395 protein-coding genes, 1 tRNA gene, 6 rRNA genes, 9 pseudogenes and 3 riboswitches (2 of these 414 running past the window's edge) are annotated in these 459,813 nt (G+C 67.3%); of the genes and pseudogenes, 189 read left to right on the top strand and 222 right to left on the bottom strand.

What is annotated here, in order from left to right; all coding sequences use genetic code 11:
• On the top strand, positions 1-432 hold the final stretch of the coding sequence (locus LDO15_RS21730) for a WecB/TagA/CpsF family glycosyltransferase (RefSeq protein ID WP_223982356.1). The gene continues 2,298 nt to the left of window position 1, outside the view; the window shows 432 of its 2,730 coding nt (coding positions 2,299-2,730); the start codon falls outside the window, past its left edge; it ends in the stop codon at positions 430-432.
• 9 nt (positions 433-441) lie between these two features.
• On the opposite strand, the gene LDO15_RS21725 is transcribed toward LDO15_RS21730, so the two are convergent.
• The 3 genes from LDO15_RS21725 to mscL form a co-directional block, all read right to left on the bottom strand.
• A complete protein-coding gene (locus LDO15_RS21725) occupies positions 442-1,239 on the bottom strand; it encodes an ACT domain-containing protein (RefSeq protein WP_223987625.1) in 798 nt (265 codons plus the stop codon).
• 215 nt (positions 1,240-1,454) lie between these two features.
• Positions 1,455-2,048 (bottom strand): DinB family protein, encoded by a 594-nt coding sequence (locus LDO15_RS21720; protein ID WP_223982353.1) that lies wholly within the window; start codon positions 2,046-2,048, stop codon positions 1,455-1,457.
• A gap of 207 nt (positions 2,049-2,255) precedes the next feature.
• Complete coding sequence (gene mscL / locus LDO15_RS21715; protein WP_223982350.1) at positions 2,256-2,756, bottom strand: large conductance mechanosensitive channel protein MscL; 501 nt, start codon at positions 2,754-2,756, stop codon at positions 2,256-2,258.
• Between the two features lie 258 nt (positions 2,757-3,014).
• Here mscL and LDO15_RS21710 point away from each other — a divergent pair, with 258 nt between their 5' ends.
• Positions 3,015-4,097: an FUSC family protein gene (locus LDO15_RS21710; RefSeq protein ID WP_223982347.1), complete on the top strand. Its 1,083-nt coding sequence runs from the start codon at positions 3,015-3,017 to the stop codon at positions 4,095-4,097.
• Here the strand turns inward: LDO15_RS21710 and LDO15_RS21705 are convergent.
• On the bottom strand, positions 4,094-5,422 hold the full coding sequence (locus LDO15_RS21705; RefSeq protein WP_223982344.1) for an aromatic acid/H+ symport family MFS transporter: 1,329 nt from the start codon (positions 5,420-5,422) through the stop codon (positions 4,094-4,096). The genes LDO15_RS21710 and LDO15_RS21705 overlap by 4 nt on opposite strands.
• Before the next feature lie 131 nt (positions 5,423-5,553).
• Between LDO15_RS21705 and LDO15_RS21700 the strand changes: the two genes are divergently transcribed.
• The 3 genes from LDO15_RS21700 to LDO15_RS21690 all read left to right on the top strand — a co-directional run bounded on the left by LDO15_RS21700 (position 5,554) and on the right by LDO15_RS21690 (position 8,128).
• Positions 5,554-6,333 (top strand): IclR family transcriptional regulator, encoded by a 780-nt coding sequence (locus tag LDO15_RS21700; RefSeq protein ID WP_223982341.1) that lies wholly within the window; start codon positions 5,554-5,556, stop codon positions 6,331-6,333.
• Between the two features lie 95 nt (positions 6,334-6,428).
• Positions 6,429-7,619, top strand: coding sequence for a 4-hydroxybenzoate 3-monooxygenase (locus tag LDO15_RS21695; protein WP_223982340.1), 1,191 nt, complete (start codon positions 6,429-6,431; stop codon positions 7,617-7,619).
• Between the two features lie 116 nt (positions 7,620-7,735).
• Positions 7,736-8,128 (top strand): nuclear transport factor 2 family protein, encoded by a 393-nt coding sequence (locus tag LDO15_RS21690; protein ID WP_223982337.1) that lies wholly within the window; start codon positions 7,736-7,738, stop codon positions 8,126-8,128.
• A gap of 62 nt (positions 8,129-8,190) precedes the next feature.
• On the opposite strand, the gene LDO15_RS21685 is transcribed toward LDO15_RS21690, so the two are convergent.
• From LDO15_RS21685 to purB, 5 genes are all read right to left on the bottom strand, one after another.
• A complete protein-coding gene (locus LDO15_RS21685; RefSeq protein WP_223982334.1) occupies positions 8,191-8,625 on the bottom strand; it encodes a hotdog domain-containing protein in 435 nt (144 codons plus the stop codon).
• 92 nt (positions 8,626-8,717) lie between these two features.
• Complete coding sequence (locus LDO15_RS21680) at positions 8,718-9,221, bottom strand: GNAT family N-acetyltransferase (RefSeq protein WP_223987623.1); 504 nt, start codon at positions 9,219-9,221, stop codon at positions 8,718-8,720.
• A gap of 120 nt (positions 9,222-9,341) precedes the next feature.
• Positions 9,342-14,192 (bottom strand): NAD-glutamate dehydrogenase, encoded by a 4,851-nt coding sequence (locus tag LDO15_RS21675; protein WP_223982331.1) that lies wholly within the window; start codon positions 14,190-14,192, stop codon positions 9,342-9,344.
• A 185-nt stretch (positions 14,193-14,377) separates the two neighbouring features.
• Complete coding sequence (locus LDO15_RS21670) at positions 14,378-15,049, bottom strand: histidine phosphatase family protein (RefSeq protein ID WP_223982329.1); 672 nt, start codon at positions 15,047-15,049, stop codon at positions 14,378-14,380.
• Entirely contained in the window at positions 15,046-16,488 is a 1,443-nt protein-coding gene (gene purB / locus LDO15_RS21665) for an adenylosuccinate lyase (protein WP_223982327.1), read from the bottom strand. Before purB ends, LDO15_RS21670 begins: the two co-directional genes overlap by 4 nt.
• 323 nt (positions 16,489-16,811) lie before the next feature.
• On the opposite strand from purB, the gene LDO15_RS21660 reads away from it, so the two are divergent.
• A complete protein-coding gene (locus LDO15_RS21660) occupies positions 16,812-17,111 on the top strand; it encodes a hypothetical protein (RefSeq protein WP_223982325.1) in 300 nt (99 codons plus the stop codon).
• Positions 17,111-18,556 (top strand): hypothetical protein, encoded by a 1,446-nt coding sequence (locus LDO15_RS21655; protein ID WP_223982323.1) that lies wholly within the window; start codon positions 17,111-17,113, stop codon positions 18,554-18,556. Before LDO15_RS21660 ends, LDO15_RS21655 begins: the two co-directional genes overlap by 1 nt.
• Here LDO15_RS21655 and LDO15_RS21650 read toward each other — a convergent pair.
• Entirely contained in the window at positions 18,507-18,893 is a 387-nt protein-coding gene (locus LDO15_RS21650) for a phage holin family protein (RefSeq protein ID WP_223982321.1), read from the bottom strand. The two genes, LDO15_RS21655 and LDO15_RS21650, sit on opposite strands and share 50 nt — an antisense overlap.
• Before the next feature lie 96 nt (positions 18,894-18,989).
• Between LDO15_RS21650 and LDO15_RS21645 the strand changes: the two genes are divergently transcribed.
• The 4 genes from LDO15_RS21645 to LDO15_RS21630 all read left to right on the top strand — a co-directional run bounded on the left by LDO15_RS21645 (position 18,990) and on the right by LDO15_RS21630 (position 24,064).
• Entirely contained in the window at positions 18,990-20,108 is a 1,119-nt protein-coding gene (locus LDO15_RS21645) for a histidinol-phosphate transaminase (protein WP_223982319.1), read from the top strand.
• Between the two features lie 147 nt (positions 20,109-20,255).
• Positions 20,256-21,548 carry a pyruvate dehydrogenase (acetyl-transferring) E1 component subunit alpha gene (gene pdhA / locus LDO15_RS21640; protein ID WP_223982317.1) on the top strand — a complete coding sequence of 431 codons (1,293 nt, stop codon included), beginning with the start codon at positions 20,256-20,258 and terminating at the stop codon, positions 21,546-21,548.
• Positions 21,548-22,528, top strand: a complete 981-nt coding sequence (locus LDO15_RS21635; RefSeq protein WP_223982315.1) for an alpha-ketoacid dehydrogenase subunit beta — start codon at positions 21,548-21,550, stop codon at positions 22,526-22,528. Before pdhA ends, LDO15_RS21635 begins: the two co-directional genes overlap by 1 nt.
• Before the next feature lie 9 nt (positions 22,529-22,537).
• Complete coding sequence (locus LDO15_RS21630; protein ID WP_223982313.1) at positions 22,538-24,064, top strand: dihydrolipoamide acetyltransferase family protein; 1,527 nt, start codon at positions 22,538-22,540, stop codon at positions 24,062-24,064.
• 148 nt (positions 24,065-24,212) lie between these two features.
• Here the strand turns inward: LDO15_RS21630 and LDO15_RS21625 are convergent, their stop codons facing one another.
• Positions 24,213-24,551, bottom strand: a complete 339-nt coding sequence (locus LDO15_RS21625) for a hypothetical protein (protein WP_223982311.1) — start codon at positions 24,549-24,551, stop codon at positions 24,213-24,215.
• 256 nt (positions 24,552-24,807) lie between these two features.
• On the opposite strand from LDO15_RS21625, the gene LDO15_RS21620 reads away from it, so the two are divergent.
• Positions 24,808-26,439 carry an AMP-binding protein gene (locus LDO15_RS21620; protein WP_223982309.1) on the top strand — a complete coding sequence of 544 codons (1,632 nt, stop codon included), beginning with the start codon at positions 24,808-24,810 and terminating at the stop codon, positions 26,437-26,439.
• Between the two features lie 4 nt (positions 26,440-26,443).
• Here LDO15_RS21620 and LDO15_RS21615 read toward each other — a convergent pair whose 3' ends face one another.
• From LDO15_RS21615 to LDO15_RS21605, 3 genes are all read right to left on the bottom strand, one after another.
• Positions 26,444-26,872 carry a universal stress protein gene (locus LDO15_RS21615; RefSeq protein ID WP_223982307.1) on the bottom strand — a complete coding sequence of 143 codons (429 nt, stop codon included), beginning with the start codon at positions 26,870-26,872 and terminating at the stop codon, positions 26,444-26,446.
• Between the two features lie 124 nt (positions 26,873-26,996).
• Positions 26,997-28,289, bottom strand: coding sequence for a PLP-dependent aminotransferase family protein (locus LDO15_RS21610; protein ID WP_223982305.1), 1,293 nt, complete (start codon positions 28,287-28,289; stop codon positions 26,997-26,999).
• A 158-nt stretch (positions 28,290-28,447) separates the two neighbouring features.
• The gene (locus LDO15_RS21605) at positions 28,448-29,011 is read right to left on the bottom strand and encodes an NADPH-dependent FMN reductase (protein ID WP_223982304.1); all 564 of its coding nucleotides are present in this window, start codon (positions 29,009-29,011) and stop codon (positions 28,448-28,450) included.
• A gap of 125 nt (positions 29,012-29,136) precedes the next feature.
• Here LDO15_RS21605 and LDO15_RS21600 point away from each other — a divergent pair, with 125 nt between their 5' ends.
• Complete coding sequence (locus LDO15_RS21600; RefSeq protein ID WP_223982302.1) at positions 29,137-29,781, top strand: TetR/AcrR family transcriptional regulator; 645 nt, start codon at positions 29,137-29,139, stop codon at positions 29,779-29,781.
• Between the two features lie 111 nt (positions 29,782-29,892).
• A complete protein-coding gene (locus LDO15_RS21595; RefSeq protein WP_223982299.1) occupies positions 29,893-31,002 on the top strand; it encodes a Gfo/Idh/MocA family oxidoreductase in 1,110 nt (369 codons plus the stop codon).
• A 76-nt stretch (positions 31,003-31,078) separates the two neighbouring features.
• On the opposite strand, the gene ald is transcribed toward LDO15_RS21595, so the two are convergent.
• Positions 31,079-32,197 (bottom strand): alanine dehydrogenase, encoded by a 1,119-nt coding sequence (gene ald, locus LDO15_RS21590; RefSeq protein ID WP_223982297.1) that lies wholly within the window; start codon positions 32,195-32,197, stop codon positions 31,079-31,081.
• 244 nt (positions 32,198-32,441) lie between these two features.
• Between ald and LDO15_RS21585 the strand changes: the two genes are divergently transcribed.
• Positions 32,442-33,662, top strand: a complete 1,221-nt coding sequence (locus LDO15_RS21585; RefSeq protein WP_223982295.1) for a helix-turn-helix domain-containing protein — start codon at positions 32,442-32,444, stop codon at positions 33,660-33,662.
• Between the two features lie 32 nt (positions 33,663-33,694).
• Here LDO15_RS21585 and LDO15_RS21580 read toward each other — a convergent pair whose 3' ends face one another.
• The 3 genes from LDO15_RS21580 to ptsP form a co-directional block, all read right to left on the bottom strand.
• Positions 33,695-33,928 carry a hypothetical protein gene (locus LDO15_RS21580; protein WP_223982293.1) on the bottom strand — a complete coding sequence of 78 codons (234 nt, stop codon included), beginning with the start codon at positions 33,926-33,928 and terminating at the stop codon, positions 33,695-33,697.
• Between the two features lie 180 nt (positions 33,929-34,108).
• Positions 34,109-34,489 (bottom strand): helix-turn-helix domain-containing protein, encoded by a 381-nt coding sequence (locus tag LDO15_RS21575; protein WP_223982291.1) that lies wholly within the window; start codon positions 34,487-34,489, stop codon positions 34,109-34,111.
• 76 nt (positions 34,490-34,565) lie between these two features.
• Complete coding sequence (ptsP, locus tag LDO15_RS21570) at positions 34,566-36,251, bottom strand: phosphoenolpyruvate--protein phosphotransferase (RefSeq protein WP_223982290.1); 1,686 nt, start codon at positions 36,249-36,251, stop codon at positions 34,566-34,568.
• Positions 36,252-36,435: 184 nt separating this feature from the next.
• Here ptsP and LDO15_RS21565 point away from each other — a divergent pair, with 184 nt between their 5' ends.
• From LDO15_RS21565 to LDO15_RS21545, 5 genes are all read left to right on the top strand, one after another.
• Entirely contained in the window at positions 36,436-37,164 is a 729-nt protein-coding gene (locus LDO15_RS21565) for a TetR/AcrR family transcriptional regulator (protein ID WP_223982288.1), read from the top strand.
• A 58-nt stretch (positions 37,165-37,222) separates the two neighbouring features.
• Complete coding sequence (locus tag LDO15_RS21560; protein ID WP_223982286.1) at positions 37,223-39,220, top strand: PTS mannitol transporter subunit IICBA; 1,998 nt, start codon at positions 37,223-37,225, stop codon at positions 39,218-39,220.
• Positions 39,220-40,368, top strand: coding sequence for a mannitol-1-phosphate 5-dehydrogenase (locus LDO15_RS21555; protein ID WP_223982284.1), 1,149 nt, complete (start codon positions 39,220-39,222; stop codon positions 40,366-40,368). Before LDO15_RS21560 ends, LDO15_RS21555 begins: the two co-directional genes overlap by 1 nt.
• 129 nt (positions 40,369-40,497) lie before the next feature.
• Positions 40,498-41,007, top strand: a complete 510-nt coding sequence (locus LDO15_RS21550; RefSeq protein WP_223982283.1) for a MarR family transcriptional regulator — start codon at positions 40,498-40,500, stop codon at positions 41,005-41,007.
• A 35-nt stretch (positions 41,008-41,042) separates the two neighbouring features.
• The gene (locus LDO15_RS21545) at positions 41,043-42,269 is read left to right on the top strand and encodes an MFS transporter (RefSeq protein WP_223982281.1); all 1,227 of its coding nucleotides are present in this window, start codon (positions 41,043-41,045) and stop codon (positions 42,267-42,269) included.
• A gap of 78 nt (positions 42,270-42,347) precedes the next feature.
• Here LDO15_RS21545 and LDO15_RS21540 read toward each other — a convergent pair whose 3' ends face one another.
• The 3 genes from LDO15_RS21540 to rraA form a co-directional block, all read right to left on the bottom strand.
• On the bottom strand, positions 42,348-43,823 hold the full coding sequence (locus LDO15_RS21540; RefSeq protein ID WP_223982279.1) for a sugar porter family MFS transporter: 1,476 nt from the start codon (positions 43,821-43,823) through the stop codon (positions 42,348-42,350).
• A 146-nt stretch (positions 43,824-43,969) separates the two neighbouring features.
• On the bottom strand, positions 43,970-45,628 hold the full coding sequence (locus LDO15_RS21535) for an MDR family MFS transporter (protein WP_223982277.1): 1,659 nt from the start codon (positions 45,626-45,628) through the stop codon (positions 43,970-43,972).
• Positions 45,629-45,731: 103 nt separating this feature from the next.
• The gene (gene rraA, locus LDO15_RS21530; protein WP_223982275.1) at positions 45,732-46,250 is read right to left on the bottom strand and encodes a ribonuclease E activity regulator RraA; all 519 of its coding nucleotides are present in this window, start codon (positions 46,248-46,250) and stop codon (positions 45,732-45,734) included.
• A 95-nt stretch (positions 46,251-46,345) separates the two neighbouring features.
• On the opposite strand from rraA, the gene LDO15_RS21525 reads away from it, so the two are divergent.
• From LDO15_RS21525 to LDO15_RS21500, 6 genes are all read left to right on the top strand, one after another.
• Positions 46,346-47,611, top strand: coding sequence for an MFS transporter (locus LDO15_RS21525; RefSeq protein WP_223982271.1), 1,266 nt, complete (start codon positions 46,346-46,348; stop codon positions 47,609-47,611).
• Positions 47,612-47,762: 151 nt separating this feature from the next.
• Entirely contained in the window at positions 47,763-48,350 is a 588-nt protein-coding gene (locus LDO15_RS21520) for a TetR/AcrR family transcriptional regulator (protein WP_223982269.1), read from the top strand.
• A 292-nt stretch (positions 48,351-48,642) separates the two neighbouring features.
• On the top strand, positions 48,643-49,854 hold the full coding sequence (locus LDO15_RS21515; protein WP_223982266.1) for an NADP-dependent malic enzyme: 1,212 nt from the start codon (positions 48,643-48,645) through the stop codon (positions 49,852-49,854).
• Between the two features lie 188 nt (positions 49,855-50,042).
• On the top strand, positions 50,043-50,543 hold the full coding sequence (locus LDO15_RS21510; RefSeq protein WP_223982263.1) for a DUF456 domain-containing protein: 501 nt from the start codon (positions 50,043-50,045) through the stop codon (positions 50,541-50,543).
• A gap of 32 nt (positions 50,544-50,575) precedes the next feature.
• Positions 50,576-51,592 (top strand): hypothetical protein, encoded by a 1,017-nt coding sequence (locus tag LDO15_RS21505; RefSeq protein WP_223982260.1) that lies wholly within the window; start codon positions 50,576-50,578, stop codon positions 51,590-51,592.
• A gap of 81 nt (positions 51,593-51,673) precedes the next feature.
• The gene (locus tag LDO15_RS21500; RefSeq protein WP_116766695.1) at positions 51,674-52,030 is read left to right on the top strand and encodes a nuclear transport factor 2 family protein; all 357 of its coding nucleotides are present in this window, start codon (positions 51,674-51,676) and stop codon (positions 52,028-52,030) included.
• A gap of 21 nt (positions 52,031-52,051) precedes the next feature.
• Here LDO15_RS21500 and LDO15_RS21495 read toward each other — a convergent pair whose 3' ends face one another.
• Positions 52,052-52,729 carry a LysE family translocator gene (locus tag LDO15_RS21495; RefSeq protein WP_223982257.1) on the bottom strand — a complete coding sequence of 226 codons (678 nt, stop codon included), beginning with the start codon at positions 52,727-52,729 and terminating at the stop codon, positions 52,052-52,054.
• A gap of 118 nt (positions 52,730-52,847) precedes the next feature.
• Between LDO15_RS21495 and LDO15_RS21490 the strand changes: the two genes are divergently transcribed.
• Positions 52,848-53,303 (top strand): Lrp/AsnC family transcriptional regulator, encoded by a 456-nt coding sequence (locus LDO15_RS21490; protein ID WP_223982254.1) that lies wholly within the window; start codon positions 52,848-52,850, stop codon positions 53,301-53,303.
• Positions 53,304-53,334: 31 nt separating this feature from the next.
• On the opposite strand, the gene LDO15_RS21485 is transcribed toward LDO15_RS21490, so the two are convergent.
• The gene (locus LDO15_RS21485) at positions 53,335-53,793 is read right to left on the bottom strand and encodes an Lrp/AsnC family transcriptional regulator (protein WP_223987621.1); all 459 of its coding nucleotides are present in this window, start codon (positions 53,791-53,793) and stop codon (positions 53,335-53,337) included.
• Between the two features lie 434 nt (positions 53,794-54,227).
• On the opposite strand from LDO15_RS21485, the gene gluQRS reads away from it, so the two are divergent.
• Together gluQRS and LDO15_RS21475 are read left to right on the top strand one after the other, a co-directional pair.
• Positions 54,228-55,163 carry a tRNA glutamyl-Q(34) synthetase GluQRS gene (gene gluQRS, locus LDO15_RS21480; RefSeq protein WP_223982251.1) on the top strand — a complete coding sequence of 312 codons (936 nt, stop codon included), beginning with the start codon at positions 54,228-54,230 and terminating at the stop codon, positions 55,161-55,163.
• 9 nt (positions 55,164-55,172) lie between these two features.
• The gene (locus tag LDO15_RS21475) at positions 55,173-55,817 is read left to right on the top strand and encodes an HD domain-containing protein (protein WP_223982249.1); all 645 of its coding nucleotides are present in this window, start codon (positions 55,173-55,175) and stop codon (positions 55,815-55,817) included.
• Here LDO15_RS21475 and LDO15_RS21470 read toward each other — a convergent pair.
• The 8 genes from LDO15_RS21470 to LDO15_RS21435 form a co-directional block, all read right to left on the bottom strand.
• Positions 55,814-57,361, bottom strand: coding sequence for a carboxylesterase family protein (locus tag LDO15_RS21470; protein WP_223982247.1), 1,548 nt, complete (start codon positions 57,359-57,361; stop codon positions 55,814-55,816). The genes LDO15_RS21475 and LDO15_RS21470 overlap by 4 nt on opposite strands.
• 198 nt (positions 57,362-57,559) lie before the next feature.
• Positions 57,560-58,876, bottom strand: a complete 1,317-nt coding sequence (locus LDO15_RS21465; RefSeq protein WP_223982245.1) for a GNAT family N-acetyltransferase — start codon at positions 58,874-58,876, stop codon at positions 57,560-57,562.
• Positions 58,877-59,005: 129 nt separating this feature from the next.
• Entirely contained in the window at positions 59,006-60,598 is a 1,593-nt protein-coding gene (locus LDO15_RS21460; protein ID WP_223982244.1) for an amino acid permease, read from the bottom strand.
• A 27-nt stretch (positions 60,599-60,625) separates the two neighbouring features.
• A complete protein-coding gene (locus tag LDO15_RS21455) occupies positions 60,626-62,041 on the bottom strand; it encodes an aspartate ammonia-lyase (protein WP_223982242.1) in 1,416 nt (471 codons plus the stop codon).
• A gap of 8 nt (positions 62,042-62,049) precedes the next feature.
• Positions 62,050-63,102 (bottom strand): asparaginase, encoded by a 1,053-nt coding sequence (locus LDO15_RS21450; protein ID WP_223982240.1) that lies wholly within the window; start codon positions 63,100-63,102, stop codon positions 62,050-62,052.
• Positions 63,103-63,194: 92 nt separating this feature from the next.
• Entirely contained in the window at positions 63,195-63,890 is a 696-nt protein-coding gene (locus LDO15_RS21445; protein WP_223982238.1) for a FadR/GntR family transcriptional regulator, read from the bottom strand.
• Positions 63,891-64,018: 128 nt separating this feature from the next.
• A complete protein-coding gene (locus LDO15_RS21440; protein ID WP_223982236.1) occupies positions 64,019-64,630 on the bottom strand; it encodes a DUF305 domain-containing protein in 612 nt (203 codons plus the stop codon).
• A gap of 123 nt (positions 64,631-64,753) precedes the next feature.
• Positions 64,754-65,278, bottom strand: a complete 525-nt coding sequence (locus LDO15_RS21435) for a hypothetical protein (protein ID WP_223982234.1) — start codon at positions 65,276-65,278, stop codon at positions 64,754-64,756.
• Positions 65,279-65,489: 211 nt separating this feature from the next.
• On the opposite strand from LDO15_RS21435, the gene LDO15_RS21430 reads away from it, so the two are divergent.
• Together LDO15_RS21430 and LDO15_RS21425 are read left to right on the top strand one after the other, a co-directional pair.
• Positions 65,490-65,813, top strand: coding sequence for a metalloregulator ArsR/SmtB family transcription factor (locus tag LDO15_RS21430; RefSeq protein WP_346655974.1), 324 nt, complete (start codon positions 65,490-65,492; stop codon positions 65,811-65,813).
• Entirely contained in the window at positions 65,810-66,913 is a 1,104-nt protein-coding gene (locus tag LDO15_RS21425; RefSeq protein WP_223982228.1) for a cation diffusion facilitator family transporter, read from the top strand. The genes LDO15_RS21430 and LDO15_RS21425 overlap by 4 nt, the downstream gene beginning before the upstream one ends.
• A 57-nt stretch (positions 66,914-66,970) precedes the next feature.
• Here the strand turns inward: LDO15_RS21425 and LDO15_RS21420 are convergent, their stop codons facing one another.
• Positions 66,971-67,927 (bottom strand): L-lactate dehydrogenase, encoded by a 957-nt coding sequence (locus LDO15_RS21420; RefSeq protein WP_223982225.1) that lies wholly within the window; start codon positions 67,925-67,927, stop codon positions 66,971-66,973.
• A 16-nt stretch (positions 67,928-67,943) separates the two neighbouring features.
• Complete coding sequence (locus tag LDO15_RS21415) at positions 67,944-68,702, bottom strand: glucose 1-dehydrogenase (RefSeq protein ID WP_223982221.1); 759 nt, start codon at positions 68,700-68,702, stop codon at positions 67,944-67,946.
• Positions 68,703-68,969: 267 nt separating this feature from the next.
• On the opposite strand from LDO15_RS21415, the gene LDO15_RS21410 reads away from it, so the two are divergent.
• Positions 68,970-69,302 carry a helix-turn-helix transcriptional regulator gene (locus tag LDO15_RS21410; protein ID WP_223982219.1) on the top strand — a complete coding sequence of 111 codons (333 nt, stop codon included), beginning with the start codon at positions 68,970-68,972 and terminating at the stop codon, positions 69,300-69,302.
• Positions 69,299-70,537: a HipA domain-containing protein gene (locus tag LDO15_RS21405; RefSeq protein ID WP_223982216.1), complete on the top strand. Its 1,239-nt coding sequence runs from the start codon at positions 69,299-69,301 to the stop codon at positions 70,535-70,537. The genes LDO15_RS21410 and LDO15_RS21405 overlap by 4 nt, the downstream gene beginning before the upstream one ends.
• 51 nt (positions 70,538-70,588) lie before the next feature.
• On the opposite strand, the gene LDO15_RS21400 is transcribed toward LDO15_RS21405, so the two are convergent.
• Positions 70,589-71,206 carry a uracil-DNA glycosylase gene (locus tag LDO15_RS21400; protein WP_223982214.1) on the bottom strand — a complete coding sequence of 206 codons (618 nt, stop codon included), beginning with the start codon at positions 71,204-71,206 and terminating at the stop codon, positions 70,589-70,591.
• A 751-nt stretch (positions 71,207-71,957) separates the two neighbouring features.
• Here LDO15_RS21400 and LDO15_RS21395 point away from each other — a divergent pair.
• Together LDO15_RS21395 and LDO15_RS21390 are read left to right on the top strand one after the other, a co-directional pair.
• A complete protein-coding gene (locus LDO15_RS21395; protein WP_223982212.1) occupies positions 71,958-73,589 on the top strand; it encodes a serine hydrolase in 1,632 nt (543 codons plus the stop codon).
• A gap of 53 nt (positions 73,590-73,642) precedes the next feature.
• Positions 73,643-74,152: a hypothetical protein gene (locus LDO15_RS21390; RefSeq protein ID WP_223982209.1), complete on the top strand. Its 510-nt coding sequence runs from the start codon at positions 73,643-73,645 to the stop codon at positions 74,150-74,152.
• Here LDO15_RS21390 and LDO15_RS21385 read toward each other — a convergent pair.
• Positions 74,149-75,663, bottom strand: a complete 1,515-nt coding sequence (locus LDO15_RS21385; RefSeq protein ID WP_223982207.1) for an amidohydrolase family protein — start codon at positions 75,661-75,663, stop codon at positions 74,149-74,151. The two genes, LDO15_RS21390 and LDO15_RS21385, sit on opposite strands and share 4 nt — an antisense overlap.
• Before the next feature lie 326 nt (positions 75,664-75,989).
• On the opposite strand from LDO15_RS21385, the gene LDO15_RS21380 reads away from it, so the two are divergent.
• From LDO15_RS21380 to LDO15_RS21365, 4 genes are all read left to right on the top strand, one after another.
• A complete protein-coding gene (locus LDO15_RS21380) occupies positions 75,990-76,307 on the top strand; it encodes a hypothetical protein (protein WP_223982205.1) in 318 nt (105 codons plus the stop codon).
• On the top strand, positions 76,304-77,359 hold the full coding sequence (locus LDO15_RS21375) for a zinc-dependent alcohol dehydrogenase family protein (RefSeq protein WP_223982204.1): 1,056 nt from the start codon (positions 76,304-76,306) through the stop codon (positions 77,357-77,359). Before LDO15_RS21380 ends, LDO15_RS21375 begins: the two co-directional genes overlap by 4 nt.
• Complete coding sequence (locus LDO15_RS21370; RefSeq protein ID WP_223982201.1) at positions 77,356-77,805, top strand: flavodoxin domain-containing protein; 450 nt, start codon at positions 77,356-77,358, stop codon at positions 77,803-77,805. Before LDO15_RS21375 ends, LDO15_RS21370 begins: the two co-directional genes overlap by 4 nt.
• Positions 77,806-77,885: 80 nt before the next feature.
• Entirely contained in the window at positions 77,886-79,802 is a 1,917-nt protein-coding gene (locus LDO15_RS21365) for a DUF4389 domain-containing protein (protein WP_223982198.1), read from the top strand.
• Positions 79,803-80,034: 232 nt separating this feature from the next.
• Here the strand turns inward: LDO15_RS21365 and LDO15_RS21360 are convergent, their stop codons facing one another.
• The 3 genes from LDO15_RS21360 to LDO15_RS21350 all read right to left on the bottom strand — a co-directional run bounded on the left by LDO15_RS21360 (position 80,035) and on the right by LDO15_RS21350 (position 81,663).
• Entirely contained in the window at positions 80,035-80,616 is a 582-nt protein-coding gene (locus LDO15_RS21360; protein WP_223982196.1) for a hypothetical protein, read from the bottom strand.
• Positions 80,613-81,095 carry a hypothetical protein gene (locus LDO15_RS21355; protein WP_223982192.1) on the bottom strand — a complete coding sequence of 161 codons (483 nt, stop codon included), beginning with the start codon at positions 81,093-81,095 and terminating at the stop codon, positions 80,613-80,615. The genes LDO15_RS21360 and LDO15_RS21355 overlap by 4 nt, the downstream gene beginning before the upstream one ends.
• A 115-nt stretch (positions 81,096-81,210) precedes the next feature.
• Positions 81,211-81,663, bottom strand: coding sequence for a hypothetical protein (locus tag LDO15_RS21350; protein ID WP_223982190.1), 453 nt, complete (start codon positions 81,661-81,663; stop codon positions 81,211-81,213).
• A 336-nt stretch (positions 81,664-81,999) separates the two neighbouring features.
• Between LDO15_RS21350 and LDO15_RS21345 the strand changes: the two genes are divergently transcribed.
• Positions 82,000-82,779, top strand: a complete 780-nt coding sequence (locus LDO15_RS21345) for an SDR family oxidoreductase (RefSeq protein ID WP_223982188.1) — start codon at positions 82,000-82,002, stop codon at positions 82,777-82,779.
• Between the two features lie 6 nt (positions 82,780-82,785).
• Here LDO15_RS21345 and LDO15_RS21340 read toward each other — a convergent pair whose 3' ends face one another.
• The 4 genes from LDO15_RS21340 to LDO15_RS21325 all read right to left on the bottom strand — a co-directional run bounded on the left by LDO15_RS21340 (position 82,786) and on the right by LDO15_RS21325 (position 86,889).
• The gene (locus LDO15_RS21340; RefSeq protein ID WP_223982186.1) at positions 82,786-83,445 is read right to left on the bottom strand and encodes a GntR family transcriptional regulator; all 660 of its coding nucleotides are present in this window, start codon (positions 83,443-83,445) and stop codon (positions 82,786-82,788) included.
• A gap of 145 nt (positions 83,446-83,590) precedes the next feature.
• On the bottom strand, positions 83,591-84,583 hold the full coding sequence (locus LDO15_RS21335) for a transketolase C-terminal domain-containing protein (RefSeq protein WP_223982184.1): 993 nt from the start codon (positions 84,581-84,583) through the stop codon (positions 83,591-83,593).
• Positions 84,580-85,479, bottom strand: a complete 900-nt coding sequence (locus LDO15_RS21330) for a transketolase (RefSeq protein ID WP_223982182.1) — start codon at positions 85,477-85,479, stop codon at positions 84,580-84,582. The genes LDO15_RS21335 and LDO15_RS21330 overlap by 4 nt, the downstream gene beginning before the upstream one ends.
• Before the next feature lie 72 nt (positions 85,480-85,551).
• Positions 85,552-86,889, bottom strand: a complete 1,338-nt coding sequence (locus LDO15_RS21325) for an MFS transporter (RefSeq protein ID WP_223982180.1) — start codon at positions 86,887-86,889, stop codon at positions 85,552-85,554.
• A gap of 193 nt (positions 86,890-87,082) precedes the next feature.
• On the opposite strand from LDO15_RS21325, the gene LDO15_RS21320 reads away from it, so the two are divergent.
• The 5 genes from LDO15_RS21320 (at position 87,083) to LDO15_RS21300 (ending at position 91,967) form a co-directional block, all read left to right on the top strand.
• Positions 87,083-87,907: a sugar phosphate isomerase/epimerase gene (locus LDO15_RS21320; RefSeq protein WP_223982178.1), complete on the top strand. Its 825-nt coding sequence runs from the start codon at positions 87,083-87,085 to the stop codon at positions 87,905-87,907.
• Between the two features lie 58 nt (positions 87,908-87,965).
• Entirely contained in the window at positions 87,966-88,742 is a 777-nt protein-coding gene (locus tag LDO15_RS21315; RefSeq protein ID WP_223982176.1) for an SDR family NAD(P)-dependent oxidoreductase, read from the top strand.
• Positions 88,743-88,813: 71 nt separating this feature from the next.
• Positions 88,814-90,571: a dihydroxyacetone kinase family protein gene (locus LDO15_RS21310; protein WP_223982174.1), complete on the top strand. Its 1,758-nt coding sequence runs from the start codon at positions 88,814-88,816 to the stop codon at positions 90,569-90,571.
• On the top strand, positions 90,568-91,050 hold the full coding sequence (locus LDO15_RS21305) for an RpiB/LacA/LacB family sugar-phosphate isomerase (protein ID WP_223982171.1): 483 nt from the start codon (positions 90,568-90,570) through the stop codon (positions 91,048-91,050). The genes LDO15_RS21310 and LDO15_RS21305 overlap by 4 nt, the downstream gene beginning before the upstream one ends.
• Before the next feature lie 35 nt (positions 91,051-91,085).
• Positions 91,086-91,967, top strand: coding sequence for a cytochrome c oxidase assembly protein (locus tag LDO15_RS21300; protein WP_223982168.1), 882 nt, complete (start codon positions 91,086-91,088; stop codon positions 91,965-91,967).
• 15 nt (positions 91,968-91,982) lie between these two features.
• On the opposite strand, the gene LDO15_RS21295 is transcribed toward LDO15_RS21300, so the two are convergent.
• From LDO15_RS21295 to LDO15_RS21280, 4 genes are all read right to left on the bottom strand, one after another.
• Complete coding sequence (locus tag LDO15_RS21295; protein WP_223982165.1) at positions 91,983-93,116, bottom strand: sulfite oxidase; 1,134 nt, start codon at positions 93,114-93,116, stop codon at positions 91,983-91,985.
• Positions 93,117-93,266: 150 nt separating this feature from the next.
• Positions 93,267-94,121, bottom strand: a complete 855-nt coding sequence (locus LDO15_RS21290) for an SDR family oxidoreductase (RefSeq protein WP_223982162.1) — start codon at positions 94,119-94,121, stop codon at positions 93,267-93,269.
• 4 nt (positions 94,122-94,125) lie between these two features.
• Positions 94,126-95,130 carry an aldo/keto reductase family protein gene (locus LDO15_RS21285; RefSeq protein WP_223982159.1) on the bottom strand — a complete coding sequence of 335 codons (1,005 nt, stop codon included), beginning with the start codon at positions 95,128-95,130 and terminating at the stop codon, positions 94,126-94,128.
• A 40-nt stretch (positions 95,131-95,170) separates the two neighbouring features.
• A complete protein-coding gene (locus LDO15_RS21280; protein ID WP_223982156.1) occupies positions 95,171-95,758 on the bottom strand; it encodes a hypothetical protein in 588 nt (195 codons plus the stop codon).
• A 289-nt stretch (positions 95,759-96,047) separates the two neighbouring features.
• Here LDO15_RS21280 and LDO15_RS21275 point away from each other — a divergent pair, with 289 nt between their 5' ends.
• Positions 96,048-96,452, top strand: coding sequence for a YchJ family protein (locus LDO15_RS21275; RefSeq protein WP_223987619.1), 405 nt, complete (start codon positions 96,048-96,050; stop codon positions 96,450-96,452).
• 24 nt (positions 96,453-96,476) lie between these two features.
• On the opposite strand, the gene LDO15_RS21270 is transcribed toward LDO15_RS21275, so the two are convergent.
• The 4 genes from LDO15_RS21270 to LDO15_RS21255 form a co-directional block, all read right to left on the bottom strand.
• Positions 96,477-97,274, bottom strand: a complete 798-nt coding sequence (locus LDO15_RS21270) for a hypothetical protein (protein WP_223982153.1) — start codon at positions 97,272-97,274, stop codon at positions 96,477-96,479.
• Positions 97,275-97,398: 124 nt separating this feature from the next.
• Positions 97,399-99,330 carry an acyl-CoA dehydrogenase family protein gene (locus LDO15_RS21265; protein WP_223987617.1) on the bottom strand — a complete coding sequence of 644 codons (1,932 nt, stop codon included), beginning with the start codon at positions 99,328-99,330 and terminating at the stop codon, positions 97,399-97,401.
• A 153-nt stretch (positions 99,331-99,483) separates the two neighbouring features.
• The gene (locus tag LDO15_RS21260) at positions 99,484-99,822 is read right to left on the bottom strand and encodes a hypothetical protein (RefSeq protein ID WP_223982150.1); all 339 of its coding nucleotides are present in this window, start codon (positions 99,820-99,822) and stop codon (positions 99,484-99,486) included.
• A 217-nt stretch (positions 99,823-100,039) separates the two neighbouring features.
• The gene (locus tag LDO15_RS21255; protein WP_223982147.1) at positions 100,040-100,420 is read right to left on the bottom strand and encodes a hypothetical protein; all 381 of its coding nucleotides are present in this window, start codon (positions 100,418-100,420) and stop codon (positions 100,040-100,042) included.
• A 164-nt stretch (positions 100,421-100,584) separates the two neighbouring features.
• Between LDO15_RS21255 and LDO15_RS21250 the strand changes: the two genes are divergently transcribed.
• Genes LDO15_RS21250 through LDO15_RS21240 form a run of 3 tightly spaced genes read left to right on the top strand, consistent with a single transcriptional unit; the run spans position 100,585 to position 106,465 of the window.
• Positions 100,585-102,057 carry a DUF3375 family protein gene (locus tag LDO15_RS21250; protein WP_223982145.1) on the top strand — a complete coding sequence of 491 codons (1,473 nt, stop codon included), beginning with the start codon at positions 100,585-100,587 and terminating at the stop codon, positions 102,055-102,057.
• 2 nt (positions 102,058-102,059) lie between these two features.
• Entirely contained in the window at positions 102,060-102,959 is a 900-nt protein-coding gene (locus LDO15_RS21245) for a DUF4194 domain-containing protein (RefSeq protein ID WP_223982142.1), read from the top strand.
• The gene (locus LDO15_RS21240; protein ID WP_223982140.1) at positions 102,956-106,465 is read left to right on the top strand and encodes an ATP-binding protein; all 3,510 of its coding nucleotides are present in this window, start codon (positions 102,956-102,958) and stop codon (positions 106,463-106,465) included. Before LDO15_RS21245 ends, LDO15_RS21240 begins: the two co-directional genes overlap by 4 nt.
• 86 nt (positions 106,466-106,551) lie before the next feature.
• Here LDO15_RS21240 and LDO15_RS21235 read toward each other — a convergent pair.
• The 5 genes and pseudogenes from LDO15_RS21235 to LDO15_RS21215 all read right to left on the bottom strand — a co-directional run.
• A pseudogene (locus LDO15_RS21235) lies at positions 106,552-107,523 on the bottom strand (IS30 family transposase); the annotation flags it as partial.
• Positions 107,524-107,854: 331 nt separating this feature from the next.
• On the bottom strand, positions 107,855-108,724 hold the full coding sequence (locus LDO15_RS21230) for a 3-hydroxyacyl-CoA dehydrogenase family protein (protein ID WP_223982138.1): 870 nt from the start codon (positions 108,722-108,724) through the stop codon (positions 107,855-107,857).
• A 30-nt stretch (positions 108,725-108,754) separates the two neighbouring features.
• Complete coding sequence (locus LDO15_RS21225; RefSeq protein ID WP_223982136.1) at positions 108,755-110,236, bottom strand: aldehyde dehydrogenase family protein; 1,482 nt, start codon at positions 110,234-110,236, stop codon at positions 108,755-108,757.
• A gap of 24 nt (positions 110,237-110,260) precedes the next feature.
• Positions 110,261-111,421, bottom strand: a complete 1,161-nt coding sequence (locus LDO15_RS21220; RefSeq protein ID WP_223982134.1) for an acyl-CoA dehydrogenase family protein — start codon at positions 111,419-111,421, stop codon at positions 110,261-110,263.
• 32 nt (positions 111,422-111,453) lie between these two features.
• Positions 111,454-112,842: an aminotransferase class III-fold pyridoxal phosphate-dependent enzyme gene (locus LDO15_RS21215; RefSeq protein ID WP_223982132.1), complete on the bottom strand. Its 1,389-nt coding sequence runs from the start codon at positions 112,840-112,842 to the stop codon at positions 111,454-111,456.
• 112 nt (positions 112,843-112,954) lie between these two features.
• On the opposite strand from LDO15_RS21215, the gene LDO15_RS21210 reads away from it, so the two are divergent.
• Positions 112,955-114,496, top strand: a complete 1,542-nt coding sequence (locus LDO15_RS21210) for a PucR family transcriptional regulator (protein ID WP_223982130.1) — start codon at positions 112,955-112,957, stop codon at positions 114,494-114,496.
• Here LDO15_RS21210 and LDO15_RS21205 read toward each other — a convergent pair.
• Entirely contained in the window at positions 114,465-115,730 is a 1,266-nt protein-coding gene (locus tag LDO15_RS21205) for a CaiB/BaiF CoA-transferase family protein (RefSeq protein WP_223987614.1), read from the bottom strand. The two genes, LDO15_RS21210 and LDO15_RS21205, sit on opposite strands and share 32 nt — an antisense overlap.
• 277 nt (positions 115,731-116,007) lie before the next feature.
• On the opposite strand from LDO15_RS21205, the gene LDO15_RS21200 reads away from it, so the two are divergent.
• The 5 genes from LDO15_RS21200 (at position 116,008) to LDO15_RS21180 (ending at position 122,100) form a co-directional block, all read left to right on the top strand.
• The gene (locus LDO15_RS21200; RefSeq protein ID WP_223982128.1) at positions 116,008-116,781 is read left to right on the top strand and encodes a GntR family transcriptional regulator; all 774 of its coding nucleotides are present in this window, start codon (positions 116,008-116,010) and stop codon (positions 116,779-116,781) included.
• Positions 116,774-117,514, top strand: coding sequence for a cache domain-containing protein (locus LDO15_RS21195; RefSeq protein ID WP_223982126.1), 741 nt, complete (start codon positions 116,774-116,776; stop codon positions 117,512-117,514). Before LDO15_RS21200 ends, LDO15_RS21195 begins: the two co-directional genes overlap by 8 nt.
• A 118-nt stretch (positions 117,515-117,632) precedes the next feature.
• Positions 117,633-119,066, top strand: coding sequence for an aminobutyraldehyde dehydrogenase (locus LDO15_RS21190; RefSeq protein WP_223982123.1), 1,434 nt, complete (start codon positions 117,633-117,635; stop codon positions 119,064-119,066).
• 116 nt (positions 119,067-119,182) lie between these two features.
• Positions 119,183-120,700 (top strand): amino acid permease, encoded by a 1,518-nt coding sequence (locus tag LDO15_RS21185; protein ID WP_223982120.1) that lies wholly within the window; start codon positions 119,183-119,185, stop codon positions 120,698-120,700.
• 23 nt (positions 120,701-120,723) lie between these two features.
• Entirely contained in the window at positions 120,724-122,100 is a 1,377-nt protein-coding gene (locus tag LDO15_RS21180; RefSeq protein WP_223982117.1) for an NAD(P)/FAD-dependent oxidoreductase, read from the top strand.
• 94 nt (positions 122,101-122,194) lie between these two features.
• Here the strand turns inward: LDO15_RS21180 and LDO15_RS21175 are convergent, their stop codons facing one another.
• Complete coding sequence (locus tag LDO15_RS21175; RefSeq protein ID WP_223987611.1) at positions 122,195-122,665, bottom strand: FBP domain-containing protein; 471 nt, start codon at positions 122,663-122,665, stop codon at positions 122,195-122,197.
• 17 nt (positions 122,666-122,682) lie between these two features.
• Here LDO15_RS21175 and LDO15_RS21170 point away from each other — a divergent pair.
• Both LDO15_RS21170 and LDO15_RS21165 read left to right on the top strand, forming a co-directional pair.
• Positions 122,683-123,225, top strand: a pseudogene (locus tag LDO15_RS21170) (siderophore-interacting protein); the annotation flags it as partial.
• Between the two features lie 415 nt (positions 123,226-123,640).
• Positions 123,641-124,480: an SGNH/GDSL hydrolase family protein gene (locus LDO15_RS21165; RefSeq protein WP_223982114.1), complete on the top strand. Its 840-nt coding sequence runs from the start codon at positions 123,641-123,643 to the stop codon at positions 124,478-124,480.
• Between the two features lie 23 nt (positions 124,481-124,503).
• Here LDO15_RS21165 and LDO15_RS21160 read toward each other — a convergent pair whose 3' ends face one another.
• Positions 124,504-124,791, bottom strand: coding sequence for a YciI family protein (locus LDO15_RS21160; protein WP_223982112.1), 288 nt, complete (start codon positions 124,789-124,791; stop codon positions 124,504-124,506).
• Between the two features lie 125 nt (positions 124,792-124,916).
• Between LDO15_RS21160 and LDO15_RS21155 the strand changes: the two genes are divergently transcribed.
• Both LDO15_RS21155 and LDO15_RS21150 read left to right on the top strand, forming a co-directional pair.
• On the top strand, positions 124,917-125,396 hold the full coding sequence (locus LDO15_RS21155) for a MarR family transcriptional regulator (RefSeq protein WP_223982110.1): 480 nt from the start codon (positions 124,917-124,919) through the stop codon (positions 125,394-125,396).
• A 124-nt stretch (positions 125,397-125,520) separates the two neighbouring features.
• Positions 125,521-126,282: an SGNH/GDSL hydrolase family protein gene (locus tag LDO15_RS21150; protein ID WP_223982108.1), complete on the top strand. Its 762-nt coding sequence runs from the start codon at positions 125,521-125,523 to the stop codon at positions 126,280-126,282.
• A gap of 9 nt (positions 126,283-126,291) precedes the next feature.
• Here LDO15_RS21150 and LDO15_RS21145 read toward each other — a convergent pair whose 3' ends face one another.
• The 3 genes from LDO15_RS21145 to LDO15_RS21135 are packed head-to-tail and all read right to left on the bottom strand — an operon-like array spanning position 126,292 to position 129,054.
• A complete protein-coding gene (locus tag LDO15_RS21145; protein ID WP_223987607.1) occupies positions 126,292-127,050 on the bottom strand; it encodes an FAD:protein FMN transferase in 759 nt (252 codons plus the stop codon).
• Between the two features lie 37 nt (positions 127,051-127,087).
• Positions 127,088-127,615, bottom strand: a complete 528-nt coding sequence (locus LDO15_RS21140; RefSeq protein ID WP_223982107.1) for an FMN-binding protein — start codon at positions 127,613-127,615, stop codon at positions 127,088-127,090.
• Positions 127,612-129,054, bottom strand: a complete 1,443-nt coding sequence (locus tag LDO15_RS21135) for a ferredoxin reductase family protein (RefSeq protein WP_223982105.1) — start codon at positions 129,052-129,054, stop codon at positions 127,612-127,614. Before LDO15_RS21135 ends, LDO15_RS21140 begins: the two co-directional genes overlap by 4 nt.
• Positions 129,055-129,559: 505 nt before the next feature.
• Here LDO15_RS21135 and rpmB point away from each other — a divergent pair.
• The 6 genes from rpmB to rrf (LDO15_RS21105) all read left to right on the top strand — a co-directional run bounded on the left by rpmB (position 129,560) and on the right by rrf (LDO15_RS21105) (position 136,488).
• Complete coding sequence (rpmB, locus tag LDO15_RS21130) at positions 129,560-129,796, top strand: 50S ribosomal protein L28 (protein ID WP_011693744.1); 237 nt, start codon at positions 129,560-129,562, stop codon at positions 129,794-129,796.
• A complete protein-coding gene (gene rpmG / locus LDO15_RS21125) occupies positions 129,796-129,963 on the top strand; it encodes a 50S ribosomal protein L33 (RefSeq protein ID WP_003798558.1) in 168 nt (55 codons plus the stop codon). The genes rpmB and rpmG overlap by 1 nt, the downstream gene beginning before the upstream one ends.
• 4 nt (positions 129,964-129,967) lie before the next feature.
• Positions 129,968-130,273 (top strand): 30S ribosomal protein S14, encoded by a 306-nt coding sequence (gene rpsN / locus LDO15_RS21120; protein WP_011693742.1) that lies wholly within the window; start codon positions 129,968-129,970, stop codon positions 130,271-130,273.
• Between the two features lie 670 nt (positions 130,274-130,943).
• A 16S ribosomal RNA gene (locus tag LDO15_RS21115) occupies positions 130,944-132,470 on the top strand.
• 540 nt (positions 132,471-133,010) lie between these two features.
• Positions 133,011-136,155, top strand: a 23S ribosomal RNA gene (locus tag LDO15_RS21110).
• Between the two features lie 216 nt (positions 136,156-136,371).
• Positions 136,372-136,488: ribosomal RNA gene (gene rrf / locus LDO15_RS21105) — 5S ribosomal RNA — on the top strand.
• The 16S, 23S and 5S rRNA genes sit together here, the layout of an rRNA operon.
• A 78-nt stretch (positions 136,489-136,566) precedes the next feature.
• On the opposite strand, the gene LDO15_RS21100 is transcribed toward rrf (LDO15_RS21105), so the two are convergent.
• Positions 136,567-139,014 carry an HAD-IC family P-type ATPase gene (locus LDO15_RS21100; protein WP_223982103.1) on the bottom strand — a complete coding sequence of 816 codons (2,448 nt, stop codon included), beginning with the start codon at positions 139,012-139,014 and terminating at the stop codon, positions 136,567-136,569.
• 685 nt (positions 139,015-139,699) lie between these two features.
• Between LDO15_RS21100 and LDO15_RS21095 the strand changes: the two genes are divergently transcribed.
• From LDO15_RS21095 to LDO15_RS21065, 7 genes are all read left to right on the top strand, one after another.
• A 16S ribosomal RNA gene (locus tag LDO15_RS21095) occupies positions 139,700-141,226 on the top strand.
• A gap of 538 nt (positions 141,227-141,764) precedes the next feature.
• A 23S ribosomal RNA gene (locus LDO15_RS21090) occupies positions 141,765-144,909 on the top strand.
• A 216-nt stretch (positions 144,910-145,125) separates the two neighbouring features.
• Positions 145,126-145,242 (top strand): 5S ribosomal RNA (rrf, locus tag LDO15_RS21085).
• A 612-nt stretch (positions 145,243-145,854) separates the two neighbouring features.
• The gene (locus LDO15_RS21080) at positions 145,855-146,142 is read left to right on the top strand and encodes an HU family DNA-binding protein (RefSeq protein ID WP_011776355.1); all 288 of its coding nucleotides are present in this window, start codon (positions 145,855-145,857) and stop codon (positions 146,140-146,142) included.
• A gap of 418 nt (positions 146,143-146,560) precedes the next feature.
• On the top strand, positions 146,561-148,591 hold the full coding sequence (locus tag LDO15_RS21075) for a cytochrome c oxidase assembly protein (protein ID WP_223987604.1): 2,031 nt from the start codon (positions 146,561-146,563) through the stop codon (positions 148,589-148,591).
• Positions 148,591-150,549: an NHL domain-containing thioredoxin family protein gene (locus LDO15_RS21070; RefSeq protein WP_223982101.1), complete on the top strand. Its 1,959-nt coding sequence runs from the start codon at positions 148,591-148,593 to the stop codon at positions 150,547-150,549. Before LDO15_RS21075 ends, LDO15_RS21070 begins: the two co-directional genes overlap by 1 nt.
• A 220-nt stretch (positions 150,550-150,769) precedes the next feature.
• On the top strand, positions 150,770-151,597 hold the full coding sequence (locus LDO15_RS21065; RefSeq protein WP_223982100.1) for a DUF559 domain-containing protein: 828 nt from the start codon (positions 150,770-150,772) through the stop codon (positions 151,595-151,597).
• 132 nt (positions 151,598-151,729) lie between these two features.
• Here the strand turns inward: LDO15_RS21065 and LDO15_RS21060 are convergent, their stop codons facing one another.
• From LDO15_RS21060 to LDO15_RS21050, 3 genes are all read right to left on the bottom strand, one after another.
• A complete protein-coding gene (locus LDO15_RS21060; protein ID WP_223982098.1) occupies positions 151,730-152,722 on the bottom strand; it encodes a hypothetical protein in 993 nt (330 codons plus the stop codon).
• Between the two features lie 146 nt (positions 152,723-152,868).
• Positions 152,869-154,641 (bottom strand): helicase HerA-like domain-containing protein, encoded by a 1,773-nt coding sequence (locus LDO15_RS21055; RefSeq protein WP_223982095.1) that lies wholly within the window; start codon positions 154,639-154,641, stop codon positions 152,869-152,871.
• Positions 154,642-154,690: 49 nt separating this feature from the next.
• Positions 154,691-155,392: a type 1 glutamine amidotransferase domain-containing protein gene (locus LDO15_RS21050; protein ID WP_223982092.1), complete on the bottom strand. Its 702-nt coding sequence runs from the start codon at positions 155,390-155,392 to the stop codon at positions 154,691-154,693.
• A 345-nt stretch (positions 155,393-155,737) separates the two neighbouring features.
• Here LDO15_RS21050 and LDO15_RS21045 point away from each other — a divergent pair, with 345 nt between their 5' ends.
• Positions 155,738-156,535: a hypothetical protein gene (locus LDO15_RS21045; protein ID WP_223982089.1), complete on the top strand. Its 798-nt coding sequence runs from the start codon at positions 155,738-155,740 to the stop codon at positions 156,533-156,535.
• 151 nt (positions 156,536-156,686) lie between these two features.
• Entirely contained in the window at positions 156,687-157,676 is a 990-nt protein-coding gene (locus LDO15_RS21040) for an LLM class flavin-dependent oxidoreductase (protein WP_223982086.1), read from the top strand.
• A gap of 41 nt (positions 157,677-157,717) precedes the next feature.
• On the opposite strand, the gene galK is transcribed toward LDO15_RS21040, so the two are convergent.
• From galK to LDO15_RS21000, 8 genes are all read right to left on the bottom strand, one after another.
• On the bottom strand, positions 157,718-158,857 hold the full coding sequence (gene galK / locus LDO15_RS21035; protein WP_223982083.1) for a galactokinase: 1,140 nt from the start codon (positions 158,855-158,857) through the stop codon (positions 157,718-157,720).
• Positions 158,854-160,059, bottom strand: a complete 1,206-nt coding sequence (galT, locus tag LDO15_RS21030) for a galactose-1-phosphate uridylyltransferase (RefSeq protein ID WP_223982081.1) — start codon at positions 160,057-160,059, stop codon at positions 158,854-158,856. Before galT ends, galK begins: the two co-directional genes overlap by 4 nt.
• A 1-nt stretch (position 160,060) precedes the next feature.
• Entirely contained in the window at positions 160,061-162,334 is a 2,274-nt protein-coding gene (locus LDO15_RS21025; protein ID WP_223987601.1) for an alpha-galactosidase, read from the bottom strand.
• Positions 162,335-162,424: 90 nt separating this feature from the next.
• A complete protein-coding gene (locus LDO15_RS21020; protein ID WP_223982078.1) occupies positions 162,425-163,258 on the bottom strand; it encodes a DeoR/GlpR family DNA-binding transcription regulator in 834 nt (277 codons plus the stop codon).
• 18 nt (positions 163,259-163,276) lie between these two features.
• Positions 163,277-165,427 carry a beta-galactosidase gene (locus LDO15_RS21015; RefSeq protein WP_223982075.1) on the bottom strand — a complete coding sequence of 717 codons (2,151 nt, stop codon included), beginning with the start codon at positions 165,425-165,427 and terminating at the stop codon, positions 163,277-163,279.
• Between the two features lie 2 nt (positions 165,428-165,429).
• Entirely contained in the window at positions 165,430-166,398 is a 969-nt protein-coding gene (locus LDO15_RS21010) for a carbohydrate ABC transporter permease (protein ID WP_223982074.1), read from the bottom strand.
• Positions 166,395-167,345, bottom strand: a complete 951-nt coding sequence (locus tag LDO15_RS21005) for a sugar ABC transporter permease (protein ID WP_223982072.1) — start codon at positions 167,343-167,345, stop codon at positions 166,395-166,397. Before LDO15_RS21005 ends, LDO15_RS21010 begins: the two co-directional genes overlap by 4 nt.
• Before the next feature lie 102 nt (positions 167,346-167,447).
• Positions 167,448-168,764, bottom strand: coding sequence for an ABC transporter substrate-binding protein (locus LDO15_RS21000; protein ID WP_223982070.1), 1,317 nt, complete (start codon positions 168,762-168,764; stop codon positions 167,448-167,450).
• Positions 168,765-169,030: 266 nt separating this feature from the next.
• Here LDO15_RS21000 and LDO15_RS20995 point away from each other — a divergent pair, with 266 nt between their 5' ends.
• From LDO15_RS20995 to LDO15_RS20955, 9 genes are all read left to right on the top strand, one after another.
• Complete coding sequence (locus LDO15_RS20995; protein WP_223982068.1) at positions 169,031-170,356, top strand: hypothetical protein; 1,326 nt, start codon at positions 169,031-169,033, stop codon at positions 170,354-170,356.
• 178 nt (positions 170,357-170,534) lie between these two features.
• On the top strand, positions 170,535-171,551 hold the full coding sequence (locus tag LDO15_RS20990; RefSeq protein WP_223982066.1) for a LacI family DNA-binding transcriptional regulator: 1,017 nt from the start codon (positions 170,535-170,537) through the stop codon (positions 171,549-171,551).
• A gap of 185 nt (positions 171,552-171,736) precedes the next feature.
• A complete protein-coding gene (locus tag LDO15_RS20985) occupies positions 171,737-173,038 on the top strand; it encodes a sugar ABC transporter substrate-binding protein (RefSeq protein WP_223982064.1) in 1,302 nt (433 codons plus the stop codon).
• Between the two features lie 109 nt (positions 173,039-173,147).
• Positions 173,148-174,044: a sugar ABC transporter permease gene (locus LDO15_RS20980; RefSeq protein ID WP_223982063.1), complete on the top strand. Its 897-nt coding sequence runs from the start codon at positions 173,148-173,150 to the stop codon at positions 174,042-174,044.
• 1 nt (position 174,045) lies between these two features.
• Positions 174,046-175,044, top strand: a complete 999-nt coding sequence (locus tag LDO15_RS20975; protein ID WP_223982061.1) for a carbohydrate ABC transporter permease — start codon at positions 174,046-174,048, stop codon at positions 175,042-175,044.
• A gap of 3 nt (positions 175,045-175,047) precedes the next feature.
• A complete protein-coding gene (locus LDO15_RS20970) occupies positions 175,048-176,142 on the top strand; it encodes a glycosidase (RefSeq protein WP_223982059.1) in 1,095 nt (364 codons plus the stop codon).
• 67 nt (positions 176,143-176,209) lie between these two features.
• A complete protein-coding gene (locus LDO15_RS20965) occupies positions 176,210-178,327 on the top strand; it encodes a hypothetical protein (protein WP_223982057.1) in 2,118 nt (705 codons plus the stop codon).
• Between the two features lie 32 nt (positions 178,328-178,359).
• The gene (locus LDO15_RS20960) at positions 178,360-179,424 is read left to right on the top strand and encodes a hypothetical protein (protein WP_223982055.1); all 1,065 of its coding nucleotides are present in this window, start codon (positions 178,360-178,362) and stop codon (positions 179,422-179,424) included.
• A gap of 183 nt (positions 179,425-179,607) precedes the next feature.
• A complete protein-coding gene (locus LDO15_RS20955) occupies positions 179,608-182,235 on the top strand; it encodes a trehalase-like domain-containing protein (protein ID WP_223982053.1) in 2,628 nt (875 codons plus the stop codon).
• A gap of 58 nt (positions 182,236-182,293) precedes the next feature.
• Here the strand turns inward: LDO15_RS20955 and LDO15_RS20950 are convergent, their stop codons facing one another.
• From LDO15_RS20950 to LDO15_RS20930, 5 genes are all read right to left on the bottom strand, one after another.
• On the bottom strand, positions 182,294-183,298 hold the full coding sequence (locus LDO15_RS20950; protein WP_346655973.1) for a DUF1524 domain-containing protein: 1,005 nt from the start codon (positions 183,296-183,298) through the stop codon (positions 182,294-182,296).
• A gap of 313 nt (positions 183,299-183,611) precedes the next feature.
• Positions 183,612-184,739 (bottom strand): FAD-dependent oxidoreductase, encoded by a 1,128-nt coding sequence (locus LDO15_RS20945; RefSeq protein WP_223982051.1) that lies wholly within the window; start codon positions 184,737-184,739, stop codon positions 183,612-183,614.
• Positions 184,740-184,826: 87 nt separating this feature from the next.
• Entirely contained in the window at positions 184,827-185,753 is a 927-nt protein-coding gene (locus LDO15_RS20940; RefSeq protein WP_223982050.1) for an AEC family transporter, read from the bottom strand.
• Between the two features lie 177 nt (positions 185,754-185,930).
• Positions 185,931-186,359, bottom strand: a complete 429-nt coding sequence (gene panD, locus LDO15_RS20935) for an aspartate 1-decarboxylase (protein WP_223982048.1) — start codon at positions 186,357-186,359, stop codon at positions 185,931-185,933.
• An 85-nt stretch (positions 186,360-186,444) separates the two neighbouring features.
• Positions 186,445-187,395, bottom strand: a complete 951-nt coding sequence (locus LDO15_RS20930; protein ID WP_223982046.1) for a LysR family transcriptional regulator — start codon at positions 187,393-187,395, stop codon at positions 186,445-186,447.
• A 172-nt stretch (positions 187,396-187,567) separates the two neighbouring features.
• Between LDO15_RS20930 and LDO15_RS20925 the strand changes: the two genes are divergently transcribed.
• Positions 187,568-189,001 (top strand): amino acid permease, encoded by a 1,434-nt coding sequence (locus LDO15_RS20925; RefSeq protein ID WP_223987594.1) that lies wholly within the window; start codon positions 187,568-187,570, stop codon positions 188,999-189,001.
• Positions 189,002-189,308: 307 nt separating this feature from the next.
• The gene (locus LDO15_RS20920) at positions 189,309-192,866 is read left to right on the top strand and encodes a bifunctional proline dehydrogenase/L-glutamate gamma-semialdehyde dehydrogenase (RefSeq protein ID WP_223982043.1); all 3,558 of its coding nucleotides are present in this window, start codon (positions 189,309-189,311) and stop codon (positions 192,864-192,866) included.
• A 160-nt stretch (positions 192,867-193,026) separates the two neighbouring features.
• Here LDO15_RS20920 and LDO15_RS20915 read toward each other — a convergent pair whose 3' ends face one another.
• Positions 193,027-193,305: a hypothetical protein gene (locus tag LDO15_RS20915; RefSeq protein ID WP_223982040.1), complete on the bottom strand. Its 279-nt coding sequence runs from the start codon at positions 193,303-193,305 to the stop codon at positions 193,027-193,029.
• Positions 193,306-193,739: 434 nt separating this feature from the next.
• On the bottom strand, positions 193,740-194,594 hold the full coding sequence (locus LDO15_RS20910) for a LysR substrate-binding domain-containing protein (protein ID WP_223982037.1): 855 nt from the start codon (positions 194,592-194,594) through the stop codon (positions 193,740-193,742).
• Between the two features lie 141 nt (positions 194,595-194,735).
• On the opposite strand from LDO15_RS20910, the gene LDO15_RS20905 reads away from it, so the two are divergent.
• Positions 194,736-196,082, top strand: coding sequence for an MFS transporter (locus LDO15_RS20905; RefSeq protein WP_223982035.1), 1,347 nt, complete (start codon positions 194,736-194,738; stop codon positions 196,080-196,082).
• Positions 196,083-196,161: 79 nt separating this feature from the next.
• Here the strand turns inward: LDO15_RS20905 and LDO15_RS20900 are convergent, their stop codons facing one another.
• From LDO15_RS20900 to LDO15_RS20890, 3 genes are all read right to left on the bottom strand, one after another.
• Positions 196,162-197,322, bottom strand: coding sequence for a N(5)-(carboxyethyl)ornithine synthase (locus LDO15_RS20900; RefSeq protein WP_223982033.1), 1,161 nt, complete (start codon positions 197,320-197,322; stop codon positions 196,162-196,164).
• Positions 197,319-197,468: a hypothetical protein gene (locus tag LDO15_RS20895; RefSeq protein WP_223982031.1), complete on the bottom strand. Its 150-nt coding sequence runs from the start codon at positions 197,466-197,468 to the stop codon at positions 197,319-197,321. Before LDO15_RS20895 ends, LDO15_RS20900 begins: the two co-directional genes overlap by 4 nt.
• A 114-nt stretch (positions 197,469-197,582) precedes the next feature.
• A tRNA-Gly gene (locus LDO15_RS20890) sits at positions 197,583-197,656 on the bottom strand.
• 366 nt (positions 197,657-198,022) lie between these two features.
• On the opposite strand from LDO15_RS20890, the gene LDO15_RS20885 reads away from it, so the two are divergent.
• Together LDO15_RS20885 and dcd are read left to right on the top strand one after the other, a co-directional pair.
• Positions 198,023-198,469, top strand: a complete 447-nt coding sequence (locus LDO15_RS20885; RefSeq protein ID WP_223982029.1) for an SRPBCC family protein — start codon at positions 198,023-198,025, stop codon at positions 198,467-198,469.
• A gap of 179 nt (positions 198,470-198,648) precedes the next feature.
• Entirely contained in the window at positions 198,649-199,224 is a 576-nt protein-coding gene (dcd, locus tag LDO15_RS20880) for a dCTP deaminase (protein WP_223982028.1), read from the top strand.
• Between the two features lie 90 nt (positions 199,225-199,314).
• Here dcd and LDO15_RS20875 read toward each other — a convergent pair whose 3' ends face one another.
• The 3 genes from LDO15_RS20875 to LDO15_RS20865 are packed head-to-tail and all read right to left on the bottom strand — an operon-like array spanning position 199,315 to position 202,441.
• Positions 199,315-200,511, bottom strand: coding sequence for a cation:proton antiporter (locus LDO15_RS20875; RefSeq protein WP_223982026.1), 1,197 nt, complete (start codon positions 200,509-200,511; stop codon positions 199,315-199,317).
• Between the two features lie 5 nt (positions 200,512-200,516).
• Positions 200,517-200,999, bottom strand: coding sequence for a cation:proton antiporter regulatory subunit (locus LDO15_RS20870; RefSeq protein WP_223982024.1), 483 nt, complete (start codon positions 200,997-200,999; stop codon positions 200,517-200,519).
• A 38-nt stretch (positions 201,000-201,037) separates the two neighbouring features.
• Entirely contained in the window at positions 201,038-202,441 is a 1,404-nt protein-coding gene (locus tag LDO15_RS20865) for an MFS transporter (protein WP_223982022.1), read from the bottom strand.
• 273 nt (positions 202,442-202,714) lie between these two features.
• On the opposite strand from LDO15_RS20865, the gene LDO15_RS20860 reads away from it, so the two are divergent.
• The 7 genes from LDO15_RS20860 to LDO15_RS20830 all read left to right on the top strand — a co-directional run bounded on the left by LDO15_RS20860 (position 202,715) and on the right by LDO15_RS20830 (position 210,085).
• Positions 202,715-205,834, top strand: coding sequence for a Na+/H+ antiporter subunit A (locus LDO15_RS20860; RefSeq protein WP_223982019.1), 3,120 nt, complete (start codon positions 202,715-202,717; stop codon positions 205,832-205,834).
• The gene (locus LDO15_RS20855; protein WP_223982016.1) at positions 205,831-206,412 is read left to right on the top strand and encodes a Na(+)/H(+) antiporter subunit C; all 582 of its coding nucleotides are present in this window, start codon (positions 205,831-205,833) and stop codon (positions 206,410-206,412) included. The genes LDO15_RS20860 and LDO15_RS20855 overlap by 4 nt, the downstream gene beginning before the upstream one ends.
• Complete coding sequence (locus LDO15_RS20850; RefSeq protein WP_223982013.1) at positions 206,409-208,034, top strand: Na+/H+ antiporter subunit D; 1,626 nt, start codon at positions 206,409-206,411, stop codon at positions 208,032-208,034. Before LDO15_RS20855 ends, LDO15_RS20850 begins: the two co-directional genes overlap by 4 nt.
• Positions 208,031-208,576, top strand: a complete 546-nt coding sequence (locus tag LDO15_RS20845) for a Na+/H+ antiporter subunit E (protein WP_223982010.1) — start codon at positions 208,031-208,033, stop codon at positions 208,574-208,576. The genes LDO15_RS20850 and LDO15_RS20845 overlap by 4 nt, the downstream gene beginning before the upstream one ends.
• Positions 208,573-208,851: a monovalent cation/H+ antiporter complex subunit F gene (locus tag LDO15_RS20840; RefSeq protein WP_223982007.1), complete on the top strand. Its 279-nt coding sequence runs from the start codon at positions 208,573-208,575 to the stop codon at positions 208,849-208,851. The genes LDO15_RS20845 and LDO15_RS20840 overlap by 4 nt, the downstream gene beginning before the upstream one ends.
• A gap of 31 nt (positions 208,852-208,882) precedes the next feature.
• Positions 208,883-209,236 carry a monovalent cation/H(+) antiporter subunit G gene (gene mnhG / locus LDO15_RS20835; protein WP_263428406.1) on the top strand — a complete coding sequence of 118 codons (354 nt, stop codon included), beginning with the start codon at positions 208,883-208,885 and terminating at the stop codon, positions 209,234-209,236.
• A 72-nt stretch (positions 209,237-209,308) separates the two neighbouring features.
• A complete protein-coding gene (locus LDO15_RS20830) occupies positions 209,309-210,085 on the top strand; it encodes an ion transporter (RefSeq protein ID WP_223982005.1) in 777 nt (258 codons plus the stop codon).
• A 20-nt stretch (positions 210,086-210,105) separates the two neighbouring features.
• Here the strand turns inward: LDO15_RS20830 and LDO15_RS20825 are convergent, their stop codons facing one another.
• Positions 210,106-210,369, bottom strand: coding sequence for a DUF4235 domain-containing protein (locus tag LDO15_RS20825; protein WP_223982002.1), 264 nt, complete (start codon positions 210,367-210,369; stop codon positions 210,106-210,108).
• A gap of 118 nt (positions 210,370-210,487) precedes the next feature.
• On the opposite strand from LDO15_RS20825, the gene LDO15_RS20820 reads away from it, so the two are divergent.
• A complete protein-coding gene (locus LDO15_RS20820) occupies positions 210,488-211,255 on the top strand; it encodes a DUF4386 family protein (RefSeq protein ID WP_223981999.1) in 768 nt (255 codons plus the stop codon).
• Here the strand turns inward: LDO15_RS20820 and LDO15_RS20815 are convergent.
• Complete coding sequence (locus tag LDO15_RS20815) at positions 211,252-211,797, bottom strand: heme-degrading domain-containing protein (RefSeq protein ID WP_223981996.1); 546 nt, start codon at positions 211,795-211,797, stop codon at positions 211,252-211,254. The two genes, LDO15_RS20820 and LDO15_RS20815, sit on opposite strands and share 4 nt — an antisense overlap.
• Positions 211,798-211,984: 187 nt before the next feature.
• Positions 211,985-212,128: riboswitch (TPP riboswitch) on the top strand.
• Positions 212,129-212,194: 66 nt separating this feature from the next.
• Here LDO15_RS20815 and LDO15_RS20810 point away from each other — a divergent pair.
• From LDO15_RS20810 to LDO15_RS20790, 5 genes are all read left to right on the top strand, one after another.
• Positions 212,195-212,842, top strand: a complete 648-nt coding sequence (locus LDO15_RS20810) for an ECF transporter S component (protein WP_223981993.1) — start codon at positions 212,195-212,197, stop codon at positions 212,840-212,842.
• Positions 212,843-212,906: 64 nt separating this feature from the next.
• Positions 212,907-214,580: an ABC transporter ATP-binding protein gene (locus tag LDO15_RS20805; RefSeq protein ID WP_223981991.1), complete on the top strand. Its 1,674-nt coding sequence runs from the start codon at positions 212,907-212,909 to the stop codon at positions 214,578-214,580.
• The gene (locus LDO15_RS20800; protein ID WP_223981988.1) at positions 214,577-215,380 is read left to right on the top strand and encodes an energy-coupling factor transporter transmembrane component T; all 804 of its coding nucleotides are present in this window, start codon (positions 214,577-214,579) and stop codon (positions 215,378-215,380) included. The genes LDO15_RS20805 and LDO15_RS20800 overlap by 4 nt, the downstream gene beginning before the upstream one ends.
• Before the next feature lie 117 nt (positions 215,381-215,497).
• On the top strand, positions 215,498-217,021 hold the full coding sequence (locus tag LDO15_RS20795) for a UDP-N-acetylglucosamine 1-carboxyvinyltransferase (RefSeq protein WP_223981986.1): 1,524 nt from the start codon (positions 215,498-215,500) through the stop codon (positions 217,019-217,021).
• Positions 217,022-217,142: 121 nt separating this feature from the next.
• Positions 217,143-218,318 (top strand): glutamate--cysteine ligase, encoded by a 1,176-nt coding sequence (locus tag LDO15_RS20790; protein ID WP_223981983.1) that lies wholly within the window; start codon positions 217,143-217,145, stop codon positions 218,316-218,318.
• Between the two features lie 83 nt (positions 218,319-218,401).
• Here the strand turns inward: LDO15_RS20790 and LDO15_RS20785 are convergent, their stop codons facing one another.
• Genes LDO15_RS20785 through LDO15_RS20775 form a run of 3 tightly spaced genes read right to left on the bottom strand, consistent with a single transcriptional unit; the run spans position 218,402 to position 220,338 of the window.
• Complete coding sequence (locus tag LDO15_RS20785; RefSeq protein WP_223981980.1) at positions 218,402-219,610, bottom strand: O-succinylhomoserine sulfhydrylase; 1,209 nt, start codon at positions 219,608-219,610, stop codon at positions 218,402-218,404.
• The gene (locus LDO15_RS20780) at positions 219,611-220,030 is read right to left on the bottom strand and encodes a rhodanese-like domain-containing protein (RefSeq protein WP_223981979.1); all 420 of its coding nucleotides are present in this window, start codon (positions 220,028-220,030) and stop codon (positions 219,611-219,613) included.
• Complete coding sequence (locus LDO15_RS20775) at positions 220,027-220,338, bottom strand: DUF1737 domain-containing protein (RefSeq protein WP_223987589.1); 312 nt, start codon at positions 220,336-220,338, stop codon at positions 220,027-220,029. The genes LDO15_RS20780 and LDO15_RS20775 overlap by 4 nt, the downstream gene beginning before the upstream one ends.
• A 36-nt stretch (positions 220,339-220,374) precedes the next feature.
• Positions 220,375-220,489, bottom strand: a riboswitch (SAM riboswitch).
• 368 nt (positions 220,490-220,857) lie between these two features.
• On the opposite strand from LDO15_RS20775, the gene LDO15_RS20770 reads away from it, so the two are divergent.
• Positions 220,858-221,817, top strand: a complete 960-nt coding sequence (locus tag LDO15_RS20770) for a hypothetical protein (protein ID WP_223981976.1) — start codon at positions 220,858-220,860, stop codon at positions 221,815-221,817.
• 71 nt (positions 221,818-221,888) lie between these two features.
• On the opposite strand, the gene LDO15_RS20765 is transcribed toward LDO15_RS20770, so the two are convergent.
• A complete protein-coding gene (locus tag LDO15_RS20765) occupies positions 221,889-222,857 on the bottom strand; it encodes an aminodeoxychorismate lyase (protein WP_223981975.1) in 969 nt (322 codons plus the stop codon).
• 97 nt (positions 222,858-222,954) lie between these two features.
• Here LDO15_RS20765 and cls point away from each other — a divergent pair, with 97 nt between their 5' ends.
• Positions 222,955-224,427, top strand: coding sequence for a cardiolipin synthase (cls, locus tag LDO15_RS20760; RefSeq protein WP_223987587.1), 1,473 nt, complete (start codon positions 222,955-222,957; stop codon positions 224,425-224,427).
• A 39-nt stretch (positions 224,428-224,466) separates the two neighbouring features.
• Here cls and pabB read toward each other — a convergent pair whose 3' ends face one another.
• The 3 genes from pabB to LDO15_RS20745 form a co-directional block, all read right to left on the bottom strand.
• Positions 224,467-226,533: an aminodeoxychorismate synthase component I gene (gene pabB, locus LDO15_RS20755; protein WP_223981972.1), complete on the bottom strand. Its 2,067-nt coding sequence runs from the start codon at positions 226,531-226,533 to the stop codon at positions 224,467-224,469.
• Complete coding sequence (locus LDO15_RS20750) at positions 226,530-227,102, bottom strand: low molecular weight protein-tyrosine-phosphatase (protein WP_223981969.1); 573 nt, start codon at positions 227,100-227,102, stop codon at positions 226,530-226,532. The genes pabB and LDO15_RS20750 overlap by 4 nt, the downstream gene beginning before the upstream one ends.
• A 75-nt stretch (positions 227,103-227,177) precedes the next feature.
• Complete coding sequence (locus LDO15_RS20745; protein ID WP_223981966.1) at positions 227,178-227,693, bottom strand: NUDIX domain-containing protein; 516 nt, start codon at positions 227,691-227,693, stop codon at positions 227,178-227,180.
• Positions 227,694-227,862: 169 nt separating this feature from the next.
• Between LDO15_RS20745 and LDO15_RS20740 the strand changes: the two genes are divergently transcribed.
• Entirely contained in the window at positions 227,863-229,719 is a 1,857-nt protein-coding gene (locus tag LDO15_RS20740) for a glycoside hydrolase family 15 protein (protein WP_223981963.1), read from the top strand.
• Between the two features lie 21 nt (positions 229,720-229,740).
• Here LDO15_RS20740 and LDO15_RS20735 read toward each other — a convergent pair whose 3' ends face one another.
• Positions 229,741-230,169, bottom strand: a complete 429-nt coding sequence (locus LDO15_RS20735; protein WP_223987585.1) for a MarR family transcriptional regulator — start codon at positions 230,167-230,169, stop codon at positions 229,741-229,743.
• Between the two features lie 175 nt (positions 230,170-230,344).
• Between LDO15_RS20735 and LDO15_RS20730 the strand changes: the two genes are divergently transcribed.
• From LDO15_RS20730 to LDO15_RS20705, 6 genes are all read left to right on the top strand, one after another.
• A complete protein-coding gene (locus LDO15_RS20730; RefSeq protein ID WP_223981960.1) occupies positions 230,345-231,355 on the top strand; it encodes an SDR family NAD(P)-dependent oxidoreductase in 1,011 nt (336 codons plus the stop codon).
• 1 nt (position 231,356) lies between these two features.
• On the top strand, positions 231,357-232,250 hold the full coding sequence (locus LDO15_RS20725; RefSeq protein ID WP_223981958.1) for an amidohydrolase family protein: 894 nt from the start codon (positions 231,357-231,359) through the stop codon (positions 232,248-232,250).
• A 1-nt stretch (position 232,251) separates the two neighbouring features.
• Positions 232,252-233,499, top strand: coding sequence for an acyl-CoA dehydrogenase family protein (locus LDO15_RS20720; protein WP_223981956.1), 1,248 nt, complete (start codon positions 232,252-232,254; stop codon positions 233,497-233,499).
• A gap of 100 nt (positions 233,500-233,599) precedes the next feature.
• Positions 233,600-234,055, top strand: coding sequence for a MaoC family dehydratase (locus tag LDO15_RS20715; RefSeq protein ID WP_090952699.1), 456 nt, complete (start codon positions 233,600-233,602; stop codon positions 234,053-234,055).
• A 91-nt stretch (positions 234,056-234,146) separates the two neighbouring features.
• Entirely contained in the window at positions 234,147-235,541 is a 1,395-nt protein-coding gene (locus LDO15_RS20710; protein WP_223981954.1) for an MFS transporter, read from the top strand.
• Between the two features lie 42 nt (positions 235,542-235,583).
• Positions 235,584-237,191 (top strand): long-chain fatty acid--CoA ligase, encoded by a 1,608-nt coding sequence (locus LDO15_RS20705; RefSeq protein ID WP_223981952.1) that lies wholly within the window; start codon positions 235,584-235,586, stop codon positions 237,189-237,191.
• Positions 237,192-237,229: 38 nt separating this feature from the next.
• On the opposite strand, the gene LDO15_RS20700 is transcribed toward LDO15_RS20705, so the two are convergent.
• The 3 genes from LDO15_RS20700 to LDO15_RS20690 all read right to left on the bottom strand — a co-directional run bounded on the left by LDO15_RS20700 (position 237,230) and on the right by LDO15_RS20690 (position 239,236).
• Positions 237,230-237,853, bottom strand: a complete 624-nt coding sequence (locus LDO15_RS20700; protein ID WP_223981950.1) for a LysE family transporter — start codon at positions 237,851-237,853, stop codon at positions 237,230-237,232.
• Positions 237,854-237,989: 136 nt separating this feature from the next.
• The gene (locus tag LDO15_RS20695; RefSeq protein WP_223981948.1) at positions 237,990-238,541 is read right to left on the bottom strand and encodes a dihydrofolate reductase family protein; all 552 of its coding nucleotides are present in this window, start codon (positions 238,539-238,541) and stop codon (positions 237,990-237,992) included.
• 194 nt (positions 238,542-238,735) lie between these two features.
• On the bottom strand, positions 238,736-239,236 hold the full coding sequence (locus LDO15_RS20690; RefSeq protein ID WP_223981946.1) for a hypothetical protein: 501 nt from the start codon (positions 239,234-239,236) through the stop codon (positions 238,736-238,738).
• 142 nt (positions 239,237-239,378) lie between these two features.
• Between LDO15_RS20690 and opgC the strand changes: the two genes are divergently transcribed.
• On the top strand, positions 239,379-241,964 hold the full coding sequence (opgC, locus tag LDO15_RS20685; protein ID WP_223981943.1) for an OpgC domain-containing protein: 2,586 nt from the start codon (positions 239,379-239,381) through the stop codon (positions 241,962-241,964).
• Between the two features lie 11 nt (positions 241,965-241,975).
• Here opgC and LDO15_RS20680 read toward each other — a convergent pair whose 3' ends face one another.
• Complete coding sequence (locus LDO15_RS20680; protein WP_223981940.1) at positions 241,976-242,791, bottom strand: methyltransferase domain-containing protein; 816 nt, start codon at positions 242,789-242,791, stop codon at positions 241,976-241,978.
• Between the two features lie 213 nt (positions 242,792-243,004).
• On the opposite strand from LDO15_RS20680, the gene LDO15_RS20675 reads away from it, so the two are divergent.
• On the top strand, positions 243,005-244,366 hold the full coding sequence (locus LDO15_RS20675; protein WP_223981937.1) for an APC family permease: 1,362 nt from the start codon (positions 243,005-243,007) through the stop codon (positions 244,364-244,366).
• 27 nt (positions 244,367-244,393) lie between these two features.
• On the opposite strand, the gene LDO15_RS20670 is transcribed toward LDO15_RS20675, so the two are convergent.
• Positions 244,394-244,879: a MarR family transcriptional regulator gene (locus tag LDO15_RS20670; RefSeq protein ID WP_223987583.1), complete on the bottom strand. Its 486-nt coding sequence runs from the start codon at positions 244,877-244,879 to the stop codon at positions 244,394-244,396.
• A 323-nt stretch (positions 244,880-245,202) separates the two neighbouring features.
• On the opposite strand from LDO15_RS20670, the gene LDO15_RS20665 reads away from it, so the two are divergent.
• Positions 245,203-247,440, top strand: a complete 2,238-nt coding sequence (locus tag LDO15_RS20665; RefSeq protein WP_223981935.1) for an MMPL family transporter — start codon at positions 245,203-245,205, stop codon at positions 247,438-247,440.
• A 25-nt stretch (positions 247,441-247,465) separates the two neighbouring features.
• Here the strand turns inward: LDO15_RS20665 and LDO15_RS20660 are convergent, their stop codons facing one another.
• The gene (locus tag LDO15_RS20660; RefSeq protein ID WP_223981932.1) at positions 247,466-248,428 is read right to left on the bottom strand and encodes an NAD-dependent epimerase/dehydratase family protein; all 963 of its coding nucleotides are present in this window, start codon (positions 248,426-248,428) and stop codon (positions 247,466-247,468) included.
• A 126-nt stretch (positions 248,429-248,554) separates the two neighbouring features.
• On the opposite strand from LDO15_RS20660, the gene LDO15_RS20655 reads away from it, so the two are divergent.
• From LDO15_RS20655 to LDO15_RS20620, 8 genes are all read left to right on the top strand, one after another.
• A complete protein-coding gene (locus LDO15_RS20655) occupies positions 248,555-249,346 on the top strand; it encodes a TetR/AcrR family transcriptional regulator (protein ID WP_223981929.1) in 792 nt (263 codons plus the stop codon).
• Positions 249,347-249,437: 91 nt separating this feature from the next.
• The gene (locus tag LDO15_RS20650; protein ID WP_223981926.1) at positions 249,438-249,890 is read left to right on the top strand and encodes a hypothetical protein; all 453 of its coding nucleotides are present in this window, start codon (positions 249,438-249,440) and stop codon (positions 249,888-249,890) included.
• Positions 249,891-250,303: 413 nt separating this feature from the next.
• Positions 250,304-252,166: a molecular chaperone DnaK gene (dnaK, locus tag LDO15_RS20645; RefSeq protein WP_223981923.1), complete on the top strand. Its 1,863-nt coding sequence runs from the start codon at positions 250,304-250,306 to the stop codon at positions 252,164-252,166.
• Positions 252,167-252,168: 2 nt separating this feature from the next.
• The gene (locus LDO15_RS20640) at positions 252,169-252,831 is read left to right on the top strand and encodes a nucleotide exchange factor GrpE (RefSeq protein WP_223981920.1); all 663 of its coding nucleotides are present in this window, start codon (positions 252,169-252,171) and stop codon (positions 252,829-252,831) included.
• A 313-nt stretch (positions 252,832-253,144) separates the two neighbouring features.
• Complete coding sequence (locus tag LDO15_RS20635) at positions 253,145-254,128, top strand: DnaJ C-terminal domain-containing protein (protein ID WP_223981917.1); 984 nt, start codon at positions 253,145-253,147, stop codon at positions 254,126-254,128.
• A 10-nt stretch (positions 254,129-254,138) separates the two neighbouring features.
• Complete coding sequence (locus LDO15_RS20630) at positions 254,139-254,561, top strand: helix-turn-helix transcriptional regulator (protein WP_223981915.1); 423 nt, start codon at positions 254,139-254,141, stop codon at positions 254,559-254,561.
• Between the two features lie 321 nt (positions 254,562-254,882).
• The gene (locus LDO15_RS20625; RefSeq protein WP_223981914.1) at positions 254,883-255,281 is read left to right on the top strand and encodes a hypothetical protein; all 399 of its coding nucleotides are present in this window, start codon (positions 254,883-254,885) and stop codon (positions 255,279-255,281) included.
• A 91-nt stretch (positions 255,282-255,372) separates the two neighbouring features.
• Positions 255,373-257,568, top strand: coding sequence for an elongation factor G-like protein EF-G2 (locus LDO15_RS20620; RefSeq protein ID WP_223981911.1), 2,196 nt, complete (start codon positions 255,373-255,375; stop codon positions 257,566-257,568).
• On the opposite strand, the gene LDO15_RS20615 is transcribed toward LDO15_RS20620, so the two are convergent.
• A complete protein-coding gene (locus LDO15_RS20615) occupies positions 257,558-258,967 on the bottom strand; it encodes an aldehyde dehydrogenase family protein (protein ID WP_223981909.1) in 1,410 nt (469 codons plus the stop codon). The genes LDO15_RS20620 and LDO15_RS20615 overlap by 11 nt on opposite strands.
• Before the next feature lie 310 nt (positions 258,968-259,277).
• Here LDO15_RS20615 and LDO15_RS20610 point away from each other — a divergent pair, with 310 nt between their 5' ends.
• Positions 259,278-260,753, top strand: a complete 1,476-nt coding sequence (locus LDO15_RS20610; protein ID WP_223981908.1) for an APC family permease — start codon at positions 259,278-259,280, stop codon at positions 260,751-260,753.
• A gap of 145 nt (positions 260,754-260,898) precedes the next feature.
• On the opposite strand, the gene LDO15_RS20605 is transcribed toward LDO15_RS20610, so the two are convergent.
• Positions 260,899-261,945: an IS110 family transposase gene (locus LDO15_RS20605; RefSeq protein ID WP_223980383.1), complete on the bottom strand. Its 1,047-nt coding sequence runs from the start codon at positions 261,943-261,945 to the stop codon at positions 260,899-260,901.
• 577 nt (positions 261,946-262,522) lie between these two features.
• On the opposite strand from LDO15_RS20605, the gene LDO15_RS20600 reads away from it, so the two are divergent.
• Entirely contained in the window at positions 262,523-262,885 is a 363-nt protein-coding gene (locus LDO15_RS20600) for a transposase (RefSeq protein WP_223981906.1), read from the top strand.
• 86 nt (positions 262,886-262,971) lie between these two features.
• Here LDO15_RS20600 and LDO15_RS20595 read toward each other — a convergent pair whose 3' ends face one another.
• Positions 262,972-263,346: a hypothetical protein gene (locus LDO15_RS20595; RefSeq protein WP_223981904.1), complete on the bottom strand. Its 375-nt coding sequence runs from the start codon at positions 263,344-263,346 to the stop codon at positions 262,972-262,974.
• A gap of 294 nt (positions 263,347-263,640) precedes the next feature.
• Here LDO15_RS20595 and LDO15_RS20590 point away from each other — a divergent pair, with 294 nt between their 5' ends.
• Positions 263,641-264,099 (top strand): NUDIX domain-containing protein, encoded by a 459-nt coding sequence (locus tag LDO15_RS20590; protein WP_223981901.1) that lies wholly within the window; start codon positions 263,641-263,643, stop codon positions 264,097-264,099.
• A gap of 25 nt (positions 264,100-264,124) precedes the next feature.
• Here the strand turns inward: LDO15_RS20590 and LDO15_RS20585 are convergent, their stop codons facing one another.
• Both LDO15_RS20585 and LDO15_RS20580 read right to left on the bottom strand, forming a co-directional pair.
• Complete coding sequence (locus LDO15_RS20585; RefSeq protein WP_223981898.1) at positions 264,125-265,096, bottom strand: helix-turn-helix domain-containing protein; 972 nt, start codon at positions 265,094-265,096, stop codon at positions 264,125-264,127.
• A 135-nt stretch (positions 265,097-265,231) separates the two neighbouring features.
• Positions 265,232-265,822, bottom strand: coding sequence for a TetR/AcrR family transcriptional regulator (locus tag LDO15_RS20580; protein ID WP_223981895.1), 591 nt, complete (start codon positions 265,820-265,822; stop codon positions 265,232-265,234).
• Between the two features lie 119 nt (positions 265,823-265,941).
• Here LDO15_RS20580 and LDO15_RS20575 point away from each other — a divergent pair, with 119 nt between their 5' ends.
• Complete coding sequence (locus LDO15_RS20575) at positions 265,942-267,879, top strand: primary-amine oxidase (protein WP_223981893.1); 1,938 nt, start codon at positions 265,942-265,944, stop codon at positions 267,877-267,879.
• Positions 267,880-267,888: 9 nt separating this feature from the next.
• Complete coding sequence (locus tag LDO15_RS20570; RefSeq protein ID WP_223981890.1) at positions 267,889-268,362, top strand: hypothetical protein; 474 nt, start codon at positions 267,889-267,891, stop codon at positions 268,360-268,362.
• A gap of 55 nt (positions 268,363-268,417) precedes the next feature.
• Here LDO15_RS20570 and LDO15_RS20565 read toward each other — a convergent pair whose 3' ends face one another.
• Entirely contained in the window at positions 268,418-271,873 is a 3,456-nt protein-coding gene (locus LDO15_RS20565) for a DEAD/DEAH box helicase (protein ID WP_223981887.1), read from the bottom strand.
• Between the two features lie 194 nt (positions 271,874-272,067).
• Between LDO15_RS20565 and LDO15_RS20560 the strand changes: the two genes are divergently transcribed.
• The gene (locus tag LDO15_RS20560) at positions 272,068-272,976 is read left to right on the top strand and encodes a hypothetical protein (RefSeq protein ID WP_223981884.1); all 909 of its coding nucleotides are present in this window, start codon (positions 272,068-272,070) and stop codon (positions 272,974-272,976) included.
• Between the two features lie 73 nt (positions 272,977-273,049).
• Here the strand turns inward: LDO15_RS20560 and LDO15_RS20555 are convergent, their stop codons facing one another.
• Positions 273,050-273,583 carry a hypothetical protein gene (locus LDO15_RS20555; RefSeq protein ID WP_223981882.1) on the bottom strand — a complete coding sequence of 178 codons (534 nt, stop codon included), beginning with the start codon at positions 273,581-273,583 and terminating at the stop codon, positions 273,050-273,052.
• Positions 273,584-273,784: 201 nt separating this feature from the next.
• Between LDO15_RS20555 and LDO15_RS20550 the strand changes: the two genes are divergently transcribed.
• Positions 273,785-274,303, top strand: coding sequence for a sigma-70 family RNA polymerase sigma factor (locus tag LDO15_RS20550; RefSeq protein ID WP_223981879.1), 519 nt, complete (start codon positions 273,785-273,787; stop codon positions 274,301-274,303).
• Positions 274,300-274,983: a zf-HC2 domain-containing protein gene (locus tag LDO15_RS20545; protein WP_223981876.1), complete on the top strand. Its 684-nt coding sequence runs from the start codon at positions 274,300-274,302 to the stop codon at positions 274,981-274,983. The genes LDO15_RS20550 and LDO15_RS20545 overlap by 4 nt, the downstream gene beginning before the upstream one ends.
• Before the next feature lie 67 nt (positions 274,984-275,050).
• Here LDO15_RS20545 and LDO15_RS20540 read toward each other — a convergent pair whose 3' ends face one another.
• Both LDO15_RS20540 and trmB read right to left on the bottom strand, forming a co-directional pair.
• Positions 275,051-275,800, bottom strand: coding sequence for a DUF1206 domain-containing protein (locus tag LDO15_RS20540; protein ID WP_223987582.1), 750 nt, complete (start codon positions 275,798-275,800; stop codon positions 275,051-275,053).
• A gap of 187 nt (positions 275,801-275,987) precedes the next feature.
• A complete protein-coding gene (gene trmB / locus LDO15_RS20535) occupies positions 275,988-276,944 on the bottom strand; it encodes a tRNA (guanosine(46)-N7)-methyltransferase TrmB (protein ID WP_223981874.1) in 957 nt (318 codons plus the stop codon).
• 92 nt (positions 276,945-277,036) lie between these two features.
• On the opposite strand from trmB, the gene LDO15_RS20530 reads away from it, so the two are divergent.
• Entirely contained in the window at positions 277,037-278,308 is a 1,272-nt protein-coding gene (locus LDO15_RS20530; RefSeq protein ID WP_223981872.1) for an MFS transporter, read from the top strand.
• Between the two features lie 86 nt (positions 278,309-278,394).
• Here LDO15_RS20530 and LDO15_RS20525 read toward each other — a convergent pair whose 3' ends face one another.
• Together LDO15_RS20525 and LDO15_RS20520 are read right to left on the bottom strand one after the other, a co-directional pair.
• The gene (locus tag LDO15_RS20525) at positions 278,395-279,684 is read right to left on the bottom strand and encodes an MFS transporter (protein WP_223981869.1); all 1,290 of its coding nucleotides are present in this window, start codon (positions 279,682-279,684) and stop codon (positions 278,395-278,397) included.
• Between the two features lie 24 nt (positions 279,685-279,708).
• Positions 279,709-280,977 (bottom strand): M20 family metallopeptidase, encoded by a 1,269-nt coding sequence (locus tag LDO15_RS20520; protein WP_223981867.1) that lies wholly within the window; start codon positions 280,975-280,977, stop codon positions 279,709-279,711.
• Between the two features lie 185 nt (positions 280,978-281,162).
• Here LDO15_RS20520 and LDO15_RS20515 point away from each other — a divergent pair, with 185 nt between their 5' ends.
• Together LDO15_RS20515 and LDO15_RS20510 are read left to right on the top strand one after the other, a co-directional pair.
• Positions 281,163-282,209, top strand: a complete 1,047-nt coding sequence (locus tag LDO15_RS20515) for an Lrp/AsnC family transcriptional regulator (protein WP_223981865.1) — start codon at positions 281,163-281,165, stop codon at positions 282,207-282,209.
• A gap of 121 nt (positions 282,210-282,330) precedes the next feature.
• Positions 282,331-283,773, top strand: a complete 1,443-nt coding sequence (locus LDO15_RS20510; protein ID WP_223981863.1) for an MFS transporter — start codon at positions 282,331-282,333, stop codon at positions 283,771-283,773.
• Between the two features lie 224 nt (positions 283,774-283,997).
• On the opposite strand, the gene cycA is transcribed toward LDO15_RS20510, so the two are convergent.
• The 12 genes from cycA to LDO15_RS20450 form a co-directional block, all read right to left on the bottom strand.
• Positions 283,998-285,512 (bottom strand): D-serine/D-alanine/glycine transporter, encoded by a 1,515-nt coding sequence (gene cycA / locus LDO15_RS20505; protein ID WP_223981861.1) that lies wholly within the window; start codon positions 285,510-285,512, stop codon positions 283,998-284,000.
• Between the two features lie 495 nt (positions 285,513-286,007).
• The gene (locus LDO15_RS20500) at positions 286,008-286,403 is read right to left on the bottom strand and encodes a hypothetical protein (RefSeq protein WP_223981859.1); all 396 of its coding nucleotides are present in this window, start codon (positions 286,401-286,403) and stop codon (positions 286,008-286,010) included.
• Positions 286,400-287,026 (bottom strand): Asp23/Gls24 family envelope stress response protein, encoded by a 627-nt coding sequence (locus tag LDO15_RS20495; protein ID WP_223981857.1) that lies wholly within the window; start codon positions 287,024-287,026, stop codon positions 286,400-286,402. The genes LDO15_RS20500 and LDO15_RS20495 overlap by 4 nt, the downstream gene beginning before the upstream one ends.
• Positions 287,023-287,610 (bottom strand): RNA polymerase sigma factor, encoded by a 588-nt coding sequence (locus LDO15_RS20490; protein WP_223981855.1) that lies wholly within the window; start codon positions 287,608-287,610, stop codon positions 287,023-287,025. Before LDO15_RS20490 ends, LDO15_RS20495 begins: the two co-directional genes overlap by 4 nt.
• Before the next feature lie 39 nt (positions 287,611-287,649).
• Positions 287,650-287,880, bottom strand: coding sequence for a CsbD family protein (locus LDO15_RS20485; RefSeq protein ID WP_223981852.1), 231 nt, complete (start codon positions 287,878-287,880; stop codon positions 287,650-287,652).
• Between the two features lie 22 nt (positions 287,881-287,902).
• Positions 287,903-288,547: a hypothetical protein gene (locus tag LDO15_RS20480; protein ID WP_223981848.1), complete on the bottom strand. Its 645-nt coding sequence runs from the start codon at positions 288,545-288,547 to the stop codon at positions 287,903-287,905.
• Positions 288,544-289,125, bottom strand: a complete 582-nt coding sequence (locus LDO15_RS20475; RefSeq protein ID WP_223981845.1) for a DUF6286 domain-containing protein — start codon at positions 289,123-289,125, stop codon at positions 288,544-288,546. The genes LDO15_RS20480 and LDO15_RS20475 overlap by 4 nt, the downstream gene beginning before the upstream one ends.
• Positions 289,122-289,508 (bottom strand): hypothetical protein, encoded by a 387-nt coding sequence (locus LDO15_RS20470; protein ID WP_223981844.1) that lies wholly within the window; start codon positions 289,506-289,508, stop codon positions 289,122-289,124. Before LDO15_RS20470 ends, LDO15_RS20475 begins: the two co-directional genes overlap by 4 nt.
• A complete protein-coding gene (locus LDO15_RS20465) occupies positions 289,505-289,696 on the bottom strand; it encodes a DUF2273 domain-containing protein (RefSeq protein ID WP_223981841.1) in 192 nt (63 codons plus the stop codon). The genes LDO15_RS20470 and LDO15_RS20465 overlap by 4 nt, the downstream gene beginning before the upstream one ends.
• Positions 289,693-290,217 carry an Asp23/Gls24 family envelope stress response protein gene (locus LDO15_RS20460; RefSeq protein ID WP_223981839.1) on the bottom strand — a complete coding sequence of 175 codons (525 nt, stop codon included), beginning with the start codon at positions 290,215-290,217 and terminating at the stop codon, positions 289,693-289,695. Before LDO15_RS20460 ends, LDO15_RS20465 begins: the two co-directional genes overlap by 4 nt.
• Positions 290,218-290,348: 131 nt before the next feature.
• On the bottom strand, positions 290,349-291,026 hold the full coding sequence (locus tag LDO15_RS20455; RefSeq protein WP_223981837.1) for a class I SAM-dependent methyltransferase: 678 nt from the start codon (positions 291,024-291,026) through the stop codon (positions 290,349-290,351).
• Complete coding sequence (locus tag LDO15_RS20450; protein WP_223981834.1) at positions 291,023-291,997, bottom strand: SAM-dependent methyltransferase; 975 nt, start codon at positions 291,995-291,997, stop codon at positions 291,023-291,025. Before LDO15_RS20450 ends, LDO15_RS20455 begins: the two co-directional genes overlap by 4 nt.
• Positions 291,998-292,318: 321 nt before the next feature.
• On the opposite strand from LDO15_RS20450, the gene LDO15_RS20445 reads away from it, so the two are divergent.
• Both LDO15_RS20445 and LDO15_RS20440 read left to right on the top strand, forming a co-directional pair.
• Positions 292,319-292,648 (top strand): hypothetical protein, encoded by a 330-nt coding sequence (locus LDO15_RS20445; RefSeq protein WP_223981831.1) that lies wholly within the window; start codon positions 292,319-292,321, stop codon positions 292,646-292,648.
• Positions 292,649-292,991: 343 nt separating this feature from the next.
• Positions 292,992-294,905, top strand: coding sequence for a DEAD/DEAH box helicase (locus LDO15_RS20440; protein ID WP_223981829.1), 1,914 nt, complete (start codon positions 292,992-292,994; stop codon positions 294,903-294,905).
• 115 nt (positions 294,906-295,020) lie between these two features.
• Here the strand turns inward: LDO15_RS20440 and LDO15_RS20435 are convergent, their stop codons facing one another.
• The 6 genes from LDO15_RS20435 to LDO15_RS20410 all read right to left on the bottom strand — a co-directional run bounded on the left by LDO15_RS20435 (position 295,021) and on the right by LDO15_RS20410 (position 299,336).
• Positions 295,021-295,671, bottom strand: a complete 651-nt coding sequence (locus LDO15_RS20435; RefSeq protein ID WP_223981826.1) for an MBL fold metallo-hydrolase — start codon at positions 295,669-295,671, stop codon at positions 295,021-295,023.
• A 20-nt stretch (positions 295,672-295,691) separates the two neighbouring features.
• Positions 295,692-296,702, bottom strand: a complete 1,011-nt coding sequence (locus LDO15_RS20430) for an aldo/keto reductase (RefSeq protein ID WP_223981823.1) — start codon at positions 296,700-296,702, stop codon at positions 295,692-295,694.
• 186 nt (positions 296,703-296,888) lie between these two features.
• Positions 296,889-297,353 (bottom strand): multidrug efflux SMR transporter, encoded by a 465-nt coding sequence (locus LDO15_RS20425; protein WP_223987580.1) that lies wholly within the window; start codon positions 297,351-297,353, stop codon positions 296,889-296,891.
• A gap of 2 nt (positions 297,354-297,355) precedes the next feature.
• A complete protein-coding gene (locus LDO15_RS20420; RefSeq protein WP_223981821.1) occupies positions 297,356-297,679 on the bottom strand; it encodes an SMR family transporter in 324 nt (107 codons plus the stop codon).
• Between the two features lie 9 nt (positions 297,680-297,688).
• Positions 297,689-297,755, bottom strand: a riboswitch (guanidine-III (ykkC-III) riboswitch).
• 23 nt (positions 297,756-297,778) lie between these two features.
• Entirely contained in the window at positions 297,779-298,528 is a 750-nt protein-coding gene (locus LDO15_RS20415) for a cache domain-containing protein (protein ID WP_223981820.1), read from the bottom strand.
• A gap of 67 nt (positions 298,529-298,595) precedes the next feature.
• Entirely contained in the window at positions 298,596-299,336 is a 741-nt protein-coding gene (locus tag LDO15_RS20410) for a GntR family transcriptional regulator (RefSeq protein ID WP_223981818.1), read from the bottom strand.
• A gap of 267 nt (positions 299,337-299,603) precedes the next feature.
• On the opposite strand from LDO15_RS20410, the gene LDO15_RS20405 reads away from it, so the two are divergent.
• The 4 genes from LDO15_RS20405 to LDO15_RS20390 all read left to right on the top strand — a co-directional run bounded on the left by LDO15_RS20405 (position 299,604) and on the right by LDO15_RS20390 (position 303,748).
• A complete protein-coding gene (locus tag LDO15_RS20405; RefSeq protein ID WP_223981816.1) occupies positions 299,604-300,677 on the top strand; it encodes an ABC transporter ATP-binding protein in 1,074 nt (357 codons plus the stop codon).
• 47 nt (positions 300,678-300,724) lie between these two features.
• Positions 300,725-301,912 (top strand): ABC transporter substrate-binding protein, encoded by a 1,188-nt coding sequence (locus LDO15_RS20400; protein ID WP_223981815.1) that lies wholly within the window; start codon positions 300,725-300,727, stop codon positions 301,910-301,912.
• 71 nt (positions 301,913-301,983) lie between these two features.
• A complete protein-coding gene (locus LDO15_RS20395; protein WP_223981813.1) occupies positions 301,984-302,913 on the top strand; it encodes an ABC transporter permease in 930 nt (309 codons plus the stop codon).
• Between the two features lie 13 nt (positions 302,914-302,926).
• Complete coding sequence (locus LDO15_RS20390; protein ID WP_223981811.1) at positions 302,927-303,748, top strand: ABC transporter permease; 822 nt, start codon at positions 302,927-302,929, stop codon at positions 303,746-303,748.
• A gap of 17 nt (positions 303,749-303,765) precedes the next feature.
• Here LDO15_RS20390 and LDO15_RS20385 read toward each other — a convergent pair whose 3' ends face one another.
• Positions 303,766-304,416, bottom strand: coding sequence for a HutD family protein (locus LDO15_RS20385; protein ID WP_223981809.1), 651 nt, complete (start codon positions 304,414-304,416; stop codon positions 303,766-303,768).
• Positions 304,417-304,619: 203 nt separating this feature from the next.
• Here LDO15_RS20385 and LDO15_RS20380 point away from each other — a divergent pair, with 203 nt between their 5' ends.
• On the top strand, positions 304,620-305,222 hold the full coding sequence (locus tag LDO15_RS20380) for a phosphoribosylanthranilate isomerase (protein WP_223981807.1): 603 nt from the start codon (positions 304,620-304,622) through the stop codon (positions 305,220-305,222).
• 237 nt (positions 305,223-305,459) lie between these two features.
• On the opposite strand, the gene LDO15_RS20375 is transcribed toward LDO15_RS20380, so the two are convergent.
• From LDO15_RS20375 to LDO15_RS20340, 8 genes are all read right to left on the bottom strand, one after another.
• Positions 305,460-306,188, bottom strand: coding sequence for a hypothetical protein (locus LDO15_RS20375; protein ID WP_223981804.1), 729 nt, complete (start codon positions 306,186-306,188; stop codon positions 305,460-305,462).
• Between the two features lie 74 nt (positions 306,189-306,262).
• Complete coding sequence (locus LDO15_RS20370) at positions 306,263-306,442, bottom strand: hypothetical protein (RefSeq protein ID WP_223981801.1); 180 nt, start codon at positions 306,440-306,442, stop codon at positions 306,263-306,265.
• Positions 306,439-306,816: a hypothetical protein gene (locus LDO15_RS20365; RefSeq protein ID WP_223981798.1), complete on the bottom strand. Its 378-nt coding sequence runs from the start codon at positions 306,814-306,816 to the stop codon at positions 306,439-306,441. The genes LDO15_RS20370 and LDO15_RS20365 overlap by 4 nt, the downstream gene beginning before the upstream one ends.
• Entirely contained in the window at positions 306,806-308,626 is a 1,821-nt protein-coding gene (locus LDO15_RS20360) for a hypothetical protein (protein WP_223981795.1), read from the bottom strand. The genes LDO15_RS20365 and LDO15_RS20360 overlap by 11 nt, the downstream gene beginning before the upstream one ends.
• A 71-nt stretch (positions 308,627-308,697) precedes the next feature.
• Positions 308,698-310,788: a glycosyltransferase gene (locus LDO15_RS20355; protein ID WP_223981792.1), complete on the bottom strand. Its 2,091-nt coding sequence runs from the start codon at positions 310,786-310,788 to the stop codon at positions 308,698-308,700.
• 11 nt (positions 310,789-310,799) lie between these two features.
• Positions 310,800-311,900, bottom strand: coding sequence for a hypothetical protein (locus LDO15_RS20350; RefSeq protein ID WP_223981789.1), 1,101 nt, complete (start codon positions 311,898-311,900; stop codon positions 310,800-310,802).
• A 99-nt stretch (positions 311,901-311,999) separates the two neighbouring features.
• Positions 312,000-312,998 (bottom strand): glycosyltransferase, encoded by a 999-nt coding sequence (locus LDO15_RS20345; RefSeq protein WP_223981786.1) that lies wholly within the window; start codon positions 312,996-312,998, stop codon positions 312,000-312,002.
• A 1-nt stretch (position 312,999) separates the two neighbouring features.
• Positions 313,000-313,851, bottom strand: coding sequence for a glycosyltransferase family 2 protein (locus LDO15_RS20340; RefSeq protein ID WP_223981782.1), 852 nt, complete (start codon positions 313,849-313,851; stop codon positions 313,000-313,002).
• A gap of 607 nt (positions 313,852-314,458) precedes the next feature.
• On the opposite strand from LDO15_RS20340, the gene LDO15_RS20335 reads away from it, so the two are divergent.
• Positions 314,459-315,184, top strand: a complete 726-nt coding sequence (locus LDO15_RS20335; RefSeq protein WP_223981779.1) for a glycoside hydrolase family 16 protein — start codon at positions 314,459-314,461, stop codon at positions 315,182-315,184.
• A gap of 55 nt (positions 315,185-315,239) precedes the next feature.
• Here the strand turns inward: LDO15_RS20335 and LDO15_RS20330 are convergent, their stop codons facing one another.
• Complete coding sequence (locus LDO15_RS20330; protein WP_223981776.1) at positions 315,240-316,352, bottom strand: metallophosphoesterase; 1,113 nt, start codon at positions 316,350-316,352, stop codon at positions 315,240-315,242.
• Between the two features lie 352 nt (positions 316,353-316,704).
• Between LDO15_RS20330 and LDO15_RS20325 the strand changes: the two genes are divergently transcribed.
• The 3 genes from LDO15_RS20325 to LDO15_RS20315 all read left to right on the top strand — a co-directional run bounded on the left by LDO15_RS20325 (position 316,705) and on the right by LDO15_RS20315 (position 318,288).
• Positions 316,705-317,256, top strand: coding sequence for a YceI family protein (locus LDO15_RS20325; protein WP_223981773.1), 552 nt, complete (start codon positions 316,705-316,707; stop codon positions 317,254-317,256).
• Positions 317,257-317,334: 78 nt separating this feature from the next.
• Positions 317,335-317,748: a YccF domain-containing protein gene (locus LDO15_RS20320; RefSeq protein ID WP_223981770.1), complete on the top strand. Its 414-nt coding sequence runs from the start codon at positions 317,335-317,337 to the stop codon at positions 317,746-317,748.
• Between the two features lie 66 nt (positions 317,749-317,814).
• Positions 317,815-318,288 carry an SRPBCC domain-containing protein gene (locus tag LDO15_RS20315; RefSeq protein WP_223981767.1) on the top strand — a complete coding sequence of 158 codons (474 nt, stop codon included), beginning with the start codon at positions 317,815-317,817 and terminating at the stop codon, positions 318,286-318,288.
• A gap of 78 nt (positions 318,289-318,366) precedes the next feature.
• Here LDO15_RS20315 and LDO15_RS20310 read toward each other — a convergent pair whose 3' ends face one another.
• Positions 318,367-319,236, bottom strand: coding sequence for a DUF4031 domain-containing protein (locus LDO15_RS20310; protein ID WP_223981764.1), 870 nt, complete (start codon positions 319,234-319,236; stop codon positions 318,367-318,369).
• A 152-nt stretch (positions 319,237-319,388) separates the two neighbouring features.
• Positions 319,389-320,726, bottom strand: a complete 1,338-nt coding sequence (locus LDO15_RS20305; protein WP_223981762.1) for an FAD-binding oxidoreductase — start codon at positions 320,724-320,726, stop codon at positions 319,389-319,391.
• Positions 320,727-320,885: 159 nt separating this feature from the next.
• Between LDO15_RS20305 and LDO15_RS20300 the strand changes: the two genes are divergently transcribed.
• Genes LDO15_RS20300 through LDO15_RS20285 form a run of 4 tightly spaced genes read left to right on the top strand, consistent with a single transcriptional unit; the run spans position 320,886 to position 324,031 of the window.
• Positions 320,886-321,296, top strand: coding sequence for a TOBE domain-containing protein (locus tag LDO15_RS20300; protein WP_223981759.1), 411 nt, complete (start codon positions 320,886-320,888; stop codon positions 321,294-321,296).
• Complete coding sequence (gene modA, locus LDO15_RS20295; RefSeq protein WP_223981756.1) at positions 321,293-322,114, top strand: molybdate ABC transporter substrate-binding protein; 822 nt, start codon at positions 321,293-321,295, stop codon at positions 322,112-322,114. Before LDO15_RS20300 ends, modA begins: the two co-directional genes overlap by 4 nt.
• 7 nt (positions 322,115-322,121) lie before the next feature.
• The gene (locus LDO15_RS20290) at positions 322,122-322,985 is read left to right on the top strand and encodes an ABC transporter permease (RefSeq protein WP_223981754.1); all 864 of its coding nucleotides are present in this window, start codon (positions 322,122-322,124) and stop codon (positions 322,983-322,985) included.
• On the top strand, positions 322,982-324,031 hold the full coding sequence (locus tag LDO15_RS20285) for an ABC transporter ATP-binding protein (protein WP_223981751.1): 1,050 nt from the start codon (positions 322,982-322,984) through the stop codon (positions 324,029-324,031). Before LDO15_RS20290 ends, LDO15_RS20285 begins: the two co-directional genes overlap by 4 nt.
• A 76-nt stretch (positions 324,032-324,107) precedes the next feature.
• On the opposite strand, the gene LDO15_RS20280 is transcribed toward LDO15_RS20285, so the two are convergent.
• The 6 genes from LDO15_RS20280 to LDO15_RS20255 all read right to left on the bottom strand — a co-directional run bounded on the left by LDO15_RS20280 (position 324,108) and on the right by LDO15_RS20255 (position 330,866).
• Positions 324,108-324,599 (bottom strand): carboxymuconolactone decarboxylase family protein, encoded by a 492-nt coding sequence (locus LDO15_RS20280; RefSeq protein WP_223981748.1) that lies wholly within the window; start codon positions 324,597-324,599, stop codon positions 324,108-324,110.
• Positions 324,600-325,371: 772 nt separating this feature from the next.
• Positions 325,372-326,445 (bottom strand): glycerate kinase, encoded by a 1,074-nt coding sequence (locus tag LDO15_RS20275; RefSeq protein WP_223981745.1) that lies wholly within the window; start codon positions 326,443-326,445, stop codon positions 325,372-325,374.
• 4 nt (positions 326,446-326,449) lie between these two features.
• Complete coding sequence (locus tag LDO15_RS20270; RefSeq protein ID WP_223981742.1) at positions 326,450-327,382, bottom strand: 3-keto-5-aminohexanoate cleavage protein; 933 nt, start codon at positions 327,380-327,382, stop codon at positions 326,450-326,452.
• Positions 327,383-327,457: 75 nt separating this feature from the next.
• Positions 327,458-328,222 carry an SDR family oxidoreductase gene (locus tag LDO15_RS20265; RefSeq protein WP_223981739.1) on the bottom strand — a complete coding sequence of 255 codons (765 nt, stop codon included), beginning with the start codon at positions 328,220-328,222 and terminating at the stop codon, positions 327,458-327,460.
• Positions 328,223-328,306: 84 nt separating this feature from the next.
• The gene (locus LDO15_RS20260) at positions 328,307-329,626 is read right to left on the bottom strand and encodes an MFS transporter (RefSeq protein WP_223981736.1); all 1,320 of its coding nucleotides are present in this window, start codon (positions 329,624-329,626) and stop codon (positions 328,307-328,309) included.
• A gap of 181 nt (positions 329,627-329,807) precedes the next feature.
• Positions 329,808-330,866 (bottom strand): LacI family DNA-binding transcriptional regulator, encoded by a 1,059-nt coding sequence (locus LDO15_RS20255; RefSeq protein WP_223981733.1) that lies wholly within the window; start codon positions 330,864-330,866, stop codon positions 329,808-329,810.
• Positions 330,867-331,446: 580 nt separating this feature from the next.
• Between LDO15_RS20255 and clpB the strand changes: the two genes are divergently transcribed.
• Positions 331,447-334,104 (top strand): ATP-dependent chaperone ClpB, encoded by a 2,658-nt coding sequence (clpB, locus tag LDO15_RS20250; RefSeq protein WP_223981730.1) that lies wholly within the window; start codon positions 331,447-331,449, stop codon positions 334,102-334,104.
• 106 nt (positions 334,105-334,210) lie between these two features.
• Here the strand turns inward: clpB and LDO15_RS20245 are convergent, their stop codons facing one another.
• Positions 334,211-334,993, bottom strand: coding sequence for a septum formation family protein (locus tag LDO15_RS20245; protein ID WP_223981727.1), 783 nt, complete (start codon positions 334,991-334,993; stop codon positions 334,211-334,213).
• 292 nt (positions 334,994-335,285) lie between these two features.
• Here LDO15_RS20245 and LDO15_RS20240 point away from each other — a divergent pair, with 292 nt between their 5' ends.
• Positions 335,286-335,519 (top strand): DUF3073 domain-containing protein, encoded by a 234-nt coding sequence (locus LDO15_RS20240; protein ID WP_223987577.1) that lies wholly within the window; start codon positions 335,286-335,288, stop codon positions 335,517-335,519.
• A 255-nt stretch (positions 335,520-335,774) separates the two neighbouring features.
• Positions 335,775-336,569, top strand: a complete 795-nt coding sequence (locus tag LDO15_RS20235; RefSeq protein WP_223981724.1) for a VOC family protein — start codon at positions 335,775-335,777, stop codon at positions 336,567-336,569.
• 130 nt (positions 336,570-336,699) lie between these two features.
• Here LDO15_RS20235 and purM read toward each other — a convergent pair whose 3' ends face one another.
• The 3 genes from purM to LDO15_RS20220 all read right to left on the bottom strand — a co-directional run bounded on the left by purM (position 336,700) and on the right by LDO15_RS20220 (position 339,997).
• Positions 336,700-337,869: a phosphoribosylformylglycinamidine cyclo-ligase gene (purM, locus tag LDO15_RS20230; RefSeq protein ID WP_223981721.1), complete on the bottom strand. Its 1,170-nt coding sequence runs from the start codon at positions 337,867-337,869 to the stop codon at positions 336,700-336,702.
• Complete coding sequence (gene purF / locus LDO15_RS20225; RefSeq protein ID WP_223981718.1) at positions 337,866-339,563, bottom strand: amidophosphoribosyltransferase; 1,698 nt, start codon at positions 339,561-339,563, stop codon at positions 337,866-337,868. The genes purM and purF overlap by 4 nt, the downstream gene beginning before the upstream one ends.
• A 77-nt stretch (positions 339,564-339,640) precedes the next feature.
• Entirely contained in the window at positions 339,641-339,997 is a 357-nt protein-coding gene (locus tag LDO15_RS20220) for a hypothetical protein (RefSeq protein WP_223981715.1), read from the bottom strand.
• Between the two features lie 89 nt (positions 339,998-340,086).
• On the opposite strand from LDO15_RS20220, the gene LDO15_RS20215 reads away from it, so the two are divergent.
• Complete coding sequence (locus LDO15_RS20215; RefSeq protein WP_223981712.1) at positions 340,087-340,935, top strand: methyltransferase domain-containing protein; 849 nt, start codon at positions 340,087-340,089, stop codon at positions 340,933-340,935.
• A gap of 169 nt (positions 340,936-341,104) precedes the next feature.
• On the opposite strand, the gene LDO15_RS20210 is transcribed toward LDO15_RS20215, so the two are convergent.
• Both LDO15_RS20210 and bcp read right to left on the bottom strand, forming a co-directional pair.
• Entirely contained in the window at positions 341,105-342,055 is a 951-nt protein-coding gene (locus tag LDO15_RS20210) for a type IV toxin-antitoxin system AbiEi family antitoxin domain-containing protein (protein WP_223981709.1), read from the bottom strand.
• Between the two features lie 217 nt (positions 342,056-342,272).
• Complete coding sequence (bcp, locus tag LDO15_RS20205; protein WP_223981707.1) at positions 342,273-342,752, bottom strand: thioredoxin-dependent thiol peroxidase; 480 nt, start codon at positions 342,750-342,752, stop codon at positions 342,273-342,275.
• Between the two features lie 139 nt (positions 342,753-342,891).
• On the opposite strand from bcp, the gene LDO15_RS20200 reads away from it, so the two are divergent.
• Complete coding sequence (locus tag LDO15_RS20200; RefSeq protein ID WP_223981704.1) at positions 342,892-343,839, top strand: serine hydrolase; 948 nt, start codon at positions 342,892-342,894, stop codon at positions 343,837-343,839.
• A 114-nt stretch (positions 343,840-343,953) separates the two neighbouring features.
• On the opposite strand, the gene LDO15_RS20195 is transcribed toward LDO15_RS20200, so the two are convergent.
• The 12 genes from LDO15_RS20195 to LDO15_RS20140 all read right to left on the bottom strand — a co-directional run bounded on the left by LDO15_RS20195 (position 343,954) and on the right by LDO15_RS20140 (position 357,583).
• Positions 343,954-344,451: a peroxiredoxin gene (locus LDO15_RS20195; RefSeq protein ID WP_223981701.1), complete on the bottom strand. Its 498-nt coding sequence runs from the start codon at positions 344,449-344,451 to the stop codon at positions 343,954-343,956.
• Positions 344,452-344,496: 45 nt separating this feature from the next.
• Complete coding sequence (locus LDO15_RS20190; protein ID WP_223981699.1) at positions 344,497-345,333, bottom strand: winged helix-turn-helix domain-containing protein; 837 nt, start codon at positions 345,331-345,333, stop codon at positions 344,497-344,499.
• On the bottom strand, positions 345,330-346,673 hold the full coding sequence (gene allB / locus LDO15_RS20185; protein ID WP_223981697.1) for an allantoinase AllB: 1,344 nt from the start codon (positions 346,671-346,673) through the stop codon (positions 345,330-345,332). The genes LDO15_RS20190 and allB overlap by 4 nt, the downstream gene beginning before the upstream one ends.
• Complete coding sequence (locus tag LDO15_RS20180; RefSeq protein ID WP_223981695.1) at positions 346,666-347,928, bottom strand: glycerate kinase; 1,263 nt, start codon at positions 347,926-347,928, stop codon at positions 346,666-346,668. The genes allB and LDO15_RS20180 overlap by 8 nt, the downstream gene beginning before the upstream one ends.
• 1 nt (position 347,929) lies before the next feature.
• Positions 347,930-349,720: a glyoxylate carboligase gene (gene gcl, locus LDO15_RS20175; RefSeq protein WP_223981692.1), complete on the bottom strand. Its 1,791-nt coding sequence runs from the start codon at positions 349,718-349,720 to the stop codon at positions 347,930-347,932.
• Between the two features lie 130 nt (positions 349,721-349,850).
• Complete coding sequence (locus LDO15_RS20170; protein WP_223981690.1) at positions 349,851-350,729, bottom strand: 2-hydroxy-3-oxopropionate reductase; 879 nt, start codon at positions 350,727-350,729, stop codon at positions 349,851-349,853.
• A gap of 86 nt (positions 350,730-350,815) precedes the next feature.
• Positions 350,816-351,616 carry a TIM barrel protein gene (locus tag LDO15_RS20165; RefSeq protein ID WP_223981688.1) on the bottom strand — a complete coding sequence of 267 codons (801 nt, stop codon included), beginning with the start codon at positions 351,614-351,616 and terminating at the stop codon, positions 350,816-350,818.
• A gap of 352 nt (positions 351,617-351,968) precedes the next feature.
• On the bottom strand, positions 351,969-352,130 hold the full coding sequence (locus LDO15_RS20160) for a hypothetical protein (protein WP_223981687.1): 162 nt from the start codon (positions 352,128-352,130) through the stop codon (positions 351,969-351,971).
• A 206-nt stretch (positions 352,131-352,336) separates the two neighbouring features.
• Positions 352,337-353,152 carry a bifunctional allantoicase/(S)-ureidoglycine aminohydrolase gene (locus LDO15_RS20155; protein WP_223981684.1) on the bottom strand — a complete coding sequence of 272 codons (816 nt, stop codon included), beginning with the start codon at positions 353,150-353,152 and terminating at the stop codon, positions 352,337-352,339.
• A gap of 46 nt (positions 353,153-353,198) precedes the next feature.
• Positions 353,199-354,446 (bottom strand): aldolase, encoded by a 1,248-nt coding sequence (locus LDO15_RS20150; RefSeq protein ID WP_223987574.1) that lies wholly within the window; start codon positions 354,444-354,446, stop codon positions 353,199-353,201.
• 78 nt (positions 354,447-354,524) lie between these two features.
• Complete coding sequence (gene aceB / locus LDO15_RS20145) at positions 354,525-356,123, bottom strand: malate synthase A (protein WP_223981682.1); 1,599 nt, start codon at positions 356,121-356,123, stop codon at positions 354,525-354,527.
• 47 nt (positions 356,124-356,170) lie between these two features.
• Positions 356,171-357,583: an NAD-dependent malic enzyme gene (locus LDO15_RS20140; RefSeq protein WP_223981680.1), complete on the bottom strand. Its 1,413-nt coding sequence runs from the start codon at positions 357,581-357,583 to the stop codon at positions 356,171-356,173.
• 218 nt (positions 357,584-357,801) lie between these two features.
• Here LDO15_RS20140 and LDO15_RS20135 point away from each other — a divergent pair, with 218 nt between their 5' ends.
• Complete coding sequence (locus LDO15_RS20135; protein WP_223981678.1) at positions 357,802-358,557, top strand: IclR family transcriptional regulator; 756 nt, start codon at positions 357,802-357,804, stop codon at positions 358,555-358,557.
• 149 nt (positions 358,558-358,706) lie between these two features.
• Here the strand turns inward: LDO15_RS20135 and LDO15_RS20130 are convergent, their stop codons facing one another.
• From LDO15_RS20130 to LDO15_RS20120, 3 genes are all read right to left on the bottom strand, one after another.
• Complete coding sequence (locus LDO15_RS20130; RefSeq protein ID WP_223981676.1) at positions 358,707-360,212, bottom strand: nucleobase:cation symporter-2 family protein; 1,506 nt, start codon at positions 360,210-360,212, stop codon at positions 358,707-358,709.
• A 226-nt stretch (positions 360,213-360,438) separates the two neighbouring features.
• On the bottom strand, positions 360,439-361,347 hold the full coding sequence (pucL, locus tag LDO15_RS20125) for a factor-independent urate hydroxylase (RefSeq protein ID WP_223981673.1): 909 nt from the start codon (positions 361,345-361,347) through the stop codon (positions 360,439-360,441).
• A 600-nt stretch (positions 361,348-361,947) separates the two neighbouring features.
• Complete coding sequence (locus tag LDO15_RS20120) at positions 361,948-363,312, bottom strand: 8-oxoguanine deaminase (RefSeq protein ID WP_223981670.1); 1,365 nt, start codon at positions 363,310-363,312, stop codon at positions 361,948-361,950.
• A gap of 391 nt (positions 363,313-363,703) precedes the next feature.
• Between LDO15_RS20120 and LDO15_RS20115 the strand changes: the two genes are divergently transcribed.
• From LDO15_RS20115 to LDO15_RS20095, 5 genes are all read left to right on the top strand, one after another.
• Entirely contained in the window at positions 363,704-364,198 is a 495-nt protein-coding gene (locus LDO15_RS20115) for a nucleoside deaminase (RefSeq protein WP_223981667.1), read from the top strand.
• 180 nt (positions 364,199-364,378) lie between these two features.
• Positions 364,379-365,728 carry an XdhC/CoxI family protein gene (locus LDO15_RS20110; RefSeq protein ID WP_223981664.1) on the top strand — a complete coding sequence of 450 codons (1,350 nt, stop codon included), beginning with the start codon at positions 364,379-364,381 and terminating at the stop codon, positions 365,726-365,728.
• On the top strand, positions 365,719-366,669 hold the full coding sequence (locus tag LDO15_RS20105) for an FAD binding domain-containing protein (RefSeq protein WP_223981661.1): 951 nt from the start codon (positions 365,719-365,721) through the stop codon (positions 366,667-366,669). The genes LDO15_RS20110 and LDO15_RS20105 overlap by 10 nt, the downstream gene beginning before the upstream one ends.
• Before the next feature lie 2 nt (positions 366,670-366,671).
• Entirely contained in the window at positions 366,672-369,575 is a 2,904-nt protein-coding gene (locus LDO15_RS20100) for a molybdopterin cofactor-binding domain-containing protein (RefSeq protein ID WP_223981658.1), read from the top strand.
• Positions 369,576-369,622: 47 nt separating this feature from the next.
• Positions 369,623-370,606, top strand: coding sequence for an aldo/keto reductase (locus tag LDO15_RS20095; RefSeq protein ID WP_223981654.1), 984 nt, complete (start codon positions 369,623-369,625; stop codon positions 370,604-370,606).
• Positions 370,607-370,701: 95 nt separating this feature from the next.
• On the opposite strand, the gene LDO15_RS20090 is transcribed toward LDO15_RS20095, so the two are convergent.
• A complete protein-coding gene (locus tag LDO15_RS20090) occupies positions 370,702-371,226 on the bottom strand; it encodes a DUF488 domain-containing protein (protein WP_223981651.1) in 525 nt (174 codons plus the stop codon).
• A 93-nt stretch (positions 371,227-371,319) separates the two neighbouring features.
• Here LDO15_RS20090 and LDO15_RS20085 point away from each other — a divergent pair, with 93 nt between their 5' ends.
• Complete coding sequence (locus LDO15_RS20085) at positions 371,320-371,994, top strand: uracil-DNA glycosylase (RefSeq protein WP_223981648.1); 675 nt, start codon at positions 371,320-371,322, stop codon at positions 371,992-371,994.
• A gap of 108 nt (positions 371,995-372,102) precedes the next feature.
• Here the strand turns inward: LDO15_RS20085 and nboR are convergent, their stop codons facing one another.
• From nboR to LDO15_RS20035, 10 genes are all read right to left on the bottom strand, one after another.
• Complete coding sequence (gene nboR, locus LDO15_RS20080) at positions 372,103-372,729, bottom strand: nicotine blue oxidoreductase (protein ID WP_223981646.1); 627 nt, start codon at positions 372,727-372,729, stop codon at positions 372,103-372,105.
• Between the two features lie 20 nt (positions 372,730-372,749).
• Entirely contained in the window at positions 372,750-375,530 is a 2,781-nt protein-coding gene (aceE, locus tag LDO15_RS20075; RefSeq protein WP_223987571.1) for a pyruvate dehydrogenase (acetyl-transferring), homodimeric type, read from the bottom strand.
• 217 nt (positions 375,531-375,747) lie between these two features.
• Entirely contained in the window at positions 375,748-376,479 is a 732-nt protein-coding gene (locus LDO15_RS20070) for an aspartate/glutamate racemase family protein (RefSeq protein ID WP_223981643.1), read from the bottom strand.
• 8 nt (positions 376,480-376,487) lie between these two features.
• On the bottom strand, positions 376,488-377,954 hold the full coding sequence (locus LDO15_RS20065) for an amidohydrolase family protein (RefSeq protein ID WP_223981640.1): 1,467 nt from the start codon (positions 377,952-377,954) through the stop codon (positions 376,488-376,490).
• Between the two features lie 24 nt (positions 377,955-377,978).
• Positions 377,979-378,851: an aspartate/glutamate racemase family protein gene (locus tag LDO15_RS20060; protein ID WP_223981637.1), complete on the bottom strand. Its 873-nt coding sequence runs from the start codon at positions 378,849-378,851 to the stop codon at positions 377,979-377,981.
• Positions 378,848-379,531, bottom strand: coding sequence for a GntR family transcriptional regulator (locus LDO15_RS20055; RefSeq protein WP_223981634.1), 684 nt, complete (start codon positions 379,529-379,531; stop codon positions 378,848-378,850). Before LDO15_RS20055 ends, LDO15_RS20060 begins: the two co-directional genes overlap by 4 nt.
• Before the next feature lie 66 nt (positions 379,532-379,597).
• Complete coding sequence (locus LDO15_RS20050; protein WP_223981631.1) at positions 379,598-380,953, bottom strand: MFS transporter; 1,356 nt, start codon at positions 380,951-380,953, stop codon at positions 379,598-379,600.
• A 654-nt stretch (positions 380,954-381,607) separates the two neighbouring features.
• Positions 381,608-381,949: a hydroxyisourate hydrolase gene (gene uraH, locus LDO15_RS20045; RefSeq protein ID WP_223981628.1), complete on the bottom strand. Its 342-nt coding sequence runs from the start codon at positions 381,947-381,949 to the stop codon at positions 381,608-381,610.
• Positions 381,946-382,443, bottom strand: coding sequence for a 2-oxo-4-hydroxy-4-carboxy-5-ureidoimidazoline decarboxylase (gene uraD / locus LDO15_RS20040; protein ID WP_223981625.1), 498 nt, complete (start codon positions 382,441-382,443; stop codon positions 381,946-381,948). Before uraD ends, uraH begins: the two co-directional genes overlap by 4 nt.
• 233 nt (positions 382,444-382,676) lie before the next feature.
• On the bottom strand, positions 382,677-383,186 hold the full coding sequence (locus tag LDO15_RS20035; protein ID WP_223981622.1) for a hypothetical protein: 510 nt from the start codon (positions 383,184-383,186) through the stop codon (positions 382,677-382,679).
• A 449-nt stretch (positions 383,187-383,635) separates the two neighbouring features.
• On the opposite strand from LDO15_RS20035, the gene LDO15_RS20030 reads away from it, so the two are divergent.
• Entirely contained in the window at positions 383,636-383,803 is a 168-nt protein-coding gene (locus LDO15_RS20030) for a hypothetical protein (RefSeq protein WP_223981619.1), read from the top strand.
• 47 nt (positions 383,804-383,850) lie between these two features.
• Here the strand turns inward: LDO15_RS20030 and LDO15_RS20025 are convergent, their stop codons facing one another.
• The 11 genes from LDO15_RS20025 to lhgO form a co-directional block, all read right to left on the bottom strand.
• Complete coding sequence (locus LDO15_RS20025; RefSeq protein ID WP_223981616.1) at positions 383,851-384,963, bottom strand: phosphotransferase; 1,113 nt, start codon at positions 384,961-384,963, stop codon at positions 383,851-383,853.
• Positions 384,947-386,137, bottom strand: coding sequence for a phosphotransferase (locus tag LDO15_RS20020; RefSeq protein WP_223981614.1), 1,191 nt, complete (start codon positions 386,135-386,137; stop codon positions 384,947-384,949). Before LDO15_RS20020 ends, LDO15_RS20025 begins: the two co-directional genes overlap by 17 nt.
• Positions 386,134-387,438: an aminoglycoside phosphotransferase family protein gene (locus LDO15_RS20015; RefSeq protein WP_223981611.1), complete on the bottom strand. Its 1,305-nt coding sequence runs from the start codon at positions 387,436-387,438 to the stop codon at positions 386,134-386,136. Before LDO15_RS20015 ends, LDO15_RS20020 begins: the two co-directional genes overlap by 4 nt.
• A 30-nt stretch (positions 387,439-387,468) precedes the next feature.
• Entirely contained in the window at positions 387,469-389,370 is a 1,902-nt protein-coding gene (locus tag LDO15_RS20010; RefSeq protein ID WP_223981609.1) for an ABC transporter ATP-binding protein, read from the bottom strand.
• On the bottom strand, positions 389,367-390,542 hold the full coding sequence (locus LDO15_RS20005; RefSeq protein ID WP_223981607.1) for a glycosyltransferase family 4 protein: 1,176 nt from the start codon (positions 390,540-390,542) through the stop codon (positions 389,367-389,369). Before LDO15_RS20005 ends, LDO15_RS20010 begins: the two co-directional genes overlap by 4 nt.
• Positions 390,539-391,759: a glycosyltransferase gene (locus tag LDO15_RS20000; RefSeq protein ID WP_223981605.1), complete on the bottom strand. Its 1,221-nt coding sequence runs from the start codon at positions 391,757-391,759 to the stop codon at positions 390,539-390,541. The genes LDO15_RS20005 and LDO15_RS20000 overlap by 4 nt, the downstream gene beginning before the upstream one ends.
• Complete coding sequence (locus LDO15_RS19995) at positions 391,746-392,942, bottom strand: glycosyltransferase (RefSeq protein WP_223981603.1); 1,197 nt, start codon at positions 392,940-392,942, stop codon at positions 391,746-391,748. Before LDO15_RS19995 ends, LDO15_RS20000 begins: the two co-directional genes overlap by 14 nt.
• Before the next feature lie 319 nt (positions 392,943-393,261).
• A complete protein-coding gene (locus tag LDO15_RS19990) occupies positions 393,262-394,887 on the bottom strand; it encodes an ATP-binding protein (protein WP_223981601.1) in 1,626 nt (541 codons plus the stop codon).
• A gap of 93 nt (positions 394,888-394,980) precedes the next feature.
• A complete protein-coding gene (locus tag LDO15_RS19985) occupies positions 394,981-395,646 on the bottom strand; it encodes a response regulator transcription factor (RefSeq protein ID WP_223981599.1) in 666 nt (221 codons plus the stop codon).
• 265 nt (positions 395,647-395,911) lie between these two features.
• On the bottom strand, positions 395,912-396,817 hold the full coding sequence (locus LDO15_RS19980; RefSeq protein WP_223981596.1) for a serine hydrolase: 906 nt from the start codon (positions 396,815-396,817) through the stop codon (positions 395,912-395,914).
• Positions 396,818-396,966: 149 nt separating this feature from the next.
• Complete coding sequence (gene lhgO / locus LDO15_RS19975; protein WP_223981593.1) at positions 396,967-398,181, bottom strand: L-2-hydroxyglutarate oxidase; 1,215 nt, start codon at positions 398,179-398,181, stop codon at positions 396,967-396,969.
• Between the two features lie 160 nt (positions 398,182-398,341).
• On the opposite strand from lhgO, the gene LDO15_RS19970 reads away from it, so the two are divergent.
• Positions 398,342-399,262 carry a 2-hydroxyacid dehydrogenase gene (locus tag LDO15_RS19970; protein ID WP_223981590.1) on the top strand — a complete coding sequence of 307 codons (921 nt, stop codon included), beginning with the start codon at positions 398,342-398,344 and terminating at the stop codon, positions 399,260-399,262.
• Between the two features lie 58 nt (positions 399,263-399,320).
• On the opposite strand, the gene LDO15_RS19965 is transcribed toward LDO15_RS19970, so the two are convergent.
• The gene (locus LDO15_RS19965; RefSeq protein ID WP_223987568.1) at positions 399,321-400,226 is read right to left on the bottom strand and encodes a LysR family transcriptional regulator; all 906 of its coding nucleotides are present in this window, start codon (positions 400,224-400,226) and stop codon (positions 399,321-399,323) included.
• 274 nt (positions 400,227-400,500) lie between these two features.
• Between LDO15_RS19965 and LDO15_RS19960 the strand changes: the two genes are divergently transcribed.
• A complete protein-coding gene (locus tag LDO15_RS19960; RefSeq protein WP_223981587.1) occupies positions 400,501-401,619 on the top strand; it encodes a PrpF domain-containing protein in 1,119 nt (372 codons plus the stop codon).
• Positions 401,620-401,629: 10 nt separating this feature from the next.
• Positions 401,630-403,084, top strand: a complete 1,455-nt coding sequence (locus LDO15_RS19955) for an SLC13 family permease (RefSeq protein ID WP_223981585.1) — start codon at positions 401,630-401,632, stop codon at positions 403,082-403,084.
• 245 nt (positions 403,085-403,329) lie between these two features.
• On the opposite strand, the gene LDO15_RS19950 is transcribed toward LDO15_RS19955, so the two are convergent.
• The gene (locus LDO15_RS19950) at positions 403,330-403,713 is read right to left on the bottom strand and encodes a VOC family protein (protein WP_223981583.1); all 384 of its coding nucleotides are present in this window, start codon (positions 403,711-403,713) and stop codon (positions 403,330-403,332) included.
• Positions 403,714-404,003: 290 nt separating this feature from the next.
• Here LDO15_RS19950 and LDO15_RS19945 point away from each other — a divergent pair, with 290 nt between their 5' ends.
• On the top strand, positions 404,004-405,179 hold the full coding sequence (locus tag LDO15_RS19945) for an ABC transporter substrate-binding protein (protein WP_223981581.1): 1,176 nt from the start codon (positions 404,004-404,006) through the stop codon (positions 405,177-405,179).
• 100 nt (positions 405,180-405,279) lie between these two features.
• On the opposite strand, the gene LDO15_RS19940 is transcribed toward LDO15_RS19945, so the two are convergent.
• From LDO15_RS19940 to LDO15_RS23550, 3 genes and pseudogenes are all read right to left on the bottom strand, one after another.
• Positions 405,280-405,600, bottom strand: coding sequence for a carboxymuconolactone decarboxylase family protein (locus LDO15_RS19940; RefSeq protein ID WP_223981579.1), 321 nt, complete (start codon positions 405,598-405,600; stop codon positions 405,280-405,282).
• A 16-nt stretch (positions 405,601-405,616) separates the two neighbouring features.
• Positions 405,617-405,796 (bottom strand): hypothetical protein, encoded by a 180-nt coding sequence (locus LDO15_RS23555; RefSeq protein WP_346656001.1) that lies wholly within the window; start codon positions 405,794-405,796, stop codon positions 405,617-405,619.
• A 3-nt stretch (positions 405,797-405,799) separates the two neighbouring features.
• Positions 405,800-405,949 (bottom strand): annotated as a pseudogene (locus tag LDO15_RS23550) (hypothetical protein); the annotation flags it as partial.
• A 449-nt stretch (positions 405,950-406,398) separates the two neighbouring features.
• Between LDO15_RS23550 and LDO15_RS19930 the strand changes: the two are divergent.
• The 3 genes from LDO15_RS19930 to LDO15_RS19920 are packed head-to-tail and all read left to right on the top strand — an operon-like array spanning position 406,399 to position 411,219.
• Positions 406,399-407,397: a helix-turn-helix transcriptional regulator gene (locus tag LDO15_RS19930; RefSeq protein ID WP_223981577.1), complete on the top strand. Its 999-nt coding sequence runs from the start codon at positions 406,399-406,401 to the stop codon at positions 407,395-407,397.
• Between the two features lie 52 nt (positions 407,398-407,449).
• Positions 407,450-409,183 (top strand): ABC transporter ATP-binding protein, encoded by a 1,734-nt coding sequence (locus LDO15_RS19925; RefSeq protein ID WP_223981575.1) that lies wholly within the window; start codon positions 407,450-407,452, stop codon positions 409,181-409,183.
• Positions 409,180-411,219, top strand: a complete 2,040-nt coding sequence (locus LDO15_RS19920; RefSeq protein WP_276572934.1) for an ABC transporter ATP-binding protein — start codon at positions 409,180-409,182, stop codon at positions 411,217-411,219. The genes LDO15_RS19925 and LDO15_RS19920 overlap by 4 nt, the downstream gene beginning before the upstream one ends.
• A 151-nt stretch (positions 411,220-411,370) precedes the next feature.
• Here the strand turns inward: LDO15_RS19920 and LDO15_RS19915 are convergent.
• The 13 genes and pseudogenes from LDO15_RS19915 to LDO15_RS19860 all read right to left on the bottom strand — a co-directional run.
• Positions 411,371-412,120 (bottom strand): annotated as a pseudogene (locus LDO15_RS19915) (DDE-type integrase/transposase/recombinase); the annotation flags it as partial.
• A gap of 127 nt (positions 412,121-412,247) precedes the next feature.
• Positions 412,248-412,625 (bottom strand): multidrug efflux SMR transporter, encoded by a 378-nt coding sequence (locus tag LDO15_RS19910; RefSeq protein ID WP_223981573.1) that lies wholly within the window; start codon positions 412,623-412,625, stop codon positions 412,248-412,250.
• A complete protein-coding gene (locus tag LDO15_RS19905; protein WP_223981570.1) occupies positions 412,622-412,948 on the bottom strand; it encodes an SMR family transporter in 327 nt (108 codons plus the stop codon). Before LDO15_RS19905 ends, LDO15_RS19910 begins: the two co-directional genes overlap by 4 nt.
• Positions 412,949-413,420: 472 nt before the next feature.
• Positions 413,421-414,080 (bottom strand): DUF5134 domain-containing protein, encoded by a 660-nt coding sequence (locus LDO15_RS19900; protein WP_223981567.1) that lies wholly within the window; start codon positions 414,078-414,080, stop codon positions 413,421-413,423.
• 153 nt (positions 414,081-414,233) lie between these two features.
• Positions 414,234-416,180 (bottom strand): primary-amine oxidase, encoded by a 1,947-nt coding sequence (locus LDO15_RS19895; protein ID WP_223981564.1) that lies wholly within the window; start codon positions 416,178-416,180, stop codon positions 414,234-414,236.
• Between the two features lie 387 nt (positions 416,181-416,567).
• Positions 416,568-417,569: a DUF3445 domain-containing protein gene (locus tag LDO15_RS19890; protein WP_223981561.1), complete on the bottom strand. Its 1,002-nt coding sequence runs from the start codon at positions 417,567-417,569 to the stop codon at positions 416,568-416,570.
• Entirely contained in the window at positions 417,566-418,489 is a 924-nt protein-coding gene (locus LDO15_RS19885; protein WP_223981558.1) for a PDR/VanB family oxidoreductase, read from the bottom strand. The genes LDO15_RS19890 and LDO15_RS19885 overlap by 4 nt, the downstream gene beginning before the upstream one ends.
• A gap of 59 nt (positions 418,490-418,548) precedes the next feature.
• Positions 418,549-419,016 carry a dimethylamine monooxygenase subunit DmmA family protein gene (locus LDO15_RS23485; protein ID WP_276572954.1) on the bottom strand — a complete coding sequence of 156 codons (468 nt, stop codon included), beginning with the start codon at positions 419,014-419,016 and terminating at the stop codon, positions 418,549-418,551.
• A 24-nt stretch (positions 419,017-419,040) separates the two neighbouring features.
• Entirely contained in the window at positions 419,041-419,421 is a 381-nt protein-coding gene (locus LDO15_RS19880) for a cupin domain-containing protein (protein WP_223981555.1), read from the bottom strand.
• Positions 419,422-419,834: 413 nt separating this feature from the next.
• Positions 419,835-421,319: an APC family permease gene (locus LDO15_RS19875; protein WP_223981552.1), complete on the bottom strand. Its 1,485-nt coding sequence runs from the start codon at positions 421,317-421,319 to the stop codon at positions 419,835-419,837.
• Positions 421,320-421,913: 594 nt separating this feature from the next.
• Positions 421,914-422,579: pseudogene (locus LDO15_RS19870) on the bottom strand (leucine zipper domain-containing protein); the annotation flags it as partial.
• A gap of 105 nt (positions 422,580-422,684) precedes the next feature.
• Positions 422,685-423,392: a cache domain-containing protein gene (locus tag LDO15_RS19865; RefSeq protein ID WP_223981549.1), complete on the bottom strand. Its 708-nt coding sequence runs from the start codon at positions 423,390-423,392 to the stop codon at positions 422,685-422,687.
• Positions 423,389-424,078 carry an FCD domain-containing protein gene (locus tag LDO15_RS19860; protein ID WP_223981546.1) on the bottom strand — a complete coding sequence of 230 codons (690 nt, stop codon included), beginning with the start codon at positions 424,076-424,078 and terminating at the stop codon, positions 423,389-423,391. The genes LDO15_RS19865 and LDO15_RS19860 overlap by 4 nt, the downstream gene beginning before the upstream one ends.
• A 436-nt stretch (positions 424,079-424,514) precedes the next feature.
• On the opposite strand from LDO15_RS19860, the gene hxlB (LDO15_RS19855) reads away from it, so the two are divergent.
• The 7 genes from hxlB (LDO15_RS19855) to LDO15_RS19825 all read left to right on the top strand — a co-directional run bounded on the left by hxlB (LDO15_RS19855) (position 424,515) and on the right by LDO15_RS19825 (position 433,163).
• On the top strand, positions 424,515-425,114 hold the full coding sequence (gene hxlB / locus LDO15_RS19855) for a 6-phospho-3-hexuloisomerase (protein ID WP_223981544.1): 600 nt from the start codon (positions 424,515-424,517) through the stop codon (positions 425,112-425,114).
• 82 nt (positions 425,115-425,196) lie between these two features.
• Positions 425,197-425,820, top strand: a complete 624-nt coding sequence (gene hxlA / locus LDO15_RS19850) for a 3-hexulose-6-phosphate synthase (protein WP_223981493.1) — start codon at positions 425,197-425,199, stop codon at positions 425,818-425,820.
• 500 nt (positions 425,821-426,320) lie between these two features.
• Complete coding sequence (zwf, locus tag LDO15_RS19845; RefSeq protein WP_223981541.1) at positions 426,321-427,889, top strand: glucose-6-phosphate dehydrogenase; 1,569 nt, start codon at positions 426,321-426,323, stop codon at positions 427,887-427,889.
• The gene (locus LDO15_RS19840; RefSeq protein ID WP_223981538.1) at positions 427,886-428,878 is read left to right on the top strand and encodes a glucose-6-phosphate dehydrogenase assembly protein OpcA; all 993 of its coding nucleotides are present in this window, start codon (positions 427,886-427,888) and stop codon (positions 428,876-428,878) included. Before zwf ends, LDO15_RS19840 begins: the two co-directional genes overlap by 4 nt.
• A 102-nt stretch (positions 428,879-428,980) precedes the next feature.
• A complete protein-coding gene (locus tag LDO15_RS19835) occupies positions 428,981-430,087 on the top strand; it encodes an S-(hydroxymethyl)mycothiol dehydrogenase (RefSeq protein ID WP_223981536.1) in 1,107 nt (368 codons plus the stop codon).
• Positions 430,084-430,704, top strand: a complete 621-nt coding sequence (locus LDO15_RS19830; protein ID WP_223981534.1) for an MBL fold metallo-hydrolase — start codon at positions 430,084-430,086, stop codon at positions 430,702-430,704. The genes LDO15_RS19835 and LDO15_RS19830 overlap by 4 nt, the downstream gene beginning before the upstream one ends.
• 107 nt (positions 430,705-430,811) lie before the next feature.
• Positions 430,812-433,163: an FdhF/YdeP family oxidoreductase gene (locus LDO15_RS19825; protein ID WP_223981532.1), complete on the top strand. Its 2,352-nt coding sequence runs from the start codon at positions 430,812-430,814 to the stop codon at positions 433,161-433,163.
• On the opposite strand, the pseudogene LDO15_RS19820 reads toward LDO15_RS19825, so the two are convergent.
• The 5 genes and pseudogenes from LDO15_RS19820 to LDO15_RS19795 all read right to left on the bottom strand — a co-directional run.
• Positions 433,156-433,302: pseudogene (locus LDO15_RS19820) on the bottom strand (IS5/IS1182 family transposase); the annotation flags it as partial. The gene LDO15_RS19825 and the pseudogene LDO15_RS19820 overlap by 8 nt on opposite strands.
• A gap of 58 nt (positions 433,303-433,360) precedes the next feature.
• The gene (locus LDO15_RS19815) at positions 433,361-433,657 is read right to left on the bottom strand and encodes a hypothetical protein (protein WP_223981530.1); all 297 of its coding nucleotides are present in this window, start codon (positions 433,655-433,657) and stop codon (positions 433,361-433,363) included.
• A 48-nt stretch (positions 433,658-433,705) separates the two neighbouring features.
• Entirely contained in the window at positions 433,706-434,104 is a 399-nt protein-coding gene (locus LDO15_RS19810; RefSeq protein WP_223981528.1) for a hypothetical protein, read from the bottom strand.
• 753 nt (positions 434,105-434,857) lie between these two features.
• Positions 434,858-435,598, bottom strand: coding sequence for an IclR family transcriptional regulator C-terminal domain-containing protein (locus LDO15_RS19800; RefSeq protein WP_223981526.1), 741 nt, complete (start codon positions 435,596-435,598; stop codon positions 434,858-434,860).
• Positions 435,595-437,067, bottom strand: a complete 1,473-nt coding sequence (locus LDO15_RS19795) for an APC family permease (RefSeq protein ID WP_223981524.1) — start codon at positions 437,065-437,067, stop codon at positions 435,595-435,597. The genes LDO15_RS19800 and LDO15_RS19795 overlap by 4 nt, the downstream gene beginning before the upstream one ends.
• A gap of 609 nt (positions 437,068-437,676) precedes the next feature.
• Here LDO15_RS19795 and LDO15_RS19790 point away from each other — a divergent pair.
• The 7 genes and pseudogenes from LDO15_RS19790 (at position 437,677) to LDO15_RS19760 (ending at position 444,671) form a co-directional block, all read left to right on the top strand.
• A complete protein-coding gene (locus LDO15_RS19790; RefSeq protein ID WP_223981522.1) occupies positions 437,677-439,626 on the top strand; it encodes a primary-amine oxidase in 1,950 nt (649 codons plus the stop codon).
• Entirely contained in the window at positions 439,623-441,281 is a 1,659-nt protein-coding gene (locus tag LDO15_RS19785; protein ID WP_223981520.1) for an APC family permease, read from the top strand. The genes LDO15_RS19790 and LDO15_RS19785 overlap by 4 nt, the downstream gene beginning before the upstream one ends.
• Positions 441,282-441,434: 153 nt before the next feature.
• Positions 441,435-442,097, top strand: a complete 663-nt coding sequence (locus tag LDO15_RS19780) for a DUF5134 domain-containing protein (RefSeq protein WP_223981518.1) — start codon at positions 441,435-441,437, stop codon at positions 442,095-442,097.
• 108 nt (positions 442,098-442,205) lie between these two features.
• Positions 442,206-442,373, top strand: a pseudogene (locus LDO15_RS19775) (DNA replication and repair protein RecF); the annotation flags it as partial.
• Between the two features lie 157 nt (positions 442,374-442,530).
• Complete coding sequence (locus tag LDO15_RS19770; protein WP_223981516.1) at positions 442,531-443,121, top strand: hypothetical protein; 591 nt, start codon at positions 442,531-442,533, stop codon at positions 443,119-443,121.
• A gap of 149 nt (positions 443,122-443,270) precedes the next feature.
• A complete protein-coding gene (locus LDO15_RS19765) occupies positions 443,271-444,002 on the top strand; it encodes a YcnI family protein (protein WP_223981514.1) in 732 nt (243 codons plus the stop codon).
• Between the two features lie 105 nt (positions 444,003-444,107).
• Entirely contained in the window at positions 444,108-444,671 is a 564-nt protein-coding gene (locus LDO15_RS19760) for a copper resistance CopC family protein (RefSeq protein ID WP_223981512.1), read from the top strand.
• A 566-nt stretch (positions 444,672-445,237) separates the two neighbouring features.
• Here the strand turns inward: LDO15_RS19760 and LDO15_RS19755 are convergent.
• Entirely contained in the window at positions 445,238-446,503 is a 1,266-nt protein-coding gene (locus tag LDO15_RS19755; RefSeq protein ID WP_223981510.1) for a response regulator transcription factor family protein, read from the bottom strand.
• Between the two features lie 218 nt (positions 446,504-446,721).
• Here LDO15_RS19755 and tkt point away from each other — a divergent pair, with 218 nt between their 5' ends.
• The 7 genes and pseudogenes from tkt (at position 446,722) to LDO15_RS19720 (ending at position 453,792) form a co-directional block, all read left to right on the top strand.
• Positions 446,722-448,857 carry a transketolase gene (gene tkt / locus LDO15_RS19750; protein ID WP_223987564.1) on the top strand — a complete coding sequence of 712 codons (2,136 nt, stop codon included), beginning with the start codon at positions 446,722-446,724 and terminating at the stop codon, positions 448,855-448,857.
• A gap of 110 nt (positions 448,858-448,967) precedes the next feature.
• Positions 448,968-450,089, top strand: coding sequence for a transaldolase (gene tal, locus LDO15_RS19745; RefSeq protein ID WP_223981508.1), 1,122 nt, complete (start codon positions 448,968-448,970; stop codon positions 450,087-450,089).
• Between the two features lie 84 nt (positions 450,090-450,173).
• Positions 450,174-450,884 carry a ribulose-phosphate 3-epimerase gene (gene rpe, locus LDO15_RS19740; protein WP_223981505.1) on the top strand — a complete coding sequence of 237 codons (711 nt, stop codon included), beginning with the start codon at positions 450,174-450,176 and terminating at the stop codon, positions 450,882-450,884.
• A 10-nt stretch (positions 450,885-450,894) separates the two neighbouring features.
• Complete coding sequence (locus tag LDO15_RS19735) at positions 450,895-451,368, top strand: ribose-5-phosphate isomerase (RefSeq protein ID WP_223981503.1); 474 nt, start codon at positions 450,895-450,897, stop codon at positions 451,366-451,368.
• A gap of 111 nt (positions 451,369-451,479) precedes the next feature.
• Positions 451,480-452,499, top strand: coding sequence for a class II fructose-bisphosphate aldolase (fbaA, locus tag LDO15_RS19730; RefSeq protein ID WP_223983702.1), 1,020 nt, complete (start codon positions 451,480-451,482; stop codon positions 452,497-452,499).
• A 2-nt stretch (positions 452,500-452,501) separates the two neighbouring features.
• A pseudogene (locus LDO15_RS19725) lies at positions 452,502-452,606 on the top strand (DUF3151 domain-containing protein); the annotation flags it as partial.
• Between the two features lie 190 nt (positions 452,607-452,796).
• The gene (locus LDO15_RS19720; protein ID WP_223981499.1) at positions 452,797-453,792 is read left to right on the top strand and encodes a Gfo/Idh/MocA family oxidoreductase; all 996 of its coding nucleotides are present in this window, start codon (positions 452,797-452,799) and stop codon (positions 453,790-453,792) included.
• A gap of 275 nt (positions 453,793-454,067) precedes the next feature.
• On the opposite strand, the gene LDO15_RS19715 is transcribed toward LDO15_RS19720, so the two are convergent.
• The 5 genes from LDO15_RS19715 to hxlB (LDO15_RS19695) form a co-directional block, all read right to left on the bottom strand.
• Positions 454,068-455,093 (bottom strand): ATP-dependent 6-phosphofructokinase, encoded by a 1,026-nt coding sequence (locus LDO15_RS19715; protein ID WP_223981497.1) that lies wholly within the window; start codon positions 455,091-455,093, stop codon positions 454,068-454,070.
• Positions 455,094-455,210: 117 nt separating this feature from the next.
• Positions 455,211-455,573 carry a cupin domain-containing protein gene (locus tag LDO15_RS19710; RefSeq protein ID WP_091256992.1) on the bottom strand — a complete coding sequence of 121 codons (363 nt, stop codon included), beginning with the start codon at positions 455,571-455,573 and terminating at the stop codon, positions 455,211-455,213.
• An 87-nt stretch (positions 455,574-455,660) separates the two neighbouring features.
• Complete coding sequence (locus LDO15_RS19705; RefSeq protein ID WP_223981495.1) at positions 455,661-457,148, bottom strand: glyceraldehyde-3-phosphate dehydrogenase; 1,488 nt, start codon at positions 457,146-457,148, stop codon at positions 455,661-455,663.
• A gap of 219 nt (positions 457,149-457,367) precedes the next feature.
• Positions 457,368-457,991, bottom strand: a complete 624-nt coding sequence (gene hxlA / locus LDO15_RS19700) for a 3-hexulose-6-phosphate synthase (protein ID WP_223981493.1) — start codon at positions 457,989-457,991, stop codon at positions 457,368-457,370.
• A gap of 82 nt (positions 457,992-458,073) precedes the next feature.
• A complete protein-coding gene (gene hxlB / locus LDO15_RS19695; RefSeq protein WP_223987562.1) occupies positions 458,074-458,658 on the bottom strand; it encodes a 6-phospho-3-hexuloisomerase in 585 nt (194 codons plus the stop codon).
• Between the two features lie 418 nt (positions 458,659-459,076).
• On the opposite strand from hxlB (LDO15_RS19695), the pseudogene LDO15_RS19690 reads away from it, so the two are divergent.
• Positions 459,077-459,325, top strand: a pseudogene (locus tag LDO15_RS19690) (IS1380 family transposase); the annotation flags it as partial.
• 269 nt (positions 459,326-459,594) lie between these two features.
• On the opposite strand, the gene gndA reads toward LDO15_RS19690, so the two are convergent.
• A protein-coding gene (gndA, locus tag LDO15_RS19685; RefSeq protein ID WP_223979531.1) for an NADP-dependent phosphogluconate dehydrogenase crosses the window boundary here: on the bottom strand, positions 459,595-459,813 show its final stretch. It continues 1,218 nt past the right edge of the window; the window shows 219 of its 1,437 coding nt (coding positions 1,219-1,437); its start codon lies beyond the right edge, outside the window; the stop codon is at positions 459,595-459,597.

Raw genomic sequence — 459,813 nt, 5'->3', positions numbered from 1 at the left:
GAGAAAGCCGTCCTCGACGTGGAACCCGTGGTGGTGCGCCCCCCGCGAACCCCAAGTGCCCAGTTGGCCGTGCTCAACCGGGTCTACCGCGGCAACGCCCAGCAAAACCGCATGGAAGGACGGCGCAGTACGGCCCGCGGAACGCTCAAGGAAGTGGCGCAGTCCATCCACGGCCCGCTCTCCGCCGTCAACGCGGCAGTGTATCTGGGGTTCGCAGTGGCCGGCCGCCGGGGCTCCGTGCCAGCCGGCGGGTGGGAACGGGACGAAAGCAGCCGCCGACCCGCGGCAGCCAGCCACGACCCCCTCAATAGTTCCCACGCCGGCTCTCACAGCGTGTCCGGTTCCGGCCGTACCGGCACGGCCGGTCCGGTACCGGTAACGGGAGCCCGTCCGCTTCAGTCCGGCCCAGCTCCTGCCGCTCCGGTGGGTTAGCGGCTGCCGCTAAGGCCCGGAATGGGACGGCGCTGCCGGCCGGTGCGCCAGGATCTCGGCGAGTTCGGCCAGCCGGTGCGCGCGGGCTGATTCGGCCGGCGTGAACGGCTCGCCGGGCCGGGAGAATGTAATGGGTCCGTGCCACGCCGTGGGAATCTTCAGGAGTGTCCCGTCCGCCGCGGCCGGCGCCAGTTCGGTGTTGCCGGTGCCGGGGCCCGTGACGATCCGGGCCCGCAGAAGTTCCGCGACGGCCAGCGGCAGTTCCTCGGGACTGGCGGCGATCCGGGCGGCCAGGCTCAGCGCCCCTGTCTGGCCGTCGGCCATGGCCAGGGCCGTGGTGGGCCAGACATGCGGATCAGCTCCGCCGCCCGCCCGCAGGGCGCGCAGGAGTTCGGCCTCGCGGACTTCACCCGGTGCGGAGAGCACAAACTCGTCCAGCACGCCGCCAGTCACGGGGTGGACGTGGATGCTGAGGATGTTCGTCTCGAGCCCGGCCAGGGCCTGGGTGAGCTTTTGCAGCGACCCGGGCCTGTCCTTCAGGATGGTCCGGGCCCGCCACAGGGCGGGCGCGGCGACGAGCCGTTTGCGGTGGCGCAGGGCCGGGGCATGCAGCCAGCCCCTGAGCATCCGGGCCGCCGAGGGTTCGGCCACCCAGATCACCAGGATGGTCGCGGTCATGGTCAGAACCAGGACCTTGGCAACATATGGCAGGTGAGTTCCGACCACGGCCGCATGCACCAGCAATTCGATGGGAAGCATCACGGCGATATTGGCCAGGGTCAGCCGCGCCTTGGTCGGTTCGGGCATTTGGCCGCACACCTCGCAGCTCAACTCGGAGGTGGCCGGGCGGTGAGTCTTGCTGTGAGTCTTGCCTGGGGTCTTGCTGTGAGTCTTGCTTAGGGCCTTGCCTGGGGTCTTGCCGTGGGCGTTGCGCGTCATGCTCCCATGATTCCGGCCCGCTGTTTCGGCCGGGTTGCCGCCGGGTGACGGTTTCGGACCGGGCGGGGCCGGAAGGAAGCCCGCTACAGGCCTTGTCCACCCTCCGGGCCGCGGTGCAGCAAGTGGCGGTGCGCATAGAGGTCGCGGAGCAGGGCGATCTCGGCCAGGTGATGGATCATCTCGCGGTTGATGTGCAGGACCAGTGCTGCCATGGGGGCATCGGCGAACGGACCTTCGGCCGGGCCGCAGGGTGCCCCCAACCCCGCCTCGTGGAGGCTCTTCACGCCCTGGATCCACCGGGCGTAGAACTCGTCCAGTTGGTCCAGTGCCAGGGCCGCCGTGTCTGGGTAGGCGAAGTTCTGGTAGTCCACGGCAGGACCGCCAAAGTGCGATGCCGTGCGCGCACCCAGCACGCCGACCAGAATGTGGCACAGGCGCCAGGCAATGGTCGTCACCGGAGCAGGAACGGGCTCCGGGTAGCTGAAATCAATGGTGAAATCACCCGTACCCGGCGCCGTCGGAGGCGTTGAGGCGTCCTTGCGTCGGACACTCCAGCCCGGAACCGGCTCCCAAAAGTACTCGTGGTCAGTCAACCCGGCCAGCCTCGGCCGGGCCTGATGGGCAAAATGCCAGTCCAATTGGTCCACCAGCTCGTGGTTCCAGCGAACATCCGGCACGGTGTTCCTCCTCGGCACCCAGGCCCGAACGGCGGGGGCGTCTAGATCAAAGTACCCCGGACCACCTGCCCGCCATAGGGCATGCAAAGAATGGACGACAAGCGTCCTTGACGGGATGGGCGCCGACTCAGCGGCCACCCCTGCTGCAGGCGCTCCGGGAGGGGGCGCCGTCGCCATGAGTGCCTCCGTGGCACGGCTTCCGGAGCCTTAGGACTCGCGGCGGCTCGCGACTCCGGCAGGGACGGCCGACGGCGTGATCCCGTCCGGGCGCTCCCCGGCGCCGGCGCGGCCGCTGTCGGATTCCGGACCAGCCAGCGTGGCCAGCAAATCGCGGATCTCGGCCAGCAGCGCGGTGTCGGCAGGGATCGGTTCTTCCTCGGGCTCGGCTGCGCTGAGCCGGTTCTTGACCATCCTGTTGATCCGGTTCATGGGGGCCACGAAGATGAAATACACCACCGCGGCGGTGATGAGGAAGGTCAGGAAGGCCGTCACCACGGCGCCGATGTTGACGAACGTCTTATCGTTGCCCGGCCAGACGTAGAAGCCCAGGCCGTGGGTCTCGACGCCGCCGGCGGCAGCGAGGATCGGGTTGACGACGTTTGAGGTGAAGGCGCTGACCAAGGCCGTGAAGGCTGTGCCGACCACGACGGCGATGGACAGTTCGATCACGTTGCCGCGCAGGATGAAATCCTTAAATCCTTTGAGCATGGGGAACCTCCGGGGTGCATTGCTGGCTTGATTCAACCGGTCGACGCTACCACTTCGCGGGCGCCCGGCCGATCCCGATCAACGGATTCCGATGCCGCCGCGGCGCCGTTCGGGCGTAAACTCCGTCGTGGATGCCAACGCCGCCGTCGTAATACCCCGACTGCAACGAAAGGCGCCCGAACCTATGAACAACCGCGCCCGTGGGAGCCTGCCCATGAAAGCATTTCGCCGTGCGCCCGACGCCCTAAGGCCGGCGCAGTGAAGCTGTTCGCCGACATGTTCACCATCGCCCCGGGCAACAAGGACCACCAGGTCGCCCTGCGCTGCGCCGTGGGCGTCTTCGTGCCGCTGATCACCCTGGTGCTGCTGGGCCGCCTGGATCTCGCCATCTTCGCCTCCTTCGGCGCCTTCACCGGGATCTACGGCCGCAACGAGCCGCACGCCAGGCGGTTCACGCTCCAGATGCGGGCCGGCGGTCTCATGTTGGTGGTGATGTTCCTGGCGGCACTCACAGCGCGTGTGGACGCGTCAGCCGGGCTCTCGGCGGAGGGCGCCACGTGGCTCCTGGTGGTGGCCACCACCGTCGTGGCGGGCGCCTGCTCGTTGGTGGTCGCACTGTGGCGCCTGCGTCCCGCGGGGTCGCTGTTCCATATCTTCGCTTTCGCGGCCATCGCGTCGATCCCCAACCAGCCGCCGCTGTGGCAATGCATGCTGGTGGCGGTACTCACGGTCGCCTTCTCCCTGCTGGTCGGCCAGTCCTCACGGGTGGCCCGGAGCCGCCGGACCCCGTGGGTGCGCACGAGACCTGCCAGGCTGACGCCGGGGGAGAAGCGCGCCGCATGGCAGGAAAGCGCGGGCTACCTCGTGGCGGCAGGCCTCGCCGGGACGCTGGGGACCTTGGCCGGCGAGTGGCTCGGGGTCGGCCACAACTACTGGGCGATGGTAGCCGCCGTCGTCCCGCTTGTGGGGCACACCACCCGGCACCGCGTCAGCCGGGGCCTCCAGCGCATCGCGGGCACCGCACTGGGGCTGGTATTGCTCGCCGGGATCCTGCTCCTGCAGCCGACGCCCTGGCAGACAGTGCTGGTGATCGCCGCATGCCAGTTCGGCGCGGAGATGTTCATCGCGCGGCAGTACATGCTGGCGCAGGTCTTCGTCACCCCGCTGGCACTGACTTCAACGCTCCTCGTGGCGCCCGTGCCGCCCGGGATCCTGCTCCGCGACAGAATCGTGGAGACCGTCATCGGCGCCGCCGTCGGCATCGCCGTCGTGCTGGCGCCTGGCGCATGGCGCCGCGTGGGGGCGCTCCGCGGGACGGCGGCGCAAAGGCGCATCTCCTAGGAGTGCCCGACGCCGGCGCCGGTGCGCGACGTTGCGTCAACGGTCTGCGGCACGAAGGCGAGGGCGAGAACCGCCAGGACCGCCGCGCCGGCGAAGACGTAGAAGCCCCACGGGTAGGCGATGCCTGCGGCGACCAGCGTGCCGGTGACGGCCGGGCCCAGAATGGCCCCCAGCCTGCCCACGCCCGCAGCGAAGCCCAGGGCGGTGCCGCGCAGTCGGACCGGGACGAGCTGGCTGACCCAGGCGTAGACCAGGACCTGGGAGCTGAACACGAACACGCCGGTGACGAAGACGGCGGCATACAGCACGACTTCGTTCTGGATCTGGATGCTGAGCGCGGCAAGGAACACGGCGGAGAGCCCGAACCAGAGCAGGACGATCCTCTTGGTGCCGTGCCGGTCGGCCAGGACTCCGGCGATCAGGAGACCCACCACGGCGCCCACGTTGAGGACCAGGAGCAGGGCGAGGCCGGCGTTCAGGCTGTAGCCGGCGGAGGCCATGAGCTGCGGCAGCCAGGTGTTCAGGCCGTAGACCAGCAGCAGTCCCATGAAGGACGCGACGGCCACGCCGGCGGCGATCAGCGGGTAGGGCTTGCGGCCCAGGTCCCGGAAGCTCGCGCGTTCTTCCGCAGGCGCGGCCGCACCGGCGTGAGCGGCCCCCGCGCGGGCCGGGACGCCGGCAGGGACCGCGGCGCCTGCCGGGGACTTCGCCGCGGCGGGGATGTGGATCACCGGCGGGAGGGTTTCCGGAAGCTTGAACCAGAGGAAGGGGGCCAGGGCGAAGCCGGCCAGGCCGCCCACGACGAACATGGTGCGCCAGCTCGGGATGACCATGAGGGCCAGGAACGCGGTGGCCACAGCACCGACGTGGTATCCGGTCATGGTCCGGGTGGTGGACTTTCCGGCCGTTCCGGCCGGGGCGTAGTCGTTCATGTAGGCCAGCGCGGCGGGCAGGCAGGCGCCCAGGCCGAGGCCGGCCAGCAGCCGGAACGTGCTGAACCATGCCACGTTCGGTGCGAAGACGACGGCGATAGTGAAGATGGAGAACCAGGTCACGCACGCCACCAGCAGGTTCCGCCGGCCAAGGCGGTCCGAGAGCGGGGCAATGAAGAGCGCGCCGAGGCCCACGCCTACCAGCGAGATGGTGGCTGCGAACGTCGCGCCGACTGCGTCGAAGCCAAGTTCGTGCGACTTGATCAGGGTCGGGATGACCGTGCCGAGGACCACCAGGTCAAAGCCGTCCAGCACCATGGCCAGCCAGCAGAGCCATACCGGCCACCGTGATTTCTTCCCCGAGGACGACTTGTCCAATGACGACGTTGACATTGCTACCTCAGCGCTACTCTTGACGTGATTCCGTGCCCGGCCGGCGTTGGCCGCGCTCTTCCTGGTCTGAGCGTTTTATCACCCGCCGGTGTCGCATGGGACACTTAAAACCATTCAATGGAAGGGGAGTCGTGGCCAATTCGAACTCCGGCGACTCGGTGGTGGACCGGATCCTGCGGCTGATTGCCGCCTTCCCGGAGGGTGTCACGGCACTTCAGCTCTCGGACCTGGCCGCCAGGGCGGAGCTTCCCCTGACTACGGCGCACAGGCTCGTCCGCCAGCTCGCCGGACACGGCCTGCTCGACGTCGGCCCCGGCGGTTCGGTCAGCCTCGGCCTGCGGCTCTGGGAGCTCGCCAACCGCAGTTCCCCCACGCTTGAGCTCCGCCAGGCCGCCCTGCCGTTCATGGAGGACATCCAGCAGGTGCTCAACCAAAACGTGAACCTCGCCGTGCTGGACGGCTGGGAAGCGCTCTTTGTGGAGCGGCTGTCCCGCCGCGGCTCCGTCGCCAACCGGGCCCAGGTGGCCGGCCGGATGCCGGTGCATGTCTCCTCCGCCGGGCTGGTCCTCATGGCCAACCAGCCGCGCTCCGTCCAGGCCGAGTACCTCGAAGGATTCAGCGATCCGACCGGCCGGCTGGCCCTGCCGGACCTCCGCACCCTCCTCGGCGAGGCCGCCCGCCAGGGCTTTGCGCAGCTGGCCGGTGTCGTGGACCCGGACACGTGGGGGATCGCCGTCCCGGTGCTGGACCGCAGGAAGCATGCTGTGGCGGCCCTCGGCGTCGTCGTTCCCCTCCGCGAAGTGCGCCTGCAGGCGCTCGTCCCCGCGCTGCAAACCGCGGCCCGCGGAATCGGTCGCCGGCTCGGCGAACCACGCGAAACTCTCGGATTCCATTCAACGGAATCCTTGTAACGCGTATCACGGCCCGAGGAGCACACTGTTAGCCAGACGAACCAGACCGGCCCCAGGCGCCCGACCTTCGGCCCCCGCAACGAAGCGAGAATCACATGGCACAGCGAAAAGTCCTCACCACCCAAGTAGCGATCATGGGTGCCGGCCCCGCCGGGCTCATGCTGTCCCACCTGCTGGCCAAGGCCGGCATCGAATCCACCGTCCTCGAGATCCGCAGCCACCGGGAGATCTCCGAAACTGTCCGTGCGGGCATCCTGGAGCATGGCTCGGTCAAGATGCTCGTTGACGGCGGTGTCTCCGACCGCGTGTTGCGCGACGGCGACCGCCACGACGGAATCGAGCTGCGCTTCAACGGCGAAAGCCACAGGATCGACTTCCAGGATCTCGTCGGGGAATCGGTGTGGCTCTATCCTCAGACGGACGTGTTCCTGGACCTTTCCGCACGCCGGAAGGCCGACGGCGGGGATGTCCGGTACAGCGTCACGGACACCACCATCCATGACATCGAGGCCAAGCCCAAGGTCTGGTTCACGGATGCGGACGGCGTCGAGTACGAGCTCCAGGCCGACTTCATCGCCGGCGCGGATGGTTCGCGCAGCCACTGCCGCTTCCAGATCCCCGAGGCGCAGCGCAAGTGGTATTTCCACGAATACCCCTTCGCCTGGTTCGGCATCCTGGCCGAGGCGCCGCGCAGCTCGGACGAGCTGATCTACGCGAACTCGGAGAACGGCTTCGCCCTGATCAGTCAGCGCACCGAGACGGTCCAGCGGATGTACTTCCAGTGCGACCCCAACGAGGACGTCAACAACTGGGATGAGGACCGCATCTGGGACGCCTTCCGCAGCCGCGTCAACGGCAACGGCTTCGAGGTCAAGGAAGGGCCGGTCATCGACAAGACCGTCCTGAAATTCCGCAGCTTTGTCCACGCCCCCATGCGGCACGGAAACCTGTTCCTCGCCGGCGACGCCGCGCATACCGTGCCGCCCACGGGAGCCAAGGGCCTGAACCTGGCGCTGAACGACGTGAAGGTCCTCTTCGAGGGATTCGACAGCTACTATTCCACCGGCTCCACCGTGCTCCTGGACGCCTACAGCGATCGCGCCCTCGACCGGGTGTGGAAGGCCCAGCAGTTCTCCTACTGGATGACCTCCATGCTGCACACCGCCGCCGACGCCGACGACTTCTCCCGCGCCCGCCAGCTCGGCGAGCTTCACTCCGTGGTGTCCTCCCGCCACGGCCGCGCCTACCTCGCGGAGGCCTACACGGGCTGGCCGGGAGCCCGCTAGGCCGGAGACCGGGGACCTCACTCTAGTTGACATTTTTATCGACAGGCCGAGGGGCCGGGACTAGCCTTTAACCGTCCCAGCATGACCCGACAAGGACGACGGAGAGGTGTCCGATCATGGGAACCGCAGAGAATGTTGAACTGGTCCGGCGGGGTTACACGGCCTTCAACGCAGGGGATATGGCGACCCTCAGCGACCTGTTCGCGGAGGACGCAGTCTGGCACGTCGCGGGAAGTGGCGTGCTATCCGGAACCAAACAGGGCCGCGACGCGATCCTGGCGTACTTCGGTGAACTGGGAGCGCGCACCCAGGGTCACTTCCAAGCCAACGTCCAGGACATCGTCGGAGGGGAAAAGCACACGATCGCCATCCAGCAGACCCACGGAGAGGCCAACGGCAAAACCCTTGACATGCCTACCGTCATCACGTTTGTCGTCGGCGACGGAAAGATCACGGAAGGACGGGAGTTCTTCGAGGACACGGCCAAGGCAGACGATTTCTGGACCTGACCGGACAGCCATGCCGCAAGCCGGACCCGCCGGACGTTTACCGGGAGGCTGAAGGCGTGTGACTAGTCCTGTCCCAGGGTCTCGGTCAGGTGGTGCGTCGGAATCCGGTCCCGGTCGTAGGTGATTTCGGTGTACCCGTGCGGCTCCGGCTTCCCGGACGTGCTCAGGTTCACGAAGACGATCTGGTCAATCGTGAGGATGCTCCGGCGGGTGATCATGTTCCGGACTTCCGCGCGCATGGTCAGCGATGTCCGGCCGAACCGGGTCGCGGTCAGGCCCATTTCGATCAGGTCGCCCTGGACCGCGGAGCTGACGAAGTTGATTTCGGAAATGTACTTGGTGACGGCCCGGCCGTTGCCCAGCTGGAGGATGGCGTAAATGGCCGCCTCTTCGTCGATCCATTTCAGCAGGCTGCCGCCGAACAGGGTGCCGTTGGCGTTGAGGTCCTCGGGCCGCACCCATTTACGGGTGCGGAAGGTGATATCGGCCGATTCCATAGTGCGAGGTTAGCCGACTCGGTGCCCGCCGGTGTTGTGTGACGCCTGCTTCAGGCACAGGCACAGGCACCGGCACAGGCACACACACTGCCTCACGCCATGGCGGTGTGCGCGGCGCTGTGCGAATCGATGGGCTTCGCGTAGCAGTACGAATGATCCACGCCGATGTACGGTCCAAAGTTCGGCACGGACACGAACCCGGAGTTCTCGTAGAACTGCCGTCCGTCGGTCTGCACCGAGCCCGCCTCCGCGGTCAGCTTGGTGATGCCCATTGCGTGGGCGTGGGCTTCGAGCGCCGCAAGGATGGAACTGGCCACCCCGGAGCCGCGCGTGTACGGCAGTACGTAGAGGCGCTTGATTTCGGCGGTGTGGGCGTCCAGCATGCGGAGGCCGCCGCAGCCGACCGGCTGGCCGGACGCTTTGTCGTGTGCCACCAGGAACACCGCGGTGTCAGCTTCCGACGGCGGCGGCCCAGGTTCGTGATCGGGCCGTCCAAAACGGGCGTCGAGTTCTGCCTGCTGGGCGGCCCTCAGGTCCGCGCCGACGGGGTTCGCCCAGGTGACCTGACGGATGTTTAGCCGCGGGTTGGTCTGCATCACTGCCTCGATTCGCCGAAGGGTTATGCAGTCTAAGGCTAGGCACCAGCGGTTTCGGCTGTGTTTCCTGCCGGTAAGCGTCGGGAGAACTGTTCCGGTGGACCTGGCGACGGCGGCCGTCTAGCGCCGCACCAGTGTCCGCAGGAGTTTCAGTGCCACGGAGATCGAGGCGATATCCACCTGGCCCGGTCTGGTCACTTCCGCAAAGGTGTCCTTGATCCGTGCCAGCTGTTCCTGGTGCCCGCGTTCCCAGGCCACGATGCGCTCCACGGCATCGGACGTGCCGGCGTCCGCGGCACCAAGGCCTTGGGTTGTTGTCATCACCGAGACGGTCATGTCGGCCACGGCGGAATACACATCGTCGCGCAGGGCTGCCCGCGCGAGGGCCTCCCAGCGGCTCTGCCGCGGCAGGTCGGTGATGCTGAGCAGCAGGTTCGCGGCGCCGATTCGCTGGAACACCGCATAGTACAGGTCAGCGATGGCGGGGATCGGCTCACGCACCTGTTCGGAAATCAGGGAGATGTCCAGCAGCCCGAAACTCTCCAACAGATCCGAGGCGCGCAGGCCCAGCTCACGGGGCATCCCGACTGCGGCCCAGTGCGCAAGCCTCTCTTGCACACGATCCAGGTCTGAGCCGCGGAGATAGTCCACGGTTCGGGTGCGCAGCAGTTCCAGGGTGGGCATAATCCTGGCCAGGGCCGCGGCCACGGGCTGGTCGCGGTGGTCATGCGTCACGTACCATCGCGTGGCCCGGTCCAGGACCCGACGCATATGCAGGGTCGCCTCCGCGATGGGTTCGGTGGGATAGCCGGCGGGAAGTGCGGCCAGCCGGTTGACGATCCACGGCAAGTCGTAGGCCTCCCGCGCCACCACGAAGGCCCTGGCCACAGCGGCGGCCGTGGCAGTGGTCTCCTCGATGGCACGGAAAGCGAAGGTGATGCCGCCGAGATTGATCATGTCGTTGGCCACCACTGTGCACACGATCTGGCGGCGCAGCGGGTGGGCCGCCAGCTCCGCTTCAAACCGTTCGGAGAGCTGGCGCGGAAAATAGCCGCGGAGGACGCGCAGGAACCACGGGTCGTCGGCAAGATCGCTGGCGTTGAGTTCGGCTGCGAGTTCGATCTTGGCGTAGGCGGCCAGCACGGACAGTTCCGGCGCGGTCAGGCCCTCACCGGACCGCAGCCGATCCTGAAGTTGCGCATTGCTTGGCAGGCCCTCCAGCCTGCGGTCAAGGTCGGTGGCGTTCTCAAGCCAGTCCATGGTCCGTTCGAAGCCTGGGCTCCATTCCCGCACCAAGTGCCGGTCGTTGAAGAGCAGGACATTCTGGTCCGTGTTGTTGGCCAGAACAAGCCGGGCCACTTCGTCCGTGAGTGAATGCAGGAAGCCGGCGCGTTCCGGCGGCGGCATCTTTCCCGCCGCGATCATCCGGTCCACGAAGATCTTGATGTTCACCTCATGATCCGAGCAGTCCACTCCGGCTGAGTTGTCGATCGCATCGGTATTGAGCAGGACGCCGGTCAGGGCGGCCTCAATCCGTCCGAGCTGGGTGATTCCCAAGTTCCCGCCCTCGGCGATGATCTTCGCCCGCACCTCATTGCCGTTGATCCTGATGGGGTCGTTGGCCTTGTCGCCAACCCCGGCGCTGCCCTCCGATGAGGCCTTGATGTACGTTCCGATGCCGCCGTTGTAGAGCAGGTCCACGGGTGCCCGGAGGATGGCCTGCAACAACGCGTGGGGCGGCAGGGACACGATGCCCGGGTCCAGTCCGAGAGCGCTCCTGACCTGTTCGGTAATGCCGATGGCCTTGGCCCGGCGGGAGTGGACGCCACCGCCTTCGCTGATCAGCGCCGGATCGTAGTCCGCCCAGGATGAGCGGGGGAGGGCAAAGAGCCGCCGGCGTTCCCCGAACGAGGACTCCGCATCCGGTGCCGGGTCAAGGAAGATGTGCCGGTGATCGAAGGCCGCCACGAGCCGGATGTGGCGGGAGAGCAGCATCCCGTTCCCGAAGACGTCGCCGCTCATGTCGCCGATGCCGGCGACGGTGAAGTCCTCTTCCTGGCAGTCCACCCCGAGGTCGCGGAAATGGTGTTTGACCGCTTCCCAGGCCCCGCGGGCCGTGATGCCCATCTGTTTATGGTCATAGCCCACGGACCCGCCGGACGCGAAGGCGTCGCCCAGCCAGAAGCCGTACTCCTCGGCCACCGCGTTCGCGGCGTCGGAAAATGACGCTGTTCCCTTGTCCGCCGCCACCACAAGGTAATAATCGTCGCCGTCGTGCCGCACCACCCGCGGCGGAGGCACCACCGCTTCGCCGTGCGCGGTGGTGACCAGGTTGTCGGTGAGGTCCAGCAACCCGCGGACAAAGGTCCGGTAGCACTGAAGGCCCTCCGTCAACCAGGCCTCGCGGTCCGCGGCCGGGTCGGGCAACTGTTTGGGATAGAAACCACCCTTGGCGCCCGTGGGCACGATCACGGAGTTTTTCACGTTCTGTGCCTTGACCAGGCCAAGGACCTCGGTGCGGAAATCCTCACTCCGGTCGGACCAGCGCAGCCCGCCCCGGGCCAGTGCCCCGAAGCGCAAGTGGACGCCCTCCACGCGCGGCGAGTACACCCAGATTTCGTGTTTGGGACGGGGAAACGGTGCGCTGGCCATGGCGGCGGGGTTCAGCTTGAAGCTCAGGTAGGGCCGTCCCTGGTAGTAGTTCGTGCGCAGCGTCGATTCCACCAGGTTCATGAAGGTGCGCAGCAGCCGGTCGGCGTCGAGGACAGGAATGTCCTCTATGGCGGCCAGCAGCTCCTTCCGGGCCGCCTCGCTGTCCCCGAGCCGGATCGGGGCCTCCAGCTCGGGATCAAACTTGGCCCGGAACAGTGCCAGGAGCCCGCGGGTCGCCCGGACATTGGCCAGCAGGGTGTCGGCCATGAAGCCATAGGAGTTCGTGGTGCCCAATTGCTGCAGGTACTTGGCATAGCTGCGCAGGATGGCCGCCTGGCGCCATTCGATGCCCTCGCGAAGGACGAGGCCGTCGAAGCGGTCCGACTCGGAATCCCCGCGCATGGCAGCGCCGAAGGCATCCCCCAGCAGTCCGCTGGTCCGGGCCGGATCCACGCCCGCCGGGTACCGGACGCCGAGGTCACAGAGGAACAAGGGCCGGTCGTTCCCGCGCACCACATCGAAGGGCCGTTGGTTCAGCACCTCCAGTCCGAGGTTGTGGAAGAACGGCAGGATCCGGGTCAGGCTGTGGGCTGTGGTCAGGTAAAGCCGGATCCGTGCGTCTTCGGCCAGCGTCGTGGACGCACCGCCGCGGACATAGACGGCCAGCTGCGGATCGTTCAGGGGCCGTCCGCCCGTGCCGTCCAGATCGAACTGCTCAAACCGGCTGATGTCCTCAACTGCGTCCTCGACGTCGAAATCAGCCCTGTAGCTGGCCGGGAAGGCGGCGGACCACAGCGCGGACAGCCGGCCGGCCTCCGCGGACGGCAACCTGTCCCGGAGCGCTTCGTCCAGGCCCTCTGCCCAGGTCCTCGTTGTGCTGATGATGCTCCGCTCCAGTGCGGCGGGATCGACGTCGGGCATCCGGCCGGGAGGCAGCAGAATCCGGAAAAACACGCGGGCCATGGGGGATTCACTCAGCCGGACTTCGAATTCGAGCGAGGAGGACTGGAAGGCCTGCTTGAGTTCGTGTTCGATCCGGAGCCGGACGGCCGTGCTGTACCTTTGCCGGGGGAGGAAGACCAGGGCGGTCACGAAGCGGCCGTAGCTGTCAGCGCGCAGGAACAACCGTGTTTGGTGGTGGGCCTGCAGAAGCAGGATCTCACGGGCAAGCCCGGAGAGTTCATTCGGGTCCCGGTGGAACAGCTCGTCCAAGGGGAAGGACTCGAGGACGGTGAGAAGCTGCCGGCCCGGGTGGGAGGCTTCGGTGAAGCCGAAGTCGTCCTGGACGGCGCGCACCTTGTCCCGGATGACCGGGATGCGCCGCACAGACCGGCCCGTGGCGCCCGGGGCGAAGAGGCCCACAAACCGTACTTCTCCCGTGGCCTTCCCGGCGCCGCCGAAGGTCCGGATCATGATTTCATCCAGGTAAGCCGGCCGGGGGACGGACGATCTCAGGTCCGAAATGGAAAGCGTGAGAACCTGCGAATGGGGCAGTCCCGCGACGGGCTGGCGTGCCTCCGGCCGCCCGTCCCGGAGCAGGCCCAGCCCCGTGCCGGGCCGCAACGTCACTGCATCCGTGCCATCCGCCGTCGCGTATTCGTACTCGCTGTATCCCAAGAACGTGAAGTTGCCGCGGTCCAGCCAGTCCAGGAGCTCACGGAGCTGCTCCGGAGCCGGAACGGTGCCGGCGGGCAGCCGGTCCAGGGAGCTGATGGCGCGGCCGAGGCTGGAGTGGATGGCGGGGGTATCATCAGCGACCAACTGGACATCCGCCAGGACGCGCCGCACGTTTTCGGTGAGCTCCGCGATGGCCCGGGATCCCGGCAGGCGGCCTATCTCTGCCGCCACCCAGATTTCGGATGACCACCCCGGCGGGGCCTGGACGGCGTCCGCGGCGCCCGTGGTGCCGGGGATGCGGCCCGCCGGTGCGGACTGCGGCGGCCCATGCCGTACTTCCATCAGCCGGTCAGTACGCGGATCCCGCCGCACCAGGAAACTGGGATGCACGAGGAGCCGGATGGACTCGTTTTGGCGGGTCAGCTCCGCAGTGAGCGAATGGATCAGGTGCGGGACGGCGTCCGCAACCACCAGCAGGACGCTGGCATCGCTTTCGTTCAGGACGCCGACCGCCGCCGTGCCTGCCCGGTGACGGTCCGCGAGTTCCGCGTGGTGCCGTGCCCTCTCCTCTAGGTTTTCGGGGCTGTAGCCTTGGAGGTCCTCCGGCGCTGCGTGCTCGTAGTAGGCCGCGAGGAACTGTTCATCGAGGTCGTGAAGCATTCCGCCGGGCGCATGCCCCGGGTGTACCGATTTGCGTGACATACGCCTGCGCCTCCACTGCGCGGGATCAACCGCATGCCGCCGCCGGCCGTCCTGTCCCCGCGCCTGATTTCATCATCGCCGCGTTCAGCGGAGCAGTCCAGACCCGGATAACAGGCAGCCTCCGCAGGGGACGGACTACAGGGGACGGGGCGCAGGGGACGGACTGCCGGGAGCGGGCCGGCCCGTTACGCCGAACGGCCGGTGGGATCCTCCGCCGTCGGATCCGCCAGGGCCAGGCCGCCCACGGGGCTGTCGTCCCAGTGGATGAGTTCCCAGCCGTTGTCGGGATCGCCCTCGAGCGCCACGATGCCGGTATTGTCCAGCACGTGCCTGATGGCAAAGTCCGGTTCGATGTTGCCCGCCCGCAGGCCGGCCCACACCCGGATGGCGGCTCCGTGGCTGACCACGGCAACGGACCCCGAGCCACCCGCTCCGCTGGCCCGTGCCGTTATTTCGGCAATGGCGGCGTCGTAGCGCTCGAAGAAGTCCCGGCCGCTGGGACCGGCAGGCATCCGGCGGTCCAGCTCGCCGTCCGCCCAGGCAAAAATGGTGCCCAGGTACCGCTTGTGCGATTCGTGGTCCGTGAGCTTCTCCAACGCCCCGGCCTCGATCTCGTGAATGCCCGGAAGCACCTCGGTTTCCAGCCCGTGCACCCGCGCGAGGGGTGCCGCCGTGATCTGCGTCCGGACCAGGGTGGAGGCATACAGGGCGCGGATCCGCTCATTGGCGAGCGATCTCGCAAGGGCGGCAGCCTGCCGTTCGCCGAGTTCCGTCAGCCCGGGGCCCGGGTGGGCGGTGTCAAGCTGGCCGAGAACATTGCCGGGCGTCTGGCCGTGGCGGATGAGCAGGAGTCTCACTTGAGGTGATCCACCAGCTGGTCCGCGATGCCGGTGTAGCGGCCCGGGGTCAGGGCCAGAAGCCGGGCCTCGGCGTCGGCAGACAGGCCCAGGCTCTGGACGAATTCGCGCATCCGTGCGGCATCCACGCGGTGCCCGCGGGTCAGGTCCTTGAGCCGCTCGTACGGATTCTCCATGCCCTCGACGCCGGCGATGGCCTCGGCGCGCATGACCATCTGGATGGCCTCGCCAAGGACTTCCCAGTTGGTGTCCAGGTCCGCCGCCAGGACATCCTCGGCAACCTTGAGCCGGTCCAGGCCCTTGGCGACGTTCGAGATGGCCAGCAGCGAGTGGCCGAACGCCACACCGATGTTGCGCTGCGAGGAGGAATCGGTGAGGTCGCGCTGCCAGCGGGACGTGACCAGCGTGGAGCCCAGCACGTCCAGCAGGCCGGAGGAGATCTCGAGGTTGGCCTCGGCGTTTTCAAAACGGATCGGGTTCACCTTGTGCGGCATGGTGGAGGAGCCGGTGGCCCCTGCCACCGGAATCTGCACGAAGTAGCCGATCGAGATGTAGCTCCAGATGTCCGTGCAGACGTTGTGCAGGATGCGGTTGAAGCGCGCGACGTCGGCGTAGAGTTCCGCCTGCCAGTCGTGGCTTTCGATCTGGGTGGTCAGGGGGTTCCAGGTCAGGCCGAGGCCCTCGACGAAGCTCTTCGCCACGTGCTCCCAGTCGGCGCCCGGGACGGAGGCGACGTGGGCGGCGTAGGTGCCGGTGGCGCCGTTGATCTTGCCGAGGTATTCGGTCCGGGCAATCCGGTCCAGCTGACGGGTGAGCCGGTGCGCAATGACGGCCAGTTCCTTGCCCAGCGTGGTGGGCGTGGCCGGCTGGCCGTGCGTGCGGGAGAGCATCGGAACCGCACGGTTGTCCTCGGCCATGGTGCTGATCTGGGCAACGAGGGCGCGGGCCGCAGGCAGCCACACGTCCTCCACTGCGCCCTTCACGCCAAGGGCGTAGGAGAGGTTGTTGATGTCCTCCGAGGTGCAGCCGAAGTGAACCATGGCGGTCAGGTGGTCGATCCCGATGCCGGGCAGCCGGCGGCCGATGTAGTACTCGACGGCTTTGACGTCGTGCACCGTCACTGCCTCGATTTCGGCCAGCTCGGCCACTGACGCGGCGTCGAACTCCGTGACAATCGCGCGCAGCTGCTCCTGCTGTGCCGCCGTGAGCGGACCGGCCCCGGGCAGGACGCTGTTGCCGGTCAGGTGGATCAGCCACTCCACCTCCACGGCCACGCGGTCGCGGTTCAGGGCTGCTTCGGACAGGTAGTCCACGAGCGGCGCGACGGCGGACTGGTAGCGGCCATCCAGCGGGCCGAGCGCGATCGGGGAGTCGGACGCGGCGAGGGCCAGGCGTCCAGACGGCGTGCGGGTATCAGCTGTGGCGGCAGTTTCAGGCATGTGCCGATTCTTTCACGAAGTGCCGCCGGGCCTTAAGCGCACCTGTCCTTGTGACATCGCCGCTCCTCACGACGCGGCCGTGCGCCATCCCGTGCGCCATCCGGTGTGACACTGCCGGGCTGCCGCCGCGCGGGGGCCAGGCGCGTTATCCACATGGCCGGACGGGGCGCTTTCGGCGGTTCCCGGGCGCCCGCTAGCGTCGGTTCATGATCAGTGGAATGACGCAGGCAGTTCGATGAAGCCGGCAGTTCGACGACGCAGGCGGTCGATGAAGCAGGCAATTCGATGATGCCGGGCAGCGGAATCCGGGGCAGGCGGGCAGCGTGGCTATTCTTGGCGTGACGGCCGCCGATGCCCTCGAGTGCGCGTCGCGCAGTTACGAAGTCCAGCAGCTCGCGGCACGCGTTGCGCGGTGTGCCGATGAGGCGGATGCCGTACTCGCCGCGCTGGCCCGCCTTGAGCTGCAGACCTGGCAGTCGCCCGCCGGACGCGCCTACCGGCTGACGCTGTCACTGCAGGCAGCGGCGCTGCACCGGGGCCGGGACGCCCTGCTTGAAGCCGTGGCGGTGGTGCTCCGGCATGCCCGGAACATGACCCAGCCCGCCGACCGGGCGCGCCCCTGATGACAGAGGCGACTCCGGCCGGCTCCGGCGGTCCGCCCCTGGTCTCCGCGCCGCCACCTGACGGAAGCCTGCGCATCAGGGGCGGAATCGGAGGGCTGAGCTTCCAGTTCGAAGAGCTGCTCGCCGGTGCCGCGGCACTGGACGGCCTGGTCCGGCAGCTGCAGACGGTTGAGACGGAGGCCGACGCCGTCCGGCGCGCACTTTTCCCGTATCAGTCCGACTCCTACACCAGCGGCAGCAACGCCATCATCGCGGTGGGCGAAGCCAGCCGGGAGATCGGCGTGGTCCGGTCGCAACTCCAGCGCATCGGCCAGGACGTCAGCGCCAGCCGCCGCGAGTACGAATACGCCGAAGCCCGCAATGCCCTGCTGCTGCGGATGGGCCTTCACGGCTCCGAGTACGGGGCAGCGCCGGAGCCCCCGGCGCTGCCCGGCGCCCGTGACGCCGTCGAGGACTGGATCGCCATGGTGCCCCGGAATCTCGCCGTGCTGCTTGGCCTGCCCGCGCCCCTGGCCGCCGTGCTCGGAGCCTTGGGCGGGCCCGCTGATGTCCGGCGCCTCGTCCGGGATGCCGCCGAGGCGCCGGGGCTCGTCTTCCTCAAGCCGCGGCCGGTGAGCATCGTGGGGCGGGAGACCTTTTCCGCCGATGTCGACCTCTCGCCCGCCGGGCTGCTGCGGAGGGCCGGAGCCGTGGGGCAGCGGAGCGGCCAGATCGAAGTCATCGAGGTCGACGGCGCGGAACGGCCTGCATGGGTGGTGATCATCCCCGGAACCCAGCTGGGCGGTACACCGGAAGGCGCCAACCCCTTTGATCCCGCCGGAGTCGCCGAGGCTTTGGGCTACGACTCCGCATCGACGGCTGTGGCCATCCGGCAAGCTCTGCAGCAGGCAGGAGCCGCGGCCGGCGATCAGCTCGTGGCGGTGGGCTACAGCCAGGGCGGGATCCACGCGATGAATCTCGGCAGGGACCGGGCTGTCCTGGCCGAGTACGATCTGAAGTTCGTGCTGACGGCGGGCTCGCCGGTCGGCGGCATCAGCCCTGAACCGGGGATCCGCAGCCTGCATCTGGAACATGAGCAGGACTGGGTTCCGGGGGCGGACGGAGTGGCCAACCCGGATACCAGGGACCGGGTGACCGTGACGCTCACCAACCCGCTGGACCTGCCGCCGCTGAAGGACTTCGGCCTGGGTCCAGGGCACCGGCTGGAGAACTACGCCGACGGGGCCGCGCTCATCACGGCGAGCCGCGACAATTCGCTGCGGGACTCCACGGCGGCGCTGGCTGCTGTGGTGGGAACCGGCGGTGCGGCGACGGTGAACCGGTTTTCGCTCCGGCGGGAGGCCCGGCCCGGCCACGCCCGGGACGAGGGCAGGCCCGGCCAGGAACCGCCCGCTACTAACGATCGAGCGCGGGGAGGAAGCTTGCCACGAGGGAGACGCAGCTGATGATGATGGCGGCAAATATCGCAGTCCAGAAGAACGAGTCGATGGTGAAGTGCACTGTGGTGTAGCTGCTGATCCAGGACGTCAGGTAGAGCATTCCCGCGTTGATGACAACCGTGAAAAGGCCCAGGGTGAGGATGGTGATCGGCAGCGACAGGAGGCTGACGATTGGCTTGATGAAGGCATTGACCAGGCCGAAGATCAGGCCGATGAACAGGTATCCCAGGATGGTGCTGAGAGTATTGTCGCCAGCGGTGGAAATATCCAGGCCGGTGAGGATCCAGCACGCGATGGCCAGGGCCAGCCCGTTGATGATGACTCGAACGATGAATGAGCGCATGCGCTCATGCTGTCATACGCCCGGCGCCAGCGGCAGGGACCATGTCCCCCAATAACGGCCCCAATAACAGCAGGAACCCGAAGTAGGCTAGTTCGCATGACTTCATCAGAAAACGCGGCCGGGGGCATCAGGCCCCGTCCGGTGGTAGACCGTCTCCCCCGCTACGCGGCCGGAAAGCCGCCGGCCGCCGTCGAGGGGCTGGTCAGCTACAAGCTCTCCTCCAACGAAAACCCGCTGCCCCCGATCCCTGCAGTGCAGCAGGCCATCGCGGCGCAAACCGACTTCAACCGCTACCCGGATCCGCTCAGCAGCAAGCTGCGTGAGTCGCTCTCCACCTTCCTGGACGTTCCCGCCGAGGACATTGTCACGGGTGCCGGCAGCCTGGGCGCCCTGAACCAACTGCTGGCTACGTTCGCCGGCCAAAACGACGACGGCAAGGCCGACGAAGTCATCTACGCCTGGCGCTCGTTCGAGGCCTACCCGATCTGTGTCGGACTGGCCGGCGCTGAGAGCGTCCGGATCCCGTTGACCGCCGACGGGCGGCATGACCTGGACGCCATGGGAGCTGCCGTCTCCGCGCGGACCCGGATGATCCTGCTGTGCACGCCGAACAACCCGACCGGGCCTATCCTGACCACCGAGGAAACGGAGCGCTTCATCAAGGCCGTTCCCTCCGACGTCGTGGTGGTCATTGACGAGGCCTACCAGGAATTTGTCCGCGCCGAGGACGCCGTGGACGGCATCGCGATGTACCGCAAGTACCCCAACGTGGTCGTCCTGCGGACATTTTCGAAGGCGCACGGCCTCGCCGGTCTCCGCGTGGGCTACAGCGTCTCCCGGCCCGAACTGACGCAACACCTCCGGGTCGCCGCTACACCGTTCGCGGTGTCCCAAATCGCGGAAACAGCTGCCGTAACGTCACTCGAGCATTTCGGCGACGTTGTAGAAAGGGTACAAAGCCTGGTGGACGAGCGGGACCGCGTCACCGCCGGACTGCGGGAACTCGGCTGGTTCATTCCGGAAGCCCAGGGCAACTTCGTCTGGCTTGGCCTGGGCGCCAACAGTGCGGAATTCGCCGCCCTGGCGGCGGAACGGGCACTCTCCGTGCGGGCCTTTGGCGAGGAGGGGGTGCGGGTCAGCATCGGTGAACCGGAAGCCAACACCCGCTTCCTCGAGCTCTGTGCGATCTACACAAAACCACCACGGCGTTCCTAGCGGTTAACATGACGCGTTCAGGCCGCCCCGTGCGGCTAGAGTAAGGACGAGTAAGCCAAAATATATGCCTAATCCGGAATGTATTCCCGGTCTGGCATATATCCCAGCGATTGCGGCGCATTCGGATGCGGCAAGCAAGGAGACGGTATGGGCGCCACACATCTGCCCTCTACCGAGTTCGACGGAACCGACATGGATGACCAGCTCGAGGCGGAAGCCGAGGCCCAACTGGGCGCCCCGCCCGAGCCGATGGTGCAGCTGCTGGGCCCCGACGGCAGCCTGGGCTCCGACCCGGTTTTCTCAAAGTACGCCGAGAAGCTTGATCCGGACGCCCTGCGCGGTTTCTATGCCGATATGGCGAAGATCCGCCGCTTCGATGTGGAAGCCACCGCCCTGCAGCGGCAGGGGCAGCTGGCCTTGTGGGTTCCGCTCACAGGGCAGGAAGCGGCCCAGATCGGCTCCGGACGGGCCAGCCAGCCCCAAGATTACATCTTCCCGACCTACCGTGAGCACGGCGTGGCCCTGACACGCAACGTGGACCTCGCCGAGCTGCTGCGTCAGTTCCGGGGCGTCTCCAACGGCGGCTGGAACCCCAAGGACACGAACTTCCACCTCTACACGCTCGTCCTGGCAGCCCAGACCCCGCACGCCGTCGGTTATGCCATGGGCATCCAGCGGGACCAGAAGCTGGCGGCCGCCAATGCCGTCGACGGCGGCGAACCGGGACAGCCGGAGGAGCCCAAAGCCGCCGTCATGGTGTATTTTGGCGACGGCGCCAGCTCCGAAGGCGACGTCCATGAATCCATGGTGTTCGCCTCGTCCTACCAGGCGCCCGTCGTCTTCTTCTGCCAGAACAACCACTGGGCAATCTCCGTGCCGAGCTCCGTGCAGACCCGCATTCCGCTCGCCAACCGCGCCAAGGGCTACGGCTTCCCCGGCATCCGGGTGGACGGCAATGACGTGATCGCCGTCCACGCTGTCACGGAATGGGCGCTGGAGCAGGCCCGCGAGGGCAACGGCCCCGTCCTGATCGAGGCGTTCACCTACCGGGTGGGGGCGCACACCACTGCCGATGACCCCACTAAGTACCGTGGTTCCGACGAGGAAAGCCTGTGGCGGGCCAAGGACCCGCTGGACCGGCTGGAGAAGTACCTCCGGGCCGAGGGCCTCGCGGACGACGCCTTCTTCGAGCAGGTCAGGGCCGACGGCGACGAACTCGCCGCCTACGTCCGCAAGACCACCCACGACCTCGAAACCCCTGACATCCGGACCGCGTTTGCCAACACCTATGTGGAGGCCCACCCGCTGGTGGCTGAAGAGCTGGCCTGGTTCGAGGAATACAGCGCAGGGTTTGCCGATGAGGAGACTCCCGCCCCGGCACCAGCCACTGAGGCACGATCCGCTGCGGCAGAACCGGAAATCACGGAGGCGGCCAACTGATGACCACCATGACCATTGCGAAAGCGATCAACGAGGGCCTGCGGGCCACGCTGACCAACAACCCCCGCGCGCTGCTGATGGGCGAGGACATCGGGGCCCTCGGCGGCGTCTACCGGGTTACCGACGGGCTGATCGCCGATTTCGGCGCCGACCGCGTCGTGGACACCCCGCTGGCCGAATCAGGCATTATCGGCACCGCGATCGGCCTTTCCCTGCGCGGCTACCAGCCCGTGTGTGAAATCCAGTTCGACGGCTTCGTGTTCCCGGGGTTCAACCAGATCACCACGCAGCTGGCCAAGATGCACTCGCGCAGCAACGGCAACCTGACTGTGCCCGTCGTCATCCGGATCCCGTACGGCGGCGGCATTGGTTCGATCGAGCACCACTCCGAATCCCCGGAGGCACTCTTCGCCCACACGGCCGGCCTGCGCATCATCACGCCGTCCAACCCGCACGATGCCTACTGGATGATCCAGCAGGCCGTCGACTGCCAGGATCCCGTGATCGTTTTCGAGCCTAAGCGCCGCTACTGGCTCAAGGGCGAGGTCGACACCCAGACCCCGGGCGCGTCCGCCGACCCCTTCAAGGCGCATGTCCTCCGTGAGGGAACGGATGCCACGGTCGTCGTCTACGGGCCCCTGGTGCCCGTGGCCCTCGCCGCGGCCGAAGCCGCCGCCGAAGACGGCCACAGCGTCGAAGTGATCGACCTCCGGTCCATCTCGCCGATCGACTTCGACACCGTCACGGCCTCGGTCCAGAAGACCGGTCGTCTGATCGTGGCCCACGAGGCCCCTACTTTTGGCGGCATCGGCGGCGAAATCGCGGCCCGGATCAGCGAGCGGGCGTTCCACTCGCTCGAGGCCCCCGTCATCCGCGTCGGCGGATTCCACATGCCCTATCCCGTGGCCAAGGTCGAAGAAGACTACCTGCCGGACATCGACCGCATCCTTGAGGCGCTGGACCGCGCCCTCGCGTACTAACGAGGACCCATGACGCTTAACAAGTTCAACCTCCCGGACGTCGGCGAAGGGCTGACGGAGGCCGAAATCGTCGCCTGGAAGGTCAAAGCCGGCGATACCGTGGCCATCAACGACGTCCTGTGCGAGATCGAGACCGCCAAGTCCCTCGTGGAACTGCCGTCGCCTTTCGCGGGAACAGTCACCGAACTGCTGGTTCCCGAGGGGGTCACGGTGGAGGTGGGCACCCCGATCATCAGCGTCAATGACGCGCCCGCCCAGCCGCCTGCAGCGCAAACACCTGCCACGGCGCCCGCTGTCGCGGCGCCCATGTACGGCACGCTGCACGCCGACGCGTCCGACGCCGGCGAACAGGCGGGCCGCCCGGCCGGCGGGCCGCTGGTGGGTTCCGGCCCCAAGGCCGATGCCGTCAAGCGCCGCCGGCGGATTTCCGCCTCCTCGGCCCCTGCGGCTGCCGCTCACGAAGCCCCGGCTGCCGCGGCAGGCACCGGCGCTGCCGCCCCGGTGGCCGACCGGGTGGGTGTGGAGGCCCACGACATCTGGATCAACCCGGACGCGGTCAGCCGCCCGGCCGACGAGGCCGCAGGCCCCGCCGGCGACTTGCGCCCCACGCTGGGCGGTGCCATCAGCGGCCTGGTCGGTAAGGTACTGGCCAAGCCCCCGGTCCGCAAGATTGCCCGGGACCTCGGCATCAACCTGGCCGACGTCGTGCCCACCGGTGCCCGCGGTGAGGTGACGCGTGAGGACCTGGTGAGCTACCAGGCCCAGCGCGACGCCGAGGTGGACAAGGCGGACTCGTTCTGGGGCAAGTCCGGCCGCCCGCAGGACCAGCGGATCGAGCGGATCCCGGTCAAGGGGGTCCGCAAGGCAACGGCGAAGGCCATGGTCGAGTCGGCCTTCGCGGCGCCGCACGTCAGCATCTTTGTCGACGTCGACGCCAGCCGCACCATGGAATTCGTCAAGCGCCTCAAGGCCTCCCGCGACTTCGAAGGCATCAAGGTCTCGCCGCTGCTGATCCTGGCCAAGGCCGTCATCTGGGCCGCGGCGCGCAACCCGAGCGTCAACGCCACGTGGGTGGACAACCCGGACGGCAGCGATTCCGCGGAGATCCACGTCAAGCACTTCATGAACCTGGGCATCGCGGCCGCCACGCCCCGCGGACTGATGGTGCCGAACATCAAGAACGCCCAGGATCTCTCGCTCAAGCAGTTGGCCCTGGCCCTGAACGAGCTGGCCACCACGGCGCGGGCCGGCAAGACCCAGCCGGCCCAGATGCAGGGCGGCACGCTCACAGTGACCAACATCGGCGCCCTCGGGATCGATACCGGCACGCCCATCATCAACCCGGGCGAGGTCGCGATCGTGGCATTCGGCACCATCAAGCAAAAGCCTTGGGTCCTGGACGGCGAAGTCATTCCGCGCTGGATCACCACCCTTGGCGGCTCGTTCGACCACCGTGTGGTGGACGGGGACCTGTCGGCCCGGTTCATGGCCGACGTCGCCGCCATCCTGGAGGAGCCGGCCCTGCTGCTGGACTAGCCGCAAAACTAGCCCGAATCCAGCCCTGAAACGCCTGAACCCCGCCGCTGAAAGCTCAGAGGCGGGGTTCAGTCATTTCGGAGTTCACTCAATGCGGGGTTCAGGCAATGCGGGATGCCGTCAATATCAGGCCACCAGGCCCGTCGGCCTAGTTTCCCGAGTACGCGGTCAATAGCTGGACCAGGGCGGGATCGCCGCTCATGCCGGCCAGGGCGGCCGAGGCAGCGAACATCAGGCCCGCGAGTCCCACGCTGCACGCGCTGGCTGCGGTGAGGAACTTCCAGTCCTCGCGGAGCACGCTGCGTACGGTGTCCGGCATGCGCAGTCCGGGCATGATGAGGTTGGGGGCGCTGTCGGTTGATCCGTCATCCAGGAAGGCGATGACGCGGCCGGCACCGCGGTCCACGCGCATGGTGCTGATGTGGTTGCCGTGACGGGCCAGCAGGATGTCGTGGCCAACCAGTTGGCGGCGCTGAAGGGTGATCATGGGGTTCCTCTGGTAGGTGGGTTCTTGGATGTCCGCACCATCGCAGGGCACTTCCCATTTTACTGAGCCAGGTCATGCCGGGCTGCCGCCTGACGGGTGAGGCTGCCCACGGAACGGGGTGATCCTCATCAAGTCCATGCCTCATCAGGCCCGTGCCGTATCAACTCCGTGCCGTCCTGTCCTGCAGGTGCGCCGCAGCACTAGAGTGGCACCAGCCGCCGCCGGCCGGGCGGACGCGGATCAAAGGAGATGTTGCGTGTTTTCAAGCCCGTACCCCGACGTCGATGTTCCCAATCTCGGTGTTTACGACTACCTCTTCGGCGGCCTGGGAGAGGAGGACCTGGACCGGGTCGCGATTGTCGACGGCGTCAGCGGAGCCGAGACCACCTATCGTTCGCTGCGCAGCCAGATCGACGCCCTCGCCGGCGCCGTGGCCGCCCAAGGCCTCGGCGTGCACGGCGTGGCAGCCATCCTGTGCCCCAATGTCCCCGCCTTTGCCACCGTCTTCCACGGGCTGCTGCGGGCCGGCGCCACGGTCACCACCATCAACTCGCTGTACACGGCGGACGAGATCGCCAACCAGCTCACCGACGCAGGCGCGGGCTGGCTCTTCACCGTCTCGGCGCTGCTGCCGGCCGCCCGGGAGGCCGCCGAGCGGACCGGTATCCCTGCCGCACGGCTCGTGGTGCTCGACGGCGCCGACGGCCACCCCTCGCTGGGCGACTTGCTCGCCGCCGGCGGGCCGGCCCCCCGCGTCTCGTTTGATCCCGCCACGCACGTGGCCGTGCTGCCCTACTCGTCCGGAACCACGGGCAGGCCCAAGGGCGTCATGCTCAGCCACCGGAATCTGATCGCCAACGTGGAACAGTCCCGGGGGCTGCTCGACGTCGGACCCGAGGACCGGCTCCTGGCGCTGCTCCCGTTCTTCCACATCTACGGGTTGACAGTGCTGCTGAACCTGGCACTGCGCCAGCGGGCCCGGCTCGTAACGATGCCCAAGTTTGATCTGCCCGAGTTTTTGCGGATTATCCAGGATCACCGCTGCAGCTACCTGTTCATCGCCCCGCCGGTGGCCGTGGCGCTGTCCAAGCATCCGCTGGTGGCCGACTACGACCTCAGTTCGGTGCACACCACTCTCTCCGGCGCGGCGCCGCTTGACGGGGAGCTCGGCAAGCGCCTGGCCGCACGCCTCGGCTGCCGGGTCCTCCAGGGCTACGGCATGACCGAGATGAGCCCCGTGTCGCACCTCATTCCGCGGGACGGGCTCAAGGGGAGTGAGGCCCCCGTCAGCTCCGTGGGATATACGGTGCCCAACATGCAGTGCCGCCTCGTGGATCCCGCCACGGGGGAGGACATCCCGGTTCCCGCGGCAGGGACCAGTGCGCCGGGGCACCTGCTGTGTCGCGGGCCGAATGTGATGCTCGGCTATCTCAACCGGCCGGAGGAAACGGCGGACACCCTGGACGCGGACGGCTTCCTGCACACCGGGGACATCGCCACGGTCCGGGCGGACGGGGTGGTGACGATCGTGGACCGGCTCAAGGAGCTGATCAAGTACAAGGGATATCAGATCGCTCCGGCGGAACTCGAGGCGCTGCTCCTGACGCATCCCGGCATTGCCGACGTCGCCGTGATCGGCTCCCTCGACGCCGACGGCCAGGAAGTGCCCATGGCGTTCGTGGTACGCCAGCCCGGCCCCGACGGCGTCGACTTGGACGAGGACGCCGTCATGGCGTTCGTGGCCGCCAAGGTGGCGCCGTTCAAGAAGATCCGCCGCGTGGAGTTCATTGAGGCCGTGCCGAAGTCCGCCTCAGGAAAGATCCTGCGGCGGATGCTCAAGTCCGCAGAGCCAGACGCAGAGCCGGCCGGTGTGCGGGGCCAGCTGTAGGGGCTTAGCCGGCGTCGGTCTTGGCGATGTAGACGTCGCAGGGGGCGTTGTGGGCCACGCTGTTCGCAACGCTCCCCAGCACGCGGCCGATCCCCCGCATGCGCCGGTTGCCGACCACTATCATCCGGGCGCCGGTCCGTTCGGCCTCCCGGATCAGGGCTTCGGCGGGCTTGCCGCGGGCAGCGGCGTAGGTGACCTTGGTGTCGGGGCGGCGCAGGCCGTCAGCGACCGTCCGCGCAACCTCCTCCGCGTTCCCGGCGTCGGACACGATCCACTCGTCAGCGCCACTGGCGAAGACTTCGGTCCTGTCGCTGTCAAAGGCGCTGACCACATGAAGGGTGGCCCCCACCGAGGCTGCGAGGTCGCGGGCGGTGTGCGCCGCCCGCAGGGCAGTCTCACTGCCGTCGACGCCGACAACGATAATTCCGGTCATGGACCACTCCTCTATTCAATGAACCTGGCCAAGCGAACCTTGCGTACGAACCCTGTTAAGCAAACCCTGTCAGACGAACCCTGTCAGACGAACCCTGCCAGCGAAACCGCGCCGGTGACTCAGGCTACAACGCCTCGACTGCTTCGCGCAGGACCGGCGCGAGCCGCCGCACACCCTCGCGGATCGCGTCGGGCGGCACGGCGCTGAACGCCAGCCGGATCTTGTTCGAGGGGTCGTCCGAAGGTGTAAATGCTGCTCCCGGAATGAAGACGACGCCGGCGTCGATCGCCTTCTTCAGCAACGGGTAGGTGTCCACGCCCTCGGGCAGCGTGACCCACACGAAGAAGCCGCCGTCCGGGCGCGTCCAGCTCAGTCCCTCCGGCATGTAGTCGGCCAGGGCGGCAAGCATTGCCTCGCAGCGCTCCTGGTACAGCCCGCGGTAGGTCTCGATCTGGCCACGCCAGTCGTAGTCGCGCAGGTAGGCGGACACCAGCATCTGGTTCAACGTCGGCGGGCACAGGGTGACAGCCTCCGATGCCAGGTAGTACCGGCGTTGCAGGTGGGCCGGGACGAGTGCCCAGCCGATCCGCAGGCCGGGCGCGAAGATCTTCGAAAAGGAGCCCATGTAGATCACGTCGTCCGGGTTCGCCGCCCGAAGCGGGGTCAGCGGCTTGCCGTCAAAGCGGAGCAGGCCGTACGGGTTGTCCTCCAGCACCAAAATATTCGATCGGCGGCATATGTCGACGATGGCCTGCCGGCGCTCCGCCGAGAGGGTGATGCCGGACGGGTTGTTGAAGCTGGGGATGGTGTAGAGGAACTTGATGTTCTTGCCGGCGGTCTGGAGCGCGGCGATCTTCGCCTCCAGCAGGGCCGGAATGATGCCGTCCCCGTCCATCGCCACGGTTTCGACCTGCACCTGGTAGGCCTCGAACGTGTTGAGGGCACCCACATAGGTGGGGTCCTCCGCGAGAACCACGTCCCCCGGGTTGCAGAAGACCTTGGTGGCCACATCCTGCGCGGACTGGGAACCGGCGGTGATCACGATGTTCGCGGGGTCGGCGTCGAGGATCCCTTCCGCCGCCATGACCTCGCAGATCTGGGTGCGGAGTTCCTCGGTGCCCTGGCCGCCGCCGTACTGCAGGGCGGTCATGCCCTGCTCGGCGATGATTTTCGCGGCGGTCTGTCCGAGGCGTTCCAGCGGCAGGGACTGCAGGTAAGGGCTTCCGCCGGCAAGGGAGACGAGGCCGGGGCGCATTGAGATGTCGAAGACGTCCCGGACTGCGGACTGTTTGATATTTGCTGCGCGCTCCGAGAAGAGAATCTCGTGGCGGTGGGCGGACGTAGCCGCACGTTCGATTGCGTCAATGGCCTCGGCCGGAAGGACTGCTGCGGCGGCATCAAGTGTTTCGTGGGTCACAGTCCCAAGGATACTACCCATGTTGTCCCAGGGGAAACGATTGTTTCTGAAATGCGGCCTCCGGGAGGCCGGCCAATGCCCCTCGCTATCCCGGAAGCCGGAAGCCCCCGGCAGACGCGTTGCTGGCGGGGGCCTCCGGAATGGCGGGTTCGGTAGGGCTAGGCTGCTTCCGCGGTGCGGGCTGCGGCCAGCGCGTCAAATACACCCTTGATCTGCTCGACAACTTCGGCGTCGTCCTTGGGGTGGACCTCGGCGAAGCGGACCATGGAGCCGGGGACTGCCAGCTTGACGTCTTCGAGAACCTGGGCGCCGGCGATGCCGACGGCCTTACGGGCCTCGTCCTGGGCCCAGACGCCGCCGAACTGGCCAAAGGCAGTGCCCACGACGGCGGTCGGCTTGCCGGCGAGGGCGCCGGCGCCGAACGGACGGGACAGCCAGTCGATGGCGTTCTTCAGGGATGCCGGGACAGTGCCGTTGTGTTCCGGCGTGACGAGCAGGATGGTGTCGGCGTCGTTGGCTGCGGCACGAAGGGCGGCTGCGGCTTCGGGCACCTGGCCTTCGACGTCGAGGTCCTCGTTGTAGAACGGGATGTTGCCGAGGCTCTCGTGGATGACCACGTCAACCTGCTCCGGGGCGTTGAGTTGGATGGCCTCGGCCAGCTGGAGGTTGGTGGAGCCGGCACGCAGGCTGCCGACGAGGGCGAGGACGGTCTTCTTGGACATGGGTACTCCTGTGCATCACGCCGCGGGACGATTCCGACGGCTGGCTGGTTGTGGAGGCTTTGGGCCTTCACCCATGCTAAACGGACTGCGGTCCGGTTATATTCCGAGGCGCTACAATCAGCGATGTGAGCCTCATCCCTATCCGTCCCGGTGCCCAGTCCGGTGCCCAGTCCGGGGGCGGTCGCGCCGGCGGGTCCGGCGCAGAGTCCGAGCGCCGTGACGCGGCACGCAACAGGGAACTGCTGCTTTGCGCCGCCCGGGAAATCGTCGAGGAATCCGGCGCCGATGCGCTCACGATGGACCGGCTGGCGCAGCGCGCCGGCGTCGGGAAGGGGACGGTCTTCCGGCGGTTCGGCAACCGTGCCGGATTGATGATGGCGCTCCTGAGCGATGCCGAGGCCGAGTTCCAGGGGAGATTCATGTTCGGTCCGCCCCCGGTGGGTCCCGGTGCGCCGCCCCTGGAGCGCCTGATTGCCGTGGGTGCCGCGCGGATTTCCTGGATCCTGGAATTCGGGGAGCTGGCCAGGGCCGCCGACGCGTCCGTCCACAACAGGTTCGATGTCCCGCCGGCCGTCCTCTGGCACCGGCACCTGGAGATGCTGCTGCGCGAAGCCGGGGTGACGGCAGACCCGTGGCTCATGGCGTCGGCCCTGGGGGCCGCGCTGGAGCCGGAATTGTTGCTGCATGCTGTCGGCGTGCACGGGATCGCGCCGGAGCGGCTCGTGGAAACCTGGCGGGAACTCGTCACCAGGGTTGTGGCCGGGGCCTAGCCGACGGCCGCCTTGCCCGACGCCCGCCTTTGCCTGACTGCCTGGCCAGCGGCCTGACCGCCTGCCGTTCCGCCGGGTCCAAGGTGCAGGTACGGAGGTAGCCTAGGCACCATGACCAACGATTCAGCCCGGCCCATCCGCACCGCCGTCGCCGGCTTCGGCCTCTCGGGCAGCGTCTTCCACGCCCCCTTCATCGCCGCAAACCCGGCCTATTCACTGGACGCCATCTCCACGTCCGACGCCGGCAGGAAGTCTGCCGCCGCGTCCAGCTACCCCGCTGCCAGGATCGTCGACACTCCGGCCGACCTCCTGAAGCTCGCCGGTGAGCTGGACGTGCTGGTGCTTGGCACTCCGCCGGCCACCCACTACCCGCTCGCGAAAGCCGCGCTGGAAGCCGGCCTCGACGTCGTCGTCGACAAGCCGTTCACCGTGCGCAGCGCCGAGGGGCACGAACTCATTGACCTCGCCGCCCGGCTGGGCCGGGTGCTCACGGTGTTCCAGAACCGGCGCTGGGACGGCGACTTCCTTACGGTGCGCGGGCTGCTGGACAGCGGCGCCCTCGGCGCGGTGACGCGGTTTGAGTCCCGCTTTGAGCGGTGGTCCCCCGACGTCCCCAAGGCATGGAAGGCGGCCGCGACGGCGGACGACGACGGCGGCGGGGTGCTCTTTGACCTCGGCACCCATCTCCTGGACCAGGCCGTGCAGCTGTTCGGGCCGGCGACGGTGACACACGCGGAGCTGGAGACCCGGCGGCCCGGACAGCAGGTCGACGACGACGTCTTTGTGGTCCTGCGGCACAGCTCCGGGGTGACCAGCCACCTCTGGATGAACATGCTCTGCGCCCAGCAGGGACCGCGCTACCGCATCCTGGGCAGCGGGGGCGGCTTCACCAAGCATGGCGTGGACCCGCAGGAGCCTTACATTGTGGCCGGCGGGAGCCCGCGGGACGCCGGCTACGGAGTCGAGGATCCGGACTGGGCCGGGGTGCTGGGACGCGACGGGCACCTGGACCGGCTGCCCACCGAGCGCGGCGCCTACCCGGAGTTCTACCGGATCCTGGCGGCAAAGATCGCCGACGGCGGTGCTGCCTCGGCGCTGCCCGTCCCCGTCGACCCCGCGGGCCCGGTCGGGGTGCTGCAGCTCATCGAGCAGGCCCGGTCACTGGCGAAGGTCCACGGCTTAGCGGGGGCCGGCCCGGGCTTAACCACCAAACGGGCTTAAGCAACAACCGGCCGCCCCGCACCACCGTCTTGAAGACTCAAGAGGGCGGCGCCGGAGCGGCCGGTTGCGGTGGAACTTACGCGGAAACCAGCTGGTGCCAGTCGGCGACGAGGGGCAGATTGTGCGCCTCGGACACGGAGTGGTGGGCAACCTTGCCGGCGGCGATGTTCAGGCCGGCGGCCAGGGCCGCGTCACGCTCGAAGGCAGCCTTGACGCCCAGGTTCGCCAGGGACACGGCGTAGCGCAGAGTGACGTTGGTCAGCGCGTACGTGGAGGTGTTCGGCACAGCGCCGGGCATGTTGGCAACGCAGTAGAAGATCGTGTTGTGGACCTTGTACGTCGGTTCCTGGTGCGTGGTGGGGTGGGTGTCCTCGAAGCAGCCGCCCTGGTCCACGGCGATGTCCACCAGCACGGAGCCGGGCTTCATCCGGGACACGAGCTCGTTGGTGACGAGCTTCGGGGCCTTGGCGCCGGGGATCAGCACCGAGCCGATCACGAGGTCGGCGTCGACCACGGACTTCTCGATCTCGTACTTGTTCGAGGCCACGGTCTTCAGGCGGCCCTGGTACTGGGCATCGAGTTCGCGGAGGCGGTTGATGTTGATGTCCAGGATGGTGACATCCGCGCCCAGGCCCAGGGCCATGGCGGCGGCGTTGGTGCCGGCAACGCCGGCGCCGAGGACAACCACCTTGGCCGGACGCACGCCCGGAACGCCGCCCAGCAGCACGCCCTTGCCGCCGGCCGGGGCCATCAGGGACGTCGCTCCCACCTGCACCGACAGGCGGCCGGCAACCTCGGACATCGGGGCCAGCAGGGGCAGGGACCGGCCCTCCTGGACGGTCTCGTACGCGATGGCGGTGACGCCGGTGTTGATCAGTTCCTGGGTCAGTTCCGGCTCGGCGGCCAGGTGCAGGTACGTGAAGAGGATCAGGCCCTTGCGGAAGCGGTGGTATTCGGCCTTGACCGGTTCCTTGACCTTCATGACCATGTCCGCGCGGCCCCAGACGTCGTCGGCTTCGGCGACGATCTCGGCGCCGGCGATCGCGTATTCCTCGTCCGTGATGCCGGAGCCCAGGCCCGCCCCGCGCTCTACGAGGACCACGTGGCCGTGGGTGCGGAATTCGTGCACGCCAGCAGCGGTGATGGCGACGCGGAATTCGTTGTTCTTGATCTCTTTGGGGACACCGATGATCATTTGTTGGCTCCAATAGTGAGGGCCTCATGGGCCTGGATGGGCGGGGGATTTCGTACTTCCAGAATAGATCCCGCTGTGAGGCAGGCGACAGGAGCCGGTGCTGGCCTCGGGACGCAATCCGCGTCATTCCGGGGTTTTTCAAATCCGCGGATAGACATTTGTCGAAGGCGCAGGCGTCAGGTGTCGGCTCGTGTCCGTCCGGGCATATTCGCAGCGCGGTGCGCCGGGGCAGTAGTCTGGCAGGATGCAGCAGCAGGACGTGGAGCAGCTCGTGGAGCAGGTGGCGCAGCGGCTGGGCCGCGGCCTCTCCCTCGAGGACCTCGACGGTTTGCTCCTTGCCTACAGCTCCAACCAGTCGCAGGCGGACCGCGTCCGGGTGAACTTCCTGCTCAGCAAGCGCGTCCCGCTGGACGTCATTGCGTGGCAGCTCTCCCACGGCATTGCGACGGCGGTCCGGCCGGTGGTCGTGCCGGCCAACGCGGACCTCGGCATGCTGGGCCGCGTGTGCGTGCCGCTGCTGGTGCGGGGCTTCCGGGTGGGGTACCTGTGGGTCCAGCTCGACGCCGAGGAACCCAGTGGCGCATCCGTCCTCGCCCAGCTGCCGGACGTGGCCCGGGAACTGGAACAGCTGTCCTCCCTCTTGCTGGATTCCAACACCGCCGAGTCCGAATTCCGCCGCCGCCGCGAACAGGAGTTCCTGGCCGCCTGCGCCGGTGAGGCCAATGCGGTGGCGGCTGTGGCCGGCTGGAAGGAGGTCCAGGGCAAGGGACCCTGGCAGCTGGTGACCGTCCTGGACGCGGACGGCTGGGCCGGCGGATCGGATCCGATCGCCGACACGCTCATCCACCGCTCCGCGGCACTGCAGGCCACCATCGGCGTGGACGCCGCACTGTTCAGTGCCGGCACGGAAACCCATGCCGTGGTGCTCTTCAAGGAGTCCACCGGGCGGGCGGACCACGCCCAGGTGCTGGTCCACTACCAGCTCGAACTGGCCAAACGCTCCGGGCGCGCGGTCCGCCGGATCATTCTGGGCACGAGCGAGGGGTTCGCGAAGCCGCGGGAACTCGCCGAGGCCTACCGGCAGTCACGCCAGGCGGCCCAGGCGGCGGCAGTGGATCCGCAGCTGGGCGAGCTCGTCGACTGCCGGGCCACCGGCGTCTACCAGCTCCTGGCGTCGGCGGGCGGCGGGGCCGGGGCCTGGGCGGACGCGGGGTCGGTGTATTTCCGCCTCCTCGAGGACCATGACCGCAACCACGAGCTCCTGCCCGTGCTGGAGCTGTTTTACGACAACGACGGCTCGGTCCAGGAAGTCGCGACCAAGCTGCACCTCCACCGGAGCAGCATCTACAACCGGCTCGGCCGGATCCGCCAGGTGCTGGGCGTGGATCCGCTCAAGGGAATGCCGCGGCTGGAACTGCATGCGGCCCTCAAGGCCCGGCGCTGGGCGGGCCGACCCCGGATTTAGCGCCGGACGTTGGCCCCGACCTTGCCTTCGGCTTAGCCTTCGAACTTGGCGGCGTCGGGGTCGAGGGCCGGACCGGCGTCCTGGCCGGACCGGCCGGCGTCAGGGGCGGGCTGGCGGCCGGCGCTCCGACGGCGGGAAATCCGGCTGTCCACCCAGAGCGACACCGCAACGAAGGCGACGCCGCTGGCCATGTAGGTGGCGGTGTTGTTCAGGCCCATGGCGGTTCCGAAGATGGCGGCGAGCATCATGGCGGCGATGCCTGCCACGATGTGCCATCCTCTGAATTTACCCACCATTGAAGTTTAACCCGCGGCGTATCCGCGTTTCCGCGCAGGGACGCGATCGTTGCTTGATCCTTATCACTGCGTCATGAAGCAGTTTTTCGTGACGCATTTGAGCCGTCGTCATCCCGGCCGGCCGGCGCCTCCGTACCCGTACTACCCGTACTACGCTTCCGCGGTTGGCTTCTTCTGCGTTTCGAGCCACGCCATGATGTCGGCCAGCCGGATCCGTCGGTGTGTTCCCCGGTATTCCACCGGAATCTCGCCGCGGTCGGTCATGTTCCGCAGGTACGTGTGCGAGATCCCTGCCAGCTCCGCGGCGCGGGACGTTGTCAGCATCTCCTCGACGCTGCTGACCGTGACTGCCTCGCCGCGGCTGAAGCGGCCCAGCAGGTCGACGACGGCGTCCCGCGCCGCGGGCGGCAGGCGGTGGACGGTGCCGTCCACGAACACCGTGATGTCGTGGCTGCCGTCGAGGGCATACTTGAGATTCTGCGCGTCCTGGGCCGGGAGGCCGGCCGTCACCCGGGGAGCTATCAGTGCCATGAGTGCATCCTAGCGGCAGCATTGCAGCCGGGGTCCGTCGGCGGGCCGGCCGGCGGACCCCGGCTGCAGCAGACGGTTACAGTCCAAGGTCCTCCAGGACCGGGAGCTTGGCCCTGACCCAGGCCCGGGCCTCCGTGGCGCTCGGCGCGGACAGCGCCAGCTTGGCCAGTTCCTGCGCCTCGGCCAGCGTGACGGTCTTCAGCACGGCGGCGACGGCCGCGATGGAGCGCGCCGTCATGGACAGCGTGGTGACGCCCAGGCCCGTGAGGACGACGGCGAGGGCCGGGTCCGCCGCGGCCTCGCCGCACACGCCGACGGGCTTGTTGTGGCCCTCGGCAGCCGAGCCCTCCACCGTCAGCCTCACGAGCCGCAGCACGGCCGGCTGCCACGGTGTGTTCAGGGCGGCGAGCGGTCCGAGCTGGCGGTCGGCGGCCATGGCGTACTGGGTGAGGTCGTTGGTGCCCAGGCTGGCGAAGCCCACCTCGCGGAGGATGGCCTCCGCCGTCAGGGCGGCCGACGGGACCTCCACCATGACGCCGGGGGTCTTGATCCCGGCCGCGTCGCACAACGAGGCGAAACGGGCCGCCTCCTCCGCGGTTGAAATCATCGGAGCCATCACCCAGACGTCGGCCTCGGACGACTTCTCGGCCAGGGCGATCGCCTGCAGCTGGCGCTCCAGGACGCCCGGCGTGGTGAAGTCCGTCCGGTAGCCGCGGACGCCCAGGGCCGGGTTGGGCTCGGTGGCGTCGGTCAGGAAGGGCAGCGGCTTGTCCGCGCCGGCATCGAGCGTGCGGAGCACCACTTTCTTGCCGGGGAAGGCATCGAAGACACCCTTGTAGGCGGCGGCCTGTTCCTCCACCGTCGGTTCCGTGTCCCGCTCCAGGAAGCAGAACTCGGTGCGGAACAGTCCGACGCCCTGGGCGTTCAGGCCGGCCGCGGTCACGGCGTCCTTGGCCCCGCCGACGTTGGCGAGGAGCGGAACGAGGTGGCCGTCCGCCGTCGTGCCCGTTCCGTCAAAGGCGGACAGCAGCGATGCTGTGGCGGCCCAGTGGGCCGCGGCCGCCCGCTGCGACTCGTCCGGGCCCGCGGTGATCAGTCCCGCCGCGCCGTCCACGTACACCTCGGTGCCGTCGGCGAGCTCGTCGACCCCGACGGCGGCCACCACCGCGGGCAGGCCCAGCGAGCGGGCAATGATGGCGGTGTGGGACTGCGGACCGCCGCCCGCGGTGACCAGGGCCAGGACCTTTTCCGGATCCAGGGTGGCGGTGTCGGCCGGGGCCAGGTCCTCGGCGATGAGGATGAACGGCGTTGCGGAGACGGGAATTCCCGGCGCAGGAACGCCGCGCAGTTCCGCCACGATCCGGGCCCGGACGTCGAGGACATCGGTGGCGCGCTCGGCCATGTAGCCGCCCAGGTTGTGCAGCATTTCCGAGACGGAGGCGCCGGCTTCCCAGATGGCCCGCTGCCCCGAGGTGCCGCGGCCGATCAGCTTGGTGGCGGACTTCAGCAACATGGTGTCCGTGGCCATGAGGGCGGTGGCCTCCAGGACGGCCTTGCCGTCGCCGCTGACGGTGTCGGCGCGGGCCTTGAGCTCGTCGTGGACAGCCTTCGCCGCGGACTTCAGCGCCGCCGTCGCCTCTTCCGCCGTAACGCCGGCGGGCAGCTGCTCTCCGGCGGGCGGTTCGCTGATTGGTTTGGGCATCTGCCGGATGGTGCCGATGATGCGGCCGGGGCTAACGCCTACTCCTGGGAAGTTCTGCACTGAAGGTCCTCATTCTCTGTCGTAGGCCAGTGGCCACTAAGCCGGTAAACCAGGTGCCACAGCTGATCCTGCTGCTCGTTTCCGCCTGCGGCTGACTGCTACGTCAGCGGCGGATCACGGCACCTGCGAAAATTGTATGTGATGTAGTTCATATAGCGTTGCTATAGGTGCTAGGGTAGCGGTTATGAGTATCGATGGCCAGCTACCACCCAAGGCCCGGCTGCTTCGCGCCGCCGCCGAGCTACTGGCCAATTCCGGCGGCTCCCCGGTATCGACCCGCCAGATCACTCAGCTGGCCGGTGTTACGGCACCGACCCTGTACCACCACTTCGGGGACAAGGAAGGGCTGTTCGACGCCGTCGTCGCAGCAGGATTCGACGAATATGTCGCGGGAGAACGCGACTTTGCGCCCTCTGGCCAGCCGCTGGAGGACATCCGGAGGATGTGGGACAACCACGTGCAGTTCGGGCTCAAACAGCCGGAACTGTACCTCGTCATGTTTGGCAATATCCGCCCTGAGAGCCGGCCGGCGATCGTCGCCGATGCCGAGGCCCTCATGGAGGAGATGCTCAACAAGGCGGCTGTCTCCGGCCAGCTCAACGTCCCGCCCAGGGAGGCGGCCAGGTCCATCCTGGCGGCCAACGTGGGCGTGACCCTCATGTTGATCGCGGAAAAGGCGCCCGAGCGAAACCTCGAGCTGTCCGCCATGACCCGCGACGCCATGATCTTTGCGGTATCCACGGAACAGGCCCGGAACAACGGATCTGCAGACGACGGAAAATCCTCGGTGGTCGTGGCGGCTATCGCATTGAACGCGGCACTCCAGGCGTCCCACTCGGACCAGCTCTCCAGTTCGGAACTCAAGCTCTTCCTCGAATGGCTCCACCGGATCTCCACCAGCTCCAACAGCTAGCTCGGCGAAATTATCGGACCATCCTGCAAAGCAGCGGGAACGACGGTTAGGAATTCACATGGCAACAGAGACAGTTGCGAAACCACGCACCAGCGTGCGGGTACACGTCCAGAAATTCGGGACGTTCCTGTCCGGAATGATCATGCCCAACATCGGCGCCTTCATCGCGTGGGGCTTCATCACGGCGCTCTTCATCCCGGCGGGCTTCTTCCCCAATGCAGAGCTCGCCAAGCTTGTCGGGCCGATCATCACGTACCTGCTCCCGCTCCTGATCGGCTACACCGGCGGCCGGATGGTCTACGGCGTGCGCGGCGGCGTGGTGGGTGCCGTGGCCACCATGGGTGTGATCGTCGGTACCGACATCCCCATGTTCATCGGCGCCATGATGCTGGGTCCGCTCACGGCCTGGCTCATGATGAAGGTCGACAAGATCTGGGAAGGCCGCGTCAAGCCCGGCTTCGAAATGCTGATCGACAACTTCTCGGCCGGCATCCTGGCCGCCATCATGGCCGTCGTTGGCATGCTGGTGGTCGGCCCGGTGGTGAAGGCGTTCAGCAACGGCGCCAGCGCCGTCGTCGAATTCCTGGTGGTCAACGGCCTCCTGCCGTTCACCAGCATCTTCATCGAACCGGCGAAGGTCCTGTTCCTGAACAACGCCGTCAACCATGGCATCCTCACCCCGCTGGGCACGCAGCAGGCGCTCGAACAGGGCAAGTCCATCCTGTTCCTGCTCGAGGCCAACCCCGGTCCGGGCTTCGGCATTCTGCTGGCCTACTCGTTCTTCGGCAAGGGCCTGGCCAAGGCGTCCGCTCCGGGCGCGGCAGTGATCCAGTTCGTCGGCGGCATCCACGAGATCTACTTCCCGTACGTCCTGATGAAGCCGATGATGATCTTCGCCGCAATCGGCGGCGGCATGACCGGCATCTTCACCCTCGTGGTCACCGGCGCCGGACTCCGCTCCCCGGCCGCCCCCGGCAGCATCCTCGCGGTCTACGCCGCCACCGCACGCGACAGTTACGTCGGCGTAACGCTCTCCGTGCTGTTCGCCACCACGGTGTCCTTCCTCATCGCCTCGGTGATCCTGAAGGCCAGCAAGGCATCGGCGGAAGACGACCTCGACGAGGCCACCCACCGGATGGAAGCCCTGAAGGGCAAGAAGAGCTCGGTTGCCTCCGCCCTTACCGGGGCCGGCATGAATGCCGGCGGTGTCGCGGTCCTCGCGGGCCCGGTCAAGAACATCGTCTTCGCCTGCGACGCCGGCATGGGCTCCAGCGCGATGGGAGCCTCCGTGCTCCGCAACAAGATCAAGGCCGCCGGGTTCCCCGACGTCAAGGTCACCAACTCGGCCATCGCGAACCTCAGCGACACGTACGACGTCGTTATCACGCATCAGGACCTGACCGAGCGGGCCAAGCCCGCGACCGCCAGCGCCGTGCATGTGTCCGTGGACAACTTCATGAACAGCCCCCGGTACGACGAGATCGTGGAGCTGGTCAGGGCCAGCAACACGGACGGGGGAGAGGCCGACGCGGGTGCCGGGGCCGCAGCCCCTGCCGCCGCGGTCGCGACGGAAGCGCCGGCAGAAGCGCCTGTGGAAGCCGCCTCGGACGTTGAGGCCGGTCCCGCGGGCATCCTCGTGGCCGAGAGCGTGGTCCTCAGCGGCACCGCCACCACGCGGGACGCCGCGATCGACGAAGCCGGGCAGCTCCTGCTGGATCGCGGCGCCGTCGACTCCGGATACCTGGACGCGATGCACGAGCGCGAGGAGTCCGTCTCCACCTACATGGGCAGCTACCTCGCGATCCCGCACGGCACCAACGCCGCGAAGGACCACATCATGAAGTCCGCGGTGTCGGTCATCCGGTACCCGGACGGCATCGACTGGAACGGCAAGGAAGTGAAGTTCGTGGTCGGCGTGGCGGGAATCAACAACGAACACCTGCAGATCCTGTCCTCGATCGCCAAGGTCTTCACCAACAAGGCCCAGGTGGCGCAGCTTGAGGCGGCCACCACGGTCGATGAAGTCCTGGCCCTGTTCGGAAAGGTCAACTCCTAGTGAAGGCTGTCCATTTCGGCGCCGGGAACATCGGTCGCGGCTTCGTGGGCCTGCTGCTGCACGAGGCCGGGTATGAGGTGGTGTTCGCCGACGTCGCGGACTCCCTCATCACCCAGCTGGCTGCCGCTGACAGCTACCAGGTCCACGAAGTCGGGGACGTCCCCGCCGTCCGCACCGTCGATCACTTCCGCGCGCTGAACTCCGGCACCCAGGAAGCCGACGTCGTCGCGGAAATCGCGACCGCGGACATCGTCACCACCGCCGTGGGGCCGCACATCCTGAAGTTCGTGGCACCCGTGATCGCCAAAGGCATCGCGGCGCGCGCCACCGGGCTGGCGCCGCTGCAGGTGATGGCATGCGAGAACGCCATCAACGCAACCGACATCCTGAAGTCCGAAGTGGCCGCCCAGTGGGATCCGGCCGCCGGATCCCTGGACGCCGCCGCCGTGTTCGCCAACACGGCGGTGGACCGGATTGTGCCCAACCAGGATGCCGGGCAGGGTTTGGATGTCACGGTGGAGACGTTCTACGAGTGGGTGATCGACCGTACCCCGTTCGCCGGGAAGGAACCGGTGATCCCCGGCGCGACCTTCGTGGACGACCTCGGGCCGTATATTGAGCGCAAGCTGTTCACCGTGAACACGGGCCACGCGGCAGCGGCCTACTTCGGTTTCGAGGCAGGCCTCGGCAAGATTTCCGAGGCCATGGCCGATCAGGACGTCGCCGCCGACGTGCGCGCCGTCCTGGACGAAACCAAGGAGCTCCTGGTGGCCAAGCACGGCTTCAACCGCGCGGAACAGGAGGCCTACGTGGAGAAGATCCTGGGCCGCTTCTCCAACCCGCACCTGCCGGACACCGTCACCCGGGTGGGCCGCGCCCCGCTGCGCAAACTCAGCCGGAACGAGCGCTTCATCGGGCCGGCCGCCGAGCTGGCCGAGCGCGGGATTGTCCCGGAAGCGCTGCTCGGGGCGATCGCCGCGGCCCTGCGCTTCAACGATCCCGCCGACACGGAGGCGGTGGAACTCGCGAAAATCCTGTCCGCGTCAACGCCGGATGAGGCCACGGAGAAGATCACCGGACTGGCGCCGGATCACCCGCTCTTCGCCGCAGTCTCCTCCCTCATCGAGGAAGCCAAGGCTGTCGTCTAGACCCTTCGATAACGCCGAGCACTGAACGCCGGCGCCGCAACTCACCCGGGTTGCGGCGCCGGCGTTTGCGTTTCCTGCCGAGCCCGCCTCATTGACCATTAGGCTACCTAACTGTTAGGCTGCCTAACTATGAACGCCAATGAACCGGCCGACGCCAGCCTTCTCGCCCTCGCCCAGGATTTTCGCGAGGCCCTCCGCCACAGCATCTACCTGGTCCGCCGCCTGGATGCCGACGGCGAACTCAGCGCCGCCCAGCTCAGCACGCTCAAAATGCTGATGGACGCAGGAGCTGCTTCCTATGACAGCGGCAGTGACGGCGACATTGACCGCGGTGCCTCCGCCTACGGAGTGCGGGTGGGTGAAATCGCCCGGAACCTCGGCGTCAAAGTGCCGAGCGCCACTGAACAGATCATCAAGCTCGAGCGCGCCGGTCTCGCCCACCGGGAGCCGGACCCCGACGACTCCCGTGCCGTCCGGGTGAGGCTCACCGCCGCCGGCCGCGCCGCCGTCGAATCCGCCAACGAGCGCCGCAACGCTGTCATGGCCGGCATCCTTTCGTCCCTTTCGGACGACGACCGTGCCGCCCTCGCCGCCGCCCTCCCGGTCATCGGCAGGATCAACGCGACGCTGCAGGCTTGATACCCAACCGAAATTCCCCTCATTTAGGAGTCCCCATGCACGGCCAGCCCGCCGACACCCTGCCGGCAGCCGAAGTTACCCTCGAGGCCGAGAAAGCCTCACTGCTCAAACAGCCCAAGGCGGTGTGGGCGACGGCTCTCGCGGCGGTGTTCGCGTTCATGGGTATCGGCCTCGTGGATCCCATCCTGCCGGCAATCGCCAAAAACCTGGACGCCTCGCCGAGCCAGGTGTCGCTGCTCTTTACGAGCTATTTCCTGGTGACCGCCGTCGCCATGCTGATCACCGGCTACGTCTCGTCCCGGATCGGCGGGAAACGGACGCTGCTGATCGGGCTGGCCGTGATCGTCGTGTTTGCCTCGCTCTCCGGCACGTCGGGCAGCGTGGCCGAACTCATCGGCTTCCGGGCCGGCTGGGGGCTGGGCAACGCCCTGTTCGTCGCCACGGCGCTGGCCGTGATTGTCGGCGTCGCGAGCGGCGGAGCCGGCACAGCGATCATCCTCTACGAGGCCGCCCTCGGACTGGGCATTTCCCTCGGCCCGCTCCTGGGCGCACTCCTTGGCGGCTGGCAGTGGCGCGCGCCGTTCTTCGGCACCGCCGTGCTGATGGCCTCCGCGTTCATCGCGCTCATTGCCCTGCTGCCCAAAACCCCGCTGCCCGGGCGGAAGGTCAGGCTCCGGGACCCGCTGCTGGCGCTGGGCCACAAGGGGCTCAGGACGACGGCGGCCAGCGGCCTGTTCTACAACTACGGCTTCTTCACCGTCCTCGCCTTCACACCCTTCATCCTGGGCATGGACGCCTACGGGATCGGCGGGGTGTTCTTCGGCTGGGGCGTCGCCGTCGCCGTGTGCTCCGTGTTTGCCGCCCCCGTGCTGCAGAACCGGTTCGGGGCCGTCCGGGTGCTCACCGGCACCCTGGCCCTGCTGATGCTGGACCTGGTGGGACTCGGCCTCGCCGCCGGACACTCGGTGCCCGCCGTCGTGGTCCTCGTGGTCATTTCCGGGGCGCTCCTGGGCGTCAACAACACCATCTACACGGAACTGGCCATGGGGGTTTCCGATTCGCCGCGGCCGGTGGCGTCGGCGGGATACAACTTCGTGCGCTGGATGGGCGGCGCCCTGGCACCGTTTGCCGCCGCGCAGCTGGGCGAGCACTTCGGCCCGCAGGTCCCCTTCTTCGCCGGCGCGCTGGCCATGGTGGTCGCGATCGCCGTGGTCTACGGCGGCCGCCGCTACCTCACGGAGCACGAGCCGCACGTGCTCTAGCGAGCCGCGGTAACAGAAACGCCCATGTTCCGCGGAACATGGGCGTTTCTGTTAGCGCCTGCGCCTGCAGGGAAGGACTCAGGCCGTTGCGGACTCCTTGGCTGACTCCTTTGCGGAACCCTTGGGGACGAACAGCGTTTCGGCCTGTTCCAGGGACATGCCGTTGGTCTCCGGCACCTTGAACATCACGAAGAAGAACGACGCCGCCGCGAACAGCGCGTACATGGCGTACGTCAGTGGCAGCGAGGCCGCGGCCATGACGGGGAAGCTCAGGGTGATGGCGAAGTTGGCGATCCACTGCGCGGCAGCGGCCAGGCCCAGGGCGCGGGCGCGGATGCGGGACGGGAAGATCTCGCCCAGCAGCACCCACACCAGCGGGCCCCAGGAGGCGCCGAAGCTGATGACGAAGATGTTGGCGGCGACCAGCGCGGCCGGACCCCACGCGCCGGGCAGCGAGATCGCGTCCCCGGAGCCGGTTGCCGAGACCGTGGCCGAGCCGAAGGCCAGGGCCATGGTGCCCAGCGAGACGGCCATGCCGATCGAGCCCGCGAGCAGGATGGGGCGGCGTCCGATCCGGTCCACGAGGGCGATCGCCACGAGCGTCACCAGGATGTTCGTGACGGCGGTGGCCACGGAGATGGTGAGCGAATCCTTTTCCTGGAAGCCCACGGCCTTCCACAGGGTCGTGGAGTAGTAGAAGATCACGTTGATGCCGACGAACTGCTGCAGCACGGACAGGATGATGCCGATCCAGACCACGGGCTGCAGGCCCAGGGCCTTGCCGCGCAGGGACCCCTTCTGGCCGGCGAGCTTGTCCTCGTCGATGGCCTTCCTGATCTCGCGCAGGTGGCGGTCCGAGTCCTCACTCGGGGCGATCGACCGGAAGACTTTGAGAGCCTCTTCGTCCTTGCCCTTGAAGACCAGGAACCGCGGCGATTCCGGCAGGGTGAAGGCGATCCAGCCGTAAATGACGGCGGGGACGGCGGCGGCCATGAACATCCAGCGCCACGATTCCAGGCCAAGCCACAGATCTTGGTCCGCGCCGCCGGCGGTGGTGGCGAAGACGGCGTCGGAGAGCAGGGCGGCGAAGATGCCGGTGGTGATGGCGAGCTGCTGGAGCGAGGCCAGGCGGCCGCGGACGTGCCGCGGCGAAATTTCGGAGATGTAGGCCGGGGCGATCACCGAGGCCAGGCCGATGCCCAGGCCGCCCACCAGGCGCCAGAAGATCAGGTCCCAGACGCCGAACGCGAACCCGGTGCCGATGGCGCTGACCAGGAACAGCAGGGCGCCCAGCTTCATGGCCGGGATCCGGCCGTAGCGGTCGGCCACCTTGCCGGCGAGGTAGGCGCCTGCCGCGCAGCCCAAGAGGGCGACGGCCACGGCGAAGCCGGTCACGGCCTCGCTGAGCGCGAACTCCTCCTTGATGGCGTCGACGGCGCCGTTGACCACCGACGAGTCAAAGCCGAAGAGGAAGCCGCCGACGGCGCCCGCCACGGCCAGCCAGATCACCCGTTGGGGGATCTTGGCGGCGGTCTGGTCCTGGGTGATGGTCATATGGCTCCCTCGGCAATTCGTGGTTCACGGCCTGCGCCGCAGCTACCCAGTCTTACACCGGACGCAGTGCGGCGCCTGTCACAAGGCCGGAAAGTGAGAGCAAGCTTACATACCGGTGGACAGGCGCCGCGCTGCGGCAAAAAACCCTAGTGAGCGGCGGCCGAGACACCTTCCCGGGCGACCGACTTCGGGTCCGTGAGCTTCTTGTTCGGCAGGGCGAACGTGATCAGGAAGGCGATACCGGTGAGCACGGCGGCTGTCAGCATGACGGCGTCGATCGACTGCGCAAAGCCCTCCGTGATGGGGCGGGTCAGCGTCGGGTTGGCGGTGTGCAGCCAGCTCGTGTCGTTCAGCGAATCGTTGCTGGCGCCGTTCTTGAAGAAGTCGTAGAGCTTGGCATTGGCAGGGTCGGCAGCCACGGCCGGGTCCTTGAGCACCTTGAGGTAGTCCGCGTTCTGCGCGGCGTCCTTCATGCCGGTGGCGATCTTGTCCGCGGCTAGGCTGAAGAGCATGGAGATGAACACGGCCGTGCCAACCGCGCCGCCCATGGAGCGGAAGAACGCGGCGGCTGAGGTGCCCACGCCCATGTCCTTGGACGGAACGGAGACCTGCATGGCCAGCGTCAGCGGCTGCATGCAGAAGCCCAGGCCCAGCCCGAAGAACACCGCGATGGCGCCGGGGACCCACAGCGGCGTGTCGACACCGAGCGAGAGGCCCATGACGACGGCGGCCGCGGTCAGGACCGCGGTGCCCAGGATCGGGAAGATCCGGTACGTGCCCGACGCCGAGATGGTCCGGCCGGCTGTGATGGACCCGGTCAGGATGCCCACGGTGAAGGTGATCATCATAAGGCCGGCCTCGGTGGGGGTCAGGCCCTTGACCAACTGCAGGTACATGGGCAGCATCGCGATGGCGCCGAACATGCCGATGCCGATGATGAAGTTCAGCAGCGAGGACAGCCCAAAGGTGATGTTCTGGAACAGCCGCAGCGGGATCAGCGCATAGTCGGCGGCGCGCTTTTCAGCCAGCAGGAACGCGATGATGCCCACAACGCCCAGCCCGTAGCAGAGGTAGGAGTTGGCGGAGCTCCAGCCCCAGGTGCGGCCCTGCTCGGCGACGAGGAGCAGCGGGACGATCGCCAGGGTGATGGCGGCGGCGCCCCAGTAGTCGATCTTCTGCTTCACGTGCTTGGCGGGCAGGTGCAGGTACATGAACACCACTGCCAGGGCCGCGAGGCCGATCGGCAGGTTGATGAGGAACACCCAGCGCCAGCCGTCGATCCCGAGGATGGTCTCGGAGCCTGCGAAGGCGCCGCCGATCACCGGGCCCAGGACGGAAGAGATGCCGAAGACCGACATGAAGTAGCCCTGGTACTTGGCCCGGTCCTTGAGCGCCACGATGTCGCCGATGATGGTCAGGGCGAGGGCCAGGAGGCCGCCGGCACCCATGCCCTGGATGCCGCGGGCGATTGCCAGTTCGGTCATGGAGTGGACCGAGCCGGCGTAGAGCGAGCCGGCGAGGAAGATCAGGATCGCGATGAGGTAGAGCGGACGGCGTCCGAAGATGTCGCTGAGCTTGCCGTAGAGCGGCGTGCTCACAGTCGACGTGATCAGGTAGGCCGTCGTGGCCCAGGCCTGCAGGGACAGGCCGTCGAGGTCGTTCGCGATCGTGTAGATCGAGGTGGACACGATCGTCTGGTCGAGCGATGACAGGAACATGCCGAGCATGAGTCCCACCATGACGGTGACGGTCTGACGGTGGGTCAGGACCTCTCCCGCGGCGCGCACGGAGGTGGTTTTGGACATGACTGCTCCAAGGGGAAGTGTGGGAATTAAGCTGATAGTTGCTTTCAGTAACTATGTTACTGGCTCATTTGTTCCCGCTACTACCGCCCGGCGAAGAAAGTCCTCAGCGTTCGACGAGGATTCCGTCCGGATCGCACCAGATCATCGCGCCCGGGCGGACGGCCACGCCGTCGATCTCCAGCGGCACGTCAACGTCTCCGGCGCCGTCCTTGGCGCTCTTGCGCGGGTTGCTGCCGAGGGCTTTAACCCCGAGCGGCAGCGCCGCAATGGCGAGCCGGTCCCGGATGGCGCCGTTGATAACGACGCCGGCCCAGCCGTTCGCGACGGCGCTCGCCGCGATCATGTCCCCCATCAGCGCCGTACGGAGCGAACCGCCGCCGTCGACCACCAGGACGGAGCCGTTGCCGGGTGTCGCCAGCACGGACTTGACCAGCGCGTTGTCCTCGAAGCACTGAACGGTCCGGACCGGGCCGCTGAAGTGGGTGCGTCCGCCCAGGGACTGGAACTGTACGGCTATGGAGTCGAGTTCCTCGCCGCGTTCATCGTAAAGGTCTGCGGTGTTGACGTCGGGTGCGGTCACGGTGCTCCTTGGGTTGGCGCGGCGGGTTGGCGCAGGTTTCATCCCCGAGACTCGCACATTGCGAGCGGATCTGCCGAGTCCCGATAGTCTGGCTCCGCACTGATACATACGCCTGATCATCAGTTCCAGGGGGAGCCATGAGCATGTCCGATACCACCGCGCCGGCGCTGGCCGAACCCGAGCGCCGCGTCCGGCCCGTCTGGACGGCCGGGGTGGTGCTGGTCAATGTCGGCATCAACGCGGCCTTCTTCGGCCCGCTCCAGGTCCTCCTCGGCCAGCAGGCGGCAGCCTTCAGCGAACCGGACAAGGAAGCCATCCTCGCCCTCGTGACGGGTGCGGGCGCGGCCGTCTCGCTCGTCGCCAACCCCCTCTTCGGGGCCTTCAGTGACCGGACCACCTCGCGCCGGGGCCGCCGGGTGCCCTGGGTGCTGTTCGGCGCCGTCCTGGGCGCCGCGGCACTGATCGCGCTGGCGGGCGCACCGACCGTCGCCGTCATGACGCTGCTCTGGTGCCTCGTCCAGGCCGGCTGCAACGGCGCCTACGCGGCCATCACCGCGGCCATCCCGGACCGGGTGCCCGTCCCCCAGCGGGGAACGGTCGGGGGCCTTGCCGCGATGGGCCAGACTGTTGGGATCCTGGCAGGGGCGGTGATCGCCGCCGCCGTCGCAGGCAACTTCGCCGCGGGGTACGTCGTGTCCGCGGCGGCGCTGCTCGCCGGCGTCGTGCTCTATTACGTCAAGAACGACGACGTCCCGCTGCCCGCGCAGGCCCGCCCGCCTTTCAGCCTGACCGGCTTTGCGCGGGGCTTTTGGATTTCCCCGGCCCGCCACCCGGATTTTGCCTGGGCCTGGCTGACGCGCCTGCTGGTGAACATCGGCAACCACATGGTCACCCTCTACCTGCTGTTCTTCCTCAACGACGCCGTCCGGATCCGCGAGACCCAGGGCATCGAGCCCGAGTTCGGTGTGCTGATCCTGACCGGCCTGTACGCGGTCATGGTGATCATCACCAGCGTGGTAGGCGGCCGGCTGAGCGATCGCCTGGGCCGCCGGAAGCCGCTGGTCATCATCTCGTCCGTGGTGATCGCCGTGGCTTCCCTCATTCTTGCGTTCGCGCCCACATGGCCGGGCGCGCTGGTCGGCGCGTCCGTGCTCGGCATCGGCTTCGGCTGCTACCTTGCGGTGGACTTCGCCCTCATCACCGAGGTGCTCCCCACGCCGCTGAGCCGTGGCAAGGACCTGGGCGTCATCAACATCGCCAACTCCCTGCCGCAAGTACTCGCCCCGCTCATCGCGTTTCCGTTTGTGGCCCTCTGGGGCGGCTACGTGGCTCTGTATGTTGCGGCCGCCGTGATCGGGCTTCTTGGTGCCGTGTTCGTGGTAAAAATCAAGGGCGTGGCCTGAGCCCCAGCTATCCCGTCATAAGGCTCCGGCGGGCCCGGGGGACCGGCCGGACGCCCGGTTGCGTGGCGTATAGTGGACGGCAATTGCCGCGGCAGCGCTGTGGGCGGAACGCTCCCGGCTGCCGAGAAAAACGACCCCCGGAACGCTGCTGATGCCTGATTTTCACTCAGATCTTCCACCGATGGCCCCTCCCCCCACCCTGCCCCGGCAACGGCTCCGGTACGTGCGGATCCTGGAAGTAGCCGCCGGGTTTGCCCGCAAGGGCCTGGACTCCGTGGTGCTATCCGAGGTGGCGGCCAAGGCGGATGTTCCGCTCGGGACGCTGTACCGCTACTTTCCCTCGGCCACCCAGCTGGTCCTTGCGCTCTACCGCAAGCAACTGGGCGAACTGCTCGCCGGGAGCTCGCCGGCAGAGGGAAAGGTTGCGGCCCAGGCCCTCGTGGGAGTCGTGATGGAGATCTTCCACATGCGCCTCATGCAGCCCGCCGTGGAGCAGTGCCTCAACCGGGCGGTCTACGTCAAGGACACGGACACCACGCGGCTGCTCCGCGAGATCGACACGACGGCCGAAAAGGCGGTGACGGCCGCGTGCGGCGACGCCGCCGTCGCCCGGGTCCTGCTGCTGACGGTCACCGGACTGGTCCAGGCCGTCCGCTGCCGCCGGCTGTCCCTGTTCGAAGCGGAGGAGGACCTGAAAAAGGCCTGCTCGCTCCTGCAGCGCGTCCCGCAAACCGCGTAACTGGTCTAGACCGGCAGCCCGCAAAACCTGCCGGTCGGCGTGATCTGGGTCACATAACGGGGCGGGGAAACGTTTCACCATTGGCGGCACCGGGTACCGCGCGGCAAAACCGGAGGGATGCCTTGTTTACCATTGCTGGACCGGAGACCGCTGACGCCAGCAACTCCGGGGGCTCCACCGGCGACCGCCACCTTTGGTCGCCGCCGACGCCCCCGCCAGACCAACTCGGGCATTCCCAATGCCCGAGCTTCCAAGAGCCGTGCTCCCACGGTGAGTCCCAGGAGACAACGACGTGTCCACTGAAACGATCATTCCCGCCGATTCCACTTCCCCGGCCGAGACGGTAGCCGTGCTCAGCGACGAGGAGATCTTCGCATCCCACCAGGGCGGCAAGCTTTCGATTTCCAGCACCGTCCCGCTCGCCAGCAAGCGCGACCTCTCCATTGCCTACACGCCCGGTGTCGCCCAGGTCAGCCGGGCCATCCACGCCAAGCCCGAGCTCGCCAAGACGCTCACGTGGGCCCAGCGCCTCGTGGTCGTCGTCAGCGACGGCACGGCCGTGCTGGGTCTGGGCAACATAGGCGCCAGCGCCTCGCTGCCCGTGATGGAGGGCAAGTCCGCCCTGTTCAAGGCCTTCGGGGAGCTCGACTCCATCCCGCTGGTCCTCAACACCACCGACGTCGACGAAATCGTCGAGACCCTCGTCCGGCTCCGCCCGAGCTTCGGCGCCGTCAACCTCGAGGACATCGCCGCGCCCCGCTGCTTCGAACTTGAGGAAAAACTCATCGAGGCACTGGACTGCCCGGTCATGCACGATGACCAGCACGGCACCGCCGTCGTGGTCCTCGCCGCCCTGACCAATGCCGCCAAGGTGACCGGCAGGACGCTCGACAGCCTGCGCGTGGTGGTCTCCGGAGCCGGAGCCGCCGGCATCGCCGTCGCCGAAATCCTGCTGACCGCCGGGATCGGCGACATCGTCCTCCTGGACTCCCGCGGCGCGATCAGCAAGGACCGGGCGGACATCGCCGCCGATCCGGCCAGCAAGAAGGGCCAGCTCGCCGCCCGCAGCAACCCGCGCGGCGTGAGCGGCGGCCCGGGCGAGGCGCTGCTCGGCGCCGATGTGTTCGTCGGCGTCTCCTCCTCCAAGCTGGACGAGGAACACCTCAAGCTGATGAACCACAGCTCGATCGTGTTCGCCCTGTCCAACCCGGACCCGGAAGTCCTGCCGGAGGTCGCCAGCAAGTACGCGGCCGTGGTCGCCACCGGGCGCAGCGACTTCCCGAACCAGATCAACAACGTCCTGGCCTTCCCCGGCATCTTCCGCGGAGCCCTCGACGCCGGCGCCCGCCGGATCACGCCGGCCATGAAGCTGGCAGCAGCCCGGGCCATCGCCGAACTGGCCGAGGACGATCTGTCCGCCGATTACATCGTGCCCAGCCCGCTTGATCCCCGCGTGGCCCCTGCGGTCTCCGCGGCAGTCGCCGCGACGGTCGAAGCCGAGTAGGTCCGCACACTGCCGCACACGGCGACGGCGGCGCTTCCGGGGGGAGTGCCGCCGTCGCCGTTTTGTTGTTCTGTTGTCATGTTGTTGTTCTGTGGACGTGTGCGGACACTACAGTCCACCAGGGGCGGCTGTGATCTGCGGTCCGCCGCAGGCTCCGTCGCCGGCCGGACCCGGCTTAGACTGGGGCCATGAACCCCGAGACCGTCGTGACCGTGCTCTGCGGCCTCGCCATCCTGGTGGGCGTGGCCGGGACCATCGTCCCCGTCCTGCCCGGCAGCATCCTGATCGGGCTGAGCCTGCTCGCCTGGGCGCTGTGGGGTGGCGCAGGAACCACCGGCTGGGTGGTCTTCGGGATCGGCCTGGTGTTCGTCCTGGCCGGCATGGCCGCCAGCGCCGTCCTGACCGGCCGGAAACTCAAGCAGCACAGCATCCCAAGCCGTTCCGTCGTCGTCGGGCTGGTGCTGGGTGTGGCCGGCATGTTCATCATCCCTGTGGTGGGACTCTTCGTGGGCTTCGCGGCCGGGCTGCTGCTCAGCGAGCTGCAGCGCACGCGGGCGTTCGGCACCGCGGTGGCCTCCAGCTGGGCCGCGCTGAAGGCCACCGGAATGGGCATGATCGCGGAATTCGGCCTCGCGTGCCTCTCCGCCAGCACCTGGGTGATCGGCCTCTGGGTGGCCTCGGCCGCCTAGCAGCGCCCTGCCGGTCCTACTACCATGAAGGAATGAGCGCCGAACTTGGCGAATCCGCCTCCCGCATTCCCGCGATCGAGTCTCAGGGTCAGCGCAGGCCGTACACGGACACCCGCTACCTGACGCCGTTCCGCAAAGCACTGGTCCGCACGCCCGTCCGCGGCCTCGCCGGCAACGTGGGCGGCGTGGTTACCGGACTCATGGCAGGCCGGGCTCCCGGGACGCTGGCCGTCGAGGGCGGGGTGCCCCGCCTGGGCAAAGTCCCCGGCCGGGCAGCCGGCAAGACGGCGAAAGCCGTGCACGCCGCCATCTTCGGCAGCACGGATCCGGACCCGCTGATCGCCCTGGCCCGCACCTATCCCGGCTGGGCCGGTCTCTGCTACCTCATGGCCGGACTGCTGGCGTACGGACACGGCGGCCATCTGCGCGCCTCCGAGCTCCTGCAGCACGGCCTGAGCCTGCGAAACGACGCCGACGCCAACCGCTACGCCGCCGTGCACCTCGCCGGCGTGGTCACCAGGGTGGAGGTGGCCGAGCGGATCGAGGTTCCGGTGCTGTTCAGCGAGGAGGCCGTGTTCCTGGCGCTGTCCCATTCCCTGCGCGAGACCGGCCAGGCCGAGGCGGCGCTTGCGGCCCTCGCCGGCCTGCCGCCCTCGCTGCCGCTGGCGCTGGCCCGTTGCTCCCTCTCCGCCGAGCTGGGACTCGATATGGAAGTGGTCGCGGACACGGAAGGGCTGCTGAACGCCGACGATCTGGCCGCCGCGCTGCTGCTGGTGCGGGCCCGCTCCCTGCGCAGGCTCGGCTCCTACGGAGCGGCCCGCGCCGCCCTGCAGGAGGTCCTGCGGCGCCGGAAAACGGACTTCACACTCCGCAGCGACGCACTGACGGACCATGCCCTGCTCCTGCTGGACGCGGGCCGCAAGACCCTCGGATCCCGGGAGTGGCAGCGCCGGAAACCGGCGGAGGTGGAGGCTGTGAAGGCCATTCGCAAGGACGCGGAGATGCACGAACTCTGGGACCGCGAGTACGGCCGCGCCGACGTCGACTGAGTGTCATCCGCGCCGGCGGAGGGGAAAATCCACGTATCCACTACCCTTGCGGGGGCCCATGGCGGGGAGTACAAACGAGGCATGAGAGATGCGGTGGCCCGCTGGATGCAGCACTACATCACGGCATGGACGACGAACGACCCTGAGGACATCCGGGCCCTGTTCACCGAGGACGCCATCTATGCGACCAGCCCCCAGGAGCCCGAACCGTGGCGGGGCCGGGAGGACATCGTGGAGCACTGGCTTGCCGGGCGCGACGAACCGGATGACTGGACCTTTGAGTGGAAGTTGCTCGGGGTCGACGGCGGCCGGGCGTTCGTGCAGGGCCTGACCACCTACCGCGGCAACAGCCGAAGCTACGACAACCTCTGGATCATCCAGTTGACCGCGGACGGCCGCGCGTCGTCCTTCACCGAGTGGTACATGCAGCGCAAGTAACCGTGCCGGGGATGCCCCGGCTCAGGCGCGGGCCAGGGCCGCGGCGACAGCGGGCATGATCTGTTCGGCGAGCAGCACGGCACCCAGGACCAGCATGATGACACCGCTGGCGAGCGTCACGTGACGGGCGGCGCCCGGCCTGGCATGGAGCAGTTTCCGGGCCAGGAGTGCCACACAGCTGTAGATGACCCCCACGAGCAGCACGAAAGTGAGCCCGAGCAGCCCGGACTGTACCGGAACCGGGAGGGCGGCATCCGGGCTGACGAACTGCGGCACCAGGGCCACGAAGAACAGCAGCCCCTTGGGATTGATCCCGCTGATACCCATGCCCTGGACGAAAATCCGGAACTGGCTCGCGGGCGCCGCTGCCGGGGGACCGTCCGTGCCGGCGCCGAAGCTGGGGCCGTTGAAGCTGGCGCCCCGCCAGGACCGCAGGGTGCTGAAGCCCAGCCACAGCAGGTACAGGGCACCCGCGGCGGTCAGCCAGCCGAGCACGCCCGGCATCCCGGTCAGCAGCGCCGCCAGGCCCAGCACCAGGAGCACCGTGTGCAGGGCGTAGCCGCCGCAGAGTCCGGCGACGGCGGGGGCGAAGCTGCGCTGCCTCAGCCCGGCAGCAATCGAATAGGCCCAGTCGACGCCGGGGGTGCAGGCCAGGGCGACGGCGACAACCAGGAAGGCGAGGAAAAGCTGGGGATTCACGGCGGGCTCCAGGGGGTGTGGCACCTCTGTGTAGGTACAAGGAAAACTCTAGGCAAAATCGCCCCGGAAGTGTTCGCTAATTTACTGGTGAACCGCCGTTCTTGGGTAAGATAATTGCGTGATTGACGCTATTGACAGAAGTATTTTGCGCCACCTTCAAACGGACGGGCGAATGACTGCCACGGCACTGGCCGCGAAGGTCGGGCTGACAGTGGCTCCGTGCCATCGCCGGCTGCGGGATCTGGAGGCCGCCGGGATCATCCGGGGCTACCGGGCGGACATTGATCCGGCCGCCGTGGGGCTCGGGTTCGAGGCGATCGTGTTCGTGACGTTGCGCCAGGTGGACCGTTCCACGATGGAGATCTTCGAGAACCGGGTGGCGGACAACCCCAACATCGTGGAGGCCCAGCGGCTCTTTGGTTCGCCGGACTACCTGCTCAAGGTCATCGCGGAGGACCTTCCGTCCTATCAGCGCTTCTACGACAGCGAACTGACCTCCCTGCCCGGCGTCGAACGCCTGACCTCCACGCTGGTCATGAAGAACCTGAAGGCCAACGCCGGGCCGCCGGTCTGAGCGGGGCCGCGCGCCGGGCTCAACGAAGGGTTTAGGCGCCCAGCAGCCCCGTGGTCCGGTAGGGGATGACCTCGCGCAGGAACATGCTCGTTGAGGTCCGCACGATGCCGGGGCACAGCCGGATTTCTTCGGACACGCGGTAGAGGTCATCAGGGCTCGTGGCCACCACCCGGATCAGGAGGTCCGTGTCGCCGGCAGGGGCGTGGCATTCGAGCACTTCCGGGATGTTGCGCAGCGCCGCGATGGCCTCGTTGAGGTGGCTCTGGTCCAGTTCCGCGCTCACGGCCGCCGCCACGCCGCGGCCCAGGGCCGACGGCAGGACCCGGCTGCTGTTCGGGCGGAGCGCGCCCGACGCCGACATCCGCTCCAGGCGGGACTGGACAGTGCCGCGGGCCAGGCCCAGCTTCTGGGCCAGCACCATGACCGGCACGCGGGGATCGTCATCCAGTGCGGCGAGGATCCGCCTGTCCGTCGCGTCGAGCTCCTGCAAAATGACCACTTCCTGTTCACGGACCACGACCCAGTTGATCAGATTGACTACTTCATTCCGGGTCCGTTGCACTAACTGTAGGTCTTCTGCTCAAATAGTGACAACAAAGGGGCAAGGCCACCGCCGCGGCCCCGAAGGCTACAGGCACCCCGGCACACCACCCGGACCCTGGACGAGGCTCCCGCAAGGAACCAGCCGCTGATTGACTCTTGTTCACGCATCGTCATTCCGCACACCGCACCACAACACGGCAAGAGCCCCTGAGCCACCGACGTCGGATGTCCCGAAGTCATCGGTAGCTGAGGGGCTCTTGTGCTGCTCCCTCCAACCAACGCGGGGTCACATCGCGCCCATATTTGGCTCCATCATGGGCCGGAACTGACCCCGCGTTGGTGGTGGAGGGGCTCTGGTGCCGCTCCGCATAGGCTGGTCCCATGACGTCAGCCGGCCGCTTCGCCCCCAGTCCCTCCGGTGAACTGCACGTGGGGAACCTCCGGACGGCCGTCCTGGCGTGGCTCTTTGCCCGGTCCACGGGGCGGCGGTTCCTGATGCGGGTCGAAGACCTGGACCGCGCCCGGGCCGGTGCCGAGGCTGAGCAGCTCCGCGATCTGACGGCGATCGGCGTGGACTGGGACGGCGGCGTCGTGCGCCAGACGGACCGCGAGCACCTGTACGCGGAGGCGATCGAGCAATTGACTGCGGCCGGCCTGACGTATGAGTGCTTCTGCACGCGCCGCGAAATCCAGGAGGCCCCCTCCGCGCCGCATGCTCCGCTTGGCGCCTACCCCGGGACCTGCCGGAACCTCAGCGATGACGAGCGCGAGGCCAGGCGTGCCGCCCGCCCCGCGGCGGTCCGGCTCCGTTCCGCCGTGGAGGAAGCGACGGTGCGGGACGTGCTCCACGGCAGCTACACCGGCGTGGTGGACGACTTCGTGCTCCGGCGCAACGATGGCGTGACCGCCTACAACCTGGCGGTGGTGGTTGACGATGCCGCCCAGGGCATCGACCAGGTGGTCCGCGGTGACGACCTGCTCCCTTCCACGCCGCGGCAGGCATACCTGGCCTCCCTGCTGAATATGCCTGTTCCGGAATATGCGCATGTTCCGCTGGTGCTGAACGCCGACGGCGCGCGGCTGGCCAAGCGCGACGGCGCCGTCACGCTCGCCGACCTGGCCCTGGCCGGCGTGACCCCCGACGAGGTCCGGGACGTGCTGCTGGCGTCCCTTGGGCTTCCCGCCGGACCCCTCAAGCACGCACTGGCCGTCTTCGACCCCGCCGTGCTGCCGCGCGAGCCCTGGATTTGGCCCGGGCTGCCGGGAGCGCAGCCGGGAAGCGACACCCCGCCCCGAACGGGAAGCCACGGCGCGTAGGCTGGATTCATGACCGAGCCCGCACACCCCCAGCCCCGCTTTACCGTTGAGACAGCCAAGGTCCTGGCCGAGGTGGCCCACAACCGGCAAAAGGACAAACTTAAGCGGCCGTACCGGGAGCACGTGCTCGCCGTCGGGGATGCCCTGGCAGACTTCGACGACGACATTCAGATCGCCGGGTACCTCCACGACATCGCCGAGGACACCCCGATGACGCGCCAGGCCCTGCTGGATATGGGAGTCTCGGAGCGGGCGGCCGACATTATTGAGCGCGTCACCAAACGCCTCCACGAAAACCCCGACGACTACCAGGCCGGCATCCGCTACATCGCCGAAGACCACGACGCCACCCTGGTCAAGATTGCGGACAACGCGCACAATTCGCTGCCCGAACGCGTCAAGGCGCTTGCCGAGAAGTGGCCGGACAAGCCGCCGGTCACCCGCTACGACGAGGCCCGCCCGGTGCTCTACGCGGCCGTCCCGGTCGAAGAGACCCGCAAGATCCTGGCCCGGATCAACCCGTGGCTGCTGGATGAACTGGATGAGATGCTCGACGAGGCGGACGACACCGACTACGAGAACCTTTCCTACGACGACGCCGGGCGCACGGGCGACGCGGGGCACACGGGCGAGGCCCGGGGCACGGCCGGCTAGCGGATCCCGTCCCAGAGGGCGCGTTCCCAGGACCTGGGGTCATCCACCACGCCCTGGACAACATCGAAACGCATGGTGGCCCTTCTGGCGGGTTCGTATGCCGGCCAGCCCGGGTCGCCGGTGGCGGCGAAGGACACCCAGGCGGCGTGCATCGCGCTGGCTAGTCCCTGCGGGGGATTCTTGCCCAGGAGCGGCCCGAACAGCCGGGCGTTCGTGGCCAGGGTGTCAAAAACGAACGGCACCTCCACTGCATGGACCGCGCCGAGATCCGGCGCGGCCCAGGCGAACTCGTACATGTAGGTTCCCGCGCCGGTGGACCGCGCCGCGTTCGCGTGGGCCTCGGCCAGAATGATCGCCGGGATCCGCACCCACCAGTCGGTCTGCACCGCGGCCAGAAGCTCGCCGGGCGTGGCGCCGGGATAGCGGGCGCGATACGCCTCCAGCGCAGCCGGGACCGGGAGGCCGTAGGACGCCGGCGGAGGGAACCCTTCGATGCTGCCGGTCCCGCCCAGGCTCTCCTCCGTGACCCTGGCGAGCACGCCGGTGATGGCCAGGAAGAGTTTCCAGTCCTCGGTGTTCGTGCCGACGATGATGTCGATATGCGCGCCGGCCCCGCCGGCGATCCGGTCGATCGGACGTCGCGGAACGACGTCGCCGTCGATTACCGGCTGCCAGGGCATCAGGCTTGCCACCACGTCGTGGCCCCAATGGTCCGGGTCCGGGTGCGCCAGCAGTTCAGTCTTCAGCTCCGTCTGCGCCGTGAGGAGCCGCTGGACCGGGACGCCGGCAATCGCCTCGCGGGTCTGCGGAACGCCGAGTCTCTCGGCGAGGGCCCGGCCGATCCGTTCGGCGGCCAGGGCGGGGAGGACATGGTGGGCCGCCCCGCTTTGCAGGATGGCCCGCCGGAACAGTCCCTCGGCCCGGGGAATGGAAAGGAGGACGCCGATGCTCATTGCCCCAGCCGACTCGCCAAAGACGGTGACGTTCCCGGGGTCGCCGCCGAAGTCCGCGATGTTGTCCCGCACCCACTCGAGCGCCGCGACCTGATCGAGCAGGCCCACGTTGGCGTGCCCGTCGTCGAGGAAGAGGAACCCGTCGGCGCCCACGCGCCAGTTGATCACAACGCACACGACGCCGTCGCGGGCGAAGTTCCGGCCGTCATAGGCCGCCGTTGAGCCGACTTCGAACGCACCGCCCTGGATCCAGACCATGACGGGGAGCCCGGCCGGGCCGGCACCGGCCGCGCCAACACCGGCAGCCCCCGCACTGGGGGCCCAGATGTTCAGGTTCAGGCAGTCGCCACCGCCGAGGCCGGTATCCCAGTCGAAACCCGCGCTGACGGGCGGGGCAACCTGGGGAGGGGAATCCCCGTAGTCCGTGGCATCGCGGACACCGGTCCACGGCTGCATCGGCCGCGGCGGGAGCAGCCTGTTCGCCCCGGTCGGCGGCGCCGCGAAGGGGACACCTAGGAAGGTGCGGACCCCGTCGGCCTCCGCACCGCGCAGCGTGCCGTGCCGGGTATTGACGACAGCGTCCATGGCCATGACCGCCACTCTTGCAGGTCCCGGGTGCGCCGGAAAGGGCCGAAGGTCACCGGCCGGACAGTTGCGCCCCGGGCTGTGGCCCTGTCCGTCGAACGGGGCGCCGGGCCCGCCAGAGGAGTCCGACGCATGCAACGCGGGGTCACTTCGCGCCCATTCCGGACCCCAACACCGGCCGCATCTGACCCCGCGTTGCTTTGGCTACACCCGGCCCAAGGCGTCGATGTCCTCGAGGAACTCCTGATGCACCTCGTCGCTGACCGTCGTCCGGGTGTCCCGGATGGCGTCGAGGTAGTCCTGGGTCGAGGGGCCTTTGCGGACGGCCGCGCGCGAGGCGGGGTCGCCCCCGGACGCGGCACCGCCGTCGTCGTACACCGCCTTTTCCAGCGCCCGCTGGGAGGCGCTGCGGGCCGCATACTCGATGTCCGCGGGGGAGAAGCCCTCGGTGCGGTCCACCAGGAGTTCGACGTCGACGTCGTCCACCACGGCGGCGGGGATGAAGCGCTGCCACATGGCCTCGCGGGCCTGCCGGTCCGGCAGGCCGATCGGGATGACGTAATCGAACCGGCCATGCCGCAGGAAGGCAGAATCCAGGGCGCGGATGAAGTTCGTGGCGCAGACCAGGATCCGGCCGGGCTGTTCGCGGAACGCGGGAATGATTTTCAGAAGCTCGTTGGTGACGCCCTGCAGGGGAGAGGGCGGTTCACCCGAGCGCTGCGAGGCGATTTCCTCGACCTCGTCGATGAAGACCACTGCGTGCTCCAGCTCGGCGATCTCCAGGAAGGTCTCGCGCAGCGCCCCGGCCAGGCCCTGCGGGTCGGCGGCTAGCCGGGACGGGAAGACCTCCACGAACGGCCATTCCAGCCGGGACGCGATCGCTTTGGCAAACGTCGTCTTGCCGGTACCGGGCGGTCCAAAGAGGACGACGGCGCGCGGGGGCACCACGCCGTATTCGTCGGCGAGGTCGGCCTCGGCCAGCGGCAGGACCAGCCGGCGTTCCAGCAGTTCCTTTTCGCGGCGCATGCCGGCCACGTTTTCCCACAGGTCGCGGGCCAGGATGCGGCCGCCGAGCAGGCTGAGCGGCTCAAGCTCCTGGCGCTGGACCGGGATCTTCCGTTCGAAGTAGCGCAGGTTTTTCTTCAGCACGAAGCCGCGGCCCAGGAACGCCTCCACCCGGGTTTCGGATTCGGGCATCAGCGCGGAGAGCTTGTTGAGCCCGTGCGGCGCCATCCGGTTCTCGACGGCGGCCAGCAGCGACGTGCCGATCCCGCGGCCCCGGAACTCGGGCAGCGTGGCCAGGAAAACGATCCAGCCCTGGTCATGGGCGGCGCGTCCGACCGCGGCGCCCACCACCTGCTCGCCCTGCACTGCCACCACGGCGTGGTCCTTTTCGCACGAGGCCAGGACTTCGGAGAGCGCGTACACGGGCTCCACGTTCGATTCCTTGAGGGATTCCCAGAGGTGCAGGATGCCGTCAAGATCGGCCGAGTGGAAGTCCCTGATCCGCCAGTTGGTCATGAAGTGTCTCCCGGGTGGTTCGTCGCTGAGCCGGTGGGCGCCAGTGTGGGCTCCTCTGCTGAGCATATGCGAACCGGGTGCACGAGAGGTTGCGGGGACGTTGCGTTACGCGGACGCGTTGCGGCGGCGCTACTCCGAATCCCGCCTGTCGCTCCCGTCCCGCCCGTCGCTTCCGGCGGGCCGGGCAGCCCGGGCGGTCACGAGCGGATACGGTCCGGTGAAGCCGTCGCGGACGGCGGCGATTTCCAGGATGCGGTGCCGGCAGAGGCGCCAGCCGAGCATCAGGAGCGGGACGATGACCGCCAGGGACGCGATGGTCCACGTACCCACGGGCGAGTCGAAGGCCATGAGGACCAGCACCGCCAGGAGGAAGGCCAGCGTGATCCAGCCCGTGACGGGTGCGCCGGGCATCCGGAAGGCGGGCCGCAGCAGTTCCCCGCGGGCCGCGAGCCGGGCAAGCTGCATCTGGCACAGGACGATCATGGCCCACGTGCTGATGATGCCCAGGGACGCGACGTTCAGGACGATCTCAAAGGCCTCGGCCGGGACCACGGCGTTCAGGATGACGCCCAGGACGGCCACCCCGGCGGTGAGCCCGATGCCGCCATAGGGGACGCCGGACTTGTTCATCCGGGCGGCGAATTTCGGCGCGGAACCCGAGACGGACATGGAGCGCATGATCCGGCCGGTGGAGTAGAGGCCGGCGTTGAGTGAGGACAGGGCCGCGGTCAGGACCACAAGGTTCATGATGGCATCCACGCCGTCCACCCCGATGGAGCCGAAGAACGTCACGAACGGGCTTTCGCCGGCCTTGTAGGAGCTGTAGGGCAGCAGCAGGGAGAGCAGCACGAGCGAGCCGACGTAGAACACCGCGATACGGACGATCACCGTGTTGATGGCCCTTGGCATGATCTTCTCCGGGTTTTCCGTCTCACCCGCGGCGGTGCCGATCAGCTCGATCGAGGCGTAGGCGAACACGACGCCCTGCATCACCACGACTGCCGGCAGCAGGCCGTTGGGGAACATGCCGCCGTTGTCCGTGATGAGGCTGAAGCCGACCTCCTGGCCTGCGACGGGGGTGCCGAAGATGACGAAGTAGATGCCGACGAGCAGGAAGGACACGAGCGCCACCACCTTGATGAGGGCGAACCAGAATTCGAGCTCGCCGAACACCTTGACGCTGATGAGGTTCAGGCCCAGCACCAGGATCAGGGCGGCCAGGGCCCAGGCCCACTGCGGCACGTCCGCGATGGGCGCCCAGTACTTCTTGAAGAAGTTCATGTACAGCGCGACGGCGGTGATGTCCACGATCGCGGTCATGGCCCAGTTCAGCCAGTAGAGCCAGCCGGTGACGAAAGCGGCCTTCTCGCCGAAGAATTCGCGGGCGTAGGAGACGAAGGATCCCGACGAGGGCCGGTGCATGACGAGTTCGCCGAGGGCGCGCAGGATCATGAAGGCGAAGAACCCGCAGACGGCGTAGCTGATGATCAGGGCCGGCCCGGCGGTGGCGAGACGGCCGCCGGCGCCCATGAACAGGCCGGTGCCGATGGCGCCGCCGATCGCGATCATCTGGACCTGCCGGGGTTTCAGGCCCTTGTGGTAGCCCTGGTCCTCGGCGTGGAGCGCGGCTTCGGAGGCGTGGGCATGCGCCGGAATGGTGTGGTCGGTGACGGCCTGTTGGGCAGGCTGTTTTTGGGCGCGGGCAGTTTCGGGATAAGTCATGGGGGTCCTTCGGGGTTCGAGGGTGCGCTATTTGCTCAGGTTGGCCAGGCGGTGCGGGCTGAGGAGCTCGGTGAGCTGCTCGTCGGTGAGCAGCCCGTGTTCGAGCACGAGCTCCGCGACTCCCTTGCCGGTCGCGAGGGCTTCCTGCGCGATGGCCGTGGCCGTGGCGTAGCCCAGATGCGGGTTCAGGGCGGTGACGAGGCCGATTGACTGTTCCACCGTGAGGCGGAGCCGTTCGGTGTTGGCGGTGATGCCCCGGACGCAGCGGGCCGTGAGGGTGCGGCAGGCGGCTTCCAAGTGGGAGATGCTCTTGTGGAGGCTGTGGACAATGATCGGTTCGAAGGCGTTGAGCTGGAGCTGGCCTGCCTCGGCGGCCATGGTGATGGTGACGTCGTTGCCGACGACCTCGTAGGCCACCTGGCTGACCACTTCCGGGATGACCGGGTTGATCTTGCCGGGCATGATCGAGGAGCCGGACTGCACCGCGGGGAGGTTGATTTCGCCGAGGCCGGCGCGCGGGCCGGAGGAGAGCAGCCGGAGGTCGTTGCAGATCTTGGACAGTTTCACGGCGACCCGTTTGAGCACGCCGGAGAGGTGCACAAACGCGCCGACGTCCTGGGTGGCTTCGATCAGGTCCACCGCCGTGACGAGCGGCAGGCCCGTGATCTCGGCCAGGTGCCGGCAGGCGGCCTCGGCGTACCCGGCCGGGGCGTTCAGGCCGGTGCCGATCGCCGTGGCGCCGAGGTTGATTTCGTGGATCAGCAGGTCGGCTTCGGCCAGGCGGAGCCGGTCCTCGCCGATCGTGACGGCGTAGGTGCCGAATTCCTGGCCGAGCGTCATGGGGACGGCGTCCTGCAGCTGGGTGCGGCCCATCTTGACCACGGTGCGGAATTCGAGGGCTTTCGCGGCGAAGGCGTCTTCAAGTTCGGTGAGCGCGTCCAGTAGCTCCCGGGCGGCGAAGATGGTGCCGAGCTTGACCGCGGTGGGGTAGACGTCGTTCGTGGACTGGCTGAGGTTGACGTGGTCGTTGGGGTGCAGCCGCGCGTAGTCGCCCTTCGGGTGTCCGAGGATTTCCAGGGCCCGGTTGGCGATCACCTCGTTGGCGTTCATGTTCGACGACGTCCCGGCGCCGCCCTGGATGACGTCCACCACGAACTGATCGCTGAGCTTGCCGTTCATGACGTCGGCGCAGGCATCCTCGATGGCCTGGGCGCGCTCGGCGTCGAGGAGTCCGAGCTCGTGGTTGGTGCGGGCGGCGGCCAGTTTCACGGCGGCCAGGCCGCGGACCAGGTGCATGTTGGAGGAGAGCGGCTGGCCGGTGATGGGGAAGTTCTCTACGGCCCGGAGGGTGTGGACGCCCCAGTAGGCGTCGGCGGGAACGTCACGGTTGCCCAGGAGGTCGTGTTCGGAGCGGAAGTCTGCGCGTTCGTCGATCGGGGTCATGGCTGTCCTTACAGGGCGTCGGGGGCGTCGGAGTCGTTGCGGGCGTCGGGGGCGGCGAGGAACTCGGTCGCCTGCAGCAGCCCGACGGGCCGGCCGCCGCCCAGCACCGGGGCCGCGGCGATGCGCGCCAGGGGCGAGGTGTCGACGTCGAGCGCGGCCAGGACCCGCACGGTGACCGGCATCCTGGCGCGGTCTCCGCCGTCGGAGATCTTCACGGCGACGGCGCGGCCGTCGGGCAGTCCCACCAGCTGGACGCCCTCGAAGCCGTCCTTGGCCAGCAGGCCCGGGACAAGGCGCATCAGCGCGGTGACATCGCGGTCCTCGCCGGCAACCATTTCGGGGCGGCGGCGCATGGCGCGCGCGACGCAAGCTTCCGCACCGTCGCCGGCTTCGGCTTCCGCGGCCAGCTTGCCGAAGGCCCGGGCCATGCCGCGCAGGGTGAGGGCGAAGAGCGGGGTGCCGCAGCCGTCAGTGGATGTGCGCTCCGGCTCCTCGCCGGTCAGGTCCGTCACGGTCCGGGCCACGAGCTGCTGCAGCGGGTGAGCCGGGTCCAGGTATCCCTGGACCGGCCAGCCGTTGATGACGCAGGTGGCGGCCATCGCGGCGTGTTTTCCGGAGCAGTTCTGCGCCAGTTGGGTGGCTTGGCCGCCGTCACGGAGCCATTTCTCGCGCTCGCGGGCGCCGTAGGGGAGGTCGGTGCTGTTCTCGAGGACCCGGGGCGTGAGCCCATGCAGGTCAAGGATGCGCCGGGAACCTTCGCGGTGGATGGCGGCACCGGAATGGCTGGCAGCCGCGAGGGCGAGGAGTTCGTCAGGGAGGTCCAGCCCGGCGCGGACCATGGCGACAGCCTGCAGCGGCTTGAGGGCGGAGCGCGGGTAGAACGGGGCGAGGGGCTCGCCGGCGGCCAGGAGGGTCCGGCCGTCCGCTGCGGTGGCGATCACCGAGCCGTAATGGACGCTCTCGACCAGCCCGTCGCGGGTCTGGACTGCGAGCGGGGCGTACTGCGGGAGCCTCTCCGGAGCAAGCAGGGCCGGGATGTGCGCGAGGGCGGGAGAAATCATTGCGTCCTTTGGCGGTGGTGTTGGTTGTCGCAGGTCAAGCTGCTGCCGTGTCTGCTGCTGAATCTGCCCTTGCAGGCGGCAATTGGCTGCCCTCAGGGGTTGAGGATCGAGTCGAGGGCGACGCCAACGGCATGGAGGTGCTGGCTCATGGCGATGCGGGCCGTCGCCGCGTCGCCGGCCTCGATGGCGGCCAGGATGCGCCGGTGCTCCTCGTCGGAGGCGTGCTGGCGGTCCGCCACCATGTTCAGGGTCTCGGACTGGTGGGCCAGGGCCTCGCGGATCTCGGCGACGACGTTTTCGAACACCTTGTTCCGGCTGGCCCGCGCGATCAACGCGTGAAAGCTCGAGTCCAGGCCCACCCACACTTCGGGGTCGTCCTCGGCGGTCATCGCGGCGACGATGTCCCGCATGGTGTCCAGTTCCTCGGACGAGCGGCGTTCCGCGGCCAGCCCGGCGGCGGGAACCTCGATGTGCGGACGCGCCTCCGTGAGGTCGCGTGCGGAGTACTGGCCCAAGACCAGGTCTTTGGCCACGTGGTTGGCAATGACGAACGTTCCCCGCCCGGTCTTGGTGACCGTCAGGCCCAGGGCCGTGCAGGAGCGCAGGGCCTCGCGGACCACAGAGCGGCTCACGCCGTACTGCTGGGCAAGCGTGGCCTCGGAGCTCAGCCTGGCGCCGACGCCCAGCTTGCCGGATTCGATTTCGGAGCGGAGGACGTTGAAGACTGCCTCGGCCGCGCTGAGGCGGGCTAGAGGCTGTCCTGCTGTCCGGCTGTCTGACAGGTTCACGCTTTCAAATATGGCAGGGGTCACACCGGGGTGTCAACTGTGACGGCGGCCCGGGTGCGGCCCGGGAGTGGCCCGGGGGCCCGGCCCGGGCCCCCGGGCCGCCGTTATTCTGGTGCTCCGGTGTCCGCCTACAACGCGGCGAGCAGTTGCTTCATCTCCGCGATTTCCGCGGTCTGGGCGGCCGCAATGTCCCTGCCCAGCTGGACGGCCTCGGCGTTCTTGCCGCTGCGGACCTCCGCATTCGCCATCTCGACGGCACCCTCGTGATGGGCAATCATCTGGGTGAGGAACAGCTTCGCGGCCTCGTTGCCTTGGGCGGCGTCGAGTGTCTTGAGCTCGTCCTCGCCCATCATGCCGGACATGGCATGGCCGCCGGCCATCTGCGCGGACTCGTTCCAGGCCTGGAGCCAGCCCGTCATCCGCTCGATCTCAGGGCCCTGCGCGGCCTTGATCTTCGTGGCCAGTGCCGTGATCCTCGCATCGATCCCGGGCTTTGCCAGCATCATCCCGCTCATCTCCACGGCCTGCGCATGGTGGGGGATCATGCCCTGGGCAAAGAGCGTGTCGGTGCCGTTGTGGCTGGCGTCGGCGGCGGCCGGCGCGGAGCTTGCAGCCATGGTGCCGCTGCTGGTGGGGCTCATTCCGGATGCGGAACTGCCGGAGCCGGAGCCGGTGGAGCAGGCAGCCAGTGCGATGATCGCAGCGAGGGCGGTCGCGGAAATGGTGAGGGTCTTGTTCATGTCAGATCTGTCCTTTGGAAATCCGGCAGAGATCGCCGGCATCGGGCGGGGTGGCGGCGCAAGAGGGCGGCGCGCCCCGGGGGCATGCCGAAGCGCCGGAAAGTCAGCGGCGCAGGCCCGGGTTTACGTCCGGCTGATGGACAGATCGTTGGGCGTGGGCGAGCCGGGAATGTGGGCGGAGGGCGCCCACTGGGCTGCAACAGCGGCGGCCCACGGCTGCGTAAGCACCACTGTGGAGCCCGGCGGTGGTGCACTCAGGGATGCACTGGACCCGGAGGGGGTGCAGTCCAGGTGCATGGCCGGCTTCTCGGCGCAGTCGCCCTGGCAGGTGCACGACGCCGGCACCGGCGTGCCGCCCACTGTCACCGTAGTTGCGGTGACCGGAGTGGTGGTCACCGGGGCGGCCGCCTCCGCTTCCGTGGCGGGTGCATGGCTGGAATGAGCCTGGCTGGCGGGCATGTCATGAGGAGCCGCCGCCGTCGCCGGGAACGTCTGCGCGGCGTCCGATGGGGCTGCCTGGCTGTGCATTCCGTGAAAGCCGGCAAGGATGTGCATGCCAAGGAATCCGGCAATGACGGCGAGGATGCCGGCCAGAAGTGCCGCTCGACGGAGGACCGATGCGGGGCTTGCTGCATGTGCGGCGGCCATGGCGGTCCTCCTCTCTCGTGCTGGGCGCTCTCGTGCTTGCGGTGCTTGCGGTTTGGCGATTGTCGGCCGCCGATGGTCTTTCTAGGCTACCGGTGTCCAACGACCGCCGCCTGGATTGTGTTCCATCCCATGCGGCCGGGCAGGAGCGAACATCGGGGCGGCTCTTTGTCATTCGATCCTCATGTGACAGTATCTGCGTATGGATGCAGATATGCAGATTGATGTGGAGAGCCCCTATGTGGAACTGGCCGTCGAGGTGTTTTCCATGCTGGCGGACGCAACCCGGGTGCGGCTGATCCTTGCCCTTGGCGGCGGTGAGATGCCGGTCAATGCCTTGGCGGAGAAGGTGGGGAAGCCCGCGGCTGCTGTTTCGCAGCATCTGGCCAAGATGCGGCTCGGCGGCATGGTGGCGACCCGGCAGGAAGGGACTCGGGTGTACTACCGTTTGCAGAACGATCATGCGCGCGAACTCGTCATGGATGCCATCCACCAGGCTGAGCACGCGCTTGGCACGGCGCCAAGGCATACGTCATGAGCCGGCCCGCCGACGCCGTGCACGGCGGCGACCACGGCCACGGCGGCCACTCCCACGCCAATCGCGATCCCACCAGCACCCACGACCATGACCACAATCACGACGTCGAACTCCCGCACAGCCATGACCACGACGACTCCCACGGCCACAGCCACCCGACGGGTCTGAAGGGCTGGCTTCACGAAGTCTTCGTACCGCATTCGCATGATTCCGCGGACTCCATTGACCACGCCCTCGAATCCAGCACGCAGGGCATCCGCGCGGTCAAGGTGTCGCTGGCGGGCCTCGGCGCCACGTCGCTGTTCCAGCTCGTGATTGTGCTGGTCAGTGGCTCCGTGGCGCTCCTCGCGGACACCGTCCACAATTTCTCGGACGCCCTGACCGGGGTGCCGCTCTGGATCGCGTTCCTCCTCGGCCGGCGCAAGCCCACCCGCACCTACACCTACGGCTTCGGCCGCGCGGAGGATCTCGCCGGCCTGTTCATCGTGGCCATGATCGCGCTCTCCGCAGTAGTCGCCGCCGTCGAATCCGTCCTCCGCTTCTTCGAGCCGCAGCCCGTCCAGAATCTGGGCTGGGTCCTGGCTGCCGGCGTGGTGGGCTTCGCCGGCAACGAGCTGGTCGCGATCTACCGGATCCGCGTCGGCCGGCAGATCGGCTCCGCGGCGCTGATCGCCGACGGCGTCCACGCCCGCACCGACGGCTTCACGTCGCTCGCCGTCGTTGCCGGCGTCGCGGGCGTCTGGCTGGGCTTTCCCCTCGCCGATCCCCTCGTGGGACTGCTGATTTCGGTGGCGATCATGGTTCTGCTGTGGGGCACGGTGCGCGACGTCGGACGCCGGCTTATGGACGGCGTCGATCCCGCTCTCTCGGACCGGCTCTCCGCAGTGGTTGGCAGGCATGCGGACGGCGGAACTTCCCGCCTCCGCTGGTCCGGCCACCGGCTGCACGCCGAAATCACCGTGCCCATGACCGCCGGCGCCCGCCTGTCAGACCTTGCCGCGGTGGCGGCGCACCTTGAGGAGGGCGCCCGGGAAGCGCTGCCGCACCTGGGATCCGTTACCGTGGTGCCTGCCGTGACGCGGCCCCCTCGGCCCAACTAACTCGCAGCAGGGGCCGTTTTGAGCGCCCAAAACGGCCACAACTGCGAGTCAGTTGGGTCAGATCCCCAGGGTGGCGAGGCTCTGCTGCAGCGTTTCCGCCGAGTGGTGCAGGGACGCGATTTCGCCGTCGTCCATGGGGGTGTCCAGTACCTTGAGGACGCCGCCATGCCCCACGACGCTGGGCAGCGAGAGCGCAACGCCGGAAATTCCGTATTGCCCGTCCAACACGGTGGAGACGGGAAGCACCGCGTTTTCAGCGCGCAGCAGGGCCTCGACGATCCGGGCGCCGGACAGCCCGATGGCGTAGTTGGTGGCGCCCTTGCCGGCGATCACCTTATAGGCCGCCTGCGTCACCTCCCGCGCGGTTTCGGCCAGGAGTTCGGAGGTGAAGATCCGTTCGCCGTCGGCGGTCCAGTTGCGGATCGGGACGGGGCCGATCGTGGCGCCGGACCAGACCGGGAACTCCGTGTCGCCATGTTCGCCAACCATGCTGGCGTGGACGCTGGCGAGCGAGACGCCGGCACGTTCGGCCAGGTGCCAGCGGAGCCGCGAGGTATCCAGGACGGTGCCGGAGGAGAAGATCCGCGATGTCGGCAAGCCGGAGATCTTCTGTGCGGCGACCGTCAGCACGTCGCACGGGTTCGTGACGAGCACATAGACGGCGTCCGGGGCGTGAGTCAGCAACTGGGGCATGAGTCCCTCGAGGATGCGGACATTGGTGCCGGCCAGGTCCAGGCGGGTCTGGCCCGGGGCCTGTTTGGCGCCGGCCGTCACAACCACGACGTCGGCGCCCTCCGTCGCGGAGATATCCCCGCCGCCCGTGACGGTAGCCGACGCGGCTGCGAACTGCGTCCCGTGGGCCAGATCCAGCACCTCGGCCTCGGCTTTGACGGTGTTGACGTCGAACAAGGCCACGTGGCTGGCCGAACCGCGGATCAGGGCCGCGTAGGCGAGGGATGTGCCGACGCTCCCGGCGCCGACCACCGCCAGTTTTGAACCGCTCTTTCCGGACATGATGCCTCCTTCCCGCCTAGTTCCCCGGCACGTCGGCGGGGGCCGCCGCGACCGAACCCGCGGTTTCCCCGCCGTCGATCACGAATTCAGCCCCCGTGACAAAGGAGGATTCGTCCGCGGCGAGGTACACCGCAAGGTCCGCGACCTCCGTCGGCTGGCCGATCCGGTGCAGCGGGACGTGGCCGGTGTCGAAGGTCATGCCCGCGGTCATGGGCGTCTCGATGACCCCCGGGTGGACGGAGTTGACGCGGATGCCCAGGCCGCCGAGATCCATGGCGGCGGCCTTGGTCAGGCCGCGGACACCGAATTTGGACGCCGTGTACCCGGCCAGCTGTTCATACCCGCGCAGCCCCGCGATCGACGAGATATTGATGATGGAGGCTGGGCTGGAGCGGGCCAGGACCGGCGCGGCGGCCTTGATGCCGTTGAACACACCCGTGAGGTTCACGTCGATGATCCGGGCCCATTGCTCGTGCGGGTACTCATCGATCCGGCCGAAGTTCACGATTCCGGCGTTGTTAACCAGGATGCTGAGGCCGCCAAAGGCGCTGACGGCCTCGCCCACCGCCTGCTCCCAGTCTGCAGGGCTAGTCACGTCCAGATGCACGTACCGGGCGCTGTCGCCAAGCTGGGCCGCCAGTGCGGTCCCGTCCTCGTCGAGGACATCGCCGACCACCACCTTCGCGCCTTCCTGCAGCATCCGGGTGGCCGTGGCCCCGCCGATGCCGCGGGCAGCGCCGCTAATCAATGCCACTTTGCCGTCCAGCCGTCCCATGACCTGCCCTTTCCAGGCTGTCCCGCTTTCTGGGCGCGGGCGGCTCGCCCGCCCCTGTCCAGCATCTCCTCGGACGCGAATCGGGGGCAGGGCCGTTGGGCCCTACGGGTGTCACCCCCTTCCGGCAGCCGTGCCGGTACGAACGTGCCGATATCACCCTGTTCAGGCTCGGCTACCCGCCCTACACTGGAAATCTGCGGAAAGCGGCACGTACGTGCCTATATGCGCGGCTTCGGGCGTGAGAATTTGACCAAGAGGGAGGCAGCCATGGCGTTGTCTTTTCCGGACCAACTCGCCGCCGGGGTCCGGGCCCGGCGCGGGTCGCTCCGGCTGAGCCAGCGTGAACTGGCCGAACTCGCCGGAGTCTCCGAGCGCTTCGTCCGGTTCGTCGAGCAGGGCAAACGCACGGTGCAGTTGGACTCCCTGATCGCGCTCCTGGACACCCTGGGACTGGAGCTTCGGGTGCAGACCCGGACCAGCGCCGCCGCCCGCGCCCTGGCAGGCCCACATGCTGGCCACGAACTGCCCGCCCACGAACTGCCCGCCCACGAACTGCGTGCCGACAGGGAGCCGGGGATCGGGCCGGAGGCCCGGCCATGAGGCACCGCATCGCTGACGTTTACAAGGCCGGGGTGCTGGCGGCGCGGCTGGAACGGCACGACGGCGGCACCAAGTTCAGTTACCTGCCGGCGTATCTGGCGTCCGGGGGACCCGCCGTCGCGAGCTCCCTGCCGCTGACGGCGGCCCCCGTGCTGTCTGCCGCGGGGGCCGCCCCGCCGTATTTCACCGGGCTTCTGCCCGAGGGCCGGCGGCTGAAAGCGCTTCGCCGCTCCGTCAAGACCAGCGTGGATGACGAGCTGTCCCTGCTCATCGCGGCCGGCGCCAATCCGGTGGGCGACGTGCAAATCGTGGGCCACGGCGAGAAACTGGACCCGGACGAGCACGCTGTCGAGCTTGACCCCGGGATCCCCGTGGATTTCGATGCCCTGCTGGGCGACTCCGGGCTGATCGACCCGGTGGCGCTTGCGGGCGTGCAGGACAAACTGTCGGCAGGGATGATCTCCATGCCGGTGGCCAGCGCCGGCCGGCGGTACATCCTCAAACTCAACGCGCCCGAATTTCCGCACGTGGTCGAGAACGAACACGCGATGTTCCGCTATGCGGAGCGGCTGCGGATACCCCTGAGCCGGGTCCAGCTGATCCGCGACGTCGCAGGCCGGCCGGGGCTGCTCGTGGAGCGCTTCGACCGGGTGCCGGTCGCGAGGGCGGCGGGGGCGTCTCCGAACGCGGTGCAGCGGCTCGCCGTCGAGGACGGGGCGCAGGTTCTGGGGCTCTACCCGGCCGACAAGTACAACGTGGGTTACGGGCAGGTGTGCCATGCGCTCGCGGCGTACTGCGCGGCGCAGCTGCCGGCGCTGCGGAATCTGGCCCTTCAGGCGGCATTCGCGTGGCTCACTGGCAACGGAGACCTGCACGCGAAGAACGTTTCCATGGTGCAGCAGCCGACGGGGGAGTGGTCCATCGCTCCGGTCTACGACATTCCCTCCACCGTGGTCTACGGGGACAAGACGCTCGCGCTCACCCTTGGCGGCAAGCGGACGGGGATATCCCGCAAGCACTTTCTGGGCTGGGCCGCGGGGATGGGGCTGACGGAGCGCGCCGCTGTCCAGATACTGGAGCTGGCGCTGAAGGCCTCCGGGCCGCTGCTGGCTGACCTTGGGTCGGGTACGGCCTTCAGTTCCATGGCCGACGACGGCGCCTCACCGTTTTCGGCGATTGTCACCCGCGACTGGCTCAAGGAACTCAAACACCGGCGCAGGCTCATGGAGGGGTGATGCTACCTGCGCCGGATACCGCCGTTGTCGTGCCGTTTCAGTCGTGCCGTTTCAGAGGTGCTGGATACCGGCCCGCTGCATGGCGTCTTTGTAGACCTCAACGTTCTTGGCGAGGAGTTCTTCCTGCTTGGCCGCCGAGACGGCGAAGGCGCGGCCGCCGAGAGCTGTGGCCTTGTAGATCTTGACGCCGTGGTTCTTCAACGAGGAATGGTAGGTCTTCTCGAAGAGCGTCAGGAAGGAGTGGGCGTCGGCGCCGTGGGCAATGACGGCCGAGACGCGCCGGTTGATTTTAAGGAACTGGCGGAAGGGCCGCAGGCCGTCCGTCTTCTCCTGGACGTTCAGGGCCGAGGCGGCGTCCGGGTCGCGGACCCACGGGTAGGCGTTCCACGGCATCACATAGCGGGGATCCAGCTCTGCGGCCTCGTAGATGGAGGTGGCGCGTCGGGCGGCCTCGTCGTCATTGAAATGCGAAACAAAGCCCGATTCCGTGCCCTTGCCGGGGCTGACATGCAGACTGACGATCCGGCATTCGTCCTCGTCATGGATGGGGTCGATGTAGGGGACCACGGATCCAGGCTTCTTTTCCATGAGCTCGTCGCACAGCTGCGTTACGGCGGCGATGTTCGGCTCCTGCAGCAGGGTCTTTTTTTCGTCCCAGTCAATCGTCACGATTTCTCCCTCAGCACTTGGCGTCCAGAATCAGGCGGCTTCCTCCACTCTACGCTTTCGGGGGAGAGCGCGTTCTTATGGCGAGGGCCAGAGGCTTTCTTCCTCTGGCCATGGTGATAGGGCAGGCGTACGCTTAAAGCGCCTGCAGGTAACCATCAGATGACGCCGGGTTGTTCGGGACATGAAAATGTCCCAGCCTTCTCTTAGCGAGATCGCGAAGGTACCTGCAGGCCTCACGTCATGCGGCCCCTCGGGGGTGCAGGGCGCTTTTCATTGTCTCGGTCACGTTTCGTGCTGAGGCATGCTCCTTCTCTGCCAACCCGGACTGAAGAACGCGATGAAACGTGGACGCGTCCAGGGCGAGCCGCGGATCGAGTTCGTCCGGCATCGATCTGGCCGCACGCGGTCCAGGGTTGGCCCTCGATTCGAACCGTATGAGCCGTGGGTTCATTGGCGGATGCGTCCGTCAGACCAAGATGGGTTCGGGAAGCTGACGCGGAGCGTGGGGATACCGGAGCGCGGACCCGCCCCTGACATGAAAACCCCTGTCATAAAAACCCTGTCTCAAAAACCTGCACTGGTCCATCATGGGATGGGGGTGTCAGCTCGGCGCCCGGACGGTATCGGGCGGGGTATATCCATGAACCACAGGGAATCTTTCGCAACGCGGATCAGCTCTCTGCCTTCTGACCGCCGGTCGCTGCTGAAGGCGGTCGGCGTCGGGGCCGCTGGCATGGCGGGGATGCCACTGATGGCCGCCTGCACGGAACAAAGTGCCCCCGCCGGCGCCTCAACCAGTGCCGGGGCCGGCAACGCCAGCAACGCCGGCCCCTCCGGGCCGCCGTCCGCTTCGCTGCTTTCGGCGCCGGAACCGCAGGTCAAACCGCTGCTGGACCAACAGAAGGTCAACGACGCCGTGGCCCAGCTGGACGGGCTGGTCCGGGGCGCGATGGAAAGCACAGGAGTTCCCGGGATCGCTGTGGCCGTGGTCTACCGGGACCAGGTGGTGTATTCCAAGGGCTTCGGCGTGCGGGAGTCGGGCAGGCCAGAGACGGTGGACGCGGACACCGTCTTTCAGCTGGCCTCGGTGTCCAAACCGCTGGCGTCAACGGTGGCAGCCGTGGCCGTGGGCCGCAAAGCCATCTCCTGGACTGATCCGGTGATCAGCCACACCCCCGGCTTCGCCCTGAAAGATCCGTTCGTTACGCGCAACGCCACGGCAGCTGACCTGTTGTCACACCAAGGCGGCCTGCGGACGGGAGCCGGCGACCTGCTGGAGGACCTCGGATTCGACCAGTCCTACATACTCAGCCGCCTCAACCAGGAGCCGTTGGACTCGTTTCGGGCGAGCTACAACTACAGTAATTTCGGCTACACGGCCGGCGCCCAGGCCGTTGCTGATGCCATGAACATGGCCTGGGCAGACCTTGCCGAAGAAGTGTTATTCAAGCCACTGGGCATGACCTCCACGAGCTATCGCCATGCGGACTACCAAAAGGCGTCGAACAGGGCGCTCATCCACGTACCCGCCGGTAATAAGACCTGGGTGGCCAAATACAGCCGGGACGCCGACGCCGAAGCCCCCGCCGGAGGGGCCAGCTCCTCCGTGAATGACTTGGCCCGCTGGATCCGCCTGCAGCTCGCCAACGGCAGCTTTGAGGGCAAGGAGGTCGTCGCGCCGGACGCCCTGGGTGTCACGCATGTCCCGCACGCGGTATCGGGCCCTCCTTCGACACCTGCTGCGCGCACCCGCTTCTACGGCCTGGGCTGGAATGTGTCCTACGACGACCACGCCCGGCTCTCGCTCGGGCACTCGGGAGCCTTCAACCTTGGTGCCGCGACCGCCGTCTCGCTGCTCCCGGGCGAGCAGTTGGGCATTGTGGCCCTGACTAACGGCAGGCCGCAGGGCATCCCCGAGGCTATCTGCGCCGCATTCTTTGACACGGCCCAGAACGGCGCCCCGACGGTGGACTGGTTCGGATTCACCGCGGGCGTCTTCCAGAAGATCGATGAGTCCGAGAAGCCCAAAGTCGACTACTCCAAGGCGCCGGCGCAGCCCAAAGCTCAGCGCGGCAACGATTTCTACGTCGGCAGGTATGCGAATTCCTACTACGGCCCGCTCAACGTCGCGGTGGAGAGCGGCGTTCTGACCTTTGAGCTGGGTCCCGCCGGCAGCACCACTAAGTTCCCGCTCAAGCACTTCGACGGCGACACCTTCAGCTTTGAATCCATCGGCGAGAACGGCAACGGCCTCGCCGGAGCAATCTTCGCCCCCGCCGGCGACGGCGCCCCCGGCGCTCCAGGGAGTTCCCCCGGCGCCGCGTCGAGCGTCAGGCTCGACTTCTACGACCAGACCGGGCTGGGGACCTTCACCCGCGGCTGAGCCCGGACTTCCGTAAGCTTCAAGTGCACGCACTGCCCCGATCCAAGGAACCCATGCCCATCAACGCACAGTCCCTGAAGCAGGACGGGTTCACCGGTTTCCGGCCGCTCGGGGACCTTGATATCAACCGGATCCCGCAGAAACCCGGGATCTTCGCGGTGTTGCGGCCCGAGGCCTTCGGCCCGCAGTTCCTGGCCAAGAGCACGGCCGGCATCTTCAAGAAGAAGAATCCCACCCTGAAGCCGGAAGCTCTCGACGCGGAATGGGTCGACGGTGCCGATGTCCTCTTCCTGGGCAAGGCCGGGCCCGGAAGCAAGGGAAACCGCGGGCTTCGCCGGCAAATCCAGGAATTCGTCGACTTCGGCAAGGGCAAGCCGCCGGGCCACTGGGATGGCCGGCTCATCTGGCAGCTCGCCGGGGCAGGGTCGCTGATCGTCGCGTGGAAGGAGTTGCCCGTTGAGCAACTTAGTGCGGCCGAAGCCGGGTACCACGCCGCATTCGTAGAACAGTACGGCCGGCTGCCGTACGCCAACCTGGTCCAGGCGCGGGTCAAAGGTGTCTAGCCGCCGTGAGTAAACTTCCCAGCCACCAACGTGGCAGCCACCGGCATCGCTGCAAACACCGCGTCGGAAACCGTCAGCGGGTCGCCGTCGAGCACTGCTAGATCGGCCGGGTCCCCGACGCGGAGCCGGCCGCGCCCCCTGGCCGAGGCCGTGAGGGCCTCTTGCCGGGTGAGGGCCTGCTCGGCGTGCCAGGGCCCGCGGCCATCCTGCCGGGCCCGCGCGGTCGCAGCCGACATTGCAGTCCACGGGTCCAGCGGGGCCACCGGGGCGTCGGAGCCAAGGGCCAGCGTCGCCCCGGCGGCCACCAACGAACGGAGCGGGAAGGCCCGGTCCGTCTGCCCGGGCCAGTTCGCCTCGGCGGCGTCCCGGTCATCGAGCGCATGTGCCGGCTGGACGCTCGCGGTGACGCCCAGCCGGCCGAAGCGGGCGAAATCCTCGCTCCGGACGAACTGGGCATGCTCCACCCGCCCGCCAATGCCGGCCGCCTCAAAGGCGTCCAGCGCAACCCTGTTGGCCGCGTCTCCAATCGCGTGGACGGCCGGCACGAAGCCTGCCTCCCGCGCCCGGACCAGCAGGGCGAGCAGCTCCGGCCCGCTCACCGTCAGCAGACCATGGCCGCCGTTTGGATACGGGTCGACGCAGTAGGCGGTGCGGGTATTGAGTGAGCCGTCGATCAGCACCTTCAACGGGCCTACGGTCAGGAGGCCGCCGCTGGCCGCCACTGGCTGCCCTGACCGCAGCCCCTCGGCCACGGCCCTGTCCAGATCCTGCGGATAAACCCCTGCCTCGACCCGGAGCGCAGCGAAACCGCCGGAAATTCTCCGCAGCCAGGCGTCACGGTTCCATGTCATCTCGAAGTCCACGATTCCGACCACGCCCCGCGCGGCAGCTGCCTGCCCCGCCGCCTGCACCCACGGATCCACGACCCTGTCCGGAAGCCTGCCCAGCTCGCGGGTCACGGCAAACGCCGGTTCCTCACGGAGCAGGCCGCCGGCGCCCACCGGCACACCATAGCGTTGGGCCGCCGCGGAGTTGAGCCAGACACAGTGGAGGTCGTGGCTGATCAGCGCTGTCGGCCGGCCGTGCGTGACGCCGTCGAGGAGGTCCAAACTGGGCACATCCGCCCAGACGGCGTCACGGAAACCGGCTCCCACCAGCGTCGGGACAGCCTCCGGCGCCGAGTCCTCGCCGCTGATCCTTGCGAGGTGGGACCCGACGACGGCGGCCGCCTCAAGCGCCGAGCCGGCACCGGAGAGGTCAAGGCGGTTGGAGGTCATCGCCCACTGCGTCATATGGACATGCTCATCCCACAGCCCGGGAATGACGTAGCGGCCCTTCAGATCAACCACCTGGGTTGCCGCGCGGAACGCGACGGCGGAGTGGCGGGACGGGACGATCGCTGACACCGTGCCGGCGCGCAGATAAATGTCGGAGCACAGGTCGTCCCCCGGTTGCCGTGCGGAAGTCAGCACGAGGTCCGGCGCGGGGCAGGGATCGAGCGGTTCAGGCATAGGGAACAGGCTAGGCGGGGAACGCCGACGGTCCCAAACGCGCATAGGGGACTTTCGCCCCTTACTTGCTCAGCGCGTGCCCCCCAAGCTGAATCTGGGGCGGTTCCTGCACGGCCAGTTGGGGGCCATATTGGGGGAAGAACCGCTTTGAGGAATGCAGTACCGGTCTCGCCGCGAATTGGGGAAGGAAATGGCGTTTTGCACTTTCCGGCTTCAGCAGGAAAAGGCAGGAGACCACGGCCGCATGAACAACTACAGTCCACCTTCAGGGTTGTCCGCCCACCCTGAAACCGTCAGGGAGCTCTGACGGTTTCATGCATCACCATATGGGGGACCCCAAACTTAAGGTTCTGATACGTCTTGACGCCGACGCCGAAACCGCGCGGATCGAGGTGCACGGCGTAGTGACGGTGGCCAATGTTCGGGCGCTGTACGTTGTCTGCCGCCGGGTCACCAGCAAGCTTCCCGGATTCGAACTCGTGCTCGACCTCGCCCATGCCCGTGTTTCGGCTCCCGCAATCGACGAACTCCGCGAGCGTGCCCGCGCCTCGCTCCTGTACTCGGGGATCGACGCGTCTGAGACCCCCTGCCGCCTGCGCCTCGTGGACCCGCTGGTGATCCTGAAAACCAAGGAGCACGTATGAAAGCCCTCGTCTATGGCGGCCCCGGCGAGAAATCCTGGACCGACGTTCCCGATCCCGTCATCCAGAGCCCCAGCGACGTGATCGTCAAAGTGGACACCACCACCATCTGCGGCACCGATCTGCACATCCTCAAAGGCGATGTCCCGGCGGTGGCCAAAGGCCGCATCCTGGGCCACGAAGGAGTAGGCACCATTACGGAGATCGGCGCGTCCGTGACCAGCCTCAAGGTCGGAGACCGCGTCATCATCTCCTGCATCAAGTCCTGCGGGCACTGCACGAACTGCAAGACGGGCCTGTACTCCCACTGTCTCGGGGAGGAAGGCTCCTCCGGCACCGGCTGGGTCTTCGGGCATCTGATTGACGGCACTCAGGCCGAATTCGTCCGTGTCCCGTATGCCGAGAACTCCCTGTACCTCGTGCCAGAAGGAGTGAGCGACCAACAGGCCGTCATGCTTTCCGACATCCTTCCCACCGGCTTTGAGATCGGTGTGCAGTACGGCAGGGTCAAGCCCGGCGACACGGTCGCCGTGATTGGCGCGGGCCCCGTCGGGCTCGCCGCGATCTGCACCGCCGGCCTCTACGGCGCCGCCACGATCATCGCCGTCGACCTCGACGCGAACCGGCTCGAGAAATCCCGCGAATTCGGCGCCACCGATGTGGTCCTCTCCAGCGATGCCGATTGGAAGGAACAGGTGATGCTCCTGACCGACGGGCTGGGCGTGGACGTGGCGATCGAGGCCGTCGGCATCCCGGCCACCTTCGCCATGTGCGTTGACATCGTGCGGCCCGGCGGCAACGTGGCCAATGTGGGCGTGCACGGCAAACCCGTCCAACTGCACGTCGAAGACCTGTGGATCCAGAACATCAACATCAGCATGGGCCTGGTCAACACCAATACCACCCCCATGCTGCTCAAGCTCGTGGCGCTGCAAAAAGTGCCGGCCGACAGTTTTGCGACCCACCACTTCACCTTTGCCGAGTTCATGGAGGCCTACGACACCTTCGCCCGCGCCGCCGAGACGAAGGCACTCAAAGTGGTGATCACGGCTTGAAAGCCTTCATTGTCTACGACTCGGCCTTCGGCAACACGAAGGCCGTGGCCGAGGCTGTGGCCGCCCAGCTCGAGGGGCTGGACGCAGCGGCAGTTCCGGTCGACGAGTTCGACTCGGGTGAGCTGGCGGCGGGGGACCTTTTCGTCGTCGGCAGCCCCATCAACGGATGGCGTCCGACGCCGAAGGTCACCGCGCTGCTGTCGGGCCTCGGGAAGGACCGGCTCACGGGAGTCAAGGCGGCCGCCTTCGATACACGCCTGCGGATGTTCATCCACGGCGATGCCGCCAAGAAGATTACGCACGCCCTCCGCGCCGGCGGCGCCGACATCATCGCCGAACCCATGCCGTTCTACGTGGGCGGCACGAAGGGTCCGTTGCGCAGCGGGGAGATCGACAAGGCTGGCAATTGGGCGAAGGCCCTGCTGACCTCGCTCGGGCGGCAGTAGCCCCCCGGCCCGGCACACCTGACATCCGGAAGTCCCGCCCAACCGGGCGTGCCAACGGACCATCGGAAAGGACGGCGGCCATGAAAGCAGGCCGGATTGTCATGCTGGTGATCGGCGCGCTGTGCGCACTGGTCGGTCTGGGGTTGTTGGCGGGAGCCGGCTTCACGGGCTGGGCCAACTATCAGCAGCGCGACGGCAGGTACTTCATCACGCCGTCGGCGCCGTTCTCGGGCGATTCCTACGCACTCACCACGCCGCGGCTGGACCTCATGACCGGAGGCGGCCTGCCCGAGGGCACTCCCGCGGACTTTGCGGGCAGCGTCCTGCTCCGCGGCTCCACCACCGATCCGGGCAAGGAAATCTTCATCGGTATAGCCCCGCAGGCCGACGTCGCGGCGTACATGGCCGGCGTGCGGCACACCGAGATCGTCGACGTCAGGGCTGACCCCTTCCGCGTGATCTACCGCGAAGTGCCCGGCGCTAATGCCCCGTCCGACCCGGCACGGCAAAACTTCTGGGCCGCGACCGCCACGGGCCCCGGGCAACAGGAACTCGCCTGGGACCTGCGCTCCGGAACCTGGGCCGTGGTGGTCATGAATGCCGACGCGAGTGCCCCGGTGGCGGTGAATCTGCAGGCAGGGGCCCGCTCCGATCTGCTGTGGCCGGTCTTCATCGGCCTACTGATCGGCGGGGTTGTGATGCTCCTGATCGGAGTGCCGCTGATCGTGCTGGGCGCCGCAGGACTGGGCCGCGCCGCAGGATCCGGCCGCGGCGGGCCGGGCACCGGCGTCACTCCCGGCAGCCTGCAGACCCAGCCCGGCCAGCCGTATCCGGTGGGCACACATCCGGCGGGGGCCGCCCCGGGTCAGCTGACCAGTGCTGCCGCGCCGGGCGCAGCCGGGGCATATGCAGCCGGGGCCTATGCAGCCCCGGCGGGAACCCCCTATCCGGTACCCCCGCGCGGCCCGACGCACCACGTTTATCCCGCACGCCTCAACGGCTACCTCGACCCGAACCTGTCCCGCTGGATGTGGCTCGTCAAGTGGTTCCTGGCCATCCCGCACTACATCGTGCTGTTTTTCCTCTGGTTCGCTTTCGGGGTGGTCACTCTTGTGGCGTGGTTCGCGATCTTGTTCACGGGACGTTATCCGCGCTCGCTGTTCGACTTCAACGTCGGCGTAATCCGCTGGAACTGGCGCGTGGCTTTCTACGCCTTCAGCGCGATCGGCACGGACGCCTATCCGCCCTTCACGCTGGCCCGCACCGATTACCCGGCGGATTTCGACGTCGACTATCCTGAACGGCTGTCCCGCGGCCTGATTTTCGTGAAATCGTGGCTGCTGGCCATTCCGCATCTGCTGATCGTCGGCCTGCTGACCGGGACGGCGAGGACCTGGGAGTTCCGCGACGGCCGATGGGTCCAGGAAGGTGTGGGAATCTCGCTCCTGGGCCTGCTGGTCTTCATTGCCGGTGTGATCCTGTTGTTCACCGGCCGGTACTTGCAGGGGTTGTTCGACCTGCTGCTAGGCCTGAACCGCTGGATCTACCGCGTCATGACGTACGTTGCGCTCATGCGTGATGAATATCCGCCGTTCCACCTCGACATGGGTCCCGTGGACCCAGGCGACCTTCCTGCGCTCGCCTACGCAGGCCCCGGCCCGGGACCGGCCGGCGCCGCCCCGTATCCGCCGCCCGGCGCCGCCCCGTATCCACCCGGCCCAAGCTACGCTCCCGGTCCTGACGCCGGAGTCCCCGGTGCCGGAGCCCCACATGCCGGGGCCCCGGGTGGCGGGACTCCCGGCGGGACCCCGCAGGGGCCGGCCGGCGGTCAGGCGGACTTCTACGGGATCGGCGGTCCCGCGGCCTCCATCGACCATGAGACGCCTGAAAGCCAGCCCGGCCAGGGCAGCCAGGCTGAAGGCCAAGGCGGCCCGGGCGGCCAGAAACCTCCGAGCGGCTCCGGCGAATCAGGCCCAGGCGTCCCGCCCGGAACCTAGTTCCGTGCCGCGCTGAGTTCGGCGCCGGGCCCGATTTTGCCGGTTTAGATATTGCCGGGCTCGATATTGCCGGTGGCTGGGACAAGGACGGGCTGGTCGGCAGCGGCGTGGATCGCGGCCTGGAAGTCGAACAGCACCATGTCCCGGAAGATCTTGTGCAGTTCGGTGCCGGCCGGACGACGGCGCCGCGTCGGGTGGGTGAGGCGTCCCGGGATCGCCCCGCTGGGCCCGGTTACACGATCCGGTTCAGGTCGAGCCGCTTATCGGCGGCCAGGAGGAAAGTCCGCTCGCCCGCGGTCAGGGTCCCGCCGGACGCCAGCTCAGCGTCCCAGACCTCAACGATCATCCGGTGAAGCCGTTCCCGGGCTGGAGCGTCGGGGTCGCTTTCGAGGAGGCGTTCGGGGCCCGCGTCCCGCAGGATCCGTTCCCTGATGGGTTCGACGCCGGCGACGGTATCGGCTTCCCAGCGGGCCTTCCGGTTGCGGCTGGTCCGGCCGGCCAATGCGGGCACCGTCAGTCCCGCCCCGACTAGGACAATGGTGACCATTTCCAAGAAGCGGATGGCGGCATCGGAGGGCACCGGGACGGCCAGGAGCGCCGGGACCGGGACCGAGAGCAGCCCGATCGCGAACCTGACCACCACGAGCATGCCGACAACACAGCCGATGCCGACCATGGTGAAGCCGGCCTTGAAGGACCGGCGCATCCGCGGGATGTACCGGAAGCACGCGGTGTCCCGGCCGTTCCTCACCACAGCCGGGATGCGGGCCGCAGCGAGAACGAAGAGAACCGCGGCCATCAGAAGCTGGATCATCCGAAAACGGAGCTGAAGTTCCCCGGCTGGCCGCCGGAGCGGTCCTGGGAGCGGCGGATTCGTGCAGCCAGGCGGTCTGCCAGGAGCTCGGCGGTGACCTCGACCTCATTGAGGAAATCTGTCCGCTTGAGCGCCCTCACGACGCGCTCCGGATCGAGGTCCGGGAAGAACGCCCCCGCGTATTCGGCGGACACGACGTCCTGCTCGTGGCGCAGGATCATGTGCGCGAACTCGTGGAGGACAATCTGCTGCCGGTGGACTTCGGAGGCCGCCCTGGCATGCAGGATCAGGTCCATGTGGTCCAGTCCGAACCACAACCCGCAGACCTTGTCCGTGGCCCCTTCGATGGCGCTGATGACGATCGTGCGGTTCCGCTGCCGTTCAAGATGAGTCTGGATCGACGCCAGGGAGACCGGCTCGGTGAGGAAGAGGCCTGCTTCTGCTTCCCGTGCCCGCGACCGGGCGGCGTCGTAATCCATGTACGAAGTCCTTGCACTGTTGATAGAGCGTCAGCGTGGACACGCCACTTCCTGACGGCCAAACCTCGGCTGAAGCATATCAGTGCAGGTCAAAGCGTGGTTGGTGGCGGAGCTGTCAGGGCTGGTCCGGATCCCTGCGGGCGAGCTGCTGGTCGATCAGGTCCCGGATCTGGAGCAGGGTTTCCGGGGAGAGCCCGTCCAGTTGGCGGGCGGCAAAGTCGCGCACCTTGTTGGCCCGCATGGAGGCGAGCAGTTCAAGCTGTGCCTCCACCCGGGGCGGAAGGCCTTCGTCGCCGTCGATCAGGTAGTTCTCGTTCACGCCGAAGTAGCTGGCCAGGTTCTGCAGGAGTTCGACCTTCTTGACGGCCGGTCCGGTGCCCGTTCGCATGTAGTGCCACCGGGCGCGCGAGAGCGGGGTCCCGGCAGCGGACATGGCATCCCGGACGTCATTGAACGTGATTTTCCGGCCCTCGGCTTCGGCGGTGTCCAGGAGGATGTTCAGTTTGCGGGCGAGAGCCAGGGCCGTCGTGGAGGTCGGCTGGTCGCTGCTCACGGTGACTACTTTCATCGGACGTACCTCTCGGGACGCGGCTCGTCACATGACGTCGTTTCGTTTGTGATCCTAACAGGTTGGACATGTCTAATGTTCTCCGGGTACGCTCAGGGCGAGGAATTGGACGTGTCCAATTCCTCGATTGCAGGGGGCGCCAACTGCCCGCCCTGTGCGTCGTGGTTCGGCCAGGAGTGTTCATTGGGGGACGCCTGGTCGAGTCCCGGCATTGTCCCGGACCGTGGAGCGCATCCGGCCGGGGCGGTGCGCAGGGCTCCGGTCCTCTTGCCACCGGCCGCCGGCAAGAACATAGTTGAGGGAATTCACGAACTCCGCGGCTCTAGGCAGGCGACCATGCTGAATAACGGGATTCCGGAAAGCGGCTTGTTGGAAGGCAAGACCGCCCTGATCTACGGCGGCGGCGGCGCGGTCGGCGGGGCAGTGGCGAGGGCCTTCGCGGCTGAGGGCGCCACCGTCCACATCGCCGGAAGGACCGAGGCGCGGCTGGAGAAAGTAGCCCGCGATATTCGCGAGGCCGGCGGCACGGCCGAAACCGCCGTCGTCGACGCCCTGGACGAAGAGCAGGTGGACGCCTTCGTGAACCGTGTTGCGAAGAAGAGCAGGCGGATCGACATCTCCTTCAACGTGATCTCGTTCGGCGACGTCCAGCAGCCGCTCATGGAAATTGACGTGGATGACTTCACCCGGCCCATCACCCTCGCTGCACGCACCCACTTTCTCACCACCCGGGCGGCGGCCGCACACATGGTCAAGCAGCGCTCCGGCGTCGTGCTGATGTTCGGCGGCTCGGGCCCGCAGACCGTCCACGGCCTGGGCGGATTCAAGGTGGCGCTGGACGCGATGGAAGGGCTGCGCCGGCAGTGGGCCCTTGAGTTGGGAAAACACGGGATCCGGGTGGTTACCATGGTCACCGGCGGCATCATCGAGACCATCCCGTGGCAGGCCGAAGGCCGGGAGGAGATCGTGGTGGAGATCGCCAAAGCCGCGCACCTGAACCGCACGGCCACGCTGGCGGACGTCGGGAACGTGGCCTCGTTCATCGTCTCGGACAAGGCCTCGGCCATCACCGATGCGACGGTCAACATTTCCGCCGGCGCGATCGTGGACTACTGACGCCGGCTACGCCACCAGGTTGTTCGCGGCCCCATCCATGTGTTCGAGGATCGTGGAGCGGGCCAGCACCGCGTCGCCGGTCTCGATCGCGGCGACGATGTCGTGATGCCGGTCCACGCTCATGTTCTTGACGGCCCGTTCGATCCCGGCGTACATGATGGACATCCGGATTGACCCCTCCAGCGATTCCCAGGAGTGCAGCAGGGTCTCGTTTCCGGTGAGCCGGCACAGTGTCCGGTGGAACTCGAGATCGGATTCGATCCGTTCCTCCAGGCTCCCCTCGGCGGCCGACGCCATGGCGTCGATCGCCGAGCGCAAGGAGGCGATCACGGAAAGCCGGTCCGGGAGTTCACACAGCGAGCGGACCGCGAGCGACTCCAGCGCCGCCCGGACGGCGAAAATATCCCGGATCTCCTTGCCGTCAAGGTGCCGCACGGACAGCCGGCCCCGCGGCCCGGCCGAGAGTAGCCCCTCCTGCTCCAGCTGGCGCAGGGCCTCGCGCAGTGTTCCCCGGCTGATCTGTAGCATGTCGGAAAGTTCCGTCTCCACCAGATGCCGCCCGGGTTCGAGTTCACCGCTCGTGATGGCCGTGCGCAGGGCGGAGAGCGCCTGCTCGCGGAGGCTCTTCTTTTCCAGTCCCAGCAGCGGGGCTGTTGCTCCGGCCATGGTGTGTCCTCACTGTCAGTGGTCAACTGTTTACAGTTGGTCTGTTAACAGTTGATGGTACGGCACACGCGCGGGGCCGGCAGCAGCCGCTCCCGCACGCGGCGGTTCTCGTTCCGGCCCGGTCCGGCCCTGGCCCGGTCCGGCCCTAGCCCAGTTCGGCCAGGACCTTGGCGACGATCCGCTGAACCGAGAGCCCGTACCGTTCGTGCAGGGTGGGCAGCGCGCCGGCGTCGAGGAACTCATCGGGCAGCGCCACCGGCACCACCCGCTTGCCGAGTCCAGCGGTGACCACCGCCGAGGCGACGGTCTCGAAAAGGCCGCCCACCACGCTGTGGTTTTCCAGCGTCACCGCGAGACGGTCGGTGTTCAGCTCGGCGAGGACCGTCGCGGCGTCGAACGGCTTGATGGTGGGGGCATGGACGACGGCGACATCCACATGGTGGGCCGCCAGCGCCTCGGCAGCCTGCAGCGCCCGCATCGTCATGAGGCCGCTGGAAATGAAGACGACGTCGGTGCCCCCGCGGAGGACTTTCGCCTTGCCGAGTTCGAACGTGTAGTCGTACTCGTCCAGCACGGTGGGGACGTTGCCGCGCAGCAGGCGCAGGTACGTGGGGCCCTCGCTGGCCGCCAGCTGGGGGACGGCCTGCTCGATGTCCAGTGAGTCGCACGGATCCACGATGGTCAGGTTGGGCATGCCGCGGAAGATCGCCATGTCCTCGGTCGCCTGGTGGCTGGGGCCGTAGCCGGTGGTCAGTCCGGGGAGGCCGCCCACGATGTTGACGTTGAGGTTCGGCTCGGCGGCGTCCAGGCACAGGAAGTCGTAGGCGCGCCGGGCGGCGAACACCGAGTATGTGGAGGCGAACGGGACCAGGCCCGTCTCCGCCAGGCCGGCCGCGGCGCCGAAGAGCAGCTGCTCGGCCATGCCCATCTGGAAGAAGCGGTCCGGGAAGGCCTGGGCGAAGATGTGCATGTCCGTGTATTTGCCCAGGTCCGCGGTCAGTCCCACGATCTTGTCGTCCTCCTGCGCGGCCTTGACCAGGGCGTGCCCGAACGGCGCGGACGCGGTCTTCTGGCCCGGATCCGCGAAGGAGGCGATCATGGCCGAGGTCTTCAGCTTGGGTGTCGTGGCGGTGCTCATCGTGCGGCCTTTCCTTCGAATCCTGCGGTCAGCTGCTCGCGGCAGAGCTGCCATTCGTGTTCTTCGATGCGCATGAAGTGCGCCTTTTCGCGGTCCTCGAGCAGCGGAACGCCGCGGCCCACCTTCGTGTCGCACAGGATCACGGAGGGACGTCCGACGGCGGCGGCCTGGGCGGCCGCGTTGTCGAACGCGGCCAGCAATGCGCCGATGTCGTTGCCGTCCACGCGCTGGGTGTACCAGCCGAACGCCTCCCACTTTTCGGTGACGGGCTCGGTGCGCAGCACGGTGGCGGTCTTCCCGTCGGCCTGCAGGGCGTTGATGTCCACCATGGCGGTGAGATTGCCGAGCTGGTGGTGGTGGGCGCCCATCGCGGCTTCCCACGTGGAGCCTTCGTCGAGTTCGCCGTCGGAGAGGAAGTTGTAGACGCGGGCGTCCGAGCCCTGGTACCGCAGGCCCAGGGCGGAACCGACGGCGATGGAGAGGCCGTGGCCGAGGGAGCCGCCGGAGATTTCCATGCCGGGCGTGTAGGTGGACATCCCGGACATCGGCAGCCGCGAATTATCCGAGCCGTACGTCTCCAGTTCCGTGACGGGGATGATGCCGGCTTCGGCGAGGGCGGCGTAGTGGCCGATCGCGTAGTGGCCGGTGGAAAGCAGGAACCGGTCGCGTTCCTCCCAGTGGGGATCCTCGGCGCGGAACCGGAGCTGGTCCGCGTAGACAACCGCCAGCATGTCCGCCGCGCCGAGCGCCTGGCCCACATAGCCCTGCCCCTGGACCTCGCCCATGTTCAGGGCGTGGTGCCGGATCCGGAACGCGGCACGGGTGACCCGGTCAAGGCGTTCCGCCCCGACGTCGGAGGCGTTGCCTCCGGTTGCTTTTTCCTGTGTGAGAACCACAATTCTGCCTTTCAAAAGTGATGTGTCGAGCTGCTGCGAGAGGGCGTCGACGGCCGTCCCGCGGGTGCGTGACTACGCGCTCACGTGGGCCGGGGTGCTTTTGGTGGCCTCGTCCGCGAGCTTCCGTTCGCGCTTGCCCCAGGTTTCCCGGGTGGTAACGGCGGCCCACAGGCCGATCGCGGCGTAGGTGCCAAAGAGCAGTGCCGGGCCCATCCAGCCGAAGCTGACGAACAGCAGTGTGGTGATGAACGGGGTGAAGCCGGAGACCATGGCCGAGATCTGGTAGGCCAGCGAGGCGCCCGAGGCGCGGGTCTTGGCCTGGAACAGCTCCGGGAACCAGGCGCCCTGGGCACCGGCGAGCGAGTTCTGGCACACGGCGTAGGAGATCACGAGGGTGGCAATGATGAAGATGAACAGGCCGGTGTTAACCAGGAGGAACATCGGTACGGCGAACGCCACCGCGAAGGCGCAGGACCAGATGTAGAGCGGGCGCCGGCCGATCCTGTCGGTCAGGCGTGCCCAGGCCTGCGTGGCGAAGATGCCGATCGCGGAGGCGATGCAGAGCGCCACGAGCGTCTGGGTCTTGTCGGCCAGGTGCTGGCTGTTCAGGTAGGAAATCATGTAGGTGATAGACACGGCGTAGCCCGCGGTTTCGGCGATGCGGAGGCCGATGCCCTTGACGATGTTGCGCCAGTCAGTCTTCAGGACCTCCACGATGGGCGACTTCACAATGGCGCCGCTGTCCTTGACCTCGTCGAAGACGGGGGACTCGGGGACCTTGGAACGGATGATCAGGCCGACGACGACCAGCACGATGCTGGCGAGGAACGGAATGCGCCAGGCGAGTTCGCCGCCGAGCTGGACGCTGGAGAGGAACACCAGGTTGGCCAGCAGCAGCCCGACCGGGAAGCCTGCCTGGACCATGCCGGTGTACTTGCCCTTGGACTTCCAGGGTGCGTGTTCGTAGCTCATGAGGATGGCGCCGCCCCATTCCGCGCCGAAGGCCAGGCCCTGGACGATGCGGACGAACACGAGCAGTGCCGGAGCCAGGAGGCCGACCTGGCTGTAGGTCGGGAGCAGGCCGATCACGAAGGTGGCGATGCCCATGAGGATCAGGGAGGCCACGAGGACGGGCTTGCGGCCAAGCTTGTCACCGAGGTGGCCGCCGATGATGCCGCCGATCGGGCGGGCAGCGAAGCCGACGCCGAGGGTGGCGAACGCGGCCAGCGTTCCCGTTACCGGATCGCCGGTGGGGAAGAACGCGGTGCCGAAGTACAAGGCCGCCGCCGTGCCGAAACCGATGAAGTCGTACGTTTCGATCACTGCGCCGACGCTGGAGCCGATCGCGACGCGCCGGGCATCCTTCGTGCCGTGCACCGGGCCCCGCATGGTGAGAGCTTCGTTGCTCATGTCAATCCCTTTCGAAGAGAGCTGCCGGCGCTTCCACGCCAACACTGTCGACTGTTAACAGATGATACGCCAGTGTGACCCGCGCCATAAGTAATGTCAACAGTCAACTTCAAGGGTTGACTGTTGACAGTCGACTTTGTAGTGTGGTCCGTATCACTACCGCCCCCGGGGCACGACCAGAGGATCAACGACGATGTTCAACTCCCGACTCGGCTGCTCGTCCATCAGCTTCCGCCACCAGGACCTGCCCACGGCCCTGCGCACCATCGCGGATCTGGGGTTCGGGGAAATCGACCTCGGCGCCCTCCCCGGAGTCTGCGATCACGTCCCCTATGACCTCGACGCCGCGGCCGTCGCCGCCGTGACGGCCGACGTCGTCGCCTCGGGCCTGCGGGTCCGTTCGGTCAACGGGGACATCGGGGACCTGAACGCTGTCCTCGACGCCGACGCGCAGTCCGCACGGGACCGGCACCTGGACGCCCTCCTCACCCTCGCGGCCGGCACCGGCGCCAGGGCCCTCGTCCTGCCCTGCGGCGCCCTCGGCCACGATCCGGTCCGCGGCACCGACGAGGACCTGGACACCATTGCCGCGCAGCTCATCGGGGCGCAGCGGCGGGCTGAGGAGTTCGGCGTCGAGCTCTGGACCGAGTCACTGCACTTCCTGCGCTTCTGCTGGAACCTCGAGCGCGCGGAACTGCTGGCGAAGCGGCTGGCCGGTTCCGGCGTCGGGATCGTCATGGACTTCAGCCACATCGTGGCCGCCGGCGAGGACCCCCTGGACTACCTCAAGCGCCACGAGGGACGGATCGCCCATGTCCACCTGCGCGATGCCGTGCCGGGGAACATCAATCTCAGCATCGGCAACGGCCACGCCGATTTCGCGGCCGGGCTGCAGGCGCTCGCGGCCGGCGGGTACACCGGCCACTTCTCACTGGAACTGGAGACCCGCGACGTCACCCACGAGGAACGCCCGGCCGCCGCCGCCAAGGCCGCCAGCTTCATCACCGACCTCATCTGAACCACCCTCAGCTGAATCACCCTCATCTGAATCACGAACAAGCAACCCAAGGAGCATCATGAGCACCACCATCCAGCGCACCGCCGTCCTCACCGGGGCAACCTCGGACCGGGGCATCGGCATCACCACCGCACGCCGCTACGCCAGCCAGGGCTGGGCCGTGGTGATCCTGGACCTCGACGGCGAGAAATCGGCCAAGGTCGCCGCTGAAATCGGCAACGACTTCAACGTTCCGGCCTTCGGCCACGAGGTCGACGTCGCCAACGAGGATTCCGTGACCGCCGCGTACAACGCCGTGGCCGCCGAGGTCCGCTCGGGCCATCTCCCCGCCGTCGGCGCCCTGGCCAACATCGCCGGGATCACCTCACCGGTGCCGTTCCTGGAGACCACCCTGGACCTCTGGAACAAGGTCATGGCCGTGAACGCCACCGGAACCTACCTGGTCACCAAGGCGTTCCTGCCGGACATGATCGCCAGCGGCTGGGGCCGGATCGTCAACATGTCCTCCGTCTCGGCCCAGCGCGGCGGCGGCGTCTTCGGCAAGGTCCCGTACTCCGCAGCCAAGGCGGCCATCCTGGGCTTCACCAAGGCCCTGGCCCGAGAAATCGGTGCCACAGGCGTGACCGTCAATGCCATCACCCCCGGCGCCGTGGACACCAACATCCGGGTGGGCAGCACCGAGGAGCAGGAGGCGGCCATCAACGCCGGCATCCCGCTCGGACGCAACGCCAGCACCGAGGAAATCGCGGCCGTCATCACGTTCCTGTCCTCCGAGGAATCCGCCTACCTCACAGGAACCACCATCGACATCAACGGCGGAAGCCACATCCACTAGCAGCCAAGCTGTATAGCAGATCGAGTCAGTAGACCGAGCGTCAGAAGACCGCGCAGCCGAGAGAGCCCACCATGACCAGAATATTCAACGACCCGTCCGATTTCGCCGAAGAAGCCCTCGCCGGCTTCTGCGATGTCCATGCGAACCTGGTGCGCCAGGTGCCCGGCGGCGCCGTCCGCCGGCACCGGCCCCGCCAGCCGAAGGTGGCCGTGCTGGCCGGCGGCGGCTCGGGGCACTACCCGGCCTTCGCCGGGCTCATCGGCACCGGACTGGCCGACGGCGCCGTCGTCGGCAACATCTTCACCTCGCCGTCCGCGCAGCAGGCGTACTCCGTTGCCAAGGCCGCGGACAGCGGCGCCGGCGTGGTGTTCACTTACGGCAACTACGCCGGCGACGTCATGAACTTCGGCCTCGCCAGCGAGCGGCTGGCCGCCGAAGGAATCCAGGTGGACAACGTGCTCGTGATGGACGACATCGCCAGCGCACCGCCGTCGGAAGCCAGCAAGCGCCGCGGCATCGCGGGCGACTTCACGGTCTTCAAGATCATGGGTGCGGCCGCCGAGGCCGGCGAGCCCCTGGCTGACGTGGTCCGCCTGGGCCGCAAGGCCAACGACCTGACGCGCAGCATCGGCAGCGCCTTCAGCGGCTGCACGTTTCCCGGCGCCGACGCGCCGCTCTTCACGCTTGAGGACAAAATGATGGGCCTCGGCCTGGGCATCCACGGCGAGCCCGGTCTGTTCGACACCGAACTGCCGCCCGCACGGGAGCTGGGCCAGGAACTCGTGGCCCGTGTGCTGGCGGAAACACCGCACGGTGCCGGCCAGCGGATCGCCGTGCTCCTGAATGGACTCGGCTCCACGAAGCAGGAAGAGCTGTTCGTGCTGTGGCTGACTGTCGCCCCGCTGCTTCGCGCCGCCGGCTACACCCTGGTGATGCCGGAGGTCGGCGAACTCGTCACGAGCCTGGACATGGCCGGTGTCTCACTGACCGTCACCTGGCTCGACGACGAACTCGAACCGCTCTGGACCGCCCCCGCCGAGACTCCCGCGTACCGGCGCGGGAATGCCGGGCTCCCCGGCGGCGAGGCGGAGGAGCCCGCGCTGGCCGAGGATGCGGCGGCCCCGGAATCCTTTGCAGCGGCCGATGCTTCCCGTGACTACGCACGCCACTGCGTCGCTGCCCTGGCCGCGGCCCGCGAGGCACTCCACGACGCCGAGAAATCCCTCGGCGACCTCGACGCCATCGCCGGCGACGGCGACCACGGGCGGGGCATGGTCCGCGGGATTGATGCGGCGTGTGCCGCCGCCGCGGGGGCAGAGTCCCGCGGTGCCGGAGCCGGTGACGTCCTGGCCGCCGCCGGCGATGCCTGGGCGGACAACGCCGGCGGCACCTCCGGCGTGCTGTGGGGCGCCGGCCTGCGGGCCTTCGGCGAGTCCCTCGGCAACGACCAGGCACCGGGCGCCGCCGGACTTGCGGCGGCAGTGGCGTCTTTTACCGCCCGGATCGCCGAGCTCGGCAAGGCCGACGTCGGCGACAAGACCATGGTGGACGCGCTTGTCCCGTTTACCGAGACCCTCGGCCGGCTGGCCGGGGAGGGGGCCGGGGCCGACGCCGGCTGGGCGGCAGCGGCACGGGAAGCCACCTCCGCGGCACAGGCCACCGCGGCCCTGCGCCCGCTGAAGGGCCGGGCGCGGCCCCTGGCGGAAAAGAGCGTGGGCACACCCGACCCGGGGGCCACGTCCCTGGCGATGGTGTTCACCGTGTTCGGTCCGCACCTTGCCGGTGTGAATATTGAAGGTGTGCGGCAGCCGGCCGGAGCACGCTCATGAGCCCGGCCGCAGGGATCCGGATCATTGTGGGCGCGGACGAAGCCGGCGTCGACTACAAGGACCAGATACTGGCGGACCTGCGGACGGACCCGCGGATCTCGGAAGTCATCGACATCGGAGTCAACCGCGGCGACGCCCCGGAGCTGTTCACTAAGCCGTACCCGTATGTCGGCATCGCCGCGGGGGAACTGATCAGGGACGGGCAGGCGGACCGGGCCATCCTGTTCTGCGGGACGGGGATCGGCGTCGCCATTGCCGCCAACAAGGTGGACGGCATCCGGGCCGCGACCGCCCATGATTCCTTCAGCGTGGAGCGCTCCGTGCTCTCCAACGACTGCCAGGTCCTGACGATGGGCCAGCGCGTGGTGGGGCTGGAGCTGGCGCGGCGGCTCGCACGGGAATGGATCGGCTACACCTTCGATCCCTTGTCCGCCTCGGCGGACAAGGTCAAGGTGCTTACCGACTTCGAGGGGTGCTGAGGGGTCTTCCAAGGAAAGGCGGCTAACATGAGCCCGTGCCGCCCCTTGATGTACTCCTCACCGCCTGGCAGATCGACTGGGCCGCCGCCGTCCTGATCGGCGGTTCGGCGGTGCTATATGCGCTCGGCCTGAGGGCCGCGGCGGTACGCGGCCACCGCTGGCCCGTGTGGCGGACACTTGCGTTCTACCTCCTGGGCCTGGGGTTCCTGACCGTGCTGACCTGCGGATTCCCCGGCGTCTACAGCGCCGGGCTCCGGTGGGCCTTCACCCTGAAGATTTCACTGCTGCTCTTCGTGGTGCCGCTGCTGGTTGGTTTGGGGAAACCGATCTCCCTGGCCAGGGCTGCCCTCCCGCCGCCGGGCGTCGACCGGCTGAACAAAGCGCTTGCGCACCGCGCGGTGCGGCTGGTCAGCAATTCCATGGTCGCCCCGCTGCTTGGTCTCGCCCTCTTCTCGACCTTTCTCACGCCGGCTTTCTACACTCTCCGCGCGGCCCCGACGGCCGAGGCGCTGCTGACCGTCGGGGTGCCGCTGCTCGGCCTGCTGCTGGCCCTGCCGATCATCGAGGAGGCGGACTTCCGCCGTTCCAGCGCTTTTTTCACCCTGGAATTCGTGTTCGTCTTCATTGAGCTGCTGGTCGATGCTGTACCGGGGATCCTGCTGCGCCTCAACGGCCAGGTGCTTGATCACGTCATGGCCGCGCCGTCCGCGCCCGGCTGGTTCCCCGACGCCCTGCGTGACCAGCAACTGGCGGGGGACGTTCTGTGGTTCATCTGCGAAATTGTCGATCTGCCGCTGATCATCCTGATGTTCATCCGGTTCTCCCGCAGCGACAAACGCGAGGCGCGCGGATTCGACTGCCTCACGGATGCGGAACTCGACGAACTCAATGCCGAGCACCTGCGGCGCGGTCGCTGAGTCCCCGCAGGCCGGCTATTCCACGCTGACCTTGATCCGCTGCACCACGTTGTTGCCCATGCCCTGGTAGTTCCACACCTGTTCCAGCGGCTGCACGGCGCCGCTGGCATCGGTGGCACGGCAGGTGAGTTCGTGCTCGCCGGGATCGGCCACCCACGGCATCGACCACGCGCACCATGCGAACGGCGCCGCCGGGTGCTCCAGATGGGCCGGGGCCCATTTGCCGTCGATCCCGACGTCGACGCGCTGCACGGCGCCCTGCCCGGACCACGCCCGGCCCGTCAGCATCACCGGCCCCGGGGGCAGGACGCGGCTCCGGGTGAAGAAGTCCGGGACCCCCGGAGGGATCATCAGCGAGCGGACCTTCATCCACGTGACCGGGGTGCCGGGATCGTCCGCATCCTGCTGGTAGCGGTAGGCCTCGGCCTGCTGGAAACCCTTATACGGCTTGGTCAGAACCTTGATCGAGGACAGCCACTTCACGCTCGCCATGCCGTACCAGCCGGGTACCACGAGCCGGAGCGGGTAGCCGTGCTGCGGCGGCAGGTCTGCGTCGTTCATCCGGTAGGCCAACACGACGTCGGGCCGCAGGGCCTCGCTGATCGGCAGGCTCCGGGCGAAGTTCTGGGCGACGCCGCCTTGGATTCCGGCGTCCGCCCCGCTGAAGAGTACCTCGACGGCGTCGTCCTCCACCCCGGCCTGGGTCAGGAGGTAGGCGAGCGGGACGCCGGTCCACACGGCGGTGCCCACGCCCTCAAGCATCCAGGGCTGGCTCAGCGGGCGGGGCCGCAGGAGGGACCTGCCGTTGCCGGCGCATTCCAAGGTGACCGGGATGGTGATGCTCGGTGCCCGGCGCAAGGCCCGCAGGCTTAGTTCCAGGGACCGCTGCACGGCGCCGCCGATCTGCAGGTGCCAGTGCTCGGCGTCGATGAACGGGATGTCGAAATGGGTGAGCACATAGTGCAGCCCGGGCGGTGTGGTGTCATTCCGCAGGGCCTCAAGCGGCATGGAATGGTTCCGCACGGCGAGCTGGAGTTCCTCCCCGGTCAGCGGGCCGTGGCTCGGGACGCCGGGATTCGGTCCGGTCTTCCCGGTCTGCCGGCGGGGGCTCTTCAGGACAGAGGAGTGTCGGGACATTTGCTTTGGCATGGCGTGCTGCGATTCTTCTCCGGCCCGGCCCGGGTTTGGCCGGTGTCACCTGAATTCAGGTCTACGCCGGAGTCCGGAAGCCGTCAATACTGGGATCTGCACCCGGGTCCCTGCCGGTGGAGGGGCCGGCGGCGAAACCGGTGCCGCCGCCTAGAGCCGGTGCGACTCCGCCAGGAACTGCTCAAGGCTCAGCGGCTCGCGGCCCGTCAGCTCATGCACGGCGGAGGTCGGGCCGGCCAGTTCACCAGCCGCGATGGCCGTGTACGTGCTCACCCAGGCGTCCACCTGCCACGGCGGCGCCCCGTAGGAGGCGCGGGAGGCGTAGGCCTCCGCCAGGGTCTCGTTGTGGAAGGTGATGGTCCGGCCGGTTCCGGCGGTCAGGAGTTCCGCGCCGCGGGCCAGGGAGATGTCCTCCGGACCCGTCAGATCGTAGGTCCGTCCCACGTGCAGGGCGGGGTCACGCAGCACGGTGACGGCCGAGCGGGCGATGTCGGCCCGCGCGACGGCCGCCATCACGCCGTCGCCGGCGGGGCCGCGGATGACGCCGTCGTCCCCCGCCAGCAGCGGCAGGAAGTCCAGGTAGAAGTTGTCCCGCAGGAACGTGTAGTCCATGCCGGAGGCCTTGATCCGCTCCTCCGTTGCGAAGTGGTCCCGGCCCAGGGTGAACGTGCAGTCCGGCGCAGCCCCGAAGAACGAGGTATACACAATGTGCCGGACACCCGCCGCGGCCGCCGCGTCGACGAAGGCGTAGTGCTGCTGCAGCCGGTCTTCGGCCTCCGCTGCGGAAACCATGAACAGCGTTGTCGCGCCGGCCAGCGCCGCCTTCGCCCGCTCCGGGTCGGCGTAGCTGGTCTCGAACGGGACGGCGCCGTCGAGAACCGGTGCCCGGGCGGCGTCCCGCACCAGGAGGCGCTGCCGGCTGCCGGCCCGGGCCAGCAGCCTGGCCACCAGGCCGCCCAGCTGGCCGGTGGAACCGGTGACGGCAAGCTCAGGGGCGTCGGGCATGGGCCTAGGCCTCGCGGGAGGCGGGCGACTTGGTCTGCGCGGGGTCGCGTTCGGCCAGCGAGCCGATGGCGGCATCAATCTTGTCCATGATCACCGGGTCCAGCTTCACGCCGGCGGCCGCCACGTTCTTCTCGATCTGTTCCGGCCGGGACGCGCCCATGATGGCCGACGCGACGTTTTTGTTCTGCAGCACCCAGGCGATGCTGAGCTGGGCCATGGTCAGCCCGGCCTCTGCCGCGATCGGCCTGAGCTGCTGGACGCCGGTGAGGACGTCGCTGGACATCCAGCGCTCGATCATCCGCGAACCGCCCTTCGTGTCCGTGGCGCGGCTGCCTTCGGGCGCCGGTTTTCCGGGGTGGTACTTGCCGCTCAGCACGCCCTGCGCCATCGGGGACCAGACGATCTGGGACAGACCCAGCTCTTCCGACGTCGGGATCACCTCGGCTTCGATCACCCGCCAGAGCATGGAGTACTGCGGCTGGTTGGAGATCAGCTGGAAGCCCAGTTCCTTGGCGAGGCCATGGCCTTCACGGATCTGGTTGGCCGTCCACTCGCTGACCCCGATGTACAAGGCCTTGCCCTGCCGGACGATGTCCGCGAAGGCCTGCATGGTCTCTTCCAGCGGCGTCTCGTAGTCGTAGCGGTGGGCCTGGTAGAGGTCCACGTAGTCGGTCTGCAGCCGACGCAGGGAACCGTTGATCGACTCCATGATGTGCTTGCGGGACAGCCCAAGATCGTTGTGGCCCTTGGGGCCTGTGGGGCCGAAGACCTTGGTGAAGACTTCCAGGGACTCCCGGCGTTCGTCCTTGAGGGCTTCGCCAAGGACGGTCTCGGCCGCGGTATTGGCGTAGACATCGGCCGTGTCGAAGGTGCTGATACCGGCGTCGAGCGCGGCCCGGACGCATTGGGTGGCGACGTCGTTCTCCACCTGGGAGCCATGGGTCAGCCAGTTGCCAAAGGTGATTTCTGAAATCTTGAAGCCGCTGTTCCCGAGGTATCTGAATTCCATGGGTTCCAACGTAGCGGACTTACCAGCCCGGGGTAAGGGCTCAGCCTGCTTTGCGCTCCTGGGCGGGCCGCTTGGCCTTCCCGGCCGCGAGGCTGCCGTGCAGCGATACGAGCGAGCCGGTGTCCAGCAGGGACTTCGCTGCCGGCATGGGCGGCTTCTTGAAGGCGCGCGGGACGGCGCCGAGTGTGCCATTGCTGTCCGTGGCCGACGCCACGAGAGCGGCGACCTCCGTGATGTCCCCAGCCGGCGCCTCGGGGCTGGGCAGGTCCCGGACGGAGACCCGGACGGCCGGCCCGGCTTCGGCCTTTGCCCTCTCGGCGGCGCGGGCATCTGCCCGGGCCACGGCGGCCGCCCATTCCGGCGACAGTGCGGGTTCCTTCTTGCTGGCATTCCTGGCGGGGCGGCGCGGCTTCGCCTGCTTCACTGGCTCGGCGGAGCGTGCGGGGCGCCCGGGGCGCCTGTCGACTAGTCCGGCGACGGCCATGACAACAACAACCGCAAGCCGGCCGATCCCTGCAATCACGAGGGTGGCGGCAAAGACCATGAAGAGGCCGAGGAACATGACGAAGGCGACGCCGAGGGTTCCGAAAAAGGTCAGGTGCAACGCAATGGTTGTTGGATCTTCCATGTCACCTTTCCTTGCCGGCCTGCTTCAGCATGGTCCCTGCCGCACGCATGCGGCGGGCAGGAGCCCCCTTAACAATACGTACTTTTCGCCGGCCCCGCGCCGCCCGCGGCGGGCCGGGCGAAGATGTGTCGAAGCCGTTATTGGCGATCGGCGTCCGGCGGCGCGGACCAGGCGTCTATAGTCAAAGACAGCCCCGCCGGCACCGTCCGGCCCGCCGGAAGGACACCTTGTGACGCATGCCGCAGCCGCCGATTCCGGGTCCCTTGGCGGATCTGGCACGGACCGGTCCGTGATCCGGCCGGCCGCGCCGTTTGAAGGCAACTGCCCGTGCCTGTCCGGCGAGCAGTATGCCAGCTGCTGCGGCCGGTTCCACCGCGGGGATGCCGAGGCGCCGACGGCGGAGCAGCTCATGCGCTCCCGGTACAGCGCGTTCGTGCTCCGGGACGCGGACTACCTGCTGCGGACCTGGCATCCGGACACCCGGCCCGCGGAGCTGGAGCTGGACGACGGCATGCAGTGGCGCCGCCTGGACATCCTTTCCACGAGCCGCGGCGGCCCGCTGGACAGCGAAGGCGTGGTGGAGTTCGCGGCGCACTACCGGCACGACGGCGAACGCGGTGTGCAGCGTGAAACCAGCCGCTTCGTTCGCGAAGACCGCCGCTGGTACTACCTCGACGCCGTCGTCCCGGGCTGACGTCTCACGGCCGGCGGACCCGGCTTAGAAGTTCCGGTCCTCGACCTCTGCCGCCGCGGCAAAGCCGGCCCGGTCCACCTTGCGGTGAAAACGCATCCCCGCGAGGCCGCCCAGCACCGCGCCCACCAAAGCCACCACGGCCACGACGACCGCCGCGATGATGCTCATGGTGTTCAACTGTCCCTCGTTGACCGGGATGCGCGGGAAGCTGTTCAGGCTTGCCAGGATATTGAACCGCTGCCCGGCGACCAGGCCCAGCAGGGCGACCACGATCGCCGCGATCAGGGCCCAGACCCAGACCATGAAGCCCTGCCTGGCGCCGTTGAAGCGGGCCATGCGGCCGGCCACGTACCCGCCGCAGTAGTAGGCGACCAACAGGATCACGAGCAGCACGATGATGCCGGCCAGCCCGACGGTCTGGTTGTTCGAGGCCTGGTCTACGGCGTCGTTGACATCCGTGTTGGTGGCCAGTCCGACGGCGGTGCCGCCGGCGGCGACCAGCGCGGTGAGCAACACGGCAGTGCCGGTGGCAGCCAGCCAGCCGAAGAACGCTGAGCCGACCTTGATGCCGCCGAACTGTTCCTTTTCGCGGGCCACGACGGTTTCGCGGGTGGGAACCTCCTCCGCAACGGTGCCGGACGCGGCGTCGGCAGCAGTGCCTCGGGCCGGCGCTTCGCGGACGGGGGTGCGGACAGGAGACCGGCCGGGTTCATCGCGGCCGGATTCCTGGTGTGCACGGACTGCCGTCACCGGCGCGGTGTTGCCGTCCTCCGGTGTGGCATGGCGGGGCGTCGTGTCATCGGGGCCTGCGGTGCTGCTCATCGGGACTGCTCGCTTTCGCTGAATGACCGGCAGGGTAGGGGCCGGTCCCGGGTCCACCTAACCACGGCGGATTGCAGTTAGCAAGGATGCTTACTATCCGTCGTGGCGGCCCGTCAGTTGCCCGTCAGCGGTATCTGCGGTGCAGGTCTTCCTTCACTGAGGCGCGCCGGCCGGCGTCGGCAATCCACGGGCCGGTGCCTTCCGACTGGTCCAGGACTCCGGCCTCAAGCCACGCGTAATCGCCGGACAGGGTCTTGCGGGCCAGCATGTGGTCGGCGTCGTCGGTGTTCCGCCAGAGCCGGTCGAAATATTCGTCCACGCGGACACGGGCCTGTTCGCAGTAGGCCTCGGCGAGTTCGTAGGCGGAGGCGCCGCGTTCCGGCTGTGTCCGCAGCAGCATCTCGGCCCGGGAGCAGCACGCCGCCATCGCGAAGAGCTCGGCGCCGATGTCCACGATCCGGCCCAGGAATGCCTGCTTGTGCTCCAGCTTGGCCTGCCAGCGGCCCATCCCGTAGAAGGTCTGCCGGGCCAGCCGCCGGGAGGAGCGCTCCACGTACCGCAGCTGCTTGGCGAGCCGGCCGAAGTCGCTGTAGGACCGCGGGTCCATGCCGGCGCCCGCCACGAGCCTGGGCAGCCACTTGGCATAGAAGCCGGAGGCGCCCACGGCGGCTTTGGCCTTGTCCGAGAGGCGGGCGTCCTCCGAGGCGAGATCTCCCGCGGCGGCCAGGTGTGCGTCCACGGCTTCGCGGGCGATCAGCAGCTTCATGATTTCCGAGGACCCCTCGAAGATCCGGTTGATCCTCAGGTCGCGGAGCTGCTGTTCCGCGGCAACGGCCCGTTCACCGCGGGCCTCGAGCGAGTCGGCCGTTTCAAAGCCGCGGCCGCCGCGGATCTGCACGAGCTCGTCCGCGATGAGGCAGCTGATCTCGGTGCACCACAGCTTCGCCAGGGCCGCCTCGATCCGGACGTCCTTCTGCCCGGCGTCGGCCATTTCCGCGCAGAGTTCGAACACCGCATCCAGGGCGAAGGTGCTGGCCGCGATGAAGGCAATCTTCTTGCCCACGGCCTCGTGCTGGCCGATCGGCCGTCCCCACTGGGTCCGGGCGTTGGACCATTCCCGGGCGATTTTCAGGCTCCACCGACCCGAGGCGACGCACACCGCGGGGATCGAGAGCCGGCCAGTGTTGAGTGTGGTGAGGGCGATTTTCAGGCCCTGGCCTTCGCGGCCCAGCCGGTTCGCCGCCGGGATCCTGACCTGGTGGAAGCGGGTGACGCCGTTTTCAAGACCGCGAAGTCCCATGAAGGTGTTGCGGTTTTCCACAGTGATGCCCGGGGAGTCCATTTCCACCACGAACGCGCTGATGCCGCCTTTGTGGGTGGTCCCGTCCGGGTCCGTGTGCGGCGGCACGAGGGCCATGACCACAACGAGTTCGGCGATGACCCCGTTGGTGGTCCACAGTTTGACCCCGTCCAGAACGTAGGACCCGCCGTCGTCGGAGAGGACCGCGGTGCTGCCCATCCGTGCGGGGTCGCTGCCGACGTCGGGCTCGGTTAGGAGGAACGCAGTGATGGCGCCGGCGGCGCAGCGGGGCAGGTATTCCTGCTTCTGGGCGGGCGTGCCGAAGACCTTGACGGGCTCCGGGACGCCGATCGACTGGTGCGCGGACAGCAGTGCGCCGAGGCTCGGATGCACCGAGCCGAGCAGCGCCAGTGCGCGGCCGTAGTACACGAGGGTGAGGCCCAGGCCGCCGTATTCGCGGGGGATCTTCATGCCGAAGACACCGAGTTCGGCGAGCCCGGCGAGGTATTCATCCGGGACCCGGTCCTCGCGCTCAATGCTGCGTCCAGACATCGTGCGGCAGAACTCCGTGAGGCGGGCCATGAAGGCCTCGCCGCGTTCGACGTCGTCCGCGGGGGCCTCGGGCCACGGGTGGATCAGGCCGAGGTCGAAATTGCCGAGGTAGAGGCCCTTCGCGAAGCTGGGCTGGTTCCAGCTGGTCTCGCGGGCAGCCTCGGCGATGGCCCGCGCGTCGGCGGCTGTTGCCTCGGGACCGATGTGGTCCGGCGCCCCCGCGGTCCCGGGCGCCGGCGTGCCTGGTGTCGGGGTTTGGGGTGCGGTGGCGGGGTCTTCAATGGCAGAGCTCACTGGGCATCTCCTCTAACCGGGTGGCCGGTTCGAGCCCTGGATCCGCCGCGGGTGGAGGACCCTTCAGCTGTCCCGCAATACTACTCGCGGGTAAGTGCCGGTGCTAGGGGCCGCCTGCCCTTGATAGTCGGCCCGGAAGTCCGTGCCGAAATCGACCTGGAATTCGCCCGGCAACTCGACGGTTGAGGCGTGGTGGACCAGACGGTCCCACCCGTGGTTGATGCCGTGGACCAGGCCCACCACCACGGTGGCCACGAGGTACCAGGCGAGCCGTCCCACGCCCACAAGAACCATGGCTGCGAACGCGGACCCCATCATGAAGAGGCCGATTAACAGGGCGAACACGAGGGTGCCAAAGACCACCATCGTGCCCGTTTCCACTGCGCTTAGGTCGAACTGCATTCTTCCCCCTGCACCGTTGCTGCGGTTGAATCAGTAGCCCGAGCGTAGGGCGCAGGAGACGTGCTCAACTAGGGTCTTTTGGACGATCCCCCCTCTTGATACGGGATCGAAATGCTACCCGGGCGTAGGTCACGGCACGGTTGCGGCACCCTCACCAGATCCGGGTGCCGCAGCCGCCTGTCCGTGCCGGGAAAAAACTGCCGGAACGCTGGCGGCGTCAGTCGTCGTCGCGTTCCGGAACGCTCTGGCCCAGGACCTGGAAATCGGTACCCACGGCGACCTCTACCTCGGACCCGTCATTGAGGCGGACTTCCACCTCATAGGCCGCCCCGGATTCGTCGTTGCGCTCCACTTCCGTGACACTGCCCTGGCCGACCTTCGCCAGCGCGGCGCTGGCTGCCTGCGCGCGGTCGGCGTCGGTGAGCGCCGGTTCGTCGGAATCGTCACCGAGTGCGATGCTCCCGATTCGGGCTGTGACGGCGTCCGGACTCCCGGACCAGAGATCCCTGGCCTGGGTGGCCCCGACCGCAATCGACGCCCCTCCCAGTACCACCGCTGCAGAGGCCGCCCCCGTGATCCACACTGTTCTCTTCCGCATGATCGTCTCCCATCAGCTGGTCATTCCAGTCTGCTCCGACTTGGGGGAGCCCACAACGATGAATCCGGCCGGAGCCCTGCGTTAACCTTGTACCTGGCAGTTTTTCGAATCCGCTGCCGCGCAACGCCACCCCAAACCAAGCTCTGGAAGTCGAAGGAGAGCGCGTGTCCCGCTCCGCCGTGTCATCAGCCGACGCCATCAGTGCCCGGCTCCGGGACCTAGAGCTCCTCACCAAAGGACCCGCGTGGGCGCTGACGCGCTCGGCGCCGTGGGTGATCGCCGTACTCCAGGCCTCCTTCACGCGCACCCGCGCCCAGCTGCCGCTGGAAGAGTTCCACGCCGACGTCGACGCCTTCCTTGAGCAGCTCCGCCGGCAGGCCCCCGGCACGGGAGAGCAGCAGGGCGGCCAGGCCGGCGGCGCGGCGTCCGGGAAGAAATATGCCGACGAGTGGACCCGCAAGAACTTCCTGACGCGCCGGAACCAGTCGGGTCAGATCGTGTACGAAGTCACTGAACCCGCCGCCCGCGTCCTCGCCTTCCTGGATAGCCTGTCGAGCGAACGGTCCACGCTGAACGGCTCCCGGCTGGGCACGCTGCTCGGCGATGTGGAGAAGCTCGCCAACGAGACCAACCCGGACCAGAGCGCACGGCTTGAATCCCTCGAAGAGGAGATCGACGAGCGCCGGCAGCTGATGCAGGACATCAGCTCGGGGGACTTCGACGGCCTGCTCGACGACGACGAGGCCGTGGAGGCCGCCGGCAACATCCTGGACCTCGCCGCAAGCCTGCCCGCGGACTACAAGAAGATGCGTGACCGGATTGAGGAGCTCGTCGGGGAACTGCGCAACCAGATCATCGAGGAATCGCTGAGCAAGGGTGCCACCATGGCCCAGGTGCTCGAGGCCGATAAACGGCTCCGGCAGAGCCCCGAAGGCCGGACCTTCCGTTCCTTCACCGCGTTCCTGGAAGACCCGCAGCAGCAGCTGCGGTTCCGGTCCGCGATCGGCGAAGTGCTGAGCCGGCAGTTCGCGGACGAGCTCAGCCACGACGAACGCGAGACCCTCAAGAACCTCGTGGCCGAACTCCGCAGCCAGCACAGCCAGATCCAGAGGATCTACGGCAAGCTCAGCGAGAGCCTCAACACGTATGTCCAAAGTGATGACTTCCGCCAATCGGTCCGGCTCCGCAAGGTCCTGCGGGAGGCCGAGCAGGCCATCCGCTCCCTGCCGTATGAGCGCGACCGGCCCGGCTTGGTCCCCGGTCCGGTGCTGTTCAGCGCCGGCTTCGAGTCCCTGGCCATGGTCAAGCTCTTCGACCCGGACGAGTTCGCGGCACCGCCTAAGCTGGCCGACCCCATCGCGTTCTCGGACTCGGACCGGGCGCGCTCGCCCCGGACCGCCAAGGCCAGGCCGGAAGCCATCCGCGCCGCGCTCGCGGGGGCCTCAACCCTCACCGAGGCCTGGGCCCAACTCCCGCCCGGGGAGCGCCACATCAACTCCATCCGCGCCCTCCTCTCGCAGACCCTGCACGACGGCGCCGGCTTCGACCGCGAGACCTGGGGCCCCATCGAATTCGAACAAATCGACGGCACCACCCGCACCGCGTACCTGCCCGTCGTCACGCTCACGAAGGATTGAAAATGACTGAAGAGACTGCGACAGGGACCGCGACACAGACTGCGGCAGGGACCGCGACAGGGACTGCGACAGAGAGCGAGACGACGGGCCTGCCGTCCGTGCCCACGGCGCCTGCCCACCAGGGCGACCACGTGCGGACCGATCCCTTCACGGTGACCCCGCGGGACACGTTTGTCGACGGCGCTGCCCTGTTCCCGGGCGATACGGGCGTTCTCCCGATGAAGGTCCGGCAGGCGCTCGTGAAGCTTCTCAAAGGCCCCTACATCGACGGCGGCCGCGACGAGAAACTGTGGACCACGCTGCTGGACAACCAGCTGATCCTGCGCAGCCGCCTCTCGGAGCTGTTCCTGACGCTGCAGCTGGACCACGAGCGCAAGGTCGCTGTGCTGCGGCCCGTGGACCCCGAGGCGATCGGCGGCAGCACCCGCTCCAGCATCCTGCGGCAGCAGCGTGCCCTGAGCCGCGTTGAAACCATAGTCCTGCTCCGCCTGCGACTGCTCCTGGACCGGCACGTCACCGCCCAGACCGACCCCACGATCACGCGCGAGGAAGTCGCCGAACTCATCGCCCACTACCAGCCCGCCGGCCAGCAGGACGCCCTCCGCGATGCCGACGTCGTCAACCGTGCGATCACCAAACTCCTGGCCCGCCAACTCCTCCTCGCCACGGGCCTGGACGAGGTCTACACGATCTCCAACGCCCTGCCCCTGGCCCTCCCGTTCGAAAACATCGGCGACATCCCAGCCCAGATCGAAGCCTTGGTGGCAGCCAGCACCGACCCGGCAGGAACCGAACCCCTGATAGAACTCGACACCGATAGTTCCGCGGAAGAGGACGGCGACGACGCCGATGCCGCCCCCGCAACCACAACGGACTCAACCGAAACCGAGGCAGCCAAGTGAGCATCGCAACCATGCTGCCGATGGGTGAGCTGACCAACCCCGGCCAGATGCGCCTGGCCCTCGTCCAGGTGGTCAACTGGGGCACGTTCCATGGCGCCCACACCATGCACGTGGACCGCAATGGCACCCTGCTGACCGGCAACTCCGGCGTCGGCAAGTCCACGCTGTTCGACGCGATGCTCCGGGTCTTTGATGCCCGACCGCGCTCCAACGAGGCCGCGGCGCAGCGGGCGGGAGGCGCCGTCGAGGACAAGCGCACCACGTTCACGTACATGCGCGGCAAGGTGGGCGACAAGGCGGTCGGCGAGGGCTCGGCCAGTGCCTTCCAGCGCCCCGGGGCGACGTGGTCCGCCGTCGCCCTGACGTTCGACAACGCCGCCGGCACCAAAGTCACGGTCTCGGCGCTGTTCGACCTGCCCAAGAACGGCACGGAATCAAGCGTCGGCCGGTTCTACGTGATCGACAACAAGCCGCTGGACCTCGCGGCGATCGAGGGTATTGCGGACAAACGGTTCACCAAGTCCGCGCTCGACGCGACCTTCCCGGATGCCCAGGTCTTCGATGTCCACAAGGCGTTTGCCGAGCGCTTCCGCCGCCTCCTGGGCATCAATTCGGATCAGGCGCTGCCGCTGCTGCGGGTCATCCAGGCCGGCAAGGGGCTCGGGGGCAGCGTCAACACGTTCTTCCGCGATCAGGTCCTCGACGCCCCCGCCACGCTGGCTGCCGCGGACGACGTCGTCGAGGAATTCAGCAACCTCATGTCCATCCGGCAGCGCCTCGAGGACGTCCGGCAGCAGCGCGACCAGCTGGCTCCCGTTCCCGGGCTGAACAAGGAGTACGCGCAGGCGCTGCTCGACGCGAACCGGCTCCGGGAGCTTTCCGGCGGGGAGTTCGAGGCCTACAAGCAGCGGCTCGCCGTCACCGTGCACGAGAAGACCCTGGCACAGCTGAAGGAGCTCGCCCAGGCGAAGGCGGGTGACCTCGCCGCCGAACGCGCCGTCCGCGACGGCCTCGCCAAGGAGCTCCGCCAGCTCGAGGCGGAGTACAACAACCAGGGCGGCAACGCGATTTCCGCGATCGAGCAGTCGCTGGAGAACGCCCGGGTGGGGCTCAAGCTCCGCCAGGAGGTGGAGGAATCGACCCGCAAGGCGCTGTCCGACGCCGGCCTGGACCTTCCATGGTCGGCCGCCGGCTGGGAGCAGGCCCATGCCCACGCCGCGGCACGTTCGGCCGAACTGCAGGACGATTCCGAGGCGCTCAAGGAGCTGAGGTTCGAGGCGTTCGACGGCCACGCGACCAGGAAGCGCGAGCTTGCCGCCGCCCAGCAGGAACTCGTGTCACTGAAGACGCGCAAGTCGCTGCTGCCGCCGTCGAGCATCGAAAACCGCGGCGCCATCGCGGCGGCCACGGGCGTGCCCGAAGAACACATGCCCTTTGGCGGCGAACTCATCGACCTCGCCGACGGGCAGGAACAGTGGCGGCCGGCCGCCGAGCGAGCGCTGCGGAGCCTGGCCACCACGCTGCTGGTGCCGGGAGAGCACTTCGCCGCCGTGACCCGCTACCTCAACGACAATTCCGTGCGCGGGGCGCTGCGCGCGGTGGACGTCTCCCGGCCCCTGGCTGGCGGCGCACTGGCCGTGGCGGACGTGGCCGACGGCGACCTGCTCACCAAGCTCAGTTTCCTCACCGACGCCGGGCTGGCCGCCGGCCCGCACGCCAGCGCGCTGGCGGAGGCCAGCGCCTGGCTCCGCGAACGGATTGCCCTCGACTTCGCCTACCCCTGTGTGGAAGACCCGGACGAGCTCGCCGGCCTGGACAAGGGCTTGAGCCTGGGCGGCGTGGTCAAGCGAAACCGCCACACCGTGGAAAAGGACGACCGCTTCACGTCCCGCCAGGACTACGTCCTCGGGTTCGACAACGCCGCCAAGCTCGAACTCGTGGCGGCCCAGGTCGAGGACCTGCAGCAGGAGCTGGCCAAGGCCGCCGAACTGGCGCGAAGCCGGGAAGAATCGCACCAGGGGATGACCCGGCAGCTTGACGCCCTGCGCCGCGTGGCCGACGACCACAGGACCTGGGAGCAGGTTTCGGCAGCGGTGGCCGCGGAGGAGCTCGCCCGGATCGAGCAGCGCCTCAAGGATGCCCTCGCCGCGCAGGCCGACCTCGAACCGCTGCGCGCCAGCATCGAGGCTGCTCGGCAGAAGCACCAGTCCAGCACCGAGGCGGCGGCCGTGCTGCAGAGCGAGTACAAGGCCCTGGATTCGAGGTTGACCGCCGCCGATTCGCTGCTCGACGCCGCACGTGACCGCCTGGCGCAGTCGCCGCCGTCGGACGCCAGCGTCGCCGCGCTGGAACCGTACTTCGCCGGCTTCGGCGACCTTCAGGAGATGCACGAACTCGACAACCTCGCCAACCAGGTCCGCACCCGGCTCCTCGCCGAACTGCACGGTGCCGAGTCCCGCGGGCAGGCCACCTCGGAGCGTCTCACCCGCATTTTCGAAGGGTTCGTCCGTGAATGGGGCACGGCGATTTCCGCCGACCACGGCACGTCGATCGGCGCGGCGGGGGAGTTCGAAGCCCGCTACCACGCCATTGTCAGCGACGGACTGCCCGCACAGGAGGCCGAGTTCCGGCAGTTCTTCAACCAGCGCACGCACGAGTCCTTCAGCACCCTGCTGCACCTGCTGGACGAGGAACGCCGCGCCATTACCAGCCGCATCCTGCCGCTGAACGGCATCCTGTCCGAGGTCAATTTCCACGAGGGCAGCTTCCTGGAACTGGACATCAAGCAGACCCTGCCCGCGACGGCGAAGCAGTTCAAGGACGCCATCCAGAACGCGCTCAAGGTCCGGCACGCCCGGCCGGGGAAGGCCGCGTCCACGTCCTCGTCCGGGTCCGCGTCGGAGACGGACGCCGACGTCGAGCTCACCAACCGCTACAAGTCGCTCGAAACGCTCGTGAAGCGGCTCGGCTCGCAAACCCCGGAGGACCGGCGCTGGCGGGCCGAGGTTCTGGACGTGCGCGGGCACCTGTTCATCCAGTGCAAGGAGCACCGCGAAGTGCTGGGTGCCGGTTCCAAGGGCGCCGGGAAGGGTGCGAAGAAGACCGAGGTCTTCATGCACGCGGACACCGGGTCCATGTCCGGCGGCGAGCGGCAGCGCTTCACCGCGTTCATCATGGCGGCTGCGCTGAGCTACCAGCTGGGCATCGCCGAGCAGGGCTTCACGACCTACGGCACCGTCATGATGGACGAGGCGTTCGTGCTCGCCTCGGAGGAATTCGCCGGCGCGGGCATCAAGGCGCTGCACGAGTTCGGCTTCCAGCTGCTGCTGGCTGCGCCGGAGAACGTGATCGACCTCTCCCGGCACCTGGGCTCGGTGACGGAGATCCTGCGGGACAAGCGCACCAACCGCTCCGGCGTCCTGACCGCTCCCGTGATTGCTCCGCGCCCCGGCATGGAGGGCACCTGGCGGTCCGAGGCGAACCCCGTGGACATCGTCCTGCGCTGACCCCGACCCCTCCCCCCAAGCAACGCGGGGTCACTTACGGCCCATAAACGCCGGGCAAAGTCAATCAGTGGTAGCAACGCGGGGGGTTAGGCTGCGTGCAGCAGCTGGTTCAGCCGGTTGGCTGGGGTTTCCAGGTTCAGGGTGGGCCGGGGCCGGCGGTTGAGTTTCGCGGCGACCTGCCGGAGGTCCTCCGGGGTGTGAACGGAGAGGTCCGTGCCTTTCTCGAACCAGAACCGCAGGAGCCGGTTGGTGTTCTCGTTGGTCCCGCGCTGCCAGGGCGAGTGCGGGTCGCAGAAGTAGAGCGTGGTGTCCAGGGCGGTTTGGATCCGGGCGTACTCGGCCAGTTCCGTGCCGCGGTCCCAGGTGATTGAGCGGCGCAGGTGTTCCGGGAGGCTGGCCATCTCCCGGATCATCGCGGCAGCGACGGTGTCGGCGGTATGGTCCCCGGGAAGGTGGAGGAGGATCGTGAACCGGGTCGAGCGTTCCACCAGGGTGCCGATCGCGGTCCCGTCGGAGCCGATGATGAGATCACCTTCCCAGTGGCCCGGGACGGCCCGGTCCTGGACCTCGGCCGGGCGCTCACTGATCTTGAACGCTTCCTTGTAGGGGCTGTTCTTGGTCCGGTCCGCGGCGTGGGGAACCCGTTGCTTCCGCTTCAAGCTGAGCTTCTCGGCCAGATCTGCCCGCAGACTTCCGCGGGATTGGACGTATAACGCCTGGTAGATCGTTTCGTGGCTCACCTGCATAGTCTGATCGTCGGGGAAGTAGAAGGCCAACATCGCCGAGATCAGTTTCGGGCTCCACCCGTCATCCATCCACACCCCGATCAGCCGGCAGAGCGTCTCGTCCCCGGCCAGCTTCAGCGGTTTGGGCCGGCGCCGGCCCTGATGGGCCTTCGTGTGGGCGACCGAGGCGTAATACACCCCGTCCGCGCTGGTGTTCCGGTTCACTTCCCGCCAGACCACCGACTTGTCCCGGCCAATGGCCTCGCCAATTGCGGCGTAGCTGAGCCCGCTGCGCCGGCCCATCTGGATCATCCCCCGCTCAGCCAGATTCAACGCCCGGCCCCCCGGACCTTCCACCGTCGGTGCCGGATCCGCAAGACCGCCGACCGCCCCCATGTTCACAGCCATCATCTGGCCAGACTGCGCCCACCACCGCCTTCCGGTCCCATGCATGACCCCGACACGCCGGGCCGCGGCGACTATCGACATCCCACCGCACACCATGTCAACGAAGTCGGTGCGGGTATTCGGAGGAAACAACTTGACCATAAAACGCTCCATCGATCAGAGCGTTGCTACGACCATATGACTTTGCCCCGCCGTAATGGGCCGTAACTGACCCCGCGTTGCTGGGGGTGGGGCTGAGGGCGGTGAACCTGATCGACTAGAAGTAGTCGTACCACCCGGAGCCCGACTTGCGGCCAAGCCTCCCGGCCCTGACGAGGGCGGCAACGGACTCGTCCGGGGCGTCAGCCGGGTCGCCGGTCGCCGCATACGTGGCCTGGGCGATGTAGTCCACAACGTCCAGCCCCACCAGGTCCATCAGCTCAAATGGTCCCATGGGATGCCGCAGCGCGGTCTTGGCCGTGGCGTCGATGTCTTCCATGCTGGCCACACCGCCGGCCAGCAGTGCGAGTGCCTCCTTCTGCACGGCGCCCATTAACCGGTTGGCAACGAACCCCGGCACCTCCCGGTTGATCAGCACTGGTGCCTTGCCCATGCTGCGGGCGAGTTCGAGGGTCGTGTCCACGGTTTCCCGGGACGTTCCGGCATGGCGCACCACTTCCACGCATTCCATGACCAGCACGGGATTGAAGAAGTGCATATTGCACACCTGTCCGGGCCGACCGCTGGCCGCGGCCACGGCGGAGGAACCGATCGTGGAGGAATTGGTGGCCAGGATGGCATGGGGCGGGGCGAACCGGCCCAGCCGGGCAAAGATGGCCGTCTTGGTTTCCAGCCGTTCGGTGGCGGCCTCAATGACAAAGTCGGCAAAGGGCGCCACCGCGTCCAGATCGGTGCTGAACGTCAGCCGGTCATAGGCCCGCTCGGCCTGCTCCGCTGCCAGCTTTCCGGATTTCACCATTTTGTCGGTGCGTTCACGCAGTTGGGCCGCGGCGTCGTCCAGTTGGCTCGGCGACACGTCCTGCACGGTGGTGGTGTATCCGGCCAGGGCAGCGGTCAGCGCAATCTGGGACCCCATGGCGCCGGCGCCGATGACGAGGACGTGCGTAATGGTGGTTCGGGGTGGCATCGTTTTCTCCGGTTCGGTGGGGAAGGGCTGCTATGGCCGTGCGCCGGACAGGGGCCGCCCGCCGCGAAGGTAGACGGTGGTGGTGTGCGTGTAGAACTCCTTGGCGCTCTGTCCCTGTTCCTTGGGTCCGTAGCCGCTCTTCTTGGCTCCGCCGAATGGCACATGGGGATCGGCGCCGGCCGATTCGGAGTTCACGTGCAGGATCCCGACGTCCAGCTCCTCCATTCCCTCCAGCGCCAGGGTCACGTCCTGCGTGAAGAGCGCCGCCGACAGCCCGAAGTCGCTGTCATTGGCCAGGTCAAAGGCTTCCTGCGTTGAGGCCGCCCGGCGGACGCTGAGCACGGGGCCAAAGAGCTCATCACGCCAGACATCAGCGTGGCGTGCCCCCGAGAGCTCCAGGATCGTCGGGGCAACGAAGTGGCCTTCGGCCCGCGCCGCGTCGTCATAGGGGAGACCGCCCGTTAGCAGCCCGGCGCCCTGGTCCAGCGCCGTCGCGATGCCGCGCTGGATGGATGCCCGGGCGTCGGCGCTGACGACGGGTCCCATCTGGGTGGACGGATCTGCGGGGTCGCCCACTAGCAGGGCTTGGGCCCTGGCGGCCAACCCGGCGAGGAATTCATCGGCGACGGCGTCCGCCACGATCAGCCGCGACGTCGCCGTGCACTTCTGCCCGGTGGAACGGAACGCCCCGAGCATGACCTGCTCGGCGGCCAGTTCGAGGTCCGCGTCGGCCAGGACGATGGCGGCGTTCTTCCCGCCCATTTCCGCCTGGATCGGGACGCCGCGCGCCGCGGCCGCGGCGGCCAGGGTGCGGCCCACGCCGGTGGAACCGGTGAATGACAGCCCGTCCAGCGCCGGATGCTCCACCAACGCGGTCCCGATGGCGCCGGGGCCAATGACCAGATTCAGGACGCCGGCGGGCAGTCCGGCCTGTTCCAGCGCTTGGGTCAGCCGCATGGCGAGCAGGGGCACCGTGCTGGCCGGCTTCCAGACCACCGTGTTGCCGTACGTCAGTGCCGGCGCGATCTTCCAGGCCGGGATGGCAATGGGGAAGTTGAACGGCGTCACCACGCCCACCACCCCTAGCGGCTTGCGGGTGACGAAGATCTTTTCGCCCCGCCGCGGGGAGGCGTAGATCGCCCCGGCCTCGCGGTCGCCGTCGTTGCCGTAGTAGCGGAAAATCTGCGCGGCGCGCAGGACCTCGCCCTGGCCCTCGGCAAGCGTCTTTCCTTCCTCCCGGGCCAGCTCCAGTCCCCAGGCCTGCGAGTTCGCTTCCAGGATCGCCGCTGCGCGCAGCAGGACCGCGCCGCGTTCATGGGCGGGGGTGCGGGCCCAGCCGTGCTTCGCCGCTACAGCGCTGGCCATGGCGCGGTCGACGTCGGCCGGTCCGGCCTGCAGGCCGTGCGCCACCGTTTCGGCGGGGCGGGCGGGATTGACGGAGGTGATGATGCCGCCGTCGCCCTGAGACCAGGTGCCCGAGATGTAGTGCTGCAGTTCGACTGCTGTGGTCATTGCTGTTCCTTTACTGGCTGCGTCTTAGCGGAAGGCCGGGATGCCCGTGATGTGGTTGCCGAGAATCAGCGTGTGGACCTCGTCGGTGCCCTCATACGTGCGCACGGACTCGAGGTTGTTGGCGTGCCGCAGCGGCGAATAGTCGAGGGTGATGCCGTTGCCGCCCAGCATGGCGCGGGCATCACGGCAGATCTGGATGGCCTCGCGGCAGTTGTTGAGCTTTCCCACGGAGATGTGGTGCGGCTTGAGCTGGCCGGCTTCCTTGAGTCGGCCGATCTGCAGTGCCAGAAGCATGCCCTTGTTGATTTCAAGGGCCATATTGACCAGCTTTTCCTGGGTCAGCTGGTAGCCCGCCAGGGGCTTGTCGAACTGCAGGCGCTCCTGCGAGTAGCTGACCGCCGTCTCGTAGCTGTCGCGCGCGGCCCCCATGGCCCCCCAGATGATGCCGTAGCGGGCTTCGTTGAGGCACTCGAACGGGCCGCGGAGACCCTTGGCGTTCGGGAGCATCGCGGTGGACGGGAGGCGGACCCCGCTTAGTTCGATGTCGCACTGGATGGAGGCGCGCATGGAGAGCTTGGGCTCAATCGGAGTGGCCTTGAACCCGGGAGTGTCGGTGGGCACGATGAAGCCGCGCACGCCGTCGTCGGTCATGGCCCAGATGATGGCGATCTGGGCGATCGAGGCCAGGCCGATCCAGCGCTTGGAGCCGTTGATGACCCAGCCGTCCCCGTCGCGGCGGGCGAAGGTCTTCATGCTGCCGGGATCGGAGCCGGCCGTGGGCTCGGTCAGGCCGAAGCAGCCGACGACGTCGCCGGCGGCCATCCTGGGGAGCCACTGGTTCTTCTGCTCCTCGGAGCCGTGCTTGTAAATGGCGCTCATCGCGAGCGAGCCCTGCACGCTGACGAAGGTGCGCAGGCCTGAATCGCCTGCTTCAAGTTCCATGGCGGCGATGCCGTATTCCACGGCGGAACGGCCCGGGCAGCCGTAACCCTTCAAGTGCATGCCAAGCAGGCCCAGCCCGGCCATGTCCTTGATGATCTCGACCGGAAAGACGGCCTGCTCATACCAGGCGGCGATATTGGGCCGGATAGTGCTGTCCACAAAGGACCGCACCTTGTCCCGCATGGCCAGTTCTTCGGCGGTGAAGAGGGAATCGATGTTCAGCAGGTCAGAGGATTCGTTCATGGTGTTCTCCAAGAGTTTGCGGGGCTGGGGACTTAGACGGCTGCCAGGGCCGCGGCACTGGCGGCGTCCGGCCGGGCGGCATCGGCTGCCACGATGGCATTGCGCAGCACGTCGAGGCCGTCGCGGAGCAATTCCGGACTGATGACCAGGGGCGGCAGCAGCCGGATCACGTTGCCGTGGGTGCCGCAGACCAGGACCAGGACCCCCTGCCGGTGGCAGGCGGCGGCCACCTGGGCCGCAAGATCGGCGCGCGGTTCCAGCGTGTCCTTGTCCGCGAGTTCGACGGCGAGCATGGCGCCGCGGCCGCGGAACTCGGCAATGATGGCCGTGCTGTCCGCGAGGGGCTGCAGCACCTCGCGGGCGATTGCCTCGATGGTCAGGGCGTTCGTCAGCAACGTGCCGTCTTCGAAGGCCTCGAAGACACCCAGCGCCGCGGCGCAGGCCACTGGGTTTCCGGCGTAGGTGCCGCCCAGGCCGCCGACGTGCGGGGCGTTCATGAGCTCGGCCCGGCCGGTGACCGCACTCAGCGGCAGGCCGCCCGCCAGGGCCTTAGCGGTCAGGGTGAGGTCGCCGGCGACGCCCTCGTGCTCGCTCGCAAAGAGCTTGCCGGTCCGCCCCATACCGGTCTGGATCTCGTCCATCACCAGCACGATGCCGTATTTGGTGGCCAGCTCCCGCAATCCGGGCAGGAAGCCGGGGGCGGGCACCAGGAAGCCGCCTTCACCCTGGATGGGTTCGATGACCATGGCCGCGAACGTCCGGGGGTCGTTCTCGAGCAGCAGCGCCTCGACGCCGGCCAGCGCGGTGGCAGCCGTTGCGTCCTCGCCGGTTTTGGCCCACAACCGGGTGGCCGTGGGAGCGCGGAAGACCTCGCCCGGGAACGGGCCGAAGTTCTTCTTGTACGGGTTGACCTTGGCGGTCATGGCCATCGTGAGGAGGGAGCGGCCGTGGTAGGCGTCGTCGAATACCAGCACCCGTCCCCGGCCCGTGGCGGCGCGGGCAATCTTGACGGCATTTTCCACGGCTTCCGCGCCGGTGGAGAAGAGTGCGGTGCGCTTCTGGAAGTCTCCCGGGACACGCGCGTTCAGCCACGCGGCCACCTGCGTGAAGGAATCGTACTCGGTCACCATGAAGCAGGTGTGGGTGAACCTGGCCATCTGGGTGGCCACGTGCGCCTGGACCTGGGCGTTCACGGCGCCCACGCTGGTCACGGCGATGCCGGAGGCGAAGTCGATGATGCGGTTGCCGTCAGCATCTTCCAGGATTCCACCGGAGGCACGGTTGATGAAGACGGGCATGGTCACACCGAAGCCGGAGCTGACCTGCGCTTCGCGCTCGCGGTGCAGCGCGGTGGAGGCGGGACCGGGAATGGCGGTGGCAAGGTGACGGGTCTGGGGGAGGCTGTCTGTGGAACGGGTCATGTAGACAAGGTAATGAGCCCTTCCTCGCCTGACATTGGATGGTTCATCTAACTTTGAGTCTAATTTGGTTAGAATATCCAAAGGATTCGTGTCTGTCTGAAAGGACCACCGAGTGATCAGCCTGGCCCAACTGCACAACCAACTCGGCAGCGATCTCCGCCCCGCCGCGGGAGGGGCGGTGGCCGTGCGGCAGATCTCGGGTGTGCACATCTCCGAGCTCGAGGATCCCACGCCGTATCTGGAAGGCGGCGAGCTGCTCCTCACGACGGGCATCCCCGTCTCGGGCGGAGAGGCCAAGGTGCAGGCCTACGTCCGGCGCCTCGTGGAGCGCAACATCGCGGCTCTGGGGCTCGGCCTGGGGGCCGGCGTGGATGAGGTGCCGCCGGCTTTGAGTGCCGCCTGCGCCTCGGCCGGGCTGGAGCTTCTGGTGGTGCCCGACGGCACGCCGTTCATGAACGTCTCCCGCGCCTATTGGGACCTCGTGGGCCGCGAAGGCCGGGCGGACCTGACCGCCAGCCTCGGCACGCAGACGGCGCTGGCCCGGGCCGCGACGCAGGCGGATGCGCTCCCTTCCGTAGTCAAGGCCCTGGCCCAGGCGCTGGGCGGCTGGGTGGCGTACCTTCCGGCCGACAGCGGGGCGGAAACACTCTGGCCGGCGGACAACCACACGATTGTGGAGCAGTTGCGCAGGGAGACCTCGCGGCTTGATATGGCCGTGACGCATTCGGCCTCCACTTTTCAGATCCATGGCACCGACGTCGTGGAGTATCCCGTGCTGGTGGGGCGGCGGACGGTCGGGTTCCTGGCCATTGGTGCCGGGCGCAAACTGACCCGTGCTGATCGGCAGATCATCATGACGGTGTGCGTGTTGCTCTCGCTCAAGGCGGCCCAGCAACTGGAGAGCGACGCCACCGCTGCCGCGCTTGGCTCGGCCGTGACCAAGCTCTTTCTCACCGGACATGTTGACGCCGGCCGGGCCCTGGCACCGGATCTGGGCATTGTCGCGCCTACCGGCGCCGTGCGGCTCCTGGTGGTGCGTGGCGAGATTGATCCCGCGGCGGTTTCCGGGGAGCTGGAGTCGAGGCTGCGCGCCGGGACCGGACGGGCCGGCTGGCCTGAGGCCGGTGGTGCCCTGCGTTCCTGCCGCCTGCGCCACGTGGCTGGCGGCCTCAGCTATTACGTGCTGGACGCGGAATACCGCGACGCCGGCACTCCCGGCACTCCCGGCAGCGACGGCGGCAGCACTACGCAGTCGGAGCCGTACGACGCCGACGGCGGCGCCGGCACCGCCGGTGTCACGGCCGTGCTGAGCCGGCCGATGCCGCTGGAACGGGTGCACGAGGAGGCCGGACAGCTGGCCGCCATGGTACGTGCGCTGGCTGCCGGGCAGATTGTCGACGCACCGGAGGGGGCTCTGGATCCCCGGGCCCAGGGCTGGGTGGCTGCGCTGCGCGGGTATCAGCGCGCTGACCTGATCGGAACTGTCCGCGCCTATCTGCGTCACCGGGGCCAGTGGGAGGGCGCCGCCCGCGAGCTAGGGATCCACCGGAACTCGCTGCGCCACCGGATGGGAATAGCGGAGGAACTGCTGCAGGCGGATCCGGACGATGCCGACGTCGCGGCTAACCTCTGGCTGGCACTGCGCTGGGCCTAGCGCTGGGCCTAGCGCTGGAGCGGTCAGCGCGGTCGGACAGCCACGCCCGGACGCGGTCGCTGTGTTCGCCCAGCGACGGTGGGGCCGCTGCGGGGGCCCGGAATGCCGGCGTCCAGGTAATGGGATGGCGGATCTGCCTTCCGGCTGGCTGGCCAGCCGCGTTGCGGACCTCGATGGTCGGTTCAAGCCCGAGCGACTCGGCGTACTCAAGACCCTCGTCGATACCCGCGACATGGCCGGCCGGGACGCCGGCCTCGATCAGCTTGCCCTGCCAGATGAGGGCAGACGACGCGGACAGGGCATCCTCCAACAGGGGCACCAGCTCGGTGCGGTGTTCCACCCGCGCGTTGTTGGTGGCAAAGCGCGGGTCACCGGCCAACCCGGCAATGCCCAGAACCTGGGTCAGCTTGGCGAACTGTCCGTCGTTGCCGCAGGCCACCGCCAGCGGCGCATCCGCACACTCCAGCAGCTGGTAGGGCACGATCGAGGGGTGGGCGCTGCCCATCCGGTGCGGAACCTTGCCCGCGCCCAGGAAGGCCTGGCCCTGATTGGCCAGCGCGCCCTGCAGGCTCGAGAGCAGATTGAGCTCCAGGAGGGCCCCGCGCCCCGAGACTCTGCGGGCCGCCAGTGCGGCAAGGACGCCAATGGTAGTGTCCTTGGCCGTCAGGACGTCGACGAGCGCAACGCCGGCCTTGGTGGGTGTGCCGTCCTTCTCCCCGGTGATGCTCATCAGTCCGCCCAAGGCCTGGACGATGAAGTCATAGCCCATCAGGTTGGCCCCGCCCGTGCTGCCAAAACCCGTGATTGAGGCATAGATCAAGCCGGGGTTGGCGGCGGAGAGCTCCGCATAGCCCAGGCCCAGCTTCGCCATCCCGCCGGGCTTGAAGTTTTCCACCAGGACATCGGCACGCAGGGCCAACTCCCTGGCCAGCTGCAGGTCCCCGGGGTCAGCAAGGTCCAGGCAGACGGATTCCTTGTTGCGGTTCGCACTCTCAAAGTAGGTGGCCCCGGTGGTGGAGTACGGCGGCCCCCAGCTGCGGGTGTCGTCCCCGGCGCCGGGACGCTCCACCTTGATGACGCGGGCGCCCAGATCAGCCAGCGTCATGGTGGCCAGCGGTCCGGCCAGGACACGGGAGAAATCGGCCACCAAGAGACCCGACAGCGGCCCGGCAGGCACGTCAGCGGGCACTTGGGCGCCGTCCCGGGCGGCGGAACCGGGCTGGGGGCCGGGCATCGGAGTCATGGGGGTCCCTTCGTGGAGTGCCCGCGGCACATCGCCGTGCCCGGGCGTCTGATCAAGGATTCGAAGCCTAACAAGGCGCAATCACCCGAACATTGGACAAACAGACTAGGAATTGGCGGCTCTGCACAACAACCATCCGCCAACGAGCGCGGCGCTGCGGCGGGCGGCTACGACGGACCGTGCACTCGCGCGGCCGATAGAGTGGCGCTATGGAAGCAGATCCCTCGGTTCCGGCCAGCCCGGAACGCGGCTGGCCGCAGGCGCCGCGGTGAGCCAGGAACCATCCGCCACCACGCCGTCGCGCGGTGCCCGGGCCGCCGTCTTCGCCCAGCTGACCGGCGCCGGCAGATCCGAGCAGGTGGCCCAGCGGCTGACCGATGCGATTCTGCTCGGCGTGCTGGCCCCCGGCGACCGGCTGCCCAGTGAGGCCGAGCTGGCCAAGCGCTTTGGCGTGGCCTTGGTGACGGCGCGCGACGCGCTCGGGGCTGTCCGCGAGGCCGGGCTGGTGGAGACCCGGCGCGGACGCGAGGGCGGCAGCTTCGTGCTGGCCGCCGAGCAGACTCCTGAAAGGCTCCTGCAGGCCCGGCTGCGCGGACTTTCCCAGGTGGAGATTGCCGACCTCGCCGTCTATTTCGGCACGCTGGCCGCCGGCTGCGCGGAAAGGGCGGCCGAGCTCGCGTCCACCGATGAAGCCGAACGGCTCACCGCCTGGCTTCAAGATGCCGACTTCAGCTCCGCCAGCGATTCCGGCCGGAATGCCGGCGGTTTCTACCTCGAGATCGCCGTCGTCAGCCAGTCGCCGCGCCTGGTGCGCGAGCAGATCCGCCTCCAGGCCGAGTTCGGCCCCATGCTGTGGCTGTGCCTGACCGACCCGGCCATGCGGGCGCGGGTCTATGCGCAAAACCAACGCACCGCCGAGGCGATAGCGGCCCATGACGCCGCCGCGGCCCGCGCCGAGGTCCGGACGCAGATCAGCGACCTTTCCGCCTGGCTGCTGGCAGCCAAGGAACGCCTTGAGCAAGGAGCAGCAGCCGATGGCTGAGAATCACAGTGCGGATTCCGTCCAGGCCCGGGCGGGCAAGTGCGCCGCGGCCATCGGAGCGTTGTTCAACGACGTCTTCGGAACCCTGGACCACTGGCGCAGCCGGGTCGAAGCCTCAACTGCCTGGGGTGCGGGAGAGATCGATCCTGCCGTCTACGCGATGGTGGGCCCGGAACTCACGGCCGCCGACCCGCTGCTGATCGGCGCCGGATTCATCGCAGCACCGGGGGTGGTGCGCGGGAAGGGCCTCCATTTTGCCTGGTGGCTGGGCCCGCTGGAGGACAATCCGATCCTCGGCACCACCACCGAGCCGAGCCAGCTGGATCTGGCATCGCGCGAGTACGCCGACTATCTGCGGGACCTTAGCGCGCTGGAGTGGTATCGGGTTCCGGAGGCCACCGGCGCCCGGCACATCACGGGCCCCTACGTGGACCACTTGTGCACGTGTGATTACATCCTCACGCTCACAGCGCCCGTCGTCGTTGGCGGGTCCATGGCGGGAGTGGTGGGCGCGGACGTCCTGGTGCGCCGGCTGGAGCGGGACGCCCTGCCGCTGATGCGCGCCGTGGGCGCCCCGACAGCTCTGGTGAGCGCCGCCGGCCGAGTGATCGTTTCCACCGATCCGCGACTCCCCGTGGGCACACTTGCCGCCGCAGATGCGGGCCCGGCCTGGACCGGCGCCATTGCCTGCCCCGGAACCAACCTGAAAGTCCTGGTGCGCACAGCTCAATAATTTAAACATCCCATTTCAGATGAATAAGGTGTAGTCTCACCATGTGGCCGTGAATCAGGTCACATTCTGGCGGGGTCCGCGGCGCGGACCGGCCACCCAATTCATTGAAGGGAACCACATGAGCGTGCGGAATTTGCGGAACTTCGTCAACGGCCAGTTTGTTGACTCGGCAGCGACCAGCCGGCTGGCGATCCACAATCCGGCCACCGAGGAAGTCATCGCCACAACGCCCGTTTCCACCGCCGGCGACGTCGCTGCCGCCTACGCGGCAGCCGCTGCGGCGTTTGAAATCTGGAGCGAAACCACTCCCGCAGAGCGCCAGCGGGCGCTGTTGCACATTGCCGACGCCGTCGAGGCGCGGGCCGAGGAACTGGCAGACCTCGAATGCGCCGACACCGGCAAGCCCCGGGCCGGGATTGTCCCGGATGAGATCGACGTGCTCGTGGACCAGATCCGCTTCTTCGCCGGCGCGGCCCGGACCCTGGAAGGGCGCGCCACCGCCGAGTACCTCGCGGACCACAGTTCCTCGATCCGGCGCGAGCCCATCGGCGTGATCGGCCAGGTGGCGCCCTGGAACTATCCGCTGATGATGGCCGCGTGGAAGGTCATTCCCGCGCTCGCGGCCGGCAATACCGTAGTCCTCAAACCCTCCGATTCCACACCGAGCTCCACCCTGCTGTTTGCCGAACTGGCCAGCGAATTCCTCCCCGCCGGCGCGTTCAACGTGGTGCTGGGGGACCGTGAGACCGGCAAGGCGCTGGTGGCGGACGAGGCCCCGGAAATGGTGTCCATCACCGGCAGCGTGCGGGCCGGCATGGAGGTGGCCGGAGCGGCCGCCGTCGACGTCAAGCGCGTTCACCTGGAGCTGGGCGGCAAAGCCCCGGTCATCGTGTTCGACGACGTCGACATCGCCACCGCCGTGGCGGGGATCGTCCCGGCGTCGTTCTACAACGCGGGCCAGGACTGCACAGCGGCCACGCGGCTGCTGGTGCATGAAGACATCCACGATGAGTTTGTGGCTGCCTTTGCCGAGGAAGTTCGGCACAACGCCAAGACCGGCGCCCCGGCCGAGGACGGAATCCTGTACGGCGCGCTCAGCAGCGCAGACCATCTTCGGCGGGTCGCCGGATTCCTGGAGCGGCTGCCGGAACACGCCACCGTTGAAGTCGGCGGCAAACGCCACGGAGGTGTGGGCTACTTCCACGAGGCCACCGTGGTGTCCGGGCTCAACCAGGACGACGAGCTCATCCAGAACGAGGTGTTCGGCCCGATCGTCACGGTGCAGAAGTTCTCCACCGACGCCGAGGCCCTGGCCCTGGCCAACGATGTGGACTACGGGCTCGCGTCCTCGGTGTGGACCAAGGACCACACCCGGGCCATGCAGTTCGCCAAGCGCCTGGATTTCGGCTGCGTCTGGATCAACACCCACATCCCCCTCGTGGCCGAGATGCCGCACGGCGGATTCAAGCACTCCGGGTACGGCAAGGACCTGTCCATGTACGGGCTGGAGGACTACACCCGGATCAAGCACGTCATGAGCTACATCGGTTAAGCAGCGCCACCGCCGGCACTTCCACCGCCGGGACCGGCAGCGCTGAAACCACCGTCACCGGCAGCTCCCGCCGGCATCCCGCCAGAATCTCCCGCCAACGTCGTCGGAAGGAAACTATGTCTACCGAACCCCGCAACACCGCCGAGCTTAACGATAGTGACCATCTTGCCGTCCTGGGCTACCAGGATTCCTTTGACCGGTCCATGTCCCTGTGGGCCAATTTCGCCCTCGGATTCACCTACCTTTCGCCGCTGGTGGGGGTGTACTCGCTTTTCGCGGTCGCCATGGCGGCCGGCGGGCCGCCGTCGGTGTTCTGGATCTTCATCGTGGGAGCCGGTCAGATGCTCGTGGCCTTGGTCTTCGGCGAGGTGGTATCGCAATATCCCATTCATGGCGGCATCTATCCGTGGACCAGGCGGCTGTGGGGCCGGCGTTATGCCTGGATGGCGGCCTGGGTCTACATCTGGGCCATGATTGTCACGATCACCGCCGTGGCCGAATTTGGCAGCGGCTTCCTGGCCAGCCTGTTCGAGATTGAGCTGAACCGGGAAAGTACGCTTGGCCTGTCGGTCCTGCTCCTGCTGGTGGCGCTGGTCCTGAACTTCACCGGCACCAAGACCATGGCCCGGGTGGCCCGGATCGGGCTGGCAGCCGAGCTGATCGGTGTGATCGCCGTCGGCCTGTACCTGCTGATTTTCCAGCGCAAGCAGAGCTTCGGCGTGTTCTTCGACCCGATGGGCGTACAGGGTGACGGCAGCTACCTGAACGCGTTCATGGGCGCCGCCCTGGCCGGTCTGTTCCTCTTCTACGGCTTTGAAGCCTGCGGCGACGTGGCGGAGGAAGTCGCCAACCCGGCCCGGCGGATCCCGCGCGCCATGATGATGACCATTGTGGTGGGAGGCGTCTCCGCGCTGTTCTCCTTCGGCGGCTATGTGCTGGCCGCGCCCAATCTGCAGGAGATCGTCAACGGCCAGGACGCTGACCCCATCCCCGCCATCCTGGAAGCGGCCCTGGGCCCGGTGGGTGCCAAGATTTTCCTAGTCGTTGCGATCACGGCGTTTCTGTCCTGCGTGCTGAGCCTGCAGGCGGCGGCGAGCCGGCTGATCTTCTCCTTTGCCCGCGATGGCATGGTGCCCGGCCACCGCTGGCTGTCCAGGGTTTCCGGCACCGCGAAGGTTCCCGCTAACGCCCTGATCGTCGCAGCCTGCATCCCGCTTGCCCTCTGCGTCATCATCTACCTGGGCTCGGATGAACTGCTTACCCAGATCACGTCCTTCGCGGTACTGGGCATCTACATTGCCTTCCAGTCCGTGGTGCTGGCCGCACTGCGCCAGCGCCTCAAGGGCTGGCGGCCGGCGGGGCCGTTCAGCCTGGGCGCCGCGGGATTGGCGGTTAATGCCGCCGCCCTGGCCTACGGCATCTTTGCCATGGTGCTGCTGGCCTGGCCCGGCAGCACGGGCGTCTTTGTCACCGACTGGACCGTCCTGCTGGGCCTGGCCGTGGTGGCGGGCAGCGGACTTCTCTACCTCCTGCTCGCCCGCCCGGATGCCAAGTCCACGGCGCCGGCCGGTGACGCCATCGACGTCGCCGCGAGGCTGCGTGCTGGCAGGGCCCGGCAAGCAGCGGTCAACTAACGCACCAAACGAAAGAGCAAACAGTGAAACGTATTGAACGCGATGTTGTTATCATCGGCGCCGGCCCGACCGGGCTGAACGCCGCACGGGACCTGAAAGCGGCGGGCCTGACGGTTGCCGTGCTGGAGGCCCGCGACAGGGTTGGCGGCCGGACCTGGACCAGCACCATCGACGGGGCCATGCTGGAAATCGGCGGCCAGTGGATCTCACCGGACCAGACGGCGCTCAAGGACCTCCTGGGCGAGCTGGGCCTGGAAACGTTCAGCCGCTACCGCGAGGGCCAGTCGGTCTACGTCGCCCCGGACGGCACCCGCAGCCTCTACACCGGGGAGATGTTCCCGGTCTCCGAGCGCACCGAGGCCGAAATGCGCCGGCTGATCGGCATTCTGGATGAGCTGGCCGCCGAGATCGGCGCCGAGGAGCCGTGGGCGCACCCCCGGGCGCGCGACCTCGACACCGTCTCTCTGCACCACTGGATGCGCCAGCTCTCCGACGACGAAGAGGCATGCGCCAACATCGGCCACTTCCTGGCCGGCGGCATGCTGACCAAGCCGGCGCACTCCTTCTCCGCGCTGCAGGCCGTGCTGATGGCGGCATCTGCGGGCTCGTTCTCGAACCTGGTGGACGAGGACCTGCTCCTGGACCGGCGCGTTGTGGGAGGGATGCAGCTGGTGTCGGAGACCATCGCGGCCGCGCTGGGGGACGACGTCGTCCTTGATTCCCCGGTGCGGACCCTGCGCTGGGACAGCGACGGCGTCACCGCCGTTTCGGACCAGGCCATTGTGAAGGCCCGGTACGCCATCATGGCCGTGCCGCCCAACCTCTACTCGCGCGTGAGCTTTGAACCCCCGCTGCCGCGCCGGCAGCACCAGATGCACCAGCATCAGTCGCTGGGCCTGGTGATCAAGGTGCACGCCGTCTACGAGACGCCGTTCTGGCGCGAAGAGGGCCTCTCCGGCACCTGCTTTAGCCCCGATCTGGTGGTCCAGGAAATCTACGACAACACCAACCACGAGGACCCGCGCGGAACCCTGGTGGCCTTCGTGCCGGATGAGAAGGCGGACGCGATGTTCGCCCTCGATGCTGCGGAACGGCGTCGGGTGATTCTCTCGGCCATGGCGGAGTCCTTGGGCCCGAAAACCCTGGAACCGGTGGTGTACTACGAGTCCGACTGGGCCTCCGAGGAATGGACCCGCGGTGCCTTCGCCTCCAGCTACGATCTGGGCGGCCTGCACCGCTACGGCGCGGACCAGCTCACCCCGGTGGGACCCATCTACTGGGCGTCCTCGGACCTGGCGGCCGAGGGCTACCAGCATGTGGACGGCGCGGTCCGGATGGGCCGGGCTACGGCCGCCCGGATCCTGGCCCGCGACGCCGCCAGCACGGTGGCCGCCGCGTAGCCCCCGCCCGCCCCCAAAGCAACGCGGGGTCACTTGCGGCCCATAAACGCCGCCGTAATGGGCCGTAACTGACCCCGCGTTGCTTGAGGCGGGGCTAGTTGCCCCGGACGCGGTCCACGAACTGGGCAGTGCGCGCCATCAGCCCGTCGATCTGCCGCAGCACGACGGCGGCGGGGTCCGGGTTGATCTCGTTGGCCGGAGGCTCCACCCGCACATTGCGGCAGCACAGGAAATCGGCGCAGATCAAGGTGCCCAGCGTGTTGCCGTTGCGGCCGGACTGTCCGGCGCGCTTTGCCACCCACAGCAGGACATCGTCCTTGGAGAACACGTCCCGGCACAGTTCACAGAGCACGGAGCGGTTCTTTTTGGCCCCGCCTTCAGGGGCCCTGAGCATGATGCCGGTGGGGCCCTTCGGCCCCTGCACCACGAGATAGCCGCGGAGGGGCATCTTCTCGTCCCGCCAGGCTAGGAAATCAATGTTTTCCCAGCCCAGGGTGTCGAAGTTCTTGGGCAGATTGAGTTTGGCGGCTTTTGACCGGCTCGCATTGATGAAGGACGAGCGGATCTGCTGCGCAGTGAATTCCGGGCCTGGCCCAGCGCGTCCTGCTGGCCGGGGACGAGACGGCCGTCCCGGCCATCAGCGCAATCCTCGAGAGCCTGCCGTCGTACGTCAGCGGCCACGCGATCCTGGAGGTTCCTGAAGCAGGGGACTTCCAAAACTTCACTACAGCCGCCGACGTCGAGGTCACCTGGCTTGCCCGCGGTGCGGCGATCGGCCGATCCCGAGCGCACGGCGAACTGCTGCAGGAGGCCGTCCGCGCCGCCGTCACCCTCCCCGGCTGGGTCGGTCTCCGGTCAGCCGGTAACCCCGCCGGCCCCGAGCCGGAGGACGTCAACGTGGACCGTGACATCCTGTGGGAAACGCCGGCCCGGATGGACGCCGCCGCAATCAGCGCCAGCCCGAACCCGGACAAGCACGCTGGCACGCTGCCGTTCTACGCCTGGATCGCGGGCGAAGCGGGCACCGTGAAGGAGCTGCGGCGGTACCTGGTGCGGGACGTGGGGATGGACCGGAAGCAGGTGGCGTTCATGGGGTACTGGCGGCAGGGCAAGGCCGAGCTCTAGCCTTCGGCGCCGCCCCTCTGGTACTCCCGGACTTGCGGCCGCAGCCGCTGCTTTGCCGTCGCTTAGCGGTTGAACCCTTCCCAAACTTCGCAAGCTCAGTTCGGGGCCCTCGGGTCCGCCCTTCCGCCCACCGCCTCGTTCGGCCGCGGGCGGCCTCCTTCGGCTCTGGTCGGCGATGCGCTCCTTTGCAAAGCACCGACAGCGGCCGTGCGGGCTGCTCACCTTAGCCAGCGGCGGTTGCGACCTTGGGGGTAGTTCACCCTAGCGAGGTGGCGATTGCGACCTTGCGGTCGGCTCACCTTTGGTGCAGCCTGAGCGGCACTGGCTGTTGGCTGCTTTGATCGGCTTGCCTCTTGATTCCTCCTGTTTACCCGATCTTTCCTTTTCGGTGTTTTGGGGTGGTTAGGGTGCCGGGGTGGGTTCTTTTCCTTTGCTTCCGGATCGAGCTGGGCGGAGGGTCTTTGTTGCCTTGGGGGATTCCTTCACCGAGGGCGTGGGCGACTACGATCCGCGTCTCCCTAATGGGGTGCGGGGCTGGGCGGACCGGGTCGCGGAGAAGCTGGCCAAGGCGCAGCCTGGCTGGGAGTACGCGAACCTGGCGATCCGCAGCAAACGGCTGCGCCACATCATCGCCGAACAGCTCGGACCCGCCCTGGCCATGGAACCGACGCTCATCACGCTGTACGCCGGCGGCAACGACATCCTGGATTTCGGCACGGACATCGGATCCCTCATGCAGGACTACGAGTCCCTCGTGGCTGCGCTCGCCGGGACGGGAGCAACGCTGGTGCTGTTCACCGGCTTCGACGTCAAGGTCTCCGCGCTCCTGGAGCCGTTGAAGAAGCGCAACGCCTTCTACAACCGGCGCGTCCGCGAGATTGCCGGCCGCTACGGCGCGGTGCTGGTGGATTACTGGTGCTTCGATGCCTTCCATGACCCGCGGATGTGGGACTCGGACCGGCTGCATATGTCCAAGGCGGGCCACAAGTACCTCGCTTCACAGGTCCTGGACCACCTCGGGGTGCCCCACAAGATCAAGCCCAAGGAGTGGGAGCCGCCCGCGAAGACGGGGCTGCGGGAATGGGAGCGCCTCCAACGCCGCTGGGTGCACGACTGGGTGCTGCCCCTGTTCGGACGGAAGCTCCGCGGCGTCACCCTCGGCGACGAGCTCCGGCCGCGCTGGCCCGACCCCGTGAAGGTCCCGCGCAAGGGCGGCCTGAAGAAACTGGTGCTGGCGCCGCGCAGCGGCGCGTAGGCCGGGCGGGTAGCCGTCCGGGCTCAGCTGTCCAGCAGGTTTTCGTAGCCTGGGGCCACCCTGTTGGCGTGGAACTCCATGACCTCGAAGTCAGCCACACCGTTGACGTAGAACGGGTCCTTGGCCAAGGATGCGTCCAGGCTGGCCCGGTCCGCGTTGGAAAGCAGCAGGCCGCCGGTGCGGGGGATTTTGCGCCCCGCGACCATGAAGACGCCCTCGTCGAAGGCCGCCTGCAGCCACGTCACGTGCGCCGGCAGGTGGAACTCCACAATGTCGTCGGGGACCTTGTAAGTCAGGGAGACTACGTACATGCGGCCAGCCTACCGGTAGCCGGCCCCGGACGGGCGGGAACTTATCCCCGAACCCGCGGACTGAAGTTAGTCCGAAGTTGGGCCGAAGTTGAATCGTCAAGCTTCAAATCTCCTAGAATGTAGCCATGACCGAACCCCGCTGGCTCAACGCCGACGAACGCCGGGCCTGGCTCGCCCAACTGAGCATCAACACCCTGCTGCCGGCCGCCCTCGATACCCAGCTCCACGCCGCGGGGAAGCTTTCCCTGTTCGACTACAACGTTCTCGCGATGCTCTCCGAGGCCGAGGGGCGCTTCCTGCCCATGAGCGAGCTCGCGGCGCGCACCAGCGCCTCCCTGTCCCGGCTCTCCCATGTGGTCACCAAGCTGCAGAACCGCGGCTGGCTTGAGCGCCGCCCGCACCCCGGCGACGCCCGAGTCACCACGGCGCACCTGACCGACACCGGCATGGAGACGATCGTGAAGCTCGCCCCGGGCCATGTGGAGGCTGTCCGGTCGCTCTTCCTCGACGCCTTGAGCCCCAAGGACGTCGCGGATCTGGCACGGATCGGCGAGAAGATCGTAGCCCGCCTCGACGGCGACCATTGGATCCTGCGCGACAGCTGACAGCTGACCGCTGACAGCTGACCGCTGACCGCTGACCGCTGACCGCTGACAGCGAAAGGCGGGTGCGCCGCCGTCGGGCAATCCCGTCTTTGTTGCTCGCGGCAACTGCTGGCACACTAGATCCATGGATTTCACGTCCCGATATGTAGCCCTTGGAGACTCCTTCACGGAAGGCGTCGGCGACGATGACCCCACCCGTCCCAATGGCGTCCGGGGCTGGGCGGACCGGGTGGCAGAGCAGCTCGGCGCCGCCGATCCGGGCTTCGGGTACGCAAACCTCGCCATCCGCGGCCGGAAACTCCGCCAGATCATGGCCGAGCAGGTCGATGCCGCCGTCGCACTCCAGCCCACCCTTGTCAGCATCTACGCCGGCGCCAACGACATCCTCCGGCCCAAGATCGACATCGATGACCTCCTCGCGGAATACGACGCCGGCATCCGCAGACTCAGGGCCACCGGCGCCACCGTCGTGATGTTCACGGGCTTCGACGCGCGCGGCTCCAAGATTTTCGGCACCATGCGCGGGCGCACCGCCATTTACAACGAACTCGTGCGCGGAATCGCGGGCGACCACGGTGCCCTGCTGGTCGACTACTGGCGCTTCAGCGAGTACTACGACTGGGGCATGTGGGCCACGGACCGGATGCACATGTCCGCCGCCGGCCACGCGAACATGGCAAGGCGCGTCCTCACGGTCCTGGCTCACGAGCACTCGATTGACGTGCCGCCCATGACGCCGGTGCCGGAGCTGAGCCGCGTGGACGCCATCCGCGCGAATGCCCGATGGGTGCGCGAATTCGCCGGCCCCTGGGTTGTCCGGCGCGTCACCGGCAAATCGTCAGGCGATGGCCTGGCGCCGAAATACGGCCAGTTCACGCATCTGTAGGGCAGCCGTCTAGAGGGCAGGCGAGGCGCGGAATCCCGGCGTCGCAAGCAGTTCGCCGTCGCGGCGGACGGCGAGGACATCGATCTCCCAGCCGTCCGTGGCCCGCTGCAGCATCGCGGTCCCGCCTGCGACGATCGCCGTCGCGAGCACGTCAGCCGTGACGATGTCCGGCGCGGCCACAGAGACCTGGACGAACCCGGTGCCGCGGGTGCCCGCTGTCCAGATATGATCACCGCGCTCCGCCGAACCGGACGTTGCCAGGGCACGCCGGGGGCCCGGCCCGCCCAGTTTGTAGGCGGAAAGCAGCGACGAGCGGTCCCGCGGGTCAACGACCCCGGCCGCCCACGGGGCCGCGCTGCCTGGAACGGGCGAGCCTATCACCAGCACATCGCCGCCGGCATTCAGGCACCAGTCAGTGATCCCGAGGGCGCGCAGCGCCTCGCCTGCCTGCCCGATCGCGTAGCCCTTGATGATCCCGGAAAGGTCCAGGACGCCGTCGGGCCGCTCCGGCGAGAACGCGCCTTCTGTCTTGAGCCGCCAGTTGAGGGCGTCCGCGTAGCGGTCCCGCATCCCGGCGGAGGCTTCCCGCAGGGAAAGCTCGCCGCGCGCCAGCCTGCTGGCCTCGGAATCGGGGCGGTACAGGCTGAAGGTCTCATCCAAGCGGGCAAACACGCGTTCGACGGCGGCAGTTGCGGCGTCGAGTTCGGCACCACCGGCAGCCCCGGGTACGGCTTCGGCAGGAACTGTCAGGCTGACGACGGTGCCCATCGAGCCAAACGTCCTGGCCCGCAGGGCCGGGCCCAGTTCAGAGGTTGGCTGCATCGAGGGCCGCCTGCAGGGAGTTCAGGTATGCGTCGCTGGTCACCGTGGCGCCGCTAATGGTCTGCACGTCCGCGGACTGGGCCTGGAGCACTTCGGCACGCAGGAGCGGGGCGGCGCGGTTGCTGATCTGCACGGACTTGCGTTCGGCGTCGGTCAGCTGGAGAGCCGTGACGTCGGTGATCTTTCCGGCCTGAACCGTGATCTGCACCTGGACGGAGCCGAACCGGGTCTGGACGACGGAGCCGGCATACGTCCCGACGGCCTTGGCCGAAGCCCCTGTGGTGCCGGTCGCACTCGACGAGCCGCTCGAGCCGGACGTTCCGCTCGAGCCGGACGAGCCTGTTGAGCCGGACGTTCCGCTCGATCCCGTGGATCCGGTGCTGCCGGTAGTGCCGGCCGCCGAGCTTGCGGCGGTGCTGCCGGTATCGGCAACGTGAACGCCCGACTGCCAGCCCGCAATGAGGATGCCTGCGGAAGCCAGGGCTGCTGAAACTGCTGCGCGAGTTCTCACCAGTCGAACCTTTCGTAGTGGAGTTGGTCTTCCCGGACGCCGGCTGAGCGGGCGTCTTCGAGAACGTTCTGCGCCCAGCCGGCCGGGCCGCAGACGAAGACGTCCGCCTCGGCGAGGTTCGGGTCGTAACTGGCCAGCCGGTGGCCGGCGCGTGCGGAGGTCTCCGGCTGCCAGGTCCGGACACCGGCCGGCCGGGATCCGGTCAGGTGGAAGAGCGTGGCGCCGCGCCGCCGGCACAGTTCGAGGATTTCCGCGCCCAGGTAGAGTTCGGATTCGCTGTGTCCGCGGAGAATGACGGTGGCGTTGCCGGGCTGGAACGGGGTGGTCTCCAGCAAAGCGCGGATCGGGGTGATGCCGATCCCGGCGCCCACCATGACCACGTGGCTGCGGCTGCGGGCGGCGGTGCTGAACAGCCCGTACGGACCCTCAACAGCCACTTTCGTGCCGGGCTTGAGCGAGGCCAGCTGCGCCGAACCCCGGCCCAGGTTGCGGACGGTGATCCTCAGTGTCCCCTGGCCGGCGGCGTCAAAGTGCACAGGCTCGGCCGACAGGCTGAACGGATGCGGATGCCACCACAGGCCGGGGGCCAGGAACCGCCAGATAAAGAACCGGCCGCCGCTTCCTGCCAGTTGGTCCAGGTGAAGGCCTGTCATTTCGATGCTCACCACGCCGGGGGCTTCCCGCATCACGCGCTTGACGGTCAGCTGGTGCCTGAACGTTGCAATGAGCGGTTGGGCCACACGGTAGTACACGAGGGCGGCTCCGGTCGCGATGCACAGAGCCAGCCAGTACCAGCGCTGCCAGGTGCCCTCGGCAAAGAGCGCGCCCACGCTGAACTGGTGGGGGAGCGAGGTCAGGACTGCCGCGTACGTCAGGAGGTGGACGGCGTACCAGAATTCGTAAGGGAACCGGCGTCGGACGGCCACCAGCGAGGTGACCACGACGGCGATGAACAGGAGCATGGAGATGTAGGCGAGCCACATGTCCGGCACGAGAACCCACAGCGCAACTGCCTCGCTGACAGGATCCAGTCCCTCCGCCATGCCGTAGCCGATCGCAATGAGGATCCCGTGCGCGAGCAGGAGGTACAGGGCGGGCTTGCCCAGCTTGCGGTGGAACTCCAGCGCACGGTCGTGGCCAACTGTTTGGTCGATGAAGGGAATGCGGGCTGCCAGCAGCAGCATGAGCAGCACCAGGTCCATGCCGGCGAGGCCGGCCACAATGCCCAGTGCGGTGAAGGATCCGGCGGCAGTCGAGAAGCCGGCCGCTCCGCCGTCGGCCAGCCACAAAGCGACGGCGCCTGCCAGGGACGCCCAGAAGAGCACTGTCAACAGATCCGCTCTCAGCAACCGCCGCCGATGCTGCCCCTTAAAGGGGTTCACGGCGCCACGGGAGCTGCGGCGAACCTCGGGACGGGTCGTCAGAAGTTGTGTGTTCATGGATCCAGAATCGCCCCGTTGCCTATCATTTGGCTGTGAAAATGCTGCGTCAGGCATATGACCTGGCTGGCCCCCGTCTCCCCGCGCGGAACAGCTCCCGGGCGCTGTCCTATACACCATGCCGCGATGGATTGGTCTTTAATTCGTCGAACTCGTAGACTTGGTAGGCGCTAGGTGGCGCGGAGCGTGTGCAATTGCTCCGGTTGACAGGACTCGTCAGAGAAATCGACGGTCGTGGCGGCCGGTAGTTAGGGGCTCAAGTTGCGCGCATTCCTGTATTCGCCCAGCATCCCGGCACTTTCGCAGCGGCTGTCCCACGGACCGCCAACGCCCGGTGCCCGTGGCCCACAATCTTCGCCGCAGTGAGGAAATCAGCCGGTTTATGCCGTCTGCTAAGAACCCTGCGGAACTGCGGTTGGGGGCGGGAGCCGGATGCGGACGCCGCCGTGCGCACGGTCAGCGGGAACTCCGCTAGCCGTTTCATTTATTTTTTAGGAGAGTCGTCATGGCAGCACACTGCCAGGTGACCGGAGCCGAGCCGGGCTTTGGACACAGCATTTCGCACTCGCACCGTCGCAACAAGCGCCGGTTCGACCCGAACATCCAGAAGAAGCGCTACTGGGTTCCGTCCCTGCGCCGTAACGTCACGCTGCAGGTCTCTGCTCGTGGCATCAAGACCATCGACGTACGTGGCATCGACGTAGTCGTCGCCGCCATCCTGGCACGAGGAGTGAAGCTCTAGTGGCAAAGGACAAGGACGTACGTCCGATCATCAAGCTGAAGTCGACCGCGGGCACGGGCTACACCTACGTGACGCGCAAGAACCGTCGTAACGACCCGGACCGCCTGGTTCTGAAGAAGTACGACCCCAAAATCCGCCAGCACGTCGAATTCCGAGAGGAGCGCTAAACACATGGCTAAGAAGTCAATGATCGCTAAGAACGAACAGCGTAAAGTCATCGTCGAGCGTTATGCTGCAAAGCGCCTCGAACTGAAGAAGGCTCTGGTTGACCCCGCTTCAACCGACGAAGCACGCGAAGCTGCACGCCTCGGCCTGCAGAAGCTGCCCCGCAACGCCTCCCCGGTACGTCTGCGTAACCGCGACATCATCGATGGCCGCCCGCGCGGTACCTTCCAGAAGTTCGGCATCTCCCGTGTTCGCTTCCGCGACATGGCTCACCGCGGTGAGCTCCCGGGCATCACGAAGTCTTCCTGGTAATTCAGTACTCCTGAAGCCAGTGGCTTGAGAAGGGCCGGCAACCAATTGGTTGCCGGCCCTTTTTGCGTTAACGCCCAGGGCCCCTAATGCCCCGATCCTTACTGTTTCGGGCCGCGGTGACGCACCACACAGCCCTGACTTACGACGCCGGCGGGCGTGGTTGGGTGTTTTTGGGGTGTTTGGGCCTGTGATGGCGGGGTTTGGGGGTGGTTTGGGGGTGGGTTTGCGGTGGGGGCGTGGTGGGTGTATTGTTTTCTAAGTCGCCGAGAGGGAGACCAGCGGAAATGCTGGGAACCGGAGGCGGCCAATCCCCTAAATTTCAAGACCGGATCTGGTCGGCGTTTTGTGCGCTCCGGGTTCTGGTGGGGGCGGGTTGGTTGGTTTGCGGTCGCGGAAACGCTGATTTGCAAAGCGGTCCGGACTCGGGTAAGTTTGAAAAGTTGCTCCGGAGCGATCCTTGACCGTGTGGTTGTGGTGGTGCCGGGTGTGTCTGTTGTTTGAGAACTCAATAGTGTGCCAAGTTTGTTGATACCAATTTATTGTATTGAATTGGTTGAATGTGCCAGGTTGCGCCACCCCGTGGTGTGGTCTGGTGTTTTTGGCTGGTTTCAAATTTTGTGCATTGTGTGTTTCCCGTTTTCCCGGGGGCGCATGGTGTGTCTGTTTTTCTTCAACGGAGAGTTTGATCCTGGCTCAGGATGAACGCTGGCGGCGTGCTTAACACATGCAAGTCGAACGATGATCCGGTGCTTGCACCGGGGATTAGTGGCGAACGGGTGAGTAACACGTGAGTAACCTGCCCTTAACTCTGGGATAAGCCTGGGAAACTGGGTCTAATACCGGATATGACTCCTCATCGCATGGTGGGGGGTGGAAAGCTTTATTGTGGTTTTGGATGGACTCGCGGCCTATCAGCTTGTTGGTGAGGTAATGGCTCACCAAGGCGACGACGGGTAGCCGGCCTGAGAGGGTGACCGGCCACACTGGGACTGAGACACGGCCCAGACTCCTACGGGAGGCAGCAGTGGGGAATATTGCACAATGGGCGCAAGCCTGATGCAGCGACGCCGCGTGAGGGATGACGGCCTTCGGGTTGTAAACCTCTTTCAGTAGGGAAGAAGCGAAAGTGACGGTACCTGCAGAAGAAGCGCCGGCTAACTACGTGCCAGCAGCCGCGGTAATACGTAGGGCGCAAGCGTTATCCGGAATTATTGGGCGTAAAGAGCTCGTAGGCGGTTTGTCGCGTCTGCCGTGAAAGTCCGGGGCTCAACTCCGGATCTGCGGTGGGTACGGGCAGACTAGAGTGATGTAGGGGAGACTGGAATTCCTGGTGTAGCGGTGAAATGCGCAGATATCAGGAGGAACACCGATGGCGAAGGCAGGTCTCTGGGCATTAACTGACGCTGAGGAGCGAAAGCATGGGGAGCGAACAGGATTAGATACCCTGGTAGTCCATGCCGTAAACGTTGGGCACTAGGTGTGGGGGACATTCCACGTTTTCCGCGCCGTAGCTAACGCATTAAGTGCCCCGCCTGGGGAGTACGGCCGCAAGGCTAAAACTCAAAGGAATTGACGGGGGCCCGCACAAGCGGCGGAGCATGCGGATTAATTCGATGCAACGCGAAGAACCTTACCAAGGCTTGACATGGGCCGGACCGGGCTGGAAACAGTCCTTCCCCTTTGGGGCCGGTTCACAGGTGGTGCATGGTTGTCGTCAGCTCGTGTCGTGAGATGTTGGGTTAAGTCCCGCAACGAGCGCAACCCTCGTTCCATGTTGCCAGCGCGTAATGGCGGGGACTCATGGGAGACTGCCGGGGTCAACTCGGAGGAAGGTGGGGACGACGTCAAATCATCATGCCCCTTATGTCTTGGGCTTCACGCATGCTACAATGGCCGGTACAAAGGGTTGCGATACTGTGAGGTGGAGCTAATCCCAAAAAGCCGGTCTCAGTTCGGATTGGGGTCTGCAACTCGACCCCATGAAGTCGGAGTCGCTAGTAATCGCAGATCAGCAACGCTGCGGTGAATACGTTCCCGGGCCTTGTACACACCGCCCGTCAAGTCACGAAAGTTGGTAACACCCGAAGCCGGTGGCCTAACCCCTTGTGGGAGGGAGCTGTCGAAGGTGGGACTGGCGATTGGGACTAAGTCGTAACAAGGTAGCCGTACCGGAAGGTGCGGCTGGATCACCTCCTTTCTAAGGAGCGCCTACAGTCACCTTGCCCCGTGTATGCGGGTGTGGAGGGGTTGTCAGGAGTACGCCCGTTGCGCAGACGCTAGTTCTGCGGCGGGTGCTCACGGGTGGAATATCAACAAATAGGTGCCTGGCGGCATGTGCCGGCAGCAAGTACGGATGAGGGTCCCTTCGGGGGTCTCTGGTCCTGGAACGCTCGCCGGAACGATGTTGTTGGGTAGTGTTTGGCACACTGTTGGGTCCTGAGGCAACAGGACCACGGCCTGGCCGCGTAACCCTTTTTTGTGGGGTGCGTGGCCGGGGTGTGGGGCTGGTTTGTTTCTGGTTTCCTGGCTGCATCGAGCATGCACTGTTTGGCCCCTGTGGGGGTTGGGTGTGTGGGGTGTGTGGTACGGGGTTGTTGTTTGAGAACTACATAGTGGACGCGAGCATCTTTTATAAGAAGCAATTTCCAAGAATATGAACCTGGATCTGTCCTTGCATCCTTTGGGGTGTGGGGGTGGTTTCTGTGGTTCTCTCGAAAATTACTCCTTGATCTTTTGTGGTCAAGTTTTTAAGAGCACACGGTGGATGCCTTGGCATTAGGAGCCGAAGAAGGACGTAGGAATCTGCGATAAGCCTGGGGGAGTCGATAACCGGACTGTGATCCCAGGGTGTCCGAATGGGGAAACCCCGCCAGGGGCGCGAGCTGCCTGGTGACCCGCATCTGAACACATAGGGTGCGTGGAGGGAACGCGGGGAAGTGAAACATCTCAGTACCCGCAGGAAGAGAAAACAATAGTGATTCCGTTAGTAGTGGCGAGCGAACGCGGATCAGGCTAAACCGTTCCATGTGTGATAGCCGGCGGGCGTTGCATGGTCGGGGTTGTGGGACTGTCCGTTCCAGCTCTGCCGGGCTGGTGAGGTGAGAGTGCAGGCATAGGTGAACGGTCTTGAAAGGCCGGCCGTAGAGGGTGTGAGCCCCGTAACCGAAATGTTGTGCACCGCCTGGAGAGTATCCCAAGTAGCACGGGGCCCGAGAAATCCCGTGCGAATCTGTCAGGACCACCTGATAAGCCTAAATACTCCCTAATGACCGATAGCGGACCAGTACCGTGAGGGAAAGGTGAAAAGTACCCCGGGAGGGGAGTGAAACAGTACCTGAAACCGTGTGCTTACAATCCGTCGGAGCCATCGCAGCTTGCTGTGTTGTGGTGACGGCGTGCCTTTTGAAGAATGAGCCTGCGAGTTAGTGTTACGTCGCGAGGTTAACCCGTGTGGGGAAGCCGTAGCGAAAGCGAGTCTGAATAGGGCGTTGCAGTGGCGTGATCTAGACCCGAAGCGAAGTGATCTACCCATGGCCAGGTTGAAGCGACGGTAAGACGTCGTGGAGGACCGAACCCACTTCAGTTGAAAATGGAGGGGATGAGCTGTGGGTAGGGGTGAAAGGCCAATCAAACTTCGTGATAGCTGGTTCTCCCCGAAATGCATTTAGGTGCAGCGTTGCGTGTTTCTTACCGGAGGTAGAGCTACTGGATGGCTAATGGGCCCTACAAGGTTACTGACGTCAGCCAAACTCCGAATGCCGGTAAGTGAGAGCGCAGCAGTGAGACTGTGGGGGATAAGCTTCATAGTCGAGAGGGAAACAGCCCAGACCACCAACTAAGGCCCCTAAGCGTGTGCTAAGTGGGAAAGGATGTGGAGTTGCGAAGACAACCAGGAGGTTGGCTTAGAAGCAGCCATCCTTAAAAGAGTGCGTAATAGCTCACTGGTCAAGTGATTCCGCGCCGACAATGTAGCGGGGCTCAAGTACACCGCCGAAGTTGTGGATTTCAGATAGTAGCCAAGCCGCTCCCTTGTGGGGTTGGTTCAGGCGTCTGGAGTGGTAGGGGAGCGTCGTGTGGGCGGTGAAGTCGCGGTGTAAACCAGCGGTGGAGCCTACACGAGTGAGAATGCAGGCATGAGTAGCGAAAGACGGGTGAGAAACCCGTCCGCCGAATGATCAAGGGTTCCAGGGTCAAGCTAATCTGCCCTGGGTAAGTCGGGACCTAAGGCGAGGCCGACAGGCGTAGTCGATGGACAACGGGTTGATATTCCCGTACCGGCGAAAAACCGCCCATGCTGAACAGGGGATACTAACCGCCCGAAACCTGCCTGACCGTCCTTCGGGGCGGAAGGGTTTTGGTGGAGCGCGGGACCTGATCCTGGGAGGCAAGCGTATTAACAGGTGTGACGCAGGAAGGTAGCCGAGCCGGGCGATGGTTGTCCCGGTCTAAGGATGTAGGGCGAACGGTAGGCAAATCCGCCGTTCATGATGCCTGAGATCTGACGGGACCCCCGTAGGGGGGATTCGGTGATCCTATGCTGCCGAGAAAAGCATCGACGCGAGGTTTTAGCCGCCCGTACCCCAAACCGACACAGGTGATCAGGTAGAGAATACTAAGGCGATCGAGAGAATTATGGTTAAGGAACTCGGCAAAATGCCCCCGTAACTTCGGGAGAAGGGGGGCCCCAACCTTGAACACCACTTGCTGGTGGGAGGGGATCGGGGCCGCAGAGACCAGGGGGAAGCGACTGTTTACTAAAAACACAGGTCCGTGCGAAGTCGCAAGACGATGTATACGGACTGACTCCTGCCCGGTGCTGGAAGGTTAAGAGGACCGGTTAGCCGCAAGGCGAAGCTGAGAATTTAAGCCCCAGTAAACGGCGGTGGTAACTATAACCATCCTAAGGTAGCGAAATTCCTTGTCGGGTAAGTTCCGACCTGCACGAATGGAGTAACGACTTCCCCGCTGTCTCAACCATAAACTCGGCGAAATTGCAGTACGAGTAAAGATGCTCGTTACGCGCAGCAGGACGGAAAGACCCCGAGACCTTTACTATAGTTTGGTATTGGTGTTCGGAGTGGCTTGTGTAGGATAGGTGGGAGACGTTGAAGCCCGGACGCCAGTTCGGGTGGAGTCATCGTTGAAATACCACTCTGGTCACTTTGGACATCTAACTTCGGCCCGTAATCCGGGTCAGGGACAGTGCCTGATGGGTAGTTTAACTGGGGCGGTTGCCTCCTAAAAAGTAACGGAGGCGCCCAAAGGTTCCCTCAGCCTGGTTGGCAATCAGGTGTCGAGTGTAAGTGCACAAGGGAGCTTGACTGTGAGAGAGACATCTCGAGCAGGGACGAAAGTCGGGACTAGTGATCCGGCGGTACATTGTGGAATGGCCGTCGCTCAACGGATAAAAGGTACCTCGGGGATAACAGGCTGATCTTGCCCAAGAGTCCATATCGACGGCATGGTTTGGCACCTCGATGTCGGCTCGTCGCATCCTGGGGCTGGAGTAGGTCCCAAGGGTTGGGCTGTTCGCCCATTAAAGCGGTACGCGAGCTGGGTTTAGAACGTCGTGAGACAGTTCGGTCCCTATCCGCTGCGCGCGCAGGAAATTTGAGAAGGGCTGTCCTTAGTACGAGAGGACCGGGACGGACGAACCTCTGGTGTGTCAGTTGTACTGCCAAGTGCACCGCTGATTAGCTACGTTCGGATGGGATAACCGCTGAAAGCATCTAAGCGGGAAGCTCGCTTCGAGATGAGATTTCCATACACCTTGTGTGTGAGAGGCCCCCAGCCAGACCACTGGGTTGATAGGCCGGATGTGGAAGCGAGGACTAACGACTCGTGAAGCTGACCGGTACTAATAGGCCGATAACTTACACCACACACCCCTCCCGCGAACCCGTTTCAAAAGGGGTTCGCACCACGGGAGAGGGTACAAAGAAACAAGACTGCTTGCGTCCACTATGTGGTTCCCAACCAACAAACCCGTTGCTTGAGAACCAACAACTAAATAACACCACAACTGCACAACATGCAGCGTGTTGTAACCACAAGATTTCCCCGCCACACCCCCAGGGTGGAAGCGGCGGAGCAAGGGTTACGGCGGTCATAGCGTGGGGGAAACGCCCGGTCCCATTCCGAACCCGGAAGCTAAGACCCACAGCGCCGATGGTACTGCACCCGGGAGGGTGTGGGAGAGTAGGTCACCGCCGGAACATCATTAAGGTCGAGGACCCCCAACCACGTTGGGGGTCCTCCCGCATTTAAAACCCCGTTCTTGAACCCCCAACCCGTCATGCCCCCGGCCCCCGCACGGCCGAACCCGGCCGCGGGAAGGCCCTGGCATGCATCCGGACCAGGACTTCCACCGCCAGGCCCCCACCAACCCCACACCCCACGGCTGCCAGCAGCAGGTCCGCCGGCGGACGGGAAAGAACGAAAAATTCCTGCGCCAGGGGTTGGTTGAGCAGGACCACGAGTGCGGCGCTCATAGCCACCAGCACGGCAAGACGCCCCGCATTAAGGGGGCGGGACACCGCCGAGAGGATCCACAGCCCAACCATTGCCAGCGTCAGCACAGAGGCGCTGCTGACCTGTTCGCGCGTCGCCGTGCCATCCAAGAGCGCCAGCCCGTTCAGCGTGAGAAGCGAGGCCGTGACGATGAGTCCGGCGGGCACGGAGAACCACAGCGAGCGGCGCAGGAAACCAGGCTGATAGCGGCGCGGGTTCGGCATCAGCGCCAGGAAGAATGCCGGAATGCCGATGGTCAGGCCGTCGGTGAAGGACAGCTGACGGGGAAGGAACGGAAACGTCCATTGCAGGAGCGCGAAAGTCACCGCGATTGCAGTCGCGTAAACAGTCTTACTTAGGAAGAGGCTGGAGACGCGCTCAATATTGGCGATGACCTGCCGGCCTTCAGCGAGGACCCCGGGAAGCCGGTCGAAACGGCCGTCAAGCAACACCAAGCGCGCTACCGCCTTGGTCGCGGCCGCGGCGGAATCCATGGCGATGCCAAGGTCGGCCGTCTTCAGTGCCAGAACGTCATTGACGCCGTCGCCGGTCATGGCCACCGTGTGCCCTCGACGCTGGAGGGCTTCGACCATTTCCCGTTTCTGGGCTGGGGTTACCCGGCCAAACACCACGTTCGCTTCCATCACCTGCTCCAGACGCAGCGGATCCTCCGGCAGCGAGCGTGCGTCGAAACCTTCTGTGACCTCCAAGCCAACCCGACGGGCAATGGCGGCAACTGTTCTGGGATCGTCCCCCGAAATGATCTTCAACCCGACGCCTTCGGCGCGGAAGAAGTTGAGGGTCTCCCGGGCATCGGAGCGGGGCTGTTCCCGGAACGTCAGGAGCGCCACCGGGCGGAGCTCCGGAGGTAACTGCTCGAGCTTCCCGTCACCCGGCAGTTTCTCCGCTCGGGCCAGTAGCAGCGTGCGCAGCCCGGTTGACGCCAAGGCGCCGGATCGGCGCAACACGTCGTCGTGTGCGGGTCCAGCGGCCGTTTGAGGGTCAGTCGTCGGGCGGGTGACGTCGTCGTCGTCGGGTGCCGAGATCGACGACGACGGACGCCCGGCTGGGTCGTCGCCCCGGACAAGCACCATTTCCGGTGCCCCGAGGATCCACGTGTGCGCCGCACCGCCGCGACCATCGAAACTGACCCCGCTCCACTTCCGGGCGGAGGAAAACGGTACCGATGAGACTGGCCGTAGTCCGCCGTCGTCCTCAAAAGCCGTGCTCAGGCACCGTGCCGTGGCGTTCGCCTCAGGCTCCGCGCCAAACCACGCGAGGACCTGCTCCCAGCCCGGCTCTGGCGCCAACGGGTGGACCCCATCAAAGACCAGCCCTCCCTCCGTGAGGGTTCCCGTCTTGTCCATGCACAGGACATCGACCCGTGCCAGGCCTTCGACAGCCGCGAGCTCCTGGATCAGTACGTTGTGGCTGGCGAGCCGGACTCCGCCGACGGCGAAGGCCACGCTCGTCAACAGTACGAGTCCCAGCGGGACCATGGCGATCACACCGGCAATGACGCCCACCAGCGCGGAACTCCAGGCGCCGGTTGAAAATGCCGTCTGCCAGCCTCCGCGCGCCTGAACCTCGCCGTTGACCACCAGAATCACCACGGGCAACAGGACCCAGGCGATCCAGCGCAGTACGCGGTTGAGACTGTTGCGGATCTCGGAATTCACCAGCGAGAAGCGGCGCGCGTCTGCCGTCAGCCGGCTCGCGAACGAGGCCGCCCCCACCCGGACCACCCGCGCCGTGCCTCGGCCGGCCACAACGATCGATCCAGAAAGCACTTCCGACCCCGGGTCCTTGTCCACGGGGTCCGATTCGCCGGTGAGGAGTGATTCGTCGACCTCGAGGCCGGACGATTCGAGCACCGCAGCGTCCGCAGTGACCTGATCCCCGGCCCGCAACACCAGGACGTCGTCGCGCACGACGTCTGACGTGGCGATGTCGTGGATTTCACCCTCGCGCAACACTCGTGCGTGTGGGGCACCAAGAACGGCCAGCCGGTCAAGGGACCTCTTCGCCCTGTATTCCTCAACCACTCCGATTACGGCGTTGCCGGCGGCGGCGAGACCGAACAGGGCATCCTGCCACTGCCCCAGGAGCAACAGCAGGAGAAAGCTCGTGCCGACGATTGCGTTGAAGAGTGTGAAGACGTTGGCCCGGAAGATCTGCCACAGGCTGCGGCTGGTGGTGTCCGGGACGCGGTTGGTGAGCCCGCGTTCCACCCGGAACGTCACCTCTTGCTGCGAAAGACCTCTGACAGCTGGCCGGGACACACGCCGGTGGAGGAATGCTCGTCTCCGGCGCCGGCGGTATGCCCTCACCCTCCGATGGTAGCCGCAGCGGTGCCGGCTTGTGATGGAGGATACACAACAGAAGGGCGACGCCGGCGGGCGTGGTTGGGTGTTTTTGGGGTGTTTGGGCCTGTGATGGCGGGGTTTTGGGGTGGTTTGGGGGTGGGTTTGCGGTGGGGGCGTGGTGGGTGTATTGTTTTCTAAGTCGCCGAGAGGGAGACCAGCGGAAATGCTGGGAACCGGAGGCGGCCAATCCCCTAAATTTCAAGACCGGATCTGGTCGGCGTTTTGTGCGCTCCGGGTTCTGGTGGGGGCGGGTTGGTTGGTTTGCGGGTCGCGGAAACGCTGATTTGCAAAGCGGTCCGGACTCGGGTAAGTTTGAAAAGTTGCTCCGGAGCGATCCTTGACCGTGTGGTTGTGGTGGTGCCGGGTGTGTCTGTTGTTTGAGAACTCAATAGTGTGCCAAGTTTGTTGATACCAATTTATTGTATTGAATTGGTTGAATGTGCCAGGTTGCGCCACCCCGTGGTGTGGTCTGGTGTTTTTGGCTGGTTTCAAATTTTGTGCATTGTGTGTTTCCCGTTTTCCCGGGGGCGCATGGTGTGTCTGTTTTTCTTCAACGGAGAGTTTGATCCTGGCTCAGGATGAACGCTGGCGGCGTGCTTAACACATGCAAGTCGAACGATGATCCGGTGCTTGCACCGGGGATTAGTGGCGAACGGGTGAGTAACACGTGAGTAACCTGCCCTTAACTCTGGGATAAGCCTGGGAAACTGGGTCTAATACCGGATATGACTCCTCATCGCATGGTGGGGGGTGGAAAGCTTTATTGTGGTTTTGGATGGACTCGCGGCCTATCAGCTTGTTGGTGAGGTAATGGCTCACCAAGGCGACGACGGGTAGCCGGCCTGAGAGGGTGACCGGCCACACTGGGACTGAGACACGGCCCAGACTCCTACGGGAGGCAGCAGTGGGGAATATTGCACAATGGGCGCAAGCCTGATGCAGCGACGCCGCGTGAGGGATGACGGCCTTCGGGTTGTAAACCTCTTTCAGTAGGGAAGAAGCGAAAGTGACGGTACCTGCAGAAGAAGCGCCGGCTAACTACGTGCCAGCAGCCGCGGTAATACGTAGGGCGCAAGCGTTATCCGGAATTATTGGGCGTAAAGAGCTCGTAGGCGGTTTGTCGCGTCTGCCGTGAAAGTCCGGGGCTCAACTCCGGATCTGCGGTGGGTACGGGCAGACTAGAGTGATGTAGGGGAGACTGGAATTCCTGGTGTAGCGGTGAAATGCGCAGATATCAGGAGGAACACCGATGGCGAAGGCAGGTCTCTGGGCATTAACTGACGCTGAGGAGCGAAAGCATGGGGAGCGAACAGGATTAGATACCCTGGTAGTCCATGCCGTAAACGTTGGGCACTAGGTGTGGGGGACATTCCACGTTTTCCGCGCCGTAGCTAACGCATTAAGTGCCCCGCCTGGGGAGTACGGCCGCAAGGCTAAAACTCAAAGGAATTGACGGGGGCCCGCACAAGCGGCGGAGCATGCGGATTAATTCGATGCAACGCGAAGAACCTTACCAAGGCTTGACATGGGCCGGACCGGGCTGGAAACAGTCCTTCCCCTTTGGGGCCGGTTCACAGGTGGTGCATGGTTGTCGTCAGCTCGTGTCGTGAGATGTTGGGTTAAGTCCCGCAACGAGCGCAACCCTCGTTCCATGTTGCCAGCGCGTAATGGCGGGGACTCATGGGAGACTGCCGGGGTCAACTCGGAGGAAGGTGGGGACGACGTCAAATCATCATGCCCCTTATGTCTTGGGCTTCACGCATGCTACAATGGCCGGTACAAAGGGTTGCGATACTGTGAGGTGGAGCTAATCCCAAAAAGCCGGTCTCAGTTCGGATTGGGGTCTGCAACTCGACCCCATGAAGTCGGAGTCGCTAGTAATCGCAGATCAGCAACGCTGCGGTGAATACGTTCCCGGGCCTTGTACACACCGCCCGTCAAGTCACGAAAGTTGGTAACACCCGAAGCCGGTGGCCTAACCCCTTGTGGGAGGGAGCTGTCGAAGGTGGGACTGGCGATTGGGACTAAGTCGTAACAAGGTAGCCGTACCGGAAGGTGCGGCTGGATCACCTCCTTTCTAAGGAGCGCCTACAGTCACCTTGCCCCGTGTATGCGGGTGTGGAGGGGTTGTCAGGAGTACGCCCGTTGCGCAGACGCTAGTTCTGCGGCGGGTGCTCACGGGTGGAATATCAGCAAATAGCGGCCGCCGGTTCTTCGCCGGCACCCAGTACGGACACTCACCCCTCGGGGCGGGAGGTCCTGGAACGGTGCGGGTGGGTGATCAGCGGTTTAGTGTTTGGCACACTGTTGGGTCCTGAGGCAACAGGACCACGGCCTGGCCGCGTAACCCTTTTTTGTGGGGTGCGTGGCCGGGGTGTGGGGCTGGTTTGTTTCTGGTTTCCTGGCTGCATCGAGCATGCACTGTTTGGCCCCTGTGGGGGTTGGGTGTGTGGGGTGTGTGGTACGGGGTTGTTGTTTGAGAACTACATAGTGGACGCGAGCATCTTTTATAAGAAGCAATTTCCAAGAATATGAACCTGGATCTGTCCTTGCATCCTTTGGGGTGTGGGGGTGGTTTCTGTGGTTCTCTCGAAAATTACTCCTTGATCTTTTGTGGTCAAGTTTTTAAGAGCACACGGTGGATGCCTTGGCATTAGGAGCCGAAGAAGGACGTAGGAATCTGCGATAAGCCTGGGGGAGTCGATAACCGGACTGTGATCCCAGGGTGTCCGAATGGGGAAACCCCGCCAGGGGCGCGAGCTGCCTGGTGACCCGCATCTGAACACATAGGGTGCGTGGAGGGAACGCGGGGAAGTGAAACATCTCAGTACCCGCAGGAAGAGAAAACAATAGTGATTCCGTTAGTAGTGGCGAGCGAACGCGGATCAGGCTAAACCGTTCCATGTGTGATAGCCGGCGGGCGTTGCATGGTCGGGGTTGTGGGACTGTCCGTTCCAGCTCTGCCGGGCTGGTGAGGTGAGAGTGCAGGCATAGGTGAACGGTCTTGAAAGGCCGGCCGTAGAGGGTGTGAGCCCCGTAACCGAAATGTTGTGCACCGCCTGGAGAGTATCCCAAGTAGCACGGGGCCCGAGAAATCCCGTGCGAATCTGTCAGGACCACCTGATAAGCCTAAATACTCCCTAATGACCGATAGCGGACCAGTACCGTGAGGGAAAGGTGAAAAGTACCCCGGGAGGGGAGTGAAACAGTACCTGAAACCGTGTGCTTACAATCCGTCGGAGCCATCGCAGCTTGCTGTGTTGTGGTGACGGCGTGCCTTTTGAAGAATGAGCCTGCGAGTTAGTGTTACGTCGCGAGGTTAACCCGTGTGGGGAAGCCGTAGCGAAAGCGAGTCTGAATAGGGCGTTGCAGTGGCGTGATCTAGACCCGAAGCGAAGTGATCTACCCATGGCCAGGTTGAAGCGACGGTAAGACGTCGTGGAGGACCGAACCCACTTCAGTTGAAAATGGAGGGGATGAGCTGTGGGTAGGGGTGAAAGGCCAATCAAACTTCGTGATAGCTGGTTCTCCCCGAAATGCATTTAGGTGCAGCGTTGCGTGTTTCTTACCGGAGGTAGAGCTACTGGATGGCTAATGGGCCCTACAAGGTTACTGACGTCAGCCAAACTCCGAATGCCGGTAAGTGAGAGCGCAGCAGTGAGACTGTGGGGGATAAGCTTCATAGTCGAGAGGGAAACAGCCCAGACCACCAACTAAGGCCCCTAAGCGTGTGCTAAGTGGGAAAGGATGTGGAGTTGCGAAGACAACCAGGAGGTTGGCTTAGAAGCAGCCATCCTTAAAAGAGTGCGTAATAGCTCACTGGTCAAGTGATTCCGCGCCGACAATGTAGCGGGGCTCAAGTACACCGCCGAAGTTGTGGATTTCAGATAGTAGCCAAGCCGCTCCCTTGTGGGGTTGGTTCAGGCGTCTGGAGTGGTAGGGGAGCGTCGTGTGGGCGGTGAAGTCGCGGTGTAAACCAGCGGTGGAGCCTACACGAGTGAGAATGCAGGCATGAGTAGCGAAAGACGGGTGAGAAACCCGTCCGCCGAATGATCAAGGGTTCCAGGGTCAAGCTAATCTGCCCTGGGTAAGTCGGGACCTAAGGCGAGGCCGACAGGCGTAGTCGATGGACAACGGGTTGATATTCCCGTACCGGCGAAAAACCGCCCATGCTGAACAGGGGATACTAACCGCCCGAAACCTGCCTGACCGTCCTTCGGGGCGGAAGGGTTTTGGTGGAGCGCGGGACCTGATCCTGGGAGGCAAGCGTATTAACAGGTGTGACGCAGGAAGGTAGCCGAGCCGGGCGATGGTTGTCCCGGTCTAAGGATGTAGGGCGAACGGTAGGCAAATCCGCCGTTCATGATGCCTGAGATCTGACGGGACCCCCGTAGGGGGGATTCGGTGATCCTATGCTGCCGAGAAAAGCATCGACGCGAGGTTTTAGCCGCCCGTACCCCAAACCGACACAGGTGATCAGGTAGAGAATACTAAGGCGATCGAGAGAATTATGGTTAAGGAACTCGGCAAAATGCCCCCGTAACTTCGGGAGAAGGGGGGCCCCAACCTTGAACACCACTTGCTGGTGGGAGGGGATCGGGGCCGCAGAGACCAGGGGGAAGCGACTGTTTACTAAAAACACAGGTCCGTGCGAAGTCGCAAGACGATGTATACGGACTGACTCCTGCCCGGTGCTGGAAGGTTAAGAGGACCGGTTAGCCGCAAGGCGAAGCTGAGAATTTAAGCCCCAGTAAACGGCGGTGGTAACTATAACCATCCTAAGGTAGCGAAATTCCTTGTCGGGTAAGTTCCGACCTGCACGAATGGAGTAACGACTTCCCCGCTGTCTCAACCATAAACTCGGCGAAATTGCAGTACGAGTAAAGATGCTCGTTACGCGCAGCAGGACGGAAAGACCCCGAGACCTTTACTATAGTTTGGTATTGGTGTTCGGAGTGGCTTGTGTAGGATAGGTGGGAGACGTTGAAGCCCGGACGCCAGTTCGGGTGGAGTCATCGTTGAAATACCACTCTGGTCACTTTGGACATCTAACTTCGGCCCGTAATCCGGGTCAGGGACAGTGCCTGATGGGTAGTTTAACTGGGGCGGTTGCCTCCTAAAAAGTAACGGAGGCGCCCAAAGGTTCCCTCAGCCTGGTTGGCAATCAGGTGTCGAGTGTAAGTGCACAAGGGAGCTTGACTGTGAGAGAGACATCTCGAGCAGGGACGAAAGTCGGGACTAGTGATCCGGCGGTACATTGTGGAATGGCCGTCGCTCAACGGATAAAAGGTACCTCGGGGATAACAGGCTGATCTTGCCCAAGAGTCCATATCGACGGCATGGTTTGGCACCTCGATGTCGGCTCGTCGCATCCTGGGGCTGGAGTAGGTCCCAAGGGTTGGGCTGTTCGCCCATTAAAGCGGTACGCGAGCTGGGTTTAGAACGTCGTGAGACAGTTCGGTCCCTATCCGCTGCGCGCGCAGGAAATTTGAGAAGGGCTGTCCTTAGTACGAGAGGACCGGGACGGACGAACCTCTGGTGTGTCAGTTGTACTGCCAAGTGCACCGCTGATTAGCTACGTTCGGATGGGATAACCGCTGAAAGCATCTAAGCGGGAAGCTCGCTTCGAGATGAGATTTCCATACACCTTGTGTGTGAGAGGCCCCCAGCCAGACCACTGGGTTGATAGGCCGGATGTGGAAGCGAGGACTAACGACTCGTGAAGCTGACCGGTACTAATAGGCCGATAACTTACACCACACACCCCTCCCGCGAACCCGTTTCAAAAGGGGTTCGCACCACGGGAGAGGGTACAAAGAAACAAGACTGCTTGCGTCCACTATGTGGTTCCCAACCAACAAACCCGTTGCTTGAGAACCAACAACTAAATAACACCACAACTGCACAACATGCAGCGTGTTGTAACCACAAGATTTCCCCGCCACACCCCCAGGGTGGAAGCGGCGGAGCAAGGGTTACGGCGGTCATAGCGTGGGGGAAACGCCCGGTCCCATTCCGAACCCGGAAGCTAAGACCCACAGCGCCGATGGTACTGCACCCGGGAGGGTGTGGGAGAGTAGGTCACCGCCGGAACATCATTAAGGTCGAGGACCCCCAACCACGTTGGGGGTCCTCCCGCATTTAAAACCCCGTTCTTGAACCCCCAACCCGTCATGCCCCCGGCCCCCGCACGGCCGAACCCGGCCGCGGGAAGGCCCTGGCATGCATCCGGACCAGGACTTCCACCGCCAGGCCCCCACCAACCCCACACCCCACCAGCTCGCACCCAACTGACTGGCAGCAGGGGCCGTTATGAGCCCCCATAACGGCCCCTGCTGCCAGTCAGTTGGGGACAACGACGCGCCCCCGCACGCGCCCCCGGGGAGCGCCGGCGCCGAACACCCGGCGAGCCCTGGAGCGTCGAACCCACCCCCGCACCTCAGGAAACTCCCAGCAGATTCCGGGCGAAGCGCCGGCGTGAGTGACGGCGCCGGCCAGCGGTGGAAACGGCATCGTCGGGGGCTCGTCCGCTCTCGGCGCAATTTGACGTTGATCGGCGCTGATTCCAGTGATTTTCCCCAAAAAACGCCGAAAACACGCGGAATTTGCCACCTCTGCGGCGCCAAGCTGGTAAGTTTTCGAACAGTGGTTTGTACGCATGCCGTGTGCAGGCTCCAGAAATCATGACCGTCCAGGAGGACATAAATGGCTAAGAACCGTAGTGAACTTGTTGCAGAGGTAGCAGGCAAGGCCGGCACCAGCCAGGCAGCAGTCAACTCCGTGCTCGACGCACTGTTCGAGGTCTTCGAGACCTCTGTCGCCGCGGGCGAAAAGATCACCATCCCGGGTTGGCTTGCTGTCGAGCGCACCGACCGTGCAGCCCGCACCGGCCGCAACCCGCAGACCGGCGAAACCATTCAGATCGCCGCTGGCCACAGCGTTAAGCTGACCGCCGGCTCCAAGCTGAAGGCTGCAGTCGCCAAGAAGAAGTAGTCTTCTTCTCGTGCCTGAAAGGAGCGGCAACCCTCGGGTTGCCGCTCCTTTTGCGTGTCGCGGCCATCCCGTTGAGAACGCGCAAGTGGCGGGCAGGTGGCTGCCAGCCGAGCGCCCAGGCGAAGCCCGTTACATTTATTGGGTTCCAGACCGAGCCGCCGGGCACAGCCGCCGGGCACGGCACCCGGCACGGCCCTCGCGCGGGTGCATGAGGCCGTATTGCTCGGCCGGTTCTCGCTGAGGCCGATTCGCTGAGCCGGGCGGCGTAGCGGACAATGGAGGTGTGCCTTCCGCAGTAAATCCCACGCCCACCACCGCAACGCCCGTTCCTTCCGGGGACGCACGCGGCCCTGGCCAGGGTCCCGGCGGGGTTGCCCGGCCATGGCTGATCGCCGGCCTGGCTGCGTTGTTCCTGGGCTTGGCCGCGGCACTGATCTTCTCCGGTGCGGCCGCCGCCCGCGAAGTCTCGGATCCCGGCGCACTAGTGCGCTGGGGGTTGCCGGTGAGCAAGGCAATCCATAACATCGCTGTGGCCACCGTGATCGGCGGCCTCATCTTCGCCGTCGCCATCCTCCCGCGGAACAGGAACGGCTCCCGGTCCAAGGACCGGGACGCTCCGGAACATCCCGCCTTCACCCGCGCACTGGCTGTCGCCGCGGCGGCGGGCGCCGTCTGGACGCTCTCAGCCATCTCCGTCCTGGTCCTTGGCTACGCGGACATTGCGGGGCAGGGCATTTCCGGGGACCCGGAATTCACCCGCTCCCTCGTGTACTTCATGACGGACATCGAAACGGGACGGGCCTGGCTGGCTGTGGTGATCATCGCCGCCGTCGCCACTACCGCCCTCTTCGGTGTGCGCTCTCGCGGCGGCCTGGCGCTAACGCTGGTCTTGTCGCTGATCGGGCTGGTCCCCGCCGCCCTGATCGGACACTCGTCAAGCTCCAATGACCACGAGGGCGCCATCAACTCGCTCGGTCTGCATCTGGTGGGCGTCTCGGCCTGGGTGGGCGGCATCATCATGCTCGCGCTCCTCTCCGGCGTGCTGGGCGGCGCAGGTGCCGGCGGCCGCACTGCGGGCGCGGGAACCTCGGACATCACCGAGCCGACTCTGCGCCGGTTTTCATCCCTTGCAGGCTTTGCCTTCGCCCTGGTCTTTGCCTCCGGCGTGATCAACGCCAGCATCCGGCTCACCACGTGGGGCGACCTCTTCGGCTCGGCCTACGGGCAACTGATCCTCGCCAAGACGGCAGCGGTCCTCGTGCTGGGCGGAATCGGCCTCATGCACCGGCGCTGGGTCATCCCGCAGTTGGGCGACCGCGCCATGGGCCGTCCAGCCCGCCGCGTGCTGTGGCAGCTCGTGATCGTGGAGCTCATCATCATGGGCGCAACGTCCGGGATCGCCGTGGCCCTGGGCCGCTCCGCTCCGCCGCAGCCCACCACCTTCGCCCCCGACGCGTCGCCTGCGTTCATCCTCTCCGGCTACGAGCTGCCGCCGGAACTCACGCCGGAGCGATGGCTCACGGAATGGCGGCTCGACTGGCTCTGGATCGCCGTCGTGGTCTTTGCCTTCGTTTCCTACCTCCTCGGTGTGCGGAAGGTCCTGCGACGGGGCGATGCGTGGCCCTGGTTCCGGACGGTCAACTGGGTGATCGGACTAGTGGTCCTGACCTACGTGACCTCCGGGCCGCCGTCGGTCTACGGCAGGGTACTGTTCTCGGCGCACATGGTGGACCACATGGCCCTGACCATGGTGGCCCCGATCTTCCTGGTCCTCGGTGCCCCCATGACGCTTGCGCTCCGTGCGCTCACGCCGCGGCGCGACAGCTCCCGCGGCCCGCGTGAATGGCTGCTGATCATCATCCACTCCAAGTTCTCGCAACTGGTGACCCACCCGCTGTTCGCCGCCGCCAACTTCGCCGGTTCGATCGTGCTCTTCTACTACTCGGACGCGTTCGGCTACGCGATGCGGGACCACGTGGGCCACGAACTCATGAACCTGCACTTCGCCCTTACCGGCTACATCTTTGTGCTCACCATGATCGGCACCGACCCGCTGCCGCGCCGAGCACCCTACCCCATGCGGTTGCTGCTCCTGCTGGCCACCATGGGCTTCCACGCGTTCTTCGGCGTCGCAATAATGGGCGGCACCGGCCTGCTGGCCGCAGACTACTTCGGCAACCTCGGCCGGACCTGGGGCGGCTCCGCGCTGCTGGACCAGCAGATGGGCGGGGCCGTGGCGTGGGGCATCGGCGAGGTGCCCACCCTGCTGGTGGCGATCGGCGTCGCCATCATGTGGTCCCGCTCCGACGACCGCGAGTCCAAACGCACCGACCGGGCGGCGGACAGGAATAACGACGCCGATCTCACTGCTTACAACGATATGTTTGCCAAGCTGGCCGAGCGCGATGCCAGGCTTGCCGAACGCAATTCAAAGCTGGAAGGACGCTGATGACCGAAACCGTACGCACCCACCTCCGGGTCCGGGCCTCCGAGCTGGTGGGCCGCAACTGGCTGAACACCGGCGGCAAGTCCCTGGACCTCGAATCCCTGCGCGGCAAGATCGTCCTGCTGGACTTCTGGACGTTCTGCTGCATCAACTGCCTGCACGTCCTGGACGAACTCCGCCCGCTCGAGCAGCAGTACTCCGACGTCCTGGTGACGGTGGGCGTGCATTCGCCCAAGTTCGAGCACGAGGCCGATCCCGTGGCGCTGGCGGCAGCCGTCGAGCGCTACGAGATCCGCCACCCGGTCCTCGACGACCCGGAACTGGACACCTGGAAGGCCTACACGGCCCGGGCGTGGCCGACCCTGGTGGTCATCGATCCCGAGGGCTACATCGTGGCGCATCTCTCCGGCGAAGGCCACGCCGACGGCCTCGCCGTGCTCATCCCCGAACTGATCGCCGAACACGAGGCCAAGGGCACCCTGCACCGGGGCGACGGTCCCTACGTGGCGCCGGAACCGACGTCGGGCACGCTGCGCTTCCCGGGCAAGGCCCTGTTCCTGCCCGACGGCCGCGGCATCGGAACCGCCGATAACGGCTCGTGGCTGGTCACCGATACCGGCCATCACCGGCTCGTGGAACTTTCCACCGACTTCCAGACGGTGCTGGGCACCTACGGCTCCGGTGAAAAAGGCCACGCCGACGGCAACGCCGCCAAAGCCCGGTTCAACGAACCGCAGGGTTTGGTGCTGCTGCCCGAGGACGTCGCCGCCGAGGCCGGCTACGACGTCGTGATTGCCGACTCCGTGAACCACCGGCTCCGCGGGCTGTCCCTCGCGGACGGAACCGTCCGGACACTGGCCGGCAACGGCGTGCAGCGCCTGCTGGAGACGGGCCCGGCCCGCGTGGACGAGGAAGGCGCGGCCTACGGTGCCCGGCTCGAACCGGACCCGCTCGCGGTGTCCCTGAGCTCGCCGTGGGACCTCGTCTGGTCCACCAAACTCAACGCCGTGGTAGTGGCGATGGCCGGCGTGCACCAGATCTTCAGCTATGAGCCGGGCTCCGGCGCCGTCAAGATCATCGCCGGCAACGGCCTCGAAGGGCTCCTCGACGGTCCGGCCGCCGAAGCCTGGTTCGCCCAGTCCTCCGGCCTCGCCGAGGACGCCGACGGCAACATCTGGGTGGCCGACTCCGAAACCTCCGCCCTGCGCAAACTGGTGATCGACGACGGCGGCAGCATCACCGTCGAATCGGCCGTGGGCAAGGGCCTGTTCGACTTCGGCTTCCGCGACGGTCCCGCCGCCGACGCCCGGCTGCAGCACCCGCTCGGTGTGACGGTGCTTCCCGACGGCTCGGTGGCAATCGCCGACACTTACAACGGCGCTGTCCGCCGGTATGACCCCGCAACGGGTACGGTCTCCACGCTGGCGCGCGGACTGTCCGAGCCCTCCGACGTGATTGTGGACCACACCCACGTCGCCGGAGCCGAGCCGTTGCTGGTGGTGGTCGAAGCCAACAAGCACCAGCTGGTCTACGTCCCCATCCCGAAGGAAGCGCAGCAGGTGGACGAGGGCGCGGTGCAGACCCACCGGCCCAAGAGCCCCGTCGCGCCCGGACCGCTGGAACTGGCCGTCCGCTTCACCGCACCCACCGGGCAGAAGCTGGACGACCGCTGGGGAGATCCCACCCAGCTGAAGATCTCGTCCACCCCGCCCGAACTGCTGGTGTCCGGCGGCGGAACCTCCGTGGGCCTTCTGCGCACCCTGGAGCTGTCCTCCGACGTTCCCGAAGGCGTCCTGCACATCACCGCCCGCGCGGCGGCCTGTGACGGCCCCGAAGACGCCGACGGCGAGATCCCGGACCACGCGGCCTGCCACCTGTACCAGCAGGACTGGGGCATTCCCGTGCTCCTGCAGGCCGACGGCGACACCGAGCTGATCCTGGACCTGCGCGGCATGGACTGAGGCTCCGCCCGGCCTCTGCGCCAAGGCTGATCAAAGGCTGCTGTCCGTGACGCGCTGTCACGGACAGCAGCCTTTTGGCTTAATTCCAGTCCGGCAGCCCAGAGATTCCGTGGATTCGACATCAGGGCCGCCCCAGGAACCTGCGCGGCGTGACATGACGCTGTCCACATAGTGTGCCCCGCGGGTACCGAGGTCCACGGTTGCGCGGGAACGTAAGGCTATGGACGTGGTGAAGGCTTTGGACATTTGCGGGGGAGCCGCCCGGCGGCCGTCCCTCGCCCGCTTGGGAGTCGACGACGCCGCACTCCGCCGTGCCGTGCGTTCCGGGGCGGTCCAGCAGCCGTGCCGCGGCCTGTACAGGCTTCCGACGGCGGCGCCCGATTACGTAGCTCTGCTGCAGCACAGGCAACTCCTGACGTGTGTGAGCGCTGCACCTTTCTACGGGCTTTGGTCCTTGGAGCAGACCGGCCTACGGCATGTGTACCACCGGCGCGGGGAGGCCGCTGGCGCGGAATCCGGGCACGGCGGACTGCTGTTTGCACCGCATCCGCACCGGCCGGTCGCAGCCTTGGGCGATGTCCTCATCCATGCGCTGCGGTGCCTGCCGTTCCGGGAGTCCCTGGTCATGGTGGAGTGCGCGGTCGGCAGGGGCGATATGACCGTGGATTTCTTACGACGGCGACTGCCCGGGGCACGTAACGGCCGGGCCCGGGAGGTCCTGGAATGGGTGGACCGCGGCGCGGAATCCCTGCTCGAGACCCTGGCCCGAACCTTTTTTCGGCAAGCCGGAATCAGGGTGGAGACGCAGGTGCACATTGACGGCGTCGGATATGTGGATTTGTTGCTGGAGGGCAAACTCATCGTGGAGCTCGACGGACGTCACCACGGCGACTGGGCCCAAGTGAAGAAGGACCAACGCCGCAATAACCGCTCCGTGGTCCAGGGCTACGCAGTCCTCCGCTACTACTATGCCGACGTGGTTCACGATCCCGCGGCAATGGTGGCCGAGGTCCAGGCCGTCCTTGCCGGGGTGAATTCGCCCGGGTAGGCGTCACGGCCGGCAGGGTTTCGGGCACCCGGGGAACGGAAATCCGCGGATTCCCGGGGGAACCGGGCTCTCGAGTGGCTCAAAGTCTGCCCTGCGTGACGGCACCGCCCGGCAGCCACGCAAGTCCGGGTTCTAGTAGTTGATCTGCGGCGTGAGCTTGACGGTGTCGCCGTCGATATCCAGACGGGTCGTGAAGCTGAAGTCGTGGACAGCATTGATGTCGGTCACGGCGCCCGTGAACAGATCCACCTGACGAGCCTTGATCCGGGCCTTGCCGTCCAGGGGTGCCACCACCCAGCGGCCGTCGAACGGCTCGATGCTGACGGTGGGGTAGTCCGTGATGCTCCAGTCGATGGTCCCGTCAATCACGCGGTTGTTGGTGGCGTGGTAGAACGGGCAATCAGGCTGCAGCTTCTGCTGCTTGTCGGCCTCGTCGGCGCAGGAATCCAGGAACTCCTTGACCTTGCCGCTTACGGCCGCCCTCAGTCCATCTGTGGCCTCAGTCAGCAGGTTAAGCGAAGCCGGGCGCGCGTCCCCGCCGGACACAGTGGCTCGGGTGGGCGGGGCGGAGAAGTACTGGCCGTTGAGGCCGGCCTCGTACTCGCCGGGGTAAAAGACGGCGAAGGAGTTGCGGCCGTTGGGCATGATCACCGGTACGCCGTTGAGCGTGGCCTCGCTGGAGTTGACCACGGTGACGTCCAGGACGGGAAGGGCGGTGGGGACGAACGACCACTTGTGGAAGAACAGCCACTCGGTGCCGGAGCTCTCCAGTAGGAACTCGGTCCGCAGCCGGTTGCCGTCGATGGTGTACTCCATGGGCACCATGACCTGGTTCGCGCCGCGCTCTTCTGCATTGCCGAGCTTAACGTCGGAGATGCGTGCGGCCGCGGTTTGCAGGGCGGTTCCGTCGAGCATGGCCGGGTTGCTCTGCGGCACGGAAGCGCGCAGCAGGCCCAGCGCCTTTTCGCCATCGCCCTTTTGCAGGGCGCTGAGATACTCGCGGACAGGCTGCTGCGGGCCGGCGATAGAGCTGTTCACCAGGTTGATCGACACGATGGCTGCGGCCACGGCAAGCATCAGTCCCAGCAGCCACCCTGCTGCAATTTTGACCAACGCCTGACTCATGTGCACGATTCTTACGTTACCTGCACCCCGCAGGAAACCCCGTCTCATGGTCCGCATCTGTGACGCGGACCATCGCCGCCGCCAGCCACGGGCTCCTTGGCAGGGGCAGGGGCAGGGGCGCCGGTTCGCTGCCGCCGGAGCCGGCCCTAGCGGCGGCGGCGCTTCGAGGACGTGCCGAAGACCCCGCGCAGCAGCTCCTTGCCAAGCTGGGTTCCCAGCGAGCGGGCCATGCTCTTGAGGCCGCCGCCCAAAGCCCCGCCCCAGGCCCCGGCAAGGTCACCACCGATGCCGCCACCTGTCGGCGGGGCCTGCCGCGGGGCCTGGCGTGGCGTCTGGCGCTCGGGCGCGTCGCCGTAGCCGGGCGGGGTCCCCGGCGCCGCCGCGGGCCGGCTGCTGGGACGGCCCAGGATTTCTTCCTCGATCCGCCGGGCCTCGGCGTCGATGGCGTTGGGATCCAAGGCGCCGCCCTGAACTCCGCCGCCCTGAACTGCGCCGCCCGGGTGCGCGGCCCCGGCGGCCGGGCCGGTGGGGGCGGCGCCTCTGTGGTCACCGCCTCTGTGGTCACCGCCTTCGGCGGTGATCTTCTCGTACGCGGAGATGTTGTCGACGGCGGTGCCGTACTTGGGCAGGAGGGCGGAGCCGGCCACGGTGCTGGCGATCAGGGAATCGGTGCTGGGGCCCATCACGGATTCCGGTGCGCGGAGCCGGGTCAGCGCCACGGGGGTCGGTGCGCCCCTCTCGTTCAAGACCGTGATGACGGCCTCGCCGATGCCGGCGGTGGTCAGGGTCTCCTCGAGGTCGTAGTCGCTCGTGGGGAACGTGGAGACGGTGGCCTTGAGGGCCTTGGCGTCCTCCGGGGTGTAGGCGCGGAGGGCGTGCTGAACCCGGTTTGCCAGCTGCCCGAGCACGTCCGCAGGGACGTCCTTGGGGGTCTGCGTGACGAAGAAGATGCCGACGCCCTTGGACCGGATGAGCCGGACGGTAGTGGTGATGGCGTCGAGGAAGGCCTTCGAGGCGCCGTTGAACAGCAGGTGGGCCTCATCCAGGAAGAACACGAGCTTGGGCTTGTCGAGGTCTCCGGCCTCGGGCAGGTCCTCGAAGAGGTCGGCGAGCAGCCACATGAGGAACGTCGAGAACAACATGGGCTTGGTCTGCAGGGTGGGCAGCTCCAGGCAGCTCACCACGCCGCGGCCGTCCGGGGCGGTGCGCAGCAGTTCCGCGGTATCGAACTCCGGTTCGCCGAAGAACTTCTCCATGCCCTGCGCCTCGAGCGTGATCAGCTCGCGCAGGATCACGCCGGCGGTTGCCTTGGACAGGCCGCCGAGTTCCTCAAGCTCATCCTTGCCCTCGGCGGAGGTCAGGAACGCGATGACGGTCCGGAGGTCCTTGAGGTCGATGAGCTCCAGGTTGTTCTTGTCCGCGAAATGGAAGACCAGCTGCAGGCTGGATTCCTGCGTCTCGTTCAGGTCCATGATGCGGGAGAGCAGGATGGGGCCGAAGGAGGTGATGGTGGCGCGGACCGGGATGCCCCGGCCGTCGCCGCCGAGGGCCAGGAATTCCACCGGGAAGGTCTTGCCGGACCACGCCTGGCCGATGCTCTGCGTGCGGGCCAGGAGTTTCTCGCTGCCCGTGGCGGCGGTGGCCAGGCCGGAGAGATCGCCCTTGATGTCGGCCAGGAACACCGGCACTCCCGCGGTGGAGAGCTGCTCGGCCATCATGTGCAGCGTGACGGTCTTGCCGGTGCCGGTCGCTCCGGCCACGAGGCCATGCCGGTTCATCATGGCGAGCGGCAGCCGGACGGGGGCATCCTTGTGGAGTTCGCCGTCGACGATTGCCGCCCCGAGCTCGATCGTCGGGCCATCCAGGGTGTAGCCCTGGACGATCGTGGCGACTTTGTCTGCAGTGGATTTGATGGCCATGCGGTTAGCTTAGCCGGGTCCGGGGTTCCCGGACCCGGCCCAGTCGGGCCTATTCGGCGAGGGCCTTGAGGACTTCCTTGGCCACGTCCTCGCTGGACTGCGGGTTCTGTCCGGTGATGAGGTTTCCGTCCCGCACAACATGCGACGTCCAGGCCGCACCGTTCTCCACGATCGCGCCCTTCTCCTTCAGGACGTCCTCCACGAACCACGGCGTGTTGGGTCCGGTACCGCCGCCCAGCTCCTCCTCGTTGGTGAAGACGGTGAGGCGGCGCCCCGCGAAGGTGAACGCGCCGTCGTCGCCAATGGCGCTGAGCAGCCCGGCGGGGCCGTGGCAGAACGGCGCGATGACCTTGGCGGCCGCGTTGGCGCCCGTGAGGACCCTGCCGAGGTCGGCGTCCCGGTAGAGGTCGGCCATGGGCCCGTGGCCGCCCGGCATGACGACGGCATCGTAACCGGCGACGTCGACGTCGGCCAGCACCAGCGGGGCGGACAGCTCGGCGTCGATGGAGTCAAGATACTTCCGGAAGCTGTCCGCCCGGTCCTGGCCGCCGGCGGACTCGGCCGCGAGGCTGACCTCGTCCACGGTGGGCTTCCGGCCACCGGGGGTGGCGACGTGCACAGTGTGACCGGCGTCGAGGAGGGTCCGGTGGGAGACAACGAGTTCCTCGGCCCAGTAGCCGGTCGGGTGTTCGCTGCCGTCGCGCATGGTGAGCGAATTTGCGGCCGAGACGACCATCAGGATGTTAGCCATGGTGTTGTTCCTGTTCTGCCGGCAGGGCCGGCGGGTGGCGGAGGGGTTGAGCCGGCTCCCTGAAATACGGCCTAGGCGGAGTCGTCAGGCACGACGCCGGGAAGGCGAGCCCGCTGCGGTGACCCGATGCGGTGAGTAGTCACGGCTCATAAGGAAGGGAACCTCCTCAGCCTGCTGACTATTCCATGCCTCCGCGTCGGGAGGGGCCGGGCGGGCTATGCGGGGTGCTCGTCGGATGCCGGCCGGAGGTGCCGGCCCGAGGTGCGCGGCGGGTGCGTCGACGACAATAATGGCACCGCTGCCGAATTACACCACCGATTTGCTTTTCTTCCCTTAGACTGTGGCATGCCCAACTCGCTCCCGCGCATCGTACTGGCCTTTGTCGTGACCCTCGGCCTTGTCCTCCTGGGCGGAAGCCCGGCCACTGCGGCCACGACCTCCTCGGGGCCGGGTATCGATGTGTCCTGGCCACAGTGCGGCAAGACCCTGCCAAAGCAGCCCGCCTTCGCGATCGTGGGCGTCAACAACGGCCTGGCCAACAACACCAACCCGTGCCTGGCGAGCCAGTTGGCCTGGGCGAAAACGGCCAAATCCCCGGCAGCGACGGCACAGCCGAGGGTGGCGCTGTACGTCAACACGGCCAATCCGGGCCGGCAGGGATCCTGGTGGCCCACATCAAACACCTACAACGGCGTGAAGGTCACCAACCCCTACGGAAACTGCGCCTCGGGGACGTTCAAGGCCTGCTCTTACATCTACGGCTGGGCGAAGGCCTCCGACGACGCCAGGCGCCGCGGCGTCAGCAACCCGCAGTCCTACCTCTGGTGGCTGGATGTGGAAACAGAAAACACCTGGCAGACAGACAAGGCCGCCAACGTTGCCGTCCTGGAGGGCATGGCCGCCTATTTCAAGCGGATCGGCGCCCGCGTAGGCCTCTACTCCACCGCTTACCAGTGGGGGAGGATCGCCGGAACCGTGAAGTCGACCAGTCCGCTGGCAGGACTGCCGAGCTGGCTCGCAGGTGCGGGAACCGCTGCCCGCGCCAAGACGAACTGCTCCCTCCCGGGCCTCACGCCGCGCAGCCGCGTCTCGATGACGCAGTACATCTCCGGCGGCCTCGACTATAACTACTCCTGCGGCTGAGCCTCAGGAGCAGAAATTAAGGTGCAGAAATATCCCCGGCGCCGCCGTCGTTGACCCAAGTGTGCCCGCGCCGGAAACCCGGCGCCCGCCACGGCCGTAGTCCCAACCTCCGGCCCGAACACTGCACCGCTACGAAAGGCCGGCCTTTTCCGTGACTGTTCCGCTTTCCATTCTTGACCTCGCAACGATCGGCCCGGGCCAGACGGCGGCCGAGAGCTTTGCCGGAAGCGTGGCCATGGCCCGCCTCGCCGAGGAGCGAGGCTACCGGCGGATCTGGTACGCCGAGCACCACAACATGTCCTCGATCGCCTCCTCCGCCACAAGCGTGCTGATCGCCCACGTCGCGGCCCATACGTCCAGCATCCGGCTCGGCGCCGGCGGCGTGATGCTGCCCAACCACTCGCCGCTGACCATCGCGGAACAGTTCGGCACGCTCGAAACCCTGCACCCGGGGAGGATCGACCTCGGGCTGGGCCGCGCACCGGGCAGCGACCAGAACACCATGCGTGCCCTGCGCCGAGATCCGATGTCCGCAGAGAGCTTCCCGCAGGACGTCCTTGAGCTCCAGGGCTACCTGACTGGCCCTACCCGCATCCAGGGCGTGGAGGCCACCCCCGGCAAGGGCACCAACGTGCCGCTGTACATCCTGGGTTCCTCCCTGTTCGGGGCCAGGCTGGCCGCCCAGCTGGGCCTGCCGTATGCCTTCGCCTCGCACTTCGCGCCCAACGCGCTGCAGGACGCGGTGTCCGTCTACCGCCGTGAATTCCGGCCCTCCGCGCAGCTCGACGCCCCGCACGTGATCGCCGGCGTCAACGTCGTTGCCGCGGACTCGGCCGCCGACGCCCAGGCGATGTTCCAAGCCACCAAGCGTGCCAGGGTCTCGCTGTTCTTCGGCAACGGCCGCGTGTTCAGCGACGACGAGGCCGACATGATCCTGGACTCCCCGCAGGGCCAGCACATGGCACAGATGATGAAGTACTCCGCTGTCGGCACGCCGGATGCCGTCCTCACGTACCTCGACGAGTTCACGAAGCACGCCGACGCCGACGAGCTGATCGTGGCGCATCAGAGCACCGGCACCGAAGCGCGGCTCCGCTCCGTGGAACTTCTGGCCGACGCCGCCCGGCTCGTGCGGGCCTAACCGCCCGTCCGGGCGCCCTCGCTCCCGGCGGGAGGTCCCGGCTACATTTCCCGGCGCGCGCCCTCGGACGCGGTGACGGGGAAAATGTGCGGCGCCGTGTACCCGGCCCGGGCGAAGCTGCGGGCGATGCCCCCGGCCACCCGGCCGGCGTCGTCGTTCCGGACCAGCGCAAGGGCGGCACCGCCGAAGCCGCCACCGGTCATCCGCGCCCCAATGGCGCCCAATTCCTGGGCGCTGGACACGGCGAGGTCGAGTTCCGGGGTGGAGATCTCGAAGTCGTCGCGCATGGACAGATGCGATTCGTTGAGAAAGGCCCCGATGGCGCTGGCGCCCGAGGTCCGCAGCGCCGCGACCGTGTCCAGCACGCGCTGGTTTTCCGTGATGATGTGACGGACCCGGCGGTAGGTCTGGCCGTCCAGCAGCGCTGCGGCGCGGGGGAGGTCCTCAGGGCCCAGAGCCCGCAGGCTGCCGACGCCCATGCTGCGGGCGCCGGCCTCGCACGAGCGGCGGCGGCTGGCGTAGCCGCCGTCGGCATGGGAATGGCTGGTGCGGGTGTCGATCACGAGGAGCCCCACGCCTGCGCCGGCGAAGCCGAGGGCGACGCTCTCGGTCGCCAGGCTCTGGCAGTCCAGCAGGATGCCGTGATCCGGCTCGCCCAGAAGCGACGCGGACTGGTCCATGATGCCCGTAGGCGCGCCGACCACCCTGTTCTCGGCCAGCTGGCCGATCCGGGCTAGCTCCTGCCGGTCCAGCCCGAGCTCCCAGAGATCGTTCAGGGCCAGGGCTACCGCGCATTCGACGGCGGCGGAGGAGGACAGTCCCGCGCCGGCCGGGACATCCGAGGTCAGCGCCAGATCCATGCCGGACGCCGCCCGGGCGATCGCCCAGGCCACGCCCAGGGGATATGCGGCCCAGCCGGTGAGGGTGTCGGGGTCCAGATCGTCGAGGCTCACTTCCACCACGCCGGGGAAGGCGCTGCTCGCGACCCGCAGCAGGCGGTCTGCCCGGGCGCGCGCCGCCACCGTGGTGCGCTTGTCGATCGCGATCGGAAACGCGAAGCCGTCGTTGTAGTCCGTGTGCTCGCCGATCAGGTTGACCCGCCCCGGCGCCGACCACAGACCGTCCGGGGCGCCGCCGAACTGGCTCCTGAAGTACTCGCTTCCCAAGTGGACCTCGTTCATGGCCGGGCGGCTTCCTGTTCTGTTAGCGGCTGCTGTGCAGCTGCCGGTTCTGTCGCTGCCTGTCTTGTCGCTGCCTGTCTTGTGCCGAACGGGTCGAGACCGGCCTTCGCCATGGCCTCGCGGAGCCGGCCGGCGGCCGTTTCCGGCGGGATGTCCGCGATGAACGCGCCCATGGCGGCCTCCGAACCCGCCAGGTACTTGAGCTTGTCTTCCTCCCGGCGGGGCGAGGTCAGCTGCAGCATGAGCCGGATGTCGTCCCGGTGGGCGTGGACGGGCGCCTGATGCCAGGCTGAAATGTACGGCGTGGGGGTGTCGTAGAGGGCATCGACGCCGCGCAGGAGCCGGCTGTACAGCCGGGAAAATTCGTCGCGTTCCTCGTCCGTCGTCGCGGCGAGGTCAGGGATATGACGGTGCGGCAGCATGTGCACTTCCAGCGGCCAGCGCGCGGCAAACGGGACAAACGCCGTCCAGTGCTCGCCCTGCAGCAGTACCCGCTCGGATTTCTGCTCGAAGCTAAGGATGTCCTCAAACAGGGAACCGCCGTAGGCCTCGATCGTGCGGACCAGCTGGGCCGTGCGGGGCGTGATGTAGGGGTAGGCGTAGATCTGCCCGTGCGGGTGGTGCAGTGTCACGCCGATCGCCTCCCCGCGGTTCTCGAACGGAAAAACCTGCTCGACGCCGGGAAGCGCGGACAGCGCAGCCGTCCGGTCCGCCCACGCCTCCACAACAGTGCGCATCCGGGACAAGGACAGCCCGGCGAGGGAACCGGTGTGCTCGGGGGAGAAGCACACCACTTCGCACCGGCCCACCGACTGCCGGCTGCGCCCCAACCCCACCCGGGCGAGGTCGTCCAGGCCTTCCGGCGCGGCGGCGCCCGCCAGCTCGGGACCGAAGGACGGGGACTTGTTTTCGAAGACGGCGACGTCGTAGAGGCTCGGAATTTCCGACGGATTGTCCGGCGACGCCGGGGCCAGCGGGTCCAGGTGCGAGGGCGGCAGGACCACCCGGTTCTGCCGGGCGGCCGCGATGGAAATCCACTCGCCGGTCAGGACATCCTGGCGCATGATGGCCGTGGGCGGCCGGACCGCCGGCTCACGGAGATCGTCCCCGCGTTCCGGCGGCAGGATGCTATCGGCATCATCGAAGTAGATGATGTCCCGGCCGTCGGAGAGCTTGTAGGGGCGTTTCGTAATCTGTCCCATGTCAGGAGTTCCTCACGGCGTGGCCGCTGCCGGCGGCCAGATCGGCAGCCGGGCCGGCAGCGGTGACGCGCCGGACGGCCAGGAGCAGCCCGTGCTCCGGGTTCAGGACTGGCATCGGGAGGCCGGACTCCGCCAGGAAACGGCCCGTCGCCTCTGCGCCGCCCGCCAGCCAAGCCGGAGGCGCAGCCTGCAGGAAGGCCCGCCGATCGCCGGCCGCCGGATACACAGCCTCCACCCGGTACCCGGCGTCCGGCAGCAGCCCCGGGAGGCTGATCCGGCCGGGGACTTCGGCGAAAGACGTTGCCACGGACACGACGGCGTAAAGGGCCTCGCCGCCGTCGTGGGACACGACGCCGTGCAGCCGGAGGGACGGATCTGGCTCGTCGGCCCGCACCATGCGCCCGCTGTGCAGCAGGGCCCGGTGCTTCTTGTACAGCGCGATCGTCTGGGCAAGCTCGTCGCGCTCGGAATCGGCGAGGTGCCGGATATCCCATTCGAGGCCGAAATGGCCGAACATCGCGGTGATTGCCCGGAAGGAGAGGTCATGCGTCCGCGCGGTGGTGTGGCTCGTGGTGGGTCCGATGTGCGATCCGACGAGCTCCGGCGGCACCACCAGGCCGGTCCACCGCTGGATGGTCTGCCGCTCCAGGGCGTCGTTGCAGTCCGAGGCCCAGACCCGGTCGGTGCGTTCCAGGATGCCGAGGTCCACGCGGGCGCCCCCTGAGGAGCAGCTTTCAATCTCGACGCCGGGATGGGCCTCACGGAGTTTGTCGAGGAGCCGGTAGACGGCCTGCGTCTGGGCGTGCACGGACGGGCGGCCGGCATGGCCCATTTCGACCAGATCCCGGTTCTGGTCCCATTTAAGGTAGGCGATGTTGTTCTCGCGCAGCAGGGCGTCGAGCCGGTCGTAGATGTACTGCCAGGCGTCCGGGTTGACCAGGTCCAGGACCTGCTGGTGCCGCCACTGCACGGGCAGCCGGCCAGCCAGCCGGCCGCCCGGGCCGGAGTCCCCGGCGGACGGGCTGCCCCCGGCCGTCCGGGGTGCCGGCCCGGCGATCCAGTCCGGGTGGGCGCGGGCCAGGTCCGAGTCTTCGTTGACCATTTCGGGTTCGACCCAGAGCCCGAATTCCATGCCGTGGCCGGTGACCGCATCGATCAGCGGGGTGAGGCCCCCGGGCCACAGGCCCTCGTCGACGTACCAGTCGCCGAGGCCCGCCTGGTCGCTGCGGCGGCCGCGGAACCAGCCGTCGTCGAGGACGTAGCGTTCCACGCCCAGCCGTGCGGCCGCCTCGGCGAGCTCGAGGAGTACGGGCAGCCGGTGGTCGAAATACACCGCTTCCCAGACGTTGAGCACCACGGGGCGGGTCTTGCCGGACCGCGCGCCAGGGTGGTGCGGGCGCCCGCGGAACCAGGCGTAGAACGCGTCGCTAATCCCGTCCAGCCCGGCGGCGGAATACGCAGCGAACAGCCAGGGGGTCTCGTAGCTGGCGTTCGCCGCGAGGGTGATCTCGCCGGGCCCGAGCAGTTCCGAGGCGCCGATGACGGTCCGCCCGTCCGCGGCGGCATCAACAAAGCTCTCGTGGTTGCCGCTCCAACCCAGATGCACGGCCCAGACCTGCCCGTGCCGGTTGCCGAACCCGGGGGTGCCGGCCGCGAGCAGGAGCGAGGCATCGTGGCCGGTCCGGCCGTGCCGGCCCGAGCGGACCCACGTGCCTTGGCGCAGCGGCAGGCGCTGGGGGTGGGACTCCCGGCACCAGCGGCCGGTCAGGTCCAGGATCTCGGTGGCTGCCCGGCCCAACGGGAGCACTGCCGCGAGCTCGTCGAGGCTGTAAGGGCCGGAGCCGTCGTTGTCGAGCCGGTGCCGGAGCTGGAGCAGGCCGCCGTCGTTGATCCGGATCTCCGTGCGCACGGTGACCCCCGCGTCGGGGTCGGCCTGGGTGATCACGGCAGAACATGCGTTCCCGCCGGGATGCCCCCCGCCCGGACATTCAACACTCACAACGCGCAGCCGGGCCGAGAAAGCCTGGCCGTTCCGGTGGCCGCGGAGGCCGGGCCGCCCGCGCCAGCCCGAGGACGCCTGCGGGATCAGCCCCAGCGTGACCGGGACGTCGAGGGCCGAGCCCGGCACGGGGCCGACCAGCAGGGACAGGTCCGGCAGGTCAGGACCGAGGTCGGCGCCGAAGTGCAGCATGGCCGGCTCGCCCGTGCTGAAGTCGATGAGCAGTGAGGTGCCGGAGCGGCGCAGATACAGGGGATCCGCGGGCGGGGCGCCCAAGGGGGTAGGGGACTCGGCGTCAAGGGTGAGGTCCGGGTTGTTCACGGTGGCTCCAGGCGTAGTGGTTTGGAGGGGGCGGGGACGTGCCGGTCAGCCCGAGGCGGCGCTGTGGATAGCGGCGGCGCGGGTTGAAGCGGCGCCGTGCCGGGAGTCGCCGGTAGGGGCCAGTCGGAGCCGTCCGACGCGTTCGCCGAGGATGCGCCGGGCCTCACCGCCCAGAAGGTCATCGCTGATGAGTTCGTCGGCGTCCTCGAGGCTGGCGATGGTGCTGATGCCCAGGGTGCCCCACTTCGTGTGGTCGGCCAGGACCACCACCCGGCGGGCCGCGCTAACGAAGGCCCGGTCGGTTTCGGCTTCCAGCACGTTCGGCGTGGTGAACCCGGCGTCGGCGTCCACCCCGTGGACGCCGAGGAACAGCACGTCCAGGTGCAGCTGCCTGAGGGAGGACGTGGCCAGTGGACCGACCAGGGCATCGGAGGGTGTGCGCTCGCCGCCGGTCAGGATCACGGTGGACGGGGAGGAGCTTTGGTGGAAGACGTCGGCGATCCGCACCGAGTTGGTGACCACCGTGATCCGCGGGCCGGCGGCCAGCAGCTGGGCCAGCGCCCATGTGGTGGTGCCGGCGCTCAGCCCCACTGCCATACCCTCGCGCACCTGGGCGGCCGCCTCCTGCGCGATCGCCATCTTCTCGTCCTTCAGCTGGGTCACCTTGAGCTCGAAGCCTGGCTCATGCGTGCTGGCTCCGCCTGGCAGTTTGGCCCCGCCATGGATTTTCTCCACCGCGCCCGCCGCGTCGAGGGCCTCTATGTCCCGCCGCACGGTCATCAGCGAGACGCCGAGCATCTTGGCGAGGTCCGCGACACGGACGATCCGCTCACGCTGGACCTCCGCGAGGATGGCGGAATGGCGGGCTGCGGCTAGCATGTGGAGTCCTTAGAGGCTTTAGTGGTTTGACAGGCTTGACAGGTTTGAGTCGTCTGAGTGGCTTGCCTGACCTGTTTGGCTGACGGATGTGCCGACCAGCCGGGCGGCAGGTGAACGGACGACGGCGACGGCTCCGGCCGCGAGGCCGAGCCCGCCGTCGAGCTCGGTGCCGGTGAGGAGGTCCACGCCTGCCAGCGGCAGCCGGACGTCGTGCGCCCCGTGGTTGATGCAGAACGTCCAGTCGGTCCCGTCCTTGCTGCGCCGGGCAACTTCCACATCTGCCGGCAGCTCCGGAACGAGCGGCTGCACTCCGGCGTCGGCACAGATGACGGTGAGCAGTTCGCCCAGGCCCTCCGGCGCGAGCGTCGTCGCGACGTAGTAGGAGCGGCCGCTCCCGGCGCGGTTGCGGGTCACGGCGGGAGAGCCGGCGGCCGGTCCCTCGTCCACGGCCGCGAGGACCTCGGCCGTGGTGGCCTGCCCCAGTTCGTTCCAGCAGGTGCCGGCACCGAAGCCGCTGAGCCGGACGCTTTCCCCGGCGCGAAGCGGGAAGAACTCCTCCATCCGGACGCCCAGCAGCCCGCTGAACGCGCCAGGGTAGCTGCCAAGCCTGATGTGGTCATTTTCGTCCACGATACCGGAGAAATACGTCACCACGAGGTGGCCGCCGGCGCGCACGTACGCGTCCAGGTTTGCGGCCCCGGCATCGCTCACGAGGTACTGCATCGGCGCGACAACGAGCCGGTAGCCGGAGAGGTCCTCGGTGCTTTGGCGGAAGTCCGTGGGGATGCCGGCCCGGTAGAAGGCATCATGCCAGCGCCGGGTTTCCGCGATGTTCGAGGCATCCACGCTCGGATGCGAGTCCAGTTCCGAGGCCCAGCGGGCGTCAGTGTCGTGGAGGATGGCGACGTCCACCCGGCCGGAGGCCCCCGTGACCAGCGAGCCGCTGACTTCGGCCAGGCTGCGCAGCGCCTGGCCGAGCTGGACCACTTCACGCCAGACCTTTGTGTCCGTGCCGGCGTGCGGCAGCAGTCCGGAGTGGAACTTCTCGGCGCCGGCACGCGAGGCCCGCCACTGGAAGAACAGCGCGCCGTCGGCACCGCGGGCGACGTGCTGCAGGGAATTGCGCAGCATCTCGCCGGGGGCTTTGGCGATGTTGCGGGGCTGCCAGTTGACAGCCGAGGTGGAGTGCTCCATGAGCAGCCAGGGCTTGCCCTTGGCCCAGCCGCGGGTGAGGTCCGCCGTGGCCGCCAGCTCCTGGAAATTCCGCGGGTCCTCGGCAATGAGGTAGTGGTCGTTGGAGACCACATCCATCTCCTCGGACCAGCGCCAGTAGTCCACGGGCTGGTGCAGGCCCATGTTGAAGCCCATAAAGTTGGTGGTCACCGGGTGCCCCGAATGCGAGCGGAGGATCGCCGCCTCGGCTTTGTAGCATTCGAGCAGCTCATCGGAGGAGTAGCGGGCGAAGTCCAGCTGCTGGGTCGGGTTGACCCAGGTCCCGGAGGTCCGCGGCGGCAGGATCTCCTCCCAGGCCGAGTAGCGCTGGGACCAGAAGGCGGTGCCCCACGCGGTGTTGAGGGCCTCGAGGCTGCCGTACCGGCGTTCGAGCCAGCGCCGGAAACCCGCGGCGGCGCCGTCGGAAAAGTCCGGCTGGTTGTGGCAGCCGTACTCGTTGTGGACGTGCCACATGACGACGGCGGGATGGTCCTTGTAGCGGACGGCGATCTGCTCGGTCAGTGCCGCGGCGGCCCGGCGGTAGTCGGGGCTTGAGGCGGCGAAGGCCTGCCGGGAACCGTAACTGTGCCGCACGCCGTCGGCAGTTACCGGCAGCGACTGGGGGTACTTGTGGCTGAACCAGGGCGGCGGGGAGGCCGTGGCGTTGGCGAGGTCAACCCGGATGCCGTTTTCGTGCAGCAGGTCCAGGACCCGGTCCAGCCAGCCGAACTCGTAGACGCCCTCGGACGGTTCCAGCAGGGACCAGCTGAAGATGCCGACGCTGACCAGGTTGACGCCGGCCTCGCGCATCAGCCGGACGTCCTCGTCCCACGTCTCTTCCGGCCACTGCTCCGGGTTGTAGTCGCCGCCGAAGGCCAGCATCGGGGAGCCCTCGGAGCCGAGGCGGGCGGTGATGTAGTCCATGGCGGTGTTGTTGTGGTTGATGCTGGTGTCCACGTTTATCCTTTGCTGGAGCCGAGGGTCAGGCCCGCCACGAAGTGGCGCTGCAGGAGCAGATAGATGACCAGGGCCGGAATCGCCGTGATCATGGCGCCGGCGGCGATCAGGTTGTAGTTGGAGAGGAACTGGCCTTGGAGGTTGTTGATGGCGGTGGTGACCGGAAGGCGGTCGCCGCTTTGGATGAACAGCAAAGGCCAGAAGAAGTCGTTGTAAATGAAGATCACCTGGAGCGTGCCCATGGCGGCCAGGGCAGGCCGGCACAGCGGCAGGATGATGTCCCAGTACTGGCGCCAGACGCCGGCGCCGTCCACCAGGGCCGCCTCGGTCAGTTCGGGGGACAGGGCCTTCATGTAGTTCGAGAGTACGAAGGTCACGAAGCCGATCTGGAAGGCGGTGTCCACCGCGATCACGCTGATGTAGGTGTTGAGCAGGTTTCCGGAATCGCTGAGCGCGTAGGGCAGCTCGAAGTGTTTGAACATTTCAAAGAGCGGGGCCGCGAGCACCTGCGGGGGCAGCAGGTTTCCGGCGGTGAACATGATCAGCAGCGTGATATTGAACTTCCAGCTCACCCGGCTGACGGCGAACGCCATCATGGAGGCGAAGAAAAGGATCAGGAACACGGACGGGACCGTGATGAGCACGGAGTTCCAAAACAGCTGGGCAAAGCCGCCCTGCGTCCAGGCCTGGGTGAAGTTGTCGAAGTTGAAGGCGCCCCCCGTGCTGAAGTAGCCGTACTTGTCCGTGTCCGCTTTGGGCCGCAGGGCCGTGAAAATGGCCCAGCCCAGGGGCACCAGCCAGATCGCCGCCATGACGATCAGGAAAACATGGGTGCCGTAGTGCCGCTTGCCCTGTTTGTTGTTGGCCGGCCGGCCGGGCTTGGGACCGGTCCTGCCCGCGCCGGAGCTGGGCCGGCCGGCGTCCGCCGGGGTGCCCGCTGCGGCGGCATCGGTTGGATGGGCGATGCTCATGCCTCTTTGTCCTTTCCGAACGCGCGGGACAGGTAGAAGGTGATGGGGATCAGCGAGATGACGAGCAGGATGACGGCCAGGGCCGATCCGATGCCGATCACCTGCCCCTCGCCCACCAGGTTCTGGATGACCAGGGCGCTGATGAGTTCCAGGCCGTTGGTGCCGCGGTTGATGACGTAGACGATGTCGAACGCCCGGAGGGATTCGATGACGGTGATGACGATGATGATGACATTGACCGGGCGCATGGCCGGGAAGATCACCCGGAAGAAGGTCTGGACCGCGTTGGCACCGTCAATCTGGGCGGCTTCACGCAGCGTCGGGTCCACTCCCTTGAGCCCGGCCAAGTAAAGGATCATGACGTAGCCGGCATGCCGCCACGTGGCGGCGAACAGGGCTGCCCAGATGTTGACGCTGGAATCCCCGAACCAGTCCACGGCCTGGGGCGTGCCCGCCGTGCCGAGGAGGAAGTTCAGGAGGCCGCTGTCACGGTTGTAGAACAGCTGCCAAATGATCCCGATCAGGGCCAGGGAGAGCATGACCGGGGCGAAGAAGATGCTCTGATAGATCCTGGTGCCGCGGATGTTTTGGTCCAGGAGCACGGCCAGCAGCAGCCCCAGCGGCGTGGCGACGAGGGCCAGGAACACCAGCCACAGCACGTTGTGCTGCACGGCGGGCCAAAACGGCGGGTAGTCCTGGGCGACGAACAAGTAGTTCTCGACGCCGGCGGGCTTGATGTCGGTCAGCTCCAGCCCGTTCCAACGGGTGAAGGACAGGCCGACCGACATGAGGGTGGGGATCCAGACCAGGACGAGCTGGATCAGTGTGGGGATGCCCACCATCATGCCGAGCACCACTTTGTCGCGGCGGGACAGCCGCCGAACCCGCCGCGCGGGTGCGGCAACTGCTCTGCGCCCCCGCGACGACGGATTGGTAGAGACACTCATGGAGATTCCTTGCCTTGGGAAATGCCTTGGGGAAATGCTTTTGGGAAATGCCTGCGGAAGTGCCGGGGAAATGCGGTCGTAAATGCGGGCGGGGACGCGCCGCTACTGGGCGGCGTACAGGGACTTGGCCTGGGCTTCCAGGTTCTTCACATCAACGGTGCCGTCCTTGATGAAGGTCTGCAGGGCCGGGATCATCACGTTGTTGGCCATGGCGGGCAGGGCGTCACGGTCGAAGAACTGGCTGATGTTCTTGGCGCCGCTGATGGCCTCGGCCAGTTTCTTGTTCAGCGGCGTGAACTTCGAGGTGTCCGCGCCCTTGGCGGTGGCGATGTTGGACGAGTCCACCGAAGCGTACACATCCTGCCCTTCCGGGGTTCCGACGTAGGCCAGGAAGTCCCGGGCGGCTTGGTTCTGGCCGCCCTTCTTGGAGAGCAAGAGGCCGTCGATGGGTGCCTCGATCGCGTCCCGGCCTTCCATCGCGATCTCCGGGAACGGGAAGAAATCGATGTCGTCGGCGATCGCCTTGTCCGTGTACTGCTGGGTGAGGAAGGAGCCGAGCAGGTACATGCCCGACTTCTTGTCCGCGAGGGATTTCGCGGAGTCCTGCCAGGTCATGCCGAGGGCGTTCGGGTTCTGGTACGGCAGCAGCACCTTCCAGGTGTCGAAGACGTCGCTGACCTTCTTCTGGTCCCAGCTTTCGCGGTGCGCGGTGAGGTCCATGTGGAACTGGTAGCCGTTCAGGCGCATGTTCAGGTAGTCGAACGTGCCCATGGCGGGCCAGCCGTCCTTATCCGCGAACTCAATCGGGATCAGTCCGTCGCCCTTCATCTTGGCACAGAGCGCCTTCAGCTCATCGAACGTCGTGGGGACGGCGTAGCCCTTCTCCGTCCACAGGCTCTTCCGGTAGAAGAAGCCCCAGGGGTAGTTGTAGTTCGGGATCAGGTACATCTTGCCGTCGGCGCCCGTCGACGCCTTCTTCAGTGCGTCGGAGTAGTTTCCGCCGACCTTTTCCCAGACGTCGTCGATCGGGGCGAGCAATCCCTTGCCGGCGTAGTACTGCATGCGGTAGCCGGCGAACCAGGTGAAAGCATCGTCCGGGCTGCCCTGGAGGTAGGTGTTGATCTTGTTCTGGAAGTCATTGTGCGCCACAACATTGGTGGTGATCTTGATGCCGGACTTCTTCTCGAAGGCGTCGGTCACCGCCTTGTAGGCAGCCTTGGGGACCTCGTCCGAGGATCCGGAACCGAAGGTGGCCGTGTTGGCGCCGCTGCTGGCAGGTGCACTGCCGCCCGTGCAGGCCGAAAGCAGGGGAATACCGGCCATCGCGACTGCTCCGGCGCCGAATGTTTTCAGCAGCGTCCTCCGGTCCCACCCGCCTTGGCTGGAGGCCCGGAGCAGTGCGTCTTCATGCATGGTCATAATTTCTCCTTTGAAATAACGCGGGTGGCGTGAAGCAGCTCACATAATTAGATATCATAATCGCACAATAAGGAACGTCAAGTAGCAAAAAAGAACATTGCGGTTCAAGCGGCCGCTGCGGCGGGAGCCGCCTCCCCTGCCGGATCGGTTCATTGACTAAGTGCCGCTGCGCTCTTAGCGTTAAGCCCCTCAGGGTGCCGACGTGGTCCGCCGGCAGGTGGTGGCGCCCGGATCCGCGGATACATGGCGAAAACCCAGGTGCACCCATGAAGATCAAGTCCACAGCCGCCGCCACGCTGATCGTCCTGCTGTTCCTGGGCGGCCTGCTGGGTGGCGGATCCGTGCCGGCGACGGCTGCGGGAATCGCCTATTACGTGAGCGCGGACGGCAGTGACGCCAATGACGGGACTTCACCCCAATCCGCCTGGCAGACCCTCGATAAAGTCAACGCCGCTGCGCTGCAGCCCGGGGACTCTGTCAGTTTTCGCCGAGGGGACGTCTTCTCCGGCGGGCTGGACATCAGCCGGAGCGGCACCGGCCGGCTGAAGATCACCCTGAACGCCTACGGGAGCGGCGAGCTGCCCATGGTCACGGGGGGGCTGGCCGGCACGTGCGTCAGGTTGGACGGTGACTTCATCGCCGTCGACGGCTTGCAGGCGGAATCGTGCGGTTATGCGGGTTTCAGCGTTTACGGCGACCACGGGTCCGTGCGGAACTCCGCCGCGAGGAACAACGCCGCAGGCATCAAGGTGAGTGATGGCTCCGACTTTGGCAACTATGCCAACAACACGCTCGTCGACAACAACATCATGAACGTCAACACCCCGGGATCGGAGTGCGGTACGGCGGCGGCCGTGCAGTGCAGTGACGATTCGGGCGCCTTTGGCTTCCTCATCAACGGCAGCGATAACGAGTTCTCCGGCAACACCATCACCGGTTCCACTGCGTTGTCCTACGATTTCGGCCACGACGGCAGCGCGATTGAAATCTTCAACGGCAGCCGGAACAGGATCCACCACAATGTTGCGGTGGATAACAACGTCTTCTCCGAATTGGGGCGTGGAGGCGACGGCACCGCCGACGGCAACACGTACAGCTACAACCTCGTCCGGTCCACGTGCTACCCAGGCTGTTCCCAGGCCATGGGGCTGATTGCGCGCGGCGGAACGTCGTCCTTCGGCCCGACCAACGGCACCACGTTCGAATACAACACCGTGTGGCTCGACGGCCCGGACTCGCAGGCCGTCGTCTGCCACGCCTCATGCCCGGCCTCCACCGTCATCAGGGGGAACATCCTCGTGGCGGCGCGCAACTCGCTGTGGATGGACGGTGCCGGCTGGACGGAGGAACAAAATGTCCTCAACGGCCCCACCAACATTGTTCCCAGCCCCACGTCCACCACCGAGCCGGCCGGGTTTGTGAATGCACCGGCCGACCTCCATCTTTCCGGCACGAGCCCGGCCATCGACCGTGCAGGGTCGAGCCCGTTCCCCATGGATCTGGACGGCCGGCAGGCCACCCAAAACGGGGACTGCCAGGGCGGCGGCGCGGCCGATGCGGGAGCCTACGAGTACAAGCCGGCCAACTGCTAATCTGGCGCCGCGGCGGCACCCGGGACGTCCCGCCGCGGCACCTGGAAGGCGACGGCCTGACAGGATGCCGGGTCCCGATCCTTGACAAAGACCAACTGAACCGGTTTAGTAATACCCATCACTTAACCGGTTCAGTGCAGCATGCTGCCAGCGAACCAGACCCGAAGGGAACGGCTCCATGGCAGTTACCATCAGCGACGTCGCCCACGCGGCCGGCGTCAGCAAGGGTGCCGTGTCCTACGCCCTCAACGGCCAGCCCGGCGTCAGCCCGGACACCCGGGAGCGCATCCTCAGGGTGGCCAAGGACCTCGGCTGGAAGCCGAGCCTGCGGGCGAAGGGGCTGTCCTCCGCGAAGGCCTACGCCCTGGGCCTCGTGGTGGCCCGGGACCCCTCCCTGTTGGGAACCGACCCCTTCTTTCCGGCCTTCATTGCCGGGATCGAGACGGCGCTCGCGGAGCACGATTACACCCTGGTCCTGAGCGTCGCCACGGCGCCGGGCGCCGAGGAACGCTGCTACCGCAAACTGGTGGACAACGGCAGGGTCGACGGCGTGATCCTCACCGACGTCCGGCACAAGGACTCCCGCATCCCGCTCCTGCTTGAGCTCAAGCTGCCTGCCGTCACGCTGAACCGCCCGGACGCCAGTTCGCCGTTCCCGGCCGTCTCCGTGGACGAATCGGCAGGCATCGTGGCGGCGGTGGAACATCTGGTGGGCCTCGGGCACCGCCGGATCGCCCATGTGGGCGGAGGGCAGGAATACATCCACGGCCAGGGCCGCCGCAAGGCCTGGGAGGATGCACTGGCCGCCGCCGGTCTTCCCGCGGACCATTTTGCCGGCGCCGACTTCACCGCCGCGGGCGGGGCGGCCGCCACCGCCGAACTGCTCCGCCGGGCCGACCGGCCCACGGCAATCGTCTACGCCAATGACCTCATGGCCACGGCCGGGCAGTCCTACGCGCAGTCCCTGGGGCTCAGCGTCCCGGGGGACCTTTCCGTCGTCGGCTACGACAACGCGGAGTTCACCCAGTACCTGAATCCGCCGCTTACCACCCTGGCCACCGATCCCATGCTCTGGGGCCGGGTTGCGGCCCAGGTCCTCCTGAACCAGCTGGCCGGGGCGCACGGCGGGGAGGATACCGTCCTGCCGGCGCCCCGCCTGGTGGTCCGGGCCTCCACCGGCCCGGCCCCGGCCTGACGCCCCAGGCCTCCACCGGCCCGGCCCCGGCCTGACGCCCCAGGCCTCCACCGGCCTGACCCCGGCCTGACGCCCCAGGCCTGACCCGGCCCGCCCGAAACCAGCCCGCACGACCCCACCTTTCGTCCCGCACGAACACCCACCTCTGGCACTGACCGTCAGAAAACCCCTCCCAAGGAGACGCAATGAAGCGCTTTTCAACTGCCGCGCGAGTCTTGTCCGTGGCCGCCCTGACCATCATGGGAGCGGGCCTGGCCGGCTGCGGCGGCGGCGCCAGCGGCGGCACCGCCGAGTCGGCAACAACGGCCAAGGGCCCCATCAAGATCTGGTACTCGAACAACGAGTTCGAGGTCAAGTGGGGCAAGGCGATGGTGGAGTCGTGGAACTCCGCCCACCCGGACCAGAAGATCGATGCCCAGGAGATCCCGGCCGGCAAGAGCTCCGAGGAAGTCATCGGCGCGGCCATCACCGCCGGCAACGCCCCGTGCCTGGTGTTCAACACCGCGCCCGTCGCCGTTCCCCAGTTCCAGAAGCAGGGCGGCCTCGTCCCGCTGGATTCCTTCCCCGACGGCGCCCAGTACATCAAGGACCGCACCGGCGACCTCGCCGACCAGTACAAGTCCGCGGACGGCAAGATGTACCAGCTGCCCTGGAAGTCCAACCCTGTGGTGCTGTTCTACAACAAGGATCTCTTCACCAAGGCAGGCCTTGACGCCGAGAATCCCAAGCTGGGCACCCAGGCCGAATTCCTGGATACCGCCCGCACCATCGTGAAGTCCGGGGCCGCGGCCAATGCGGTCTGGCCGTCCCCCGCCAGTGACTTCTTCCAGTCCTGGTTCGACTTCTACCCCTTCTACGCCGCAAACTCCGGGGGCGAGCCGCTGGTCAAGGATGGCAAGGCCACCTTCGACAGCGACCAGGGCAAGCAGGTCGCCACCATGTTCCAAACCCTGTACAAGGAAAACCTGGCCTCGAAAGAGGTCTACCAGGGTGACTCCTTCGCCGAGGGCAAGGCTGCCATGTCGCTGGCCGGGCCGTGGGCCATCGCCGCCTACAAGGACAAGGTCAACTGGGGTGCCGTGCCGGTGCCGGCCGCGCAGGCCCAGACTGAAGGCTCCACGTTCTCGGATGCGAAGAATGTCGCAATGTACTCTGCCTGTGAGAACCAGGGCACGGCCTGGGAAGTCATGAAGTTCGCCACCAGCAAGGAACAGGACGGCAAGCTCCTCGCCGACACCGGCCAGATGCCGATGCGCAAGGACCTCCCGGCCGCCTACGCGGACTACTTCGCCAAGAACCCCCTCTACAAGCAGTTCGCGGAGCAGGCCGGCCACACTGTCGAGGTGCCGAACGTGGCCAACTCGGTTGAGGTCTGGCAGACCTTCCGCACCGCCTACGCCAAGTCCGTGATCTTCGGCAACGAAAGCGTAGACGCCGCGTTCAAGGCCTCTGCCGAGAAGATCAACCAACTGGCAGTACAGAAGTAGCGGGTGAATCTCCATGTCACTTCGCTCAGCTGACGGCGCCGCGGCCTCCGGCCAAACTGCGGGGGACAGCACGCTCCCGGCAAGGGACCGGAGGCCAGCGGACCGGCGGATGGCGCCCAGGAAGCGTAAAAACTTCCTGGGCCGCCAGCCCCTGGGCCTGCTCTTCAGCGCCCCCTACGTCATCTACGTCCTGGGTGTGCTGGCGTTTCCGCTTGGCTACGCCGTCTACATTTCGTTCCACGACTATTACTTCACCGCGCCGCGGGTCAAGGTTGACCGCCCGTTCGTGGGCCTGGATAACTACATCACCGTCCTGACGGACCCCGCCGTGCAGCGTTCTTTCGCCAATATCGGGATCTTCCTGCTCATCAACGTCCCGCTGACCGTGGGCCTGTCCCTGGTCCTGGCCAACGCCCTGAACCGTGTCACGAAGCTCAAGACCTTCTTCCGGGTCAGCTATTACGTCCCGTACGTCACGGCGAGTGTCGCCGTCGTCGGCGTCTGGCTGTTCCTGTTCCAGCAGAACGGCCTGGTCAACTCGGTACTTGGCCCGCTGGCCCCCAACCCGTCGTGGCTCGTGAACTCCTGGCTCGCGATGCCGACGGTGGCCCTGTTCGTGACCTGGAAGCAGCTGGGGTTCTTCATCCTGCTGTATCTGGCCGCGCTGCAGAACATCCCGGACGAGCTGTACGAGTCCGCCTCGGTGGACGGCGGCAACAAGTGGGTGCAGTTCTGGAACATCACGGTTCCCGGCGTCCGCTCGGCCAGCGTGCTGGTGACCCTGCTGGCCACCATCACCGGCGCCAACCTGTTCACGGAACCGTACCTGCTCACCGGCGGCGGCGGCCCGGACGGGGCCTCCACCTCGCCGGTATTCCTGATGTACCAGAAGGGCATCCTGCAGGGGAATCCCGATCTGGCTGCCGCACTGGGTGTGGTGCTCGTGATCGGCGTGCTGCTGATTGCCCTGATCCAGAAACGCCTCGTGGGCGGGAAGGAGGACTGACATGTCGATTCTCAACAAGGCGGCTGCGCCCAACGATGAGAACAACGGGAGCAACAACAGTAACGAGCGCAACGGCGCCCGGCGCCCCGGAGGTCTTCCCGGCGGCCGCACCGGCGGCCCCGGCCGCCCCGCCCGGAAGCAAACGGCAGGCGCCTCCGGCGTGGAGAAGCGCAGGAGCCTCGGCCTTGGCAGCTTCGTGCTGCTGGCCCTGGGCGCGTTCGTCTTCCTCTTCCCGTTCTACTACATGTTCATCGGCTCGCTGCAGACCTCACCGGACACCTCGGTGGCCGGGGCGTTCCCCGACCCGGCGAACATCACCGGCGAGAACTACACGAACATCAACAACTCCATCAACCTGCTCAAGGGCCTGATCAATTCGGGCATCTTCACCGGCGGCGTCATCGTCTTCACCGTGGTCTTCGGCCTCCTCGTGGGGTACGCCCTGGCGCAGATGCACTTCCGTGGCAAGGGGCTGGTGTTCGGCATGATGCTGCTGGTGCAGATGATCCCGTTCCAGCTGCTGCTCATCCCGCTCTACGTGATGATCGTGCGGGACTACGGCCTGGCGGACACGTACCTGGGCATGATCCTGCCTTTCGCAATCAACTCCACTGCCGTGTTCGTCTTCCGCCAGTACTTCATGCAGCTGCCCTCCACCCTCTTCGAGGCGGCCAGGATCGACGGCGCCTCCGAGCTGCGGATCCTGTGGCAGATCGCCATCCCGCTGGTGAAGCCCGCAATTGTCACGGCGGTCCTGCTGACCTTCATCGGGCCGTGGAACGAGTTCCTCTGGCCGTTCCTGGTCACCAAGGACCAGTCCATCCAGCCGCTCGCCGTCTCGCTGGCGAACTACATCTCCAACATCTCCGCAACGGCGTCCAACCCGTTCGGCGCCATTCTGGCGGGCGCCTGCGTCCTCGCAGCACCCGCCGTCGCGCTCTTCATCTTCTTCCAGCGCCAGTTCATTTCCACCAATATCGGTTCAAGCGTAAAGGGTTAATCTATGACCTCCCCCCAGACTTCCGCACTGCCCACCGTCCCGTTCACCCTCACCCGCGCCGGGGTCATCATGACGCCGGAACCGGGCAACGAATTCGAGGCCGAGGGCGTGCTCAACCCGGCCAGCGGCCGCGGTCCCGACGGCGAGCTGTACCTGCTGCCGCGCCTGGTCGCCGAAGGCAACGTCTCCCGGGTGGGACTGGCCAAGGTGATCATCGAGGACGGCGTCCCCACCGGCGTCGAACGCCAGGGGATCGTCCTGGCCCCCGACGAGGGCTGGGAACGTGGCCTGAACAACGCCGGCACCGAGGACCCCCGCACCACCTGGGTCCCCAGCCTCGGCAAGCACCTCATGACCTACGTCGCCTACGGCCCGCTGGGCCCGCGCCTGGCCTTCGCCCACTCCGAGGACCTGCGCCACTGGGTACGCCTGGGCCCGTGCCTGTTCGGCTACCAGGCCGATCTCTCCATGGACCTGAACCTCTTCCCGAACAAGGACGCCGTGTTCTTCCCGGAACCGGTCAACGACCCCGACGGTGTGCCTTCCTACGCGATGCTGCACCGCCCCATGTGGGACCTCGGCTGGATCCGCGAGGGCGAAGGCGAGCACCTGCCGGCCGGCGTCACCGACAACCGCCCCGGCATCTGGATCTCCTACGTGCCGGTCGCAGACGTCGAAAAGGACATCCGCAACCTCGTCCACATGGCCAAGCACCGCCTCGTGGCCCTGAGCGAGTTCCCCTTCGAGGAACTGAAGATCGGCGGCGGCCCCGCCCCGATCCGGGTCGAGGAAGGCTGGCTGCTGATCCACCACGGCGTTTCCGGGGAACTGGCGAAGTCTGCGTTCGACCACCAGCAGAACGTCAACTACACCGCCGCCGCGATGATCCTCGACGCCGAGGATCCCTCCAAGGTGATCGCCCGCAGCGACAAGCCGCTCCTGGCGCCCGAGACCGAGGACGAGATGTCCGGAATCGTGCCCAACGTCGTCTTCCCGACCGCGATCGAGAAGATCGGCGAGCAGCTGTTCGTCTTCTACGGCATGGCTGATTCGAAGATCGGCGTCGCGAAGCTGGACCGGATCCCCGCCGCCAACTAGCGGCGCCGTCCCCGCCCGCCGCCAAGCCAACCAGCCGCCCCGCCGACCAGCCAGCCAGGAGCCACCGATGACGACCAACGATGTCCGCTCGAAACCACTACGAAGCCGATCCGCAGCCGTCGCCGTGGCCGCATCGATGCTCCTGCTTCTGGTCCCACCCGCTGCGGATGCCGCCAGCGCGGCCCCCGCAGCGGGGGCGGCAGCTGCCCCGCACGGGGAGACGGGACTCACCACCCCGGCCGCCGCGGCGCCCCTGACAAACCTGTCCCACCTGAATTTCCTGGTGGACACGGTGCCGCTGGCCCCGGTGGACGGCCACACCACCTACCAGATCGCCGAGCACCCCTCCGCCCAGGCCCCGTGGACCTACGCGGACAAGAAGGCGGACGGCAGCTACACCCGGATCGGCGGCGGAGACCTCGATCCAGCCACCGGCCACTGGAGCCAGGGCGCCTTCAACGCCGACGACATCGCCCGGACCGCCGTGGTCTACCTGCGGCACTGGCAGCAGACCGGCGACCCCGCCAGCAAGGAACACGCCTTCCAGGCCCTGCGCTCACTGACCTACCTGCAGACCGTGAGCGGCCCGAACGCCGGCAACGTGGTCCTGTGGCAGCAGGCCGACGGCACCCTGACCCCGAGCGCCAAGCCCGTGGAACTGCCGGACCCCTCCGACTCGGCCGAGTCCTACTGGCTGGCCCGCACGGTCTGGGCCCTCGGCGAGGGCTACGCCGCCTTCGCCGGCGCCGACCCGGCCTTCGCCTCCTTCCTCCAGGAACGCCTCCACCTCGCAGTCGGCTCGCTCAACAGGCAGTCCCTCGCCAAGTACGGCACGTATGACACGGCCGACGGCGTCAAGGTCCCGGCCTGGCTGATCACCGGCGGTGCCGACGCCTCCGCGGAGGCCGTGCTGGGGCTCGCCGCCTACGTCAAGGCCGCCCCCGGCGACGGCCTGGCCGCCACGGCGCTGGCCCGGCTGAGCGAGGGAGTCGCCGGAATGTCATCCGGCTCCGCGACGGAATGGCCGTTCGGCGCGATCCTGCCGTGGAACAAGTCCCGGACGCTCTGGCACGCGTGGGGCGGGATGGCCCCGGCCGCCGTCGCCGCCGCCGCCGGCGTCCTCCACCAGCCCCGGCTGCTTGAGGCCGCCGTGAAGGACTCGGCACAGTTCACCCCGCAGCTCCTGGCCGCGGGCGGCCCGGACAACGCCTGGAGCCCCACGCCCGGCGAGGCCCAAATCGCCTACGGGGCGGACTCGCGCGTTCAGGGCCTCGTGGCGACAGCGAACGCCGCCAACGCCCCCGGCCTGCTGGACCTCGCCGCCATCACGGCCGGCTGGTTCTTCGGCGCCAACCCCAGCGGGGCGCCGGCCTACAACCCCGCCGCCGGCACCGCGATCGACGGGATCGAACCCGACGGCCGGGTGAACCCGAACTCCGGCGCCGAATCCACCATCCACACCCTGCTGACCATGCTGGCCCTGGACAACAACCCGGAGCTGAAGGCCAAGGCCCTCGGGATCGACCGCACCGTCGCCACCCACGGCCTGAGCGTCGTCGAGGCCGAATCCGGCGCGATCACCGGCGGCGGTTCGGTCATCAGACCCGCCTCGGCCTGGACCGGGGAAGCCAACATCTCCGGCGGCGCCTACGTCTCCCTGTCCACCGGCGCGTCCCTGAGGGTGCCGCTGCCCGCAGCGGACGAACCCCGGAACATCTACCCGATCGTCAACCAGGGGATTGCCCCCTCCGGCAGCACCAGCTGGACGGCGGGCAAGGGCCCGCTCGGCAGCACCCGCAACGGCGGCGCCGGTGCCCAGGGAATCACCGACGCGCCGGGCATCCTCTTCCCGTTCGCGCTGAAGCGCGCGCTGCCCGCCGGGACAGCCGCCGTCGTCGGCACCACGGACGGCGACGTCGCCCTGGACGCCCTGCTGGTCCAGCCGCAGCTCTCCACTGTGTCGGTCGCCGGTCCCGGCGGCGAGGCCACCCTGTACGTCAGCGCCGCGCCGGAACGCATCGAACGACCGGTGAACCTTCCCGCCGGTTTCCGCCTGAGCCAGGAGGCTTTTGACGCTTCCGGCCGGCCCCTCACCCCCAGTCCCATGCAGGATGCGGCGGACCAATCCGGCCGAGTATCTGTAGCCCCGGGCGGATTCACCCGGGTGACGCTGGTCCGCAACTAATGGCATGCACTTCACAGACAGGAAAATCCCACATGCAGAAAATCACCACCGAGGCACTGCGCACCAGTTACGAGGCAGCGCTCCTGTTCAGCAATCCGCTGACGGACACCATCTCCACCGAGCAATTCTCCGCCGCGTACCCCGAGTGCCCGGAATGGGCTGTGGGCCCGTTCCGCAAGGATGATTCCCTGACCTTCCGGCGAGTCCGGGACTGGGATGACCCGGCCGGCATCGGCTGGACTGCGGATTCGATCTTCAATCCGTCCATCATGGAGCGGGACGGCAAGCTCTACCTCTTCTACCGTGCCTCGCCGCGCAAGGAATCAGTCTCGAGCCGCATCGGTGTTGCCGTTTACGATCCCGAGACCGGGTGGCAGGACAACCCCGGGAATCCGGTTATCTACCCCACCATGGACAACGAGATCCTCGGCTGCGAGGACCCAAAAGTGTATCTGGCCAATGGCCGGTACTACATGTTCTACAACGGGATCTGGACGACCGACCAAGGCACTGAGCAGGGCGGGGAGAATCCCGAGGTCTACCCCCTGGGCGATGTTGGCTGCGACATCAACGCCGCCGTGTCCGACGATCTGATCCACTGGGAAAAGCTCGGCCTGGCTGTCCCGCACGAGATTTCGCGCTATTGGGCCAAGGGGGCGGTGATCCCCAGGAACGCCCACGGCGAAGCCGTCAAGATTGACGGGCACTACCTGATGTATTTGTCCGAGGGCTGCGGTGGAACCACCCACGTTGGACGCTCCACTGACCTGGTGGACTGGACCTTTGAGCCGCAGGACTACCTGGACCTCGGACCGCTGGGCGGCTCACTGCACGAGGTGGCCTGCGCAATCGTCAGCGACGGCGAGCGGCCCGAGCTGGTCCTGGATTTCTTCTACGCCGACGCCGACGGCCAGTTCGCCGCGGCGCAGGCACTGTACGACATCAGCCGGCCCTTCACCCAGAAAGCGCTCAACCGGGGGGGATCACTGGCATGGGGAGGGCTGCTCAAATTCGGCGGCAGCTGGGTCTTTGCACAAGGCTGGGATGCCCCCGCCGGGTCCAGGGAAATGTACTTCTACCGCGCCGACCCCAGCTAGCACCCAAGCGCGGGAGGTTCGGTCCCCAGGGCCCCCGCAAGGGTGTCCTTGGCTGCCACCAGACGTTACATAGTTGCAACAGCCGGGACACCCTTGCGAAATCGGCCCCGGAGGATACTGGTAGTACGTCCTCACCGGACGATTCTCATGCAGGCATTGGGGACTATCCGAAGGACGGCGCCCGTGCCCACTCCGCTGAACCAGTCGCTCGCTGACTCCGCACTGCTGACCAAATCGTTGCCGCTGGGCCTGCTGCGGGCCTTTGTGCAGACTGACGCCGCCGACGACGGGCTGACGCCGCAACTGCTGGCCGAGCTCAAGATCCTGGCCCGCACCCCCGGGCTGCTGGTGGCCTGCAACTACGGCGGAACGCTCTGCACCGCCGAAGGCATCTCGACCGAGACCCTGCCGCTGGGCAGCGCGGCCATTGCGTTGCGGGCGCTGGCAGCCCTCCCAAACACCCACGCCGCCGTCATCTCGGGGCGTTCCCTGCGGGATCTTGCCGCCGTCTCACGGCTCCCCGCGGAGGTGCACCTCGTCGGCTCGCACGGCGCGGAGTTCGACATGGGGTACGCCCACGGGCTGTCTCTCGCCACCGAATCCGTGCTCCAGCAGGCCAGCCAGGCGCTCGCCGAAACGGTGGGGGCCTACCGGGGCATCAGCATCGAGCGCAAGCCCGTCGCGGTGTCCGTCCATACGCGCCCGGCCGCACCCGACATCGCTGCGCTGGCCGCTAAGCAGGCGGAAGAGATCGCGCGGGTTCACGGACTGTCCTTTATTGTGGACGGTTCTGTCCTGGACCTGTCCGTGGTGGAACCGTCCAAGGCCTCCGCGCTGGAGCACCTCCGCTCCGTGCTCGGCGTCAGCGCGGCCCTCTACGCCGGGGACGCGTCCAGCGACGAGCTGGCCATGGCGACGCTGCGCGGTCCCGACATGGCGCTGCGCGTGGGGGAGGGCCCCACCGTGGCAGGCCACCGGCTCCGGGACCCGGAGTCGTTCGCCCGTGTCCTGGCGATCCTGTTTGAGCTGCGGAGGGCGTGGCTTTTCGGCGAGGATGCCGTGGGCCTGGAGCGGCATTCGATGATCGGCAACGGGTCCTCCACCGCGCTGATCACGCCGGACGCGAAGATCTGCTGGATGAGCCACCCGCTGCCGGACTCCGGGTCGCTGTTCGCCCACTTGCTCGGCGGCGACGCGGCCGGCCACTTCTCCGTGGAACCGGTGAAGTCCTCGCAGGTCCTGGGCCAGCGGTACGTGGACAGCACCATGATCGTCGAAACCCGCTGGGCCGACGTCACCGTGACGGACTACCTGGAACCGGCGCCGGCGGGCATCACCAGCCTGGTCCGGGTGCTTTCGGGCACCGGCACGGCCCGGATCGTGTTCGCCCCGCGGCCGGACTACGCGAATGCGCCGTTCAGCATGGAGGCGCGCGGGACGGAGCTGCACGTGGTGGGAACCGCGGATCCGATCATCCTCCTGGCGCCCGGCGTGACTTTCTCCATCACGTCCGACGGCCGGCACGCCACCGCCACGGGTGACGTCGACCTGCGGGACGGGCCGGTGGTCCTCAACCTGCGCTGCGGCGATACCGAACCGCAGCCCGAGGTGCTGGAAGACGAGACGGAGCGGCGCTCCGCCGTCGCGCATCATTCCCGGCGCTGGGTCCATGAGCTGCAGATGCCGGGCGTGAAGCCGTCGCTGGTCCGCCGGTCCGCGCTGGTGCTGCGCGCCCTGGTCCACGAACCCACCGGTGCCGTCCTGGCCGCCCCCACCACCTCGCTGCCGGAAGGAATCGGCGGGACCCGGAACTGGGACTACCGCTATTGCTGGCTGCGGGACGGGTCCATGACGGTCAACGCCCTTGTGGACCTGGGCTCCACGGCCGAGGCGGAGGGTTTCCTGGCCTGGCTGGGCCGTATCCTGGCCCACGCCCCGGGCCCGGAGTGGCTGCACCCGCTGTACTCGGTGACCGGGGCGCCGCTGTCCACCGAGGCGATCATCGAGAGCCTGCCCGGCTACGCGGGCTCCCGCCCGGTCCGGATCGGAAATGCCGCCGACCATCAGGTGCAGCTGGATGTGTTTGGCCCGATTGCCGAGCTGATCGACGCCCTCAGCGCCCGACAGGGTGTGCTCTCGGATGACCACTGGGAGCTGATGACCCAGATGGCCGCGGCCGTGCTGGCCCGCTGGCATGAGGCGGACCACGGCATCTGGGAGGCCAGGCGGGCGCCGCGGCACCATGTCTACACGAAGGTGATGTGCTGGGTGGCGCTGGACCGGGCGCTGCGCGCGGCCGCCCGGCACGGCCGCGAACCTCTGCCGGCCTGGGCGTCGACGGCGGCCACCATCCGGGAGGAAGTCCTGCGCGAAGGCTGGGACGAGTCGGCGTCGTCCTACACCGTGGCGTACGACAGCCCGGACCTGGACGCGGCCGTGCTGCACATCGGGCTCTCCGGCCTGCTGGAGGTCAACGACCCCCGCTTCCTGGCCACCGTCACGGCGGTGGAACGGGAACTGCGGGTGGGGCCCACCGTCTTCCGTTACAGGTACGACGACGGGCTGCCGGGCCTGGAGGGCGGCTTCCACATCTGCACGACGTGGCTGATCGAGGCCTATATCGCCGTGGGCCGGATCGAGGAGGCCTGGGACCTCTTCGACCAGCTGGTCAACCTGTTCGGGCCTACGGGGCTGCTGCCGGAGGAATACGATCCCGGCACGGAGACCCACCTGGGCAACCATCCCCAGGCCTATTCGCACCTCGGCTTCATCCGCTGCGCCCGGCTCCTGGGCGAGCACCAGAGGAACTGATCAACGGTCCCCGCACTGACCGGCAACAGGGCAACTGCACAGCGACGGGGGCACCTGGCTACTCGCAGCCGACGCCGTCCCCGTCGCGGTCCAGCCTGCTGCTGTACCCCGGCTGGCCGATGTGGATGGGTGCTGCGCCGGCGGCGCGGACCGCGGTGCAGTTCGCGTAGGTTACCGCGGCAGGTGCGGGTGCGGGTGCGGGGGCCATCTGGACCTGCGCCGGGGCGGGTTGCTGGGCGGGCGCGGGTGCCGCGGCCTGCGCGGGAGCGGCGGCCGGCTGGTTGGTCGGTGCCAGGGCGTCCGGGCAGTCGGCGAGGACCCGGGCCATGGCGTCGTGCTCGGCCTGGGTCACCCAGAGCCCGTAGCTGGATTTCACCGAGATCTGGCGGGCGACGTAGCTGCAGCGGTAGGACTTGTTCGGCGGCAGCCAGGTGGCGGCGTCGCCGTCGCTCTTGCTCTGGTTGGCGGGGCCGTCCACGGCCAGCAGGTTCAGCGGATCGTTGGCGAAGGACAGCCGCTGCGCCGGGCTGAGCTGCTGGGCGCCCTTCTGCCAGGCGTCGCTGAGGGCCACGACGTGGTCGATCTGGACTGCGGTGCTGGTGGCGTTGCCGCGCAGGAAATTGATGGCGGCCGCCGTGTAGGGGTCGTTCAGGATGCCGGAGAGCACCACGCAGTCCCGCGTTCCGGGCTTGAGGGCGAGGGCCTTGAGGTCGCGGCGCAGCATGTCATTGCGGGTATCGCAGCCGTTGTGGTCGACGTCGGCCCAGGCCGGGCCGAACTGGTTGCGCGAATAGCCTGTCTTCGGCGCGCGGCCCTTGACGGGCAGCGTCGCCAGCACCTGAAGCGCCTTGCTGGCGAAGGCCGGCTGCTGGTGCGGGGCGCCGACGCCGGGGACGTCAACCCCGGGGGTGGTCTCGGGATCAAGCGGGGTGCCGTCCGTGCCGGGTGACGCGGTGGCGGTGGCGGCCGCTGTGCCGGGGCCGACGACGCCGGTCCCGGCAGCCGGGGTGGCTGTCCCGGGCCCGGCGCACGCCGTCGTCGCCACGAGCAGGAGGCCGGCCACGCCGCGGACGATCCAGTCGACCGCGCCGATCTTCCGGCCGCGCGCGCCCTGAGCCCGGACGCCATCTGCCTGGAAGCCATCTGCCTGGAGCCTGCCGCGTTGAACGCTGACTGATTGAACGCTGCCAGATTGGACGCTGACTGGTTGGACGCTGTGCAATTCTTCCCCACTCCGTGCTGTTGCCCCTGATATCCGCGGGGCGGCCTAAGACCGGTCCCAGCCTACCGGCGCACACACCAACGCGGGGTCACATCGCGCCCATGCCGGGGCTCAGGATGGGCGCGATGTGACCCCGCGTTGCTTTTGGCGGGGGTCAGGAACGGGCGCGGGAGGCCGAGAAGATGGCCGGCGCGCCGCCGTCGCCGGTGGCGAGGTCTGCCAGGATCCGGCCCACGGCCGGCGTGAACTTGAATCCGTGGCCGGAGAAGCCGGCGCCGACCACCACGGGGCCGATCCGGTCCAGGATGAAGTTTTCATCCGCGGTGGTCGTGTAGGTGCAGCTGACGTCGGTCAGTGAATCGGCGTCGACGCCCGGCAGCCAGTCGCGGGCGTAGCGCTGCAGGGCCGCCCGCTGGCCGGGCTCCGGGGCGAAGGTCCGCCGGTCCGGGTCCACCACGGGGCCAACGCCGTGCCATCCGGCCTTGATTCCCTCGCCCGGCGTTTGCATGCCGTAAACGGGCGAACGCCAGTAGGCGTATGCGTCCCCGTGGCCGGGCATGTGGTTGAAGCCCGGCCACTGGGCGGCGTCGTCCGTAATGGCGAAGTGGGCGGGCTGCTCCTGCGTGACCGTGAGCCGGGGCAGGGGCGCCACCCCGGCGAGCAGCTTCGCGGTCCAGCCGCCGGCCGTGACCACGGCCTGTCTCGCGGAGAGCGTCTCGGTCCGGCCGCCGGACTCGACGGTGAGCAGGACACCGTCGTCGAGCACCTTCAGCTCCAGGACCTTGACGTGATGGCGGATCTCGGCGCCGAGGCCGGCGGCGAGGCGCTGCATCGCCGGCAGCGCGGCGTCGGGGTTCAGCTGGCCGCCGTCCGCCATGTGCAGCACGCGCTGGTCGAACCGGATGCCCCGCCAGCGGTCGGCTGCTTCGTCTACGGAGAGGAACTCCGCGCGGAGCCCGGCGGCCAGCAGTGCGTTGCGGATCCGGGGCAGCCTGGGGTCGGTGCCGTGGTTGACGACGCCGGTCCGGGCCAGCAGGCGCTCGCCGCTGTCCGCTTCGAGCTCGTTCCACAGCCGGGCGGACTCGGCCAGCAGTGCGACGTAGTCCGGATCCGCGTAGCCGGGATTGAAGTTCCGGGTGGTGCCGTGGGAGGCGCCATTGCGGTGGCCGGGCCCGAACTGCTCCAGCAGGGTCACGTTCCGGCCGCGACGGGCCAGCGCCCATGCCGTGGCGGAACCCATCGCGCCGCCGCCGACGACGACCGTGTCCAGGGTTGTGTTCAAGAATCCTCCTCCGGGGTTGGTGCCGGCCCGGCCAGACAGGGCCAGACCAACACAGGGCCAGACCAACACAGGGTCAGCCCGGACGGGTCAGGCCAGCAGCAGGGCCACGCCGATCATGGCAGGCACAGCTACCACCGTAGTGATCAGCACGGTGTCCTTGGCTACTGTGACGCCGGTGCGGTAACGGCTGGCCGCGACAAAGACGTTTTGGGCGGTGGGCAGGGCCGCGGTGACGACGGCGGCGAACAGCGCCTTATCCTCCATGCCGAGGGCAAAGCGGGCAAACAGGTACGCGGCCAGCGGGTGGACAACGAGCTTGAAGAAGCTCGCCAGCAGGGCGTCCAGCTGGCGTCCGTCTGCCGCCGGCAAGGGTTTGGAGCCGTTCAGGCTCATGCCGAAGGCGATCAGCATGGCCGGGATGGCCGCCCCGCCGATCAAGTGAATGGGCTCCAGGACCAGCGGGGGCACCTGCCAGCCCGTCCCGGCCACCACAAGGCCGAGCGCGGACCCCACGATCATCGGGTTGCGCAGGATCATGAGCACGAAGCCCAGGGGTGTGGTCCGGTGCGAACTGGTGGTGGCGTCCAGGGCCATGAGGAACAGGGGAGTGAAGAACGCCAGCTGGAAAATGAGCAGGGGCGCCACATAGCTGGCATCACCGAGCACGAAGACGGCGATGGGAATGCCGAGGTTGGCCGAGTTGGCCAGGGACGCGCTCATGGAGGAGATGAGGGATTCCGGTACCGGGCGCTTGAGCGCGAAGCGCACAATGCCAAAGAACAGCACCGCCGTCGTTATTGCCCCTACCGCCGTCACGAGCAGCGGCGCGGCAAAGACGTCGTGCAGTTTGGCCTTGCTGAGCGTCTCGAACAGCAGGGCGGGGCTGGCCACGAAGAACGTCAGGGCGCTGAGGACGGAGCGGGCGTTCTCGCCCAGGATGTTGCGGCGGCCCACGAACATGCCGACCAGGATGATGGACCAGACGACGAAGAAGCCTGCCAGTACCCCTAGCACGCGGCTCTCCGCAGCGGGGCGGGAGGGCGGCGGGGAGGGGTCACCGTTCCAGAGTAATCAGCTTTATTCCGCGGACCGTCCTATTACGCCCGACGGCGTGCTGGTGCGTGTCACGCGCGGGCCAGGTAAGGCCCGCGTGCGGCAGGCGCGGTGCGGGACGTTGCCGTGTTGTTACGGCTAGTTGAGGGCGGCGTTGTTCAGCGAGTGCGGCGGGCGCAGGAGGCCCGGCGTCATGCCCTCCGCGGGGTCGTTGCCGATCTGGACAATCTTGTTGTCCTGATCCACATGGACCACCCTGGGGTTGTACGCCTTCGCCTCGTCCGTGGTCATCTGGGCGTAGGTGATGAGGATGACAATGTCGTTCTCGTGCATCAGGTGGGCGGCGGCACCGTTGATACCAATCACGCCCGAACCGCGCTCGCCGGCAATCGTGTAGGTCTCAAGCCGGGCACCGTTGGTGACGTCGACGATCGCCACGAGCTCCCCGGGGAGGATGTCGGCCGCCTCCAGCAGATCCAGGTCGACGGTGACCGAACCGACATAGTGAAGGTCCGCGTGCGTGACCGTCGCGCGGTGGATCTTGGATTTGAATATTGTGCGATTCATAACGTCACCAGTCTAACGCGGGGCCGCCGCGCGCGCTGTGGCCCACCGCACACGCAACCGGCGCGCGGGCCGGTCGCGCGGCGCGTCAGGCGGGCCGGTCCGCAGGGGCCGGATCGAGCGCGCCGGCCGCCGTCGCCGGGACGATGGATGCCGCCGTCGCCGCCAGGATTTCCCGGGCCGCCAGGAGTGCCGGACGCTTGGCGCTGGACCGCCGCACGGAGGTGAATACCGTCCGGTGCGGATCCCCGGGCAGGTCCAGGAGCTGCGCGCTGGTGCCACGCCCGGTCCACACGAGGTCGGGCATGAGGGCCACCGCATTTCCGGATTCGATCAGCCGGATCTGGGCCTGCAGGTCGGCGGTTTCAAAGCGCACGTCGGGCTCAAACCCGGCGCTCCGGCAGGCCTGCTCGGCCCAGTGCCGGGAGGCCGCCCCGCGGGGTTCCATCACCCAGGGCAGCCCGGCGGTGTCCGCCAGCGTCCTGATGGCAGGTCGCTCCGGAGAGGAAGGCGGAACGGCGAGCCGGATGGCGTCCCTGGTCAGGGCCACGCGGTCCAGCTCGGCGTAGTGCGGGGCGGCGTGGCCGGGGTACTGCTCGGCGATCACAAGATCGAAGTCCCGGGCCCACGTCTCGTGGAGGGCCGTTTCCGGCTCCCGCTGGGTCATTTCGACCCGTACTTCCGGGTAGCTGGCGGACATCCGGGTCAGTGCTCCGGGCATGAGAGCCAGTGCGGCGGACTGAAACACCGCAATCCGTACAGTACCTGTGACTGTGGTCAGCGAGGCGGCCAGGTCGGCCTCGGCCTGTTCCAGCGTCTCGAGGAGCTGGGACGTATGGGCCACGAGGACTTCCGCCTGCGGCGTCAGTTGCACACGGCGCCCAGTTTTCCGGAGGAGTTCCACCCCGGCCTCCTTCTCAAGGAGGGCCAGTTGCTGGGAGACTGACGATGGACTGTACTGGAGCGCTTCGGCCACTTCGGCCAGTGTGCCCCGGATCTTCAGTTCGCGCAGCAGTCGCAAACGCCGGACGTCGAGCATCGCTATCCCTTCGGGAATTCTAATGGTTACTGATTAAGAGAATTCACTTTATCTAATGCAATCGGGCTTGCATACTGTTGTCGCTCGGTAACCCCCATCACAGGGTGGATTGATGGGCATCACACCTAAATAGGAGGCCCTGGTGGCTACACAAGATTTGGCGCGGTCGATCATGCGGCGCAAGCCCATCGACGACATTGAAGAAGAAAACAAACACAGCGGATTGCACAGGAGCCTGGGGCTCTGGCAGCTGACGGCCATCGGCGTCGGCGGTATTATCGGCGTCGGCATCTTCTCGCTGGCGGGCCTTGTGGCCCACGGCAGTGCGAGCGAGCCCGGCGTCGGCCCGGCGGTGCTCGTCTCGTTCCTGATCGCCGGACTGGCATCCGCCGCCGCGGCGCTGTCCTACGCCGAATTCGCCGGCATGATCCCGCGGGCCGGCTCGGCATATACCTACGGCTACGTTGCCCTCGGCGAGGTGATCGGCTGGTTCATCGGGTGGGACCTGCTGCTGGAGTACATCGCGATCGTGGCGGTGGTGGCCATCGGCATCTCGGGCTACTTCGATGCCTTCCTTTCCGGCATCGGCATCCACATGCCCGCCTGGATGACAGCGACGCCGGATGAGGGAACGGGTGGCATCATCAACCTTCCCGCTATCCTCGTCTGCCTGCTGGTGACCTGGATCCTCTCGCGCGGCACGAAGACCTTTGGGCGCTTCGAACTGGTCGCCGTCGCCATCAAAGTCGTCCTGATCCTGTTCATCATCGGCCTGGGCATCTTCTACATCAACACCAAAAATTACGACCCCTTCATGCCCAGCGGCTTCGGCCCCGTGGTGGCCGGCTCCGCCACGGTGTTCTTCGCCGTGTTCGGCTACGACGCCATGAGCACCGCGGCGGAGGAAGCGACGGACGGCAAGAAGCACATGCCGAAGGCGATCATCTACTCGCTGATCATCGCCATGCTGCTCTACGTCGCCGCCACCCTGGTGCTCACCGGAATGCAGCACTACACGGAGATTGACCCCAAGGCCGGCTTCGCCTCCGCCTTCAACAGCGTCGGGCTGCCGGTGATCGCAACGATCATCTCCGTGTTCGCGGTCCTGTCCATCCTCACCGTAATGCTGACCTTCCTCCTCGGCGTCACCCGCGTCTGGTTCTCGATGAGCCGCGACGGCCTCCTGCCGGGCTGGTTCGCCAAGACAGACCGGCACGGCACGCCGCAGCGCGTGACCTGGATCGCCGGCGCCGGGGCCGCTATCCTGGCCGGCATCCTTCCGATCAAAGCCGTGGCGGACCTGACCAACATCGGCATCCTGGCCGCGTTCGTCGTCGTCTGCTTGTCCGTTATCGTGTTCCGCTACAAGAAGCCCGATGCCCCGCGGACCTTCCGCCTGCCGCTGATGCCCCTGGTCCCCGCGTTCGGTGTGTTCGCCTCGCTGTTCCTGATGTTCCAGCTGCACTGGGAGACCTGGGTTCGGTTCGGGGTCTGGCTCGTGGTCGGCCTCATCATCTACTTCACCTACGGCCGCAAGAACTCGCTGATGAACCCGGACAGCCCGCGGCACGAGGAAATCGTGGAGATGCACCGCCCCCTGGCATGACCGCCCAACGCTCTCTCACGTCCGCTCCCGTACCGGCGAACCCCCTCCCCATTTCCCGGGAGGGGGTTCGCCGATTTTCGGCGCAGGAAGCGGGGCAGGATGCGGCGCAGGAAGTAAGGGGGCGCCGCCTGAAAAGGTGCGGGAAACGAGGGTGCGTCCGGGGTGGTTTCCGAACGTTCGGACGGGGCAAGGAAGCATCGGTTTTCCTAACCGGTATTGCTCGGAAAACATCGCTTTATCTTATGAGAATCCGGTCGCATACTGATTCATAAGAGGTCCACATCTTGAGAAAGAACGAGTTCCAGCCATGACCAACATCTCCACGGAATCCGGCGCAACCACCGGCAAGGCCGCAGGCAACGAAGCCACACACGCCGCCGTCTCGGAAGGCTCCACGGTCCTCGAAGCCGCGGCCCTGGCCGAGGACACCATCGCGCTGGTGCGCCACTGGCTCACCGAAGCCGCCAAGGTTCCGGTCGACGCCTCGGCCGAACAGCTCGCCGGCGTCCTGAAGGACCCCAACGGCCTGGACTTCACGGTCGGATTCGTCGACGGCGTCGTCCGTCCGGAGGACCTCCAGGTCGCCGCCCGCAACCTCGCCGCCCTCGCCCCCAAGGTCCCGGCGTTCCTGCCCTGGTACATGCGCAGCGCGGTCCGCCTCGGCGGAACCATGGCTCCGGTCCTGCCGCAGGTGGTCATCCCGGTCGCCCGCCGCGTGCTCCGCGAAATGGTCGGCCACCTCATTGTCGACGCCACCGACGCCAAGCTGGGCCCGGCCATCGCCAAGATCCGCAAGGACGGCATCAAGCTCAACGTCAACCTCCTCGGCGAGGCCGTGCTCGGCGAGCACGAGGCCTCCCGACGGCTTGAGGGAACCCACGCCCTGCTGTCCCGCCCGGACGTGGACTACGTTTCCATCAAGGTCTCCTCCACGGTGGCCCCGCACTCCGCGTGGGCCTTCGACGAGGCCGTGGAGCACGTCGTGGAGAAGCTCACCCCGCTCTTCACCCGCGCCGCCTCCTTTGCCGACGGCGCGTCAGGCACTGGCGCGGGAAAGACCGCCAAGTTCATCAACCTGGACATGGAGGAATACAAGGACCTGGACATGACCATCGCGGTCTTCACTCGGATCCTGGACAAGCCCGAGTTCAAGAACCTCGAGGCCGGCATCGTGCTCCAGGCCTACCTGCCGGACGCCCTCGCCGCCATGATCCGCCTGCAGGACTGGGCCGCGGCCCGCCGCGCCGACGGCGGCGCCGCGATCAAGGTCCGTGTGGTCAAGGGCGCCAACCTGCCGATGGAGCAGGTGGAGGCCTCCCTGCACGACTGGCCGCTCGCCACCTGGAACACCAAGCAGGACTCGGACACCAACTACAAGCGGGTCATCAACTACTCGCTGCACCCGGACCGGATCCGCAACATCCGGATCGGCGTCGCCGGCCACAACCTCTTCGACATCGCCTTCGCCTGGCTGCTGGCCAAGCAGCGCGGCATCGCGGATACCGCACAGCCGAGCATCGAATTCGAGATGCTCCTCGGCATGGCCCAGGGCCAGGCCGAAGCCGTCAAGAAGGACGTCGGTTCCCTCCTGCTCTACACCCCGGTGGTCCACCCCGCCGAGTTCGACGTCGCGATCGCCTACCTGATCCGCCGCCTCGAAGAGGGCGCCAGCCAGGACAACTTCATGTCCGCCGTCTTCGAGCTTTCTGAAAACGAATCGCTCTTCGAGCGCGAGAAGCAGCGCTTCCTCGCCTCCCTCGCCAAGCTCGACGACGAGGTCCCGGGCCCGAACCGCCGGCAGAACCGCGCCCTCCCGGCCGCGCCGCTGCCCCGCGACTCGTTCGAGAACACGCCGGACACGGATCCCTCACTGCCCGCGAACCGCGACTGGGGCCGCGCCATCCTGGGCCGCGTGGCGACCTCCACGCTGGGCAACGCCGCCGTCGAGGCCGCCATGATCAACGACGAGGCGACCCTGAACTCGGTCATCGGCACCGCCCTCGAGAAGGGCAAGGCCTGGGGTGCACTCTCCGGCGCCGAGCGCGCCGAGATCCTGCACCGCGCCGGCGACGTCCTCGAGGCCCGCCGCGCCGACCTCCTCGAGGTTATGGCCAGCGAAACCGGCAAGACGATTGACCAGGGCGATCCTGAGGTCAGCGAGGCCGTCGACTTCGCGCACTACTACGCCGAATCGGCCCGCAAGCTCGACGCCGTCGACGGCGCCGCCTTCGTCCCGGCCAAGCTCACCGTCGTGACGCCGCCGTGGAACTTCCCCGTCGCCATCCCGGCCGGTTCCACCCTGGCGGCCCTCGCCGCGGGCTCTGCCGTCGTGATCAAGCCCGCCAAGCAGGCCCGCCGCAGCGGTGCGGTCATGATCGAGGCTCTCTGGGAGGCCGGCGTTCCGCGCGACGTCCTCACCATGGTCCAGCTGGGCGAGCGGGAACTCGGCCGTCAGCTGGTCTCCCACCCGGCCGTGGACCGCGTCATCCTGACCGGCGGCTACGAGACCGCCGAGCTCTTCCGCTCCTTCCGCAAAGACCTGCCGCTGCTGGCCGAAACCAGCGGCAAGAACGCCATCATCGTCACCCCCAGCGCGGACCTGGACCTCGCGGCCAAGGACGTGGCGTACTCCGCGTTCGGCCACGCCGGCCAGAAGTGCTCCGCCGCGTCGCTCGTGATCCTCGTCGGATCGGTGGCCACGTCCAAGCGCTTCCACAACCAGCTCATTGACGCCGTCACCTCGCTGAAGGTCGGCTACCCGGAAGACCCGACAAGCCAGATGGGCCCGATCATCGAGCCCGCCAACGGCAAGCTCCTCAACGCCCTCACCACTCTCGGCGAGGGTGAGACCTGGGCCGTGGAACCGCGGAAGCTGGACGACACGGGCAAGCTCTGGAGCCCCGGCGTGCGCTCCGGCGTCCGGCGCGGATCCTACTTCCACCTCACCGAGTTCTTCGGTCCCGTCCTCGGCGTCATGACCGCGGAAACCCTTGAGGACGCCATCGCGATCCAGAACCAGATCGACTACGGCCTCACCGCGGGCCTGCACTCGCTCAACAGCGAGGAACTGGGCATCTGGCTGGACACCATCCAGGCCGGCAACCTTTACGTCAACCGCGGCATCACCGGCGCGATCGTCCAGCGCCAGCCCTTCGGCGGCTGGAAGAAATCCGCCGTCGGCGCCGGCACCAAGGCCGGCGGACCGAACTACCTCGTCGGCCTCGGCGAATGGGTCAGCAAGCCCGCCGCCGCCGGCACCGCCGCCCACTCTGGAGTGCGCCGGATCGAGGACGCGGCCAAGGGCTTCCTGACTGCCGGGGAACTGGCGCCGCTGCAGCGCGCGCTGGCCTCCGACGCCCGGGCCTGGGCCGAGGAGTTCGGCACCGCCAAGGACGTCTCGGGTCTCAGCGCCGAGCGCAACGTCTTCCGCTACCGCCCGCTGCCGGTCACGGTCCGCCTGGCCGAAGGCGAACCCCTTGCCGACCTCGTCCGGACCGTCGCCGCCGGTGTCCTCGCCGGGTCCGCGCTGACGGTCTCCGCCGCCGTCGAACTGCCCGCCCAGCTGCGCGCCGTCCTGTCCGGGCTCGGCATCACCGCCACCGTGGAGAACGACGCCGACTGGCTGGCTTCCGCCGGCAGGCTCGCCGCGGCGGGCAAACTGTCCGGCGCCCGGATCCGGCTGATCGGCGGGGACGCCAGGGCACTGGCCGAGGCCACCGGCGGCCGCCCCGACCTGGCCGTCTACTTCCACCCGGTCACGGAAGCCGGGCGCGTGGAGCTGCTGCCGTTCCTGCACGAGCAGGCCATCAGCATCACGGCCCACCGCTTCGGCACGCCCAACCACATCTCGGACGCACTCATCTAGCAGGGAACTGCTAAAACCGTAACCCGGGCGTGCTAAAACGCCGTCGCCGCCGTGCAGGCACCGTGAGGTGCGTGCACGGCGGCGACGGCGTTAAGCGGCGAAGGCGTGAAAGCTTCAGGGCTGCGGGGACGTTATGCGCCGGACCGAGTCGGCGTGCCGCTTAGCCGAAGTACCAGCCTGGCGGCACCCATGAGGCGGGGACCGCGTGGGCGGAGAAATCGTCGCAACCCGAGCAGAAGTAGGTGACCTCGCCGAGTTTGCTGACCGAGCCGTCCCGGCGGTGCGTGGCGGGCACGAAGGTCTCAAGGTAAATGAATTCGTCGGTGCCGCAGCGTTCGCAATACGGACTGGCAACGTATTCGGACTCCGCCAAAGTGGCGGGGCGGATTCCCCGGCGGTCCGGGCTGGCGTGCTGAACGGCGCTGGCATGCTGCGTCACGCCGGCGTGCTGGATGGCAGGGCCGGGGTGGTGCATTGCCGCCGCCGGGTACGCTGGCGCGATTGCCGGATGGGCGGCCTTCGGCGCACGTGGTGAAGCGGCTAAGGGGATACGGGAATGGTTTACAGCTGGCATCATTGGCGGCCTATCCCGAACGCCCCGGCGCCAGCCATGCGGCAGCAGCGCGGACAGCGTTCGATTTTTCGAATCGTTGTCGTGGGCCTCTGCTTGACCTCGAACAGTTGATCTTAGGTAATGACAGGATAGATGAAGTACCTGCATCGTTCAATGGTCAAGTAAGTAGTCTTCCCCGTGCGGGTAGCACTCAGGGTAAGTACCGCGACGGCGCTGTGGCCGCGCCGGGGGCTGCCGGGAGCGGTTGCCTGACCGCGTGACGAGTCGGCGGCGCCGCCTCGAACGGGCAATCAGCCGCCTCAGGCCGGGCGTTTCAGGGTCCGGCCCACGATCGCCTGGGTGAGGGCATCGATCACCTCGGTATTGGCCAGCGGGTTGCGGATGAGGGTGAAATCGACATCACCTACGGGCGGCAGGTCGAAGCGCCGGGTGATGATTTTCAGGTCGTCCGGCACCAGGGAGGACGGCATGACCGCCACCCCGATGCCGGCCCGGACCGCGGCCAGCACGCCGCTGATCTGCCGCGTGGTGCAGGTGATCCGCCAGGTCCGGCCGGTGGACTCAAGGGCATCGATCGCAAGCTTCCGGCTGAGGCTGGGGGAGGGGTACGCGATCAGCGGCACCGGACCGGCCGGATCCAGCACGGTCTGTTCCAGGCCGACCCAGGCGAAGGCATCCTGCTGGACCACTGTCCCGTCCTTGGCCCCGGCCACCCACTTCACAAACACAAGGTCCAGCTGGCCCGCATTCAGGCGCTTGTAGAGCTGGTCGCTCTGGCCCACCGTGAGCTCGAGATTGATCTGCGGATAAATCTGCCGGAACTCCCGGAGGATGCGGGGCAGCCCGGTGATGGCGAGATCGTCGGCCGTGCCAAAGCGCAGCCGGCCGCGCATGGCGGATCCGGAGAAATAGCGGGAGGCGGCGTCGTGCGCGGCGAGGATGTTCCGGGCAAACCCGGCCATGGCGTCGCCATTGTCCGTCAGCCGCACGTCCCGGGTGTCCCGTGCAACGAGCACCCGCTTGGCGGCGGACTCCAGTTTGCGCACATGCTGGCTGACGGTCGGCTGGGCCAGGCCGAGGCGTTCTGCGGCCTTGGTGAAACTCAGGGTTTCGGCCACCGCCAGGAACGAACGGAGCTGGGCAGGTTCGAACATGAGGGTCTCCCGAATCGGATGCCGCTGACATTGCATTGCGATCTGTAATGCGAGTTATGCGGGGAATAGGCTTCCACAATCGTCTGGGGCCAGCCTAGCGTTAAGTCCATCCCGCTCACCCGCTCTTTTGAGGACATTTCCGTGGCTCCCCCTCCGCCGCTTGAGGCGAACGCAGCTTCCTTGCCGGACACCATCACCCAACCCATCGCCGTCGTCACCCAGCGCCTGCCGTGGCGCCATACGTTCATCTCGCTGAAGATCCGCAACTTCCGGGTCTTCGCGATCGGCCACTTCATCGCCGTGATCGCGCTGTGGATGCAGCGGATCGCCCAGGACTGGCTGGTGCTCCAGCTCTCCGGATCCGTCACCGCCGTCGGCATCACCGTGGCTTTGCAGTTCCTGCCGTCGCTGTTCCTCGGCCCGTGGGCCGGCATGATGGCGGACCGCTTCCCGAAGCGGAAGATCCTCATGCTGTGCCAGTCGGTGGCCGCCGTGCTGGCCGCGGTCCTCGCCGCGCTGGCCCTGAGCCAGCGGATCGAGGTCGGGCACGTCTATGCGATCGCCCTGGTCCTGGGCTTCGTGACCGTGCTGGACCAGCCCGCCCGCCAGGTGTTCGTCAACGAACTCGTCGGCCCCGGCTACCTGCGCAACGCGATCAGTGTGAACTCGACGATCTTCCAGCTCGGCGGCCTGATCGGTCCGGCGCTGGCAGGGCTCCTGCTGACCGCCGTCGGCGCGGGCTGGGCCTTTGCCGCCAACGCGGTGGCCTGCTGCTTCACCGTGGCCATGCTCCTGAGCCTGCGCAAGGACCAGCTGCATGTCAGCGTCCCGGTCTCCAAACGCCGCGGCATGCTGAGGGAAGGCCTGGACTACGCCCTCAGCAAGCCCACGATCTACTGGCCCTGGCTGATGGCAGGGTTTGTCGCGGTGTTCGCGATGAGCCTTCCGGTGCTGCTGGCCGCGTTCGCCGACCATGTGTACGACGCCGGTGCCGGCGGCTACGGCCTGCTCAACACCCTCGTTGCCCTCGGCGCCCTGGCCGGCGCCATTACCTCGGCCCGGCGGCGCGAACTGCGGCTGCGCTCGGTGGTCCTGGGCGCCGGGATGTACGGGCTCATGCTGTGTTTGGCATCCCTGGCGCCGTCCATGCCCTGGTTCGGCGCGGCCATGGTGCTTGCCGGCTTCTGGTGCCTGATGTTCCTCACCGCGGCGAACCAGCTGGTCCAGGTCAGCGCCAACCTCGCGATCCGCGGGCGCGTCATGAGCCTGTACATCATGGTGCTGATCGGCGGTCAGGCGATCGGCGGCCCGATGGTCGGCTGGCTCGCCGAGCACGCGGACCCGCACACCGCTGTCCTGATCTCCGGCGGCGTGCCGATGCTGGCCGCCGCGACAGTCGCCGTCGTCCTGGCCCGGCGCGGGCAGCTCATGCTCAAGGTGGACTTGAAGAACCGGCGGCGGCTGTTGCGGATTGTCCGGACGGCCTAGCTTTGTGCGCCGTTCCCGGACAGCCGCTGCGTGGATCCGCGCAGCGGCTGTCCTTTTTCGTCGCGGAAATCCGGGAGTACTAGCGCGACAGGGGAAGGTGCGGGTACTCCGGCTCCCGCTGCTGGAACTGCAGCACATCCGGGTTCAGGACCACGCCGTCGCGGATTTCAATCGCGCGGCGGATGGTCTCGTTCGCGGTCCATGCGTCGGGGCCCTCGACCACGGTCTCGAGGAACGGCAGCAGTGCCTCGCTGATCTCCCAGCTGGAGGAATTCCAGAGGTAGGACGGGCTGTGGTCCACGGCGTAGTAGTCGATGTGGTCCCCGACCTTGAACATCGGCTCGGCGAACGTGGTGGTTTTCGCCCAGCTGAAGCCCATGCCCTCGTCGCAGGACACGTCCACGATCAGGCTGCCGGGCCGGAATGCGGCCAGGTCCTCGGTGCGGAGGTAGGTCAGCGGCGCGTTGGGGTCTTGCAGGGTGCAGTTGACCACGATGTCACGCTCGGCGAGGAACGGCGCCAGCGGCACCCGCCCGCGCTCGGTAATGACCTCACTGAGGAACGGAGCCTCGTTGTCGTGATCGAACTGCGCAATCCGGACCGAGTGAATGGGCGAGCCCACCGCGGCAACCCCGCGGTTGGTCAGCACTTGCACGTCGTGGACGCCGTGGGCGTTCAGGGCCGTGACCGCACCGCGGGCCGTCGCGCCGAAGCCGATGACGACGGCGCTCAGCCGGCGGCCGTAGTCTCCGGTGGAACCGGTCAGGGCCAGGGAGTGCAGCACGGAGCAGTAGCCGGCGAGCTCGTTGTTCTTATGGAACACGTGAAGGCCGAAGCCGCCGTCGCTGGCCCAGTGGTTCATGGCTTCGAAGGCGATCAGCGTGAGTTTCTTGTCGATCGCCAGCTGGGTGATGGCCCGGTCCTGCACGCAGTGCGGCCAGCCCCAGAGGACCTGCCCGTCGCGGAGCTCGGCCAGGTCTTCCGGCTGAGGCTTGGGCAGCAGGACGACGTCGGCATCCGCCAGCAGCTGCTCCCGGCGGGCGATGCGCCCCACGAGGGGCGCAAGCTCGGTGTCGGAAAGGCCGAAGCGCTCTCCGTAGCCTTCCTCGAGGATCAGCTGGCCCCGGATCTCCGGCGCGATACGGTCCAGGTGCAGGGGGTGGATGGGGAGGCGTCGCTCGTCGGGTTTTCGCGTGCTGGCGAGGATGCCAAGGGTGAGATGGTTCGGGGAACCGGTCACTTCTTCTTGGCGCTCGCCGTCTTCGTGGCGGTCACCTTGTCCAGGGAGCTGGCCGGCGCTGAAGCGGCCCTCTTGTCAGCGCGCTTTTCCTTGATGGATTTGCCGGATTTCTTGGATGCTGCTTGACGGGGGGATTTGTCAGCCATGATTGCTCCTGTAGCGGAACCGAAGAGGTTCCTGACTTCTGACGATACAGGTAGCAACCTAATGGCAGCCCGGGGGAGCGGCGCGGCAGCGCAGGGAGAAACGCAGGGAAGGATTGGAGCGGCTGACGGGAATCGAACCCGCGTATCAAGCTTGGGAAGCTAGCGCTCTACCATTGAGCTACAGCCGCAGTGGGGCCGTCCAAGATGCTGGACTTTGCCCCGGTGAAACAACGAGATTTACATTACCTCAGTCTGGCCGCGAGGTTGAACACGTCACGTCCGCGCGTTGTCTGTCCACGGCCGGGCCCTGTCCTGCCCCGGCCCGCCCCTGCCCCTGCAACTTGTCCGGGCCCTGCAACTTGTCCGCGCCCGGCCCGGACACATGCTGGGCCGCCGTAACACTCCGCGCCGTCGCATAACTCTTCGGACACTCTTCGGCGAAAGCCCGCCACGGGATCCGGGACCGCGGCCAGTGCTGTCTATCCTGAAATGGTTAGCTGCAGTTCCGGGGAAGCGGGCTACACCCATTAGCTGTCCGCCGAGCAAGGATTTTCGTGGCATTCGCAGAGTATGACGTCATCATTCACCGTGACGCCATGAGCGTTTACAACTTCCTCCTGGACCCGGGCCACCTGCCGCTGTGGCGGGAAGGGGTCCGGAGCGTGGAGCTGCTTTCCGGCGCCGCCGGCGCCAAGGGCGCCGTGTACCGGCAGACGGTCGCGGGTCCCGGGGGCCGCCCCGTGGCCGCCGATTTTGAAATCATCGAGGCCCGGCCAGGCGCGGAGATCCAATACCAGGTCATCGTCGGGCCGGCCCGGCCGCACGGGGGCTACTACCTGAGCACGGAGGGCCCCAGCACCCGCGTCCGCTTTGCCCTGAACTGCGAGCCCAAGGGATTCCTGGTCCGGGTGACCAGCCCGTTCCGCCGGCGGATGAAGGCCGAGGTGGGCCAGCTCGAGCGGCTCAAGTCCATCCTGGAAGATATGCCCGCCACGGAATAGACAGGCCGACGGCCATGGCCACGACCCGGCCCCGTCCCGGCCCCGACCCGGCCCCGACCACTGACTGGCTGGCGGCCGCCGCATCCCGGCTGGCTCATCGCGACCAGCCGGGAAGTAACACTGGGCTGCTGCGCCGGTACGTGAAGCCGGGTTTCGCCCCGTGCGGTATTTTTGAACCTGTGCTGATCTCTGACCGCGACATTCGAACCGAAATCGACTCCCAGCGGATTGTCCTGGAACCCTTCGACTCCGCCATGGTCCAGCCGTCCTCGGTGGACGTCAGGATCGACAAGTTCTTCCGCCTGTTCGACAACCACAAATACGCCCACATCGATCCGGCCGAGGAACAGCCGGAGCTGACCCGCCTCGTGGAGGTGGAGTCCGGTGAGCCGTTCATCCTTCACCCGGGGGAGTTCGTCCTCGGGTCCACGTACGAGACCGTGACGCTTCCGGATGACATTGCGGCCCGGCTTGAGGGCAAGTCCTCGCTCGGCCGGCTCGGCCTCCTGACGCACTCGACGGCGGGGTTCATCGACCCGGGGTTCTCCGGTCACGTCACGCTCGAGCTGTCCAATATGGCGACACTGCCCATCAAGCTGTGGCCGGGAATGAAGATCGGCCAGTTGTGCTTCTTCCGGCTTTCCTCCGCGGCGGAGCACCCCTACGGGTCCGGGGAGTACGGCAACCGCTACCAGGGCCAGCGCGGCCCCACAGCCAGCCGCAGCCACCTGAATTTCCACCGTACCGACATCTAAGTACCGGCATCTGCATCCGGGCATCTGGGCACCGGCACCTAGGGGCGTCCTCCAGCGCCGGCCCTGGCGCCGGTGCAGTGCCTTGTGGCCTTAGGCCGAGCCGGAGGTCCGGACAGCGGGCCGTCTGACCGGGCGGCGCATCAGCCGGACGAGCGGTTCCACGAAGCGGGCGGCCAGCGGGCCCACGATCGCCATGATCAGGACATAGGCGGTGGCCAGGGCCGCCAGCTCCTGCGGCACCACGCCGGAGGCAACGGCCAGGCCCGCGATGACGATGGAGAACTCGCCGCGCGCAATGAGGGCGGCGCCCGCGCGGAAACGGCCGGGAATCCCGATCCCGGCCCGTTTGGCCGCCCAGTACCCGGTGATCAGCTTGGTGGCTGCCGTCGCCAGGGCCAGCAACAGCGCCCAGCCGAGGACCGGCGGGATGGACCGCGGGTCCGTGTTGAGGCCAAAAACAACGAAGAAGATCGCCGCGAAAAGGTCCCGGAGCGGCTCCAGGATGCGGGTGGCGCTGTGGGCCGTGGCCCCCGAAATGGCGATGCCGAGCATGAATGCGCCCACCGCCGCGGAAACCTGCATGGCGGCCGCGAGCCCCGCGACGAGAAGTGCCGCGCCGAGCAAGTTGAGAAGGAAGACCTCGGAGTTTTCGCTGTGCACGGCCTTGGATACGTGGTGGCCGTGCCGCAGCGCCACCACCAGGACCATGCTGACGACGGCCAGGGAGATGCCCACGGTCTGCAGGCCCAGCACGAAGCTGACGCCGGCCAGCGTGGCGGTCAGGACCGGCAGGTACACGGCCATGGCGAGGTCCTCGAAGACCAGGATGGCCAGGACCACCGGGGTTTCCCGGTTGCCGATCCGGCCGAGATCGGTGATCACCTTGGCCGCGATCCCGGACGACGAAATGTAGGTGACTCCGCCCATCACCATGGCACCCACGAGGCCCCACCCCAGCAACAGCGCTAGCCCCGCGCCGGGCAGGAAATTGAGCAGCATATCCAGGACGCCGGCCTGCCAGGACCGCCGCAGTCCGGTGACGAGCTCGGCCGCCGTATATTCCAGTCCGAGCATAAGCAGCAGGAGAATTACACCGATCTCGCCGGAAAGATGCGCGAACTCGTGCATGCCTTCGAGCTTGATGAGGCCTCCGGCCCCGAAGAACAGCCCGCCCACCAAGTACAGCGGAATGGGGGACATCCCGATCCGCCCCGCCAGTCTGGCCAGCAGGCCGAGACAGAAGACGACGGCCCCCAGCTCGATGAGGGTCAGCGCGAGCGGATCCATGCCGCTTATCCGTTGCGCAGGATGCCGGCCGCTGTGTCCAGGCCTTCTTGCGTTCCGACTGCAATGAGGAGGTCACCGGGGTGGAGCACGACGTCGGGTCCCGGCGAGGGGAGGACCTCGCCTTCGCGCATGATGGCCACGATTGAGACCCCGCTGCGGGTCCGGATGCTCGCTTTGCCCATCGGCTGGTTCTGGAAGGGCGACTCGGCGCTGATCGAAAACTGGCGGGTGACGATGCCGGGGATTTCCCGGTGCTCCTCGGAGAGCTGCATGGCCAGGCGCTGGCCGCCCAGGAGATTCCCCAGGGCGGCGGCCTCGTCCGCGGTCAGCGGTACTGAGGCCTGGCAGGTGTCAGGATCGTCCCAGGTCGAGACGATTAGTTCCGTCTGGCCTTCCCGGTATTCGACCACGCCGATCCGGCGTCCCGATGCAGTCATGAAGTCCTTGCGCCGGCCGAGGCCGGGGAGGTCCGTCTCATCCACGTTCATATCCTCAGCCTAGTGCGGGAACGGGATTTTCGGACGACTCAGGCCACGGGGACAACCGCGATGTCGGTCTCGTCCGGGGCCTTGACCGGCAGGAGGACCAGCAGGCCCGCCAGCAGCACCACCATGATGCCCAAGATGCCCCAGCGCTGGGCCTCTCCACTGGCCACAAAGGGGGTGGCGACGGCGATACAGAGCGTGAAAAGAGCCGGGGCGAGAAAGCTCACGGCCCGGCCCGTGGTGGCGTAAAGGCCGAACAGCTCGCCGGATTCGCCGTGCGGGGCGAGCCGGGCGAGATACGCGCGGGAGGAGGACTGGGCCGGGCCCACGAAGAGGCAGAGCAGCAGGCCGAAGGTCCAGAACGTGCTGGTCCCGGCCCAGGCCCTGCCGAAGAATTCGTAGCTTCCGTTGCCGAGCACCAGGATCGCCGTGCCCGCGAGCAGCAGGCCGGCCAGGGACGCGACAATGACGGCCTTGGGCCCGATCCTGTCATCGAAGAAGCCGCCCAGAATGGCCCCGACGGCGGCCACGACGTTTCCGAAGATCGCGAAGAAGATGACGTCCTTGAGCTCGAAGCCAAAGGTTCCGGCCGCAATCACGCCTCCGAAAGTGAATACCGCGGCCAGCCCGTCCCGGAAGATCGCGCTCGCGAGCAGGAAGTAGATGGTGTGCGGACTGGTCCGGTAGATCGCCTTGATGCGCCGGACCAGCAGGCCGTAGGAGGCGAAGAAGCCCGGGCGCGCGCCGCCGGCCGCGCGTGGCAGCTCGGGCACGGCGAAGAGCACGGGCAGGGCGAAGATGAAGAACCACAAGGCCGAAAACACCGCCACCAGCCGGATGTTGAGGCTGTCCGCCGTGGAGGCGCCGAACCAGTCGACGCTGGGCTGGACAAAGAGCTGCAGCACAATCAGCAGCGCCACGATGCCGCCGAGGTACCCCATTCCCCAGCCGAAGCCGCTGACCTTGCCGATGTTCCGCGGCGTGGAAATCTGGGCGAGCATGGCGTTGTAGTTGACCCCGGCGAATTCGAAGAAGACGTTGCCGAGCGCAATCAGCGTGACACCGAGGAGCAGGAATTCCGGCCGCGGGAAAACAAAGAAGCACAGCCCAGTCAGGAGCGCGACGGCGGCCGTGTTGACCCCCAGCCACAGCTTGCGCCTGCCGCCGCTGTCCGACCGCTGCCCGGTGACGGGGGCCAGGAAGGCGATGGCCAGGCCGGCAGCGGCCAGCGCCGCGCCGAGGACCGCCGAGGCCTGGTCCTCGCCGCCAAACGCCTTGGAGGTCAGATAGACGGTGAAAACGAACGTTGTCATGACGGCATTGAAGGCTGCCGAACCCCAGTCCCATGACGCCCACGCGAGGATCCGGCCCTTGTGCGAAACGGGACTTCCCGATTCCAGCTCGGACGACGGTCGCATGGCCTCAGGGGCGGCGGCAGTGTTCATAGCCTGAATGGTAGCCGCCAGGGGTGCCCGCTGCGGGTCACCCGCGGAGAGTCTCCGGCGGGTTCTTGCCGCTCTTTGTTGAGCTGCCTGTTTAGCTTCCTGTTCCGCTGCTTGTTTAGCTCCGGTTTCGGTTTTGCTACGAATTGTCCAGCGCCCGGTGTCCAAGCCAAAAGAATTTGTACACGCTTGGTAAACTGTCCGCACCGAACCTAACAAATGACCCGCCTGCTCCAACTTGCTGACAATCGAATTTCTGACGTTGCGGAGATACCAGTGATCACAGTCCTTGCCGTGCACTTTGCGGTGGCTGCTGTGGCCCCGCTGCTGTTCCGAAAGTTTGGCAGGAATTCGTTCTACGCCCTGGCCGCGGTCCCCGCGGCCTCCTTTATCTGGCTGATCCTGCAGCACGGCGCCATCTATTCGGACTCAGCCAATTCGGATGCCGGGGCGATCACCGAAGTACTGCCGTGGGTCCCCGGACTGCAGCTCGAACTCGCGTTCCGGATGGATGCCCTGGCCTGGGTCATGTCCCTGCTGGTGCTGGGGGTGGGCGCGCTGGTACTGGTGTATTGCGCCCGGTATTTCAAGAACAAGGACGACTACCTCGGCGGCTTCGGGGCCCAGCTCCTGGCGTTCGCCGGCGCGATGTTCGGGCTCGTCACCGCCGATGACCTCCTGCTGATGTTCGTCTTCTGGGAACTGACCACGGTGCTGTCCTACCTGCTGATCGGCTACGCCCGCACCCGGCTGTCCGCGCGGCGTTCGGCGCTGCAGGCCCTCGTGGTCACCACAGCCGGCGGGCTCGCCATGCTCGTGGGGCTCATCATCCTCGGTTCAACCGCCGGGACCTACCGGATCCAGGCCATCCTGGACCAGGCCCCCGCGCTCGTCACCGGCCCGGCGGGCGGAGCGGTGAGCGCCGCCGTCGTTCTTATCCTGATCGGTGCGATCACCAAATCCGCCCTGGTTCCGTTCCACTTCTGGCTCCCCGGTGCGATGGCCGCCCCCACTCCCGTGAGCGCCTACCTGCACGCGGCGGCCATGGTGAAGGCCGGGATCTACCTCGTGGCCCGCCTGGCCCCCGGGTTCGCCGCGACCCCGCCGTGGCTGCCGATCGTCCTTGGCCTGGGCCTGGCCACCATGCTGGTAGGCGGCTACCGGGCCCTGCGGCAAACCGACATCAAGCTCATCCTCGCCTACGGCACCGTGAGCCAGCTGGGCTTCCTGACCATGGTGGTGGGCCTCGGCACACCCGACGCGGCGCTCGCCGGGCTCGCCCTGCTCCTGGCACACGGGCTGTTCAAGGCCACGCTCTTCCTGGTGGTGGGCATCATCGACCACCAGGCCGGGACCCGGGACATCCGCGAGCTCTCCGGCGTCTACGGCTCGGCCCGGGCACTGGCGATCGTGGCGGCGATCGGCGCCGCCTCGATGGCGGGCATTCCGCCGCTGGCCGGGTTCGTCGCCAAGGAATCGGTGTTCGAGGCCTTCATCCACTACACCTCGGCGTCCGGGACCGGGCCCTGGCTCCTGGCCGGCGTGGTGGTGGGCTCGGTCCTGACTTTCGCCTACAGCGCCCGGTTCATGTGGGGCGCCTTTGCCGTGAAGCCCGGCGTCTCGCCCACAGCCTTCAAGCCGATCAAGCCTGCCTTCCTTGCCGCGCCGGCGGTCCTGAGCCTCCTGACGATCATTTACGGACTGTGGCCGGCCCCCGTTGACGGCTGGATCCAGCCCTATGCGGAGCTCTTCGTGGACGGGTCCGCCTCCGCCCCCGGGCACCTGGCGCTGTGGCACGGCATCACCCCGGCCCTGGGGCTGACCGCGGTGACCTTCGCCCTGGGCCTGGCCATGTACTACGGCCGCAACGCCGTGGCCCGGCTGCAGGCACGGGTGCCGGGCTGGATCGACGCGGACCGCGCCTACCAGCAGACGATCGGCGCCTTGGACGACACAGCGGTCTGGGTCACCGGCCGGACCCAGCGAGGCTCACTGTTCTTCTACCTGTCCGTCATCCTGACCGTGGCGTTCGTCCTGCCTCTGACGGCGCTGCTCCTGGCCAACAAACCGCTGCCGCCCGGGCTCTATGTCGTCGATCCCGGCTCGCCGCTGCAGCTTGTGGCCGGCGCCGGAATCGTGATCGGCGCGCTGGCCGCAGTCCGGGCCAACAAGCGATTCCTGGCCGTCCTGATGGTCTCCGTCACCGGCTACGGGATCGCCCTGCTGTTCGCGCTGCAGGGGGCCCCGGACCTGGCCCTGACCCAGATGCTGGTGGAAACCATCATCCTGGTGGCCTTCGTGCTGGCCATGCGGAGCCTTCCCGCGGGGCTGCGGGACAGAACCGGCGGGAAATACCGGGTCATCCGCGTGGTGATCGGCCTGTCGTTCGGCGTCACCATGATTTTCGTGGCCATCCACGCACTCGGCGCCCGCGTGGCCGCGCCGGTCTCCCTGCAGTTCCCGCAGCTGGCCTACGAGGGCGGCGGCGGCCTCAATGTCGTCAACGTGACCCTGGTGGACATCCGTGCCTGGGATACTTTCGGTGAGATCTCCGTCCTGGCCCTGGCCGCCACCGGCGTGGCGAGCCTCATCTTCGTCCGGGGCCGCGGTGACCGCATCCGGACTTCCGCGAACGTCGCGGAAGGGACAGTCGGGCGGCGGACGGGGGCCAGAGGCAGCACCCGGGACGATGCCGCCCTGGCAATGAACCGGCGGTTCGCCGCCGCCACGCGGGACGCCTGGCTCGTGGCCGGCCGGACCCTGGCGCCCGAGCGCCGCTCGATCATCTTTGAGGTGGTCACCCGCCTGATCTTCCACTCGATGATCGTGTTCTCCATCTATCTGCTCCTGGCCGGCCACAACCTGCCCGGGGGCGGCTTCGCCGGAGGCCTTACCGCCGGCCTGGCGCTGACCATCCGATACCTCGCCGGAGGCCGCTTCGAACTGCGCGAAGCCACTCCCGTCGGCGCCGGCACCCTGCTGGGAATCGGCCTGGCCACGGCCGCAGCCGCCGGCATGACCCCGCTGCTGCTGGGCGGCCAAGTGTTCCAGAGCGCCATCGTGGAAGTGTGGCTGCCCGTCTTCGGCGACATCAAGTTCGTCACCTCCACCATCTTCGACATCGGCGTGTACATCGTGGTGGTCGGGCTGGCCCTGGACGTGCTGCGCAGCCTGGGTGCGGAAATCGACGAGCACTTCGAGGAAGCACCCGAGCCGGCCGAGGACGAGGCGTCCGACGGCGGACTGTCCGACCAGAAACTGTCCAGCGACGGACTGTCCCGCGACGGACTGTCCCGCGGCGAACTGTCCAACGACGAACTGTCCAACGACGGGGCGGCCGGCGGAGTCTCCGCCCAGGCCGCCGACGCGGAAACAACTGCCAGGGGAACCACATGAGCGTCAATCTGACCCTGCTGATGGTCATGGGGGCCCTCTACGCCTGCGGCATCTACCTGATCCTCGAACGCAGCCTCACCAGGGTCCTGCTGGGCCTCATGCTGCTGGCTAACGCCACCAACCTGCTGATCCTCGCCACCGGCGGGTACGCCGGGCTGGCGCCGATCTTCGACAAGGACGTCCCGGCGGGGGACTACAACGACCCCCTGCCGCAGGCCCTGATCCTGACCTCGATCGTGATCTCCTTCGCCGTCACGGCGTTCATGCTCGGCATCATCTACCGGACCTGGGTCCTGGCCCGCCAGGATGAAATCCAGGATGACGCCGAGGACCGGCGCGTCGCGGAAACGCCCAGCTTCGATGCCGAGGACGACTCCGTGATTCCGGTCGAAACCTCCGAGTTCCCGCTGTCCCTGATCGGCGCCGCCGGTTCCGCCAAAGACGGCGGTTCCGCCAATGACGGCGGCACTGCCGCCGTCATGTCCGGCGACCGCCCCGTGCGGGCCGAAAAAGCCGCGTCCGAAGAACAGCCCGGCTCCCTGAACGTCGACCCCAGCCCGGAAGGAGGCGGAAAGTGAACATTGCCAGCTTTGCCCCGCTCGCCGTCGTACTCCCCATCCTGGGCGCCGCCCTGACGTTCCTGCTGATCCGCAACCCCCGGGCCCAGCGGGCCGTCAGCATCACCCTCCTGACCCTGACCCTGCTCCTGGAATGCTGGCTGCTGGCTTCTGTCTGGGAAGGCGGGACGGCTGCGGTGAACCTCGGCGGCTGGATGCCGCCCTGGGGGATCGTGCTGGTGGTGGACCAGTTCTCCTCGCTCATGCTCGTGGTGTCCTCGGCCGTGAGCCTCGCCGTGCTGATCTACGCGACGGGCCAGGGCATGGCCGACGGCGACCGCGACGCGCCGGTCTCGATCTTCCACCCGACCTACCTGATCCTCGTCGCCGGGGTGTCCAACGCCTTCCTGTCCGGGGACCTCTTCAACCTCTACGTCGGCTTTGAGATCCTGCTGACGGCCAGCTACGTGCTGATCACCCTCGGCGGGACGGGACCGCGCATCCGGGCCGGCGTGACCTACGTGGTGGTCTCGGTCGTCTCCTCGGTGCTGTTCCTGATCGCGATCGCCATGATCTACGGCGCCACCGGAACCATCAACATGGCGGATCTGGCCATCAAGCTCGGGGACCTCGACCAGGGCACCCGGACGCTGCTGCACGTCATGCTGCTGGTGGCCTTCGGCATCAAGGCCGCCGTCTTCCCGCTGTCCTTCTGGCTCCCTGACTCCTACCCCACAGCGCCGGCCCCGGTCACCGCGGTGTTCGCCGGGTTGCTGACCAAGGTGGGCGTCTACGCGATGGTCCGCACCGAGACGCTGCTGTTCCCGGGGGATGCGCTCAATGCCCCGCTCATGGTTGCGGCGCTGCTGACCATGGTGGTGGGAATCCTCGGCGCCCTGGCCCAAAGCGACATCAAGCGTCTCCTGTCCTTCACCCTGGTCAGCCATATCGGCTACATGGTGTTCGGCCTGGCCATGTCCACGGTGGCCGGCCTGGGCGCCGCGGTCTTCTACGTGGCGCACCACATCACCATCCAGACCAGCCTGTTCCTGGTGACCGGCCTGATTGAACGCCGGGGCGGCAGCTCGTCCATTGACCGCGTGGCCGGACTGGCCAAGCTGTCCCCGGTTCTGGGAGTGCTGTTCTTCATTCCCGCCATGAACCTGGCCGGCATCCCGCCGTTCTCCGGATTCCTGGGCAAGCTGGGACTCCTGCAGGCGGGCGTCGAGCTCGGGACCCCGCTGGCCTACGCCCTGGTGATCGGCGGGGTGCTGACCAGCCTGCTGACACTGCTGGCCATCGCGAGGGTCTGGAACAGGGCATTCTGGCGGAAACCCGAGGACGCCGAACACCCCGATCCGGTGCTCCTGGCTGCTCCGGAAGACTCCGCCACCGGTAACCGGGCCGGGAAGACGAACGTGACCCTGCTGCCCCGCACCATGGTGGGCTCCACCCTGGGCCTGGTGGTCTTTGGCGTGGCCCTGACGGTCTTTGCCGGGCCGTTGTTCAAGGTGGCCGACCAGTCCGCGCAGGAGATGCTGGACAGGTCCTCGTACATCCAGGCTGTGCTTGGCGAGGACGCGCCGGTGCCGCCAGTGCCTCAGTCGGCCCGGCCGGACCAGCAGCAGGGCGGCGGGAAATGAACCGGAAAAGGATCTCCCTGCGTCAGGAACTGCCGCTGCTGGTGTGGCTGGTCTTCGTCTGGGGCGCCCTGTGGCAGAACTTCAGCCCCGGCAATCTCCTCTTCGGGGCGCTCATCGCCGTGCTCGTGGCACGCGTTTTCTATCTGCCCCCGGTGGAGCTCGGCGGCCGCTTCAACGTGCTCCGCGCCGTCCCCTTCGCCATCGTCTTCCTCGGCAAGGTTGTCGCGGCGAGCTTCCAGGTCCTGTACCTCGCCGTGGCCCGCGGGCCGCGCGTGGTCAGCGCAATCGTCGCCGTGCCGCTGCGGAGCCATTCCGACCTCCTGGTGACGGCCACCGGGCACGTGATCTCGCTGATTCCGGGGTCTCTCGTGGTGGAGGTGGACAGGTCCACGTCCACCCTCTACATCCACGGCATCAACGTCCGCGACGCGGACGACGCGGCCAAGCTGCGCAAGGAGGTCCGTGACACCGAGGCCGGGCTGATCAGGATCATGGGGACCAAAGAGGAACTGTCCGCCCTTACCCAGGAGATCGCCGCATGATGCAGGTTGTCCTGACGGTGACCGCCGTCGTACTTTCCCTGGCCGCCGCGGGGGCGATCGTGCGGATCGCGCGGGGGCCCTCGCTGCTGGACCGGGTGCTCGCCGCCGACGTGCTGCTGGCCATCTTCGGGGCGGCCCTGTGCATCGACATGGCCGCCAACCGGCACCTTAACAACCTGATGCTGCTGGTGGCGATTTCGCTCATCGGCTTCGTCGGCTCGGTCACCGTGGCCCGGTTCGTGGCCGACCGGAGGGAGAACGTCCGTGAATCCTGAAACAGTGATCGACGCCGTCTCCGCCGTGTTCATGATTGTCGGCGCGCTGATGTCCCTCGCCGCCGCCGTCGGGCTGCTGCGCTTCCCGGACCTCATGAGCAGGATGCACGCCGCCACCAAGCCGCAGGTCCTTGGCCTGTTCCTGCTGCTGGCGGCCCTCGGCCTGCAGATGCGCTCATGGTGGGTGTGGCCGGTCCTGGTGGTGGCCTGGCTCTTCCAGTTGCTGACCGTGCCCGTCTCGGCCCACATGGTGGGCCGGGCCGGCTACCGGACCAAGCACCTGCACCCGGAGCTGCTCAGCGCCGACGAACTCGAAGCCGTGGTCCAGAAGGCCGCCCAGCAGGCGGCCGGCAAGCACGGAGCGGACGGCGACGCCCGCCGATGAGCCGGCGGCCACCGTCGGGCCCGGGCGAAAAAAATGTCGGTTCCGCGGATGCTTACGTGCCAGAATCCTCACATGACCAAGGAACGCAGTGAACTGAAGAGCATCGGATACGAGATCTTCATCGGTATCCTTTCGATCCTGTCGATCGTCAACATCATGCTCTTGTATGTCGTGCAGGAGAAATCGCTCGACACTGTGCTCACCGTGATGAACGCCGTTTTCAGCGTAATCTTCCTTACCGACTTCATCTACCGGATCGTCACCGCGCCGTCGCCGGGCGCCTATTTCTTCAAGCACTTTGGCTGGGCCGACCTCTTGGCCAGCATGCCTTTCGAGCAATTCAAGATCCTGCGCATCTTCCGGCTGATCCGGGTGTACCGCTTGCTCCGCGATGTCGGAATCCGCACGATCGGCCGCGCGCTGAGCAAGGACCGGGCCGGCAGTTCACTGTACATACTGCTGCTCATGGGCATTTTCGTGCTGGAATTCGGAAGCCTCTCGATGCTCCGCGTTGAACAGGGCGCCCCAGGGGCCAACATCACGACCGCCTCGGACGCCCTCTGGTACACGATCGTCACCATCTCGACAGTTGGATACGGTGACCAGTATCCGGTCACCGATGCGGGCCGTGCCATCGGTTCAGGCATCATCGTCATCGGCGTCGGCATCTTCGGCACATTCACCGGTTACTTGGCCAACTTCTTCCTGTCTCCCACCAAGAAGGGACCGGCACCGGCCGTTGAGCCGGCCGACACCAGCGCGACGGTCGAGGGGCTCCGCCTGCGGCTCGAAAAATCCGAAGCCAAGCTTACCGAGATCAGAAAGCTGCTCGTCGATCCGACCCAGTGAACGTCCTTGAAACGCCCCGGCTAGACGATGTCCTGGTTCTTGGCGAAGCGGGTGATCGCGCGCTGGGTGCCGCGGTTGGCGAGCACCTGGATGATGGCGCTGACGGATGCCGAGATCAGCGCAAAGGTCAATGCCGAGCGCAGCGTGGTGGGGACGTCGTCGTCGTGGTCCTTGGGCGGCTTGTTGCCCGTGGACTTCTCCCAGACGGTGTCAACGAGTTTGGTGCCGACATAGCCGGCCAGCAGGCTCACGCCGGCGCCGAACAGTTTGATGAAGAGGTTCATTCTTCGTGACTCCTTGCGGGAGGAAACAGGACTGTCCCTAGCCTAGCGTTCCTTGCCCGGCGGTCCAGACAGGGCCAACGCCCCTGTCCCGCGGCGTCCGCCGGACGTACTTTCAAGCATGGACCAGCCCCGCACCCGCCCGCTCGGCCCTGTCCGGGGCGCCGCGACGGATGGCCAGAGCTGGCGCCAGCTGTACTTCTGGGCGGGCATCTCCGCCGTGGTGTTCATTGGGTTGCTGGTTCTGGCCCTGCTCCTTGACTTCCTTGCCCCGCCGCCGGTCCACGGTGGTGCCGAAACGCTGGAGTTCATCGCCAGGAACAAGGGGATCTATGTCGCCGAACAGCTCCTGTGGACGGTGTCCAACATTCTTCCGGTGCTGGTGTTCGTGACCCTCTTTGTGGCGCTCGCCCCGGTCAATAAGAGTCTGGCCCTGCTGGCCACGGTGGTTGGCGCGTTGCCGTGGGCGATGTTCCTCGCCGTTCCCGTCACGAGCCGGGGATCGCTGATCCTGGTCTACCTCAGCGACCGGTACGCCGCGGCGTCCGGCACTGCCGCTTACGACGCCGCCGCCCGGCTCCGGTATGCCACCGCGGCGGAGACGGTGATCGCCGAGAACAACACCCCCGCCGTCGTCGGCGTCCTGTCCGCACTCGGCATCCTGCTGATCTCACTGGTCATGCTCAAGGGAGTGCTGCCCCGCGCGGTGGCGTGGCTGGGAGTGGCCACGGGAACAGCGGGGGTGATTGCCGAGGCGCTCCGGCAGGCCGTTCCGTCGTTCTACCTGGCGTACGGGCTCCTGATGTGGGCCTGGTTCCTGGCCGTGGGGATTGCGCTGCTCCGGCTGGCCCGGCGAACGCCGCGCGCGGGCGGCGGAACCGGGGACTAACCCTCCGGGGTGAGGACCGTCCGCAGAGCCTCGACGACGAGATCGTGGTCCGCCTTCTGGGGCAGCCCGGAAACGGTGACCACCGCAATGGCCCCCGTGCCGCGCAGGTAGATGGGGAACGCCCCGCCGTGGGCGGCGAACTCGCTCTGGTCCCACCAGGCGTTGTCCTCCATCCTCCCGCCGGCCGCGCGGGCCCGGAGACCCACCAGCAGGGAGGGGACCTCGTACCGCTGGGCTGTGCGCTTCTTCGCGTTGATCCAGCGTTCGTTGTCCGGTGTGGCGCCGGCCAGGGCCGCGTGGAAGAGCACCTGTTCGCCTTTGGTGATGTCGACGGCGATGGGCAGCGAGCGTTGCCGGCCCAGCTCGACCAGGAGGAGCCCGAGGTCCAGGGCGTCGTCCTTGCCGAAGGATGCGAACTGGAGGGACTCCATTTCGGCCAGCACGCGGCCGATGAGGGCCGCCAGTGATCCCGGCGGCTGCGGCTCGCTCGAGTCGGGGTCGTATTCCCCGGAGGGGTCTGGCGTGGCTGGTGCGTGCGTCAAAATGATCCAGCTTTCCGATGGGTGACGAGGCCGCCGCTGGCGGGTCCGGGTGTCCGACACGTCGACTTTACCAAGAGGGGCGGTTCCGGCCGCGGGGACCTTCAGCACCCGGTCCGCATTATGACAGCACACCGCTGAAAACCCGGCGGTCCGGGTGTAAACTTGGCAACGCCCACAAGGGCGATTTTAGATACGACAGGGGAGCGCCGCCGTCGGGCATCGCCGGAAAAATCCGGGGAAACCATTGGTGGGCGCTGAGAGTGCGGACAGCCGCAGACCCTCGAACCTGATCCGGTTAGTACCGGCGCAAGGGAGTCGAGTTCTCAGGGTGCGCGGAGGGCGGCGGAAGCCGAAGCCGGCCGGAGCACCCTCCCCTCCTGTTCCTCAGGAGGACGACATGACAGATATTTCAGCACAGCATGGTTCCGCCAGCCGCTCATCCGCACGGCGCAACTACACCTGGCGCGTGGTGGACATCGTGGTGGCCGCATTGATCGCCGTGGCCGGCGGCGTCATTTTCTGGGCCTGGTCCCAGGGCGCCAACCTGATTTCGACCCCCATCAACGCGCTCTACCCGCCGCTCACCGGACTCTACGCCGGCGGCTGGATGATCCCGGCGGTGCTGGGCATGCTCATCATCCGCAAGCCCGGCGCGGCGCTCTTCTGCGAGACCGTGGCGGCCACGGGCGAGCTCATCATGGGTTCGCAGTACGGCACCACGGTGCTGATCTCCGGCGTCCTGCAGGGCCTCGGCGCGGAACTGGTCTTCGCGGCATTCCTGTACAAGAAGTTCAACTTGCCGGTGTCCCTGCTGGCCGGTGCCGGCGCGGGCCTGTTCTGCGGCCTGAACGATTCCTTCCTGCCGTGGGGCTGGAACATCGCCTACGAAGCCGGCGACAAGCTCGCCTACATCGTCTTCACGACCATCTCCGGCGCCGTGATTGCCGGCGGCCTGTCCTGGCTGGCCACCCGCGGCCTGGCCAAGACCGGGGTGCTGGGATCCTTTGCCTCGCGCAAGGCCGCCACGGAGCCCGTCTTCTCCTGAACCCCGCTCCCGAACCCACACCTGAACCCCTCCTCGAACCCCTCGTGAACGGCGCAAACGACTCATGACATCCTCACCGGGCGTCCGGCCGGCCGCCGTCACGGCCCGCGGCTGGGGCTGGCGGCACGCCGGACGGCCCCGGCCCGCGGTCAGCGGCCTTGACCTGGACATCCGGCCGGGGGAGCGTGTGCTCCTGCTGGGCCCCTCCGGCGCGGGCAAATCGACGCTGCTCCACGCCCTGGCGGGCGTGCTGGGAGACAGCGCGTCGGGCGCCTCGGGGCCGGCCGGCGATTCCGGCGGCGCCGGCGATGCCGAGGACTCTGACGAGACCGGAAGCCTGCTCATTGACGGCGCCCCGCCACGGTCCCGGCGCGGCCGCGCCGGGCTCGTGCAGCAGGACCCGGAAACCCAGGTGGTGCTTTCCCGCCTCGGCGACGACGTCGCGTTCGGGGCGGAGAACCTGTCCGTCCCGGCGGCGGAGATCTGGCCCCGGGTGCGTGAGGCGCTCGACGACGTCGGGCTGGGCCGGCTGCCGCTGGACCACCCGACGTCGGCGCTCTCCGGCGGACAAAAGCAGCGCCTGGCGCTCGCCGGGATCCTTGCGATGCGGCCGGGGCTGCTGCTGCTCGACGAGCCGACCGCCAACCTCGATCCCGCCGGCGTCCTGGAAGTCCGCGATGCCGTGGGCCGCTGCCTGGACAAGACCGGCGCCACCCTGGTGGTCGTGGAGCACCGGGTGGCGGTCTGGAAAGACCTCGTGGACCGGATCGTGGTGCTGCAGCCCGGTTCCGCCACCGACTCCGCGGTACTGATCGACGGCCCGCCGGACCGGGTCCTGGCCGAGGCGCGGGACATGCTCATCGGTGCGGGCGTCTGGGTGCCCGGCTACGTTCCGGCGACACGGACCCGGACGGCCCCGGCATCAGGACAGCTCCTGCTCGCGGCGGAAGGACTCGCGGTGTCCCGCGAGCGGCCGCGGCGGGCCGGGCTGCGCGGGGGCTTCCGCAGCATTGCGCCGCGTCCCGTGCAGTCCGGCATCTCGACGCAGGTCCGCGCCGGCGAGGCCCTGACCATCACCGGGCAGAACGGCTCGGGGAAGTCGACCCTGGCCCTGACGATGGCCGGGCTCCTGCGCCCCGTGGCGGGGACAGTCTCGGCCCCGCCGGGGCTGAGTGGTCACGCCAATGGTCGCGGAACTGGTCTCGGCACTGGTCGCGGCACTGGCCGCCAAGGCGAGGGTGCCGGAACCGATCCGTACCGGTGGAAGGCCCAGCAGCTGATCGCCAGGATCGGAACCGTGTTCCAGGAACCCGAGCACCAGTTCGTCACCGGCCGGGTCCTGGACGAGCTCATGTTCGGTCCGCGCCACCTCGGCTACGGCGAGGAACGCGTGGACGAGCTCCTGGAGCGGCTGCGGCTGACAGAACTCGTGGAGGCCAACCCGTACACGCTCTCCGGAGGCGAAAAGCGGCGCCTGTCGGTGGCCACGGTGCTGGCGGCGCATCCGCAGGTGCTGGTCCTGGACGAACCCACTTTCGGCCAGGACGCCAACACGTGGGCGGAGCTCGCCTCCTTCCTCTCCGAACTCCTCGACGCCGGCACCGCGGTGGTTTCCGTTACGCACGACGCCGAATTTTCCGCCGTCCTGGGCGGCACCGAACTCCGCCTCCACACCCCCGCAGCGGCGGCCGGCGCGCCCGCCCCGGACCTTGAGCTTCCGGAGGGGGCTTCGCCATGAGGGACGCACTCAGCCTCCGCGGCAACCATGCACTGCTGACCCGGGCCAACCCGCTCGCCAAGTTCACCGCGGTCACGTTGATCACCCTGGTCCTGGCACTGTCCATTGACTGGGTTTCGGCGTCCGTGGCGCTGGCCTTCGAGCTGCTGCTCCTGCCGCTCGCCGGCCTGACCCTGGCTTTGCTGTGGCAGCGCGGCTGGCCGCTGATCCTCGCGGCCGCGCTGGGCGGCTGGAGCACCGCTATCCTTGCGCCCGACGCCGGATCCGTCCTGTTCGACGCCGGGATCTGGTCCATCAGCGCCGGCTCGCTGCAGCTGGGGATCGGCTTCATGCTCCGCGGGCTTGCGATCGCGCTGCCGGCGGTGCTGCTCATGAGCTGCACCGACCCCACGGACCTGGCCGACGCCCTGGCCCAGAAAGCGAAGCTGCCGCACCGGTTCGTCCTGGGCACCCTGGCGGCCATGCGGCTGGTCGGGATCATGGCCGAGCAGTGGCAGACGATCGGGATGGCCCGGCGCGCCCGCGGCGTCGGCTCGAGCGGCAACCCCTACCAGCGGTTCCGCGCCACCCTGGGCCAGAGCTTCGGCCTGCTGGTGCAGGCCATCCGGAGCGCGTCCCGGCTCGCAGTGACCATGGAGGCCCGCGGGTTCGGCGGCGCGACGCGGACCTGGGCCAGGCCGTCCACGTTCAGCGGACTCGATGTCTGGGTGCTGCTGGGCGGGCTTGGCATCGCGGCAGCCGCCGCGGCCGCAGCCCTGGGCGCGGGCACCTGGAATCTCGTCTTCCTCGCACGCCAGTAGCCGGGCCCGCCACGGTGGCTACGCCGTTTATCGCATGATGCGGGTATCCCTGTGACATTAACGGCATTCCGGCGGGAATGCCCGGGGTTAATAAATCATCCGTGATATTTTCGGGGCATGACTCAACCGACTGCTGAACACGTAGGCCTCCTGCTCCGCGAAGCGCGCGGGGCGAAGGGCTGGACCCAGGGACAACTCGCCGCCGAGCTGGGCACCAGCCAGAGCGCCATCGCCCGGATGGAACAGGGCAAGCAGAACCTGAGCCTGAAGATGATCCAGCGGCTGGAGACGATCGTCGGGCACAGCATCGTCAAAGTGGGCCGGCCCCAGATGACCCACCTCCGGGTCGAGGGCGGCCGGACGCTCTCCGGCGCCGTGGACGTCAACAGCAGCAAGAACGCCGGCGTCGCGCTGTTGTGCGCCAGCCTCATCAACCGCGGCACCACTACGCTGCGCCGGCTGGCCAGGATCGAGGAAGTCAACCGGATCGTGGAGGTGCTGACCAGCATCGGCGTCGAATGCACCTGGCTCAACGCGAACGACCTCCAGATCCGCCGCCCGGCCGTCCTGGACCTGGCTTCCACGGATGTGGAGGCCGCGCGCCGGACCCGCAGCGTCATCATGCTCCTGGGCCCGCTGCTGGACGAGGCCGACACCTACCGGCTGCCCTACGCCGGCGGCTGCGACCTCGGTACCCGCACGGTCCAGCCGCACATGCAGGCGCTGCGCCAGTTCGGCCTGAGCGTGGAGGCGAAGTCCGGGTTCTACGCTGTCCAGGCGCCGCCGTCGGACGGGCACGACCGCTCCTTCGTGCTCAGCGAACGCGGCGACACCGTCACGGAGAACGCCATCATGGCCGCGGCCCACCGGCGCGGCACCACCATCATCCGCAACGCCAGCCCCAACTACATGGTGCAGGACCTCTGCTTCTACCTGCAGATGCTCGGCGTGGACATCGCGGGCGTCGGCACCACCACCCTGAAGATCACCGGCCGCCCGTCAATCGACGTCGACATCGAATACTTCCCGTCCGAGGACCCGATCGAGGCGATGAGCCTCATCACCGCCGGCATCGTGACGAACTCGGAAGTCACCATCCGCCGGGTCCCGATCGAGTTCATGGAAATTGAACTCGCCACGCTGGAGCAGATGGGACAGCGGCTCGAGGTCTCCGGGGAGTATTTTGCCCGCAACGGCCGCACACGCCTGGTGGACGTCACCACCAGGCCCTCGGAGCTGGGGGCACCGGAGGACAAGATCCACCCGATGCCCTTCCCCGGCCTGAACATCGACAACCTGCCGTTCTTCGCGGTGATTGCCGCCAACGCCCACGGCCAGACCATGATCCACGACTGGGTGTACGAGAACCGGGCCATCTACCTGACCGAGCTGAACAAACTGGGTGCCCAGGTGCAGCTGCTCGACCCGCACCGGATCTACGTCAACGGGCCCACCAAGTGGCGTGCCGCCGAGGTGGGCTGCCCGCCGGCCCTCCGCCCCGCCGCCTGCCTGCTGCTGGCCATGCTGGCGGCCCGAGGCGTCTCGGAGCTGCGGAACATCTATGTCATTGAGCGCGGCTACGAGGACCTGGCGGAGCGGCTTAACACCATCGGCGCGAAAATCGAGTACTTCCAGGACTGATCCCAGACTGATCCCAAGCAACGCGGGGTCAGATCGCGCCCGTCCGGAGGGGCGGCATGGGCGCGGAGTGACCCCGCGTTGGTGTAGGGCGTTTCGGCGGATCCTGACGCACAATAGATTCATGCGCACCTTCGGCGTGGAGGAAGAACTGCTGATAGTGGACCCCGAATCGGGGATGCTGCTTGCCCTCGCCGACCTCATGCTGCCCAGCCTGGTGCCGCCGAATCAGGCCGCCGCCCGGGTTCTCGCGGGACAGCAGCCGGTCCACGAAGGCGGCGCCGACTTCAGCTACGAACTCAAGCTCGAACAGATCGAGACCCAGACGCGGCCGTGCCTGGACTACCCGGAGCTGCTCCGGCAGCTGCGGCAGGGCCGGGCACTCGCGGACCGCGCCGCCCGGGCGCACGGCGGACGGGTTGCCGCGCTGGCGACCTCGCCCCAAGGCGCCGCCACCCACCTGACGCCGAAGCAGCGGTATATGACCATGCAGGAACGCTTCGGGCTCACAGTCCGGAACCAGCTGACCTGCGGCCTGCATGTCCACACCTTCGTGGAGACCCCGGAGGAAGGCGTGGCCGTGATGGACCGGATCCGCGACAAGCTGGCCGTGCTGATCGCCCTCAGCGCAAATTCCCCGTACTGGAACGGCGCGGAGACCGGATTCGAAAGCTACCGCACCCAGGCATGGAACCGCTGGCCTGGCTCGGGCCCCACGATGATCTTCGGCAGCCTGCCGATCTACCGGCGGGTGGTGACCCGGTTGGTGGAAAGCGGCGTCCTGCTGGATGAGGGGATGATCTATTTCGATGCGCGGCTGTGCCGCCAGCACCCCACCGTGGAGGTCAGGGTCGCCGATGTCTGCCTGCGGTCCGAGGACGCGGCGCTGATCGCCGTGATCGTGCGCGCCCTGGTCGAATCGGCGTCGCGGGAATGGAACGACGGCGTCGACCCCGCCCCGGTGCCCACGCTGCTGCTGCGGATGGCCGCCTGGCAGGCCAGCAACTGCGGACTGCGCGGGGAGCTGCTGGACTTCGGAACCTTCACCCCCGCCCCGGCCGCCGAGGTGGTCAGGGCGCTCGTGGACTTCGTGGCCCCCGTACTGGAGGAACAGGGCGAGCTGGAGCTGGTGCGCGAGGGTGTCGACAGGATCCTGGCAGAGGGCACAGGCTCGCAGCTGCAGCGGGGGCCGTTCCGGGACGGCGGCCTGGCCGCCGTCGTCGAACGGGCCGTCGAAGTCACGACGCAGGGGACCGCCGCCGGCGAAGGATCGTCCCTGGGCAGGGCCCGCAGGGGCTGAGCGGAGCCCGCCGAGGCAGCAGTTCGCGGCAATGTCATGCGGGCAAACTGCCGCGAACTGCGATCTCGCGGCGGGGATCGGCCCTAGACCTGCTTGAGCGCCTGGCCGAGGTCGCGGATTAGGTCCTCGACGTCCTCCAGGCCCACCGAAAGCCGCACCACGCCGTCGCTGAGCCCGATCGCCGCACGGCCTTCCGGGCCCATGGCGCGGTGCGTCGTGGTGGCAGGGTGCGTGATGAGGGACTTCGAATCGCCAAGGTTGTTGGAGATGTCGATGATGCGCAGCGCGTCCAGGAGCGCGAAGGCGGCCTCCTTGGCGGTGCGCCCGGGGGAGGGCGACAGCTCCAGCGTCAGCACGGTTCCGCCGGCCTTCATCTGCTTCACCGCGAGTTCGTGCTGCGGGTGGGAGGGCAGCAGCGGGTACTTTACCCAGCTGACCGCTGGCTGTCCCTCGAGCCATTCGGCCAGCCGCAGGGCGGAGGCGGAGGAATGGTTGACGCGCAGGGCCATGGTCTCCAGGCCCTTGGTCAGGACCCAGGCGTTGAAGGCGGAGAGCGAAGGCCCGGTGTGCCGCATGAGCTGCTTGACGGGCCCGTCGATGAATTCCTTGGTGCCCAGAATCGCGCCGCCGAGCACGCGTCCCTGGCCGTCGATGTGCTTGGTGCCGGAGTAGACGATCACGTCCGCGCCGAGGTCGCCGCAGCGCTGCAGGAGCGGGGTGGCGAAGACGTTGTCGACCACCACTGTGGCGCCTGCCGCATGCGCCAGTTCGCTGACGGCGGCGATGTCCACGATTTCCTGCATCGGGTTCGACGGCGACTCGAAGAAGACCGCCGTCGTCGGCTCCGAGAGCGCGGACCGCCACTGATCCAGGTCCGGGCCGTCGACGAAGACGGTCTCGACGCCCCAGCGCGGCAGGATCTCGTTGAGGATCACGAAGCACGAGCCGAAGAGCGAGCGGGCGGCGACGACCCGGTCGCCGGCCGCCAGCAGCGCGCCCAGGGCGGTGAAGACGGCGGACATGCCCGACGCGGTCGCAAAACACGCCTCGGTGCCCTCGAGCAGCCGGAGCCGCTCCTGGAAGGTCGCGACCGACGGGTTGCCGTAGCGGGAGTAGACGAAGCGCTCGTCCTCCCCGGTGAAGGCGCGCTCGGCGGCGGCAGCGGACTCGTAGACGAAGCCCGAGTTGAGGAAGATCGGCTCGGTGGTTTCTTGGAAGCCGGTGCGGTCAAGGCCGCCACGGACGGCCTGGGTGTCGGCGGACCAGCCGGCGGCGTCGGGATTGAAAGTCACTTAAATCTTTCCGAGGTTGGTGGGCAGGCCGCGGTTCTTCCAGCCGTTGACGGTACGTTCGCCAAGCCGGTCAGTCTCGCCTTCGAAGCCCTCAAGGACGTTGTAGGAGGTGTAGCCGGCGGCCGTCGCGGCCGTCGCTGCGGCGATCGACCGGGCGCCGGAGCGGCACAGGAACACAAGTTCGACGGCGGCGGTCTCCGGTGCCTGCTGTTGTAGCTGTTCCACGAAGTGCGGGTTCGGCACGCCGCCGGCGAGGGTCCACTGGATGAAGAGCGGATCGTTTCGGCTGCCGCCTGCCGGCGCAGTGTCCGGGACGCCGATGTGGGCCCATTCGCCCTCGGTCCGGACGTCCACCAGGATGGCTCCGGCTTCGAGCTTGTCCCACGCTTCCTGCGGGCTGAGGTCTCCGGCGTAGCTCATGCGTGGCCCTCGAATGCCTGGTCGGCGCCGAACTCGTCGGTGTCGAGCTCGTCAACGGCGTTGGCCACGGCGGCGTCCGCGCTCGCAATCGCGGCCGGCAGGACCAGTGCCTGCGCCACGATCACCGTGCTGCCGTTGAACGTGGCGGCGGGGCTTCCGTGCAGGACATAGCCCTCGGCCAGGGCGGTCGACACACGCTCGCAGAAGGCGCGGTCATCGGCGCCGGTGAACAGGCGGTAGGCCAGCTTCTCCTCGCCGGCGGATGCCGTACCGGGGGCTGTGCCGGGGGCGGCTGCTGTGTCGGGTATAGCGGGGGTGGACGGGTCGGGCACGACGGATCTCCTCTTTCACGCTTGCAGCTCGAATGGTCGATATGCCGAGTATTCACCTGAGGCACCCCGCCGCGAAAGGGAGGGTTGCCGACCGGCCAGTCAGGGCTTGGCACCGGTTCTCATTACTCCCCAAAAACGTAACACCTACGACGCCGGCCCGCACCGCCGCCGTCGTCATGTTCCGTAACCGGACCCCCACGGCCGGGGTCAGAGGGAGCGCGGTGCAGGCGACGGAGAGGCGAGTAGTGCCGGGTTCCAGTTTCGGGTACTGCCCACTCGTGCGCGCCGGGACATTGCGCCGTGTACTGGGGAGACCGGACCGATGCGTCGGCCGGTGTCGCATAGTTCATGCATCACGTTGTCTGCGCATCACGATGTCTGTGAACGAAAGTGACGGCGATCAAGCTTTTCATCTGTCAAATTGTCTGTGAATCGGCGGCCGGGAAACGGCCGGAGCCGCAACCGCGGCCCGGCAGGTGACGGCGGAATGGAGCAATGATGGGCCCGCGTGTACTGGTTACCGGGATCGCAAGCGCCGCCGGCCGCGCCGTCGCGGCCCAGCTCGCCGCCCGCGGCATCCCCTGTCTCGGCTCCGACGCCCGCGCCGACACCCGTCAGGCCGACGACGGCCCCGCTGCGGCGGCGGTCAGGCTCCTGCCGGCGACGGACCCGGACATGGTCCTGGACCTTCGCCGGCTGGTGGACGGGGAAGCCATCAACGTCATCATTCCGACCCTCACCGCGGAACTTCCGGTCCTGGCCGCGGCCCGCGCCGGATTCGCCCAGGACGTGCGGATCATCGTTGGCGACCCCGCCGCGGTGGCCCTCGCCAACGACCGCCTGTTCACGGCCTGGGCGTTGCAGGCAGCGGGCATTCCGGTGCCCCGCTTCGCGGTACCGGGCGACCTCGCCGCCGCGCCGGCATCCCTCGCCGCCCTCAACGGCCCCGTCGTGGTCAAACAGCGGGTCTTCAAAGGCTCCCGTGCTGTCCACCTGCTGGCCGGGACCGCGTCCGTATGCTGGCAGAACATGGCGGCCGGTCAGCTGGTCCAGGAGTTCATCCCGGGCGCCGATTACGTGGCCCTGGTGTTCGGCACCCCGGCCCGCAACGCGATGGCGCCCGTGGCCGTGGTCCTGGAGAAGACGAAGACCCCGTACGGACGTGCCGGCAGCGACGAAGTCAGCCGCAGGGTTCCGGCGGCCGAGGCCAGGGATGTGCGCAAGCTCGGCCTGGCCGCCGTCCGCACGCTGGGGCTGACCGGGCCGGTCCAGGTCCAGATCCGCCGCCGCGCCGACGGAACCCCCGTGGTGCTGGGCGTCTGCGCGACTCTGGGCGAGAACAGCACCTGGGCACCGGAACTGCTCGATGCCGTGCTGGCAACCTTCATGCTCCCGGCGTTCAACCCGGCATCCTTCCGGCGGTGCCCTGCAGTTCCCGCGGATGCCCTGGGCTGAGCAAACGCCAACGCGGGGTCACTTACGGCCCGTGTCGGGCGGCGGGACGGGCCGTAAGTGACCCCGCGTTGCTATTCGATGGTGGCGAAGAGGGCGTTGAGTTCGGCCGTGAGCTGCCGGCGCAGTTCCGGGGTGCCGATTTCCTGGCCGTCGATGTGGTTCACGGGCGCCAGGAGCCGGATGCTGGAGATCAGCCAGACGGCGTCGGCATCCAGCAGGTCTTTCGGCTCCAGCGGCCCATAGCCCAGCTCCCAGCCGGCCGCCTTGGCGGCGGTGAACAGGGCGCCCTGCGAGGTGCCCGGCAGGATGCCGCTGTCCAGCTGCGGCGTGATGAGCCGCCGGATCGTGCGGACGCCGCCGGCACCGTCGTCCACGGTTTCCAGGTGCGCCAGCAGAACGGTCGACGTCGGCCCCTCCAGAACCCGGCCGTCCGCGGACGTGAAGATGACGTCGTCGGCGCCATGCTGGTGCGCGTAGCGCAGCGCGGCCATGTTCACGGCGTAGGAGAGGGTCTTGGCGCCGAGCAGCAGCCAGGGGGCGCGCTCGCCGACTTCGCTGTCGTAACCGCGGTCCAGCAGGATGACGTCGATTCCGGTCTCGCGCTGGCGGCGGCCCGCGGCCGCGGGGGCGGAGGCCTGGACCCAGCAGGTGGGGGCGGCGGCGCCCTCCGGCCCGCGGGTGACGAGCAGCTTCACCACGACCTCGTCCCGGGCCGTGCCGCCGGCCGCGGCCACGGCAGGATCCTGGCGCCGGTACTCGCTGATGGCGGTATCCACGGCCCGGCGCCAGACGTCCTCGGCGGGAATGTCCAGCTCCAGCAGGCGGGCGGAGCCGGCCAGCCGGGTCAGGTGCGCCTGGATCTTGCGCGGCCGGCCGCCCACAGCCAGCAGTGATTCAAAAACGCCGTCGCCGCGGGTGGCGCCCAGGTCCGTGGCCATCAGCTGCGGCTTCGACGCGTCCGCAACGCGGCCGCCGTCGAACGCCGGGTCCAGGAAGACCAGAACGGTCGCGGGCGCAGGAACAGGGGCAGGAGTGGTCATGGCTACAGCTTAGTCTCGGAGGTCCCGGGATAGGATTTGCACGTTGCCCGTTCCGGAACTGTTCCGCGGGCCTTGTACTTTGAGGGGTTCGCCTGTGCTGTGGCCATTTCCGCTGGCGGAAACTTTACCGTCCTGGGCAATTCTGATCCTGACCGTGATCGACTCCGCCATCCGCGTGCTGGCACTGGGCATCATCCCCGGAAACCGGCGCCCCACCACCGCGATGGCCTGGCTGCTGGGCATCTTCATTGTCCCCACCATCGGCCTGGCCTTGTTCCTGCTGTTCGGCAACTTCCGGCTCTCCCGCAAGCGCCGCGCGCAGCAGGACGCGGTGAACACCCGGGTGCGCGCCGGGACCTCGGAACTGGCGATGCTGGAAAGCGGCTACGCCGGACCCGAATGGGTGGCGTCCGCCGCGGAACTGAACAAGACGCTGGGCTCGCTGCCGATGGTGGACGGCAACCAGGTGGAGCTCCTGCCCGGCTACCCAGACTCCATCAAGGCGATGACAGAGGCGGTCCGCGGCGCAAAGTCCTTCGTCAACGCCGAGTTCTACATCATGAGCTCGGACCACGTCACGGACGATCTGCTGACCGCGATGGAAGAAGCCGCCGAGCGTGGCGTCGAGGTCCGTGTCCTCTTCGATCACCTCGGCACGCTTCGCATCAAGGGCTACCGCAGGCTGATCGCCCGGCTCAACGCCAGCAAGATCCGCTGGCGGCCCATGCTGCCGCTCAACCCGCTGCAGGGGCAGTGGCGCAGGCCGGACCTGCGCAACCACCGCAAGATCATGGTGATCGACGGCGAGATCGCCTTTACCGGATCGCAGAACCTGATCGAGCCCTCCTACAACAACCCGCGGCACCGCAAGATCGGCCGCGAATGGGTCGAACTGATGGCCTGCCTTCGCGGGCCGATCGTCACCACGCTCAATGTCGTCTTCGCCACCGACTGGCTCAGTGAGACCGACGAGTCCATCGAGGAACAGCTCGCGCACCGGCCCGAACTTCACGCCGGGAACATCACCGCCCAGGTGGTGCCCAGCGGCCCCGGCTTCATCACCGAAAACAACCTGCGGCTCTTCAACACGCTGATTTACTCGGCGCAGCGCAAGATCTCAATCTGCAGCCCGTACTTCGTCCCGGATGACTCGCTGCTGTATGCGGTGACGACGGCGGCGCAGCGCGGAGTGGACGTCGAACTCTTCGTCTCGGAAAAGGGCGACCAGTTCCTGGTCCACCACGCCCAGCAGTCCTACTACGAGGCGCTGCTTGAAGCCGGGGTGCGGATCTACCTCTACAAGGCCCCGTTCGTGCTGCACGCCAAGCACTTCACGATCGACGACGAGGTTGCCGTGCTGGGTTCCAGCAACATGGACATGCGCTCCTTCTCGCTGAACCTTGAGGTCTCGGTGATGCTCCTGGGGGAGGACATCGTGCGGCGGATCAGCGCCGTGGAGGACACCTACCGGGGCATTTCGCGCGAATTGACGCTCGAGGACTGGATGAAACGTCCGATGGGCGTCAAATACGTGGACAACGTCGCGCGTCTCTCGGCGACGCTGCAGTAGCCGTGGCGGCAGGCAGCACGCCGACAGCCGTGAGGCTACTCAGCCCTGCGGGAATGCGGTTCCGAGCGCCGAGAGGACGCCGAACGCTTTGGTCCGGATTTCCTCGTACTCCTCCTGCGGGGTCGAGTCGGCGGTGACGGCCCCGCCGACGCCGAGGCTTAGTTCCGCGGTACCGTCGCCGAGCATCCTCGTCACCAGGGTCCGGATCGCCACGGCAAGGTCGGCGGAGCCGTTCAGGGAGAAATAGCCGATCGCCCCGGAGTATACGCCCCGCGGTGCCGCCTCCAGCCGGTCCAGGATCGCCATGGTGCTGACCTTCGGGGCGCCGGTCATCGAGCCGGCGGGGAAGCAGGCGGCGACTGCCTCAGCGCGCGGCGTCCCGGGCCGCAGCCGGGCGTCGATGGTGCTCACCATTTGGTGCACCGTGGCGTAGCTCTCGATCGCACACAGCCGGCTGACCGCCACCGAACCCGGGACGGCGAAGTGGCTCAGGTCGTTGCGCAGCAGGTCCACGATCATGATGTTTTCCGCGCGGTCCTTGGCCGATGCTTCCAGCTCCTGCCGCAGAGCCGCATCCGCCCCGGGTGCCGGATCGCGGCGGCGCGTGCCCTTGATGGGCTCGGCGCGCATCCTGCCGTCCGCAGCCAGCTGCAGGAATCGCTCCGGCGACGTGCTCGCCACTGTGAGCTCGCCGAAGCGCAGATAGCTGGCGAAGGGGGCCGGGTTGCGGCGCCGCAGCTCCAGGTAGGTCCGCCACGGATCCATCCCGTGCTCCCCCACGCCCTGCGGTCCCGCGGATGTGACAGCCGTGAGTGCGGTGGTCAGGCAGACCTCGTAGGTGTTGCCTTCCGCGATTTCACGCTGGGCCGCGGAAACCTTCGCCTTGTAGCCGGCTTCCGCGTCGCGGGCGCTGAAGCGCGGCGGTGCGGCGGGCGGTGCCGGGGTGTCCGCAGCAGGGGAGCCGTGCGCCGAGGCGGCCGCCACCGCCCCGCGGGCCGTGGTGAGCCAGTCCGCGGCGTCGGGGGTGTCCAGGGCCAGCAGCCAGGCCGTGCCCGCCGCGTGGTCGAGGACCACGGCCCGGCCGGCGAAGATCAGGCAGGCGTCCGGCGTGGTGGCGGCCACGTCGGTGCCGCCGGTTTCGCGTTTGAGCTCGTAGCCGAGGTACCCGAGCCAGCCCAGCGTGAACTCGCACGGATAGCCCTCGGGGGCGCGGAGCGCCCGGCGCCCCCAGACGCCGTCGAGCCAGCGGAAAAACGGGCCGTCGGTGGTCACGGTGGCCTGGCCCGAACTGACTCGGGTCAGGCCGGAACTGTGCCGGACCGCCTGGCCGAAGCGGCCGCCGTCGTCGGCCAGGATGCTGAAGCGGCTGCGCTTCGCGGCTTCCGGGGCAAGGCCTGCCGGGTCCAGCGAGGAGTCGAGCCACACTGCATTCGTTGAGCTGCCGAAGAGCGTTGCGAACAGCCGGCCGGCATCGGGCGTGGCGTCGATCCGTTCTGCCCGCAACTCCTGGCCGTCCCGGGCGGCGAGTTCGGGCAGCAGTGCGGGGCCGACGGCGGGAAGGTACTGCAGGGCCTGCAGAACGTCGTCGGGGGCCGCGCCGTCTGCACGGTTGAGCACGTGAACGTCGGCGCTTGCCGGGACGTCGTCGGCCGCCAGCCATTCCGCTTCCTGGGCCGCCCACTGATCCCAGAAGGGCTCGTAGGTCCCGCCGTCCCGGGCCAGCGCCCGGGCCCGGCGCTCGGCGTCGGAGGAATCCGCCCAGATCACGGCGTCCAGCAGGGGGCGTGCTGCGGCCGCGGCGGCGCCGACGCCCTCCACCAGAACGATCTCGGCCGGGCGCGTGGTGCGGACCTCGCCGTCGTAGTGCCGCTCCCAGTCCCAGCTGACCCATTCCGCGGGCTCCCCGCGCCGCAATGGGGACAGCACGGTGGTGACGTAGCGTTCGATCCCGGCCACAAGCCCGTTCCAGCCGGGGTAGATGTCCTCAAGGTGGAAGAGTGAGACTTTGTGGTGTTCCCGGAGCCGCGCCGCCAGTTCGATGGCCAGGGTGGTCTTGCCGGAACCGGACCGCCCGTCGATTGCGATGATGACGGGTACGGGGCTCATGAAATAGAGCGTACCCGGTGCTGTGCGTTGGGCTGATCGCTGCCGTGATGTTGCCCGTCCAGCCGCTGCAGCTCGGCGCGCACGTGCTCCACGATCCCGGGCACTGAGGCCCGGATGAGGTTCCACGTGGTGTCGAAGTCGGTGTGGCCGCCGTACCACGGGTCCTCGATGCCCTGCTCGAGCGGGTCCTTGTCCGCCACCGCGGGATCGAAGCTGCGGAGCATGCGGATTTTGGCCAGGGACTCGCGGTCCGGCGCCGCCTGCCGCAGCCAGCCGTAGTGGTCGACGTCGAGGGCCAGGATCAGTTCACGGCTGACGAACCATTCGGGGCGCCATTCGCGGGCCACGTGCCGGTCCGAGGCGATGTTCTGGGACGTAAGTTTGCGCGCGGCCCGGGGATCGATGGGCCGGCCGGCCTCATACGCGGTGGTGCCGGCGGAATCGACCACGGCCCCCGTGAGGCGCACGGCCCGGAATGCCTCCGCCAGCATGAGTTCGGCCATCGGAGACCGGCAGATGTTTCCGGTGCAGACCGCGATGATCCGGTACTGGCTCGACATTGAGGTCATAGCTAAGCATGAACGATCCCGGCCCTCTTGGCTAGCCGAAACCCCCGCAGTGTTACAGAAGTTGTCAATCGATGGTTAGTTTGTGTCATGGCCTGGCTGGCCGGGCTGGGCGGGGTTTCCCGCGCCGGGCCCGAGGTGCCGGAGCAGGGCGTCAAGGATCGGCAGTTGCCCCTTCACCAGCCGGACCCTGGCTTCTGCCTCTGTGGACCATTCGGCGCGGTCGATCTCCGGGAAGCTGCGGATGGTGCCGGATCCCTTCGGCCATTCCAGGGCGAAGGTGTTGCTCACGATGCGTTCGGGCTGAAAGTCAGATTCGGCCGTGTAGACCGTGATGACCTTGCCGGAGGGCTGCCGGAAATCGCCCAGCCGGTGGTAGTCGGCATCGGGTGCCGGGGTGCCGATTTCCTCTGCGAATTCACGGCGTGCGGCAGCCAGCGGGTCTTCCCCGGCCGGGTACTCGCCCTTGGGGACGGACCAGGCGTGGGCGGTCTTGCCGGCCCAGTACGGTCCGCCCATGCGGGCTATCCAGAGCTCCAGTTGGGACGCAGGGCGCAGCCGGTACAGCAGAATGCCGGCGCTCCGAACGGTCATGGCCACCTGTCCTAAGGCTGTCTGAGGCGATCTGTCTGACGCGGATGTGCCCGTGCGCGTTGAGGCTGCGGATTCCCTGCGGATGGGCCGGCTCGGGGGTGGCGTCCTCGGCGGAAGGGAGAGAGAATCCAGATAGGAAGCTCAGACTCACCTGAAGGAGTGATCGGCCATGATCACTGCGGCGCCGGCGCGCCCGGTGGTTAGCCGGGACGGGTACCTGCCCATCGAGGACCACGGTCTAATCGGCGACGGCTCCACGTGTGCCCTGGTGGGGCGTGACGGAGCGATTACGTGGCTTTGTCTTCCCGAGTTTGACAGCCCTCCCTTTTTCGCCGGAATCCTTGACGCTGAGTACGGCGGCCGCTTTGAAATCGCCCCGGTTAATACTGTGGCGTCATTCCAGCGCTATGTCGAGGATTCCTGCGTTCTGGTCACGTCTCTCGTGTCGGATCGGGGCCTGCTCCAGGTGACGGATGCCCTGACCCTGCGCTCGGGCGCCGACCTCTCGGAACCGGTGCCCGCCGGCCGGTCGGAGCTGCTCCGCCAAGCGCGCGCAGTGGGCGGCGACGTCCCGCTGCGCATCAGCCTGATACCGAAGGCCGGTGTGACTTTTGACGCCCTGGCCACTGGGTGGAGGTTCGACTGGCAACAGGACGGAAAGCAGGAAGTCTATCTTTGGTCGTCTGTTGAACTCCGGCCTTATGGGCGCGGACTGTCCGCAGCCATCACCCTGCGGGCGGGAGAGACCCTGACCATGGTCCTGCACTGGTCGGGACGGTTCCGTCTCCGCCAGCACCCCGAAAGCAAGAAGCTCATCGACCAAACTGTCTATGCCTGGCGCCGGTGGGCAACGGGCCTGGACTGTGAAGGATCCCAGGCGGAGCTCATGAAGCGATCGGCTTTCACGCTGAAGTTGCTGGATCATGCGGAGACGGGCGCCATACTGGCCGCCGCGACGTCGTCCCTGCCAGAATGGCCCGGCACGCCGCGGAACTGGGACTACCGCTACACGTGGGTGCGTGACGCTTCGTTCTCCAACTACGTCTTCCGGCGCATCGGCGACCCCAGTGATGCGGACGTGTTCCTGGCCTGGGTCCTGACAAATGTTGAACGCGATGGCAGGCCGCAGGTGATGTATGCCCTGGACGGGTCGCAGCCGCCCGAAGAGCGGCAGGATTCCCAGCTGCGGGGCTATCGCGGCTCAGCGCCGGTCCGCTGGGGAAACGGGGCCCGCCATCAGATGCAGCATGATGTCTACGGCGAAATTATTGACATCGCGTATCAGTGGTCGGCAAGCGGCAAGCGGGTGGACTTGCAGCTTTGGGCGGCACTGGTGCCCATCGTCGAGATGGCGATCCAGAGGTGGCGCGTCCCGGACTCGGGTCCCTGGGAAATCCGCACCCCGGGCCGCACATTCACATACTCGGCGGCTCTTTGCTACGTTGCCATCGACCGCGCCATCCGAATCGCCCGCAGGGACGGGCTGCCGTATCCCAAGCGCCGCTGGGAGGCCACCGCCAGGCAGATCAGGCAGGCCGCGTTGACCCAGTCCTGGGACGACAGGAGGCATACGTTGACAGAGCATTTGGGCGGCAGCGGCGGACTGGATGCCTCCTTGCTCACGCTTCCCATTCGAAACGTGATCGATTTCGATGACCCGCGAATGGTAGCCACCACGGCGGCGATTGCCGCCGAGCTCGATGCCGGAAACGGTCTGCTGTTCCGCTACTTGCCGCAGGTTTCCCCGGATGGGCTCCCCGGCGGCGAGGGCGCCTTCCTGCTCTGCAGCTTCTGGCTGGTGGACAACCTGGCAGGCCAGGGGAGGGTGGAAGAGGCCCACGAGCTCTACGAGTCCCTGTGCGGCCGGGCCAACCCGCTGGGATTGCTCCCCGAGCAGATCCACCCCGACACCGGGGAATTCCTTGGAAATTTCCCCCAGGCGTTCAGCCACGTGGGCGTGCTGGCCAGCGGGCTGCGGCTCCTGAAGGCCCAGCGGAAGGACGCCAAAGATCACCTCCCCTCGTGAGGTTGGCTCTTCGCCCCGTGATCAGGCCGCCGGCCCCCACAGCGCCTTGCGGAGCAGCCCCTTGAGTGCCGCGACTTCAGTGCCGCTGAGGCCGGCCAGGGCGGCAGACTCCGCCTCGCGCGCCGCGGCCTCGGCCCGCCGAAAAACGGCCGCCCCTTCATCGGTGGCCGAGACGATTTTGGCGCGCCGGTCCTGCCTCCCGGGTGCGCGGATCACAAGCCCCCGTTTCTCCAGCTCGTCGATCAAGGCCACGATCTGGCTGGGATCCAGGCTGAGGAATTCGGCCATCTCCCGCTGTGTGGGCTCCAGCCCGCTGTTGGCGAGGGCCAGCACCGAATAGGAGCGTTCCTTGAGGCCGAACCCGGCCAGTGCGCGGTTGTTCAGGACCGAACCGGCGGCATGCAGTTTGGCCAGCAGGAAACCCGCGTCCTGGCTGATGGTTGCCGCCATGAGCTTCTCCGCCGGTTCGGTGCCCGGCACATCATCAACTTCGGTCGGCATGCCCAACTCCAATAGTCCTAAAAATAAATCATTGACTTTTTCAACTATCCATATTTTCATGGATGCAGAACAGCATCCCATGCCGCGGGGCCGGATGCACAAGGCAGCTAGCAAAGGAGCGGCAATGAGCCTGTCAGGAAAAGTAGCAATCGTCACCGGAAGCGGCCGGGGCCTCGGCCTGGCCTATGCCCGGGAGCTGGCCCGCCAGGGCGCCGCCGTCGTCGTCAACGATGTGGACGCCGCTGTCGCCGCGGAAGCGGTCCGCACCATCGAGTCCGACGGCGGCCGCGCCGCCGCCGTCGTAGCCCCGGTGGGCAGCTCCGAGGTTGCCAAACAGCTGGTGCGGGCGGCCGTCACGGAGTTCGGCCGGCTGGACATCCTGGTCACCAACGCCGGCATACTGCGGGACAAGAGCCTGCTGAAGATGACGGACGAGGACTTCGACGCCGTGATCAACGTCCACCTGCGCGGCACCTTCACCTGTGCCCGGGAGGCCTTCGGGTACTTCAAGGAGCACGGCATTGCCGGCCGCATCATCACCATCGGCTCCCCGACCGGCCAGCGGGGCAACTTCGGCCAGACCAACTACGCCGCCGCCAAGGCCGGAATCGTGGGCATGGTCCGCACCTGGGCCCTGGAAATGAAGAAGGCCGGCGTCACCGCCAACGCCGTCATCCCGGTGGCCGCCACCGCCATGACCAAGACCGTCCCGTATTTCCAGAAGGCCGTGGAGGCCGACGAGCGGGGCGAGGCCATGCCGGCCTTCTTCCGCCACGACCTCGGCTTCGGCACGGCCGAGGACGTCGCCGGCCTGGTCGCTTTCCTCGCCTCCGATGCGGCCGCGGCAATCACCGGCCAGGCGATCGGCGCGGGCGGCGACCGGCTGCAGCTCTGGACCCACCCCGAGGCATCGGCCACCGAATACCGCGAGGGCGGCTGGGGCTACCAGGACCTCATAGAGAACTTTGATGCCCTGTTCGGCAACAAGCTGCAGGGCGTCGGCGAAGAGTTCCTGCCCCTGCCGGAGGAACTGCAGCCAGCAACGGCTCAGCCCGAACAGACACAGCCAGCAACGGCTCGGCCCGAACAGACACAGCCAGCACCGGCACAGCCCGAAGCGGCACAGGTCGGCTGACATGACCGCGCAGCGCTACGAACTGGGCATCGACGCCGCAAGACTCGATGCGATCGACATGCACGTCCACCTCGAGGTGGACGGCCACGGCCACGGGTCCCTGCCGGATGCCCTCACGGAGGCCTCCGCCAAGTACTTCAAGGCCGAGGACCGGACGCCGTCGCTGGACCGGATCGCCGAGATCTACCGCGAACTGAACATGGCCGCCGTCGTCTTCACCGTCGACGCCCGGACCCAGCTCAAGCACGAGCCCAACAGCATCCCCGAACTCATTGCCGGGGCAGCCAGGAACAACGACGTCCTGATCCCCTTCGGCAGCGTGGACCCCCGCACCGGCCCCGACGCCCTGCAGGGCGCGAAGCACCAGGCAATCGACCTCGGCGCGCGGGGGTTCAAGTTCCACCCGAGCCTGCAGGGCTTCGACCCCTCCAACGAACAGTTCTACCCGCTCTGGGAGACCCTGCAGGAACTGGGCCTGCCAGCCATCTTCCACACGGGCCAGAACGGCATGGGCGCGGGGCTCCCCGGCGGGTACGGCATCAAGCTGGCCTACTCCAACCCGCTCCTGCTCGACGCCGTCGCCGCGGACTTCCCTGAACTGCAGATCATCATGGCCCACCCCTCGGTGCCGTGGCAGGACGAGGCGAACTCGATAGCCACCCACAAGTCCAACGTGTTCATCGACCTCTCCGGCTGGTCCCCGAAGTACTTCCCCGAGTCCTTGGTCCGGATGGCCGGCTCCGTCCTGCAGGACAAGGTCCTGTTCGGCACCGACTTCCCCCTGATCACGCCGCAGAAATGGCTGGCCGCCTTCGCGGACCTGCCGCTCAAGGACGAGGTCCGGCCCAAGATCCTCAAGGCCAACGCCGTCCGCCTGCTCGGGCTGGGTGGCTGAGATGAGCGTCGAGACGAGTGCGGAGGCCGTTCCGGATTCTGTGGAGCGGGAACGCCTCTACAGCGTCTGCGATTATTACGACGCCGAGTCCCTCCTCACCGACGGCGAACGCAGGGTGCTGGGGCGGCTGCGGGAATTCCTGGACACGCAGGCCCGCCCGCTCCTGGCCGACTACTGGGAGCGCGGCGAGTTTCCGGACCAGCTGGCGCGGCCGCTGATCGAACTGGACCTCATGGAACCCGCCGAGCTCACGGCCGACGGACCGGCCCGCGGAATCTACCAGGGTTTCCGGATCTTCGAACTCGCCCGGACGGACGCCTCGCTGGCCACGTACTTCACCGCCCAGGCCGGGCTGTTCCGGACCGCCATCCGCGTCGGTGCCTCCGAGGAACAGCAGCGCGAGTGGATGCCCAAGGTCATCGACTTCTCGCTCAAGGGCGTCTTCTCGCTCACTGAACCGGAGTCCGGTTCGGACATCGCGGGCGGCCTGTCCACCACAGCCCGGAGGGAACGGGGGAGTGGGTCCGGCCCGGAGGGCGACACGTGGGTCCTGGACGGCGCCAAGCGGTGGATCGGCGGGGCCGCCACCGCCGACGTCCTGGCCGTCTTCGCCCGCGACACGGCCGACGGCCAGGTCAAGGCCTTCCTCGTGGACCGCGAGGCCGAAGGCGTGACCCTGGAGAAGATCCGCGGCAAGACCGCGCTGCGGATGATGCAGAACGCCCACATCACCCTCGACGGCGTCCGCGTTCCCGAGGCCAGGCGGCTGCACAACGTGAACTCCTTCCGGGACGTGGCCGCGATGCTGCGGGCCATGCGCTCGGACGTGGCGTGGATCGCCACCGGCATCCAGGCCGGGGCCTTCGAAGCCGCGCTCCGGTATGTCACCGAGCGGCAGCAGTTCGGCCGTCCGCTGGGCTCCTTCCAGCTGGTCCAGGAAAAGCTGGCCCGGATGCTCGGCAACGTCACCTCGTCCCTGTCCCTGGTGGTCCGGCTGAACGACCAGCAGGGCAAGGGCATCTACCGCGACCAGGACTCCGCCCTTGCCAAGATGCAGACGTCGCTGCTGATGCGGGAAACCGTGGCGCTGGCCCGCGAGGTGGTGGGCGGCAACGGGATCACGCTGGACACAGACGTCGCGCGTTTCCACGCCGACGCCGAGGCCGTTTACTCCTACGAGGGCACCCACGAGATCAATGCCCTGATCGTCGGCCGCGCCCTCACCGGCGAAAGCGCCTTTGCCCGCTGACGCGGCGCACGCTGAACCACCCAGCAACCGAAACCCGGCGGCGGCTGCACCGCACCGCCGTCGTACTTCCGCAACTCTCCAACCATCACAGGAGCCAAAGATGCCCAACCTCGTCGTCGACTTCGACAAACTGCTCACCCTCGCCGGCACCGACCTCGGTGCCACCGACTACCGCGAAATCACCCAGGAACAGATCAACAAGTTCGCCGACGCCACGGGCGATGACCAGTGGATCCACGTGGACCCGGAACGCGCCAAGGACGGCCCCTTCGGCGCCCCGATCGCCCACGGCTTCCTCACCCTCTCGCTCATCATCCCGTTCTGGGGCGAGCTGTTCGACGTCGACGGCGTCACCACCAAGGTCAACTACGGCCTCGACAAGGTCCGCTTCACCTCCCCGGTCAAAGTGGGCTCGCGGATCCGCATGCGGGCGACCATTGCCGAAGTCACCGAGGTCAAGGGCGGCGCCCAGATCAAGGTGGCCAACACCATTGAGATCGAAGGCCAGGAACGCCCCGCGGTCGTGGCTGAGTTCCTCGCCCGCTTCTACAAGTAAGCCGCTTCTACAAGTAAGCCGCGGCGGCCACCCTACCAGCCCTTTGCCCCATCCCTCGGCACCCCCATTCCTCTGCATATAAGGAACAACGATGTCCCAGATTTCGCAGTTGCAGGCCATGGACGCGGGTACGCGTCGCCGTGAAGCACGGACCGTCATCGCCTCCAGCTATCTCGGCAGCACCATCGAGTACTACGACTTCCTGCTCTATGCCACGGCCGCCGCCGTGGTGTTTCCCAAGGTGTTCTTTTCCGGCATGGACGAGTGGGTGGGGGTCGTGGCCGCCTACGGGACGTTCGCCGCCGGCTACGTGGCCCGGCCCCTGGGCGGCATCATCTTCGGCCACTTCGGCGACAGGCTGGGCCGCAAGAACATGCTGATCGTCTCGATGCTGGTCATGGGCATCGCCTCCACCCTGATCGGGCTCGTGCCCGGCGCCGCGGTGGCCGGAGCCTGGGGCGCCGTGATGCTTGTGATCCTCCGCGTCTGCCAGGGCATTGCCGTCGGCGGGGAGTGGGGCGGCGCCGCCCTCATGGCGCTCGAGCACTCGGAATCGGGCAAGCGCGGCTTCGCGGCCTCATTCGTCAACGCGGGCGCCCCCACCGGCGCGGTGCTGGGCACCCTGGTCATGGGCGCCTTCGCGGCCCTGCCCAACGAGCAGTTCCTGGCCTGGGGCTGGCGGGTGCCGTTCCTGCTGTCCTTCGTTCTGCTGGGCGTCGGAATGTTCGTCCGGCTCAAGGTCTCGGAAAGCCCGATCTTCAAGGCGGCGCTGGAACAGGAGAAAGCCGAGCAGGACATCCAGGACAACGCGGCGCGGGAGAACGTCCGGCGCGCGGGATCGGTGCAGGGCGGCGTGCCGACGCGCCGCGAGATTCCCCTCCTACAGGTCCTGCGCCGGCCCAAGACCCTGATCTTCACCATGCTGGCCGGTGCGGCCGGGTTTGCGCTCCAGGTGGTGCTGGCAACGTTCTCCGTGACCTATGCCGTGTCCAAGGGCGCGGACCGTCAGGGTGTGCTCTACGCCTTCGCGGCAGCCTCCTTCGTGTCCATCGCCTTCGTGATCATGGGCGGCCGGCTCTCCGACAAGCTGGGACGGCGGCCCGTGATGATCGGCGGCCTGGTGCTGTTCATCCTTTACCTGACGCCGATGTTCCAGCTCCTGTCCTCGAACAACATCGGGCTGATCTTCGTGGCATTCGCCGTCGGGCTCATGATCCACTCCACCCTGTTCGGCCCGCTCGCTGCCTTCGTGTCCGAGCAGTTCGGCACCACGTCGCGGTACACCGGCGCCTCGCTGGGATACCAGCTCGCCACCCTTCTCGGGGCGGGTTTCACGCCAGGCATTGTGGCGCAGATCTTCAAGGATTCCGGACAGAACACCGCCGCCGTGGTCTGGTACCTGGCCATCATGTCAGTCGTGTCGATTGTCTTCATCCTGCTGACCCGCGAACCCAAGAACAACGATTTGCAGACTGTCGGGTCCTAACCCGGTCCGCTGGCGCTACCGTCTAACTAGAAAGGATTTTCCGTGGAGAATTTTGGCATCGGCTCGTGGCTGCAACGGCGCCGCCCGAAGTCGGGCACCAAGACCGCCGTGATCGCAGGGGACCGGACGCTCAGCTACAGGGAGCTCGCAGACCGTTCCACGAGGCTTGCCAACGCCCTCCGGGACCGCGGCGTGACCAAGGGAGACCGGGTGGCCTACCTGGGCGAAAATGATCCTTCCTTCCTGGAGACCCTCTTTGCCGCGGGACTGGCCGGTGCGGTCTTTGTCCCGCTGAACACCCGGCTGGCGCCGCCCGAAATCCAGTTCCAGCTCAAGGACAGCGGCGCTGTCCTGCTGGTTCACTCGGCGGCGCTCGCGGGGCTGGCGGAAAGCGGCTCGGCGGGGACGGCGGTGCGTACGCGGATCGCCGTCGAGGATTCACCGGTGCCCGATTCAACCGTGCCCGATTCAACCGTGCCCGACGGCGTCGCGGGGGCCGGCGGTACGGCCGGCGGACCCGCCGTCGAAGCGTTTGAGGCAGTGATCGCCTCCGGTGCTGTGTTGCCGCCGGACGAGCCCGTGGGACTGGACGACGCCGCCATGATCCTCTACACCTCCGGAACCACCGGCAACCCCAAGGGGGCGCTCCTGACCCACGGCAATATCACGTGGAACTGCGTCAACGTGCTGGTCGACTTCGACTTTACGTCCACCGATGTGGCCCTCATGATCTCCCCGATGTTCCACGTCGCCTCCCTCGACATGGGCGTGCTGCCCACGCTCCTGAAGGGCGGGACCGTGGTCCTCGAAGCCAAGTTCGATCCCCGCCGGACTTTGGAGCTGATCGAGCGGCACCGCGCAACGACCATCAGCGGTGTGCCCACCACGTACCAGATGCTGTGCGAGCATCCCGACTGGGACGCCACGGACCTCAGCTCACTGAACAAGCTGACGTGCGGGGGGTCCGCCGTGCCCATGCGGGTCCTGGAAGCCTACGAACGGCGCGGGCTGCGCTTCTCCAACGGCTACGGCATGACCGAGACGGCCCCGGGCGCCACCACGTTGCCGGCGGCCAGGTCCCGGGACAAGGCAGGATCCTCGGGCCTGCCGCACTTCTTCACGGATGTCAGGGTGGCCGATCCCGTGGACCCGGCGGCAGGCCCCGCCGCGCCCGGAACCGTCGGTGAGATCCAGATCAAGGGTCCCAACGTCATCCCCCAGTACTGGAACCGGCCCGAGGCCTCCGCGGAGTCCTACACCGCTGACGGCTGGTTCAAGTCCGGAGACATGGGCTACAAGGACCCCGACGGGTTCGTGTTCGTCTCCGACCGGCTCAAGGACATGATCATCTCCGGCGGGGAGAACATCTACCCGGCCGAGGTGGAGCAGGCGATCGCCGAGCTCGACGCCGTCGGAAGCGTCGCGGTGATCGGCGTGCCGGACGAGAAGTGGGGCGAGGTGCCGCGGGCCGTGGTGCTGCTGCGGGAGGGGGCCCGGCTCACGGAGGAGCAGCTGCGCTCCCATCTGGAGGGACGGCTTGCGCGGTACAAGATCCCCAAGTCGGTGGTCTTCGTGGCGGAAATGCCCAGGACCGCGAGCGGCAAGATCAGGAAGGCCGACCTTCGGAAACTGACCCCGGGCCACGTCTGACGGCGCGGTCCGGCGGCCCGGACGAGCGGACACGGCGCCTAGTGGATCGCGGCCAGCAGGATGCCGACGCCGACGAAGAGCGCGCCGAAGGTCCGGTTCAGGACTTTCTGCCCGCGGGCGTCGTGGGTGAAGCGCTGGAAGGACCTGGCTGCGGCCGCGAAGAAGAACCACATGACGAGGATGTCGATCGCGATCACGGTGGCGGACAGGACCGCGTACTGCGGCAGCAGCGGCTGTTCGGGCCGGATGAACTGGGGCATGAAGGCCAGGAAGAAGACCACGGCTTTGGGATTGAGCAGATTGACCCAGAGGCCGCGGCGGAACATGGAGAAGGCCGGTTCGTTGCGCAGGGCGGCGGCCTTCTCCTGGTCCAGGTCCGGTTTGTGCAGGAACTGCCGGATGCCCAGATAGACCAGGTAGGCGGCCCCCGCGTAGCGGATCACGTTGAACGCGAGCGGCGAGCTCGCCACGAGCACGCCGACGCCGAGGGCCACGATCAGGATGTGCACCACGAGGGCGGCCTGCTGGCCCAGGATGCCCCACAGGGAGCGGCGGAATCCCGAGTTCAGGGAGTTGCTCATGGTGTTGATGGCGCCCGCGCCGGGAGTGAAGCTGATCAGGACGCCGGCGCCGGCCAGGGCCAGCCAAAGGGAGGGTTGCACCAGCCAAGTTTACGGTCCCGGCCGTGGCCATACGGTCCCGGCCGTGGCCAGCCGGTCCCGGCCGGTGCAGGCTGGGGCCGGCTGGGGTGGATGATGGGCTGGCAGCGTTGAGGATCTGGCGCGGCTGGCCAGGGCGTCAGTCGCCGCGGAGGCCGTAGCTGAGAATCATGTTGCCTTTGCTGGTCTGCTGGGATTCCTGCAGCACCAGCCGGGTCAGGGGATCGCCGTCGTTGAAGAGCCGCCGGCCACTGCCGGCGATCACGGGATGGACGATCAGCATCAAGGTGTCGAGCAGCCCGGCGAACAGCAACTGGCGGACCAGCGAGATGCTGCTGAAGACTCCTATCTCGCCGCCGTCACCGTTCTTCAAGGCCGCCACGAAGTCCTCCAGCGGCCCCTCAATCAGGCGCGAATTTTCCCACTTCAGGTCCCCCGTCAGCGTCCGGGATGCGACATATTTCGGCAGCGGGTTGATGAAGCCCGCGAAGTCGGCGTCCCTTTCGGCGTTCGGCCAGTATTCAGCCCACTGCTGATAGCCGACGCGGCCCAGGAGCCCGGTATCGATCCGGCCCATCATCTCGCCCATCCCGGCGCCCAGTTCCTCATCGAAACTGTCGAACTGCCAGAGGAACGGGTCTTCAACCACGCCGTCCACGGAGCAGAAAAGGCCGGCCGTCACTTTGCGCATGGGATTCTCCTTAGCGGTGGGTCTTTTCGAGCACCCTATCCGGTGATCTGCCGGCAGGGAATGGCTGCGTGCATTCGTTTGGGACTGCTCCGGACAACGGCCGTGCCGCCGTTGTCCGGAACAGCGCCTGTGAACGGGCCCAGGCCGGCGGACGGGACTGTCCGGTCAGGACTGCCGGGCCCGCGCCCTCGGGGTCAGCCGTTGGAGGCGGAGCCGTCCGTGGCTGAGCCGCCCGAACCCCCGTCATTCGGGCCGCCATGGCCTCCGCCGCCGGGACCGCCCTGGCCCTGATCCTGGGTTTCGGTCACCGTGAAGTTCGCATCCAGCAGGACCGTGGCGCGGGTGCCGTCCGCCTTGGTGATGTGGGCTTCGTAGGTGGCGCCGTCGGCGTCGGTCTCCATCCGCTCGATCGTCGCATCGGGTTCGGCGGCCTTCACCGCCGCCTCGACCTTCGTCGCGGTGTCGCCGGTGAGGACCTCCTCCGTCTTGCCGTTGGCCTGGTGCGGGCCGCCCTGGCCGCCGGCGCCGCCGGGTGCCCCGTACCCGCCGCCGTAGCCGTCGGAGGCAGCGGTGCTCGACGAGGAGGTGCCGGTGCCGTCGTCGGCCATTGCTGGGATGGCCGCCGCGCCGATGGCGCCGCCGCCTATCACCGCGGCAAGCATGATGCCCGCCGTGGTCTTGTTGATCTGTGCCATGGTGAAACTCCTTTGCTTGGGCCCGGGAGCCGGGCCGGCCGAGGATTCGGCCTGTACCCAGCCTCGGCGCGGCAGGTGTGGCAGCACTTCGGCGGCGCTGTTCGCCGGGGTGGGCGATCGCAAAGTACTTGGTGTATTCCGGATGCAGCCCCGCGAGGACGGCGTCGTCGGTTACTTCCACACTGATCCGCGCCAGTGGGATGCCGCCGGATCCGGGGTCGCTACTATTGCGACTGTGAATCTGCGCCGCGCGTTGCCCGTCCTGTTGGTCCTGCTGGTTCTGGTGTTCGCGTTTACGGCCGCTTTCGGTGCATCAGCGCAGGCCAGCGGGCCCATCCCGCATGTGGGCGTGTCTGAGGCGACGGACCGCGGGCCTTCAGCGCAGGACGGAAAAGGGCCGCTGTGGGGTGTGCAGCTGGACTGGTCGACGGACTCCGCCGCCCAGTACGCCGGGCGCCTGGGAAAGCCGGCGGCGCTCTATGCCCATGAATTGTCGCTTCCTGTTCAGGAACAGGAAGAGGTATTCATCCCGCAGTTCCTGGAGCAAGCAGAATCCGAAGGCGCCGATGCGTTGATCACGGTCAACCCGAGAGTTCCCTTGGCGCAGGTCGACGCGGTGACCTCAACCGATCTCGCGCAGAAAATCAAGGAGATGGCTGGGGGGTTCAAAGGTCAGCTGTTCATCCGTTTCGCGCCCAACATGAATGCGGGCTGGGCGGCTTGGGGCCAAAGGCCCGCCGAGTACGTTGCCGCGTTTCGGGCGGTGACGGCCGCCATGCGCGCAACACTGGAAAAGCCACTGATGGTCTGGTCGCCGTTCCAGGGAAGTGACTACCCCTTCCCGAAGGCTCCCGACGCTGCGCAGCCCGGCAGCCCGGGCTTCAGCGCCTTGGACACGAATTCCGACGGCGCCTGGAACCTTGAGGATGCGGCATACTCGCCATATTACCCAGGGGACGGCGCGGTGGACTGGGTGGGGTTGTCCGCATTCCACGACGACACTGCCGGCGGCCCGCCGGTCAACACTCTTCCTGCTGAGGGCGGCCTTGCCCGCATGCTGGGGCCCGCGCAGCCGGCTCAGCCCGCGGTGGACTTGAATTTCTATGATGGCTACTCGGTGTCCCGGAACAAGCCTCTGCTCCTGGAAACGGGTGCTTTCTACAGCCCGGCCAGCGGTGGACCCTCCGAGGCGGACATCAAGGGCGCCTGGATGAGCCAGGTACTCGCAACGCCAGGCTCCGGATATAAGAACGTCAGGGCCGTGCTGTGGAACGAAACGGTCCGACGCCGCGCATCCGGCGAGGTGGCGATCGACTGGCGCCTTACGGCGGACGCCGGCACCGCTTCGATCCTGGCCAACGGACTGGAGGAGTCCAACTTCCAGACCGGCCCCGCGACGGCGACGGCCGCCGGAGGCGGTGCGAACAGCCCATCCGGCGGGGTGATTTCCGGCGGCTGGGCCTGGGTAGCTGCGGCGGCGGGATTGACGCTGGCCGCCGCGTTGTGGATGCTCCCTGTCCGCTGGTCCGCGGGGCGCTCCTGGGCGTATCGGGAAGAGGACTTCAGGGACAGGCGCGTGGACATGCTGCGCGGCATGGCGATCCTCTTTGTGGTGGTGAACCATGTTGGCCTCACCTCACTTTTTCAGCTGCTGACCCAGGAAACGATCGGCGCGGTGTCCGGCGCGGAATTCTTTGTCCTGCTGTCCGGGGCCGTTCTGGGCATGGTCTACGGGCCAAAGATTAAGGCCAACCCCGCGGAGGTGCTGGATAAGACAAGCCGCCGGTCGTGGAAGCTTTACCTGACGGCCCTGACCGTTGTCATGACGGTCTTCTTCATCAGTCTCGTGCCCCTCGTCCAGAGCTCGGTCCTGACCGCGTTCACGGACCAAGGGACCGGAGCGGCGGGCGCCGCGGCGTCCGGCCGCAGCTACGACTTGTATGCGGAGGTGGAAGGGCTGCTGCATTTCCCGGTCCCGGCCTGGCTGATCCCGAAGATCCTGCTGCTGGAGTTCGGCCCGTGGCAGTTCAACATCATGGGCCTTTACGTGGTGCTCCTGCTCCTGAGCCCCCTGATCCTATGGGCGCTGTCCCGCAGGCTGGCGTGGCTGGTCCTGCTGGTGAGTGCCGCCCTTTACGCGGTGGGGTCCGTGTCCCGCGTCCGTCTCCTGCCGTCCCAGTTCGAAGATTCCTTCCCGTTGATGGTATGGCAGGTCCTCTTTGTCCTTGGCCTGACCGCGGGCTATTACCGCCGTCCGCTTGTGGCCTGGTTCTGCCGCCACAAGAGCGTGCTGGCCCTCTGCGCCCTGCTGGCGGTACTTTTTGCACTGTTTGCTTTGTCCAACCCCTACCTTTCCAATGCTTACGATGTCCGCCTCGCCTTGTTGCCTGATGCCCTGCATCAGACGCTTTACAGCGGCTATTTCGGTCGGACTTACCTTGGCGCGGGACGGCTGCTCAACGTCCTGGTGGTCATCATCACGGCCTACTCCCTTTTGACCGCCTACTGGAAGCTCCTGGAGCGGGCACTGGGCTGGTTCCTTATCCCGCTGGGGCAGGCCACCTTGTATGTCTTCATCATCCACGTATTCCTGATACTGGCCCTGGCCAACATCCCCGTGCTGCAGCAGGGCAATGTCTGGCTGAATACCGGCGCCTACGTGCTGGTCCTGGGCCTGGTGTGGACGATGATCAAGACGAAGTTCTTGTTCCGGATCATCCCCCGCTAGCCGCCGGGGCATCACGCCCTGGCGATGACTTCACCGTTGGGAATCAGGAACCATCCGTCGTCGGTGGAGCCCCACCGGTGCCAGCCCGCGGAAATCCGGGCCAGGTCCGCCTCGCTGGCGAAGCCGTACTCGAGCGCCTGGTCCGCAAAGGAGGAATGCAGCACCCGCTCGCCCCACACCCGGGCCTGCCAGCGCCGCTGCTGCCCGGTGGCGTAGAGCCAGTTGCTGCTCGACGGCGCCACGTCCGTGAACCCGGCAGCCTGGGCCCAGGACACGAGCCGGCGGCCGGCATCGGGCTCGGCGCCGTTGCGGCGGGCGATGCGCTGGTAGAGCTCCATCCAGTCGTCGAGTTCCGGGATGGCCGGGTACCAGCTCATGCCGTGGAAATCGGCGTCGCGCACCGCCACGATGCCGCCGGCCTTGGCCACCCGGCGCATCTCCCGCAGGGCCGCGACGGGGTCCGTGAGGTGCTGGAGGACCTGATGGGCGTGGACGACGTCGAACGACTCGTCCGGGAAGTCGAGGTCGTAGACGTTGCCGGTCCCAAAGTGGACATTTTCCACGCCGCGCTCGACGGCGAGGGCGGTTGCCTGGGCGATGATGTCGGGGGAGCGGTCAAGGCCCGTGACCCTGCCCGGCGCCACCAGCTCCGCGAAGTCGCACGTGATGCTGCCCGGACCGCAGCCGACGTCGAGCACGGACACGCCGGGCGTGAGGTACGGAAGCACGAACGCTGCCGAGTTCTCCGCCGTGCGGGAAGCATGGGCACGGACCACCGACTCGTGGTGGCCGTGCGTGTACACATCGTCAGGCTGCTGCGCACTCATAATGGAACGCTACCCTCCCGCGATCGGAAATGGGTGCACCCACCCAACTAGCTAGCAGCAGGGGCCGTTTTGAGCCCCCAAAACGGCCCCTGCTGCTAGCTAGTTGGGGAAGGCGGGGGCGCAGCCGGGGTCCCGTGCCGGCAGGCAGTTTTTTGCGGCTGGCCGTCAGTTTTGCCGCTTCCGGCGTCCGAGGTTCTGCGGATGATTAGAGGAGTGGAAAGCAACAAGAGCAACAACAACAGCAACAGCGGCGCCAAGGGACTGGGCCTGTTCCGGGCCACCGGAATCTATGTCGGGGCGATCCTCGGCTCGGGCGTCCTGGTGCTCCCCGCCATCGCGGCCAAGGAAGCGGGCCCGGCATCGCTCCTGGCGTGGGCCCTCCTGCTGGTGTTCTGCACCCCGGTCGCCTTCAGCTTCGCCGAAATGAGCCGCCAGCAGCCCGACGCCGGAGGGATCGCGCACTTCGTCAAACGCGCCTTCGGGCGCCGTGCCTCGGTGGTGGCCGGATACCTCTTCTACTTTTCAATCCCCTTCGGTGCCCCGGCCACGGCGGTGATCGGCGGCAATTACATCGCCCACGCCCTCGGCGGCGGACGGGAAACCGCGGTCCTCGCGGCGGCAGTGATCCTGCTTGCCGCCTTCGCGAGCAACGCCGTCGGGCTCAGGGTTTCCAGCCGCATCCAACTCGCGCTCATGGTGCTGCTTGTGGGACTGCTCGCGCTCGCCGTCGCTCTCGCGGCTCCCCACGCGAAAGCGGAGAATTTCCAGCCCTTCGCGCCGCACGGCTACTGGGCGGTCGGCGGGGCCGCGAGCCTGCTGTTCTTCTGCTTCGCCGGTTGGGAGGCCGTTTCCCACCTTGCCGGGGAATTCCGGAATCCCGAGCGCGATCTCCGCCGGGCCACCTGGCTCACCCTGATTGTGGTCGGCACCGTCTACATCGGGGTCGTCGCCGCCTCGGTGGCCGTCCTCGGACCGCGGCTTCCCGCCTCGGCGGTGCCCATCGCGGACCTGCTGGAGAAGGGGCTGGGCTCACTGGCGGCCCCGCTCACCGCCGTCGCCGCCGCCGTGCTGACCTTCGGTCCTATCAACACCTTCGTGGCCGGCGCCAGCCGGCTCGGGGCTGCCTTGGCGTCCGACGGCGTGCTGCCGCGTGACCTCGCCCGGGGCGCGGGCCGGGGACAGGTCCCGGCCGGAAGCCTGGCAACACTGGCCGTCCTGACGCTGTTGTCCTTCGCCGCGGCCGTTGGCGGACTCACCGACATGCAGTTCCAGATCGGGGCCGCGTCGGCGTGTTTCACTGCTGTCACCGCGTTCGGCCTGGCCGCCGGCATCCGGCTGCTGCAGCCGCGCACGGCCGCCTGGTACGGCGTGATCGTCGCGGCGGCCGTCATGGTGGCGGTGCTGCTCTTCAGCGGCTGGGCCCTGGTGGTCCCGCTGGTACTGGCAGCCGCCGCCGTCGGCGTCGGCAGGCGTTTTGGTGTGGCCCCGGAACGGGTGACGACGCCGGTGACGGTGCCTCCCTTGCTGGCGGAAGCGGTCCCTCGTGGCCGGTCGCAGGCTGCCGCCCGCCCGTGACACCACGGGCTGCGACGTAGCCGCGCATCAGCCGGGGTGCTGCCCCTGCCGCTGATCCTGTTCCTGTGCCTGCTCCGGGATCGGGCCGCGGGCCGCTTCCTCGCCGGCCCGGACGGTGGCATCGATCATGGAGTTCATGAACCGGGTGACGATCTCCAGTTCCTCCGGGGTGAAGTTCGCCATCGCCGCGCCCATGTGGCGGGCCAGCGGAAGGAACATCGCGCCGCCGTCCCGGTAGGCCTTGGGGGTCATGCGCAGCTGCACCTGGCGGCGGTCAGCCCCCTCGCGCTCGCGGACCACGTGGCCGGAACTGTGGAGCCGGTCGATTAGGGCCGTAGTGGCAGGGGAGCTGAGGTTCAGCTCTCTCCTGAGCAATCCCGGGGTGACGATCTGGTCCCGGGCCGCGTGCCGCATGATGACGGCAAGGGCGTTGAGATCCGTGCGGTGCATGTCATTGCGGCCGCCGGCGGAGTCCACGTAGCGGTTGGCCTCGAGGGTGAATTCCTGCAGGATCCGGACGAGGGGCGGCGGACCGGCGGCTTCGGGGGGGACTGTGTTTTCGGATGAGACCGCGGCTTCGGGCGGGCCCAGGGATTCGGCTGACACGGCGGACCTCCTTCGTCCCTAGATCCTGCCGCGGCGGTCTGACCGTGGCAGGTCGGCACTGTCGACGGCGCCTTCGGGAGTCTACTGCAGTGTCCGCGCAGCGGCCGGACGCCGGCCGTCCCTTCCATTCTCCTCCGCTAATCCGCGCCGCCGGGTTATCTCCATGATAGAGATAGTCTACTATAGAGCTGATTCCCTGTCCCACTCCGCAGCGCACCCTAGAAGGACCCATGAAAACGAATTCGCCCATTACGCCGCGCGTCCCGTTCTGGCTGCGTTGGCTGATCCCCGCCGTGCTCGTCGTGGCCTGGCTGGCGATTGCCGGCATCGGGGGCCCGACATTCGGCCGTCTCAGTGAGGTGTCATCGAACGATCAGGCTTCATTTCTTCCCGCCGGGGCCGAGGCCACCGAAGCCCAGGACTGGCAGGCCAAATTCCGCGACTCCAAGGAAATTCCCGCCGTGATTGTGGTGGAAAGCGACTCCGCCTTCACCCCGGCCCAGCTCGGCGAGGCGGCAGCCCTCAAGGGCAGGCTGGAGGACCTTCAGGCCGGGAGTACCGTGATCGGCCCCATCCCGTCCGAGGACGCCAAAGCGGTCCAGTTCGTGGTGCCCATCGATTCCTCGGCGGAAGTAAAGACGGTGGTCAAGGAACTGCGGAGCGAGGTCCAGGCGTCCGCCCCGGCAGGAATGCGGACCTTCGTGACCGGACCGGCCGGACTTATCGCGGACCTGGTGAGTGCCTTCGCCGGCATCGACGGCATCCTGCTGCTCGTGGCCCTCGGCGCCGTATTCCTGATCCTGCTGGTCGTCTACCGCTCCCTGCTGCTGCCCGTCATGGTGCTGTTCACCTCCGTGTTCGCGCTTTGCGCCTCGATCCTGCTGGTGTTCGGCATGGCCAAGGCCGGCTGGATCCAGCTGAACGGCCAAAGCCAGGGCATCCTGTCCATCCTGGTGATCGGCGCCGCCACCGACTATGCCCTGCTGTACGTGGCCCGGTTCCGCGAAGCCCTGACCCACACCAAGAACCGGACGGCCGCCGCCATCACCGCGTGGAAGGCGGCCTGGGAGCCGATCCTTGCCTCCGGAGCCACCGTGATCATTGCGCTGCTCTGCCTGCTGTTCTCCGACCTCAACTCCAACAAGGCTCTCGGCCCGGTGGCGGCGGCGGGCATCCTCTGCGCGCTCCTGGCGGCCCTGACCCTGTTGCCGGCCCTGATGGCACTGCTGGGCCGGGCCGCGTTCTGGCCGTTCCGGCCCAAGCTGCTCCCGGAGACCGAGCGGGAAGCCGAACTGGTCACCGGGCTGGAGGGCCAGAAGGGAATCTGGCGGGCCACCGGCTCGCTCGTTTCCCGCCGGCCGCGCACGGTCTGGGTCGCCTCGGTCCTGCTGCTCCTCGTGGCGGGCACCGGCATCCTGCAGCTCAAGGCCAACGGCGTCGCGCAGACAGACGTCATCCTCACTGCCTCCAACGCCGTCGACGGCCAGGACGCCCTCGGCCGGCACTTCGACGCCGGGTCCGGGAGCCCCGCGGTGATCGTGGCCGACGCGGACAGGGCACAGGACGTGCTGGCCAAGGTCAAGACCAGCGACGGCGTCGGAGACGCCTACTTGCTGGCCGACGGCGGCGTCCCCATCATGACCGGAGCCGCGGCCATCCCGGGCGCCCCGGCGGCACCGACAGCCCCGGCTTCCCCGGCGATCCGCGACGGAAGGGTCCTGATCAACGCGACGCTGAACTACGCCGCGGACTCCACCGAAGCCGAGAATGTCGTGGTGTCGCTCCGCCGGGAGCTGAAGGAGGTCGACGGCGGCGTGCTGGTCGGCGGCGTGACGGCCACGGCCCTGGATACGAACACCACTGCCCAGCGCGACCTCGTCACCATCATCCCGGTGGTCCTGGGCGTCATCCTGGTGATCCTCATGCTGCTGCTGCGCTCGGTGCTGGCGCCGGTCCTGCTGGTCGCCTCCGTGGTCCTTTCCTACGCCGCGGCGATGGGCGTCTCAGCCTTCGTGTTCAACAACGTCTTCGGCTTCCCCGGAGCGGACGCGACGGTGCCCCTGTTCGGCTTCGTCTTCCTCGTGGCACTGGGCGTCGACTACAACATTTTCCTCATGAGCCGGGTCCGGGAGGAATCGCTCAAGCACGGCACCCGGCCCGGCATCCTGCGCGGCCTCGGCGTGACGGGCGGTGTCATCACCTCGGCGGGCGTGGTCCTCGCGGCCACCTTCGCGGCCCTGGGAGTCATCCCGATCATGTTCCTGGTGCAGCTGGCCTTCATCGTCGCGTTCGGCGTCTTGCTGGACACTGTGCTGGTCCGCTCGCTGCTGGTACCCGCGCTGGCCTACGACATCGGCCCGCGCCTGTGGTGGCCCGGCAAGCTCGGCCGGCCCGGGAACGACGCCGCGGCCCGCGGCGGAATCCCGTCCTCCCGGCCGGCCGAAAATGAGGAGGCCGGGGTCCGCTAGGCAAAACCGAAAACCGCAGCCGCCGTCACTGTTTCTGGACCCCCCACCAGGCCACAGTCGCGGCGGCTGCTTCGTTCAGCGGGGTCGGCGCCTGTCCCAGCGCGGCCTGGCTCGCGGCGGAGTCCATCACAAACGGGCGCTCGAACTGGTACAGCGTCTCCGCCAGTTCACGCATGTCGGAGGAAAAGACCCCCGCCGTCCGGAGCGCCCAGCCGGGGAGTGCCGTGACCCGCGGTGCCCGGGCGCCGGCGGCGTTGGCGAGGGCCCCCGCGATTTCACGCTGGCTTAGCGCAGGCCCGCTCGGTGCATGCCACACCCGGTTCCACAGCTGCGGCCGGTCCGCGGCCGCAATCATGGCGGCCGCGAGGTCCGGAACGTACGTAAAAGTATGCGGCTGGTCCGCCCGTCCGATCACCATCAGGGACTTGCCTGCCAGCACCGGCTTCACCATGCGCTCGCCGGCGTGCGCACCGCGGACCCGCGGCCCGAAGAAATCGCTCGCCACCACGCTCACGGTGTCCGTGGCGGACTCCGCGCGGGCCTTCAGGAGCGCCGTGCGGACCCCTCGCTTGCCGCCCCGGGCCCCGCGCGGGCCCTCCTCAGTCATCGGCCGGTCCGGCGCGCTATAGGAATACAGGCTTTCCGGGAAGACGACGACGGCGCCCGCCTCGCCCGCCGCGGTGAGCACGCTCTGCTCTGCTGCCGGCAGCTCCCTTGCCCAGACCTCGGCGTTGTACCGCGAGCCGTGGATGCAATGAAAGACTGCCGCCGCCCCGCGGAAGGCTTCGCCGAGCCCGGCAGGGTCCGAAACATCCATCGGCCTTTTTTCGACCTGCGGGTGCGAGGGCCCGCTCCCGGACCGCGTCAGGATGCGCACGCGGTGGCCCGCCCCGGCCAGTTGTTCCGCTACCGTCCAGCCGACCGGTCCGGCTCCCGTGACGACGTACAGCCGGGGCGATTGACGCCCGGAGGGGACAGATTGTGACATTCCGATCTCCTTAGAAAGTTATGAGAGCAGTGCTCTCTGAATTCAGAGATGCGCCGCCGGACGAGCCAAGTCAAGAGCAGTGCTCACATTTGTTGACAGTGCTCTTGTTTATGGAATGCTGGACGCATGCCAGAGGACAGGACCACATCCGCCGTCGAGGCCGCCACGGCGGCCGGCCCCGCCGCCGCCGCAGTTTCCCGGCCCCTCACGCCGCGCGAGCGGGCCCGCGCCAGGACCGTCGCCGACATCCTCCGGCTTGGCCGGGAGCATCTGGCGCTGCACGGGGCCGCCGCGCTGTCCCTCCGCGCCGTCGCCCGGGATCTTGGCGTCGTCTCCTCGGCGGTCTACCGTTATGTGGAGAGCAGGGAGGAACTGTTGACCCTTCTCCTGATTGACGCGTACAACGAACTCGGCGACGAGGTGGATGCCGCCGTCGGGGCGGTGCCGGAGGGTGACTTCGGCGGCCGGTTTGCGGCCCTGGGCCGCGCGGTCCGGGACTGGGCGCTGCGCGAACCCGCCCGCTACGGACTTCTCTTCGGCAGTCCGGTGCCTGGCTATCGGGCGCCCGCAGAGCGGACCACCGGCCCCGGGACCCGGGTGATTTCTGCCCTGATGGCGATCCTCGACGGCGCCTTCCGGGCCGGGAAGCTTTCGGCGAGGGGCCTGCGGGGCCCTGCCGTGGCAGCCGGACTGGCCGGGGACCTGGCAGCGATCCGGGCGGAGTTCGGTTTGGCCGTCCCGGATGACCTCCTGGCCCGCGGCGCCCTGGCCTGGACCTCGCTCTTCGGGGCGGTCAGCTTCGAGGTCTTTGGCCAGTACGGCGAGGAAACGTTCACTGACCGCGGGCAGCTCTTCGACCACCATCTCGCGGTGCTGGCCGACGTCGCCGGACTGCCGGCGGGCGCCGCCGCCCCGTAATCCGGAGCCCCCTGTTGCCCCGGGGTGGCGCTCGATAGACTGCCCCTGCGCCCGCACGGGCGCGCCCGATGCTTCCAGGAAGGACCCATCAATGTCCGAAGAAAACGTCCCTGACGAAAACATGCCTGACGAGAACATCACCGGAAAGCAGGCGTCGGTCCACGCCGAGGGGGGTGTCGAAGCGGGCGCCGCGGAGGGTGAGCCAGAGCCGGCCCTGGCCGAGGGGCAGTATGTCGAGGGTGACTACGGCTCCGCCGGCACGACGGGCGAGGTTCCGCCCACCGCCGTCGAGGGGGAATATGCGACGGGGGACTACGGCGATGCCGGCCTGGCCGGAGGGGCCGCCGTCAGCGAGGTTGAAGGCGATTATCCCGAGGGTGACTACGGCGACGCCGGGGTTGCCGGCGAGCCCGCCGCCGTCGCCGAGGAAGGGGAGTATCCGGAGGGGGACTATGGCACTGCCGGTACGGCCGACGGGCGGCGCCTCGGCGGGCCGGAAGCCGGCACCTCCTCCGCGGACGACACCCGGCAGGACGAGAATTAGGCGGGACGAGAACCAGGCCTGACGAGAACCAGGCCTGACGAAAACCAGGCGCGACCAGAAAGAGAACAACGCCGGGCCCGGCGCAACGCGAGATCCGGCGCGAGATCCGGTGTGCGGTCCGACGTGCGGTCCGGTGCGCGGCACGGGTTCGCGCAGGGCGAAACGCTGCCCTGGAAAGCGCCGGATGGCCTGAAACCCGGGGAAATCGGGCGATGAAGAGCGGCCGCGGACCGCGCCGAATCCAAAGTTGAGTCGATGTCGCTCAACTTTGGATTGACTTAATTCCGGGTCTGGGTAAAGTTGAGTGTAGATCGCTCAATAACTGTCGGGCCCCTGGTTTAGACCTTTTCGGTTGAAACCTCTGCGGGTCCGCGGCCTTCTCAAAGATTCCAAGGAAAGTAAGGAAGCAACCCATGTCACGTGCAGTAGGTATCGACCTCGGAACCACTAACTCCGTCGTCTCCGTTCTCGAAGGTGGCGAGCCCACCGTCATTGCCAACGCCGAGGGCGGCCGCACCACGCCGTCCGTTGTTGCCTTCTCCAAGTCCGGCGAGGTCCTCGTCGGCGAGATCGCCAAGCGCCAGGCCGTCAACAACATTGACCGCACCATCGCGTCCGTCAAGCGCCACATGGGCACCGACTGGACCGTCGCCATTGACGACAAGAAGTACACGGCGCAGGAAATCTCCGCCCGTATCCTCATGAAGCTGAAGAACGACGCCGAGTCCTACCTCGGTGAAAAGGTCACCGACGCGGTCGTCACCGTCCCGGCCTACTTCAACGACGCCCAGCGCCAGGCCACGAAAGAAGCCGGCGAAATCGCCGGCCTGAACGTCCTGCGCATCGTCAACGAGCCCACCGCGGCTGCCCTGGCCTATGGCCTGGACAAGGGCAAGGAAGACGAACTCATCCTGGTCTTCGACCTCGGCGGCGGAACCTTCGACGTCTCCCTCCTGGAGGTCGGCAAGGACGAAGACAACTTCTCCACCATCCAGGTCCGCGCCACCGCCGGTGACAACCACCTCGGCGGCGACGACTGGGACCAGCGCGTCGTGGACTACCTGCTGAACCAGCTCAAGGTCAAGGGCATCGACCTCACCAAGGACAAGATTGCCCTGCAGCGCCTCCGCGAAGCTGCCGAGCAGGCCAAGAAGGAGCTCTCCTCCTCCTCCAGCACCAACGTCTCCCTCCAGTACCTGTCCGTCACCCCCGACGGCCCGGTCCACCTGGACGAGCAGCTGACCCGCGCCAAGTTCCAGGACCTCACCAAGGACCTGCTGGACCGCACCAAGAAGCCGTTCCAGGACGTCATCAAGGAAGCCGGCATCAAGCTCTCCGAGATTGACCACATCGTGCTCGTCGGCGGTTCCACCCGCATGCCGGCCGTCTATGACCTCGTGAAGGAACTGGCCGGCGGCAAGGAGCCCAACAAGGGCGTCAACCCGGATGAGGTCGTCGCCGTCGGCGCTGCCCTGCAGGCCGGTGTCCTCAAGGGTGAGCGCAAGGACGTGCTCCTGATCGACGTCACCCCGTTGTCCCTCGGCATCGAAACCAAGGGCGGCATCATGACGCACCTGATCGAGCGCAACACGGCCATCCCCACCAAGCGGAGCGAAACCTTCACCACGGCGGATGACAACCAGCCGTCCGTGGCCATCCAGGTCTTCCAGGGCGAGCGTGAGTTCACCCGCGACAACAAGCCGCTGGGCACGTTCGAGCTGACCGGCATTGCTCCGGCCCCCCGCGGCGTCCCGCAGGTCGAGGTCACCTTCGACATCGACGCCAACGGCATCGTGCACGTCTCGGCGAAGGACAAGGGCACCGGCAAGGAACAGTCGATGACAATCACCGGCGGCACCGCGCTCTCCAAGGAAGACATCGACCGCATGGTCCGTGACGCCGAAGAGCACGCCGCCGAGGACAAGGCACGCCGCGAGGCAACCGACACCCGCAACACGGCCGAACAGCTCGCCTACTCCGTGGACAAGCTGATCGCCGACAACGCCGACAAGCTGCCCGAAGAGGTCAAGACAGAGGTCAAGGCCGACGTCGACGCCCTCAAGAAGGCCCTCGAAGGCACCGATGACGCCGCCGTGAAGACCGCGTTTGAGAAGCTGCAGGCTTCCCAGAGCAAGCTCGGCGAGGCCATCTACGCTCACGCAGGATCCCCCGACGGCGCCACCGGCGCACATGGTGCCCCCGCAGGCGAGCAGGCAGCGGGCTCCGACGAGGACATCGTCGACGCCGAAATCGTTGACGAAGACGAGAAGAAGTAATCATGCCGCATCACGGTAACGAAGAAGAGCACGGTTCTTCCGAGAGCCGGCGCGAGGCTGAACAGCGGGAGAACGAGCCGCAGAAGCCGGTGATCCACGACAACCGCAAGGTTGACCCGAAGACCGGCCAGGCCCGCCACCCCAACCAGGAGCACGCCGGCTCCGGGGACGCCCTGTCCCAGGCGGAGGACATCCTCAACAGCGTTGAGGTGCCCGCCGCGGAGTCGGTGGCCCAGGGTGCACCCGGCGCGGCCGAGGCGGAGGAGCTCAGGGATGACCTTCGCCGCCTGCAGGCCGAGTACGTCAACTACCGCAAGCGGGTCGAACGCGACCGCGCCGTGGCAGGGGAGATGGCCGTCATCGGCGTCCTGAACTCCCTGCTCCCGGTACTGGACGACGTCGACGCCGCCCGCCAGCACGGCGACCTCACGGACGGTCCTTTCGCCGCGATCGCCGCCAAGCTGGAGACCGCGCTGAAGACGTACGGACTGGTCCGCATTGATGAGACCGGCGTGGAGTTCGATCCCACGATCCACGAGGCCCTCATCCAGCAGCCCGGCACGGACATCGAATTCGACACCGTCAGCCAGGTCCTGCGCTCGGGCTACAAGTCCGGAGACCGCGTCCTCCGAGCGGCACAGGTAATCGTGGCAGTACCGGCGTAGTCTCCTCCACGCCTTCGCGGATGAGGGGACCCCGCCCCTGCGCGTGGCGGCTAAGGTCCTGCGGACCATAGCCGCCACGCTCCGGCAGGCCCGATGCCACTCCCGGGCCCCCTCATCCGCTACGGCGTTCAGCGTTCGCGTCGCCTAAGGTGAGATGATCACAAGCTCGGAGCGATACATGGGCCCCGGGAGTGGCATCGGGCCTGTCGAAGCCGGGTGGCTTGGGATCGCAGATCCCAAGCCACCCGGCGAAGGGGCGGGGGCCCACGTATCGCGGAGAGCTCGGCAAGAACAGATTTGAAAGGAAACGCCATTGGCTAGCCAGGATTGGGTGGACAAGGACTTCTACAAGATCCTTGGTGTCGCCAAGGACGCTTCCGACGCTGATATCAAGAAGGCTTACCGGAAACTTGCCCGGCAGCACCACCCGGATACCAATGCGGGCAACACGGCGTCGGAGAAGAAGTTCAAGGACATCTCCGAGGCCTATTCCGTGCTCTCGGACGCCGATGAGCGCCAGCAGTATGATGCCATCCGCGCGATGGGCGGCGGCGCACGCTTTGCCCCCGGCGGTGGCGGCGGGGCTGCCGGCGGGGCGGGCTTCGAAGACCTCTTCGGCGGCCTCTTCACCGGCGGCGGGGGACGTCATTCCGGCGGCTACAGCACCGCCGGCGGGATTCCGCCCGAGTTCGCGGATCTGTTCGGCGGCGGCGGATTCGGCGGCGGGGGCCAGTCGTTCCAGCGCGGTCCCCAGAAGGGGGCCGACCGCACCGCCTCCACGTCGATCTCCTTTGCCGGGTCAATCCGCGGCACCACGATCGGGCTGCGCGAACCCGACGGCGAGGTCATCGACGTCCGGATTCCGGCCGGTATCAAGGACGGGCAAAAGGTCCGCGTCCGCGGCAAGGGCCAGTACGGTCCCGCCGGGAACGGCGACCTCATGGTCACCGTCTCCGTGAAGCCGCATGATTTCTACGTCCGCGACGGCGACAACCTCCGCGTCCACGTCCCGGTCTCCTTCCCGGAAGCGGCCCTGGGTGCCGACGTCGAGGTCCCGACGATCGACGGCGACAAGGTGAAGGTCAGGGTCCCCGCCGGGACGCCGTCCGGCCGTACGCTGCGCGTCAAGGGCCGCGGCGTCAAGCACGCCAGCGGCGCCGGCGATCTGCTGGTGACAATCGACGTCGCTGTTCCGCGGCGGCTGAACAAGGAAGCGGAGGAAGCCGTGAAGGCCTTCGCCGCGGCAACCGCCGGGGAGGACCTCCGCGCGGGCCTGGCAGCCAAGGCCCGGCTCTAGGAGCCCAGCCATGGCCATCGATTTCGATCAGCCGATCTTCGTCATCTCCGTAGCCGCCGAGCTCGCGGACATGCACCCGCAGACGCTGCGCCAGTACGACCGGTTGGGGATCGTCTCGCCCAGCCGCGCGCCCGGTAAGTCGCGGCGCTACTCGCAACGGGACGTGAACATGCTCCGCGAGGTCCAGCGGCTCTCCCAGGAGGGGGTCTCGCTGGAGGGCATCAAGCGGATCCTTCAGCTCGAGAACCAGGTGGCCGCCCTGCAACGGCGCGTCACCGAGCTCAGTGAAGAACTCGAACGTCGCCCCCGCCCCGTGGACTCGCGCATCTTCGCCGCGGGAGCCGCGGGCGACGTCGTCAGCCTGGCCCGCGGTAAGCGCCCCCAGGCGAGGTCGCAGGCGCTCGTGGTCTGGCGACCGCGGGGAATCGACTAGGACCACCGGGGGCGCCCCGGCACGTAGCCGCAGCAGCGAACTGAGTACACCGGAACCTAAGCAGGTAACGAACCGTCCGATAGTCGGGTACCTCCTTCGCGTGACGTCCTGCCGGGATCCCGCGTTGAATTGGGGTGTCAGAAAGACTGGCATGACGTACTCACAGCTTCTGCGGGAAGTCCGGGTGCGGGGCCAGCCGAGCAGCGCAGACGCCGGGGGGCACCGCATGCATGATTCAGCCAGATTTGATTCAGCCATTTTGAATTCAGCCATTTTGGATCCAACCACGGGTGATCCGTCCACGTTTGATCCGCAGGCGCCATGAGCACGGGATTCCAGCCGGCCGTCCTGTTTGCCACCTCCCTGCCGGGGGCCATCCTGATGACCCTGGGGCAGACCCTCGTGGTCGTATGCGTGTGCTTCGACTTCGTCCGCGCAGTGTCCGTGCCGCGGTCTCACCGCCGGTATGTGGCCAACACCGTCTTCCGCACGCTGGCCCTGCCTTCCATTGGGGTCATGGCGTTCAGCGTGCTCATCGATGCCGCCTCCGGTTCCTGGATGGACGTCGCCTCAGGGGTCTTCGTCATGGTGGCCGTGATCTTCCGCTGGCACCATGACACCGATGAAGACAGCTGGTGGAAGGGCAAAGGCAAGGCTCTGGGCCGTTGGCTCCGGGACCGGGCGGCCTCCCGGTCCCTGGTTGCTCCGGCCGCGGCGTGAAAAAGCCCTTGCTGTCCGGGCGTTCCAGGGTGTCCAATCCTTAACACAAGGCCCTGCAGGGCACGAGTGGATGCGACGCCAGGAGGTTCTCATGCCGTCGAAGGGCGCCAAGGCTCCGTCGAGGAGTCCGGTCCGGGGCACGTCTGATCTACGGCGCGCCGACGCCAACGGCGCCGCGCCGCCGGAGCAGCCGGACAGGATCCGCAATGTGGCCCTCGTGGGGCATTCCGGTTCCGGAAAGACGATGCTCACCGAGGCCCTGCTGGCCGCCACGGGGGCGATCGCGCGCAAAGGCTCGATCGCCGACGGCACGACCGTGAGCGATTCGGATCCCTCCGCCATCGCGCAGCAGCGCTCCGTGGCGCTGGCCGTGGTGCCCGTGACGGCCGGGGACATCAAGATCAACCTGCTGGACACCCCGGGCTACACGGATTTCATCGGTGAGCTGCGCGCAGGGTTGCGTGCGGCGGATGCGGCGCTGTTTGTCGTCTCAGCCACCGACGACGTCGACGCCGCGACCACCGCGCTTTGGAGTGAGTGCCAAAGGCTCGCCATGCCGCGTGCCGTAGTCATCAGCCGCCTGGACCATCCGCGCGCGGATTTCGACACCGCCGTCGCCCGCTGCCGTCTGGCATTCGGCGACACCGTCCTTCCGCTCTACCTTCCGGTCCGCGATGACGCTGCCGTCACCGGCCTGCTGGGGCTGCTGACCGGGACAGTGTCCGAATACGCTCCCGACGAACCGGCGCCCGCCACCCGCGCCGCGACCGGCGCCGAACTCGCCGCATCCGAGTCCGCGCGGGGCGCGCTCATCGAGGGGATCATTGCCGAGAGCGAGGACGAGACGCTCATGGACCGCTACCTCGGAGGCGAAGACATCGCCCCCGAGGTCCTTGTCTCGGATCTGGAGACAGCCGTGGCCCGCGGGTCCTTTCATCCGGTGCTCCCGGTGTCCTCGGAAACCGGACTCGGCCTGGCTGAACTGCTCGACGTCCTGGTGCGCGGGTTTCCGACGCCCGCGGAGCGAGCCGTTCCTGCGGCGACGGACCTCGACGGCGGGGCTGCGGGCCCGCTGGCCTGCGACCCCGAGGGGCCACTGCTCGGCGAAGTGGTCCGCACGACGATCGACCCGTTCCTCGGCCGGGTCTGTCTGGTGCGGGTCTTCTCCGGCACGGTGCGGGAGGACGCCGCCATCCATGTGGGCGGCCGCGGCATGGCCGACCGAGGCCACGAGGACCACGACAGCGACGAGCGGATCACGCACCTGTACTCGCCGCTGGGATCGGGCCTGCGGCCGGTCCCGTTCTGCGTGGCCGGGGATATCTGCGCCCTCACCAAACTCGGCACCGCCGAAACCGGCGACACGATTTCGGCCAAGGACCTGCCGCTGCTGATCGCCCCCTGGGACATGCCGGATCCGCTCATGCCGGTGGCCATCGAAGCGGCCACCCACGGCGACGAGGACGCCCTGGCCCGGAACCTGGGCAAGGTCACGGCCGGCGACCCGACGTTGCGGGTGGAACGCAACTCCGAAACCCACCAGCTGATCCTGTGGTGCATGGGCGAGGCGCACGCCGACGTCGTCCTGGGCAGGCTGCGGGACCAGGGCGTGAACCTCCAGACCGTCCCGGTCATCACACCGCTGCGGGAGACATTCGCCGCGCCGGCGGCCGGCCACGGGCGGTATGTCAAACAATCCGGCGGCCACGGACAGTACGCCGTCTGCGACATCGAGGTGGAGCCCCTGGACCGTGGTGCCGGGTTCGAGTTTGTCGACAAAACGGTGGGCGGGGTGATTCCCGGGCCGTTCATCACCTCGGTCGAGAAGGGGGTCCGGGCCCAGATGCAGAAGGGCGTCTCCGCCGGATTCCCGGTGGTGGACATCCGGGTGACACTGGTCGGCGGCAAGACCCACAGCGTGGACTCCTCCGACGCGGCCTTCCAGGCCGCCGGGGCCCTGGCCCTCCGGGAAGCCGCGGCGGCAACCCGCATTCAGTTCCTGGAGCCGGTCTCGGCCGTGACCATCAGCGTTTCGGAGGACCACGTGGGCGCCGTGATGAGCGACCTCTCCTCCCGCCGGGCCCGCCTGACCGGAACCACGTCCGCCGGGGATGACAGCACCGAGATCAGCGCCGAGGTTCCGGACCAGGAACTGTTGCGGTACGCGGTGGAGCTGCGGGCCTTGACCGCCGGCAGCGGCCGGTTCCGGCGCAGTTACCTGCGCCACGAACCGGTGCCCGCCACCGCGGCACCAGCGGCCCCTAACAAGAACGGTGTCAGCCGTTGATGATTTGCGGGACGCCGAGGGCTTTGAGGCCTTCGGCGCCGAATTCGAGGCCGTAGCCGGATTGCTTGGCGCCGCCGAAGGGGATGCGGGGGTCCACGGCCCCGTGTTTGTTGATCCAGACGGTGCCGGCCTCGAGCCGGGCCGCCACCGTGCGGGCCGCGGCGGGGTCGGCGGACCAGACGGAGGCGCCGAGCCCGACGTCGAGGGCGTTGGCCATGGCGACGGCCTCGTCGACGGTGCTGTAGCGGATGATCGGCAGGGCAGGGCCGAACTGTTCCTCCGTGACGAGGGGGTTGCTGTTCTCGATGTCCGCCACGAGCGTGGCCGGGTAGAAGTGGCCGGGCCGGTCCGGGTCCGGGTCGCCGCCCAGGAGAATCCGGGCGCCGGAGTCGCGGGCGGCGTCCACGAGTCGGGCGACGATGTCGTATTGCTGCCGGTTCTGCAGCGGGCCCAGGACGTTGGTCTCGTCCAGGCCATTGCCCATCGGCATGGCGGCGGCGACCGTGGCGAGTTCGGCGCAGACAGCGTCGTAGAGGGTGTCGTGAACGTAGAGGCGCTTGAGCGCCGCGCAGGTCTGGCCGGTGTTGATGAACGCGCCCCAGAAGAGGCCTTCGGCGATGGCTTTGGGGTCGGCGTCGGGCAGGACGATGCCGGCGTCGTTGCCGCCGAGTTCCAGGGTGAGGCGTTTGACGGTCTCGGCGGAGGACTTGATGATGGCCTTGCCGGTGGCGGTGGAGCCGGTGAACATGATCTTGCCGACTCCGGGGTGTCCGGCCAGGGCCTCGCCGACGTCGCGGCCGCCGGAGACTGCGGTGAGGAGGCCGTCGGGGAGTTCCTGGTTCAGGACGTGGACCAAGGCCAGGACGGAGAGCGGGGTGTATTCGGAGGGTTTGACCACGACGGCGTTCCCCATCCGCAGGGCGGGGGCGAGCTGCCAGACGGTGATCATCATGGGCCAGTTCCAGGGTCCGATCGCGCCGACGACGCCGATGGGCCGGTAGTGCAGTTCGGCGCGGGTTTCGCCGTCGTCCACCACGGTCTCCGGGTCCAGGGGCGTGGCCGCGGCGGCGCGGAGCCACGCGGCGCAGGCACCGACCTCGAAGCGAGCGTTCGGGCCGTTGAGCGGCTTGCCCTGTTCGCGCGAGAGCAGACGGGCGAGTTCCTCGGCGGAGCGTTCGACGGCGTCCGCGGCCTTCAGGAGCGCGGCGGACCGGGCGTCGTGGCCCAGGGCGGCCCATTCGGGCTGCGCGGCTGCCGCGGCGGCGATGGCCTGCTCGAGGTCCCGGACGGTGTGGACCGGCGCCTGCCCGACCGGCTGCCCCGTGGCGGGGTCCAGGATGGTCCGGGTTTCCCCGGATGTCGGGGCGATCGCGGCAAGAAGGGCGTCGTAGGTTTCCATGGGGGTACTCCACATCGAGTAGTTGAGGCACTGGTGGCCGTACTGTCACGTCCGAGTGTCCTCCGGCGCCGGAGCCCCAGTCTTGTCTTTGCGCGAACTGCAGTTGACCCACTGCGAAGGATCCCGATGGCCCTGGTTCCGGCCGCGCTGGATTCCATTGCGCTGGATTCCATTGCGCTGGGGAACAACAACCGATCACGGATCGACAAAAGGGTGACGGGCGCCACCTGCCATGCTGGATTTCACGGTGCTCAGCACCCCCATTCTCAGACCTCCCTATCTCAGACTCATGACCGTTAAGAAGGATCCGATGAGTATTTCAAATTCCGAGTCCCGGACCGCAGAATCCAGTCCCCGCACGGAGCACTCCACCGCCCTGCGCGCCGGCAGCGTCGGCGTCATGGGCATTCTCTTCTTCGTCTTGTCCGCCCAGGCGCCGTTGACCGGAATCGTCGGCGCCTCACCGCTGGCCGCGGCCCTCGGCAACGGTCCCGGCGCCCCCGGGGCGTATCTCGTGGTGGGCATCGTCATCGTGATCTTCGCCGTCGGGTTCGTCGCGATGAGCCGGAAGATCCAGGCCAACGGCGCCTTCTACGCCTACGTGACGGCCGCGTTCGGGCGGAAGATCGGAGCGGGAGCCGCGTGGCTGGCCCTCCTCGCCTACAGCACGGTCCAGGCAGCGATGTACGGCCTGTACGGCGCGGCATTCTCAGGGCTCCTCGGATCCGCCGGGATCGGGGTCCCCTGGTGGCTGCTGGCCGTGGTCACCATGGCGGGCGTGCAGGTGCTGGGTTCCCTCAACATCGAGCTCGGGGCGCGGGTCCTGGCGCTGCTCGTGGGCCTCGAGGTTGCGATCCTGCTCATGTTCGGGTTCACCGTGCTGATGCGCGGCGGCGGACCGGAGGGAATCAGCCTGGCTGCGTCCTTCTCTCCCGCGGCAATCGCCACCGGCGCCCCGGGCGTGGCCATCATGTTCGCCGTCGCCTCCATGTTCGGCTTCGAATCGACGGCCATCTACTCGGCGGAGGCCAAGGACGCCCACCGCACGGTGGCCCGTGCCACGTACCTGTCCGTGGGGGTCATCGCGGTCTTCTTCTCCTTCATTTCGTGGATGCTGGTCAGCTACTACGGCCCCTCGCACGTCATCGATGCCGCCGGCGCTGCCCTTGAATCGGGCGACTCCACCTCCTTCGTTCTGACCCCGATGGTGGAGCTGTTCGGGCCGTGGGCCGGCATCGCCACCGGCATCCTGCTTGTGACGTCCCTGCTGGCCGGCATCATCGCCTTCCACAACGGCATCAACCGTTACCTCCACTCGCTGGCGCTGCGCGGGTCAATGCCCGGCGTCGTGGCCCGGACCAACCGGCACAGGGCTCCCTCCGTGGCCGCGCGGATCCAGACCGTGATCGCGTTCCTGCTCGTGGCGCCGTTTGCCGTGCTGTCCCTGGATCCGGTCCTCACCCTCTTTTTCTGGTTCAGCGGGCTGGCCGTGGCGGCGCTTCTGGTCCTGTATGTCCTTTGCTCCCTTGCCGTCGTGGCGTACTTCCGGCGCGAAAAGATGGCCGGCCAGCTCTGGCAGACCGCGGTGGCGCCCGTGCTCGCCACCGCGCTGCTTGCCTGGGTGCTGTACCTAGTGGTCAGCAACTTCACCGCACTGATCGGCGGGAATGCCGAAACAGCCGTGGGCCTGCTGATCGCGGTCCCGATCGTGTTTGCGGCCGGCGTGCTGGTGGAAGTGGGTGTGGAACGCAAGGCCGCGGCTGCGGGGCTCGCGGCTGATATGTAGTTCGTGTCTGTCAAGGGGCGTGGGGAAGCGGTCCCGGGCTGGGGGTGTCCGGGACTGCTTCCTTTTGGATGCCGGGTTGTCTGGCGGGGGTGGTCAGCGTGTCGTTGGCGACGGCGCGGTCAGACAGACCCTTCTATGGGTGGTGTCAAGCCATGAGTGTGGTGAGTTTGCGGTAGATCTGCCGTGCGATGATCCGCTTGAGGCAGCGGCGGATTTCCCGGCGTGTTTTGCCTTCCTGGGTGCGTCGGTCAAGATAAGCGCGGGTGGCGGCATCGGAGGCCATGCGGGTGCGGGCGATGATGTCCAGGGCCTGGTTCAGTTGCCTGTCGCCGTGCCGGTTGAGACGATGTCTGGTGGTGTTGCCGGAGGATGCCGGTATTGGGCTCACACCGGCGAGGGCGGCAAAGGCGGCCTCGGAACGGATGCGGCCAGGGTGGGAGTATGCGGTCAGGATGATCGCGCCGGTGACCGGTCCAAGACCCCGGAGATCCTGGAGGCCGGGGGCCATCCGATCCACGAGCTGCGCCAGGTCAGCCCGGTTGGTCTCCAGCGCGCTGGTGTGCCGGAGTACCGCGGTAGCGAGGCGTCTGGCCTCGGATCGGGCAACCTTTGTGCTGATGCCGTCTGTTGGGCGGTCACGCCAGGCCGCGATCGTGTGGAGTTGTCGGTCCGTGATGGGCTTGCGGGCATCGATGCCCAGGTCCGTGGTGCGGGCCAGTGCGGTCAGGGCATGACGGTCGGCGGTGCGCTGACCGTCCATGGACCGCCGGGCGGCCAACAGGACCCGCAGGGCGTCCCGTGCCCCTTCTGCCCGCGGCTGGATCAGGGCTGCGGTGTCGGTTCCGAGCACGGCCCGGGCCGCCGCGCGGGCGTCGATCGCATCGGACTTGCCGATGGCGCCACGGTCTTGCCGCTTCGGCGGTCTGGCCTCACACACGGGAAGGCCGGCGGCGCGGAGGGCGCGGGTCAGGCCTGCCCCGTAGGAGCCGGTGCCTTCAACCGAAACCAGTACTTCCCCGGTTGTTCGGCGCTGCATCCAGCTGATGGCGCGGGAAATGCCGGCCTGACTGGCCGGGAAGGTCGAGGTGTCGATGACCTGACCGGTTGCCGAGGCCAAAATGGCGTAGGTGTGGGTTCTCGAGTGGGTGTCCACCCCGATGACGTGCGTGTACTTCTCTGCCACGATGGTCACTGTGGCGTCTCCTTTCGGTAGGGGCCATCACGGCGCCGGTCCGGGGAAGAGTCACTTCGAGGCAAATCTCTAACGAGTCACGGCCGGCCGGTCACGGCGGGGACGGACAACCTTCTATCAAGCCATCGCAGTGGGCCAGACTGGTGCCGCTCCAGCCGGGCGGACGGGTCAGTCTCAAGACACTGCAAAGCGAACAGGTCAGATATGCGCTGAGTCACACCCGGCAGGAATGGCAGCCAGTCTGCCAGCCAGCCTCGGGTCGGCTACTAACCATTAGAGATATGCGCGGGTTGGTTACCGCAGGACGAGGTGCTCGGCTGGAGGTCACCGCTGGTCTAGGAATGTCGGGCGTAACGCGCTGACCGCCCTGCTGCGCACCCTCGACCTGGGAATCGACGCACGTTCCCCGCTGACCGCTGCCCAAATCACGACAGTCCAGGGCTGGCGGCTACGACAGGGCGACGGCGCTGCCGCCACTGTCGCGCGGGCCGAGGCACGGCGGCTCGCGTCCGCCGTCATTGCCCTCGGCACGGAACTGGAGGCCAACCAGCTGGCCCTGGCCGAGCATGTCCAGCTCATGGCCCCGGGAATCCTGGACATCCGTGGGGTCGGCCCAGTGACCGCGGCGATCATCCTGGCCGCGTACTCGCACCATGGCCGTGTCCGCTCGGAAGCGGCCTTCGCGGCACTGGCCGGCGCGAGCCCCATCCCGGCGTCCTCAGGCAACACGCACCGGCACCGGCTCAACCGCTACGGAGACCGCCAACTCAACCGCGCCCTGGACGTCGTCACCCGGACCAGAAGCCTCACAGACCCCGCCACCCGCGCCTACATCGAGCGACGCACCGCAGAAGGCAGGAGCCCACGGGAAATCCGCCGCTGCCTCAAGCGCTTCATCGCCAGACAGATCTTCCGCCAACTCCAAACACTCATGGCTTGACTCGACGCCATAGAAGGGTCGTCTAGGGGCGGTGGCGGGCAGCCGGAAGGGAAGTCAATGCTGCGGGTGCGCCTCTGCGGAAGGGCTTATGCCTGATGCTTGGGCGCAAGCCCGTCGGCGTCACCATGAACGGCACTGGTCAGAACCTCAACAACAGCGAGCTGGCCGGTCGTGTCGGGGAGGCCTGGAAACTGTGGGGCATCAGCAGCCGGCGCAGGCGGCTGGCTCGCTGAACGCATGCGCAGGAGCGCAACGGCGGAAATGAGGAACCACGCGATGTTCGTGACAACGGAAGGCCACGCTTCGTGGACCGCGCCATTGATAATGAAGGCACAAGCGCCGACGAGGTTTGCCGTCTGGAAGCGCCTGCCGGCCTTCAGCCAGCCCATGGAGACAACCAGGTAGGCCGTCAGAATCAGAGCCGCGCCGGCCCATCCGGCGATTTCCCAAAGCACTTCCATTGTGTCCTTTCAAAGAGCGGGCCCACCGCGCTAGCTGCTGGGCTTTCGGATCTTACTTTCGGCCGGGGCCATTGGCGAATGTGTCAGGCGACGGGCCCCACGCCGCCGTCCGCGGCCTCGTCGACTTCAAGGTACAACCCTTCCCAAGGTGCTGCGGTAATCCGTGAACCCGGCACGCTGGGCCGGACCTCGTTGACCGCGGCCTCTTGGCGCTGCCTGGACCCCCGAGGGCGACCTGCGCGGGGGGCGGGTTGAGCCGGACTTCCCGGAGCGCCCCTCGAGTGCGGCATGACCATGAGCATCACCGCTGAAGTGACTGGCGCTCCGGCGCCCGTAGCCCCGGCGGCCCGGGCCGTCGTCGCCGTCGTTATCGAATGGCGGGGAAAGATTGCACTGCTCAAGCGCAGCCGGCACCTGAATCACGACAGGGGCCGCTGGCACTGCGTCACTGGGTTTCTGGAAGCGGACGTGTCACCGCGCCAGCAGGCATCCAGGGAGCTCTTCGAGGAGACCGGGCTGCGGTCTTCGGACCTCCTGGGCCTTCGTCAGGGACCTGCCCTGCTGCTCAATGATGATTCGGGAAGGCCGTGGGTCGTCCACACCTTCACTGCCGTCGCCGCGCGACGCCGGCTGGAAATTGACTGGGAGCATGACTCCTACCGCTGGACTGCTCCCGGGAAAACGCGCCGCTTCACCAACCGGGTTTCCTGGCTGGATGTCGTGCTCGGCGCAACCGGACACCTCGGCAACTGACGCCCCGGCATCCCCGCGGCTGCTTTCAGGCGCCGCGCCGCCAGTCGCTGGGAGACTCGCCGAAGGCATCACGGAAAGAACGGCTGAAATGGGCCGCATCCAAGAAACCCCAGCGCGCGGCCACGGCGCCCACCGGCATCCCTGCCAGGAGCGGATCCCGCAGCTCGCGGCGCGCCCCTTCCAGCCGCTGGGTCCGGATCCAGCTCGCCACGGTGGTTCCCGATTCATGGAAGACATTGTGCAGGTGCCGCGTGGAGATGAAATGGGCCGCTGCGATGGAGGCGGGTGAGAGCAGCGGATCGGCCAGGTGGGCGTCGATGTACTCCCGGACAGAGGCCGCCAGCAGGGCCTGGGGCCGCATGCGGTCGGGGGTCATATCCAGTTCCGAATGCAGCATCGTGGACACGAGGTCAAGGGCATTTGTGGCCAGGCGGGACCCGCTGGGGCCGCTTAGCGCATCCAGGTTCTCCGCGAGATGGGCGATGAAGGGCCCGACGATCGCGGCCAGGCCGCCGTCGGAGGCCATCCGCACGGCCGAAAGCTGCGCGATGCAATCCGGCGGAAGGGATAGTGCGTCCCAGGGGAACATCACCACCATGAGCCGGGCGTCGCCCTCGAAGGCAAGCGTGTAGGGGCGGCTGGTGTCATAGATGGAAAGATCGCCCGGTTGCAGGACCGCCTCGCGGTTGTCCTGGATGAGGAGCCCGGTGCCCTGCAGCTGGAGATTGAGCTTGAAATAGCGCTGCTTGGACTGCGCAATCAGTGCCGGCGTGCGGTGGACCTCATGGCTCGTGGAGGACACCTCCACGAGTGCCACGCGGTCCAGCCTGCGGGCACGCATGCGGCCGCGGAAGTTGTCCGCATCGGCGCTTGAGGCGGCCAGGGGGACGAAGGACTCCGCGACGAGGTGCCGCCAATGGTCGAAGGATTCTGCCGTGCTGGTGCGGACGTCCTGTCCGGCGGGACTGAGCGATGGGCGGGCTGCAACTGCGGTCATAGAAGATCCTGACGCCGTCGTATTTCGGGGACTGTTTACGGGAATGTGTCGTGGGACACATTGCTTTCAGGGTAGCGCCGCAGCCCGCTCCTGTCATCTTTTTTCGACAACCGGCGAATAAAAATCGCCCGAGGCCTAGCAGCCCAGCAAGGCCAGGAATCCCTCAAGCTGCTCGTTCAGCCCGAGTTCCACCTGGCCTTCCGGGGCGAGGGCCGCCGCGATCTGCGCGCCGAGGAGGAAATTGAGCAGCTGCCCCGCCAGGGCGGCGTCGTTGACGGCGGTGGTCACGGCGCCGGCCTGCCGCGCCTCGGCGAGGTGCTGCCGCATTGCCGCAAGCCACAGCTCCATCGAATCCCGGTGGATCCGGGCCTTGTGGGGATCGTTGATGGCCTTCTGCCAGAACGGGATGACAATCCGGGCCTCGCTGATCCGCTCCTCATCCAGGGGCAGCACTTCGACGCAAAATGCCCGCAGGGCCGCGAGCCCGGCCTGCCCGGCGGTGACTGCCGCGATGCGCTCGTTGGTGCGGTTGAAGACGTGCCCGAAAGCGAAGGTCAGCAGGTCATCCTTGGTGGGGAAGTAGGGCTTGAGGGCCCCGTTCGCAAAGCCGGCCTCGAGGGCGATTTCGCGCATGGTGGCACTTTCGATCCCGAGCCGGGCGATGATCCGCCACGTGGCGTCGACGAGTTCGAGCCGCCGCTGGTCGTGGTCGACAATCTTTGGCACCGGACAGCTCCCCAATTTTCTTGCGTCGGACTCTTGTGGCACAGCTTACATTTCCGTATTCTCTACAACTATAGAAAATAAAGTTCCGACCCACCCAGGGTCCCCGAACGAAGGCCGTCATGATGACCGCACAAACCGACACCCGCACCGCGTTTAGTCCTTCTAGCCCGTACAGTCTGGCCGCTGGCGCCGAAATCACCGCAGTCCAGGGGATTCTGCGCGCGGAAGGCCTGCTGGGCGAGACCAAGCGCATCGCGTACCTGGGCCTGGTGGACCCCGCCAGGAACGCACCGGAGGGAACCGGGGACCGCCGGTTCCGGGTCTTCATCCACGACGTCGCGGGAGGACGCCCTGCCGACGTGACCGTCTCGGTTTCCAGCGGCGCGGTGATTTCCGCCGTCGAGCTCGACACGGCGGTGACCGGCGAGCTCCCCGTCCTGGAGGAGGAGTTCGAAGTCGTCGAGGAGCTCCTGGCCACGGACGAACGCTGGCTCAAGGCGCTGGCCGGCCGCGGCCTTGACGTCAGCAAGGTCCGCGTTGCCCCGCTGTCTGCCGGGGTCTTCGAATACCCGGAGGAGAAAGGCCGGCGGATCCTGCGCGGCCTGGCCTTCGTGCAGGATTTCCCCGGGGACAGCGCCTGGGCACACCCCGTGGACGGACTCGTGGCGTACGTCGACGTCGTCAGCAAGGAAGTCACGCAGGTGCTGGACACCGGCGCCGTCCCGGTTCCCGCAGAGCATGGCAACTACACCGATCCGGAGCTCACCGGCCCGCTGCGCACCACGCAGAAGCCCATCAACATCACCCAGCCCGACGGGCCCAGCTTCACGGTCACCGGCGGCAACCACGTTGAATGGGAGAAGTGGAGCGTCGACGTCGGCTTCGACGTCCGCGAAGGCGTGGTGCTGCACAACCTTGCCTTCCGGGACGGCGACCGCAAACGGCCCATCATCAACCGGGCATCCATCGCCGAAATGGTGGTCCCGTACGGGGATCCGTCGCCGATCCGGTCCTGGCAGAACTACTTCGACACCGGCGAATACCTCGTGGGCCAGTACGCCAACTCGCTGGAACTGGGCTGTGACTGCCTCGGCGAGATCACCTACCTCAGCCCCGTCATCAGCGACGCCTTCGGCAACCCCCGGGAGATCCGCAACGGCATCTGCATGCATGAGGAGGACTGGGGCATCCTGGCCAAGCACAGCGACCTCTGGACGGGCATCAACTACACCCGCCGCAACCGCCGCCTGGTGATCTCCTTCTTCACCACGATCGGCAACTACGACTACGGCTTCTACTGGTACCTCTACCTCGACGGCACCATCGAGTTCGAGGCCAAGGCCACCGGCATCGTCTTCACGTCCGCCTACCCGGAAGGCGGCTCGGCCAACATCTCCCAGCTCGCCCCGGGCCTGGGCGCGCCGTTCCACCAGCACCTCTTCAGCGCGCGGCTGGACATGGCGATCGACGGCTTGACCAACCGGGTGGAGGAGGAGGACGTGGTCCGGCAGGCCATGGGCGAAGGCAACGAACGCGGCAACGCGTTCTCCCGGAAGCGGACTGTCCTGGCGCGCGAGTCGGAAGCGGTCCGCGAAGCCGACGCGCGCAGCGGCCGGACGTGGATCATTTCCAATCCGGAATCACGCAACCGCCTGGGCGAGCCTGTCGGCTACAAGCTGCATGCCCAGGGCCAGCCCACCTTGCTCGCCGACCCGGAGTCCTCCATCGCCCGGCGCGCCGCCTTTGCCACGAAGGACCTGTGGGTCACCCGGTTCGCGGAGGAGGAGCGCTACCCCACCGGGGACTTCGTCAACCAGCACGCCGGGGGAGCGGGCCTGCCGGCCTACATCGCCCAGGACCGCGACATCGACGGCCAGGACATCGTGGTGTGGCACACCTTCGGGCTGACGCACTTCCCCCGGACCGAGGACTGGCCCATCATGCCCGTGGACACGGTCGGCTTCAAGCTCCGGCCCGAGGGCTTCTTCGACCGCAGCCCCGTGCTGGATGTGCCCGCAAGCGCACAGCCTGCCGCCGGCGGACACTGCCACAGCTAGGCCGCCGCCGTGAGTGTCGCAACGGGCCGGGGCCGTCCGGCCGGCATCGCCGGCAAAGTCTTCCATTCCCGGATCTGCGCCACCGTGACGGCGTCGTCGTGCCTCGCGCACCTCTGGATCGTCGCCGGAAACCAGCACGGGACGTGGCTGAACCTGCTCATGCTCGCCATGGTGGCGGTCTGCCTGCCCTGCGCCGTGCACATCTGGCGCGGCCGCGACTGCGATCCGCGCCGGGCCGGCGCCGTTCGCCGGGTCATGGCCTCGGCGCTGGTGATGGCCGGGGTGCACGCGGTCCTGCTTCTCGGGGCCGGCGGTTCCGGCCACGCCCACCACGGTGCCACTTCCGGAGCCGCCGCGGCGGCCGGCGCGGCGCCGTCGGGCTCCGGAGCGCTGCTGGCGGTCATCGCGTTGGAGATGACGACGGCGCTGCTCGCCGCGACGCTCACGGCCCGGCTCCGGCCGCAGCCCCGGCTGGCCGGATGAGGGCTGATTCAGGGCTGAGGCTGACGCGCGGCTGAGCCGCTCATTGAGGGCTGGGTCAGTCGTTGAACAGGCCCGCCAGGTCCTCCGCAGTCAGGGCGCCGCCGGTGAGGGCGTCGCCTTCCATGACGTCGGCGAAGAGCTGGGATTTCTTCGCCTTGAGCGCCATGACCTTCTCCTCGATGGTGTCCTTGGCGACGAGCCGGTAGACCATGACGTTCCGGGCCTGGCCGATCCTGTGGGTCCGGTCGACGGCCTGGGCCTCGGACGCCGGGTTCCACCACGGGTCCAGCAGGAACACGTAGTCGGCCTCGGTCAGGTTCAGGCCGAAGCCGCCGGCCTTGAGGCTGATGAGGAATACCGGCGCGGCGCCGTTCTTGAACTCATTGACGACGTCGGAGCGGTTGCGTGTGCTGCCGTCGAGGTAGCAGAACTCGATGTTCTCCTCGACCAGCCGCTCCCGGACCTTGCCCAGGAAACCGGTGAACTGGCTGAAGATCAGGGCCCGGTGGCCCTCGGCCACAAGGTCCGCGAGCTGCTCGAACAGGACATCGAGCTTGCTGGAACGGACCCCGGAGAGCGAGGGATCGATCAGGGAGGGATCCAGGCTGAGCTGCCGGAGCAGGGTCAGGGACTGGAAGATGGTGAAGCGGTTCTTGTTGACGTCCTCAATGAGGCCCAGGATCTTCTGACGCTCCCGCTGCAGGTGCGTCTGGTAGACCTTCTGGTGCCGGGGATTCAGCACGACTTCCAGGATCTGCTCCTGTTTGGGCGGCAGATCCGAGATGACCTGCTCCTTGGTGCGCCGCATCATGAGCGGCCGGACCCGGCGCCGGAGCTTGTCCAGCTGCCCTTTATCGCCGTTCTTCTCCACCGGCTTCTGGTAATACTCGGCGAACCGTTTGGGGCTGGAGAAGAGCCCGGGCGCCACGATCGAGGTCAAGGCCCAGAACTCCATCAGGTTGTTCTCCAGCGGGGTGCCGGTGATGGCGAGCTTGAACGCCGCGGGCAGTTTGCGGGCGCACTGGTAGGCCTTGGACTGGTGGTTCTTGACGAACTGGGCCTCGTCCAGGACCAGGCCGGCCCAGGTCCGGGCGGCGTACGCCTCGTAGTCGATCCGGAACAGGGCATAGGAGGTGATGATGATGTCCGCGCCGGCCATCGCCGCGGCCGGGTCGGAACCGCTCTTGGCGAAGGTCTCGCCGATGGCGCGCACGTTCAGTCCCGGCGCGAACCGCGCCGTTTCGGCCTCCCAGTTGCCCACCACGCTGGTGGGGGCGACGACGAGGAACGGTGCGGTCCCGCCGTCGGGCACTGCGCCGGACGCTGCGGTGACGGAGCCGGCGTCGGCTCCTGCGGTCAGGGGCCCTGTGACAGACCCGGCGGCGTCCTTGGCCGCGCAGATCAGCGCCAGGGCCTGCACGGTCTTGCCCAGTCCCATGTCGTCGGCCAGCACCCCGCCGAGCCCGTGGCGGTACAGGAAACTCAGCCAGTTGAAGCCCTCCAGCTGGTACGGTCGCAGCTCGGCGTTCAGCGTCGCGGGCAAAGGGAGCCCCTTAATGCCGCCTTCCAGCAGGCCGCCGACCGACTCGCGCCACGCGGCCGCCTGTTCGTCCACGATGCCGAGGTGCGCGAGCTCGTCCCAGAGGCCGGCCTGGAAGCGGCTGATCTGCAGCGGCGCGTCCTTGTCACCCGGGTTGTCCTGCAGGGAGCGGGCCTCGTCGATCAGGGCCCGCAGCTGGTGCAGCTCCGGCAGATCCAGCGAGAAATACGCCCCGCTGGGCAGCAGCATGCGGGTCTGGCCGGCGGCGAGGGCGGAAAACAGGGCCGCGAAGGAAACCGGCTGGCCCTCCAGGGTGATGACGATACCCAGATCGAACCAGTCGCGGCTGTCCGTCGCCTTGGTGGAGATCGCCACCACCGGGGCTTCCTCGGCCTCGCGGTAGTCCGCGATCTCACCGGAGGTGTCCACCGAGACGTCGGGCAGGTCGCGGAGCCGGGGAAGCACGTCCTCGGTGAAGGCGAGCGTGTCCAGCCCGGACAGTTCTGCCGTGGCCGCGAGCCGCGGCGTGCCCCAGCCGCCGGTCGCCGACTCGCCCAGCGCGGGCACGACGTCCCAGGGCTGCCCCACGCTTTCAAGGATGCGGGCCTCGGCGGGGTCGTCCCGGTAGCCGTGATCGCCCGGATGCCGCCACAGCGGCTGCGCCGTGACGAGGTTCCCGGACTTGTAGTGCCATTCCCAATGCAGCCGGACCCGGTGATCGGCACCGTAGTTGGCCAGCAGGGACAGGGTGGGGACGGCCAGCGTGGGCAGTTCGACGGACTCGTCCGACGCCGTCACCCGGGCGCTCTGCTTGAGCTTGGGGTAGAACCCGGTCAGGAAACGGCTTTCGTCCTTGGCCGGGATGTGCAGCGTGGTGCCGCCCGTGACGAAGGTCAGAAGTTCCTCGCTGAGGCCGCTTTCCAGCGGGGCCAGGGTGATGGCGGGGTCGGTCGGGGCGACGCCGGGCAGGGCGTCGCCGTCGGAGACCAGGAAGATCCCGTGCGCCGGGCGGCCGATGGTTCCGACCGACGCCGGGTCCACCACCTCGCCTTCGACCGTGATGGTGGGCGCGAGCTCCAGGCCGCCGTCGTCCCCGCCGGTGCCGAACCGGGCCAGGTTCAGGCCGACGGCGGCCGGTTCCTGAACGAGCCGTACCGGCTCCGGGCCGCGGCTGTGCACCAGGGCGACGCCGATCTTCTGGGCCTGGGACAGCAGGCTCCACAGGTTCTTGCCGGCGTAGGTATTGAGCCCCAGCCACAGACCGGTGCCTGAGTGCTGGCGGTTCGCCACAGCGGTGTGCGAGGCGAGGAATTCCTGCATCCACTCCACATGCGCCTCGTTGCATTCGCGCCGGTAGCTCAGGTAGCTCAGCGTGCTCCAGGAGACATCCCCGCGGATCCACTTGCCCTTGGCCCCCATGATCACGGGCCGCGCCTTGAGCTGGCGCACGCTGCGGAGCGGATCGCGGCGGCCCGTGTAGGAGAAGTGCGGGGCGGGTTCCTCGACGTCGAACTGGAGCGCCAGCGGCGTGCCGTTGGCGGAGGGGGTGATGCCCGGGCTGGCGATCAGCGGACTGAGCGCCTGCTCCCAGTCGGCCAGTTCCGGCGGCGCACTCTGGCGTGAGAGCCGCGTGGACTCGGCCGGGGCCAGCAGCTGGAGCCGGGTGGCCGGGTTGTCCTCGGCCGAGAAGAGCAGGGCCGCCACGTGCTTGCAGTCCTTGCGGACCGGGCAGCTGCAGACGCCCACCGTGCAGCTCCAGCCGCCCGCCTTCCGGACAAGCTTCGCCGTGGTGGAGTACGGCACGTCGGAACCGCCGCGCACCTTGCCGAGCAGCAGCCCGGTGGCCGCGTCGAAGGAGATCCCGGAAACGCGGCTCCCCATGGCGTAGGCGAGCCCGGCCGCGAGGGAGCGGTCGTTGATCGCAGGAGTCTGAATTGCCAGTGCCGCACTCTCGTCCGGATGGGATGGCATGTGCGCGCTACTTTCGGCAGGTGGTCATCTGATCCATCTTACCGAGCCTTCCGGGGCGCCGGAACGTCGCCGGTGTCCGCGGACGTCCCCCAAACTTCGCCTGACGTTCAACCGCGGCTCGGCCGCCGGCCGCTAAGACGGACCTACCGTGGAGTGGTCCGGAGAAACAGCCGTCACAGAAGTAAGGATTCCGCATGACCAACGGTGAGCCCACCAGCCAGTCCGCCCCCAGCTACCCGACCGTGCTGACCACCCAGAGCCTCACGGGCGGAAACGAGGACGTCGTTGACGCGAACGTCCATGTGGTGAGCGGAATGTTCGAGGAGTTGCTGAACGAGGACGAGATCTCCCCGGCCGCACTGCGCAGTTACTATGTGGACTTCTACCTGACGCAGGCACTGGCGGGCGGCTTCGCCCAGTATGTGTTCACCGCGCCGGAACGCGAGGAAATCGATCCGTACGTCCGGGAAGGCCTGGCCGGCATGGGCGCGGCCGCGCACCTTGATCTCTTCAACCGCACCGTGGCGGCCTTCGGCGCCCTGACCGACACCGACGTCGACACTTACCTCGACGGCGGCAGCGGCTGGGAGGCCGAAGGCGGCACAGAGGATAACGGCACGGAGGATAACGGCACGGAGGGCGGAGTCTCCGAGGCCGTGCGCCGCCTGGAAGAACTGGACGGGGAGTTCGAATCGGTCCTGGAAACAGAGGACATCGTGGCACTGAACGCCGCCTGGCTGCGCGGCCAGCCGGACCTGCTGGTCCTTGCCGACGACGACCTCGACGCCCACATTGCCGGACGCGTCGCCCGGATCTCCGACCTTGCGGAGCGCCAGGCCGCCGCCGCGGAAGAAGCCCTCCTGGACGCCCCGGAGTTCGAGCAGATCATCCGCGAGCTGTGCGGCATTGCCGGACACAGCCTGCAGCGGATCACCATGGGCGATCCGAACTACGAGCACAACGGGGAGAGCACCCTGGCCTGGCACTTCACCACGGAACAGGGCGAATTCCTCATGCTCGAAGACGACGACGAGGCCTTCATGCTCAACCCCCGGACCAAGGAAATCCTCGCCGCCGTGCAGTTCGAGGAGGCTGGCGCCTAAGCGGCCTTCCCTGGTCCGGCCGGGGCCTAATCGGCCCTCCGCGGCGGTAGCGGCGTCTTTATCTGAGTGCCCTCTAGTAGCCGCCCGCCGCGGTCTTGATCATCTCCCCGGACGGTGCCACGAGGTACCAGACCCCGCCGACGCCCTGACCCGTGATGTCTCCCGCGGCCTGGTCCTTGGCGTAGTAGTAGATCGGCATCCCGTTGATGGTGATCTGCATCTTTCCGTCAGCCGTCGGAATGGTGCCTACCTTGCCGGTGACGCCATTAACGGTGGGAGTCGCCGTCGTCGAGGTGACCGGGGGCCACGATGTCAGGCACGCACCGGTGCACGCGCTGTTCCCGGAGTCCTTCGTGTTCTTGGTGAAGTAATAGACGCTCAGTCCTTGGCCGCCCACCACGATCTGGCCCGCCTTGGACTGGCCCACCGAGAGATCCGCAGCGGCCGTGGACGCGGGCGCCGAAGCCGCCGGCGCGCTGGTCTCTGCGGGAGCGGAGGTGGCCGGTGCCGCCGATGTCGGCGTCGTCGTGGTCGCACCGCCACCGCAGCCGGACAGTAGCGCGGCCAGGGCAAACGCGGACAAGCCAATGCTGAGGTGCTTCTTCATTGCTGCTCCTAGGCTCGAGCCAGCCCAACTCGCCAGGCCGGCGCTACCCGATAAGACGCCAAGGAGCACGGAATGGTTCATGGCGGAGCTGACATGTTCACGTCGGGGCTGTGCCGGGGGCACACTGAACTATTGCGTCCGCCCGTACGTCATACAGTGCACAGCAACGACTCGAGAGCAATAACTCCGTAGGAGGTGGAGATGCCGCTGGACGAAGACGTGGTGGCTGCGATCTACCGTGACCACGGGACGGCCCTGAAGCGCTTCGTCCTCAGCGCCTCCCGCGATCCGCAGCTTGCCGACGACGTCGTCCAGGAGACCGTGCTGCGGGTCTGGCAGCAGGCGCCGCAGATCACCGGCAGCCTGCGCAGCTACCTGTTCCGGACGGCCCGCAACATCATGATCGACAACTACCGCAAGGCCCAGCGGCGGCCGCAGGAAACCGGCGAACGCGATGTCCCGGCCAGCCTCGACGGCGCCGGCGGCTCGGACGGCGCCGGACGCATCGACGACCTGCTCAACAAGGTCCTGATGGAGGAGGCGCTGTTGCGGCTCAGCGCCGAGCACCGCGAAGTCCTCGTAGCGCTCCACTACCGCCGCTACACAGTCCAGGAGGCATCCGCCCAATTGAAGATCCCAAGCGGCACGGTGAAGTCCCGGGCGTTCTACGCCGTGCGGGCGCTCAGGACCATCCTCGACGAAATGGGGGTGCAGCGGTGAACGAGAACGAACCGCATCAGCTCCTCGGCGCGTATCTGCTCGGCGGGCTGGAGCCGGCCGACGCCGCAGCCTTCGAACAGCACCTTGCCGTCTGTGCGGACTGCCGCCAGGAGCTGGACGAAGTCGCCAGTATCCCTGCGTTGCTCGACGCGGTCCCGGTGTCCGACGCCGTCGCGCTCACCGCGGCGGCTGCGGCCGCCCGGGAGCGGGCGCTGGTTCCGCCGGAACCCGAACCCGTCCCGCGCCGGCTCCTCGATGAACTCGCCGCCCGGCGCCGCAAGGTGCGGCGCCGCTGGTCGGCCGCCGTGGGCGCGGCGGCGGCGGCGTGCCTGGCGCTGGGGATCGCGGCCGGACCGCTGTTGAACCCGCCAGCCAAGCCGGACGCAAGCTATTCCGTGGCGGCCAGCAGCGGGCTGGAGGTCACAGTGGGACTCGTCAAGAAAACCTGGGGCACCGAGTTGGCGGTGGACGGGCGCAGCCTGCCCGTCGCCGGCACCCTCTCGCTGTGGGTGAAGGACCGCGACGGCGGCGAAGACCGCGCCTGCGCCTGGACCGCCACGCCCACCGGCAGGGTCCGGATCACCGGGGCGACGCCGTTGCAGCTGGCCAGGATCGCCAGCGTCGAGATGCGCAACGAGCAGCAACAGGCCGTTGCTGTCATTGCCGTGCCGCAGGGTTAGCGAACTTCCCTTGCGTCCGGGAGACCGGCCGGCTACGGACGTGCTGCGTCACCGGACCCCGGCGCGGCTACATCTTCGCGAGCTTGGCCCGCACCGCCATGAAGATGCCGTAACAGATCAGGCCGATACCGACGGCGGCCAGCAGGTAGACGCCGAACGGCTGTTCCCTCAGGGCCTTCAGGCTGCCGTCGAGCCCGGTGGACTCTTCGGGGTGCGCCTTCACGGTGGCGATGATGATGAGCAGGCCCACCAGCAGCAGGGCGAAGCCCTTGGCGGCGTAGCCTATGACGCCGATAGTCGTCACCGCGGTGCGCGCCTGCTTCTGGGCCGGCATTCGCAGGTACTTGAGGAAGGACTTCCTGAAGCCGCGGATGCCGTAGATGATTCCCGTGATAGCAATCGCTGCGCCGATCAGGATCAGGAGCGCGACGCCGCCCGGCGCCTTCATGAGGTGGATGGTCAGGTCGCTGGTCGACTGGCGGTGGTCGGCGCGTGCACCGGTGGCGACCGTTGCCAGTGTGAGGGCGAACCCCGCATAGACCACGGCCTGCAGGGCTGCCTTCAGCTTCTTGCCGACCTTCTTCTTGGTCGGCAGGTGTCGGAAGTCGAAGATGGCGTCCGACGTCTGCCAAATGGCCAGCGCAACGCAGGCGGCAAAGGCCGTCCAGAGCAGCAGCGGGCCGGCCGGCTGCACGGCGAGCTCTTCCACCGCGCCGCTGACGTCGGCCTGGCCCTGACGGCCCATGGCGAGCCGGATCGCGACCAGGCCGATGAGGAAATGCAGCAGTCCCGACACAGCAAACCCGGCCCGCGCCATCACTTCGAGCGGCTTCGAATTGGTGACGTCTTCGGCGACGTCAGCGGCGTCCTTAAGTTCTCGTTTGATGATGTTTCCTTAGTGCTACCAGGGTGGTTCGTGCCGGAGCGGTGTCTCCGGCAACTCCACTTCCGTAATCGTGCCACGCGACGGCGTTCAGGAACAGATTCCCGCGATCCGGGTGTGCCTACCGGCGGCGGTAGCTGAGATCGAAGATCAGCCTGCCGGCCTCGTGCGCCTTGTTCTCGAAGCTGGTGAGGATCCGTCCCTCAAACCGCGGCGCCCAGCCGCCGGTGGCATCGATGCCCTCATTGGGCCCGGTGTGCTCGGTACTGACCGGCGCGCGGCCTTCCTTCACAGGGGCTCCGCCGACCCGGGATTCGACGCCGGATTCCCACACCTGGGTCAGGGGGCTTTCCGCGCCGGTGCGCTCACCCTCGTGCAGGTTGTCGAACGCCGCGGACCCGGCCATGACCTCGCGAACGTGGACGGCGTAGTTGGACCAGTCGGTCGCGATCCGGAAGATGCCGCCGGGCTTGATGGCCCGGGCGGCGAGCTCGGCGAAGGCCGGCTGGATGAGGCGGCGCTTGTGGTGCCGGGACTTGTGCCACGGGTCCGGGAAGAAGACCCATAGTTCCGTGACGGAGCCTGCGGGGAGCATGGTCGCGAGCACTTCGGGGGCGTTGGCCTCCACCACCCGGACGTTGCTCAGCTTGCGGCTGTTGATCTTGATCAGTGTGTTGGCCAGGCCAGGGGTGTAGACCTCCACGGCCAGGAAGTCCTTGTCCGGGTTTTCCTCCGCGGCATGGCACACGGCGTCGCCCAGCCCGGAACCGATCTCCACGATCAGCGGAGCCGTCCGGCCGAACTCGGCCTCCGCGTCGAAGATGTAGTCCGGGTGGACGGAGGTGTTGGCGACATGGCGGGGAACCTCGACCGCCCAGCGGTCGGAGTGCTCCTCCCAGGCAGCCTGGCGGCGGCCCTGCAGGCGTGTGCCGCGGCGCACGAAGCTGACCGGCCGGCCCCCGTACGTGCCGAATGAGGCCTGGCTGCCCGGGGTCACGGGGCGCGGCAGCTGGGTCTCTTCCGGGGCGCCGGACTCTGGCGTTCCGGTGGTGGCGGGGGATTCTGGGGATTCGTTCATCCTTTCCAGAATAGTTGAGTTTGCCGGCCGGCCCGCCCGGGGAATCCGCCAGCGCCGCGGGGAGCAGGCTGTGCGGGCGGGGGCCTGCAAGAATGGGGCGGGTGACCTCAGCTGGGAAAACTGACGAGCAGGACCTTTCGGCCAGTGCCGTGCTACGGGACGAACCCGCCGGACCTCCGCGCGCCGCGGGCCGCCGCATGCTCGCGTACATGGGCGTCTGCCTGGTCCTGATCGGGCTAAACCTCCGCACCGTGTTTTCGAGCTTCGCTGCAGTGCTGCCCGAGGTGACGGCCGACGCCGGGCTTCCGGCCTGGGCAGTCATGGTGCTCACCACCGTTCCGGTGACGCTGCTGGGCGTGTTCGCTCCGCTCGCCCCGGGACTGGCTCGCCGGTTTGGCGCCGAGCGGGTGTTGCTCGGTGCCATGGCGGTCCTGACGGCGGGGCTGCTGCTGCGGCCCGTGGAGCTGCCCGGGGCCGGCCATCTCCCGGCGCTGCTCGCCGGAACCGCCGCTTGCGGCGCCGCGATTTCGCTGTGCAACGTGCTGTTGCCCGGCGTCGTCAAGCGCGACTTCCCGCACCGCCTGGGCCTCATGGGCGGGCTGTACACCACGGCGATCTGCGCCTCGGCCGCCCTCGGCGCCGGCTTCACGTTCCCGGTCTTCCGCGCCACCGGGCAGTGGACGGGGGCGCTCTGGTTCTGGGCGCTGCCGGCCGGCGTCGTGCTCCTGTTATTCCTGCCCCCGGCGCTGCGGGCCCGTCCCGGCGGGCCGCCGCGGACGGGCGAGGGTGTCAACGTCTGGCGTTCCGCCGTGGCCTGGCAGGTCACCCTGTTCATGGTCCTGCAGGCCATGATGTCCTTTAGTGTCTTCGCGTGGCTGGCCCCGATCCTGCGCGAACGCGGCGTGGACGGCGGCACGGCCGGCCTGATCGTCTCGGCCTCGATTGTGCTGCAGATGCTGGGCTCGCTGTTCGCGCCGGCACTGGCCACCCGGTTCCGGGACCAGCGCGCCATCAACACGGTGGTGGCACTCATGACCGGCGGCGGCTTCGCGCTGAGCATCTTCGGTCCGACCGAATTCCTGTGGCTGTGGACCGGGCTGCTGGGCCTGGGTCAGGGCAGCCTGACCGCCGCTGCCCTGACCCTGATCATGGTCCGCACCCGCGACGGGCACACCGCGGCCCACCTCTCCGGCATGATGCAGGGCGTGGGCTACGGGCTGGGCTCCAGTGGCACCCTCCTGGTCGGCCAGCTCCACCAGTCCACGGGGTCCTTCGCCGCGGCGGGTGTCCTGTTCCTGCTGGTGGGCTCGCTCGCCGCGGTGTTCGGCTACCGGGCCGGGCGGGACCGCTTCGTCGGCGGCTGACCCAACTGACTAGCAGCAGGGGCCGTTTTGAGCGCTCAAAACGGCCCCTGCTGCTAGTCAGTTGGGCGCTCCCGGAGGTCCCGGAGCTATGCGCGCAGGTCCTTGCCCTTCGTTTCCGGGATGGTGAAGACGAACACCGCGGAGACGGCGAGGAGAAGCACGGCGTAGACGTTGAACAGCTGGGGCATCTGCAGGGTTGTGCCGAGCCACTGCTGGAGGTAAGGCGCGGTTCCGCCGAACAGTGCCACGCAGATCGAGTAGGGCACTCCGACGCCCACGGTGCGGATACTTGTCGGGAACAGCTCGGCGTAGACCGCCGGAACGATCGCCGCGCTGGCGGCGATGAAGATCAGCATGACGGACATGCTGACGGCCAGCTGCCAGGCGGAATCCTTGAGCAGTGCGGTCATCGGAAAGTGCATGATGCCTGCGCCGATCGCGCCGGCCCACAACACTTTCTTGCGGCCGATGCGGTCCGACAGCTTGCCCCAGAAGGGCAGCGCCGCGATAAACACGATGTTGCCGATCACGCCTGCCCACAGGGCCTCGCCGCGGTCGATTTTCAGGGCGGTGGTGGCGTAGCTGGGGGCGACGACACCCCAGATGTAGTAGATCACGGTCAGGCCGACCGTCAGGCCGATCACCTGCAGGGCCTGCTTGCGGTGGCGGACGATCTGCGGCCAGATCGGAGCGCGCTTCTCCGCCGAGGCCTCGCCTTCGAAGACGTCCGTTTCGTGCAGCCGGGACCGCATGATCAGGGCGTAGAGACCCATGGCCGCGCCGACCAGGAACGGGATGCGCCAGCCCCAGGCGTTCATCACTTCGGTGCTCAGGGCCATGTTCAGCACGGCCCCCAGGAGGGTCCCGAACAGGATCCCCACCGTGCCGGAGGTGTAGATCAGGGTGGCCCAGAAGCCGCGGTGTTCCCTCGGCGCCATTTCGGAGAGGTACGTTTGCGACGACGGGAGCTCGCCGCCGTGCGCCAGGCCCTGGACCAGGCGGGCCACCAGGAGCATCAGCGATGCCCATGCGCCCACCACCGCGAAGGTCGGCGCGATGCCAATCATCAGGCTGCCCACGGACGCAAGTCCCACGGCCAGGGTCATGGAGGCCTTGCGGCCGATCCGGTCACCGATCCAGCCGAACAGGAAGCCCCCGAACGGGCGGGCGACGAAGCCGACGGCGAAAATCGCCAGCGTGGACAGCACCGCCGAGGCGGGATCGGCCTTGCTGAAAAGCTGGCTGGCGATGAACGGCGTGAACGTGGCATAAATGGCCCAGTCGTACCATTCGACGGCGTTGCCGATGCCGGTGCCGATGATCGTCTTGCGGGTCGATGTCCGGGTTGCCGGCGGTGTGGACGTGGTTGCAGTCATGGTCGTCTCCCTCGGGGGTGGGGGCTAGGAAAGGGTGGAGCCGGCGGCAGCAGCGTTGGCCGCGGCGGAAGCGTCTGCAGCCGCAAGCGCGGCCAGCCTCGAAATGGCGAGCTCCGCGTAGAGTGCGGCGCCGTCAGCCAGCACGCCGTCGTCGAACGTGGCGTACGGGGAGTGATTGAACGCGGATGCGGAGTGGTCGGCGCCCCGGGGGACGGCGCTCAGCCCGATGAACGTGCCGGGGACCTCGGCGAGAACCCTGGAGAAGTCTTCGGAGCCGCTGAGCGGGGTGGCCCAGCGGGCGAGCCGGGAGTCACCGAACAGGCCCTCAATGACGTTCTCCGCGGTGTGCGTTTCGTCCTCGTCGGTGATGGTGAGCGGGTACTCCTGCTGGTAGTCGACGTCGACTTCGAGGCCGTGCGCCGCCGCGATGCCCTTCAGCAGCCGCGGCACGGCGTCCATCATTTTCTGCCGGGATTCCTCGGAGAAGGTCCTGATGGTGGCCTCAATGCGTGCGGTTTCCGGGATGATGTTGCGCTTGGTGCCGGCCTGGAGGACCCCCACCGAGAGCACTACGGGATCGAACATGTTGAACTGGCGGGTGACCATGACCTGGAGGGCGGTGACCATTTCGGCGGCCGCCGTCACGGGGTCCTTGGCCGAGTGCGGGGCCGATCCGTGGCCGCCGGCGCCGAGCACGGTGACCACCAGGCCGTCGGAAGAGCTGAGCATGACGCCGGGCTTGGTGCAGAACGTGCCGTGCGGTTCCAGGGCGGAAAATACGTGCATGCCGTAGGCGGCGTCCACGCGCCGGCCGGCGGCATCCAGCACGCCTTCGCGGATCATGTGGCTGGCGCCGTCGAACCCTTCCTCGCCGGGCTGGAACATCAGGACGACGTCGCCGGCGAGCCGGTGCCGGCGTTCGGCCAGGAGGGTGGCGGCTCCTGCCAGCATGGACGTGTGAAGGTCGTGGCCGCAGGCGTGCATGGCCCCGTCGATCCTGGACGTGTAGTCCACTCCCGTTTTCTCCTGCACCGGCAGGCCGTCCATGTCCGCGCGCAGGAGCACGGCCGGGCGGTCACCGGCGCCGGTCCCGGACGCCTGGCCGCGCAGTACCGCGGTGACCGACGTCGTCTCCTGGCCCAGGGTGATCTCGTAGCCGAGCCCGTCGAGCGCCTTGAGCACCTTCTCCTGTGTCCGCGGAAGCGTCAGCCCGATCTCGGGCTCCCGGTGCAGCTCATGGCGGAACCGGGCAAGGTCCGTCTGCATGTCCCGGGCGTCTGCGGTGATCGGCACGTGTTCTCCTTGGTTGTCGAGATCGCTGTGTTGTCGGTGTGGCGTGGCTGCCGAAATCTGTCGATTTGGCGTGGTCTGGGTCCGGCAAGGACTTCCTGCGTCTATTCTCAAGTGACATGGTTCACACGCGGCCAAAGGTCTGAAAAAATGCAAAAAATGCCTTTGGGCGCAGGTTTCATGCATGAATGGAGGGAAGAATAGTGGAACTCAGCGAGGATGACCTCGCCCTGATCAACGTCCTGCAGATCGCTCCGCGGCTGAGCTGGGCGGATGCGGCGGAGGTGCTGGGCGTTCACGCCACCACCCTCGCCGCCCGCTGGGAACGGCTGCGGGCCTCCGGCGTCTCCTGGATCACCGCCCACCTGATCGGCGATCCCCTTCAGATGTGCCTGGCGTTCGTCGCCGTGGATTGCGAAATGCACCGCCGGAAGGAAGTCACGGCCAGGCTCGCCGCGATGCCGGAAATCGTCACGGTGGAGGAGGCGGCCAGCAACCGGGACCTCATGCTGACCGTCATTACGCCCTCCCTGGACGATTTCAGCATGAAGGTCATTTCACGGCTGAAGGAGATTGACGGCCTCCTCAAGTACCAGACCGCCCTCTGCACGAGGCTGCACGCGAGCGGCGGCGCCTGGCGGCTCAATGTGCTGAGCCGCGCGCAGCAGGCCGCCGTGCGGGCGTTGGCCGGCCCCGAAGCCACTGGCGTCACCCAGGCTGCCGCCCGGGAGGCGCTGCCGGAAAGCCACCTGGCGCTCCTGCCGTTTCTGGCCAAGGACGGACGGGCCACGGCGGCGGACATTGCCCGCGGGCTGGGCCGGCACCCTGCCACCGTGCAGCGGCAGCTCAACCGGGTGCTCGCGAGCGGCATCCTGTCGTTCCGGTGCGAGGTGGCCCAGAAGTTTTCGGCGTTCCCCGTCACCTGCCAATGGTTTGTCAACGTCCCCGCCGGCCGGCACGAGGCGGCGGCCGCCGAACTGCGGTCCATGCGGAACGTGCGGCTCAGCGCCTCCACCACCGGGCCGACGAACTTCGTGATCATCATGTGGCTGCAGTCCCTGGCGGATGTCATGAACATCGAGCAGGCACTGCAGCAGAAGGTGCCCGGGATCGTGCTCGTGGAAAGCGTCGTCATGCTGAGCACCGTGAAGCGCGTGGGCTGGATGCTGAACCCGGACTCCAGGGCGAGCGGCGCCGTCGTGGTCCCGGCCCGGGGGCTCGACGAGGTCGGCTGAACTGAGCTGTCCGGGCCGGGCCTGGCTGGACACGGCGTGTCCCGCTTGTAAGCTGTGGCACGTGCCCCGATCAGACCCGCCTCCTCATCAGGATTCCAGCCGGGAATCCGGCCGGGATTCCATGCCGGAATCAGCCGGCATCTTCCACCGCAGCTACCTGCTGGTGACGCTGGGGGCCTGCGCGCTGGTGTTCCTGGCAGCCTTCGAGTCGCTGGCGGTGACCACCATCATGCCGCTCGTCAGCCGGGAACTGGACGGCGCGGGCCTCTACGCTCTGGCCTTTGCGGGGCCGCTCGCCACCGGCGTGATCGGAATGGTGGCAGCCGGCAGTTGGTCGGACCGCAAGGGACCCGTGGCGCCGCTCCTGGCCGCGGTGGGCATGTTCGTTCTCGGCCTGCTCATCGCCGGCACCGCCGGGACCATGCCGGTTCTCGTGTCGGGGCGGCTCGTGCAGGGGCTCGGCGGGGGTGGGCTCACGGTGGCCCTGTACGTAGTGATTGCCCGGGTCTACCCGCCGGTACTGCATCCGAAGATTTTTGCCGCCTTCTCCGCGGCCTGGGTCATCCCGTCGCTCGTGGGCCCATTCGCCGCCGGCGTCGTGGCGCAACTTGCCGGCTGGCAGTGGGTCTTCCTTGGCGTGGTCGGGCTCGTGGTCCCGGCCCTGCTCCTGACTGCCCCGGCGCTGCGAGGCCTGAACGGAGTCCCCGCAGCGGACCCCGCAACCGCGGGAGAACCAGCCGCGGGAGAACCAGCCCCCGGAGAGCCCGGGGTGAAAACCGCGGGCGGCACGGCCCGACCGCCGGGAGGCCCGGCCAAGCTGGCGCTGGCGGCACTGGCGGCGCTCGCCGTCCTGGGCCTGAACCTGTCCGCCCAAGTCCCGGGGGCCGGCGGAGCGCTCGCAGGGGCCGCCGTCGCCGTCGCACTCCTGGCCGTCCGTCCGCTCATGCCGCGCGGAACGCTGACCGCACGGCGGGGCCTGCCGAGCGTCATCCTCACCCGCGGCCTCGCGTCCGCCGCGTTCTTCGGCGCCGAGGTGTACCTGCCGTATCTGCTCGTGGAACGCTACGCCTTCGCCCCGACTTTTGCAGGCCTCACGCTCACCGGCGGCGCCATCGCCTGGGCCGCGGCCTCGGCCGTCCAAGGCAGGCTTGGGACCCGCCTGGAACACCGGAAGGCGGTGCGGATCGGCTCGGCCATGGTCCTCGGCGCCGTCGTCCTCGCCCTCGTGACGACGGTCCTGGCGTGGCCGGCCGCCGTCGCGATCGCGGGCTGGATCTTCGCCGGGGGCGGGATGGGCCTGATGTATCCGCGCCTGAGCGTCATGACCCTGGCCCTCTCCACCAAGGACACTGAGGGCTTCAACAGTTCGGCCATGTCCATTTCGGATTCGCTCGGCGGCGCCCTGGCCCTCGCCGGCACGGGAATCGTATTCGCCGCGTTTTCGACGACGACGGCGTCGTCGTTCGCCGGCGTCTTCGCGCTCACGGCGGTGATCGGCGTCGCCGCCGTGGCCGTCGCGCCGCGCGTCGCCGTCGTTCCGGCCGCCGGCAAGGCGCGCCCGTAACGTCCCCGCCCCGCGCAGGATTGCTGCGCAGGTCACTGCATCCGGCATCACTGTATGCAGGAACACTTCACGCAGGGACACTGAACGCAGGGACACCGAACGCAGGGACACTGCACGCAGGAGCCCCGGCCGGAAGGTCCGGCCGGGGCTCCTGCGCATCACGGGGGTTCGAGTCGATGCTCAGACGGCAGTCTCAGTCGACAGAAGGGTCAGGCAATCAAGAGTCAGACAGCCGCGCGGACGTCCTCCTCCGCGCGGACGGCCTGCCATTCCACAATCCGCGCCTGCTGCAGCGGTGTCTTCCGGTTGAAGTGCCAGGCGCCACCCAGCAGGAGGAACCAGATGGGGGCCACGAAGAGCGCCAGCCTGGTGTCGTCGGCCTGGGCCAGCGCCACGAGCATGAACACGAAGAACGCGAGCACCACGTACGGCATGAACGCGGAGCCGGGCATCTTGAAGGCCGAGGCCGCGTGCAGGGCCGGCCGCCGGCGGCGGAACACGATGTAGCTGATGAGGATCATGGACCACACGAACATGGTCAGCACGGAGGCAACGGAGGTGACGATCGTGAATGCGCCGATCACCGAGTCTCCGGCGTAGAGAAGGACGAGCCCTGCCAGCAGGAAGATGCAGGAGAACAGCAGGGCGTTCTGCGGGACTTTGCGAAGGCTCAGCTTGCCGAAGGCCTTCGGCGCGTTACCGTCCTGGGCGAGCCCGTAGATCATGCGGGAGGTCGAGTAGATCCCGGAGTTGGCGCTGGAGGCGGCGGAGGTCAGGACCACGAGGTTGATGACCACGGCGGCGATCCCCAGCCCGGCCAGGGTGAACATGCCGATGAACGGGCTGCTGGCCGGATCGATGGTGCGCCACGGGTTGACGGCCATGATGACCACCAGGGCGCCCACGTAGAACAGGAGGACGCGGACCGGGATGGAGTTGATGGCACGCGGCAGGTTCTTCTCCGGGTCCTTGGTTTCGGCGGCGGCGGTGCCCACCAGCTCGATGCCGGCGAAGGCGAAGATGGCGATCTGGAAGCCGAGGATGAAGCCGAACATGCCGTGCGGGAACATGCCGCCGTCGTTCCACATGTTGGCGAGGTTGGCTTCGGCGCCGTTCGGGGACGTGAAGTGGGTGGCGATCATGACCGCGCCGGTGATGATCAGGGCCACGATGGCCACCACCTTGATGATGGCAAACCAGAACTCAGCTTCACCGAACGCCTTGACGGTGGGGAGGTTCAGGAGGACCAGCACCACGGGCGTGATCAGGGCAGGAATCCACAGGGGCGTGCCCGGCGCGAGCTTGTCCACGTAGCCGGCGATGGCGACGATGTCCGCGACGCCGGTGACTACCCAGAAGAACCAGTAGGACCAGCCGGTGAAGAAGCCGGCCCAGGGGCCCAGCAGGTCGCCGGCGAAGTCGCTGAAGGACTTGTAGTTCAGGTTGGAGAGCAAGATCTCGCCCATGGCCCGCATGACGAAAAACAGCATGAAGCCGATGATCATGTAGACGAAGATGACGGACGGACCGGCGAGGGAGATGGTCTTGCCGGAGCCCATGAACAGGCCGGTACCGATGGCGCCGCCGATGGCGAGTAGCTGGATATGGCGGTTGCCAAGGGCGCGGGCGAGGTGCGGCTCGCGGTTCCCGGCGGCGGCGTCACGGGTTGCGGCGGTTCCAGAGTGGGCAATGTCAGATTCTGCAGTGGCCGGTGCGGCCGCGGTGGTGCGTTCAGACATGAGGCTTCTTCCTTGTCACAGGCGGCCGCAGCGGGCGGGGGTTCCGCGATGCGGGCCGCACGGATCCGTCAGAGTGTGACGGAGGTAACAGTTTTGGCGGGTAGGTCAAGATTAGGGCCGGTATTTCGCGGCCCCTGTTGTCGCGTCGGTCCGCGAAAGTGGACCGTCTGGTCGGTGACATGCCGCGTTCTCCCGGCGGCGCCACCCTCCCGCGCAGTGCCGGCGAGGGCCCGGAACCCGCGTCCTTCGCGGGCTTTGGGCGCAAAACGCGACGCCGGCACGGCCGTAATCCGCGGCCGCCGGCACCGCCTGTTCACGGGTCGCCCGTCCCCGGCCGCGTTCGACAACTGTCGATCATCTTAGCTTCAGTTGTCGTCCGCTGTCTTTTGTCACATTTTTTGCCGGGCGCAGGCGGTTTCGGCCTGGTCGGCGCCGACTTAGCGGGTGCCGCTTTGGCGGTATCGGTCTGCGCGCTGCCGGTCTGCACGCTGCCCGTCAGCCGCTCTGCGGGCTGTCGGTCGGGGCGGTGCTGATCCGAACGATGCCGACCTGCACGGTCACAGGCTGCGGACTCAGGTGCCGCCGCACCGCCGCGGCCACGGCCCGGGCCACGTCCGGTGCGGGGTACGCCCCGCTCACGCCGATGCGCGCCTTGACCGCCGTCACGGCCGTGCCGGCGCCGGAGGTGGTGACGTCAACCGGCGCATGGGCTTCTCCGATCACGGCGGAGCGGGCCGCTCCCGCGATTGTCTGCCAGAGCGGGCGCGCCGGGTAGACCGCTGTCACGCCGTCCACGGCCTGGATGATCGCCTGCAGTTCACTGGCCAGTGCGGCGGGCAGTTCGGCGGGAAGTGCGGGGGTGCCGTCCCCGCGAGGCAAGGGCTCGGTCATGGCGTCTCCTGTGGAGTCGATGGGCCGCCGGATGCGGGGGAGCCGGCCTCCGGATTCCGGGGCTCCAGGACATCGGTGATCGTGACATCAATCGCCGTGATGTTCAGTTCCGTCTGCCGGGCAAGGGCCGCGGCCAACTCCCAGCGGAGCGTGGCGGCGCGCTGTTCCAGCGGATGCCCATACACGACAGCGAGGTCGACGCCCACGGTGATGGGGGCCCCGGGCTCAGTGACGTCCCCGTACAGGCGGCACTTTCCGGCGGCCGTACCGGGAAGCGAATCGGCAACGGAACGGATCAGCGCCGAAATCGAGCCCTCGGTCTCGGTGAGGACGTCGCCAGGGGTGTCGGCGCGCAGCGGGATGCTCCTGCCCGGCCGCAATTCCAGGCGCAGGTTGCCCAGAATGGCCTTCATCCAGTTCTCGTTTCCGCTGCCGGCCGCGGCGATGTCGGCATCGAGCAGTTCGTCGCCGAGGGCGGAGAGCCTGCGCAGGGATGTCAGGCCGGACTGGCATTCGGGACATTCTGCTAGGTGCCCGGGATCGCCGATCTGTCCGGTGTCCAGATATTCGCTCAGGTCTGCCAGGCTGTGCCCGCAGCTAAGCATGTCGCCGGGGGTGCTCATCGCCAGTCCTCCATTTCGCGGGCCAGGGTGATGCGTGCCCGGGCCAGGCGGCCGCGGACGCTGGCAGTGCTGATGTTCAAGGTTTGCGCAATTTCCTCGTAGCTTTGGTCATTGAACGCCTTCAGCACCCAGCAGCGGCGCTGTTCCTCGGGAAGGGCGGCAAGGGCGGCCTTGAGGGCGTCCATCCGGGAACCGCTCAGGGCGGCGTGTTCGGGGTGGTCCCGGTGGGCGTTTCCCGCACCGGCCTCCAGCCGGTGGTCGAGACCGCCGAGGTCCGAATGGTTCCGCCGCCGGCGCAGGTGGTCGATGCTGCGGCTGCCGGTAATGCGCAGCAGCCAGCCCTTCACGGCCTCGCCGTCGCGCAGGGTGTCGAGTTGCTTCCAGGCCTGCATCAGCGATTCCTGCACGACGTCGTCGGCGTCGGCGAGGGAGCCCGTCAGGCGGCGGGCGCAGGCCCGCATGAGCGGGCCGTGCCGCCGGGCGAGTGCCTCAAATGCTGCCGTATCGCCGTCGGCGGCCCGTCCCACCAGCAGGGCGTCGGCCGCAAGGTCCAGCTGATGGGGCGCCGAGGGTGAACCTGCCACGCGCTTTTCTCTGCTTTCATCGCGGGGATTTCGTGCGGGCTACTCCTTCCTGAAGCCGTCCTTGAGCCTCCGCGCGGCGTCTTTGATGTTTACTCCGATGTCGGCCGCGGCGTCCTTGACCCGTTCGCCGGGCTCCTGCAGCTTGGCCTGGGCCTGCTCATGCTGGCCTTCGCGCTGGAGGTCCTGGTTGCCCGTCACTTTGCCGGCGCCTTCTTTGGCGGCACCGATGTGGTGGATGACCGTGTTGTTGACCTTGTCGTCGATTCCCATGATGTTTCCTTTCCTGTCATGTCTAGGTGATGCGGTGCAGCGGTACGTCCGTCGAGCCGGGCTCGCGGGCGCGACCGGGTACAGCCACCCTGGTTCTGGTGCCACTGGTGATTCGGACCAGAACCGGAAGCGGATGGCCCAGCAACGCGTCAATCCCCTGGACCAGTTCGTCGGCGGTGTTGGCGATGTCCCGGGGGGATGCCCCCTGCCGTGCCCGAATCCGCAGCCGGAGCCCCGGTTCGCCCTTGACTTCCCAGGCCGAGACTGAGGTGCCAAGCACGAGGCGGTTGCCGGCGAGGGCTTCGGTGACGGCCGCCGAGATGAGCCCGGTTTCGACGACGGTGGTGCCGCGGCCGCCGTCGGTTTCCCTGCCGACGCGGTGCGTCCGGCCGCCGCCCTGCGACGCGAGCCAGGCGATGCCGAGTCCGGCCGCCAGGACGAGCGCGGCGACTCCGGCAACAGCCCACCAACTGCGGGCGGGGCCCGGGAGCGGTGCCGAGGCGAGGAGGCTGCCGGTCTGGTCCACGAGGGAGGAACCGGTGGCTGCCCACGCGGCCGCAGCGTCCGGCAGGATCCCGGCGCCGGCCGTAGCGGCGCCGGCCGCGATCAGCATGAGCCCGGCCAGGGCCAGCAGGATCCGGTTCAATGCCCTGTTGGTCTGGCTCATTGCCCCAGCGCCCCTTCCCTCACGATGTGGATTGTCGGTGCGATAGGGCGGTCCAACGCGTATGCGGCCAGTTCGTCGCGAACCGCGGCGGCGACCGCGTTCCGGTCCACGGAAACGCCCGACGTCGGACGCACCAGGACCCGGACGGCCCGCTTGCCCACCGTGGTGGTGACCTGCCCGGGTGCCAGCCCCGCGGCGAGGCGGGCCCGCCGGGACACTGCGGAGGCGATGACCTCGCCATCGACCACCACGGCGCTCCGGGCGCTGTGGACGGCGTGCCGGGCCCGGCGGCCCGGCGTTATTGCGGCTGCGAGCAGCACCAGGCCCAGAACCGCCAGACCGGCGCCGGCGGCAGTCAGCCCGGCCGGGAGGGTGTTGGCCGGCACGCCGGCGAGCCACCGGCCCAGCCGGTCGGGACTGGCCAGGAGCGGGTTTTCCTGAAGCAGGGCCAGAGCGGATTCGAGGGCAAGCCAGAGGAAGACGGCGGCGAGGACGCCGGAGGTCAGGACGGAGGCCCCGGCCCGGGAGGAGTGCGTCTCCCTGCGGACGAGGCGCCGGATGGCTCGGTCCTGGCTCACGCGACGTTCCTTTCGATGTGGTTCCGGTGTGGCCTTCCGGCCGTCCCGTCCACCCTGGCGGCGATGGCGGGCCGCCGGGCCCCGCCGAGCCGGATGTCGACCCAGCCCAGTTTCCGGCCGGTGAGCTCCAGGCCGCGGGCGATGATGGTGGCCCGGGCCGCCCGGGACCGGTCGAAGACGGTACCGCCGCCGAGCCCTTGGCGGGGGCCCAGAAGCGGCGGGAGCGCCAGCTGTACGGAGACCGTCGCGCCGAGCCGGCCCGAATCATCCTCCAGGGATGCCGTGACCTTGGACCCCGGGACGCCGAAGGCGCGGGCCGCAATCGTCTCGATGGTGTGCCTGAGGGCTGCCGGGGTGATCCGGGTATATCCCGCCCGCGTCACGTGGAGGAGCGCTTGCCGCGCAGGGCGTCCAGAACTCCGCCTAGATCCAGTCGTCCCTCGACCGTGCGGCCCAGCGCGGCCCCCACCCCCATGAAGAGCGCGGTGAGCAGGCGACCCCAGAAACCGAACGCCAGGGCGACGACGGCCGGGGCGGCTCCGATGGCCAGGCCGGCCAGCGTGGGGCTCAAGCCACCCTCGGCTCGGTCCGGGCGCCGTCGGAGTCTTCATCCTCGGAAGGCACGTGGATGTCCGTGATGGTGATGTTGACTTCCGTCACCTCCATGCCGACGAGGTCTTCGATGGCCGTGTAGACGGCGTCGCGGGCGCTGTCCGCCACCTGCTGGAGGGGATGCGGGTACTCGACCACCAGGGTGACGTCGACCGCCACCTGGGTTTGCCCGACCTCCACGCTGACGCCCTGGGTGAGGTCCTTCTGGCCGACCTTTTCACGCAGGGTTCCCAGGGCGCGGGCCGCTCCGCCGCCGAGGGCGTGCACTCCTTCGATTTCCTGGATCGCGATGCCGGCGATCTTTGCCACGACGCCGTCTGCAACGGTGGTCGCGCCGCGGCCGTCACTGCCTGAAGCCGGAGCGGGCGCGCCCGGCGCGGGGGTCTCCGCGGCGGGCACCTTCACGGCGGTGGCCTTCGCCGCGGCCGCCGGGCCGGCCTGGCTCTGGACGTCGGCCGGGGTGTGCGTCTGGGTGGTCAAGGCAATCACTCCTGATCGATTGAGGAAGACGCTCTGTGGCGCCGTCATGGGTAAGACGGGCCCGGAGCGGAAATCCTCACGGTCGAACTGGAGTGAGCTGCATCACATGCAGCCCCGGCGGTTTCGGCGGCCTACTGGGCCGCCAGCCGCGTGGCGCGGAGCACGGCGTCGGTGAGGGACACCGCCTCGCCCTCGGGGCCGACGACGCTGCGATGCCGGCTGTCCAGGACCTCCGCCCGCCACTGAGGCTCCTCGATCCGGAGCTCACGGGCAAGGTCCTCGGCGGTGAAGAACTTCTCCGGGGCATGGTCATGGTGCTCGCCCCAGGGAGGCAGCCCGTCGGGATGGTGGCCGACGATCAGCAGCGTCCCGCCGGTCCGCACCGCGGCCGCGGCGAGCTGCAGTGCCTGCTGCCACGGCATCTGGGTCGAATGCAGGAACTGGGCCGTGACAAGGTCGAACAACCGGTCCGGAACCCATGTGGCGAGGTCCCGCTGCACCCACTCGATGTTGGCGTCCTGGCCCCGTTCCCGGGCGTGCTCGGCAGCCCGTTCGAGGGCGACGGCGGAGACATCCAGGGCCGTCACGGCCCAGCCGCGGGCGGCGAGCCAGATGGCGTCCGCTCCTTCCCCGCAGCCCAGGTCCAGGGCCTCGCCGGGCGGCAGATGCGCCGCCTCCGCGATGAGCTGCGGATTCGGCTGCCCGCTCCACATCCTGGGGCGGCTGCTGTACTTCTCGTCCCACATCCTGGCCGCGGTGCCGGGCACCCCGGGATCGGCCGCGTCGTCCTGGTGGCTGTGTTTTGTCATGGTGTCCCCTCATCGCGGCGGTTCGCCGGGTTTCGCTGTCTGTTTGCAGGCACGACGGCGGTGACGAACCCTGCCGGCGCGGGCCGGCGTCGGGTTTCCCGGCCGAAATTCCGGTGCTCCTCGAGGGCCAGCCCGAAGGCCCCGACAAAGTCCGCGGCGCTCTTGCGGGCCGGGGGACTGTTGTCGATGCCGAACGTCAGCGGCTCGCCGGCGTATTTCGCCGTGGCCCGGGCATACCTCATGTAGGGCGACTTGGAGGCGACGATGTCCTTGGAGAAGTAGTCAAAGGCCACCACGCTTCCGGCGGCGGTACCGGCGATCCTGCGCAGGGTCGCCTCGACCGAGGCACGGTCCAGGTACATGGTCACCGCTTCCCACAGAAAGAACGAGGGCTTGCCGGGGTCGAACCCCGCCGCCACAAGCTTCTCCATCCAATCCTCAGTCTCGAAATCCGCGGACACATATGTGGCCTGGCGCGTCGACAGGCCCGCTTTCTGGAGCATCCCGAGCTTGTATGCCTGGGTCCGGGGCATGTCGATTTCAAAGCATCGTACGCGGTCCTCCGGTGTTAGCCGGAACGCCCGGGTGTCGAATCCCGCGCCAAGGACCACGAGCTGGTCAATTCTGCCCAGATGCCGCCGGAGGGCGGCATCGTAAAGGCTGGTCCGTGCCGTCGGGTGATGGCGCATGGGGGCCTGTCCCGGGTACGGATAGCGGTAGATCCTGGGAACATAGCCGGTCAGCAGGTGGCCCACGAGGGTGGGGGCGGTCTCTAGCCGGAACCCTTCCTGGGACACGTTCGGCATGACCGCCATGAGCCGGGCCGCCGGGACATCGGGCCTCGTTTCGAGGCGGTGCTGCATGTAGCGCGTGTAGAGGGACGACAGCACCGTGGCCGATACGCCCGCGCGCCGGCTGTACGCGAGCAGCCGGGGGATGGCCGCGACGTATCCGGCGGTCCCGATGGGCAATAACAGCACTTGGATGGCCCGAAAGGAGCCAGCGGCGACTATCCCCGGCATCGTGTCCCGCCTCCTCTCATCGCCCTGCCCGCCAACCATGCTCCTCCCGGACGCAAGGGCGGTCAACAGCGACAGGGGCAACAGCAGCAGTGCCCTCCAACAGCAGTGACCACCAGTAGCGGTGGCCGCCGGGCGCCGACCCTGCAGCCGTCCTTCAAGGCCGCGGCGCAGGCAACCAGACACATGGAAATCACGCTGTGGAAACGATTTCGAAACTTGCGTCGTGAATGCTGGGCACGAGACCTTGAAATGCTGGGGAAGGCAATGATCATGGACGTTGAAGAAGCACGGCACATCCGCCACTCCAGTGAGCTGAATGTGGGGGACGAGATCGAGGCCTGGCACAACGGCAAGCTCTTCCATCGGGGCACGGTGACCCAGACGGTCACGGCCGTGGACCTGTTTTGGATCCTGGATTCCCGGACGGGAACGCGCCGCCTGATCGATGCCGAGGCGCTCGTGATCCTGCGGGCGGCAGACCCGGGCACGGCCAAGGCGGCGTCACAGGAGGTGTCCCAGACGGCCGCCCGCGCGACCGCACGAACGGCCGCCCCCTCGCCCCATATGCCGCTGTTCCAAGCCCCCAGCCTGGCGGGCTAGGAGCCTCGCCGGCGGCCATGGATACAGGACCCGGCCCTGCCGGATGGTAGAGTGGTCAAACTTGATGTGCAGTGATGCCCACTTTGGATGCGATTGACCGGCTTCGGTCCGTCAACCGGATCCCCTGCCGGATTCCCCAGGATTCCGCCGCAGGGAGTGGGTTTTTTTCATGTGAGAGGCACATCCTGCGTCGATGAACGCGTTCCATTTGGTCCCGGCGGCCGTTTGCTGAAGTTTGGCAGCAGCCCGGTTGATCACCTGACTTTTCTTCGGCGAACCCCTGGGCCAACCGGCACCGGGGGCCGATATCCGCATGGATACCGCCTGAAAGACCTTGAAACTCATGACTACATTTGCTGCCCTCGGCACGCCCAAGGCCCTTGCCGACACCCTCACCGCCCAGGGAATCGTCGAGCCGTTCCCCATCCAGGTCAAGACCCTCCCGGACACCCTGGCCGGACGCGACGTCCTGGGCCGCGGCCGCACCGGCTCCGGCAAGACCATCGCCTTCGCCATCCCGCTTGTCGCACGACTCGCTGAGCGGGAAGCCAAGCACTTCCGCAAGCCCGGCCGCCCGATGGGCCTGGTCCTCGCGCCGACCCGTGAACTGGCCACCCAGATCAACGCCACCATCGAGCCGATGGCCAAGGCCATGGGCCTGAACACCACCGTGATCTACGGCGGCATCTCCCAGGCCCGCCAGGAAAAGGCGCTGCGCGCCGGCGTCGATATCGTCATCGCCTGCCCCGGCCGCCTGGAGGACCTGATCCGCCAGCGCATCCTCACCCTCGAGGGTGTCGAGATAACCGTCCTGGACGAGGCCGACCACATGGCCGACCTCGGGTTCCTGCCGGTCGTCAAGAAGCTCATGGACATGACCCCCAGCCAGGGCCAGCGCCTGCTGTTCTCGGCCACCCTGGACAACGGCGTGGACAAGATCGTCCAGCGTTACCTGTCCAACCCGCTGACCCACGCCGTGGATGAGTCCCAGGCCGCGGTCACCACCATGGAGCACCACGTGCTCGTGGTCAACGACCAGACCGTCAAGAAGCAGCTGATCGTTGAGCTCGCCTCGGGGGCCGGCCGCCGGGTGCTCTTCCTGCGCACCAAGCACCACGCCCGCAAGCTGGCCAAGACCCTGACCGACGCCGGCATCCCTGCCGTCGACCTTCACGGCAACCTTTCGCAGAACGCCCGTGACCGCAACCTGGCAGAGTTCTCCTCCGGCGAGGTCCGCGTCCTGGTCGCTACCGACGTCGCCGCCCGCGGTGTCCACGTCGACGACGTCGAACTGGTCATCCACGTCGATCCGCCCACGGAGCACAAGGCGTACCTGCACCGCTCGGGCCGTACCGCCCGCGCCGGTTCGGACGGCACCGTGGTGACCCTGACCCTGCCGGAGCAGCAGTCCGACGTCAAGAAGCTCATGAAGGCGGCCGGCGTCGAGGTCAACTTCGAGCGCGTCACCGCCAACTCGCCGCTGGTTGCCGAGCTGGTCGGCGAAATGGCAGACAAGATCGATCCGCGGACCCGCGCCGCACTGCTGGCCGCCAAGGCCGCGCAGCAGGGCGGCGGCACCTCGACCGGCGCCAACGCCGAGCGCAAACGCGCACGCCGCCAGGCTGCACCCACTGCGGGTGGCCGCGGCGGGCGTGGCGGACGCGGACGCGTCGGAGCCGAGGCTCCCCGCACCGATCTGCCGCGGGCCGAGCGCCGCGCTGTGGCCTATGAAGGCCAGGCCGCTGCCCGCAACGCTGCAGAGCGCGTCGCGGAGAGGAACGAGGACCGCGCCGAGGCCGAGCGCGCCGAGCGCCGGAATGCGCGCGGCCGCGGCCGCACCACCGCTTACGCGCACCACAACGATGTTCCGGCCGCCGGCGGCCGCGCCGCTGCGGGCCGTGGTTCAGACGGCCGCGCCGCAGAAGGACGCGGCGACGCCCGGGGCGCTTCGGCTCCCCGCAGCGGTGCTCCCCGCAGCGGTGCACCCCGTACCGGTGGCGCACCCCGCACGGGTGCCACGGCCGGCGGCCAGCGCAACGGACGCCCGGCAACCGGCCAGCGTGCAGCGGCCGGCGCCAAGCCCGCTGGAAGCAAGACCGGAGCCAGCGCGGCTGTGTGGTCCTCGAACACCGGCGGCACCTCGGGCGGATCCTACGCAGGCGGCGGCAACGGCCGCTCCAGCGAAGGCCGTCCGGCACGCACCGGCGGCCCCCGCCGCGCGTCCGCCCCGGCATCGAACGAACGCCGCAGCCGCTAAGGTTTCGTCCGCTCGCTACGCAAAGTAGCCGGCGAGGCGAGAAATGCCGGTCGCTACGGGAATTCCCGCAGCGACCGGCATTATGCGCAGCGCAAACCGCGTGCCGCAGCGCCGGCTACCAGCCGCGGGCGCGCCACTCTTCCAGATGCGGGCGTTCCGCACCCAGGGTGGTGGGCTTGCCGTGGCCCGGGTGCACCACGGTGTCATCCGGGTAGACATCGAACAGCCGCTCGCTGACATCGGCGATCAGCTGGGCAAACCGCTCCGGATCTTTCTGGGTGTTGCCCACCCCGCCGGGAAACAGCGAGTCACCGGAGAAAATATGGGCCGGGCCGTCCGGGTCCTGGTACACCAGGGCCACCGAGCCCGGTGTATGCCCGCGCAGATGGACTGCGGTCACGTCGAAGCCGTCGAAGTTGCCGACGTCCCCGTGATCCAGCAACACATCGACCTTCACCGGAAGCCCGGGGGCGTCCTCCGTTCCGGCCGCCGTCTTCGCCCCGGTCGCTTCCACCAGGTCCGCCAGCGCGCGGACGTGGTCCCAGTGCTGGTGGGTGGTGGCGATCAGCGCAAGTTTCGGCGTCGCGGCGGTATCCCCGGCGGCGTCTGCGAGCAGCCCCTGGATGGCGGCCAGATCATCGGCCGCGTCGATCAGGAGCTGCGCGCCGGAGGCCCTGGCCGTGAGCAGGTACACATTGTTGTCCATCTCGCTGACCGAAATCCGGCGGATGGTGATATCACGTAGCGAGTCAATGAGTGAATCCATGGGCTTCAGTCTAGGACGCGCTATTCGCGGCCCTGCGACACCCAGCCGGGGTCCGCGGAACGGGAGCCGACGACGGCGTCCGCGGCGGCGTCGAGCGCCTCAAGTTGCGCCGGGGTGAAGTCGAGCGCCAGGGCACCGAGGTTCTCATCGATCCGGTCCGCCTTGCGGGTGCCGGGGATGGGAACCACCGGGAGCCCGAGCTTCCTGCCCTGGGCCAGGAGCCAGGCCAGCGCCACCTGGGCGGGCGTCGCCGGTTTCCCGGAGACGGTGAGTTCGGCAGCGACAGCCTTCACGGCGGCCACGACGCCCTGGTTGGCCACCGCGGCAGCCGGGGCGAAGCGGGGGATGTTGCGGCGGAAGTCGTTGCTGCCCAGCGTTGAAGCGTCCACGGTGCCGGTGAGGAATCCCCGGCCCAGCGGCGAGTATGGCACGAAACCCACGCCGAGCGCGGCTGCGGCAGGTACAACGTTGCGTTCCACATCGCGGCTCCAGATGGACCACTCGCTCTGGACCGCGGCGATCGGGTGGACGCTGTTGGCCTCGTGCAGCTCCTCGGCCGTCACTTCGGACAGGCCCAGATGCCGCACCTTGCCGGCCTGCACCAGCTTCGCCATGGCCTCCACGGTTTCCACAATCGGAACGCGGAGGTCACGGCGGTGCATGTAGTACAGGTCGATGGTGTCGGTGCCGAGCCGCTGCAGGCTGCGGTCCACCGCCTGCTGCACGTAGGCGGCGTCGCCACGGATGTCCGTGTAGCCTGCCGATGGGGTTCCCACCAGGCCGAACTTGGTGGCCAGCTGGACTTCGTCCCGCCGCTCCTTGAGCAGCTCCCCGATCAGCTCCTCATTGCTGCCGCCGCCGTAGATGTCCGCCGTATCCAGGAATGTAACGCCGGCGTCCACGGCGTGGTGCAGGGTTTTCAGGGCCTCGGCCGGGTCCACGTCCCCGTAGACCGGGGTCAGGGCCATGCCGCCGAACCCCAGGGGGCTGACCGTGAGGCCGTCGCCGAGCCGGACTGGTGCTGCCGTCATCTGGATCTCCATTCGCGCTCTGAGCAGTTCTGCAGTGTCTCCGTCCCTGCCAAGAACCCCACCCGACGCAGGAGTATTCCGTTTCCGGGGTTCCGGGGTTCGGGGGTCTGCGCTGGATTGTCCCCACCTTTGAATATTGCGGGGCAGCACGACGGCGCGTCGCCGGGGACACGCCGTCGTGCTGCCTCAAAGGCGGGGAGATTCCGCGGGGGAAGGCGGCTGCTGTGACTCCGACGCCGGTCCGGCCCCCTGCTCCGACGCCGGTCCGGCCGCCTGTGCCGACGCGGGTCCGGCCGCCGGCAGGAGTTTCAGGCCCGCCGCGCAGCCGACGATCCCGGCGATGAACAGCAGTTTGAGCGGGCTGCCCGGTTCGACGCCGGTGGCCATAGCCCAGCCCACCGTCAGTGCCGCGCCGATCCCCACCCATGCGGCGTAGGCGGTGCCGAGGGGGATGCGCTTCACGGCCGTGCCCAGTCCTATCATGCTGAGGGTGGCCGCCACCGCGAAGACGAGCGTGGGCAGCGGGCGCGTGAATCCGTCGGACAGGCCCAGGGCTGTGGCCCAGACCGCCTCCAGCACGGCGGAGGCGAGCAGGACCAGCCAGGCAAGGGCCGGGGTGGAACGGTCTTCCGGGCGGGTTCTCGAGGCCATGGTCATGCCACCAGCTTCAGCCCGACGACACTCGCGGCGATCCCGCCGAGCAACAGGAGCCGGGCCGTCGTCGCGCGTTCCACCTTGGTGATGATTGCGTACGCGGAGGTCAGTACGACGCCCACCCCCACCCAGACGGCGTAGCCGGTGCCGGTCGGGATCGACTGCATGGCGAATGCCAGGCCTCCCGTGCTGGCGAGGACGGAGACGAGGAACACCAGCCCCGGGACCAGCCGGCGGCGGCCCGTGGCCTGCGCGGTGCGGTGCAGGGCGGCGGCCCAGACGGCCTCCAGCGCCCCTGAAAGAATGAGTATTAGCCACGACATGACAGCTCCTGTGGCCAGTCTTGTCGCGTGCCGGGTACTGAACCGTCGTCCGGAGGCCCCGGGCAGGGGGCCTTGGCCTCCAAGTTTAGCAAGAGCCGCTCACAGTCCGACGGCGGCACTCCAGACCGTAAACGTGCGCCCCACCGGGTAATGCCTGCAGGGCTCGTCCGGGGCGGCAAGGTCTCCCGCGTCGATATCGGACGCCGCCGACACCACGGCGCGGCCGTCGGCGTTGGCCAGCGTGGCCCGGGCTCCGATGCGCCGCAGGGCCGGCATGGCCCCGCGTTCCAGGCGCTGAACCGTGACATCGATGCCCACAATTCCCGCGACCGGGCCGTCCGGGCGGGTGAACACGGGGTGCGTGAAGGTCAGCACGTACTCGTCGGTGCAGAGGAAGTCCACGTAGGGCCCGGTGACATGCGCCCGGCCTGTTTCCACGGGGATCCGGAACCACTCCGCCTTGACGTACCGGCTGATGGAGTTGGGGCTGAAGTTGGCCAGGGCGTCCACAGGTTCCAGGTCCGGGCCCTGCCACCACGCGATGTAGCTGCGCTCGGGCCCGAGCAGCCCGGCGTTGGCGATGAACCCGGCACCTGCCGCGTAGCCGTCGGGTAGCTGCACGAGCTCCTCGACTACCGGCCGGATGAGCTTGTCCACGGCCGTGCCGGTGACCCTGCCGGACATGGCGGCCAGGGCGGCCCCGGTCTCAGCGGCCCACGCCGCAAGCCGGTGCTCGATTCCGGCGATGGCGGCGTCGAGTTCGGCGGCCGCCTGCTCGGCCGTCTTCCCTGCTGGGCCGGGCTCGGCCGTCCCAGCAGACGGTCCTGCGGTGGAGGAGGTTTCGGACATGGTTGCTGCCTTGGCTCGAAGATGCGGGGACTGTGCGGTCGGGGACTGTGCGGTGGGGATCAGGCGGTCAATAGCGTTTCGCCTGCTCGGTCAGGAGCCAGTCGGCGGTGGCGGCGATCAGGGCCTTGACGGCCGCTTCGGCGGCCACCGGCTCGTGGGCCTCAATCGCCGTTGCCACTTCCTCGAGGATCACGCTGGTGCGCACCCGATAGCCGGAGTCGGCACAGGGCAGCAGCGTGAGGGTGCCGAGATCTGCCTGCAGCCGGATGAGCTCCCGGGCGAGCCGGGCGGAGCGCGCAATGGCTGCGACTTCCAGCAGGAACTCGGACAACGCCAGCCGCCAGTTCAGGGGGTCGTCGTCCGCCGCGGGGATGAACGAACGCAGCGTGGCGATGTCGGCGGCGTCGGAGCGCCGGGCGGCGACTCCCGCGCACGCCGCGGCGATCGCCTGATAGTGCAGCGCCAGGTCCCGGATCTGCAGCCGGCTCAACTCGTGCAGCTGCGCCAGGGCCCGTTCCCGGGAGGGCAGGACGTTGTCGGCAATGAAGCTTCCGCCGCTGCGGCCGCGCGCGGTCCGGATGATGCCCGAGGCGCGCAGCTGGGACAGGGCCTCCCGTGCCGTCACGGCTGACACTCCGAGGGCCGCAGCGAGTTCGGTTTCGTTCGGCAGCCGCTGGCCGCTGGTCAGCAGGCCGGTCTCCACCGCCTGCTCGATCCGGCTGCACACCTCGTCCACGAGCCCGCGGGACTTGATCGGCGTGAACACAGCCGCCAGGCTCCGGGAGGCGCCCTTCGGCGACAACAACATCAGGGCCTCCCTTCCCTTCGGCGGTGGCGTCCGCCCCGGCCGTGGCCGTGGCGCGGGTCCGAGGGCGGGGTCCAAATGCAGAGTCCGGCAGCGGCGCCGCCGTGCGTCGTCCGGGCTGATGACATCCTAATCCGGGCTTTGCCCGAGGATCTATACATAAATCCTATGAAGTAATAGCATTTTGGCCAGCAGCCCGGTGTGGACTGGATCACATTCCGCTGCGTGGCTCTCCCGTGGACGATCCGGCAACTACGTAAGGCGCACCGCATGACCGAGACACTGGCCGCTGGGACCTCGACCGGAACCGAAGAGGTTCCGGCGATCCGGCTTCGCAAGCTCACCAAGGTTTTCGGGGACACCGTCGCGGTAAATGCCGTGGACCTTGACATCCGCCACGGGGAATTCTTCTCCATGCTCGGCCCGTCCGGCTCCGGCAAGACCACAGTCCTGCGGTTGATCGCCGGCTTCGACCTGCCGACCTCCGGCACCATTGAACTCGAGGGCAAGGACGTCACGGCGTTGGCGCCCTTCCAACGGGACGTCAACACGGTTTTTCAGGACTACGCGCTGTTCCCGCATATGTCCCTCGTGGACAACGTCGCCTACGGGCTGCGGGTGCGCGGCATGCCCGGGAACCAGCGCCGGGAGCGGGCCAGGGAGGCCCTGGACCGCGTCCAACTGGGCAAATTCGTGGGCCGCAAACCGGCCCAGCTCTCGGGCGGCCAGCGGCAGCGCGTTGCCCTGGCCCGGGCGCTCGTCGTGGAGCCGAAAGTCCTCCTGCTGGACGAGCCGCTCGGCGCCCTGGACCTGAAGCTCCGTCAGCAGATGCAGGTCGAACTCAAGGAATTGCAGCGCTCGCTGGGCATCACCTTCATCTTTGTCACCCATGACCAGGAGGAGGCCCTGACCATGAGCGACAGGATCGGCGTCTTCAACAACGGCAGCATCGAACAGATCGGGACGGCCCACGAAATCTACGAGCGCCCCGGCGGCATCTTCGTGGCCAATTTCGTCGGCACCTCCAACATCTTCGACGCCGCCCAGGCCCAGGCGGTCTACGGCCGTGCGGAGCCCATGTGCGTCCGGCCCGAGCGGCTGCGCGTCGCCTGGGCCGGGGAACCGGAGCGCCGCCCCGGCACCACCTCCCGGCCCGGCACGGTGGCGTCGTTCGTGTACGTCGGGCACGCCACCCAGGTGCGGGTACAGCTCGACGACGGGCCCGTCGTCGTCGCTCTCGTCCCGGAAAAGCTTCCCGGCAGCGATGCGGAGCTGGTGAACCGGTCCGTCACCGTCAGCTGGGACGACGACGCCGTCGTCTGGCTTCCGGCCCACGGCTCCTGACGCCGGGCCCCGCCCACAGATTTACCCCACATCGAAAGGTAAGGATCATGGCACCAAGAACGAAGGCCTCCCTCGTGGTCGGGGTGGTTGCGGCGGCAGCGCTCGCGCTGTCCGGTTGCGGAACAAGCGGCGGATCGGGTTCCTCGCCGTCAGCGCAGCCGGTCAAGACCGAGATCGGCACCGGTGAAGGCCAGCTGTCCATCCTCGGATGGCCCGGGTATGTCGAGGACGGCAGCAATGACCCGGCGGTGGACTGGGTTCATCCGTTCGAACAAGAGACCCAGTGCAAGGTCAGCTTCAAGCCGTTCGGCACCTCCGACGAGGCCGTGACGCTCATGCGCACCGGGCAGTACGACGTCGTCTCGGCGTCGGGTGATGCCTCACTGCGCCTGATCGCCGGCCAGGATGTCCAGCCGGTCAACATGAGCCTGCTGAAGAACTACCCGGACATCTACCCGTTCCTGAAGGACAAGGCCTGGAACACTGTCAACGGCATCAACTACGGGATGCCCCACGGCTGGGGCGCCAACCTGCTGATGTACTCCACGGACAAGGTCACCCCGGCCCCCACTTCCTGGAGCGCGGTGTTTGACGACGCCGCCAAGAACACCGGCAAGGTCACGGCCTACGATTCACCCATCTACATTGCCGACGCCGCCGTATACCTCATGGCGCACAAGCCGGAGCTGAACATCAAGAACCCCTACGCCCTCGACAAGGACCAGCTGGCCGCCGCCGTGGATCTGCTCAAGCAGCAGCGCACCCACATCGGCGAGTACTGGAGCGACGTCGTCAAGGAGGTCCAGGCCTTCACCTCCGGGAGCACCGTGGTCGGCACCACCTGGCAGGTCGGGGCGAACATCGCGGCGACCGACGGCGCCAAGGTCGCGACCCTCGTTCCGGAAGAAGGCGCCACCGGCTGGTCGGACACCTGGATGATCGGGTCCAAGACCAAGAACCAGAACTGCGCCTACAAGTGGCTTGACTACATTGCCAGTCCCAAGGTGAACGCCCAGGTGGCGGAATACTTTGGCGAATCCCCGGCCAATGCCAAGTCCTGCGAGCTGACCAAGGATCCCAAGCACTGCGAGACCTACCACTCCGGTGATACGGCCTACGCCGAAAAGATCTGGTACTGGACCACCCCGGTGGCCGACTGCCTCGACGGCCGCAAGGACGTCAAGTGCACCGACTATTCGCAATGGACCAAGTCCTGGACGGAAATCAAGGGCTGATTCCGGGCCCCAGGCAGCCCCGAATCAGGACAGAACAGCCGGCCCCGACGGCCGGCAGAAACTAAGGCGAGATGGCTATTCAGACGCAACACCTGCCGCCCGGCTCACCCCGCGGCTCCGGCGGCGTGCCCCGGGCGAAGGCCAACACTTTCTCGGCGCTGCTTCACCGCCGGCCCCGGCTGAGGCTTGCCGCGCTGCTCACGGCCCCGGCCGGCTGGCTGGTGCTCGTCTACATCGCCGCCCTGGCAGCCCTTCTGATCACCGCATTCTGGACCGTGGACACCTTCACCGGGGAGGTGTCCACGGTCTGGACCACCGAGAACATCGTCACGGTCCTGACTGATCCGGTGTATCAGCGGATCACGCTGCGGACGTTGTGGATCGCCGTGGCGGTCACCGTGATCGACATGATCCTGGCCCTGCCTATCGCGTTCTTCATCGCCAAGGTGGCCGGCGCCCGCTGGGAGAAACTGCTCGTCGTGGCCGTGCTGATGCCGCTGTGGGCAAGCTACCTCGTCAAGGCCTACGCCTGGCGGAATGTCCTCGCCGAGGGCGGCCTGCTGGAGTGGCTGGGGGCGCCGATCGGCCTGTCGTCGCCGGGCTACGGCGAGACCGCCGTGATCCTGACCCTGTCCTACATCTGGCTGCCGTACATGATCCTGCCGATTTACGCGGGCTTTGACCGGGTGCCCGACTCCCTGCTGGAAGCCTCCGGGGACCTGGGCGCGAAGCCGCTGACCACCATGCGCCTCGTGATGCTTCCGCTGCTGGTCCCCTCCATCATCGCCGGCACGATCTTCACGTTCTCTCTGTCCCTGGGCGACTACATCACCGCGCAGATCGTCGGCGGGGCCACCCAGATGCTCGGCACGGTGGTCTACGCCAACGTCGGCGCCGCGAACAACCTGCCCTTTGCCGCTGCGGTATCGCTGGTTCCGATCGCCATCATCATGTTCTACCTTTTCATCGTCCGCCGTTCCGGCGCCCTGAACAGCCTGTAGCGAAAGGCGCATCATGAGACTGTCCCGTAGCGCCAAAGTGGTCCTGGGTGTCGTTTCCGGGCTGGTGCTGTTGTTCATCTACACCCCGCTGATGCTGGTAGTGGTGAACTCGTTCAACGCGGACCGGACGTTCGGCTGGCCGCCCAAGGGCTTCACGCTGGAGTGGTGGGGCAAGGCTTTTGACTCGCCCGGGGTCAGGGAGGCCGTTGTGTCCTCGCTGTGGGTGGCAGTGGTCGCGACCCTCGTCTCGCTGCTGCTGGGCACGCTGCTGGCGATGTCATTGCAGCGTTACAAGTTCTTCGGCCGCGACGTCATCAGCCTCCTGGTGATCCTGCCGATCGCGCTGCCCGGCGTTGTCACCGGCATCGCCCTGAACAACATGTTCACCACCATCCTGGGGGTGCCGCTGAGCTTGTGGACCGTGGTGATCGCGCACGCGACGTTCTGCATGGTGACCGTGTTCAACAATGTCATTGCCCGGCTACGCCGAATGAGTGCCGGCCTGGAGGAAGCCTCCGCCGATCTCGGCGCCGGCGTCTTCACCACGTTCGGCCTGGTGACATTCCCCCAGCTGCGTTCCGCCCTGCTGGCCGGCGGCCTGCTGGCGTTCGCGCTGAGCTTCGACGAGATCATCGTGACCACGTTCACGATCGGGGCCGGCGAGACCACGCTGCCGATCTGGATCCTGCAGAACCTCTTCCGGCCGAACCAGGCGCCGGTGGTCAACGTCGTCGCCGTCGTGCTGATCGTGGTCTCGATCGTTCCCATCTGGCTCGCGCAGCGGCTCTCCGGGGACTCCGTCGGCGTCAGCGAGGCCCGCGTGAAGGCGGAGTAAGGGGCTCCCTTGGCCCGTCAGGCCGCCGGGTCAATGGACACGACCACCAGGAAGCCGCGGCCCAGGATTTCCGGCGTCGCCGTGTCGGAGCCGACGACGGCGTCGTAACGGTTCAGCTCCACGCGCTCCGCCGCTGTCTCCGCCTCAGCCTCGGTCACCCCGGAGGGCAGGCCGGCGTCGGGCGTGGGTCCAGTCGCGGGGCCGGCCGCGGTTCCGGGGCTGACGGTGGCGGAGCCCTGCAGGAGGATGCCGAACTGGCCCGCGAACACCGGATGGGCGCGTTTCTTGGACAACTCGATGATGGACGTGTAGCCCTTGAAGGCGCCGTTGCGGGTGATGACGTTCAGGTCCCTGATGTCTCCGGTGGGCAGGGCCCCGGCAGAGTCCGCGTCGCCGGAAAACCGGAACGGCCGGTACTTCTCGAGCGGGTGCTCGGCGCCGTCGACGCTCAGGAGCAGCAATTCGCCCTCAATCACGGTCAGCACGCGGTCCATCCCGGGAAAGGTGGAAAAGGCGCCCGCCTTGGAAACCTCGGCAATGCTAACCCGCCAGTCCCAGGCGGTGTCCTGCGCGGACGGCATTCGCGGATAACGTGCCAGTTCGCGTGTTACGCCGCCGCCGTTGCGCCAGGGGCTTGCTTTGAGTTCGGCATAGCGGATGATCTCCATGGCTCCAGCCTATCGGCCGGCTCCAGCCTATCGGCCCGCACCGGGGCGCCGGCCCTGCTGCGGTTGGCAGCTCCGACGCGCCTCCCGCACCGGGGTGCCGGCCGCCGTGGGGGCTGTTGCCGGTCCTGCCGGCGACGCAAAGTCGGTGGCAGCGGCGCGGCCTTGCTAACGTCAGAGGCAGGAAGCGTGCAGAAGGAGCCCGAATGTTTGTCAAAGTGTGCGGTCTCAGCACCCCGGATTCCGTCCGCGCCGCGGCCGGCGCCGGCGCGGACGCGGTCGGCTTCGTCCTGACCCGCAGCCCCCGTGAGGTCACACCGGAACAGGTCAGGAACCTCCTCACCCACGTCCCGGACGGCCTGCCCGCGGTGGGAGTGTTCCGGCACGAGGCGGCCGCCGACGCCGTTGTCCTCGCCCGCCAGGCCGGCCTGGCCTGGATCCAGCTTCACGGCGACCGCTCACCCGCGGACGTCCGGACAGTGCACGACGCCGGCATGAAGCTGATCCGTGCCGTCACCATGGCCGCCGCACCGGAAGCCTTCGACGACTGGGGCGAGGAGTTGCTCCTGATCGACGCAGCCGTCCCCGGCTCCGGCGAAGCCTGGGACTACGGCTCGGTACGTGCGAAGGCTCTTGACGGGCGGAAGTGGCTTCTCGCCGGCGGCCTCGATCCGGCCAACGTGGCCCGGGCAGCGGCGGAAGCCGGCGCCTGGGGCGTCGATGTCTCCTCCGGCGTCGAGTCGGCACGCGGCGTCAAGGACCTGGCCAAGATCAGGGACTTCGTGCGGTCAGCCAAATCGGCGGAATGAGGACCGTCCGGGCGCGGAACGGGGCCTGGACGGCACGCGCTACGAGGCACACCGCACGCATATCACGGCGCAGCACACACACAGCACGGCACACGTAAAACAGCATGCACAGGAGAGTGGCAGCGGGGACGGTTCCCTCCGCTGCCACTCACCGGCCGGGCCAGCATCAAGCGTCGCCGTTGCCGCCTGCACGCGTCCCGGTCGACCTCGGTCCCAGGAGGTTCCTAGGACGTTCCCCTAGGAACGCTTGATGACCACGTCATCGATGTATTCGTCGCCCTTCTGCCGGTAGTGCTCGGCCCCGAGCTGTACCTTGCTCAAGCTGCTCCCGAGCATTTTGACGCTCGAACTGCTGTAGCGCTGCACGCCGTCGAACCACACCTGGATGGTTGACGCCGTCCCGTTGGCGGTCACCCGCATGCTGACGTGGTGCCAGTCGCCCAGAGTGATGCTTCCGGCGATCAGCTTCGTGTAGACGAAGGTGCCGTCCGGCGCGGTCACCCGGAGCCACAGCTGCCCGTTGCTGTTGTAGCGGTAGATGTCAGCGACGCGTGTGGAGCCGGAGAAGAACCGGAAGTACGGAACGTCATTGCCTGAAACGCCGGCCACGGTGATTTTGAACCAGCCGTCTGCGTACGAGGTCTTGGTCCCCGAGCTGAACGCCGGGGAGGACAGGTTGGCGAGCGAACCGGAGTCCGTGGTCACGTGCAGTTTGGCTGAACGGGTGCCGGAATGCCTGAAAGCGGTGGAAATAGTTGCCGTGCCCGTTCCCGACACCTGGGGGACAAGGCCGCACCAGCCACCCGCCTCAAAACCCGTGGCGAGTACGATGGTGCCGGGATAGGAGTTTGTCGGTGCCGGACTGCAGGTTGCGGCGGTCGCGGCCTGGGCGGACCCAAAAACAAGGGAACCGGCTACGAGCAATCCGAGGGTCCCCGCCATGCTGAGTGCTTTGAGTTTTCTCATTGACAATTCTTTCCGTGCTTGGTTCGACGTTTTCATGTGGGCTCGTGCCGTGGCACCGAGTGGGTTGGCTTCTGTCATGCCAGTTGAGCCAGCTGGACGAGCTGGACGACCACCGAGATGCTGACTATGGCCAGCAGGGCTGCGGTGATGACCAGCACGGGCCGCGGAAGCGCCTTGTCAGGTTTCAACACGCGCAGCACATCACAACTCACGAGCGCCGACACGGTGGCCAGCCCTGTCAGGAAAATGATCATTTTGCACGCACCAGGGCTTGCTTTGGCCGCTTGAGCTCAAGGCCCAGAAGGGCGAGGGTCACGATCGACAGCAGGCACACGCCCACCGGCGGTGACCAGAGCCGTGCGTAGACCATCGCCGTTGCCACGAGGGTGGACATCGCGAGGCTGAAGGCAATTGAGATGGCGATGCTGAGGGGAAGCGCCCCGGTGGCGTGGGCCGAGCGTGGCGGGTCGAAGCGGAGGAGCAGGACCAGCGCTGTTCCGGGCCCGGCTAGCATCAGCAGGCCTATCACCGCCAGGCGCAACCCCTCAGGGCCGACAAACGAGAGCGGTATGGCCGCTACGGCGACGGCCGCCGTCGCATAGCTCACGTAACTGCGTTCATTTGCCATTGCTAACTCCTTCGATGTGAAAAATCACGCCGCCGGCGTTTTCGTAAACCTTTGTCCAGCCCGGACTGCTGGCGCACGTGGCGATGAAACGTTGAAGGTCGCCTGCGGGAGTCGAACCGCGAAGCTCGGCTGCCTCCTGCTGGCTTTCGGTGATAATGAGGTACGCGCCCGCTTTACGGGCGATCTGGGTGGCCGCGTCACAGCTGAGCGGCGGGGCGTTGGGGATCGGCTCGGCAGCAACGAGCGCCCGGTAGTCGTAATCCGCGTAGTGCTGGAATCTCCACGGGGTGTTGCGGACTGCCTCGATGAGAACGGCGCCCGTAGGCGCAGTCGAATAGAGGCGGTTCACCACAGCGATTTCGTCGTCGTTGAAGCTCTCCATCGCGTCATTTCCGTACCGGGAAACAACCGTGGCCGTGGCCAGGACGGCGCCCATCAGCAGCAGCCCGAGGGCTCGCCGCAGGCTCAGCCCGGCAGTTTTGTCCGACATCAGCGGCAGCACCGCCAGGCACACCGCAAACGGCAGGCTGAACAGATACAGACGCAGGAGCAGCTCGCCGCCATACGGCTGAAGGGGTATCAGTACCAGCGGCGCCACCGCCCCGGCCGCGGCCGCCAGCCACGGCGCCTTCCGCCGGTAGCCCACAAAAGCGCCGACGGCGGCGAGGATCCAGACCAGCGCGACCTCGGCCATGCGGGTATAGACGACGAATACGTGGGCATCGCTGCCTGAAACCCTTGTGGTCAGCGCCCCGACACTGTTCGCGCCGATGTCGCCGAGCGAGCTGAACATCTGGCCGAAGTGCCCCTGCAGGAACGTTGATGCCGCGAAGAGCAGCCAGCCCACGGGCAGGATTACGGCGACCACCGGGAGGAAGCGTAGCCGGAGACGGCCGGTCAGGAGCAGGGCACCCAGGATGGGGATCACGGCAAAGGGGCTGAGCTGATGTGAAGCCGTCATGGCCAGCAGGATCAGCGCGCAGACCACAACCAGCACCGCGGTGTCTCCCCGTGGCAGTTCCATGACACCCTGCCGGGGGACCGCGCCGTCGAGCTTGCTGACAGTCCGGGCAAGCCCCCGGGTGAACCGGGTGCGCTCGGTGGGCCAGGCCCAACCGCCAAAGACGCTGAGGAGGCAGGCAACCAGGGTGAGCAGGAGCAGGAACGAATAGGCCTGCGGCGACAGATAGTCCTGGCCGATCCAGCTGCTGAGGTAGAAGATCCAGACAGCCGCCCAGGCGTGGCGCGGATTTGCCGTCAACCGCCGGGCCAGGGCCAGGAGCGGTGCCAGCATGAGGATGTTGATCCCCACCGGCGCCCATGTTGCGATGCCCATGAGGTCCTTGGCCCCCGTCGCCCCGGAGAGCATTCCCAGCAGGTTGAAGAAGCCGGGCCAGTTAAAGTACGCGTCCAGGGCCGGGTTCAGCTGTCCCGATTGGGCGATGTTGTCGGCAATGCCCATGTGACGGTAGCTCGCCTCAAGCCGGGGGAGGCCGTGGATGATGGTGTCAGCGCCGGCCAGGATTACCACGGTGACCAGAAGCTGCCAGGTCAGAAGGGCCGGAACGAGGCGGCGGAGGCTCAAGGAGGCGACGAATCCGGCCAGGCTGAGCGCGAGCGCCACGAAATAGGCCGGCGGGAGGACCTCGATGAGTCCGGCTCCGCCGATCCGGTGCGGATCGACCTGCGTCATGCTCCAGACGCCAAGGACGAGGGCGGCCGCGGCTGTCGCGGCCAGGGCGCCGACGTGCCACGTCGGTGTCAGCCCGAGGTTGCGGTGGGTGGGCGGCTTCGCGCCGGTGGACTGCACCCGCGCATCATGTCGGTGGGCGGTGCGCACTGGGGGGCTTGCTGCCGTTTCGCGTGTCATGATTTCTCGATTCAGGTCGGCTGGTGGCGCGCCGCTGAGGGAATCTCGCCAGCCGTGGCGGCGGTCTTGACTCGGGTCAGGGTGATCAGACGCCGGGTGGCGATCAGCGATGCCGTCGCTTGGGCAACGGCCCAGAGCACGGAGACTCCGGTGAGGCCGTATTGCTGGGCCACGGCCGCGGCGGGTGCTACGACCAGGATGGCGGCCAGGGTGGCGACTACTGTGGATTCGAAAAGTCGCCCACGGGCCCGGCACAGCCCGTAGTAGACCTGCGTCACGCAACTCAGGAGCAGTGCCGGAACGAGTACAGGAAGAAGGACCCACGCGGACGCATACTGCGGCCCGAGGAAGCCCAGAAGGAAAGGCCCGGCAACCATCAGGATCAGCCCGGCCACGAGGGTCAACAGGAGGCTGGCCCGGAGCGCGGACGCAACGAGGCCCGGCCGCGCCCGCGTTCCCGCGAGGGCCGTTTGCAGGGTAAAGCCGGCCGACTGCGGTACGAAGAACACCGCGGAGGCCATCATCCACACCACGTACCATGCAGCGGTCGGGGCCGGGCCAAGAGTTGCTGCAACGATGAGCGGGAGCAGGTAGCCCGGCGCGCGGTCCGCCAGCATGAGGGCGTGGTTGGGAAGCCCCGGCTTCAGGAGTTTCAGGGCCGGGCGGGGCCGGAGGCCATGCCTCCAGTCGGGGGACACCTTGGCCCGGTCAAGCTGGCGCAGGCCCACAAGGACGCTGGCCAGCGCGCCGGCCGCAACGGCGCCCACCACCAGCGCAAGGTCACGCAGCCCGACGGCGAATCCGGCGGCCAGGACCGCGAGCTGGACGAGGCTCTGCGTGAGGCTCCTGACCAGGGTGCGGTCGGCACGTTCCTGGGCTACGCCCACGTGGTCAAGCTGATAGGCGCTCGCGGCCAGAAGCGCCGTGGCCAGGAACAGGACGGTGACCAGGGGATCGTTCCAGGCCTGGCCCACACCCGTGCCGAGCCAGCGCGTAATGACGACCAGCAGGCCCGCACCAAACAGGGAGAACGCGGCGACGGTCAGCAGGCTTGTGGCGATGAGGCGCCGTCCGCCGTCCGTTTCGGCGGGCAGAAGCGTCAGCGTGGCCGGCCCGACGCCGAGCATCCCCAGCTGCACGGTGAGGAGGGCGGCAGACACCACCGCCGAGCCGAGGCCTATCTGTTCCGGCGGCAGCACGAGGGCCGCAAGCGCCCAGAACAGGAACCCCGTCACCATGGGCGCAATCCTCGCGGCAGCTAACCAGGCCGCATTCCCGCCGACTGAGATGGGCTTGTGCGCCGGTCGCAGGATTTCCCCGAACATGGCGCGGTAGTTGTAGAAGAAGAAGCACATCCAATATGGCAGGAAGCGCGGAGCGCGGAACAGGGACATGCCCACCCCCCGCACGGTGGCCAGCAGAGGCAGGAACACCAGCCAGCCATGGCCGCGATGCTTGCGGACGGTCCGGGCCGTGCCGGCGCCGTCCTGGAGCCACTGGTCGCGGGCGAAGTCAAACGTGTCGCCGAACCGGTGCCTGACCACCACGGAGTCGGAGACGCCGAGCCGGTATCCCGCCTGCTCCAGCCGGATCCTGAGCTCCACATCCTCTCCGGAGCGGAAGTCGTCGTCGAACCCGACCGCGAGCAGCACGTCACGGCGCATGAGCGTGGCGCTGACGCCGAACCAGCCGCGTACCCGGCTGTGGTTGTGGTGCCACGCCAGTGCCGCACCCCAATACCCGGGGCCGTCGGCTTCGCTGGCCAGCCCGAACTGCAGGCCGTCATAGCCGCCGGACTCGAATTCGGCCAGCAGCCGGCGCAGGCTGTCCGGCGCAAGCACGACGTCGGCGTCGATCAGGGCGACGACGTCACCGGAGGCGCGCCGGGCGCCGAGCATCCGTGCTGCCGGCAGGCCGCGCCCCTCGTCGGAGATGACGGTCGCCCCGTGCTCGCGGGCGATTGCGGCGGTGTCATCGGTCGAGCAGCCATCGATGACGATCATTTCGTGCGGGTGTTGGCTGCGGATCGATTCGAGGCACTCGGCCAGCCATGCGGCCGCATTGCGCGCCGGAACGACAACCGATACCTTCAGGTCGCTCACGTTGCCTCGCCTCACTCATCCAGTTTTGAGCGGACCAGGTTCGCGATGTAGTCAGAGGCCTGGTCCGCGGACCAGGCGGCGGGCAGCCGGAGCAGCCAGCAGGGAACATCCTCCAGCGCCCGGCGCACGACGGCTGCCTTCTGGCCGAAGTGATCTTCCAGGGGGACGAGGCTGGTGGCGCCGAGGGCCTCGACGAGCCGCCGCGACACCATGGGCAGTTCCGAATGGAAGTTGCCGACGATCCGGGACGTCATCCACTCCGCACTTCGGGCCTCCAGGCGGGCGTCCGCGCCGTCAAAGCGTTCAAGGAAGATGGCCAGCTGGGTCGGCGCCGCCGACGATATGTGCTGCGCCCCGAAGACGTGCTCCGGCTGCACCATGCGGTGCTCGGGGGACCATCGCCGGGTGAAGGCGGCCGTTTTCGGGTAGCGGACAATGACGGGGTGGACCGCCGTGGCCAGGTGGGCCACGGGAGTTGTCAGCCACCCGGGGGCCAGGGGCTTGCGTGTCCCGCGGAACATGTCCGGGTAGATGGCGCGGTGGTGGGGTTTGATGAACATCGGTTTGGCGTAGCCCATGAGCATGCCGCCGGCACCCATGAAGGCCCAGTCGTCTGCCATGAACCGCACGTCGTGCATGGCGACCAGCTTCGCTACCGTGCTGGTCTTGCCTACCCCGCCCCAGGCCGGCAACAGGACCCCGGAGCCCCGGAAGTCCACCACCGCGGCATGGATCATGGCCGTTTCGTCCTGGACGCAGAGACGGTCCAGCAGCGGAATCACCGTGGTCAGGAGTTCGCCGGCGCCTTCGATCCGGTAGCCGTCCTTCGTCTCGATGATCTGGACGCGGTCCGCCGGAATGTAGAGAGAGTCCCCGGTGAAGCGGTAGGCGTCCTCGGCGTGCGACTGGCCGGACATCGGCGAGATCCTGCCGCCGATGCTTATCCGGCGTGGCGCACGGGACTCCCCGAGGAACGGGGCGAGCATGTCCCGCAATTGCGGTTCACCCGGCGTCCCGGCCTCCACGTCGATGCCCACGATTCCGTGGACATCGAAGGAGGCTCCTGCAGAGGCACTAATCGGCTGTTTCACGTCGCGTTCAGACTGGCTCATGGTCCAAGCTTTCTGGAGTCGGGATCCTGCGGTCAGGTGGGTGCGGGTGCAGACGCTTCGTCGGTTGGTGCGCGGGGACGGGAACGTCGTCAGGGCGGGTCACTGGACTTCCCTCCAAGGCTCGTCCAGGGACGCCGGGACCGGTTTTTGCGGGACCGGCGTGGCGGGCAGGCGTCGGCCGCGGACATATCCGGTCGCAGTGGCGGCCAGCACGGCGATGATGACCGCCGCCCGGCGGAGCCCGGCCGGGTCCTCGCCGCGGAGCCAGCCGCCGACACCGGCAAACACCGCGCGAGGCAGGACCTGCCGGACGTAGCGCCGTTCCGGGCCCAGTGCCCTCTTGTGCCCGACCACCTTGCTGACCTGAGCCTTGGAAATCCCTTCGGACCACGAGCGTGCAAGCATGTAGCGCAGTGTGCCGCGCGCGGCCGGAACGTGATGGTGCACCAGGGCCGCGGGTTCATAGACCACCCTTGATCCGGGGGCTCCGATGACGGCGCGGATGCACAGTTCGGTCTCCTCACAGCCCAGCGGGACGGCGTCCTGGCGCCCCAGGGCTATGTTGAAACCGCCTACGCGGTCCAGGACGTCGGCGCGGAAGGACATGTTCGCGCCAATGACATTGCGAACCTCGGCAGCAACTTTGGGCATTCCCCGGTACGTGCAGCCGACAATCCAGTCGAGTTCGTTGGCGAAATGGCCAGGCCGCCCGGCTTCCCAGAGCGGTTCCACCCGGCCGCCCACCGCGAGGACGTCGGGGTCGTCGTACATGGCCGCGAGCCGCTGGAGCCACTCGGGCTCGGCTTCGGCGTCGTCGTCGAGGAAGGCCACAATCTCTGCCTTGGCGACGGCGGCTCCGGTGTTCCGGGCGCCGGAGAGCCCCTTGGGCCCGTTGTTCTCGACAATCACTGCATCCGGGACGGTGAAGATCAGCCGTTTGTACAGGTCCACGTTGTAGTCGACGACGACGATCGTCTGCTTGGGCGGGACGGTCTGGGTGCGGACCGAGTCCAGTGCGCCCATCAGCAGGTCCCACCGGTCTTCCGAATAGGAGCAAATGACCACGGACACTGCCGGCAGGCTGGAATGCTCAGGCATCCTACTCACCTGCCCGCACGCCCAGAACGCTGCTGGGATCGGTGGGAACGTGCGGGAACACAGTGTTGGGGTACTTGTACTTGACTCGTCGCAGGGCCTCGGGGCGGGCGCCGGCGGTCGGCGCCTCCCAGCTCACGCGCTCGCGGGCCAGGGTGCGGAGAACCCGCCAGCCGTCACGGAACGTGTGCAGGTTCGACTGGCCCGAGATCCGGGACAGTTCGTGGCTGGGGACCTCGGCAATGCGCAGGCCGGCCCTGGAGGCCCGGACAATCAGTTCCGTTTCGATTTCGAAGCCGTCCGACTTCAGCTCCAGGATGTCGACGCATTCGCGGCGGAGGGCGATGTAGCCGTAGCAGAGGTCCGAGTAATCGCTGTGCAGAACGGCGTTGGCGAGTCCGGTCAGCATCTTGTTTCCCCCGCTGCGCAGCCACGTGAGATCGTCCGAGCCGCCGCCGGTCACGTAGCGGGATCCTTTGACGAAGTCGTATTCGTGCTGGAGCGGGGTCACCAGCCAGCCGATCTCCTGGGGGTCCATGCTGCCGTCGCCGTCCAGCATGACGATGATGTCCCCGGACGCCGCGGCAAATCCCGCGCGCACGGCGTTTCCCTTGCCGGGTCGTGTTTCGGCCACCACCACGACGTCGAGGCGCAGGGCCCGTGCGACATCGACCGTGGCGTCCAGGGAACGACCGTCAACGATTACCACCTCATCCACATATGAGGGCATGCGCCGCAGCACCCACGGCAAGTTCATCGCCTCGTTCAACGTGGGAATCACCACGCTGACTGACGGGTTTGCCGGCGGGGGCGTTGTTTGCGGCCGCACGTTCGGCTTGAGATTCGGGATGGACACTGGCCTCACCACTCAATGACGTATTCTGCTCGCCTCAACTGCAGCGCTTTCCGGCTCCTCCAACCGGAAAATAGACCCAATGCTAACGCTGACCAGTTGTCGACAACTTAGTAAATTACCCCAGGGTTAAAGTCTGGTCACGGCACCTTGCATTAACCTTGGATTAACTTGATTATTCAACTAAAAATGCCCTGCAATGGTTGATGGGCTGGTGCCTCCATGCGAAACTGACCGGATGCGGACACCCGTTCACAGGGGGCGCGGGCCGAGGGCCCGCCGGCGTCTCCTTCTTCTTCGGTCCACGCTGGTTCCTGCCATGGTGCTTGTTCCCGCCATGGCGCTGGCGGGTTGTGGCGCCGATGCCGGACCAACTGGCGAACGGCCGCTGTTCACCTCGGCGTCGCCGGTGAATCCGTCCGCCACGCCGGACGCTGGATCCGAGACCCCGGGACCCCAACCGCCCGGATCCCAGCCGGCGACGCCCACCGGGTCTGCTGAAGGGGGTGCCGCGACCGAGGCAGCGCTAGCGCCGGCGACCGCGCCGAATGGCGGGGGCGCGCCCCAGGCGAATCCGGGCCAGGCTCCGGCCCGCACCACGGATGTGACAATGACTGGTGACCTGCCGGGCTGGAAGCAGGTGTTCGTGGAGGACTTCTCCGCCGGCGACGTCCCGCTCGGAGGCTTCCCCGGCCCGCTCTACCGGGCTCGGTGGAGCGCCGGCTACAAAGACGGGACCCCGGACACTGCCGGACAACTCAGCGGCGGAAAGACCGGCTACTATCCGTCGAAAGTCCTCAGTGTCCGCAACGGCACGCTGGATTGGTACCTGCACACGGAGAACGGAATCACGATGGGGGCGGCGCCGACGCCCAAGATCCCCAACGCCAGCTCCAACCCGCCCCGCGCCAACAGCCTCCTGTACGGCCGGTACTCGGTCCGTTACCGGGCCGACGCCATTCCCGGGTTCAAGACGGCATGGCTGCTGTGGCCGGACAGCGGCGTCTGGCCCCGGGACGGTGAGGTGGATTTCCCCGAAGGGGATCTGGCCAAAATCATTTACGGCGCCGTCCATTATGACCGGAACGGCGCAGATGCGTTCGAGAAAATCGACTCGGACCAGTCCGTCACTTCGTGGCATGTGGCCACGATGGAATGGAGCCCCGGGCGCGTTGAGTTCTTCCTGGACGGACGTTCCCTGGGTGCCAGCACCAAGGCGCCGACGACGCCCATGCACCTGATCCTGCAGACCGAATCGTGCCTGACCGGTTGCCCGGCCCCGACGGCCCAGGGCCACGTCTCCCTTGACTGGATCAGCATCTGGGTGCCGGCCTGAGGCTCACGGCAACGCCAGGATGCTGTGACCGGCCGCGGCCCCGGCTGAAAAGCCGTTACCTGCGGCGGACGGTGAAGGAATCCGAGAACGTATATCCGTCTGCTGGCACGAACCGGGCGGCCAGTTCGTCCGCCGTGGCCCTGACCTCGAGTGTCCCTAGGGCGGGGTCCTGGTTCTTTCCGGACGTGCTGGCGAAGTACTGCATTTCCGGATCCTCGGCATGCACGTTGTAGAGCCCGACGCCGCCCACTCCGACCGTGGCGAACACGGTTCCTGAACCCTGGACCATGGAGCCGTCGGTGTCGGCCAGGCATCCGGAGGTGAAGCTGGCGGGAACGAGTTCCGCGCAGTCCCCGCCCGTGGACAGTTGATGCGTCCGCTGATAGACGTGGTCGTGGCCGGACAGGACGAGGTCCACCTTCTTTTCGATCAGCATGTTCGTGAAGTCCTGCCCTGCCTGGCAGTCATAGTTGCCAATGCTCAGGCAGGGGGTATGCATGCCGACCACGGTCCACGGAATGTTCTGCGACTTGGCGTCGTCGATGGCGTCCGCGGTCCAGCGCCAGCGTTCGCTGTCCCTGGAGTAGTCCAGCGGCCCGTCCCGGAAATCGATGCCGGGTGAGACCAGAATGAAGCGGACCACGGGATTCTGCGCGGGGACATCCACCCGCCACTGGGTGCCGTATTCGCCCTGGATGCCTGGCAGCTTGTTGGGCAGGCATTGGACAAACTTCTCGATGTCGCCGTCGTGGCCGTCACTCTCGTGGTTTCCGGTCACCAGCTGATAGGGGAAGTCCTCGCCGAGACGGGCGGTGACCATGTCGCAGAACTGCCGCTCGAGCCCGGCCTTGTAGGCGAAGTCGCCGAGCGCGAGGTTCAGCTGGGGATTGAGGCCGGCGACGACGTCGAGCACTTTCTTGGCGCCGGTGCTGACCCCGATGTCCCCCTGGGCAGTGAAGTGCACAGGTTCGCCGGGCGCCGGCGCTGCATCCGACGACGGCGGCGCCGGACTCGACGACGACGGTGCCGGACTCGACGACGGCGTGCCGGGGCTTGGGCGCGGAGACGGTTCCGGCGGCCCGGGCTGGCAGGCGGAGAGCAGCAGAGCCAGGCCCAGCAGGCATGCGCCTATACCCGCCTTGCCACGTTTCCCCAGGGACCTGGCCACGATTCCTCACGTCACTTGGTTGATCAGGATTGCGCGCGTACTGCTGTGCGAGCAATGCTCTCCAGCAATGCTGCGAATTCGGGTGATTGCCCGGCATTTATAGGCCAGAGTAACCCGGCCGCGGAGTGATGGCCAGAGAAGGCGGTGGCCCCGGACCGGCGGTCCGGGCTTGCGCCGTTGTCCGCACATTCGTCCGGCCGGAACACCCCCGTGACCGGGCCGAAGCCCGCGTGCCGCGTCAAGGGCCTGCGGGACCTAGCCCGGAACGGGCTTCCTCGTTAGCATGCAGGGTGGGGGGAATACCCCGATCGCCCCGGCGGGAACAGGCCCGCCCCGCTCGAAGGAGACCGTTGTGACTCTGCCCGAAGGTTTGACTCCCGGAGTGTGGACGCTGGACATGTCCCACAGCGAAGTCGGTTTCAGCGTCCGCCATGCGGGCATCAGCAAGGTCCGCGGGCGGTTCAACGAAGCCACCGCCGAGGCGAGAGTGCGCGAGTCGCTCTCTGATGCCAGCCTGCATGCCACGGTGAAGACGGCCAGCTTCGATTCGGGGGACGCGAACCGCGATGGCCATGTCCGCGGCCCGGACTTCTTCGACGTCGAGAAGTACCCCGACATGACGTTCCGGGCCACCGGGATCCGGGGCGACGGGGAGGACTACGTGCTGACCGGCGATCTCACAATCCGCGACGTCACCAAGCCTGTGGAACTCGAGGTCGAGTACACAGGCGTCGCGGTGGACCCCTTCGGCGCCACCCGGGCCGGGTTCAGTGCCGAGGCGGACATCAGCCGGAAGGAATTCGGGCTGACATGGAACGCCGCCCTCGAAGCGGGCGGGCTGCTGGTCAGCGACAAGGTCAAGATCAATGTTGAGGCCGCCATGGTCAAGCAGGCGGATGCCTAAAGGCCGGCCGGGCAGTCAGGGATTGTTCCGGGCCAACCCCTAGGTTCGAATGTCACTCCCACGGGCGAGAATGGATCCATGAAGACACTCCTGAACATCATCTGGCTGATCTTTGGCGGCCTGTGGCTGGCCCTCGGATACTTCTTTGCCGGCGTCATCTGCTGTCTGCTGGTCGTCACCATCCCGTGGGGGCTGGCCTCGTTCCGCATCGCGTCCTATACCCTGTGGCCGTTCGGCCGCATGGTGGTGGACAAGCCCGGCGGAAGCGGCGTATTTACGCTGCTGGGAAACGTCATCTGGCTGCTGGTGGCAGGGATCTGGATGGCGATCGGGCACGTTATCACGGCCTTCGCCATGGCCATTACGATCATCGGCATCCCGCTGGCAATCGCCAACCTCAAGCTCATCCCGGTGTCGTTGATGCCCCTGGGCAAACAGATCGTCCCGACCAATACGCCGTTTGTGCCGACCTACAGCCACGGCCGCCGCTAGGGCGGAAGAAGTGCGGTGTGAGGGAAGCTCCGCTGTTACGTCTAAGAAAATCCGGGGGAGAGGACCATGAATGAACTGGCGTCCGGCGACACGGACCTGATGCTGGTCATCGTGCGCGAGTTCAGGGCACCCGTCCAGGTGGTGTGGTCGGCACTGACGGACCCTGACCAGGCGCCGCGGTGGTGGGGTCCGCGCGGCTTCCATGTCCCGCGTGAGAGCATCGACGCCGACCTCGAAGTCGGCGGACTGTACCGCGCCTGCATGATCCAGGACAGCACCGGCGAGGAATTCTGGTGGAGCGGAGTGCACACCGACATCGAGCCGCCGTACCTGTTCGTGTTCACCCATGCCTGGGACAAACCGGACGGCACCCGCGGGTTCGAGACCGAAGTGACTATCCGGTTGGAGGAGATCGACGGCGGCACCCAGATGACCTTCAGCCAGGGCCCGTTCGACTCCGCGGCCAGCCGCGACCGCCACGGCGAAGGGTGGCGTGAGTCGTTCGACCGGCTCGCCAATCACCTCAGCGTTGCCGCCTGAACCTCTCCGGTTGAACGTTTCCTTCTAAACGGTTCCATTTGAACAGGGAAAGCTCCCGGCGCGCGGCCGAGGCACCTTTCAGTCGAGTTCGCCCTGCAGGTTCCGGCGGGCGGCCTCCAGCCACAGGCCTCGGCCTCGGTCAGTGTGGAAGAGCGGATCAAGCTGCAGGAGCCGGCGCACGACGGCGGCGCGGCCGGCGGCGAAGTCGGCGTCGCCGATGTGCGCGAAGTCTTCCCTGACGGCTGCCCGGTAGCGGGCGTAGGCCTCCGGTTCCCCGCCGAGGACGGAGAGGTCGGCGTCGCTGAGCAGGGCGCCGGCGTCGTCTTCTGGTTCCGGGCAGTGCTCCGCCGTCAGCAGCACCAGGCGCACCACCTCGTCGACCTCGGCGGCGGGGAGGCCGGCATGCCGGAGCCTGTCCTCGGCCAGCCGGGCCGATTCTTCCTCGTCCTGGCCCGCGACGCCGCGGTAGACGGCATCGTGGAACCATGCGGCCAGCACCACTGCCCGGGGCGGATCGGCCGGCTCGCACAGCACGTCCAGGGCCTCCAGCACAGCCAGTAGATGGGTGCGGCCGTGGTATTTCCGGTGCTCCTCGCCCCAGCGGTCCAGCAGGTCCAGGAAGAGGGCGTCGTGGCCAGGCAGCGCCTCGTTCCAGCGGTTCAGGAGCGGGACCCGGAGGGCCTTTCCGCGCCGGCGGGCCGGGATCCGAAGGCCGCTGGCGATGAGCTTGCGGACCAGGACCCGGCCTTCCACGGGGATGGCCCCGGCCGCCACCAGTGCCCCGTAACGGGCCTCGGCGACGTCGTAATGGTCGCCGTCGAAGGCGCGTCCGGGGATGCCGGCAGCCGCGGCGAAGGCATGCAGTTCCTCCAGCGAGGTGTCCGAGACAAGGTGGGAATAGCGCGTTCCGTGGGCAGGCCAAAGAGGCGGATCGACGTAGACGGCCATGGAGGCAGTCTAGCGCCGTCCGCGGACGCGGGCCCGGGCATCAGCGTGCGCGGGCCGGGCATCAGCGTGCGCGGGCCGGCATCAGGGTGCGCCGAGCGGGGCACCCAGCGCGGTCGCACAGCGCGGGCACGCTATGCGGTCACCCTGCGCGGTCATACCGCGACGGCGGGCCGGATGTTCTGGTTGCCGCGGAAGACGTTCCCCGGATCAAACTCGCTTTTCACGTGCGCCAGCCGGGTGTAGTTCTCATCGCCGTAGGCCGCACGAATCCGGTCCTGGCCCTCGTTGCCGATGAAGTTCAGCCACACGCCGCCGTTCGCGTAGGGGGAGATATCCTGGCGGAACCGTTTGACCCAGGCTTTCGCTTCCTGGCCGCCCTGCGGAGTGTCGCCCAGGCCGAACGGGTGGCTCACCCAGGTGGCGCCGCGGTTCAGCAGCGGGGTGGCCGCGGCCGCGGGCCCGCTCACGGCCCCGCCCCAATGGGCTATCAATTGCTGGGAACTGGGTCCCGGGAGGTTCCGGGCCGATTCGATGATGACGTCCAGGGCGTCGTCGGAGAGTTCGTCGTGATAGTCCGCGCTCCAGTAGTTGTACTTGCCCGGCGGGTCGTCAAGGGAACACTGGAAGTCCGCATAGTCCGTGTCCTCCACGAGGTCCACGGCAGGGCCAAGCTCCCGGTAGGCCTTGGCGTGTTCCTTGCCCTCCGCGGCGTCACCGGCGAACACGTACACGACGCACACGGCCATCTTGCCCACCATGTTCGGGGGCACGAAGGGTTCTGCCGGTGCAATCGCATAGATGAGGGTGGCGGATTCTTCGTTGGGAGCCGCAAGAGCCAGTTCCCGGTAGCCGCGGCTGAGTTCCGCGGCCGCGTCCCCCGGCCACATCAGCAGCCCGGCATGTACTTTTGGGCCCAGCGGGTGCAGGCCGAAAGTGAACGACGTGGCGACGCCGAAGTTCCCGCCGCCTCCGTGCAGGGCCCAGAACAGCTCGGGGTTCTCCCCGGCACTGGCTGTCACCTGCTCGCCGGCGGCAGTGACCAGGTCCACGGAGACGAGGTCGTCGCAGGCAAAGCCGAAGGCTCGCTCAAGCCAGCCGGACCCGCCCCCGAGCGTGAAGCCGGCGAGACCGGTCGTCGAGACCCGCCCGCCCGTGATGGCGAGGCCGTATTCCTGGGTGGCGCGGTCAAACTCCCCGCAGGTGAGTCCCGCGCCCACGGTGGCAGTGCGGGCCTCCGGGTCCACCCGTGCGGATTTCATCGGACGGACGTCCACCACCAGGCCGCCGTCGTTCAAGGACATGCCTGCCACGGAATGGCCGCCCGCCCGGACGGCGACATCGAGGCCGTGGGTCCGCGCGTAGGCCAACGCCTCGGCCACCTCGGCAGGGGTGCCGCATTGGGCGATCACGGCCGGATGGCGGTCGATCATCGCGTTGAAGAGTTTTCGTCTTTCGTCGTATTCCGGGTGACCCGGCCTGACCCACTTCATGGCAGTGCTCCCTCGGTGACCGCGGCTCCGCCCCACTTTCAGAGCTTACGACTGCGCGTCAGCTGAGGCTAGGCCACGCGCTCGCCGCGCAGCACCGTAGTTCGGTTTATGCGGCTAATATTCGATCAGAAAACCGCAAATGAGGAATATAGTGGGAATATGCCTAAGATTCGCGTCTCCGAAGCAGCCCGTTTTCTCGGTGTCAGTGATGACACTGTGCGGCGCTGGACCGAGCAAGGGAGCCTGACCCCGCTCAAGGATGAGTCCGGCCGGCTGGCCGTGGACGGGCTTGAGCTGGCGCGGCTTGCCCGGGAGCAGGCCCAGCTTCCGGAAGACCCTGCCCGGGTGGGCAGTTCGGCCCGGAACCGCTTCGTGGGACTCGTGACCGCCATTACGGCAGACAGGGTGATGGCGCAGGTCGAACTCCAGTGCGGGCCCTTCCGGGTGGTGTCCCTGATGAGCAGCGAGGCAGTGCGCGATCTCGGGCTGGAGCTGGGCTCCGTCGCCACCGCGGTCGTGAAGGCCACCACCGTCATCATCGAAACGCCCAAGGGGAAGAGCGTCATATGAGACTGCCGTTCCGGCCCTCCGTCCTGATCGCCGCCGGCATGCTCGCCGCCGGCCTGAGCGCGTGCGCTGCCGGAGCGCCCGCCGGCGGTCCGGGCACGGCAGCAGGCGCCCCGGCGTCCAGCGCCGGGGAGCCGACCAAGCTCTCCGGAAGCCTGACGGTGTTCGCGGCCGCCTCGCTGAAGGCCACCTTCACGAAACTGGCGGCCGCGTTTGAGGCCGCGAACCCGGGCACCAGGGTGGCGTTGAGCTTCGCCGGATCCTCCGACCTCGCCACCCAGATCAGCCAGGGAGCCCCGGCGGACGTCTTTGCCTCGGCGGACACCAAGAACATGGCCAAGCTTGCCGATGCCGGGCTGCTCGACGGCGCGGCCACGAACTTCGCTACCAACGTCCTGGCGATCGCCGTCCCGCCGGCCAACCCGGCGTCGATCGCTGCCTTCGCCGATCTTGCCCGTCCCGGGGTCCGCGTGGTGGTCTGCGCCGGCCAGGTTCCCTGCGGCGCCGCGACCGCCACGGTCGAGAAAGTCACCGGCGTGACATTGAACCCGGTCAGCGAGGAATCCTCCGTCACGGACGTCCTGGGCAAGGTCACCTCGGGCGAGGCCGACGCCGGCGTCGTCTATGTCACGGACGTCAAAACCGCCGGCGACAGGGTCAAGGGGATTCCGTTCCCTGAGGCGGACCAGGCCGTCAATACCTACCCCATCGCCACCGTAGGCGACAGCAGGAACAAGCAGCTGGCGGCGGCATTCCTTGCGCTGGTCACCGGCGCCGAGGGCAAGAAGGTCCTGCACGACGCCGGATTCGGCACACAGTGAGGCGCGGATGAGGCACGCTTACCAGGGCATCCCGCGCTGGATCCATGTCCTCGCCGCGGCAGGCGCCCTGTTTGTCCTGCTGCCCCTGGCCGCCATCGTCGCGAAGGTCAACTGGGCCCAGTTCCTGCCGCTGGTCACCTCGGAATCGTCTCTGACCGCCCTGGCACTGAGCCTGCGCACCTCCGCGGCCAGCACCGCGCTGTGCATCGTGCTGGGGGTCCCGCTGGCGCTCGTCCTGGCCCGAGGGCAGTTCCGCGGGCAGCGCCTGCTCCGATCTTTCGTGCTGCTGCCGCTCGTCCTGCCGCCCGTGGTCGGCGGCATCGCCCTGCTGTACACCTTCGGCCGGCAGGGTCTGCTTGGGCGCTCACTGGAACTGGCCGGCATCCAGATCGGCTTTTCGACGACGGCCGTTGTCCTGGCCCAGACCTTCGTCGCCCTCCCGTTCCTGGTGGTGAGCCTCGAAGGCGCATTGCGCTCGGCCGGGAGCAGGTACGAGGCCGTCGCCGCGACTCTCGGTGCCCGCCCCACCACGGTGCTGCGCCGGGTGACCATCCCGCTGGTGCTGCCCGGGCTGGCCTCCGGCGCCGTGCTCTCCTTCGCGCGCAGCCTAGGCGAATTCGGCGCCACGCTCACGTTCGCGGGCAGCTTGCAGGGTGTCACCCGCACCCTGCCGCTGGAGATATATCTGCAGCGCGAGACCGACGCCGATGCCGCCGTCGCGCTGTCACTGCTTCTTGTCGCGGTGGCGGTCGCCGTCGTCGGGCTGTCCTACCGGGGGCCGGCGGCCGCCGGTGCGCGCGGCCGCGGCCCGGCGGAGCGTGCCCCGCGGGAGGGGGCGTCGGAGACGGCCCGGGAGAGGGTGGCGCCGTGAGCGTCCGGATCGACGCCGCCATCGCCGCCCGCGGCTTCGACGTCTCCGTGTGCCTGGCGCCGGGGGAAACCCTCGCCGTCCTGGGTCCTAACGGGGCCGGCAAATCCACCCTGCTGTCGGTCATGGCGGGCCTGCTCCGGCCCGATACCGGAAGGGGCGAGGTGGACGGCAAAGTCCTTTTCGATCTGGGTCCCGGGGTGAATGCCTGGACGGCTCCCCATCGCCGCGGCACTGCCCTCCTGGCCCAGGAGCCGCTGCTGTTCCCGCACCTGAGCGCGCTCGACAATGTGGCCTTCGGACCCCGCAGTGCCGGCATGGCCAAGGCTGCGGCCAGGGAAACCGCGAGGCACTGGCTGGCCGAGGTGGACGCCGTGGACCTCGCCTCACGCCGGCCCGGGGAGCTGTCGGGCGGCCAGGCGCAGCGGGTGGCCGTGGCGCGCGCGCTGGCCGCTGACCCCGACGTGCTGCTGCTGGATGAGCCCATGGCGGCCCTCGACATCCACGCCGCGCCGCTGCTGCGCCGGCTGCTCAAGCGCGTCCTGGCCGGACGCCGCGCCGTCATTGTCACCCACGACGTGCTGGACGCGTTCATGCTCGCCGACCGGGTAATTGTCCTGGAGGCGGGCCGGATCACCGAGGAAGGGCCCGTCCGCGAGGTACTCCAGCGTCCGCGCAGCCGTTTTGCCGCCGGACTGGCCGGGCTGAACCTGGTGGCCGGAACCGTCACCGCCGCCGGCATCCGGTCGGCCGACGGGCTGGAATTCGCCGGGCAACATGATGATCCGCTGGTCCCCGGGCAGGCAGGCGTGGCCGCGTTTCCGCCGTCGGCCGTGTCCGTGTTCCTCAGTGAGGCGCACGGCAGCCCGCGAAACTCGTTCCGGGTGCGGATCACGGATCTCGAGCCGCACGGGGACCAGATCCGCGTCCGCGCCGGCGAGCTGTCAGCCGACATCACCCCCGCCGCCTCCGCGGACCTCGGCCTGGTGCCGGGGCTGGAGGCGTACTTCGTGGTCAAGGCCGCGGCGGTGTCCGTCTACCCGGCGTAGGTCTGTGGGGGCCGGCCGTGCGGACCGGATTAGGTGCGGCGGGATTGGGCGCGGGCGGGGTTAGGCGCGGGCGGGGTTAGGCGCGGGCCGTGCGGACCGGGTGCTGGCTGACAATGGAGACCCGGTTGAATGCGTTCATCGCGATTGCCAACCAGCTGACGGCGGAGAATTCCTCGTCTGTCAGGTGCCTGCGGGCCTGGGCGCCTTCGTGGTCGCGGGTGTGGGCGTCGGAGATGGTGGTGATGGCCTCGGCCAGGGTCAGGGCTGCGCGTTCCTTGTCGGAGAACAGGGTGGTGTCGCGCCAGGCGGGGAGAACGGCCAGCCGCTGGGCGGATTCACCGTTCTTGACCGCGTCGCCCACGTGCATGTCCAGGCAGAAGGCGCACCCGTTGATCTGCGAAATGCGGACGTTGAGCAGTTCGATCAGCTTCCCGTCCAACCCGGCCTCGGCGGCGCCCTCCTTGGCCTTGAGGCCCAGCCCGTTGAGTGCGCGCCAGGCCGCCGGGTGCGCCTTGTCCAGGAAGACGCTCCGGTGGTCGGGATTCTGCGGTGTCGCCGTCTCATTCATGGATTCCACAATACCGACGAGCTTCGGTGCGGCCCGGAGCGTCGTGTGACAATCTTGTCAAACATATGACAAGCTTTGGGGGTGGGAGTGCTTGGTTCGGTGGCCGGTTCCTTGGGGGACCCGGCCGCCGCGCCACTCCTTCCGGGTCGGATCCCGCTCGCCTGAGGCCCGTTCCCGTGGTCACGCCGGGCGTCGGGTAGCGGGCTTGGCCAGTGGTCACGCCGGGCGTCGTCCGCCACTAATTCCGCGCTCCTTCCCGGTCGGGCCTCGCCTGCCTGAGCCAAGCCAGAACATACCGCTGCACATGTCCCGTGGTCACACCGCGCCGGGGAGGATATTTTCGGGTGACCGCACGTGGCAGTTGGGGACATGTCCAGTCTTCGGGCCCGGGAACGGGCATATGGGGAATATGTCCAGCGGTGCGGGCCAGCGGAGGGCATGTCCCGCGGCCGGACCTGGCACTTAGGGACATGTCCGGTCTTCGGGCCCGGGAATGGCCGCAAGGCGAGCCTGTCCCGTCTTGGGGCCTCCCCAGGCTTCTTGCGCGACGCGTCCCATGGCCACGCGCGTCAGCGGGGGACATGTCCAGTGGTAACGCGTGGCAGTTGGGGACATGTCCAGTCTTCAGGCCCGGGAACGGGCATATGGGGAATATGTCCAGCGGTGCGGGCCAGCGGAGGGCATGTCCCGCGGCCGGACCTGGCAATTCGGGACATGCCCAGTCGTCGGACCCGGGATGCGGGCCCGGCGGGGAGCATGTCCAGCGGTGCGGTCAGCGGAGGGCATGTCCGGAAGCAAGGGAAGCGGGGAAAGCAGAGGAAGCGGGGGAACCGGGAGGCGCGGGGGCAGTACCGGAAGCGTGCGAAGCCGCGAGGCCCGTCCGGGCCAGTTCGGCTCCCGCTGCCTCCATGGCCGCAGGATTTCCGGCCACGATGATGCCGGCAAAGCGGTCCGCGTCGTCGCCGAGGTCCGGATCCACCGAACCCACCACGGCGTACACGGGTCTGGTGCCGGAACGGGCCAGGATGGCGGCAATGATCTTGCCCTGGCCGGTCTGGGAATCCAGCCGTCCCTCGCCCACCACCACTGCGCGGCTCTCGGCCAGTTGCGCGTCGAAGCCCAGCAGATCCAGCACATAGTCCGCGCCCGACACCAAGCTGGCGCCGTAGCGGGCCCACATGCCGCCGGAGAATCCGCCGGCCGCGCCGGTCCGTTCCACCAGCCGGGGATCGCGGCCGAAGTCCCGGACGAACGACTCCGTCAGCAGTTCCAGCCTGCCCGTGAGCAACTCAACCATGGCCCGCCCGGCGCCCTTCTGCGGCCCGAACACGCGCGCCGCATCGGAAAAGCGCGTCGTCACATCGCTCAGGATCACCATCTGCGCGCCGCGGAGCCCGCCGTGTTCCTCGATCGCCGCGATGGCGCCGGCGCCGCCGTCGGTGGTGGCCGAGCCTCCCGCAGCCACCACGATGCGGCGCGCGCCGCGCCGGACCGACTCCGCGATCAGGACGCCGGTGCCGTAGGTGCTGGCCGCCGCGGGGTCCCGGTCGCCGTCGGAGGGCAGGTTCAGGCCGCTCGCGGCGGCGAGTTCGACGACGGCGGTCCCGTCGGCGGCCAGCCCGATCGCCGCGTCGACGGGTTCGCCCCACGGCCCGACTGTGGCGACCCGGACGGGCCGGGCGTCAAGCCCGCGGGCCAGGACCTCGAAGGTGCCCTCACCGCCGTCGGCCACGGGCAGCTCGCGGGCCGACCCTCCGGCGGCCCGGATGCCGCCCGCGATGTGGCCGGCCACCTGGGCCGCGGTGAACGTGCCTTTGAAGCTGTCCGGGGCCACCAGGATGCTCATCGGTTCAGAACCCCACGTTGTCCCGGCCCTTGAGCTGCAGCATCTGCCGCGCCTCGTCGGGGGTGGCGACCTCAAAGTTGAGGGCTTCCAGGATGGTGCGGATCCGGGTGACCTGTTCGGCGTTGGACGCGGCGAGCTGTCCCGGGCCGATCCACAGGGAATCCTCCAGGCCCACCCGGACGTGGGAGCCCATGGCGGCGCCGATCGTGGCGAGCGGCATCTGGTTCTTGCCGGCGCCCAGGATGGACCATTCATAGTCCCCGCCCAGGAGCCGGTCGGCGGTGCGGCGCATGTGCATGAGGTCCTCGGGGTGGGCGCCGATGCCGCCGAGCAGGCCGAAGACCGACTGCACGAACAGCGGGCCCCGGGCCAGCCCGCGGGCGTGGAAGTGGGCCAGGTTGTTCAGGTGCGAAATGTCGTAGCACTCGAACTCGAAGCGTGTGCCGTTCTCGTTGCCGATCCCCAGGATGGTCTCGATGTCCTGGAAGGTGTTCTTGAAGACGAGGTCGCGGCTCTTTTCGAGGCCTTCGCGCTCCCAGTCGTGGCTGAACTCGGTGAAGCGGTCCAGCATCGGGTACAGCCCGAAGTTCATCGAACCCATGTTGAGGGAGGCGAGCTCGGGTTTGAACAATGCCGCGGGCTGCATCCGTTCTTCGACGCTCATGTGCGGGGAGCCGCCCGTGGTGATGTTGATGACCGCGTCGGTGTTGCGTTTGAGCCTGTCAAGGATGGGGGCGAAGTGCTCCGGGTCCTGCGAGGGGCGGCCGTCCTTCGGGTCGCGGGCGTGCATGTGCACGATCGCGGCTCCGGCCTCGGCGGCGCCGATCGCGGCGTCGGCGATCTCGTCCGGGGAGACGGGCAGGTGCGGGGACATGGACGGGGTGTGGATGGCGCCGGTGACGGCGCTGGTGATGATGACCTTGCGGGCAGCAGCCATGGGAATGTCTCCTTGGTGGGCGGATCGTGGGCGTTGGGCGGGACTGCTACGGTCTGACCGGATCCCGCGGCCGCGTCAGTACAGTTTTTCGGTGTTGCCGTCGACGGCGAGAGCCTGGCCGTTGACGTTGCGGGCCATGTCGCTGGCCGCGAAGACGGCCATGTTGGCGATGTCCTCGGCCTCGATCAGCCGCCCGAGCGAGGACTGGCCGAGGTAAAGCGCGGACACCTCATCCGCCGGCAGGTCCAGCATCCGGGCCTTGGCGGCGATGACGGCGTCGATGCGGGGGCCGTTGACGGCGCCGGGGCAGATGGCGTTGACCCGGATGCAGTCGGGGCCGAGTTCGATCGCCAGGGTCTTGGTCAGCCCGATGACCGCCCACTTCGACGCCGAGTAGGCGCTGCGGCCGGCCATGCCCAGCCGCCCTGCGGCGGAGGACAGGTTCACAATGGAGGCGCCGCTGCCCTCGCGCAGCAGGGGCAGCGCATGCTTGATGCAGAAGAACTGGCCATGGATGTTGACATCGAACGTCGCCTTCCAGGCCGCGGCGTCGAGGGTTTCCAGGGGCCCCGTGGGGCCGGCGATGCCGGCGTTGTTGACCAGGACGTCGAGGCCGCCCAGGTCCTCCCGGACCGTGCCCATGAGCCCGCGGACCTGGTCCTCGTCCGAGACATCGCTGACCGCGGCCAGCAGGCCGTTGACGCGGGCCTTCTCGACGGCGTCGGGGTCAATGTCGGTGACGAAGACGGCGGCGCCGAGGTCGCGGAACTTGTTGGCGATGGCCAGGCCGATGCCGTTGGCTCCGGCGGTGACCAGCACGCGTTTGGCGGTGAAATCCATGAGTAGTCCTTGCGGTGAGGTGACTGGCGGGGTGTTCCGGACGCGCCAGGCGGCGCATCCGGAACGGGCGGTGCGGGGTGCGGCTCAGTGGGCCGCCGGGACGGCAGCGGGCTTTTCCGTGCCGCGCTTGAGCAGCAGGGACAGCAGCGCGCCGATCACGCACATGGCCACGATGAACCACAGGCCGGAGAGCTTGGAACCGGTGGCGTCCTGCATGAAGCCCATGGCGTAGGGGCCCAGGAAGCCGCCGCAGAGCCCGATGGTGTTGACGAAGGCGATGCCGCCGGCCAGGGCGGCGCCGCTGAGCCGGGTGGCCGGGTACGTGAAGAGGATCGGCTGCAGGGCGAAGAAGTTGAAGGCCGCGAGGCAGAAGCCGATCATGCCGAGCAGCGGGCCGCCGACGGCGCCGAGGGCGAAGCCGGCGACGATGCCGGTCATGGTGCCGGTGACCAGCAGCCGGGAGCGGCGGCCGTCGGTGGCGAAACGCGGGACCAGCAGCGCGCCGGCCGCGGAGAAGATCCAGGGGATGGCCGTCAGCAGGCCGATCTGCAGCGGGTTGAGCTTGCCGTAAGTGCCGATGATCGAGGGCAGGAAGTAGGACAGGGCGTACACGGCGATCTGGTGCGTGAAGTAGACGCCGACGACGAGAAGGATCTGTTTGTCCTTCAGGACATCGCGGAGCCGGTGGTTGCCGGAGGCCTCGGCCCCGGCGGTTTCCTCGGCGGCAATGCGGGCCTCGAGGTCGGCGGCTTCCTCGGCGGTCAGGAAGGTGGCCTTGCTGGGGCGGTCCGGGAGCTTCTTCCAGACGACGTACGCCAGGATGCACGCCGGCAGGCCCTCGACGAGGAACATCCACTGCCAGCCGTGCAGGCCGCCGAGCCCGTCCAGGGTGAGCAGCAGTCCGCCCAGCGGGGCGCCGACGATGTTAGCAATGGAGACGCCGAGCAGGAACATCCCGTTGGCCTTGGCACGGTCCTTGACCACGAACCACTGCGTCAGGAAGTACATGACGCCCGGGAAGAGCCCGGCCTCGGCGACGCCGAGCAGCATCCGCATGATGTAGAAGGACCATTCGCCCTGGACGAAGGCCATGCAGGCGGAGATGATGCCCCACGTGATCATGATCCGCATGATCCAGAACCGGGCGCCGACCTTGTGCATGATCAGGTTGGACGGGATTTCGGAGAGCGCATAGGTCAGGAAGAACAGTCCGGCGCCGATGCCGTACGCGGTGGCAGAGATGCCCAGGTCGATCTCCAGCCTGTCCTTGGCCATGCCGATGTTGGTGCGGTCCAGGAAGGCCATGATGTAGGCGCCGATCAGCAGCGGCATGACGCGGCGGAGGATCACGCCGTTTATTTCCTGCGGTGTGCGCATCTTCTTTGGTGCGGATACAACTGACATGGGTTGGGGTCCTTGGGTAGGTGGGCGGGACGGATGGTCAAGAACGGGCGTGCCGGATGGGGGCGAACGGGAGCAAGGCTGCGGCCCGATGGGCCTGCAGCCCGGGATTCGCCGGGGCTGGGGGACGCTCGGGGGAACGGGTGCGGGGCGAGGCCGAGGGGGCCCGTGCGGGCTCCCGGCTTTAGCTGTCCGGCGGGGTGCAGCCGCAGGTCCGCCCTATATGCAGGCGGTGGCGGCAGACTTTCGAGGTGTAGCTGGCGGACGGGGAATCGATGCGTTTGAGCAGCATGGCGAAGGCCTCGAAGGCCATTTCCTGCTGCGGTTGGACAATGCTGGTCAGGTTGATCAGTCCCGAGCGGCTGTGTGGCAGCCCGTCACAGCCGGCGACGGCGACGTCGTCCGGGATGCGCAGGCCGCGCGCCAAGGCGTACTCCATGACGCCGATGGCAAGTTCGTCGCTGCCGCACACCACGGCCTGGGGCGGGGCGCCGGTGGAGAACAGCCGTTCCGCCGCCAGCCGACCGCCCTCGTTATTGACTCTGGTGCTGATCTTCCGGTCGCCGCTGATCGTGACGCCAGCCGCGGCCGCAGTGCGGACAAATGCCTGTTCGCGGGCCAGGGAGGCGGTGGAGAAACGGGGGCCGATCACCGTGGCGATCTCGGTGAAGCCGTGGCTGAGCATGTGCTGCATCAGCGTGGTCGCGGCGGCGTCGTCGTCGATCCCGACAAAGTCCGAGTCGAGGAAGTCCGCCCGGCGGGACAGGCACACATAGGGGATCCGCGCCGACCTCAGGGTGCGGAGTGCGGTGGCGTCGTCCCGGAGCGAGGCGGCGAGGATGATGCCGTCCACGTTGCGGTGCGCGAGCGTCGAGGTGACCTGGGCGAGCACCTCCGGATCGTCCTGGGTGGTGGCGACGAACACTTCGTAACCCGACTCCGCCGCGGCCGTGATGACGCCCTGTGCCCAGCGCGGAAACATCGGGTTGATGATGTTGGGCAGGATCAGCCCGATGACCCGGGTCCGCTGCGGGTCCGTGGACTGCGAGGGCTTACGGGGCCTGAAGCCGAGCTCGTTCGCCACGTGGATGATGTGGCGCCGGGTCTCCGGCGAGACGCCGCCCTTGCCGTTGAGGACGTAGGACACCGCGGCCGAGGACACCCCGGCTGCCCGGGCCACTGCGGCGGCCGAAACCGGCGGCACCCGGCCGTCCACGGGGGTGCTTGTGGCGTGATCCTGCATGTCCGGCCCTCCTTCGCGTCGGTGTGTGTACCTGTGACCTCAGTTACAGTAAGGAGGCCTCCGAATGTTAAGCAACGTTAAGTCATTCCCGCGGGACATGCTCATTCCTGGCACCGAACCCGATGGGCATGCTCATTTTTCGCACCGAGGCGGATTGGACATGTCCGGTGGCGGGATCAAAGCGTGGACATGCCCGGCGGTCTGCGACGGCCCGGCGGGACATGCTCAATCTTCGCACCGAGGCGGATTGGACATGTCCGGTGGCGGGATCAAAGCGTGGACATGCCCGGCGGTCTGCAACGGCCCGGCGGGACATGCTCAATCTTCGCGCTCTGATGGATTGGACTTGTTCGGTCCTGAATCCGAAGGATGGGCATAGCGGGACTATGTCCATTCCCCGCGGCCAGGGAAGGGCATGTCCCGCGGTGCGGCGCGGAGCCGCGGCGCCCCGGGGCCGCGGGGACTCCGGCCCTAGACAGCTGTTTCGCCGTGGGCAAACATGGACCCAAAGCGACCCGATGCAAAGTTGAGCGGAGTACACTCAACTTTAGTATCAGCATGTTCCCGGAAGGAGCTCTCTTTGGACGCCAAATTCACCACCAAGAGCCAGGAGGCTCTCGCGGCAGCCGCCATGAACGCCTCGACGGCGGGAAACCCCCAGCTCGAGCCCGCCCACCTGCTCAAGGCGCTCATGGACCAGCGTGAGGGGGTTGCCGTCGCCCTCCTCCGAGCCACCGGTACGGACCCGGATTCGGTCAGCGTCCAGGCCAGCAGCGCCATCAAGGCCCTTCCGTCGACCTCCGGCAGTTCGGTGCAGCAGCCGCAGCTGTCCCGCACCGCCCTGCAGGCCATCAAGAATGCCCAGAACGAGGCCGAGCGGCTCGGCGATTCATTCGTCTCCACCGAGCACCTGCTGCTCGGGCTCGCGTCCGGCAGTGATGCCGTCGGCAAGCTGATGCGCGACTCCGGCGCCTCGCACGAGGCCCTGCTCGCCGCCCTGCCGGGGGTCCGCGGCGACCGCAAGGTGGACAACGCCGACCCCGAAAACACCTTCCAGGCGCTGGAGAAGTACGGCACCGATCTCACCGCGATTGCCCGCTCCGGCAAGCTGGATCCGGTGATCGGCCGCGACGCCGAGATCCGCCGCATCGTCCAGGTGTTGAGCCGCCGGACCAAGAACAACCCCGTCCTCATCGGCGAGCCCGGCGTGGGCAAGACCGCCGTCGTCGAAGGACTGGCCCAGCGGATTGTCGCCAATGATGTTCCCGAGAGCCTGCGCGGCAAGACCCTGATCTCCTTGGACCTCGCCTCGATGGTGGCCGGGGCGAAATACCGCGGCGAATTTGAGGAACGGCTCAAGGCCGTCCTGGAGGAAATCAAGGGCTCCGAGGGGCAGATCGTCACGTTCATTGACGAGCTCCACACCGTCGTGGGGGCGGGCGCGACCGGGGACAGCTCCATGGACGCCGGCAACATGCTCAAGCCCATGCTGGCCCGCGGCGAGCTGCGGCTGATCGGCGCGACCACCCTGGACGAATACCGCGAGAACATCGAAAAGGACCCGGCCCTGGAGCGCCGGTTCCAGCAGGTCTACGTCGGCGAGCCGAGCGTGGAGGACACCATCGGCATTCTGCGCGGCCTCAAGGAACGCTACGAGGCCCACCACAAGGTCTCCATCTCCGACTCCGCACTCGTGGCCGCCGCCAACCTCTCCAACCGGTACATCTCCGGCCGTCAGCTGCCGGACAAGGCGATCGACCTGGTGGACGAGGCCGCGTCGCGGCTGCGGATGGAGATCGACTCCGCCCCGGAGGAGATCGACCAGCTCCGACGCCAGGTGGACCGCCTGACCATGGAGGAACTGGCCCTGGCCGGCGAGACCGATCCCGCCTCCGTGGAAAGGCTGGCGGCCCTGCGCGCGGACATGGCGGACAAGAAGGAAGAGCTCGCGGCCCTGAATGCCCGCTGGGAGGCCGAGAAGGCCGGCCTGAACCGGGTGGGCGACCTGCGGGCCAAGCTCGACGAGCTCCGTTCCGCGGCCGACAAAGCCCAGCGCGAGGGTGACCTCGAGACGGCGTCCAGGATCCTCTACGGCGAGATCCCGGCCCTGGAACGGGAGCTGAACGCCGCCGCCGAGGCCGAAGCGGCCGTGCCCGACAAATCCAGGCAGATGGTGGCTGATGAGGTTACCGCGGACGATATTGCCGAGGTCATTTCGGCCTGGACCGGCATCCCGGCGGGGCGCATGCTGCAGGGCGAAAGCCAGAAACTGCTGAACATGGAAGAGGTTCTGGGCGAGCGGCTGATCGGCCAGAAGAAAGCCGTCGCCGCGGTGTCCGACGCCGTGCGCCGCGCCCGGGCCGGGATCAGCGACCCCAACCGGCCCACGGGCTCCTTCCTGTTCCTCGGCCCCACCGGCGTCGGCAAGACCGAGCTCGCGAAGTCCCTTGCCGACTTCCTGTTCGACGACGAACGCGCGATGGTGCGGATCGACATGTCCGAATACTCGGAGAAGCATTCCGTGGCCCGGCTTGTCGGGGCGCCCCCAGGCTACGTCGGGTACGAGGAGGGCGGCCAGCTGACCGAGGCCGTCCGCCGCCGCCCGTATTCGGTGCTGCTGCTCGATGAAGTGGAGAAAGCCCACCCGGAGGTCTTCGACATCCTCCTGCAGGTGCTCGACGACGGCCGCCTCACCGACGGCCAGGGCCGCACCGTGGACTTCCGCAACGTGATCCTGGTGCTCACCTCGAACCTGGGCAGCCAGTTCCTGGTGGACCCCAACCTCGACGCCGCAGCCAAGAAGAACGCCGTCATGGCGACCGTGCATGCTTCCTTCAAGCCGGAGTTCCTGAACCGGCTGGATGAGGTGGTGCTGTTCGATCCGCTGAGCGTGGAGGAGCTGTCCCGGATCGTGGAGCTGCAGGTCAAGGAGCTGGGCGAGCGGCTCAAGGGCCGCCGGCTGAACCTGGAAGTGACCGAGGGCGCCCGCGCCTGGCTTGCCGTCACGGGCTTCGATCCCGCGTACGGCGCCCGGCCCCTGCGCCGGCTGGTCCAGCGCGAGATCGGCGACCGGCTGGCCCGGGCCATCCTGGCCGGCGAGATCTCCGACGGAGACACGGTGGTGGTGGATACCGCGCCGGACCTGATGGAACTGACCATGGGCGGGCCTGAGGCCACGGACCGTCCCGACGGCGGCGCATCCACCGGCAGCGGACTCTCGGTCCGGCGCAAGTCGTAGCCGCCGGCACCACAAGCCGCCCGAACACGTTAAAACGCCGCCGGCAGCCGGGTTCGTCCCGGCTGCCGGCGGCATTTGAAGCTAGATGGGGCTGAGGGGCCACATATCAGGAGAGCAGGGACTCCATGATGATGTTTCCGGCATCCGTCACGACGTAGCAGTCGACCCGGCGGTCGCCCTTGCCCCAACTGCTCGAACTCGGGTAGGCCAGTTTGTAGCTCAGCGCGTAGCCCGAGGCCTTGTCCGTCAGCGGTGCGGCCTTGCAGGCGGCGCGCGCCTTCTGCTTGAGGGCCTCCCGGCCGGGGTAGGAGTCCTCGGCCGCGTACTTCTCGACGGCGACCAGCTGCGCCGAGTGGCCTGTGGCGCAGTCCACGATGGTGGACTGCTGCGCATCCGGATCGAAGTCCTTGAAGCAGTCGCGCAGCTGGAAGTCCAGCGGGCTGACGCCTTCAAGGGGCAGGGCACCGCGGCTGGCCGGGGCCGACGCCGACTCCGACGACGCTGCGGGGGCCGGGCTGCCGCTGCCGTCCGCGGAGGGCGGGGGACTGCCGGCAAATGAGGCCGCCGCCCACCACACCAGAAGCCCGAGAACGACGAGCACGGCCGCAGCCGCGCCAAGCCGCTTGCGCCCCTGCCGGCGGATCCGGCGGGCCAGGGGGCGCACACGGTCTCGCGCACGGCCCGAGGCGGCGGTGATGATGCCGGCGACAGTGGCGGCAGAGCCCTTCGCGCCTGGGCGCGCCGCGGCGGGTTCGACCGATTCGCCGGATTCTCCCCGGCGCGCTGCCGGTTCCGTGTCGGCCGTGACAACGGGCAGGGCGGACGTCGGCAGCCTCGAAGGCGGCGGCGGGACGGGCCCGGCGTCGTGCCTTGGATTCTCTTCGGTCACTGAGAAATTCACCACTTCCGTGCGTCTTTGCCGGGGTTGGAGGCCCGGCATCGTGGCCCGTTTCCGGGAGCACAAGAGGAAACTCTATCGAAGATGCGCGGCGCGGCGCATGCGGCCGGGGCGGCGGCTGCTCCGGCCGGAAGCGCCACGCTGTCCACAAGAGGCGGGCCGGCAAGCAGTTGAGGCCGAAAGCATGTAATCTAGGTGTACGACAAATTGACCAAACATTCCGGGGCCTCACCGATCGCCAAAGGTGACCACCTCCGGTCCAAGTACAAAAGGGGGTCACGCCATGGGGCGCGGCCGTCAAAAGGCAAAAGCTACCAAGCAGGCTCGGGACATCAAGTACTACTCCCCGAACACTGACTATTCGGCCCTTCAGCGCGAGCTCACGGGCCCGGGAAGTCGTGCCACGAACCACTTCGCGGATGACCCGGTCGAGCCGGACTATTCGGCGTATGTGGATAAGTACGCGGACGATTTGGAAGACGAGGACGACGAGGTTGACACCCGTCGGATAGGTTAGTCGACGCTTCCTCCCGGTAGTTTCTTCCGGGGGATCTTTCCGGCACTGCGGTGCAAGACAATGAATTTCAGGCCGCCGGCCACACACCTGTCTGAGGCGTGGCCGGCGGCCTTTCTTGTGCCCCGTAGGGCCTGGTGCCCCGCGGACAGGCCAGGCCCCGGGGCCGGAAGCGCAGTTGTCACCGGCGGGACCGCGGGCTAGGTTGATCGTGCCGGATTCTCCCGGACACAGCATCGCCGCCCCGGAAGGACTGCCATGACCATGCGCACAGGATTCGCCGAGGGCGAGCTCTGCTGGACCGATCTCCAGACCAGGGATGTGGAGGCGGCGAAGGCCTTCTACACGGAAGTTTTCGGCTGGCGGTACGAAGACCTGCCCACCCCGGACGGACGCAGTTACGCCAAGGCCTTCCTCGGTGAGGACCTGGTCACGGTACTCGCGCCGCAAAACTCGCCGCAGGGCACACCACAGGAATCCGCGAGGGAACCGGGCCGGTGGAACGTGTATTTCGCGGTCGGCGACGCCAAGGACCTGGCCGCCGAACTGGCGCATTCCGCAGGGCGGCTCGAATTCGGCCCCGAGGCCATCAGCGACACCGGCGTCATGGTCTTCTTCGCCCCGCCCGGCGGCGGAACCACCGGGGCCTGGCAGGCCGGCAGCCATTTCGGGGCCGCCCGGAGCCAGGAGGCGGGCGCCCTGACATGGGCCGAGCTGCTGACCCCGGAGCCGCAGGCCGCCGTCGGATTCTTCCAACAGCTCTTCGGGCACGAGGTGACCGAATATCCCCAGGACGACGGCGGCACGTACACGACGCTCATGGTGGACGGTACCGAGGTGGCCGGCATCGCCCGGGTTCCGGGCGATGCGCAGGACACCCTCCAGCCCGGCTGGCAGGTCTATTTCGGCGTCTCGGACGTCGCGGAAGCGGTGCGCGCGGCGGTGGCCGCGGGCGGCGTCGTGCTGATCGAGCCGGAGGACGGCGAGGAAGCCGGCAGCATCGCCACGATCCAGGATCCGCAGGGCGGCGTCTTCAGCCTGCTGGAGGTTTAGGACCGCAAACAAAAACGAGTGCTCCGCGACGGCCTGACAAACGGCGGTCTGGGCCCACGCCGGCAGGGCTCCCTGGCCGAGCATGCGAGGCGAGGGGGCCGGTGGGGAGCACTCGCTTCAGTTAGAGCCCTTACGCGTAGGCGTTGACCAGGCGGACGGCGCCGCCGTCGACGCCCTTGGCGCCCTGGACGTAGTCCGGGCCCGTCTTCACGATTGAATCCGAGTTCTGCTCGACCGTGCCCATGATCCAGGACGGCAGGCCTCGGTCGTTGAGCCGGCTCACGGCGGCGTCGGCGGCTTCCGGGGAAACGATGGCGACCATGCCCACGCCCAGGTTCAGGGTGCGCTCGAGGTCTGCCAGCGGGACGTTGCCCAGCTCGGAGACCAGCTTGAAGATGGCCGGGAGCTCCCACGTGGCGCGGTCAACGGTGGCGAGCAGGCCCTGCGGGAGGACCCGGGCGAGGTTGGCGGCGAGGCCGCCGCCGGTGACGTGGCTGAAGCCGTGCACGGCCTGGCCGCCGGCGGAGCCGTTGACCGGGAAGGTGCGGGCGAGGTCCAGGCAGTCCGCGGCGTAGACGCGGGTGGGCTCGAGGAGTTCCTCGCCCAGGGTGCGGCCGAGTTCGGAGACCTGGCGGTCCAGGGCCCAGCCGGCGTGGTTGATGACGCGGCGGACCAGGGAGTAGCCGTTGGAGTGCAGGCCGGAGGAGGCCATGCCGATCACGACGTCGCCGGCGCGGACACGGTCCGGGCCCAGCAGCGCATCGGCCTCGACCACGCCGGTGGCGGCACCGGCGACGTCGTACTCGTGTTCGCCCAGCAGGCCCGGGTGCTCGGCGGTTTCGCCGCCCACCAGGGCGGTGCCGGCCACCGAGCAGGCCGCGGCGATGCCGCGGACGATGTCGGCGATGCGCTCCGGGACAACCTTGCCGCAGGCGATGTAGTCGGTCATGTAGAGCGGCTCGGCGCCCACCACGACGATGTCGTCCACCACCATGCCGACGAGGTCGTAGCCAATGGTGTCGTGGATGTCCATGGCCTGGGCGATTGCCACCTTGGTGCCGACGCCGTCGGTGGACGTGGCCAGCAGCGGGCGCTTGTAGGTCAGCAGCCGGGAAACGTCGTAGAGGCCCGCGAACCCGCCGACGCCGCCGATCACCGAGGAGTTGTGGGTTGCCTTGACGGCATCCTTCATGAGTTCGACGGCGCGGTCTCCCGCTTCGACGTCGACGCCGGCGGAGGCGTAGGTGATGCCGGCGTTCTGGGCGGCGTTCATGTCAGCGGCCGGGGAGGCGGAAGTCATACTGGCTCTTTCTTGTCGGCTGTGGTGACGCGGTCGGCATCGGTGAGCAGTTCTTCGAATTCGGAGTCCGGACCCGGATCGCAGCCGGTGGCGCCGGCCTTCTCGGCAGGGTCGTCGGAGATCGAGGTGCCGGGTTCGGCGTCGGGCGCCGTGGACGGTGCGGGCGCCGAAGCGTTCGCCGCGGAAACGGCCGCACTGGAACCTGCGGACGCGGCCGGAAGGCCGCCGAGGTCGGTGCGCTCGAGCAGGTTCTTGCCGAGCTTGTCCGCCCCGGGAAGCTCGATCGGGTACTTGCCGGTGAAACAGGCGGTGCACAGACGCTCACGCGGCTGCCGGGTGGCGTCGATCATGCCGTCTTCGGAAATGTAGGCGAGCGAGTCGGCGCCGATGGCCTGGGTGATCTCTTCGATGGTGGCGCCGTTGGCGATCAGTTCCGCGCGGGACGCGAAGTCGATGCCGTAGAAGCAGGGCCACTTGACCGGCGGGGAGGAGATCTTGATGTGGACACTTGCGGCGCCGGCTTCCCGGAGCATCCGCACGATGGCGCGCTGGGTGTTGCCGCGGACGATCGAGTCGTCCACCACCACCACACGCTTGCCGCGGATCACGGATTCAAGGGCGTTGAGCTTGAGCCGGATGCCGAGCTGGCGCAGCGTCTGCGAGGGCTGGATGAACGTGCGGCCCACGTAGGAGTTCTTGACGAAGCCGTGCGCGAAAGGGATGCCGGATTCCTCGGCGTAGCCCACGGCCGCGGGGGTGCCCGATTCCGGCACCGGGATGACGATGTCCGCTTCCTGGGTGTTTTCGCGGGCCAGCTGGCGGCCCATTTCCACGCGGGATTCGTATACCGAGCGGCCCGCAATGGAGGCGTCCGGGCGGGCGAGGTAAACATATTCGAAAACGCAGCCGGCCGGGGTCGCCTCGGCGAAGCGCTGCGAACGGACACCGTCCTCGTCGATCGCGATGAACTCGCCGGGCTCGATTTCGCGGATGAAGCTGGCGCCGACAGTGGCGAGGGCGGACTGCTCGGAGGCAACCACCCAGCCGCGTTCCAGCCGGCCGAGGCAGAGCGGACGGATGCCGTACGTGTCACGGGCCGCGTAGAGGGTGCCCTCGTCCATGAAGACGAAGCAGAAGCCGCCCTTGATCTTGGGCAGGAGCTCCATGGCGGTCTGTTCGAGGGACTTGCCTTCTTCGCCCTCGAGCAGCGCCGTGACCAAGGCGGTGTCCGAGGTGTTGCCCTGCTTCATTTCGCCGCTGAGGTTTCCGCCGTTGCGGTCCTCGATCATCGCCTTGAGATCGGCCGTGTTGGTCAGGTTGCCGTTGTGTGCCAGGGCCACGGTACCCGTGGCGGTCGCGCCCAGGGTCGGTTGGGCGTTCGCCCAGTGGCTGGCGCCGGTCGTGGAATAGCGACAGTGGCCGACGGCCAAGTGCCCGGTCAGGGTGTTCAGCGTGGTCTCGTCAAAAACCTGGGAAACGAGGCCCATGTCCTTGTAGACGTTGATCCGCTTGCCGTCGCTGGTCGCAATACCAGCCGACTCCTGACCGCGGTGCTGCAGTGCATACAGCCCGTAATAGGTTAGTTTTGCTACTTCTTCACCGGGTGCCCAGACCCCGAAGACGCCGCATGCGTCCTGAGGGCCTTTTTCGCCTGGGAGAAGATCATGAGAAAGTTTTCCATCGCCGCGTGCCACTGGTCGATTATCTCACGATGTGCGCTAAGACTTTTCCGGCGGCCGATTTATGACCTGCCGCCCGGCTCAGGCGGGTCTCAGGCGCGGTTTTCGTCGTCGTCGTCCGGGGCGGACTCGACGACGGCGCGCTGGGCGCGGCGGACGCTGACCCGGTCCAGCACCAGGGCCGTCACGGCACCCAGGATGACGCCGCCGGCCGCGCAAAGAACCATGAAGAAGCCGAAAACCGAGCCGGCGTCGTAGCTGGCATCACCGGGCAGGGCGTAGGCGATGATCGCCGCGACAACCACGCCCACGAGCCCGCCCAAAATCAGGAAGGGCACGTACTTCGGCGCCCGCCGGACGGTGACCTCGCGCCGCTCCGGGACGCTGCCCGGGACTGATTCCCCCCGGGGGTTGGTGCCTGGGGTGCCGGGGGTTTCGTGGGAAGACATGCCGTTAAGCCTACTGCCCTTCGACTCATTGCCGGAGACCCGTTCCGGGAGCAGACTAGGGCTAGGAACAGACGAGCTAAGGATCCGCCATGTTAGCCTCAGCCGACCGCGTTCGCGACCAGCAGCGCCTGCTCTGGGATGAGTTCTCGGCGGGCTGGAAGAAATGGGACGTTGAACTGCTCGACTGGCATGCTCCGTTCGGGGACGCCCTGCTTGAGGAGCTCCGGCTGCTCCCCAACTCCTGGGTGCTGGATGTCGCGGCAGGCACGGGGGAACCCGCACTCAATGTGGCCGAACAGGTGCCGGACGGGCGTGTGGTCCTCGCTGACATTTCGGCCGGTATGCTCCGCGTGGCCGAAGAAAAGGCATTGACCCGGGGCCTGCACAACCTGGACTTCAAGGTTTGCGACGCTGCTGCCATGCCCTTCGAGGACAACACGTTCGACGCCGTGTACTGCCGCTTCGGTTTGATGTTCTTTCCGGTCATGTCCGCGGCCATGCGAGAGATGGTGCGCACCGCCAAGCCGGGCGGCCGGGTCGGCGCCGTCGTCTGGGGACGCGCCGCCGAGAACCCGTGGGCCAGCCTGATCCTGGGCACCATTGCCCGGCACCGCGAGCTGCCCATTCCGGCCGCAGGGACTCCGGGGCTGTTCCGCTGTGCACCCACCGGGTTCATGACCCGGATGTTCAACGATGCCGGGCTCACGGACGTGACCGAGCGCAAGGTCACTACCAACCTCGTGTTCGAATCCCCCGAGAGCTACTGGGAGTTCATTACCGACATCGCGACCACTGTGGCGATGGGGCTGGCAAAGGCGGACAAGCAGTCCCGGGCCCTGATCCGTGCGGACGTGTTCGAGCTGCTGGGCCGCTACGAGCACGACGGCGCCATCCAGCTCCGGTCCACCGCCACGGTGGTGGCCGGGACCAAGGTGTAGGCCAGTCCACGGGTTCTCGGCGCTCCGGACAGGCAGCCCGACCGGGTTCCGCGCCGTTTTCGGACGGGCGTATCGCCATCGGACAGGTGCATCGCTTTCGGACCGGCGCGGCCCTGATCCGCGTTGCCCGTGTCCGACACCGTAGCGGATTCCCGGAAACGTGGCAGGATCAGCGCCGACTGGACGGGAGTGGCTGCCGGGGAACGCCTGCTGCCGCCAGAAATGCGGCAAATTTTCCTGGACTGGACAGCTCCGACCACGTCCAACGGATCACGCGTCGGCCCGTGGCGCGAATCCGGTCCTCCCGGCGTTTCTCTTCGGTGAGGGCCTCCGCTGGCGTCCGGCCCTGGAGGTACTCCACCTTGCGATACTTCACGAGTCCGTCGAATTCGCCGCAAAGCTGCTCCTCGGGCCAGTCAAAGTCTGTGAATGCGACCAGCCCCCGGGCATCGCGGATTTCGACCTGAAGGAGGGGACTCCGGAAGCCGAGCCGGTGCATCAGGGCGCGGCTTACCGATTCTCCAGGGGAGCCGGACGCAGGATCAGCAAAGTTCAGGGCGGTCCGGATTCGCCGGGCCGCGGCTTTTGTGTAGTTGCCGTCGACGCCGGCGTGGAGTTCCTCGCGGCTGAGCGGAGCCAGATTGTCAGGCTGCGGCCGGAGGACGTGGTCGAATATCGTGACGCCCTGCTCGAACGATTCGAAGGCTGCCAAGTCCAAGGCTGTCCGGACGCGGTCCGTGACCAGGAGCCCGTGACGTTCCTCGATCTGTGCCGAGTCCAAGTCGACGAAATGCCGCCGGACCCCGGCGCGCGAGCGTCCGCCGCCGTCGTCGGAAGTGCAGGCATGGACCGGATGGCGGTGGCCCAGCAGCGGCATGCCCCACAGTACAGCGGAGGATTGGCGGCAGAAGACGGTGCGGCTCCTCAGCGTGGAGGCCGCCGCCCGGATGAGGACCGGATACCGGTCCCACGGCGCCAGTACTTCCCACTCCTGAGCCCGGACGTAAACGCCCTGCCTGATGCGCCGGAGCTGCCCGGACTTCGCCTGCCGCGCAAGGCTCCGCGTGTCCTGGCCGATTCGTGCGAGATCACTGCTGAGAATCAACGGAGGTAGGTCCATGTCACGATGGTGGCCCGGGACACTGGGCCGGACAACTCCCGGCGGGGCGGATGTGGAGAACTTTTCCGCGGCACTTTCCGACCGGCGCGTGCGTATCGGACGGGCGCGCCGGGGATCCGCGCTGCATGCGTCCGATTCCGCAGCGGTGGTCGGAAAGTGCAGCGAAAAGCGCCCGCGCCCTGACCGGGACCAAGGAAGCCGCGGGCCGCCCGCGCTGCTAGACGCCCAGCTCTTCCTTCAGCGCTGCGACGTGGCCCTGGGCCTTGACCTGGTACTGCGCGAGCCGGACCTTGCCCTCGGGGTCCAGCACCACGGTGGAGCGGACGATTCCCTCTGTGATCTCGCCGTGGACCAGCTTCTCGCCCCAGGCGCCGTAGGCCAGGGCCACGGCATGGTCCTCGTCGGCCAGGAGCGGGAAGGTCAGGGCGAAATCGCCAGTGAAGTGGGCCAGGGCGTCCGGGGCATCCGGGGAGATGCCCAGGACTTCGTAGCCTGAGCCCTGCAGGGAGGCGAGGTTGTCGCGGAAGTCGCAGGCCTCGGTGGTGCAGCCCGGGGTCGCGGCCTGCGGGTAGAAGTACACGATCACGCTCTTGCCACGGTAGTCGGCGAGGGAAACCGGCTTGCCCTCGGCGTCGGGGAGGGTGAATTCCGGGGCCGGGGTGCCGGGCTGGAGCTTGACGGTCGGATTGGCGCTCATGGTGATCCTTCGGGAGGAGACAACGGGTCTGTGGTGCACAACACCGGCGTCCAAGGCTGTATTCCGTCCCGCAGCGACAGCTTTTTCATAGCTCCGGCATAGCTGCGCTGGCTAGCCTGAAGCCACTATGGAAGACCACATGCCGGAAGATCACACGCCACGACAGCCACGTTTCGGATCCCGACGCCCGGCCCCCCGACGGCATCCTGCGCGCGGCCGGGTCCGGGCCATGATCCTGGCGGCGTGTGCCACAGTGCTGGCGGTTGCGCTGGCCGCAGGTATCTATTCCTCCGCGGCTGCCCGCTCGACGGCGGTGAGTCCTAGGACGGCGCCGGCTGCGCCGTCTGCCCCAGCCAGCGCCCCAGCCAGCGCCCCGGCGTCGGCGTCCATCGACACGGCGCTCGGCTCACGGATCAACGCGATCATCGAGGCCAACAGCCAGTACCAGATCGGCGTGGCGCTGGCGGACCTCTCTCAGGGTGCCGCGTCCGAGGACGTCCACGAATACGGGGTCCAGGAGAAGTTCGTGGCGGCCAGCACGGCCAAAGTCCTGGCCGCTGCGGCCTACTATCACCTGGTGGAAACCGGCGCCGCCAGCCTCGATGACCCGCTGGGGAGCTACACCGCCGGATTCCAGCTCCGCGAGATGATCCAGCAGAGCGACAATGACTCGTGGTCGCTGGTCATGGATGCCGTGGGCCACGGGGAGCTGACCGACTTTGCGGCGTCTCTGGGCGTGAGCTACGACCCGGAAACCAACACGCTGACCCCGGCGGAAATGGCCAGCATCCTGTCCGGGGTCTATTCCGGAGCACTCCTCAACGCCGAGGACACGGCGCAGCTGCTGTCCTATATGCAGGACACCAACTACGAGACTCTCATTCCCGCCGCCGTGCCGGACGGGATCACGGTGTTCCACAAGTACGGGCTCCTGGACGATGAACTGCACGACGCCGGCGTCCTCGCCCAAGGCAACACCGCGTACGCGCTGGTCATCTACACCAAGGGCCAGAGCCTGAGCGACGTCCCGGAACGCACCGAGGTGATCCATCAGCTGACGCAGGCCGTGGCGGGCGCCTTGTTCTGAGCGGGCGTTTTCGGATAACTGCGGCGGAATCGGACCACCGCGCCGCAGATCCGCGGCGCCCCTGTCCGAAACCGTGGCAAAAAACCGAACGCGGTGCGGAGCAGCCGCCCGGCGCTAGATGCCCAGCTCCTCCCGCAGCGCCCTGACATGGCCCTGCGCGCTGACCTGGTACTGCGCCAGGACCACGTTCCCGTCCGGGCCGACCACCACGGTGGAGCGGACCGTTCCTTCGCGGACTTCGCCGTCCACAAGCTTCTCGCCCCAGGCCCCGTATGCCAGGGCGGTGGCGTGGTCTTCGTCGGCGAGGAGGGGGAAGGTCAGCGCCTGGTCGGCGGCGAAGGCTGCCAGGGCCTCGGGTGCGTCGGGCGAGATGCCCAGGACCTCGAAGCCCGCGCCCTGGAGGGCGGCAAGGCTGTCGCGGAAATCGCAGGCCTCGGTGGTGCAGCCGGGGGTGGCGGCGCGGGGGTAGAAGTAGACGATGACGCTCCTGCCGCGGTAGCGGGCCAGGGAAACCGGGCGGCCTGCGGCGTCGGGCAGCGTGAACCCGGGGGCGGGAGCGCCGGGTTGCAGCCCGGTTGTGGTGTGCAGAGCGGTGGTGAGGGCGGATTTCATGCAGTTCCTTCGATCGGGGGCAGGGCTGGTGGAGGCTGCGGGACCTCAGATGCTGTATTCGGCCGGCCCGCGCACCACGGCCAGCGGACCGGGGAGGAAGCGGTAGCCGCCGCTTCGGACGGTGACGACGGCGTGCCGGCAGCCCTTGAGCTTCCGGCGCAGCCGGCCGACGTACACGTCGATGGACCGGGTGGCCGCGCCGGGGGTGCCGAACGCGTCGAGGCAATGCTGCAGTTCCTGCCGGCTGACCGTGCGGGAGCAGTTCTGCACGAGGCATCGCAGGAGGGCGAACTCCACGTCCGTCAGGGGCACGCGCTCGCCGTCGAGCCTGGCATCCCCGGCCGCGAGGTCGACGGCGAGCCGGCTGATGGTGCCGGGGACGGGCGCCAGGGGCGCCCCGCCTTCGTCAGCGCCGCCGCCCTCGCCAGCCCCGCCGCCGCCAGCCCCGCCGTCGTCGGTCCCGTTGTCGTCAGCGCCGACGCCGTCAGCCGGCTCGGCGTCGGCGGTCCCGCCGGGGACTTCAGGCGTGGGTCCCGCCGGGATGCTGCCGTCTTCCGCGGACCGGATGACGGCGGACGTTGCGGCTCCGGCGGCGGGCCTGAAGTGGACTTCCGCCTCCGGGGCACATCTAAGGGCGCGGCCGAGCACCAGTTCGGCTGCGCGGGCCAGTACGGCCGGGTCACAGTCGGCGCCGTCCGGGAGGGTGACCCAGACGGCCAGCCCCTTCGCCGTGAGGCCGGCGTGCCGGGCCTGTCCGGGAACTGCCTGTCCGGGAACTACCTGTCCATGAGTGGCCTGTCCGGGAACGGTCAGTGAGTGGCTGGGCTGCCGGGCCGTTCCGCGGACGTTGTGTCCGGGGACGGCCACGGCTGCCTGGCTCATACCCCGCCGCGGCGGATGAGCTTTCCGCCGGGGGTCTGGCCATCGATCAGGGTGCCGCGGAGATAGGTCTTCCGGACCACCCCGGAAAGCGCCTTGCCGTCATACGGGGTGATGGGGTTCTTGTGCTTGAGCTTGGACACATCCACCACGAATGCCTCGTCGGGTGCAAAGACGGCGAAGTCGGCGTCGTACCCCAGCGCGAGCCTGCCCTTGCTGGTGAGGCGTGCCAGGGCTGCCGGCTTCTCGGCCATCCAGGAAACCACCTGCTCCAGGGAGATGCCGCGGTGCCGCGCCTCGGTCCAGATCAGGGACAGGCCAAGCTGCAGCGAGGAGACCCCGCCCCACGCCACGGCGAAGTCGCCGTTTTCCAGGTCCTTGAGGTCCAGGGTGGACGGGGAGTGGTCCGAGACGATGCAGTCGATGGTGCCGTCCTGCAGGCCCTGCCAGAGCAGCTCGCGGTTGGCGGCCTCGCGGATGGGCGGGCAGCACTTGTACGCTGTGGCGCCGTCGGGGATCTCCTCGGCCATGAGCGTGAGGTAGTGCGGGCACGTCTCCACGGTGAGGTGGACGCCGTCGCGCTTGGCCGTGGCGATCATCGGCAGGGCATCGGAAGAGGACAGGTGCAGGATGTGGGCGCGGGCGCCGGTCCAGCGGGCACGCTCGATCACCTCGGCGATGGCCTTGTTCTCGGCGCCGCGGGGGCGGGAGGCCAGGAACGTGGAATAGTGGTCGCCGCCGGGGTGGGGCGCGCGGTCGATTGCGTGGGAGTCCTCGGCGTGGACGATCATGAGCGAATCGAAGGACTTGAGCTCGGCCATGTCCTCCTCCATCTCGTCCGCGTCCAGGTGCGGGAACTCGTCCACGCCGGAGTGCAGCAGGAAGCACTTGAAGCCGAACACGCCCTCGTCGTGCAGCGGCCGCAGGTCCGCCTTGTTGCCGGGCACGGCGCCGCCCCAGAATCCGACGTCCACAAACGCCTGGTCCTCGGCCACCTCGCGCTTGAGCTTGAGCCCTTCCACGGTGGTGGTGGGCGGGATCGAATTCAGCGGCATGTCGATGATGGTGGTCACGCCCCCGGCCGCGGCGGCACGGGTGGCGGACGCGAAGCCCTCCCATTCGGTGCGGCCCGGCTCGTTGACATGGACGTGAGTGTCCACAAGTCCCGGAAGGAGGGTTTCGTCGTCGGCGAGCTCAATCACTTCCGTGCCGGATAGCCCGTTGCCGAGCGGCTCGATGGCGACGATCTTGCCGCCGCGGACGCCCACCTCCCGTGCCGCGATGCCGGCCGTGGTGAGAATGCGCTGGCCCCGGATGACGAGGTCAAAGCTGTCTTCAGACATTGAGGGGCTCCTTTGTGCGGGCACTTTTCCCCGGCGCCATGCTGGCCGGGACCAGGCCCGGCAGCTCCGCGCCGATGTGCTTTCCCAATTGCTCAAGCAGCGGTCCTGCTTCGGCTATACATATTTCTACCTTGGACTCCAGCGATGTCAGCGGGTAGACCTGCCGGAATCCGGAATCCACCTGCTGTCGCTGAGTCAGCGTGGTGCGGCCGCAGACGGCCACCACCGGCACGCCGGCCCGCGCCGCCGCCCGCGCAACGCCCATGGGCGTCTTGCCGAGCAGGCTCTGTTCGTCCAGGCTGCCTTCGCCCGTGATCACCAGGTCCGCGCCCGCCAGCCGGTCGCCAAGCCTGGTGAATTCAAGAACGACGTCGATGCCCGGCCTGCGGGCCGCGGCCAGTACCGCGATGGCGGCGTAGCCCACGCCGCCGGCCGCTCCGGCGCCCGGCGCGTCGGCCGCCTTCAGCGCCCGGGGGCCGATCTCGGCCGCGAGCACGTCCACGAAGTGGGCCAGGGCGGCATCGAGGGTTTCCACGTCCGCCGGAGTGGCCCCTTTCTGCGGGCCGAAGACCGCCGCGGCCCCAGCCGGTCCGAGCAGGGGGTTGTCCACGTCGCTGGCCAGGACGAAGCGGGCCTCGTCCAGCCGGGAATCGAAGCCGGCGAAGTCGATCCAGGCCAGCCGGGCGAGGGCAGCGCCGCCGGGCGGGAGTTCACTGCCGTCGGCGTCGAGGAGTCTGGCCCCGAGCCCCTGTAGGACGCCGGCGCCGCCGTCGGTATTGGCGCTGCCGCCGACGCCGAGGATGATCTGCCGGCAGCCGGCGTCGAGCGCCGCCCGGATCAGTTCTCCCGTGCCCAGGCTGGTGGCGCCTTTGGCGGTGTCGGAATCCGGCCGGCCGCCGGACACCGCTTCGCCGGCCCCGCCGCTGCCGGCCCCGCCGCTGCCGGCGCCCGCGGGGCCGCCGGGCAAGACGGCCAGGCCGGATGCGGCGGCCATTTCGATGACTGCTTCCCGGCCGCGGACCGCAAACTCCGCCCGGAGCCGCTGCCCGGTGGGGCCGGTGACGACGGCGCTGCGGCGGGTGAAGCCGGAGCCGACGGCGGCGTCGAGGGTGCCCTCGCCGCCGTCGGCCACCGGAATCCGGATGACTTCAAGGTTGCCGCCGCACGCCCGTTGCAGCCCTGCTTCAACGTGCCGGGCAACGTCCGGGGCAGAGAGCGAGCCCTTGAACTTGTCCGGCGCTATGACCACCTTCATCTCAGGCCTGCATCGCCAGGATGGCGGTCGGGGCGTCTTCGGCGGTCTCGGCCAGTTCCTCGAACTCGTTGACCGCGTTGATCTCCACACCCATGGAGATGTTGGTGATCTTTTCCAGGATCACTTCCACCACCACGGGAACCTTGAACTCGCCGGCCATCGCCTTGGCCTTGTCGAAAGCGGACGCCAGGTCGTTGGGGTCCTCCACCCGGATGGCCTTGCAGCCCAGGCCCTCGGCCACCTTGATGTGGTCCACGCCGTAGCCGCTGGCCGTCGCGGAGAGTTCCGTGGAGTTGATGTTTTCGAAAGCCAGGGACACGTTCTGTTCCATGTTGAAGCCGCGCTGGGACTGCCGGATCAGGCCGAGGTAGGAGTTGTTGACCACCACGTGGATGTAGGGGAGGTTGAACTGCGCGCCTACGGCGAGTTCCTCGATCATGAACTGGAAATCGTAGTCGCCGGACAGGGCCACCACGGTCTCGTCCGGCTTGCCGCGGACAACGCCGAGAGCGGCCGGGGCGGTCCAGCCCAGCGGTCCGGCCTGGCCGGCGTTGATCCACTTGCGCGGCCCGAACACGTGGAGCATCTGGGCGCCGGCGATCTGGGACAGGCCGATCGTGGAGACGTAGGTGGTGTCCTTGCCGAAGGACTTGTTCATCTCCTCGTACACGCGCTGCGGCTTGATCGGGATGTTTTCGAAGTGGGTCTTGCGGTGCAGGGTGGCCTTGCGCTCCGCGCAGTCGGCGGCCCAGCCGGAATAGTCCGGGAGGGTTCCCGCCGCCTGGCGTTCGCGGGCCAGTTCGACCAGGCCGGTCAGGGCCGCGCCGGCGTCCGAGGCGATCCCGAGGTCCGGGGAGAACACGCGGCCGATCTGCGTGGGCTCGATGTCGATGTGCACGAACTTGCGGCCGGCCGTGTAGGTGTCCAGGCCGCCGGTGTGGCGGTTGGCCCAGCGGTTGCCGATGCCGATAACGAAGTCGGAGGCCAGCATGGTCGCGTTGCCGTAGCGGTGGCTGGTCTGCAGGCCCACCATGCCGGCCATGAGCGGGTGGTCGTCGGAGATGGCGCCCCAGCCCATCAACGTGGGGATGACCGGAACGCCCAGCAGTTCGGCCAGTTCCACCAGTTGCTCGGAGGCGCCGGCGTTGATGATGCCGCCGCCGGCCACGATCAGCGGATGCTTCGCAGCGGTGAGCATGTCCAGTGCTTTCTCCAGCTGCTTGCGGCTGGCCTTCGGCTTTTCCACGGGCAGCGGCTCATAGGTCTCGATGTCGAACTCGATTTCGGCCATCTGAACGTCGATCGGCAGGTCCAGCAGCACCGGGCCCGGGCGGCCCGAGCGCATCAGCTGGAAGGCTTTCTGGAAGGCGCCCGGAACCTGGCCCGGCTCCCGGATGGTCATGGCCATCTTGGTGACCGGCTTGGCGATGGATTCGATGTCCACGGCCTGGAAGTCTTCCTTGTGGAGCTTGGCCACGGGCGCCTGGCCGGTGATGCACAGCATGGGGATGGAATCGGCCCAGGCGGCATACAGGCCGGTGATCATGTCCGTGCCGGCGGGCCCGGACGTGCCGATGCAGATGCCGATGTTGCCGTCCCGGGCCCGGCTGTAACCGTCAGCCATGTGGCTGGCGCCCTCAACGTGGCGGGCCAGGGTGTGGCGGATGCCGCCGTGGGCCCGCATCGCGGAATAGAACGGGTTGATGGCCGCGCCTGGCAGGCCGAACGCCTCGGTGGCGCCCTCCTTTTCCAGGATGGCGACGGCAGCGTCAACGGTGCGCATCTTAGTCATGGGGTGCTCCTTGGGAAGTCTTTGGGTGCCCTCTGCGGGCGGAATTTGGGTTTAGTTAGGGAGCCGCCGTCGTTTACGTCCGACGGCGGATCTCCGGTTTGCTTGCTGTCCGGCTACTGCCGGAGGTGCTTTACTTGCGGCCGCTGAGCTTCAGGACCTGCTTGAAGAGGCCCGAGTGGTCCAGTCCGCCGTCGCCCTGGTTGACGGTGGCGGCGACGAGCTGCGCGACGACGGCGCCGAGCGGGACGGCGACGTTGGCTTCGCGGGCGGCCGAGGTCACGATGCCCAGGTCCTTGTGGTGCAGGGCCAGGCGGAAGCCGGGGTCGAAGTTGCGGTCGAGCATCTTCTGTCCCTTCTGGTCCAGGACCTTGGAGCCGGCCAAGCCTCCGCCGAGGACCTTGAGGGCCGCGTTGGTGTCCACGCCGTAGGCCTCCAGGAAGGCGATGGCCTCCGCCAGGACCTCGATGTTGACGGCGACGATCAGCTGGTTGGCTGCCTTGACGGTCTGGCCGGAGCCGGACGGGCCGACGTGGACGATCGTCTTGCCCACCGCATTCAGGACATCGCGGGCGGCGTCGAAATCTGCGGATTCGCCGCCCACCATGATGGACAGTGCGGCGTCGATGGCACCCTGTTCGCCGCCGGAAACCGGGGCGTCGAGGGGGCGGATCCCGGCGGTCCGGGCGTCCTCCGCTAGGCGCTTGGCGACGTCCGGGCGGATGCTGCTGGCATCGATCCACAATGTGCCCTTGCGGGCGTGGGCGAAGACGCCGTCCGGGCCGCCGACGACGCCCTCGACGTCGGGGGAATCCGGAACCATGGTGATGACGACGTCGGCGTCCTTGACGGCGTCGGCGATGCTCGTGGCACCGTGGCCGCCTTCGGAGACCAGCTTGTTGATCTTGTCCTGGCTGCGGTTGAAACCGGTGACCGTGTGGCCGGCATTGACGAGGTTGACGGCCATGGGCAGGCCCATGATTCCGAGTCCGATGACTGCGACGTTGCTCATGATGGTTCTCTTTTCTGAAGTCTTTGGTGTTAGCGCCAAGGCGGGTGGGCGGGTCCACGCCCGCAGGGTTCCCTGGCCGGTGGGGACTAGCGGTTCGCGCGCTGGCGGATGGCCCAGGCGAAGGCGGTTTCCGCCGGTTCCTTGTACTCGAGGCCGATGTAGCCCTCATAGCCGAGTTGGCGGCTGCGGGCGATCCAATCGCCGAGGGGCAGCTCACCGGTTCCGGGAGCCCCGCGGCCGGGGTTGTCGGCGATCTGGATGTGGCCGAAGTCCTTGGCGTGCTTCTCGATGACGGCAGGGACGTCGTCGCCGTTGACCGACAGGTGGTAGAAGTCGGCGAGGAGTTTGATGTTCTGCGCGCCGGTTTCCTCCCTGACGCGGGCGATGACCCGGAGGGCGTCGTCCGCGCTGAGGAGCGGGTAGCGCGGTGCGCCGCTGACCGGTTCGAGCAGCACGGTGCCCCCGATGCGGCCCACGCCCGCGGCCGCGGCGGCAAGGTTGGTGACCGCCAGTTCGTCCTGGGCCTCCGGGGTGTAGCCGTCCTGGCGGTTGCCGTAGAGGGCGTTGAAGGCCGTGCAGCCGAGCCGCCCGCCGATCCCGGCGACGACGTCGATGTTGTCCTTGAATTCGGAGCAGCGGCCCTTCCAGGACACCAGACCCCGGTCCCCGGCCGGCATGTCGCCGGCGTTGAAGTTCAGGCCGGCGAGCTGGACGCCGGCGTCGGTGATGGCCCGCTCGAAGCGGGTGACCTCGGCGTCGCCGGGGACTGACGTTGCGAACGGCCACCAGAACTCGACGGCGTCAAAGCCGGCAGCCTTCGCCGCGGCGGGCCGCTCGAGGAGGGGCAATTCGGTCAGCAGGATGGAGCAGTTCACGGAATACGTCATGGTGTCTTCTTTCCGGTGTGGTCGGGAGCTGGATCCCGGGCGTCCTTGCCCGGCAACCCTTCCTGAGTGAATTCCACTTTGTGGAATTAAGATTCTGCTTTATGAAAAGTCTAGGGAATGTGGGGCGGGAGAGTCAAGGGGTGCGTGAAAGCGGCAGGGGAGCGGCTGGGGGAGCGGCGCAGAGTGTGGGCTGCCGGTGAGGCACGCGGGACCCGCGTTGTCTCTTCGGGCAGGCAGCCAGGGGCACTGCAGTTAGGGGCACTGCAGTTCGGGCAGGCAGTTCAGGGCACTGCAGTTCAGGGCGCGGTGTTCCAAGGCAGGATAGCGTGCGGTCGTTCGGGCGCTGCGGTTCCTACCCCTTCGTGGGGTCCTTACGGGCCGCCAGGCCCACCAGCGCGCCGATGCCCAGGCCGATCAATAGGCCCGTGAACGGCTTGTCGACGGTGGCAACTCCGATGGCGAAGCCGAGGGCCGCGCCAACGAGCATTCCGATCCATAGGGATTCGTACTTCACAGCCTCAGGCTAGCAAGCATCGCCAAGCCCACAAGGGCGCCCGCCGCAGTAATTGTCAATGGCCCAGTAACCGTCAATGGCCCAGTAACCGCGAATGGCCCAGTGACCGGCAATAGCCCAGCAACCGCGAATGGCCCAGTAACCGTGGACGGAACCACGAATGGGTCCGCCCCGTCGTGCGGGCGGACCCATGGCGTGTGCCGGTCTTAGGTGAGGCGGATCTGGCGGTTGACGTCCTTGTAGAGCAAGTAGCGGAACGGGCCCGGTCCGCCGGCATAGCAGGCCTGCGGGCAGAAGGCGCGGAGCCACATGAAGTCGCCGGCCTCGACTTCCACCCAGTCGTCGTTGAGGCGGTAGACGGCCTTGCCCTCCAGGACGAAGAGCCCGTGTTCCATGACGTGGGTTTCGGCGAACGGGATGGAACCGCCGGGCTGGAACGTGACGATGTTGACGTGCATGTCGTGGGCGAGGTCGTCCGGGTCCACGAAGCGGGTGGTCGCCCAGACGCCGTTGGTGTCCGGCATGGGCCGCGGCTCGACGTCCTGGTCGCGGGTCACGAAGGACTTCGCCGTGAAGCCTTCCAGCGGCTCATAGGCCTTGCGGATCCACTGGAAGCTGGCCACGTCGCCGTCGGAGTCGTTGGACACCTTCCAGTCCGCGCCGGCGGCGAGGTAGGCGTAGCCGCCGGCCTCAAGGTGGTGGATTTCGCCGTCGAGCGTGAGCGTCAGTTCGCCCTTGGTGAGGAAGACGACGCCTTCGACGCCGGCCTCCGCCTCGGGCTTGTCGCTCCCGCCGCCCGGCGCCACTTCCACGATCAGCTGCGAGAACGTCGTGGCGAAGCCGGCAATGGGCCGGGCAATGATCCAGGCGCGGGTGTTGGTCCAGCCGGGAAGGTTGCTGGTGACGATGTCGCGCAGCACCCCCTTCGGGATGACGGTGTACGCCTCCTTGACCACCGCGCGGTCGGTGAGGAGCTGGGTCTGGGGCGGCAGGCCGCCTTCGGGGGAAAAGTAGTTGGTCATGGGTGCACTCCTGGGAAGGGTCGGTGAGAAGGTCAGTGAAAAAGGATCAGTGGTTGTGGGAGGCGGCAGGCTGTGCCAGCCGGGGGTGGGCCAGCATGGTGAGTTGGGGGAGTCCGACGCCGGCCAGCGCCAGAACCTCTTCGGCGCCGACGGCGCCGCACTGGACGCCGCGCAGCACGAAGGCGGCCAGGGCGCGGGCGGTTGCGGGTTCGTCCATGACGCCGCCCTCGGTGCGCTCCATATAGTTGCGGAGCCTGGCGGCGGCGGCGGGAAGGCCCTGCCGGTAGAACGCGTACGTCGCGGCGAAGCGGCTCGGCAGCTGGGCGGGGTGGAGGTCCCAGCCCTGGTAGTAGCCGCGCTCCAGCGAGCGGCGGACCAGCCGGCCATGGAGGCGCCAGGCGTCCAGCACTCCGTCGCCGACGGGGATGACATTGGTGGAACCGTCGGAGAGCCGGATACCGGTTCCGGCGACGGCGAGCTGCATCACCTCTTTGGCGTAATCCGCCACCGGGTGTTCCATGGACTGGTATTCCGCGGCAATCTGCAGGGAAGCCGAGTAGTCGTAGGTGCCATAGTGCAGGGCGCTGATCCGGCCGGGGACAGCGTGCGGCAGCTGCGCCACCGGTGCCGTGCCGTCCGGGCCGAGGATCAGCTGCGGCGTCTCCACCTGGACTTCGAACCTCAGGCGCCCGGCGGGCAGTCCGTGGAATTCCTCCAGCCGGGCCACGGCGTAGGCCATGGCCTGCACCTGGGCCACCGTGGTGACCTTGGGCAGCGTGAGGACCAGGCCTTCCGGGAGCTCGCCGGCGGCCGCGAGGCCGGAGACAAACAGGTCCAGCGTGCGCAGCCCGCGGGCACGGGTGGGGGCCTCGAAGCACTTGAACCGGATCCCGATGAACGGCGGGGCACTCCCGTCCGCCACGGCGGCGGCAACAGCGGCCGCGGCGGCGACGGCGTCGGCGTCCTCGGCGTCGTCACCACGGTCACCGTAGCCGTCCTCGAAATCCAGCCGTAGGTCCTCGATCGGCTCGCTGCCCAGCTTCGCGGCCACGCGGGAGGCGACCGCGCCGGCCAGCTCGGGATCCTGGCCGAGCAGGGTGCAAAGCCGCTCCAGCCCGCCGTGGGCGTCGGCCGCGGCCAGGGCCTGGGCGCCCCAGTCGGCGGCGAAGCCCGGGGTGAAACGGTCGGCCGGGACGTAGACGGTGTGTACGGGCTGGCGGGTGCCGTCGTCGCCCGGATAGTTCCGCTCGAGCAGCTGGTCCGTCGCCGCCAGCTGGGCATCGATCCTGCTCAGATCGGCGCCGGAGAGCGCCCCGGAGGAAGACCCGTAGGGAGACGCAGGGGAAGACCCGGAGGGAGACCCAGCCACGGCTCAGCCCACCAGTTCGTAGGCCGGAGTGGTGAGGAAGTCCGTGTAGTCCTCTGAGAGGCAAATATCGCCGATGAGCTTGCTGGCGGGCAGATAGTGCTTCGCGAAGGCGTCCTCGCCCACCTCGCCGCGGAGCCTCTCGGTTTCCTCGGCCAGGATCCCGGACACCAGCTCGCGGGTCACGGTCCTGCCGGTGTCGGCGAGGACCACGTGGTTGCGGATCTGCTGCCATACCTGTGAGCGGGAGATCTCCGCCGTCGCGGCGTCCTCCATCAGGTTGTGGATGGCGACCGCGCCGTTGCCCGAGATCCACACGGCGGTGTAGGCGACGGCGACGTAGAGGTTCAGGCGCAGGCCCGCCTCGGTGACCGTGCCGTCTGCGGAGGCGACGTCCAGGAGCTGGTCCGCGGTGACCGAGACTTCCGGGCGCTGCTTGTCCAGCTGGTTCGGCCGCTCGCCCAGAACGGCGTCAAAGACGTCCCGGCACACCGGCACCAGGTCCGGGTGGGCCACCCAGGAGCCGTCAAAGCCGTCGTTCGCCTCGCGGGTCTTGTCCGCGCGCACTTTCTCGAACGCCTGGGCAGTCACCTCGGGTTCGCGGCGGTTGGGAATGACGGCGGCCATGCCGCCCATGGCGAAAGCGCCCCGGTGGTGGCAGGTCTTGACCAGCAGCTCGGTATAGGCGCGCATAAACGGCGCGGTCATCGCCACGGTGGCGCGGTCCGGGAGCACAAAGCGCGGACCGGCGTCGCGGAAGTACTTGATGATGCTGAACAGGTAGTCCCAGCGGCCCGCGTTCAGGCCGGAGGCGTGGTCGCGGAGTTCGTAGAGGATCTCGTCCATCTCGAACGCTGCGGGGATGGTCTCGATCAGGACCGTGGCGCGGATGGTGCCTTGCGGAATGCCGAGGTAGTCCTGGGCAAAGACGAAGATCTCGTTCCAGAGCCGGGCCTCGAGGTGGCTTTCCATCTTGGGCAGGTAGTAGTACGGGCCGTGGCCGTTCTCCAGCAGCTGCCGGGCGGTGTGGAAGAAGTGCAAGCCGAAGTCCACCAGGGCGCCCACGGTGTGTTCGCCGTCGATCAGCAGATGCCGCTCGCTCATGTGCCAGCCGCGCGGGCGGGCCACGACGACGGCCAGAGGGGCATCGGTCCGGAGCGTGTATTCCTTCCCCTCGGGGGAGGTGTAGGACAGGGTGCCGGCCGCGGCGTCACGGAGGTTCAGGATCGATTCGATCACGTTGGACCACGTGGGGGTGCTGGCGTCCTCAAGGTCGGCGAGCCAGACTTTGGCCCCCGAGTTCAGGGCATTGATGGCCATCTTCGCCGGTGCGGCCGGGCCCGTCATTTCCACCCGGCGATCCTGCAGGGCTGCGGGGGCGGGCGCAACGGTCCAGTCGCCCTCACGGATGTCGCGGGTTTCCGGCAGGAAATCGAGCCGGCCGGTGCGGGCCACGTCCTCGCGTTTGACCGCGCGGGCCTTGAGCAGTTCCCCGCGGGTGGCGGCGAAGCGCCGGTGCAGTTGGTCGATGAAGGCCAGCGCCTCGGGAGTGAGGATCTCCTCCGCGCGGTCAACGGGGCGGCGGGCTGAAATGGTGAGGGCCATTGTGGTCCTTCCGGGTCGGTGAATCAGGCTGCAATTCAGGCGGTGAATCAGGCGTGGGCGGGCGCGGCGTGCTGGGCTGCCGCATGCGCGGCCGCGGCAACTGCGGCGGCGACGTCGGCGGCAACATGGGGGTCGAAGACGCTGGGAATGATGTAGCTGGCATTGAGCTCGTCGTCGGCAACCCGGTTGGCGATCGCCGCGGCGGCGGCCACGAGCATCTCCGGGGTGATGTCCGCCGCCCCCGCGTCGAGCAGCCCGCGGAAGAACCCGGGGAAGGCCAGGACGTTGTTGATCTGGTTGGGGAAATCGCTGCGGCCGGTCGCCACCACGGCGGCGTGCCGCGATGCGATCACCGGGTCGATTTCCGGCGTGGGGTTGGCCATGGCGAACACAATAGCGTCCTTGGCCATGGATGCCACCTGTTCTTCGCCGATCACGTGCGGCGCGCTGACGCCGATGAAGACGTCGGCTCCCTTGAGCGCTTCGTGCAGGGTGCCGGAGAAGCCCTGTTCGTTGGTGTTCTCGGCAATCCAGGTGCGGTGCTCGTCGTCGTACTGTTCGCCGAAGTGGATCGCCCCCGAGCGGCCGGCGGCGATGATGTTGCGGGCCCCCTGCGCCTTGAGCAGCGCGATGATGGCGGAGCCGGCCGCGCCGACGCCCGAAACGACAATCCGGACCTCGGAGAGTTTCTTGTCCACGACACGCAGGGCGTTCGTCAGGGCCGCCAGCGTGACGATCGCGGTTCCGTGCTGGTCGTCGTGGAAGACCGGGATGTCCAGTTCCTCGCGGAGCCGGGTCTCGATCTCGAAGCAGCGCGGCGCGGCGATGTCCTCAAGGTTGACGCCGCCGTAGACGGGGGCGAGCGCCTTGACGATCCGGATGATCTCCTCCGTGTCCTGGGTGTCCAGACAGACCGGCCAGGCGTCGACGTTGGCGAACTGCTTGAAGAGCGCCGCTTTGCCTTCCATGACCGGCAGTGCGGCGGCCGGGCCGATGTTGCCCAGGCCCAGGACGGCGGAGCCGTCGGTCACGACGGCGATGGTGTTGCGTTTGATGGTCAGGTTGCGGGCGGCCTCGGGGTTTTCCGCGATCGCCAGGCACACGCGGGCGACGCCGGGGGTGTAGGCGCGGGAGAGATCATCGCGGTTGCGCAGGGCAACCTTCGGGACAACCTCCAGCTTGCCGCCGAGGTGCATCAGGAACGTGCGGTCCGAGACGTTGCGGACCGTGACGCCGTCCAGCGCGTTGAGCGCGTCCTTGACGCGTGCTGCGTGGGCATCGTCGGTGGTGTTGCAGGTGACGTCGACAACCAGGGTCTCGTGGTGGGACTCGGTGACGTCCAGGGCGGTGATGGCGGCGCCGGCGGCACCGACGGCGGCGGCCAGTTCGCTCGTGGCGGAGAAGCTGGACGGGGCCTCCACGCGCAGGGTGATCGAATTTCCGGGGCTTGGATTCGCCATTGAATTTCCTCCTAGTCGGCCCGCGGGCGGGCTCTCGCTTCACTTACTTATTTCGTATGATGGATATTATTATCTACTTTGTGGAAATACAACCCCTGGGTGCCGCGTGAACGGCGCGTCGACGGCGGCCGGCCGGTGCTGTATCTTGGGTCTACTAAGCACTTTTTTCACGATGTGGATAAAAGTTGTCGTAAGCAACCCCTCAGGAGGGCAAAGTCATGGCGGAAAAAGCCCCCGGTGGCGTGCAGTCCGTTGAACGCGTTTTCGAGCTTCTGGAACTGATTACTGATGCCGGCGGCGACGTCACACTCAGCGAACTCTCGTCCTCCACCGACCTGCCGCTTCCCACCATCCACCGGCTGCTCCGCACTCTCGTCACCCTGGGCTACATCCGGCAGCTGCCGAACCGCCGCTATGCCCTGGGCCCGCGCCTGATCCGCCTGGGCGAGGCGGCGAACAAGCAGCTGGGGGCGCTGGCCCGGCCGCAGCTCCAGTCCCTCGTGGAACGGCTCGGGGAAACCGCCAACATGGCGGTGCTGGACTCCGACATGGTCATGTACGTTGCCCAGGTCCCGTCCCTGCACTCCATGCGGATGATCACCGAGGTGGGCCGCCGCGGTTACATGCATGCCACCGGAATGGGCAAGGCGATCCTGGCCGAACTGGACGACGAGACGGTGCGCGGCATCGTCACGCGGAAGGGCATGCCCACCCCCACCCCGAAGAGCATCGGCGATGTCGAGTCCCTGCTGGCGGACTTGAAGCTGATCCGCAGCCGCGGCTATTCCATCGACGAGGAGGAGCAGGAGATCGGCGTCCGCTGCTTCGCCATCGCCATCCCCAACGCGCCGACCCCCGCGGCGATTTCCGTCTCCGGTCCCGTTTCCCGGGTGGACGAAGCCTTCGCCGACCGGGCGGTGCCGTTGCTGCGCGAGGCGGCCCTGGCCATTTCCCAGGACCTCAACAAGAGCTGACCTCCGGCGCTCATACCGCACCCTGCGAGGACACCGTGCGGCCCCTTTCCCTTCCGGGAAAGGGGCCGCACCGCTCACGCCGGCTCGGACGGCTGATGTCCGGGTGCCGGTCCGGATGACTAGTGTCCGGACGACTAGTGTCCGGACGACTAGTGTCCGGACGTCGAGGCGGACTGCACGGGAACTTCCTTGCCGTCGCAGTCGATCAGCTTGCCGCCTTCGAAGCGGTCGCCGTCGGCCAGGCACTTGAGGTCCTGTTCGCGCACGATCCGCTCGGTGCCGGCCACGAACACCGACTGGTTCTCCGAGTTGCCCGCCTTGAGGTGGTTGAAGAGCAGGTTCAGTGCGATGGCCATCACCGCGGCCGAGCTGATGCCCGAGTGGAAGATGGTGGCGAACCAGGACGGGAACTGGTCATAGAAGGCCGGGGCGGCAATCGGGATCATGCCGAAACCGATCGAGGCGGCCACGATGATCAGGTTCATATTGTTCTTGTACTCCACCTTGGCCAGGGTCCGGATGCCGCTGGCCGCCACTGTGCCGAAGAGCACGACGCCGGCGCCGCCCAGGACCGGAGTCGGCACCGCGGCCACCACCCGGCCCAGGACCGGCAGGAGGCCCAGGACCACCAGGATGACGCCGCCGGCGCTGACCACGAAGCGGCTCTTGATGCCCGTGATGGCCACCAGCCCCACGTTCTGGGCGAAGGCGCTCTGGGTGAAGGAGCTGAACAGCGGCGAGACGGCGCTGGAGAGCATGTCGGCCCGCAGGCCGTCGCCGATGCGCTTGGAATCCACCTTGGTTCCGACGATTTCGCCCACGGCGATGATGTCCGCGGACGTCTCCGTCAGGGTCACCAGGATCACGATCAGCATGGAGATGATCGCGGCCAGGTGGAACGTGGGCGGACCGAAGGCAAACGGGGTGGGGAACGCGACGATGGCGCCCTGCCCGACCTTGGAGAAGTCGGTCATCCCGGCGATGAAGGCGATCACCGTGCCCAGCACCATGGCCAGCAGGATGGAAAGCCGCGAAATCGTGGCACTGCCGACCTTGCTGAGCAGCAGCACGATGGCCATGGTCGCCGCCGCCAGCCCGATGTTGGCCATGCTGCCGTAGGTGGGCGCCGCTTTGTTCCCGCCCATGGCCCAGTTCGCGGCCACCGGCATCAGGGTCAGGCCGATGACGGTGATGACCGTTCCGGTGACCACCGGCGGGAAGAAGCGGATGATCTTGGAGAACAGCGGGGTGATGAGCAGGCCGATCAACGACGCGGCAATCACGGAGCCGAACACGGACTGGATTCCGCCGCCGGTATTGACGATCGCGACCATCGTCGAGACGCCGGCGAACGAGACGCCCTGGACCAGGGGGAGCCTGGAACCGAAGAACGGAATGCCCAGGGTCTGGAGAATGGTGGCCAGGCCGCCCACAAAGAGGCAGGCGGCGATCAGCACGCCGATGTCCTGCGCCGGCATTCCGGCGGCCGCGCCGATGATCAGCGGCGGCGCGATGATGCCGCCGTACATCGTCAGGACGTGCTGGAGGCCGTAGGCGAAGGTGCTTCCGAGCGGAAGGCGCTCATCTTCGGGGCGGTCGGACGGCGTGCGGCCCGGACGGGATTTGACCCCGGGCGGCTTCTTTTTCATGTTCATGGCAGACTTTCTTGGTTCATGGCAGACGTCTTTGTCTGGCTAACGGTGTCTGGCTAACAGATGTGGCTTGTTGGGGCGGTGCTTGCCGGTTCCGGAGCCGCCACTCGCGGGTGGGCGGCTCCGGAACCGGTGCCGGCCGAAACGGCCGGCGGCGGTGCTGCCGGCCGAGGCTTTTTGCTGGCCGGTTTGTAAACCGGCGGGGGCTGAGTAAGCCGGCCGTGCGGGTCTAGCAGAAACCGGCGATGCCGGCCCAGGCGATCTCGGCAGGTGCGGCGTCGTCGCGCTGGACCGTCGCCTCGATCAGGCCGTAGGGGCGGTCGGCGGCGAAGAAGACCTCGTTGGGGTTGTCGAGGCCAAACGGCGAGAGGTCCACCAGGAAGTGGTGCTTGTTGGGCATCGAGAACTTGATTTCCTCGATCTCGCCGTGCGCCTCCAGGACCTTGGTGCCCATGTCGAACAGGGTCTGCTGCAGGGCGTGCGAGTACTTTTCGGTGAAGCCTTCCAGGAGGAGGCCCTTGACGTCCTCGTAGCTCTTGTTGAAGTCGAGGGAACTGAAGTCCGTGCCGGTCTTGTAACGCCAGCGGGCGGAAACGTCGGTGGCGAGGATCCGGTCCGTGGTCTCCGGCAGGGTGGTGTACTTGTCCCGCGGGTAGCCGACGAAGCCGGACTGCGTGGACTTGAGGACGGTCAGGTCCTTCAGCCCCGAAATGAGGTGCTGGTCTGCGCCGTCGCGCACCAGCACAGCGGTCCGGACTTCCTGGCCGCTGCGCACAAAGGAGTGGTCGTGGGCAGCGCCGTGCGCCTGGATGCGGTCCCAGCTGTAGGACTCTGCCTCCCAGCGGCCGCCGGTCACCCAGTCGAAGCTCGACGTGAAATGCTCGCCCAGCCGGAGCAGGAAGGCCTCCGGGGAACCGATGCCCGCCCGGGCGAAGGCGTAAATGGTGTTCTTTTGCGTGTCCGTTGCCACCACGTGGCTGTTGTCGCCTTCCAGGTGGGCGGCCGCGAAGTCGCCGCGGAGCTGCGAGGTGACGTTCAGGTCTTCGATTTCGTGGCGGTCCGTGTCGCGGGTGATCTTGACGACGCGGACTTCGGCCTTACCGTACTGGTTCTGTCCGAGGACGATCTTGTTGTTCATGGTGTGGTTCCCAACTTCCGGTATGTGGAATCAAATTCCCACATAGAAATTTCGTACGCATTTCGCGTTCGTTTCTTTCTCCGTCGGCCACAAAAAAGAGCCGACGTCAGTTGACGCCAGCTCATTACAACCCTGCCTGCTGCTCCCAGGTTACGTGACGTGCGCCACGAGTTATCAACAAGGCTAGCCCAACCCCGCGGTGGTGTACATCACAATCCGAAAATTCCGAGTGTGACTGCGTGCGCCTCGTGGCGCGGGTCTCAGGCCCTTGACTGGGTCCGGGTGCGGGCTTAGCGTTTCCGTATATCAAGAACTAAATTTCGTAGAACGAAAATAAGAGTGACAGGGATCCGGTGAATGGCCTCGAGCGAAGAAGCCGGAATCAACAAGCTCGAAGCGAAGAACCGCAGCGTGAAACAACAAGGGAGCATGAGATGCAGCAACAGCCGACCAGCGCACAGGGCCAGGATCCGGCGGCGGCCCCGGCGGAGTTCTACCTCCCCGCCGGGGGAACCGATCCGGACTTCCACTTTTCGGCCGACCGCGGTCATGCACCCGGCCGGGTCTCGCGCTGGATGAGCCGGCTGGTCGCAGCCAGGTCTACCCGCGGACCAGCTTCCGCGCCGCCGCCGAGTGCTGGGCAATGAGCCCGGACATGTCCAGTCCCGGTATGTGCCCGTCCACCACGCGCCACTGCCCGCCCACCATCACTCGGTCCGCCCTGTCGGCCGCGCACAGCAGCAGGGCCGCGACAGGATCGTGGCTGCCGGAGAAACGCAGTTCGTCCAGGGTGAAGAGGGCCAGGTCCGCCTGCATCCCCGGGGCTAGTTGGCCCAAGTCCGGCCGGCCCAGGACTGCGGCGGAGCCCCGCGTGGCCCACCCCAGCGCCCGCTCCACCGGGACCTGCGCGCCGTAGCGCAGCCGCTGCAGATACAGTGCCTGCCGCGCCTCCAGGATCATGTTGGAGGCATCGTTCGACGCCGAGCCGTCCACGCCCAGCCCCACGGGGACGCCCGCGTCCTCCAGTTCCAGCACCCTGGCCGTGCCGGATGCCAGGCGCATGTTGGAGGTGGCGCAATGGGCCACGGCGGTGCCGGCGGCCCCCAGTGCGGCGATCTCGGAATCTGTGAAGTGGATGCCGTGGCCCAGCCATGTGCGGCCGCCCAGCCAGCCCACGCTGTCCAGATAGTCCACGGTCCGCAGGCCGAACATCTCCCGGCAGAAATCCTCCTCGTCCAGGGTCTCGGCGAGGTGGGTGTGCAGCCGCACGTCATGCCGCTCGGCCAGGGCGGCGCTCTCCGCCATGATCTCCCGGGTCACCGAAAACGGTGAGCAGGGGGCCAGCGCAATCTGGACCGTGGCGCCGGCGCCGCGCTGGTGGTATTCCCGAATGAGCCGTTCGCTGTCCGCCAGGATCACGTCCGGTGACTGCACCGTGGACTGGGGCGGCAGGCCGCCGTCGTCCTCTCCCAGGCTCATGGAGCCCCTGGTGAGCGTGGCCCGCATGCCGAGCCCGCGCACCGCCCGGACCTCGATGTCGATGGCATCTTCCATGCCCTCCGGGAACAAGTAGTGATGGTCCGCCGCCGTGGTGCAGCCGGAGAGGAGCAGTTCCGCCAGCGCCACTGTCGTGGCCAGCTCCAGGTCGCGGGGCGCGAGGCGGGCCCACACGGGATACAGGTTCTGCAGCCAGGGGAAAAGCGGCGCGTTGGCCACCGGCCCCCAGGCCCGGGTGAGGGTCTGGTAGAAGTGGTGGTGCGTGTTGATGAGCCCCGGCAGCATCACGTGGCGGCCGGCGTCGAAGATCTCCTGGCACGGCGCCGAGGGCAGCTGCCCGACGGCAAGCACTTCCACGATCACGCCGCCGCTCACCACGACTCCGCCCGAGGCGTCGAGGCTGTTGGCGGTGAAGGCGCCGAGGGGGTTCTTGATCCAGAGCCGGGATTCGGGGGATAGCGTAGGCATCAGGGTTCCTGTCAGAGCGTAGGGATGTCTTCCAGCTCAGTGATGCCCTGTCTGCTGATCCAGGGTGCCGGCGGCGGGGCGCCGGTTCGAACAGGCTAGGGCGGCCGGCCCCGGCCCGTCAACGGTCCGCTGTCGTTCCGTCAATGGGCCGCATTGTGACAGGCCGGAAACCTGAATTTCACATCACGAAACTTAACTTCCACAGATCTCTGGCGCAGTGTCCGTTTCGCTGCTACTCTCGCTGGTGTCAAAGGCGGGCACCCGGAACCGGGAGGCTATCTACCAGGCGCAACTGAACCTTCATCGCACACGCTGAAGCCTGGTCCCGACGCAACTGGCTCATCAAGTTTCGCCAAGGGGTACCGGCTTCCACGGCACAGGGAGTCGAATCATGGCTGACACCGTCACGGCCCAGGCGTACCTCGCCCGCTCAATCGAGCTGGCCACGGCCAACGTCATGAACAGCGGAGGCCCGTTCGGGGCCGTCATCGTCACCGCGGACGGGCAAGTGTTCGACGGCGTCAACCGCGTCACCGCCACCAACGATCCCACCGCCCACGCCGAGGTCACTGCCATCCGCCGGGCCTGCACCGAGCTTGGCCGGTTCGAACTGAGCGGGGCCACCCTCTACGCCAGCTGTGAGCCGTGCCCCATGTGCCTGGCATCCGCGCTGTGGGCCCGTGTGGACCGGGTGGTTTTCGCCGCCGGCCGGCATGACGCCGCCTCCGTGGGATTCGACGACGCCGCCTTCTACGAGTACTTCGAGAACGGCCAGCCGGAGGCTGTGATGCCCGTGCACAAGCTGGAGCTTGACGGTCCGGGCGCGCCGTCCGTGCTGCAGCCGTTCACCGCCTGGAGCGCCCTCCAGACCCGGATCGACTACTAGGCCGGTGGTCGAGATGCGGATTCCGCTGCGCTTTCGGACCGGCGCGACCGGGATCCGGGGCGCGGAAATCCGGGACCGCAGCGGATTTCCGGCGCACCCGGCCGGGGCGGTGCTTTCCCCGGCCCGGGTGAGGTACGAGAATGTGCTCACCACCGCCGCACAGGGGAAGCGGGTGCAGCCATGTTGGAACTGATGCCCGGGCTCACAGCCTGGCAGCCGGCAGCCACCGGCCGGCGCTGCGCTGTGGCTACCGTCGTGGGGGCCGGCGGTTCAGTGCCGCGCCCGGTGGGAACCTCCATGCTGGTGTCCGAGTCCGGCGATGTCCTGGGCAGCCTCTCCGGCGGCTGCGTCGAGGGCGCCGTCGTGACGGCTGCCCTGGAGGTGATCGCCGACGGCGGTCCGCGCCGTGAGTTCTTTGGCTACAGCTCCGAGGACGCGTTCGCCGTCGGGCTCACCTGCGGCGGCGAGCTGGAAATCCACATCGAACTGCTGACGGACGCCTTAGGAGGCCGCGGACCGGAGGGTCTGAACTCCCGGAACACCTTGGACACTCTGAATGCCTTGGACGCCTGGGGCGGCCTGAACGTCGTGGGCGACCTGGATCCGGCAGCGGGCCTGGCGCTCATCCGCCGGGTGGATGCCGGCCGCCCGGCGGGCGCGGGCGCCGTCGTGATTCCGGACCCGGCCGGCTACCGGGTGGCGCAGTCCGCGGCGGTGGGCGCTTTGCTGGGCGCCGGGGACGGGGCCCGCTCCCTGCTGCAGGCGGCGGCTGCGCAGCTGGAGCCCCTGCTGAGAAACGGGATCACCGCCGTGGTGCGGCTGGCGCCGGACACAGGGTGCTGCGGCGACGCGGCGGAGGGCCAGGCCGCGAATGAGCCCGTCACGCTGCTGGTGGAGAGCAGGCTGCCGCCGGCCCGGATGCTGGTGTTCGGCGCCAACGATTTTGGCGCGGCCCTGGTGCCGGCCGCCCGGCTGCTCGGCTACCACGTGACGTTGTGCGATGCCCGCCCGGCCTTCGCCTTGCAGGAGCGCTTCGCCCTGGCCGAGGAAGTGGTCACCGACTGGCCGCACCGGTATCTGGCGGCCGAGGCCGCGGCCGGCCGCCTCGATCCCCGGACGGTCGTCTGCGTGCTGACCCATGATCCGAAGTTCGACATTCCGCTGCTGGAGACGGCGCTTCGCCTGGACCTGGCGTACGTCGGGGCCATGGGATCGCGGCGGAGCCACAGCCAGCGGCTGCAGTCCCTGATCTCCGCCGGCGTGGAGCCGGAGGAGATCGAGCGGCTGCATTCGCCGATCGGGCTCGACCTGGGGGCGGTCACGCCTGCCGAGGTGGCCGTGTCCATCACCGCGGAACTGGTGGCGGCCCGGAGCCGCTCCGCCCGCGGCCTCTCGCTGAAGTACGGGAGCGGACCGATCCACCCGGCCCCGCTACACCCCGCCCCACTGCACCCCGCCCCACTACATCCGGCCCCGCATCGGGCGCCGCAACTTCACACCCTGCACCACCAGGAGATGCCATGGACATGAATACCATCGAGGCCGTGGTCCGCACCGCGGATCCGGCCGATTGGCGGGCGGGCGACGCCTGGCTGGCCGGCGGCACCGTGCTGTTTTCCTACGGCAGTTTCGCCTTTGGCAAGGACCCGCTCAGGCGCCTCCTGGACCTCGGCTCCGCCGGCTGGCCGGCCATCACGGTATCCGAAACCGGGATCGAGCTCGCGGCCACCTGCACCGTCGCGGAGCTCTATGCGCTGCCCGCCAGCGAGGCCGGCCGGACGCATGCGGCCGACTGGCCGGCGCTGGACCTGGTCCGGCCGTGCTGCGATTCGTTCGTGGCGTCCTTCAAGGTCTGGAACATGTCGACCGTGGGCGGCAACCTCTGCACGTCCCTGCCGGCCGGACCCATGATCTCGCTCTGCGCGGCCCTGGACGGAGTGTGCACGGTGCTTGGACCGGGCGGCGCCAGCCGCACTGTCCCGATGGCGGAGTTCGTCACCGGGGACGGGCGCAATGCCCTGGCACCCGGCGAGCTCCTGCACGGTGTCCACCTGCCGGCGTCGGCCCTTGCCTCACGGGTGGCCTTCCGCCGGCTGTCGCTGAGCAATCTGGGCAGGTCCGGGGTGCTGCTGATCGGACGGCTCGACGCCGACGGCGGACTGGCCCTCACCGTCACCGCCGCCACCAAGCGCCCCGTGCAGCTGCGCCTGCGCACCGGCTCAGCCGGAGCCGGCACAGGTGCCGCAGCCGACCTGTCCGCCGCGCTCGACGCCGCCATCCCGGACGAGCTCTACCATGACGACATCCACGGCCTGCCCGCCTGGCGCAAGGACATGACCTACCGGCTCGCCGAGGAAATCCGCGCCGAACTCGCGGCCCCGGCAGGCGCGCCGCCGGCACGTGTCTCCGGGGACTTCTGGCCTCCGCGGCGCACGTCACCGCATGCCTCGCCACAGCAGGAAGGAGCCTGAGCATGGCTATCGAGATCAACGGCGCCCCGGCGCAGGCCGAACCGAGGCCGGGGCAGTGCCTGCGGACGTTCCTGCGGGAGCAGGGCAACTTCGGCGTGAAGAAAGGGTGCGACGGCGGCGACTGCGGGGCGTGCACCGTCCACGTGGACGGCCTTCCGGTGCACAGCTGCATCTACCCCGCGGTCCGGGCCGACGGCCGGGCCGTCACCACCGTGGAGGGCCTGGCCAGCACTGTAGCCGGCACTGAAACCGGCGCCGGCACTGAAACCCGCGACGCCCTGCATCCGATGCAGCAGCAGTTCATGGAACGACAGGGCTTCCAGTGCGGATTCTGCACCGCAGGCATGGTGATGACGGCGGCCACCTTCGACGACGAGCAGAAGGCGAACCTGCCGCGGAACCTCAAGGGGAACCTCTGCCGCTGCACCGGCTACCGGGCCATTGCCGACGCCGTCTGCGGCGAGGCCGCGCACAGCGAATCGGGGCACCCGGACCATGCGGGCCAGCCGGACCCCAAGGGGCCGGGATCCGGGATCGCCGGCGACGGCCAGCCCGATCCGCGTCCCGGCCAGCTCGGCGACGACGTCCCGGCCCCCGCCAGCCGGGCCGTGGTCACGGGCGCGGCACGCTACACACTGGACGTTCCGCCGGAGGAGCTCCCCGGGCTGCTGCATGTCAAGCTCCTGCGCTCGCCGCACGCCCACGCCCGCGTGCTGTCCATCGATTCCACGGACGCCCTGCGGATTCCCGGCGTGGCGGCGGTGTTCACCCACGAGGACTCACCCGCGCAGCTGTTTTCCACGGCGCAGCACGAGCTCTACACCGATGATCCGGACGACACCCGGGTGCTGGACGACGTCGTCCGCTTCGTGGGGCAGCGGATCGCCGCCGTCGTCGCCGATACCGTGGCCGCGGCGGAAGCCGGCGTCCGGGCCCTGAAAGTTGAGTACCAGGTGCTGGACGCGGTGTTCACCCCGCAGGAGGCGATGCGCGCCGGCGCCCCGCTGGTCCACGGGGACAAGGACGCCGTCACGGCCCGCATCGGCCGGCCGGACCAGAACGTGGTGGCCGAGCTGCACTCCGAACTGGGCGATGTCGCGGCGGCCTTCGCCACCGCGGACTTCATCCACGAACAGACCTACCGGACCCAGCGGGTGCAGCACACCGCACTGGAGACCCACGCCGCCATCGCCTCGATCGACGACGACGGGCGGCTGCAGGTCCGCACTTCCAGCCAGGTGCCCTTCCTGGTCCGGCGCACCCTGGGCCGGGTCTTCGGCCTGCCGGAGGACCGGATCCGGGTGGTCGCGGGACGGGTGGGCGGCGGCTTCGGCGGCAAGCAGGAAGTCCTCACCGAGGACATCGTGGCGCTCGCCGCGCTGAAACTGCGGCGCCCGGTGCAGCTCGAATTCACCCGCACCGAGCAGTTCACCGCGTCCACCACCAGGCACCCGTTCACCATCAAGCTCAAGGCCGCCGCCAGCAGCGAGGGCAAACTGACGGCCCTGCAGCTGGACGTGCTGACCAACGCCGGCGCCTACGGCAACCATTCCGTGGGCGTAATGTTCCACGGCTGCGGTGAATCCCTGGCCGTGTACAACTGCGCCAACAAAAAGGTCGACGCCCACGCCGTGTACACCAACACGGTGCCCTCCGGCGCGTTCCGCGGCTACGGTCTGAGCCAGATGGTCTTCGCGATCGAGTCCGCAGTCGACGAGCTCGCTGCCGGGATCGGCATGGACGCGATGGAGTTCCGGCGCCGCAACATGGTCCGCGAGGGCGACGACATGCTCTCCACGCACCCCGACCCGGAAGAGGACGTGCTGTACGGCAGCTACGGGCTGGACCAGTGCACGCGCCTCGTACAGGACGCCCTGGAGCGCGGCCGCGAACGCTACCGGGACGCAGGGCTCGGGGACCTCGGCCCCGACTGGGTCACCGGCGAGGGCTCGGCGCTGTCCATGATCGACACCGTCCCGCCGCGCGGCCACTTCGCGCATTCCAGGCTCCGGCTGCTGCCGGACGGAAGCTACCGGGCGGACGTCGGAACCGCGGAATTCGGCAACGGCACCACCACCGTGCACGCCCAGCTCGCCGCCACCGCCCTGTCCACCACCGCGGACCGGATCACCGTCCGGCAGTCGGACACGGACCTTGTTGACCACGACTCCGGCGCCTTCGGCTCGGCCGGCACCGTGGTCGCCGGGAAGGCCACCCTGGCCGCGGCCGAGGACCTGGCGGTGCGGATCCGCGCCTTTGCCGCCGGAATCCGGCAGGTGCAGGCAGCCGGGTGCGTGCTGGCGGGCGACGCCGTCGTCTGCGAGGGAACCCGGGTGCCGCTGACGGAACTGTTCGACGCCGCCGCAGCGGCCGGCGTCGAACTCTCCGCCGAGGGGCACTGGGGCGGGACACCGCGCTCGGTGGCGTTCAACGTCCACGGATTCCGGGTGGCCGTGAACACCGGCACGGGGGAGCTGCGGATCCTGCAGAGCGTGCAGGCCGCCGACGCTGGCGTGGTGGTCAACCCGAGGCAGTGCCGCGGGCAGATCGAGGGCGGGATCGCGCAGGCCCTCGGTGCCGCGCTGTACGAGGAGGTCAGGGTGGACGACGCCGGACGGGTCACCACCGACATCCTCCGGCAGTACCACATCCCGTCCTTCGCCGACGTGCCGCGCAGCGAGGTGTACTTCGCCGACACGTCCGACAAACTCGGGCCGCTGGGCGCGAAGTCCATGAGCGAGAGCCCGTTCAACCCGGTGGCGCCGGCCCTGGCCAACGCCATCCGGAACGCCACCGGGGTGCGGTTCGCGGAGCTGCCCGTCGCCCGCGACAAGATCTACCTGGCCCTCAAGGACTCCCGCCAAAACCAACGCGGGGTCAGATACGGCCCGTCGGAGGGGCCTTAATGGGCCGTATCTGACCCCGCGTTGCTGTTCCGGCCTATAGTCGGATGATGGAAAAGCGAATGTTGGGCAAGACCGGACGGGACGTCTCCATCGTGGGCCTGGGGACCTGGCAGCTTGGCGCGGACTGGGGCAACGTGGACCCCGCGCAGGCCCAGGCCATCCTGGCGGCATCGGTGGACGCGGGTGTCACGTTTTTCGACACCGCGGACGTTTATGGCGACGGCCGCAGCGAGCAGGCCGTCGGAGCGTTCCTGGCGGACAACCCCGGCGTGGAGCTCACGGTGGCCACCAAGATGGGCCGCCGGGTGGAGCAGCGGCCGGAGAACTACAACCTCGCCAACTTCCGCGAGTGGACGGACCGGTCGCGGCGCAACCTGGGCATCGAGCAGCTGGATCTGGTCCAGCTGCACTGCCCGCCCACCGCCGTGTACAGCAACGCCGAAGTCTACGACGCGCTGGACACACTCGTGGCCGAAGGCGTCATCCGGAACTACGGCGTCAGTGTGGAGCGGACCGGCGAAGCTCTGGAGGCCATGCGCCACGACGGCACGGCCACTGTCCAGATCATCCTCAACGCCTTCCGGCTTAAGCCGCTGGACGAGGTGCTGCCCGCGGCGGAGGCCGCCGGGGTGGGCATCATCGCCCGCGTCCCGCTCGCCTCGGGGCTGCTTTCCGGCAAATACACCGCGGAGACGTCCTTCGCGGCGGACGACCACCGGAACTACAACCGCACCGGCTCGGCGTTCGACGTCGGGGAGACCTTCTCCGGCGTGGACTTCGGGCAGGGCCTCAAGGCGGTGGCCGAGTTTGAGGAACTGGTGCCCGACGGCGTCAGCACCGCCCAGGCGGCCATCGCCTGGATCGCGGCGCAGGACGGTGTCAGTACGGTGATCCCGGGCGCGCGGAACGTGGAACAGGCCCGCTCCAACGCCGCCGCCGCGGGCGTCAGCGGCATTGATGCCACGTTCGACGTCGGCGTTCGCGAAATCTATGACCGCTACTTCCGCGAATCGATCCACCCCCGCTGGTAACCCACTCCTCCAAGCAACGCGGGGTCAGATACGGCCCATGTCGGCGTGATTCATGGGCCGTATCTGACCCCGCGTTGTGGTGGGGGTGCCGGACCCTAGTCTGCGGGATACCAGACCCGCTCTCCGTCAACGCGTGCGAAGGAGGTGAGGGTATGGGGTTTGGCCGATTCTTCCGTCATGATGTCCAGCACCTCGGCGTTCCGGACCAGGAGCGCATCTCCGATCAGCGAGCGGTGGCAGCGCCAGGGGACGGCTTCCGCGCACATGATCGCCAGATTGTTGGTCCGCCCGCGTTCCAGCAGCTGGGTGATGGCCGTGGAAAATTCCCCGGTCTGCATGTAGTCCGCGTACCCCCGGAATGACGCGTTCCGCCAGGCGCCGTTGGGGCTGTCCTTTCGGGCATGCCGCAGGCCGCCGAGGGATGCCATCCGCCGGTAGGTGATCCCGCTGGCCCGCACGCTCGCCGCCAGGGCGTCCGCGTTGAACTGCGGGTTGTGCCGCGACTTCGGGACGGTGCGGACATCGACCAGCTTCTTGATGCCGTGGGCCTTCAGGATGCCGACGAACTCGTCGATGGGGTGCGTGGAGTGCCCCACCGTGAAGATGGTTATGTCCGTCATGTCCCCATGCTAAGCGGCGCGGCAGCCTGTGCCGGCGGCCGAGCGGCCCGGATAGTCTGATTGACCTATGAGCTGCCAAGGAACGGGCACCGAATGACTTCATCCTTCATCGAGGACTTTATTGACCGGCTCGCGGCCGTGGAAACAGGGCCGGGGTGTAACAATTTCTTCGACCACACCGTGCCCGGCAACGCCCTGCGCAGGCGGAACCTGGGCATCTATCTGCAGGAAATGCTGGACCGCTCCCCGAAGGTCCTGCTCGTGGGGGAAGCCCCCGGCTACAGGGGCATGGGGATCACCGGAGTGCCCTTCACCAACCGCACGATGTTCCAGGGTCCCGCCAACAGCTTCGGGCTGTTCGGGCCGGGGAAGGGATACGTGCTGCCGGCGAAAGCTGCGGGAGTTGCGGCGGAGCCGACCGCAACGGTGATGTGGGAGGTGCTGGCCGAACTGGAGTTCCTGCCCCTGCTCTGGAGCGCCTGCCCGTGGCACACCCACGTGCCCGGGCAGCCGCTGTCCAACCGCACGCCAACAGCCGCCGAGACTGCCCTCGGAACTCCCTTTTGGCAGGCCCTGTCGGAGGAGTTCTCCATCAAAACGTTGGTGGCTGTGGGCAACGTGGCGCACCGCAGCCTGCAGCGGAGCGGCCTGGACGTGCCGAAAATCAGGCATCCCGCCCATGGCGGCCGGTCCGGGTTCAAGCGCGGCCTGCAGGAGCTGCTGGGCCCCTTCCCTCTAAAAACCAACGCCCTAAAACCAACGCCCTGAAGCCAACGCGGGGTCAGATAAGGCCCATCGGAGGGACCTTGATGGGCGGTATCTGACCCCGCGTTGGTTTAGTGCAGTGTTCTGTCTGCGGCCCGGCTGCGTTTGACGCTAGTCGAGCAGGCGCAGCTGGTCCGGCGTGTCCAGGTCCTCGCCGCCGGAGAGGTCGCTGCAGTCCACGAGGTCAATGAGGTCGGGGTGGGCCTGCAGGAAATGCCGGGCACCGGCGTCGCCCGTTGCCGAGGCAGACGCTTCGGCACGCAGCGATACGTCCAGCAGCAGCGGGTGTCCGCGGCGCAGCGTGCCGTCGACGCCGCGGTAGGCGGCGGCCGTCACCCGGCCCGGCCGGTGGGAGGCCAGCAGCCGGGCGACGGTCTCCCTGGTCAGCCCGGGCTGGTCCACGAGCGCGATGAGCACATGGTCCTCCTGGGCAGCCGCGGCAACACCGAGCCGGAACGAGCCGCCCATCCCCGTGTCCCAGCCCGGATTGACGATGACCCGGTGCCGGCTGAGGTCGGTGGCGGCGCGGACCGCGGCCGCGTCCGCGCCGAGCACCGTCACCACTGCCCGGCAGCCGCCGTCGAGCAGCACGTCAGCCAGCCCTTCAACCAGCGTGCGGCCGCGGAACCGGAGCAACGCCTTGGGCCCGAGCCCCAGCCGCGTCCCGGCGCCGGCGGCAAGCAGCACCGCCGTCGTGCCTGGTGTAATGCCATGGCCCAGCGCGCCGCCTTCACTCATCTGCCCACCCTAACGCGCCCTCAGGCGTCGCCGCCCGCTCCGCCGGTGGTCCCGGCGTTGACGTCCAGGAGCTTGTAGCGGTCCATGGCGTACGACGGCGCGCCCTCCTCGACGGCGCCCCTCGCCGCGAGCAGCTGGAGAGTCTTCACCACGATCGAGTGGGTGTCGTTCTTGAAGAAGCGGCGGGCTGCGGCGCGGGTGTCGGAGAAGCCGAAGCCGTCCGCGCCGAGCGAGGCGAACTCGTTCGGGAGGAACTGCCGGATCTGGTCCGGGACGGCTTTCATGTAGTCGGTGACCGCCACGATGGGTCCGGTGGCGCCGGCGAGCTGCCGGGTGACGAACGGGACCCGGGCGGGCTGGCCGGGGTTGAGGAAGGCTTCCTCCTCGGCGGCGAGCCCATCGCGGCGGAGCTCGTTCCAGGACGTCACGGACCAGACGTCGGCGGAGACGCCCCAGTCCTCGGCGAGGATCCGCTGGGCTTCCAGCGCCCACGGCACGGAGACACCGGAGGCCAGGATCTGGCTCCTGGGCCCTTCAACGTCCGACGCCGACACCCGGTAGATGCCCTTCAGCACACCGTTGACGTCGAGGTTCTCGGGTTCGGCCGGTTGGACGATGGGCTCGTTGTAGACGGTGAGGTAGTACATCAGGTTCCGGTCGCCGTCGCCGTCGCCGTGGGCGGAGCCGTCGGAGCCGGGACCGTACATCCGCTCAAGGCCGTCGCGCATGATGACGCCGATCTCGTAGCCGTACGCGGGGTCGTAGGTAACGACGGCCGGGTTGGTGGCGGCGAGGATCGGGGAGTGGCCGTCGGCGTGCTGCAGGCCTTCGCCGGTCAGGGTGGTGCGGCCGGCGGTGGCGCCGATGATGAATCCGCGGGTCATCTGGTCCGCGGCGGCCCAGAAGGAATCGCCGGTGCGCTGGAAGCCGAACATCGAGTAGAACACGTAGATCGGCACGAGCGGTTCGCCGTGCGTGGCGTAGGACGTGCCCGCGGCCGTGAACGCCGCCACTGCCCCGGCCTCGTTGATGCCCGGGTGGATCAGCTGGCCCTGGGCAGATTCCTTATATGCAAGCACCAGGTCCCGGTCCACGGACAGGTAGCCCTGGCCGTCCGGGTTGTAGATCTTCGCGGTCGGGAAGAACGCGTCCATGCCGAAGGTGCGCGATTCATCCGGCACGATCGGGACAATGCGGTGTCCGAACTTCTTGTCCCGGAGCAGGTCCTTGAGCAGGCGCACGAAGGCCATGGTGGTGGCCGCCTGCTGTTTCCCCGAACCTCGCCTGGCAACCTCATAGGTTGCGGGGTCGGGAAGCTCCACGGGCGCGTGGTCCGCGCGGCGTTCGGGGACGAAGCCGCCCAGGGCGCGGCGGCGTTCCATGAGGTACTGGATCTCGGGGGCGTCGGGGCCGGGGTGGTAGTACGGGGGCCGGTAGGGGTCGGCTTCGAGCTGGTCGTCGGTGAAGGGGATGCGCAGGTGGTCGCGGAAGGCCTTGAGGTCCGCGAGGGTGAGCTTCTTCATCTGGTGCGTGGCGTTGCGGCCCTCGAAGTGGGTGCCCAGGCCGTAGCCCTTGACCGTGTGGGCCAGGATGACGGTGGGTTTGCCCTTGAACTCGGTCGCGGCCTTGTACGCGGCGTAGACCTTGTTGTAGTCGTGCCCGCCGCGCTTGAGGTTCCAGATCTGGTCGTCCGTGAGGTCCTGGACGAGTTCCTTGGTCTGCGGGGTCTGGCCGAAGAAGTGCTCGCGGACGAACGCGCCGGACTCGGCCTTGTAGGTCTGGTAGTCCCCGTCGACGGTCTCGTTCATGACCTTGACCAGGGACCCGTCCCGGTCCCGGGCGAGCAGGTCATCCCACTCCCGGCCCCAGACGACCTTGATGACGTTCCAGCCCGCGCCGCGGAAGAACGCCTCGAGTTCCTGCATGATCTTGCCGTTGCCGCGCACCGGCCCGTCCAGGCGCTGGAGGTTGCAGTTGATCACGAAGTTCAGGTTGTCCAGCTTGTCGTTCGCGGCGAGCTGGAGCAGGCCGCGGGACTCGGGCTCGTCCATTTCACCGTCGCCCAGGAACGCCCAGACCTGCTGGTCGGAGGTGTCCTTGATGCCGCGGTTGTGCAGGTACCGGTTGGACTGGGCCTGGTAGATCGCGTTCATCGGCCCGATGCCCATCGAGACCGTGGGGAACTCCCAGAACCCGGGCATCAGCCGCGGGTGCGGGTAGGAGGACAGGGCGTGGCCCTCCTTGGACTTCTCCTGCCGGAACCCGTCCAGGTCCTCCTCGCTCAGCCGGCCCTCCATGAAGGCCCGGGCATACATGCCAGGGGAGGCGTGGCCCTGGAAGAAGACCTGGTCCCCGCCGCCGGGGTGGTCCTTGCCGCGGAAGAAGTGGTTGAAGCCGACCTCGTACAGGGTCGCGGCCCCGGCATAGGTCGAGATGTGCCCGCCGACCCCGATGTCCGCCCGCTGCGCCCGGTGCACCATGACCGCGGCGTTCCAGCGCAGCCACGCCCGGTACTTCCGCTCGATCTCCTCGTCCCCCGGGAACGGGGCCTCCTGGTCCACCGGGATCGTGTTGACGTAGTCCGTGGTGGTGACCATCGGAACACCCACGCTCTGCGCCCCGGCCCGCTGAAGCAGGCTGCGCATGATGTACCGGGCACGCTCCGTGCCCTGTTCCTGAATCAGGGTATCCAGGGACTCCAGCCACTCGGCGGTCTCTTCCGGATCACGATCAGGCAGCTGGTTTGTCAACCCGCTGAGGATATGGGAGGTATCTTCTCCTGCAGCCACGTCCAGCCTCATTTCGTCGTTGAATGGTTGGCTCAAGTTTTCATTCTGTGAGAAAACTTTATTGCACTTCGAGATTATCTAGGCGGCAATCCGCGCGTCAAGACGGCCGGGCAGTCACAATCGGCCGCCACCTGCAACGCCACCAGCAACGCGGGGTCAGATCCGGCCCATTAGACGGCCCGGCACCGGCTGTGACTGACCCCGCGTTGCATTTACGGTGAGGTGAGTTTCAGGGGGAGGTGAGAAGCCGGCCCCATCGCGGGTCCAGCAGCGGTGCGCCCGCCATCCTGAGGCAGTGCCACAGCGTGACGGCCACCGAGTCCAGCACGGGGATGCCGGTCGCGGTCTCGATGTCCGCGGCGATGTTGGCGCCGTAGAGGTTGGTGCAGAGGTAGATGATGGCATCCGGCCGGGACTCCGCCAGCTGCAGCGACCCCGGGCGCATCTCGTCATCGGCCACCCGGGCGAACGACTCGTTGTCGCTCAGGCCCAGGAACCGGTGGTCCACGGTCTTGATGCCGTCCTGTTCGTAGGACGCGATGATCTGCTCGTTGACGTCCCCGGTGTACGGGGTGAAGAGCCCGATGCGTTCGGTGCCGAAGCTCCCGAACGCCTCCATGTACGCCAGCGTGGAGGTGGTGGCCGGGATGCCCGTGGCGTTCGTGATTTCCTCGACGAGCCGGCGGTCATGATCGGCGCCGAGCCAGGAACCGGAGGTGCCGTTCCAGGCAATGACGTCGACGTCGGCGGTGGCGAGGAGTTCGGCGGCCGAGCGCATGACGGCGGCATCGAACTGCTGGTCCGAGGACTTGTCCAGGGCAATCCGGGTGACCGGGATCCGGGCGAAGTGGATGGTGACGTCATCGCGGCCGCCCAGGATCCGGTAGCTCTGCGGTTCGAGACACGTGTTGGAGGACGGCACGATCATGCCGATGCGGGTGGCGCGGGTTGCGGAAGGCATGGGTACTCCTAGCGGGCAGCGGGGTAGACGGCGGCCGGTGTGGGGACGGAAGCGGTGGCGGCCTGATGCTCGCGGAAGCCGCTGCGCGGCACGAAGCGCCCCACGGGCCCGGGATCGTGGAAGCCGTCGCCGTCCAGCACCACGCGTCCGGCAGAGACGACGACGGCGGGCCAGCCCGTGAGCGTCCGGCCGTCGAACGGGGAGAAATCGGTGCCCATGTGCAGGGCCGCGCCGTCGACGCTGCGTTCCTCGGCCGGATCGAAGACGACGAGGTCGGCGTCGAAACCGGGCGCGATGGTTCCCTTGCGCGGCAGCGCGTTGATCCGGGCTGGTCCGGCCGCGAAGACTTCGACGAAGTCTTCCACCCGGGCCCCGCCGCCGCGGGCCGCGTCCATCATGGCCGTGAAGGTGACGGGCATCCGGGTTTCGACCCCCGGGAGTCCGTGCGGCATTTCGCGGATGTCGTCCGTGCGCTCCCGCTTCTGTGTCAGGTCGTAGCAGGAGTGGTCGGAGGCGACCGTGTGGATGGCGCCGTCGGCGAGCCTTTCCCGGAGCGCGGCGACGGTCTGCGGGCTGCGCATGGGCGGGCAGCAGGCGTACCACTCGGGCACCACCGAGCCGTAGACGGTGTCGTCGAGGGTGAGGTAGTGGGGGCAGGTCTCGGAGAAGGCGTCCTGGCCGTGGCTGCGGGCCTCGGTGACCAGGTCCACGGCCCCCGGCGTCGACTGGTGCACAAAGTAGACCGGAGCGCCGGTGTATTCGGCCATGGCCAGGGTTTCCTTGACCGAGATCTCCTCGGCCAGTTCGGGACGGGTGCGGTGCAGGTGCTCGATGCCGATCCGGCCGTCGTCCGCGTGCTGGCCGGTGCAGTCGGCAATGATGGGGTCGTGCTCGGCGTGGATATAGGTCAGGCCGTCCAGGCGGACCATTTCGCGCATGACCTTCAGGATGGTGTCCCCGTCCGCCATGGTGGTGCCCCGGTTGGTGGTGTACATCTTGACGGACCGGACGCCCTCGGCAGCGAGCTGCTCCAGCTGCCACGGCACGGTCTCGTCCCAGCTGACCACGGAGCCGTGCAGCGCGACGTCGCACCGGGACTCGCGGGCCAGCGCCTTCTTGGACAGCACGGCGTCCAGCGGGGTTTCCCGGGCGTCGCGGGGGATGCCGAAATCGATGATCGTGGTGGTGCCGCCCCACAAGGCGGCCGTCGACGTCGTCCGGTAGTCATCGAGCGTGCGGAACCTCCCGGTGATCTGGGCAACGTGGCAGTGCCCGTCGACGCCGCCGGGAATGACGAGCCGGCCGGCGGCGTCGATGACGCGGGTGGCCGCGGGGGCGGGCTCGGCGGCGTCCACAAGGCGGTCGATGCGGCCCTCCCGGACCACAACGTGGGCCCGCTGGCGGCCGGAGCTGTTGACCACGGTGCCGTGGGCAATGACGAGTTCTGGCATGTCGGATTCTGGGGTGTCGGACATCGGTGTCCTCCTAGGTTGAAGTGGCTAGTTGGCCGGCGCGGCCGGAGCCGGCTGCCGGGCGCCGCCGTCGACGGCGGTGCGGGCGTTCTGCGGGGCGGGCTCTTGCGGGGCGGCGTTTTGCGGGGCCGGGTTTTGCGCGGTGGTGAGGGCCGCGTCCAGATTCGCGGAGAGGCCGCGGCGGGCCTTGGCCGGGGGAGGTGCGAAGGCGCCGGCGCGGTGCGGGCCGGAATCGAGGCCGACGACGGCTTCCGCCATCCGGATGCCGGCGGAGATGCCGTCCACCACGGGGACGCCGATGGCCCCGCGGAGTTCGCGGGCCAGCCCGGCGAGCGGCGCTCCGGCGAGAATGACGACGTCGGCGCCGTCCTCGGTGACGGCCTGGCGGCTGAGCGCCAGCAGGGTCGCCTTGAAGTCCTGCTGCACGGAGGCGATGCCGTTGAGGGCCTCGTTGATGGAGCGGATCGACGCCAGCCGGCCGCCGAGCCCGAAGCGCTCCACGCAGTCCTGGTACCAGGGCCGGATCCGGTCGGAGATGGCGATGATGGAGAAACGGTGCCCCTGCAGGGCGGCGGCGCAGAGTGCCGCCTCGGTGATCCCGACAACGGGGACGTCGGTGAGTTCCTTCAGCGCCGGCATGCCGGGATCCCCGAATGCGGCCACCACGACGCCGTCGACGCTGTCGCCGGCTCCGGGGCCGTCCCGTGTGTACTCCGCGATGATTTCGGCGACGGCTCCCGCGGCGATCAGGGACTCAAAGCGGGTTTCGATGTATTCCACGCCGTACCCGGCGGTCCGGACCACGAGTTCGGTTCCGGGGGAGGCGGAGCGGAGGGCTTCCGCTTCGATCAGGGCGGTGACGTCGTCGCTGATATTGGGGTTGATGACAAGGAGTTTCATAAGTTCTTCCGATGAAGGTCGGGTTCCGTCCGGCGGAAATCCTCCGGAAACTGTTCCCGGTATTTGTCGATGTGCGACGCCGACTGGGCGGCGGCCCGGTCGGGGTCGCCGCTGGCGATCGCAGCGTAGAGGGCGCGGTGTTCCTCGATGAGCTCGGGCAGGTCGCTGACGTGACGGAAGAGCCAGTGCATGCGGCCCTGGAGCGGTTCGAGCGCGGACCTGAGGAAGCCGTTGTCCGCGATCCGGGTGATGGCATCGTGGAATTCGCTGTTGGCGCGGTGGGCCTCCATGATGGCGCCCCTGGCCAGGCAGCGGTCTGCCTCGTCCAGCAGGCCCTTGAGGCCGTTGAGGTCTGCGGGGGTGGCGCGGGCGGCGGCCAGCCGGCAGGCCAGCACCTCCAGGGACTGCCGCACGTCGAACAGGTCCTCGACGTCCTTGGCGCTCAGTGTGCTGACTTCGGCGCCGCGGGCGCCGCGGTCGCTGATGAGCCCTTCCTGGCGGAGCATGCGCAGGGCTTCGCGGACCGGGAGCCGGGACACGTTGAATTCGGCGGCGAGGTCGCGTTCCACCAGCCTGGTGCCGGGAACGTAGTGCCCTTCAAAGATCCTGGTGCGGAGTGTGTCCCGGACAGCCTCCCGGAGGGGGCGGTCCTTGTCCTGGGTCTCTTCTGCGGTATGCATGTTTCTCCACTTTCGGTTCTTGTCCGGCATTGCGTTCCCGGCGTCAGGAACAGGTGCGTGGCTAGCTTAGACAGGTAGCCGCTTGTTGTAGTTCAGGGTCAGGACGGAGACGCCCATGATGAGCGCGGATCCTACGAAGTACAGCAGCGCCCAGGTGTACGAGCCTGTGGCGCCGACGATCAGGCCGACGGCGATCGGGGTCACGAAGCCGGAGATGTTGCCGCTGAAGTTCATCGCGCCGCCCAGGACGCCTGCGTTGGTCCGGCCGCCCAGGATCGAGGGGATGCTCCAGAAGAGGCCCACCCAGCGGAGGAAGAACATGACGACGGAGAGGAGGATTACCGCCGTCGTCGGGTCTGCCACGACGGTGACGCCGACAAGGCCGCCGACCACGACGACGCTGGAGGTGCCCAGGAGGGTGCGCATCACCCGGTTGGCCGAGGCGCCCGCGGCGCGCCACTTGTCGGCGATGGTGCCGCCGAGGATTTCGCCGACGAACCCGGCGCCGAAGATCACGAACGTGGACCAGCCGATGGTCTTCAGGTCAAAGCCCTTGGCCTGGGACAGGTAGAGCGGGCCCCAGGTGAGCAGGCCGTAGAAGACGCCGTTGAAGCCCAGCCAGCCGAAGCACATGGCCCAGAAGGACCGGAACTTCAGGTAGGGGAGCAGGGCCCGCTTGCCCTTGCTGCCGTCGAGCTCGGCTTCGGCGTCCTCGGCGGCGTGAGAGGCCTCAATGTACTCGGCCTCGGCGTCGTTGACTCCGCGGTGCTGGCGCGGGTTGTCCCGGACATACCACCAGACGGCCAGGCCCATGAGGACGGTCGCGGCGCCGGCGATGATGAAGGAGCTGCGCCAGCTGCCCGTCGATGCGATCAGGCCGGCGATGAGAATGCCGCCCAGGCCGGCGCCGAGGGGCGCGCCGGCGTCAAGGATCGTGGCGCCGCGGCCGCGTTCGGACTTGTGCATCCAGATGGCGTTCAGTTTTCCGCCGGCCGGCATGACGCCGGCCTCGGTGACGCCGATGCCCAGGCGGGCGATGAACATGCTGAGGAACCCGCCGGCAAGGCCGGAGGCGGCCGTGGCGGCGCCCCAGCCGACGCACGACGCCGTCATCACCTTGCGGGGGCCGAACTTGTCGATCAGCCAGCCGACGGGGATCTGCATCAGGGCGTAGGTCCAGAAGAAGGCCGAGAGCAGGAGGCCCACGAGCTCCGGGGGCATGTTGAATTCCTTCTGGATGATGGGCAGGGCGACCGAGATTGAGCCCCGGTCGATGTAGTTCACGGACACGAGGACCAGCAGGAGGAGGAAGAGTTTCCAGCGGACGTTGGTGCGTCGTTGCACGCCGTCCTTGGTGGTTGCGGTGTCGGTGCTCGGTACTTCGGTTTCCTGTACGGGGGGTTCGGTATTTCGAAGAGACACAACTTCTCCTTCACAGAGAGGAAAATTGCCGGCAGGTGGGAGGTTCTATTTGTTCGCGGGCCAGGAGGCCGGGGTGTGGGGCGTCCTGTGCGGGGCTGCCCTGGGCTCGTATCGGGGCTGTCATCGAGGTTCGGATCCGGCCTGATATGGAGGCTGATGTCGGTGCCGACATCAGGGGTGGGTCCAGGGGAGCCGGGGCCCGGCAAGCTTGCTATATTTGGGATCCCAATTTGGGATCCCAAAATTGAGAATAGAAGTGACGGGGGCCACTGTCAAGGTTTTTTAGGCGCCCGGGCCGCTTCGCCGGAAAATGTCGATTGTGACTGGGGCGGTTTCTTCGCGGCCGGACAGTCACCGCCGGGCGCGACAAACAACGCGGGGTCAGATACGGCCCATGAAACGGTCCGGTACCGGCCGTAGGTGACCCCGCGTTGCTTTTTCGGGCACGAGCATGGGCCGCGCCCAGGGCATGGCTTCGCACCACCCGCGCAGGGCATGGCTTCGCCCCGCTACCCGACAGGGAATCCTGTTCCCGGCGTGAAGCCGGGACGGGCGGCGGGGCGGGCAGCCGTAACGGGGGTGCCGCAAGCAACGCGGGGTCAGATACGGCCCATTAAGCGGTCCGGCACCGGCCGTATCTGACCCCGCGTTGCTTTAGCTGCCGCGGTAGGTGGAGTAGGCGAAGGGGCTCAGCAGGAGCGGGACGTGGTAGTGGGCCTGGGCTTCGGACACGGCGAAGGTCAGCGTGACTTCGGGGAAGAAGGTCTCGGTCCCGGAGGTGGCGTAATAGGATCCGGTGTCGAAGCCCAGCCGGTATGTGCCGGAGGGCAGCCTGTCGGGGCCAAGGGACTTGACGCGTCCGTCGTCGTCGGTGGCGCCGGCCGCGATCTCGACCCACCGATCGCCGTCGAGCACGTGCAGGGCGACGGCGACGCCCGCGGCAGGCTTGCCGGAGCCGGTGTCCAGGACGTGGGTGGTGATGTGGGAGGTGCTCATGCGCCGATCAGTCCTTCGAGTCGGAGCAGCGCGATTTCGCGCAGCTGCTGGCCGATGATTGCTTGCTCCTCTTCGGGAGTGTGGGAGAGTCTGGTGTTGAGGGCGGCCAGGATCTCCTCCCGGCTGCGGCCGGCTGCGCGGATCAGGAACACCTGGCCGAACTTCTCTTCATAGCTCCGGTTGCCCTTGGCGATGGCTGCCGCGACCGCCGGGTCCGGAACGCCCAGGCCCGCTTGCTCGGACTGGGAGAGCCGGGCCTCCGCGCTGTTTCCGGCAGCCCGTTCACCGATGCGGGGATGGTGGGCCAGGGCGGCGTCCACTTCCTCGCCCGTGAAGGGATCCGCTGCGCGGCCGGCGGCGTCGATCAGGCTCCCGGTGCTGCCGAAAGGCCGGGCCTCAACGATCTCGGCAATCCACCGCTCAATGTCCAGGCAGGGGCGCAGGGCGGCCGCAGCGTCCGCCGGGGCGGCCGCGTTAAAGTCTTCCAACAGCATGTGCCAGATCCTTTGTGTCAATGCTGGCATCCACGGTGTAGGGCTATACGGACAAGATATTCGTATCGTGGAACTGTTATTTCAGCATATGCAAGAGATTGAACCGTACCGTGTGGCGGGTGTCAACCGGGCGGCCGGCATCCGCGACACATGCCGACCAGCGCTGCGAAATCGGACGGGCGCTCCCCGGATCCGGGGAGCGCCCGTCCAAAATCGCAGCGAGACGGTGAGGCTCAGCCGTGAACGGTTGCGACGTCGCTCTTTTCCCAGTTCGTCCAGTCGGACCAGTGGTCACTGTGGCCGCTCCGGACGCGGAAGGAGACGAATTGGAAGACCTTCTCGCCGTGGTGGCGGTCAAGGTTCGGCACGTTGTCGGGGCTGTGCAGCGTCACCGAGTTGCCGCGGTGATCGAACGACTCCCAGAATGTGGAAAATCCCAGGATGGTGTTGTGACGGCGTCCGCTCTCGTCTTCGATTCGGAGCTGGCGGATCTGCACGGTCTTGCCGCCGCTGCATGCCACCCGGATACGGAAGTCCACGCGGCTGGAGTCGCGCTTGGCGTCCCAGCTGTCACGCGTTGTGGGCTTCAGTGGATCGACCGTGCAGCCGTGATCCGACGTCGAGGCGCCGGCAGGGGCCGCAAGGGCAACAGGCCCCCCGAGAAGCCCGAGCGCGACGGCCGGGATCAGGGCGACCTTGGCCTGATGGAGTCGCCGGTTGTTGCTGGCTGAAGTGATGGACATGGTTGGTAGTGCTCCTGCAAGGGGAAATTGATCATCGTTATGTGCGGGCGACCAGCGGGCCACGGTTTCGCTGCAGGGCGTCTTCGCTGCAGGTGTTCGGCGCCGCAGCTTGGCCCCGCGGCGCTCGGTCCGTCCTGGTGGTTGCGTCCTGCGCTTGCCGTTGTGGCGCCGGTGGCGCCCCGTTTTAGCCCGCCCGTGCTAGACGGGCGGCTCGGCGCCGGATTCCGTCCGAAGTGGTTGCGGAATCCGGTACTACTATCGTCCGCCTGCCCCGGCCTCCGATCCAGCCCCGTTTTGCGCCTCCCTTCGGGCCGCCAATGGCCGGGCGGAGGGGGCCCGACGGCGGGCGGCTGGGGGTCCGCGGCGGGGCAGCGGCGGGTGAATTTCAGTACAACATACCCCTGGGGGTATGCTGTGCTGACCAGTACCACTGAAAAGGGAGATCCCGGATGTGCCGTGCAGTTGCCTGTAAGAAGTGCGGAAAGACCACCTGGGCCGGTTGCGGCCAGCACGTTGACCAGGTCATGCGGGGCGTCCCCAGCGCCGACCGCTGCCGCGGCCACGAGGGCGAAACCAGCACCAAAACCGGTTTCTTCGCCAAGCTGTTCGCCCGCTGAGCTGTTCGGCTGCAGCCTGCCCGCGATCGTCCAGCCAGCCCCCGCCGTCAGGCAGCCTGCGTCCGCTGGTTGTGCAGGCTGAGGAAGTCCTCCGCCAGGGCCGCCCACTGGGGCCGGAAGGAATACAGACAGCCGAGCCGCAGGCGGGTCGCGGCGGCGTAGGCGTCGAAGCGCGCAGGGGAGACCCGCAGTTCTGCGGCAGTGGCGATGACGTGGCCGCGGGCGGTTTGGTACCGTTCGGCGGTTAGGCGGTGTTGGCGCAGACGCAGCTCAAGATGCACAGCGAGGTTTGCGAGGTCGGCGGCGGCCTCGGCCCGGCCGGCTTCGTCGAAGTCCAGCAGCCCCAGGGGAGCGCCGGAATCCGCGGAGAATATCTGTTTGTCGTGGAGGTCGCCGTGGGACCACACCAGCGGATCCGGATCGGTCCGGAGCAGCTTTTGGGCGGCCTGTTCCGCGGCCATACGTACGGCGGTGCGCCCGGGCCGCGCTGCCGGACTGTCTTGGGCGTGCACCAGCCACAGGTGCACGGTGCGCTGCAGGCTCTCCAGTTCGACGGCGGCCGTCCGCGGCGGGAGCGCCTCGAGAGCCGTGCGGTGCGCCGCAGTGTTGGCCGGGGAATGCTGCCGCACCCAGGCCCGCGACCATTCGTGCCAGGCTGCTTCGAACAGCGCATCACTGACCGCGGGGTCGTTTCCGAGCTCGAATAGGGACCGGCCCGGCAGCGTCGTGATCGTGAGGCAGCCCGGCGTGCTGGAAACAATGTCCGGGGTGAGGAAGTCCTCTGCGCCAAGGAGTTCGTTCATCCGGGCGTGCCTGCCCACCGCCTCGTCGGACTGCCGGACCCGGAAGATCTTGAGGTAGTGCTCGCCGGCCTTGACCACGGCCCGCTTGTGGGCCCGGTGCACCACCACCTCGCCCAGCGGCGATGCATGTTTCAGGGCCGGAAGCCGCCGGTCGCGGCCGTCCCGCAGGAGCTCCAACTGCCCCGCCCTCAGATGCGCCGCCCGGACCCCTGCCCGGCCGGGGGCCCACAACTCCAGGACATAGTCCTCCGCGGCGTCGTCCGGCCAGGACCGAACGACCTGCCATTCGGTGTTGTCCTCGTCCAGGATGGCGGCCGGGACGGGCGGGTGCCAGCCCATGTCAGCGGGCCCAGGCATCCACAGCCGGGCTGGCGAGGCCGGACGCGAAGCCCGACCCGAAGCCCGACTCGTAGCCGGACACGAGGCCGGACGCGAAGCCCGACTCGTAGCCGGACACGAACGAAGAGAGCGCGGCACGTTCGTCGAGCACGGCGAGGGCCATTGCCGAGCGCTTCGGCAGCGGGGAACAGGCCAGCCGCAGCCAGGCGCCGTCGGAATAGGCATGGAACCGGTCCGGAGTGACGTCCAGCTCCTCCGCGGCGGCCAGGATCCGGGAGTGGGCCGCCGCGTACCGCCCGCGCGACGTGCGGTGCTGGCGGGCATGCAGTTCCAGATGAACGTCCAGGTTGGCCAGGTCCAGGGCCGCCTCGGCCTGGGCGGTGTCGTCGAAATCCAGCAGGCCCAGCGGCGAGGAGCCGCCGGCGGCGAGGATTTGCTTGTCATGGAGGTCGCCGTGCGCCCAGACCGGTGGATCCGGTGCAGTCCGGAGCAGGTTCCGGGTCACCTCGTCGGCCCGGGCACCCAGGGCGGCGCCGTGGGCTGCGGCTTCGGGGAGGTCGTTGTGGTGTCGCAGCCACCGCTTCACCCACCGCCGCAGGTCCGCGACCTCCACCTCCGGCGAATGGACGGGCAGGGCGGCCAGGGCTGCGTGACCGGCGGAGCTGCCCACCTGGGCGGCCCAGGCGAGCTGCCATCTTTCCCACAGCCGGTCGGCCGTTTCATCGCCGAGGCCCGCTTGGTCGTCGCCCAAATCCCCGAGCGTCCGGCCGGCCACGGCGCTGAAGACGATAACGTCCGGAGAGTTCCGCAACACCCTGGGCGCGGTGAAGGTCCCGGGGTCCAGGATCGCTTCGGTTTGCGCGCAGCGTTCGGCGGGCACAATGGCACCGCCGGGCAGGAAGACCTTGATGTAGCTGGCCCCGGCCCGGATGACGGCGCGCATGTGCGGCCGGTAGGACACGAGTTCCCCGTGCCGGGCCTCCCCCCGCAGCGACGGAAGCGCCGGATCATCCTCGGGCAACAGTTCGAACACGCCGGCACGCAACACCGCTCCCCGGACTCCGGCCCGCCCCGGGGCCACAACCTCCAACAGGTAGTCGCCGACCGCTTTGTCAGGCCACGCCCGGTGGATCTGCCAGGTTTGCCCGGAAGAGTCGACGGCGGACGGCGGGACCGGCGAGTGCCAGTTCATGCGATCAACTCCAAGGCCCGGCGGATATGCCAGTCCGTGGCGGCCGGCCAGTCGCTGGCCCGGTTCCGGAACGGGTCGACACTGTTCAGGAACAACCGGAAGGCCGCCCACGCATCCACCCTGGTCTGCGAAAGGTGCCCGCCGGCCGCGTGGTAACCCTCGAGCAGCTGGGCTGTCTTGCGGCCACCGGCCGCGGGACCGGCACCGGCGGGGTCCGCGATGTCCTCCACCGCGGCAAAGGACCCCAGGTCCCTCGCCGGGTCGGAGGTCCTGACGCGGTCGAAGTCGATGATGCGGACGGCCTGACCGTCAACCAGTATCTGGTCCGCCGAGAAGTCACCATGGACCAGCACCTGCTGCGGCGCGTGTGGGCCCACGGCGCCGAGAATTTCCAAGAGCCGGCCGGTGAGCCGGACTGCCGGAGCCTCGAGCGCCGGAAACAGGCAGGTGATCATGGACCGCGTGGCGGCGAGCTGGCGTATCAGGTCCGCCACGTCCGCCGTCGGATCCGTGGAGGTTTCCGGGCCCATGCCGTGGATCGCGGCCAGGGCCTGGCCTGCGCGGTAGGTGGCCGGATCGTTGTCGCCGCCGCTCAGGTCTCCATGGCCCCAGTACGGCGAGGCGCTGATGCCGTGCGCGGCGCATTCCGGGTCGGCCAGTTCCGGCAGGACCGGGATGCCATGGCTCTCCAGGCGCCGCCGCAGGCGGAGGCCCGCGGCGGCCTCGTCAGCTTGGACGGCGGTCTTGACGACGACGGGCAGTGTCGCCGAGGGGACCCTGGCAACAAGCCTGCGCTCCGGGTTGTATCGCAGCACGCTGACCGGCGGGTCCAGGAAGCGCCCCGCCTCGGGGAGTGCTCCGAGCCGTGCGAGCCCGTGGTCCCGGAGCCACCGAAGGTTGGGGCGCAGCGGCCAGTCCTCGTCGAGGGGGCCGACGGCCACGACGACGTCGGCGTGCCGGTCATCGGGCCGGACAAGCCGGACGCCGCCGCCGTGCTCCCGCGAACTGTCCGCCCGTCGCTGCAGTTTCCCGACGTGCTCCGGCGCCGTGGTGGATGCCCAGCCATAGCTGCCGGCCCCGTCGATGGTCCAGTTGCCGCCCCGGCGGAAGGCGACGACGGCGGAGGTGTGCGGTTTGTAGCGGGTCCTGGTGATCCGGACACTTTCGCCCAGAAGCCCGGAGAGCAGATCGTCGTCCAGGACCCAGTTCAGGCCCGGGATCCGGGCGTCCCGGGCCGCCAGGGCGCGGTCAGCTTCGCGCCGCTGCGCCCGCAGCCATACTCCCTGCAGGGCGGTGCTCATGACGGCACCCTTCTCATGACGGCACCCTTCTCATGACGGCACCTTGACCAGTTCGCCCGGTTCGCCGGTCTGCTGCCGCTGGACCCAGCCGGCATAGCGGGAGTCCGGTTCGGCCAGCAATGACTGCGGCGGCCCGTCTTCAAGGATTTCGCCGTCTTCGAGCCAGATCACCCGGTCGCACGACTGGGCTGAGTTGACGTCGTGGGTAATCGTGATGGCAGTCCGGCCCTCGGTGAGCGTGTCCAGGGCGCCGAGGACCGAATCCCGGGATGCCGGATCAAGCCCGGCCGTCGCCTCGTCCAGGATCACGATGGGCGCTTTGCGGAGCATGGCGCGGGCGACGGCCAACCGTTGGCGCTGGCCCCCGGAAAGATCGTTGGCCGCCTCACCGAGGACCGTTTCGTAGCCCTGGGGCAGTGCGCGGATGAAACCGTCGGCCTGGGCAAGGGCCGCCACGGCTTCGATCTCCTCGTCGGTGGCATCGAGGCGGCCGAACCTGATGTTCTCCCGGACGGACGTTCCGAACAACACGGAGTCCTGGAGCAGGATTGAGACATGGGCGCGCACGGAGGCGATCGTCAGGGTCCGCAGGTCCTCGCCTCCGAGGCTGACACTGCCCTCCCAGGGGTCCACCATCCGGAGGATCATGCTGGCGAGCGTGGACTTCCCGGCCCCGGAGGGCCCCAGTACGGCGCAGTGCTGACCTGCCGGTATGGTCAGGGTGATCCCCTTGAGCACCGCGGTTCCGTCGAAGTGGCCGGCCCAGACATGGTCGAACACGATGTCCGGGTGGGAGCTCTTGAGGGCGACGGCGTGGGGTGCCTCGGGCACGTCGCTCTGGGTCTCCAGCAGGTCCGCCACCCGTTCCCCGGAGGCCGTGGCGCGGGCGATGCGGCTCGTGTACCGGGCCACATCCTTGAGCGGCCTCAGCCCGGTTTTCAGGTAGAACAGGAAAACGATCAGGTCCCCAGGGGTCATCGCATGCTGCATCACCCTCCATCCACCGGCAGCCAGGACAACCGCCGTCGCGATTCCTGTCAGGACGTCGGTCTTCCGTTGCAGGCTGGCGGACAGCCGCAGTGTGGCCACCCCGGAGCCAAGGGCTGCCTGATTGCTCTTGCGGAAGCCCGAGCTGATGGTGTCTTCGAGCCCGTACGCCTGGACTTCGCGCATTGCTACGAGCGTCTGGGCGGCGGTGGTGGCCAGGGCGCTTTCGCCTTTGCGCGACTTGCGGGCCGCGGTGGTAATCGATCCAGAGCTCTTGCGGGACAGCAGGATGAATATCCCGATGGACAGGAATGTCACCAGGGCGATCAAAGGATCGAGCCAGAGCATAATGATGATCATTGCGACCAGCGACACGATGTTGCCGATGAGCGGGAGCCCCGCCGTGACCGCCACTTCCTGCAGCCGGGATACGTCCCCGACGAGCCGCTGGACTGTGTCGCCGGTGGAGGCTCGGCTGTGGTGGCGCATGGACAGGCCCTGGAGGTGGCGGAAGGTTCGGGCGCGCAATTCGGAGGAGATCCGGGTACCCACAAGGGCAAACGAAATCGCGGAGAGGTAGCTGGCCACGGCCCGGATGAGGCTGATGACAATCACCGCGCCGGCGCAGAGGAGCAGCACCTCGGCGCTTGCCTCTACGCTGAGCGGGGACTTGCGCAGATTGGCGCCGAGGGAGTGCGAGACGGAGTCGAGGACGATCTTTACCGGCCACGGTTCAAGGAGCCGGAAGAGGATTTCCACGGCCATGGCAATGAATCCCCAGGTGATGAGCAGCCTGTGCCCGCGCAGATGCGGGCGCACGCACCGCAGGGTCCGCCGCAGCGGTGTGGGTTCAGCCGGTGCCTGGGCGGGGGGCCTTCGCCACAGCTTCCGCCAGCCAAGGGCATGCCAGCTGCGGGCGTGCGAATGCCTGGACGCGGTGGTCATTGCACGGCCAGTCTGCGCGCAGGCGGCAGTGCCGCGGTGATGCGGGACAGTACCCCGCTCCAGCTGAATCTCAGCACCGCGTCGCTGCGGGCCTCGCGCCCCAGCCGGCCCCGCAGCTCCGGATCTTCGCCAAGCCGGAGGAGGGCTTCCGCGAGTGCGGCCGGTTCCCCGGGCGGGACCAGGATGCCGGTGCGCCCATGCTGGATGATGTAGGGGATCTGCCCGACGGCGCTCGCGATCACCGGCAGTGCGGCCGCCATGTATTCGAAGACCTTCAGCGGCGAGAAGTAATCGTCCTCGCCGGGCGCGTCCGGGGGATAAGGTGCGGCGGCGGCGTCGCAGTCGGCCAGGAGGCCGGACACGGCAGCCGGTGCTACGGCGCCGGTGAACTCCGCCGGCACGCCGAGGGACGCGGCGAGGCGTTCGAGGTCCGCCCTGCCGGGGCCGTCACCGACCACGAGGAGCTGCCAGCGGAGGGCCGGGTCGAGGGTCTGCTGGTTGGCCAGGGCCACAGCGTGCAGCAGGCAAGGGACACCGTGCCAGGGCTTCAGGGTTCCAACAAACGCCACCGTGAGATGGTCCGGTTTCCGGCGGCCGGAGCGGCGGGGCGTGATCCGGTCGACGTTCACGCCGTTCGGCGCCAGCACCGTCCGCGCCGTCGGCACCCGCGCATGCACCCAGCGCACCACGGGCTCCGAGACGCAGGCCACGACGTCGGCCGTAGCCGCATTGCGGCGGAACACCGTCTCGGCCTTCTTCACATCCAGCAGCTCACGGTACCGCTGCTGCTCCTCGATGAGCGGCGCATTGACCTCCAGCACCGACGGCACGTCCAGGACGCGGGCCACCACGGACAGGGCCGGGCTGAACAGTGAATAGCGCTCGTAAAAAAGTCCGCAGCCGTGGCGCAGGACCTCGTCCACCAGGCCCAGCGCGGCGTCCTGGATGGCCCGTTCCCGCGCGGGGCCGGGGACGGATTCCGGCTTGACTTCGACGACGTCGAGGTCGGCCAGGTCGCGGGGCCGCTCGGTGCCGAGCCGGGTGCAGTAGACGGTGACGGCGGCACCGGCGCCGCGCCATGCCCGGACGATTTCCTGGACATGGACCGAGGAACCCTTGGTGCCGAAGACGGGCACGCCGGGGTCGGCGCAGAGGTAGGCCACGCGTGTCATGCGACCTGCCTTTCCGAACGGGAGAGGGACCTCAGGAGTTCGACCTGGCGGCGGACGTCGAAGTCCTCCTCCACCAGGGCGCGGGCATTGCGGGAAACGGCCAGCCTGTCCGTGGCGGGAAGGCCGAGCGTGCGGATGCCACGGGCCAGGGCGTGATGGTTGCCGGGGCGGACCAGGACCCCGGTGGAGCCGTTCCGGACCACTTCGGGGATCCCGGTGACTGACGTGCTGACGCAGGGCACGCCGGTGGCCATGGCCTCGAGCAGGACCGTGGGCATGCCGTCGGCGTTGCCGTCGGCGCCGACCACGCAGGGCGCCACGAAAATATCGGCCGAGTGGAGTAGCTCGTGGACCTGGTCCTGGGTCTGCGGGCCGAGGAGGCGGACATGCTCGCCGAGCCGGAGCTGATCGATGCTGGCCTCCAGCTCCTCGGCCATGATCCCGGTCCCGGCGATCCGGAGGTCCAGCCTGACTCCCTGCTCCAGCAGTTCGGCGGCGGCGGGCAGCAGATACTGGAAGCCCTTCTTCTCCACCAGGCGCCCGACGGCGGCGACGCGCAGGGTGCTGCCGAGCGGGCGCGGCTCCCGGTACGGGAATCGCTCAAGTTCCAGGCCGTTGCGCACGAGATGGAGCCGGGACGTCGACGCCGGGAAGCGGCGGCGCAGGTAGCGCATGTTGTACCGGCTGATGGTCACGGCGTGGTGGGCCTGTTCGAGCTTGAGCCGCAGATCGTCGTCGCTGACCGATTCGTGGAAGATGTCCACCGCGTGGGCGGTGAACGAGAACGGGATGCCGGTAATGAAGGACGCCAGCCGGGCCACGGTGGTGGCGCCCGAGGCGAAATGGACGTGCATGTGCCGGATGTTGCGGTCCTGCAGGGCCGTAGCCAGGTTGATGGCCTGCACGGCGTCGTCGGCCCTGGCGGCGGCGAGTTCGGCGAAATTCCGGCCGATGGCGGCCGTGAGCCCGGCCGCCTCGGCCATCCGGAGGCTCTCCCACAGGGCAATAGTTTTGATGGGGCGGTCAATGTAGGTCACCGGCGCCTGGACGCGGGCGAGCTCGGGGTGGAACCGGGGGTCGTCAGTGGGCCGGAGGGAGAAGATCTCGAGCCGGTCACCCGCCGCTTCGCGGGCCAGGATCTCCGAGACGATGAACGTTTCGGAGAAGCGCGGATACATTTTGAGGACGTAAGCGGTCCCCGGTTCAGACGGCGACACGGCTGGCTCCGTTCGCGCGTGCCGCCCGCCGGCCAGCGGCACTGATCTGAGCGGCACTCATCTGACCGGCACCGAACTGATCGGCGGTAACCTGATCGGCGGCAATCAGGGGCTGCAGCAGCTCGGCTGCCAGTTGCGGGACGCGGATCAGGCCGTCCAGGACGGCGCGACGGCGGTCCACAGTGGTGCCGAGCCGGGAGGCCAGCCAGCCGGCGAGGAACTCCGGCGTCAGGGTGCCGATCTCGTGCTGCTCCAGGTATCCGGCCGCGGCCAGGGACGCGGCCCGGGTCCGCTGCTCGGCCCGCGACTGTATGCGGGGCACGATCAGCGCGGGGACGGCCGTGCTCATGATCTCGCACACCGTGTTGTAGCCGCCCATCGAGACGACGGCGCCGGCGTGCCGGATGTGGAATACGATGTCCTCCACCGCGGACACCACTTTGACGCCGGGGCGGGCCCGCTGACGGAGGTCGGCGAGTTGCTCGGCGGGCATCTGCGGCCCGGCCACCACCAGATGTCCCAGCCCGTCCGGGACCGCCGCGGCGACGGCCACCCTGGCCAGGGCATAGCCGTCCGAACCGCCGCCGACCGTCGTCAGGCAATACCGCCCGGGCATGCAGCTGGTTCCGGATGCCGGGGGGCGTCCCTCGGCGAGGTAGCCGGTGTAGCGGATGAGCTTGCGGAGGGCGAACGGTATCTCGCCGGCGGCCACGGGGTCATAGACGGCGGGATCACCGTAGACCCAGATGGCGTCGAACAGCGCCTTGACCACGCGGGGCCCGCCAACCCGGGCCCATTCGGTGGCGGCCGTGGCGGGGGAGTCCAGGACCTCGCGGAGACCGAGCACCACCCGCACGGACCCGGCAGCCTGTGCGCGCCGCAAGGCCGTTTCGAGCTCGCCGTGGACGCCCGTCGCATGGCGGTCCACGATCACCAGATGGGGGCGGAACCCGGCCAGCGTTGCCTGCAGCAGCCTGGCCCGCAGCGGCACCAGCTCGTGCATGGGCAGCGCCAGGTTGCGGGGCAGGTAGCCCTCGGAGCCCTTCCCAATACCGGGCAGCAGAACCCAGTCCCATCCCTCGGGGAGCCGGAACGCCGGGGCCAGGGCCGTGCCGGTGATAAGGATTCCGGTGACGGGGCGGCCGGTCAGCCCGGGAAGCTGATTGGTCAGTGCATGGGCCAAGGCAAGGTTCCGGCGTACATGTCCCAGGCCCACTGAATCATGGGAATACAGCACTATCCGCATTGGCTCCACGGCAAAACCTCCCCCGGCCCCGGCGTTCCGGATCCAGTCGCGGTTGCAACTGGATCCCGTGCCAGCGCGCTCTGATGATAGACATCAGCCTGCGCCCGAAGAGTGAGGACGGGATGAGAGGAAGATTAAGGATTTCTCATCCAAGGACCGCCCGGCCAGCCGGGCCGGAACCGAACCCGGTCAGACGCGCCGGGCGCGCCAAATCAGGGGTATCCGGATCGCTCGGACCGCTTCGGAACAGACCGGCTCAGACGCGGACGCTGGCGGACTGCAGCGGGATCCGGATCAGGAAAGTGGCCCCGTGGCCGTATTCGGATTCCACGGTGGCCAGGCCGCCGTGAGCCTGGGCGATGGCCGCGACGATTGCGAGGCCCAGCCCCGAGCCTTCCTCGCCGCGGCCTGTGTGCGCCCGGCCGAACCGTTCGAAGATCCGTTGCTGGTCCTCGGCAGCGATGCCAACGCCGTCGTCCCGCACCCACAGCAGGAGGGTGTCCGACGCCGGCAGCGGCGTTCCGTCGGCCGCCGTCGGGCCCTCGATCCGGGAGCCGAGCGCAATGGTGGAGGACCGCCCGGTGTACTTGACGGCGTTCGCGGCGAGCTGGACCAGGGCCTGGGTGAGGCGCTGCGGATCCGCGTCCACTACGTAGTCGGCTTTTTCATCGATCTGCCAGTGCCGGTCGGCCAGGACGTGCACCTTCTCCATGACCTGATCCAGAAGGTCCGGGATCGGGACGGGTTCACGCCGGATGAAGTCGGGGTGGCCGGAGTTTGCGAGCAGCAGGAGGTCGTCCACGAGGCGCTGCATCCGGTCCACCTCGTCCAGCAGCACGTCCCGCGTGGCAATGACATCCTCCGGGTCATCGACCGTCTCGAGCTCGAGGTGGCCACGGAGGATGGTCAGCGGCGTTCGCAGCTCGTGGCCGGCGTCGTCCAGGAACTGCTGCTGCTGCTGGGCGCCCTCATCCAGCCGTTCGAGCATGGTGTTGAAAGTCTTGGCCAGCAGAGTGACGTCGTCCTCGCCCTTGCGCACCTCCACCCGCTGCGTGAGGTCCTCCGGGCTGACCGCGTTGGAAGCCTCGCGCAGCATGCGGAGCGGATAGAGCAGGCGCCCGGCGACGACGCCGCCGATCACCGCGGCAGCCAGGAGCATGCTGAGGGCGACCAGCGAATACGTCTGGACGGAGCTGAGGTTGTGCTCGCGCTGATCGCCCGCGTCCCGGCCGACCAGGAAGAAGGTCCCGTCGGCGCCTTTCATCGGCAGCACGACAGTCCTGAGCGGGCGGCCGTCCGAGTTCAGCTCGCCGAAGGACGCGCCTACCTCATTCCTGAGCCCGGCGGCGTCGGAGAGCATGCTGTCGTTCAGGAGGTCTCTGTCCGGGTTGCCCTCAACGGTCCACGCCACCCGCCCGTCCACGATTCCCGCCATTACCTCGTTGCTGCGGGGCTCGATGTCCTCGGCGGCCTCGTGGAGTGCGCTGATGTAGCTCCTGTTGGCGTAGTCCCCGGAGGTTTTCTTGTTGGTCTGCACCATCTTGACCACGGATTTGGCCTTGTCCAGGATCGCCTGGTCAATCCGGGCATCGGACTCCTGGAACTGGACCACGAACGTGACCAGCCCCGCGGTGAAAAGCCCGGCGAGCATCATGCCCAGCATGGCGGCCACCACCCGGAAACGCACCGAGTGGATCTTCGCGCCCCAGCCGGAGGGGTCCACGGTCCCGTCGGCCGGTGCGGCCGGTGCGGCCGGGGGCTGCCCGGACGCGCCCTGCGGGGTAGGGCCCTGCCACGGCGCGCCCTGCGGGGCAGGGCCCTGCCCAGGCTGGGCCGGCCCGGGCGGGCGGTTCCCGCCGGGGAGTTCATCAGAGTCGGTCACCTTGTTCCCCTTCCGGTGACAGTCCGTTCTGTTTTTTGAAGCTTGCCTCCGCGCCTACAAGTTGTGCCTCCAAGCCGCGCCTGTAAGCCGCGCCTAGCCAAGGCGGTAGCCGGCGCCGCGCGTGGTGAGAATGCGGTTGGCGCCGATCTTCATCCGCAACTGCCGCACGTAGACGTCCACCACGTTGGACGTGCTGTCGAAGTCGTAGCCCCACACGTGGCTCAGCAGTTGTTGCCGGGTCAGGACCTGCCCGGGGTGCAGCAGGAACATTTCCACCAAGGCGAATTCGCGGGCGGAGAGCTCCACCATCCGGCCGTCCACGCTGACCGTGCGGGTGTGCAGGTTCAGCTCCAGGGGTCCGTAGCGCAGGATGCTTCCCGCGAGCGGATCGCCGGTGTCCCCCCGGCGTGTCCGGGCCCTGATGCGGGCCACGAGTTCCTCGAAGTGGAACGGCTTGACGATGTAGTCGTCGGCGCCGCCTTCCAGCGCTGCAACGGTGTCGGCGGACGAGCCTCGGGCTGTGAGGAAGATGACCGGTATTCCCACCTGTCCGTGGCGCAGGGCGGCCAGTACGGCGAAGCCGTCCAAACGGGGGAGACCGATGTCCAGGAGCAGGAGGTCGAATTCGCCGCTGGCCGCGTAGTCCACGGCCGTGACGCCGTCGCTTACCACCGTGGGGGCGTAGCCGGCGGCGCGCAGGCCTTTTTCGATGAAGCGGGAAATGCGTTCTTCGTCTTCTGCGATGAGGATCCGGATCACGGTGGCTCCCTGGAAAAAGCGCGGTTCCGGGAGGTTCCTTTGGGCTGCAGAGCGCGGGCGGAACCGGAAGTCCCTGCTTCGGCGGGACGGCAGGTCGGTGATTCAGAAGGAATGGACATCTGGTGCTCCTCCAGAGGACCGCCGAACATTCCGGGGTTCCATCGGGCAGCTGCGGACTATCCCGCTCCTTTCATCCTGCCCCTGTCGTGGTGCGGGCGCCACCCTTTAGCGGTTGATTTTCAGGCTGTTAACAGCCTGCGTCCTGCTACTGCCCAAACAGGGCACCGGTGAGCTGGTGCGTCAGGTCGTGGATGAGGTCGAGCCGGTCCGCGCTGTCGGCGTCGTCCGGCCCCCACGTGTAGATGACCACCGCATAGGAGCGGTCGCCGGCACTGAGCAGCGCGGCGTCGTGGACATAGCCCTGGACCACGCCGTACTTGTGGTGAACCGTGATGCCGGGGGCGGTGGCCGCCGGGATGAGGTCCTCGTCATTGGTCTTTTGCATGTAGCCGAGCAGTTCGGCGGTGTGCCCGGCGTCCAGGAGCTTGCCCGTGGCGAGCTGGTTGAGGAGCCGCGCCATGTCGGCCGGGGCCAGGAGGTTCTGTTGGGGATCGTAGGTGATGCCCAGGCTGGCGGCGTAGGCGGTCAGGCGGGGGTAGCCGATGTCCTGCATCAGCAGGAGCCACGAGTCATCGCTGCTGGTGTTGATCATGGCCTTGAGCTGGAACGCGGCGGTGAACGCGCCCAGGGGAGCGTCGAGGGACTTGTCGCCCGTTTCCACGAGATGGTAGTAGGCGGCGGCGGTCAGGACCTTGGCGGTGCTCGCCGCCGTGTAAGGTGCCACGTCGCCGTAGCTCTGCAGCCGGCCGTCGCCGGTGTCCACCACGGCGACGCCGATCCGGTGCTCGGGGTGCTCGCCGATGATCCGCTGGATCTCGGCGGAGAGGTCGACGGCGGGGCGCGGCGCCGCCGTCGGCGCGGTTTGGTCCGCGGCGGACTGGTGCTCCTCCGGCCGGTGGGCGACGGTAAGGAATTCACCCTGCGGTGACGGCACGGTGCGGATGGCGCCTAGGACGACGGCGGCGGCCAGTACCAGCGCGGCGGCGGCCCAGACCAGAAGCAAGTTCCTGCGGTGGACGGGAGCGGCCGGCCGGCTGCCCGGATTCGTCATGAGCGTGGACCTTCCGGACTCAACGGGGTGCTCAGCACCGTGCTGAACCGCATCGTTTCGATGAATAACGGTGGTCTTTCTGACGTTAGGCGGGGCCGGAGGCGAAGTCCACGAAGCGCGCGGGGCACGGCCGAAGTCTGTCCAAATTCCTACGTCGGCAGCCGGTGCGGCGCGATCTGCAGGTAGTGCTCCAGGACGTGGTCGGCGATCGCCAGGGCGGACGTCGCCGCGGGGGAGGGTGCATTGCGCAGCAGAGTGACGGCGCCGAGCCGGTCCACGGCGAAATCATCCAGCAGGGAGCCGTCGGCAGACCACGCCTGGGCACGGACCCCGGCGCCGGCTTTCCTGGCGAGGTCGCCCGGCTGCAGTTCGGGCAGGAACTGCCGGGCCTGCCCGAAATACAGCGGCTTGAACAGCGACGCCGAGATCTCCCGGGCTCCCATCCGCCAGTGCTGCCGGGCCAGGGCCGGCGCGCCGGGCCACCTCAGCGAGGCCAGCGTGTCCGGCAGGGACACCCGGGCCCACGAGTAGCCCTCCCGTGCCAGGGCCGGCACCGCGTTGGGGCCGACATGGACGTCGTCGTACACGCCGCGGGTGAAGTGCACGCCCAGGAAGGGGAAGCGCGGGTCCGGCACCGGGTAGATCATGCCGCGGACCAGGTGGCTCCGGGCGGCGGCCATCACCCAGTATTCGCCGCGGAACGGCAGGATCGCCGGGGACGGGCTGGCCCCGACCATCCCGGCCACCACGTCTGACTGCAGACCCGCACACACCACCAGCCGGTCGAACGTATGCGTGGCGGCCGGTGTGGAGACGTGCACCGCGCCGCCGGCGTTGCTGACGGCCACCACCTCCTGGCCCAGGAGCACGGACCCGCCGCCCAGCCGCACGTCCTGCGCCATGGCCTCGGTGATGGCGGCGTAGTCCACGACGGCAGTGTGCGGCGAGTGGACGGCCGCGACGCCCGCGGCGTGCGGCTCGATCTCGCGCAGTTCCGCCCGGGTGAGCCGTTTCATGCCCGGGACGCGGTTCTCCCGGGCGCGGCGCTCGATTTCGGCCAGCCGCGGCAGCTCCGCCTCGGTCACCGCGACTACCAGCTTCCCGAGCTCGCGGTACGGCAGGCCCTTGTCGCGGCAAAAGTCCCGGGTGAGGGTCCGGCCGCGGGCGCACAGGACGGCTTTGAGTGAGCCGGGCTGGTAATACAGGCCGGCATGGACCACCCCGGAGTTGTGCCCGGTCTGGTGCGCGGCCACCCGGTGCTCTTTTTCCAGGACCGTGACGTCGAAGTCCCCGGTCCGGACCAGGGCGCGGGCAATCGCCATGCCCACGATCCCGCCGCCAATGATTCCGATCCGAGCCGCCATGCGCGCCGCCTTCCCCGCCTGAACCTGTAAACCAACAACCGGCAATTGAACAACCGGCACTTCAACGCCTGTTGTTGTGGACCCTATCCCGAACGGCGTCCGAATGTCAGGGACGTCCACGGCTCGGGGCACCGGCGCCGGCTCTACTACGCTGGCACTTATGACCCGGAATATTACTGTCAGCCTGCCGGATACATCGCTGCGGGAATACCTGCGGCCGCACCCGGACGTCACCGTCCTGGAGTGGGACCTCGCCGGCGCGCCGCCGCAGCCGCGGATCGACATCGTGGTGCCGCCCTACATGGGCGGCCCGCAGGTCCTGCAAAGCCTGGCGGCCGTGGACACGGCCCTGGTCCAGAGCCAGTCGATCGGGTACGACGGCGTGGCGGACTTCCTGCCGTCCGGCCGGGTTTTCGCCAACGCGGCCGGCGTCCACGAAACCTCCACCGCGGAGCTGGCGCTCGCCCTGATCCTTGCCAGCCAGCGCGAATTCCCCCGCCTGATCCTGAGCCAGCAGGAGGGCCGGTGGGATGCCCGGCCCACCGCCAGCCTGGCGGACCGCCGCGTCCTGATTGTGGGCTACGGCGGGGTGGGCAAGGCGATCGAGGACCGGCTCCTGCCGTTCGAGACCAGCGTGACCCGGGTGGCCAGCAGGGAACGGATGGACGAGCGCGGCCCGATCCACGGCATCGCGGAACTCCACGCCCTGCTGCCGGAGCACGACATCGTGGTGGTGGGCGTTCCGCTCAGCGACTCCACCCGGCACCTCATTGATGATGTCTTCCTCGCGGCCATGCCGGACGGCGCCCTGGTGGTGAACGTGGCCCGCGGCCCCGTGGCGGACACCGACGCCCTGGTCCGGCACACCGCGTCGGGCCGGATCCGCGCCGCGCTCGATGTCACCGATCCCGAGCCCCTGCCGCAGGACCATCCGCTGTGGCGGACCACGGGCGTCATCATCAGCCCCCATGTCGGCGGGGCGAGTTCGGCGATGCGGCCACGGATGGGCCGGCTGCTCCAGCGGCAGATCGAGCTCATGCTGGCGGGGGAGCCGCCGGCGAACGTGGTGCTGAACGGCTAGGCCGGCTACGTAATCGACCGCATCCGGGCGCGATGTGCCCGCGCAACTGCGTTAGCAGCTAGAGATAATCCGTGGCTCGTTCGCGGGCGATTTCCAAGAGAGTGGAGTGGAAGGCCACCTCGGCCGGGGCGTAGACCTTGTCCTCGCGCTGCGCCAGCAGAACCCGCCGCAGCGGGGCAGCGGAACCCAGGCTCAGCACCTTCACGTCAGGATGCTGAAGCGCCACCGCGGTCTTGGGTACCATTGCCACTCCCATTCCCACGCTGACCATGGCCTGGGCCTCCTGGTAGTCGTTGGCTAGGAAGGCAATCTCGGGTTCGAACCCGGCGTCGTGGGCGGAACGCAGCAGAACCTCAACCACGGGGTGGGCCTCGGCGCGCACAATCCAGGACTCGTTGCGCAGGTCCTCCATGCGTACCTGCTCCCGGTCGGCGAGTGGGTGGCTGCGGGCCACCAGGATAACGGTGCTCTCCCGGAAGACTTCTGTTACGCGGATGGAGTCGTCCTGGAAGGGATTCCATGGGTAGTCCCAGAGCAGGCACAGCCCCGTGACCCCGGACTGCAGATCTGCCACCAGTTCATCGAAGCGGGCGCTGCGCAAGGAAAGGCTGATGGCCGGATAGCGCTTTTTAAAGGTCCGGATGACTATGGGCAGGAAGGATCCTGCCAGGGTTGGGAAGGTGCCCACGGTCAGGGAACCCCGTTTGAGACCGGCAATCTGGCCGAGGTCAGACCGGGCTGCCTGCATCTGCCAGACAATCTTGCGGGCGTGGCCGGCCAGCACCTGGCCGGCCTCGGTGGGCACCACCCCACGGGAGCGGCGGGTGAGGAGAGGCTGGCCCACTTCTTGTTCGAGCTTGCGCAACTGTTGGGAGACGGCCGAGGGCGTGTACATCATGAGCTCGGCCGCGGCCGTGATGGAGCCCTGCTCCACCACCTCCAGCAGTAGCGCCAGCCGCCTCATATCGAACAAGTCCTGACCTTCGTCGTTAAGCAAAGGTTCACCCTTCTCCCAATTTGTTTCATTTTCTGTCGCGGCGCGGGCTCCACCCGGGACATCGTGCACTAATCCGGACAAGGCTGCTGGAGGGACGGGAAAATAGTCCGCGCGGCCTGAATGAATTAAGTAATTCTACATCCCCCCGTGAAAATTGAACATTGTCTAAAGATGTGATCTGGCTCAATCTCTTTCTAGGTCCTCATTCAAATCTGAGGCACGAGGAGAAGCGGGAAATACCATGGAGATCGAAGCCCGATGGATGCGCGGAGGCACCAGCAAATGCTGGGTGTTTGATGCGGAGAGTCTTCAGGAGGGCGGCTGCAGCCTCGATGTGCTGCTTCCGCGGCTGTTCGGCAGCCCGGACCCCCGCCAGATCGATGGCGTCGGCGGGGCGACATCAACAACCAGCAAAGCCGTGATCCTGCACCGGCCCGTCAGCGACGACGTCGACGTTGAATACACCTTCGCGCAGGTCGGTATCGAAGAGGCCTCGGTGGACTGGGGCAGCAATTGCGGGAACGGTTCTGCGGTGGTGGGGCTATATGCCATTGAGAAGGGGTGGGTGATCCCCACTGGAGACGTCACCCGGATCGTCACCCGCAACACGAACACCAACCAAATCATCGTCCAGCGGGTGGCCACTCCTGCCGGCGCCCTGGCATCGGTTCCGGAGGCGCAGATGCCCGGCGTACCCTTCCCTGGCTACGCTGTGGGGCTCGGCTTCCAGGACCCGGCAGGCAAGACGACCGGTGCGCTCCTGCCCACCGGTGCGGCCACTGACACGATCATGGCGGGCGGAACCCGATGGACCGTGTCGATGGTCGACGCCGGAGCTCCTGTGGTGATGGTCCGCGCCGAGGAGCTTGGCCTGGACACGGCCAGGTACGACAGCTGGCGCGCCGGAGTGGAACTGCAGCTGGATACCCTCGAGCAGATCCGGAGGCAGGCAGCTGTGCGGATGGGGCTGGTCCGCACGACAGCCGAAGCGGCCCGGGCCATCCCGAAGCTCGCAATCGTAGCTTCCCCCGCCCCGACGGACCCCGGCGCCGACGCCAGCGTCATGATGCTCTCCATGGGAAAGCCCCACCCGGCCCTGGCCATCACCGGCAGCATCGCCCTGACCCTGGCCGCCGGCACCGCCGGCACCGTGATGCACACTTTCACGGGCGACACTCCAAGGAGCACGCTCCGGCTCCGCACCCCCGCCGGGGTGATCGAGACGTGGAGCGAGGAACACGACGGGACGGTCCTCGTGGGCGTCGACCGTACGGCCCGCACGATCGCTACAACCACCATCCATCTCCCCGAGGTCCCCGGCAGCGCCGTCGCTGCCGCCCTCGCGGGAGCTACTCGCTGAGGAGACCATCATGACCCAGACTGAGCACCGCACCGCTGTCGCTGCGGCCGAGACTCGGGGCAGCGATGCTCCGCGTCCGTCCCGGCGCCGCCGCCGCCGTATCCTACTGGTGGCGGTGGCCGCCGGGTTCGCGATCCTGGCTTTGATTGCCCTCGTGCTGGGGGGTGACATCTTCAACCCTTCAGCCACCGCGGAACCGGAGCACTCCATGACCGCCGTCCAGATCATCCCGCTCGTCATCCTCGTCGGAATGTTCGTCGTCGCCACTAAATGGCCGCTGAACATCGGCGTCATGGGGCTGGTCGCGTCCTTCGGCGTGGGCTACTTCATGCTTGGAATGACGGACAAGCAGATCCTTGAGGAATTCCCGGCCAGCATCGTCTTGACGATCATCGGAGTCACGTACTTCTTCAGCATGGCCCAGAGGAACGGCACTATCGACATCATTGTCCAGAGCTGCGTGCGCCTTGTCAGGGGCAAGACGATGCTGCTGCCCTGGGTGTTCTTCCTGATCGCCGCCGCTCTCACCTCACTTGGCACCTTCTCGCCGGCTGCGGTCGCGTTGCTTGCGCCGGCGGCCATCGGGTTCGCCTACGAATCCCGGATCCACCCAGTTCTGATGGGTGCGTTCATCATCAACGGGGCTCACGCCGGCGGTTTTTCCCCGCTGTCCGTGGCCGGTGTGCTGGTACACGACATCGCCTTGAAGAACGGATTTCCCGTCTCCCAAGGCGCACTCTTTATCGCCAGCTTCGCCATCAATCTCATCCTGTCCGTGCTCACAATCGTGCTGTTCGCCCTCCTGGGCAAGCTGCGCGACGGCGAAGGAGGCCAGCATGCCGACGTCGACACCGCCCGGCCCACCCGCCCTCGCGGCCAGCAGATCCTCACGCTGGCGCTGATCGCGGTGATGCTGGTGTGCACACTGGGCTTCCACATGCCGATCGGCTTCGTCGCCCTCTCCGCCGGCCTCCTGCTGGCCCTGGTCAACATCAAGGAACACCGAACGTTCATCGGCGGCATCTCCTGGTCCACGGTCCTGCTCGTGGCCGGCATGATCACCTACGTCTCCCTGCTCCAGCACGTGGGCGTCATCGACACCCTCGCAGAGCAAGCTTTGGCACTCGGCGCGCCGCTGCTGGTGGCATTGGTCCTCTGTTACGTCATTGGTGTCGGCTCGGCCTTCGCCTCCTCCACTGCGTTGCTGACTGCGTTCATCCCGCTGGCCGGCCCGCTCCTTGCCACCAGCTCGCTCAGCGCCTCCGGAACCGTAGCCGCACTGGCCATCGCCGCCACCGTCGTGGACGTCTCCCCGTTCTCCACCGACGGCGCGCTGGTCGTCGCCAATGCCCGTGAGAACGACCGGCAGCGCGTCTACCGCCAACTGATGGCCTATGCCGGAGGCGTGGTTCTGGTGGCGCCGGCCCTCGCCTGGGTCCTGCTGGTACCTACCGGCATCATGTAACCGGTCCGGCCGCGGCGATTTCGGCAACGCAACGGCACGTACCGTACCCATCAGCGGGGACGCCACGGAAGAATGCCCGGACACATCTAGTCCGCCGGCACCAGACCGCAGTGGGGCGGCGAATGATGATCACCCGGATCGTCGCCTATTCGCAACGCGCGCCGCCCCACTGCACTGACCCCAGGACCGTGCCAGTGCCGCCGCAGCGGCGGCGTCGCTCCGCACCGGGCGTTCAGGCGGAGCGGCTACGTGGCATGGTCCGGGGAGTTGCCCGTCCCGGTGGTGTCCACGACGCAGAACCGGTTTCCTTCCGGATCGGACAGGATCACGTAGTCCGCGTCCGCCGGCCGCTTGCTCCACTCGACCCGGGTGGCGCCCAGGTCCAGGAGACGCTGCACCTCGGCGTCCTGCTGGTCCGCGTAAAGGTCCAGATGCAGGCGCGGCGGGATCTGGACGGCCGCGGGGACGCGGTCCAGGGAGATGCATGTGCCGCCGCCGCCCGGCGGCTGGAGGATGACGAAGTCGCCGTCGGGCTCGTATCGGGGCTCGTAGCCCAGGGCAGCCTGCCAGAATCTCATCTGGCGTTCGAGGTCGTTCACGCGGATCACAATCGAGCCGATGCTCAGCATCCGCCCCAAGCTACACCCGGGCCGCAGGCCCGGCAAGGAAGCGCCGCTAAACAGTCCGGCCCGGCAATAACGGGAGGCCGATGACGGTTTGCGACGCTGCCTGACGTCGTGTGTCCGTTGGTGACGTCGCGTTTCCGCGGTTGACCTTCCGTGGCGCCGGCCTTTGATCCGGATCAGGGTGCGTCCGTAATGTCATGGCATCCGATCACCCGATCACCGTTCACCTCGTCCATTTGGGGTCACTGGCCATGGCCCCCGGCGGGTACCCCCATTCACTGAAGGACTTTTCCATGACATCCAACCACCAGCCAGGGTCCACCCGCATTGTCGCGGGCGAATCGCGAGGCCCTAGCCGTCACCGTGGTCGCAAGATCGCCCTCGCCACCGCCCTGGTGCTCCTGATCGGGGCCGGTGCCGCGGTGGCGTCCTCGCTGTCCCGCAGCCCGGAGGCGGCGCCGGCGGTGGCCGCCGCGGACACCGGTCCGGCCGCCGAGCTGCGGCTGGGTTACTTCGGGAACATCACGCACGGCGCGGCCCTGGTCGGTGTCAGCCGGGGGCTGATCGCGAAGGAGCTGGGCCAGACGAAGCTGAGCACGCAGGTCTTCAACGCCGGCCCGGCCGCGATCGAGGCCCTCAACGCCGGCGCGATCGACGCGACCTACATCGGCCCGAACCCGGCGATCAACTCCTACGTCAAGAGCAACGGCCAGTCCGTCAGCATCATCGCCGGCGCCGCGGCCGGCGGGGCGCAGCTGGTGGTTAGGCCGGGCATCAACACGGCCGCGGATCTGAAGGGCACGACGCTGGCCTCCCCGCAGCTGGGCGGGACCCAGGACGTGGCCCTGCGGGCCTGGCTCGGCAAGCAGGGGTTCAAGACCTCCACCGACGGCGGCGGCGACGTCGCGATCAACCCCACCGAGAACGCCCAGACCCTGAAACTGTTCCAGGACGGCAAGCTCGACGGGGCGTGGCTGCCGGAGCCCTGGGCCTCCCGCCTGGTCCTGCAGGCCGGGGCGAAGGTCCTGGTCGATGAGAAGGACCTGTGGGACGGTTCACTGTCTGGCAAGCCCGGCGAGTTCCCCACGACGGTCCTGATCGTGAACAAGAAGTTCGCGGCCGAGCACCCGGCCACCGTGCAGGCGCTCCTGAAGGGCCACGCCGAATCCGTGGCCTGGCTCAACACGGCCCCGGCCGGGGAGAAGGCCACGGTCCTCAACGGCGCGCTGAAGGCAGCGTCCGGCTCGGCGCTGCCGGCGGACGTGATCGACCGGTCCCTGAAGAACATTGTCTTCACGATCGACCCGCTCGCCGGGACGTACAAGAAGCTGCTGCAGGACGGCGTCGACGCCGGCACCACCAAGCAGGCCGACATCAACGGCATCTTCGACCTCACGGCCCTCAACAGCGTTCTCGGCGAGACCGCGGCCGGGCAGAAGATCTCCGCCCAAGGCCTCGGCAAGGACTAAAGGTCCCCAGATCGGCCCGAAGCTGGAAGCATCTTCCGCTCACCGTGAGCGGAAGATGCTTCCGTGTGTTAAGGGTCCGTACGTTTAAGGATTACTAGACTCAGTCCGTGAAGATCTCCTTGGCTACTGCGATTGCGGACATGGCTTTGGGCCATCCGGCGTAGAAGGCCAGATGGATGATGGCCTCCTTGAGTTCGGTTTCGGTCAGGCCTTTGGTCTTTGCCCGGGCAAGATGTCCCGGCAGCTGGTCGGTGCTGCCGCTTGTAATCAGGCTGGCGACCGTGATGAGGCTGCGGTCCCGCGGCGAGAGTTCGCTACGCTCCCAGATGTCGCCGAAGAGCACGCCGTCGGTGAGGTCCACAAGTTTGGGCGCAAAGTCGCCGATGAGTTGTTGAGCGCGGGTCTGGCTTGTTTCAGTCATGGAGCGGTCCTTTCGGTTATCGGACTGCTTGGGTGTGGGCTGTCGCGTAGTCGAGATCGGTGACCGGTTCGAGCCATGTGGCGCTCTGCCCGTTGTCGTGTTCGGCCAAGGCCAGGTGGCACATCAGGCTGGCGGGTACGGCGCCGTGCCAGTGTTCTTCGCCGGGCGGCGTGTGGACTGTGTCTCCGGGGCGCATGAGAATGGCCGTCCCGTCGCGTGTGCCGACCAGCCCGGCGCCCTCGGTGCACCGCAGGGTCTGCCCCAGTGGGTGGGAATGCCAGTTGGTGCGGGCCCCCGGGGGTGAAGTGCACCAACGCGGCAACCAGCCTCGACGGCGCCTCGCCGGCATGGAGCGGGGTGAGGTAAACGTCTCCCGTGAACCTCTCGGCCGGGGCCTTTGCAGTGGGTGCCGGGTCAATGAGTCTCATGCTGTTTTCCTTTGGTCACTGTTTTCCTTGGACCACGGTTTTCTTTGACCACGGCGCAGCCTCAGGGCGGCTAATACGAGAATGACGAGGATCAGCGCGGTCCACCCGAGGCTTGCGCGCAGCCCTTCCATGAAGCCCTGCACGATCGCCCGGCCGCGCTGACCGGCCGTCCTGGCAGGCCTCCCGGATCAGGGCCAGGGATGTCACCGTGATCGAAGGGCTGACGGCGGAGACGGGCATGAGGTCCTTTCGAAGCGGGAAGAGCAACTGATTCAAGAAAACCAGCCCCTTCAGACCCCGGGGAGTGCCTGTTGTACGGTGTACTGCCAGTTCCTGTTAGAGGCCTCCTTCGGCGTCGTAGCGTAGGGGGATGGACAACAACAAGGACGTCCGCGAGTTCCTCATGAGCCGCAGATCGCGCATCACCCCCGCCCAGGCCGGCCTGACTGCCTACAGCGCGACGCGGCGGGTCGCCGGACTCAAGCGCGAGGAAGTCGCCCTGCTGACCGGTGTCAGCACGGAATATTACGCCCGCCTCGAACGCGGCAACCTGCGCGGAGTCTCTGACTCCGTCCTGGACTCGCTCGCCCGGGCCTTGCAGCTGGATGAGGCCGAACGGGCCCACCTGTTTGACCTGGCCAAAGCCGCAGCACCGTCCCGTCCGGCCGGCAGCCGCAGGGCACGGGCCGAAGTGCGGCCGAGCGTCGAACGGATTCTCGCCGGGATGACCGGCACGCCCGCGTACGTCCGGAACTCACGCATGGAGATCGTGGCAGCGAACAGCCTCTGCTTCGCCCTCTACGCCGGCATCCTCGCCCCCGATGCCCTTCCCCTCAACCTCGCCCGGTTCATGTTCCTCGATCCCCGCTCACAGGACTTCTTCGTCGACTGGAACATCCTCGCCGACGACTTTGCGGCCGCCCTCCGCTCCGAGTCCGGCCGCAATCCGCGCGACCGGTACCTGAACAGCCTCATCGGTGACCTCGCCGCCGGAAGCACCGAATTCTCCACCCGCTGGGCCCGGCACAATGTCCGCTTCCACCGGACAGCACGCAAAACCCTGCGCAACCCCCTCGTCGGCGAGATCGAACTCACCGGCGACGACCTCGAACTGCCCGGAGAAGGCCTGACGCTCATCGCCTACACCGCCGAACCCGGCAGCCATGCCCAGGAACAGCTCAACTTCCTGGCCAGCTGGAACGCCGGAAAGCCCCTCCCCGCCCGGCTCCCGCTAGTCACGCACTGTCCAACCCGCCCGAAGGCGATGTGCCGGAGTGACCATGCTGATGCGATGAGATCCAGAGTCCGCCCTGCATCGCTTCGCCCTGAGAGGAACCCGGCTTACTCCCGGCCGCCGGACGTAAACTGACCCTCACATTGTTCTGCGTGAAACTGTGCGTGTCGCGTGAAGTGGAGACCGGATGCTCTGGAAGCTGCTCGTCGAGTACCTGCGGCCGCAGCGGCGGCTGCTGGTCGCCGTCGTCGTCTTCCAGCTGGCGGCGTCCATCGCCTCGCTCTACCTGCCGACCCTGAACGCGGACATCATCGACCAGGGCGTGGCGCGGGGGGACACGGACTACATCCTGCGCGTCGGCGGCATGATGCTCATGGTTACCCTGCTGCAGATCGCGTGCACCATCGCCGCCGTGTACTTCGGCGCGAAGGCCGCGATGGCCCTGGGCCGGGACGTCCGGGGCGCCATCTTCAGCCGGGTGGCCGCGTTCTCCGAGCAGGAAGTCACCCGGTTCGGGCCGCCCAGCCTCATCACCCGCTCCACCAACGACGTCCAGCAGGTCCAGCAGCTGGTCCTGATGTCCGCCACGCTCATGGTCACGGCGCCCATGCTATGCATCGGCGGGGTGATCATGGCCATCCGGCAGGACCTGCAGCTGTCCTGGCTGATCGCCGTCAGCGTGCCGGTGCTCCTGATTGCGGTGGGCTCGATCATTACCCGGATGGTGCCGCTGTTCCGGCTCATGCAGACCCGGATCGACACCGTCAACCGGGTGCTGCGCGAGCAGCTCACCGGCATCCGCGTGGTGCGGGCCTTCGTCCGGGAGGACGTGGAGACCGCCCGCTTTGCCCGCGCCAACGAGGACGTCACGGACACCGCCCTGCGCGCCGGCCGGCTCATGGCGCTCGCATTCCCCACCGTGATGCTGGTGCTCAACGTCTCCAGCACGGCCGTGATCTGGTTCGGCGCGTTCCGGATCGAGGACGGCTCCATGCAGGTGGGCACCATGATCGCGTTCCTGAGCTACCTCATGCAGATCCTGATGTCCGTCATGATGGCCACGTTCATGGCGATCATGATCCCGCGCGCCTCCGTCTCGGCGGACCGGATCGGCGAGGTGCTCGGGACCGAATCCAGCGTCCGGCCGCCGGAACACCCGGTCAGCAGCGCGGTGCGCCGGGGTGAACTGGAGATGATCGACGTCGGGTTCGCCTACCCGGGGGCCGAGCAGCCGGTGCTCCAGGACGTCACCTTCACCGCCCGCGCGGGGCAGACGACGGCGATCATCGGCAGCACCGGCTCCGGCAAGACCACCCTGGTGAACCTGATGCCGCGGCTCTTCGACGCGACGTCCGGCTCGGTGCGGATCGACGGCGTGGACGTCCGTGAGCTCCACCCGGACCTGCTGTGGGGGCACATCGGCCTGGTCCCCCAGAAGCCCTACCTGTTCTCCGGCACGGTGCGCAGCAACCTGCTCTACGGCAAACCGGACGCCACCGAGGCCGAGTTGTGGCGGGCGCTGGGGATAGCGCAGGCGGAGGACTTCGTCCGGGAGATGGAGGGCGGGCTGGATGCGCCGATTTCGCAGGGCGGCACCAACGTTTCCGGCGGCCAGCGGCAGCGGCTCGCGATCGCCCGGGCGCTTGTGAAACGGCCCGAGCTCTACATCTTTGATGACTCGTTTTCCTCGCTGGACACCGCCACGGACGCCCGGTTGCGGCTGGCGCTCAAGAAGAACACCGCGGGGGCCACCCTGGTGATCATCGCCCAGCGGGTCTCCAGCATCGCGGACGCGGACCAAATCCTGGTGCTGGACCGCGGCAGGATTGTCGCCCACGGCACGCACGAGGAGTTGCTGGAGACATCGGAGACGTATCAGGAGATTGTGAACTCCCAGCTCGCGGCGGAGGAGGCGGTATGAGCCGCACCGACAAGGCGCCGACGCCGGCCCCCGCCGCCGCGCCCGCGGCCGGTACGACCCCCGGCGCCGCTCCGGCCGCGCAGGCCCCGCTGCGGATTCCCCGCCCGGCGGGCGGGCCGGGCCGCGGCGGCCCGTTTGCCGGGATGAACATCCCGGCCGAGAAGGCGATGAACTTCGGCCCGTCCGCCCGGCGGCTGCTGGGGGAGCTGCGGCCCGAACGGCTGTGGCTGACGCTGGTCCTGCTGCTCGCCGTCGTGAGCGTGACGTTCTCGGTGATCGGGCCCCGGCTGCTGGGCGAGGGCACCAACCTGATCTTCGCCGGCGTCGTGTCCAAGCAGTTGCCCGCCGGGGTGAGTCAGGACCAGTTGATCGCCCAGCTGCGCGCCGCCGGGGAGAACCAGAAGGCGGACATGCTCAGCGCCATGACGCTGACGCCGGGCACCGGGATCGACTTCGCCGCGCTGGCCACGGTGCTGCTGTGGGCGCTGGTGCTGTACGTGCTGGCCTCGGCGTTCGGCTGGATGCAGGCCTATATTCTCAACGGCGTCGTGCAGCGCACGGTCTTCCGGCTGCGTGAGCGGATCGAGGCGAAGATCAACAGGCTGCCGCTGCGCTACTTCGATACCGTGCAGCGCGGCGAGCTGCTCAGCCGGGTGACGAACGACGTCGACAACATCTCCCAGAGCCTGCAGCAGTCCATCAGCCAGGCCGTCACCTCGCTGCTGACCGTCGTGGGCGTTCTGGTGATGATGCTCCTGCTCTCGCCCACGCTGGCGATCATTGCCTTGGTGACCATTCCGCTGACCCTCGTGACCACCACCGTGATCGCCAAGCGCTCGCAGAAGCTGTTCGTCGCGCAGTGGAGACACACCGGCGAGCTGAACGGGCAGATCGAGGAGACGTACACCGGGCACGCGCTGGTGAAGGTGTTCGGCCGGCAGCGCGAGGTGGAGGAGCGGTTCCGGCAGAAGAACGTGGAGCTGTACCAGGCGAGCTTCGGCGCGCAGTTCATTTCCGGGCTGATCATGCCGGCCATGACGTTCATCGGGAACCTGGTCTATGTGGGGATCGCCGTGGTGGGCGGCCTGCAGGTGGCGTCGGGGGCGATGCAGTTGGGCGATGTGCAGGCGTTCATCCAGTACTCCCGGCAGTTCACCCAGCCGCTGGCCCAGCTGGGGTCCATGGCGAACCTGCTGCAGTCCGGCGTGGCCTCGGCCGAGCGGGTGTTTGAGCTCCTGGACACCGAGGAGCAGTCGGCCGACCCGGTGCCCGGCGAGGCTCCTTCCGATGGGCGGGGGCGGCTGGTGTTCGAGAACGTCTCCTTCTCCTACTCGCCGGACAAACCGCTGATCTCTTCGCTCAGCCTGGTGGCCGAGCCGGGCCAGACCGTCGCCATTGTGGGCCCCACCGGCGCAGGCAAGACCACGCTGGTGAACCTGATGATGCGCTTCTACGAGCTCGACGCCGGGCGGATCACGCTCGACGGCGTGGACATCACCGCGATGACCCGCAACGAGCTGCGCTCGCGGATGGGCATGGTGCTGCAGGACACTTGGCTGTTCGGCGGGACCATCCGGGACAACATCGCCTACGGCCGGCCCGGCGCCACGGAGGCCGAGATCCTCGAGGCTGCCCGTGCGACGTACGTGGACCGGTTTGTCCGGTCCCTGCCGGACGGTTACGACACCGTGCTCGACGACGAGGGCTCCAATGTCTCGGCGGGTGAGAAGCAGTTGCTCACCATCGCCCGGGCGTTCCTGGCCCGGCCGTCCGTGCTGATCCTGGACGAGGCGACTTCTTCAGTGGATACCCGCACCGAGGTGCTCGTGCAGAAGGCCATGAGCGCCCTGCGGTCCGACCGGACTTCGTTTGTCATTGCCCACCGGCTTTCCACCATCCGCGACGCCGACCTCATCCTGGTGATGGAATCCGGGCAGATCGTGGAGCAGGGGACCCATGCCCAGCTGCTGGCTGCCGGCGGGGCGTATGCGGCGCTGTACGCGGCGCAGTTCGCGGCACCTGTGGCGGAGGTTTAGGGCACGCAGCTAGAAGGATCCACGAGTCCACGATTGATAAGGCCACAGGACGTCTCGCCTTCAACTTATGGAGTCTACATATGCGCTGTCATCGGCCTTCCCCCGGAATTTTTCAAGTCCAGCGGTACGATGGTGAGTTAGACAGCCGTCCTTAGGCTGCTTCTTTTTCGGTGGTTTCGTTGGGTTGGTTGATCCATGCCGGCCCGGGTAGGGCCAGGATTTTGGGGTCTGTGGTGGTGCCGAATCGGTGGGGGGTGTTTGGCCCTGGCCGCGGCCAGGGTCTGTGAGCGTTTCCGGGGGACTCCGTCGGCGAGGCCGTAGTACACGTTGGCCGGGGTGTGGAAGCCGATGCCGGAGTGCTGGTGTTGATGTTTGTACCAGTCCACGAATCCGTTGATGAGTGCCGGGGCATCGCCCAGGTAGGCGAGGCGCCCGGGGAATTCAGGCCCGTATTTCATGGTCTTGAAAAGCGACTCCGAGTAGGGGTTATCGTTGCTCACCCGGGGCCTGGAATGGGACCGGGTGACTTCCAGATCCGAGAGGAGCGCCGCCACGGTCTTGGAGGTCATCGAGGTTCCGCGGTCCGCATGCACGACGTGCGGGATGCCGTGGATGCCGAAGATCTCCTTCATCATTTCCACGGCAGGGATCGCCGATTCGGTGGCGTGCACGTGCGCGCCGACGATGAACCGCGAATGGATATCGGTCATCAGGTAGCAGTCGAAGTCTTTGCCCTTCACCGGGCCGGCGAGCTTGGGGATGTTCCATGAAAGCACCTGGCAGGGGCGGTGGCGACCAGTTCGGGGATTGCCCGGGCCGGGTGCCTGGCCAGGGCCCGGCGTTCCTTCACCTGCTGGTTTTCCTCCAGCACCGGGTTGAACGTGGAGACCGATCCCAGGTAGATCTCCGCTGCTGCGTATGAACTACTCCGCTGTGGGGGCTCGACGAACCCCCAGAACGCGCCAAGGGGAATACGGCGGGGCATAGCCATCGGATGGCCTTAATGGTCGGGAGAACCATCGGTAGCCTCAGGCGGGGACCTTGGTGTCGGAACGGTTGGCATCGGAAGTGGCGTCCGCCGGCAGGGACTTCAGCCCGGCCGCGCAGCCAACGATCCCGGCGATGAACAGCACCTTCAACAGGCTGAAGGGTTCGACGCCGGTTACCATGGCCCAGCCGACGGTCAGGGCGGCGCCTATTCCTACCCAGACGGCGTAGGCGGTGCCTAGCGGGATGCTGCGGATGGCCGTGCCCAGCCCGATCATGCTCAGGGTGGCCGTCACGGCGAAAACCACGGTGTGGAGGGGAACTGTGAAGCCGTTGGACAGGCCGAGGGATGTGGCCCACACGGCTTCCAGCACGGCGGAGCCAAGCAGCAGCAGCCAGGCTCGTGAACGTTGGCTCATTGCGCCGCTATCTTTAGTCCGACCACGCATCCGGCGATGCCGGTGAGCAGCAGCAGGCGCGCCGTCGTCGGGCGTTCAGCTTTGGTGAGCATCGCGTATGCGGAGGTCAGTATCACGCCGACGCCTACCCAGACGGCGTAGGCGGTGCCGGTGGGGATGGTGTGCATGGCGAAGGCGAGGCCGGTCATGCTGGCGAGTACGGAGGCCAGGAAGAGGAGTGCGGGGGCGATGCGGCGCCTGCCGGAGCACTGGAACGTCCGGTGCAGGGCAGCGGCCCAGACGGCTTCCAATGCCCCGGAGGAGATGAGGATTAACCACGACATGACAGATCCTTTGGCCACGCCTGGAACGCCCGACGCCGGGTGGCCCGGGCGGTGGCCAGCCTCACCGCCGGAATGCCCCGGCGCAGGACAGGAAGAACAAAGCTGATGTTAGCCGGCAGCTGGGCCATGGCTGACGCATCAAAGCCCGCCAGTCTCAAGATTAGCCTCCCTATTGGTTGGTACCGGGAGCTCCCCCAATGCGAAACGGAAGGCCCCGGGCTGTGTTGCGCACTCAATCCGTCTCTGGTCCGGTGCAGAAGAAGCACTCCCCGGGTTCGAGGCTTGAGTCGCAAGTCTTTTCGATGAGGTGTTCATCGGCATCATTTAGCGCCACGCTTACGGTTCGTGTATCCATGGCCGCTACTTTCTCGCTTGTGGACTCATCGGGTGGCAGCGCCCAATCGTCCGGCCAACCAGGCAGCGGGTCCTGCTGCTGAAGGACTGGGCCGCAGCGCTCATTGGGGATCAGCACTTATGCCATGGTGGCGAACATGAGGGCCATGATGGCGGCGCCGAGGGCTTCGAGGCTGTGTTGTTTTCGGGGGGAGTGTTTTGGGACTGTTTTGTTGGGGGCTGTGGTTGCCGGTTTCCGGTTGCGCAGTAGGAGGGCGATGAAGACCACTGCCGCGGTGGCGAAGATGATTGTCAGTGGGATGGCGAGATTGGGCAGGTGATTGAGGGTTGCGGTGGCTGTAGTGGGGGTTGCGGCTGTCATCGCGTGGTGGGCGTGCGGCATTGACATTCCGCCTGCCGGAACAATTTCGTGGCCCGCTGTTGTGCTCATCTGACCCATCATGGTGGCCATGAGGGCGGCGCCGGCCATGCTGAGGCTGTGGTAAGCGCATTTGAGCCGGCCTTGGCTGCCGGCGCAGAGTATTTTGAATTCCGGCCGGGCGACCGCCTGAATGATAAACCACAGTGCCGCGCCGGCGAGGACTGCGATCTGGGCCAGCATGGTCGAGGGCGCGAGGTTCCACAGCATGGCCGCCATCAGGACGTTCATAAGGGCATGGAGGCTGTTGTTGACGCGGTCGGTGACGTGGTGGGACCGTGTCGCCTGCAGAACGTGATAGCTTCCGCCAAGCATCAGCACGGCCGTGAGGGTCCAGGTAATTGCGGGGATATTGAACACGCGGATCACACTCTCACTACAGGGTTGGGGCAGGTGCAGGTCGGTCCCCGGTGCTGTAGCTACAGCACCGGGGACCGCCTGTTTGAGGGTTGTTCGTTCCCAGCTTTAGGGTCATGTGCCTGGTTCTTGGCTTTCCCTGAAGCCGGGCTGGGTCTATTTATCGGTGGTGCAGCATGTTCCGGTGTTGGTTGTTTCGGTTCGGTTTTCGTTGCTGGGCAGGTTCAGGGTGGGGTTTTGGTCGAAGAAGCCGTGGGGTTCGAGCATGAAGCCGATGTTCTGGCGGGGCATGACGGGCCAGTCTTCGAGGCGGACGACGTGGTGCATGCCGAAGGTGTACCAGACGACGAGGTCCTGGTCGACGATGTTCCGGTCTGCTTTGGTCCAGATGTGCAGGCCGTCGTCGGCGCCGGTGGCCTGGTTGGGGAATTCGCCGGCTGCGAAGCGTTCGGTCCGGTCGTAGGCGGTGACCCAGAGGTTGTTGCGGGCGAACTGGGCTCGTTTGCTGACGTAGGACTCGTCGCCGGCGGCGAGCTGGATGCCGTCGGTGGGGATGAGGCGGTAGGCGACCGGTTCGTTGACCAGGTTCTTGCTGTCGCGGTTGGCGATCTTCCAGAAGCGGTGCTTGGAGGAGTCTGTTTTCCGGATGGCGGCCTGTTCGGTTTCCAGGAGCCGGTCCACTGCCATGAAGGCGGTGTGGGTGGGGTTGTCTTCGGGGATTTTCATGTCCACTTCGTAGACGGCGTTGCGGGGTCCGTCGATTTCGAAGTCCATGCGGACGTTGAACATGTGCTGGTGGATCGGTGCGTAGAGTCCGTCGTTGTTCAGGGTCTGGCCGTAGGGGCTCTTCTCGCCGGGCTTCTGGCCGGCGGTGGAGAGGATGCCGGTGGCCTTGACCAGGAACTCGATGCTGCCGTCGAGGAAGAGGTGCCAGTAGAAGGCGTACTCGTAGTTCGCGACGGTGGCAATGAAGGAGATCACGAGCTTGCGGCTGCGCCGGGTTTCGGTGGTGCCCTCGCGGAAGTCGAAGTGCTTCCAGAGGATGGAGTCGTCTTCCTCGTGCATGCAGATGGCGTTCTCGATGGTCAGCGGGTTGCCGTGGCTGTCGGCGGTGATGCCGTCGAAGTACTTGATTTCGCCCAGGCAGTCACAGCCCAGGGTCAGGGAGTTGGCCATGTTGCCGATGTTGTATTCGCCGGAGTCGAAGGCGTTCTTTTTGGCCTGGACGGGGGCGGTATCGCCGTAGGGGACGACCATTTCCGACAGTGAGGCCCGGTTGATCACGGGACGTTCGACGCCCTTGTTGCGGAACTTCAGCTGGTGCAGGACCAGGCCCTCGCGGGGGGTGAAGCCGACACGGAAGGACCAGTCGGCCCACTGGACGTGGTTTCCGGTGACCGTGAAGGACGCGCCTTCGGGCTGGGTGATGGAGATCGGCTTGAGGTCGGTGCGGGCCGGCCCGACGTACTTGGGCAGGTAGTTGCCGCTGGCGCTGGGGACGGGGATGGCCTGGTCATCCTCGACCTTGACGACGTCCCCGGAGTTCAGGTCCACGATGACGATGAAGTTCTCGATCGGGTGCGCGTACGGGCTGTCATCGGCCTCCTCGCGGACGAACACCAGGGCGCGCATCAGGCGCCGGCCCTCGTCGTCTTCACCGAAGTAGCCCACGGACCACGGCTCGAAGCAGACCAGGGACATGTCGGTGATCCCGCGCTTGGCCAGGGCGGCCTGGACCTCGGGGTTCTTCCGGCAGCTCTCTTCACCCTCGGCGAACTCGTCCAGCATGAACGGAGGCTGGATGTTCGCAGCCAGCTGCGTCCATTTCGAGACGATGCCCGAATCAAGGTCGACAATCGCTTCGTAGGAACGTCCCTCGGCACGGTTGACCAGGACCGCGTCAGCCTCGCGCACCGTCTGAGCGCCGCTCCGCAGCAGTTCCTTCTCCGGCTCGCGCAGCTCAATACTGATAAAGCGGAACGACTCCGCCGCGGCCTGGCCACCCTTCAGGATCGCAGCCGCCCGGGAAATCTCGGCGCGGGACAACGGATCCAGAGGGTGCGATACCCCTACAACGGTCTCGGTTTCAGTGTTAAGAGTCATGGTTTTCTCCTTGATTGTTCAGGGCGAGGGATCCCTATGGCCTGGCAGGTGAATTGCCCCGCGAAATGTGTGGGATTTGGCGAATAGGTGGCAGACCACTCATGTGCTTGAAACCTGCCTGGAGGACGCCGAGCCTAGACGGCTGCAGTTGGCCTGCAAGCTCCTGACCCGGCAAACCGGCATCCCTTAAGTTGCTAAAGGCCAGTGGAGCTCTACCCTGAACTCCACCAGCGTGACGCCGGTCACGTGTTCCTCTTCACTGCCAAGCTACTTCAAATAAATCATTTAGTCTAGCTTTTTTTATGGATATTCTTATGCGTCGTTTTTCGTTCGGAACAGTCGTGTTCCGGCCGATATGGGCCCCAGGACAGGGTGCCGACCCGCTGGTTAGCGCGCCAGCAGCCAATCAGATGCCGCTTTGCGATAGCGGATGATGCCTTTGTATTCGGCCATGTCGTCGGGTAGTTCGGCCAGCACATGGCCCATTTTTTCCCGCCACGCAGGTACCCGGGCAATGTCGGTGAGGGGCAAGAGGTGGGTCCGCACCAAGAACAGGAGGGCACCGGAGTGGGGGAGACGGATCAAGTGCTGTACTTCCACCCGCAGATGGAGCTTCTCCGGCATGGCAGGGTCGTCGGCTATGGTGCTGCGGTCCGGGCCCCATTCAGGGTAGGTTTCCGTGGAGGTGTCCATACGCCGGCCGATGGTCATCGTCCAGTTGGTCCGCCGGAATTGTTCCCCGGGCTGCAGGCGCAACAGGAACTGCTCAGCCCGGCTGATGATGCGTTCTTCCTTTACCCGCGGGACGGGGTGGTGGATTTCGAGGAAGTTCATGCCGACATCGAATCCGAATGACCAGTCGGCGGCGAACGTCACGAGGCCGGCATCCAGCCACAGCGTATCTTCACGGACGTCAAGAAGAATGATGTCGTCCTGGATCTGGCTGCCGAGGAACCGCATTGGCCCCTCCGGCAGTGAACTGTCGTCGCCGACGGTGAATTCCACCTCGAGATTCTGCAAGCCATTACGCCAGCGGCAGCTGTTTCCTTCACGCTGGAACGACATCGTATCCGGGTAATCTTCCGCCATGGAGGACAGCAGAGTGGTGAGGGCGTCCCATACTGCCGGTCGCATGTGGGGGAGGACATTCACACGGGAAGGGTCGCGGCTCAGTACCTTGGCGCGCTCGGCCAGTTCGTCCAGATAATGTTCATCGATGTCCACCAAATGGGCTCCCCAGGCGCCGGCTTCTGTCGGTGCTGTCTTGGTGGCCGGTTCGACGTTCGCGCTGTACCGGTAGGTGTCGGAGGCAAAAGGAAAGGGGAAGCGCCTGATCCGTTCCGGGAGGAGGGCGGCGTCAGGATCAATATCGATGATTGTGCTACTCAAAGGTCCAACTCCAATTCTGGGTCGTTGCTGCGCGAAACACAGCACATCATGGTGGCGTTCGCTGCTTTTTCCTGGTCGGACAGGTAAAGGTCCCGGTGCTGAGGTACGCCGCGAAGTACCGGGAGGACACATTCGCCGCAGATTCCTTTGCGGCACATATTGGGGATGGTTTTCCCTGCCGCTTCGAGCGTCTCCAGCAGCGAAACGCCGGCCGGAACTTCCAAGCGAACGCCGCTGCGTGCCAGATGCGCCGTAAAAGGTTCGCCCGCATCCAGTTCGGCTGCGCCAAAGGCTTCTGAATGGAGCCGGGCGGATGACCAGCCTTGGCTGCGGGCCTCTTCGAGGACCGCATCCATGAAGACAACCGGACCGCACACGTAGAGGTGGGTTCCGAGGGGCTGCGTGATAAGCGCTTCCGCCAGAACATTTTGGAAACTGCCCCGGTCAGTGCACTCGACCAAAGCGGTCAACCCCGGCCCCAGCAGTTCCCGCGCTTCCGCCACGTGGGCGCCGGCGGCTGGCCGGTGCACGTAGATCATTGATGCTGTGTTGCCACGTTCTACCGCGGCCCTGGCATGCGAAAGAATCGGCGTGATCCCGATGCCTGCAGCAACAAGCAGATGATGCTTCGCTGTTGATGCGGGCGCAAACGCACTCCGGGGGCGCGAAACGTTAACCCGGTCACCGACGGAGAGCCGGTGCATGGCCACGGAGCCGCCGGCACCCTCTTCGACCCTCAGCACAGAGATGTTGTATTCGGATGGCGCGTTGCCTGAACCTGTCAGCGAGTATGCGTTGACGCCGCTCCCGTATTGAACTACCAGGTGGCTTCCCGGGACGTAGGAGGGCAACCTTCCACCTTCCGGAGCAGCCAATGTAATGCTGACAATCGATTCCGTCTGACGGCTGACGTTTGTCACCTCGAGGTGGAGGCCTCCCTCCACCGCCGGGTGGACATGGGGCTGGAGCGCTGTGGCGGTCATGCTGCCTCCTCGGCATGGGCTGAGTAGCCCAGGTATGCGCCTCTTCGTCGGGAAAAGTGATCAGTGATGCTCAAGGTGGTGGTGCATCCTTGACACTTCACCTCGGTGCCGGCTCCCACATCAATGGTGGTGGTAAGGCAATGCGGGCAATAAACTAACCGGGGCCCGGTTTCATGAGGCAGGAGTGTTACCTCCTCGCCCAGAAGTCCACAGTCCGCGGCGGCTGCGGCGGCTGCACGGATATCCGTGGGGGGGCCTGCGAGCACAAGGCGGACGCCTACACGGGAACTGCTGAACACGGACTTGAGTTCCGAGAGGGTGTCGGCGGTTGCTGCTTCGAAATGGAGATCGTAGCGGGGCTGGCCATCGGTGTCTGGAACTGCGGTGTCACCTGTGGATCCGAATGATACACAGATGACACCGCGGAAACCAGGTTCCAGGCCGGTGCCGGCTGCTGGCGGCATGGACGCGGAACGCATGGTCGGTCCTTACGGCTCGAAGGTGCGGTCGCCGGCGAAGAACCCCAGGCCGTACTCGGGGGTCTCGAACTTGACGGTGGTGCCCTTGGGGAAGAACAGCACATCGCGCTCCTTGGCGTGCGTCACGTCTCCCGTCGTCTGGTCCGTGAGGATGAATTCACCCTTGATGACGACCTTCATTTCGTCGTAGGTGTACGTGTACACCAGCGGCTCGGAGGCCTTCAGTTCGAAGAACCCGGCGGACATGACCGAGCCCTCTGGGTTGTGGAGGGAATCGCCGATCGCAGCGACCGTCCCGGGCTCGTTCATCGACGGCAGTCCGATGTAGCCGTTTTCTACCTTGTGGATGGATCCGGCCTTGCTCAGTGTTCCTACGAGGGTGGTTTCCATGGTGGCTCCTATGACAAGTGGTGTGAAAGATGGGGCTCCGGGAGGGACGTCTTTCTGCATGACCGCCGGGCTCTGTTCCGAACCCTGGTGGCGTGATACGAATCACGCTCGTCCTCCCATCCGCAAAGCTACGGGACGTAATTCATATAGTCCAGTCTTTTTTTGGATATTTAGCAAAGAATTTAAGGTTTATTTCCCGTTGCATGGTTGACGGGCGGGCACTCTCAGAAACGAACTCACGGCGGTCACCAGGCCCTCGCAGGGGCCTGGTGACCGCCGTGAAGCAAGCGCGGCCCGCTGCCCGGCCGGTGGGCCTAATGACGACCGCAACTGGGCCGCCTGCGACAACGCGCGGGCGCTCAGCGCCGTTGCGGGCAGCACATTCTTGACCGGGCGGCCCTGGGGGCAGCTTTTTACCTAAGGTCCAGCATTTTTTCCGGTTCTGGGGCATCGTGATCTGAAGAAGAGGCAGTGGCTGAATTGGATTTGGAGCGTCTTGTTTCATGCTGGGAGTAGAACCAGATGGGTATGTAGAGCGCCAGTACTATGAACCCGACCCAAGTCGGCGTCCAGCCGATCTCCAGGCTGTTCAGGTAGACCACACCGACCAGGCATAGGGGTAGGTTGAATAGGCCAAAGAGCATGGCGACATGCTTCCAGCCCTTCGGTGCTTTGAAGGGTCGTTCCAGGTTGGCGAAGGCCGGGTGCTTCTTGGCTCGGACATAGGCGAACAGGCTGATGCCATTGGCGCAGGTGTAACCGATCGCAGACGCTGCGACGATTGCCGCCGGGTTTCCCATGAAAATCAGCACCAAGTTGAAGGCTCCGATGACCAGCATGGCAACAAAGGGGGTGCCGTGGCGATTCGTCTTGCCGAGGGATTTGGGGAGGTTGCCTTCCGTCGCCATGGAGTGCATGGCGCGGGATGAACCGAGGTAGGCGGTCTGAATGATCAGGATCATGGCGGCGATCAGCATGATGATGGTAATGATTGAACCGGCTTCGCCAAAGACTGCCCGGGCCACCGGGATCAGCGGCGACACGGGCTCGGCTAGCACGCCGTCAACACCAAGCACTCCGATCACCGCACCTTGTACCAGGACAAACGAGAAAAAGCAGACGATGCCGCAGGCAAGCAGCGCTTTGGGTACATCTTTGGACGGGTTTTTGTATTCAGGCCCGTAGATCGCTGCCGTTTCCCATGCACAGGCACTCCACTGCGCAATCGCGAAGATGCCAAACAGAATCAGGATATGGTGCATGTCCCATGCCCAGTCTGCCGGCAACCAGCTGCCGGTGATGTTGGCCATCTCGACGTGTCCGGTGGCGAAAGGTGCCACGGTCAGGATAACCAGCGGTATCAACGAAACGGCCGCCAGGATGTAACCCAGGATGGCGCCATCCTTGAGGCCGAACCAGTTGACCGTGAACAGGCCGGTGAAAATCACCACCCCTGTTATCAGAGCGAGCTGATTCTCGGTGAACGTTTCTCCCAGCACCGGAAAGAGCCCATGCAGGTATCCGCCGACCAGGATGGAGAAGATAGCCAGTACCGGGGTCCAGGCAAACCAGTAGCTCCAGGCGCTGAACCCGCCGATCAGCTTGCCCTTGTCGTACTTGCCCTTGTAGTTCTCGGTCCGGAATACATGCTGCGCAAAACCCGGAAGACCGGAGGCCTTGGGAAAGGTCGTAGCCATCTCAGCATATGCAGCGTTCTGGAAGAAACCCTGAATGACCGATAGCCCCCAGATAAGAATTGCTGCAGCCGACAAGTACAGCGGAAGGTAGCCCAAGGAGGGCAGAACGAGCAAAGGCACACCCAGCGCAATGGCCAAACCCTGCTTCCAATCGATCGACCGTTCCAGGTGATCGGCTCCATCTAAACGATTTTCATTCATAAAAATCTCCTTCAACTACTTAAAGTCGTCTCTGACTTTGTGAGTTAGGCAACGTAGATTTTGGATCTAAAGTGGCTGTTAAAACACAACCGGCTTCGGCGAGTGGTACTGCCGATGCCACTCAGCAGGCGGTCCTGCAGCAGCATGAATATCCGACGGCGGTCCGGCGAGCAAACGGGACGGGCTCCGTCGTGGCGGATGAATAAAGCCATGCTTGCCAGACCGAAAAATGCGCCCATGGGCAGCTTGCGAAGACGCAACTAGCATCGAACCCGAACGACTTGGACGAGGGTGTGCCAAAGTCGGAGAAGTTCCCCCTCCGGTGTCGAAGGACTGGGGCTGTCCCGCGGTATCTTGTGTGAAACGGATCACTTCCAGAGGTTACAGCGTAAAAGCTCTATTGCGATAGCTTTTATAGATGCCAATTTTGCTGCCGCAGTTGTCCTCTTCTAGGAACCGTTGTCGCCATAGCTGTGCCACCCCATACGAGGGAGGGGAGTCCGGGGCAGGTGTACTGGGCCTCTAGGTTGGTGACACCCGGGTAATGGGTGTGGATTCGTTCAGTGTTGTAGTGCTGGCTTGATGGAACGCGGCGGAGTTGCGGTAGGCGAAGGCGTTGTCGGTGATGACGCGCTCGATCCGGTGGATGCCGTGGCCGGCGAAGCAGCCTGCGGCGCGGGTGAGGAACCCGGCCGCGGTGGCGCCTTTCTCGTCGGGGAGGACCTCGGCGTAGCCGATGCGGGTGTGGTCATCGATCGCGACGTGGACGTAGTCGTATCCGAGTCCGCGTCCCTTGACCTGCTCCGAGCGGCCGTGGGCGCGCCAGCCGCCGCCGTCCGGGACGCGGCCGAGCTTCTTGACGTCCAGGTGGACGAGTTCCCCGGGCCGGGCCCGTTCGTACCGGTTGGGCGTGGTCCGGGCCGTGCGGATCGGGGCACCGGTCAGCGGGTCGCAGTCCGCCAGCCGCGGAACCCCGTGCCGGTGCAGGATCCGCAGCGGCCCGAACCGTAACGAACGCCGGGCGTTAAGGACGGCCTGTTCACGGTCGGCACTCGTCCGGGACGGTGATGACCGCGGCCGGCTCGAGCGGTCCGGCAGGCCGGCCGCGCCCTCGGCCCGGAACCTCCTGACCCACCGGTACGGGGTCTGCCGGGACACGCCCAGCTCCGCCGCGATATGGGCGACCGGGCGGCCTGCGGCCACACGGTCAACGATCAGGCGTCTTCCATGAACTGTCAGTCGGGCACTAACGTGGGACACGAGGACCTCCGAGCGCAAAGTGTGTGAACTAGACAGCTCCACTTAGCCCGGAGGTCCTCCTCGTTTTCAAGCCCCACATGTCAACAACGTCCCGGCTCGGTGCAGCTAGGTCGTGTAGATGAGGGAGAGCCCGAGGTGGGGAACATCCAGAGGAACTCGAGGCTGGTCCGGGGATCCGGATTTGATCCTCTCGCCAACCAAGTACTGCCCGGAGTTGCCGAGTATGACGCGGTTGCTGGCGTTGACGAGGGCGGCATCTCCTGGGATGCCGCGCAGGGTTGGCATGATGAGGGCCTCCAAGTCCCTAATCCGGATGTCGCAGGCAGCCACCCCCATAAATCGTCCTTGAACGGAAACCGGCGCCGCAAAGGTGAGGATGTATTCCTCGAAGCCGAGAAAGTCCACATATGGCCCCCAAAGGCTCTGCTCACCCGTGGAAGCGGCAGTCGAGAAGAACGGCAGCCTCTCATAGTCGTAATAACGGCTGCTGCCTGGAGTCATGTCTAAATCCAGCCTTCCGACGGCACCGGATTCCTTGCGCGCCCACCAGTCCAAAGCCGGCACACCCTCCTCGAGGGTGTCCACTGCGAAGAAGGTCCCGGCTCCGGCTGCAAAAGCGTTTCTGGTTAGGAACTCCCGAGGATATTCGTCCAATCCTTTTAGGGCAGCCCTATCGATCCTAGACTTGCCCGCTTGATTTCGTTCAAGGAGGGAAGAAACGTCGCTGGAGAGCCTATTGACCTCCGTGCAGACGCCGCTCAGCCAGGAAGAAAGGGCTGTGGCAGCATGTACGACTTCAGCGCTGGGCTTCATTGACCATCCTGGGTTGATTGGGCGTAGCCGAGGGTGAGTTTCTTGTCGATCAGGTGGAAAATGTTTCGCCGGATGTGCTCAAGGACAAGTTTCTGGGCCTTCTCGGGTTGGTCCTGGGCGATTGCCCGGACCAATTCCAAGTGTTCAGCGGTTGCCTGTTCGGGGTCAAATGTGACGGTGAGGGGGGTCCATAGCTGTTGGACGGTTTCTTCCTGAAGCCGGATTTCGGCGTTGGCAAGCCGCGGTGATTGCGCGGCGATTGCCAACTCGATGTGGAAGCGGCTGTCAGCAGGTGCACGCACTTCGGGGCTATCGGCCAGTACCAGCGCCCGTGCAAGCTCCTGAAGACGCTCGAAGTCGTGTGCTTCGGCACGTTCACAGGCCAAGCGGACGGTAGTGGCCGCTATGGCTGAATGTTCGTCTCCGATGTCACGTATTTCCGAAATTGAGGTCGAGAGGAACCAATCCCGAATGACGTCGGTCTGGGTGCGTGGCTGGCTGACGACAAAAGTTCCCCCGCTCCGGCCTCTGCGGGTCTCGACAATTCCCCGCTCGCGCAGTTCCCCCAAAGCCTCACGAAGAGTCGCGCCGCCAACCCCAAACATTTCCGAGAGTGCCGCTTCGGGGGGCAAGCGTTCACCTACTTTGAGCAGCCCAAGGCCGATGGCCTTGGTAATTCTGTCCACAATCGCATCGGCCCTCTCGATTTCCGGCAGGGACCGATATATCTGGGACTGGAATGAGGACGGCGAGGCCAAAAGTCTGCGCTCCGGAAAATGGGCTAAGGGGTCGGTCAGTAACAAGCAGTCCGGTCCGTACCTGGTAGTGGACTTAACTGGTACTTCAGAGTCTATGCAATAAATCCTTCAAAACTGAGGCCTTCAGGAGATAGACCTCCGTCCAGTCATCCAGATCTTCCCGCCAGGGCTGCCGCCGTCCTGGCTATCCAGAAGATGGACGCTGCCTCAGCGGACGGCCTGCGACTAAACCCATCCTAAAGTGTAGTCAGAACCGTCAGAAAACAGTGTTACCCCCGCCCCTTCGCTTCGGGAGTATGGACATCAACCAGAAAAGCGTCGTCCGGCTGCTACAGGCCAACGACCGAATAGAAGGGGAAACATCGTGACTACGACAGCAGGTGCGGTTCGCACCGGGTACAGCAGCACAGATGACATTGTCCGGAATCTTTCTCTCGTCCGGGACGAGATCGCGGACACAGCGGCCAAGATTGATGAACAGCAGATTGCCGACCTGGCTCGTCATCTCAGCCAGCCGGGCCGGGTGTTCGTCGCCGGCGCGGGCCGGAGCGGCCTGGTCCTGCGGATGGCCGCCATGAGGCTGATGCACCTGGGCCTGAATGTCCACATCGCCGGTGACACCACCACTCCCGCAATCGCTTCCGGTGACCTGCTCCTGGTGGCCTCCGGATCGGGGACGACCTCGGGAGTGGTCAAGTCAGCCGAAACAGCGGCGAAGGCGGGAGCGCGGATTGCCGCGTTCACCACCAACGCGAGTTCACCGCTCGCCGGACTGGCCGACGCCCTGGTGATCATTCCGGCCGCGCAGAAGACCGACCACGGCTCCAGCGTTTCCCGCCAGTACTCGGGGTCCCTGTTCGAGCAGGTGCTGTTCCTCGCCACCGAGGCTCTCTTCCAGTCGCTGTGGGACAACACCGATGTGCCCGCCGAAGAGCTCTGGCTCCGGCACGCCAACCTCGAATAACCGGGGCGCAAATCTCACCCACCGTAGTGTCCACTCAATTTTCAACACCCACCGCGTTGCCCAACAGAAAGAAAACACCATCATGAAGCTCCAAGTTGCTATCGACCTCCTGACCACCGAAGCCGCCCTCGAACTCGCCGGCCAGGTTGCCGAATTCGTGGATATCATCGAACTCGGTACGCCGCTGATCAAGGCCGAAGGCCTCTCCGTCATCACCGCGATCAAGAACGCCCACCCGGACAAGGTTGTCTTCGCTGACCTGAAGACGATGGACGCCGGTGAACTTGAAGCCGACATCGCCTTCAAGGCCGGCGCCGACCTGGTCACCGTGCTCGGTGCAGCCGACGACTCCACCATCGCCGGCGCCGTCAAGGCCGCCAAGGCCCACAACAAGGGCATCGTCGTGGACCTCATCGGTGTCGCCGACAAGGTCACCCGCGCCAAGGAAGTCCGCGCCCTGGGTGCGAAGTTCGTCGAGATGCACGCCGGCCTGGACGAGCAGGCCAAGCCCGGCTTCGACCTGAACGGTCTGCTCCGCGCCGGCGCAGAAGCCCGCGTTCCGTTCTCCGTCGCCGGCGGCGTGAAGCTCGCCACCATCGCAGACGTCCAGAAGGCAGGCGCCGACGTCGCCGTCGCCGGCGGCGCCATCTACGGTGCAGCCGACCCCGCCCTGGCCGCCAAGCAGCTCCGCGCAGCCATCAACTAACCAGCCGGTTGACGGTGACGTCCCGCACTCCCAACGGCTGCGAGACGCCACCTCCGGGCTGCAGGACCTTGTGATTGGGGGCTGCAGCCCGGAATGTCTTTTTCTGTACTGCCCGCGGAGATCCGTCACTGCGGGCAGTACGGTTCAGTCCTGAATCCAATTCCAAGAAAACAACACCCCAATGAAGTGGGGTTGGCGCATGGGCGCACTTAAACCCATGGGAAGGAACCGTTCATCATGCGTAGTCAGGCCACACACAACGTAGAAGTAGTTGTTACCGAGCCAAGCCGTCTTTACGAGTTGCTCGACGATGCCGAGGCCACCCTCCGGCAGGTAGCCAGGCCCCACTGCTACTCCGGCATTCTAGTCACCCGCCATACTCCCAGCCGTTACACGCTCGCCCTCAGCGACACCGTTCCCTACGGTGAGACCCGCGAGCAGATCCTCTCCTAACCGCCGGTCCGCGGCCGCAAATGCCCTGTCGAAAGTTAGAAGCCACCATGTCACTTACCAGCGTCGAATCAAGCGCGAGGCCCGGGCACAAGTCCGGGCGTAATCCGCTCCGGGAGCCTCGTGACCGCCGTCTGAACCGTATCGCCGGACCGTCTTCGCTGGTCCTGTTCGGGGTGACCGGGGATCTCGCCCGCAAGAAGCTCATGCCGGCGGTGTATGACCTCGCCAACCGCGGGCTGCTGCCGCCGAGCTTCGCCCTGGTGGGCTTTGCCCGCCGGAAGTGGGAGAACGAGGACTTCGCTGCGGAGGTCAAGGAGTCCGTCAAGGCCTACGCCCGGACCCCGTTCGATGAAACGGTCTGGAAGCAGCTCTCCGAGGGCATCCGCTTCGTGCAGGGCGAGTTCGACGACGACGAGGCGTTCAAGCGATTGTCCGAAACGATCGATGAGCTCGACGAGCAGCGCGGGACCCGCGGCAACCACGCGTTCTACCTCTCGATCCCGCCGAAGGCCTTCGAGCAGGTCTGCCGCCAGCTCTCCAAGCACGGCCTGGCGCAGGCCGAGGGCGACAAGTGGCGCCGGGTGGTGATCGAGAAGCCGTTCGGGCACGACCTGGAGTCGGCCCGGCAGCTCAACGACATCGTCGAGTCGGTGTTCCCGCCGGACGCGGTGTTCCGGATCGACCACTACCTGGGCAAGGAGACGGTGCAGAACATCCTGGCGCTGCGCTTCGCGAACCAGCTCTTCGAGCCGCTCTGGAACGCCAACTATGTGGACCACGTCCAGATCACCATGGCCGAGGACATCGGCACCGGCGGCCGGGCGGGCTACTACGACGGCGTGGGCGCGGCCCGCGACGTCATCCAGAACCACCTGCTCCAGCTCCTGGCCCTGACGGCCATGGAGGAGCCGATCTCCTTCAACGCCGATGACCTGCGGGCGGAGAAGGAAAAGGTCCTCGCCGCCGTCAGGCTCCCGCACGATCTCTCCACCCACTCCGCCCGCGGCCAGTTCACCGGCGGCTGGCAGGGCGGCGAGGAGGTCCTGGGCTACCTGGAGGAAGAAGGCATCCCGGCCGATTCGAAGACCGAGACGTTCGCCGCGATCCGGGTGGACATCAACACCCGCCGCTGGTCCGGCGTGCCGTTCTACCTGCGCGCCGGCAAGCGGCTGGGGCGCCGGGTGACGGAAATCGCCGTCGTGTTCAAACGCGCACCCAACCTGCTGTTCCGCGACCACAGCGAGGACGACTTCGGCCAGAACGCCGTGGTCATCCGGGTCCAGCCCGACGAGGGCGCCACCATCCGGTTCGGGTCCAAGGTCCCGGGCACCCAGATGGAGGTCCGCGACGTCACCATGGACTTCGGCTACGGCCACTCCTTCACCGAGTCCAGCCCCGAAGCGTACGAACGCCTCATCCTCGACGTGCTCCTCGGCGAGCCCCCGCTGTTCCCCCGCCACGCCGAGGTCGAGCTGTCCTGGAAGATCCTTGACCCGTTCGAGGACTACTGGGCGTCCCTGCCCGAACAGCCCGAGCCGTACCGGCCCGGCAGCTGGGGCCCGGCCTCGGCCGATGAACTCCTTGCCCGCGACGGACGAACCTGGAGAAGGCCATGATCGTAGATCTTCCCGACACCACCACCTCCAAGATCTCCAAGAAGATCATGGCCCTGCGCGAGCAGGGCGGCGTGATCGCCCTGGGCCGGGTGCTGACCCTCGTGGTCGTCACCCGCTCCGGGCTCGAGGAGGAGGCCATCGAGGCCGCCAACGAGGCCAGCCGCGAACACCCGTGCCGGATCATCGTCCTCGCCGACGCCGGGGCCTCCGCCCCGACCCGGCTGGACGCCCAGATCCGGGTCGGCGGCGACGCCGGGGCCTCCGAGGTCATCCTGCTGCGCGGCTACGGCGAACTCGCCGAGGAAAGCGAATCCCTGGTCGCGGCCCTGCTGCTCCCGGACGCCCCGATCGTGGCCTGGTGGCCGCACGGCGCCCCCCGGAACGCCTGCCAGACCTCGATCGGGAGCATCGCGCACCGCCGGATCACCGACTCGGCCAACGAGGCCGACCCGGTCGCGGCGCTGGAAAACATCCGGGCCACGTACAAGGCCGGCGACACGGACCTCGCCTGGACCCGCCTGACCAACTGGCGCATCCAGCTCGCCGCGGTCCTGGACCAGGTCGACGACTCACCGGTCACCGCCGTCGCCGTCGAAGGGGCCTCGGACTCCCCCTCCACCATCCTGCTCGCGGCCTGGCTCACCCTGGCCCTGGATGTCCCCGTGACGATCGTCGCGGACCCGGCCGGCACCGGCATCCGCCGCGTCCGCCTCACCCGGCCAGGCGGCGACATCCAGCTCTTCCGGCCCGGACTGACCATCGCGGAACTGACCCAGCCCGGCCAGCCCGCACAGCGGATCTCCCTGCCCCGCCGCAGCCTCAAGGACTGCCTCGCCGAGGAGCTCCGCCGCCTGGACCCCGACGAAGTCTTCGGCGAAACCGTCCGCAGTCTTGATACCTCCAAAATGCACCAGGAAACCGACATGACGTTCACGTGCAACGGGGAACCAAGGCGTAACCGGGATCTTCAGTCACTGATCGCCGTATAGGGGACCGCGCAACCGAGGACCAGGAACCCCAACGCGTTAGTTAGATTGGCACCTCGTGCCGATACCGGATCCGGCCGGATCCAGGAAAGGAACACAGGAATAATGGTCCACAAAGTACAGGCAGTCATCGCCAGGGAGAAGAATGCCCCGGTTTCGCTGGAGACAATCCTGGTCCCGGATCCGGGGCCGGGGGAGGCCCTGGTGGACATTCTCACGTGCGGGGTCTGCCACACGGACCTGCACTATAAGCAGGGCGGCATCGGCGACGACTTCCCCTACCTGCTGGGGCACGAGGCCACGGGTGTGGTCAGCGCTGTGGGGTCCGATGTCACGCAGATTCGGCCGGGGGACCGGGTGATCCTGAACTGGCGGGCGGTGTGCGGCGAATGCCGGGCGTGCGCCAAGGGTGAGCCGCAGTACTGCTTCAACACGCACAATGCAACGCAGAAGATGACCCTGGAGGACGGGACGGAGCTCTCGGCTGCGCTGGGCATCGGCGCGTTCGCGGAGAAGACGCTGGTCGCGGCCGGGCAGTGCACCAGGGTTGACGAGGACGCTGATGCAGCGGCCGTCGGGCTGCTCGGCTGCGGTGTGATGGCGGGCATCGGCGCCGCCATCAACACCGGTGAGGTCAAGCGTGGCGAATCGGTGGCCGTGATCGGCTGCGGCGGCGTGGGCATCGCCGCGATCGCCGGGGCCAAGCTGGCCGGCGCGACGACGATCATCGCGGTGGATATCGACGCGAACAAGGTCGAGATGGCCAGGTCTCTGGGCGCGACGCACGGCGTGGACTCCAGCAGGGAGGACCCGGTCGAAGCCATCCGGTCGCTGACCGGGGGTAATGGTGCCGACGTCGTAATCGACGCGGTGGGACGCCCCGAGACGTACAGGCAGGCGTTCTACGCCAGGGACCTCGCCGGCCGTGTGGTGTTGGTGGGCGTGCCGACGCCGGGCGCGAAGCTTGAGCTGCCGCTGCTGGACGTCTTTGGCCGGGGCGGGTCGCTGAAGTCCTCCTGGTACGGGGACTGCCTGCCGTCCCGGGACTTCCCGATGCTCGTGGCGCACTACAAGCTGGGCAACCTGGACCTGGACGCTTTCGTCACGGAGCGCATCACGATCGACCAGGTGGAGGAAGCCTTCGCCAAAATGCATGACGGCAAGGTCCTGCGCTCGGTCGTTGAAATACAGTCTCTGAAGGAGCTCTCATGACAGTCACCATCGAAAACCTTGTCACCTCGGGCATTTTTTCGCTCGACGGGGGCACCTGGGACGTGGACAACAACGTTTGGATCGTGGGCAACGACTATGAGTGCGTCATCATCGACTCACCGCATGATGCGGCAGCCATCATCAACCAGGTGCGCGGCCGGAAGGTCCTGGCCATCCTGCTGACCCATGCGCACAACGACCACATCGGTGCCGCCCGCGAGGTGGCAGAGGCACTGGGCGCCCCGATCCACCTGAACCCGGAGGACCTGGTCCTCTGGAAGCAGGCTTACCCGGATACGGAACCGGACCGGTACCACGGCGACGGTGACGTGTTCGAGGTGGGCGGCACCGCGCTGTTGGCCATCCACACCCCGGGGCATTCCCCGGGCTCCACCTGCTTTTACCTCGAAAGCGAGGGAACGGTGTTCACCGGGGACACGCTCTTCAACGGTGGACCGGGTGCGACGGGGCGCTCCTACAGCGATTACCCGACCATCCTGGCCTCCATCCGCGATCGGCTGCTGACGCTGCCGGAGGACACGGTGGTCCGGACCGGTCACGGCGAGAGCACCACCATTGGTGCCGAGCGGGAAACGCTGGCGAAGTTGTCCCGGTAGGCAGGGTTTCTGAGTAACAAACATCCAGTAAGGCGCGCCAGGAAAGGCTGGCGCGCCATACTTGCGAGCGGACCAGCAGGAATTTAGCGGTTAGGAAAGTTGGAACAATGAAGTTCGGGAAACAGCCCGCCCCCGTCGCGGACATCAACGAGGACGAGCTCCAGGTCCACAAGCCCAAGACCGAGGCCGCCGGGGTCAAGGCCGTGATGGTGGCGCTGGAACGCGCGGTGGCGCAGGCCGGGGTGACCCGCACGGCTCAGTCGCTGCTGCGGTTGAACCAGCAGGGCGGCTTCGACTGCCCGGGCTGCGCCTGGCCGGAATCGGCCACGAAGCGCAAGGCCGCCGAGTTCTGCGAGAACGGCGCGAAGGCCGTGGCCGAGGAAAACACGCTGCGGACCGTGGGCGCGGAGTTCTGGGCCCGGCATTCCATCGCGGAGCTGGCGGGGAAGAGCGAGTACTGGCTGGGCAACCAGGGCCGGCTCAGCGAACCTGTGGTGATCCGGGACGGGGAGACGCACTATTCGCCGATTTCCTGGGCGGACGCGTTCGGGCTCATTGGCGAGCACCTCCGGGCATCCACGCCCGAGCGCTGCGTGTTCTACACCTCGGGGCGCACGGCGAATGAGACGGCGTTCATGTACCAGCTGTTCGCCCGGGCCCTGGGCACCAACAACCTGCCGGACTGCTCGAACATGTGCCACGAGTCCTCCGGCTCGGCGCTGAACCCGACCATCGGGATCGGCAAGGGGACCGTGTCCCTGGAGGACATCCACGACGCGGAGCTGATCTTCGTCGTCGGGCAGAACCCCGGCACCAACCACCCCCGCATGCTGTCCGCGCTGAAGGAATGCAAGGACAGCGGCGGCAAGGTGGTGGCGGTGAACCCGCTGCCCGAGGCCGGATTGTTCAACTTCAAGGACCCGCAGACCATCTCGGGCGTCGTGGGCGGCGGCACGCCGCTGGCCGATGAGTACCTGCAGATCAAGGTCGGCGGGGACCTGGCCCTGTTCCAGGCCCTGGGACACCTGCTCCTGGCCGAGGAAGAACGCAACCCGGGCACCGTCGTCGACCATTCCTTCCTTGCGGCGCAGACCGACGGCTTCGACGCCTACCGCGCGGCCCGCCGGGTCCTGGACTGGGAGGAGACCGAGAAGGCCACGGGCCTGACCCGGGCCCAGATCCAGGACGTGGCCGGCATGCTCATCCGGTCCAAGGCCACGATCTTCTGCTGGGCCCTGGGCGTCACGCAGCAGCCGCACTCGGTGGACACCATCAAGGAAATGGTCAACGTCCTGCTGCTGCAGGGCAATTTCGGCAAACCCGGCGCCGGCGCCTGCCCGGTCCGCGGGCACTCCAACGTCCAGGGCGACCGGACCATGGGCATCTGGGAGAAACCGAAGGAATGGCTCCTGACGGCCCTGGACACCGAGTTCGGGATCACCTCGCCCCGCGGCCACGGCTTCGACGCCGTGGAGGCGATGGAGGCGTTCGAGCGCGACGACGTGGACGTGTTCGTGTCCATGGGCGGCAACTTCTCCCTGGCCTGCTCCGACACGGAAACCCTGGAGGCGGGGATGCAGCGGATCGGCCTGACCGTGCACATCTCCACCAAACCCAACCGGTCCCACGTGGTGCACGGCCGCACCTCGCTCATCCTGCCCACCCTGGGCCGGACGGACAAGGACGACAAACACCCCACGGGCGCCCAGTTCCTGTCCGTGGAGGACTCCATGTCCGTGGTCCACTCCACCCGGGGCCGGCTCCAGCCGGTCTCCGAGCACCTGCTCGCCGAACCCGTCATCGTCGCACGCATGGCCGACGCCACCTTCGGCGAGGACCATCCCGTGGACTGGAAGGCCATGGCCGAGGACTACGACGTCATCCGGGACCACATCTCCCGCGTCATCCCCGGCTTCGGAGACTTCAACACCCGGGTCCGGACCAAAAACGGCTTCGTGCTGCCCAACCCGCCACGGGACACCCGCTCCTTCGCCACGGACATCGGCCGCGGCCGCTTCACCGTCAGCCCCCTGGAATACCTCACGCCCCCGGCCGGGCACCTGGTCCTGCAGACCATCCGCAGCCACGACCAGTACAACACCACGTTCTACGGCCTGGACGACCGCTACCGCGGGATCTCCGGCGGCCGCCGCGTGATCCTCGTCCACCCGGAGGACCTCGCCGAACTCGGCTTCCAGGACCGCGACCTCGTGGACGTCGTGAGCACCTTCCGCGGCCACGACCGGCAGGCCGAGAAATTCCGGCTCGTGGCCTACCCCACGGCCAAGGGCTGCGCCGCAGCCTACTTCCCCGAAGCCAACGCCCTGGTCCACAAGGAAAACGTCGCCCGCGAATCCAACACCCCCGGCTTCAAAGCCATGTTCGTCCGCTTCGAACCGCACCCCGGCGCGGCTCCATCCGCCGCGGCCGGCGCTCTCGAACCGGCCACTGTCATCTAGGCGTGTCTCCTAATGCTGTGGGCGAGATTTGGACTGCCGGGAGAACTGCTCCGCCGCGGTAGGTCAGTGCGAGTTTGTCGTAGCGTGCTGACAGGGCCCGCCATTGCTTGACGATGTAGAAGTTCCGTTCGACGACGTTCTCGGCCTTTGTAGTCTTCTTTGTCGAAGCTGAGAGACACCGCCGTACTCTGTTACCCTCACCCGGGTGTGCGAGAAAGCCAGACCTCGTGGGTTTCCCCGTTCTTAACCTGGAAGTCCCACGAGTCGTACTTCGGTGCTCCCACCCGCAGTGTCCAAAGGGTGCCCGGGAAGAGCGCCGAGTCCATGACCTCGTAAGTCGCTGCGCCGGGGTTGAGTGGCCCGGGGGACGACACGATGCGCAGGGGGATGTCGTAGATGACGAGTTGGTTGCTTACCGCCCTGAAGCTGGCGTTCTGGATTGCAGGGCCCCGGCAGAGACCCTGTTTTTCGTACACCGAGATTGTCAGAGTCACGGCCAACCCTCGATTCGTGTCAGCTGGAAAAAGCTATTGCGCTTCGGTTTAGGCTTCCAAAGCCGGCTGCTGGGAAAGGACGTAGAACCCGTCGCGCCGCGACCAACCCACGCCATACTCGAAGGCCGCCGTACGAACGCGGATCTCTATGGCTGGGCTTGGCATCCCGCCCACGACGGTCACCGTCGCATCCTCGGGAAGGCTAACCCCCCGATTGGAGAAGAAGGACCGAGGATCTCGGGCGATTTCCTCCCCCAGCCCTGGCCGGTCGAAAAGTTCCTCAATCACCCGCAGGACTGAAGGGTCTCGGCCGAGCGTAATAATCGCTTCGTGCACGGCTAGTTCATCTTGGAATTCCGCGATATGGCGCTGAAGACAGACAGCCCAACGCTCCCGTCCCGCCAGGTCTGCTTGCAGTCTTTTTAGTTGATCGTCCAGAACTGACATCCGATTCCCCCTGCTTAGATCAGATTCATTGCTCAACGGTTACCGGGTTCCCGCACGAACGGCAGGATCGGTGCGCTGCTAGGGTTCCGCTCCGTTTGTTCGACTACGATCTCGCAGACTTCACAGTTGCCAGTCTGGCAGTTTCCGGTCTGGGCGGGCAACCTTACCGGGATAGTACTCCGGCGCCGGCTGTCGGCAGGGGACCACCAGCTCCTCAAAGAAAAGGGGCGGTACTTGTGTCTGAGGCAGTCGACCGCGCGGAACTGCTCGCCACGCATGGCGCATCTTTCAATGCTGTGCACCCCAAACGTAAGGAGACACGCCGTAGGAACAGCAGAACGGCCCCGCATCCCAAAGAAGGCTGGGCCGTTCTTATGATGTCGGCCGGACGGCCGCACGGGCGTTCCATTCCCGGCTGCCATGTTGTCGCCGTACACGGTTCCCCAGCGCACTGATTTCGAGGCTGGTGGTGATGATCAGACTGCGTTTCTCACAGCCATCGGTGATGACTTGGAACAGGAGCCAGGCGCCTCCTGCATTTCGAAGGAGCCGGCTACTCCCGTATCTAAGTGCGGGCTCACCGCACCATCCAGCAGGCGACAGGGAAAGCGTTGCTGGCTCAGCGGTGGGCTTCGTGGAGGACGATCACGGGCCGGCGAGATCGTTCATCGAGTGCCCCGCGGGAAGGACGCTGCTTGAGGGCCGGCCGGCCGGGGGAGTGCCGGCTTCACCGGTGATCGCCCGGTTTGTTAATCAGAACAGGAAAGGTGCCAGGCGGGAGGTCAGTTCACGGGCCGCTCCGGCGTGTTCGCAGATTGTAGCGAACCGTTCTGCGGGGCCGGAGAGGCAGAGGGCTGCGCCGGCGGGCTTGCTGGGAAGTCTTACTGGAAGTGCCAGACTGGCGGATCCTTGTGCCAGTTCGTTGATTTCCGAGGCCTCGCCTTTGAACCGTATTTCTGCGAGTTGCCCTTCCAGTTGCGCCTCTGTGAGCGTGTGCTGTGTCAGCTTCATCAGCGGCCCTCTCGGGAGAGGGGAGGCCGAATCGCCAAGTTCAGCGAGCATCAATTTCCCTGCGGCGGAGGCGTGTGGATACCGGAGCATTTCGGAAACTGAGTGGAGGGGATAATCCGGATCTTCATCGGCGATTCTGAGGGAAGCATTCCGGAACATTATGAGGTGCACTGCGAACCGGTTTCCACTCCGGAACTCTTCTATTACGGTGCGGGCTGCGGTGGGAATGGTTGGGGGCGTCGCAGCCGTAATCAGGCCTGAAATCGCCTGTCCGAGTGCGAATCCGCGGAGGTCGGATGTGCGGGCCAGGTACTCGTCCGCGACGAGCGAATTCAGGATCCGGTAGGCGGTCGCCTGAGGCATCTGCAGGGCATCGGTGATTTCTTTCGCCGTTGTCCCGGTGCCGAACCGTGCCACAACCTCCAAGATCCTGAGCGAGTTTAACGCTGTGCTGGGCTTGGAGTGTGTGGGCCTGTAGTTCATGGGGTGGGCCTGCCATGAAAGAGGTCTAATTCCCTCGTCTCGTCGTAGATGCCGACGGACGCCAGACGCGTAGGTAACCGGAGCTGAAGGAACCTGGCGTAAATGACGCTGGCAAGGAGTACACCGCCGTAGACGACGGTCTGCAGGTTGCCTGTGCGAACCGATACCTCCGTAGCCGTCCAGAACACCGCCCCGAGGGCCAGGGTGGTCGCTGCTCCCAGTACCCAGCTGGCATAAGTGTCCTCCCCTATCCGGCGCAGGAAGAAGGGCAGAGACGCGCTGGCAAGGATATAGGACCCCAGGTATCCGTAGGCGCCCAGCGTCAAGAGGTTCACGAGGGCCCGCTCGGGGCTCGCACCGGAGATGATCACCGCGATGGGAACGATGGCAATTACCGGCATTATGACCATGATTGCCCCCGAAGGGGTTCGAAAGGCGGGATGGGTCCGGCCCACTATTCGCGGCGCAACGCCTTCTCTGCCCATACAGAAAAATATCCGGGCAAGGGCGTTTACAGAGGCGATCGAGCACGCAAACCACGAGGCCGCGATTCCCAAGTCAAGGACTGCGGCGAACGCAGGGGAACTCTGGGAAAACAGGTCAGATAACGGAGTGTGGCTGGCCGCGATGCTTAGCGGTGCCTCCTTGAGGGCTACGTCCTGGGCGGCCACGGCAAGAAGACAAAGCACACCCATGAGGATGGGGGTCCACGTGATGGCCCGTGGGACGCTGATGAAGGGCCTGTGCGCCTCGCCTCCCAGTGTGGTCGGGCTTTCGAAGCCGACAAAGGCACTTACGGCGACGACGATTCCGATCGGTAACGCATCAAAATTTCCGTCCCAGACAAACACACTCCCGAGATTGATTTTCGGCGCGTTGAAGGCGAAGAAGACAATCATGAGGACGGCCAAGACTCCGATTGAAATGGTTTCCATCAACAACGTGAACCACGCCGATATGCGGATCCCCCTAACCATGAGGAAACAGGCGGCGCCCGCGGCGGCAAGAATGACCATCACTTCGAAAACCTTGGGATCCGCGAGGGGGACCCCAAGATTGACGAACAACTGAATCACATATACGCCAACAAGCAGCAGACTGGCCATGGCCACGAGGCCGTAACCGAACATGGCCGACCAGCCGGCGGTAATCGCCGTCCGCTGGCCAAGTCCCTTGGCTGTGTAGCTGTAGAGGCCGCTGACGGCAGCCATGCGCTTGGCCATCGGTCTCAGGCAGAAGGACACCAGGACCATAACCGCCATGGCAATGCTGAATGTCAGCACGAGGTTCGGTCCATTGGAGCCGAAGACAAGACCGGGAAAAACCAGAGCCGGAATGACGGACATGGCACCCGCAGGCGCCACGCCGGCCACTGCCTGGGCGAAAACCGGCAAGAAGGAAAGCTTCCGGCGGCTCAGACCCTCCACCGGAGAGCGGGAGGTGATGAAGCGGTCACCACGGGCAGACACTGCGTACCTACTTTCCCTCGGATGGGCACGCTCGCCTTGCTCATGAGGGACGTCATCGACCCGAGGTGCAAAACATTAGCATCCCAGGGCCCTGTATGGACGGTCGTGAACCCCTTTCCGAATGTTTCCAACGTGTTAACTACATTGAGAAAATATGGCCCCGAATTTCTCACGTAAATATTCATGAAAGGTCTCGCCTACATGAATTCCGTGACGTAGTTTTTTCTACACGGACGGAATGTACGTGACCGGCATCACGCCAGCAGGGCTCGGAGTAGAGCCCGGCCGGCCCTCTAGGAATAGAGGGATGTCGGGTATGCGGACGATCCCTCCCAGACCCCCAACCGGGGTTTGTGGGGTGATCTTCAGCGCAGCCTCATATGCGCCCCAAGATGAACAGTTCTGACATAGATAAACAGTTCTGATATTCGAAGGATCTTTTGAACTGGGTCGGGTAACGGCAACACCGCCTACCGGGCAGCAGGATCCAGGCCGGCGCGGGTCAACAGCTAACACGCATACCCCGCGGGGTCCGTGTTTACCGGCCGCGGGTGCCATGCCGTTGTCAGCCCGTAGTCACCCTCATTGTGAACAATCAAGGAGAAAACCATGACTCTTAACACTGAAACCGAGACCGTTGTAGGGGTATCGCACCCTCTGGATCCGTTGTCCCGCGCCGAGATTTCCCGGGCGGCTGCGATCCTGAAGGGTGGCCAGGCCGCGGCGGAGTCGTTCCGCTTTATCAGTATTGAGCTGCGCGAGCCGGAGAAGGAACTGCTGCGGAGCGGCGCTCAGACGGTGCGCGAGGCTGACGCGGTCCTGGTCAACCGTGCCGAGGGACGTTCCTACGAAGCGATTGTCGACCTTGATTCGGGCATCGTCTCGAAATGGACGCAGCTGGCTGCGAACATCCAGCCTCCGTTCATGCTGGACGAGTTCGCCGAGGGTGAAGAGAGCTGCCGGAAGAACCCCGAGGTCCAGGCCGCCCTGGCCAAGCGCGGGATCACCGACATGTCCCTGGTCTGCTTCGAGCCGTGGTCCGTGGGCTACTTCGGTGAAGACGACGAGGGCCGGCGCCTGATGCGCGCCCTGGTGTTCGTCCGCGAGGAGGCCGATGACAGCCCGTACGCGCACCCGATCGAGAACTTCATCGTCATCGTGGACCTGAACTCCGGGGACGTCGTCAAGGTCGAGGATGACCAGGCCATCCCCGTCCCCAGCGCCAGCGGCAACTACCTGCCCAAGTACGTCGGGCCGGCCCGCACCGACCTCAAGCCGATCTCCATCACCCAGCCCGAAGGCGCGTCCTTCACGGTCACCGGAAACCACGTCCAGTGGGCCGACTGGTCCTTCCGTGTCGGCTTCACCCCCCGCGAGGGCCTGGTCCTGCACCAGCTGAAGTTCCGCAACAAGGGCGTCGAACGTCCCGTGATCAACCGGGCCTCACTGTCGGAAATGGTCGTCCCCTACGGCGATACCGCCCCCGTCCAGGCCAAAAAGAACGCCTTCGACTCCGGCGAATACAACATCGGCAACATGGCCAACTCCCTGACCCTGGGCTGTGACTGCCTGGGCGAAATCAAGTACTTCGACGGCATCACCGCCGACAGCCACGGCAACCCGCTGACCATCGAGAACGCCATCTGCATGCACGAGGAAGACGACTCCATCCTCTGGAAGCACTTCGACTTCCGCGAGGGCACCACCGAAACCCGGCGCAGCCGCAAGCTCGTGATCTCCTTCATCGCCACCGTCGCGAACTACGAGTACGCCTTCTACTGGCACCTCTTCCTCGACGGCAGCATCGAGTTCCTGGTCAAGGCCACCGGCATCCTCTCCACCGCCGGCCAGAAGCCCGGCGAGAAGAGCCCCTACGGCCAGACCCTGAACAACGACGGACTCTACGCACCGATCCACCAGCACATGTTCAACGTCCGCATGGACTTCGAAATCGACGGACCCCGCAACGCCGTCTACGAAGTGGACATGAAAATCCCCGAAGACAACCCCACCCACACCGCCTTCATGGCAGTGGACCGGCTCCTGGAAACCGAACAGGCCGCCATCCGGAAAACAGACTCCTCCAAGCACCGCTTCTGGAAGATCGCCAACCGCGACAGCAAGAACCTGGTCAACGAACCGGTCGCCTACCGCCTCATCCCCACCGACGGCATCCAGCTCGCCGCCGGCGACGAGTCCTACGTCAGCAAACGAGCCCAGTTCGCCCGCAACAACCTCTGGGTCACCGCCTACGACCGGACCGAACGCTTCGCAGCCGGCGAATTCCCCAACCAGGCCACCGGCGCCGACGACGGCCTGCACATCTGGACCAAAGCAGACCGGAACATCGTCGACCAGGACCTCGTCGTCTGGTACACCTTCGGCATGCACCACGTCGTCCGCCTCGAAGACTGGCCCGTCATGCCCCGCCAGAACATCGGCTTCATGCTCGAACCCCACGGCTTCTTCGACCAAAACCCCACCCTGAACCTGCCCAGCAACGAAAACCGAACCGAAACAACCAACACCGGAACATGCTGTAACGGACACGAATCATGAGCGCCCAAAGCCCCGGCGGAAACGCTCCTCCTAAGCAGGGCTCCCAACCGGGCAAGCTAAAAGCCAACACTCTGGGGCTGTGGGATGTGGTTTTCATGGCCGTCGCGACGTCCGCACCGATTACGGTGATGAGCGGAAATGTCCCGTTTTCGGTCGGCTACGGCGTCGGAACAGGAACCCCGGCAACGTATATCTGGGCGACGGTTATCCTGACGGTCTTTGCGGTCGCTTATGTCTCCATGGCCCGCTACGTGACTTCAACGGCGGCCTTCTACGGATTCATTTCCCGCGGTTTGGGACGCGTGCTTGGCCTCGGGACTGGCTTCATGGTCACCTTCAGCTACATCGTCTTTGAGGCGAGCATCATCGGTATCTTTTCCTACTTCGGCCATCTGGCTTTCCAGGACCAACTCGGGGTGGATATTCACTGGGTCGTTTTCGCCGTGGTCGGCCTCCTCTTAATCGGGTTTCTGACCTACTTCGAGATCAGCCTCGCAGCGAAAATTCTTACACTGCTGCTGGCCACTGAGATCGGGATTCTCGCAATCATGGCCTTCGGCGTGCTCTTCCATGGCGGCGGCCCCGACGGGCTGATGCCTCAGACGCTGAATCCAGTCAATATATTCCTGCCAAACGGTCTGCAGGTGGCCGCGCCGGGTCTCGCGATGTTCATTGCGTTCTGGTCCTGGACCGGATTTGAATCGACGGTCATGTATGGGGAGGAATCGAAGAACCCGAAGAAGATCGTCCCTATCGCCACGTTGATCGCGGTCACCGGAGTCGGCATCTTCTACACGTTCGTCTCCTGGATGTCCGTCGCCGGGAACGGCGCCGACGAAGCCATAGCTTTGGCGCAAAGCGCTAATCCCCTCGACATGTTCTTTCACCCCACGGACGTCTTTGTAGGGCACGGGTGGGTTCTGGTCATGGAGTGGCTGATGATGACCGGATCCTTCGCTTGCGCGATGGCCTTCCACAACGCCGCAGCACGCTACATGTACTCCCTGGGACGGGAAGGAATCCTGCCCAGCGTCCTGGGCAAGACCCACCCGAAGCACGGGTCGCCGCATGTCGCGTCGTTCCTCCAGACAGGTATTGCAATCCTGTGGATTCTCGGATTCTGGTTCTTCAACAAGGACCCATACCTGGATGTCTTTGTCCTGCTGGCGGTACTCGGGACATTCACGCTCCTGATTGTGCAGACGGTGACCATGGGCGCGGTGTTCAACTACTTCCGCAAGCACCACCCGGAAGAGAACGTATGGCGCACCAAAGTCGCTCCGATAGTCGGTGGAGTGGGGATGCTTGGTGTCGTCATCCTGATGTGTCTGAATTTGGACACGGCTGCCGGACCTGCAGCGTCGTCCCTGCTTTTCAAGCTCATCCCCTACATCGCCGCAGGGCTCTTTATCGCTGGGGCGGCCCTGGCCTTGTACCTTCGGAAGACCGATCCGCTCAGGTACGAGACTATCGGTTACGTGGTTCTCGCCGACGATGCTCACGGCCCCGTCCTGGACGAGGAAGATCCGGAGCCGTTGCGCCCGATCGATCTCGAAACCATCAGGGAACTGGAGCGGCAGCGAGCCTCAGGTCAACTGGGGCGGGAGCTCGATGAACTGGAGCTGGAGACGAGCCTGGAACGGGAGAAGGACTAGCCCTCGACAGGAGGTCCCCGGTGCCGTCCGCAGCGGCATCGGGGATCGCCCCCTTTTCCGGACCCCACCACCTTCGGTCCCCGGCGCTGTCGAGAGTCGCGTCGGGGACCGAACCCGTACCTGTCCCAACCCTGTAGTGAGAGTGTGATCCGCGTGTTCAATATCCCCGCAATTACCTGGACCCTCACGGCCGTGCTGCTGCTTGGCGGAAGCTATCACGTTCTGCAGGCGACACGGTCCCACCACGTCACCGACCGCGTTAACTACAGTCTCCATGCCCTTATGAACGCCCTGATGGCGGCCATGCTGTGGAACCTCGCGCCCTCGACCATGCTGGCCCAGATCGCAGTCCTCGCCGGCGCGGCACTGTGGTTTATCATTCAGGCGGTCGCCCGGCCGGAATTCAAAATACTCTGCGCCGGCAGCCAAGGCCGGCTCAAATGCGCTTACCACAGCCTCAGCATGGCCGGCGCCGCCCTCATGGCCACCATGATGGGTCAGATGACCACAACAGCGAGCCACGAAATTGTTCCGCCAGGCGGAACGTCAATGCCGCACGCCCACCACGCGATGACAGCCGCAACCCCCACTACAGCCACCGCAACCCTCAATCACCTGCCCAATCTCGCCATCCCACTGACAATCATCTTCGCCACCGCGGCAGTGGTTTTCCTTATCTTTTTACTGTGTGCCCGGGTAACGACAACCACTCTCCGCCACGCGGCGGGGCCAATGCGCTCCGTCCGCCCAGAACACGGACTCGAAGCCCTCGGCGCCGCAGTCATGGCCCTGATGTTCGCCGCCCTGGCCGCATGACCCCGGCCCACACAGCCGTATGCCGGAATCGCACCGACGCCGGCATGAACGCTGCGCGGGCCGGCGACGGCGTAGACCCGGATGACTACCGTTACCCCGTGATGCCTGGCCTCCGGGTATTCGGCCACGCCCGGTTCCTTCCGCGTCTTTTCGGACGCGCCGCTCCGTCGGTTCGGAACTGACCGGGCCCTGGTGCGTGCCCGTCTGGTCCATGGCGGCCAAACCAGCTTGCTCGAACTGGATACCAACGCATACCGGGCCTGCCGCCGACGCATCAAACCGTTGGACCGACACACAGGAACTGCGGGAGGAACTGCGTCTGGCCCTCATGGTTTCGATCGAGAGAATTTGCAAATGTCGATGCCGCCAACGATGAGTTGGCAATCTAGAGTGGAGCCCGGCAGCCTCTCGGAAGGGAAGGGTGGGGATTGGCATGAGTGCCCCGTTGCGTTTCCCCCGTGCCGTTGCGGTGACGGCCGCGGTGTTCGCGCTGGCCGCCGGAGCGCACGTCCTGGCCGGCGGCGAACTGCCCGCGCCGGCCATAGCTCTTGGGCTCCTGGTCCTGGTCCTGGCGCCCGTGATGGTCCTGACCAGGATCAGGATCACGGCACCGGTGATGGCCGGGCTGCTCGGGGCCGGCCAACTGGCCTTGCATGAGGCCTTCGATGCCCTGTCGGTATCGTCGGGATTCACTGCCGTGTCCGGCGGGCATCTGCATGGAATCGGGCCGGCGCTCCCGTCAGTGGCGGCCCTGATGCCGGAGCACACCGCTGCGCCCGGTGGCCTGATGCTGGTCCTGCACACCGCAGCGACCCTGGCCACAGCAGTGCTCCTGGCCCGGGGCGAGGCGGCCCTGTGGGCGCTGGCAGCCTGGCTGCGCCCTCTGATCCGGCTCCTGAAGGCCGTGCTCATTCCTGACTGGCCGCGCCTTCCTGCGCCGCCACTCACCGTCATTCCTTCCCGGTGGAGAAGCCTCCGGCTGCCGGCCCTGCGCGGCCCGCCGTGCGCCCACCCCGCTCCCTGAGAGCGGCCCAGCCACACCCACGCGCCCGCCCGGCCGGACCCTGGCCATAACCGGGGCGATCCCTTGCCGGTGCCCGGCCGCGTGATTCCCTCTCCTGCGCCGCCGCACCCGCGGCCCCTTGGCGCAACCCGTTTTTGGAAGGCATGTTCATGAAAACCTCTATCCGCCGTACCCTCAAGACCGTCACCGCTGCGACCGCGACGGTGGGGCTGATCGCCTTGGGCGCCACCGCAGCCTCCGCCCACGTCAAGGTCGACCCCGACGACACTGGCGCGAACGGCTACTCGCACCTGACCTTCAACGTCCCGAACGAATCCCCGACCGCGAAGACCAGCAAACTCGAAGTCACGCTGCCCACCGGGACCCCGTTCACTGCCGTCTCGGTCAAGCCCGTCGAGGGCTGGACTGCGCAGGTCATCACCAGCAAGCTGCCCACGCCGGTGACCGTGTCCGGCACCACCGTCACCAAGGCACCGAGCTCCGTGGTCTGGACCGCGGATGAGGCGCACCAGATCGGGCAGGACCAATACCAGTCGTTCTCGCTGTCCGTGGGCAAACTCCCCGCCGCCGGGACCGCCGTGACCTTGCCGGCGGCGCAGACCTACACCGACGGGACCGTCGTCAACTGGGACGGACAAGCCGCTGAGGGCCAGCCCGAGCCCAAGCACCCGGCCCCGTCCTTCACCACGACCGCCGAAGACGGAACCGGCGCCACAGCCACCGCGTCCCCGGTGGCCGCGGCCCCCGCGAGCCAGACTTCCGACGTCTCCGGCAACGCGGCATCCGTGTGGGGCACAGTCCTGAGCGGCGCCGGATTCGTCCTCGGTGCAGCGGCCCTGGGCCTTGTCCTAGCCGGCCGCCGCGCCCGCGCCGCCAAGTAATCACCAAGGCCTCCGGGGCTGTGGCGGGACGCACCTCATCCCGCCGCAGCCCCCGGCCCCACGGCCCTACGACGCCCCGGCGCCGGCCGCCGAAAGGACCCGCCCGTGAAAACCCCACCCCGTCACCGTTCCGGATACCGGGCCGGCCGTTTCCTGCCGACCCTGGCGACGGCAGCATTCCTGATGGTTCCCGCCGCCGCGGCGCAGGCCCACGATGCCCTCGAGACGACCGACCCGGCCAACGGATCGGTTGTCGGCACCGTTCCGGCCAAGATCGGCCTGACCTTCAGCCACACCCCGATCGCGATCGGTTCCGTGGTCCGCGTCCAGGACGCCACCGGCACCGACCAGGCCGACGGGTCCGTAGCTATCCTCGACAACCACGTCAGCCAGGCGGTCAAGGCCGGCGCGCCGGAAGGCGACTACACGGTGGTCTGGCGGGTGGTGTCCTCCGACGGGCATCCCATCGACGGAACTTTCACCTTCACCGCCGGTGCCGCCAACACGGCCGCCCCCGCAACGCCGTCGTCGTCCCCCGGCCCGGCTCCGGCAGACACCAGCGGTGCCGTCCCGGCGGGACTGATCACAGCCGGAACCGTCTCTCTCGTCCTGGTGATTGCGTTCGTCGCGCTGTCCGTCATCATCAAACGCCGGCTCCGCGGCCCGTAATCCCGCCGCTGACCCGGGCTAACCCGGATTGAGCCTGAGTCAATAATCAAGACGACTCGGCCGATGCACAAAATGCCAGCTCAAACTGTCCACTGAACCTTGGGCAGACCGAACCCGAAACAGCAGTCCGCTGGGCTTTTAGGATCCCGTACTCGCTTTGTGGCAGCCCTTTTCCTACAGTCCTCCCCGGTTCCGTGCCGCCCCACTCCGCGGGTCGCCACAGCGATGGCCGAGGCCACGATAACGCCAATGACCTGACCTGACCTGACCTGGGTCAGTCCTGCCATATGTCATACCCAAGGAATCGTCGACTACGGAGCGCTTGGTCCCGCCGGCGCTCTCTGTTTCCTCATGCGGCCCGAGTGCTGTGAGACAAGTGCTGGAAGACTCAATGCATCTGGACGATTTCCACCTTGTCGCTCGCGCTGCTGATGGTCCAGACGCCTGAATCCTGGCCTGCGTGACCGGCGAGCAGTCTCCTAGCGATGGCCCGCTTCGTCCCGGGTGCGCTGCCCTTTTTTCGACGTGGCACAGAGTGTTCCGGAGCCGCAGTGTTTCTTACACCGTCACCGGAGCCCATGGCTGTGTGCCAGAGCGATGGCCTCGGTGCGTGAGCCGACGTCGAGCTTCCTGAACAGGTTCCGCACGTGGAACTTGACCGTATTCTCGCTAATGCCCAGCGTTGAGGCGATGGTCCGGTTGCGGTGCCCGGCAACAAGGTGCTGGAGCACCTCGAGTTCCCGGGCGGCAAGGTCCCATCCGGCCACATCCCCGGTCGGGCGCGTTTGCAGGTCCAGGGGGAGGGTAACAAAAACGTCCGCACCCCAGCCTGGCATAACGTCGATCCGCAGCTGGCCGGTGAGCGCCTGGACCCGGCGGTCCAGGCGGGCGATGCTCGGCGCGTCGGCTTTGAGTGCACCCCGGCCGTCGTCGCGGACGTTGATCAGCAGGTTTTCGCCGTCGCAGTCCCACTGCGTCCGTACCCTGCTGACATCCGGTTGCTCCGTCATGGCCAGCACAAGTCCGCGGACGATGGCCCGTGCCGCGTGGGCAACTTCGCCGGGCAGGGCCCTTCCGTTCAGCGGCGGCTCGATAAATTCGATCTCGATGCCGCTGTAGCGGGTGAGCGGCCGCAGGTCCTCCCGCAGGCGTTCGAAGGCCTTGGCGACGGGCTCTTTTACCAGGTCTGTTGTGCGGTCGCTGTGGGTCCGGAGCCCGATCAATGCCTTGGCGGCGAGGTCAGTGACGGTTGAGCGGGCTGCCGCATCGTCCAAGGAGGTTGAACGCAGGGCTGCCAGGAGGGTCTCCAAGGTGGTGGAGTGCAGATCGGTCAATTCCGCCGTCACGCGGAGGCGTTCAGCGGATGCCGCCCGCGATTCAAGCAGGTACGACGGCGGTGCATCCGCCACCTTCTCCCGGATCCGCCGCGCAGTAAGGTGCCATAGATACGTCACCAGCTCCAGCCGGGCGTCGCGTCCCGGATCTGCAGGGGGATCGGTGAGGACGAGGAGGGCGTTGCTGGAAGCGTGTTTCATGGCAAGTACGGGGCGGGTCTGGCCGGCGAGCTCGGCCTCCCCGAACCAGGGCGCCTCATCCTTAAGGGCGCTGCGAAGCGTGTCCAGTTCGGTGATGGAGACTCGGGAGATGATGTCTTCGTCGCCCGACTTCTTCTGCGGCCGGCCTGTGCAGTCTTCCGTGAAGATAACCAGAGCGCTGCTTCCCATGTAGGGGAGCGTGGCATCACGCAGGCGGTCCGCTATCTGGGCCAAGGGGGCGTCGGCCAAAGTTGCCACGCCCTGCAAAAGCGGCCACGGCAGATCTGGAAGCGGCATGGTGAATTCCTTCAGCGATGGGTCGGCAGCTGCGCTCATCCGGACAGCATACCCGGGAACGCACGCCAACCCAACCCAAAAGGGTAGTAAGAACCGTCAGAAAACAGTGTTACCCCTGCCCATTTGGTTCGCAATTATGGATACCAACCAGAAAGTATCCGTCCGGCCTCTCCAGGCCGACCAGATCCAAAGGACAGACTGTGAACCCGACAACAAACGTGACGGCCCCCGACACTGAAACTTCAGCAACACTCCACTGGACGCTCGAGGACGAGCGCGCCGTGGACACCGCCCGCATTTTGGCCGCAGACGCCGTGGAGAAGGTCGGCAACGGCCACCCCGGCACCGCGATGAGCCTGGCTCCGGCGGCGTACCTTCTCTTCCAGAAGCTCATGCGCCACGATCCCCGCGACCCGGACTGGCTGGGACGTGACCGGTTCATCCTGTCACCGGGCCACTCCTCCCTGACCCTCTACATCCAGCTGTTCCTCTCCGGCTACGGCCTGGAACTGGACGACCTCAAGGCGCTCCGAACCTGGGATTCTCTGACTCCCGGCCACCCGGAATACAAGCACACCGCCGGCGTCGAGATCACCACCGGCCCGCTGGGCCAGGGCCTGGCCTCCTCGGTGGGCTTCGCCTACTCCCAGCGCCGGATGCGCGGCCTGTTCGACGCGGACGCTGCCGAGGGCACGTCCCCGTTTGACCACACCATCTGGGTCATCGCGTCCGACGGCGACATCCAGGAGGGCGTGACCTCTGAGGCCTCCTCGCTGGCCGGGCACCAGGAACTGGGCAACCTCGTGGTGGTCTACGACGAGAACCACATCTCCATCGAGGACGACACCGACATCTCCTTCACCGAGGATGTCCTGAAGCGTTACGAGGCCTACGGCTGGCACACCCAGCGCGTGGACTGGACCGAGACGGGCGATTACGTCGAAGACGTCCAAGAGCTCTACTCGGCCCTGCTCGCCGCGAAGGCCGAGACCTCCAAGCCGTCCATCATTTCGCTGCGCACCATCATCGGGTACCCGGCCCCGAAGAAGCAGAACACCGGCAAGATCCACGGCTCAGCCCTGGGCGCCGACGAAGTGGCAGGCCTCAAGGAGGTCCTCGGCTTCGATCCGGCCAAGTCCTTCGAGGTGGATCAGGACGTCCTTGCCCACGCCCGAGCCGTGGTCAACCGGGGCGCCGCCGCCCGCAGCGAATGGGATGCCTCGTTCGAGGCGTGGCAGTCGGCCAACCCTGAGGGCGCTGCCCTGTTGGAGCGGATCGAAGCCAAGAAGCTTCCCGCCGGACTCGACGAAACCCTGCCGGTCTTCGAAGCCGGAAAAGATGTCTCCACCCGCGCAGCGTCCGGCAAGGTCCTGAACGCTATCGGTCCGGTCATGCCGGAGCTGTGGGGCGGTTCGGCCGACCTCGCGGAGTCCAACAACACCACCATCGAAGGCTCGCCGTCGTTCATCCCGGTCTCCCGCTCCACGGATGCGTGGAAGGGCAACCCCAACGGCCGGGTCCTGCACTTCGGCATCCGCGAACACGCCGCGGCGTCGATCGTGAACGGCATCTCGCTGCACGGCCGGACCCGCGCGTTCTCGGGCACTTTCCTGATCTTCAGTGACTACCAGCGCCCGGCCATCCGCCTCTCCGCCCTGATGGGTGTTCCGTCCATCTACGTGTGGTCCCACGACTCCATCGGCCTTGGCGAGGACGGCCCCACCCACCAGCCGGTGGAGCAGCTCTCCACCCTGCGCGCCATTCCGGGCCTGGACGTGGTCCGCCCCGGCGACGCAAACGAGGTGGGCATCGCGTGGAAGACCATGCTGGAGAACCATGAGAACCCGGCAGGCATCGTCCTGACCCGCCAGAACGTCCCCACCTTCGCCCGCGGTAACGGCGCAGCACAGGGTGACACGTTCGCTTCCCCGGCGGGTGTGGCCAAGGGCGGCTACGTGCTGGCCGAAGCAGCCAAGGACGGCACAACCGTTCCGGCCGACGTGCTGCTGATCGCTACCGGCTCCGAGGTCCAGCTGGCCGTTCGGGCCCGCGAGACCCTCCAGGCTGAAGGTATCGCCGCCCGTGTCATCTCCATGCCGTGCGTCGAGTGGTTCAACAAGCAGGACGCGGCCTACCGCGAGTCCGTGCTGCCCTCTGCCGTCAAGGCCCGCGTCTCCGTGGAAGCCGGCCTGGCCTTGGGCTGGAAGGAATTCGTCGGCGACGCCGGCCGTTCCATCAGCCTCGAGCATTACGGCGCTTCGGCAGACTACAAGCGCCTGTTCCAGGAGTTCGGCATCACCGCGGAGGCTGTCACCGCTGCCGCCAAGGACTCCCTGACCGCTGCCCGCAACTGACCTTTTACCGGCACTGCGGCCGGCGCGCCGCGGGACGGACTCATAGGAGACGGCCCGCGGCGCGACAGCGAACTGTCACCAGTCCATAATTTTTTGAAGGAAGAAGCATCATGACCAACGCAACCCCCACCGCCCAGCTGTCCGACGCCGGTGTGTCCATCTGGCTCGATGACCTCTCGCGCGAGCGTCTCGCCAGCGGCAGCCTGCAGAAGCTCATCGACGAAAAGAACGTGGTGGGTGTGACCACCAACCCGTCCATCTTCCAGGCTGCGATCACTTCCAGTTCGGACTACGACGCAAAGATCGCCGAACTTGCCGCGCAGGGCGCCGGCGTCGAGGAGACGATCTTCGAGATCACCACCACCGACGTTGCCGACGCCTGTGACCTGTTCGCCCCCATCGCCGCGGCCACCAACGGCGTCGACGGCCGTGTCTCCATCGAAGTCGACCCGCGCCTGGCCTGGGACACCGCCGGCACCATCGCCGAAGCCAAGAACCTCTATAAGAAGGTAGACAAGGACAACGTCCACATCAAGATCCCGGCAACCCGTGAAGGCCTCGGGGCCATCACGGCAGTCCTGGGCGAAGGCATCAGCGTCAACGTGACCCTGATTTTCTCTCTGGAACGCTACCGGGCAGTTATCAACGCTTTCCAGTCCGGCCTGGAACTTGCCAAGGAAAACGGTCACGACCTCGCCAGGATCCACTCGGTGGCCTCGTTCTTCGTCTCCCGCGTGGACTCCGAGATCGACAAGCGCCTCGACGCGATCGGCACCGACGCAGCCAAGGCCCTCAAGGGCAAGGCGGGCGTTGCCAACGCCCGCCTTGCCTACCAGGTCTACGAGGAACTCTTCTCCACCGAACGCTGGGCCGTCCTGGCCGAAGCCGGCGCCCTCCCGCAGCGCCCCCTGTGGGCCTCCACCGGCGTGAAGGACCCGGCCTACCCGGACACCCTCTACGTCACCGGGCTCGCCGCCGCCGGCGTCGTCAACACCATGCCCGAGAAAACCCTCGACGCCACCTTCGACCACGGCGTCGTCACCGGCGATACCATCACCGGCAGCTACGCCGAAGCGAATACCGTCCTCACCGCCCTCGAAAACCTCGGCATCTCCTACAACAATGTCGTCGCACTGCTCGAGTCCGAGGGCCTGGACAAATTCGTGGCCAGCTGGAAAGAACTCCTGGCCGACGTCAACGAGGCTCTCACCACCGCACGAAAAGCCGCCTGACCACCGAGCCATCCGCCGTCCCTCTCGGCTGCGTGGAGACCCTCTGGGGGTCTCCACGCAGGCCGCTAACGAAAGGCAGACACCATGTTCACTTCACCCTTGAATTGCTGCATCAACCCCAGCATCCTCTCGGCCGACTTCGTCAACCTCGAGGCCGAGCTGGCCCGCATCAGCAACGCCGACGCCGTGCACGTGGATGTCATGGACAACCACTTCGTGCCGAACCTGACCATCGGCCTGCCCGTCGTGGAACGGCTGCAAAAGGTCAGCCCTGTGCCGTTGGACGCTCACCTGATGATCTCCAATGTGGACCGCTGGGCGCCGCAGTTCGCCGACGCAGGCCTGGACTCGGTGACGTTCCACGTCGAGGCGTCCGACGCCCCCATCAAACTCGCCCGCGAACTTCGCGCACGCGGTGCCAAGGCAGGCATGGCGCTGCGCCCGGCCACCCCTGTGGATCCCTACCTGGACATGCTCCCGGAACTGGACATGCTGTTGATCATGACGGTGGAGCCGGGTTTTGGCGGCCAGGCATTCCTGGACGTCATGCTGCCCAAGATCCGCCGTGCCCGCGCGGCGGTGGACGGTTCGGGCGTGAACGTGGCCATCCAGGTCGACGGCGGCATCACCGAGGAAACCATCATCCGCGCCGCTGAGGCCGGTGCCAACGTCTTCGTGGCCGGATCGGCCGTATTCGGCAAGCCGTCGCCTGAGGAGGCAATCGACTCGCTGCGCGCCAACGGCCAACTCGCTTTCGCCCCGCGCCCCAACACCGTCGTATTCCAACAAGCCTGAAGGACCAATCATGCGCGTTCACATCGCAACCGACCACGCCGGCATGGAGCTCAGCTCCCACCTCATCACCGCCCTGTCAGCAAGCGGCTACGAGATGGTGGACCACGGGCCTGCGGCCTACGACGCCGAGGACGACTACCCGGCCTTCTGCATCAAGGCCGCCCACGCCGTCGTGGCCGACCAGGCCGCCGGCGTGGACGCCCTCGGGATAGTGCTGGGTGGGTCCGGCAACGGCGAGCAGATCGCCGCGAACAAGGTCAAGGGCGTGCGTGCGGCCCTGGCATGGAACCTCGACACCGCCAAACTGGCCCGCGAACACAACAACGCCAACGTCGTGGCAGTCGGTGGCCGCCAGCACACTGTTCAGGAAGCCACGGAACTGATCGAAGCCTTCCTGGCCGAACCGTTCAGCAACGCCGAGCGCCACGAACGCCGCATCGGCAAGATCGCCACCTATGAAACCACCGGCGAGGTTGCCGAGTAGCTTCACTGGGGCCCCGCGCAATCCTTTCCAAGGACTGCGCGGGGCCTGGGGACTGTCCGGCACGTGCTTGTGGCAGGCGTGGCCAAAACAAAATTCACTTCAGGAGTCAGCATGCCCATTGCAACCCCAGAGATCTACTCCGAGATGATCGACCGCGCAAAGACGGGCGGCTTCGCGTTCCCGGCCGTCAACGTCACGTCCTCCCAGACCCTCAACGCTGCCCTGCGCGGTTTCGCCGAGGCCGAGTCCGACGGCATCGTCCAGGTCTCCACCGGCGGTGCGGCCTACTGGTCCGGCGCCTCGACCAAGGACATGGTTGCCGGTTCCTTGGGCTTCGCCGCGTTCGCCCGCGAGGTCGCCAGGAACTACGGCGTGAACATCGCCCTGCACACGGACCACTGCCCCAAGGACAAGCTGGACGGCTTCGTGCTGCCGCTGCTCGCCGCGTCCGAGGCCGAGGTCAAGGCCGGCCGCAACCCGCTCTTCAACTCGCACATGTGGGACGGCTCCGCCGAGACCCTGCAGGAAAACCTGCGGATCGCCCGGGAACTGCTCGAGCGCACCGCGGCCGCCAAGATGATCCTCGAGGTTGAGATCGGCACGGTCGGCGGCGAGGAAGACGGCGTCGAGAACGCCATCAACGACAAGCTGTACACCACGGTCGAGGACGCCCTGGCCACCATCGACGCGCTTGGTTCCGGCGAGAACGGCCGCTACATCACGGCGCTGACCTTCGGCAACGTGCACGGCGTGTACAAGCCGGGCGGGGTCAAGCTGCGCCCGGAGATCCTCAAGGACATCCAGGAGCAGGTCGGCGCCAAGATCGGCAAGGCCACCCCGTTCGACCTCGTCTTCCACGGCGGCTCCGGCTCCTCGGAGAAGGAAATCGCCGACGCGGTCTCCTACGGCGTGATCAAGATGAACATCGACACCGACACCCAGTACGCCTACACCCGCCCGGTGGTGGACCACATGTTCCGCAACTACGACGGCGTCCTGAAGGTCGACGGCGAGGTCGGCAACAAGAAGCTCTACGATCCCCGCGTCTGGGGCGCCTCCGCCGAGGCCGGCCTCGCGGCCCGTGTGGTCGAAGCCGCGCAGCAGCTCGGCTCTGTCGGCAAGACCTTCTAGTCATGTCCGACGAGTTCCGCAAGAACCTGATGGGCCCCGAGCCCACGCTCCTGCCTGCCGAGACTGAGATCTACCAGCACCTCGCGCTCGGCCAGGAAGCCGTGGACCGATCCATGGAAAGCTTCCAGCCACGAGGGCGTGGGCGCCAAGATCCCTCAATGCAGTACGATCCGAAACCCATCAACCGCAACCGGGCGTGGAACCGCCCTATGCTCACCCTGTAAACTGCCCGAACTCAAACCGACGGTCTTATCTACCGCCCTTCCTGGGCAGACAGCCTGCAACAAGGAGTCTTCAGTGAGCGAGAAATTGCGTTGGGGCGTCCTGGGCACCGCCCGGATCGTCCGCAAGACGATTCCGGCGTTGCAGGAAACGAAAAATGGGGAGGTCACAGGTATTGCGTCCCGCACCGAGGAAAGGGCCAAGGAGTACGCCGACCGGCACGGCGTACCACAGGCGTTTGGCTCTTATGAGGCGCTGCTCGCTTCCCCGGACATCGACGCCGTCTACATTGCGCTGCCGAATGCCCTGCACCTCGAATGGATTCTTAAATCCTTGGACGCAGGAAAACACGTCCTCTGTGAAAAACCCTTGGCGATGAGCGCCGCCGAGTGCGAGGAGATTACGCGCAAGGCCGAGGAGACCGGGCTCAAAGTCTTAGAAGGCTTTATGTACCGTTTTCACCCGCGTTTCGAGAAGCTGCAAGAACTACTCGCGGCCCATGCGGTGGGCAAATTGACTTTTGTCCACGTCGGTCACTCCTTCGATGCGGGCGGGGACGACAACATCCGCTGGTATGCCGGGCTCGGTGGCGGCGCACTTTTCGATACGGGGTGCTACTGCGTCAACATGAGCCGGATGGTCACGGCCCAGGAGCCGGCTCGAGCCGCCGCCTTTGGCAACTACCGCGAAGCCAACGACGGAGGACGAATCGACACCAGCGTTGCAGGCATGCTCCGCTTTCCCGGCGGCGCAACCGCGCTTTTTGATACCGGAGTGAACCTCGAGCGCCGCAACTTCGTGGAACTCACGGGCACCGAGGGACGGCTCTACCTCGACAATCCTTTTGGGCTCCTGGCGGAGGATTCGGTCCTGGAGGAGCATCACTTCGGGCAGGACACGATCTATCACGAGGTCAAGGGCGAAAACCACTTCGTACTGATGGGCGAACACTTCGCCGACAGCGTCCTAAACGGAACGCCGCTCCGCTACGATCTCACGGACGCGGCAAACAACGCGCGGGTGTTGGAAGCTCTCGACAGGGCAGCACGGAAACAAGAGGGGCGCGTCTGAACCGGAACCACATTCTGGCGCTGGCCCGCCGCTCGGCGATGGGATTGAGACGGGTTCGTTCGGCGAGCGGCACCAGGCGCATGTAGGACCATCTGCTCCTGCGCCTGAGGTTGGCACATGACGCAGTCAACCTCTGGCTACCGGACAACGGTGGTTGTGGCCATGGGATCTTGTCCAGCGCTCTACTGAGGCATTAAGCTCCTGGACCGACGCTGGCAGGATCTCTGCGGTCCGCGAGCCGATTCCCCCGGCGCCTAGGCCGCCGTGCGACCGGCTCAGCCGAACAGGACTGCGGCTTCGTCGTAACGCTTTTGCGGAACGGACTTCAGCTGGCCCAGGGCCTCCTTGAAGCCCACTTGCTCGATCTCCGTGCCCTTCAGGGCAACCATGGTGCCCCAGAAGCCTTCCACGACAGAGTCGACGGCGGCCATGCCCAGGCGGGTCGCCAAGACACGATCGAAGGCTGACGGCACGCCTCCGCGCTGGATATGGCCCAGAACAGTGGCGCGCGTTTCAATGCCGGTCCGGGCTTCCAGTTCCGGGGCCAGCTGGTCCGCGATCCCGCCGAGCCGGGGCCGCCCAAAGGTATCCAGCCCGCGCTCGGAGTGCGGGGATTCCATATGGTCCGGGACAAACCCTTCGGCCACCACTACCAGTGGTGCGCGGCCTCGAGTGTGGGCTTCCTTCACCCACTGGGCAATTTGCTCGATGCTGACCTTCTGCTCCGGAATGAGGATGGCGTGGGCGCCCGCTGCCATGCCGGCGTGCAGCGCGATCCAGCCCACGTGACGGCCCATCACCTCCACGATCATGCACCGATGGTGCGATTCTCCGGTAGTCCGCAGCCGGTCGAGGGCCTCGGTGGCGATCTGCACGGCGGTGTCGAAACCGAAGGTGTAGTCCGTGGCGTCAAGGTCGTTGTCTACAGTCTTGGGGACGCCCACGATCTTGAGCCCGGCGTCGGTCAGGCGCTTGGCCGCAGCCAGGGTTCCCTCACCGCCGATGGCGATGATCGCGTCGATGCCCAATCGCTCCATGTGCGCCTTGATGACCCCGGGGCCGCCGCCGTTCTCAAACGGGTTGGTGCGGGAGGTACCAAGGATGGTTCCGCCCTGCTTCGCGATGCCCCGGACCAAAGTGCGGGGAATCTCGATGATGTCGCCCTCAACCACGCCGCGCCAGCCGTCCAGGAAGCCCACGAATTCGTGACCATGGATGGCAATGCCCTTCAAGACGGCGCCGCGGATAACGGCGTTTAGACCGGGGCAGTCGCCACCGCTGGTGAGGATTCCAATTTTCATGTTTCGGCTCAAATCATAGGAGAGGGTTTACAGGCAGGACACCATGCAGCGATCACGCGCCAAAACCTGCCAGGCCCGGGGTGTAGCCCCGGGCCTGGGCCGGCAGAGCTTTGGCGGTCAGGGCGTGAAGATCACAAAGAATTTTCTGATCCGTTCCTGGATCTCCCAGGTCCCTCGCCACCCGATGGGAAAGAAGCCGGCGGTTCCGGCCTCCAGTGTGACCGGTTCACCGCCGTCCTCAGTGACCACCATGCGCCCTTCAAGGACGTGAATCACCTCACCGCGCTCCAGAAACTCCCACCGCGAGAGGCCGGGTTCGGCCTCCCAGACTCCAGAGAGGATGCGGGAGTCGTCGCTGGTGAAGGGGATGGAAATTCTCGTTGGAATCTCGTCGCCTAGCACCTCGGCCAGGGGAGGGCCGAGCAGGGATTCGTCTAGCTCTCCCGCGAAGAGCTCTGCGGGCTGGAAGGTTTTGCTCATTGGATTTTCCTTTCTGCTGCCGCCCGCCGGTAACGTCTCCGGCGGGCAGGTGGTGATGGCCGCGGCTCGGTTAAGCAGCGGTGGAATTTATCCCAGGGCGGCAAGCACCGACATGGCCTCCTCAACGACATCCGTGGCGGGGAAGGACGGCCGCTTCACGCCGGCCATCTCTTCCATGACGCGGACCACCTGGCAGCTGTAGCCGAACTCGTTGTCGTACCAGACGTACAGGACCAGGTTCTTGTCATTGGAGATGGTCGCGAGGCCGTCGACGATGCCGGCGCGGCGCGAGCCGACGAAGTCGGTGGAGACCACCTCGGGGGAGTCCATGTAGTCGATCTGCCTGCGCAGCTCCGAGTGCAGTGACATTTGGCGGAGGAAGTTGTTGACCTCGTCCTTGGTGGTGCCGTTGACCAGGCTCAGGTTCAGGATGGCCAGGGACACATCGGGGGTGGGGACGCGGATGGAGCTTCCGGTGAGCTTGCCGAGCAGTTCGGGCAGCGCCTTGGCCACGGCCTTGGCGGCACCGGTCTCGGTGATCACCATGTTCAGCGCTGCGGAGCGGCCGCGGCGGTCGCCCTTGTGGAAGTTGTCGATCAGGTTCTGGTCGTTGGTGAAGGAATGGACGGTCTCCACGTGGCCGTGGACCACGCCGAACCTGTCATTAATGGCCTTCAGGACCGGGGTGATGGCGTTGGTGGTGCAGGACGCGGCCGAGACGATCGTGTCCGAATCGGTGATGGTGCCGTGGTTGATGCCGTGCACGATGTTCTTCAGCTCGCCCTTGCCCGGAGCCGTCAACAGGACGCGGGAGACGCCCTTGCTCTGCAGGTGCTGGGACAGGCCCTCGGCGTCGCGCCAGCGGCCGGTGTTGTCCACCACCAGGGCGTCCTTGATGCCGTAGGCGGTGTAGTCGACCGTGGCGGGGTTGTCCGAGTAGATGACCTGGATCTGCACGCCGTTGGCGGTGATGGTGTCGTTTTCGAGGTCCACCTTGATGGTGCCTTCGAAGGAGCCGTGGACCGAGTCGCGGCGCAGCAGGCTGGCGCGCTTGGCGAGGTCGTTGTCCGAGCCGCGGCGCACCACGATGGCGCGCAGGCGCAGGCCGTGGCCGCCGCCGGTCTTTTCGATCACGAGGCGGGCCAGGAGCCGGCCGATGCGGCCGAAGCCGTAGAGGACGACGTCGGTGCTGGTGCGGTCATCGCCGCCGCGTTTGCCCACGAGCTCGGCGAGTTCCGCGCGGAGGAACTCCTCCAGGGTGGCACCGTTGCCCTTTTCCTTAAATTTTTGGTTCAGCCGGGCGATGTCGATCGAAGCCGGACCGGGCTCCAGCTGTGCCAAGGTGTTCAGCAGCGGGGCAGTCTCCTCCAGGAGCAATTCGTCCGTGCCGATCCGGCGGGCGAAGCGGTGTGCCTTGAGGATGTTCATGGTGGAGTTGTTGATCAGGCTGCGCCCGTGAATGGAGGTCACCACGTTGTTCTCGCGGTACAGCCGGCCGATCACGGGGATCATGGCCTCGGCGAGGGCCTCCCGGCCCATCCACGCATCAAGACAGGAATCTGAGGTTTGTAGCATCGGGCTGCCTTTCCAAAAAGGGGGTCGGGTCTGTGGGGGCTTCAGCTCCTGAGATGTTCCAGGAATTTGACGGCTCTTTGCTTAGGTTGTGCCGCCGTGCTGTTTTGGTCCGATGAGATACGGACCGGATGTCCAAAAATGCCCTCATACCCTTCGTCTTGGTCGAAGAGCCGGCCAAGACGAACACCCGTGCGCCGCCGGTCTTTCCGAAGGAGGGGGTTAGTTGATGGCTGCGCGGAGCTGCTTGGCGGCCAGGGCGGGGTCGGCTGCACCGTAGATGGCGCCGCCGGCGACGGCGACGTCGGCGCCTGCCTTCTGGACGTCGGCGATGGTGGCGAGCTTCACGCCGCCGGCGACGGAGAACGGAACGCGGGCTTCTGCGCCGGCGCGGAGCAGACCGTTCAGGTCGAAGCCGGGCTTGGCCTGCTCGTCCAGGCCGGCGTGCATCTCGACGAACTTCGCACCCAGGGCGCGGACTTCCTTGGCACGGGTGACCTTGTCGGCGACACCGATGAGGTCCACGACGATGCCCTTGTTGTGGGCCTTGGCGGCCTTGACGGCGCCGGCGATGGTGGAGTCGTCGGCTGCACCGAGCACGGTGACCAGGTCGGCGCCGGCCTTGAAGGCGATGTCGGCTTCAAGTTCACCGGCGTCCATCGTCTTCAGGTCAGCGAAGACGACCTTGTCCGGGTGGGCGTTCTTGATCGCGGTGATGACGGAGAGGCCTTCGGCCTTGATCAGCGGCGTACCGAGTTCGATGATATCCACGAATTCGGCAACCTGGCCGGCGAGTTCGAGGGCGGCTTCGGTGGTCAGGAGGTCGATAGCAACTTGGAGCTTCATGATGTTGTTTTCTTTCTGTTGGGCAACGCGGTGGGTGTTGAAAATTGAGTGGACACTACGGCGGGTGAGATTTGCGCCCCGGTTATTCGAGGTTGGCGTGCCGGAGCCAGAGCTCTTCGGCGGGCACATCGGTGTTGTCCCACAGCGACTGGAAGAGGGCTTCGGTGGCGAGGAACAGCACCTGCTCGAACAGGGACCCCGAGTACTGGCGGGAAACGCTGGAGCCGTGGTCGGTCTTCTGCGCGGCGGGAATGATCACCAGGGCGTCGGCGAGGCCGGCGAGCGGTGAACTCGCGTTGGTGGTGAACGCTGCGATCCGTGCTCCCGCCTTGGCCGCCGTTTCGGCTGACTTGACCACTCCCGAGGTCGTCCCCGATCCGGAGGCCACCAGGAGCAGGTCACCGGAAGCGATTGCGGGAGTGGTGGTGTCACCGGCGATGTGGACATTCAAGCCCAGGTGCATCAGCCTCATGGCGGCCATCCGCAGGACCAGGCCGCTCCGGCCCGCGCCGGCCACGAACACCCGGCCCGGCTGGCTGAGATGACGAGCCAGGTCGGCGACCTGCTGCCCCTCGATGCCTGCGGCGGTATCCGCGATCTCGTCCAGGACAAGGGAGACGCTGCCGGTGAAGGCTTCCCCGGATACGTCCGAGGCCGGTCCGGTCATCACGGTCAAATTCACTTCTCCTCCTCCAAAGGTGGGCCTGACATCCATCGTCCTGTCATTCACGGGGAGGGGAAACGCTAATTCGGGATGGTTTAAACTACCCGTTTGGGTAGACCGCTGGGTGGATCGTCCCGCACGCCGGCTAAATGAGCCCACAGCATTCGTTCCCCTGCATAAAGTGACCGAGCCCGGGCTGCCGTGGCCACTCCTTCGTTCCATTGCCCGTCGATACCGTTGCCAAGGTGTCCATCGGTGAACTGCAGCAGCTGCGCGCATCACTGACGGGAGACGCGGCCTGGTCAGGAGAAGCACACATTACCGGCAGGAATCGGCAGGTCCTGGGGCTCGCATATGAGGTCGGCCGGTTCGCCCCGCGGCGCGGCACGGCTCATTGCCGATGCCCTGGATCTCCGCCGTCGAAACACCGTTCACCGCGTTCAGTTTCCGGAAACAGGGCGAACGCGTCCTCGGTCGTCTGCTCGTCCGCAGGATCCAGGACCTGAACCCGCGCGCCAGCCCCGGGCAGCCGACGATCTTCCCGACCTGCCGGCTCCGTGCGTTCATCGCCACCGGGGCCCTCGACACCGTTGCCGCCGATAAGACCCACCGCGGGCACGCGATCATCGAGCAGGTCAACGCCGATCTGAATGACAGCGCCCTGGGAAACCCCCAGGACGGAGCTGTTGAACCGGATCTTCAAAGATCTGGCAGGCCGCCCCGTACCGAAATACCCAAGGACCACGGTGGGACACCACCGGTAGCGGGGCCGGGCACTCCGGCCCGCCCCGAACCCGACGCGCCCGGCCAAACCAATTCCCGTGGTCCCCAACGAGCCCGTCGGCGGATCAAGGCTACGGGCCGGTTGGACCGTCGGTGGGGGCGGGACGACGGAAGTCAGATGGCCGGCTCCGGGGGAACCGGGGACAAGCTCACCGCCTAGTGGGTGTCGACTGCCGCGATCTCGGACTTGTCCTCGCCCCAGAGGGTGTGGAAGGTGCCCTCGGCGTCGACGCGGCCGTAGGTGTGGGCGCCGAAGAGGTCGCGCTGGCCCTGGATCACGGCGGCGGGCAGGCGCTTGCGGCGCAGGCCGTCGTAGTAGGCCAGCGAGGAGGAGAACACCGGCACCGGGATGCCGAGCTGGACCGCGGTGGCCAC

Source organism: Arthrobacter sp. NicSoilB8, assembly GCF_019977355.1.
Lineage (GTDB): Bacteria > Actinomycetota > Actinomycetes > Actinomycetales > Micrococcaceae > Arthrobacter.
This window is presented reverse-complemented; position numbering and strand designations above follow the sequence as displayed.

Excerpts from the sequence above, each read along its gene's own strand:
- LDO15_RS20585 (WP_223981898.1), bottom strand. The coding sequence starts at position 265,096 with ATGACCGCAGTTGCAGCCCGCCCATCGCTCAGTCCCGCCGGACAGGAC.
- ald (WP_223982297.1), bottom strand. The coding sequence starts at position 32,197 with ATGATCATCGGTGTCCCCAAAGAGATCAAGAACAACGAATTCCGCGTC.
- LDO15_RS21255 (WP_223982147.1), bottom strand. The coding sequence starts at position 100,420 with ATGCGGAAGAGAACAGTGTGGATCACGGGGGCGGCCTCTGCAGCGGTG.
- rpsN (WP_011693742.1), top strand. The coding sequence starts at position 129,968 with ATGGCTAAGAAGTCAATGATCGCTAAGAACGAACAGCGTAAAGTCATC.
- LDO15_RS19800 (WP_223981526.1), bottom strand. The coding sequence starts at position 435,598 with ATGAACTACAGGCCCACACACTCCAAGCCCAGCACAGCGTTAAACTCG.
- LDO15_RS20170 (WP_223981690.1), bottom strand. The coding sequence starts at position 350,729 with ATGAGCAACGTCGCAGTCATCGGACTCGGAATCATGGGCCTGCCCATG.
- LDO15_RS21450 (WP_223982240.1), bottom strand. The coding sequence starts at position 63,102 with ATGATTTCTCCCGCCCTCGCGCACATCCCGGCCCTGCTTGCTCCGGAG.
- LDO15_RS20765 (WP_223981975.1), bottom strand. The coding sequence starts at position 222,857 with ATGACCACTCCTGCCCCTGTTCCTGCGCCCGCGACCGTTCTGGTCTTC.
- LDO15_RS21285 (WP_223982159.1), bottom strand. The coding sequence starts at position 95,130 with ATGGAATTCAGATACCTCGGGAACAGCGGCTTCAAGATTTCAGAAATC.
- LDO15_RS19710 (WP_091256992.1), bottom strand. The coding sequence starts at position 455,573 with ATGAGCAAAACCTTCCAGCCCGCAGAGCTCTTCGCGGGAGAGCTAGAC.
- LDO15_RS20715 (WP_090952699.1), top strand. The coding sequence starts at position 233,600 with ATGCCCAACCTCGTCGTCGACTTCGACAAACTGCTCACCCTCGCCGGC.
- LDO15_RS20735 (WP_223987585.1), bottom strand. The coding sequence starts at position 230,169 with ATGGCGGCAACCATCAGCCAGGACGCGGGTTTCCTGCTGGCCAAACTG.
- LDO15_RS21295 (WP_223982165.1), bottom strand. The coding sequence starts at position 93,116 with ATGCCAAAGCAAATGTCCCGACACTCCTCTGTCCTGAAGAGCCCCCGC.
- LDO15_RS20235 (WP_223981724.1), top strand. The coding sequence starts at position 335,775 with ATGACCATGCGCACAGGATTCGCCGAGGGCGAGCTCTGCTGGACCGAT.
- LDO15_RS21310 (WP_223982174.1), top strand. The coding sequence starts at position 88,814 with ATGACCAGAATATTCAACGACCCGTCCGATTTCGCCGAAGAAGCCCTC.
- bcp (WP_223981707.1), bottom strand. The coding sequence starts at position 342,752 with ATGAGCGCCAATCCGACCGTCAAGCTCCAGCCCGGCACCCCGGCCCCG.
- LDO15_RS20370 (WP_223981801.1), bottom strand. The coding sequence starts at position 306,442 with ATGATCATTTTCCTGACAGGGCTGGCCACCGTGTCGGCGCTCGTGAGT.
- LDO15_RS21065 (WP_223982100.1), top strand. The coding sequence starts at position 150,770 with ATGGACGTGGTGAAGGCTTTGGACATTTGCGGGGGAGCCGCCCGGCGG.
- LDO15_RS20280 (WP_223981748.1), bottom strand. The coding sequence starts at position 324,599 with ATGAATGAGACGGCGACACCGCAGAATCCCGACCACCGGAGCGTCTTC.
- purM (WP_223981721.1), bottom strand. The coding sequence starts at position 337,869 with ATGACTTCCGCCTCCCCGGCCGCTGACATGAACGCCGCCCAGAACGCC.
- LDO15_RS21380 (WP_223982205.1), top strand. The coding sequence starts at position 75,990 with ATGGGGGACCCCAAACTTAAGGTTCTGATACGTCTTGACGCCGACGCC.
- LDO15_RS20840 (WP_223982007.1), top strand. The coding sequence starts at position 208,573 with ATGATGCAGGTTGTCCTGACGGTGACCGCCGTCGTACTTTCCCTGGCC.
- uraH (WP_223981628.1), bottom strand. The coding sequence starts at position 381,949 with ATGAGCACCTCCCACATCACCACCCACGTCCTGGACACCGGCTCCGGC.
- LDO15_RS21410 (WP_223982219.1), top strand. The coding sequence starts at position 68,970 with ATGGCGTTGTCTTTTCCGGACCAACTCGCCGCCGGGGTCCGGGCCCGG.
- LDO15_RS20865 (WP_223982022.1), bottom strand. The coding sequence starts at position 202,441 with ATGAACACTGCCGCCGCCCCTGAGGCCATGCGACCGTCGTCCGAGCTG.
- LDO15_RS20180 (WP_223981695.1), bottom strand. The coding sequence starts at position 347,928 with ATGAAGGTGGTCATAGCGCCGGACAAGTTCAAGGGCTCGCTCTCTGCC.
- LDO15_RS19930 (WP_223981577.1), top strand. The coding sequence starts at position 406,399 with ATGGACAACAACAAGGACGTCCGCGAGTTCCTCATGAGCCGCAGATCG.
- LDO15_RS20990 (WP_223982066.1), top strand. The coding sequence starts at position 170,535 with ATGGCAGTTACCATCAGCGACGTCGCCCACGCGGCCGGCGTCAGCAAG.
- LDO15_RS20215 (WP_223981712.1), top strand. The coding sequence starts at position 340,087 with ATGTTAGCCTCAGCCGACCGCGTTCGCGACCAGCAGCGCCTGCTCTGG.
- LDO15_RS20220 (WP_223981715.1), bottom strand. The coding sequence starts at position 339,997 with ATGTCTTCCCACGAAACCCCCGGCACCCCAGGCACCAACCCCCGGGGG.
- LDO15_RS20665 (WP_223981935.1), top strand. The coding sequence starts at position 245,203 with ATGAAAACGAATTCGCCCATTACGCCGCGCGTCCCGTTCTGGCTGCGT.
- LDO15_RS20290 (WP_223981754.1), top strand. The coding sequence starts at position 322,122 with ATGAGGCACGCTTACCAGGGCATCCCGCGCTGGATCCATGTCCTCGCC.
- LDO15_RS20035 (WP_223981622.1), bottom strand. The coding sequence starts at position 383,186 with ATGTCCATCACTTCAGCCAGCAACAACCGGCGACTCCATCAGGCCAAG.
- LDO15_RS20780 (WP_223981979.1), bottom strand. The coding sequence starts at position 220,030 with ATGAGCTACGCCGGAGACCTCAGCCCGCAGGAAGCGTGGGACAAGCTC.
- LDO15_RS20770 (WP_223981976.1), top strand. The coding sequence starts at position 220,858 with ATGATGGGCCCGCGTGTACTGGTTACCGGGATCGCAAGCGCCGCCGGC.
- LDO15_RS19925 (WP_223981575.1), top strand. The coding sequence starts at position 407,450 with ATGCTCTGGAAGCTGCTCGTCGAGTACCTGCGGCCGCAGCGGCGGCTG.
- nboR (WP_223981646.1), bottom strand. The coding sequence starts at position 372,729 with ATGAGTGAAGGCGGCGCGCTGGGCCATGGCATTACACCAGGCACGACG.
- LDO15_RS19920 (WP_276572934.1), top strand. The coding sequence starts at position 409,180 with ATGAGCCGCACCGACAAGGCGCCGACGCCGGCCCCCGCCGCCGCGCCC.
- LDO15_RS20875 (WP_223982026.1), bottom strand. The coding sequence starts at position 200,511 with ATGGATCCGCTCGCGCTGACCCTCATCGAGCTGGGGGCCGTCGTCTTC.
- LDO15_RS21080 (WP_011776355.1), top strand. The coding sequence starts at position 145,855 with ATGGCTAAGAACCGTAGTGAACTTGTTGCAGAGGTAGCAGGCAAGGCC.
- LDO15_RS20065 (WP_223981640.1), bottom strand. The coding sequence starts at position 377,954 with ATGTCCGACACCCCAGAATCCGACATGCCAGAACTCGTCATTGCCCAC.
- LDO15_RS21415 (WP_223982221.1), bottom strand. The coding sequence starts at position 68,702 with ATGGGACGGCTGGACGGCAAAGTGGCATTGATTAGCGGCGCTGCCCGC.
- LDO15_RS19715 (WP_223981497.1), bottom strand. The coding sequence starts at position 455,093 with ATGAAAATTGGAATCCTCACCAGCGGTGGCGACTGCCCCGGTCTAAAC.
- tal (WP_223981508.1), top strand. The coding sequence starts at position 448,968 with ATGACCAACGCAACCCCCACCGCCCAGCTGTCCGACGCCGGTGTGTCC.
- LDO15_RS20430 (WP_223981823.1), bottom strand. The coding sequence starts at position 296,702 with ATGACGGCAGCACCAGTCCGGCTCGGCGACGGCCTCACGGTCAGCCCC.
- LDO15_RS19970 (WP_223981590.1), top strand. The coding sequence starts at position 398,342 with ATGACCCGGAATATTACTGTCAGCCTGCCGGATACATCGCTGCGGGAA.
- LDO15_RS19875 (WP_223981552.1), bottom strand. The coding sequence starts at position 421,319 with ATGAATGAAAATCGTTTAGATGGAGCCGATCACCTGGAACGGTCGATC.
- LDO15_RS20025 (WP_223981616.1), bottom strand. The coding sequence starts at position 384,963 with ATGCCTGGGCCCGCTGACATGGGCTGGCACCCGCCCGTCCCGGCCGCC.
- LDO15_RS20720 (WP_223981956.1), top strand. The coding sequence starts at position 232,252 with ATGAGCGTCGAGACGAGTGCGGAGGCCGTTCCGGATTCTGTGGAGCGG.
- LDO15_RS20825 (WP_223982002.1), bottom strand. The coding sequence starts at position 210,369 with ATGAACCTCTTCATCAAACTGTTCGGCGCCGGCGTGAGCCTGCTGGCC.
- LDO15_RS20195 (WP_223981701.1), bottom strand. The coding sequence starts at position 344,451 with ATGAAATCCGCCCTCACCACCGCTCTGCACACCACAACCGGGCTGCAA.
- LDO15_RS21650 (WP_223982321.1), bottom strand. The coding sequence starts at position 18,893 with ATGCGCTCATTCATCGTTCGAGTCATCATCAACGGGCTGGCCCTGGCC.
- LDO15_RS21020 (WP_223982078.1), bottom strand. The coding sequence starts at position 163,258 with ATGCTAGCCGCAGCCCGCCATTCCGCCATCCTCGCGGAGGTCCAGCGT.
- LDO15_RS21005 (WP_223982072.1), bottom strand. The coding sequence starts at position 167,345 with ATGAGTGTCTCTACCAATCCGTCGTCGCGGGGGCGCAGAGCAGTTGCC.
- LDO15_RS21500 (WP_116766695.1), top strand. The coding sequence starts at position 51,674 with ATGAGAGATGCGGTGGCCCGCTGGATGCAGCACTACATCACGGCATGG.
- LDO15_RS20630 (WP_223981915.1), top strand. The coding sequence starts at position 254,139 with ATGGCCATCGATTTCGATCAGCCGATCTTCGTCATCTCCGTAGCCGCC.
- LDO15_RS21615 (WP_223982307.1), bottom strand. The coding sequence starts at position 26,872 with ATGACCGGAATTATCGTTGTCGGCGTCGACGGCAGTGAGACTGCCCTG.
- LDO15_RS20030 (WP_223981619.1), top strand. The coding sequence starts at position 383,636 with ATGTGCCGTGCAGTTGCCTGTAAGAAGTGCGGAAAGACCACCTGGGCC.
- LDO15_RS21585 (WP_223982295.1), top strand. The coding sequence starts at position 32,442 with ATGCAGCAGCAGGACGTGGAGCAGCTCGTGGAGCAGGTGGCGCAGCGG.
- pdhA (WP_223982317.1), top strand. The coding sequence starts at position 20,256 with ATGGGCGCCACACATCTGCCCTCTACCGAGTTCGACGGAACCGACATG.
- LDO15_RS19865 (WP_223981549.1), bottom strand. The coding sequence starts at position 423,392 with ATGAAGCCCAGCGCTGAAGTCGTACATGCTGCCACAGCCCTTTCTTCC.
- LDO15_RS20965 (WP_223982057.1), top strand. The coding sequence starts at position 176,210 with ATGACGACCAACGATGTCCGCTCGAAACCACTACGAAGCCGATCCGCA.
- LDO15_RS21260 (WP_223982150.1), bottom strand. The coding sequence starts at position 99,822 with ATGCAGTTCGACCTAAGCGCAGTGGAAACGGGCACGATGGTGGTCTTT.
- LDO15_RS21430 (WP_346655974.1), top strand. The coding sequence starts at position 65,490 with ATGCAGATTGATGTGGAGAGCCCCTATGTGGAACTGGCCGTCGAGGTG.
- LDO15_RS20615 (WP_223981909.1), bottom strand. The coding sequence starts at position 258,967 with ATGGAAACCTACGACGCCCTTCTTGCCGCGATCGCCCCGACATCCGGG.
- LDO15_RS19790 (WP_223981522.1), top strand. The coding sequence starts at position 437,677 with ATGACTCTTAACACTGAAACCGAGACCGTTGTAGGGGTATCGCACCCT.
- LDO15_RS20895 (WP_223982031.1), bottom strand. The coding sequence starts at position 197,468 with ATGGCTGACAAATCCCCCCGTCAAGCAGCATCCAAGAAATCCGGCAAA.
- LDO15_RS21635 (WP_223982315.1), top strand. The coding sequence starts at position 21,548 with ATGACCACCATGACCATTGCGAAAGCGATCAACGAGGGCCTGCGGGCC.
- LDO15_RS21420 (WP_223982225.1), bottom strand. The coding sequence starts at position 67,927 with ATGTCCGGAAAGAGCGGTTCAAAACTGGCGGTGGTCGGCGCCGGGAGC.
- opgC (WP_223981943.1), top strand. The coding sequence starts at position 239,379 with ATGCAGCCCCGCGAGGACGGCGTCGTCGGTTACTTCCACACTGATCCG.
- LDO15_RS21675 (WP_223982331.1), bottom strand. The coding sequence starts at position 14,192 with ATGTCACGCAAATCGGTACACCCGGGGCATGCGCCCGGCGGAATGCTT.
- trmB (WP_223981874.1), bottom strand. The coding sequence starts at position 276,944 with ATGAACGAATCCCCAGAATCCCCCGCCACCACCGGAACGCCAGAGTCC.
- LDO15_RS21625 (WP_223982311.1), bottom strand. The coding sequence starts at position 24,551 with ATGATCACCCTTCAGCGCCGCCAACTGGTTGGCCACGACATCCTGCTG.
- LDO15_RS21000 (WP_223982070.1), bottom strand. The coding sequence starts at position 168,764 with ATGACCATGCATGAAGACGCACTGCTCCGGGCCTCCAGCCAAGGCGGG.
- mscL (WP_223982350.1), bottom strand. The coding sequence starts at position 2,756 with ATGCTCAAAGGATTTAAGGATTTCATCCTGCGCGGCAACGTGATCGAA.
- LDO15_RS20335 (WP_223981779.1), top strand. The coding sequence starts at position 314,459 with ATGACTGGTGACCTGCCGGGCTGGAAGCAGGTGTTCGTGGAGGACTTC.
- LDO15_RS20805 (WP_223981991.1), top strand. The coding sequence starts at position 212,907 with ATGACATCCTCACCGGGCGTCCGGCCGGCCGCCGTCACGGCCCGCGGC.
- LDO15_RS20610 (WP_223981908.1), top strand. The coding sequence starts at position 259,278 with ATGAGTATTTCAAATTCCGAGTCCCGGACCGCAGAATCCAGTCCCCGC.
- LDO15_RS20480 (WP_223981848.1), bottom strand. The coding sequence starts at position 288,547 with ATGAGCCAGACCAACAGGGCATTGAACCGGATCCTGCTGGCCCTGGCC.
- LDO15_RS20010 (WP_223981609.1), bottom strand. The coding sequence starts at position 389,370 with ATGACCACCGCGTCCAGGCATTCGCACGCCCGCAGCTGGCATGCCCTT.
- LDO15_RS20565 (WP_223981887.1), bottom strand. The coding sequence starts at position 271,873 with ATGCCATCCCATCCGGACGAGAGTGCGGCACTGGCAATTCAGACTCCT.
- LDO15_RS20315 (WP_223981767.1), top strand. The coding sequence starts at position 317,815 with ATGAATGAACTGGCGTCCGGCGACACGGACCTGATGCTGGTCATCGTG.
- LDO15_RS21525 (WP_223982271.1), top strand. The coding sequence starts at position 46,346 with ATGAGCATGTCCGATACCACCGCGCCGGCGCTGGCCGAACCCGAGCGC.
- LDO15_RS20575 (WP_223981893.1), top strand. The coding sequence starts at position 265,942 with ATGATGACCGCACAAACCGACACCCGCACCGCGTTTAGTCCTTCTAGC.
- LDO15_RS21550 (WP_223982283.1), top strand. The coding sequence starts at position 40,498 with ATGAACGCCAATGAACCGGCCGACGCCAGCCTTCTCGCCCTCGCCCAG.
- LDO15_RS19945 (WP_223981581.1), top strand. The coding sequence starts at position 404,004 with ATGACATCCAACCACCAGCCAGGGTCCACCCGCATTGTCGCGGGCGAA.
- LDO15_RS19810 (WP_223981528.1), bottom strand. The coding sequence starts at position 434,104 with ATGTCAGTTCTGGACGATCAACTAAAAAGACTGCAAGCAGACCTGGCG.
- LDO15_RS20620 (WP_223981911.1), top strand. The coding sequence starts at position 255,373 with ATGCCGTCGAAGGGCGCCAAGGCTCCGTCGAGGAGTCCGGTCCGGGGC.
- LDO15_RS21465 (WP_223982245.1), bottom strand. The coding sequence starts at position 58,876 with ATGACCAACTGGCGGATCAGGGACTTCCACTCGGCCGATCTTGACGGC.
- aceB (WP_223981682.1), bottom strand. The coding sequence starts at position 356,123 with ATGGCCCTCACCATTTCAGCCCGCCGCCCCGTTGACCGCGCGGAGGAG.
- LDO15_RS21315 (WP_223982176.1), top strand. The coding sequence starts at position 87,966 with ATGAGCACCACCATCCAGCGCACCGCCGTCCTCACCGGGGCAACCTCG.
- LDO15_RS21340 (WP_223982186.1), bottom strand. The coding sequence starts at position 83,445 with ATGGCCGGAGCAACAGCCCCGCTGCTGGGACTGGAAAAGAAGAGCCTC.
- LDO15_RS21395 (WP_223982212.1), top strand. The coding sequence starts at position 71,958 with ATGGCCGCCTGCACGGAACAAAGTGCCCCCGCCGGCGCCTCAACCAGT.
- LDO15_RS21375 (WP_223982204.1), top strand. The coding sequence starts at position 76,304 with ATGAAAGCCCTCGTCTATGGCGGCCCCGGCGAGAAATCCTGGACCGAC.
- LDO15_RS21565 (WP_223982288.1), top strand. The coding sequence starts at position 36,436 with ATGAGTATCGATGGCCAGCTACCACCCAAGGCCCGGCTGCTTCGCGCC.
- LDO15_RS20200 (WP_223981704.1), top strand. The coding sequence starts at position 342,892 with ATGCCGGAAGATCACACGCCACGACAGCCACGTTTCGGATCCCGACGC.
- LDO15_RS20910 (WP_223982037.1), bottom strand. The coding sequence starts at position 194,594 with ATGTTCGAACCTGCCCAGCTCCGTTCGTTCCTGGCGGTGGCCGAAACC.
- LDO15_RS20310 (WP_223981764.1), bottom strand. The coding sequence starts at position 319,236 with ATGGCCGTCTACGTCGATCCGCCTCTTTGGCCTGCCCACGGAACGCGC.
- LDO15_RS19980 (WP_223981596.1), bottom strand. The coding sequence starts at position 396,817 with ATGACGAATCCGGGCAGCCGGCCGGCCGCTCCCGTCCACCGCAGGAAC.
- LDO15_RS20115 (WP_223981667.1), top strand. The coding sequence starts at position 363,704 with ATGGCTGACACCGTCACGGCCCAGGCGTACCTCGCCCGCTCAATCGAG.
- hxlA (WP_223981493.1), bottom strand. The coding sequence starts at position 457,991 with ATGAAGCTCCAAGTTGCTATCGACCTCCTGACCACCGAAGCCGCCCTC.
- LDO15_RS19765 (WP_223981514.1), top strand. The coding sequence starts at position 443,271 with ATGAAAACCTCTATCCGCCGTACCCTCAAGACCGTCACCGCTGCGACC.
- LDO15_RS20995 (WP_223982068.1), top strand. The coding sequence starts at position 169,031 with ATGAAGATCAAGTCCACAGCCGCCGCCACGCTGATCGTCCTGCTGTTC.
- LDO15_RS20560 (WP_223981884.1), top strand. The coding sequence starts at position 272,068 with ATGACCAACGGTGAGCCCACCAGCCAGTCCGCCCCCAGCTACCCGACC.
- LDO15_RS20090 (WP_223981651.1), bottom strand. The coding sequence starts at position 371,226 with ATGACGGACATAACCATCTTCACGGTGGGGCACTCCACGCACCCCATC.
- LDO15_RS20140 (WP_223981680.1), bottom strand. The coding sequence starts at position 357,583 with ATGGCGAATCCAAGCCCCGGAAATTCGATCACCCTGCGCGTGGAGGCC.
- LDO15_RS20600 (WP_223981906.1), top strand. The coding sequence starts at position 262,523 with ATGGCCCCGGGAATCCTGGACATCCGTGGGGTCGGCCCAGTGACCGCG.
- LDO15_RS21205 (WP_223987614.1), bottom strand. The coding sequence starts at position 115,730 with ATGCCCGGCCCCCAGCCCGGTTCCGCCGCCCGGGACGGCGCCCAAGTG.
- LDO15_RS21155 (WP_223982110.1), top strand. The coding sequence starts at position 124,917 with ATGACCGAACCCCGCTGGCTCAACGCCGACGAACGCCGGGCCTGGCTC.
- gcl (WP_223981692.1), bottom strand. The coding sequence starts at position 349,720 with ATGACTAAGATGCGCACCGTTGACGCTGCCGTCGCCATCCTGGAAAAG.
- LDO15_RS21505 (WP_223982260.1), top strand. The coding sequence starts at position 50,576 with ATGAGCGCCGAACTTGGCGAATCCGCCTCCCGCATTCCCGCGATCGAG.
- LDO15_RS21690 (WP_223982337.1), top strand. The coding sequence starts at position 7,736 with ATGGGAACCGCAGAGAATGTTGAACTGGTCCGGCGGGGTTACACGGCC.
- LDO15_RS20100 (WP_223981658.1), top strand. The coding sequence starts at position 366,672 with ATGGCTATCGAGATCAACGGCGCCCCGGCGCAGGCCGAACCGAGGCCG.
- LDO15_RS20240 (WP_223987577.1), top strand. The coding sequence starts at position 335,286 with ATGGGGCGCGGCCGTCAAAAGGCAAAAGCTACCAAGCAGGCTCGGGAC.
- LDO15_RS20540 (WP_223987582.1), bottom strand. The coding sequence starts at position 275,800 with ATGGCGCGGGCCGGGTTTGCTGTGTCGGGACTGCTGCATTTCCTCATC.
- LDO15_RS20105 (WP_223981661.1), top strand. The coding sequence starts at position 365,719 with ATGGACATGAATACCATCGAGGCCGTGGTCCGCACCGCGGATCCGGCC.
- LDO15_RS21390 (WP_223982209.1), top strand. The coding sequence starts at position 73,643 with ATGCCCATCAACGCACAGTCCCTGAAGCAGGACGGGTTCACCGGTTTC.
- LDO15_RS21455 (WP_223982242.1), bottom strand. The coding sequence starts at position 62,041 with ATGACCCCGATCGACGAACGCGCAGACTTCCGCTCCGAACACGACCTC.
- LDO15_RS19770 (WP_223981516.1), top strand. The coding sequence starts at position 442,531 with ATGAGTGCCCCGTTGCGTTTCCCCCGTGCCGTTGCGGTGACGGCCGCG.
- LDO15_RS20590 (WP_223981901.1), top strand. The coding sequence starts at position 263,641 with ATGAGCATCACCGCTGAAGTGACTGGCGCTCCGGCGCCCGTAGCCCCG.
- LDO15_RS21535 (WP_223982277.1), bottom strand. The coding sequence starts at position 45,628 with ATGTCCAAAACCACCTCCGTGCGCGCCGCGGGAGAGGTCCTGACCCAC.
- LDO15_RS21460 (WP_223982244.1), bottom strand. The coding sequence starts at position 60,598 with ATGACTTATCCCGAAACTGCCCGCGCCCAAAAACAGCCTGCCCAACAG.
- LDO15_RS20500 (WP_223981859.1), bottom strand. The coding sequence starts at position 286,403 with ATGACCGAGCCCTTGCCTCGCGGGGACGGCACCCCCGCACTTCCCGCC.
- LDO15_RS20845 (WP_223982010.1), top strand. The coding sequence starts at position 208,031 with ATGAACCGGAAAAGGATCTCCCTGCGTCAGGAACTGCCGCTGCTGGTG.
- LDO15_RS20345 (WP_223981786.1), bottom strand. The coding sequence starts at position 312,998 with ATGCCTGAGCATTCCAGCCTGCCGGCAGTGTCCGTGGTCATTTGCTCC.
- LDO15_RS20445 (WP_223981831.1), top strand. The coding sequence starts at position 292,319 with ATGGACGTTGAAGAAGCACGGCACATCCGCCACTCCAGTGAGCTGAAT.
- LDO15_RS20975 (WP_223982061.1), top strand. The coding sequence starts at position 174,046 with ATGTCGATTCTCAACAAGGCGGCTGCGCCCAACGATGAGAACAACGGG.
- LDO15_RS21595 (WP_223982299.1), top strand. The coding sequence starts at position 29,893 with ATGACCAACGATTCAGCCCGGCCCATCCGCACCGCCGTCGCCGGCTTC.
- LDO15_RS19940 (WP_223981579.1), bottom strand. The coding sequence starts at position 405,600 with ATGACTGAAACAAGCCAGACCCGCGCTCAACAACTCATCGGCGACTTT.
- LDO15_RS21225 (WP_223982136.1), bottom strand. The coding sequence starts at position 110,236 with ATGACCACAGCAGTCGAACTGCAGCACTACATCTCGGGCACCTGGTCT.
- LDO15_RS21070 (WP_223982101.1), top strand. The coding sequence starts at position 148,591 with ATGACCGAAACCGTACGCACCCACCTCCGGGTCCGGGCCTCCGAGCTG.
- LDO15_RS21305 (WP_223982171.1), top strand. The coding sequence starts at position 90,568 with ATGAGCCCGGCCGCAGGGATCCGGATCATTGTGGGCGCGGACGAAGCC.
- LDO15_RS20750 (WP_223981969.1), bottom strand. The coding sequence starts at position 227,102 with ATGACCTCAATGTCGAGCCAGTACCGGATCATCGCGGTCTGCACCGGA.
- LDO15_RS20210 (WP_223981709.1), bottom strand. The coding sequence starts at position 342,055 with ATGGACCTACCTCCGTTGATTCTCAGCAGTGATCTCGCACGAATCGGC.
- LDO15_RS19905 (WP_223981570.1), bottom strand. The coding sequence starts at position 412,948 with ATGTCGTGGTTAATCCTCATCTCCTCCGGGGCATTGGAAGCCGTCTGG.
- LDO15_RS21705 (WP_223982344.1), bottom strand. The coding sequence starts at position 5,422 with ATGTCAACGTCGTCATTGGACAAGTCGTCCTCGGGGAAGAAATCACGG.
- LDO15_RS20820 (WP_223981999.1), top strand. The coding sequence starts at position 210,488 with ATGGACCAGCCCCGCACCCGCCCGCTCGGCCCTGTCCGGGGCGCCGCG.
- LDO15_RS19960 (WP_223981587.1), top strand. The coding sequence starts at position 400,501 with ATGGAGATCGAAGCCCGATGGATGCGCGGAGGCACCAGCAAATGCTGG.
- LDO15_RS21220 (WP_223982134.1), bottom strand. The coding sequence starts at position 111,421 with ATGAACGAATCCTCTGACCTGCTGAACATCGATTCCCTCTTCACCGCC.
- LDO15_RS21475 (WP_223982249.1), top strand. The coding sequence starts at position 55,173 with ATGACCGAGCCCGCACACCCCCAGCCCCGCTTTACCGTTGAGACAGCC.
- LDO15_RS21350 (WP_223982190.1), bottom strand. The coding sequence starts at position 81,663 with ATGAAAGTAGTCACCGTGAGCAGCGACCAGCCGACCTCCACGACGGCC.
- LDO15_RS23485 (WP_276572954.1), bottom strand. The coding sequence starts at position 419,016 with ATGCCGCCAGCAGCCGGCACCGGCCTGGAACCTGGTTTCCGCGGTGTC.
- LDO15_RS20455 (WP_223981837.1), bottom strand. The coding sequence starts at position 291,026 with ATGACAAAACACAGCCACCAGGACGACGCGGCCGATCCCGGGGTGCCC.
- LDO15_RS19785 (WP_223981520.1), top strand. The coding sequence starts at position 439,623 with ATGAGCGCCCAAAGCCCCGGCGGAAACGCTCCTCCTAAGCAGGGCTCC.
- rraA (WP_223982275.1), bottom strand. The coding sequence starts at position 46,250 with ATGAAACCTGCGCCAACCCGCCGCGCCAACCCAAGGAGCACCGTGACC.
- LDO15_RS19840 (WP_223981538.1), top strand. The coding sequence starts at position 427,886 with ATGATCGTAGATCTTCCCGACACCACCACCTCCAAGATCTCCAAGAAG.
- LDO15_RS20270 (WP_223981742.1), bottom strand. The coding sequence starts at position 327,382 with ATGGCTGCTGCCCGCAAGGTCATCATCACCAGCGCCGTCACCGGCGCC.
- LDO15_RS20810 (WP_223981993.1), top strand. The coding sequence starts at position 212,195 with ATGACAGATATTTCAGCACAGCATGGTTCCGCCAGCCGCTCATCCGCA.
- galT (WP_223982081.1), bottom strand. The coding sequence starts at position 160,059 with ATGGGACAGATTACGAAACGCCCCTACAAGCTCTCCGACGGCCGGGAC.
- LDO15_RS20680 (WP_223981940.1), bottom strand. The coding sequence starts at position 242,791 with ATGAGTGCGCAGCAGCCTGACGATGTGTACACGCACGGCCACCACGAG.
- zwf (WP_223981541.1), top strand. The coding sequence starts at position 426,321 with ATGTCACTTACCAGCGTCGAATCAAGCGCGAGGCCCGGGCACAAGTCC.
- LDO15_RS20795 (WP_223981986.1), top strand. The coding sequence starts at position 215,498 with ATGACTCAACCGACTGCTGAACACGTAGGCCTCCTGCTCCGCGAAGCG.
- LDO15_RS20800 (WP_223981988.1), top strand. The coding sequence starts at position 214,577 with ATGAGGGACGCACTCAGCCTCCGCGGCAACCATGCACTGCTGACCCGG.
- LDO15_RS20390 (WP_223981811.1), top strand. The coding sequence starts at position 302,927 with ATGAGACTGTCCCGTAGCGCCAAAGTGGTCCTGGGTGTCGTTTCCGGG.
- LDO15_RS21280 (WP_223982156.1), bottom strand. The coding sequence starts at position 95,758 with ATGGAAGATCCAACAACCATTGCGTTGCACCTGACCTTTTTCGGAACC.
- LDO15_RS20925 (WP_223987594.1), top strand. The coding sequence starts at position 187,568 with ATGCGGCGCAAGCCCATCGACGACATTGAAGAAGAAAACAAACACAGC.
- LDO15_RS21045 (WP_223982089.1), top strand. The coding sequence starts at position 155,738 with ATGCCCAACTCGCTCCCGCGCATCGTACTGGCCTTTGTCGTGACCCTC.
- LDO15_RS21435 (WP_223982234.1), bottom strand. The coding sequence starts at position 65,278 with ATGGCCGCCGCACATGCAGCAAGCCCCGCATCGGTCCTCCGTCGAGCG.
- rpe (WP_223981505.1), top strand. The coding sequence starts at position 450,174 with ATGTTCACTTCACCCTTGAATTGCTGCATCAACCCCAGCATCCTCTCG.
- LDO15_RS21195 (WP_223982126.1), top strand. The coding sequence starts at position 116,774 with ATGGCTGAGAATCACAGTGCGGATTCCGTCCAGGCCCGGGCGGGCAAG.
- LDO15_RS20135 (WP_223981678.1), top strand. The coding sequence starts at position 357,802 with ATGGCGGAAAAAGCCCCCGGTGGCGTGCAGTCCGTTGAACGCGTTTTC.
- LDO15_RS20980 (WP_223982063.1), top strand. The coding sequence starts at position 173,148 with ATGGCGCCCAGGAAGCGTAAAAACTTCCTGGGCCGCCAGCCCCTGGGC.
- mnhG (WP_263428406.1), top strand. The coding sequence starts at position 208,883 with ATGATTGTCGGCGCGCTGATGTCCCTCGCCGCCGCCGTCGGGCTGCTG.
- LDO15_RS20320 (WP_223981770.1), top strand. The coding sequence starts at position 317,335 with ATGAAGACACTCCTGAACATCATCTGGCTGATCTTTGGCGGCCTGTGG.
- LDO15_RS21560 (WP_223982286.1), top strand. The coding sequence starts at position 37,223 with ATGGCAACAGAGACAGTTGCGAAACCACGCACCAGCGTGCGGGTACAC.
- LDO15_RS21320 (WP_223982178.1), top strand. The coding sequence starts at position 87,083 with ATGTTCAACTCCCGACTCGGCTGCTCGTCCATCAGCTTCCGCCACCAG.
- LDO15_RS20070 (WP_223981643.1), bottom strand. The coding sequence starts at position 376,479 with ATGCCTTCCGCAACCCGCGCCACCCGCATCGGCATGATCGTGCCGTCC.
- LDO15_RS21290 (WP_223982162.1), bottom strand. The coding sequence starts at position 94,121 with ATGCCCGACGCCCCTGAGCTTGCCGTCACCGGTTCCACCGGCCAGCTG.
- LDO15_RS20960 (WP_223982055.1), top strand. The coding sequence starts at position 178,360 with ATGCAGAAAATCACCACCGAGGCACTGCGCACCAGTTACGAGGCAGCG.
- LDO15_RS20745 (WP_223981966.1), bottom strand. The coding sequence starts at position 227,693 with ATGACCGTTCGGAGCGCCGGCATTCTGCTGTACCGGCTGCGCCCTGCG.
- LDO15_RS20510 (WP_223981863.1), top strand. The coding sequence starts at position 282,331 with ATGCCGGAATCAGCCGGCATCTTCCACCGCAGCTACCTGCTGGTGACG.
- LDO15_RS21270 (WP_223982153.1), bottom strand. The coding sequence starts at position 97,274 with ATGAGCAGCACCGCAGGCCCCGATGACACGACGCCCCGCCATGCCACA.
- LDO15_RS20300 (WP_223981759.1), top strand. The coding sequence starts at position 320,886 with ATGCCTAAGATTCGCGTCTCCGAAGCAGCCCGTTTTCTCGGTGTCAGT.
- LDO15_RS20695 (WP_223981948.1), bottom strand. The coding sequence starts at position 238,541 with ATGCGCAAAGTGACGGCCGGCCTTTTCTGCTCCGTGGACGGCGTGGTT.
- LDO15_RS21325 (WP_223982180.1), bottom strand. The coding sequence starts at position 86,889 with ATGAGCAACGAAGCTCTCACCATGCGGGGCCCGGTGCACGGCACGAAG.
- LDO15_RS20970 (WP_223982059.1), top strand. The coding sequence starts at position 175,048 with ATGACCTCCCCCCAGACTTCCGCACTGCCCACCGTCCCGTTCACCCTC.
- LDO15_RS20640 (WP_223981920.1), top strand. The coding sequence starts at position 252,169 with ATGCCGCATCACGGTAACGAAGAAGAGCACGGTTCTTCCGAGAGCCGG.
- LDO15_RS21355 (WP_223982192.1), bottom strand. The coding sequence starts at position 81,095 with ATGGATTACGACGCCGCCCGGTCGCGGGCACGGGAAGCAGAAGCAGGC.
- LDO15_RS19910 (WP_223981573.1), bottom strand. The coding sequence starts at position 412,625 with ATGAGCCAACGTTCACGAGCCTGGCTGCTGCTGCTTGGCTCCGCCGTG.
- LDO15_RS19755 (WP_223981510.1), bottom strand. The coding sequence starts at position 446,503 with ATGCCGCTTCCAGATCTGCCGTGGCCGCTTTTGCAGGGCGTGGCAACT.
- LDO15_RS20425 (WP_223987580.1), bottom strand. The coding sequence starts at position 297,353 with ATGGCCTCGAGAACCCGCCCGGAAGACCGTTCCACCCCGGCCCTTGCC.
- pucL (WP_223981673.1), bottom strand. The coding sequence starts at position 361,347 with ATGAACAACAAGATCGTCCTCGGACAGAACCAGTACGGTAAGGCCGAA.
- LDO15_RS20190 (WP_223981699.1), bottom strand. The coding sequence starts at position 345,333 with ATGAGCCAGGCAGCCGTGGCCGTCCCCGGACACAACGTCCGCGGAACG.
- LDO15_RS21230 (WP_223982138.1), bottom strand. The coding sequence starts at position 108,724 with ATGCCACCCCGAACCACCATTACGCACGTCCTCGTCATCGGCGCCGGC.
- LDO15_RS20730 (WP_223981960.1), top strand. The coding sequence starts at position 230,345 with ATGAGCCTGTCAGGAAAAGTAGCAATCGTCACCGGAAGCGGCCGGGGC.
- LDO15_RS20690 (WP_223981946.1), bottom strand. The coding sequence starts at position 239,236 with ATGGCACAGATCAACAAGACCACGGCGGGCATCATGCTTGCCGCGGTG.
- LDO15_RS21510 (WP_223982263.1), top strand. The coding sequence starts at position 50,043 with ATGAACCCCGAGACCGTCGTGACCGTGCTCTGCGGCCTCGCCATCCTG.
- LDO15_RS20020 (WP_223981614.1), bottom strand. The coding sequence starts at position 386,137 with ATGAACTGGCACTCGCCGGTCCCGCCGTCCGCCGTCGACTCTTCCGGG.
- LDO15_RS21050 (WP_223982092.1), bottom strand. The coding sequence starts at position 155,392 with ATGGCTAACATCCTGATGGTCGTCTCGGCCGCAAATTCGCTCACCATG.
- LDO15_RS21385 (WP_223982207.1), bottom strand. The coding sequence starts at position 75,663 with ATGCCTGAACCGCTCGATCCCTGCCCCGCGCCGGACCTCGTGCTGACT.
- LDO15_RS20350 (WP_223981789.1), bottom strand. The coding sequence starts at position 311,900 with ATGAGCCAGTCTGAACGCGACGTGAAACAGCCGATTAGTGCCTCTGCA.
- LDO15_RS20005 (WP_223981607.1), bottom strand. The coding sequence starts at position 390,542 with ATGACACGCGTGGCCTACCTCTGCGCCGACCCCGGCGTGCCCGTCTTC.
- LDO15_RS21215 (WP_223982132.1), bottom strand. The coding sequence starts at position 112,842 with ATGACCCGTTCCACAGACAGCCTCCCCCAGACCCGTCACCTTGCCACC.
- LDO15_RS20655 (WP_223981929.1), top strand. The coding sequence starts at position 248,555 with ATGCCAGAGGACAGGACCACATCCGCCGTCGAGGCCGCCACGGCGGCC.
- LDO15_RS21470 (WP_223982247.1), bottom strand. The coding sequence starts at position 57,361 with ATGGCCATGGACGCTGTCGTCAATACCCGGCACGGCACGCTGCGCGGT.
- LDO15_RS20550 (WP_223981879.1), top strand. The coding sequence starts at position 273,785 with ATGCCGCTGGACGAAGACGTGGTGGCTGCGATCTACCGTGACCACGGG.
- LDO15_RS19830 (WP_223981534.1), top strand. The coding sequence starts at position 430,084 with ATGACAGTCACCATCGAAAACCTTGTCACCTCGGGCATTTTTTCGCTC.
- LDO15_RS21405 (WP_223982216.1), top strand. The coding sequence starts at position 69,299 with ATGAGGCACCGCATCGCTGACGTTTACAAGGCCGGGGTGCTGGCGGCG.
- LDO15_RS20395 (WP_223981813.1), top strand. The coding sequence starts at position 301,984 with ATGGCTATTCAGACGCAACACCTGCCGCCCGGCTCACCCCGCGGCTCC.
- LDO15_RS20365 (WP_223981798.1), bottom strand. The coding sequence starts at position 306,816 with ATGGCAAATGAACGCAGTTACGTGAGCTATGCGACGGCGGCCGTCGCC.
- LDO15_RS21630 (WP_223982313.1), top strand. The coding sequence starts at position 22,538 with ATGACGCTTAACAAGTTCAACCTCCCGGACGTCGGCGAAGGGCTGACG.
- LDO15_RS20625 (WP_223981914.1), top strand. The coding sequence starts at position 254,883 with ATGAGCACGGGATTCCAGCCGGCCGTCCTGTTTGCCACCTCCCTGCCG.
- LDO15_RS21655 (WP_223982323.1), top strand. The coding sequence starts at position 17,111 with ATGACAGAGGCGACTCCGGCCGGCTCCGGCGGTCCGCCCCTGGTCTCC.
- LDO15_RS21345 (WP_223982188.1), top strand. The coding sequence starts at position 82,000 with ATGCTGAATAACGGGATTCCGGAAAGCGGCTTGTTGGAAGGCAAGACC.
- LDO15_RS19965 (WP_223987568.1), bottom strand. The coding sequence starts at position 400,226 with ATGAGGCGGCTGGCGCTACTGCTGGAGGTGGTGGAGCAGGGCTCCATC.
- LDO15_RS21055 (WP_223982095.1), bottom strand. The coding sequence starts at position 154,641 with ATGGCCATCAAATCCACTGCAGACAAAGTCGCCACGATCGTCCAGGGC.
- LDO15_RS20920 (WP_223982043.1), top strand. The coding sequence starts at position 189,309 with ATGACCAACATCTCCACGGAATCCGGCGCAACCACCGGCAAGGCCGCA.
- LDO15_RS20650 (WP_223981926.1), top strand. The coding sequence starts at position 249,438 with ATGTCCGAAGAAAACGTCCCTGACGAAAACATGCCTGACGAGAACATC.
- LDO15_RS20415 (WP_223981820.1), bottom strand. The coding sequence starts at position 298,528 with ATGTCCGAAACCTCCTCCACCGCAGGACCGTCTGCTGGGACGGCCGAG.
- cycA (WP_223981861.1), bottom strand. The coding sequence starts at position 285,512 with ATGTCTGAACGCACCACCGCGGCCGCACCGGCCACTGCAGAATCTGAC.
- LDO15_RS21680 (WP_223987623.1), bottom strand. The coding sequence starts at position 9,221 with ATGCAGACCAACCCGCGGCTAAACATCCGTCAGGTCACCTGGGCGAAC.
- LDO15_RS20870 (WP_223982024.1), bottom strand. The coding sequence starts at position 200,999 with ATGAACGTGGATGAGACGGACCTCCCCGGCCTCGGCCGGCGCAAGGAC.
- LDO15_RS21360 (WP_223982196.1), bottom strand. The coding sequence starts at position 80,616 with ATGATCCAGCTTCTGATGGCCGCGGTTCTCTTCGTTCTCGCTGCGGCC.
- LDO15_RS21335 (WP_223982184.1), bottom strand. The coding sequence starts at position 84,583 with ATGAGCACCGCCACGACACCCAAGCTGAAGACCTCGGCCATGATCGCC.
- LDO15_RS20375 (WP_223981804.1), bottom strand. The coding sequence starts at position 306,188 with ATGAGAAAACTCAAAGCACTCAGCATGGCGGGGACCCTCGGATTGCTC.
- LDO15_RS21245 (WP_223982142.1), top strand. The coding sequence starts at position 102,060 with ATGACTGAAGAGACTGCGACAGGGACCGCGACACAGACTGCGGCAGGG.
- lhgO (WP_223981593.1), bottom strand. The coding sequence starts at position 398,181 with ATGGCGGCTCGGATCGGAATCATTGGCGGCGGGATCGTGGGCATGGCG.
- LDO15_RS20060 (WP_223981637.1), bottom strand. The coding sequence starts at position 378,851 with ATGAAACTCCTTGTCATCAACCCCAATATCAGCGACGACGTCACCGCC.
- LDO15_RS21440 (WP_223982236.1), bottom strand. The coding sequence starts at position 64,630 with ATGAACAAGACCCTCACCATTTCCGCGACCGCCCTCGCTGCGATCATC.
- LDO15_RS20015 (WP_223981611.1), bottom strand. The coding sequence starts at position 387,438 with ATGAGCACCGCCCTGCAGGGAGTATGGCTGCGGGCGCAGCGGCGCGAA.
- LDO15_RS19955 (WP_223981585.1), top strand. The coding sequence starts at position 401,630 with ATGACCCAGACTGAGCACCGCACCGCTGTCGCTGCGGCCGAGACTCGG.
- LDO15_RS20420 (WP_223981821.1), bottom strand. The coding sequence starts at position 297,679 with ATGTCGTGGCTAATACTCATTCTTTCAGGGGCGCTGGAGGCCGTCTGG.
- aceE (WP_223987571.1), bottom strand. The coding sequence starts at position 375,530 with ATGAGGCTGGACGTGGCTGCAGGAGAAGATACCTCCCATATCCTCAGC.
- LDO15_RS21190 (WP_223982123.1), top strand. The coding sequence starts at position 117,633 with ATGAGCGTGCGGAATTTGCGGAACTTCGTCAACGGCCAGTTTGTTGAC.
- LDO15_RS21545 (WP_223982281.1), top strand. The coding sequence starts at position 41,043 with ATGCACGGCCAGCCCGCCGACACCCTGCCGGCAGCCGAAGTTACCCTC.
- galK (WP_223982083.1), bottom strand. The coding sequence starts at position 158,857 with ATGAACGAGGTCCACTTGGGAAGCGAGTACTTCAGGAGCCAGTTCGGC.
- LDO15_RS20165 (WP_223981688.1), bottom strand. The coding sequence starts at position 351,616 with ATGACGTATTCCGTGAACTGCTCCATCCTGCTGACCGAATTGCCCCTC.
- LDO15_RS20130 (WP_223981676.1), bottom strand. The coding sequence starts at position 360,212 with ATGAACATGAAAAAGAAGCCGCCCGGGGTCAAATCCCGTCCGGGCCGC.
- LDO15_RS21695 (WP_223982340.1), top strand. The coding sequence starts at position 6,429 with ATGGCACAGCGAAAAGTCCTCACCACCCAAGTAGCGATCATGGGTGCC.
- LDO15_RS20930 (WP_223982046.1), bottom strand. The coding sequence starts at position 187,395 with ATGCTCGACGTCCGGCGTTTGCGACTGCTGCGCGAACTGAAGATCCGG.
- LDO15_RS20530 (WP_223981872.1), top strand. The coding sequence starts at position 277,037 with ATGGGGCGGGTGACCTCAGCTGGGAAAACTGACGAGCAGGACCTTTCG.
- LDO15_RS20555 (WP_223981882.1), bottom strand. The coding sequence starts at position 273,583 with ATGAAGAAGCACCTCAGCATTGGCTTGTCCGCGTTTGCCCTGGCCGCG.
- LDO15_RS21605 (WP_223982304.1), bottom strand. The coding sequence starts at position 29,011 with ATGTCCAAGAAGACCGTCCTCGCCCTCGTCGGCAGCCTGCGTGCCGGC.
- uraD (WP_223981625.1), bottom strand. The coding sequence starts at position 382,443 with ATGCTGTTGGAAGACTTTAACGCGGCCGCCCCGGCGGACGCTGCGGCC.
- LDO15_RS20405 (WP_223981816.1), top strand. The coding sequence starts at position 299,604 with ATGACCGAGACACTGGCCGCTGGGACCTCGACCGGAACCGAAGAGGTT.
- LDO15_RS21185 (WP_223982120.1), top strand. The coding sequence starts at position 119,183 with ATGTCTACCGAACCCCGCAACACCGCCGAGCTTAACGATAGTGACCAT.
- hxlB (WP_223987562.1), bottom strand. The coding sequence starts at position 458,658 with ATGACCGGACCGGCCTCGGACGTATCCGGGGAAGCCTTCACCGGCAGC.
- fbaA (WP_223983702.1), top strand. The coding sequence starts at position 451,480 with ATGCCCATTGCAACCCCAGAGATCTACTCCGAGATGATCGACCGCGCA.
- LDO15_RS19825 (WP_223981532.1), top strand. The coding sequence starts at position 430,812 with ATGAAGTTCGGGAAACAGCCCGCCCCCGTCGCGGACATCAACGAGGAC.
- LDO15_RS20515 (WP_223981865.1), top strand. The coding sequence starts at position 281,163 with ATGGAGGGAAGAATAGTGGAACTCAGCGAGGATGACCTCGCCCTGATC.
- purB (WP_223982327.1), bottom strand. The coding sequence starts at position 16,488 with ATGCCTGAAACTGCCGCCACAGCTGATACCCGCACGCCGTCTGGACGC.
- LDO15_RS20595 (WP_223981904.1), bottom strand. The coding sequence starts at position 263,346 with ATGGAAGTGCTTTGGGAAATCGCCGGATGGGCCGGCGCGGCTCTGATT.
- LDO15_RS20400 (WP_223981815.1), top strand. The coding sequence starts at position 300,725 with ATGGCACCAAGAACGAAGGCCTCCCTCGTGGTCGGGGTGGTTGCGGCG.
- LDO15_RS20055 (WP_223981634.1), bottom strand. The coding sequence starts at position 379,531 with ATGCATACCGCAGAAGAGACCCAGGACAAGGACCGCCCCCTCCGGGAG.
- LDO15_RS19950 (WP_223981583.1), bottom strand. The coding sequence starts at position 403,713 with ATGCTGAGCATCGGCTCGATTGTGATCCGCGTGAACGACCTCGAACGC.
- LDO15_RS21010 (WP_223982074.1), bottom strand. The coding sequence starts at position 166,398 with ATGAGCATCGCCCATCCAACCGATGCCGCCGCAGCGGGCACCCCGGCG.
- LDO15_RS20255 (WP_223981733.1), bottom strand. The coding sequence starts at position 330,866 with ATGCAGGATCACGCCACAAGCACCCCCGTGGACGGCCGGGTGCCGCCG.
- LDO15_RS20855 (WP_223982016.1), top strand. The coding sequence starts at position 205,831 with ATGAGCGTCAATCTGACCCTGCTGATGGTCATGGGGGCCCTCTACGCC.
- LDO15_RS20660 (WP_223981932.1), bottom strand. The coding sequence starts at position 248,428 with ATGTCACAATCTGTCCCCTCCGGGCGTCAATCGCCCCGGCTGTACGTC.
- LDO15_RS20740 (WP_223981963.1), top strand. The coding sequence starts at position 227,863 with ATGATCACTGCGGCGCCGGCGCGCCCGGTGGTTAGCCGGGACGGGTAC.
- LDO15_RS19705 (WP_223981495.1), bottom strand. The coding sequence starts at position 457,148 with ATGCTACAAACCTCAGATTCCTGTCTTGATGCGTGGATGGGCCGGGAG.
- dnaK (WP_223981923.1), top strand. The coding sequence starts at position 250,304 with ATGTCACGTGCAGTAGGTATCGACCTCGGAACCACTAACTCCGTCGTC.
- LDO15_RS20435 (WP_223981826.1), bottom strand. The coding sequence starts at position 295,671 with ATGGATTCACTCATTGACTCGCTACGTGATATCACCATCCGCCGGATT.
- LDO15_RS20095 (WP_223981654.1), top strand. The coding sequence starts at position 369,623 with ATGGAAAAGCGAATGTTGGGCAAGACCGGACGGGACGTCTCCATCGTG.
- LDO15_RS20110 (WP_223981664.1), top strand. The coding sequence starts at position 364,379 with ATGTTGGAACTGATGCCCGGGCTCACAGCCTGGCAGCCGGCAGCCACC.
- LDO15_RS20380 (WP_223981807.1), top strand. The coding sequence starts at position 304,620 with ATGTTTGTCAAAGTGTGCGGTCTCAGCACCCCGGATTCCGTCCGCGCC.
- LDO15_RS21160 (WP_223982112.1), bottom strand. The coding sequence starts at position 124,791 with ATGTACGTAGTCTCCCTGACTTACAAGGTCCCCGACGACATTGTGGAG.
- LDO15_RS20260 (WP_223981736.1), bottom strand. The coding sequence starts at position 329,626 with ATGTCAGTTGTATCCGCACCAAAGAAGATGCGCACACCGCAGGAAATA.
- LDO15_RS19835 (WP_223981536.1), top strand. The coding sequence starts at position 428,981 with ATGGTCCACAAAGTACAGGCAGTCATCGCCAGGGAGAAGAATGCCCCG.
- gluQRS (WP_223982251.1), top strand. The coding sequence starts at position 54,228 with ATGACGTCAGCCGGCCGCTTCGCCCCCAGTCCCTCCGGTGAACTGCAC.
- LDO15_RS20985 (WP_223982064.1), top strand. The coding sequence starts at position 171,737 with ATGAAGCGCTTTTCAACTGCCGCGCGAGTCTTGTCCGTGGCCGCCCTG.
- modA (WP_223981756.1), top strand. The coding sequence starts at position 321,293 with ATGAGACTGCCGTTCCGGCCCTCCGTCCTGATCGCCGCCGGCATGCTC.
- hxlA (WP_223981493.1), top strand. The coding sequence starts at position 425,197 with ATGAAGCTCCAAGTTGCTATCGACCTCCTGACCACCGAAGCCGCCCTC.
- LDO15_RS21425 (WP_223982228.1), top strand. The coding sequence starts at position 65,810 with ATGAGCCGGCCCGCCGACGCCGTGCACGGCGGCGACCACGGCCACGGC.
- rpmB (WP_011693744.1), top strand. The coding sequence starts at position 129,560 with ATGGCAGCACACTGCCAGGTGACCGGAGCCGAGCCGGGCTTTGGACAC.
- LDO15_RS19895 (WP_223981564.1), bottom strand. The coding sequence starts at position 416,180 with ATGACTCTTAACACTGAAACCGAGACCGTTGTAGGGGTATCGCACCCT.
- LDO15_RS20440 (WP_223981829.1), top strand. The coding sequence starts at position 292,992 with ATGACTACATTTGCTGCCCTCGGCACGCCCAAGGCCCTTGCCGACACC.
- LDO15_RS21725 (WP_223987625.1), bottom strand. The coding sequence starts at position 1,239 with ATGCCCGAACCGACCAAGGCGCGGCTGACCCTGGCCAATATCGCCGTG.
- LDO15_RS20830 (WP_223982005.1), top strand. The coding sequence starts at position 209,309 with ATGACCAAGGAACGCAGTGAACTGAAGAGCATCGGATACGAGATCTTC.
- LDO15_RS21145 (WP_223987607.1), bottom strand. The coding sequence starts at position 127,050 with ATGGGCACCGTCGTCAGCCTGACAGTTCCTGCCGAAGCCGTACCCGGG.
- LDO15_RS20085 (WP_223981648.1), top strand. The coding sequence starts at position 371,320 with ATGACTTCATCCTTCATCGAGGACTTTATTGACCGGCTCGCGGCCGTG.
- LDO15_RS20275 (WP_223981745.1), bottom strand. The coding sequence starts at position 326,445 with ATGAGCATCCTGGTGGCCCCGGACAGCTTCAAAGGCACGTTCACCGCG.
- LDO15_RS20485 (WP_223981852.1), bottom strand. The coding sequence starts at position 287,880 with ATGGGAATCGACGACAAGGTCAACAACACGGTCATCCACCACATCGGT.
- LDO15_RS19735 (WP_223981503.1), top strand. The coding sequence starts at position 450,895 with ATGCGCGTTCACATCGCAACCGACCACGCCGGCATGGAGCTCAGCTCC.
- LDO15_RS20305 (WP_223981762.1), bottom strand. The coding sequence starts at position 320,726 with ATGAAGTGGGTCAGGCCGGGTCACCCGGAATACGACGAAAGACGAAAA.
- allB (WP_223981697.1), bottom strand. The coding sequence starts at position 346,673 with ATGTCTGAAGACAGCTTTGACCTCGTCATCCGGGGCCAGCGCATTCTC.
- pabB (WP_223981972.1), bottom strand. The coding sequence starts at position 226,533 with ATGAGCCCCGTACCCGTCATCATCGCAATCGACGGGCGGTCCGGTTCC.
- LDO15_RS21150 (WP_223982108.1), top strand. The coding sequence starts at position 125,521 with ATGGATTTCACGTCCCGATATGTAGCCCTTGGAGACTCCTTCACGGAA.
- LDO15_RS21685 (WP_223982334.1), bottom strand. The coding sequence starts at position 8,625 with ATGGAATCGGCCGATATCACCTTCCGCACCCGTAAATGGGTGCGGCCC.
- LDO15_RS20155 (WP_223981684.1), bottom strand. The coding sequence starts at position 353,152 with ATGACCAACTACTTTTCCCCCGAAGGCGGCCTGCCGCCCCAGACCCAG.
- LDO15_RS21575 (WP_223982291.1), bottom strand. The coding sequence starts at position 34,489 with ATGGCACTGATAGCTCCCCGGGTGACGGCCGGCCTCCCGGCCCAGGAC.
- LDO15_RS20265 (WP_223981739.1), bottom strand. The coding sequence starts at position 328,222 with ATGGATTTCACCGCCAAACGCGTGCTGGTCACCGCCGGAGCCAACGGC.
- LDO15_RS21135 (WP_223982105.1), bottom strand. The coding sequence starts at position 129,054 with ATGAACACACAACTTCTGACGACCCGTCCCGAGGTTCGCCGCAGCTCC.
- LDO15_RS21365 (WP_223982198.1), top strand. The coding sequence starts at position 77,886 with ATGAAAGCAGGCCGGATTGTCATGCTGGTGATCGGCGCGCTGTGCGCA.
- panD (WP_223982048.1), bottom strand. The coding sequence starts at position 186,359 with ATGAATCGCACAATATTCAAATCCAAGATCCACCGCGCGACGGTCACG.
- LDO15_RS21645 (WP_223982319.1), top strand. The coding sequence starts at position 18,990 with ATGACTTCATCAGAAAACGCGGCCGGGGGCATCAGGCCCCGTCCGGTG.
- LDO15_RS20385 (WP_223981809.1), bottom strand. The coding sequence starts at position 304,416 with ATGGAGATCATCCGCTATGCCGAACTCAAAGCAAGCCCCTGGCGCAAC.
- LDO15_RS20790 (WP_223981983.1), top strand. The coding sequence starts at position 217,143 with ATGCGCACCTTCGGCGTGGAGGAAGAACTGCTGATAGTGGACCCCGAA.
- LDO15_RS21540 (WP_223982279.1), bottom strand. The coding sequence starts at position 43,823 with ATGACCATCACCCAGGACCAGACCGCCGCCAAGATCCCCCAACGGGTG.
- LDO15_RS20410 (WP_223981818.1), bottom strand. The coding sequence starts at position 299,336 with ATGTTGTTGTCGCCGAAGGGCGCCTCCCGGAGCCTGGCGGCTGTGTTC.
- LDO15_RS20525 (WP_223981869.1), bottom strand. The coding sequence starts at position 279,684 with ATGACTGCAACCACGTCCACACCGCCGGCAACCCGGACATCGACCCGC.
- LDO15_RS23555 (WP_346656001.1), bottom strand. The coding sequence starts at position 405,796 with ATGCGCCCCGGAGACACAGTCCACACGCCGCCCGGCGAAGAACACTGG.
- LDO15_RS20710 (WP_223981954.1), top strand. The coding sequence starts at position 234,147 with ATGTCCCAGATTTCGCAGTTGCAGGCCATGGACGCGGGTACGCGTCGC.
- LDO15_RS20120 (WP_223981670.1), bottom strand. The coding sequence starts at position 363,312 with ATGCCTACGCTATCCCCCGAATCCCGGCTCTGGATCAAGAACCCCCTC.
- LDO15_RS21520 (WP_223982269.1), top strand. The coding sequence starts at position 47,763 with ATGCCTGATTTTCACTCAGATCTTCCACCGATGGCCCCTCCCCCCACC.
- LDO15_RS20725 (WP_223981958.1), top strand. The coding sequence starts at position 231,357 with ATGACCGCGCAGCGCTACGAACTGGGCATCGACGCCGCAAGACTCGAT.
- LDO15_RS20495 (WP_223981857.1), bottom strand. The coding sequence starts at position 287,026 with ATGAGCACCCCCGGCGACATGCTTAGCTGCGGGCACAGCCTGGCAGAC.
- LDO15_RS19880 (WP_223981555.1), bottom strand. The coding sequence starts at position 419,421 with ATGGAAACCACCCTCGTAGGAACACTGAGCAAGGCCGGATCCATCCAC.
- LDO15_RS21060 (WP_223982098.1), bottom strand. The coding sequence starts at position 152,722 with ATGAGTCAGGCGTTGGTCAAAATTGCAGCAGGGTGGCTGCTGGGACTG.